This window comes from Nocardioides luti, from assembly GCF_014212315.1.
GTDB classification, from domain to species: Bacteria; Actinomycetota; Actinomycetes; order Propionibacteriales; family Nocardioidaceae; genus Nocardioides; species Nocardioides luti.
Window position 1 is genome coordinate 1,518,121 of record NZ_JACKXE010000001.1, and the last position, 453,526, is coordinate 1,971,646.

Below are 453,526 nucleotides of genomic sequence, written 5' to 3' on the forward strand. Positions count from 1 at the left end.
CGTGAGCGGCATCAGCCGCTTGCCCTCGCCTCCTGCCAGCACGATCGCCAGGACCTTCTTGCGCGGGGAGGCACTCATGACGCTCACGTTAACGGTCCCGGACGCTGCGGGGCAGTGGTGATCCCAAGGAGTAGTTTCCTCGGCATGCGAGTCGACGTGCTGTCCAAGGAGTACCCCCCGGAGATCTACGGCGGAGCCGGCGTCCACGTGGCCGAGCTCGTGAAGGCGCTGCGCTCCCGCGCCGACGTCGAGGCGCACGTGCACGCCTTCGGCGCGCTGCGCGACGAGGCGCTGACGAGCTCGTACGCCGACCACGCCGAGCTGGCCCACGCCAACGGCGCGCTGAAGACGCTCGGCGTCGACCTGTCGATCGTCGACGGCTGCGCCGGGACCGAGCTGGTGCACTCCCACACGTGGTACGCCAACTTCGCCGGACACCTCGCCTCCCTGCTGTACGGCGTCCCGCACGTCGTCAGCGCGCACTCGCTCGAGCCGCTGCGACCGTGGAAGGCCGAGCAGCTCGGCGGCGGGTACGCCGTGTCCTCGTGGGTGGAGAGGACCTCCTACGAGGCCGCGGCCGCGGTCATCGCGGTCTCGGCCGCCATGCGCGACGACGTGCTGGCGTCGTACCCCTCCATCGACCCGGCGAAGGTGCACGTCGTCCACAACGGCATCGACACCGCCGCCTGGGCGCCGAGCGACGACCCCGACCGGGTCCGCTCGCACGGGGTCGACCCCGACCGCCCGTCGGTCGTGTTCGTCGGTCGGATCACCCGCCAGAAGGGGCTGCCGCTCTTCCTGCGCGCCGTCGCGCAGCTGCCGCCGGACGTGCAGATCGTGCTCTGCGCCGGAGCCCCGGACACCCCCGAGATCGAGGCCGAGGTCTCCGGGCTGGTCGCCGACCTCGCCGCCACCCGCACCGGCGTCGTCTGGATCCGCGAGATGCTGCCGCGCCTCGACGTGGTCGCGCTGCTGAGCGCCGCCACGGCGTTCGTCTGCCCGTCGATCTACGAGCCGCTCGGCATCGTGAACCTCGAGGCGATGGCCTGCGAGACCGCCGTCGTCGCCACGGCCACCGGCGGGATACCCGAGGTCGTCGTGCACGGCGAGACCGGGCTGCTGGTGCCGATCGACCAGGCCACCGACGGGACGGGCACGCCGCTGGACCCGGAGAAGTACGTCGCCGACTTCGCGGCCGCGCTCATCGAGGTCGTCTCCGACCCCGACCGGGCCGCCGCGATGGGCCGGGCCGGGCGGGAGCGCGCGATCGCGTCCTTCAGCTGGGACGCGATCGCCGAGCGGACGGTGGAGCTCTACCGCTCGGTGCTCTGAGGCCCGGCGCCGTCAGGCGTCGACCAGCGCCCCGCGCGGGAGCGTCCGCACCGACCGCATCGAGGCCACCAGCACCGAGGCCCCGACACCGATCACGGACATCCCCCACAGGGTGGCGTGCAGGCCGACCGCGGCGCTGGTCAGGCCGGCGAGCAGGTTGCCGACCGGGATCACCCCGGCGGTCGTGAGGTAGTCGTAGCTCGACACCCGCGACAGCGACCGCTCGGGCACGTGCTCGCCCAGCGAGGTCTCCCAGAGCGTGAACGCCCCGGTCACGCACACGCCCGCGAGCAGCTCCAGCCCGGCGATCCCCCACACACCGATCCCGCTGCCGAGGAAGGCCGCCTGGCAGGACGCACCGACGAGGGCGACCGAGGCGACCCGGAGGGCGAACCGCGGCCGCCAGCGCACCAGCACCAGGTCGCCGACCACGTTGCCGATCCCGAACGCCGTGACGGTGATCGCCCAGTCGTGCGCGCCACCGAGCTCGCGGGCGAAGAGGACCGGGCCGATCACGAAGATCGAGGGCAGCACGACCACGTGGTAGACGCTCATCCCGCCCAGGAAGCCGAGCACCCACGAGCGGCTGCGCACCTCGGACCAGCCCTCGCGCAGGGAGGTCCAGAAGTGGTCGGTCGTCGCCGCCGGGTCCTCCTCCGCGAGCGCCTCGCGGACCACGCGCGGGCGCAGCGGCAGCAGCAGCCCGATCGAGACGGCGAAGGTCGCCGCGTCGAAGAGGAGCGCTCCCCCGGGGCCGCCGCCGAAGGCGATCAGCAGGCCGGCCACCACCGGCCCGACCACGTTGCCCAGCGAGAACGACAGCCCGCGCAGCGCGTTGGCCGGCTGGATGTTGCCCGGCGACACCGTCGTCGGGAGCAGCCCGCTGAACGCGGGCGCGAAGAACGCGTCGGCGGCGCCGTACGCCGCGGCGAGCACCGCGAGGTGCGCGACCTCGGCCTCACCGGAGAGCAGCAGCACGGCCGCGACCAGCTGGCAGAGCATCCGGACGGCGTCGGAGGCGATCAGGATCCGCTTGCGGTCGAGCCGGTCCGCCCAGACCCCGGCCGGCAGCGCCAGCACGACGAACGGCAGGAACTGCGCCGCCGAGACGAGCGCGACGTCTGCCACGCCGCCACCCGTGGCGAGCACCGCGAACGGCAGCGCGACGGCGGTGACGCGGTCGCCGAGGATGGAGAGCACCTGGCTGCCGAAGAGCAGGCGGTACGGCGGCTCGTCGCGCAGCACCGCGGGCAGCCGGAGGCGGGTCGAGGTCAGCACCGGCACAGGATCGCAGCGGTCGCCCCCTGTCGGCGACGGCATTCCGTGACTACTGTCCCCCTGCATGACGTCCAAGCTGATGTTCCTGCTGTGGGGTGACGACCTCCCCGAGGCGCTGCGCGACTGCGACCTGCACGCGCGGCTCGCCGCCCGGGGCGTGCACCGCCTCCAGGTGAACCTCGACGACGAGCCGGTGGCACCGGCGCTGCGCCTGCAGACCTTCGACGAGCCGGTGGGCGCGGTCGTGAGCGTCTGGACCGAGCGGGAGGGCGAGGACGTCGTGGCGGCGCTGAGTGGCGCGGCCAGGCGGGTCGAGGGCTGGCGCGTCGACGAGCGCCGCCCGCTCGACCCGCCGGAGAGCTGGGACGGGAGCCGGGCGGACACGCTCGCCAACGTCGCCGTCCTGCGGCGGCCCGAGGAGCTGCCGCGCGAGGACTGGCTGGCCTGGTGGCTCGGGCCGCACACCGAGATCGCGATGGAGACCCAGGCGACCTTCGGCTACCTGCAGAACGTCGTGGTCGAGCCGGTGACGCCGGACGCCCCGCCCGTCGACGCGATCGTCGAGGAGCTCTTCCCGAGCGAGGCGCTGGGCGACGTGCACGCGTTCTACGGCAGCGACGGCGACGACGATGAGCTCGGCCGGCGCCTCACCCGCCTCATGGAGAGCGTGGGGCGGATGGGCGCCGACCGGGACCTCGACCTGGTGCCGTCGAGCCGCTACCTGTTCGACCTGGACTGATCCCCCCGAGACGCCGCGTGTGCCTGACGACGCGCCGGGGCGCGTCCTCAGGCACACGGCGCGGGGGCGGAGGCGGCGCTAGCCGACGAAGATCCCCAGGATCAGCACGAAGAACAGCCCGCTGACCGACAGCACGGTCTCCATCAGCGACCAGGTCTTGAGGGTCTGGCCGACGGTCATGCCGAAGTACTCCTTCACCAGCCAGAAACCGGCGTCGTTGACGTGGCTGAAGAACACCGAGCCGGCACCGATCGCCAGCACGACCAGCGAGGTCTCGCCGGACGAGAGCCCGTCGACCAGCCCGATCATCAGCGAGGACGCCGTGATCGTGGCGATCGTCGCGGAGCCGGTCGCGAGCCGGATCAGCACCGCCAGCACCCAGGCGAGGAGCAGCACCGAGACGTTGCCGTCACGGGCCCAGTCGGCGAGCAGCGTGCCGACGCCGGTGTCGACGAGCACCTGCTTGAAGCCGCCGCCGGCGGCCACGATCAGGATGATGCCGGCGATCGGGGGCAGCGAGTCCGTCACGGTCGAGGAGACGCGGGCCTTGTCCATGCCGGAGCCGCGGCCCAGCGTCACCATGGCGACGAGCAGCGCGATCAGCAGCGCGAAGAGCGGCTCGCCGATCAGGTCGAGCACCCGGCGTACGGGCTGCATGTTGTCCTCGATCGCGATGTCCGCGACGGCCTTGCCCATCATCAGCACGACCGGCAGCAGCACGGTGGCCATGGTGATCCCGAACGACGGGCGGCGGTCGTCGACGGCGCGCTCGGAGTCGAAGCGGTCGGGGGCCGGGATGTCGACCCAGCCGCCGGCCAGGCGGCCGAAGAGCGGGCCGGCCACGACGACGGTCGGGATCGCGACGAGCAGGCCGAGCGCGAGCGTCAGGCCGAGGTTGGCGCCGAGGTAGCCGACCGCGGTGACCGGACCGGGGTGCGGCGGCACGAAGCCGTGCATCGCGGACAGGCCGGCCAGGGCCGGGATGCCGACGGTGATCAGCGAGACCTGGGCGCGGCGGGCGACGAGGTAGATGACCGGCATCAGCAGCACGAGGCCGATCTCGAAGAACATCGGCAGGCCGATGATGCCGCCGACCAGGGCCATCGCCCACGGCAGCATTCGCGGGGAGGCGTGGCCCACGATCGTGTCGACGATCTGGTCCGCGCCGCCGGACTCGGCGAGCAGCTTGGCGAACATCGCGCCGAGCGCGATCAGGATGCCGACGCCCGCGGCGGTCGAGCCGAAGCCGGCCGTGAACGACGGGACGATGCCCTTGCCGTCCGCGTCGGCCAGGACGCTCTCGCCGGCGACCGCACCGACGGTGAGCGCGCCGCCGATCAGGGCGAGGAACGGGTGCAGCTTCAGCACCGTGATGAGCAGGACGATCAGGGCGATGCCCGCGAGGGCGCCGGTGATCAGCTGGGCCCCGGGGGCCACCGGATCCACGATCGGCACCGTGGCGAGCGGCAGGCTGGACAGGGACATCAGCGGTTCTCCTTCGAGGTGGTGGTGGCGGTGCGGACGTACTCCTCGACGATCGCGTCGACGCTCTGGTCGACGTCGATCACGAGGCCGTGCTCGTCGGGCTGCAGCGGCTCGAGGGTCGAGAACTGCGAGGTCAGCAGCGAGGCCGGCATGAAGTGGCCGGGGCGGGTCGCCTGACGGCGCGCGATGACCTCGTGGGCGCCCTCCAGGTGCAGGAACTCCAGGATGGGCGCGTGGTGGCGCAGCTGGTCGCGGTACTTCCGCTTCAGCGCCGAGCAGCTCACGACGCCGCCGGCGGGCTGGCCCGCGAGCCACTCCCCGATCCGCTCGAGCCAGGGCGCCCGGTCGTCGTCGTCGAGCGCCTCGCCGGCCGACATCTTGGCGATGTTCGCAGCCGGGTGGAGGTCGTCGGCGTCGGCGAACGGCACGCCGAGGCGCTGGGCCAGCGCGGCGCCGACGGTGGACTTGCCGGAGCCGGACACCCCCATGACGACGAGCAGGGGCGCGGGCGAGGCCGGTGATGGGGCAGGCCGTGGTGCGGGGTGCGGTGCAGGCATGGGTGGACTCCTCGGGACGTGGCTGCCGTCACATCCTGCAATCATTCGTCATACCTTTGCAAGGTTTTGGCGAAGATTAGCCCGTTCTTTTTACTCCGAGCGCTGGGGTGACATGATGAATGGGTGAGCGAGACCCCTTCCGGACAGCACGCCAGCGTCCTCGCCGCCCTCGGTGGCCGGATCGCCTCCGGCGAGCTCGCCGTCGGCCAGGTCCTGACCCTCGACGGCATCTGCGCGGAGTACGCCGTCTCGCGCAGCGTCGCGCGCGAGGCGATCCGGGTCCTGGAGTCGATGGGGCTCGCGGCGTCGCGGCGCCGGGTGGGCATCACCATCCAGCCCCGGCACCGGTGGAACGTCTTCGACCCGCGCGTGATCCGCTGGCGGCTCGACGGGGGCGACCGGACCGAGCAGCTGCTCTCGCTCTCGGAGCTGCGCCGCGGGATCGAGCCGGTGGCGGCGGCGCTGGCCGCCGGGCGCGCCACCCCGCACCACTGCCGGATCCTGGCCGCCGCGGTCTCGGACATGGTGGTCCACGGGCGCGAGGGCGACCTGGACCGCTACCTGCTGGCCGACACGATCTTCCACCGGACCCTGCTCGAGGCCAGCGGCAACGAGATGCTGCGCGCGCTCGACACGGTGGTCGCCGAGGTGCTCTCGGGCCGCACCCACCACGGGATGATGCCCGACCGCCCGAACCCCGCGGCGATCGCGCTGCACGACGAGGTCGCCCGCGCCGTACGCCTCGGCGACGCCGCCGGCGCCGAGCGGGCGATGCGCGCGATCATCGAGGAGGCCGCCGACGCGCTGCGCGACGAGCAGGCCGGCGACGACCAGCCGGAGTGAGACCCGGCGTCAGCTGGCGCCGACGGAGCGCCAGTACTCGTTGAGCGCCCCGTTGGTCTTCACGAACCACACGATGGGGCCGACGATGATGAGCGAGCCGGGGAAGTACCACAGCCCGGTCGTCGCGCTGACCGGCTTCTCGCGACCCGCGCGCTCGTAGAGACCGCCGACCTCGTGCGAGGTCACGTAGGGGATCACGAAGCCGACGAAGAACGCCAGCACGAAGGCCAGGCCGCCGCCGATGCCCTGGCCGGAGTGGCGCTTCATCTCGCCGTGCACCTTGACGAACCAGACGATCGCGTAGATCCCGATCGTCACGATCGCGAGGACGATGCACAGGCCCGTCCCGCGGATCTTGCCGGGCGCACCCGGGGCGGCCGCCGCGGGGGCGGTGGCGAACTGGTTCTCGGTCACGACGGGCTCCTCCTGGGACGTTCGACCTCCGGCGGCGCGACGCTAGCGCGCTCCGACCCCGCTCCGCCGACGAACGCCGCAGCCGGCCCAGGCGCTCTGGACCGGTCCCCCAACCGCCGGGCCCTCGGGTCCGGCCGTCAGTCCAGGGCGGCGCGGAGGTACTGCTGCGGCCACTCGACGCCGGCGCCGACCTCGACGCCCAGCTCGTGCGCGGCGCGCAGCGCCCAGTGCGGGTCCCGGAGCATGGCGCGGGCCAGCAGCACGACGTCCGCGTGGCCGCCCGCGACGACCTCCTCGGCCTGCTTGGCCTCGGTAATCAGGCCGACGGCCCCGCTGGGGACCCCGGCCTCCTCGCGGACCCGGCGGGCGAACGGCACCTGGTAGCCCGGCTCGACCGGGATCTCGGCGGGTGCGTTGCCGCCCGTGCTGACGTCGACCAGGTCGACGCCCTCGTCGCGGAGCAGCCCGGCCAGGCGCACGGACTCGTCGGCGGTCCAGCCGCCCTCGAGCCAGTCGGTGGCGGAGATGCGGACGACGAGCGGGACGCCCTCGGGGACCCGGTGCCGGACCTCGCGCACCACCTCGAGGGTGAGCCGGACCCGGTTGTCGAAGGAGCCGCCGTACTCGTCGGTGCGCTCGTTCGACAGCGGCGAAAGGAACTCGTGGAGCAGGTAACCGTGGGCGGCGTGGATCTCGAGGACGTCGAAGCCGGCGGCCAGCGAGCGCTCGGCGGCGTCGCCGAAGGCGGTCACGACGCGGGCGATGCCGGCGGCGTCGAGCGGCTCGGGGTCGCGCAGGCCGGGGAACGGCGTGGCGCTCGGGCCGACGGGCGTCCACCCGCCCTCGTCGTCGGCGGCCGGGCCGCGACCGGTCCACGGCGCCTGGGCGGAGGCCTTGCGGCCGGCGTGCGCGAGCTGGATGCCGGCGGTGGCGCCCTGCGTGTGCAGGAAGTCGACGATGCGGGACCAGACCTGCTGCTGCAGCTCGTTCCAGATCCCCGTGTCGGCCGGTGAGATCCGGCCCTCGGGGACCACCGCGGTGGCCTCGGTGATCACCAGGCCCGCGCCGCCGCGGGCGAACGAGCCGAGGTGGACGAGGTGCCAGTCGTGCGGGACGCCGTCGACGGCGGAGTACTGGCACATCGGGGCCACCCACACCCGGTTGCGGACGGTGACGTCGCGCAGGGTGATGGGGGTGAAGAGCTGGCTCACGGGGGGAACTCCTGGGTCGGCGGGACTGCGGCGTACGACGGGGCTCAACGCCCCGGGTCGACGGTCTGTTCCGCGGGGTCGCCGAGGAGGGTCTCGGTGACGAAGGACGCGGCGGCCCGCTCGAAGACCGCGCCGTGGCGGAGCATCGCGTGCTTGCCGCCGGGCACCTCGAGGAACCGCACGTCGGTCTGCCGGGCCAGCCGGCGCGCGAGACCCGCGGCCCGGCCGGGCTCGGCGATCCGGTCCTCGGTGCCGTGCACGATCAGCACCCGGCGGCCGCTCAGGTCGGCGACGTCGGAGGGGTAGACCCACGGGTTGAGCGCCACGACGCTGCGCACCGGGGCCGCGCCGCCGGCGAGCAGCGCGGCGCGCCCGCCCAGCGAGTGCCCGACGAGGCTGGTGGGCAGCTCGCCGAGACGGTCGCGCACCTGGTCCAGCGCCCAGGCGACGTCGGCGAGCGGGGTCCGCTCGGTGTCCCAGCCGCGCACCGAGTTGAGCAGCCGGAAGACCGCGAGCCGGCCGCGGCCGGCGCGGGCGATCCGGCCGGCGATCGGGATCATCCGCAGCACCGACAGCTGGGTGGGGCTGACCGGCGGGCTGCCCTGGCGGCTGGCGCCGCCGTGGAGCACGAGGACGGCGCCCTCGGGGCGGTCCGGGACGCGGGTCTCGATCAGGCGGGGTGCGGCACTCACACCCGCCAGTCTGGCCGAGGGGTGGTCAGCGCCCGGCCGCAGCCGGGCCCCGAGGACGCACGGTCAGCGCTGGAGCGCGCGGACCAGCACCACCGGGGACTGCCCCGCGAGGTTGCCGTGCGCCGCGGGCACGGTCACGACGAAGCGCCCGGTGTGGCCCTCGGGGACCTCGAAGGAGTAGCGACCGTCCTTGCCGACGACGGTGTGGGCGACCTCGGCGCGGCCGTGGGGCGTGACCTCCCACAGCGTCGCCCGGACGCCGGGCTGGGGCGGGTTGGTGCCGCCGGCGACCGCCAGCGGCTGGCCGGCCCCGCCGGAGACGTCGAGCGCGGCGTCGACGAGCGTGGCCACGTCGACGGTGAAGGTCGGCGAGACGCTGCCGTCGACCGACCAGGTGCCGGCGAAGCGCCAGCGGTAGACGGTGTGCGTGGTCGGCTCCACCGTCACGGTCGGGTCGCCGCCGTCGACGGGGGCGGTCGCGCCCTCGACCGGGCTGAACCCCGAGGCGCCGTACGGCTGGGACTCGAGCACGAGCAGGCCGTGCGGGAGCGCGGCGCCGCGCTCGTCGCGCAGGGTGCCGCGGAGGGTGACGCCGTCGCCGGGGGCGACCCGCGAGCGGGAGCCGCCGATGGCGGTGCGGCTGGTGTAGCCCTCGAGGTCGTAGGTCGTGACGTTGCCGGGGGTGCCTACGCGCAGCGCGTCGACCTTGAAGGGGTTGCCGTCGCAGCCGAAGCCGACGGTCCAGAAGCCCGGGCCGTCGCCGCCGTGCGCGGCGACGAAGCTGTCGACGGTGGCGGGCGCCTCGGCGGTTGCAGCGTCCGCGGCGGCGTCGGCGAGCGGGGCGGGTCGCTGGGCGGCGAGGTCGTACTGCGTCCAGGTGTAGGTCAGCCCGGTCGCGTCGACCTGCTGCCACCCCCCGGCCGCGGCGGTGAGGTCGGCGCGGCCGACCCAGACGAGGTTGGTGCCGTAGTCCGCGGGCGACTGGTAGCCGGCGTACGCGACCCCGGTCGTGCCCTGCGGCGCCTGGACGGACATCCCCGCGACGGTGGTGCCGGTCATCGAGGCGACCGCGTGCTGCGCGCCGACGGCGTTGCCACCGGCGAGGTCGTACTTCAGCGCGCGGCTGCCGAGGGGGACGTCGGCGGCCTTGGAGAGGTACGTCGAGATCGGCTCGGCGACGCGGTCGAAGAGGCCGGGGCAGCCGGTGATCGCGAGCGAGGTGAGCCCGCCCGAGAAGTCGAGGCCGCGGACGACGACGGTGCTGTCGGCGTGTGCCGGGGCAGCCTGCACGGCCACCGCCGTGACCGCTGCGGCCACCATCAGTCCTGCGCGGCGCATTGCGCCCTCCCCGTACCTGGTCGTGCTCCCTCGTGGTGGGCTCAGCGTACGCGTGATGGGAAGGCTGTGGTCCAGCAGTTGTCCAGAAAATCGGTGCACTTTGCGGGACGGGAGCGTGAACGGGGAGCGACGCGGGTCGTCAGGAGGCACCCGGGGCTCCGCGGCCTTCGCGGGACCCCCGGTTGTGCCCGATCGTGTGGGGTTCGCCCCGAGGGCCTACATTGGGGGGTACGGATCGGGGATCTGAGGTCGCGCGACCACGCTCGACTCGTCCCACGGCCGGGAACGGATGGGCGTGACTGAGGTCCGAACGAGCTACTGGCGCACCACGGACGACGAGGACGCCGCGAGCTCCGCGATCTCCGACGGCGCCCCGACCGACGACTCCGACGGTGACGACACCGTCACCCCCGGCACCGACGCCGCGGCGGCCCCCGAGGCCGACGCCGAGCCGGAGCCCGAGGTCACCAAGGAAGAGGCCGAGGCCGCCTGGGCCCCCGAGGCCCGCCGGATCCTGACCCGCGTGGCCGGCGCCTACCAGTCGCTCATCGAGTACGCCGAGCTGGCCGCCGAGATCCAGGAGTCGTCCGGGATCCACACCCGTCGCCAGGTCCGCAGCTGGATCGTCCCCGTCCTCGACGAGGTCGCCCGGCTCAACCACGAGCACGGCGAGCCGATGATGACGTCGTTGGTCGTGCACAAGGCCGACGGCACCGTCGGCACCAGCTACGACCTGGCCCTGAGCCTGGCCGGCATCGACCCCATCGAGGACCCGCTGGCGCGCGAGAAGCACGCCTCGCAGTCGCGCCTCGACTGCTACCAGTGGGCCGACGCCAACGTCCCCTCCGGCGGCGGTCGCCCCGAGATGTCCCCGCGTTTCCAGCAGATCCAGGCGCGCCAGCGCAAGGAGCGCCGCGACGCCGAGCAGCCGAACATCTGCCCGCACTGCTTCATGGCGATCCCGCCGACCGGCCGCTGCGACAACTGCGGCTGACCGCTCGACCCGGGCTCAGCCCGTGCGGTAGGTGAACAGCTCGCCGGCGCCCACGACGTACGACGCGTCGAGGCTGCCCGGCACCTGCACCGTCACCGTGCGCGCTCCCCCGCTCCCGTTCCACCCGAAGACCCCGACGGTTCCGTCGGGGTCTTCGAACGCCGCCACCCGCAGCCCCGGCGTCGCCGAGGACGCCACGACATGGCTCCCCGGGCCGGCCGCGCGGGACAGGTGGGCGAGCGTGAAGAGCTCCGGCTCCGCGGTCGTCGTGCCGTCGGCGTGCACGGTCAGCAGGCCACGGCAGGTCTTGCAGCCCCAGCGCGACCCGGCGTCGACGGGACCGTGCGCCTCGTCGAGGACGAGGTTCCACATCATCAGCCCGGCCGAGCCGGCCGCGACCGCGTCGGTGACGAGGTTGCGCGCGTCCCAGCCGAAGGTCCCGGCCCAGTCGCCGGTCGTGCCGGTGCACTCGGTCACGATGCTCGGCACCGCGAGCCCAGCCATCTGGGCGGGCGTGCCGCGGTAGCAGTGGTACGCCGCCGCGTCGAAGGCCCCCGGAGCCGCCGCGAGCGCGGCGTCGACGCGGTCCCGGTCGGCCCAGTTGTGGTCGACCGCCCACAGCCGGGTGCCGAGGTCGTGCAGCCGGTCGGCAGCGCTGCCGCCCACCCGGGCCAGCTGCGCGTCGGTCATCTTCATCGTCGGGTAGTCCGAGCTGTGGCCGGGCTCGTTGCCCAGGCTGGTCGCCCACAGCGGCACTCCGTGGTCGCGCAGCCAGCGGGCCTGGCCCACCAGGAGGTCGGCGTACGTCTCCTCCGCGCCGGGCAGGAGGCCGCCGCCGCGCAGGCTCCCGGTGGTCTTGAGCTGCGCGGGCGCCGACCACGCGGCGCCGACGACCCGGACCCGGGGCTGGACGCGGGCGACCGCGGTGCGCACGTAGCGGGCGAGCGCCCGCCCCTGCCGGGTCGGCCGGGCGCGCGAGCCGTCCCACGACCAGCTCCACGTCGTCGGCGAGAAGTCGGTCGCCGACAGCGGCAGCCGCAGCAGGTCGAGGTGCGCGCCGAGGGGTGCGCGCGGACCGAAGAGCCGGCGCAGGCGGCCGGGGTGGTGGCGCAGCAGCGCCAACGAGGCGTCGGTGAGCGCGGCGCCGGTCCCCCACCACTGCTGGCGGTCCTGGGTCGGGTCGACGATGACGACGGCGGTGGGTGCGGCAGGGCTGGGGGCGGGTGTCGGGTCCGGGTCGAGCTCGAGGAGGCGCCGTGCCGGGTCGGTCGGCGAGGAGACCCAGAACCGCGGGGCCGGCTGCGGGACGGCCTGCGGGGCCGGGTCGGCGAGCACCGCGGCGGCGGGGTGGGCTGCCGCCCCGAGCAGGGTCACGAGCACGGTGGCGAGCAGGCCGGCGAGGCGCCGTACGACGGCTCGGGGCAGGGGGTGGGGGCGCACGACGTCCGTTCCGAGAGGGGGCCGCCGGGGGCGGAGCGGCCGGGGAGAAGTCCAGCACGGGTCGGCAAGCGGCGTACGCCGGATGCCCGAACCTGTCGGTCCGGAGCCGGTCTGGACCATCCGAACGGGTGAGGTGCCGGAACGGGCGAGTCCCTGCGGCGGGCCACCCCACCGGTCTAGCGTGGCGGCATCGACCGGGGGGTCGAGTTGTCTCTGGGGGAGCAATTCCATGTTGGTTGAAGATCGTCCTGTGCCCGCGCCCGGCCTCGAGCACGACTGTGCGTCGTTCGGCCCCGGTCACCAGCTGCACTGGCAGCACTGGAAGAAGGCCACGGCCGCGACGCTGGTCCCGGTCTCGGAGGTGGACGTCGACGGCACGCTCGTCGAGGTGCACGTCGCGGGCCGCCAGCCGTTCCACTGGCTGCACCACGACCCGGCCCGGCTGCGCGACGCGCTCGCGAAGGCCGAGATGCCGATCCTCGCGAGCCCGCAGTGGCAGGCGCTGCGGGTGGACGGGTACTGGTTCAACTGCGCGCCGAACGACCGCTCCTTCGGCGACTGCCGCTAGCTCCTCGCGCCGCGGAAGTTATCCACAGATCGCTCCGCGGCCCGCTCGCCGCCCCGGTTCCGGGGCAGGCTCCCGGGTGAACGACGTCCTCGCTCACCTCGGGAGAGACCATGACGATCACCGTCGACCACCCGGCGTTCCGCGCCGCGCTCGCCGACCTCGCCCGCGCCACCGAACGCCTCGACCGGTCCCGCACCCGCGCCGGCGCTGAGGTCCGCGGCCTGCTCGACGGTGGGTGGGTCGGCCCGGCGGCCGACGCCTTCGCCGCCGGCTGGGCGGAGTGGTCCGACGGCGCCGCCGCCGTCTCCGCCGGCCTCGCCGCCCTGCGCGACCTGCTCGACGCGGTGCACCGCGACCTCGTCGCCGCCGACGCCGCCTCGCAGGCGGCCCTCGACCGGATGGCGGCAGGTGTCGCCGCAGCCTGCGGGGCCCTGCGGTGAGCGCCGGGGCCGGGCTGCCGTTCGTGGCCGACCTCGACGATCTCGAGCGGGTCGTCGCCGAGCTGGCCTCGTGCGGGACCGACCTCGGCGCGCTGCTCGACGAGGTCGACGCCGGGGTCGCGGCGCTGCACCTGACCTGGTCGGGCGCGGCGGCCGACGCCCACCGGGCGGCTCAGGCGACGTGGCGGGCCGGCTTCCGCGAGATGCGCGAGGCCCTCGACCTCCTCCGCTGCGTGGGGCAGGTCGCCCACGACAACTACGACGCGGCCGCCCGCGCCAACGTGGCGATGTGGGGGCAGGTCCGGTGAGGCTCGAGATCGACGGCGGCGGCTACGAGACGGCTGCGACCGCGTTCGCGAGCGGCAACCAGCTCGCGGCGCTGGTCCACCAGCGGCTGGCCGGGGCGCTGGCCGGTCTCGGGGGGATGGCGGGCGACGACGCGACCGCGTCCGACTTCGCCACGGCGTACGACGACGGCGCCCGGGAGGCGCTCGGCGCGCTCGGCGACCTGGTCGACGCCTTCGCGGGCCTCGGGCGGCTGACCGAGGCCGCGCTCGCCCAGCACCGGCGCGCGGACGCGCGGTCGGTGGTCAACGGGGCGGTGGTGTACGACGGCGGCTGGCTGCCGGACACCGGCTACGTCGCCGTCCTGCCCGCCTCGCCGCCGTCCTCGCTGGGCGGCAACGCCTTCGAGCTCCCAGGCAAGGTCGAGTGGATCCTCGACCACGTCGGCGGGTTCGTCTGGCCCGACGCCGACGTCGACCGGGTCCGCTCCGCCGCCGCAGCGTGGTCGGCCGCCGCCGACGGCCTCGAGGACCTCGTCACCTGCTGCGACTCCGCCACCCGCGGCTTCTGGCACGAGCGCTCCCCCGAGATCCCGATCGCCCTCGACGCCACCGCCGACCTCCGCACCACCACCACCGACGTCGCGACCCGTCTCGCCACCCTGGCTGCCCACTGCACGGCGTACGCCGACGACGTCGAGGAGCACCGACGTCAGGTCCTCGACCTCGCCGAGTGGCTGCTCGAGCAGGTGGTCGAGGGCATCCTGATCAGCGTCGGCATCGGCCTGATCACCGGCGGCGCCGGCGCCGGGGCCGCCGGCAGCGCCGTCGTCGCCCGCGTCGTCGCCGAGAGCCGCCGCTTCGAGGAGATCCTCCTCGCCCTCCGCTCCCTCACCTCCGCCCTCGCCTCCACCACCCGCGGCACCCGCGACCTGCTGCGGGCGTCACGGGCGCGGCTCGTGAAGTTCCGCGAGGCCACGGTCACACGCGGGCTCCTCCGTGACGAGCGGGGGTCGATCGACCTCGGTGCGTGGCAGTCGAAGTGGCTGCGTGCCCATGAGCACTCCGGGAGCCACACGATCGCGCGGCACACGGGGCTGACGAGAGCCCAGCTGCGACACCGCCTGGAGACGACCACTCACTCCCAGGTGTCCACCTTCCGCAACGAGCGGCAAGCAGAGAAGGCGATCCGGGAGGGGCTCACCGCCCACCCCGAGCGGATCCGGGCCTGGATCGAGGGCGACTCAGGACGTCTGCGGCTCGATGCGTCGCTGAGATCGAGTACCGGCATCTCCATGACCAGGAACGGAGTCGTCGACGTGCGTGGCGTCCGCATCATCCTTGTGCGCGATCCCTCGATGCCCGACGGTTATCGCATCCTGACCGCGTTCCCACAGGCTTGACGGAGGTTGAAGTGAGTGAGTCAGAGACACCGGCCGCCTGGCACCTCATGGGCGCCTACCTCAACCAGGACTGGTCGGACGACTTCGAGGACGAGTGGGCAGCTGTGGACGCCTTCGTCGCCGAGAGTCCCAGCATTGCACCGCTCCTGCCGGCTGAGATCGACTCGGTGCTGGCGTCCGTGACCAGCGAGGGTGGGCTGGAAGCCTGGATCACTGAACAGGGTGCCTCCTACCGACCAGTCCCGGGCGCGACGTACCGGGCGTTCCTCGAGACCGTGTCCGAGCGCGTGCGGCGCGCGACGCTCCACGGGTGACGAGCGCACCCTCGCGCACGCCGGTGACCTGGCCACCGAAACTGACGCCTGAACCGTGGCTGGGTCACCGCCGCACCAACCAACCGCACCCCAGCGGTGAGCTGGCCACCGAAACGACCCGGCAAACGGTGGCTGAGTCACCGCCGGGGTGGCCAGCCACCGCCAGCGGTGCGTCATCAACCCCAGCGTCAGCCCCGGAGGTTGACAGGTCACCGCCGCAGAAGTGAGCCCGCACCCAGCGGTGCGTCATCAACCCCAGCGTCAGCCCCGGAGGTTGACAGGTCACCGCCGCAGCGGCGAGCCCGCAGCCAGCCCGGACTCAGTCCGACTCCGACGACTCCGCCTCCACGGCCGCAGCAGCGGTTGACCCACCCGCGGACCGGCCGGACTCGAGCCGCTCGTGGAGACGCTCGCGGACCTGTTCCGGCGTGAGCTGCGCGCGTTGGCGCTGGTCCCGGGCGATGATGACTCCGGTGGCGGCCACCCCGGCCAGCCCCGCGACACCCAGCACTCTCCACAGCTTCACGAGGACTCCCCTCCATGCGACGTTCGACGACGACCCCCGGGACCGGCGGTGCCTGAGCACCGGCCGGACAGCCGGCTGTCCCTCGACCAGGCGGTCGACCTGACCCGGACCGGCGACCTGTGGTTGTTCCGTGGCCGCTCGGCCGCGGACCACGCTATCCGCATGGTGACCAACGCACCGGTCAACCACGTCGGCATGGCGGTCGTCCTCGACGACATGCCGCCGCTGATGTGGCACGCCGAGCTCGGCAAGGGGCTGCCGTGCGTGTGGAGCGGGAGCAACCACCGCGGCGTCCAGCTGCACGACCTGCGCGCGGCGGTCGAGCAGTGGACCGGCCGCTACGAGCAGCGGGCCTGGCTCCGGCAGCTGGACCTCACGGTCACGCCGGAGATGGACGACGCGGTGCTCCGCACGATCGCCCGCCTCGACGGGACACCGTTCCCGGCGACGGCGAAGCTGGTGGGGCGCTGGGCGCGGGGGCGGGTACGCCGGGCGGCGTCCGCCGAGATGACCTACTGCGCCGAGGTCGTGGCCGCGACGTACGCCGCCATGGGGCTGCTCAGCGACGAGCTGCCCACCAACTACTTCGACCCCGGCATGTTCTGGTCCGGCGACGACCTGCGCCTCGAGCGGGGCGCGCGGCTCGGCGAGGAGATCCGGGTCAGCACCTAGTCACGAGGATCACGAGGAGCCACGCGAGGTCAGGCGAGCGCCCAGACCCCCGGCCGCCCCTTGGTCATCAGGCCCTCGGCCACGAGCGCCTGCCGGGCCCGGCGGGCGGCGTACTGCCAGCGCAGCTCGCCCTCGGGTGTCTTCTCGCGATCCGACGCGGTGAGCTGGTCCTCGAGCCGGACCTCCAGCTCGAGGAAGAGCGCGTCGGCGTCGAGCTCGCCGCCGGCGTCCTCCAGGGCCGCCACGATGTGCGGCTTGAGCACGTCGGGCGGGGTCCAGCGGCGCACGACCGGCGGCTTGGCCGGCGCGCCGGGCGTCCGCCCCGAGGACCGGGACGCGGACCCGGACGAGGACGTGGTCCGCGTCGACACCCGGGAGGCCCGGGGGGCGGCAGGAGCCGGGGGCGGAGGCGGGGGCGCGCCGTGCACGCAGGTCGACAGGGGCAGCTCGCACAGCTCGCAGTACTCGTCGGCAGTCATCAAGGGTCCAGCCTACCGAGCCGGGAACTCCCACGTCGGGGGGCGACCCAACTACGATGCAGCACGTGGTTGACGACGTGTTCCCGGCCTCCGGGGCCTCCGCCGTGGACGACCGCCCGGTGCGGCCTGCCCACACGCTCGTCGACCCCGAGGCACGGCCGCGCCGCCTCGCCGACCTCCGCTGGCTGCTGCCGGTCTGGGTCCTGGTCGCCGCGTTCGCGCTCGTGACGGCGTACTGGTCCCACCACGTCGGCGTCCCCCTCCGCGACCCCGAGGGCAAGATGTTCCGCGGCCGGCTCGCCAGCAGCGTGGCGTGGTTCGCCGTGCTCGCGGTCGCCGAGAGCGCCTGGCGCACGCGTCGTACGACGGGGAGCCTGCGCTCGACCGTCCGGACCTTCCGCGAGCGCTGGCCCTGGCAGCGGGTGGCGCTCGCGCTGTCCGGCCTGCTGGCCTACCACCTCGTCTACGTCTGCTACCGCAACCTGAAGAGCTGGGACGCCTTCAACACCCCGCAGGACGCCCACCTCGAGGCGTTCGAGCGCTGGATCTTCGCCGGGCACTCGCCGGCCGACCTGCTGCACGAGATCCTGGGGCAGCACTACGCGGCGTACGTCCTGGCCGAGATCTACCAGGCCTTCACCTACTTCGTGCCGTTCTCCGTCGTGGCCTGCCTGGTCTTCACCCAGCGGATCCGCCAGGGCTTCGTCTTCCTCACCGCCGGCATGTGGGTGTGGGTGCTGGGCGTGGGGTCCTACTACCTCATCCCGACGCTCGGCCCGTTCGCCTCGGCGCCCGCCGACTTCGCCGGGCTCACCCACACCGGCGTGACGTCGACGCAGGCGGAGTACCTCACCGAGCGCCTGCAGCTGCTCACCGACCGCGGCGCGCCCGACGCGTTCGCGAGCATCTCGGCCTTCGCCAGCCTGCACGTGGCCTTCACCTGCACGATCGTGCTGATGCTGCGCTACTACGGCCAGGACCGGCTGGCGCGGATCATGACCGTCTACCTCGCCGCGGTGATGGTCGCGACCGTCTACTTCGGCATGCACTTCGTCGTCGACGACATCGCCGGCGTGCTGCTCGCCCTCGCCGCCGTGCACCTGGCCCGCCTGATGATCTGGCCCCGGGGACGCACGTGACCCGACTGGCCCGGATCGCCGCGCACCCCGTGCTCGTGGCCTCCGCGGTCGCGGCCGTCCTGCACGTGCTCTGGTGGTGGCTGCTCGCCAACAGCGGCGGCGACATCGCGGCGCAGGACGCGTGGGCCGAGTTCGCGCGCGACCACCCGGGCAGCGCCTACACGTTCGCGTGGTACGGCGGGATGCACCCGGTCTCGTACAGCGTGCTGTCGCCCTACCTGATGGCGGCGCTCGGCGTCCGCACCACGATGATGGTCGCCGGCACCCTCTCCTCGGGGCTCCTGGCGCTGCTCCTGGTGCGGAGCAGGGCGATCGAGCGGCCGTTGTGGCCGGCGCTCTACGGCGCGCTGGCCTTCGCCGGCAACGCCGTGTCCGGGCGGGTCACCTTCGGCCTCGGCGCGCTCTTCGCGCTCGCCGCGGTCGCGGTCGTCTTCGCGTGGCCGAGCCGGTGGCGCACCGACCGTCGCTGGCACCGCGTCCTGCGGGGCCTGGCCGCCGCGCTGCTCGCCGCCACCGCCACCGCCGCCTCGCCGGTCGCCGGCCTCTTCCTCGGGATCGCGGCCGCCGCGCTCTGGCTGGACCGCCGCCGCCCCGCGGCGTACGCCCTCGGCGTCCCGCCCGTCCTCGTCGTCGCGCTCTCGGCCTGGCTGTTCCCCTTCTCCGGGCAGCAGCCGATGCACTTCGGCTCCGCGGTGCTGCCGTTCCTCACCGGCGTCGCGCTCTGGCTGCTCGCGCCGAAGGGATGGCGCTCGGTGCGCATCGGGGCCGCGGTGTACGCCGTCGCGGTGCTCGCCGTGTGGCTGATCCCGTCCCCCATCGGCACCAACGTGTCGCGGCTCGGCCTGACCTTCGGCGGCGTGCTCCTCGTGGCCGTCGCGACCCGGCGCCGCCGGACCCGGCCGCTGCCGGTCCGGCGCTGGGTGTCGGCCGCCCTGGCCACCGTGCTGCTGGCGGTCGCGATCACCACCTCCACCGTCTGGCAGGTCGCCACCGCCGCCCGCGACGCGATCACCACCTCCACCCCGGCCGCGTGGGCGATCGACATCAAGCCGCTGATCGCCGAGCTGGCCCGGCGCGACGCACGCTTCGGCCGCGTCGAGGTGGTGCCGAGCCGCAGCCACGCGGAGTCGTCCGCGCTGGCGCCGTACGCCAACCTGGCCCGCGGCTGGAACCGTCAGGCCGACGCCGAGCGCAACCCGCTCTTCTACGGCGACGAGCTGCTGACGCCGACGGCCTACCACGACTGGCTCCACCGCTGGGCGGTCCACTACGTGGTGCTCCCGGTGGGGGCGCCCGACGCCGCCGCCGCGCAGGAGGCGGCGCTGGTCGCGTCGGGGCTGCCCTACCTGCGCCACGTGTGGTCGAACGCCTCCTGGCGCCTGTACGAGGTGCGCGACCCGGCCCCACTCGCCGACGAGCCGGCGGTGGTCACGTCGTTCGACGCCACCGGCGTCACGCTCTACCTCCCCCGCGCCGCCGACGTCGTCGTGCGCATCCCCGACTCCCCCTGGCTGAGCCTGCTCGACGGCACCGGCAGCCCGATCGCGCCGCCGGAGGTGCAGCCGGACCTGAGCGTCGTCAACGTCGACGGCTGCCTGAGCATCGGCCCGGTCCCCGCCGTCGACGGGCAGCCCGAGGACGACTGGACGGTGCTGCACGCCCCGAAGGCCGGCACCTACCGCATCGCCGCGCCGTACAAGCTGCCCCGCGGCACCGCCTGCCCCGACGCCATGCTGGAGCCGGCGGCGCCCTGACGCCCTGACGCTCAGCCGCGGGCGAGCAGCACCAGCACCTCGTCGTGGGTGGTGTTGGGGAACATGTCGAGCACCCGGCCGCGGACCACCCGCAGCGACGGCATGGCGGCGATGTCGCGGGCGAGGCTCTGCGCGTTGCAGCTCGAGTAGACGACGTGCCGCACCCCCGACGACTCCAGCCAGCCGGCCAGCTCGGCGCCGATGCCGCGCCGCGGCGGGTTCACGACGACGAGGTCGGGCGGCGCGTCCGCGCCGAGGGCGTACGCCGTCGCGTCGGCCGCCCGGAAGTCGACCCGCCCCGCGTCCCGCGCGAGCCCCGCGTCCCCCGCGAGCCCGGCCTCGGCCGCGGAGGCCCGGGCGCTCTCGATCGCCTGCTCGCTGACCTCGACCCCGACGATGTCGCGCCCGGGGCCGGCCAGGTGCAGCGCGAAGCCACCGACTCCGCAGTACAGGTCCCACACCGACCGGGGCGCGAGCTCGTCCACCCAGGCGGCGGCCTGGCGGTAGAGCGCCGCCGCCACATCGGTGTTGGTCTGGAAGAAGCTCTGCGGGCGCAGGTGCAGCGCGACCCCGTTGACCCGCATCGTCAGCGTCCCGGCCGTCGTCAGCACGATCTCGCGCTCGCCCTCGAGGACCGCCTTGTGGTCGGGCTGCAGGTTGACCGACACGACCCGCACCGCGGGCAGGGCCTTCAGCAGCCACGGCAGGTGCTTGCGCAGCCGGGCGACCGGCTCCTGCGAGCGCAGCACCAGCCGCACCATCAGCTCGCCGTCGGGCGACTCGGTCACCAGCAGGTGCTTGAGCTCACCGCGCCGGGTCGGGACGTCGTACGGCGTCAGGCCGGCGCGCGAGACCAGCTCGGCCAGCACCGGCAGGGCCGCGTGCAGGCCGGGCGTGTGCAGCGGGCAGTCGCGCAGGTCGGTGCCGCGCCCGTCCGGGCGCAGGATGCCCAGCGTCGGCTCGTCGACCGTGCCGGCCACGACCATCTTCGCCTTGTTGCGGAAGCCCTCCTGCGGGCTGGTCACCGAGGGCAGCCACGCGACGCCACCCGGCCCGGCCAGCGGGTCCAGCAGGGCGTGCGCCTCGGCCTCCTTGCCGGCCAGCTGCGCGTCGTACGGCACCTCGAGGAGCGTGCACGAGCGGCACCGGAGGCTGTCGTAGTAGTCGCACTGCATGGGACCGCCAGATTAGTGGCGGTCCCCCGTCAGCGGCAGGGCACCCGCACGACCTGGCGACCCGACGTCACGTGCAGCACCCGGTCGCGCCCGGGCAGGTGCGCCAGCCGCACGGCCGACGGCCCGTCCGAGCGGACCACGAAGCGGCCGCAGGTCAGCCCGGCGCGCGCCAGGTCGACGGTCACCGACCGCATGTTGTCGAGCCGCAGCACCAGCTGGCGGCGGTGCGGCAGCGGCTGGCCGTGCGTCCACGACAGGTCGCTCACCGACGCCGGCAGCGGCGCGTCCACCGGCGTGGGGCCGGTCCGCGTGACGCCGTGGCGGTCGAAGCGGACCCCGAACGAGCGGGCCCGCACCCGGGCGATCGAGCCGGCGCCGTCCTGGCGGGCCTTGAAGTGCGAGAGCCAGTACGCCGTGGTTGCGCCGATCCCGAGGGCGGGACGGTTGAGGTGCGGGCGCCAGGTGAAGTTGATGCGCGGCGGGTTGCGGAGCACCCGCGGCGTGCCGAGCCCGTCGACGACCGTGTCGAAGCGGTCCTGCGTGGCCCACTCGAGGTGGTCCTCGCCGGGGTAGCGGACGAACAGGTGCCGCTGCCCGGCCCGGTCGAACCGGCCGACCTGCGCCTCGACGGAGGTGAACGGGACCAGCTGGTCCTCGGTGCCCTGCCCGATCCGGTAGGGCATCCAGCGCGCGTTGCGCACCAGCGGACCGGTGCCGCCGTCGGTGCTGCACCGCCCGGGCACCGCGCCGCTGCCGGACTGGTTGCCGTCCAGCGTCACGCCGCACTGCGGCGGCCCGGCCAGGGTGACCGCGCCGGCGTAGAGATCGGGGTGCGCGAGACCGAGCTCGTACGTCGCGAAGCCGCCCATCGAGTAGCCGGTGATCATCGTGCGTCGCGGATCGAGGCGGTAGGCCGCACCGAGCTCGCGCCACACCGACCAGTAGTCGTTCTCGGCCTCGTCGAAGTACCACCCGTCCGGGCCGAACCCGAGCGTCGTCGCGCAGATGGAGCCGCGCCGCTCGCACAGCTGCTGCAGCAGGCGCGGGTTGAGGGCGCCGTACTGGTTGTGGTTGACCGACAGCGAGTGCAGCACCCAGGTGAGCGGTGCCTTCGCGCCGGTCGCGCCGCCGCGGTAGCCCTTCGGCACGTAGACGCCGTAGGGCTGGATCCGGCCCAAGTAGTTGGGGCGGCCGTCGCCGTCCGCGCCGCCCTGGTCGTCGGTGATGCCCTGGCCGAGCCGGAGCGAGGTGACGTACCACCGGTTGCTGTAGCCGTGGCGGACCGGCTCACGTGTCGACGCCTTCGCGCGCAGCCGCGCCCAGCTGATCTTCTGGCTGAACGTCGACACGTCGCCGCCGGCGAGGGTGTCGGCCTGGTTGTCCTCCATCCAGAAGTTGCCGGTGACGAAGCGGGCCTGGCCGTCCGCGCCGATCTGGTCGAAGGGCGGGATGCTCGCGGCGCCGCTCTGGTAGGCCGCGACGAGGGCGGAGGTCATGCCGTCGGTGTGCACCGGGTCCTCCTGGCCGACGCTGCGGAAGGCCAGGTTGTAGACGTGGGCCGCGCCCACGGGCAGGGTCGCGCTGGGGTCGACGTACGGCGCCGCCATCGTCGTGCCGTCGTCGGAGGCGAGGCCGGTGCCGAGCCGGACGCGCCAGTCGCCGGAGGCGGGCAGCACGCTGCGCGGCACCTTGACGACGAAGGAGCGGGCCCGCTTGTCCACCGTCAGCCGCCCGCCGGCGGTGGTGACGTCGGTGGCCTTGCCGGTGGCCAGGTCGATCACCCGCGCACCACGCGAGGAGACCACGAGGGCGGTGTCGATGCCCGGCGAGGTGACGCCCGCGTCGGCCGGCCACTCGCTGACGCCGGTCGTCGCGTCGTCGTCGGTGTCGAAGGTCCACACCGCGATCGGGACCTTGGGGTCCACGAGGGTGTTCCAGTCGACGCGCCAGTAGGTCGCGCTCGCGTCCGCGCCCGTCGCGGCGACGAACACGTCCGCGCCGTTCTGGTGGGCCGGGCCGTCGGGGTACTGGTAGACGCCCTGGGTCGGGGCCAGCCGCGAGATGTTCGCCGCGGTGAAGCCGCCGGGGATCGCGGCGCCCTTGTCGTCGTAGACGAAGTCCGACCAGTACGACGCCCCGCCGTGCAGCACGCCGGTGCCCGAGGTGTGCGACAGCCGCTGGGCGAACGGCCAGCCGGCCGGCACGGGCAGCTTCGGCGCCGGGCGGTGCGCGGCCGCGGGGGCGTCACGCGGGACGTCCCGGGGACCTGGGGCGGCCGTGGCGGGCGCGAGCGGCAGGACCGCCGCCGCGAGGGCGGCGGAGACCGCGACGGCGGCGAGGCGGGTGGGACGGATGACGCGACGAGTGGCCGGGTGCGGCACGAGACCTCCAAGGTGTCCTGGGTGCAACGGCCGCACGTACCCCTTCGTTACGGAGGAGTAACAGCCCGTCCGCGCGGCCCGGTACCTTGCGCGCATGACCGACGTCGCCATCGCCGCCCCCAACGAGGCGGCCGCCGACGCCGGTGAGCGGGTGGCCCGCGCGGGTGGCAACGCGGTCGACGCGGCGCTGGCCGCGGCCCTGGTCACGATGGTCAACGAGGTCGGCCTGGTGTCGCTGAGCTCGGGCGGCTTCGTGACCGTGCAGCCGCCGGGCGACGAGACGCCGTACACCGTCGACGGCTGGATGGACATGCCCGGCCGCGCCGGCGACGTGCCCCTGGGCAGCGGGACCTGGGACATCTCGACGGAGTACGGCGGGGGCGTCGACATCACGATCGGGCCCGGCTCGGTCGCGACGCACGGGTCGCTCGCCGCGTTCGGCGAGACCCACGAGCGCTGGGGCCGGCTGCCGTGGCGGGCGCTGGTCGAGCCCGCGCTGCAGGTCGCCCGGGACGGCTTCCGGCTGAGCTCGGCGTCGCGCTACTACCTGGAGTACTCCCACCTCGACGTCTTCGGCTGGGACGAGGCCAGCCACGCCGCGGTGCACGACGCCGACGGCGAGATCGCCACCGGCCTGATCGTCGTGCCGGACCTCGCCGAGGCGCTCGAGCTGATCGCCGCCGACGGCCCGTCCGCGATGTACGACGGGGAGCTCGGCCGCCTGATCGGCGCCGACGTGCTGGGGCGCGGCGGCCTCCTCGGGCCGGCCGACCTGGCGGCGTACCGCCCCGTCGTGCGGCCCTCGCTGGCCACCGTCGTCGGCGACTGGACGCTCGCGACCACCCCGCCGCCCTCCCTCGGCGGCGTGTGCGTGGCGGCGATGCTGCGGCTGCTCGACGGGCGGCCGCACGGCGCCTGGACCGACGACGACGTGGCCCACCTCGTGCGCGTGCAGCGCGCCGTGCTCGGCCACCGGCTCGACGTCTTCGACGCCTCCGTCGACCTCGCCGCGGACGCCCGCGCGTTCCTCGACCTCGTCGACGCCGACCACCTCGCGGTGCTCGAGTCGGGCTCGACCGCCCACGTCTCCGCGACCGACAGCGACGGCGGCGCCTGCTCGGTGACCGTGTCGTCCGGGTACAGCTCCGGGATGATCGCGGCCGGCACCGGCATCTGGCTCAACAACTGCCTCGGCGAGCAGGAGCTCAACCCGCGCGGGCTGCACGGGCTCGCGCCCGGCACCCGGCTGCTGTCGAACATGGCGCCCACGGTCGGGCGGCACACCGACGGCTCGGCCCTGGCGATCGGCTCCCCCGGCGCCGACCGGATCACGACCGCGGTCGCGCAGGTGCTGGCCGGCTTCGTCGGCGGGATGCCGCTGCAGGAGGCCGTGCACCACCCGCGCGTGCACGTGCACCGGGCCGGGCGGGCCGACGAGGTCGTGAAGACCGAGACCGACCTGTCGATGTACTTTGGCGGCGTCGCCGCCGCCCTGCGGCACCCCGACGGGCACCTCGTGGCGAGCGCCGACCCGCGCCGTGACGGCGCCGTGCGGCTGGTCCGCGCAGGGGACTGACCCCGGGGCGCCTGGGACCATCGGGCAGGATCGAGCCCATGCCCGACACCTCGACCCGCGCCGACGTCGAGCGCCTGCTGGACCGGATCGACGTCGTGGACGTGCACGTCAACGCGATCTGCACGCCGCACCCGGACGCGCTCGGCCAGGCCGACCGCCTCGACCGCGAGGCCGCCGACGGCCGCTCCCGCGGGCCGCTGCACGGCCAGTCGATCCTGGTGAAGGACAACGTCGACACCCACGACCTGCCGACCACCGCGGGCTCGCTCGCGCTGGCCGACGCCCCTCCGCCGGGCCGCGACGCCACGCTCGTCCGCCGGCTGCGCGAGGCCGGGATGGTCGTCCTGGGCAAGACCAACCTGTCCGAGTGGGCCAACCTGCGCGACGAGTCGTCGACGTCCGGCTGGAGCGGGTACGGCGGCCTGACCCGCAACCCCTACGGCCTCAACCGCTCCGCCGGCGGGTCCAGCTCGGGCAGCGGTGCCGCCGTGGCGGCCGGCCTGGCGCCGTACGCCATCGGGACGGAGACCGACGGCTCGATCACCTGCCCCGCGGCCTTCAACGGCTGCGTCGGCATCAAGCCGACCGTGGGCCTGCTGCCGACCGACGGCATCGTGCCGATCTCGCGCTCGCAGGACGCGCCCGGCCCGATGGCGACCACCGTCGGCGACGCCGCGGCGCTGCTGACGGTGCTGGCGCGCAACGGTATCGACTACGCCGCGCACGCCGTCCCCGGGCGGCTGGCCGGCAAGCGGATCGGGGTGCCGCGCGCGACGTACTGGGGCTACTCCCCCCACGCCGACGCCGCCGCCGAGCGGGCGGTCGCCCTGCTCGCGAAGGAGGGCGCCACGATCGTCGACACCACCGACCTGCCGACGTACGCCGACGAGGTGTGGGAGGACGAGCTCGTCGTGCTGCTCGCGGAGTTCCGCTCCGGGGTCGCGGAGTACCTCGCCACCCGCTCCGGCGTCCCGCGCACGCTGCGCGAGGTCGTCGACTTCAACACCCGCCACGCCGACACCGAGCTCGCGCACTTCGGGCAGTCGCTCTTCGAGAAGGCGCTGAGCGGGGTGCGCGACGGGAGCGCGGAGTACGTCGACGCGCGCTCGCGCGGCATCGCCGCGACCCGCGTCGGCGGGATCGACAAGGTGCTGCGGGCCTACGACCTGGACGCGCTGGTCACCCCGTCGTACGCCCCGGCCAGCCCGATCGACCTGGTCAACGCGGAGTCGTTCCCGGGCTCGTGCACCGGGCCGTCGGCGATCGCGGGCTACCCGCTCGTCACGGTGCCGACCGAGCTGGCCGCCGGTCTGCCCGTCGCCGTGTCGTTCTGGGGCACCGCCCGGAGCGAGGCGCGGCTGGTCGAGATCGCGCACGGCTACGAGGAGGCGCGCGACCGCACCAGCGGCCCGCTGCCCGAGCCGGGCTTCCTGACCTTCGTCTGACGGCCGCCCGCGGGGGTCGGTGGAGACCCAGGTCACGCCACCCGGCGGAATGCGCGCGCCCCGAATGGTTGTTGGCGTCAACATGTCTTCAACCGACCGCAGGACCGACTACCGGGTGACGTTCCTCGTCCTCTGCGTCGGCGTCTCGTCCTTCTCGCTCCTGCAGTCGATGGTGAACCCCGTCCTGCCGACCATCGAGGCCGCGCTCGACACCGACCAGGCCACGGTCACGTGGGTCCTGACGGCGTACCTCCTGTCCGCCTCCGTCTTCACCCCGATCATCGGCCGGATCGGCGACAAGGTCGGCAAGGAGCGGATGCTCGTCGCCGCGCTGACCGCGCTGACGATCGGCTCGCTGATGGCCGCGCTGGCCCCGAGCATCGGCGTCCTGATCGCGGCCCGCGCCGTCCAGGGCATCGGCGGCGGCGTGCTGCCGCTGACCTTCGGCATCATCCGCGACGAGTTCCCCCGCGAGAAGGTCGCCGGCGCCGTCGGCACGTCCGCCGCGCTGCTCGCCGTCGGTGGCGGCGTCGGCCTGGTCGTGGCCGGCCCGCTGGTGAACGCGCTGAGCTACCACTGGCTGTTCTGGGTGCCGATGGTGATGACCGCGCTGGCCGCGATCGCCGCCGCCGTCTGGGTCCCCGAGTCCCCCGAGCGCACCCCCGGCCGGATCAACGTCGGCAGCGCGCTGCTGCTCTCCGCGTGGCTCGTCGCGCTGCTGCTCGGCGTCAGCCAGGGCGCCAGCTGGGGCTGGAGCTCCGGGCGCGTGCTCGCGCTCTTCGTCGCCGCCGCCGTGCTGCTGCCCGTGTGGGTGGTCGCCGAGACCCGCAGCGACGCCCCGCTCATCGACATGCGGATGATGCGCATCCCCACCGTGTGGACCGTCAACCTCGTCGCCCTGCTGTTCGGCATGGGGATGTACTCGATGTTCGCCTTCCTCCCGCAGTTCCTCCAGACCCCCGAGTTCACCGGCTACGGCTTCGGCGTGACCGTCACGGTGTCCGGGCTGCTCCTGCTGCCGCAGACCGCCGCGACCTTCCTGGCCGGGGTCTTCTCCGGCCGCCTGGCCGCCCGCTTCGGCTCCAAGGCCGTGCTCGTCGCCGGCGCGGCGCTCACCTCGCTCGGCACCCTGGGCCTGACCGTCGCCCACGACCACCTGTGGCAGGTCGTCGTCGAGACCACCGTCCTCGGCCTGGCCTTCGGCCTCGCGTTCGCCGCGATGTCGAACCTCGTCGTCGACGCCGTCCCCCAGACCCAGACCGGCGTCGCGTCGGGCATGAACGCCAACATCCGCACCGTCGGCGGCGCCCTCGGCGGTGCCGTGCTCGCCTCGGTCGTCACCTCCGGCGCCCGCCCCGACGGCCTGCCCGTCGAGGCCGGCTACACCCACGGCTTCGGCGTCCTGGTCGTCACCTCCGCCCTGGCCGCGCTCGTCGCGCTGTTCGTGCCGGTGATCAGGGCCCGCACGCACCGGATCGTGGACGAGGAGCAGGGCGAGGCCGTGCCGGTCCACCCCGTCGCCGCGCCCGCCGCCGCGCCCGCCGCCCAGCCGGCGGGGGCGCACCGCGCCTGAGCGGGTCGGCGGTCGCGGGAGTTTCATCGGTCGGCCGCTGAAACTCGCGCCAGGCCGGTGAAGCTTCAGCGTCCCGGCGACAGTTCTGTCGGTCGGCCGATGAAACTCCCGGCCCCGCGGGCCAGCTCCCCGCACGAATCTGGCGCTGGTGTCATGGAGTTCCGTGACAGGAGCGCCAGTTTCACCGGGTACCCGGTGAAACTTCCCACCCCCGGTGACGCGCCCACCTACCGCCGGGTACGTTCCGGAGGGAGCCCTGACCGGCCCGCCGATGCGAGGAGAGACGCCGATGCAGCTGGAGCTGTCCCCCGAGGACGCCGCGTTCCGCGAGGAGATGCGCGAGTTCTTCACGACCAAGGTCCCGCAGGAGATCCGCACCGCGGTCGCCGAGCGTCGTGAGCTCAGCAAGGAACAGATCGTCGAGTCGCAGCAGATCCTGAACGCCGCGGGCCTCGCCGTCCCCCACTGGCCGGTCGAGCACGGCGGGCAGGACTGGTCAGCGCTGCGCCGCCACATCTGGCACGAGGAGATGCAGCGCGCGTGCGTGCCGCTCCCGCTGGCGTTCAACGCCTCCATGGTTGGCCCGGTGATCGCGCAGTTCGGCTCCGACGAGATCAAGGAGCGCTTCCTGGCGAAGACCGCGAACCTCGACATCTGGTGGTCGCAGGGCTTCTCCGAGCCGGACGCCGGCTCCGACCTGGCCTCGCTCCGCACCACCGCGGTCCGCGACGGCGACGAGTTCGTCGTCAACGGCCAGAAGACCTGGACCACGCTGGGTCAGTACGGCGACTGGATCTTCTGCCTGGTCCGCACCGACCCCGACGCCAAGAAGCAGCGCGGCATCTCGTTCCTCCTCATCGACATGACCTCCCCCGGCCTCACGGTCCGCCCGATCGAGCTGATCGACGGCGGCCACGAGGTCAACGAGGTGTGGTTCGAAGACGTCCGCGTCCCCGCCGACAACCTGGTCGGCGAGCTCAACCACGGCTGGGACTACGCGAAGTTCCTCCTCGGCAACGAGCGCGTCGGCGTGGCCCCCGTGGGTGCGACCAAGCGCGTGCTCGCGCAGGCCAAGGAGTACGCCGGGGAGCAGCTGAAGGACCCGCTGACCGCGGCCCGGTTCGCCGAGCTGGAGAACGAGCTGCTCGCCCTGGAGCTGACCGCGCTGCGCGTGGTCGCGAACTCCGCCGACGGCAAGCCGCACCCGGCTTCCTCGGTCCTCAAGCTCAAGGGCACCGAGCTGCAGCAGGCGGTCTCCGAGCTGGTCGTCGACCTGGCCGGGCCCGCCTCCTGGGCCTCCGGCGCCGACGACGACTCGGAGCTGGCCGGCTGGGCTCGCCGCGCCACCCCGACGTACCTCAACCTCCGCAAGGCGTCGATCTACGGCGGGTCCAACGAGATCCAGCGGCAGATCATCGCGAAGACGATCCTCGGGCTCTGAGCCGGACACGGGAGAGCGACACCATGGACTTCACCTACGACGACGAGCAGCAGGCACTCCGCGAGGCCGTGCGCGGCCTGGTCGGCAAGGCCTACTCCGACTTCGAGAGCCGCCGCCAGGCGGTCAAGGAGGACCCGGGCTTCGACGAGAAGCTGTGGGCCCGGCTGGCCGAGATGGGCATCCTCGGCCTGCCCTTCCGCGAGGAGGACGGCGGCTCCGGCGCCGGCCCCGTGGAGGTCGCGATCGTGGCCGAGGAGATGGGCCGGGTGCTCGCGCCCGAGCCGTTCCTCACCTCGGTCGTGCTGGCCGGCGGCATCGTCTCCGCCGGCGCCTCGCCCGAGCAGCGCGCCGAGATCCTCGGCGCCCTCTCCGGCGGCGAGAGCGTGCTCGCCTTCGCGCACGCCGAGCCGGGCACCCGCTGGGTCGCCACGGCCGAGGGCGTGACCGCCACCCAGGACGGCGACACCTGGACGCTCAGCGGCGTCAAGGAGCCCGTCCCCCACGGCGCCCGCGCCGACCAGCTCGTCGTCAGCGCGAAGCTCCCCGAGGGCGGCACCGGCCTGTTCCTGGTCGACCCGTCCGCGGCCGGCACCGAGCGCACCGGCTACGCCACGCACGACGGCGGCCGGGCGGCCCGGGTCGCGTTCGACGGCGCTGCCGGCGTACCCCTCGGCGAGGCGGGTGCCGACCGCACCCCCACCATCGCCGCGGTCCTCGACATCGCCCGCGTGATGGCGTGCAACGAGGCGATCGGCGCGATGGAGGTCGCGCTCAGGGCGACGACGGAGTACCTCAAGAACCGCAAGCAGTTCGGGGTCCCGCTCAACACCTTCCAGGCGCTGAACTTCCGCGCCGCCGACATGTACGTCTCGCTCGAGCTCGCCAAGAGCCTGACCACCTGGGCGACCATGGTGATCGCCGGCGGCCAGCCCGACGAGATGGCCGACGCCGCCCGTCGCGCCGCCCTCGGCGTGAGCCGCGCCGGCCGGCACCTCGGCCAGGAGGCGATCCAGCTGCACGGCGGGATCGGCATGACCGCGGAGTACTCCATCGGCAGCTACACCAGCCACCTCACCGCGCTGGACCACCTGCTCGGCGACGGCAACTTCCACCTGTCGACGCTGGTCGCCGGCATCGGGGAGTACGACGAGGTCGACCCGCTCGACTGAGCCTCAGCCGCCCACGTGCACGTGCGGGCGGCGACCGTCGTCGGGCTCAGCCCGGCGGAGCACCTCGCGGGTGAGCGGCGGCACGTCGCCCTCGCCCGCGAAGAGGAACTGCAGGGCGTTCTGTGCCGGGCCCTTCTCGCTCCACTCCATGTAGACGTGGGGCGGGGTGCCCAGCTTCTCCCCGACGCTGAGCAGCACGGCGGCGAGCACGTTCGGGACGCTCGGCCCCGACGCCCGCAGCACGTGGTGGCCGCCGATCGTCACGCCGTGCACGGGGACGGTGGAGGAGAACTCGCTGGCGTCGGTGATCTCGACCTCGAGGAAGAGCGTCGAGTCGTCCTCGCGCAGGTGGTTGTCGTGCCGCACCTCGGCGGCCTTGTCGTCGTACTCCGCCCGGTCGCCGGCGTTGAGCTTGTTCGCGATGAACCGCACCGGCCGCCCCGGGCGCCCGGCGTCGTCGAGGAGCCGCTCGGCGGCCTTGTCGTAGTGCACCCGCGGCACCCGCAGCTCGGTGCTGCGCCGCACCCGCGAGACCGTCGAGATCACCAGGATCATCACGATGAAGACGAGCGCGATCAGCAGGCCCTCGGGCCGGTCCAGGATCGTCACCGAGATCGTGTAGACGAAGACCGCGGACACGAGCCCGAAGAACGCCGCGACCGGCCGGTGCCCGCGGCGCCACTCGGTGAGGGTGACGGCGATCGCCGCCGACGTCATCAGCGCCAGGACGCCGGTCGCGTAGGCGCCCGCCTGCTTGTCGACGCTGGCCCGGAACAGGATCGTCACCACGGCCGCGATCGCCGTGAACACCAGCACCAGCGGCCGCGTCGAGCGCGCCCACTCCGGCGCCATGCCGTAGCGCGGCAGGTAGCGCGGCACGATGTTGAGCAGCCCCGCCATTGCCGACGCGCCGGCGAACCACAGGATGCCGATCGTGGAGAGGTCGTACGCCGTCCCGAAGACGTTCCCGAGCGAGCCGTGCGCCAGGTAGGCCAACGCGCGGCCGTTCGCCGGCCCGCCGACCTCGAACGCCGAGGCCGGGATCAGCAGCGTCGTCACGAGCGACGAGCCGAGCAGCATCACGCTCATGATCACCGCGGCGGTCGTCAGCAGCCGGCGGGCGTTGCGGATCCGGCCGGCCGGCTTGGCGTGGGTGTCGCCGGGGTCGCCCTTGATCAGCGGCATCACGACGACGCCGGTCTCGAAGCCGGAGAGACCGAGCGCGAGCGCGGGGAAGACCAGCAGCGAGGCACCGATGATGGCCAGCGGCGAGGAGTGCGCGTCGGTCATGGCCGACGTCCAGTCGCTGAACGTGCCGGGGTTCGCCAGCACGTGCCGGAAGCCGTTCACGACGACGACGGCGCTGAGCCCGAGGTAGGCCACCACCAGGACGACCGCGATGCCGATCGCCTCGCTGAAGCCCTTGAGGAACACTCCGGCCAGCAGCGCCAGGAGGGCCAGCGTCACCGCGACCTCGTGCCCGGACAGCGACGAGCGGAGGTAGGGGTTCTCGACCAGGTGCGCCGACGCGTCGGCCGCCGACAGGGTGATCGTGATGACGAAGCCGGTGGCGACGAAGCCGATGAGCGCGAGCACGAGGAGCTTGCTCGGCCAGTACGACAGCAGCTTCTCCAGCATGGACAGGCTGCCGTCGCCGTACGGGCTCTCCTGGGCGACGCGGCGGTACATCGGCAGCGCCCCGAACAGCGTCACCAGCACGAGCACCAGGGTCGCCACCGGCGCCAGCGCCCCGGCCGCGAGCGCCGCGATGCCGGGCTGGTAGCCGAGCGTCGAGAAGTAGTCGACGCCGGTCAGGCACATCACCTGCCACCAGGCCTTGGTCTGGTGCTCGGACTCCTCGCGCTCCCGGTCGCTCTGCCCGCTCGGGGCCGGGTGCTCGGACTGCAGGAACCAGCGTCGTACGGCGCCGGGCGCCACGGCCGTCTTCGTCACAGCGGAACTGTAGGCCGGGCCGCCGCCCCTCGCGCTGACCACACCGAGTCAGCCTCCGATCGAGTCCGAGCGTGCGTGATCAGCGGGTGATCTGGCCGGTGCGGACCTGGATCACGACGCGGGTGATGGCGCGCTCGTAGGCGTCGGTGCCGGTGAGGGCTGCGGCCGGTCGACGGCCAGGCACTGCCGTGCGAGGCCCTGCGTGCACTGGCGATCACGTACGACGTGCGCCCCCGGAGCTGACGCACCTCGTCCCCTCACGCGGCCTCCGGCAGCTCCTCGGCCAGCACCCGGCACCACTCGGCAGCCGGCTCGGCGAGCAGCTCCCCCAGCCGCTCGAGCAGCGGCACGTCGGAGGGGAGCATCGCGGTCGCCATGCCCCGGACCGCGTCGGGTGACAGCAGCAGCGCCCCGATCACCGACCACGGGTCGATCAGGTCCCCCTCCGCCTCACGCGCCCGCCGCATCAGGTCATCCACCGCCTCCTGGCGCTCCCCCTCGGTGGACGCGTCGTCCCACAGCTCCGCGACCGGGTCGAGGAGCTGGTGGGCGAGGTCGAGGGCCCCCCGCGCCAGCACGTGGGGCACGTCGCGCTCACGCGCCGGCACCTCGGCGACGTCCGCCAGCCACGCCCCCAGCACCGCCGAGGGCACGTCGCTCACGAGGCCCTGGAGATCCCCCGCCGGTCGGCAGGTCGGGGAGTCGGTCCCGTCCGGCACGGCCCGCAGCGCGTCGTACCAACCGGCAGGATCCGCCGCCACCGCCCGCGCCACGTCGTCGGGCACGAACAGCGGTGCCGCCTCGAACATCGTGCCGCCGTACGTCGGCACGAGCCGCCCGACGACGCACTCGCCCGGCACGACGAGGGACGAGCTCCCGATGTTCGGGGTGACCCGCACCTCCCGATCCCCCAGGTCGATCCACAGGTCGCCGAACGTCGAGGTCTCCAGCAGCCGGTAGCCGCCCATCGGCGCGGCCGCCCACGCCTGGATCTGGTCGGCGCCGGCAACCAGGTCGGCCGACGCGCCGCTGCGCAGGAACGCGGCGAGGCCCCCGAGCTCGTAGAGGAACAGCTGGCGGTAGACCCAGTCGTGGTCCATCACCCGGGCCATCCGGTCCGCCTCGTCGACGCCGGGCAGCGTGCCCGGTCCGCCGCGCAGCGCGATCGCCAGGTCCAGCGCGCGCCGGTGCCGCGAGCGGGCGGCGGCACTCCCGGTCGGCGACAGGTGCTGCAACGCCTGCGCCAGGATCCACCGCGAGGTCACCCAGCGCGGCAGCACCGGACCGAGGGTCGTGAGCTGCAGCAGGCGCCGCACCCGCCACGGCCGCCAGAAGGCCGCCGACGCCGGCAGCTGCCGGGCCAGCTCGTCGATGATCCTGAGCGCTCCGAGGGCGTCCCCACGCGCCTCGGCCTCGTCCGCCGCGACCACCGCGGCCATGTTCCGACGGAACTCCGGCGAGGCAGGGTCCTCGGCGCTGCGCGCACCCGAGCGCGGACGCGGGCGCGGGCCCGGTCGGCGTGACGATCGGCGGTGGTGACGTCCCCGTGACTTCGGCATGCCTCCACGATCAGCCGGGGAGGACGCGATCGAAAGCCCCTCCGGGCAATCTGTGGACAACCCCGCCCGAGGTCGTCCGACGACGCGCGGACGCCCCCGAGCCACCAGGCTCGAGGGCGTCGTCGTACGCCGGAGGCTGCCGCCAGGTCAGCCGGCCGGCGAGTAGATGAGCTTCTTGTTGACGAACTCGTCGATGCCGTACGGGCCGAGCTCGCGGCCCACGCCGGAGCGCTTCGTCCCGCCGAACGGCAGGTCCGCGACCGAGCCCTGTGCGCTGTTGATCCAGACCATCCCGGTGTCGAGCTGGTCGGCCACGCGGGCGGCGAGGGCGGTGTCGTCGGTGTGCACGGTGCCGCCGAGGCCGAAGCTGGAGCGGTTGGCCAGCTCGATGGCCTCGTCGGCGTCCCGGACGCGGTAGACGACGGCCGCGGGGCCGAAGAGCTCCTCGCCGAAGGCCCGCATCTCGGGGGTGACGTCGGTGAGGACGGTCGCCTCCATGAAGGCGCCGGTGCGCTCGACGCGCTTGCCGCCGGTGCGCAAGGTCGCGCCCTTGCTGACGGCGTCGTCGATCTGCTCGACCAGCGTTTGCACGGCCTGCTCGGAGGAGAGCGGGCCGAAGTCGGTGCCGTCCGCCAGCGGGTCGCCCGGGGTCAGCCCGGCCATCGCCGAGGTGAAGGCGTCGACGAAGTCGTCGTACAACGCGTCGACGACGATCATCCGCTTCGCACCGTTGCAGGCCTGGCCGGCGTTGCCCATCCGGCCGGTGACGGCGTTCTCGACGACGGAGGCGAGGTCCTGGGTGTCGAGCACGATGAACGGGTCGGACCCGCCGAGCTCGAGCACGACCTTCTTGAGGTTGCGCCCGGCGATCTCGGCGACGGCCGAGCCGGCGCGCTCGCTGCCGGTGACGGAGACGCCGACGACGCGGTCGTCGGCGATGATGTCGGCCGACTGGTCGTTGGTCGCGAAGACGTTGACGTAGGCGTCCCTCGGGAGGCCGGCGTCGTGGAAGATCTGCTCGATCGCGAGCGCCGACTCGGGGCACTGCGGAGCGTGCTTGAGGATGATCGTGTTGCCGATCATCAGGTTCGGCGCCGCGAAGCGGGCGACCTGGTAGTACGGGAAGTTCCACGGCATGATCCCGAGCAGCGGTCCGACGGGCTCCTTGCGGACCAGCGCGTCGCCGCCCATCGACGGGCTCAGCGGGGTGTCCGCGAGCAGGCCGGGGCCCTCGTTCGCGTAGTAGCGGTAGATCGACGCGACCAGCTGCAGCTCGCCCTTGCCCTCCTTGAGGGGCTTGCCCATCTCGCGGGCGATGATCGTGGCCAGCTCGTCGGCGCGCTCGTCGTAGAGGTCGGCGACGCGGAGCAGCACCTTCGTGCGCTCCTCCTTGCTGGTGGTGCGCCAGTCGGCGTACGCCGCGTGCGAGCGTGCCAGCACGTCCTGGATCTCGGCGTCGGTGGCGGTCTCGAACTCGTTCTCGACCTCGGCCGTGGCCGGGTTGACGACCTGGTAGTCGCTCATGTGCGTCCTCTCGCTGGGGGTGGCTCGCTCTCGACGCTACGTCGGGGGCGGCCCCGGACAAGGGCTGCGGCTGGTGAGCATCGACACCGCGGCGAGGAGGAATGAAACCGCCGACAGCGGGACCCGATCGGCCGGCGTCGGGACCCGGTCAGCCGGCGTCCGGCACGTCGTCGCGCACCTCGGCGCCGGTGGCCGGCGACCACATCCCGCGCTCGCCGTCGAGCCACGCCTCCAGGTCGGGCTCGTGCAGCTCGGCGCCCGAGAGGGCGGGTACGACGAGGGACACCACGAGACCGGCGAGCACGAGCCCGAGGCTGATCCAGAGCCCGACGTCGATGCCGGAGGCGAGCGAGGACCGGGTCTGGGCGAGGTGCACGACCACCGGGCCGACGGCGAAGCTGGCGGTGAGCCGCAGCAGCTGCACGAGCGCGAACGCGCGGCCCAGCAGGTCCGCGCGCACGCCCAGTCCGGCGAGGAAGAGGCCGGGAGCGATGGTGGCGCCGGCCCCGAAGCCAAGCACCGCCGTGGCCGCCGGGGCCAGCCAGTCGACGTTCGAGGCCGAGAGGAGCAGCAGCGCCGCGGTGGCGACCGCGAGGGCGCCCAGGCCGATGTTGACCAGGACGGGGAGGTAGCGCGTGCGGAAGGTCGCGGTGATCGCGACCGAGGCCACCGCCAGGCCGAGCGGCATCGGCCAGAAGAGCAGGCCCGCAGCGGCGGGCGACTCCTTCGCGACCCCCGCCAGGTGCAGCTGCACGAGCTCGACCACGGTCACGGTGGCCGCGCCCGCGATCATCGCGACGAGCGTGCCGGTGACCGGCAGCTGCGTCGAGAGCTCGCGGACCGGCATCAGCGAGGTGTCCTTGCCGCGCTCGACCAGGACCAGCACGACGACCGCGGCGGTGCCGGCGACGAACAGCACCCAGAAGACGTACGACGCCAGGGTGACCGTCGCGACCAGCGAGGTCGCGAGGTAGGTCAGCAGCACCCCGGTGGTCGCGAGCGCCAGGGCGGAGCGGTCGATCGGCAGGTCCGGGTCCAGCGGGTCGAGGTCCGGGTAGCCGAGGGCGGCGACCACCACCCCGGCGACCGCCGCACCGACCACCACCCACATCAGCGTGCGCCAGGCGGCCGCGTCGGCGGCGTACCCCCCGACGAGGGGACCGAGCGTGGTGCCGCCGAAGATGCCGAGGCTCGCCAGGCCCATGGTGCGTGGCAGCGGGCCGGCGCCGAAGCCGGTCATCAGCGGCGGCAGCGCCGAGATCACCATCAGGCCGGTGGCACCGCCCTGGACGACGCGACCGGCGAGGAAGAGCGGCAGCGACGGCGCGAGCACGACCAGGACCGAGCCGACGAGGAACGCGGCGGCGTACCCCAGGAAGAGCGGTCGCTGCACGAAGCGCTGCGCCAGCATCGACGCGACGACCACGCCGAGCGCGAGGCCGGCGTTGGCGAGGCCGTTGGTGACCTGGAGCCAGGTCGTCGACGTGCCGAGGTCGTCGACGATCTGCGGGGTCAGCGGCAGCAGCGCGGTGCTCAGCACCAGGCTGGGCGTCAGCGCCAGCAGCACGGTGGCGACCGCCAGCGGGTAGCTGCCGCGCAGCCGGGCGCCCGGTCCGTCCGTCACGGTCACTCCTTCGTCACGGGCCTCAGCCCGACGGGACCGCCGAGGGGGTCGGGGTGGGCAGGCTGGGGGGCTGGGTCGTCGTCGCCGCCGTCGGAGTCGTCGACGGGTCGGTGCTGGGGCTGGCGGTGTCGGTGGGCGACGTCGACGGCGAGGGGGACGGCTCGACGGACCCGCTGGGGTCCTGGCTCGGGTCCTGGCCGGGGCTGTCGCTCGGCGTCCTCGTCGGCTGGCCGGTGCTCCCGCCGCCGCCTCCGAGGTGGGTGATGGTGGTCCCGCCGGAGCCGCCGCCGGTGTACGACGACACGCTGCGCCCGGCGACCAGCTCGAAGCCGGTGATCACGACGACTGCGAGGAGGAACAGGCCGGCGGCGTACGCCCCGATCCGCTTCCACGGCAGCAGCGCGAGCCGCTCGCGCCAGCTCAGCGTCGCGGGCTCGTCGGCGACCGCCTCGAGATCGTCCTGGGCCTCCGCGAGTCGCTCGTCGGCATGGTCGAGGTGGGACTCCGCCTCGCGCCCGGCGCGGGCACGCCCGGCCCGGCGTACCTCCGCCTGGGCGACGCCGACCTTGCGCAACGCCGTCGTCTGGGCCTGCGCGAGGCGGTAGCGGCTGCGCGCGAGCCCCTGGCTGTAGAGCGCGCTGCCGACCGTGATCACGACGCTGCCGACCGCCGCGCCGATGATCGTGCCGGCGGCACCGAGCGTCGAGAGCAGGACCGCGGAGGAGACCGCGGCGAGCGCACCGGCGACGGTCTTCAGCCAGTCGATCTCGAAGCGGGGCAGGTCGTCGGTCATCGGAGTCAGTATGCCGACGCCGTGGCTGCGCCTCCCCGGGAGGTCTAGCGGTTGCGGCGCCAGATGCTCGCGTTCAGCGCGGTCGCGAACGCCGTCCACGCGACGTACGGCGCCAAGGCGGCCGCGGCCTTGCGGTCGTGCCGCGCGGTCTCGCGGAGCAGGGCAAGGTTCAGCACGTCGAGCGTGAGGATCACGCCCATCCCCGCCGCCGGCGACTGCCGGTCGAAGAACGCCCAGTTCCACGCCGCGTTGGTCGCCAGGTTGGCCCCGGTCAGCACCTCGAGCCGGGTCCGGTCGCCCGGCGCGGCCCGGTCGATCGCCCGCCCGGTCCCCCACGCGATCAGCCCGTAGAGCGGCGTCCACACCAATGGGAACGCGATCCCCGGCGGCTGCCACCGCGGCTTGTCGAGCGCGGCGTACCACGCGGAGTCGGGGTCGGTGCCCTTGGCGCCGAGCGCCGCGGTGGCCGCGGTAAGGACGGAGGTGATCGCAGTCGCGCGCATGCCTCAGGTCTACCTCGCCGCTGGTCGAGTAGGGCGCGCAGCGCCCGTATCGAGACCCGCCCTACTCGTCGTCGTCGAGCAGCTCCCCGAACCCGAGCTCCCGCACGAAGTCGACCGTCTCGGCACGCTCCGCCGCCCGCGCGCGGGCCCGCCGCGCATCAGCCCGGACCTGCTCGTCACGAGCGGCCTGGGCGACAGCCTCGTCCTCCTCGGACGGACCGTCGGGCTCGGTGCCCACGGCTCAGGCCGTCATCGCCGCACGGATGGTCGCGAAGTCCTCCGCCGACACCTCGAAGAGCCCCTGCCGGAACGGCACGCCCCACTGCTTCACGTCGGTGATGAACGACAGCTGCTCCAGCAGCGCCCCGGCCGGCGCCGGGTGCGTGCCCTGCTCGAACTCCATGTCCAGCCGCCACGGCTTGAAGTCCGGCCGCACGGTCACCTGGGTCGGCTCGTCCGACGCGATCGTCCCGATCGCGGTGAACTGCCGCAGCGGACTCCCCGACCGCATCGCGGTCCGCGGCGAGTAGAACACCAGCCCGTCCCCGCGCTTCAGCTTCCGCAGCCCGGTGTCCTTGCCGTGGTGCGCCTGCGTGAACCCACCCTCCACCGCCAGCTGCACGTGCTCCAGGCTGACGGTGTTGATCCAGTACGACGCTGCCATGCCACTCCCTCGTGATCCGTGTGCGACGAGCATGACAGCCGTGGTCGACGCCGACGACAGGCCCCGCAGCAATCGGCTGCCCGGTGGTGACCATGTCCCGCTGTGGACGGTTTTTGGGTCATGGCCCCGAGGCTGTGGAAAACACCCCACCCTTGGCCACGGGAGTTCCGGCCGACTCGGCTGGGACACGGGAAATCGGGGGATGACATGAAGGCCAGATCCACACTTGCGGGCTTCGCGGTCGCAATGCTCAGCGTGACGGCGCCCGTCGCGTTCATCGCACCGGCACAGGCCGCGCACGGGCACTCGGCAGTGGTCGCCAAGCAGCACGCCTGCACGAAGACGTCGTCGGGCACGTGCATCAAGGGCGGACAGTTCTGTCCGCAGGCGAAGTACGGCAAGAACGGCTGGGATGCCAAGGGGCGGCGCTACGTGTGCAAGGGCAACCACACGCACCCGCACTGGATGAAGCCCTGACATCTGGCGCAGCTCACCATGCACGAAAGGACCCTTCACCGTGACGGTGAAGGGTCCTTTCGTGACCTAACGCTCGGTCAGCTGCAGCCGCTGGTGCTGCCGCAGCCCTCGCACACGTAGCAGGAGCCGGCGGGGCGCATCTTGGTGCCGCACGTGAAGCAGAGCGGGGAGTCGACGGCGGTGCCGGTGATCTTCTCCATGAGCTCGGCGGAGGTGTGGACGCCCTGGGGTGCCTTGGTCTCGGCGGCGGACTCAACCTCGACAGCGTCGACGGTCTCGATACGCTCGCTGGCGCTCGCTACTCGACCAACGAGGTCGCTCCCGCCGAGGTCGTCGTCGATGAGCTCGGCGGCGGAGCCGGTCTCCTCGACGAGGGGCTCATAGGAGCCGGTCTCGAGGTAGCGCTGGCGCTCGTCGGCGGAGTAGATGCCCAGGCCCTCGCGGGTCTCGAAGGACAGGTAGTCCAAGGCCAGGCGGCGCCAGACGTAGTCCATGAGGGACTGCGCCATGCGGACGTCCGGGTCGTCGGTGAGGCCGGCGGGCTCGAAGCGCAGGTTGGTGAACTTCGAGACGTAGGTCTCGAGCGGGACGCCGTACTGCAGGCCGATGGAGACCGCGATCGAGAAGGCGTCCATGACACCGGCGAGGGTCGAGCCCTGCTTGCCGAGCTTGAGGAAGACCTCGCCGAGCTGGCCGTCGTCGTGCGCACCCGAGGTCATGTAGCCCTCGGCGCCACCCACGGTGAAGGAGGTGGTGCGCGAGACGCGGGACTTCGGGAGCCGCTTGCGGGTGGGGGCGTAGACGATCTTCTCGATGGTCTTGGTCTCGGTCGCCTCGGTGGTGGCGGCGGCGTTCGAGTCCTGGCCCTTGTTGTCGCCCTTGCCGGTGGCGAGGGGCTGGCCGACCTTGCAGTTGTCGCGGTAGACGGCCGTCGCCTTGAGGCCGAGCTTCCACGACTGGAGGTAGATGTCCTCGATCTCCTCGACCGTGGCGTCCTCGGGGAGGTTGACGGTCTTGCTGATCGCGCCGGAGAGGAACGGCTGCGCCGCGGCCATCATCCGGACGTGGCCCATCGGCTTGAGGGCGCGTGCACCCATCGCGCAGTCGAAGACCTCGTAGTGCTCGGTCTTCAGGCCGGGCGCGTCGATGACGTGACCGTGCTCGGCGATGTGGGCGAGGATCGCCTCGACCTGCTCGGGCTGGTAGCCCATCTTGCGCAGCGCACGCGGGACCGTCTGGTTGACGATCTGCATCGAGCCGCCGCCGACGAGCTTCTTGAACTTGACCAGCGAGAAGTCGGGCTCGATGCCCGTCGTGTCGCAGTCCATCATGAAGCCGATCGTGCCGGTCGGCGCGAGCACCGAGGCCTGCGCGTTGCGGAAGCCGTGCTCGGCGCCGACCGTCTGGACGTCGGCCCAGGCGGCGGTGGCGAGCTGGTGGACCTGGCGGTCGGCGATGCCGAGGGTGCGGACGGTGTCGTTCGCGGCCTGGTGCTTGCGCATCACGCGCTTGTGGGCGTCGGCGTTGCGGGCGTAGCCGGCGTACGGGCCGACGACGCCGGCGAGCTCGCCGGAGCGCTTGTACGACGTGCCGGTCATCAGCGACGTGATCGCGGCGGCCATGGCGCGGCCACCGTCGGAGTCGTAGCCGAGGCCCATCGCCATCAGCAGGGCGCCGAGGTTGGCGTAGCCGATGCCGAGCTGGCGGTAGTCGACGGTGGTCTTGCCGATCGCCTCGGTCGGGAAGTCCGCGAAGCAGATGGAGATGTCCATCGCGGTGATGATCACCTCGACGGCCTTCGCGAAGAGCTCGCCGTCGAAGGTGTCGTCGTCCTTGAGGAACTTCAGGAGGTTCAGCGACGCGAGGTTGCACGAGGAGTTGTCGAGCGACATGTACTCGGAGCAGGGGTTGGACGCGGTGATGCGGCCGGTCTCCGGGTTGGTGTGCCAGTCGTTGATCGTGCCGTCGTACTGCAGACCCGGGTCGGCGCACTCCCAGGCGGCCTTCGCGATCTTGGTGAAGAGCTCGCGGGCGTCGACGGTCTCGATGACCTCGTTGTGCATCCGGCCGCGCAGGGCGAAGTCGGTGCCGTCCTCGACGGCGCGCATGAACTCGTCGGAGACGCGGACGGAGTTGTTGGCGTTCTGGTACTGAACCGAGGTGATGTCCGCGCCGCCGAGGTCCATGTCGAAGCCGGCGTCGCGCAGCGCGCGGATCTTGTCCTCCTCGCGCGCCTTGGTCTCGACGAACTCGACGATGTCGGGGTGGTCGACGTCCAGGACGACCATCTTGGCCGCGCGGCGCGTGGCGCCACCCGACTTGATGGTGCCGGCGGAGGCGTCGGCGCCGCGCATGAAGGACACGGGGCCCGAGGCGGTGCCGCCGGAGGAGAGCAGCTCCTTGGAGGAGCGGATGCGGGAGAGGTTGAGGCCGGCGCCGGAGCCGCCCTTGAAGATGAAGCCCTCCTCCTTGTACCAGTTCAGGATGGAGTCCATCGAGTCGTCGACCGAGAGGATGAAGCAGGCCGAGACCTGCTGCGGCGACGGGGTGCCGACGTTGAACCAGACCGGGGAGTTGAAGGAGAAGTACTGGTTGACCAGCAGCCAGGTGAGCTCGTGCTCGAAGATCTCGGCGTCCACCGCGGAGGCGAAGTAGCCGTGCTCGACGCCGGCCTTGGTGTAGGTCTTCACGACGCGGTCGATGAGCTGCTTGAGGCTCCACTCGCGCACGTCGGTGCCGACGGCGCCGCGGAAGTACTTCGTGGTGACGATGGTCGAGGCGTTGACCGACCAGAAGTCGGGGAACTCCACGCCGCGCTGCTCGAAGACGGTGGCGCCGGTCTTCCAGTTGGTCTGGACGACGTCGCGGCGCTCCCAGGTGATGGCGTCGTAGGGGTGGACGCCCTCGGTGCTGAAGACCCGCTCGATCTTCAGCCCTGCGCTGGCACCTGTGGAAGCGCTTCCGGCTGCGCCGCTCACCGTCTCGGTCATGCTGACTCCTCTTGTCCCGTGTCTCTGCTGTGTGTGCTGTGTCTGGCTGGTGCTGGCGGTGCGGTGCTGCTGGTGCCGGCCTCGGGTCCCACTCTGACGGGGACCACCGACATTCCTGGGTGGTGCGCCCGGAGCGGATCGCTTCCCCACGATCCACTCCGGGCGGTCTGGGGTCAGCCGCTCCTGGCGGGCTGCGGGGTCTCGACGAGCTCGACCAGCGAGGCGCCGTCGACGACGGGCACCTCGCGCTCGGCACGGAGCATGGCGATCTCGTCCTCGAAGTCGTCGGCGGACTCGAACGCGCGGTAGACGCTGGCGAAGCGCAGGTAGGCGACCTCGTCGAGCACCCGCAGCGGTCCGAGGATGGCCAGGCCGACCTCGTTCGCGGGGACCTCGGCGAAGCCCTCGCTGCGCAGGGCGTCCTCGACGGCCTGGCCCAGGCAGGCCAGGTCGTCCTCGGAGACCGGGCGGCCCTTGCAGGCCTTCCGGACGCCGGCGACGGCCTTCTCGCGGGTGAACGGCTCCGTGGCGCCGGAGCGCTTGAGCACGGTCAGCTGCATCTGCTCGACGGTCGTGAAGCGCTTCGCGCAGGCCGAGCAGGTACGCCGGCGGCGGATCTGGCCGCCGTCGTCGGCGACGCGGGAGTCGAGGACCCGGGTGTCGGTGTGGCGGCAGTACGGGCAGTGCATCGCGGGTCTCTCCTCTCACGGTCGCAGGCGCGCTTCAGACACCCCCTCTGGGGTGTGCTGGGCTGTGGATAACGGGGGTGCTGCTGTGCATAACAACCGGCTGCCTGTGGGCAGTCCACCCTGGTTCTGTGAACTAGATGTGGATAACTACACCGGTGTAAGTACTAGATGTAGTGGTAACCGTACGCCGCGGTCCGAGGCGTTCGCAAGCCCGCCCGCGACATTCCTGCGGTCTGGATCACACCCGCGGAGAAACCGCAGGTCAGCGCGTTGCGCGGGGCCCGAAATAGTCATTTCGGGTGGTGTGTCGGACCCGTCCGGCCGGGGAGCCTCAGCCGGTCTGCGAGGAGGACGCGACGTCCGCCACGGACAGCACGAACCACGCGGTCGTGCCGGAGGCGTCGCGCACCGATCCCCAGCGGTCCGCCATCGCGTCCACGAGGGTCAGGCCGCGTCCGAAGACGCGCAGGTCGTCGTCGTCCACCACCGGGGCGTAGGAGCCCGGGTCGCCGGACGGACCGCCCAGGTCGCGCACGACGACCGTGAGCACGCCCGCTTCGAGGTCGATGCTGAGCTCGGAGCTGGTGCCCGCGTGCATGACGGCGTTCGTGACGAGCTCGGAGACGCACAGCTGGGCGGTGTCGACGACGTCGCCCTCGACCTCCCAGGCGTCCAGCTGCTGGCGCACGAAGCGACGTGCGGCGCCGGGCGCCCGCGGGTCGCCCTCGAGGACGATCGAGGCACGGACGCCGGTGCCACCGAGCTGGTCGTCCCCGGCGACACCGCCGGTGCCGAGCGCACCGGCCAGGCGGATCCGGCGTACGGCGTCGGCGGTGCGGCGCGCGGTGGCCTCGAACAGCCGGCGGAGCGGGTCGTCGAAGGTCTGATCCTCGTCGAAGAAGACCACCAGGCCGCCGATCGGCGAGGCGGGGCCGGGCAGCGGCCAGGCCGCGATGGCGCGGGTGCCCTCGTCGCGCTGGCGGGCGACGAGCCCCGGGTAGCGGCCCTCGAGGTCGTCCACGCTGCCCGTGACGGACTCGCCCGTGCGGGTGACCGTCGTGAGCGGGACGTCGTCGTAGGCGTCGATGTGGCACCAGTCGAGCGCGGTGTCGCCGGCGTGCTCGGTGGCGACGTACCGCACCCGGCGGCCGGCGCCCTCCAGCAGCCCGAGGCCGACGCGGCGTACGCCGGCGAGGCCGCCGAGGTCGAGCAGCACGCTGCGCGCGACCTGGTCGATGCTGGTGGCGTTGCGCAGCTCGAAGCCGAGGCGGTAGAGGTGGCCCAAGGGCGCGACGGGTTCGTCCCCCGCCGCGTGCGTCGCGCCCCCGTCATCCAGCACCGAGACAGGATAGGTCAGTCCGGGCCCCCTTGACCGTCTGTCCAGCCCACCAACGCCGGGGTGTCGCGGGCCCCCCGGCCGGTCGGGGAGCGGGCGCTGGGCGGATCGGACACAATGTCCCGGTGGCGCCACAGGGGAAGCGGGTCGGGTCGCGACGGGGGCCGAAGAAGAAGCCGTCGTTGCAGCCGGCGCTGCTCCCGCTCGCCGCGGGCGTGACGCTCGCCGTGGTCGCGTGGGGCTACCTGGTGTACGCCGCGATCGACTTCGGCGGGACCGCCCGCTCGGGCGAGCAGAACGCCTGGTGGTTCCTCGCGCTGGCGTCGCTGGGCGCGGTCGCGTGCCTCTTCGTCGGCCTGATGCTCATCGCGCGTCTGCTGCGCCGGCTCGGGATCACGGGTGGCGCGTCGTCCACGCCGTCGGCCCCGCCCGCCGACCCCGGCTCGCCGCCCGTGGCTCCCCCGCTGCCGCCTCCGCCCGGCGGGCGGCGCGCGTCGCGCTGATCCGTCGGCCCGGCGGACGCGGCCTCAGAGATCGAGCAGCCGCGGCAGGTCCGCCCTGAGGTGGTGCGGTTGCAGGGCGAGCGTCTCGAAGTCTCCCGCCCCGGCCCACAGCAGCTCGAAGCTGTTGTCCGGCCCGTGCGCCTCGAGCTCCGGCCCGGAGAGCCGGGCCTCGCCGCGGACGTCGGTCACGAGGAAGTAGCGCGCCTCGCGGCCCGGCGTGTGCTCCCCGACCAGCAGCTCCCGGTCGATCGTGGCGCGCAGCGTGGTCTCCTCCCACAGCTCGCGGACCACGGCGTCCTCGAAGGACTCGCCCGGCTCGACGGTCCCGCCCGGCAGCACCGCGTAGTCGCGGCCGAGGTGGTGGCGCTTGATCAGCAGCAGCTCCGCGCCGCGTTGCACGACGGCCACGGCCCGAGGAGGGAGGGACACCCCGCGACCCTAGGCGCGGTCGGCCAGCCGGCGCACGAACTTCAGGCCGGACCAGGTGTCGTCGACCGCGGCGACCTTGACGTCGACGAAGCCGAGCTCGAGCCCGAGGGTGCGGACCCTGCCCTCGTCCAGGTCGACCCAGACGCCGCGCTCGGCCAGCGCCCGGTGGACAGCCTTCTTGGGCCAGCAGACCCAGACCGACCCGGCGGTGGCGGTGCGCTCCAGGAGGGCCGGCAGCCGGCCCGCGAGCGTGGCCAGGGTGGTGTGGAAGGTCAGCGTGACGTCGGCACGCGCCGGGAGACGGCGTACGACGTGGGCGCCGGTCAGGTCGCCGAGGTCGACGTCGTCCGGGAGCCGGTCGAGCAGCACGACGTGGCCGTCCCGGATGCCGAGCTTGGCGCGCAGCGGTGTGCTGGAGTAGCCGGCCATGCCCGGAGGGTAGGCCTTCACGCGTCCTGCCCGACGAAGGAGGATCTCCGGCACCTGGTGCCGAGGATCCTCCTTCGTCGCCGGTCAGCCGGTCCGGACACCCCACGTTTGGTCACCAACCGCAGGGTTTCCGCCGAAAACCTGCGGTTGGTGACCAAACCGCACACACCGGACGACCGCACACGGCCCGGGAAATGCCGCGAGGGGCGGGGCCACCAGGCCCCGCCCCTCGTCTTCCCCGGCCCACCAGCCGGGGTCGAGTCGGCTGATGAAGGTCTGTGCGCGCGCCGCTGGGCGCGCGGTGGGTCACTCCGTGACGGGGACCCGGAGGCGCTGGCCGGCGGCGACCATGGCGGAGTCGAGGGCGTTGAGACGCTCGATCTTGGCGACCATGGCGCGGACGTCGCCGTCACCGGCGAGCCCGGCCGCGATGTCCCACAGGGTCTCGCCGCTGCCGACCATCACGATCTCGGTCGGGGCGGGGGTGCCCGGCTTCTCCGAGGCGACCGAGCCGGCGCCCAGGGCGACGCCGATGCTCAGCACCGTGAGCAGGGCCGCGAGGAACACGACGAGCCGGCCGCGCCGGGTGAGCCGCACCGAGGCCCGGGGCTGCGCCGCGGCCACCGGCCGGCGGGTGGAGCGGCCGGCGGGACGGGCGGGCACGAGCCGGAGCTCGGGGCGCGCGGTCGGGGCGGTGGTCAACGGGGCGATCGTCATGGCGCTCATCGGAACTCCTGGGGAAGTGGAGGTCAGCATCGGTTCGTAGCTGCTGAAGGACTGTCTATCGGGGGCCACCGACAGTCCTGGTGGACCGACGGCTCGCAGCCTCTCGATCAGACATTCGATCGAACATGTGTACGACCTTAGAGCAGGTGTTCGAACGGCACAAGGGTCGACACGAACAATTGTTCGAAGCACTACCCGAGTCCCACCATGGGAACGCATGGCCCGTCTGTGCGTGCGGCATGGCCCGAACGGGCTATGCCGTCGCGCCGAACGGAGGAGGTTGAATGCTCACGCAGGCACTCCCGGTCGCCCGGGCAGTGATCCGCGCCAGCGGCCGGTTGGGCCCGTCCCCCCTACCTGACCGGTCGCTGACGGGGTCGCGACCCGGGGCAGGCACCGGCCGGGAGCGCCCGGCCGCCGCGTGGGGCTCAGGCCCGGCCGCGCCTCCCGAGGGCGCGCCGGCCCTGGGCGGCGAGCACGGTGGTGGCGGACGCCGTCACGCTCGGCACCAGGGCCCCGAAGCGCGACACGCCGCCGCGCCAGCCGGGCACGCTGCGCACGACCCGGCGGGCGCCGATGAGCGCCACCGCCTGGTCGGCGACCTCGTCGACGGTGAGGATCCGGCCGCCGGAGTGCACCAGCAGGCTGCCCAGCCCGCCGGGGGTCTGGCCGTCCAGCATCGCGGTCTGCACGCCGTCGGGGCAGATCGCGTGCACGCGGACGCGGCGCGGCGTCTCGGCGGCCACCGACATGGTGGCGGAGACGATGGCGGCCTTCGAGGCGGCGTACACCGTGTAGCCCGGCACCGGCGCCAGGCCCGCCAGCGACGCCGTGTTGACGATGTCGCCGCCCGCGGAGCCGAAGCCCTCGAGCGCGGCCTGCATCCCCCACAGGGTGCCGAGCAGGTTGACGTCCACCAGACGGCGTACGGCGTCCTCGCTCGTCTCGGAGAGCCGGCCGTCGTCGCCGACCCCGGCGTTGTTGCACCACACCGCAAGGGCACCGTGCCGCGCGGCCTCGGCCGCGACGGCCGCGTGGGCGTCCCGGTCGCGCACGTCCTGGCCGATCCCGGCCGCGGCGCCGATCTCGCCCGCCGTGGCGCTCGCAGCGGCGGCGTCCACGTCCGCGACCACCACCTGGTACCCGCGGTCCACGAGCCGCTCGGCGATCCCCCGGCCGATGCCGCGGGCGCCTCCCGTCACGACGGCGCTCAGCGGGCGGGCGGACGTGGGCGAGCTGGCGCGCGAGGACATGGCGGGAGTCAAGCAGATCCGGGGCCGGCGGAGCCCCGAGGGCACCCGGCACGGACGCGACACGCCGTTCGAACAGATGTTTGAACATCGGGTGTCCCGATGGCTACGGTGGGACTCCGGTCCGGGGTCCTCCCCGGTCCGGCCCACACCGTCACACCCGATCACGCCCGACTGATCGACCAGCCCGACCGGAAGGCAGCACCATGGCCACCAGCAAGACCCCCGGCAAGGTCGCGGACTCCTCCCGCGGCAAGGTCTCCGAGCTGCCGGACGGCCCGCCCGACGCCACCGGCCTGACGCCGCGCCAGCTGCGCGTGCTGGCCCACATCAAGGACTCGATCGAGCTGCGGGGCTACCCGCCCAGCATGCGCGAGATCGGCGACGCGGTCGGCCTGACCAGCTCGTCGAGCGTCGCGCACCAGCTCAAGGTGCTCGAGGAGAAGGGCTTCCTCAAGCGCGACCCGAACCGTCCCCGCGCGCTCGAGGTGTTCCTCCCCGAGGTGCTCGCGGCCCGCCGCTCGATCAGCTCGGCCGAGGAGTCGTCGTACGACGAGACCGGCATCGGCGACTCGCACCCCGCCGCGCAGTACGTCCCCGTCCTGGGCCGGATCGCCGCCGGTGGCCCGATCCTCGCCGAGGAGCAGATCCAGGACGTCTTCCCGCTGCCCAAGCAGCTGGTCGGCGAGGGCGAGCTGTTCCTGCTCGAGGTCGTCGGCGACTCGATGATCGACGCGGCGATCTGCAGCGGCGACTACGTCGTGATCCGCAAGGAGCAGACCGCCTCGAACGGCGAGATCGTGGCCGCGCTGATCGACGGCGAGGCCACCGTGAAGACGCTCCAGCGCCGCGACGGCAAGGTCTGGCTGATGCCCCACAACGAGGCGTTCGACCCGATCGACGGCACGCACGCGACCATCCTCGGGATTGTGACGGCGGTCCTCCGTAGGATGTGACCCATGTGTAGGGGGTGCAGCCCGGTGGAGCCGGTCCACGCCTCGGGGACGACTCGGGGGAATACCCGGTTTCCTGCCACGGCAAAATCGCCGAGGCTGGTCCGGTGAGCCTCCCGTCGATCCTCGTGATCCGGCACCGTTACCCCCGCGTGGTGCGCGGGGTCCTGGAGCTCACCCTGATCCTGACGCTCTGGGTCGGCTACTCCCTCTCGCGGCTGCTGGCCGACACCGCGCTGACCCCGGCGCTGGCCCGCGCGCACGACCTCCTGCACCTCGAGAGGCTGCTCGGCATCCACTGGGAGCTGCCGCTCAACCGGCTGTTCACCAGCCACCAGGCCATCGGCCTGCTCGGGTCGTACTGGTACGCCAGCCTCCACTACGTCGTCACCGGCGCCACCCTGCTGTGGCTCTACAAGCTCGGCACCCGGTCCTACCTGCCCGCCCGCCGGGCGCTGGTGGCCGGCACCCTGATCGGGCTGGTCGCCTACCTCCTGATGCCGACCGCGCCGCCGCGCTTCATCACCGGGTACGTCGACGTGCTCAGCCTGCACGCCTCCGACGGCTGGTGGAGCACGGACGCGTCCGCGCCGCGCGGGCTCGGCGGGCTCACCAACGAGCTGGCCGCCTTCCCCTCGCTGCACGCCGGCTGGGCCCTCTGGGTCGCGATCTCCGTGCAGCGCAACGCCGCCTGGCGCTGGGTGCGGGCGCTGGCCTGGGTGTACGCCGCCGGCACCGCCGTCGTCATCGTCGGCACCGGCAACCACTGGGTCATCGACGTGGTCGTCGGCTGGCTGGTGGTCCTCGGCGGCTTCGCGATCGCCCGGCGGATGCCGCGCCCGCTCGTGCCGGCGGCCGACCCGGTCGGCGTCGTGCCGCTCGCCGGCCAACCCACGGCGACCTCCGGGTGAACAAGCAGCGCTCCTCGGCGTGACGGCGTCACGCGGTGCGCGCTGCGTCGTTGGATGAGGCGTGACCTCCCCACGCACCGACCCGCCCCTGGCCCGACGCACCCTGCTCGCGACCGGCACCGTCGGTGCCGGGCTCGCCGGCGCGACCCTCGCCGCCCCGGCCGCGGACGCCCTCCCGCACCCGACGGCCGTCCGGCGCACGCCGTTCCGCCACGGCGTCGCCTCCGGCGACCCGCTCCCCCACGCGGTGGTGCTGTGGACGCGCGTCACGCCCACCGACGCGGCCACCCCCGGCAGCGGCCGCGGGCCCCGTGTCACGGTGCGGTGGGAGGTCGCGACCGACCGACGCTTCCGCCACGTCGTACGCCGCGGCGACTTCACCACCGGACCGAGCCGTGACCACACGGTCAAGGTCGACGCGCGCGGGCTCGAGCCGGCCACGTGGTACCACTACCGCTTCCACCTCGACGGCGCCACCAGCAGGGTGGGCCGCACCCGCACCGCCCCCGCCGAGCGGTCGACGCCGCGGCACCTGCGCTTCGGGGTGGTCTCCTGCGCGAACTGGCAGGCTGGCTGGTTCTCGGCCTACCGCGGCCTGGCTGCCCGCGACGACCTGCACGCCGTGGTGCACCTGGGCGACTACGTCTACGAGTACGGCCCCGGCGAGTACGGCTACGGCCAGTCCGACGAGGACATCCGCACCCACGAGCCGCGCCACGAGATGGTCTCGCTGGCGGACTACCGCCAGCGGCACGCGCAGTACAAGACCGACCCCGACCTGCAGGACCTGCACGCGAAGTACGCCTGGATCGTCACCTGGGACGACCACGAGGTCGCCGACAACCAGTGGAAGGGCGGTGCGGTCAACCACACGCCCGGGAAGGGCGACGGCGGCGAGGGCAGCTACACGAAGCGGCGCGCGCGGGCGCACCGGGCGTACGACGAGTGGATGCCCGCCCGGCTGGACGGCACCGCCCGGCTGGGCGACGGCGACCGGCTCTTCCGTCGGCTGCGCTTCGGGCAGCTCGCCGAGCTGAGCATGCTCGACCTGCGGACCTACCGGGACCAGCAGGTCGAGACCACCCCGACGCCGGTCCCGAGCCCGGACCCGGCCGTGAGCGACCCCGACCGGACGATCACCGGCCGCCGCCAGCTCGACTGGCTCAAGACCTCCCTGGACCGGCACGGCCCGCAGTGGAAGATCATCGGCAACCCGGTGATGATCGCGCCGGTGAACTTCGGCGCACTGCCCGCCGACGTCCGCGACGCGGTCCACCAGGTCACCGGCGAGACGCCCGGACCGGCCGACGGGGCGCCGTACAACACCGACCAGTGGGACGGCTACACCGACGACCGCCGCGAGCTGCTGCAGCACGTCCGCGACCACCAGGTGAAGGACGCGCTGTTCATCACCGGCGACATCCACTCGGGCTGGGCGGCCGAGCTGCCCTTCGACCCGGCGACCTACACCGGCGAGGGGCCGGCCGACGACTCCGCGGGCGTGGAGTTCGTCTGCTCGTCGGTCACCTCCAACAACCTCAAGGACATCACCGGCACGCCGCCGCGCACCTCGAGCGTGGCCGTCGAGGAGTCGATCAAGGCGAACAACCGCCACATCAAGTACCTCGACTTCGACAGCCACGGCTTCTCGGTGCTCGACGTGACCGCGAAGCGGGCGCAGATGGACTGGTTCGTCATCGAGGACCGGGCCGACCGGAAGACCCCGATCACCTGGTCGGTGTCGTGGCGCACCGAGGCCGGCACCGGCCGGATCACGCCGGTCGACAAGCCGCTGGGCGGTGCCTCGTGAGGCCGCTCGCCAGCCGTCGTGCCACCCGCCGCACCTTCCTGGCCGCGGGCGGGGGCATCGCGATCTCCAGCGCGGTCGCGGGGCCGTCGTACGCCGCCAGAGGCCCGAAGGGCCGCAAGCGGGCCTACGTCCTCGTCGTCGACGGCTGCCGGCCCGACGAGATCACCGCGGACCTGACGCCGAACCTCCGGGCGCTGCGCAACGGCGGCCTGTGGTTCCCGCGCGCCTCGTCGATGCCGGTCATGGAGACCATCCCCAACCACGTGATGATGATGGCGGGGATGCGGCCGGACCGGACCGGCGTGCCCGCCAACGAGATCTTCGACCGGTCGCTCGGCGACGTGCGGACGATGGACAAGCCGTCCGACATCAAGGTGCGCACGATCATCGAGAGGCTGAACAAGCGCGGCTTCACGACCGGGACGGTGCTGAGCAAGGAGTACCTCTACGGCGTGTTCGGGACCCGCGCCACGCACCGCTGGGAGCCGGCGCCGATCGTGCCGGTGTCGGGGCACGCGCCCGACCAGTTCACGACGGACGCCGCGCTCGCGATGCTCGACGACTTCGACCCGAACCTGATGTTCGTGAACCTCGGCGACATCGACCGCTTCGGCCACGCGGACCTCACCGGCACGACGCTGCGCGCGCAACGGCGTACGGCGCTGGCCGACACTGACGGCCAGGTGCAGCGGTTCGTCACGGCGCTGAAGGACTCCGGGCGCTGGGAGCACTCGATCGTGATCGTGCTGGCGGACCACTCGATGGACTGGTCGACGCCGGACGCCGTGGTCACGCTGCAGGGCGTCATGGACGCCGACCCGCTGCTCGCCGGGAAGGTCCGGATCGCCGACAACGGCGGGGCCGACCTCCTCTACTGGACCGGGCCGGGCTCGCAGCGCGTCGAGGCGATCGCGCGGATGCAGACCCTCGCCGAGGGCGTGCCCGGGGTGCTCGCCGCCCACAAGCGCACCGAGCCGTGGCTGCGGCTCGGTCCCCAGGCCGGCGACGTCGTGGCGTTCTGCCAGGCCGGGTGGCGCTTCACCGAGCCCGACCCGTCGGCCAACCCGATCCCGGGCAACCACGGCCACCCCGCCACCCGGCAGATCCCGTTCTTCGTCTCGGGCGGCCACCCGACCGTCCCCCGGCGTACGGCGTCACCCGCTCACGCGCGCACCATCGACGTCGCCCCCACCGTCGCGTCGTTCTTCGGCGTCGGCCGGCCGCGGGGCGGCTGGGACGGTCACGCGCGGGTCTGAGGGCTGCCCTCAGCTGGGGCCGGCGAGCCGCGCCAGGGCCTTGCGGACGACGGCGGGGTCGGTGGTCGTCCACATGGGCGGCAGGCTGGCCTTGAGGAAGCCGCCGTAGCGGGCGGTCGCGAGGCGCGGGTCGAGGACGGCGACGACGCCGCGGTCGCTGGTCGTGCGGATCAGGCGGCCGGCGCCCTGGGCGAGCAGCAGCGCCGCGTGGGTGGCCGCCACCTGCATGAACCCGTTGCCGCCGGCGTCGTCGGCGGCCTTCTGGCGCGCGCTCATCAGCGGGTCGTCGGGCCGGGGGAACGGGATCCGGTCGATGATCACGAGCTGGCAGGTCTCGCCGGGGACGTCGAGGCCCTGCCAGAGGCTCAGCGTGCCGAACAGGCATGTGTGCGGGTCGCTGACGAACTGCTTGGCGAGCTCGGGCAGCTGGGCGTCGCCCTGGGCCAGCGTGGTCAGGTGCGGGAGCCGCTCACGAACCGCCTCGGCCGCGGTCTCGGCGGCCCGCCGGCTGGAGAAGAGGCCGAGGGTGCGGCCGCCGGCGGCGTCGACGAGCTCCACGATCTCGTCGAGCTGGGCCTTGCCCAGCCCGTCGCGGCCGGGCGGGGGCAGGTGGCGGGCGAGGTAGAGGATGCCCTGCTGGCCGTAGTCGAACGGCGAGCCGACGTCGAGCCCCCGCCACGGCAGGACCTCCTCGGTGGCCGGGCCGGCGGTGTCGCCGTCGATGACCCGCTCCCCCGGCTTCAGGCCGATGCTGCTCGCCAGCGAGGAGAAATCGCCGCCCAGCATGAGCGTCGCGCTGGTGAACACGACGGTCTTGTCGCTGAGCAGCTTGTCGCGCATCTGCCCCCAGACCTGCAGCGGCGCCACGCAGAGCCGGGGCGGGATCCGCTCGGTGCCCTCGGAGAGCCAGAGGACGTCGGCCTGGCTGCCGGCGGCCATCCGCTCGGCGTTGACGAAGACGTCCTGCACCGAGCCGCGGGCCTGGGTGCGGCCGGGGTCGGCCTCGGCGTCGGAGTCGGACTTCGGGTACGCCGAGAGGCAGGCCCGCGCCGAGTCCCGGACCAGCACCAGGGCGTCCATGAGGTGCTCGGGCACCCGCTCGAAGCGCCCGGGGCTGCAGTCGGCCATCGCCTCGCGGAGCACGTCGGCGGCGTCGGCCAGCTCGTCGGCCTGGTCGCCCTCGACGTGCCGCTGGGAGCGGCGTGCGGCCCGGTCGACGTCGCTCGCCGTCAGCTCGTCGGTGGCCGCCTGGGTCACCCGCGCGGTGAGCTCGTGCGCCTCGTCGATGACGACGACGTCGTACTCCGGGATCATCGGGACGCCCTCGACCGCGTCGATCGCGAGGAGCGAGTGGTTGGTGACGATGAGGTGCGAGCGCTGGGCCTTCTCGCGGGCCAGCTCGACGAAGCACTCCTGGCCGAAGGGGCACTTCGCGGCGCCGAGGCAGTCGCGGTGGCTGACGCTGACCTGGCGCCACTCCTTGTCGGTGTGGCGGGGCGCGGCATCGCGCTCGCCGGTGCCCTTGGTCTCGGCCTGCTTCTCGGCCCACGCGCGGAGCTCGAGGACCTTCTTGCCCATGCTGCCGTCGGGCACCTCGACGAGCACTCCTTGGTCGTCGGGCGCGCCCTCGCGGGTGCGGTGCAGGCAGGCGTAGTTGGAGCGGCCCTTGAGGACGGCGTACGACGTGTCGACGCCCGGGTGCCCCTCGAGCGCGTCCATCAGCCGCGGGATGTCGCGCTCGACGAGCTGGTGCTGGAGCGCGAGGGTCGCGGTGGCCACGACCACGCGCTTGTCGTGGAGCAGGCTCGGGACGAGGTACGCCAGCGACTTGCCGGTGCCGGTGCCGGCCTGGACGAGGAGGTGGGTGCCGTCGACCATCGCGTCCGCGACCGCCTCGGCCATCCGGACCTGCCCCGCGCGCTCCTGGCCGCCCAGCACGCCGACCGCCGTGGCCAGCACGCCGCTCACCGTGTCGCCGGTGGGTGCGGTGGTCTTCGGGGTCGCGGGAGCTGCTGGGTCGGGCACCCGAGAACCCTAGCCGCGGGCGGGGACAGGGCACGTCCCGGCGCACAGGCCCGGCGACCGTGGCCGGCCAGCGGGCTCAGGACAGCGCGGCGATCCGGGCGGCGACGGCGTCGCCGAAGACGCGGTGGGCGGCGGGGGTGAGGTGCAGGCGGTCGTCGAGGTAGGCCAGGCGGAGGTCCGAGGTGGCGACGTACGGGATCCCGCGGGCCTCGCAGAGCTCGGACAGCAGGGCGTCGACGCGCGGGACGGCGCCGGCGCGGGAGGGGGCGGTGACGGGCCCGACCACGACGACCGGCAGCCCGCGGAGCTCGCGGACCAGGCGGGCGAAGCCGGCGCGGATCGCGGTCTCGGACTGGTCGTAGTCGTTGAGACCGCCCTCGACGACGACCAGGGAGGCACCCCCGCGGACGGCGGCGCGGGCGCGGTCGGCGAACGAGACGCGGCCGCAGTCGCTGGCGCCCTCGCTGAAGCCGGAGCCCGAGAAGCCGGCCACGTGGACCCGGCCGGGCAGGCGGGACGGCCAGGAGGCGGAGGGCGAGGTCAGGCCGAGCCCGGCGGAGTAGGAGTCGCCGATGACGACGACCCGCTCGCCCGAGCCGGAGACCTGGGCGGCGCGCGCGACCGAGGCCGCCGCGAACCGGTCGCAGCGCGACAGGTCGGCACCGCGCGCCCGGGCGGCGTACAGCGTCAGCGTCGCCACCACGACGGCGACGAGGAGCACCGCGACGACGAGCGTGCGACGGCGTGACGACATGAGCGGGAGCTGGCCCGCGACCCCCCGGAGGACCACGCGCCGATCGTACGTACGCACCCGGGCGCGCGAAGCATTACGGCGAAGGTCGTGCGGCTCCGTGACCGGGTCGTGATCAGGAGACGGCGTACGCCGCCAGCTCGCCGGCCAGCGACTCGTGGGCGCGACCGCTCACGAGCGTCCCCTCGCCGGTGTGCTCGAGGGAGGTGATCTCCCCGTGCTGGTGGATCCGGTTGACCAGGTCGCCCCGCTCGTAGGGCAGCAGCGCGGTGAACGCGACGCTCGGGTGCGGCAGCTCGCCCTCGATGACCGCGAGCGCCTCAGCGATGCCCTCGCCGGTCTTCGCGGACACGACGACGGCGTGCGGCTCGCGCTGGCGCAGCCGCGCGATCACCATCGGGTCGGCCGCGTCGGCCTTGTTGATGACGACCAGCTCGGGCACGTGGGTCGCGTTGATCTCGGCGAACACCTCGCGCACGGCGGCCAGCTGGCCCTCGGGGTCGGGGTGCGAGCCGTCGACGACGTGCAGGATGAGGTCCGAGTCGGCGACCTCCTCCAGCGTCGAGCGGAAGGCCTCGACGAGCTGGTGCGGCAGGTGCCGGACGAAGCCGACGGTGTCGCTCATGGTGTAGACGCGGCCGTCGTTGGTGGTGGTGCGGCGGGTGGTGGGGTCGAGCGTCGCGAAGAGCGAGTCCTCGACGAGCACGCCGGCCTGGGTCAGCCGGTTGAGCAGCGAGGACTTGCCGGCGTTGGTGTAGCCCGCGATCGAGACCGACGGGATCTCGTGGCGCTTGCGGTCGGCCCGCTTGGTGTCGCGGGTGCCCTTCATCTCCTTGAGCTCGCGGCGCAGCTTGGCGATCTTGGTGTTGATCCGGCGGCGGTCGGTCTCGATCTTGGTCTCACCGGGACCGCGGCCGCCGATACCGGCACCGGCGGCCACGCGGCCACCCGCCTGGCGGGAGAGGTTGCCACCCCAGCCACGCAGGCGCTGCTTCATGTAGTTGAGCTGGGCCAGCTCGGTCTGCGCCTGCCCCTCGCGGGACTTCGCGTGCTGGGCGAAGATGTCGAGGATCAGCGCGGTCCGGTCGACGACCTTGACCTTGAGCCGGTCCTCGAGGTTCCTCAGCTGGCTGGGCGCGAGCTCGCCGTCGCAGATGACGGTGTCCGCGCCGGTCGCCTGCACGATCTCGCGGATGCCGTCGACCTTGCCGCGGCCGACGTACGTCGCGGGGTCGGGGGTCTGGCGGCGCTGGTAGATCGCCTCGAGCACCTCGGAGCCGGCCGTCTCGGCGAGCAAGGCGAGCTCGGCCATGGAGTTCTCGGCGTCCTGGACGGTGCCGCCGGTCCAGACGCCGACGAGGACGACCCGCTCGAGCCGGAGCTGGCGGTACTCGACCTCGGAGATGTCCTCGAGCTCGGTCGACAGGCTGGCCACGCGGCGCAGCTGGTGCCGCTCGGCGAGGTCCATCGCGCCGACGGTCATCTCCTCCTCCGGGTCCGGCTCGTCGGCGTAGCCGCTCTGCCAGTCCTCGGTGGTGTCCTCGGTGAGGTCGTCGTCCGTGTCCGCGTCGGAGGCGTCGGTATCGGTCGCGTCGGTCTCGGTGTCCTCCCACGCGGCGGTCTCGCTGAGCTCGGCGTCGAGGGTGAAGTCGTGTGCGTTCGTCATAGGTGACTCCAGCGTAGGTCGGGCCGCCGAGTCGCGCTAACCCTTAACCTCCAGGGGTGGAGCCGCCCGTCGTCACCGTGTCGCCCGACGGGCGTGAGCTGGCGGCCCTGGTGGCCGATCTGGTGGCCGATCCGGTGACCGACCTGCCCCCGGGCGTCGGGGGCCGCGTGCTGCTCGGGATCACCGGCTCGCCGGGCGCCGGGAAGTCCACGCTGGCGGCCGCGCTCGGGACGGCGTACGACGCCGCCGTGGTCCCGATGGACGGCTTCCACCTCGCGGACGTGGAGCTGGTTCGGCGCGGGCTGCGCGACCGCAAGGGCGCGCCGGAGACGTTCGACGCGGAGGGGTACGCCGACCTGCTGACCCGCCTGCGCTCGCGCCCGGCGCACACCGTGATGGCGCCGATGTTCGAGCGCGGGCTCGAGCAGCCGGTCGCCGGGGCGATCCCCGTGCCCGCGTCGGCGGGGCTGGTCGTCACGGAGGGGAACTACCTGCTGCTGGAGCGGCCGCCGTGGCCCGACGTCCGCGCGCAGCTCGACCGGGTCTGGCACGTGGTGACCGACGACGCGCTGCGGCTGCCGCGGCTCGTCGCCCGGCACGTCGCGTCCGGCAAGAGCCCGGCCGCTGCGGCCGCTTGGGTGCACCGGGTGGATCAGGCGAACGCCGTGCTCGTCGAGGAGGCGGCGGCTCGGGCTGATGTGGTGCTGGACCTGACGGGGTGGGTGTCAATTTCCCCGGATATCCGGGGAAGTTGACGCATCAGCCGCGAATTTCCCCCGGAAAGTGCCAGTTTCCCCGGATATCCGGGGAAACCGACAGCCCCGCCGACCTACTTCGGAGGCATCCGGATCCCACCGTCGACACGGATGGTCTCGCCGTTCATGTAGTTGTTCGTCAGGCACTCGACGACCATGCTCGCCAGCTCGTCGGGGACGCCGAGTCGCTTGGGGAAGAGCACGCTCTCGCCGAGCTTGGCCTTGAACGCCTCCGCCTGCTCGCCCTCGCCGTAGATCGGGGTGTCGATCAGGCCGGGCGCGATCGTGTTGAGGCGGATGCCCGACGCGGACAGGTCGCGGGCGACCGGGAGGGTCATGCCGACGACGCCGCCCTTGGACGCGGAGTACGACGCCTGACCGATCTGGCCGTCGAACGCCGCGACGCTCGCCATGTTGACGATGGCGCCGCGCTGGCCGTCGGCATCGGGCTCGTTGCGGCTCATGACGGTCGCGGCCTGGCGGACCATGTCGAAGGTGCCGATCAGGTTGATCTGGATGACCTTGGTGAAGGCGCCGAGGTCGTGGGCCGACTCGATCTGGCCGTCGCGGCCGATGGTGCGCTGGGCCCAGCCGATGCCGGCGGAGTTCACCACCGCGCGCAGCGGCGCGATCTCGGCTGCGGCGTTGACGGCCGCGGTGATCTGGTCGGTGTCGGTGACGTCGACCCGGGCGAAGACGCCGCCGATCTCGGCGGCCAGGGCCTCGCCCTTGTCGGCCTGCAGGTCGGCGACCACGACGACGGCGCCCTTGGCGGCGAGCTGGCGCGCGACGGCGGCGCCGATCCCCGACGAGGCGCCCGTGACGATGGCAGATGCTCCGTTGATGTCCATGGCTGGGGAGCATAGGGCCCGCGGGCCCCGCCGGTCAGAGCGAGGTGGTGCCGCGCGCGACCACGACGGCCGGGCCGGTGAGGAGCACCCGGTCGTCGGCGGTCCAGGTGACGGTGAGGGTGCCGCCGGGGACGTCGACGCGGTACGCCGTGTCCTCGGCCGGCGGGTCGCCCAGGCCGTCGGCCAGTGCGGCCGCGACCATCACGGCGCAGGCGCCGGTGCCGCACGAGCGCGTCTCGCCCGAGCCCCGCTCGTGGACCCGCATCGCGACATGACCGGCGCCCCGGCGTACGACGAACTCCACGTTCACGCCGTGGGGGTACGTCGCGTCGTCGTGCGCGGGCGCCTCGAGCAGCGGGCCGGCGTCGGCCAGGTCATCGACGAACGCGACCGCGTGCGGGTTGCCCATGTCGACGTTGGCGGCGGCCCACCAACGGTCGCCGACGGCCACCTTGGTCTCGCCGATCACGAACGGGCTGCCCATGTCGGCGGTGACCACGTCACCCTCCAGCGTGAGCACCTTGACGCCGTCGCGGGTGGCGACCGGGATCGGCGCGGAGCCGTCCGCGAGGCCCTCGTCCACGAGGTGCCGGGCGAAGACCCGGATGCCGTTGCCGCACATCTCCGAGAGCGAGCCGTCGCTGTTGCGGTAGTCCATGAACCACTCGGCCTCGGCGGCATCGGGCAGGTCGTGCGCGTCGGGACCGGCGTACGACGCCGTGCGGATCACCCGCAGCACCCCGTCGCCCCCGAGGCCGGCGCGCCGGTCGCAGAGCGCGCGGACCCGGGCCGGGTCGAGGTCGCCGTGCACCGACCCGTCGTGGTCCGGGAGCAGCACGAAGTCGTTCTCCGTGCCATGCCCCTTCAAGAACTCGTAGCTCATGCGTAGAGGCCCTTCGCGTAGTTCTCGGGCGTGTAGTAGTCGTCGAGCTGCTCCACGGTCATCCCGCTCGGCTCGACCTCCTTGGCGATCACCGCGCGCCGCGGCACCGTGCCCTCCGGGTCCCAGGTCTCCGGCTTCCAGAGCCCCGAGCGCAGGAACGACTTCGCGCAGTGGAAGAACAGGTCCTCGATCTCGACGACGACCGCGAGCAGCGGCCGGTGCCCCTTCACGACCATCTCGTCGAAGAACGGCGCGTCGCTGACCAGCCGGGCCCGGCCGTTGATCCGCAGGGTGTCCCCGCGGCCGGGGATGAAGAAGTTCAGGCCGACGTGCGGGTTCTCGAGGATGTTCTTGTACCCGTCGGCCCGCTTGTTGCCCGGCCGCTCGGCCAGGGCGATCGTCGTGTCGTCGAGGACGTGGACGAGCTGCCCGGCCGGGTCGCCCTTGGGGCTGGCGTCGCAGGTCCCGTCGAGGGCGGAGGTCGCCATCACGCAGAACGGCGTGGCCGCCAGCCAGTCCCGATCCACCTCGAGCAGCGCCGGGCGGGACTTGTCGCGCGCCCGCGGGTGCGGGTCGCCGAGCAGCCCGACGAGGTCGTCGACGGTCGTGATCTCGGTCCAGGTGGTGGTCTGCGGCACGCCTCCACGGTACGCCGTGGGGCGCCCCTCAGCCCGCGGGTGTGGGCGTCACCACTCGGGCGGAGCCGCCGCCGCGCCGGGTCGGCTCGGCAGCCACGGTCAGGAAGCCCCCGGGACCGAACTCGACCGCGGTCGCCGCCCCGATCTCCGAGGTGCTGCCGAACCCGTCGCCCGCCGGCGTCAGCCGCTGCCCGTAGGGCCGCAGGTCGTCGGCGTAGAGGTCGATGAACGCCGGCTCCGCGACGGACTTCTGGGTGGCGTTGCTCTGCTGGGCGCGCGGCGCCGCCAGCGCGTCCGGCAGGCTCATCCCGCGGTCGATCCGGTTGAAGATCGTCTGCAGCACGGTCGTGATGATCGTCGAGCCTCCGGGCGAGCCGAGCGCCAGGAACGGCTTGCCGTCCTCGAGCAGGATCGTCGGCGACATCGAGCTGCGGGGCCGCTTGCCGGGCTCGATGCGGTTCGGGTCGGCCTTGTCGTAGACCGGCGAGAAGTCCGTGAGCTCGTTGTTCAGCAGGAAGCCGCGCCCGGGGACGACGATCCCGGAGCCGCCGGTCTGCTCGATGGTCAGGGTGTACTCGACGACGTTGCCGTGCTTGTCGGCGACGGTCAGGTTGGTGGTCTCGACGTTCTCGGTGTCGGTGGTGGCGGCCGACGGGCCGGCCGCGGCCGCGCCGCACGTGCCGTCGTACGACGTCACGTCACCGGCCTTGGTCGGCTTCTTGAACGCCTTGTCGGGGTCGATCCGGCACGCACGCTCGCGGGCGAAGCGGTCCGAGAGCAGGTCCTTGGTGGGGACGTCCACGAACCGCGGGTCGCCGTCGTAGGCCGCGCGGTCGGCGTAGGCCAGCGCGCTGGCCTCGAGGTAGTGGTGCAGCGCCGCCCCGTCGTCCATCGAGGAGATCGGGAACTGCTCGAGGATGTTGAGCGCCTCGCCCACGGTCAGGCCGCCGCTCGAGGACGGGCCCATGCCGTAGACGTCGTAGCCGCGGAAGTCGGAGTGCGTCGGGCGGCGGTCGACCGCGCGGTAGCGCGCCAGGTCCCCGGCGCGCAGGAAGCCGCGCGGGACCGGCAGGTCGGTCGTTCGCGTGGTCGGCGGCCGGCGCACCGAACGCACGATCTCGTCGGTGAGCGTGCCGCGGTAGAACGCCTTCGTGCCGCGACGGGCGAGCAGGCGGTAGGTGTCGGCCAGGTCGGGGTTGCGGAAGCGGGTGCCGACCTTCGGGGCGTGGCCGCCCTTCAGGTAGAGCCGCTTGGTCGGCCGGAACGCCTCGAAGCGCACCTTGTTGTCGCGCACCTGCTGGTGGAAGGTCCGGTCGACCACGAAGCCGCGGCGGGCGAGCTTGCGGGCGGGGGCGAGCGCCTCGCCCAGCGAGCGGGTGCCCCAGCGGTCGAGCGCGCGCTGCCAGGTCGCGACGGTGCCGGGGACGCCGACCGAGACGCCGCTGGTGACGAGCTCGGGGGTGAAGTTGTAGGGCTCGCCGGTCTTCGGGTCGATGAAGGCGTCGTGCGGCATCGCGCTCGGCGCGGTCTCGCGGCCGTCGATGGTGCGCACCTTGCCGGTCCCGGCGTCGTAGTGGACGAGGTACCCGCCGCCCCCGATGCCCGAGCTGAACGGCTCGGTCACGCCCAGCGCGGCGGCCGTCGCGATGGCGGCGTCGGTCGCGTTGCCGCCGTGGCGCAGCACCCGCAGCCCGATCCGGGACGCGTCCGCGTCGACCGACGTCACCGCGCCCCCGCGGCCGTAGACGGTCGCCTTCTTCGGCGGCGGGGTCTCCCGGTGCTCCTGCGAGGACGGGCGCTGGGCGACCGGCCCGTGGGTGCCGCGGGTCGCGCCGGCGGACTCCGCCTGGCCGGCGACGAGGCCGAGGGTCGTGGCGGCGAGCGCCGCGGCCGCGAGGGCCGAGGTGGGGCGGGTGAGACGCATGCGATTCCTCCCGAGACGGAGTGCTGGTGTCCCACCACCCTGCCCCGGACCGCCGACAGTGTCGAGGACCCCGTCGGGTGAACGCCTCCCGACGCCCCTTCAGCCGACCGCGCGGACCGCGGCGAGCGCGCGGGCGAGCCGCTCCGGGTCGTCGTGGTCGACCCACACGATCCGGGGGTCCTTGCGGAACCAGCCGTCCTGGCGGCGCGCGAAGCGCCGGGTCGCCGACGTCGTGCGGTCGCGGGCCTCGTCCAGGCTCAGCTCGCCGTGGAGGTACGCCGCCACCTGGGCGTAGCCGATCGCGCGCGACGCGGTGCGTCCGTCTGCGAGGCCCTCGTCCAGCAGGCGTCGTACCTCCTCGACGAAGCCCTGCTCGAACATCTCCTCCACGCGCTGCGCGATCCGCGCGTCGAGCGTGGGCCGGTCGATGTCGACGCCGACCTGGACGGTGTGCGGGTCGGCGTACTCGAGCACGGGGAGGCTGGCGGAGTACGGGCGGCCGGTCAGCGCGATGACCTCGAGCGCACGGACCGTGCGGCGGCCGTTCTCGGGGAGCATGGTCGCGGCGGCCTGCGGGTCCTGCTCGCGGAGCCGCTCGTAGAGCGCCGCCGGGCCGATCCGCTCGAGCTCGTCCTCGAGCCCCCGGCGTACGCCCTCGTCGGTGGCGGGGAACTCGAAGCGGTCCAGGATGGCGCGGGTGTAGAGCGCGGAGCCGCCGACCAGCACCGGCACCACGCCGCGCCCGCGCAGGTCGGCCACCACCGCCCGCGCCCAGCCCTGGAACTGCGCGACCGTCGCCGGCTCGTGGATCTCCTGGGTGTCGAGGAGGTGGTGCGGGATGCCGCGGCGCTCGGCCGGGGGGAGCTTGGCGGTGCCGATGTCCATGCCGCGGTAGACCTGCATCGCGTCGGTGTTGACGACCTCGCCGCCCAGCGCCTCGGCGAGGTCGAGGGAGAGCCCGGTCTTGCCCGACGCGGTCGCGCCGACGACCGCCACGACCGGCGTCGACGGGGGCGTCGATCCGGCTGCCGATCCGGACGTCGTGGGTCGGGTGTCCGGCATGTCGTTAGTGTGGCAAGTGCGACCGCCCCTCGCGGGGCCGACCCGATCCAGGAGTGTGCGATGAGCTTTTTCGACAAGGCCAAGAAGGCCGTGAGCGGCGCCGTGGACAAGCACGGCGACAAGATCGCGGGCGGCATCGACAAGGCCGCCGCGGCGGCCGACAAGAAGACCGGCGGCAAGCACAGCGGCCAGCTGGCCACGGGTGCGCAGAAGGCCAAGGAGGCCCTCGACAAGCTCGACGGCAAGAACGACGACATCCGCGACACCCGGCGCGACGAGCGCGGGCCCCGATGACGGCTCCGGTGCCGGAGGAGTACGACGGCGACCGGCCCGACCCGTCGACCGGGACGCCCCCCGGCGAGCACAGCAGCGACCTGCCCGACGGTGACGACGACCGCCGCGGCGCGGAGGAGCAGGCGGAGAACGCCGAGACCTCCACGGACCAGCCCTCGCAGTGAGTCGCTTCGTCGTCGTCCCCGCGTCCTACGTCTTCCTCCTCCGGGAGGGCGACGCGGGGACCGAGGTGCTGCTGCAGCGCCGCCAGAACACCGGCTACATGGACGACCACTGGGCCGCGGCCGCCGCGGGCCACGTGGAGCGGGGCGAGACGGCGTACGACGCCGCGCACCGCGAGGCGCTCGAGGAGATCGACGTGAGCGACCTCGACCTGGCGTTCGTGACGTCCATGCAGCGGACCCGGCACGCCGACGCGATCGACGAGCGGGTCGACTTCTTCTTCACCGCGCGGTCGTGGTCCGGCGACCCGCGCATCGTCGAGCCCGAGAAGTGCGCCGAGCTGCGCTGGTGCGCCCTCACCGACCTGCCCACGCCGGTCGTGCCGCACGAGGCCTCGGTCCTCGAGGCGATCCGGAGCGGCACCACCACGGCGTACTCCACCTTCGGCTTCACCACCCCCTGACCGCCCCCATCCCGACCCCAGGAGGACCCCATGAGCGAAAGCGACCTCGGCCCCAAGCCCGACGCGCAGATCGAGCCCGGCGAGCCCAACCCCGGCGGTGTCGACGCCATCGACGCCGAGACGCCCGAGGAGCCGATCATCCCGAACCTCCCGACGGAGAAGAACCCGGCCGTCGACGACGCCGCCCCCGACGAGCTGAAGCAGACCGAGGAGACCTCGACGCAGGCCACCGAGTCCGAGGACGGCGACGAGGGCGCGGTCGACCCCGAGGACGAGTCACCTGCCTGAGGTGTGATCCGGCTCACTCCGGGTACACCCCTCTGCGGAGGGGTGCGACGCCTCGGCGCTGCACTCGGAGGGAGTGAGCGCAGTGCGCAACGACGACCTCGGGCCGATGCCCGAGCCCCGGGTCGAGCCCGGCGAGACCAACCCCGGCGGGGTCGACGCGATCACGGGTGAGTGGGAGCTCCCCCAGACCCCCGACCTGCCCCACGCCCCCGACCCGGGGCTGCGGGAGCGGCTGGACGGTCCTGCGCCGGGGTGAGCGTGCCGCGGACCTCGGCAGCGTCCCGACTGTGTGGTGGATCCGGTTCACCTGGTGAACCGGATCCACCACACAAGGCGCACTCCTGGAGCTGCCCGGTCCAGCCGCGCGTCGTCATGACCGCGGCAAGAGCCCGAGCCGTCGCGCAGGGCCGCTCGAAGACCTGCCCGTAGGACAGCCGGACGGTCGCCGCCCCGGTGGCGGCGGTCGCCAGGTCACGGTCCAGGTCCCGGTCGCGGGCGTGCGTGCCGTCGTGGAAGAGGCGCCCGTCCAGCTCGACCACCATCGCCAGCCCGGGCAGGTCCACGTCGCGGAACACCCGTCGGCCGTCCAGCCGTGTCGCCGCCTGCCGTGCCCCGCTGGGTAGTCCGTGCGGGCGCTCCACCCGGTCGAGGAACCCGTGCTCGAGGACCGAGCAGGTGCCCTCGGCGACGTCGCGCAGCACGCCGGTCAACCAGTCGCGCCGCGGGATCCGGGGCCGGGCGGCGAGCCGCTCCAGCAGTCGCAGCGCCGTCGTACGCCGCGAGCCGCAGGCGTCGGCCAGGGCGGCCACCGCGTCGAGCTCCGACCCGGCCGCGGCAGCGACGTCGAGCACCGCCTCCTCGAACCGGATCCGGGGCGGGCCGAGGTTCCACTGCACGCGGTCCTCGAAGCCCGGCGTGCGGTGGAGGCGTACGCCGTCGGGCGCGGCCACGTGGCGGGACCGGTCGACCGCCACGTGGATCACCGAGTCGTCCCGGTCGCGACGGCCGGGTCCCTCGCCCGCGCGCACCGCGGAGTCGTGGCTCAGGGCCGCCGGCCAGCAGCACAGCACCGCCGCCCAGGCCCGCTGCTGCCACGTCAACGGCCCGGTGTGCTCCACGAAGGTGCCCGGGTGCACCGGGGTGAGCTCACGCCGGCGCAGCATCCGCTTCAGGTCGGGCTCGCTGGCGCCGGTCCCCAGCACCTGCCGGCGCGACACGACACCGTCCTGCTGCTTGAGGATCCGGGCCAGCTCGTCCATCCCCGCATCGTGTGCGGTGGCCCGGGCCGGCAAACCCGGCTGGCCCGTGCCTGTGGAGGGCCGCGTCAGGAGGTTGTGTGGTGGATCCGGTTCACCTGGTGAACCGGATCAACCACACAAGGATCGCGGACGGCGAGCGCCGCGCTCAGCCGCAGGCGGGCGCGGCCGGGAGCGGGGCGGGGACGCCGAGGGTGGGCATGCCGAGCGTGACGCCGGCACCGGACGCGCCGACACCGGACGCACCAGCGGGCGCGTTGCGCAGGTCCCAGGCGTCGCCGGAGCGGGTCCGGCGCACGGCGCGGACGGGGCCGTCGGCCACCAGGTGGTGGGGGGCGGCCTGGGTGACCACGACGGTGACCATGTCGCCGGGGCGCACGGAGTCGGCCTCGACCTGCGAGAAGTCGGCCGCGAAGTGGACCAGCCGGTTGTCCGGGCCGCGACCGGAGAGGCGGTGGGTGGCGGCGTCCTTGCGGCCCTCGCCCTCGGAGACCATCAGCTCGACCTCGCGGCCGACCAGCTTCTTCGCCTCGTTCCAGGCGACCTGGTTGACGACCTCGACGAGCCGCTCGTAGCGGTCGCGGACGACGTCCGGGCCGATCTGATGGGGCAGCGTGGCGGCGGGGGTGCCGGGGCGCTTGGAGTACTGGAAGGTGAAGGCGTTCGCGAACCGCGAGGCCCGCACCACGTCCAGGGTCGCCTCGAAGTCCTCCTCGGTCTCGCCGGGGAAGCCGACGATGATGTCGGTGGTGATCGCGGCGTCGGGCATAGCCGCGCGGACCCGGGAGATGATGCCGAGGAACTTCGACTGGCGGTACGACCGCCGCATGTCCTTGAGCACCTTGTCGGAGCCGGACTGCAGCGGCATGTGCAGCTGCGGCATGACGTTCGGGGTCTCGGCCATCGCCTCGATGACGTCGTCGGTGAACTCCGCCGGGTGCGGGCTGGTGAAGCGGACCCGCTCCAGCCCCTCGATCTCGCCGCAGGCGCGCAGCAGCTTCGAGAACGCCTGCCGGTCGCCGAACTCCACGCCGTACGCGTTGACGTTCTGCCCCAGCAGCGTGACCTCGCTGACGCCCTCGGCGACCAGCGCCTCGATCTCGGCGAGGATCTCGCCGGGTCGGCGGTCCTTCTCCTTGCCGCGCAGCGCCGGGACGATGCAGAAGGTGCAGGTGTTGTTGCAGCCGACCGAGATCGAGACCCAGGCGGCGTACGCCGAGTCGCGCTTGGTCGGCAGCGTCGAGGGGAAGACGTCGAGCGACTCGAGGATCTCGACCTGCGCCTCCTCCTGCGAGCGCGCGCGGTCGAGCAGGGCCGGGAGCGAGCCGATGTTGTGGGTGCCGAAGACGACGTCGACGTACGGCGCCTTCGTGGTGATCGTGGCGCGGTCCTTCTGCGCGAGGCAGCCGCCGACGGCGATCTGCATGCCCGGGTTCGCGGCCTTAATCGGCGCGAGGTGCGACAGGTTGCCGTAGAGCTTGTTGTCGGCGTTCTCGCGCACCGCGCAGGTGTTGAAGACGACGACGTCGGCCTGGACCTCGAACGGCGCCCCGTCGCGCTGGAAGGGCGCGTAGCCGGCCGCCTCGAGCAGCCCGGTCAGCCGCTCGGAGTCGTGGACGTTCATCTGGCACCCGTAGGTGCGGACCTCGTACGTGCGCGTTGCTTCAGCCATGACGCCGATAAGGGTACGGCGGGCGCCCGGTCGGCCGTAATCTCGGACGACCATGTGCGAACACCACTGCTCCCCCGACCAGACCCCGTCCCACCCCGGTCTCGACCGCCGCTCGGTGCTGCGGCTCGGCGCCGGCGTCGTCGCCGTCGGCGCCGTCACCACCGTCGCCCCGCTGGTCCCGGCCGCGGCCGCCGACGGGGCCAGGCCGGGCCGCGGAAAGGTCATCACCAAGGTCTTCAAGGGCGAGTTCAACGACCCGGACACGGCGGACTGGCACTACCTGCCGTTCCGGGTGCCGCGTGGGGTGCGCCGGATCCACGTGTCCTACGAGTTCGAGCCGACCGACACCGGCGTCGGCATCAGCTACAACGTCGTCGACATCGGGCTCTTCGACGAGGGCGGCAAGGGCATCGGCGACGCCGACGGCTTCCGCGGCTGGTCCGGCGGCGCCCGCCGCGAGTTCACGATCACCCGGGCCCGGGCCACGCCGGGCTACCTGGCCGGCCCGATCCGCGCCGGGAAGTGGCACATCCTGCTGGGGCCCTACCTCATCACGCCGCCGGGGACGCCGTACGTCGTCACCGTGAAGCTGTTCAAGGGCCCCAAGGGCGAGCACTTCGAGCCGGCCCCGGCGCCGCAGGAGGTGCCCGGGACGCCGGCCGGGTGGTACCGCGGCGACCTGCACCTCCACACCGTCCACTCGGACGGCGCGCGCACCCAGCGCCAGCTGGTCACGGCCGCGCAGACGGCCGGGCTGGACTTCATCGGCTCCTCCGACCACAACACCAGCTCCGCGACGTACGTCTGGGGGCGGCACGCGCCGGACGGCTTCCTGGTCGTCAACGGCGAGGAGGTCACGACGCGCAGCGGGCACTGGCTGGCGATGGGGCTGCCGCCGATGACGTGGATCGACTGGCGCTACCGGGCCGAGGACGACCTGTTCCAGGTGTTCGCCGCGAAGGTGCGTGCGCTCGGCGGCATCGTGATCGCTGCCCACCCGAACAACCCGGTGCCGAGCATCCGCTGGGACCACGGCTACGAGCACGTCGACGCCATCGAGGCGTGGAACGGCCCCTGGACCACCGACGACCAGAAGACCGTCACGGACTGGCACGCGCGGCTGCGCCAGGGCTCCTACCTGCCGATCGTCGGCAACTCCGACTCCCACAACGACAGCCAGACCGTGGGGCTCGCGCAGACGTCGTACCGCCTCGGCTCGCTGTCCGCGGCCGAGGTCGTCGCGGCGGCCCGGGCCGGGCACGCCTGGATCGCCGAGTCCTCGACCGTCGACCTGACCTTCACCGCCACGCTGGGCGACGCGGTCGCGGAGTGCGGCGACCGCCTGGCGGCCGGCCCCGACGACACGGCCACCGTGGCGCTGCACGCCACCGGCGTGCCGGGCTCGCTGGCGCGGATCGTCGGCCCCGCGGGCGTCGTGGGCTTCGGCGTCGCGGACGCCGACGGCGTCCTCGACGTCACCGCGCAGGTGCCGGTCGGGACGACGGCGTTCGTGCGGGCCGAGGTCGGGCGTCCCAAGGGCGACGCCGGCAGCCCCGTGCAGACCACGCCCATCGACAAGATGGCCGCGCTGACGAACCCGATCTTCCTGGGGTCCGCCGGCTGACGGTTCGGTGGTCGAGTAGGTCGCGCAGCGACCGTATCGAGACTATTTCTTCGGGGTCACCCAGAGCCGGATGACGCCCTCGATCACGACCGTGCCGTCGGTGCGGACTCCGCGGACGCGGACGGGCAGGTCGGGGTCGTCGCCGGTCCACTGCTCGGGGTCGGTCTCGGCGATGCACGTGATGTCGCTGGTCGCCTTGGCGGTGTAGCTGATGTCCATGCCCTTGGGGATCCAGCGCCGGTCGGCCGGGATGGTCACCTCGGCGAGCGCCCCCATCGCCGCCTCGAGCCCGTTGCACAGCGCGATCGCGTGGACGGTGCCCAGGTGGTTGTGGACGCCACGGCGCTTGGGGATGCGGAGCTCGGCGTAGTTCGGCCGGATCTCCTGGAAGCGGGGGTGGATCGTGGCGAAGTACGGCGCCTTCTGGGCGAACAGCAGCGAGAAGACGCGCTTGCCCTGGGGCAGCTTGGACGTGGTGTTCCACAGGGAGAGGACCTGGCTCATGCGGCACACATTACCGGGCGGTAACTTCCAGCGTCACCGAGACGCTCGCCACGTCCGCCCGTGTCCGTCGGTGGCGTGCAGCATGATCGGCCCATGAGCGAAGCGGGAGCGAGCGGCAGCAGCGGGCGGCGGGGCGTGGTCCTCGGTGGCGGCGGGGTGACGGGCATCGCCTGGATGACCGGGATGCTCGCCGGGCTGCTGGAGGAGGGCGTCGACCTGAGCGGGGCCGACCTGGTGGTCGGGACCTCCGCCGGGTCGGCGGTGGGCGCCCAACTCACCACGGGGCTGGACCTCCCCGAGCTCCTGGAGCGCCAGCTGGCCCCGGTCGAGCCCGGGGCGCCGTACGCCGTCCTGGGCACGCGCGTGCTGCTCGGCTTCGGCTGGGCGATGCTGCGCTCCCGCGGCGACCTGGAGGGCTTCGGGCGACGCCTCGGGCAGTGGTCCGTCGACCGGGCGGCGGCGGGGAAGCTGCCGTCGCTGGAGGAGCGGTACGCCGCCATCCGCAGCCGGCTGCCGGTGCAGGAGTGGCCGGCGCCCGGACGCCTCGTCGTCACGGCGGTCGACGCCGACACCGGCGAGCTGCGGACCTTCGACGGCTCCGACGACGTCCCGCTGGTGGACGCGGTCGCGGCGAGCTGCGCCGTGCCCGGGGTCTACCCGCCCGTCCCGATCGGCGGCCGGCGCTACGTCGACGGCGGCGCCCGGTCGACCGCGAACGCCGACCTGGCCGCCTCGTGCGCGAAGGTCGTGGCCCTCACGCCGATCCCCCGGGCGGCCGGGCCGATGAAGTCTGCGCAGGCACAGCTCGGCGGCAAGCCGTCGGTGATCATCGCGCCGGACGAGGGCGCGCGTGCCGCCATCGGCAAGAACGTCCTCGACCCCGCGGCCCGCCCGGGCTCCGCCCGCGAGGGGCTGCGCCAGGGGCGGGCCGCGGCCGCCGAGGTCGGGGGACTCTGGGGCTGAGCCTCAGGGCTCCGGCGTCACGGGCGGGGCGAGGACCTCGACCCTGTTGCCGTGCGCGTCGAAGGTGTGCAGCCGCTCGTAGCCGGGGAACGTGTGCCGCTGGCTAAGGTCGACCTCGAACCCGGCCGCGGTCAGCCGCCCGGCGAGGACGTCCAGCTCGGCCGCGTGGTCCAGCAGCAGGGCCGGGTGCGCCTTGCGCGCGGGGGCGAAGGGGTCCTCCACCCCGACGTGGATCTCGGCGGTCACGACGCCCTCGGCGTCGTACGCACGGAACCACGCGCCGCCGCGACCGGCCAGGTCCGGTGGCTTCTCGACCTCGGTCAGGCCCAGCGCGTCGGCGTAGAACCGGCGCGCGTCGTCCTCGGCGCCGCGCGGGCACGCGACCTGGACGTGGTGCAGCCTCATGCGGGCACCTGCGCGACGACGAAGATCCGGCGGAACGGCAGCACGACGCCGTGGTCGATGGTGGGGTAGGCCGCCGCGAGCCGGGCCTTGAACTCCCGCTCGTAGTCCGCGCGCAGGTCGTCCGGCAGCGCCTGCAGGGTCGGCCGCGCGCCGGTGCCGGAGACCCAGGTGAAGACGGGGTCCTCGCCCGTGAGGACGTGGAGGTACGTCGTCTCCCACGCGTCGACCGTGCAGCCGAGGGCGGCCAGCGCCTCGAGGTACACCGCCGGGTCGTGGCTGGCCGGCGTCGCGACGTCCCGGGTGTGGGCGGCGTACGGCGCCTGCTCGGCGAGGTCGCGACGGATCGTGTGGCTGGGCTCGTCGAAGTTGCCGGGGACCTGGAAGGCCAGCCAGCCGCCGGGGCGGACGCGGCGGGCGAGGGCAGGGAGCAGCTCGAGGTGGCCGGGGACCCACTGGAGGGTGGCGTTGGAGACCAGCACGTCCACCTCCGCAGGCGCCCCCTGGGCCCAGTCGCGCAGGTCGGCGACCTCGAAGGTCACGCCGCCCTGCCGCCCGCGCTGCGCCCGCGCGACCATCTCGGCGCTGGCGTCCAGCCCGGTGACGGCCGCGTCCGGCCAGCGCTCGGCAAGGAGCGTGGTGAGGTTGCCGGGGCCGCAGCCCAGGTCGACGACCTCGCGCGGCGCCGTGGAACCGATCCGCGCCACGAGCTCGACGAACGGACGGCCGCGCTCGTCGGCGTACGTCAGGTAGCGGTCGGGGTCCCAGGTGTGCGCCATGCGGTGGCCTCTCGCTCTCGTTGATCTCTTGATGTCAAGATACTTTCATCGTCACCCCGATTTGTCTCGATGTCAAGATTCTCGACCGATCCGGGTAGACTGCCGCGCATGCGGGACGAGGTCGACGAGCTGGTCGAGGCGTGGGCGCGCGAGCGCGCGGACCTCGACCTGTCCGCGATGGCCGTGTTCAGCCGCATCTCCCGGCTCGCCCGCCACCTCGACCTGGCCCGCCGCGAGGCGTTCTCCGCCCACGGCATCGAGTCGTGGGAGTTCGACGTGCTGGCCGCGCTGCGCCGCGCGGGCGCGCCGTACGAGCTCTCCCCCGGGCGCCTCCTCAAGGAGACCCTGGTGACCTCGGGGACGATGACCAACCGGGTCGACCGGCTGGCCGCGCGCGGCTTCGTGGAGCGCTACCCCGACCCCGACGACCGCCGCGGCGTGATCGTCCGGCTGACCCGCGAGGGCAAGACCGCCGTCGACGGCGCCTTCGAGGCGCTGCTCGAGGCCGAGTCGACCCTGCTCGCCGACCTCCCCACCAAGGAGCACAAGAAGCTCGCATCCCTGCTGCGGACGCTGCTCACGCCGTTCGCGTGAGGGCGGTGCGGTGGCGGTTGCTTCATCACGGGATGCAGGTGAAGTTGCGCTTCCCACGGCGAGTTCACCGTGGGAAGCAACACGCTGACTGCATCCCGTGATGAAGCAGCTGGCCTACTCCAGCAGCTCCACGGCCTCGAGCCACTCGAGCTCGAGGGTCTCCTTCTCCTCGGCGAGGGCGGAGAGCTCGGCGCTGATCCTGGCGACCTTCTCGTAGTCCTGGGCGTGGGTGAGGACGTCGGCGTTGAGGGACGCCTCGAGCTCGGCGATCTTCTTCAGGCGCTTGTCGAGGCGGGCGACGTTCTTGCGGGCGGTGCGCTCCTCGGCGCTGCCGGGCTTGGGGCGCGAGGACCCGCCCGACGAGCCCGAGCCCGACCCACCCGAGCCCCCCGACCCATCCGAGGACGAGGAGGACGCGGAAGACGAGGAGGAAGGGGACGGCGCCTGCAGCGCCGCCTGCCGGCGCTCGAGGTACTCGTCGACGCCGCGGGGCAGCATCGAGATCTGGCCGTCGCCGAGCAGGGCCCAGACGGAGTCGGTGACGCGCTCGAGGAAGTACCGGTCGTGGGAGACGACGACCAGAGTGCCGGGCCAGCCGTCGAGGAAGTCCTCGAGGACGTTGAGGGTGTCGATGTCGAGGTCGTTGGTGGGCTCGTCGAGGAGCAGCACGTTCGGCTCGGTCAGCAGGAGCAGCAGCAGCTGGAAGCGGCGGCGCTCGCCACCGGAGAGCTCGCCGATCCTGGTGGTCAGCTTGTCGCCGGTGAAGCCAAAGCGCTCCAGCATCGAGGTCGCGGTGATCTCGCCGTCGCGGGTCTTCACCACGCGGCGGAACGACTCGACCATCGGCAGCACGCGGCCGTCGGGGTCGAGGTCGTCGAGCTGCTGGGTGAGGTGCTTCATCGCGATCGTGCGGCCGTGCTTGACCTTGCCGGCCGACGGCGCGAGGTCGCCGGCGAGCAGGGAGAGCACGGAGGTCTTGCCGGCGCCGTTGACCCCGACCAGTCCGACGCGGTCGCCGGGACCGAGCCGCCAGGTCGCGTGCGTGAGCAGCGACCGCTCGCCACGCTTCAGGTCGACGTCCTCGACGTCGATGACGTCCTTGCCGAGCCGCTGGGTCGCGAACTTCTGAAGCTCCATCCGGTCGCGCGGCGGGGGCACGTCCTCGATGAGCGCGTTGGCGGCCTCGATGCGGAACTTCGGCTTCGCCGTCCGGGCCGGCGCGCCGCGCCGCAGCCAGGCGAGCTCCTTCTTGGCGAGGTTCTGGCGGCGGGCCTCCGAGGCGGAGGCCTGGCGGGAGCGCTCCGCCTTCGCGAGCACGTACGACGCGTAGCCGCCCTCGTAGGCGTCGACGGTCCCGTCGTGGACCTCCCACGTCCACTGGCAGACCTCGTCGAGGAACCAGCGGTCGTGGGTCACGACGACCATCGCGGACGGGCGCTTGCGCAGGTGCTCGGCCAGCCAGGCCACGGCCTCGACGTCGAGGTGGTTGGTGGGCTCGTCGAGCACGATCAGGTCGTGGTCGCCGAGCAGCAGCGCGGCCAGCGAGCAGCGGCGCCGCTCGCCGCCGGAGAGGCCGAGCACCGGGCGGTCCAGCGAGACGCCGGCGAGGAGCACCTCGACGACCTCGCGCATCTTGAAGTCGGCCGCCCACTCGTGGTCGTCGCGCCCGCCGAGCACCGCCTCGCGGACCGAGTGCGTGTCGACGAGCTCGTCGCCCTGGTGGAGGTAGCCGATCTCGACGCCGCCGGTGCGCGAGACGCGACCGGTGTCGGGGGCCTCCAGGCCGGTCATCACCTCGAGCAGGGTGGTCTTGCCGTCGCCGTTGCGCCCGACGATGCCGATCCGCTCCCCCACCGAGATGCCGAGGGAGACGTCGGTGAGCAGCGGACGGATGCCGTAGGACTTCGAGACGCGCTCGAGGTTCAGGAGGTTGGCCATGTCAGACGTACTCCACGACGTGTGCGCCCGCGACGGGGCCGTTGGTGACCAGGATGACCGGGTGGTCGGGGTCGTCGAGCGCGCCCGCGACGCTGCGGGCGTGGTCGGGTGACTCGCAGAGGAAGACGCAGGTCGGGCCCGAGCCGGTGACCATCCCGCGCAGCGCGCCCTCGGACTCGCCGCGCTCGATGAGCGTCTCGAGGTCGGGGCGCAGGTCGAACGCCGCCGCCTGCAGGTCGTTGTGCAGCGCCGCCGCGAGCAGCAGCGGGTCGTGCGCGGCCAGGGCCGCGAGGAGCACGTCGGCGGGCGGCGGGTCCGCCGGGGCGTCCGGGAACAGCCGGTCGAAGTGGCGGTAGACCTCCGGGGTCGACAGCCCGGTCGCCGACGGGACGACGACCCACCACCAGGTGCCCGGGTCGGCGACCGGCTCCACCAGCTCGCCGCGCCCGGTCCCGAGCGCGGTGCCGCCGAGCAGGGCGAACGGCACGTCGCTGCCGAGCTGGGCGGCGAGCCCGAGCAGGTCCTCGTCGGTCGTCTGGGCGGCCCAGAGCCGGTCCAGCGCGACCAGGGCCGCGGCGGCGTCGGCGGAGCCGCCCGCGAGGCCACCGGCCACCGGGATCGCCTTGGTGATCTGGACGTCGCCGAGGCGGGCCAGCCCGTGGTGGGCGGCGAGCAGGTCGGCGGCGCGGTCGACGATGTTGTCGCCGTCGAGGGGGACGTCGGTGGGCTCGATGTAGTCCGCGGCGTCGAGCTCGATGCGCCAGGTGTCGGAGTCGGCGGCCGTGAGGTCGTCGTACAGCCCGACGGCCTGGTAGACGGTCGTCAGCGGGTGGAAGCCGTCCGGGCGCGGGGCACCGACACCCAGGTGCAGGTTGATCTTGGCGGGCGCACGCACGGTGAGGGCGTACGACGGCGGCAGCTGGATCGCGGTCACCGGGCCAGCCCCTCGGCGATCCGCGCGAAGTCGGTGACCTCGAGCGACTCGCCGCGGGTCATCGGGTCGACGCCCGCGTGCTCGAGCGCGGCGGTGGCCGCCTCGGAGGAGCCGGCCAGCTCGCGCAGGGCGCCCCGCAGGGCCTTGCGGCGCTGGGCGAAGGCGGCGTCGATCACGGTGAAGACCTCTTGTCGGGTGGCGGTGGTGGCGGGGGGCTCGCGGCGGGTCCAGGCGACCAGCCCCGAGTCGACGTTCGGTGCGGGCCAGAAGACGTTGCGGCCGACCGAGCCGGCCCGGCGCACGTCGGCGAACCACGCGGCCTTGACCGACGGGACGCCGTACACCTTGGACCCGGGGCCGGCGGCGAGCCGGTCGGCGACCTCGGCCTGGACCATGACGAGGCCGCGCTCGAGCGAGGGCAGCAGCGTCAGCATGTGGATCAGGACGGGCACCGAGACGTTGTAGGGCAGGTTCGCGACCAGGGCCGTCGGGGCGGGCCCGGGGACGGCGTCGATGCGCATCGCGTCGCCGAGGACGACCTCGAAGCGGTTGACGTGCTCGGGGGCGTACGACGCGATGGTGTCGGGCAGCAGGCCCGCGAGCTTCGGGTCGATCTCCACGGCGACCACGCGGCCGGCGACCTCGAGCAGCGCCAGCGTGAGCGACCCCAGCCCGGGGCCGACCTCGATGACGACGTCGTCGGCCGTCACGCCGGCCTCGCGGACGATGCGGCGCACGGTGTTGGCGTCGATCACGAAGTTCTGGCCGCGCTGCTTGGTGGGGCGGAGGTCGAGCCCGGCAGCGAGCTGACGCACCTCCGCCGGCCCGAGAAGCCTCGGACCGGCGGAGGAGTCAGACATGACGCCCAGCGTAGGGGGCACGTCGTGGAGCGGGTGGAGCGGTCAGTGCCCGGCCCCGCAGTGCGGCCAGGCGCCGTACCCGCCGGAGGCGGCACGAACCTTCTCCGCGATGCTGATCTGGTACTCGCGGCTGGTCAGGTCGGGTCGGCTCACGCCGCCGTAGGCCCGCCAGGTGCCGAGGTTGAACTGCAGGCCGCCGTAGTAGCCGTTGCCGGTGTTCGCGGCCCAGTTGCCGCCGGACTCGCACGCCGCGATGGCGTCCCAGACCGAGCCGCCGGGCACGTAGTTCGACGTCGGGGCCGGAGCCGCCTTGGTGCCGACCTTGACGAGCTCGTCGACCGGCGCACGCAGGACGTCCTGGGACACGACCTTGCGGACCTTCAGCTCGCCGTTGCGGAAGACGAGGCGGTAGGTCACGTTGCGCAGGCCGGTGGCGCCGGAGCGCACGACCTCGGTGTCGCCCTCGAGCATCGAGGCGTCGTCCTGGTTGACGGTGCCGAAGTCGACCGTCTCGCCCTTGACCTTCTTGGTGACGACCCGGACGTCGGTGAAGACGATCTTGTCGCCGTCGGTGACCTCGGCGCCGCGCGCCGGACGGGTGACGTCGTGCTTGTCGAGCTCGACGCCCATCTCCTGCAGCGCGTCGGACACGGTGAGCGCGGTGACGTTGCGGGTCACCGGCTTCTTGCCGGCCAGCGCGAAGGTCAGCTTCTTGGGGGTCACGATCGAGAGCTGGAGGCCCTCACGGTCGATCGTGCCGCCGCGGCTGGTGGAGAGGTCGGCGCCGGCGAAGCGGCGACCGATCTCGCCGAGGGCGTCGGCGACCTTGGTCGAGGTGACCCAGTAGGTCTGCTTGTCGCCGTCCACGTCGAGCTCGAGCGGGCGGCCGAACTGGACGGAGATGCTGCTGCCGTCCGTGACCTGCTCGTCGAGCCCCGGGGCGACCACGTCGTGCTCGCCGACCGTGATGCCCTCGGCGTCGAGGATGTCACCGACGGTGCTGCCCATGGCGGTCACCTGCTGGGACCTGCCGTCGAGCGAGAGGTTCACGGACTTGCTCATCGCGGTGTACCCGTAGGTCGTTCCGGCGATCGCCAGCAGCACCACGGTCGCGAGGGCGACCAGCAGGGGGCGGCTGTGGAGCAGTCGAGAGGGGGTCAAGCGGGCGGGGGTGGAGTGCTCATTGCTGGGCACGATTCTCCGAACGTCGTACTCCCCGGGCCTCGGGTTGCCAGCGCATGGACCGCGCGTGTCCACCGGTGGGTGAGCACGTGCGACGGGGGTTCAACATCGGTGCCGCCACGGTCCGCGGCGGCACCAGCACTGGTCAGATCGATCCCGATCCCGGCCATCAGTCACAAGACGATAACGATGACCGACGGCCTCGCCAACTCTTCGTGCCCCGGCTCACGGCCGACGTGAGCGGCGTCTCGACGGCAAAGAACCCTCCGGGACGGGCCGCGCACGGCTACCAGGAGCCGCCGAACGCCGCCTCGGTGTTGGCGTCCACGGCCGCGCAGAGCGCCTCCAGGTCGTCCCCGCGGACCTCCGCCATCGCCCGCACGGTGTGCGGGACGAGGTAGGAGGCGTTGGGGCGGCCGCGGTACGGCGTGGGCGTCAGGAACGGCGCGTCGGTCTCGACCAGGACCCGGTCCCGCGGCACGACCAGCAGGGCGTCGCGCAGGGGCTGGGCGTTCTTGAAGGTCACCGTCCCGGCGAAGCTGAGGTGGGCCCCGCGGTCCAGGCACTGCCGCGCGAAGGCCGCGTCGCCCGAGAAGCAGTGCATCACCCACCGGTCCGGCGCACCCTCCTCGTCGAGGACGCGCAGCACCTCCTCGTGGGCGTCCCGGTCGTGGATCACCAGGGTCTTGTCGAGGCGCCTGGCCAGGTCGATGTGCCGGCGGAACGACTCCACCTGGGCGGCCCGGCCGTCCTCGCCGGTGCGGAAGTGATCGAGCCCGGTCTCGCCGATCGCCCGGACCTTGTCGTGGGTGCGTGCCAGCGCCTCGATCTCGGCCATCGCCTCGTCGAGCGTGCCGGCAGCCGCCTGCCGGGGCGCCTCGTTGGGGTGGAGCGCCACCCCCGCGACGAGGGCGTCGTACGTCGCCGCCGCCTCGACCGCCCAGCGGGCGCCGGGCAGGTCGCAGCCGATCTGCACGATGCGCGGGACGCCCACGGCGCTCGCGGCGGCCAGGGCGTCGTCGGTGCTGAACCAGTCGTCGCCGTCGGCGATGTCGAGGTGGCAGTGGTTGTCCACGACCGGGTGCGGCAGCGGCTCGGGCGCCGGGGGCCGCTCACGGTCGCGGCGGCTGCCGGACCTCTCCTCGGTGGCGGCACGGGCCCGGGTGGGGCCGCCGGGTCCCTGCGTCATGCGGAGCGCATCCTCTCGATCGCGGCGGCGGCGAGCGCCGCCGGTGCCTGGGTGGGGATCCAGTGGCTGACGCCCTCGAGCACGACGAGGCGGTAGTCGCCGGACACGCGGGCGGCGGTGAGGTCGACGCCGCGGCGCGCGATCGCGGTGTCGCCGTCGCTCCAGACGAACGTCGTCGGCACGGCGACCCTCGCCCCCAGCCCGGAGCGGTCGGCGAACGGGAGCGCGCGGTACCACGACAGCCCACCGCGGAGGGCGCCGTCCAGCACGATCTCGGTGCGGAAGCGGTCGACCTCGTCGTGAGTCATCCCGGCCCGCCGCAGGTTGCGGTCGAAGCGGCCGCCGGGGCGCCGGGCGGACCACTCGGGGACGCGGGGCAGCTGGAAGAAGAGCATGTACCAGCTGTGCAGCCCCTGGCGTGACGTCGCGGCCGCGCGCACGAAGGCACCCGGATGGGGCACGGAGACGGCCGTGAGGCTCCGCACGAGGTCGGAGCGGTGCGCGGCGAGGTCCCAGGCGACGGCGGCACCCCAGTCGTGGCCGACCAGGTGCACCGGCGAGCCGATCCGGGCCACGAGCGCCTCGACGTCGGCGCGCAGCTCGGCGCTGCGGTGGTCGCGGCGGCGGCGCGGTCGGGCACAGGGCGAGTAGCCGCGCTGGTCGGGGGCGTAGGTGCGGTAGCCGGCCTCGTGCAGCAGCGGGGCCACCAGCCGCCAGCTGGTCGCGCGCTCGGGGAAGCCGTGCAGCAGCACGACCGGGGTCCCGTCGAGCGGGCCCTCGTCGCGCACGTCGAAGCGCAGGCCGTCGCGGTCGTACGACGTCAGCCGGTCGCTCATGCGCCGTGGACCAGGTTGTAGACCTCGCGCTTCGGCACGCCGGCGAGCCGGGCCACCTCGACGATCGCGTCCTTGCGGGTGCTCCCCCCGGCCTCGAGCCCGGCCACCGCGGCGCGCAGGCTGGCCTCGTCCCCGGCCACCTCCGGCGCGTTGACCGCCCCCGTGACCACGATCGTCACCTCGCCGCGGATGCCCTCGGCCGCCCACGCGACCAGCTCGGCGAGCGGCCCCCGGCGTACCTCCTCGTGGGTCTTGGTCAGCTCGCGGCAGACCGCGGCGGCCCGGTCGTCGCCGAAGGCCGTCGCCATCGCCGCCAGGGCCACCTCGGTGCGGTGCGGGGCCTCGAAGAAGACCATCGTGCGCTCCTCGCGCGCCAGGCCCTCGAGGCGGCGCGCCCGCTCCCCCGCCTTGCGCGGCAGGAAGCCCTCGAAGCAGAAGCGGTCGACCGGCAGCCCGGACACGGCGAGCGCGGTGAGGACCGCGGACGGGCCGGGCACGGCGGTGACCAGGACGCCGGCCTCGACGGCCGCGGCGACGAGCCGGTAGCCGGGGTCCGACACGCTGGGCATCCCCGCGTCGGTGACGAGCAGGACCCGCTCGCCCGCGAGCAGGGCCTCGAGCAGCACCGGGGTGCGGGCCGACTCGTTGCCCTCGAAGTAGGACACGACCCGGCCGGCCACCGTGACGCCGAGGTCGTTGGTCAGCCGGCGCAGGCGCCGGGTGTCCTCGGCCGCGACGACGTCGGCCGTCGCGAGCTCGTCGGAGAGCCGCGGTGGTGCGTCGGCCACGCGACCGATGGGGGTCGCGGCCAGCACGAGGACGCCGGGTGAGGTCACCCCCCGATCATCGCAGGGTGCCGCTCAGGGCAGTGCGGGGCCGGGGACGGGCGGGAGCCCCGTGACCGGCGAGAAGGGGTAGGCGGCCGCGATCGGGTAGTGGTCGGAGTGCCGGATGTCGTAGGCGACCTCGCACGAGGTGGCCGGGCCGGTCGTCCAGATCTGGTCGATGTACTGCGGCCCGTGGGTCCCCTTGCCGGTGGTGCCGCAGTCGCGCCACATGGCGACCAGCCCGCGGCCCGTGAGCTTCGTGTAGGGCAGCGCCTTGCGGTGCTCGCGGGCGTCGGCGGCGTACCCGACGTTGAAGTCGCCCATCACGAACACCTGGCCGGACGCGGCCTCCTCGTCGACGAGCAGGGCCGCGTTGCGGACCTGGTCCTTGTAGAACGACACCATCTTCGGGCGGTCCAGGCGCGGGACGCCGTTGCTCGTGGCGCCGGCGAGCAGGTGGAGGTTGATGATGCTGACGGGCTGGCCGGTCACCAGGTGGCGCAGGTGCACGACGGTGGCGATCGAGTCGGCGCGGAAGGAGCCGTTGCGGGGCATCTCGTCGCCGATGTCGCGGCCCTTCGCGATGAGGACCCCGCGGCCGGAGACGAACACGAACTTCGACTCGTCCCAGATGACCGGGTTCTGCTGCTTGAGCGGGACGTAGGAGCCCCAGCCGACCATGTCCGCGAGGTAGGCGCGCTTGGTGCCCTGGTTGGTCTCCTGCAGGCCGCCGACGTCGATGTGCGTCTTGAACTCCTCGACGCCCGCCTCGAAGTTCTCCAGCGGCTCGCCCGCGCGGATGTTGTAGCTGCCGATCCGCACGGGGACGGTCACCACGGGCGTTCCCAGGGCCGGTCCCCGGGCCGACACCAGGGCCGATGCGGGCGCGGTCGGCACGGCGGCCGAGGTGGACGGGACGCCGGCGCCGAGGAAGGCGGCCGCGAGCAGGGCCAGGGCGGCCGGGCGGGACAGGTGACGAGCAGGCATGAGGCACTCCGAGACAGCGGCGGTCCACGAGGATCCGCACCTCACCCGCACGGGTGAGTGCTCCGAGTGTAGGAACGACGCACCCCCGGCCGCAGCGTTATGCGGCGATCGCCCTCCGGCCCGGCACGTACAGTTTCCCCTCGTGACGACCGCCGCGCCCCCGGACCAGGACGCGCCCACGGTCGGCCTCTCCCGCACCACCGACGGCCGTCCCGTGCCGTCCGCCCGCGCGCGCGCGGCCGGGGCGCTGCAGCGGCTCGAGGACCCGGTGGTGAGCTGGTCGGCCGCCTTCGGCATCGGCCTGCTCGCGCTCTTCCTGCGCCTGTGGCACCTCGGGACGCCGCACGCCTTCGAGTTCGACGAGACCTACTACGCCAAGGACGCCTGGTCGCTGGCGAACTTCGGCTACGTCCGGGACTACACCACCAACGCCAACGACAAGATCCTCGACGGCACGGTCACCGGCGTCTGGAAGGACGGTCCGTCGATGATCGTCCACCCCGAGGTCGGGAAGTGGCTGATCGCGCTCGGCGAGAAGACCTTCGGCATGGACCCGTTCGGCTGGCGGGTCGCCTCCGCCGTGGTCGGCGCGCTCATGGTCGTGGTGATGTGCCGCCTCGCCCGCCGGATGACCGGGTCCACCGCCCTGGGCTGCGTGGCCGGCCTGCTGCTCAGCCTCGACGGCCTGCAGTTCGTGCTGTCCCGCCTGGCCCTGCTCGACATCTTCGTGGCGTTCTTCCTGCTCTGCGGGATCGCCTGCATGGTCAACGACCGCGACTGGTTCCGCGCCCGGATGGCGCGGCTGACCCCGACCCCGGTGCCCGGCTCGCGCGCCTGGGGCCCCGTGCGGCGGCTCGCGTTCCGCCCCTGGCTGCTGCTCGGCGGCGTCTGCTGGGGCCTGGCGTGCGGCTCCAAGTGGGAGGCGGTCTACCCGCTCGCCGCCTTCGGCGTGCTGACCTGGCTGTGGAGCGCCGGCGCCCGCCGCTCCTTCGGGGTGCGCTGGCCGCTGCTGAAGTCCGCGCTGGTCGACGGCGTGCCGGCGTTCCTGCACCTCGTGGTCGTCGCGTTCGTGGTGTACGTCGCCACCTGGACCGGCTGGCTGATCCACGCCCAGGAGTACGAGACCCACCTCTCCGCCACGCAGTACACCCACTACGCCGGCGGCCAGGACTGGCCGACCCGCGACGAGAAGGACGCGTCCGGCTTCGGCGAGGTCACGCAGTCGCTCCGCTCGCTCGCGAGCTACCACCGCGACGTCTACATGTTCCACACGCACTTCCTCAACGACAGCACGCACGTCTACGCCTCGAAGCCGTCCGGCTGGCTGCTCCTCAACCGGCCCGTCGGCGTCGACGCCGACGTCGACATCCAGCCCGGCACCCGCGGCTGCGACGCACCGGCCGACAGCGACTGCCTGCGCCAGGTGCTGCTCCTCGGCACCCCGGCCATCTGGTGGGCGGGGGTCGGGGCGCTGCTGTTCGCCGCCGTGATGTGGGTCGGCGCACGCGACTGGAGGTACGGCGTCGCCGTGGTCGGCACGGCGTCGACCTGGCTCCCCTGGCTGCAGTACGACGACCGGCCGATCTTCAGCTTCTACGCGGTCATCACCCTGCCGTTCGTGGTGCTCGCGCTCACGCTCGCCATGGGCGCGTTGATCGGCCGCGACCGCGCACCGAGCCCCCGGCGTACCGCCGGAGTCATCGCCGCCGGCGCCTACTTCGTGCTGGTGCTGGTGAACTTCGCGTGGTTCTGGCCGATCTGGACCGACGGCCTGCTGACCCACGCCGAGTGGCTCGACCGGATCTGGTTCGAGCGCTGGATCTGACCTCCGGCCGCGCGGCCGGGGGGGGCGGGGGCCTACTTGTTGGACAGGATCGTCCCGGTGGCGACGTCCTGGCCCGCGACCGGGACCGTGTTGAGCGCGTTGACCAGCTGGAGCTGGAACGTCTCGTCGTCCTCCGGGTTCTCCTTGCGCTTGTCGATGGTCAGCGTGACGACGACGTCGTTGGTCGTCAGGTCGCTGTCCCACAGCTGGCTGTCGTCGACGGTGAAGTCCTTGCCGAGCTCGGCCGTGCCGCCCGGGACCACCTGCACGTTGGTGTTGCCGACGAGCGGCAGGCTCTGCGTGAGGGTGAAGTACATCCGCGGCCGGTCGCCGTTCTCCCACCGCTGGTGGTGGGTGAGCGCGAGGTCCTTGAACGCGACCGACCCGACGGTCGGCGTGTAGCCCACCGGGGGCGTGCCGAGCGTGTAGGTCGCGACCGCCGGGAAGTGGTCGGACTGCTTGACGGTCCGGAAGATCTCGGTGTTCGCGGCACCACCGACCGTGTAGACCTGGTCGATCAGGGCGTCCTGGTGGGTGCCGTACTTCTTGGTCAGGTAGGGGCTGCCCTGCCACATCGAGGTGTAGCCGATCGCCTTGAACTGGCGGTAGGGCAGCGCCTTGCGGCGCTCGCGCAGGTCGGCCTTGTAGCCGACGTTGAAGTCGCCGAAGATGAAGACGCGGTCGCTCACGGCGCTCTCGGCCTTGACGGCGCGCACGGCGCCCGCCACCTGCTTGGTGTAGAGCTTGAAGAGCTTCGGGCGGCCCGGTGTCGGGTGACCGGCCTTCACCGCTCCGGGGACCAGGTGCACGTTGATGACCGACAGCTTCTGGCCGGTGGCCCGGTCGACGAGCCGCACGACCGTGGCGTACGACGGCTTGCGGACCTCGGGGGTCACGCCCTTCTCGTCGTCGATGACCATGCCGTCGGCGAGCTTGAAGCCGCTGCCGCGCACGAGGTCGAAGTCGGCGCGCCGCCAGATGACGGGGTTCTGCTCCATCTCCTCGGCGGCGAAGACGCCCCAGCTCCGGTCGCTGGCGAGGTGGGTCCGCTTCGGGATCTGGCCGATCTCCTGGAAGCCGGCGATGTCGGGCAGCGCGACGGCCTTGAAGGCGTCCGAGGCCGCGTTGAAGTCCGGGATGCTCACGCCCGCACGGACGTTGTAGGTCCCGATCCGGATGATGCGCTCGACGGGGGCCGGGTCGTCCTTGGCGCCGGCGCCGGCGGCGGCACCGGCCCGGGACGGGGCGGCCTGCGCGCTCGTCTCGGAGGCGACGGCGAGGCCGCCGCACGCGAGCGTGGCGAGGAGGGTGGCGACGAGCGGGCGGGTGATGAGGCGCAACTGGATCTCCGAGGGAGCCGGGGCAGGTCCCGACCACGATAGGAGCGGTCTAGTCCGCGCGTCGCGGTAACCGACCACACCACCCGTTCGGACACCGAGATTGACCCGAACGGACTATGCCCGGCCTAGTCCGGTGGTCCCGCAGCGTCAGGCGTCGTCGAGGTCGAGCTGGTCGGCCACCCAGGCCCAGGTCCGCGCCCGCTCCGCGCTGCCGGTGCGGGTGCTCGGCAGCAGGTGCGTGGGCCGGTCACGGCGGTCGTGCCAGAGCCGGCCGCCGGGCGGCACCGGCTCGGTCGCGGCCAGCCAGACCGTGGTGTCGGCCCCGCCGACGGCGTCGCGCAGCAGCGGCCCGGTGACCTTGTGGAAGGTCGGCAGCGAGTCGACGACGCCGGGGGTGTCCGCCCACCCGGGGTGGGTGGCGTGCACCGTGGTGCCCTCGGGCGACCAGCGCTGCTCGAGGACCGGGAGCAGCTCGACCTGGGCCCGCTTGCTGCGGGCGTACGCCGTCGCGGGCTTGTAGTCGCCCTTGAGGTACTCGAGGTCGTCGTCGCGGAGCTTCTGGCCGTACATCCCGCCGGACGTCACCATCAGCACCCGGCCGCCGAGCAGTCGCGGACGCAGCAGCTCGGTCATCAGCACCGGGCCGAGGACGTGCAGCGCCATCGTCAGCTCGTGGCCCTGCGGCGACTCGGTGCGCCGCGGCGGCATCGCGCCGGCGTTGTGCACCAGCACGTCGACCCGCTCGGCCTCGAGCTCACGCGCGAAGCGGCGTACGTCGTCGAGGTCGCCGACGTCGCAGCGGTCGATGTCGACCGGGGCGTTCGGGAAGCGCGTGCGCAGGTCGCGGGCGAGGCCCTCGGCCTTGTCGACGTCGCGCACCACCATGCGCAGCCCGGCGCCGAGCGCGAGCACGCCCTCGGCGGTCGCGAGGCCCAGGCCGGAGGTGGCGCCGGTGACGGCGACGACCTTGCCCTGCAGCGAGCCGGGGGCCGGATCGGCGGGCCAGCCGGGCAGGTGGCGGCGGACGGCGAGGCCGGTGCGGAGGTAGCCCGGCGCGACCAGCCGGTCGAGGGTGGTGTCGAGGGCGCGGGCGACGGGCAGGGGCAGCATGCGGCCGACGGTAGTCGGCAGGTCACAATCGGGCGGTGAGCACCTGGACCCCGGGATGGGACACCCTCCCCGACGACCTGCTGGCCTTCTGGACCGAGCGGCACCTGGCGACCCTGTCGACGGTGCGCGCCGACGGGCGCCCCCACGTCGTGCCCGTCGGGGTGACGCTCGACGTCGAGGAGCGCTGCGCCTGGGTGATCACCTCCGGGACGTCGTACAAGGCGCGCACGCTGGCGACGCCGGGCCCGGTCGCGGCGTGCCAGGTGGACCGGGCGCGCTGGTCGACCATCGAGGGCACCGGCGTGGTCGTGACCGACGCGGAGTCGGTGGCGCGAGCGGTCGAGAGGTACGCCGCCCGCTACCGCACCCCGCGGGAGAACCCGGCCCGCGTGGCGATCCGCATCGAGGTCGACCGGGTCCTGTCCTCCCGGACGGTCTGAGGCCCGCGGCTCAGGCCATGGACAGCAGAAACGCGCAGGTGAAGCCGAGGGCCGTGACGAGACCGACGAGCGCTCCCGCGTGCTCGACGGCCTCGGGGACCATCGTGTCGGCGAGCATCGTGAGGATCGCGCCGGCGGCGAACGCCTGGGTGACCGCGACGACCACGGCCGGCGCCCCGCCGAGGACCACGAACCCGAGCCCGGCCGCGAGCGTCGAGGCGACCAGGACGCCACCCCACAGTCCGAGGACGTAGCGGACCGAGCGCCCGTCGGACCGCATGCCGGCGGAGGCCGACAGCGACTCGGGGATGTTCGACAGGAAGACGGCGACGACCACGGCCACCCCGACCGAGCCGCCGCCCACGAGGCTCACGCCGATGGCGGCCGACTCCGGGATGCCGTCGAGGAGGGCGCCGAGGACCAGGGCGCCGGCCCCGGCCCCCGCGGGCGAGCCGTTCGGGCTCTTGCGTCGGTGGCCGCCCCGCCGGTCGATGAGCGCGTCACCGACGAAGAAGACGACGGAGCCCGCGAGCAGCCCGATCACCACGGCGTCGGCGCCGGACCGGTCGTAGGCCTCGGCCGTCAGCTCGAAGGCGACCGCGCTGAACAGCACCCCGGTGCCGAACGCCATGACGAGGCCGACGAAGCGCTTGCTCGTCGGCAACCAGATCCCGGCGGCCGCACCGATCAGCAGGGCGAAGCCGCCGACGAAGCCCCAGAACGACGCCTCCCACATGCGGACGATGCTGCCATGCCCGCGGCCGGTGGCGCCGGCGGGTCAGACCCCGACGCCCGCCTCGGTGAGGGCGTCGGTGAGCAGGGTGACCAGGGCCTCGAGCTGGAGGTCGGCGGACGAGCCGATCTCCTCGTCGGAGCCGTCGAGCGCCCGGGCGGCGAGCCCGGCCTTGTCGTCGATCAGCTCGGCGATCCGGGTGTCGATCGTCTGCGCGGCGATGATCCGCCAGGCGGTGACGGGCTGGTCCTGGCCGATCCGGTGGATCCGGTCGATCGCCTGGGTCTGCTCGGCGTCGGTCCAGGACAGCTCGGCGAGCACCAGGTTGGAGGCCACCTGCAGGTTGAGGCCGACACCGGCCGCGCTGAGCGAGCAGACCACGACGGCGACATCGGGGTCGTTGACGAACGCGTCGATGTTCTTCTCGCGCTGCTTGGGCGTCTGGTCGCCACGGATCGAGGAGTAGCGCAGCCCCCGCTTGGCGAAGGTCTCCTCGGCGACGTCCATGACGTCCACGTGCTTGGCGAAGAAGACGACCTTGCCGACGCTGTGGGCGAGCTGGGCGGTGTAGTCGGCCGCCAGGCCGGCCTTCGCCTGGCCGATCCGGCGCATCATGCTGAACACGTTCTCGTCGGACTTCGTGGTCGTCGTGTCCTCGCGCTCCCACGTCGCCACCCGGCGTACGAGCTCGTGGTCGATGCCCTCGACCGTGGCGCCGGAGGTGCGGGTCGCGAGCGCGGTCTCGTAGCGGTGCACGAGCCGGCGGGCCAGCTCGCGCTCGGCCTCGCGGATCGAGCGACCGGCCTCGTCGTCCAGCTCGACGGGCAGGTCCGCCACCCGGCGCGCCGGGATGTCGGCGGCGACGTCGACCTTGCGGCGCCGGACGATCCCCTGCTCGATGACGGCCGTGCGGGCCGCGGGGTAGAAGCCGAAGTCGGCCGGGGTCAGGCCGGTCTCCTCCAACGCCTCCATCAGCGCACCCAGCGGCTTCTTGTCGTCGATCCAGCCGAGGAACTGCCAGATCGCGCGGAAGTCCTCGATGTCGTTGATCAGCGGCGTGCCGGTCAGCGCCATCAGCAGCGGGCGGGCGGTGCGGGTGCGGATCCGCTCCGAGAGCTGGAGCGCGTGCCGCGAGCGCTGGGAGGTCTTGTTCTTGATGAAGTGCGCCTCGTCGACGACCATCCCGCGGAAGCCGAAGTCGCCGAGCCAGCCGACGTGGCGGTCCAGGACCTCGTAGTTGACGATCACGATGTCGGCGAAGCCGTCGATCGTGTGGCCGTCGCCGTGGATGACGGTGGGCTTGTGCTGCGGGGTCCACAGCTCGGCCTCGCGGGCCCAGTTGGTCTTGACGACGTTCGGGACGACGACGAGCAGCGGGTAGGCGTCGGCCGCCTGCGCGGCGAGCAGCGCCTGCGCGGTCTTGCCGAGCCCGGGCTCGTCGGCGAGCAGGAAGGAGCGGTGGCCGGCCGCGGCCGCGGCGACGACCTGGGCCTGGTGGCGCATCAGCTCGAGACCCTCGGGCACCCGCACCTCGGTCGGCTCCGGGAGCTGCATGCACGAGGAGGCCCCGCCGTACTCGAAGGAGCGGAAGAGCGGGCCGAGCAGCTCCCACGTCGCCAGCCGGCGGGCGCCGGACGGGCGGGCGGGGGCCGCGGAGAAGTCGGGGACGAGGAACGGGTTGGCGAGCTGGCGGGAGATGACGGACTGCGGGACGACGCGGCGCTCGGTGGTCACGGTGCCGGGCTCGGGGGCCGCGGCGACCTCCTCGACCTCGGGCTCGGCGCCGGCCGCGGCCAGCATCTGGCGCTTGAGGGCGCGGGCGGAGTCGCTGACCTCGGAGTCCTCGGCGAGGAGCTGCAGCAGGGAGGTGTCGCGGGCGGCGGTCTTGGCCAGGATCGTGGCGATCCCGTCGAGGCGCTTGAGCTGCTCGCCGCGCTGGGACTCGGTCACCTCGGTGTCGGCCTTGAGGCGCGAGCGCTCCTCGCGGACGAGGAGGGCGACGACCTGGAACTTCGTGCGCTGCGACGGGGCGACGGGGCCGCGCTGGGCGCCGGCCTCGACCTCGCGCACGGCGCGGGCGAGCACCGGGATGATGCCCTCGTTGTCGAGGTCGCGGGCGCGCCGACGGTTGGAGCGCGGCGCGGTGCGCGCACCGCCCTGCTGGCCACCCTGCTGACGCTGGCCTCGTCGAGCCACAGACTTCTCCTCCGGGTGCTGCGGGCGGGCGCCGCAGCGTCAGGACGCCACCGGGCGGGCGGGACGGGGACGGCGGCACCTCGGCCGGCGGGAGCCCGGGTGCTCCCGAGCCCTGCCACGACGCGACGCGGCCCCACCGATCTGCGGGAGATCGACGCCGCGGACCTGGACGGTCCGTGCTCGGTGTGGAACCTGCGGCCACCGGGCGGCGGCCGCGTCACCGGCCTCGAGGACCGGTGTCGTCCCCATGGTAGCCCGCCGCGTGGACGCGTGGGGTGGCGGCGTACGCACGGCGCGCCACCCCGTGGGGAGGTCCCTCAGAGCCGGCCGGCGTTGCGGCCCTGGTGGAGCCGCACCGTGCCCAGCCCGGGGACCCGGAGGACGGCGGGGCCGTCGCTGCGGAGGCGGTACGCCGCCCCCGGTCGCAGGCAGGCCGCCCGGGCGTCGACCCGCAGGCTGCGGACGTTGCGGAGCGTGCCCGTCAGCAGCTGCCGGCGAGGTCGCTCGGTGCTGCGGACCGCGTCCTGGACGACCGAGACCCACGGCACCGGCTCCGCACCCTGGCCGTTGGTGGTCTCCAGCACCGGCGCCGTCACGCCGCAGCCGTGGGAGGTCAGGTCGACGTCCAGGAGCTTCGGGGTCCGGCCCCGCAGACGGTGGACCCAGTAGGCGTGGTCGTGCCGGATGCCGTAGCGCGGCGCGTCGAGCAGCCGGGCGGTCCGGAAGGTCACCCGCGCCGGACGGCGTACGAGCCGCTGGTCCCGGCTGTACGCCGCCTCCTTGGCCCACTCGTCCGCGACCGCGAAGGTGAGGTGCTCGGCCGTGGGGTGGAGGTACCACGTGTAGACGTCGTCGGTCGCCGCGAAGGCCTCCTGCATGGCCCGTGCGCTCGGGACCTGGACGAGCTCGTCGGCGCCGGCGTAGATCATCGAGCCGGGCACGTGCCGCAGGTTGCGGACGTAGGTGATCATGTTGCCGACGGCGCCGGCCGTCACCGAGCCGGGGCCCTGCGCGGGCGTGCCGTTGGTGTCGTCGCCCGTGAACCCGACCCACGTGGTGAACCCGGCGAACCGGTCCGGGAAGAGCATCGCCATCCGGAAGCCGATGTAGCCGCCCTGGCTGTAGCCGCTGGAGAACACCCGGCGGCGGTCGATCGGGTAGTGCGCCCGGACGTCCTTCATCACGTCGAGCAGGTCTCGCTCGGAGATCCCCGACCCGTAGCCGTTGGGTCCGCGGGCCTCGGGCACGACGAGCACCCGGTTCAGGTCCTCGCCGAACTGCTGCTGCATCCCCGGCTGGTTGATCTGCGCGACGATGCCCTGGTTGCTGCCGTGCCACTCCATCTGCAGGCCGTGGGGGCCGCGGGCGCGGGGCAGGTAGATGCCGTAGGGCTGGTAGCGGCCGAGGAAGTTGAACTCCTGCGCGAAGAAGCCGGCCGCCGTGCCGCCGTCACCCCTGCCGGGGATCCCGGCGTACGACATGCCCTCCCCCAGCGTGTGGCGGGAGGTGTAGACGCGCTCGTGCAGCCCGGGTCCGACCCGCTGCAGGCGGGTCACGCCGGGGCGCAGGTCACGCGTGCGGACGGTGTGGCCGAACTCCGAGATGTCCCCGGCCTGCAGGGCGGCGGCCTGACGGTCCTCGAACCACGCACCCTGGCCGGGGTAGGGGTACTCCGACGGGTTGTCGCCGCTCGCCTTGTACGCCGCCCGCTCGTCCACGCCGCGGAACGCGACGTTCATGACCGTGCCGGTCGCGGCCTGCGCGGTCACCGCCTGGACCCGCCAGCGCGCGGCGCGCGGCAGGGGGAAGCGGCCCCGGATCGTGTTGGTCCGCGGGTCGCCGTGGGTGAAGCGGTGGATCCGGTCCCAGCCGGTGCTGCTGACCCCGAGGCCCGGCCAGGCGCCCCCGCCCGTGCTCGCGGAGCCGTCGGTGTCGATCGCGAGCGCGAGCACCGTCGAGTCCGGGCGGCGCAGTGCGCCCAGCTCCGCCACCACCCGCACGTGGCGGCCGACCCGGGTCAGGCGGAGGTCGACCAGGTCGGCGCTGTTCGTGTCGTCCGCGGGGTAGCGCTGGTCGCCGGCCGGCGCCGCGAGGGTGCCGAACGCGTTGGCCGTGTTGGAGGTGTCGTAGCCGACGCCGCCGTCGTCCGCGCCCTCGTCGTCGTAGACGTAGTCGCGGTAGACCAGCGAGCCGCGGCAGACGTTCGTGCTGCCCGCCACCCACGAGGTGCCGCCGCACGGCTGCACGCGACCGGCGGCCACCCCCGCCCGGGCGGCGGGCGAGGCGGCCGGGGCCCGGTGCGCCGTCGACCCGGTCGGGGTCGCCGCGGAGGCGGGTCTCGGCGCCGGGACCGCCCCCAGCGCGACGGTCGTGGCGAGGAGCGTGGCGCCGGTGGCCAGGCGTCGGAGGAGCATCGGTGACCTCTCGTCGGTGGGTCCGCGCGTCCGCGGGCCTCGACAGGTGCAACGACGCCGTGTGGCCGAGGTCACTCCGGACCGAAGAGCAGTAACCCGATCGGACTTGTGTGCGTTGACGGGACATGAGCTCCCGACGACCCGCGCTGGTCACCGCCGGCCTGGTGCTGGCCGCACTCGTGGCCGGCCCGGTCGCGACCGGTTCCCCAGCCCCCACCCCCGCAGCCACCGCGTCCTCGACCGAACGGGTCCGCGCCGACCTGCTGCCCGACTGCGTCTACGGCGCGTCCGCGCGCGGGCTCCGCGGCTACGAGGCCCGCGTCGAGCGCGACGCCCAGGCCTACGCCGACCGCCTCGACGGCGCGACGCCGGCCGAGCGACGCCGGGCGGCGACGACGTTCGCGGCCGCCGAGGCGGCGTACGTCTACGGCCTGCCGCTGGTGAACCTGCACGACACGGTGCGGAAGTTCCGCTTCCGCAACACGATCGTCAGCGTCGCCGCGCTCGCCGACCCCGACACCCGTGCCGTGGTGTCCCCGAACGTCGACACGGCGTACTCCGTCGGCTGGCTCAGCCTGACCCAGGGCCCGCTGGTCATCGAAGTGCCGGACACCCACGGCCGGTTCTACACCTTCCAGTTCATGGACGCCTTCACGAACTCCTTCGCCTACCTCGGCTCCGGGTCGACCGGCACGAAGGCCGGCTCCTACGTGCTCGTCCCGCCCGGCTACGAGGGCGACCTGCCGGCCGGTCTGCCGGTCCTGCACAGCCCGACCAACACGATCTGGCTGCTCGGCCGGACCCTGGTCGACGGGCCGGACCAGACCGAGGAGGTCAAGCCGATCCTGCAGGGCTACCGCACGACGCCGCTGGCGGAGTGGGAGGCCGGCGGCCGTGGCGAGTCGATCGTCCTCGACCAGCAGCCCTCGTTCGGCCCCAAGCCGGTCACCCCGACCGGCACCGACTTCGTCGCGACGCTCAACCAGGAGCTCACGATCGACCCCCCACCCGCGCGGCAGGACTGCGTCCTGAAGGCGCTCGCACCGGCCGGGGTCGAGCAGCCGGACCGCTCGCAGGCCGCGGTGCTGGCCGCCGACTCGGCCAACCAGGCCGGCAACCCGCAGGGCTCGTCGGAGTCGACCCCGCAGAACGACGCGGTCGCGGCCGGCACGAGGGCCGCGGTCCGGCTCATCGACCACGCCTCCACGACCTTCAACGCGGTCAACTCGCGCGGCAACGCGGGCTGGAGCGTGATGACGGCGCCGTGGATCGGCGACTTCGCCCGGAAGTACCTCGGTCGCGGGCTGATCGCCACCAACCTGCTCGGCGCGAACGTCCCGCACATCGCGACCTACCCCACGAGCTACGACGACTCCCGCGGGCGACCGCTCACCGGCCGGCACCGCTACGCCATCACTTTCCCGAAGGGCCAGCTCCCGCCGGTCAAGGCGTTCTGGTCGCTCACGATGTACCAGCGCGACAACTTCCTGCACGCCAACGAGATCGACCGGTACGCCGTGGGCGACCGCACCCGCGGGCTGCGCCTCAACCCGGACGGCTCGCTGACGATCTACCTGCAGCACCGCAAGCCGCACGGGGCGAAGCGGGCCGCCAACTGGCTCCCCGCACCGGCCGGGGCGTTCCACGTGATCCTGCGGCTCTACCTGCCGCGCGACCGGGTGCTCGACGGCGGGTGGCGCATCGCCGGGCTGGAGCGCCGGGGCTAGGACCCGGGCCCACCACTGCTCACGAGGTGGACCGAGGCCGCGGGCCCCTCGCCGGGCAGCACGAGCTCGTCGGCCACGACCCGCGCCGGCGGCCCGACGAGGGTCGTCACCACCGGGTCGGGACCGAGCGCGGCCAGGGGCAGCCGGACCTCGGGCCCGGCGGCCCGGGTGGCGTGCACGAGGAGTGTCTGGTCCGGGTGCTCGCGCAGGAAGGTCATCGCGTCGCCGTGGGCGTGCAGCCACCGCAGCCCGCCCCGCCGCAGGGCGACGTGGCGGTGCCGCAGCTCGATCCACTCCCGGTAGGCCGCCAGCGTGGGTGCGTCCCACGACTGCTCGTCGTGCCAGGGGTACGGCGTCCGCGCGTGCTCGCCGTCGACCGCCGTCAGCCCGATCTCGTCGCCCATGAACACGACCGGCACGCCGGGCATCGTCATCTGCAGGGCCAGGCCCACGAGATGGCCGGGACGCCCCGCCCCGACGAGGTCGGTGCCGCCGCTGGTCCCGCCGCCGGTCACGGTGCGGAAGCGGGGGGTGTCGTGGGAGTCCAGGTGGTTGGTGCCGCTCTGCCAGACGGTGAACGGGATCGCCCCGTGCACCTCGCGCATCGTCGCGACCGCCCGCTCGGCAGGCAGCACGGGAATGTCGACGGGCAGCCCGAGGTAGTCGAGCCCGTGGGGCAGGCCCGGCCCGTCGGGTGACCCGCCGTTGAGCCAGCACCACAGCGGACGGGTGAAGCCGGCGTAGTCCATGGTCCCGTGCCAACCGGCGCCCCGGAGGTCGCCGGTGGCGTCGTGGCCGTGCTCGGCGAGCAGCCAGGCGTCGGGCGACTCCGCGGCCATCGTCCGGCGGGTCGTCGCGGCGACCGCGTGCGCACGGTCCTCGGCGCCGAGCCGGCCGGTCATGTTCGCGACGTCGACGCGCCACCCGTCCAGCCCCCGGCGCAGCCACCGGGCGACGACGGAGTCGGGGCCGTCGTACAGGCGCCGGGCGAGCTCGGCGGAGGCGTGGTCGAGCTTCGGCAGCGACGCGATCCCGAGCCAGGACGCGTAGGAGCCGTCCGGCTCGAAGCGGTAGAAGGCGCGCTCGACCGAGGCCGGGTCCGCGGCCGCGGTGCGGAACCAGTCGTGGCGGTCGCCGGTGTGGTTCGTCGTGAGGTCGCCGACCAGCCGCAGACCGCGCTCGTGGAGCGTGTCCGCCAGCCGCTCGAGCGCCGCGTCGCCGCCGAGCAGGGGGTCGACGCGCTCGAAGGACACCGCGTCGTAGCGGTGCGTGGAGCCGGCCTCGAAGACCGGGGTGAGGTAGAGCAGCGTCGCGCCGAGGCGCTCGAGGTGGTCGATCCGCGCCGCGACGCCGTCGAGCGTGCCGCCGTACCACTGGAAGGGGACCTCGGGCCCACGGTGCACGACGGCGTCGTCCCAGGCCACCGGCCGCGCCCACTCCGGCACCGGGGCGCCGGTCTCGGTGCGCTCGAAGCGGTCCGGGAACACCTGGTAGGCCACCTGGTCCGCGACCCAGCAGGGCACCCGGTGCTCGGTGCTGATCAGGAAGTCCCCGGCGTCCGTGACGTCGCGGGCGTGCACCCCGGTCGCGGTCAGCCAGCGGTAGTCGGCCGGGCCGTTCGAGACCAGGAAGCGGTACGACGTCACGGGGTTCACCAGCGCGAGCGTCACCGACCACCAGGCACCCGCGTCGTCACCGGCCGCCTGCTCGGCCGGCGTGATCGCCGGCTCCCCGTCGCGCACCGCCCGGAGCACCACGGCCCGGGCACCGGGGGTGCCGTCGGGCCGGTGCGGCACCCGGACCCGCAGCTCGACCCGCTCCCCCAGCGCCGGCGCCGACGCGCCGACGTAGGCCGGCGAGCCGTCGTGGTGCGGGGCGAGCGGGTCGACGTCGTACGTCATCCGCGTCCCACGCGATCAGCCCTTGACGCCACCGGCGGTGATGCCACCGACGATGAACTTCTGCAGGTAGAGGAAGAGCAGCACGACCGGGATGGCGGTCATGATCGCGCCGGCCGCGAACACGCCGAGGTTGTTGGAGCGGTCCGCGTCGATGAGGCCGTAGAGACCGGTCGCCAGCGTCTTCTTCGAGGAGTCGCGCAGGAAGATCGAGGCCATCAGGAACTCCGCGATCACGCCGACGAACACCAGCAGCCCGCAGACGGCGAGGATCGGCCGCACCAGCGGCAGGATGATCCGGAAGAAGACCTGCACGTGGCTCGCCCCGTCGATCATCGCGGCCTCGTCGAGCGACATCGGGATGGTGTCGAAGAAGCCCTTGATCAGCCAGACCTGGCCGAGCGAGCCGCCGCAGAGCATCAGGATGTAGCCGGGCAGGCTGTCCAGCCCGATGACCGGGATCGCCTCGCCGATCCGGGTGAACATCAGGTAGAGGGCGACCAGGGCCAGGAACTGCGGGAACATCTGGATCAGCAGCAGCGCCAGGAGGCCACCGCGCCGGCCCGTGAAGCGCATCCGGCTGAACGCGTAGGCCGCCAGCGCGCTGAAGAGCAGCTGGATGACGACGACGCTGACGCACACGACCAGGCTGTTGCGGGCCCAGGTGAAGAACGGCTGGGTGTTGATCAGCTCGGAGTAGTTCGAGAAGCTGAACGTGCGCGGGATCATCGTCGAGGTGACGACGCTGCCCAGGGGGTTGAGGGACGCGGACACCAGGTAGGACACCGGGAACAGCGCCCACAGGACCGCGAGCACGCCGACGACGTGGCGCCAGCCGATCTCGCGGAACCAGCGGCCCGGGCCGAGCTTCACCTTCGGGGCCGGGTCGCCGCCGCGGCGCCGCCGCGTCTTCGTGGCCGGGGCGTCCTCGGGCTCGAGCTGCTGCACGCCGGTGGGGAGGGGACCTTGTACGTCGCTCATGTCAGTTCACGTCCTCGAGGGAGCGGGTGGCGCGGAACTGCAGGGCCGCGACGACACCGGTGATGACGAACAGGACGGTGGAGACCGCCGCCGCGAAGCCGATCTGCACACCACCGGCACCGAACGCGAGCCGGTAGGTGTAGCTGATCAGGATGTCGGTGCCGCCGGCCGTGGGGTTGTCCGGGCTGAACGGCCCGCCCCCGGTCAGCAGGTAGATCGCACCGAAGTTGTTGAAGTTGAAGGCGAAGGTCGCGACCAGCAGCGGCGCGACCGTGACGAGGAGCAGCGGGAAGGTGATCCGGCGGAAGCCGGCGAAGCCACCGGCCCCGTCGAGCCGGGCGGCCTCGGTGAGGTCCTCGGGGATCGCCTGCAGGGCCCCGGTCGCGACCAGGAACATGTAGGGGAAGCCCATCCAGAGGTTGGTGAGCAGCACGGCGATCTTGGCCATCGTCGCGCTGCCGAGCCAGTTGACGTTCAGCCCGGTCAGGTCGTTGATGAGGCCGAAGTCCTGGTTGTAGAAGCTCGACCAGAGCAGCAGCGAGATGAAGCCCGGGATGGCGTACGGGAGGATCAGGAGCGCCCGGTAGATCTTCTGCCCGCGGACCCGCGGGTCGTTGAGGGTCATCGCGAAGAACAGACCGAGCAGGAAGGTCGAGACGACCGACACGGTCGCGAAGATGACGGTCCAGACGAAGATCCGCAGGAAGTCCGAGCTGATCCGGCTGTCGGTGAAGATCTTCTGGTAGTTGCGGAAGCCGACGTTGGCGGTCCAGGACTGGTCGGAGAGGCGCTTGCCCGCCGAGTCGACGAAGAGCTCGCGGTCGCCGACCTGCTTGATGGAGTAGACCGTGTCGTTCGTGGTGTCGGTGATGGTGTCCGCGGACTCGTCGTACTTCAGCGTCGGGGCGCCCTCGAAGGCCTCGCTGGTGCCGGAGCGGACGATGAAGTTGCCGTCGTCGGTCGGGACCGCGATCTCGTCGAGGGTGTCGGCCGCCGCGCTGATCTGCTTGATGTTGAGGACGGTGTAGCCGTCGGCGGCGCTGACCCGGCCGTTGGCGAGGGTCACGGCGCCGGGGTCGGTCGCCTCGAGGCCGTCGGCGGTGCCGGTGAAGACCTTCTCCGGGTCGTCCTGCGGCACGAGGAAGTAGGTGAAGGGGCCCTTGACCGGGTCACCTTCGGTGGCGACGGTCAGCTCGTACTGCGGCGAGGAGTCGGACCGTGTGACCGACGAGCCCACGATCTGGGCGATCGTGTCGTCCTTGCTGTTGCGCGTGCCGTCGCCGTAGTTGGTGAACGACGTCTTGATCGTGATGCCGATCGGCAGCACGACGAAGAGCGCCAGCAGCAGCGTGCCGGGCACGAGGTACTTGCCCGGGAGGGCGCGGCCGGTGGCGTAGGTGGCGACCAGGACCGCGACGATCAGCCAGACGCAGACGAGGAAGAACCAAGAGCCGTCGCTGACGAGGGCCGGGGTGATCGCGATCGCGGTGCCGACCACGATCCCGAGGAAGACGATCTTGACGAGCAGGGCCAGCACGCCGTCGCGGCCTGGCTGGGTGAAGCGGCGCGAGCGCGGCGCCTGGGTGTCCACCATGGTTGCTGCCTCCGACGGATCCGAGCGGTTGAGGGGGAGATGAGGGCGTGCGGGTGGAGCCGGTCGGCCGACCGAGGTGTCCCTCGACCGGCCGACCGGAGCTCAGCGGGGTCAGCCCGCGTCGGCGATCGCCTTGCGGATGGTGTCGCCGGCCGCCTTGATGGTGGAGGCCGGGTCCTTGCCGGCGACGATGGCGGCGTACGCCTTGCCCAGCGGCTCCCAGACCGAGGCCATGGCGGGCAGGGCCGGCATCGGCGCGGCGTCGGCAGCGGCATCGGTGAAGACCTTCGCGTCCGGGTCGGTCAGACCGTCGGCGACGGCGGTCATGGCCGGGGGCAGCTGGGTCTCGTCGTAGAGCGTCTGCATGGCGTCCTGGCTGTTGACGCCGTTGTTGACGAACTCCTGCGCGATGTCCTTGTTGGCACCGTGCGCGGCGACCATGAACGCCTGGGCGCCCATGAACGGCGCGGCGGCGTCCTTGCCGGCGAAGCCGGGCAGCGGCTGGATGGCGTACTTGAAGCCGGCGTCCTTGACGTCCGCGAGGGCCCACGGGCCTGAGACCAGGAAGGCCGCCTTGCCGCTGGTGAACAGCGCGATGGAGTTGTCGGAGCTGATCGAGGTGCGGAGCACCTTCTGCTTCGCGAGCTCGGAGATCTTGTCGGCCGCGGCAACGGAGCCGGCACCGCCGATGCCGACGTCCTTGGCGTCGTACCCGGTGGCCGGGTCGTACTTGAAGATGTAGCCGCCCATCGAGGTCAGGATCGGCTCCATGTGGTAGGCGTCGCCGAGGTCACCGACGGGCAGGTTGAGCGCGGACTCGGCCTTGCCTGCGGACACGGCCTTCTCACCCTCGGAGATCGCGTCGTCGAGGGTCTTCGGCTCGTCCGGGACGATGTCGGTGTTGCGGTAGAGCGCGAGCGACTCGACGCCGTACGGCACGCCGTAGAGCTTGGAGTCGTACGTCGTGGCCTGGACGGCCTTCGGGTTGTAGCCGGAGAGCTCGTCGGGCGAGAGGTTCAGCGGGTCGATGGCGCCGTTCTGGACCAGGTTGCCGATCCAGTCGTGCGCGCCGACGACGACGTCCGGGCCGTTGCCGGCCGCGTCGGCGGTGACGAAGGCGCCCTGGAGGTCCTCCGAGATGGCCTGGACGTCGACGGTGATGCCGTTGGCCGCGGCGAAGTCGTCGGCGACCTTCTTGACGCCCTTGAGCTTGAGCGAGTCGGTCCAGATGACCAGGTCGGCGTTGCTGTCGCCGCCGCCGGCGTCGGCCGACGAGCTGGCGTCCTTCGAGCCGGACGAGGACGGGGTGTCCGACCCGCCGCCGCCGCCGCAGGCGGTGGCCAGGGCCATCACCATCACGACGGGTCCGAGTGTGCGGGCGAGTCTGCGCATGTGCTGCTCCTACGAATGGCGGGGGTGGCGCTGAACGGTTAATGTGACGCGCGCCATACCGTAGACCGTTCCTTGCACTTTGGAAAGCCCGCTGCAAGAACTTGCGTAATCTCTGCAAGAATTTTCACAACGTCCCGGGAAGGGGTGACCAGGATGCCTTCCATGAAGGCCCGACTCAGCGACATCGCCGAGCGTGCCGGCGTCAGCACGAGCACGGTCAGCCGCGTCCTCAACAACCGCCCCGGTGTCAGCCACCAGATCCGCACGCAGGTTCTCACCGCGGTCGACGTGCTCGGCTACGACCGCCCCTCGCAGCTGCGCCGCCGCTCGACCAGCCTGGTCGGCCTGGTGCTGCCGGAGCTCACGAACCCCTTCTTCCCGCGCCTGGCGCGGGAGATCGAGGTCATCCTGGCCCGGGCCGGGATCGCCCCCGTCCTGTGCAGCCAGACCCCCGACGGCGTGCACGAGGACGCCTACGTCGAGACCCTGCTGGCCCACCAGGTCTCCGGGATCATCTTCGTCTCCGGCGTGCACGCGCTCGTCGGCAGCGACCCCCGGCGCTACAAGCGCCTCATCGAGCTGGGGATGCCGATCGTGATGGTCAACGGCGCCCTGCCGGGCGTGGACGCGCCGTTCGTCTCCATCGACGACGTCGTCAGCATCGACGTGGCGATGACCCACCTCGAGCAGATGGGCCACCGGCGGATCGGCCTGGCCCTGGGCCAGGACTTCTACTCCCCCGTGGTCCGGCGCCGAGCCGCCTTCGAGACCTGGACGAGCGAGCGGCTCGACCTGCGGCCGGGCGAGCAGCCCGGCGACCTCGTCGCGTGCACGACGTACACCGTCGACGGCGGCGCCCTCGCGGCACGCCGTCTCCTCGAGCGGGACGTGACGGCGATCGTCTGCGGCAGCGACATGATGGCGCTCGGCGCGATCCGCGAGGCACGACGGCAGGGCCTGCGCGTGCCGCAGGACGTCTCGGTCATCGGCAGCGACGACAGCCCGATGGTGCCGTACGTCGACCCGCCGCTCACCACCGTCCGCCAGCCCGCCGAGGCCCTCGCCGCCCAGGCGTGCGGCGAGCTGCTGGCCCAGATCGAGGGCCGCGAGCCCAACGCCGGCGAGATGTTCTGCCCGCCCGAGCTCGTGGTGCGGGCCTCGACCGCGCGCCCGCCCGCCTGAGGCCCCGCCACTCCCCCTGCCCGCGCTCCCTCCCATCCGCACCCCTCCCCCCTGACCGAGAGGCGACCCGTGCAGCACCCCGACTGGACCCGCACCGCGGCGATCTACCAGCTCAACCAGCGTCAGCTCACCCCCGAGGGCACCTTCCGGGCCGCCCAGGAGCACCTCGAGCGCATCCGCGACCTGGGCGCGAGCATCGTCTGGCTGATGCCGGTCCACCCGATCGGCGAGGTCAACCGCAAGGGCACCCTGGGCAGCCCGTACGCCATCAGCGACCACCGGGCGGTCAACCCGGAGTTCGGCACCACCGAGGACCTGCGCGCCTTCGTCGCCGCGGCCCACGAGCTCGGTCTCAAGGTGATCCTCGACTGGGTCGCGAACCACACCGCGTGGGACCACGTGCTGGTCGAGGAGCACCCGGAGTTCTACAAGCGCGACCGCAACGGCCGCTTCCGGCCCACGCCCTGGTGGGACTGGGACGACATCATCGACCTCGACTACGCCGTGCCCGGCGTGCACGAGTACATGGCCGACGCGATGGAGCACTGGGTCCGCGAGTGCGACGTCGACGGCTTCCGCTGCGACGTCGCCGGCTTCGTCCCGATGGACTTCTGGCGGGCCGTCCGGGCCCGGCTGGACGCGATCAAGCCGGTCTTCATGCTCGCCGAGTGGGAGGAGCGCGACCTGCACGACGGCGCCTTCGACGCGTCGTACGCCTGGGCCTGGAACGAGACCCTGCACCGCGTCGCCTCCGGGAGCGCGGCGCCGGAGGCGCTGGTCGTCCACTACGCCCAGCACCAGGGCTCCTGGCCGCAGGACGCGATGCGGATGACGTTCGTGTCCAACCACGACCACAACCACGCCGACGGCACGGAGTACGACCGCTTCGGTGACGCCCTGCCCGCCGCGATCGTGCTGTCCGTGGTCGGCGAGGGCATCCCGCTGATCTACACCGGCCAGGAGCTCGGGAACCGCAAGCGGCTGGCGTTCTTCGACAAGGACCTGGTCGAGGAGGGCGACCCCCACCAGGCGCAGCTCTACGGCACGCTGCTCGGGCTCAAGCGCGAGCACCCGTCGCTGTGGAACGCCCCCTGGGGCGCCCCGATGACCCGGGTGCCCACCTCGGAGCCCGAGCGGGTGCTCGCGTTCACCCGCGACAGCGGGGGCGACGCTGGTGCTGGGACCGATGGTGCGGACCGCAGCGTCCTCGCGCTGGTCAACCTGTCGCCGGAGTCGGCGACGGTGGTGCTGGGCGACGGCCCGCAGGCCGGGGAGTACGCCGACCTGTTCACCGGCGAGACCGTCCGCCCCGACGACGGCTGGTCGACCGACCTGCCGGCGTGGGGGTTCCGGGTGCTGCGCCGCTGACACGTCTCGGGGCGCATTCAACGCGCCCCGGGACGCGACAAGGGCCCGCAGCCAGGAGGCTGCGGGCCCTTCTCGGGTGGTGGAGCTGAGGGGATTCGAACCCCTGACCTTCTCATTGCGAACGAGACGCGCTACCAACTGCGCCACAGCCCCAGGTGCGTCCGAGGACGCGGTGCGAAACGTTAGCACCCGATCCCGGGGCGTTCCCAATCGACTCCCGGAGGCGGGCCGGCAGCCCGGTCAGCGCAGCAGCAGGGGCTCGATCTCCTCGAGCGCCTGGCGGGCGTAGCCCTTCCACAGCCGGGCGAAGAGCGGCATCGCCAGGTCCGCCAGGTCGGACGTGGGCTCGAGGTCCCACGACCAGGTGATCCGGACACCGGTGCCGGCCGGGGCGAAGGCCCACCGGCCCTCCAGCGAGCGCACCAGCAGCTTCATCGGGCCGGTGACGTCGCTGATCGTGTAGCCGAAGTGGTCGGCCCGCTCGACGCTGGTGAGCGTCTCGCGCATGGTCCCGCCGTCGGCCAGCACGATCGTGCGGGTCTGCCCCACGGTGCCCCAGCTGCCCTCCTGGTCCCGGACCTCCCGGATCGCCGGCAGCGCGGCGTACCGACGGTGGAAGATCTCCGGCAGCGGCGCCGGCAGCACCGTGTCGAAGGCCTGCTCGACGGAGGCCGGGAACGCGCGGGACTGCTCGAGGTGCAGCGTGGTCGTCATGGGGTGACCCTACGCCGGGTGGTGGGGGTGTCGGGATCCCCGGATATCCGGGGAAGTTGTCACTTCCCGGGGGAAATTTCACCCGGGAAGTGCGAGTTTCCCCGGATATCCGGGGAAACCGACAGCCCCGTCAGGACCCGACAGCGCGGTGGTCGTCGCCCTCGGCCTTGCGGGTGCGGGCGGCCTTGTCGGCGGCGTGCGCCTCGCGGGCGATCTGGGCGTCGCCCTCGGTGCGGCCCGAGGTCCAGACGCCGGAGTCGTCGAGCGCGATCGTGCGGACGGTGCGGCGCGCGGCGGCGGGCTTGGTGACGTACGTCGGGAGCGTGACCGGCACCGGGTCCCACAGCGTGGGGTCCAGCGCGGTGGCGGGGATCGCGACCATCGAGGAGGTGTCCTCCATCGCGTCGACGTCCGCGGCCGGGGCGGCCGGGGCCGCTGCGGCGGTCGCGAGGTCGTCGACCACGACCTCGTCGTCCTCGACGGACTCGACCGACTCGACGGGCAGCGAGCGGCGGGCGGGCAGCCAGGCGGAGCGCTCGCGGCGCACCATCAGGCGGCAGGCGACGAGCCAGGCGACCAGGAGGCCGCCGGGGATCGCGGTCCAGGCCCAGCCGATGACGCCGAAGGCGGCGACCGCCACGGTGGCGACGATGCCGAGCAGGATCGTGGCGAGCACGTTGCGGCGCTTGCGGGCGGCCCGGTTGGCGGCCTCGCGGCGACCGCGGCCGTCGCGGACGGGAGCCGGGGCGGTGGCGCGCGCCGGGGCGGCGACCCGGGCGACCGGCTCGGTCGGGGTCGACGCCTTGGCCGTCACGACCGGGGCGGAGGAGACCCGGGCGGGGGTCACGACGAGGCGGGCGTTGCGGCGGTTGACGGGCTCGCGGCGCGCGAGCACGCGCATCGTGTGGGAGAAGCGGTCGACGGAGCGGCTCCGCACCACGTCGTCATGGTGCTTGAGCGCCTTGGGCACGAGGTAGACGGCCCAGGCCACGGCAAGGGCGACGAAGATGAATGCGCTCAGGTCCACGCTCCAGAGGTTAGGTTCGCTGACCGAGGTCCACGCGGATGTCAAGAGGTGTGTCGCAAAATGACTCGTGTGACGGGTGTGATTTCCCGAGGCTCAGGACGTCATACGCAAGGAGCAACCCCCTCCACCGTCCGTATGACGTCCCGCGGAGGCCCGGCGGCAGGACCCGCTCAGCCGTCGAGCCGCTTGAGCATCCCGGTCGGGCACTCCTCCACGGTGACGGCATAGATGCGGTGGTCGCGCCAGGCGCCGTCGATGTGGAGGAACTTCGGGGCGTAGCCGACCTCGCGCAGGTCGAGCTTCTCGACGACGCGCAGCGAGTTGGAGTTCTCCGGGCGGATGGCGACCTCGATGCGGTGCAGCCCGGCGGTGAAGAAACAGTGGTCGATGACGAGGGCGACCGCGCGGGGCATCACGCCGCGACCGGCGTACTGCTGGTCCAGCCAGTAGCCCACCGAGGCGAACTGCGCGGAGCCGCGGACCACGTTGTTGACCGTCACCTGGCCGGCGAAGGAGCCGTCCACCTCGACGGCGAACGGCATGGTCTCGCCGCGCCGGGCCTGCTTGTTCAGCCGCCAGACCAGCGAGCGGAACGACGTGGGGCGGGCGTCCGCGCCGGGCGGTACGGTCGCGTCCCACGGGCGCAGCCAGGCCGCGTTGCGCTGACGGGCCGCGCGCCAGTCGCCCTGGTCGCGGTAGGTCAGCGGGCGCAGCGTGACGTCACCCGACGACAGCCAGACCGGCCAGCCGCTCAATGGTCGCTCCCGACGACCTGCTCGACCGCGTGCACGAGGATCGGGCGGAGCACGGCCAGGCCGTCCTTGACGCCACCCCGGGAGCCGGGCAGGTTCACGACCAGGCAGGTGCCGACGACGCCGGCCAGGCCGCGGGACAGCACGGCGCTGGGCACGCCGTTCGCGACGCCGTACGCGCGGATCGCCTCGGCGATGCCCGGGACCTCGCGGTCCAGCAGCGGCCGGGTCACCTCGGGGGTCAGGTCGGTCGGTGTCAGGCCGGTGCCGCCGGTGGTCAGCACGACCCGCGCTCCCCCGGCCGCCGCGGCGGCGATCGCGGCGCCGACGGGCTCGCCGTCGGGGACCACGACCGGCTCGTCGACGGTGAAGTCCAGCTCGCGCAGGAAGGCGACGATCAGCGGACCGGTCTCGTCGGCGTACACGCCGGCGGCCGCACGGTTCGAGGCCACCACGACCTCGGCGCGCAGGCTCACCGCCGGCTCACCCGGACGAAGTCACCGGACTTCCCGCCGGTCTTGGTCTCCACCTGGATGTCGGTGATCACCGCGGCCTTGTCGACGGCCTTGACCATGTCGACGACCGTGAGCGCGGCGACCGACACCGCGGTGAGCGCCTCCATCTCGACGCCGGTGCGGTCGGTGGTCCGGACGATCGCGCGGATCTCCACGGCCAGGTCCGTCACCACGAGGTCGACGCTGACCGCCGAGAGCGCCAGCGGGTGGCACAGCGGGATCAGCGACGGGGTCTGCTTGGCCCCCATGATCCCGGCGAGCCGCGCCACGGCCAGGGTGTCGCCCTTCGGGACGCCGGCCCCACGCAGCAGCTCGATCACCTCCGAGGAGACCAGCACGCGGCCCGAGGCCGTCGCCGTCCGCGCCGTGACGTCCTTGGCCGACACGTCGACCATCCGGGCGGCACCCGACGCGTCGACGTGGGTGAGTCGTCCCTCAGCCATCCACGCTCTCCTTCATCTCAGAACTCGTCGTCGAGGCACAGCACCTGGACGTGCTCGCCGGCCGCCACCGAGGTGACGTCCTCGGGCACCACGATCAACGCGTTCGACGACGCGAGGTCACCGATCAGGTGCGAGCCGTGCCCGCCGACGGGCGCGACGTACGGACCGCCACCGTCGCGGGCGTACTCGCCGCGCACGAACTGGCGGCGCCCGGCCGGCGACTGCACGGTGTGCGTGAGGCGGGCGCGCACGGTCGGGCGGGAGTACGGCGCCTTGCCCATCAGCTTGCGGATGGCAGGGAGCACGAACGTCTCGAAGGAGACGTACGACGACACGGGGTTGCCCGGGAGCGTGAAGATCGGCGTCCGGTCGTCGCCGACGAGGCCGAAGCCCTGCGGCTTGCCGGGCTGCATCGCGACGCCCCCGAACCACACGCCGTCCGGGGTCAGCGCCTCCTTGACGACGTCGAAGTCGCCCTGCGAGACACCGCCGCTCGTGACGACGATGTCGGCCCGGACCAGCTGGTCGTGCAGCGCGTCGAGGAACGCGCGCGGCTCGTCGGGCACGATGCCGACGCGGTAGGCGATCGCCCCCGCCCGGCGCGCGGACGCGGCCAGGAGGAACGAGTTGCCGTCGTAGATCGAGTCGTGGCCCAGCGGGGTGCCCGGCTCGCGGAGCTCGGAGCCGGTCGAGAGGATCACGACGCGCGGCCGCGGCCGGGAGCGGATCGCGGCCCGGCCGATCGAGGCGAGCAGGCCGAGGTGGCGCGGGCCGAGGACCGTGCCGTGCTCGACGAGCAGGTCCCCCTCCTCGACGTCCTCGCCGGCGAGCCGGACGTGCTGGCCGACCTCCGGCGCGCGGGAGATCCGCACCTGGGCGACGCCGCGGTCGGTCCACTCGTAGGGGACGACGCTGTCGGCGCCCTGCGGGACCGGGGCGCCGGTCATGATCTTGACCGCGGTGCCGGGCGACATCGCCAGCAGCTGGGCCTGCCCCGCCCCGATCTCACCGACGACGGGCAGGTGCACCGGCGCGTCCTCCGTCGCGGCGGCGACGTCGCTCTGGCAGACGGCGTACCCGTCCATGCCGGAGTTGTCGAACGACGGCAGCGCGATCGGCGAGCGGACGTCCTCGGCCGCGGCGAGACCGAGCGTCTCCATCAGCGGCTGCGGGAAGTCCGGCAGCGGCTCGATGGCCGCGAGGATGCGCTCCAGGTGCGCCTCGACCGACGTGAGGCCGTCAGCCATCCGAGGGTCCGGACAGCACGGCGTCGGCCTGGACGCGCTGGGCCGAGGAGGCCTCGAGCGCGACGTCCCCGACCACCTGCACGCCGTGGCCGAAGGTCCAGTCGCCCGCGACGGTGAGCGAGGTGGCCTTCTTCATCGACGGGGCGCCCTGCGGGAAGCGCTTGTCGAACTCGCCGACCAGCTTGTAGTAGTCGCCGTCGAGGTCGACGTACGGCAGCTCCACCGCGACCTGGTCGAGGACGAAGTCCTTCTTGATGTCGTAGACGTCCGAGCGCAGCACCAGCAGGTCGTTCGTGGTCTTGACGGGGACGAAGCGGTCCCGGCCGACCTCGATCAGCTGCGAGCCCTCGAAGACCTCGATCGCGGCACCCATCGCGGTCTCGATCTGGATCACCTCGGGGGTGCTGGGGTCGCCGGGGTCGAGGTGCTTGACGTTGCGGATCAGCGGCAGCCCGAGCACGCCCTGGCGGACGTCGAGCGCGTGCTTCATCGCCGCGAGGTCGAACCACAGGTTGTTGGTCGAGCAGAAGCGGTGGGTCTCGAGGTCGGCCAGCGCGGCCTGGTCCTGGGGCAGCACCTGCGCGGTCTCGCGGAGCACCAGGCGGCCGTCGCCGCGACGGCGCGCGAAGTGGCCGCCCTTCTTGTCCGAGGCGGTGCGGCGCACGGCCTCGATGGCGAACGGCGCACCGCTGGCGGCGAACCAGCCCGCGACCCGGGCGTCCGGGACGGCGCCGAGGTTGTCGGAGTTCGAGACGAAGACCCGCTCGTAGCCGGCCTCGATGAGGCGGTCGAGCAGCCCGGTCCCGCGCAGCGCGGTGTAGAGGTCGCCGTGCCCGGGCGGGCACCACTCCAGGCTCGGGTCCTTCGGGTAGGCGGCGGGCGAGAGGTCCTTCTTGAGGAGCTTGGGCTCCTTGTTCTGCAGGAACTCCAGCGGCAGCCCCTCCACGGGGAGGTCCTCGTAGCGGGCGAGCGCCTCCATGGTGTCGCCGGAGGTGCGGAAGGAGTTCATGAAGATGAGCGGCAGGGTGGCGTCGTACGTCGAGCGCAGGTGCAGCACCTGGCGGGCGATGATGTCGAGGAACGACAGCCCGCGGCGCACGCACAGCAGCGACTTCGCGCGGTCCATGCCCATCGACGTGCCGAGCCCGCCGTTGAGCTTGATGACGGCGGTGCTGCGGATCGCCTCGGCGGCGACCTCGTCTGAGACCTCGACGTCGGCCAGCGACGGGATGTCGACCGGCTCGATCGACGACTCCGGGATCATGCCGGTCTCACCGTGCTCCAGCAGCCGGTAGTAGTGGGCGAAGGTCTCGATCGCGACCTCGTCCACACCGGCGTCGAGCATCTTGTCGCGCGCCCTGTTCAACCCTGCACTACCCATGCCACCGATCGTAGGCTGGATGGGTGGCCGATCCCTACCTACCCCGAGAACCGGACCTCCCGGCCGGCACCGGGGCCGCCGCGAAGACGGCGCTGCGGGACCGCCTGCTGACCACCCGCCGCCGCCGCCCGCTGGCCGAGGTCGGCGAGGCGGGGCGCGCGATCGCCCGCCACCTGCTGGCCACCGAGGAGGTACGCCGCGCGGCCACCGTGGCGGCGTACGTCTCCCGCGGCGCGGAGCCCGGGACGGGGCACCTGCTCGCCGCGCTGCGGGCGGCCGGGACCCGCGTCCTGCTGCCGGTGCTGCTCCCGGACGGCGACCTGGACTGGGGCGAGTACACCGGTGACGAATGCCTGGTGGCCGCGGGACGGGGCCTGCTGGAGCCCTCCGGCCGGCGCCTCGGCGTCGAGGCGGTCGCGACCGCCGACGTCGTGCTGGTGCCGGGGCTGGCGGTGTCCCGGACCGGGCTGCGGATGGGCCGGGGCGGCGGGTCCTACGACCGCGCGCTGGCGCGGGTGCCGGTGGGCACCTTCACCTGCGTCCTGCTCCACGACGACGAGCTCGGCCTCGACGTGCCGGCCGAGCCGCACGACCGGTCGGTGGTGGCGGCGGCGTCGCCGGCCGGGATCACCCGCCTGGCGTGAGGGTCAGGACGTCCTCGGCCGCGGCGTCCACCGCCGCCTTGCTGAACGCCCACGGCAGCGTCTCGCCGCGCGCCCACAGGTCGGTCTGGTCGGTGTAGTGGCTCGAGAACGGGTGTCCCGAGACGCCCGTCAGGTTGATCCAGCGCGAGTCGTCGAGGTCCGCCAGCGAGACGACCATCCGCATCGACGGCGCGGTCGTGACGTCGTACCCCTCGGTGGCGTCCCAGCCGGTCGCGTCGACCGCGGCGCTGCCGCCGCCGACCTCCCAGGGGCCGCGGTTGACCAGCGCCTCGACGGGGCCGATGCCGGACTCGCCGAGCGTCGCGCTGCGCAGGTGCAGCTGGTGCAGGTGGCCCCAGCTCCACTCGGCGGGGTCGAGCGCCTCGAGCCGGGTGAGCTCGTCGCGCGCGTCGACCATCGCCGCGACCAGGATGTCGTCGCGGGTCTCGACGACGTCCTCGGTGGTGGTGTCGTCCCACCACGGGTTGGCCGGCTCGCGGAGCAGCTGCTCCATCACCGCCACCCAGCGCTGGCCGCCGTCGGGCCAGGCGTCCTCGGGCAGGTCGTCGTGGAAGGTCTTCTCGAGGACGTTGCGCCACACGACGTCGAAGTACGCCGCCGGCGCGCTGTCCGCGCCCTGGTCGAGGTCCCACGTGCGCAGCAGCGCCTGGCCCGCGGCGTAGTAGCCGCGCGGCAGCTCCACGTCGAGGAGGTACGGCGTCAGCAGCGGCGCCAGCGGGCTGCGGGTGTCGAGCTGGAGGTCGGCTATCTCCGCCATCGACAGCTCGCCCTCCTGCTCGAGGAGGTCGCGGATCCGCTGCGAGCGGTAGCCGTGGTCCCAGTCGGTGGTGAGCAGGTAGGGGTAGTCGTCGCCGATCACGGCCTGGTTGGCGGTGACGACGAAGCCCTCCTTCGGGTCCAGCACGTTCGGCAGCCCGTCGAAGGGGACGTGGTCGCCGGTCCAGTCGTTCTCCGGGCGCCAGCCGGCGGACGGGACGAGCCCGTCGTTGCCGGACTTGCGGATCGGCACCACGCCCGGCGCCTGGTAGCCGATGTGGCCGTCGCGGTCGGCGTAGACGAGGTTCTGCGCCGGCACCGCGAACGACGACGCCGCGGCCCGGAACTCGTCCCAGTTCGACGCCGTGTCGAGCTCGAGGATCGCGTCGGCGGTGGGCGCGGGGTGCAGCGCCGTCCACTCGAGCGCGACGGCGTAGTGCTGGTCGTCCCGCGGTGCGGAGCCGTCGACCGACGCCTGCTCGCCGACCGCGCGCAGCTGGTCGGACACGTCGGACAGCAGCGGCCCGTGCTTGGTGGAGCGGATCGTCAGCGTCACGTCGTCCCCGCCGTCGACCTTGATCGTCTCCGTGCGGACGCGCAGCGGGCGCAGCCGGCCGTCGTAGCGCCACCGGTCGCCCTCGACCTTCTCGAGGTAGAGGTCGGTGACGTCGGGCCCGAGGTTGGTGAACCCCCAGGCGATGTCGGCGTTGTGGCCGATGACGACCCCGGGCACGCCGGAGAAGGTGAAGCCGGCGACGTCGAGCGGGCAGTCGTCCGACACGACGTTGCAGTGCAGCCCCATCTGCATCCAGACACCCGGCAGCGAGACGCCCAGGTGCGGGTCGTTGGCGAGCAGCGGCGCACCGGTCGCGGAGTGGTCGCCGTCGACGACCCAGCTGTTGGAGCCGACGCCGTCGCCGCGCCCGAGCAGCGCGGGCATCCGGGCCAGCCCGGCCTGCAGGTCGCCCAGGGCCCGGCGCGCGCCGGCGGTGTACGGCGGGCGCTGGGGGTTCCGCGTGCCACCCGAGGTCGCGTCCTGCTCGAAGACCCCGTCGACGACCGCGCCCTGGCCGACGATCGGGTCGTGCGCGGAGGCGTCGTACGCCGGGTAGAGCTCGCGCACCTGCTCGGCGCTGTGGCCGGCCAGGGCCAGCACCCGGCCGATCTCGTCGTCCATGTTGCCGCGCAGGTCCCACGCCATCGCCTTGAGCCAGGCCAGCGAGTCGACCGGCGTCCAGTGCTCGGGGCGGTAGTCGAGCCCGCCGGCGTTCAGCACGGTGTACTCGACCGCGATCTCGCTCGGCGAGTGCTCGTCGAGGTAGGCGTTGACCCCGTCCGCGTAGGCCTCCAGCGCGGCCCGCGTCTCCGGCTTGACCAGCGCGAGCTCCTGCTCGGCGACCCGGCGCCAGCCCATCGTGCGGACGTACTCGTCACTCTCCAGGGCGTCCTTGCCGAACATCTCGGCCAGCCGGCCCGCGGTGGCGTGGCGGCGCACGTCCATCTCGAAGAAGCGCTCCTGCGCGTGCACGTAGCCCTGCGCCCGCATCAGGTCGTCGACCGAGTCGCCGTACAGCTGCGGGATGCCGTGGTCGTCGCGCACCACGCGGACGTCGCCCTCGAGCCCCGGCACGGCGACCTCGCCGCTCGTCTGCGGGAGCGGACGGCGCACCAGCACCACGCCGACCACCAGGGTGGCGAGCAGCGCCAGCACGACCCCGACGGCGACGTACGACGTCACGCGGAGCGGCTTCGGCAGCGCCACGAACACGCTCCACCAGCGGCGGAGGGGGCCGGGCTCGCCCGGGGATCGGGTCGGTCGGGTGGCCGGGGGCGGGTCGGTCATGGTGTTGCCATTGTGCCGTACCATTGGCAGTCGTCCGGGGTGAGTGCCAACCCCTCGCGCCGGAGCTCACCCGTCACCTGATCGAGGATCCGACCGTGCCGACCTACCAGTACTCCTGCACCGAGTGTGGCCACGCCTTCGAGCAGGTCCAGAGCTTCTCCGACGACACCCTGACTGTCTGCCCCGAGTGCCAGGGCCGCCTGCGCAAGGTCTTCAACGCCGTGGGCGTCGTCTTCAAGGGCTCGGGCTTCTACCGCACCGACAGCCGCTCCGGCTCGTCCTCGACCGTGCCCGCCGCCTCCGACTCGGGCTCGTCGTCCTCCTCGGAGAAGTCCTCGGACTCCTCGTCGTCGTCCGGGTCGTCCTCGGACAAGGCGTCCGCGAAGTCCGACAGCAAGCCCGCCGCCGCGGCCAGCACCTCGAAGGACTGACCCTCCCATCGGTGGTTGAGGAGGTCGCGCAGCGACCGTCTCGAAACCACCCCTGTGGAGGAGCGCTCCACGCCGGCGCGGAAGTGCCTAGCGTCGGGGGATGCCCTCACCGCGTGACCGTGCGACCCGCCTCGCCGGAGGCGTACGCCGTGCCGTGCTGCGCCGCCGCCGGCTGCTCGCCGCGCTGCTGACCGCGGTGGCGGTCGGCACCGGCCTGCACGCGACCACCGCTCCCCCGCCGGCCCGGGTCGCGGTCGTGGTCGCGGCGCACGACCTGCCCTCGGGGGCGGTCGTCACGGAGGCCGACCTCACCACCGCGGCCTTCGCCCCCGGCTCGGTCCCGTCGGGCCTCGCCGACGCCCCCGTCGGGCGGACCCTGGCCGGGCCGCTGCGCGCGGGCGAGCCGGTGACCGACGTCCGCCTCGTCGGGCCGGGCCTCGCCGCGGGCCACCCGGGGCTCACCGCGGTGCCGGTCCGGCTGCCCGACGCGGCGATGGCCGGGCTGCTGCGCGCGGGCGACCGGATCGACCTGGTCGCCTCGGACCCCCAGGGCTCGGGCGCCCGGACGGTCGCCGCGGGAGCCGTCGTCGTGGCGGTGCCACGGGTGGCCGACGACGCCGGGACGACCACGGCGGCGGGGCTCCCGGGCCGGCTGGTCGTGGTGGGGGTGCCGCCGGGCGACATGGAGCCGCTGGCGGACGCGTCGGTCCGCTACTTCCTGACCTTCGCGTACACGCACTAGCCTCGAAGGGCCCCCCACCACTCGGACCCAGGAGCCCCCATGACCGGATTCAAGAACTTCATCCTCCGCGGCAACCTCGTGGAGCTCGCCGTCGCGTTCATCATGGCCGGCGCCTTCGCCGGCGTCGTGACCGCGACCGTCGACGTCATCCTCGGCATCGTCGGCAAGATCGGCGGCGAGCCGGACTTCTCGATCTGGAAGCCGGCCGGCCTGCTGATCGGCGCCTGGATCACCGCGATCGTCTCGTTCCTGATCCTCGCGGCGGTCGTCTACTTCCTGATCGTGAAGCCCTACACCGCCGCGAAGCAGCGCTACTTCCCCGAGGAGGAGAAGGGCCTGCCCGCCGACATCGCCATGCTCACCGAGATCCGCGACCTGCTCGCCCAGCAGGGCGGTCGCCCGCAGGTCTGACTGCCGTCAGCCGTGGTGGGGCGGGACCTGCGCCTTGAGCCAGGTCTCGCCAGGATCCTCGCGGCCGCCGTCGGCGCGGTGCCCCGCACCCGGGTCGCGCTCGTCGCTCGTGGTGTCCGGGAGGACGTCCCCGAAGACCGCGGCCAGCCGCTTGCGCCGCTGCCAGTCGGTCTCCGCGGGCTTGCCGTCCGTGGGCTCGTCCGCGGGCCCGTCCGCGGGGCTCCCCGCCCCGGTCCCGCGGGGGCCGGTCACGAGCAGAGGCCGGCGTCGGCCAGCGCCTGCGCGTCGGCCTCGTTGGAGCCGGAGCCGTTGCCCGACCCGTTGCCGGACGGGTTCTTCGACCCGGGCAGGTTGCCGGCGCTGATCACGTCGGTCGCGAGGCGCCGGGTGAGCGGCTCGTCGTCGATGATCTTCTGCCACACGCCCTTGGCCTGGGGCGTCCACACGAGGTGGTTGGGGTTGGTCGGGTCGACCGTGTTCGGGATCGTGATGAACTGGATCTTGTCCAGCCCGATGTTGCGGAACTCGTAGCCCAGGCCGCCGATCTTCTTGAGGCTGCCGAGGGCGGGGTCCAGGGTCAGGGACTTGGTCGCGGCCTCGAGGAACTTCACGATCTTGATCGGGTTCGCCAGCGTGCCGGCGGCGACGACCTGGTGCGCCATCGAGGCGATGAACGCCTGCTGGCGCTTCATCCGGCCGGTGTCGGAGCCGTTGCCGACGACGTACCGCTCGCGCACGTAGTTGAGGGCCTGCTGGCCCGCGATCTTGCGCGTCCCGGCGGGGATGTTGATGCCGTGGGCCGGGTCGACGATGTCCTCGGGGATGCAGACCTCGACGCCGCCGATGGCGTCGACCATGTCGCGGAAGCCCTCGAAGTTCACGACGACGTAGTGGTCCACGAGGACGCCGGTGAGCTTCTCGAACTGGTGGATCGTGCAGGCGGGCCCGCCGACGGAGTAGGCCTCGTTCCACAGCACGTGGGTGCCGCCGGCGATGTCGTCGCCGTTCTCGTCGGTGCAGGTGGGCCGGTCGACGGCCGAGTCGCGCGGGATGCTGATGCCGTAGGCGCGGGTCCGGTCGGCCGACAGGTGGATCAGGATCGTCGTGTCCGACCGCGCGCCGCCGCCGGTCAGGTTGTCGATGTTGCACCCGTTGCAGTCCCGGCTGTCCGAGCCCATCACCAGGATGTTGAGCGGCTCCTGGGGGCCGGTCACCTTCGGCTTGTCCGGCCGGTCGGTGCCGATCTGGCCGCTCAGGTCGACGACGTTCAGGTTGCCGTTGAGGTGCCGGTAGAGGAAGACCACCGACAAACCGGTCACCAGGCCGAGGACGAGGACCGTCGCCAGCACGATCTTGCCGACCGTGTGCCGCTTGCGCACCCGCCCCTTGCGCTTGGGCGCACCGGACCCCGCCTGGGCACTGGGCTGCTCGGCGTCGGACACGGACATGCACCTCGGAGGGACGACAGGTTCGGGAACTGCGGGGGCTGGATCGACGGCTGGCTCGACGCCCGGGACGAAGAGCTCCGCGCAGGCGAACCTACGCGAGATCCCCAAATTGTCGCGCTGACCTGCCGTTCTGCACAAACCCTCGGTCCCGTGCGGACGCCGGCACCTCCTAGCCTGTCCCCCATGGCCTCCCCCGCGCACGTCCTCACCGAACGCCTCCAGCGCGCCCTGGGCGCGGCGTTCGGCCCGGAGTACGCCGCCGTCGACCCCGTCCTGCGGCCCTCGCAGTTCGCCGACTTCCAGGCGAATGCCGCACTGGCACTGGCGAAACGCCTCGGCACCAGCCCCCGCGAGGTCGCCGCCCGGCTGGTCGAGCACCTCGACGTGGCCGACGCCTGCGACGCCCCGGTGGTCAGCGGGCCGGGCTTCGTCAACCTGTCGCTCACGCCCGCCTGGGTCGCCGCGGCCACGACCGCGCTCGCGGCCGACCCGCGGGTCGGCGTACCCCTCGAGGAGCCGCAGGTCGTCCCCGTCGACTACTCCGCGCCGAACGTCGCGAAGGAGATGCACGTCGGCCACCTGCGCACGACGGTCGTCGGCGACGCGCTCGCGCGCACGCTCGAGCACCTGGGCCACCACGTCATCCGGCAGAACCACATCGGCGACTGGGGCACGCCGTTCGGGATGCTCATCGAGCACCTCCTCGAGGTCGGCGAGGAGTCCGACGAGGCCGCGCTGCTGGTCTCGGACCCGAACGCGTTCTACCAGGCCGCCCGGGCGAAGTTCGACGCCGACACCGACGGCACCGACTTCGCCGCGCGCGCCCGGGCCCGCGTCGTCGCGCTGCAGGCCGGCGACCCCGAGACGCTGCGGCACTGGGAGCGGCTGATCGCCCTGTCGACGGCGTACTTCAACTCGATCTACGACCTCCTGGGCGTGACCCTGACCGACGCCGACCTGGCCGGCGAGTCGACCTACAACGACGAGCTGCCCGGCATCTGCGCGGAGCTCGAGGCGGCCGGGATCGCCGAGGTCAGCGAGGGCGCCCTGTGCGTCTTCCTCGACGGCTTCACCGGCCGCGAGGGCAAGCCGGTGCCGCTGATCATCCGCAAGAGCGACGGCGGCTACGGCTACGGCACCACCGACCTCGCCACGATCCGTCACCGCGTGCGCGACCTCGGCGCGGACCGGATCCTCTACGTCATCGGCGAGCCCCAGTCGCTGCACCTGCGGATGGTCTGGGCGACCGCCCGCAAGGCGGGCTGGCTGCCCGACGACGTCGAGGTCGTGCACGTGCAGATCGGCAACGTCCTCGGCTCCGACGGCAAGATCCTCAAGACCCGCAGCGGCGCACCGGTCCGGCTGCGCGCGCTGCTCGAGGAGGCGGTCGAGCGCGCCACCGCGCTGCTGGTCGAGTCGCGGCCCGACGTGGCCGAGGCCGACCGGGCCGTCGTGGCGCGCCAGGTCGGCATCGCCGCGGTGAAGTACGCCGACCTGTCGGTCTCCCACGACAGCGAGTACGCCTTCGACCTGGACCGGATGGTCTCGGCGTCCGGCAACACCGGGCCCTACCTGCAGTACGCCGCCACCCGCATCCGGTCGATCCTGCGCCGGGCCGACGACGCCGGGACGGGCGGCCTCTCCTCGGTCGCGAGCGCGCCGATGGTCGTCACCGACGAGGCGGAGCGCGCGCTGATGCTCGCGCTGCTCGCGTTCGGCGACACGGTCGCGGGCGTCGGGGCCACCCTCGAGCCGCACCGCCTGTGCACGTACCTCTTCGAGCTGGCGCAGGCGTTCACGACGTTCTACGACCGCTGCCCCGTGCTCAAGGCCGAGGGCGACGACGTCCGCGCGTCGCGGCTCGCGCTCTGCGCGCTGACGCTGCGGGTGCTGGAGCAGGGGCTGGACCTGCTCGGCATCACGGCGCCCGAGCGGATGTAGCCCGGTGTTCGACCTCTCCTTCGCGGCGACGCACCGCTTCCGGCCGTTCGCGCTGGTGGCGCCGGGCTTCGCGGCCGTGGAGGAGGGAGCGCCTGCCGTCGGTGACGGCGGAGACAGCGAGGCGCTGGTCCGGGCTGACGCCGGGCCGGTGGCGCCGTACGCCGCGGTGGAGGTCGACGTCGCCCCGGTGGAGCTCTCGGGCCGGGTGGCGGTCGGGCTGGCGACCGCCGACGACCAGCACGTGCTCGTGACCTGGACGCCGCGCTCGTCGCGCCTCGCGATCTCGGTGCGCCGGCGCGGCCGCACGCGGGTGGTGCGGCGCCGCAAGGTCGCGCTGCCGGCGTCCTTCCGACTGGCGTTCGTGCTCAACGAGCAGCAGGTGACCGGGCTCGTCGACACCGGCGACGGCTGGCGGCCGGTGCTCACCGAGCGGACCCGGGTGGCCGCGCTGGTCGACCTGCGCCGCGAGGACGAGCTGGCCGCGCACGCCTACGCGTGGGGCGGCGGCACCCTCACCGCGGTGCGCGCGGGGCTCTTCGGGATGGTCGGGCTGCGGGATCCCCACCTCGTCCAGCACGCCGACGGGACGCCGTACGTCCGCGACGGCCGGCACTGGCTGACCTGGACGTGCGCGGGGCTCGGCTTCTTCCAGCAGGCGCACTGGTCGGTGTGGTCGGTCGACCTCGCCGACCCCGAGAGGATGCGGTTGGAGTCGCAGCTGTTCTCGCGGCGCGACGGCCGGGTGCTCGGCGACCACGCCGGGCACCTCGTGCGCGACGGCGACCGCTGGCTGGTCGCGACCAGCTCGTGGGGCGACTTCGGGGCCGGCTCGATCCACGTGCGGCACACCTCGACGCGGGCCGACCTGCTCACCGGCGTGCACGTGCTCGACACCGAGCCCACCGCGCTGCCGACCCCGCACGGCACGTGGGACCCGGCGCTGCTCCGGGTCGACGACCGCTGGCACGTCGCCTTCGTCGAGAGCCCCTCGCAGCAGCCCTTCCGCTTCGGCCCGGCCCTGGCCACCACCACGGCGGCCGCGTGGACCGAGGGCCTCTCAGCCGTCCCGACGCCGGTCATGCGCCAGTGCGAGGGCACCGTGCTCGTGACCGTCGGCGACCGGCCGTGGCTGCTCGCCAGCGACGCCGACGAGCGGTGCTACCCGGTGCTCGACCTCGAGGGCCGGCGGGTCGGCCGGCTCGACGCGCCGTACCTCACCAACATCCCGCACCCGCAGCTCGTCGCCGACCCCGCCGGAGGCTGGCTGGTGCTGACCTTCGACGGGACGGCGTACGAGCGTCGGGTGCTGGGGTACGGCGGCCACGGGGACGTGGTCGTGCTGCACTCCCGCTAGGGGATCAGCGGACGACGTACCACGCGCTGGTCGAGGCCGCGGGACGGTCGTCGCCGTGCTCGCCGTCGTCGTCGCCCTCGTCCTCGCCCTGGCAGTCGTCGCCCTGGTCGTCGTCCTCGGAGGCGTTGTCGGTGCCGTCGTCGTCGCTGTCCTCGGCGCCGTCCTCGGTGCCGTCGTCGTCGGAGTCCGCGTCGTGGGCGGAGGTGCCGTCCTCGTTCTCGTCCTCGTCGGCGACGCCGTCGTCGTCGGAGTCGTCGTCGTCGGCCTGGCAGGTCTCCGTCGCGTCGTCCTCGTCCTCGTTGTCGGCGCCGTCGTGGTCGGCGTCCTCGTCACCGTCGACCGTGCCGTCGTCGTCGGTGTCGCCGTCCTCGGGGTCGGTCGACTGCGAGCCGTCGTGGACCTCGTCGCCGTCGTCGTCGCCGTCGTCGTCGGAGTCCTCGTCGCGGGGGTCGGTGCCGTGGCGGAACTCGGCGATGTTCTTGAGGCCGTCGTGGTCGGCGTCCCGCTTGGCGTTCGCCTTGTTCGCGTTCAGGTGGTGGGCGACCTCCCACCGGTTGGGCATGCCGTCGTGGTCGCGGTCGCCGCCCGCGGCGCCGGCGGGCGCCGTCAGGGTCAGCAGGCCGGCGACGGCCATGGCGGAGGTGGCGGACACGACCTTGAAGGTCGGGCTGTCGAGCAGGGACATGGGGGTCTCCGGGGGTCTCGCCGGCCGGGGCCGGGTGGGACGGATCGTGACGGGCGGCGACGCCGCCCTCGACCACCACCTGTCACCGGACGTGGCCTGCGTTACACCGGCCCGGCGACGTACGGCGTGGGCGTCAGTTGCGCAGGATCGAGGCGGTGGCCGGTGCGAGCCGGACGGAGTCGACGCGGCGGCCGTTGGCGGTGCGGTACGACCGGCCCAGGGCGATCCGCTGCGCGGTGCTGCTCGGGTTCACGAGCACCATCCCGCCGGCGTACTCGCGCCGCCAGATGCCGCTGGGCAGGCGCTCCCGCGGACCGGCCGGCTGGCCGATCTCGATGGTGGGCGCGGACAGCCAGTGGTTGGTGAACTCCTCGTCCGGCACGAAGATGCTCGAGCCGGTGCGGCCGTTCCACGTCAGCAGCCAGGTGGCGCGGTGGTAGACCTGCGAGGCCACGTCCGCGGTGGTGCTGTAGGTGACGGCGAGCAGCGGCATGCCGCGCTGGGCGCACCAAGCGGCCAGCTGCATCTTCCACTCCCAGTCGGCACCGGTGAAGCGGCCGGAGTCGTCGCTGAGGCCCCACTTGACGAAGTACTCGTTCTCCCAGCCGGAGACGTACGGCGACCAGTCCTCGACGACCGAGCGCCAGTCGTCCCACTGGAAGGCGATGTTGGTGATCGCCTGGTAGCCCGCCGCCTGCAGCCCCGGGCCGACCCGGGAGAGGAACTTCTCCGTGGCGGCGTACATCTGGGCGTCGGTGGAGATCCGGGTCGAGACCCGGTTGTCGAAGACGGTGTGGCTGAGCTCGGTGAGGACGTCGTCGAGCATGACGCCGTCCCAGTCGTGGGCCCTGAGCTCCCGGAGCACGTTGCCCGACCAGCGGCGGGCGTAGGCCGGGCGGCTCACGTCCATGGGGTAGAGCCCGGGCCAGTCCGACCACTCGAGCTGGCGGCCGGCGGCGTCGCGGAGGAACCAGCCGGGGTGGTGGCGCATCGCCCAGTGATAGCCGACGCCGGTCGGCAGGATCCGGTTGTCGAGCGTGCACGCGGCGTCGCGGCAGGCGCCGGCGACGGTCGCGGAGACGTCCTTGTACATCAGCACCTGGACGTCGGGGTTCTTCGCCTTGAGCACCGGGATCAGGTCGTACTCCCAGGGCTGGATGACGACGTAGTTGCCCTTCCACGCCTCCGGCGTCGAGTCCGGGTCGCCCCAGTCGAGCATCAGCGTGCCGGCGGAGCCCTCGCTCGTCGTACGACGGGGGGCGGCGGCGCGCGCGGTCTTCGAGGTGGCCTTGGTGCTCGTGGCGACGGCCGTGCGCGCGAGCGGGCGGGCGGTGCCGGTCGAGGTGCCGGCGGTGGCGACCGCGTTCGACACCGACCCGCCGAGGTCGAGGGTGAGGTCGGCGTGGCCGACGTCGTGCTGGGCAGGCCGGGGTGCGGCGACGGTGGCCGTGCTGTCACCCGCGAGGGAGACGAGCACGAGGGTCAGCGCCACACCGAGGGCGTCGAGGATCCGCATGTGACCATTGGTGGCCCTGCGACCCCTGGGAGGCAGGGGCTTCGGAGGCGCGGCTGTCTAGCCCTTCTGGGCCATGGCGCTCCGCCGATCGGTCGGCGACGACCGACGGAGCACCCGGCCCCCCATGGCTCAGTCGCGCAGGATCACGCCCGACGTCGGCGCCAGCCGGACGCTCGAGACCCGCTTGCCGCGCAGCGTCGTGAAGGTGCCGTCGAGGTCGACCGTGCGCGCGTCCCGCGTGGGGTTCACGAGCACCGCGCCCCCGGTGTAGTCGCGCCGGTGCACGACGCCGGCCACCACCTCGGGCGGCGAGACCGGGCGTCCGATGTCCGTCGTCGCGACCGGCAGCCAGTGGTCGGTGTCGGACTCCTCGGGTACGAAGATGCTCGACCCGGTGCGACCGTTCCAGGTCAGCAGCCAGGAGGCCCGGTGGTAGGCCTGCGCCGCCACGTCGTCGCGGCTGCTGTAGGTGATCGCGAGCAGCGGCACGTCGCGGCGGGCCAGCCAGCGCGCCATCTCCGTCTTCCACGTCCAGTCGTCGTCGGCCGTGAACAGCTCGCTCGGGCCGAGGCTCCACTTGACGAAGTACTCGTTCTCCCAGCCCGAGACGTACGGCGTCCAGTCCTCCAGCACGTCTTTCCAGTTGTCCCAGCCGACCGTCAGGTTCGGCACCGCGAGGAAGCCGGACCGTTGGAAGCGGGGCGCCACGCGCCTGAGGAAGCGCTCGGTGCCGGCGTACATCGCCGCGTCGTCCGGGAAGCGCGTCGACACCCGGTCGCCGAACGTGGAGTGGCTGAGCGTGGTGAGGACGTCGTCCATCATCACGCCGTCCCAGTCGTGGGCGCGCAGCTCGGAGCGGACGCTCCGCAGCCAGCGCCGCTGGTAGCCCGGGTCGGCGATGTCCATCGGGAAGAGGCCCGGCCAGTCCGACCACTCGAGCCGGTGGCCCGCGGCGTCGTGCAGGAACCACTCGGGGTGGTGCTGCTGCGCCCAGTGGTAGCCCACCCCCGTCGGCAGGATCTCGTTGTCGCGCGTGCAGCCGTCGCGGCAGGCGCCCTCGACGGTCGCCGAGACGTCCTTGTACATCAGCACCCGGATGTCCGGGTTGTGCGCGCGCAGCGACGGGATCCGCGCGTACTCCCACGGCTGCAGGACGACGTAGTTGCCGCGCCACGCGTCCGGCGTCGACTGCGGGTCGCCCCAGTCGAGCATCAGGGTGCCGGCCGACGGCGAGGTGCCGCTGCCGCGGGCGCTCGCGGCGGTTTTGGTGGCGGCGCCGGGGGTGGCGGCGCTGACGTGCCCGGCGTACGACGGCGTCAGGCCGTCGGCGGGCCCGGCGGAGCCGGCCAGCACGGTGCCGAGCGCCAGGGCGACCAGCCCGACGGCGCCCCGCAGGGACGGTCGGGTCGCACGCCGGCGCGCGGCCCGCTGCGACGTGGGGAAGGGCGAGGGAAGGACGTGGTCTCCGGCCTGGTCAGGGCCCGAGAACGCCTGGTGGGAGTCACGATTTCTCATGCCTCCATTCGTCCGGAAATGCGGTCCCGCCAGCAGGGCTGCAGGCGCCGTTGGCCCTGGGGCGCCGGACCCCCGGCCGGTGGGGTCCAGGGACTAGTACCCCGCCGACGTCGGGCCCAGGAAACGCTGCCCGATCGGAGGATGACGAGGTGGCCGACTCGATCGCGCCCGCCCGCAGGTGGCACGATGTGCGCCGACGTCCCGACGGCGTCACGCCCCAGTAGCTCAGTGGATAGAGCAGCCGCCTCCTAAGCGAAAGGTCGCAAGTTCGACTCTTGCCTGGGGCACCCCGCGTCGTACCTCCCGAGCGCGTCAGGACGCACGAAGCAGCACCCGACCGGGCCACGGGCCCGACCGGCGGTCAGCTGTCGACCGTCAGGCGACGACCTCGAACCGGATCCCGGCGGCCTGCAGCCGGGCCAGCAGGTTCGCCCCCATGGCCTGGGCGGTGGTGACCTGGCCGGAGGTGGGCGGGTTGTCGTCGAAGGCCAAGCAGAGGGCGGACTCGGCGAGCATCTTGGCGGTCTCGCCGTAGCCCGGGTCGCCGCCGCTGACGCGGGTGTGGACCGAGCGGCCGTCGCCCTCGCCGACGAAGTCGACGGTGAACCACGACTTCTCGCGACGCGACTCGTCCGGGCCGTCGCCCTGCTTGACCTTGCCGAGCAGCAGGTTGCGCAGCGGCTTCACCTGCGCGGACAGGGCGATGGCGGTGACGCCGGCCGCCCCGCCGGCGGCGTACCGCAGCGTCTTGGTGCCGGCGTAGTGCGCGTAGCGGAACTCCGGGCCGTACGACGCCAGCGCGGCGCCGCTGCGCGCGACCACCGCCGGGTCGATGGTGGGCATCGGCAGCAACCAGTAGCCCAGGAGCGAGTCCCGGTGCGGCTTGCCGGCGACGGCGCGCGAGGTCCGGCCCTGCGGCTTCGGCTCCGCCTTGCGCCGGGCCGAGGAGGCCTGCTTCATCTGCTTCCCGCGCGACATCGCGGTCATCGCGGAGTGGAAGGTGCCGCCGGAGAACATCCCGCTCGCGCGGACCACGCCGCGGACGGACACCGGGCCCTGCGCGCCGAGCTGCTCGACGGTGTACATCGCGCCGAGGTCGTGCGGGACCGAGTCGAAGCCGCACGCGTGCACGATCCGGGCGCCGGAGCGCTCCGCGGCGGCGTTGTGGGCGACGTACATCCGGTCCACGAACTCGGGCTCGCCGGTGAGGTCGACGTAGTCGGTGCCGGCGTCGGCGCAGGCGGCGACCAGCGGCTCGCCGTACGTCAGGTAGGGCCCGACCGTGGTGATCACGACGCGGGCGCGCGACGCGACGTCGGCGAGCGAGGCCGGGTCGCCGACCTCGGCGTGCAGCAGCTCGAGGTCCGCGAGCGCGGGGTCGATCGCCGCCAGCTGGTCCCGCACCCGGGCCAGCTTGTCGGGGCTGCGCCCGGCCAGCGCCCAGCGCAGCCCGCTCGGCGCGTGCCGGGCGAGGTACTCCGCCGTCAGCGCACCCGTGAAGCCCGTCGCCCCGAAGAGCACGATGTCGAACGGTCGGTCCGTCTTGCCGGTCTCAGCCATCCCCCCATCGTCGCACCCCGATCCCGGGTGCCCGCAGGGTGAGACCGACGTACGCTCGGACCATGTGCCGCAACATCCGCCCCCTCAACAACTTCGAGCCGCCCGCGACCCGTGACGAGGTCACGGCGGCCGCGCTGCAGTACGTCCGCAAGGTCAGCGGGACGACGAAGCCGTCGCAGGCGAACCAGGCCGCGTTCGACCGCGCCGTCCGCGAGATCGCGCACCTGACCCAGCACCTGCTGGACGACCTCGTGACGACGGCCCCGCCGAAGGACCGCGCCGTCGAGGCCGACAAGGCCCGCGCCCGGGCGGCGCTGCGCTACGCCCGATGACGGTCTCCGGCGACACGACCACCACGGCCGCGTCCACCTCGGCCGCGGCCGCGCTCGACCTGCTCGCCGACCGACCGCTCGTGGTGCTGACCGGCGCCGGGCTCAGCACGGACTCCGGCATCCCGGACTACCGCGGACCCGGCTCGCCGAACCGGACGCCGATGACCTACCAGGAGTTCGTCTCCGGCCCGGAGGCCCGCCGGCGCTATTGGGCGCGCAGCCACCTCGGCTGGGGCCGGATGAAGGGGGCCGAGCCGAACGCCGGCCACCACGCGCTGACCCGGCTGGACCCCGAGCTGCTGATCACCCAGAACGTCGACGGCCTGCACGAGCGGGCCGGCTCGCGGAGCCTGGTCGCCCTGCACGGCCGGATCGCCGACGTGGTCTGCCTGGACTGCCGCGCCACGACCGGGCGGGCCGCCCTGCACGCCCGGCTCCACGAGCTCAACCCCGGCTTCGCCGAGCGCCACGGCGCAGCGGAGAGCCGGCCCGACGGCGACGTCGACCTCGACGACACCGCGGACTTCGTCGTCCCGGGCTGCGCCGACTGCGCGGGGATCCTCAAGCCCGACGTGGTGTTCTTCGGGGAGAACGTCCCCCTCCCCCGCGTCGAGCGGTGCTACGCCGCGGTCGACGCGCTCGCCGCCACCGACGGTGCCCTGCTCGTGGCCGGGTCGTCGCTGACCGTGATGAGCGGCTTCCGGTTCGTACGCCGGGCCGCCCGCGACGGCACGCCGGTCGTCATCGTCAACCGCGGCACGACCCGGGGCGACGAGCTGGCGGCGTACACCCTCGACGTGGGGTGCAGCGAGTTCCTCACCGCGCTCGTGGAGCGGCGCACGGCCTAGCCGGACCGTGCGCAGGCCTCAGAGCTTGCGGACGAAGATGTGGTCGGCGGCCTCCGGGACGATCTCGGCGGTCTCGCCGCCCGAGCCGACCAGCACGCCGTCCGGGGTCGCGACCGCCGTGATCGTCTTGTCCGGCAGGGCACCCACGCGTCGCAGCGCGCTCATCAGCGCCTCGTCCTTCTGCATCTCCTCCGAGATCCGACGGACGAGCACGCGGGCCTCGTCGTCACCGACCGCGACCGCCTTCGACAGCGGCTCGACGCCTTCCATGAAGCCCTCGCCGAGGTCGGTCTCGCCGAGCTCGTCGAGGCCGGGGATCGGGTTGCCGTACGGCGACTCCGTGGGGTGGTCGAGCAGCTCGACGAGGCGGCGCTCCACGGTCTCGGACATGACGTGCTCCCAGCGGCACGCCTCCTCGTGGACGAGCTCCCAGTCGAGCCCGATCACGTCGATGAGGAGCCGCTCGGCCAGCCGGTGCTTGCGCATCACACGGGTCGCGAGGCGGTGCCCGTCGTCGGTGAGCTGCAGGTGGCGGTCGCCCTCGACGGTCAGGAGGCCGTCGCGCTCCATCCGGGCCACCGTCTGCGACACGGTCGGACCGCTCTGGTGGAGGCGCTCGGCGATCCGGGCGCGCAGCGGGACGATGCCCTCCTCGACCAGCTCGTAGATCGTGCGGAGGTACATCTCGGTGGTGTCGATGAGATCGCTCACCGGGTCATTGTGTCCCATCGGCGGGTGCGGCTCCATTCGACCACCGGGCCGTCGGAGGCGCGTGGCAGGCTGGGACCGATGCCTTCCGTGATGTGGTTCCGCCGCGACCTCCGCCTCCAGGACAACCCCGCCCTGCTCGAGGCGTGCGGGGACGGCGACGTGCTCCCGCTGTTCGTGCTCGACCCGGCGCTGTGGGGTCCGGCCGGTCCCAGCCGCCGGGCCTACCTCGGCGCCTCGCTGCGCGCGCTGGACGCCGACCTGCGCGGCGGTGGCCGCGGGCCCGGGCTCTCGGTCGTGCGGGGCGGTCCGGTCCGCCGGGTCGTGCTCGCCGCGAAGGAGGTCGGCGCCACGCGCGTGCACGTCGCGGCCGACTACGGACCCTACGGCCACCAGCGCGACCTGGACGTCGAGGCCGCGCTCGCCGAGGCGGGGATCGAGCTGGTCCGCACGGGGTCGCCGTACGCCGTCGCGCCGGGCCGCGTCACCAACAAGACCGGCGACCCCTACAAGGTCTACACGCCGTTCTCCCGTGCCTGGGCCGACCACGGCTGGCGGGCGCCCGTCGAGGCGCCGTCGGGCGCGACCTGGCTGGCGCTGGAGGACACCACCGACATCCCGGAGCCGGCGCTGCCCGACGGCCTCGAGCTCCCGGAGGCCGGCGAGGCCGCCGCCCGGCGCCGCTGGGCCGACTTCCTCGACGAGCGCATCGCGGACTACGACGCCGCCCGCGACCTCCCGGCCGTCGTCGGCACCTCCCACATGTCGGTGCACCTGAAGTGGGGCGAGATCCACCCGCGGACGATGCTGGCCGACGTCGGCGCCCTGCGCAGCCGCGGCTCGCAGACCTACCGCAAGGAGCTGGCCTGGCGCGAGTTCTACGCCGACGTGCTGTTCGCGCGGCCGGAGTCGGCGCGCGAGTACCTCCGCCCCGAGTACGCCCGCCTCCAGTACGACGACCCCGGCACCCACCTCGACGCCTGGCGCGAGGGCCGCACGGGCTTCCCCGTCGTGGACGCGGGCATGCGGCAGCTGCGGGCGACCGGCTGGATGCACAACCGCGTCCGGATGATCGTGGCCAGCTTCCTCGTCAAGGACCTGCACCTCGAGTGGCAGCACGGCGCCCGGCACTTCATGCACTGGCTCGTCGACGGCGACCTCGCCTCCAACCAGCACGGCTGGCAGTGGACGGCCGGCAGCGGCACCGACGCCGCGCCGTACTTCCGGGTCTTCAACCCGACCTCGCAGGGCAAGAAGTTCGACCCCAAGGGCGCCTACGTCCGCCACTGGGTGCCCGAGCTCGCCGACGTGGCCGACCCCCACGACCCGGCGCCGGAGGACCGGCTCGCCGCCGGCTACCCCGACCCGGTCGTCGACCACGCGGCCGAGCGTCGCGAGGCGCTGGACCGGTGGGAGAGGATCAGGGGATGAGCGAGCATCCCGACCTGATCGTCCCCCGCCGCTTCTGCGGCCCGCCGTCCTCGGGCAACGGCGGCTGGACCTCCGGGGCGCTGGCCGCGCTCGTGGAGCAGGGCTGCCCCGACAACCGGGCCGAGGCCTGGCCGCCGATCCGGGTCGCGCTCCGCAAGCCGCCCCCGCTCGACACCCCGATGGACGTCGTCGACGACGGCACCGGGGTGACCGCCTCGGTCGAGGGGGCCGTCGTCGCCCGTGCCGAGGTCACCGACGCCGACCCCGCGATCGTCGAGCCGGTGCCGGCGGCCGAGGCACGCGCCGCCATGGCGACCTACCCCGGCCTCACCTCGCACCCCTTCCCCACCTGCTTCGCGTGCGGCACCACCCGCGAGGAGGGCGACGGCCTGCGGATCTTCCCCGGCCGCGTGGGCGACCAGGACGGCGCCGTACGCATCGCCGCGACGTGGACGCCGCACGCCAGCGTCGCCGAGGACTTCCACGCCTACGTCGACGACGTCCAGCGCGCCTCGCTCGCCGCGACCTGGGCCGCCCTGGACTGCATCGGCGGCTGGGCCGGCGACCTCGAGGAGCGGCTGATGGTGCTGGGCGGCATGACCGCCCGCGTCGACGCCCTCCCCGTCGTCGGCGAGGAGCACGTCGTCGTCGGCCTCGCCCGCGGCCAGGAGGGTCGCAAGACCTTCACCGCCGCCACACTGTACGACGCCGACGGCCGCGTCGTCGCGTGCGCCGAGCACGTCTGGGTCGCCGTCGACCCGGCCGCCTTCGCCTGACCCCACCACCCGCCGTACCGCCGAGTCGGCGCATCTGCAGATCCCCGGACCGCCGAGTCGGCGCGTCTGCAGATCCCCGGACCGCCGAGTCGGCGCGTCTGCAGATGGGGCGGGGCCCGACACGCCGACGCGCCCTCGTCCGTCTGCAGATGCGCCGACTCGGCTACTCCCACGTCTGAAGATGCGCCGACTCGACCTTCGGAGTTGCCTCGGCAGGGGGTCTGCGGGGAGGATTGTCCGCATGACTTTGAACGATCCAATCCAGGTCGACCCCAGCGAGTGGTGGCGGCACGCGGTCACCTACCAGGTCTACGTCCGCAGCTTCGCCGACAGCGACGGCGACGGCATCGGCGACCTCCCGGGGATCACCTCGCGACTGCCCTACCTGCGCGACCTGGGCGTGGACGCGCTGTGGATGACGCCGTTCTACACCTCGCCGCAGCACGACCACGGGTACGACGTGGCCGACTACTGCGACGTCGACCCGCGCTTCGGCTCGCTCGCCGACGCCGACACGCTGCTGGCGACCGCGCACGACCTCGGCCTCAAGGTCATCGTCGACCTCGTCCCCAACCACTCCTCCGACGAGCACGTGTGGTTCCAGGCCGCCCTGGCCGCGGCGCCCGGCAGCCCGGAGCGGGCCCGCTACCTCTTCCGCGACGGCCGCGGGGAGAACGGCGAGCTGCCCCCGAACAACTGGGACTCCGTCTTCGGCGGCCCGGCGTGGACCCGGGTGCCCGACGGCCAGTGGTACCTCCACCTCTTCGACTCGACCCAGCCCGACTTCGACTGGCGCAACCCCGAGGTCGGCGACATGTTCGAGGACGTGCTGACCTTCTGGCTCGACCGCGGCGTGGACGGCTTCCGCGTCGACGTGGCCCACGGCCTCTACAAGGTCGCGGACCTGCGCGACCAGGTGCTGCAGGAGGGTGAGCGCCGCGGCAGCGGCGCCGACGCCCACCAGAGCGGTGGCGGCGGCAGCATGGTCGAGCGGACCCTGCGCGACGAGCCGATGTGGGACCAGCCCGAGGTGCACGACGTCTACCGCCGCTGGCACCGCGTGCTGGAGAAGTACGACGGCGACCGGATGACCGTGGCCGAGGCCTGGACCCAGACGCCCGAGTCGATGGCGAAGTTCGTGCGCCCCGACGAGATGCAGCAGTCGTTCAACTTCTCCTGGCTGCTCGCCGGCTGGTCGGCCCGTGAGTTCAGCGACGTCATCACCGGCACCTTCGCGGCCCTCGAGCCCGTCGGCGCCTCCCCCACGTGGGTGCTGAGCAACCACGACGTGATCCGGCACGTGACGCGGTACGGCGGCGGCGCGCAGGGACTCGCCCGCGCCAAGGCCTCGACGCTGGCGATGCTGGCGCTGCCGGGGTCGTCGTACCTCTACGAGGGCGAGGAGCTCGGCCTGGAGCAGGTCGACGTCGAGCCCGAGTTCCGCCAGGACCCGTCGTGGTTCCGCACCGGCGAGCCCGGTCGCGACGGCTGCCGGGTGCCGATCCCGTGGTCGGGCACCGAGGCGCCGTTCGGCTTCGGCCCGGGCCACGAGCAGCCGTGGATCCCGCAGCCGGCCGACTGGGCCCACCTCACGGTGGCCGCCCAGGAGGGCGTCGAGGGCTCGACGCTGGAGTTCTACCGCTCGGCGCTCGCCGCACGGCGCGACTTCGCCCAGACCGCGGGCGACCACGTCGAGATGCTCGAGCTCGGCGCCGACGTGCTCGGCTTCCGCCGGGGCCCGGTCACGGTGGTGCTCAACTGCGGCACCACACCGGTCGCGCTGCCCGAGGGCGAGGTCGTCATGGCCAGCGGGCCGGTCGACGACACCCTGCCGCCGGACACCACGGTCTGGCTGCGCTGACGCGCGGGTCGCTCCGAAGGGGCCGCTACGACTGGTCGAGAGCCCGGTTGTAGCGGCCCAGCACGTCGACGAAGCCGGTCAGCTCGTCGTCGGTCCAGTCGCCCAGCCGCTCGTCGAGCCAGGTCCGCCGGTCGGCCGCGACCGCGTTCAGGCGGCGTACGGCCTCGTCGCTGGCCGACACGAGCGACGCGCGCCCGTCGTCCGGGTCGGGCGTGCGGTCGACCAGGCCCAGCTCCGTGAGGTGCTGGACCTGCCGGCTGATCGCGCCCTTGTCGATGTCGAAGGTCTCCGCCATCGCCGAGGACCGCAGCGGCCCCTTCTCGGCGAGGAACGCGAGCATGAGGTACGACGAGGGCTGCAGGTCCGGGTGCACGGCGCGGGCCCGCAGGCCGATGACGCGCTTGACCCGGCGGATCAGCACGCCGACCTCCTGCTCGAGCAGGCCGAGCGTCTCGGGGCGGGTCACGCCGCTGATCGTAGGACGCTGGAGGGTCTCGGACACGGAGGTCACCGGACCCCGGCCTCGGTGGTGGGCTCGGGGGTGACCTCGTCGGTCTCCGGCGCCCGCTCGTCGACCCGGTCGATCGTCGTGCGGAGCGGCACCTCCTTGATGAACAGGACGCACACGAAGGCCAGCGCGGCGAACGGCATCGCGACCAGGAAGATGTGGCCGATGGCCGTGCCGAACGCGTCCTCGTAGAGCGCGCGGATCGGCGCCGGCAGCTCGCTCAGCGTCGGGATCGAGCTGCTCTCGTGGGTGGTGTCGACGCCCATGGCCTGCAGGCCGGCCGTGACCTTGTCGGCCACCTGGTGGCTGAGCAGGGCGCCGAGCGCCGAGACGCCGATCGAGCCGCCCATCGAGCGGAAGAACGCGACGACGGAGCTGGCGGCGCCCATGTCGGCCTGGGCGGTGTTGTTCTGCACCGCGAGGACGAGGTTCTGCATCGTGGCGCCGAGGCCGATGCCCAGGATCGCCATGAACAGGCCCACGAGGGCGAGGTTGGTGTGCGCGTCGATCTGGCCGAGCAGGGCCAGGCCGATGATGACCAGCGCCATGCCGCCGACCAGCCAGCGCTTCCACAGGCCGGTGTCGCTGATGATCCGGCCGGACACGATGCTCGAGACGAGCAGGCCGCCGACCATGGCGATCGACATCAGGCCGGCGTGGGTCGGGCTCATGCCGCGGGCGAGCTGGAAGTACTGGCTGAGGTAGACGGTCGACCCGAACATCGCGACGCCGATCAGGATCGAGGCGCCGGTCGCCAGCGACGTCGTGCGGTCCTTGAAGAGGCGCAGCGGGATGATCGGCTCGGCGGCGACGGACTCGACGTACACCGCGGCGGCGAGGAGCGCCAGGCCGCCCGCGACGAGCAGGCCGCTGGTGGCGGAGACCCAGTCGAACTGGTTGCCGGCGAGCGAGACCCACACGAGCAGCAGCGAGACGCCGCCGACGATCAGGGTGGCGCCGAGGTAGTCGATGCTGACCTCGCGCTTGACGACGGGCAGCCGCAGCGTCTTCTGCAGGAGGACGAACGCGCCGACGGCGAAGGGCAGGCCGACGAAGAAGCAACCGCGCCAGCCGAGCGGGCTGTCGACGATCAGGCCGCCGATGAGCGGGCCGCTGACGGTCGCGAGCGCGAACGTGGCGCCGATGTAGCCGGAGTAGCGGCCCCGCTCGCGCGGGGTCACCATCGAGGCGATGACGACCTGCACCAGCGCGGTCAGGCCACCGACGCCGAGGCCCTGGATGACACGGGCGCCGATCAGCACCTCCATGCTCGGCGCGAAGCCGGCGATGAGGGAGCCGATCGAGAAGATGACCAGCGCGCTCTGCACCAGCACCTTCTTGCTGAAGAGGTCGGCGAGCTTGCCCCAGATCGGGGTGGTCGCGGTCATCGCGAGCAGCGTCGCGACCACGACCCAGGTGTAGCCGGTCTGGCTGCCCTGCAGGTCGGTCACGATCCGCGGGAGCGCGTTCGTGACGACGGTGCTGGACAGCATCGCGACGAACATCGCCAGCAGGAGGCCGCTCATGGCCTCGAGGATCTGGCGGTGCGTCATCTGGCCGGACGCCTCGAAAGGCGGGCTGACGGGCGGGGTGGTTGCCTGGGTGGTCACGCGTGCTCGATTCACAGGGAGTAGAAGGTTGCTGCTCGCAACTATATTCCCGAAAGGTTGACAGGGACAACCAAGTGAGACGCAGGCCACCTCCGCCGCGACGGTCCGAAATGGGAACGACCCGCAGACGTGGACCCCGGATCGGGGCCCGCTCCGGTGGACGTGATGACCGGATCGTCTGCGGGTCGGGTAGCTGCTAGGAATTCGTCAGCAGCCTCGGGGGAATCTCACCCCCGATGATGCTGGGCTGCTAGCGGGCAGCCACCTCACGCGTCCTTGAAGAATTCATTCTTCGGACCACCTCCTTTCCCGTGTCCCACGAGCGTAGATCTCGCCGGGAGCCGGATCAAGGCAATTGATCGGGACGTACGCCGGGGGCCGGTCAGGTCGCGACGGCGGCGAACTGCGACTGGTAGAGACGGGCGTAGGCGCCGGGCCGCTCGAGCAGCTCGTCGTGCGTGCCCTGCTCGACGATCGCGCCGTCCTCCATCACCAGGATCAGGTCCGCGTCCCGGATCGTGCTGAGCCGGTGCGCGATGACGAAGCTGGTGCGGTCGGTGCGCAGCGCCGCCATCGCGTGCTGCACGAGCAGCTCGGTGCGGGTGTCGACCGAGCTCGTGGCCTCGTCGAGGATCAGCAGGGCCGGGTCGGTGAGGAACGCCCGGGCGATCGTGACCAGCTGCCGCTCCCCCGCCGACAGGTTGGAGCCCTCCTCGTCGATGACCGTGTCGTAGCCGTCCGGCAGCGAGTGGACGAACCGCTCGACGAAGGTCGCCCGGGCCGCCTCCAGCACGTCCTCGTGGCTCGCGTCCGGCCGCCCGTAGGCGATGTTGTCGTGGATGGTGCCCTCGAAGAGCCAGGTGTCCTGCAGGACCATCCCGATCTGGCCGCGGAGCGCCGAGCGGGGCATCGCGGTGATGTCCACGCCGTCGATGGTGATCCGGCCGGCGTCGACGTCGTAGAACCGCATGACCAGGTTCACCAGCGTCGTCTTGCCGGCACCCGTCGGGCCGACGATGGCCACCGTCTGCCCGGGCCGGGCCACAAGCGAGAGGTCGTCGATGAGTGGCCGGTCCTCGTCGTACCGGAACGACACCGCCTCGAAGGCGACCTCGCCGCGCCGCAGCGCCGGCGTGGTCAGCGCGGCCGGGTCGGCCGGCTCCTCGGGCGCGTCGAGCAGCTCGAAGACCCGCTCGGCCGACGCGACGCCGGACTGGAGGAGGTTCATCATCGAGGCGACGGTCGTGAGCGGCTGGGTGAACTGGCGGGTGTACTGCACGAATGCCTGGACGTCGCCGAGCGAGAGCGAGCCGCTGGACACCCGGAGCGCGCCGACGACGGCGATGACGACGTAGTTGACGTTCCCGATGAACATCATCGCCGGCATGATCAGCCCGGACACGAACTGCGCGCCGAAGCTGACGCGGTAGAGCTCGTCGTTCTCCTCCGCGAAGGTCCGCTCCACCTCGCCCTGGCGGCCGAACACCTTGACGAGGGCGTGGCCGGAGAAGGACTCCTCGACCAGCGCGTTGAGCTTGCCCGTACGCCGCCACTGGGCGACGAACTGGCCCTGCGAGCGCTTCATGATGGCGCGGGTGACCAGCAGCGAGACCGGCACCGAGACCAGCGCGACCAGGGCCAGCAGCGGCGAGATCCAGAACATCATCCCGAGCACGGCGATGACCGTCATCAGCGACGTGAGCAGCTGGCTCATCGTCTGCTGCAGGGTCTGGCTGACGTTGTCGATGTCGTTGGTGACGCGGCTCAGCAGCTCCCCGCGCGGCGAGCGGTCGAAGTAGCCCAGCGGCAGCCGGTTGATCTTCTCCTCGACGTCGGCGCGCATCCGGTAGACGGTGTTCTGCACGACGCCGTTGAGCAGGTAGCCCTGCAGCCAGCCGAGCAGCGACGCCGCGGCGTACACCGCGAGGACGAGCAGCAGGACGTTGCCCACGGCGGTGAAGTCGACGCCCTGGCCGGGCACGACGCCCTGGCCACGGACGGCGTCGGGCAGCTCGGACTGCGGCGTGCCGACCGGGACCTGGCGACCGATGAAGCCGCGGAAGACGAGGTCGGTGGCGTGGCCGAGGATCCGCGGGCCGGTCGACATCAGCACCACGCTGACGACGCCGAGGCCGACGACGGCCAGCGCCCGGCTCCGGTCGGGGCGCATCCGCGCCGCCAGCCGCTTCGCCGACGGTCCGAACGTCATCGCCTTCTGGCCGACCATGCCGCCGCCCATCGGGCCGCGACCGGGGCCACCGACCGGAGCCTCGATCCGCTCGGTCGCCTCGAGCGCCTTGCCCTTGTGGTTCTCACCCTTGCTCGTGTCGGCTGGAGGGACGCTCATGCCGCCACCTCCGCGGTCAGCTGGGACGTGACGATCTCCTGGTAGGTCGGACAGGTCTCGAGCAGCTCGTCGTGGCGGCCGCGGCCGACCACCATGCCGTCCTCCAGCACCAGGATCAGGTCCGCGTCGATGATCGTGGAGACGCGCTGCGCGACGATCACGACGGTCGCGTCGGTCGTCGTGGGGCGCAGGGCCGCCCGCAGCCGGGCGTCGGTCGCGAGGTCCAGCGCCGAGAACGAGTCGTCGAAGAGGTACAGCCCGGGCCGGCGTACGAGCGCGCGCGCGATGGCGAGGCGCTGGCGCTGGCCGCCGGAGAAGTTCGTGCCGCCCTGCGCGACCGTGGCGTCGAGACCGTCGGGGAGGTCCGCGACGAAGTCCGCCGCCTGCGCGGTGCGCAGCGCCTCCCAGAGCTCCTCGTCGGTCGCGTCCGGCTTGCCGTGGCGCAGGTTGGTGGCGATCGTGCCGGTGAACAGGAAGGCCTTCTGCGGGATCAACCCGATCTGCGCCCACAGCGCGTCCTGGTCGAGGTCGCGCACGTCGACGCCGGCCACCCGGACCGAGCCGGCGGTGGCGTCGAAGAGCCGCGGCACCAGGCTGACCAGCGTGGTCTTGCCGGCGCCGGTCGAGCCGATGATCGCGACGGTCTGGCCGGGGCGGGCCTCGAGCGAGACGTCGCAGAGCACCGGCGACTCGGCGCCCGGGTAGGAGAACACGACGTCCTCCAGATCCAGCCACCCGCGCTTGGCGGGGTCCGGCTGAACGGGGTCCGGCGACGGGACGACCGACGAGTCGGTCTCGAGGACCTCGATGATCCGGTCGCCGCAGACCGAGGACCGCGGCACCATCATCAGCATGAACGTCGCCATCATCACCGACATCAGGATCTGCATCAGGTAGGACAGGAACGCCGTGAGCGCGCCGACCTGCATCTGGCCGGCGTCGACGCGGTGGCCGCCGAACCAGATGACCGCGACGCTGGAGACGTTCACGACCAGCATCACCAGCGGGAACATCGTCGCCATCCAGCGGCCCGCCCGGACGGCGACGTCGGTGAGCTCGTCGTTCGCCGTGGCGAAGCGCTCGGTCTCGTGCGGCTCGCGGACGAAGGCGCGGACGACGCGGATGCCGGTGATCTGCTCGCGGAGCACGCGGTTGACCTCGTCGATGCGGGTCTGCATCTTCCGGAAGTTCGGCACCATCCGGCTGACGACGAGCCCGACGGAGAGGAAGAGCGCGGGGACGACGACGGCCAGGATCCAGCCGAGCCCGACGTCCTCGCGCAGCGCCATCAGGACACCGCCGACCATCATGATCGGCGAGGAGATCGCGATCGTGCAGGCCATCAGCACGAGCATCTGCACCTGCTGGACGTCGTTGGTGCCGCGGGTGATCAGCGAGGGGGCGCCGAAGTGCTGGACCTCGCGGGCCGAGAAGGTCCCGACCCGGTGGAACAGCGCCGCGCGGACGTCGCGCCCGAAGCCCATCGCCGTACGCGCCCCGAACCAGACGGCGGTGACCGAGCAGACGATCTGCACCAGCGAGACCGCGAGCATGATCGCGCCGGTGCGGACGATGTAGCCCGTGTCCCCGGTCGCGATGCCGCTGTCGATGATGTCGGCGTTCAGGCTGGGCAGGTAGAGCATCGCGACGACGCCGACGAACTGCAGGGCGACGACGGCCGCGAGCCAGCCGCGGTAGGGCTGCAGGTGGGTGCGGAGCAGGCGGATCAGCATGGGGTGTTCCTCGCGAGGCCGTTCAGGAGCGTGTCGACGATCTGCTCGGGGGTGAGCAGCCGTCCGTCAGCGATGTGGTCGTGGCTGCCGGCGAAGGTCAGCAGCCGTAGGCGGTGGACGAACTCGTCGACCGGGACGTTCAAGGCGTCTGCGTCCGCGCCGACGACGGCCTCGAGGACCTGGCCCATCCGGGCCCGGATCGCGATCGCCTCCTCACCGTCGTGGAGGTGGTCGGGGGGCCGGATCATCCCGACCTTCTGCATGAGCGCGAACGTCGCCCGGAACCGCTGCTGGAGGATCCCCACCAGCAGCACCAGGCGGTCGTGCAGGGGCAGCGTGTCGTCGATCTCGAGGATCCGGTCCTCGACCCGGCCGGGGCGGAACGCCCGGGCGATCGCGGCGTCGACCAGCTCGTCCTTGGTCTCGACGACGCGGAAGATCGTGCCCTCCGCGACCCCGGCCCGCTCGGCGATCTGCCGGGTCGTCACCCCCCGTCCGTGCACCCGCAGCAGCTCGAGCGTCACGTCGACCAGCTGGTCGAGGCGCTCCTCGGGGTTCATCGCGCGGGCGCGGCGGCGGGTCTCGGTCACCCGGTTGACTTTAAGTGAGTGAGTGCTCACTCACAAGCGGTCTGTGAATTTCCCCGGATATCCGGGGAAGTTGGCACTTTCCGGGTGTTGCAACACCCGGGAAGTGCGGGTTTCCCCGGATATCCGGGGAATCCGACACCCCCTACGGCGCCAGCCGCTCCGTCTCCCACGACCCGGCAGCCCGCCGGTAGACCAGCCGGTCGTGCAGCCGACTGGTGCGGCCCTGCCAGAACTCGACGGTCTCGGGACGGACGAGGTAGCCGCCCCACTCCTCGGGGACGGGGACATCCTCACCGGGGAAGCGGGCGTCGGCCTCGGCGTACGCCGCGTCCAGCGCGCCGCGGTCGGCGACCGGGTGGGACTGGTGGGAGGCCCAGGCGCCGATCCGGGAGCCCCGGGGCCGCGAGTCGAAGTAGGCGCGCACGTCGGCGTCCGGCAGCGGCTCGGCGACGCCGTCCACGCGGACCTGGCGCTCGAGCAGGTGCCAGGGGAAGAGCAGCGAGCAGGCGGGGTTCGCGGCGAGCTCGGCGCCCTTGCGGGAGCGGGTGTTGGTGAAGAAGCGGAAGCCGTCCTCGGCGACGCCCTTGAGCAGCACCATCCGCGACGAGGGACGGCCCTCGGCGGAGACGGTCGAGATGACCATCGCGTTCGGCTCGTGCAGGTTGGCGGCGCGCACGTCCTCGAACCAGCGGCGGAACATCGTGACCGGGTCGGGCGCGAGGTCGCCCTCGTCGAGCCCCCCGGCGGCGTACTCGTGGCGCAGGTCGGCGATGGCCGCGTCGTCGTGCGTGTTGTCACCCATGCGTCGAATCTAGGCGCCGGGGTGTCGCCCGCGCGGCGGCAGGTGCAGAATGCGTCCGGCGCACCCCCCGGGTCGCGCCTCCCACCATCCCCTTCCGCGAAGGAGTCGCGAGCGCATGACCGAGGTACACCACGGACTCGAAGGTGTCGTTGCGTTCGAGTCCGAGATCGCCGAGCCCGACAAGGAAGGCTCCGCGCTGCGCTACCGCGGCGTGGACATCGAGGACATCGTCGGGCGGGTGCCGTTCGAGAACGTCTGGGGCCTGCTGATCGACGGCGCCTACCAGCCCGGCCTCGCCCCGGCCGAGCCCTACAACCTGCCGGTCCACACCGGTGACGTCCGCGTCGACGTGCAAGCCGCCGTGGCCATGCTCGCGCCGGCGTTCGGCTTCGGCCAGACCTACGACATCTCCGACGAGCAGGCCCGCGAGGACATCGGCCGGCTCGCCGTGATGGTCCTGTCGTACGCCGCCCAGTCGGCGCGCGGCCTGAACCAGCCGGTCGTCCCCCAGAAGGCCGTCGACGAGGGCAAGACGCTCGCCGAGAAGTTCCTGATCCGCTGGAAGGGCGAGGCCGACCCCAAGCACGCCCACGCGATCGACGCCTACTGGAGCAGCGCGGCCGAGCACGGCATGAACGCCTCCACGTTCACCGCGCGCGTCATCACCTCCACGGGTGCCGACGTCGCGGCCGCGTTCTCCGGCGCCATCGGCGCGATGAGCGGCCCGCTGCACGGCGGAGCCCCGGCCCGCGTGCTGACGATGATCGAGGACGTCGAGAAGTCCGGGGACGCCACGGCGTACGTCAAGGGCCTGCTCGACTCCGGCGAGCGGCTGATGGGCTTCGGCCACCGCGTCTACCGCGCGGAGGACCCGCGCGCCCGCGTCCTGCGTCGTACGGCGAAGGAGCTCGACGCCCCGCGCTACGCCGTCGCCGAGGCGCTGGAGCAGGCGGCCCTCAAGGAGCTGCGCGAGCGTCGTCCCGACCGCGTCCTCGAGACCAACGTCGAGTTCTGGGCGGCCATCGTCCTCGACTTCGCCGAGGTCCCGTCGAACATGTTCACCGCGATGTTCACCTGCGCCCGCACCGGCGGCTGGTCGGCGCACATCCTGGAGCAGAAGCGCACGGGCCGCCTGATCCGTCCGTCCGCCGTCTACACCGGCCCGGCGTCCCGCAAGGCCGACGAGGTCGACGGCTGGAAGTCGGAGTGGGCCGGCTGAGCCTGCCCCACCTGGCGACCGACCGGCTCCGCCTGGAGCCGGTCGGCGCCGCGCACCTCCCCCACCTCGTCGAGCTCAACGCCGACCCCGCGGTGATGCGCTTCATCCGCGGCCGGGCCGCCACGCCGGCCGAGACCAGGGCCGAGTGGGACGAGCGGCTCACCGCCCGCTCGGACTTACGCCGCGGCCTGGGCTACTGGGCCGGGTTCACCCGCGACGACGCCGGGCCGGAGCGGTTCGCCGGCTGGTGGTCGGCGAGCAGCGTCCGCGGCCGGCCCGAACTGTCAGGCGTCGGCTACCGCCTGCCCCGGGCCGCCTGGGGCCGCGGCCTGGCGACCGAGGGTGCCCGCGCCCTGCTGGCGCAGGCCTTCGCCTGCCCCGACGTGGAGCGGGTCGAGGCGACCACGATGGTGGTGAACACCGGCTCCCGTGCGGTGCTCGGCAAGCTCGGCATGAGCCTCGTCGAGACCTGGGTGCAGGAGTGGGACGACCCGGTGCCGGGGTGGGAGCAGGGCGAGGTGCGCTACGCCCTCGACCGGGCCGCGTTCGCGGCGGGCGCTCAGTCCTGATCGACCTTGCCGGCGTACCAGCTGGTGCCGCCCTTGGCCGCCTTCCGGGTGAGCGAGACGTGCAGGTGCGTGCGGTGCCGCAGCACCTTCGAGCACTTCTTGCGGGACTTGCAGGAGGAGCTGAGGTAGGCCTCCCGCTCGAACTCGTGCCAGGCGGGGTACATGTGGTCGTTCCAGATGACGTACATGATCCCCATCCGTCGGGCCTTGACGTCGTGGTTGCCGGCCTCGTCGTCGGCGAACGCCCAGTCGAGGAAGGCCTTCGCCTTCTTCCGGTCCGCCTTCGACGAGGCGTCCAGCGTCCAGTCGAAGGCGCGACCCTCCTTGTGCTCCGAGGTGCCGCCGCTGGAGCACGGCCGCGAGATGCCCCCGAAGCCGCCGCCGAAGTGCTGGACCAGCCAGTGCCCGAGGTACGTCGTGCCCGGCTTGGCCTTCGGGTGGCAGTGGGTCTGCGGCTGGTAGCCGGCGTAGTCCTCGAGCGGCGCCGCGGAAGCGGCCGACGGGGAGAGCAGGGCCAGCACGACCACGGGGACCAGCAGGACCGGGGCGAGCAGACGGGGCACGAACGGGCGCACGGGGGTTCCTCCGAGAGTGGATCGACGCCCGAGCGTAGGTCGGCCGCCCCCATGTGTCTGTCCTCCGATCGGCCCTGCTCGCCTGGCCCGCCCGGGCCGCAACGACTCGTCGGACGCTGTCGGAGCCAGCCCTTGAAACGGGTCAGTACACTGAGAAGCCTGGGGGGAGTACCTCACCCAAGCGTCATCCGGTCAGTACGGCGGTCCCACGTCCGCCTCGGGTGACCGCCGGTCTCGGCCGGTCGAGGGAGACCGCGGACAACGACACCTGTCCGAGGAGACCCATGACCTCCCCGCTCACCCCGATGGCCATCGACATCATCGGCACCCCCACGCTCTGGACCGTCACGCTCGGTCTGGTGCTCGGCCTGATCGCCCTCGACTTCGTCCTGACCCGCCGGCCCCACGAGGTCTCGCTGGGCGAGGCGCTCGGCTGGTCGGCGTTCTACGTCGCACTCCCCCTCGCCTTCGGCGGCTACGTCTGGTGGGCGCACGGCTCGGGCCGCGGCGTGGAGTACCTCACCGGCTACCTCGTCGAGAAGTCGCTCAGCGTCGACAACCTCTTCGTCTTCATGCTGCTCCTGGCCGCGTTCGCGGTCCCCAAGGAGCTGCAGCAGCGGGTGCTGCTCTACGGCATCATCGGCGCCCTCGTGCTGCGCGGCATCTTCATCGCCGTCGGCGCGGCCGCGCTGGCGGCCTTCGACTGGGTCTTCCTGGTCTTCGGCCTGGTCCTGCTCGTCACCGGCGTCAAGATCCTGCGCGACGCGATCCGCGGTCACGACCACGCGGTCGACGTGTCCTCGATGCGGGTGGTGCGCCTGGCCCGCAAGGTGATGCCCGTGACGGAGGAGTACGCCGGCCCGCGCCTGACCGTCCGGGAGGCCGGCCGCCGCGCCCTCACGCCGTTCGCGCTCGTCGTGCTCGCGGTCTTCGCCACCGACATCGTCTTCGCGATCGACTCGGTCCCCGCGGTCTACGGCATCACCGGCGACCCCTACCTGGTCTTCGCCACCAACGCCTTCGCCCTGCTGGGCCTGCGCGCGCTCTACTTCGTCCTCGAGAGCGCGCTCAGCAAGCTCGTGCACCTCAGCTACGGCCTGGCCGCCATCCTGGGCTTCATCGGCGTCAAGCTCGCGCTGCACTGGGGCCACCTGCAGTGGAAGTCCGTCCCCGAGATCCCGACGCTGGCCTCGCTCGGCGTGGTCGTCGGCATCCTGGCGGTGACGGTCTGCACGAGCCTGGTCGCGTCGAAGCGGGCCGAGCAGCGCGAGCAGCAGGAGACGGGCGAGCAGCCCGCCGACGTCACCAGCTGACGACGTCGGTGACGACCGGCTCGGTGCCGTTGAAGAGCTCGAAGAGCCAGCCGTCCGGGGTGTCGCGCAGGACGCCCGACAGCCGGAACTCCAGGCTCTCGACGGTGCCGTCCGAGCTGGTCACCACGGCCTGCGCCGGCGCGACGAACCACAGGATGTCGCCGCTGCGGCGGGCGTAGATCGTCTCGAACTCCCAGCCCACGGTCACGGGCAGCTTGAAGAGCAGCCCCATGAAGTCCCGGAGCTCCTCGTGGCCGTGGGCGTGCTCGCCGAGGTCGGCGCCGTACGTCGCCCCGTCCTCCACGAAGCAGGCGACGGCCCCCTCGACGTCGCGCTCCCGCAGGCACCGCTGGAGGCGCGCCACGGCCTCGACCGCGATCTCCAGGTCACCCATGCGCCACCCCCCTCGTCACGCCCGGAGCCGTCGCTCGGCCCCCACACCCGTCGAGTATGACGCGCCAGGGGGCCTTGCACGGGAGGACGGACCGTGACCGGTCTGGACCTCTCCCCCGCCCGGGAAGGCGGTCCAGGGCTAGACCTGGTGGTCCGGGCGGGCCGTGAGGCGCTTGCCGAAGCACCGCGAGAGCGGCTCGTCGCGGTAGTGCCCGAAGCCCGCGACGGGCGTGTAGCCCGACGACTCGTACAGCGCGATCGCCTCCGGCTGGCGGGTCCCGGTCTCCAGGACCAGGACGTCCGCACCGGCCTCCGCCGCGGTGGTCTCGAGGTGGGCGAGCACGGCCCGGGCGACGCCGGCCCCGCGGTGCGAGGGTACGACGTACATCCGCTTGATCTCCGCGGTCGCGGTGCTGCCGAGCGCCTCGACGCCCGAGCGGCGCCACGCCCCCGTCGCGACCGGCTCGCCCCCGTCGTAGGCGACGAAGAAGCTGCCGAGCGGCGGGTCGAACATCGCGTGCTCGAGCGGGGTCTCGTCGGGGCCGCCGTAGCGCCGGACGTACTCCTGCTGGACCTGCTCGATCAGCGCCAGCGCGTCGGGCTGGCCGTAGCCGACCCGACGGATCTCGAGGTCAGGCAAGAGCCGACCCGCAGGCGTCGCAGAAGCGGGCGCCGTCGTCGTTGCGGACGCCGCACGAGGAGCAGAAGCGGCCGGTCCTCGCCGGGGCGTCGTCGACGGTGCGGCCGACGCCGAGCACCCCCTCGCCGTCGGAGAGGTACGCCGCGGAGTCCTTCACGACCGGCATCGTCTCGCCCGCGCCGTACCGGGCGGCCGCCCCCATGAAGCCGAGGTTCGCGCAGACGAGCGCCCCCATCAGGCACAGACCGCCGCCGAGGAACGTCAGCATGCCGTCGGGGGCGCCGGTGTCCTCGACGTCGAGGTCGGTGTTCGCGAACGTCGAGAAGCCGCGGTAGAGGAGGTAGGCACCCAGGAGGGCCAGCACGACGGCGGCGACACGGAAGACCGTGCGGGCGCCGGACTGACGGGCGAACCCGGGGTTGGGCGTGGTGCTCATGATGGACTCCTCCGAGGCTTCGTTCACGACGGCTGACACACTAGGACCCTGCTGACAACGGGGTCAGGAGGCCCGCCCCGCACTGTCGGGGCACTCCTACCCACCTGGAAGGCAGTTCATGACCGACGCCGTGACCATTCCCGCCGAGCTCCTGCCCGCCGACGGCCGCTTCGGTGCCGGCCCGTCGAAGATCCAGACCTCGCACCTCGACGCGCTCGCCGCGACCGGGGCGTCGCTGATGGGCACCTCCCATCGGCAGGCGCCGGTGCGCGACACGCTCGGGCGGGTCCGCGAGGGGGTGGCGGAGCTGTTCTCGCTGCCCGAGGGCCACGAGGTCGTGCTCGGCAACGGCGGCGCCACGGCGTTCTGGGACATCGCGACCTTCGGGCTGATCCGCGAGAGGAGCCAGCACCTGACCTTCGGGGAGTTCTCCTCGAAGTTCGCCTCGGCCGCGAAGGCCGCGCCGTGGCTGGCCGACCCGTCGGTGGTCGCGGCGCCCCCCGGCTCGCTGCCGAGCCCCGTCGCCGAGGACGGCGTCGACGTCTACGCCTGGGCGCAGAACGAGACCTCCACGGCCGTGATGGCCCCCGTGGTGCGCCCGGCCGGGACGTCCGCCTCGTCGTCGCTGGTCCTGGTCGACGCCACGTCCGGTGCCGGCGGCCTGCCCGTCGACCTGACCGAGACCGACTGCTACTACTTCGCCCCGCAGAAGTGCTTCGCCTCCGACGGCGGGCTGTGGATCTCGGTCATGTCGCCCGCCGCGCTCGACCGGGCCGCCGAGATCGCCGCGTCCGACCGGCACGTCCCGGCGTTCTTCGACCTGCCCACGGCGATCGACAACTCGCGCAAGAACCAGACCTACAACACCCCCGCGGTCGCGACGCTGTTCCTGATGGCCGAGCAGCTGGACTGGATGAACGCCCACGGCGGCCTCGCCGGCATGGTCGCGCGGACCACGGCCTCGTCCGACGCGCTCTACGGCTGGGCCGAGCGGACGTCGTACACCTTCCCCTACGTCGCCGAGCCCGCCCACCGCTCGCTCGTCATCGGCACCATCGACTTCGAGGACGCGGTCTCCGCCGACGCCGTCGCCGCCGCCCTGCGCGCCAACGGCATCGTCGACACCGAGCCCTACCGCAAGCTCGGCCGCAACCAGCTGCGGATCGCGATGTACCCCGCCGTCGACCCGGCCGACGTCGAGGCGCTCACCGGGTGCATCGAGTACGTCGTCGAGCGGCTCTGAGGGCGGGAAGTTTCACCGGGTACCCGGTGAAACTGGCGCTCCTGTCACGGAACTCCATGACACCAGCGCCAGTTTCGTGACAGGAGCTGGGGTGGGACCGGTGCTGCGGGGGTGGGGAGTTTCATCGGTCGACCGCTGAAACTCCCGGCGGGACGCTGATGCTTCACCGGCCAGGCGGGAGTTCTGTCGGTCGACCGATGAAACTCCCGCGCCACCGCCACTCGCGCCGCCAGCGCCACTCGTCCAGCGCCGGAGCTACCCCAGCGCCGCGCGCACCAGGTCGTACGTCGCCCGGTCGAACGCCACGATGCGGGCCTCGCGCACGGAGGTCGGGGTGGAGCGCAGCGTGGTCACGGCCGCGTCGATGGCGTCGTCCTTGGGCCACCCGTAGACCCCGGCGCTGACCAGCGGGAACGCCACCGACCGGGCCCCGAGCTCGTCGGCGACGGCCAGGGCGCGGGTGTAGCACGAGACCAGGAGCGACCGGTCGGTCTCGCCCGCACGCCGGTCGGGACCGACCACGTGGATCACCCAGCGTGCCGGCAGGTCCCCGGCGGTCGTCCACCCGGCGTCCCCCGTGGCCAACCCGTGCGGGAAGCGCGCCCGGCAGTCCTCGAGGACCGCCGGGCCGCCCGCCCGGTGGATCGCCCCGTCGACGCCCCCGCCGCCGCGCATCGCGCGGTTGGCGGCGTTCACGACCGCGTCGACGTCCTGCCGGGTGATGTCGCCCTGCACCGCCGTCAGGACCGGCACGGACGGCACCGGCGGCACGGTCACGACTGCTCCTTGACCAGCTTCAGCGTGGCCCGCTCCAGGGCGGCCTGCCGCTCGTCGGTCTTGTCGTAGGCCTTGCGCGTGGCCTTCGAGATCGTCCGGCCTTCCTCGTAGGCGTCGACCACGCGGGGGTCGACGTACGACGACCGCGCGAGCGTCGGGGTGTTGCCGAGGAACTCCGCGACCTCCTTCATCGTCGCCGAGACGGCCCGCTTGCGCGACGCCTTCGTCTCCCCCTTCTCGGGCGACTCCGCCAGCGCCGCGGCAGCGATGACGGTGGCGTGCCAGGTCCGGAAGTCCTTGGCCGTCGCCTCGATCCCGGTCGCCTCGCGCACGTAGTCGTTGACCCGCGACGAGTCCAGCGACACCCACGACCGCCCGTCCTTGAAGGCCAGCATCCGGTCGCCCCCGCCCCGGCGCCGGCGCATCACCTCGAGGGCGTCCACGGTCGGCGGGTCGTCGATCTGGATGCGGTGGTCGACGCCGGACTTGCCGGTGAAGGAGAACACCAGCGCGTCGCCCTGGCGCCGCACGTGCCGGCGCTCCAGCGTGGTGAGGCCGAAGCTGCCGTTCTGGTCGGCGTAGACGTCGTTGCCGATCCGGAAGTACCCCAGGTCCAGCAGCCGCACCGCGACGGCGCACGCGCGCGAGAGCGACATGTCCTCGGTGCCGAGGTCGGTCAGGACCCGCTCGCGGGCGCGCGAGAGCGCCTTGCCGAAGCCGAGCACGCGGTCGAACTTCTCGCTGTCCCGCTTCGTGCGCCAGTCCGGGTGGTAGAGGTACTGCCGGCGCCCGGCGTCGTCGGTGCCGACCGCCTGCAGGTGCCCGTTGGGCCACGGGCAGACCCACACGTCCTTCCAGGCCGGCGGGATCACCAGGTCGCGGACCCGCTGGGCGTCCTCGTCGGGGAGGCGCTCGCCGTCCTGGTCGAGGTAGACGAATCCCTTCCCGGCACGGCGGCGGGTCCAGCCCGGCTGGTCGGGGGACGAGCGGCGGGTCCTCGGCATGCCGCGAGACTAGCCAGCCGGGCCCAGACCCGGGCTCACCCCAGCGAGTGCGCCGACGCGGACGGCGCGCACGCCAACCCCGCGGCACCCACGAGACGCGTCAGCGACGCCGCAGCGCGAGGACCAGCAGCCCGACGCCGCCGAGGCCCAGCCACGCGCCGAGGAACCACGGCCAGGTCGAGCGCCCGTCGGCGGTCCCGGCGGACGCGTCCCGACCCGGCTCCGGCGACGAAGTGGCCCCCACGGTAGCCCGCGAGGACGGGCCCCCGTCGGGGGACGCCGACGCGGACGGGTCCGCCGCCGCCATCGCCCGGCGTACGGCGTCGGGCAGCCGCACCCGCAGCACGTCGGTGCCCTGCCCCTCGGTGCTGACCAGCAGGCCGCCGTCGCCGTCGACGGTCAGCCCCTCCCCCTGGTCCTGCGTCGGCAGCCGGAACGTCGCGACCTCCTCCAGCGCGGGGAAGGTGTAGACGGTCGCGACCGAGTAGTCACGGATCACCACGTGCCGCCCGTCGGGCAGGAAGACGCCGTCGGTCGCGATCGGCAGCACGTCGCCGATCGGCCGCAGCCGGTTGGGCCGGTCGGGGTCGAGCCGGGCGGGCGCCTCGAAGAGCCGACCACCGAAGACGCTCTTGCTGGCGACGTAGAGCCGTCCGGTCGTCGGGTCGCTCATCAGCGTCTCGGCGTTGACCGGCCCGCCGGCGTAGACGAGGTCGTACGTGGTGGGGTCGACCGTCCGGTCGCCCCGTCCGACCGGGACCCGGGCCACCTGGACGTCGTCGCGGTCGTCGGAGTTGTCGCCGATGTCACCGACCCAGACCTCGCCGTCACCCGCGGGCGCGAGCGCCTCGACGTCGACGGGGTCGTCGGACCACCGGGTCACGCCGACGGTCTCGCCGATCGCGGGGTCGACGGCGAAGACCCGGCCGACGTCACCGGAGTCGTTGGTGGTGAGGACCAGCCCGTCCTGGAGCACGAGCCCGCTGGACTCCACGATCTCGGGGTCCTGGAAGGTGAAGGCCACCTGTCCGGGCTGGTCGGCGGGCGCGGCCGCCGCCCCCATCAGGAACGGCAGCAGCACCAGGAAGCCCAGCACGCCGTCGCGGTTCAGGTTCACGACGCGTCGGCGGCCTCGAGCAGCACGGCGAGGCGCGGGGTGATCCCCCAGGTGCCGACGAGGTCGTCGTACTCGTTGCGGACGCCGCCGCCCTTCACGGGGCCGCCGGTGCGGACCGCGCGGAGCATGGTGTTGCGGGGCGTGTGCTGGCTCTCGACGAACTGCATGACGTCGACGCGGTAGCCCTGCAGCCGCATCAGCGACGCCCGGATGCCGTCGGTCAGGGTGTCGGCGAGCCGCTCGCGCAGGATGCCGTGCCGGGTGAGGGCGGCGTACGGCGACGGCGTGGGCGTCCGCCGGAGCTGGGCCGCGATGTCGTGGTGGCAGCAGGGCGCGGCGAGGACGAGCTGGGCGTCCCACTCGACCGCGCGGGCCAGCGCCTCGTCCGTGGCGGTGTCGCAGGCGTGCAGGGCCAGCACCACCTCGGGGCCGGGGTCCAGCTGCGCGCCGAGGATCGTGCCGACGACGAAGTCGGCGTCCACGCCGAGGTCGGCGGCCAGGGCGGCGTTGTGCTCGCGCGACTGCTCGCGGACGTCGACCCCGGTGAGCCGGACCGGCAGGCCGCGCACCGAGGTGAGGTAGCGCTGCGCCGCGAAGGTCAGGTAGGCGTTGCCGCAGCCCAGGTCGACGATCCGGAGCGGGTCCTCGGCGGTCGGCTTGCGCAGCTTGCCGCGCGCCAGCGCGTCGGTGATCGAGGAGTCGAGCAGCCGGAGGAACTCCTCGACCTGGCGGTACTTCGCCTGGCGGCTCGGCTTCATCCGGCCCGACGCGTCGGAGAGCCCGAGGGCCAGGAAGACCGCGTCGTCCTCGGGCAGGAGGCGGTGCTTGTCGCGGTCGTGACCACGGTCGACCTCGACCTCCTCGGTGCGCGCGGAGGTGTGCACGACGGCCTCGAGCTTCTTGGTCACCCGGACCTGGTGGCTCTCGGTCGTCGTCTCGACGTGCCAGTTGGCGAACGGCAGGTCCAGCAGCTCGTCGACGGCGTCGCGGGCCGCGGGGCCGGCCGCGTGGTTCGCGGTGTGCGCCTGCGTCTCGTCGTACGACGTCACCTGCAGGTGCCGTCCGGCCTTGAGGTCGACGTAGCGCAGCTCGACCCGCTTCCACGGCGACTGCTGGCCCTTCTGGCGCCCCGAGGCGACGGCCTTGACCAGGGCGTCGGGGTCGAGCAGGTGGCCGCGCATCCGGGCCAGGACGCGGAGCAGGGGCTCGGTGGTCACTTGACCACCGCCGCGACCAGCACGAGGAGCAGGAGGCCGACCAGCGCCACGGGGATCACGAGGCGGCGGTGGCGGGGATTCACCCCTGGAGTTTAGACGCGAGCAGCTCGGCGAGATGCATCGTGGGGACCCCCGCGAGGTCGTCGAGCTGGACCCGGCACGACATGCCGTCGGCGAGCACCACCGCGTCGGGGTGCGAGCGGACCGCCGGCAGCAGGTGCGTCTCGGCGACGGCCACGGACACCTCGTAGTGGCCCTGCTCCATGCCGAAGTTGCCCGCGAGCCCGCAGCACCCGGACACCCGGGTCACGGCGGCCCCTGCCTTGCGGAGCAGCGCCTCGTCGGCGGCCCAGCCGAGCACGGCGTGCTGGTGGCAGTGCGGCTGGGCGACGACCTCCACGCCGCTCAGGTCCGGGAGGGCGACATCGAGCCGGGTGAGCAGCTCGGCGAAGGTCAGCACCCCGGCCGCGACCTCGGCGGCGCGCGGGTCGTCGAGCAGCTCGACGGCGTCGCTGCGCAGCGTCGCGAGGCAGGACGGCTCGAGGCCGACGACCGGCACGCCGCTCGCGACGTACGGCGCCAGCGTGGTCACCGCGCGCCCCATGATCGACCGCGCCTTGTCGAGCTGGCCGGTGGTGATCCAGGTCAGGCCGCAGCACGCGTCCTCGCCGATCACCCGCACCCGCAGGCCGGCCGCCTCGAGCACGCGGACCGCGGCGTGACCGGACTGCGGCAGGAAGTGGTCGGTGAAGGAGTCGGCCCAGATCCACACGTCCGGGGCACCCTCGGGCGCCCCGTCCCGACGATCCCGCTCGCGCTTCGCGAGACCCTTGCGCAGCGTCGTCGGCGCGAAGGCCGGGATCGAGCGGCGCTGGTCGATGCCGGCGGTGGCCTTGGCGGCCCGCGCGACCGGCCCGAGCCTGAGCATCCGGTTGGCGAGCGGGGCCAGCGGCGCGGTCAGCGCGGCCCACTGCGGGAGCCGACCGAGCGTGTAGTGGCTGCGGGGCCGCCGCCTGCCGGCGTACTTCTGGTGCAGCGCCTCGGCCTTGTAGGTCGCCATGTCCACGCCGGTCGGGCAGTCGGACGCACAGCCCTTGCAGGACAGGCAGAGGTCGAGCGCCTCGCCCACGGCCGGGTCGGAGAGGCCGCCGACGAGCGAGCCGTCCAGGGCCTCCTGCAGCACCCGGGAGCGGCCGCGGGTGGAGTCCTTCTCGTCGCGGGTGGCGAGGTAGGACGGGCACATCACGCCGTTGGTCGCGGGCGCCACGCACTTGCCGACGCCGGTGCAGCGGTGCACCGCGTTGCCGAGCTGGCCGCCGTCGTGGGCGAAGCGCAGGAGCGGCGTGATCGGCAGCCGCGGCCGGGTCGGGCGCAGGTCGGCGTCGAACGGGGCCGGGTCGACGATGTTGCCGGGGTTGAGCAGGTTGTCGGGGTCGCAGATCGCCTTCGCCGCGGCGAAGAGGGCGATCGACTCCTCGTCGTACATCAGCGGCAGCAGCGCCGAGCGTGCGCGCCCGTCGCCGTGCTCGCCGGACAGCGAGCCGCCGTAGTCGCGCAGCTTGACCGCGCAGGCGGTGAGGAAGTCGTGGAAGACGCGGGCGCCGCGGTCGTCGGCGCCCCCGGCCTCGAAGGGGAAGTCGATGCGCACGTGCACGCAGCCGTCGCCGAAGTGGCCGTATGGCACGCCGTCGAGGTCGTGCTCGCGCAGCAGCGCGTCGAAGTCGCGCAGCCAGGCACCCAGGTGCTCGGGGGGTACGGCGGCGTCCTCCCAGCCGGAGTAGGCCGGCGTCCGCAGGCTGCGGGCGGCCAGCCCGGCGCCGTCCTCGCGGATCCGCCACAGCGCGGCGGCCTCGGCGTCGTCGGTGACGACCCGGTGCTCGAGCGCGCCGCCCTCGGCGACGACTCGGGCGGCCAGGGCGTCCGCGTCCTCACCCACGACCTCGACGAAGAGCCAGCCGGCCCCGCGCGGCAGGTCGGGCACCGCGCTGCCCTTGGCCCGCACCAGGTCGACGATCCGGGAGTCCAGCCCCTCGCAGGCGATGAGGTGCCCACCCCCGGCGGCGAGCAGGGCCGGGACCGCGTCGGCCGCCTCGATCATGGAGGGGTAGCCGAGCACCACGAGCCGGCGTACGGGCTCGTCGCGCACGAGCCGGACCCGGGCCTCGAGCACCAGCCCGAGGGTGCCCTCGGAACCGACCAGGAAGCGGTCGAGGCGGCGGCCGCGCTCCGGCAGCAGGTGCTCCATCGAGTAGCCGCTGACCTGGCGGCCGAAGCGGCCGAAGGTCGTGCGGACGTGGCCGAGGTGCTGGTCGGTCAGCGCGTCGAGCGCGGCGCCGGCCACGGTGTCGCTGCCACCGGCGGCGCCGGTGGTGACGACCTCGCCGGTGCCGAAGGCGACCCGCAGGGACTCGACGTTGTCGACCGTGCGGCCGTAGCCGAGGGCGCGGGAGCCGCAGGCGTTGTTGCCGATCATCCCGCCGATCGTGCAGCGGGTGTGGGTCGAGGGGTCCGGCCCGAAGCGCAGCCCGTGCGGGGCCGCGGCCCGCTGCAGCACGGCGTGCACGGCGCCCGGCTGGACGACCGCGGACGCGGTGTCCGGGTCCACCGAGAGGACCCGGTTCAGGTGCTTGAGGGTGTCGACGACGATGCCCGGACCGACCGCGTTGCCGGCGATCGAGGTGCCCGCACCGCGCATCGTGAGCGGCACGCCCGTCGCGCGGGCCACGTCGAGGATCGCGAGGAGCTCGTCGGCCTCCCGCGGGCGCGCGACGACCTGCGGGACCACGCGGTAGAGCGAGGCGTCGGAGGAGTAGAGCGCCCGGGTCAGCGTCGAGTCGTCGACGTCGGTGACGCCCCGACGGCGCAGCTCGGCGACCAGGTCCGGGCCGGGACCGACGTGGGGGGACGACACGTCACCAGTGTTCCATCGACCCGCGGAACACCGAGGCCAGGTCCTCCTCGCGGACAGTCCGGGGGGCCGTCGCGAGCAGCCGCTGCTGCTGCATCGCGCCACCCACCAGGTCGTCGACGTCGGCGTCGAGGTAGCCGACCTCGGCCAGGCCGTTCGGGATGCCGATGTCGCGCATCAGCGCGCTGAGCACGCCCGGCAGCACGTCGGGGCCGTCGCCGGTCGCCGACGGGTCGAGCAGCCGGGCAGCGCGCAGGTGCCGCTCGGGCGCGGCCTCGAACGTGAAGCGGAAGGCCTCCGGCGCGGTCAGCGACACCGCCATGCCGTGCGGCACGATCGGCTCGTCCTGGGGGTAGCCCTCCGGGCGGAAGTCCCGCACCCGGCCCGCGATCGGGTAGGCGTTGGCGTGCGGGATGTGCACCCCGGCGTTGCCGAAGCCGAGCCCGGCGAACGTCGCGGCCATCGCCATCTGCTCGCGCGCGACGGCGTCCGAGCCGTCGCGCACGGCCTCGCGGAAGGCGCCGGCCAGCAGGGACATCGCCTTCTCGGACCACATGTCGGCGATCGGGTTGGCCCCGCAGTAGGGCACCCGCTGCTCGGGCTGCTTGGCGTCCATGTCGGCGTACCACCGCGCGGTGTAGCTCTCCAGCGCGTGGCACAGGATGTCCATCCCCGACGCCGCGGTGACGAGCGTCGGCTGGCTCATCGTCAGCAGCGGGTCGACGACCGCGAGCGTCGGCCGCAGCCGGGCGTGGCTGATGCCGGTCTTCACCTTGAGCGAGAGGACGTCGAGCACGCAGATCGTGGTGCTCTCGGCACCTGTGCCCGTGGTGGTCGGGATCGCGACGAGCGGGAGCAGCGGCTTGCTCGGGTCGGCACCCTTGCCGACGGGCGCGTTGACGTAGTCCATCAGCTCGCCGGGGTTGGTCGTGAGCAGGTTGACGGCCTTGGCGGTGTCGATCGCGGAGCCGCCGCCGACCGCGACGATCGCGTCGAAGGGGCCGGCGTCGCGGGCGAAGTCGATGGCCTCGCGCAGCGAGTCGTCGGTGGGCTCCACGCGGGCCCGGTCGTACGTCGTCACGTGCAGGCCCCGGGCGGTCACCTGCTCCGCGATCCGCGCGGGGTGGCCGGTCGCGGCGACGCCCGGGTCGGTCACGAGGAGCACCCGGCGGGCGCCGTACCCGAGCAGGTCGTGGCCGATCTCGCCGCTCGCCCCCGGTCCGAACTTGAGCGCGGGTGCGGCGTAGGTGAAGACGGTCTCGCTCATGCTGCTCCTCAGGTGGACCCCGGTCGAACGGGTCCCGTGCCCGCTCCCGGCCAACATAACGGTCCCGGCGAAAGCGCCGCCCGGGCCCGGCGCCGGCCCGTACGATCGGCTGCGGGAGTGTTCTGAGGGGGGCCTCGATGCGGTGGGTGCGCTGGATCCTGCTGGTGGTCGCGCTGGTGCTGGTCGCCGGCTCGGCGATCGCCGTGCAGCTGCGCGACCCCCTGGTCGCGCGCAGCCGGCCGCACACCCCCGCCCCGCAGCCCGTCGTCGACGAGAACCGCATCCTCGACGCCCGCAGCGGCCGGGAGTTCGTGCCGCGCGGGGTCAACTGGAGCAGCTTCGAGTACGCCTGCGCCCAGGGCTGGGGGCTGTCCGCGCTGGACACGGTGACGGCCCGCGACCCCGCCGCCAGCCAGGCCGCGGCGATCGCCGCCTGGGGTGCCAACACCGTCCGGCTCCCCCTCAACCAGGACTGCTGGCTCGGCACCCGCGGCGCCCCGGTCAGCGACGAGTTCGAGGAGCGCACGGTCGCGGTCTACCGCGCGGCCGTGCGCGACTTCGTCTCCGCGCTCAACGACGCCGGCCTGGTCGTGGTCCTCGACCTGCACAGCCGCAAGCGGATCGGTGAGCCGGAGTTCGGCAACCTCGCGATGCCGGACTCGGAGTCGCTGGCGTTCTGGCGCTCGGTCGCGGCGGCCTACCGCGACGACCCGTCGGTCATGTTCGACGCGTTCAACGAGCCCTACTCGCGCTACGACAACCGCGACAAGGAGCTGCTGCTCGACCTGACCTGGAAGTGCTGGCGCGACGGCGGCTGCACCGCACCGGTCGAGGACGACAAGATGCTGACGGCCGGCCGGGTGACCTACCAGGTGCAGGGCATGGACTCCGTCGTCTCGGCGATCCGCGACACCGGCGCCGAGCAGCCGATCCTGCTCGGCGGGCTCGACTACGCCAACGACCTGAACCACTGGCTCGAGTTCGCGCCGGACGACGACCAGCTCATCGCGTCGTTCCACAGCTACGACTTCAAGCCGTGCAGCGACCGCGCCTGCTGGGACGACGTGCTCGCCCCGCTCGCGGACTCGGTGCCCGTCCTCACCGGCGAGCTGGGCTCGGAGCACCCGAAGGGCGACTACGTGCCGTCGTACCTCCGCTGGGCCGACGCGCACCACGTCGGCGTCCTCTTCTGGGTGTGGGCCGCCCACCCCCACGACCCGATGTCGCTGATCACCGAGGAGTCGGGCACCCCCACGGCGTACGGCGACGTCGCGCGGGCGTGGCTGCGGGGCCACTGACTGGTCCAGTCACCACGCTCAAGGTTTCCGCAAGTGCGGGGGGACTCCCGCTCCCGCGCCCCTACGCTGGCGGAGACATAACTCGGGTGCAGGAGTCACGAGCACCGAGCACTGGGGGGTGCACATGTCCGGATCAGCGACGCCGTCGCGCCCGGCAACCAAGTCGGTCGGAGCCGCAGGAGTGGGTCTGGTCGCGACCTTGGCGATCTTCGTCGTCGTCTTCGTGCTGTTCCTGGTCGCGCCCCTGGTCGCCCTGCTGCTCGCCTTCGTCGTCTACGCCGTCATGCGCTCGCGCGACAGCCGTCCGGCCGGCACCCCCGCCGACGGCCAGGCGCCCCCCGACCCGGCACCGCACGGCTTCGGAGCGGGGGCCCGGTGACCACCGTCGCCCACCGCCTCAAGGCGCGGCTGACCGACGGCGTCGACCCGGCGCTGCAGCGGCTGATCCCCGAGGGCATCTGCCGCACGTTCCGGGTGGTGCCGTACGCCGAGGTCGACGGCACCGTGCTGGTTGCCGCGGCCGACGCCGACGACACCATCACCGAGCACGTCGTCGCCGAGCGCATCGACCGGCCGGTGCTGCTGGTGCGGCACACCGTCAACGAGATCACCGCGGCGATCGACGACGTCTACCCGCCGCAGGAGACCGAGGTCGAGACGCCCGAGGCGCGTCGCGCCCGGATGCAGATGGCGCAGATGCTGACCCGCAGCGGCCTGGTCACCGACGAGCAGCTGCAGCGGGCGATGCTGGAGTACGCCCGCACCGGCGACCCGCTCGGCGACATCCTCGTCGCGCACGAGGCGATCCCCGAGGACGTGCTCGTCGCCGCCCTGTCCGAGATCCACCAGCTCCAGCGCGTGGGGCTCGCGGAGTTCGAGCCGGACCTCGAGGTCGCCCGCCGGCTGCCCGAGCAGCTCGCGCGGACGCTGCAGGTCTGCCCGGTCGCGGCCACCGAGGACCTGGTCCTGCTGGCCGTGCCGCGCCCGCTCGACGCCGAGGCCTCGCAGGCCGTCGAGGAGGCCCTCGGCTCGCCGTTCCGCCAGCTGCTGGCGAACCGGACCGAGCTCGACCAGTTGCTCCAGCGCGTGCACAGCGCGCAGTACGCCGAGATCTCCACGCACGCGCTGATGGAGCTGCGCCCCGACGAGTCGGCCCACGTCGTCATCTCCGGCGGCCAGAAGGCGACCCTCGTCTGCGCGCTGCTCGTGACCGCCCTGTGCGGCGTGCTCTGGCCGATGACCACGCTGATCGTGCTGGTCGGGATCTGCAGCCTGCTCTACCTGGTGGTGTCGGTCTACAAGTTCCGCCTGACCCTGCGGGCACTCGGCACGCACCTCGAGACCGACGTGACCGACGACGAGATCGCCGCCCTCGACGAGCGGCACCTGCCGATCTACACGATCCTCGTGCCGCTCTACAAGGAGGCGGGGATCCTGCCGCGCCTGGTGCGCGACCTCAACGCGCTGGACTACCCCCGCACCCGCCTCGACGTGAAGCTGCTGTGCGAGGAGGACGACGACGAGACCATCGACATGATCCGGGCGATGCAGCTGCCGCCGCACTTCCACCTCGTCGTGGTGCCGGACAGCCAGCCCAAGACCAAGCCCAAGGCCTGCAACTACGGACTGCAACTCTCGGTCGGCCACTACTCCGTCATCTTCGACGCCGAGGACCGCCCGGACCCCGACCAGCTGAAGAAGGCCGTGATCGCCTTCGACCGGGTCGCCCCGAACGTCGTCTGCGTGCAGGCCAAGCTGAACCACTTCAACCAGGAGCAGAACATGCTCACGGCCTGGTTCGCGAACGAGTACTCGATGCACTTCGAGCTGGTGCTGCCGGCCATGGGCGCCTCGGGCTCCCCCATCCCGCTGGGCGGCACCTCGAACCACTTCATCACCTCGAAGCTCCGTGAGCTCGGTGCCTGGGACCCCTTCAACGTCACCGAGGACGCCGACCTCGGCATCCGCCTGCACCGCGAGGGCTACCGCACCGCGATGATCGACTCGACCACGCTGGAGGAGGCCAACTCCAACGTCCCGAACTGGATCCGCCAGCGCAGCCGCTGGATCAAGGGCTACCTCCAGACCTGGCTGGTGCACATGCGCAACCCGATCGGGCTGCTGTCGCAGACGGGCGTGCGCGGCTTCGTGAGCTTCAACCTGACGATGGGCAGCGCGTTCCTGCTGCTGATCAACCCCATCTTCTGGGCCCTCACGACGCTCTACATCTTCACGCGGGCCGGCTTCATCGAGCAGCTGTTCCCGGGGATCATCTTCTACGCCGCCAGCGCGATGCTCTTCGTCGGCAACTTCGTCTTCGTCTACCTCAACGTCGCCGGGAGCCTGCAGCGCGGTGAGTTCGGCCTGACCCGCACCGCGCTGCTCTCGCCGTTGTACTGGGGGCTGATGAGCTGGGCCGCCTGGAAGGGCTTCATCCAGCTCTTCACGAACCCGTTCTACTGGGAGAAGACCACGCACGGGCTGGACGAGTCGCCATGAGCACCCCCGTCATCATCCACACCCGCGACCGCCTCGCGGGCGTCGTCCAGTCCGTCGGCCGCCGGCCGGCGGACATCGAGCGCCGCTGGTGGGAGAGCCTCGCCGTCTTCGCCGTCTTCACCGGCGGCTACTTCTGGTTCGGCTACTGGCTCGTCGTCGACATGCACGTGGTCGGCTTCGAGACGCTGGACCGCCTCAACCGCGCGCTGATGGTGTGGCACAACGACCCGCCCAAGCTCTCCGCGATCGGCTTCGACTACCCGCCGCTGGCCACCCTGCTCGTCGCCCCGCTGGCGCTCTCCCGCGGCCTGGCCCGCTCGCTGGCGCTGGTGCCGCTCGCGTCCGCCGTCTTCGCGGGCCTCACCATGGTCGCGTTCAACACCATGCTCCGGCGGGCGCAGGTCGTCTTCCCGCTGCGCGTCGTGGTCCTGCTCGCGCTCGGCGCCAACCCCCTCGTCGTGCTGTACGCCGCCAGCGGGGCGCGCCACTTCATCTGGATCTCCCTGGTGGTGACCGCGCTGGGGGCGCTGTTCGCGTGGTACGTCACCGCCGACATCCGCTTCGTCATGATCGCCGGGCTGGCGTTCTCGATCGCCGCCCTGGCGGGCTACAGCAGCCTCGTGTGGTTCCTGCTGGCCGCCCTCATGATCGGCGGCATCCTGGCCCGGCTCGGCAGCGACGGCACCGAGGTCGAGGGCACGGTCGTCGGGTTCGCGGCGCCCACGGTCTACGTCATCGCGCTCTGGACGGCGTTCAACCTGCTCCTGCTGCACCACCCCTTCGCCTGGATCACGAGCAGCAGCGACGCCGCGTCGTCGGGCGGCCTCGACAGCATCTCCGTGGTCGAGCTGCTGCGGGCCACGGGCGAGCTGGTCTTCTGGGGAGCGCCGCTCGCGATCGTCGTGCTGCCGGTGCTCGTCTTCACCGGGCTGGCGCGCGGCAACGCGTTCGCCCTCTGGCTGGGCGTGCTGCTGGCCGGGGCGATCCTGATGCCGGCCGGCGCGGTCGCGCTGAAGCTCACCGACTCCCCCATGCTGATGCGCAACGCGCTGCCGATCCTGCTCATCGCGGTGATCGGGGCGATCTGGCTGGCCCGCTCCGCCGAGGGCGGCAACACCCTGGTGACCGGTCTGCTGGTCGTCGGGCTGCTCGTCAGCATCCCGTGGACCTTCCAGGCGATGAAGACCTACCGCTACCAGAACCTCGAGTCGTCGTTCGCGGCCGCCGTCTCCTCCCGCGAGTCGCAGGAGGGCGCCGAGACGCTCAACGGCGAGACGATCGGCTTCATCTCCGAGCAGGCGATGGCGGACTACATCGTCAACAACGTCACCCGCACCAACTCGATCCTCACCGACAACGCGCAGACGTACGGCGTCATGCTGCTCACCGGGCGCCCGGACCTGTTCTTCGACCGGGTCGACCAGAGCGACGGGCCCTGGAAGAAGGCCGCGACCGACCCGGCCCGCTACGTCGACTACATGCTGCTGTCGACCAACACCTCCGCCGACCTGCTCAGCCGGCTCTACCCCGGCGCCGCCACCGGCTCCGACGGCCTGCTGCCCGTCGTCTACCGCACCGAGCGCTACGTGCTCGTGCAGATCCCGCCCGGCTACACCTTCGGGGCGACCAGCCTCGAGGCCGACCAGACCGAGTTCTCCTCATGACCACCGATCAGCCGTCCCTCATCGCCCCGCCGCCGTCCGTCGGTGACGTGCTGACCTCGCTGACGTCCGACGCGCCGCGGATCGGCCGGGTCGACTTCTCCACCCGCCTCGCCGCCGAGACCCGCGCCCGCGCGGACCGGCGCGCGGCCGAGACCCGTGAGGGCGGCCGGGCCGCCGAGCCCGGCACCCACGACCTGCTCGTCGCCGACCGACCCGAGCCGGAGGTCCCCGACGAGCAGCCCACGCCCGCGCCCGAGGCGGCCGCGCCCGCACCCGAGCCGGAGGCCACCGCCGCCGAGGCGGAGCCGGAGGCCGAGCCCCAGCCCGAGGCCGAGGTCGAGCCCGAGGCCGAAGCCGAGGCGGAGGCCGAGGACGCCACCCCCGCGGTGACCGAGACCCCCGCGGCCCCGGAGACCCCGCAGGCACCGATCGAGGCGCCGGTCGAGGTGCCGGTCACCCTCGTGGCGGTGGAGCCGCCCCCGGCCCTGGTCGCCGAGGCCGCCCCGGCGGCGCCGACCCCCGCCCGGCTCGAGGTCAACCGCGAGGCCGCCCGCGACGTGGCCGAGGTCGCCGAGGTCGCGGTCGACCGGATGCGGATCGCCGAGTCCGCCGCGCTCCAGCACCTCGCCGCCCTGGAGGCCGAGGCCACCCGGCGCTGCGACCTGGTCACCGCCCAGGCCGAGCTGGACGCCGAGCTGATCCGCCTGCACGCCCGCCGCGAGGCGCACGCGATCATCACGGCGGCCCGGATGCGCGCCGGCGAGCGCGCCCTGGACGAGGACGCCCGCGTGCTCTCGCGCGTCGGCGACGCGCTGGCCCAGGTCGCGGGCGCCACCGAGCGCGTGCTGGGCTCCTCCCCCGCGCCCGAACGGCCCGAGCCCCGATGAGCGCCGTACGCCGCTCCCGCGGCACCGCCGCCGTCGCCGTGCTCGCCGCCACGGCGCTGCTGCTCGCCGGCTGCGGGTCCGACGACAGCGGGTCGGGCGACGGGAGCAAGGCCGACGCGGTCGCGCTGACCGTCAACCCCACCGCCGGCTCCTCGGAGCTGCCGGTGCCCGAGCGGCGCTTCTTCAACGACTCCTCACCGTGGAACGCGCGCGTCGACGGCGACCGCGTCGACCGGCGCTCCGCCCGGATGATCAGCGAGGCGCGCGAGCGCGTCGGCGTGATCGAGCGCCCCGACAGCCGTGCACCGATCATCGAGCGGCGCCAGATCGACGCCGGCCTCTACATCAACACCGAGGCGTGGACCACGCCGGTGGTGGCCGGCGGCCAGCCGACCTCGCTGATCTGCCGCCAGCTCGTGTGCGGCGACGGCCAGGACAACATGATCCTGAACATCCCCGACGACGTGGACCCCGATCCGCGGTACGACGGCTGGTTCACGGTCTTCGACACGAGCTCGTCGGTGGCCTACGACCTGTGGCGCGCCCGCCGCGAGGACGACGGCGCGATCAGCTACCACTACATGCGCAAGTGGGACCTCAACGGCCCCGGCTACAGCGAGCCGCAGGTCGTGTCGGCCCGGGGCTCGGGGCTGCCGCTCTTCGCCGGCCTGATCCGCCCCGGCGAGCTCGAGTCGGGCGAGATCCAGCACGCCCTGGCGATCAGCGTCCCCGGACCGGCGCAGAACTACTTCGTCGCGCCGGCCTCGACCACGGACGGCAACGGCCGGAGCACCTCGCTGCCCGAGGGCGCCCGGATCCGGCTCAAGGTCGACATCGTGATGCCCAAGCCGGTCGACCCGCGCACCGGCAAGGTGATCAAGCTGACCGCCCAGCAGCAGCGGCTGGCCGACGCGATCGTCGCCTGCCTGCGCACGTACGGCGCCATCGTGGTCGGCCGCGCGGCGGTGCCCACGCTCTACGCCCAGCGCGACGTCACCAGCGGGCTGCTGCGCGGCAACGAGCTGCAGGGCCTGCGCCTCGACGACTTCGAGGTCGTCCAGATGGGCCGGCTGCACCGCTACCCGCCGGACAGCGAGGCGACCGCCGCCGACGCCGCGCTCGCGACGCCCGCCCCGAGCAGCACGTCGACCGACGACCCGGCCACCGACCCGACCGACGGGGCGACCGGAGGCACGTCATGAGGCGGCCCCGGGCCGCGGCGGGCGTGCTCCTCGCGGTGCTGCTCGTCCTCACCGGCTGCAGCACCCAGGGCCAGGACGCGACCGACGTCGTGAGCGACCAGCAGGCGCGCGCCTACCAGCGCGAGGTCTCCGAGAAGGAGCGGCTCGCGAAGGCGGAGGCGGACCTGCCCTCGCGACCCTCGGGCGTCGTCGACGTCGACGGGTCGACCCGGGGCTCGCTCACCACGGACGAGGCCAACCGCTACGAGGCGACCGGCACGAGCACCGCGGTCAACGTCGCGAACAACGGCGAGGACCAGGCCTTCCAGGAGCTCTGCGCGGGCCGCGTCGACCTCGTCGACTCCGCCCGGCCGATCAGCCGCGCTGAGTGGGACGCCTGCCGCAGCGTCGGCCTCGACGTCGTCCAGTTCCAGATCGCCGCCGAGGCGATCGTGGTCGCGATCAAGTCCGAGACCGACGTCGGCGGCGACTGCCTGACGATGGACCAGGTCCGCGACATCTACCGCGCCGGCTCACCGGTGGTGAACTGGGGCCAGGTCGGCCTCGACGACGTCCCGCTCCGCGTGGGTGGGCCCAACCAGGACAACAACGCCTTCGGCTTCTTCGGCCGCTACGTCCTCGACGCACCCCAGCCGTCGCTGACCAACCTGCGCTCGGACTACTCGTCGTTCGAGAACGACGAGGGCGCCCGGCGCTTCGTCGTCGGCAGCAAGCACGACGCCCGCGTCGCGAGCCGCTTCGTCGACATGGCCCGCCGGCGCAGCCAGGCCCAGCAGGCCCTGACCGGCGCCCGCGACGAGCTGGCCTCGGCCAACGAGGAGCTCGCCGCCGCCCGGGCCGAGCGCGCCAAGGGCATCCGCGACAAGCGCAGCAGGGCCGACCAGGCCAAGGACATCGCCCGGGTCGACGCCGCCGTCGAGCGTCGCCGCGCCGCCCGCGCCCGGGTCGACCGCCTCCACGACCGCTACCGCGTCTGGGTGGACCGGGTGAAGCGGACCGAGGACGCCCGCAAGCTCGTCGCGACCTACCGGGGCCACGTGGCCTACTTCCGCTTCAGCTACTACGAGCTGTTCGAGGACCAGCTGCGCCCCTTCGAGATCACCCGCCCGGACGGTCAGCGCAACTGCATCTTCCCGAGCCAGAGCACGATCACCAGCGGGGAGTACCCCCTCTCCCGGCAGCTGCTCATCACCACGACGACGCGCTCGCTCGGTCGCCGCGAGGTCAGCGACTTCCTCAAGCACTACCTCGCCCGCGCGCAGGACGCAGCCGTCGCCGCCCGCCTGGTGCCGCTCCCGGACCAGACCGTGCTCGTGCAGCGGGCCTGGCTCACCGGCGACTCCTCGCCGCTGCTGGTCACGCCCGACGACCAGGCCGACAGCCCCGGCTCGCCGACCGCGAGCGAGAAGCCGGCGCGATGACCGGGCGGACGGTCGCCCGGCTGGTGGCCCTGGTCGTGGCGCTCACGACCCTGGCCGCCGCGACCCTCGCTGCCCCGGCCCAGGGCACCACCGAGCCGCGCACCCCCGGGCTCCGCAAGGCCACCGGTCCCGCACCCACGGTCACCGCCCCCCGGGCCGACACCACCCGGGTGCGGACCGTGCGCGTGAAGTGGCACGGCGACGACCGGCGGCCCCGCTACGTCAAGGCCACCGACGTCCCCGGCATCGGCACCCTCCAGCTCGTCTGCCGCCCGGACACCACGCTCGTGCGCCTCTACGCCCACGAGCGCGGCGCCGAGACCCAGATGTGGATGTCGAAGTTCGAGGTGAAGAACCAGCGCAACGTGGTCGCCGTGAAGACCGCCCGCATCTACCGCTACGCCACCGCCGCCGACGACGGCACCGGCGGCACGGGGCGGGCCGCCCACGAGGGCCTCAACCAGCGAACCCCGGTCGAGAACTACTCCTCCGGCTACGCCCGCGGCCTGATCAGCCAGCGTCCCGGGCGCAACCGACCGGCCGGCGACGCCGTGCTCACGCCCGCCACGTCCTTCACGCTGGAGTGGTACTGGAACGGCTTCGACCACCCGCCGGCGTACCGCTTCTGCCAGATGAAGATGGTTCTGACGACCGTGCTCGACGAGCCGCTCGGCATCGACTGGCACGGCGACACGGACGCCGACGGGCGGACGGTGCGGACGGCCGCCGTCGCCGGGCTGGGCGACCTGACGCTCACCTGCGAGACCGGCCGGGACGGGACCCGGACGGTGGGCCTGGTGCCGACCTCCGACGACCCGGACGCCTCGGTCTGGGTCGAGTACGTCACCGGGGAGGGCGCGGTCGAGGACCACGTCGAGGCGTGGGAGCTGGACCGCGACCCGATCACCGGGGAGATCGGTCCGCTGGAGCTGCCGCGCAACGGCATGATGCGGGTCTTCTACACGGTCGACGACACGACCCGGGCGTTCCTGCTGTCGTCGTACCTGCTCACGAACAACACGAAGAAGCCCGAGCTCAACGTGTGCGAGGTCGCTGCCGGGCGGATCTGACCGCCAGCGCGTGCGTGACCAGGTCCAGCACCGGGCGCCCGGCCGAGCCGACCTCGGCCAGCGGGACCCAGGCCACGGCGTCCGTGGTCCCGTCGGTCTCGGCCACGACCGGCTCGGCACCGTCCGGCACCGTCGCCTCGAAGATCAGGTGCACGCCGTGGAAGTCCTCGTCGCGCCCCGACGGGGCGGTCCCGCCGAAGTGCAGGTCGTGCACGTCCAGCAGGTCGCCCACCTCGCAGGCGATCCCGCACTCCTCCGCGACCTCGCGCTCGAGCGCGACCCGCGGCGGCTCGCCGTGGTCGATCCCGCCGCCGGGCAGCGTCCAGCTGCCGGAGTGGAAGCCGCGCGGCGAGATCCGGGTGAGCAGGAGGTGCTCGTCGCGCACCACCAGCGCGTACGCCGCCAGCCGCTGGTGCCGCGCCGGGCGGTGGTCCCGCAGCGACTCCAGCACGAGCGGCGCCACGGGGACGGTCCCGTCCAGGACGCTCGCCACCGGGACCCAGGCCGCCTCGGCGGTCGACCCGTCGACCTCGACGACGCGCGGCTCCGGCGCGTCCACGGGCACCCACCCGTCGTACACGATCCGCAGGGCGTGGGCGTCGACCCGCCGTCCGTCGCGCCAGGCGCCGGGCAGGTGGGCGCTGTAGACCCGCGCCTCCGGGCCGACCATGGCGTCGAGCCCGGTCTCCTCGTGGATCTCGCGCACCACGGCGTCGCGCGGGTCCTCGCCGTGGTCGAGGCCGCCGCCGGGCAGCGTCCAGAGCTCGTCCCGGGTGACCCGCTCCGAGAGCCGGCTCAGCAGGATCCGGTCGTCGCGCAGGATCACGGCGTACGCGCCGACGCGCTGCCGCTGCGGAAGAGTGCCCATCGCAGCCACCCTACGGCTCGAGCGGCCCCCACGCGGGGGGTACGGCGGAGCGCGGCACGCTGTCGTAGGGCAGGGCGGTCGCGCGGTCCGGGGCGTGCCCGCCGAGGTGGGCGGGGTACCACGGCGCGTGCTCGCCGGTCGCGGGCCGGTGCACGGGCAGGCGCTGGACCTCCTCGAGCATGTCGGTGAGCGTGGCGCCCAGCCGCACCGTGGCGTCGGTGAGGTCCTGCACCGGCGGGAGCGCGGGGCCGAAGCGGACGTCGACCGTGCGACCGCGCGCGAAGCTCGGCCGGGGCTTGCGGCCGTCGACGGGGATGCCCACCGAGGCGATCCGCTGGCCGCCCCAGACCACCACCGGGATGACCGGCACGCCGGTCTCGCGGGAGAGCGCCGCGAGGCCGCGCATCATCGAGCGGACCGTGTAGGAGTAGGAGATCCCGGCCTCGGGGAAGCCGCAGACGGCCTCGCCCTCGGCGAGCAGCGCGCGGGCGCGGAGGTACGCCGCCGCCGGGGCCTCGCGGTCCACGGGGATGTGCCGCATCCCGTCCATGGCGCGCTGCAGGACGGGCACGTGCCAGATGTCGTGGCGGCACATGAAGCGGATCCGCCGCTCGCGGCTCAGGCCGGCCTTCCCGATGAACAGGAAGTCCGGGTAGGAGTTGTGCACGCTCGCCAGCAGGGCCGGCCCGCTGGTGGGGAGGTGCTCCTCGCCGCGCCAGCGCGTCGTGAGGTCCAGCCCCCACATGGCCGTGCGACCGGCCCGGATCGTGGCGTCGTACCAGTCCATCAGGCGAAGGGCGGCCGGGCGTCGCGCGCCAGGGACCGGCGACCGGCCCAGCGCCACACGCGCGCCGAGCGGTCGCGGTCCTCGTCGGTGACCAGGTTGCCCATCCACCGCAGCGCCAGCGTCATCAGCCAGTCCGAGCGCATGCCCGCGGGGCCGAACGTCGGGAGCACCTTGGGCACCGTGACGAGGCCGGCGAGGCGGCGGGCGATCGAGAACGACTCGCCGTAGTGCTCACGGAGCTGCGCGGGCCAGGCACCTGACAGGTCGTCGTGGGCGGCCATCACGTCGACCACCATCCGGCCCGACTCGAGGCCGTAGTCGATGCCCTCGCCGTTGAGCGGGTTGACGCACGCGGCGGCGTCGCCGATCAGCGCCCAGTTGGGGCCGGCGACGTGGGAGACCGCGCCGCCCATCGGCAGCAGCGCCGAGGTGGGCGCGCGCAGCTCGCCGTGCAGGTCGAACTCGTCGCGGCGCTGGTCGGCGTAGAACGACATCAGCGGCTTGATGGCGATGTTCGCGGGCCGCTTGGCGGTCGCGAGGGTGCCGACGCCGACGTTCACCTCGCCGGTGCCGAGCGGGAAGATCCAGCCGTAGCCGCTGAGGATCTCGTCGTCCTCACCGCGCAGTTCCAGGTGCGAGCTGATCCACGGGTCGTCAGACATCCCCGAGGTGACGTACGACCGGCCGGCGACGCCGTAGACGGTGTCGCGGTGCCACTCGCGGCCCAGCAGCTTGCCCAGCGGGGAGCGGACGCCGTCGGCGACGACGAGCCGTTTGCACGCGATCTCGTAGTGCGCCTTGCCGGCCACCGCGGCCCGCTCGAAGACGACGGCCGCGACCCGGCCGCCCTCCATCCGCACGTCCACCGCACGGATCCCGTCGACGGCGGTCGCGCCGGACTTGATGGCGGTCGTGCGCAGGTGGTCGTCCAGCTCCGTGCGGGCGACCGCCGAGCCCCACGCCGGCAGCGAGCCGCCCGGCCAGGGCAGCAGCAGCGTCTGGCCGAAGCCGTGCGCGCGCAGCCCCTGGTTGACCGTGTGGGCGCGCAGCCAGTCCTCGAGGCCGAGCTTCTGCAGCTCCCCGATGGCGCGCGGCGTCAGGCCGTCCCCGCACGTCTTGTCGCGCGGGAAGACCGCCGCGTCCGCGAGCACGACGTCGAGGCCGGCGCGGGCCGCCCACGCGGCGGCGGCCGATCCGGCCGGACCGGCGCCGACGACGAGGACGTCGGTCTGGGCGGGAGGGGTGCTCACGCCCCGATTCTCTCAGGACGACCCAGCCGCCGCGCAGCGACCCGGCTGCCGGCTAGCGGTGGTGGAACGGCCGGTGCGCGATGAGGTGGACGTCGGCGTTCCGGCAGCCGGTCGTGCGGTGCTTCACGAACTGCGACGCGGTCGCGTTCGGCACGTACACCCGGAAGCCGTCCACCGCCGTGGGCCGGCACTTCCGCTTCGGGTAGACGCCGGCCACGGTCTCGTCGACCCGGCTCGCCGCCTTCTCGCCCGGCTCCAGGACGAACGTCGTGACCTTGCCGCCGTCCCGGTCCGCCGCGGCCCCCACCTGGGTGCCGTCACCACCCCCGACGTACGACAGCCCGCCGTACCCACCCGTCGAGCAGGCGTGGTCCGACACGTTCGTCAGCACGATCCGCCCGTAGCGGTGGCTCATCGCGGCGTCCGCCGCGCGGTAGCCCACCTCCAGGTCGGCGTTGCCGCACGCCGGCGTCACCGAGTCCCCTGCCGCCCCGGCCGACCCCGCCGGCACCACCAGCGCCCCCACCGCCAGCACCCCGACCCCGGCCGCTCCCAGGGCACGCATCACGTTCTTCATCGGATCCTCCTCACGAGGGGGCGTCCGTCGCCCCACCACTGGGACGGCTCCCACGAGCCCGGAGTTGCCGATCCGGGCCTGAGAAGTCCCTGAACGAACGCCGCGGTCGCGGCGGCTGCAGGGGTCCCGGTGGGCGGCTGTTCCTCGGTGGGCTGCGGGGGCCGCGCCCACCCGCCGCGGCGCTTGCTCCCAGGGACCGCCCGCAGAGACCGGTGCGCTGACTGATCTGTTGCAGGGCGGGCGGTGGGGTCGCTTTTACGCCGCCGCGGCGGGTGGGCGCCGCCCCCGCACCCCGCGTGGCGCGCGTCCGTGGTCGATCACGGATGTGAAGGGGAGGCCGATGAGTCCGCTGCGGTCACTCCGACCCCGCAGCAGGCTCACCCACCCCAGATCCCCACCCACCCGCACCGTCTGACGCGGGCGCGTGGCTGGCCGGGTGGGGGCGGGGAGCCCACCCACTGCGGGCGCGTCAGAGCGACCCACCGCCCGCCCTTCAACGGGCTCCTTGACCGCACCTGACACTGCGGGCGGTCCCGGGAGCAAGCGCCCGCGGTGGGTGGGCGCACCGCGCCCACCCCCGCGAGCACGGCCGACCAAGGGCTGCGAAACGACCCGACCCCGTCGGAACAGACCCGGCAACCGCCGGAAATGCCAGGACCCCACCACCCAGAAGGGGCAGTGGGGTCCTGGCAAACGGAGTGCGTCAGTTCTGGTACGACCCGAAGTCGAAGTCGTCCAGGGCGACGGCCTGCCCACCACCGGCGTTGCCGAACTCGTAGTCGTACGAGTCGTAGCCGGTGACGGAGTACGCCGCGGCGCGGGCCTCCTCGGTGGGCTCCACCCGGATGTTGCGGTACCGCTCGAGGCCGGTACCAGCCGGGATCAGCTTGCCGATGATCACGTTCTCCTTCAGGCCACGCAGCGAGTCGGAGCGGCCGTGGATGGCGGCGTCGGTGAGGACGCGGGTGGTCTCCTGGAAGGAGGCCGCCGACAGCCACGACTCGGTCGCGAGCGACGCCTTGGTGATGCCCATGAGGACCGGACGGCCCGAGGCGGGCTTGGAGCCCTCGGAGACCACGCGGCGGTTCTCCTCCTCGAACTTCACGCGGTCGACGAGGTCGGACGGCAGCAGGTTCGTGTCGCCGGACTCGATGACCGTGATCCGGCGCAGCATCTGCCGCACGATGATCTCGATGTGCTTGTCGTGGATCGACACGCCCTGGCTGCGGTACACCGCCTGGACCTCGTCCACGAGGTGCTCCTGCGCCTTGCGGACACCGAGGATGCGCAGGACGTCCTGCGGGTCGGGGGTACCGACCGTCAGCATCTGGCCGACCTCGATGTGCTCGCCGTCGGCGACCAGCAGGCGCGACCGCTTCGACACGGGGTACTCCTGGACCTCGGAACCGTCGTCCGGGGTGACCAGGATCTTCCGGGTCTTGTCGGTCTCCTCGACCTCCACGCGACCGGCGGCCTCGGAGATCGGCGAGCGACCCTTGGGCGAGCGGGCCTCGAAGAGCTCGACCACGCGGGGCAGACCCTGCGTGATGTCGTCGGCCGAGGCCACACCACCGGTGTGGAAGGTACGCATCGTCAGCTGCGTGCCGGGCTCACCGATGGACTGGGCGGCGATGATGCCGACCGCCTCACCGATGTCGACCAGCTTGCCGGTGGCCAGCGAGCGGCCGTAGCACTTGGCGCAGGTGCCGGTCTTGGCGTCGCAGGTCAGCACGGAGCGGACCTTGACCTCCTCGATGCCGGCGGCGACGAGCTCACCGATCTTGACGTCGCCGAGGTCCTCGCCGGCGCCGGCGAGGGTCTCGCCGGTCTCCGGGTGGGTGACCTCGGTCGCCGCGGACCGGGCGTACGCCGCGGTCTCGGCGTTGTCGTCCTTGACCACGGTGCCGTTCTCGAGGCGGCGGCCGATCCGCTTGGGCAGACCGCGCTCGGTGCCACAGTCGTCCTCGCGGATGATGACGTCCTGCGACACGTCCACCAGACGACGGGTCAGGTAGCCCGAGTCGGCGGTGCGCAGCGCGGTGTCGGCCAGACCCTTGCGGGCACCGTGCGTGGAGATGAAGTACTCCAGGACGGACAGACCCTCACGGAAGTTGGCCTTGATCGGCCGCGGGATGATGTCACCCTTCGGGTTCGCCACCAGGCCTCGCATGGCGGCGACCTGACGGATCTGCATCATGTTCCCGGACGCGCCCGAGTCGACCATCATGAAGATCGGGTTGGACTTGTCGAAGTTCGCCTCCATGGCCTTGGCCACGTCGTTCGACGCCTGGGTCCAGATCTCGATGAGCTCCTGGCGACGCTCCTCGTCGGTGACGAGACCGCGCTCGAACTGCTTCTGGACCTTCTCGGCCTGCGCCTCGTACGTCGCGAGGATCTCGGCCTTGTTGTCCGGGGTCGTCACGTCGTCGATCGAGACCGTGACACCCGAGCGGGTGGCCCAGTGGAAGCCGGTGTCCTTGAGCGCGTCCAGCGACGCCGCGACCTCGACCTTGGTGTAGCGCTCGGCCAGGTCGTTGACGATGGCGCCCAGGGCCTTCTTGCCCACCTCGTAGTTCACGAAGGGGTAGTCGGCCGGCAGGGTGTCGTTGAAGATCGCGCGACCCAGGGTGGTGTCGAGGGTCAGCGACTGACCCTCCTCCCAGTCCTCGCCCAGCTCGAGCTCGAGCGGGGGCACGATGCCCTCGAGGCGCAGCTTGATCTTGCTCTGGAGCGTGATCTCGCCACGGTCGAACGCCATGATCGCCTCGGCCTGCGAGGAGAACGCACGACCCTCGCCGCCCTGGTCGGAGCGGTCGGTCGTGAGGAAGAACAGGCCGATGATCATGTCCTGGGTCGGCATGGTCACGGGGCGACCGTCCGACGGCTTCAGGATGTTGTTCGTCGACAGCATCAGGATCCGCGCCTCGGCCTGGGCCTCGGCCGACAGCGGCAGGTGCACCGCCATCTGGTCACCGTCGAAGTCGGCGTTGAACGCCGAGCAGACGAGCGGGTGGATCTGGATGGCCTTGCCCTCGATCAGCTGGGGCTCGAAGGCCTGGATGCCGAGGCGGTGCAGCGTGGGCGCACGGTTGAGCAGCACCGGGTGCTCGGTGATGACCTCTTCGAGGACGTCCCACACGACCGGGCGCGCGCGCTCGACCATCCGCTTGGCGGACTTGATGTTCTGCGCGTGCGACAGGTCGACGAGGCGCTTCATCACGAACGGCTTGAAGAGCTCGAGCGCCATCTGCTTGGGCAGACCGCACTGGTGCAGCTTGAGCTGCGGACCCGACACGATGACCGAACGGCCCGAGTAGTCCACGCGCTTGCCGAGGAGGTTCTGGCGGAAGCGACCCTGCTTGCCCTTGAGCATGTCGGACAGCGACTTCAGCGGCCGGTTGCCCGGGCCGGTGACGGGACGACCACGGCGACCGTTGTCGAACAGCGAGTCGACGGCCTCCTGGAGCATCCGCTTCTCGTTGTTGACGATGATCTCGGGCGCGCCGAGGTCGAGCAGCCGCTTGAGGCGGTTGTTCCGGTTGATGACGCGGCGGTACAGGTCGTTGAGGTCGGAGGTCGCGAAGCGGCCACCGTCCAGCTGCACCATCGGACGCAGGTCCGGGGGGATGACCGGGACGGCGTCCAGGACCATGCCCTGGGGCTTGTTGCCGGTCTTGCGGAAGGCGTCGACGACCTTGAGGCGCTTGAGCGCGCGGACCTTGCGCTGGCCCTTGCCGTTGGCGATCGTGTCGCGCAGCGACTCGACCTCGGCCTCGACGTCGAAGTCCTCGAGGCGCTTCTGGATCGCGGTGGCGCCCATGTAGCCGGCGAAGTACTTGCCGAACCAGTTCTTCATCTCGCGGTAGAGCATCTCGTCGCCCATCAGGTCCTGGACCTTGAGGGACTTGAAGGTGTTCCACACCTCGTCGAGGCGGTCGATCTCGCGCTGGGCACGGTCGCGCAGCTGCTTCATCTCGCGCTCGGCACCGTCCCGCACCTTGCGGCGCGCGTCGGCCTTGGCGCCCTCGGCCTCGAGCGTGGCGAGGTCCTCCTCGAGCTTCTTGCTGCGGTCCTCGAGGGAGCCGTCGCGGCGCTTCTCGAGCCGCTCGCGCTCCAGGCCGACCTTGTTCTCGAGCGAGGACAGGTCGTTGTGACGCGCCTCCTCGTCGACGGAGGTGATCATGTACGCCGCGAAGTAGATGACCTTCTCGAGGTCCTTCGGGGCGAGGTCGAGCAGGTAGCCCAGGCGGCTCGGGACACCCTTGAAGTACCAGATGTGGGTCACGGGAGCGGCGAGCTCGATGTGGCCCATGCGCTCGCGGCGCACCTTGGAGCGGGTCACCTCGACGCCGCAGCGCTCGCAGATGATGCCCTTGAAGCGCACGCGCTTGTACTTGCCGCAGTAGCACTCCCAGTCCCGGGTGGGACCGAAGATCTTCTCGCAGAAGAGGCCGTCACGCTCGGGCTTGAGCGTGCGGTAGTTGATGGTCTCCGGCTTCTTGACCTCGCCGTGGCTCCACGTGCGGATGTCGTCCGCGGTGGCCAGGCCGATCTGAAGCTGGTCGAAGAAGTTCACGTCGAGCACGATGGCTGTTGTCCTTCGTTAGAACTGTTGGATCAAGGATGTGGACTGGGGGGGGTCTCGATACGCCCTCGCCTAGCGGCTCGGGCTACTCGACCAACGAGATCGTTGTACGAGCGGCCGCGTGGCCACCGCCCAACGAGATCGTCGGTCGAGTAGCCGAGCGCCAGCGAGGCGTATCGAGACCACGACTCAGACTTCTTCGACGGAGCTGGGCTCGCGACGGGACAGGTCGATGCCGAGCTCCTCGGCGGCGCGGAAGACGTCTTCCTCCGCGTCGCGCATCTCGATGGCCGTGCCGTCCTGCGACAGCACCTCCACGTTGAGGCAGAGCGACTGCATCTCCTTGATGAGCACCTTGAACGACTCGGGGATCCCGGAGTCCGGGATGTTCTCGCCCTTCACGATGGCCTCGTAGACCTTGACGCGACCAGGCACGTCGTCGGACTTGATCGTGAGCAGCTCCTGCAGGGCGTAGGCGGCGCCGTACGCCTCCATCGCCCAGACCTCCATCTCACCGAACCGCTGGCCGCCGAACTGGGCCTTACCGCCCAGGGGCTGCTGCGTGATCATCGAGTAGGGGCCGGTGCTGCGCGCGTGGATCTTGTCGTCCACGAGGTGGTGGAGCTTGAGGATGTACATGTAGCCGACCGAGACGGGCTCCGGGAACGGCTCGCCGGAGCGGCCGTCGAAGAGGTTCGCCTTGCCGGTCTCGTCGATCATCCGGACACCGTCGCGGTTCGGGATGGTCGCCCCGAGCAGGCCGGTGATCTCGTCCTCGCGCGCACCGTCGAACACGGGGGTCGCGACCTTGCTGTTCGCGTCCGCCTTGTCGGCGTGGATCTTGATCAGGCGCTGCTTCCACTCGGCGTCGTTCTTGTCGTCGCTGAGGTCGAGGTCCCAACCCTGCTTGGCGAGCCAACCGAGGTGGAGCTCGAGGATCTGGCCGATGTTCATCCGTCGCGGGACACCGAGGGGGTTCAGCACGACGTCGACCGGGGTGCCGTCCTCCATGAACGGCATGTCCTCGATCGGCAGGATCTTCGCGATGACGCCCTTGTTGCCGTGACGCCCGGCGAGCTTGTCGCCCACCGAGATCTTGCGCTTCTGCGCGACGTAGACGCGGACCAGCTGGTTGACGCCCGGGGGCAGCTCGTCGCCGTCCTCGCGGTCGAAGACGCGGACGCCGATGACCGTGCCGGACTCACCGTGCGGCACCTTCATCGAGGTGTCGCGCACCTCGCGCGCCTTCTCGCCGAAGATCGCGCGGAGCAGGCGCTCCTCCGGGGTCAGCTCGGTCTCGCCCTTGGGCGTCACCTTGCCGACGAGGATGTCACCGGTCGTGACCTCGGCGCCGATGCGGATGATCCCGCGCTCGTCGAGGTCGGCCAGCATCTCCTCGGAGACGTTCGGGATGTCCCGCGTGATCTCCTCCGGGCCCAGCTTGGTGTCGCGGGCGTCGACCTCGTGCTCCTCGATGTGGATCGAGGTGAGGACGTCCTCCTGCACCAGGCGCTGGCTGAGGATGATGGCGTCCTCGTAGTTGTGACCCTGCCAGGGCATGAAGGCGACGAGCAGGTTGGTGCCCAGCGCCATCTCGGCCTTGTCGGTGCAGGGACCGTCGGCGATCGGCGAGCCGACCTCGAGGCGGTCGCCCTCGCTGACCAGCGGGCGCTGGTTGATGCAGGTGCCCTGGTTCGAGCGGCGGAACTTCGCGAGCTTGTACGTGGAGTACGTGCCGTCGTCGTTCATCGTCTCGACGAGGTCGGCGGAGACCTCCTTGACGACACCCGCGTGGGTGGCGACGACCACGTCACCGGCGTCGACGGCGGCGCGGTACTCCATGCCGGTGCCGACGAACGGCGAGTCGCTCGTGATGAGCGGGACGGCCTGGCGCTGCATGTTGGCGCCCATGAGCGCGCGGTTGGCGTCGTCGTGCTCGAGGAACGGGATGAGCGCGGTCGCGACCGACACCATCTGGCGCGGCGAGACGTCCATGTAGTCGACCTCGTCGGCCAGGATCGCGTCGACCTCGCCCCGCTTCTGGCGGACCAGGACGCGCTCCTCGACGAAGCGCATCTTGTCGTCGAGCGGCGCGTTGGCCTGCGCGATGACGTAGCGGTCCTCGTCGTCGGCGGTCAGGTAGTCGATCTGGTCGGTGACCTTGCCGTTCTTGACCTTGCGGTACGGCGTCTCGACGAAGCCGAACGGGTTGATCCGTCCGTACGACGCGAGCGAGCCGATCAGGCCGATGTTCGGGCCTTCCGGGGTCTCGATCGGGCACATGCGGCCGTAGTGCGACGGGTGGACGTCACGGACCTCCATGCCGGCGCGGTCACGGGACAGACCACCCGGCCCGAGCGCCGAGAGGCGACGCTTGTGCGTCAGGCCGGCGATCGGGTTGGTCTGGTCCATGAACTGCGAGAGCTGCGAGGTGCCGAAGAACTCCTTCAGCGCCGCGACCACGGGGCGGATGTTGATCAGGGACTGCGGCGTGATGGCCTCGACGTCCTGGGTCGTCATCCGCTCGCGGACCACGCGCTCCATCCGGGCCAGTCCGGTGCGGAGCTGGTTCTGGATGAGCTCGCCCACGGTGCGCATGCGGCGGTTGCCGAAGTGGTCGATGTCGTCCGAGGCGATGTCGAGCGCACCCTGGGGCGACTCGAGCTGCTCGCGGCCGTCGTGCAGCGCGACGATGTACTTGATCGCGGCGACGATGTCGTCGACGGTCAGCGTCTGCTGGTCGAAGGCCTCGACGAGGCCGAGCTTCTTGTTGATCTTGTACCGACCGACCTTGGCCAGGTCGTACCGCTTCGAGTTGAAGTAGTAGTTGTTGAGCAGCGTCTGGGCGGCCTCCTCCGTGGGCGGCTCGCCGGGACGCAGCTTGCGGTAGATGTCCAGAAGGGCGTCCTTCTGGGTCTCCGTGTGGTCCTTCTCCAGCGTGAGCATCATCGACTCGTACTGGCCGAACTCCTCGCGGATCTGCTCGTTGGTCCAGCCGAGGGCCTTGAGCAGCACGGTGACGTTCTGCTTGCGCTTGCGGTCGAGACGGACGCCGACCAGGTCGCGCTTGTCGATCTCGAACTCGAGCCAGGCGCCGCGCGACGGGATGAGCTTCGCGGTGTAGATGTCCTTGTCGGACGTCTTGTCAGCGGAGCGCTCGAAGTAGACACCGGGCGAGCGCACGAGCTGGGACACCACGACACGCTCGGTGCCGTTGATGACGAAGGTGCCCTTGGGCGTCATGAGCGGGAAGTCGCCCATGAAGACCGTCTGGCCCTTGATCTCACCGGTGTCGTTGTTGGTGAACTCCGCCGACACGTAGAGCGGGGCGGAGTAGGTGAAGTCCTTCTCCTTGCACTCGTCCACGGTGTACTTGGGGTCGTAGAAGACGGGGTTCTCGAACGAGAGGGACATGGTCTCGGAGAAGTCCTCGATCGGCGAGATCTCCTCGAAGATCTCGGTCAGACCGGACTTGCGCGAGACGTCCTCACCCTGCGCGATGCGGCTCTCGACGGCGGTGTTCCAGGCGTCGTTGCCGACCAGCCAGTCGAAGCTGGTGGTCTGGAGGGAGAGGAGCTGAGGAACCTCGAGCGGTTCCTTGATCTTTGCGAAAGAGATGCGGCGGGAGTTACCAGCGGTGGTGCGCGCGGCCAAGAGGGTGTCCTTCGACGGTTTCGCTCTCTGGATGGCGCCGCCGACCACTAAATCAGCCACCGGGAAGGCGATTCGCATTTGAGGGCAGGCGCAACGCGCAAGACTACCTGAAGGCAGGGCGCGTCGCAACACCGGCGAGCGCCACTGGGCCAGACGTTGCCAAGATGATGAACGTCGCGCGGCCCGAGGTCAAGTGTCCGCGCCGTACGGCTGTGGACGGCGGGGGCCGCGACTGCCGCCTACTGCCCCACGGGCGAGGTCTGCAGGTCGGCCACCAGCCAGTCGCCGTCGACCTTCTGCATGGTCACGGTGACCTGGTCCTTGTAGACGACCGGCTCGGTGACCTGCTTGTTCGTGGTCGGCCGGTTGACGAACAGCAGCACCTCGACGCGGTCCTCCCCCGAGCGCACGATGCCCGAGCGGACCACGTCGGCCTTGACGATCGTCTTGGTCGCCGGCGCGTTCTGCTTGATCACCTCGAAGAGCTTGTCGTAGTCCTTGCGGTAGGCCGAGGTCATGTAGGAGTGCGCGGCCTGCTGGTCCTCGTCGAGGTGCAGGGCGTCGTAGGACAGGATCGGCCCGATGGCCCGCTCGGCGGCGGCCTGGGCGGCGCGGGTGCTGTCCTCGACCGCGGCGTCCGAGGGCCGCTCGACGAGCACGTAGACGCAGGCGGCGAGCGTCAGCGCCGTCAGCATCGCGAGGGTGGCGAGCAGCCAGGCCGGGACGGTACGACGGGTGCGGCTCCCGGTCGCCTCGTCCGCCACCGGACCCGGGGTGACGTCACGAGCCTCGTCGCCTTGCGCGTCGTCGGTGGTCGCGACGGTCGCCGGGGCCGCCGCGACGACCGGCGACTCCTCGACGGCCGCCTCGGGCTCGTCCTCCGCGGCGTCGGCGGCCAGCGCCTCGTCGTGCGCGGCACGGCGCTGCGGGTCGAGCAGCGTCTCGGCCGCCTGGTTGTAGAGCCGGAAGCGGCGGTCCGAGGGGTCGAGGTCGGCGATCGCGGCCTTCCAGGCCGCCCGGATCTCGGCCTCGGAGGCGTCGGGGGCGACGTCGAGGAGGTCGTACCAGCTGGGGGTCACTTCTCGGCTCCGGTCACGGGGGTGAAGTCGTCGACCAGCCAGGTGCCACCGGTCTTCACGAGCGTGACCTCGATGCGGAACGGCGAGGGGTCGTCGGCCACGCGGCGCTTGCCCTGGGGGTAGGTGTTGGTGAAGGAGCCCGCCACCAGCGCGGTCGCCGAGTCGGCGTCGAGCGAGGAGACGCCGACGGCGAAGACCTTCGCGGTCCGGTCGACGCCGGCCTGCGCCACCGTCTGCTCGGCCGCCGTCACACCCTGCTCGAAGGACGACTTGAACTTCGGCGTGATCACCGCCTCCACGAGCTGGCGGTACTTCGGCATCTCGCCCTTGCTGTCGAGCAGGTCGGGGCCGTAGGTGTTGAGCCGCAGCATGAACTGCTCGGCCTGGGCCATCACGGCCTCGCGCTGGCGCTGCACGTCGTCGGCCTCGCCACGCCGCCCGGCGAGCAGCCAGACGAGGCTGCCGGCGGAGGCGAGCAGGGCGACGACGAGCACGCCGAGCAGCACGACACGGAACGTGCCGGACCGGGAGCCGGCGGGAGCCGGCGAGTCGGGGGCGCTGCTGCTCGTCACTCCTGCGGCTTCATCAGGGGCTGGAGGTACAGCCACTTCCACGAGTCCTCTCCGAGGGTCAGGGGTGCCGCCGTGCCGGGGGACGCGAGCGACGGATCCACCTTGCCACCCCACGTCAACTTCCCGCTGGCCGGGTCGTACGACGCGATGGCGGGCGCGCGGTAGGACGCGCCGGCCCGGGGGGCGTTCTGGGCACCACGGGCGTTGGTCACGCTCGGCGGCTCGCTGCAGCGCGCGTTCTCGTTCATCGGGGCGTTGCTGCCCTCCTGCGGCGAGCGCACGTTGGTGCCCTCGTAGCCCTTCTCGCAGACCTTCGGGTCCTGGGTGAGGATCATGCCGAAGTGGGCGTCGTAGAGCCCGGAGTCCGAGGAGCGCGAGACGACCGTGAAGCCGCCCTCGACGACGTAGGGGTAGATCACCAGGATCTGCTCGATGCCGTCGAGGTGCTTGACCACCACCTCACCGGTCGTGACGAGCTCGCTGACCAGCTCGCCGAGGTCCACCTGGTTGTCCTCGAGGAAGGTCCGCAGCTGGGTCGCCGTCGCCGAGCCGCTGTCGATCACCTTGCGCAGGTCGTCGTCGGAGCCGGCAAGGGTCCCGCTGAAGAGCGCCAGGTTGCGCGAGAAGGTCTTGATCGCGTTCGTCGAGTCGATCTGGGTGTGCAGGACGGTGTTGCTGTCCTTGATCAGCGCCGAGGTCACGTCGAAGTTCTGGTTCGCGACCTGGATGAAGGAGTTGCCGGAGTCGATCAGCGTCTGCAGGTCCTTGCCGGTGCCGCCGAAGGCGTCGCCGAACTCGGTGACCGTCGTGCGGAGCGCGTCCTTGTCCACCGACTCCACGGTGTTCGACAGGTGCGTCAGGAGCGTCTGCGTGGCGATCGGCGTGCGGGTGTCCTCCTGCGGGATCTCCGAGTCGTTGGAGAGGTACGGCTTGGAGTCCACCTGCGGCTGGAGCTCGACGTACTGCTCCCCCACGGCCGAGCGGTTGCCGACCACGGCCAGCGTGTCCGCGGGAATGGTGTCGAACGACTTGTCGACATCCATGTAGACGTCGACGCCGTCGTCGGTCAGCTGCATCTTGGCGACCTGGCCGACCTTGACGCCGCGGTAGGACACCTCACCCCCGGCGAAGATGCCGCCGGAGTCCTTGAAGTGGCCGACCACGGTGTAGCTGTCGTCGAAGACCAGCCGGTCGAGGCGCGCGTAGCGGGCACCGACGTAGCTCACGCCGAGCAGGGTGATGAGCACGAACACCATCAGCTGGATCTTGGTGCGCTGGGTGATCACTGGGTCACCATCCCGGGGACGAGGAGGCTGACGAGGGCGGGGTCGTACTGCTTCATGAGCTGGCCCATCGTGGGTCCTCGGGTGGTGGACCAGCCGGCCGTGGGACCGAAGCCCGTGCGGGGCAGGGTCGGGATCGCGGTGGGCAGTCCGCCACCGCCGCTGCTGGAGGGGACGGGCAGCCCGGGGATCTGGTTGAGCTGCTTGCAGACGTCCTTCTTCTCGTTCTTCTTCTTCTTGCACTCTTCCTGCAGCTGGGCCAGGCTCTCGGCGTTGTTCAGCACCTTCTGGCAGGCCTTGCTGGTGATGTCACCGCTCTGGATGCACTTGGCGACGTTGTCGAGGATGACGGTCGGGTCGATGACCGTCGGCAGGTTGGTCGGCAATGTCGGCGAGCCGCCGTCGTCGCCGGTGACCGACAGGTCCAGCTGGATCGACAGGTTGGTGTAGTCGCCCATGTGGAGGTTGCGGGCCACCTGCGGGTCGCGACCGACGACCTCGTCGACGAACGGGTAGGTCAGGAAGACGTTGAACGCCTTGGCGAAGTCGTCGCCGGACGCCGCCAGCTCGGTCAGCACCGGCTGCAGCTGGCGGAAGGTGTCGATCGTGGCGGCCTTGGACGCCTTGATCACGCGCACCCCGACGCCGCCGAGGCGGTTGAGGGCCTGGAGCATCTTGACGAGGTCGTCGCGCTGCTTGTCCAGCGAGGTGAGCGCGCTCGGCAGCTCCTCGAGCGCCGAGTCGATCGAGCCCTGCTGGCGCTGCACCGCGATCGCCAGGCTGTTGAGCGAGTCGATGGCGTCGACGATCTTGGTGCGGTTGTCGTCGAGCTGGGTCATCAGGATGCGGATCTGGTCGAGCACCGAGCGCGCGGAGTCCTCGCGGCCCTCGAGGGCCTTGTTGAGCTCCTGCGTGATCGTCTTGAGCTGGGCCACGCCACCACCGTTGAGCAGGAGGCTCAGCGCACCGAGCACCTCCTCGACCTCGGGGTTGCGGCCGGAGCGCTCGACCGGGATGTTGTCGCCGGAGGCGAGCAGCCCGTTGCTGGCGCCGTCGGGCGGCGCGCTCAACGACACGAACTTCTCACCGAGCAGGCTGGTCTGGCGGATCTCGGCGATCGCGTTGTCGGGCAGCTTGACGTCCTTGCGCAGCTGGAGCGTCACGCGGGCGGTGTAGCCGTCGAGCGAGACGTCGGTGACCTGCCCGACGCTCACGTCGTTGACCTTCACGGTGGTCTTCGGGACCAGGTCGAGCACGTCGACGAAGTCGACGGTCACCGTGATCGGGTCGGAACCGACGTCGGTGCCGCCGGGCAGGGGCAGCTTGTAGACGTCGAAGCTGCAGCCCGTGAAGACTAGCGAGCCGACGAGCACGAGCAGCAGGGCCTTGAGGCGCATCATCGCCGCACCTCCACGAGTCCACCGAGCGTCTGGTCGAACTGTTCCTGGGACGCGTGCATCTGCACCTTCGCGAAGGTCGCCGAGCGGGGCAGGGCCTGCTGGATCAGGTCACAGGCGTCGCCCGAGTTGTCGGCCTGGTCCACGATCGAGCACAGGAAGGCTGCCGGGTCGGCACCGATCTGCTGGCCGAGCTGTCCCTGGTTGGCGCGGGTGTCGAGCGTGCCGGCCTGCGGGTTGTAGGTCAGGGCCAGGTTGTTGAGCGCGAGCGGTGCGTCCTCGAGGACTTCGTCGAGCGCGCCGCGCTGCTTCACGAGCACCTTGGCGACCCGGTTGAGGCCCTTGATGTTCTTGCCGAGGATGTCGCGGTTGTCCTTGACGAACGTCGACACCTGGCCGAGCGCGACGCCGAGGTTCTTCAGCGCGGCGGCCAGCTCCTGGCGCTCGCCGGCCAGCGTCCCGGAGACGTCGGAGAGCGACTGGTTGAAGTCCCGCACCGTGGTGTCGTTCTTGGCCAGGGTGTTGATGAAGCCCTCGAGCTCGGCTGCCGAGCCGAAGAGCTCCTCCTTGTTGTTGTCCAGGGTCGCGGTGAGCTTGCTGAAGTTCTGGATGGTCTCGTGGAACTTCGCACCCTCGCCGCCGAAGTTCTGGGCGGTGACCTCGAGCAGGTCGGTCAGCGCACCGTTCTTGTTGGCGCCGTCCGGGCCGAGCGCGACGTTCAGCTCGTCGAGGCTGGAGTAGATCTGGTCCAGCTCCAGCGGGACCGCGGTGCGGTCGTCCTGCAGCACGGTGCCGTTGGCGATCACGTCGCCGCCCTTGTAGACGGGGGTGAGCTGCACGAAGCGGTCACCCACGATCGACGGGGCCACGATCACGGCCTTGGCGTCCGCCGGCACCTTGATGTCGGAGTCGTAGGACATCTCGACCACCACGTCGGTGCCCGACGGCGTCACCTTGTCGACCAGGCCGACGGGGACCCCGAGGACGCGGACCTCGCTGCCCTCGTAGATCGCGATGGCCCGCGGGAAGTGGGCGGTCAGCGTCTTCCGGTCGCTGCCACCGGTGAACATGGTGAGCGCGGCCGCGATGACGAGCGCCACGATCACGGCCGGGACGGCGAACTTCCTGAGCAGGCTCATCCGACGCCACCTCCGTTCTGCGCGTCCGGCACCGGGGGCAGGTTCTGGATGTAGGTGTCGAACCAGGGGCCCGTGCCCAGCGTGTTGGCGAAGACGCGGTAGAAGGGCGCCATCAGCCGCAGGCTGTTGTCGAGGTTGTCCTCGTTCTTGTTGAGCACCTGCACGACGTTGTCGAGGTGGGTGAGGGCGGGCCTGAGGTCCGCCCGGCTCTGCTGCACGAGTGCGGTCAGCTCCTTGGACAGCGTCGAGGTCGAGACGAAGAGGTTGTGGATCGCCACCCGGCGCTTCACCAGCGCCCGGAAGAGGACGTCGGAGTCCTTCATCAACCCGATGATGTCGTCGTCGCGCTCGTTGAGCGTGCTCGAGACCCGCTTGAGGTTGCCGAGCAGCGAGTTGATCTGGGCGTCGCGACCGGCGATGTTCGCCGAGAGGGCCGAGACGCCGTCGAGGGCGCCCTTGAACTCCTCGGGCGTGTTGCGCGTCAGGTCGGCCAGCGTCGTCAGCGACTTGGTCAGCTGGTCGGTGTCGATCTTCTCGGCGGTGTCGGCGAGGCCCGAGAAGGCGTCGACGACGTCGTACGGCGAGCTGGTGCGCTCGATCGGGATCTCGCTCCCGGCGTCGAGCTGGCCGCTGCCGGCCGGCTCGAGGGAGAGGTACATCGCGCCGAGCAGCGTCTTGACCTTGATCGCGGCCTGGGTGGCGTCGCCGAACTCCGAGTCGGTCTTGACCCGGAAGGTGACCTCGACGTGGTCGCCCTGGAGGGCGACCTTCTCGACCTTGCCGACGCGCACGCCGGCGATGCGGACCTCGTCGTTCGCCTTGAGGCCGCCCGACTCGGAGAACGCCGCGGTGTAGGTGTCGCCGCCGCCGATGAGCGGCAGGTCCTGGGCCTTGAAGGCGCCCAGGATCATCAGCGCGATCACGGCCATGCTGACGGCCCCGATGATGACGGGGTTGCGCTCGCGGAAGGGGAGGCCCATCACTGCCTCCTGGCGTGGGTGAGCGGGCGGACGGGGGTGCCGGGACGGATCATCCGAGATCACACCTCTCGGAGCCGGTCTTGTAGTCCACGGGCAGCGACTGGCCCCCGGGGAGCTTGACCCGGCCGTGGAACTCGCAGAGGTAGAAGTTGAACCAGGAGCCGTAGATCGCGGTCCGGCCGACCTTCTGGAGCTTGATCGGCAGCACCTGCAGGGCCCGGTCGAGCTCGCCCTTGTTCTTGTCGAGGTTGCCGGCGAAGCTGCGCAGCTGCTTGATGTCCTCGACGAACGGCTTGCGGATGCCTCCGACGAGGCCGGCGGTCTGGACCGACAGCTCGGAGATCTGGTCGAGCGAGCTGAGGATCGCGCCCCGGTCGGTCTTGAGCCCGTGCACGAAGGTGCGGAACGTGACGATCAGGTCGGAGAGCTGGTCGTCGCGGTCGCCGATGTGGTCGAGCACCTGGTCGAGGTTGTCGATCAGGCTGCCGATCAGCTGGTCGCGGTCGGCGAGGGTCTGGGTGACCGACGCGGTGTGCGACAGCAGTCCCTCGAGGGTGCCGCCCTCGCCCTGGAAGACCTGGACGACCTCGTAGGACAGCTTGTTGACGTCGGCCGGGGACAGGGCCTGGAACAACGGCTTGAACCCGTTGAACAGCACCGTCAGGTCCAGGGCCGGCGAGGTCTGGGCGACCGGGATCGTCGAGCCGTCCGGCAGCCGGGCCGAGTCGCCGATCTCCTGCGAGAGCGAGATGTAGCGCTGGCCGACGAGGTTGCGGTAGCGGATCGTGGCGTGGGTGGCCTTGGTCAGCGAGGTCGCGCTCTGCACCGAGAAGGTGACCTCGGCGCGGCTGCGGTCGACGATCCGGACGTCCTTGACGACGCCGACCTTGACCCCGGCGATCCGGATGTCGTCACCCTTGACGACACCCGTCGCGTCGACGAAGTCCGCCTTGTACTCGTTGGTGCCGCCGAGCGACAGGTTGCCGATGACCGCCGCCAGGACGCCGGTGGCCAGCGTCGTGACGACGATGAAGATCGTCAGCTTGGTGAAGTCGACCGCAGTCTTCTTGTCGAAGAGCTTCATCGCAGCGACACCTGCGCCCCCCGTGCCATCGGCCCGACGAGCAGGACGCCCAGGTCGGGGACGTCACCGGCCGCGAGGCCCAGCGAGGGACCGAGCAACGACTTGAGCAAGTCCGACTCCTGGGTGCTGCCGGCCATGCCGGTCGCGTTGCGGAAGTACGACGGGGCGACCCGCGAGGTGCCCTTGCCGGTGGGCGAGTCGACGCCGTCGTTGAAGTTGGGCTGGTGGCGCACCGGGTTGCTCTGCGACCACGGCGGGTTGGGCAGGTGGAGGCAGTTCGGCCCGCGCTTCTCGGCGTACCGCGGGACGTCACCGGCGTTGTAGCCGCGCGGCTGGTTGGGCAGGGTCTCGAGCACGATGTGCAGGGTGAAGTTGCGGAACGCCTCGGCCTGCAGCTTGCCGGCGTTGACGATGCCGCTCGTGAGGCAGGAGTACTCGGGGGCGTACTTCGCGAACACCTTGAGCTGCTGGGAGCCGAGGCTGCTCAGCCGGATCAGGTTGTCGCCGTTGGCGTCGAGGAAGCCCTTGGCGGTGTCGGAGAACGACGCGACGTCGGTGAAGAGCGCGTTCAGCTTGACCGAGCGGTCCTCGAGGGTGCCGGTCGTCTTCACCGTGTTGCGGAGGATCTCGCCGATCTGCGGCAGCGCGGCGGCGTAGGTGTCGGACACCTTCGAGGTCAGCCGCAGGTCCTCGACGAAGCCGGGGATCTGCGGGTTGAGCCGCTTGAGGTAGGCGTCGACGGTCTCGAGGTTCTCGCCGATCTGCTCGCCGCGGCCCTCGAGGGCGGTGGCGATGGCGTTCAGCGTCATGTTGATCTCGGCCGGCTGCACCGCCCGCAGGAGGGGGTACAGGTCGGAGAGGACCTTCTCGACCTCGATCGAGACCTGGGTGCGCTCGATGTCGGCACCGGGCTCGATGTGGTCCGGGGCCGGGTCGTCGGGGACGACCAGGGAGACGTACTTCTCGCCGAAGAGCGTCTTGGGGACGATCGAGCCGGTGACGTTCGCGGGGATCGTGTCGATCTGCGACGGGAAGATGCCCAGCGTGAGCGTGGCACCGTCCGCGTCGGACTTCATGTCGGTGACCTCGCCGACGATGACGCCGCGGATCTTGACGTCGGCCCGCGCCGGGAGCTGCAGGCCGATGGTCGACGTCTGCAGGGTCACGTTGTCGTAGTCGGTGAACTTCTTGGTGAAGATGCCGTAGGTGAGGTAGACGCCGCCCACGAGCAGGACGAGGAACACGACACCGAGGATCTTGACGTTCTGGAGGATCTTCATCGCCTCAACCCGCCAGTCTGACGGTGGTGGTGGTGCCCCAGATGGCCATCGACAGGAAGAGGTCGATGACGTTGATCGCGACGATGCTGGTCCGCACGGCGCGCCCGACGGCCACGCCCACCCCGGCGGGACCGCCCGAGGCGGTGTAGCCGTGGTAGCAGTGGATCAGGATGACGGTGACCGCGAAGACGAGCACCTTGCCGAACGACCACAGCACGTCACCCGGGGGCAGGAACTGGTTGAAGTAGTGGTCGTAGGTGCCGGCGCTCTGGCCGAAGAACTTGGTCACCGTGAGCCGCGTCGCGAAGTACGACGACAGCAGGCCCACGACGTAGAGCGGGATGATCGCGATCAGTCCGCCGATGATGCGGGTCGTCACGAGGAACGGCAGCGAGGGGATCGCCATCACCTCGAGGGCGTCGACCTCCTCGGAGATCCGCATGGCGCCGAGCTGGGCGGTGAAGCCGCAGCCGACCGTCGCCGCGAGCGCGATCCCGGAGACCAGCGGTGCGATCTCGCGGGTGTTGAAGTAGGCCGAGACGAAGCCCGAGAACGCCGCGGTGCCGATCTGGTTGAGCGCGGCGTAGCCCTGGAGCCCGACCTCGGTGCCGGTGAAGAAGCAGAGCGCGGTGATGACGCCGACCGTGCCGCCGATGACCGCGAGCGAGCCGGAGCCGAGGGTGACCTCGGCCAGGATGCGCAGGATCTCCTTCTTGTAGCGCCGGATCGTGCGCGGCGTCCACGCGAGGGCGCGGATGAAGAACGCGAGCTCGGCGCCGAGGTCGTCGAGGGTCTTGAGGGGCTTGGCGTAGACCGCCCGGATGCTGGCCATGTCGTCAACCCGTCTTTGGTGGGACGAGCTGGAAGTAGATCGCGCTCATCACGAAGTTGACGACGAACAGGAGCATGAAGGAGACGACGACGGACTCGTTCACCGCGTCACCGACCCCCTTGGGTCCACCGGCTGCATTCATCCCCTTGTAGGACGCGACGATCGCCGCGATCAGACCGAACACGAGGGCCTTCGCCATGCCCTGCCACAGGTCGGGCAGCTGTGCCAGGGCGGTGAAGCTCGCTAGATAGGCCCCTGGTGTCCCGTCCTGGAGGACGACGTTGAAGACGTAGCCGCCGGCCACGCCGACGACGCTGACGAGGCCGTTGAGGAAGACGGCCACGAGCATGCAGGCGAGGACGCGCGGCACGACGAGGCGCTGGATCGGGTCGATGCCCAGCACCATCATGGCGTCGAGCTCCTCGCGGATCTTGCGGGCACCGAGGTCGGCCGCGATGGCCGACCCGCCGGCGCCGGCGATCAGCAGCGAGGTCGCGATCGGCCCGGCTTCTCGTACGACGGCGAGCACCGAGGCCGAGCCCGTGAACGACTGGGCGCCGAACTGCTTGATCAGGCCGCCGACCTGCAGCGCGATGACCGCGCCGAAGGGGATGGCGACCAGGGCCGTCGGGATGATCGTGACGGAGGCGATGAACCAGGCCTGCTGGAGGAACTCCCGCATCTGGAACGGGCGCTTGAACAGGCCGCGCCCGACGTCGAGGCCGAAGGCGAAGAGCTTGCCCGCGGTCCCGATCGGTGCGAGCGCGCGGCTCGCGGTGAGTGTTGCCATGGTCGTGTCAGCCACCCGTCGTCATCGGCATGTTCTCCTCGAACGAACCGGGAGGCGGAGTGATGTTGTTGTCGCGGCACCAGGCACCGGGCTCGCGCTGGCTGCGGCGCGGGATGCCGTTCGAGGGCTCGAGCTGCATCGGGATCGGCGGCAGCGGCGGCATGTCGATGTCCTTCTCCGCCTCGAGCTCGTCGGCGTCCTTCTCCTCGGACATGCCGATCGGGCCGACGGTCTGGGCGTTGAGGAACTGCCGCACCACCGGCTCCTCCGAGGACAGCAGCATCTCGCGCGGGCCGAACATGGCCAGGTGCTTGTGGTAGAGCAGGCCGATGTTGTCGGGCACCGTGCGGGCGGTGTTGATGTCGTGCGTCACGATCAGGAACGTCGCGTCGATCTGCGCGTTCAGGTCGATGAAGAGCTGGTTGATGAACGACGTGCGCACCGGGTCCAGCCCGGAGTCCGGCTCGTCGATCAGCAGGATCTCGGGGTCGAGCACGAGCGCGCGGGCCAGGCCGGCGCGCTTGCGCATGCCACCGGAGATCTCGCCGGGGAGCTTGGTCTCGGCACCGATCAGGCCGACGAGGTCCATCTTCTCCATGACGACGTCGCGGACCTCGGACTCGGACTTCTTGGTGTGCTCGCGCAACGGGAAGGCCACGTTGTCGTAGAGCGTCATCGAGCCGAACATCGCGCCGTCCTGGAACAGCACGCCGAAGAGCTTGCGGATCTCGTAGAGGTCCTTCTCCGAGCAGCTCGCGATGTCGGTGCCCTCGATGATGATCGAGCCCTTGTCGGGCTTCAGCAGCCCGATCAGCGCCTTGAGGAAGACCGACTTGCCCGTCCCCGAGGGGCCGAGCATGACCGAGACCTCACCCGCGGGGATCGTCAGGCTCACATCACCCCAGATGAGCTGTTTGCCGAACGACTTCGTCAGGTCATTGACCTTGATCTCTACGCCCACTGGTCAGCCTCTCCCACTTCGACCCATGTCCCGCGGTTACTGTCCCCCGAGCAGGCGCGCGTAAACGACAATCCCACTGACCGGTAACAACGGCGTTCCCGCCGCGAGGTTACGCGGGATTCTTGCTCCCGTCACTCCCCTGACATGCAACGAGATCATTACGTTGGATTTCCGGGCCTGACCTGCAGAAATGCGACAGGGGCGACCACCCGGGAACCGGGTGGCCGCCCCTGTCGGCGGATCAGCGTGAGGTCACTTGACGGTGACCGAGGCGCCGGCGCCCTCGAGGGCCTCCTTGGCCTTCTCGGCCGCAGCCTTGTCGACCTTCTCCAGGATCGCCTTGGGGGCGGACTCGACCAGGTCCTTGGCCTCCTTGAGACCGAGGGACGTGAGCGCGCGCACCTCCTTGATGACGTTGATCTTCTTGTCGCCGGCCGACTCGAGGATGACGTCGAACTCGTCCTGCTCGGCGGCGTCGTCGCCACCAGCAGCACCGCCGGCGGCGGGGGCCGCGGCGACAGCAACGGGAGCAGCAGCGGTGACGCCGAACGTCTCCTCGAACTGCTTCACGAACTCGGAGAGCTCGATGAGGGTCATTTCCTTGAACGCGTCGAGCAGCTCGTCGGTGGTGAGCTTCGCCATGATGGCGTTTCCTTCCATTCGGTGGTCCGCCCCTCGTGGGGGTCGGACCGGGTTTCAGGTGGTGGGTACCTCGGGATGAGCCGGAGCTCAGGCCTCGGTGGCTTCGCCCTCATCGGAGGTCTCGGCCTCGGCAGCGGGGGTCTCCTCGGAGGGAGCCTCCTCTGCCGCGGGAGCCTCGTCAGCGGGGGTCTCGGTCGCGTCGTCCGCGGCCGGGGCCTCCTCGGCGGCGGCCGGCGTACCGGCACCACCTGCGAGGATCGAGGGGTCCTGCTCGGCCTTCGCCTGCAGGGCGCCGGCGAGCCGGGCAGCCTGTGCGAGCGGGGCGTTGAGCAGGTAGACGGCCTGGCTGAGCGACGCGAGCATCGCACCAGCCATCTTGCCCAGGAGCACCTCGCGCGACTCGAGGTCGGCCAGCTTGGCGACCTCCTTCGCGTCGAGGATGTTGCCGTCCAGGACGCCGCCCTTGATGATCAGGGCGGGGTTTGCCTTGGCAAAGTCACGCAGACCCTTGGCCGCCTCGACCACGTCGCCGTTGATGAAGGCGATGGCGGTCGGACCGGCCAGGAGGTCGTCGAAGCCGGAGATGCCCACCTGATTGGCGGCGATCTTGGCCAGCGTGTTCTTGACCACGGCGTAGTTGGCGTTCTCGCCGAGGGAGCGCCGCAGGTCCTGCAGCTGCTTCACGGTGAGACCGCGGTAGTCGGTCAGCACTGCGCCGTCGGCGTCGTTGAAGGACTCAACGATCTCCTCGACGGCGGCCTGCCTGTCTGCCCGCGCCATGGGTCTCCTTCTTCCGGACTGGGAGACCGCTGCCGGCCCGGAGAAGACGAACGCCCCGAGCGCAGGCGCTCAGGGCGAGGAGATCAGGTCGTGACGACCGGATTCTTGCTCTGACACCTGCGCAGGCCGTTCGCACTTCGGCGAACCTTCGGTCGGGCTGCAGTTGCTGCTCGACCACCGGCGGTCTCTGGTTTCAGGAGGAACATTACGCGGCAGCCCGGGAGCGACCAAATCGGCCCCGGCCCGGCACGTGGCCGGCCCGTGTCAGGTGAGCAGCCGGACCGGCTCGCCGGCCAGCCACGCCGCGACGTCCTCGACGGCCTCGGTGAAGTAGGTCCGGTAGTTGCCCGCGGTCACGTAGCCCAGGTGGGGGGTCGCCAGCACGTTGGGCAACGAGCGCAGCGGGTCGTCGACGGGCAGCGGCTCGGTGTCGAAGACGTCGAGCCCGGCGCCGGCGATCCGCCGCTCGGCGAGGGCGTCGAGCAGGGCCGGGGTGTCGACGAGGCCCGCGCGCGAGGTGTTGAGGAGGTACGCCGTGGGCCGCATGGCGGCCAGCTCGGCCGCTCCCAGCAGCCCCCGGGTGCGCTCGGAGAGGACCAGGTGCAGGGTGACGACGTCGCTCGCGCCGAGCAGCCCGTGCAGGGTCGTGGCCCGGCGTACCCCCGCGGCGGCCGCCCGCTCCTCGGTGAGGTGGGGGCTCCACGCGACGACGTCCATCCCGAAGGCCTGCCCGATCGCGGCGACCCGGCTCCCGATCTTGCCGAGCCCGACCACGCCGAGCACCGCGCCGGCCAGGTCGGCGCCGACCGTCGACTGCCAGGGGCCGCCGTCGCGGAACGCCGCACCCTCGGGGCCGAGACCGCGGGCCAGGCCGAGCAGCAGCGCCCAGGTCAGCTCCACGGGAGGGGTCGGCGACGAGCCGGTGCCGCACACCGTGATCCCCCGCGCCCGGCAGGCGGCCAGGTCGATCGAGGCGTTGCGCATCCCGCTGGTCACGACCAGCCGCAGCGCCGGCAGCCGTGCGAGCAGCGAGGCGGTCAGCGGCGTGCGCTCGCGCATCACGACGACGACCTCGGCGTTCGCCAGCGCGGCGGCGACGGCGTCCTCGCCGTCGAGGTGCTCGCGCACGACGGTCGTGGCCACCCCGTCGAGCGCGGTCCAGTCGGCGTACGACGTCGCGACGCCCTGGTAGTCGTCGAGGATCACGCACCGCATGCCCGCAACGTACGACGCCCCGGTCACCATCAGGTGACCGGGGCGGCGTGCGCGACTGCGAGGGTGGATCAGGCCTGGACGGCCTCCTCCTCGGCGGCGACGTTCTTGGTGCGGTTCGGGTCGACCTGGACACCGGGGCCCATGGTCGTCGACACGGTCACCTTGCGCAGGTAGCGGCCCTTGGAGCTGGCCGGCTTGAGACGCAGCACCTCCTCGAGGGCGGCGGCGTAGTTCTCCGCGAGCTGGCCCTCGGAGAAGGACGCCTTGCCGATGATGAAGTGCAGGTTGGCGTGACGGTCCACGCGGAACTCGATCTTGCCGCCCTTGATGTCGGTCACGGCCTTGGCCACGTCCGGCGTCACGGTGCCCGTCTTCGGGTTCGGCATGAGGCCACGCGGGCCGAGCACGCGACCGAGGCGGCCGACCTTGCCCATCATGTCGGGGGTCGCGACGACGGCGTCGAAGTCGAGCCAGCCGCCGGCGACCTTCTCGATGAGCTCGTCGCCACCGACGACGTCGGCGCCGGCCTCACGGGCGGCCTCGGCCTTGTCACCGTTCGCGAACACCAGGACCTTGGCGGTCTTGCCGGTGCCGTGCGGCAGGTTGACGGTGCCGCGGACCATCTGGTCGGCCTTGCGGGGGTCGACGCCGAGACGCATGACGACGTCCACGGTCTCGTCGAACTTCTTCTTGCTGGAGGTCTTCGCGATCTTGATCGCGGCCAGCGGGGCGTAGAGCTCGTCCTTGTCGAACTGCTCGGCCGCCGCGCGGTAGGTCTTGCTGCGCTGCATGGTGTTCTCGTTTCTGAAGAGATGTGGTCTTCGGTGGGCCAGCGCGGCCCTGCCACGGGGTGTCGGCTAGTGCGCCGCGATCAGTCGGTGGTGACGCCCATGGAGCGGGCGGTGCCCTCGACGATCTTCATCGCGGCGTCGATGTCGTTGGCGTTCAGGTCGGGCAGCTTCGTGGTCGCGATCTCGCGGATCTGGTCCTTGGTCAGCTTGCCGACCTTCTCCTTGTGCGGGACGCCCGAGCCCTTCTTGAGGCCGGCGGCCTTCTTGATCAGCTCGGCGGCCGGAGGCGTCTTCGTGATGAAGGTGAAGGAGCGGTCCTCGTAGATGGTGATCTCGACGGGGATCACGTTGCCGCGCATGGACTCCGTCTGGGCGTTGTACGCCTTGCAGAACTCCATGATGTTCACGCCGTGCGGACCGAGGGCGGTACCGACCGGCGGGGCGGGCGTCGCGGCGCCGGCCTGCAGCTGCACCTTGACGAGTGCAGCGATCTTCTTCTTGGGAGGCATTCCTGTTTTCTCTCTCTCGTGTGGTCATGACGGGGGACTCCCCCCTGCCACATTTCCTGGTCTCTCGATTCCCGTACCTACCGGGTTTCGAGACGCGTCACGCACTCCCTCGCAAGCTCGGGTGTGCGTCGACGCTCCTCAACCTTTTCGCCTGTCCAGCGCTTCGCAAGCTCAGCGCTGGGGCTCAAACCTTCTGGATCTGCGAGAAGCTCAGCTCGACCGGGGTCTCCCGGCCGAAGATCTCGACGAGGGCCTTGACCCTCTGCGACTCCGCGTTGATCTCGGTGATCGTGGCGTGCAGCGTGGCGAACGGGCCGTCCACCACCATGACCGAGTCGGACACGTCGAAGTCGGCGACCTCGACGGGCTTCTTGGCGGTCGCGCCGCCCGAGGGCGACGGGGTGCCGGCGGCCATGGCCTCGGCCTCGGCGCGGGCGACCACGGCGGGGGCGAGCATGTTCTCGACCTCGCTCATGCTCAGCGGCACGGGCTGGTGGCTGTGGCCGACGAAGCCGGTGACCGACGGGGTGTGCCGCACGGCGGCCCAGGACTCGTCGGTGAGGTCCATGCGGACGAGGACGTAGCCGGGGAGGACGGTGCGCTTGACCATCTTGCGCTGGCCGTTCTTGATCTCCGCGACCTCCTCGGTGGGGACCACGATCTCGTGGATGTAGTCCTCCATGTTCAGGGAGATGATGCGGTTCTCGAGGTTCGACTTCACGCGGTTCTCCATGCCGGAGTACGTGTGCACGACGAACCAGTCGCCCGGCTTCGCCCACAGCTCGCGGCGGAAGACCTCGAGCGGGTCGTTCTCGTCGGGGGTCTCGTCGTCCGCGGCGTCGGCGTCCTCGTCGGACTCCTCGGCGACGGGCTCGACCACCTCGGGGGCGGACGGCGCGGTCAGGCCGGACTCGGGGTCCACGAGGACCTCGGAGGTCTCCTCGGGGGCGTCCGTCCCGTCCTGGGTGGTCTCCTCGGCCTCGGCCGAGTCGTACTGCTCCGACACGTGCTGCTCCGTCACTTCTGGATCACTCGCGATCTTGGTGGGGTGGGACCGGGTGGTCAGCTGTTCGACGAGCCCGCGAAGATCGCGAACACGAGCTTGCCGAAGCCCAGGTCGAGGGCCGAGACCAGCGCCATCATGAAGATGACGAAGACCATGACCACGATGAAGTACGTGACCAGCTGCTCCTGGGTCGGGTAGACGACCTTGCGCAGCTCGGCGACGACCTGCCGGTAGAACACGGGGAGGCTGGTGCGCTTGTCGGCCTTGCTGTCGCGCGAACCGCGGACCGCCTTGCTGTCCGACACGCCGTCACCTCTCCTCGTCCGGCTCAGCCGACCCGGTGGTGCGACTGAGTGAAGCTGTTGCCTTGCAGGGCACGAGGGACTTGAACCCCCAACCTTCGGTTTTGGAGACCGATGCTCTGCCAGTTGAGCTAGTGCCCTCCGCGGCTCCCCGCCGCGACCGCACCCGGGAGAGGGCATGGCTGAGCATGTGGGAAACCACCAAAAGTGGAGTCTACGGTGCCGACCGAGGTTGCGTCCAAACCGGCCCCCGGACCGCGTGGCCGTCCGGGTGAAACCCCCGGGCCGCTGACGCCGGCCCGCCTCTACGATGGTGCCATGACCTCCAACTCGCCCGCCCAGCCCGCTTCGGGGCCCCGCGAACGACGTGTCTCCCGACGGATCGGCGCGATCGCCGAGTCGGCGACGCTCAAGGTCGATGCGAAGGCCAAGGCGCTCAAGGCCGAGGGCCGGCCGGTCATCGGCTTCGGCGCCGGCGAGCCCGACTTCCCCACGCCGGACTACATCGTGGACGCCGCGGTCGACGCCTGCCGCGACCCGAAGAACCACCGCTACACCCCGGCCGGCGGCCTGCCCGAGCTGAAGAAGGCGATCGCCGAGAAGACGCTGCGCGACAGCGGCCTCGAGGTCGACCCGGCCCAGGTGCTCGTCACCAACGGCGGCAAGCAGGCGATCTACGCGGCGTTCGCCGCGATGCTCGACCCCGAGGACGAGGTCATCGTCCCGGCGCCGTACTGGACGACGTACCCCGAGGCCATCCAGCTGGCCGGCGGCGTGGCCGTCGAGGTGCTCGCCGACGAGACCCAGGACTACAAGGTCACCGTCGAGCAGCTCGAGGCGGCGCGCACCGAGCGGACCAAGGTCCTGCTCTTCGTCTCCCCCTCGAACCCCACCGGCTCGGTCTACACCGCCGACGAGATCCGTGCGATCGGCCGCTGGGTCGAGGACCACGACCTGTGGGTGCTGACCGACGAGATCTACGAGCACCTGGTCTACGACGGCGCCGACACCGGCTCGATGCCCGTGCTCTGCCCCTACCTCCAGGACAACTGCGTGGTCGTCAACGGCGTGGCGAAGACCTACGCGATGACCGGGTGGCGGGTCGGCTGGATGATCGGCCCGAAGGACCTCGTCAAGGCCGCCACGAACCTCCAGTCGCACGCGACCTCGAACGTCTCCAACGTCGCGCAGCGCGCCGCGCTGGCCGCCGTCACCGGCGACCTCACCGCGGTCGACGAGATGAAGGTGGCCTTCGACCGCCGGCGGAAGACCATCGTGCGGATGCTCAACGAGATCGAGGGCGTCTACTGCCCCACCCCGCTCGGCGCGTTCTACGCCTACCCGTCGGTCAAGGGCCTGCTCGGCAAGGAGTACGACGGCACGCTGGTCGAGACCTCGGCCCAGCTCGCCGAGTACATGCTCGAGAACGCCGAGGTGGCCGCGGTGCCCGGTGAGGCGTTCGGGTCGCCCGGCTACCTGCGCTTCTCCTACGCGCTCGGGGACGACGACATCGTCGAGGGCATCACGCGCCTCCAGAAGCTCTTCTCCTGAGTGGTCCCGACACGCGCGACCGGTGAGGGCAGGGAGCAGCGCGACCTGCTGACGTTGCCCAAGGCGCACCTGCACCTGCACTTCACCGGCTCGATGCGGCACGCCACGCTGCTCGAGCTCGCGGAGAGGGACGGGATCTCGCTGCCCGACTCGCTGGTCGCGGAGTGGCCGCCGCAGCTGTCCGCGGCCGACGAGAAGGGCTGGTTCCGCTTCCAGCGGCTCTACGACGTCGCCCGGTCCGTGCTCCGCACCGAGGACGACGTACGCCGCCTGGTCCGCGAGGCCGCGGAGGACGACGTCCGCGACGGCGGCCGGTGGCTGGAGATCCAGGTCGACCCCAGCGGGTACGCCGCCCGCTTCGGCGGCATCACGGCCTTCACCGACCTGGTGCTGGACGCGGTGCGGGTCGCGGCCCGTGACACCGGCCTCGGCATGGCCGTCGTCATCGCCGCCAACCGCACCCGGCACCCGCTCGACGCCCGGACCCTGGCCCGCCTGGCCGCGCAGTACGCCGACCGCGGCGTGGTCGGCTTCGGGCTCTCCAACGACGAGCGCCGCGGCTCGACGGCCGACTTCGCCCCCGCCTTCGCGATCGCGGAGCGGGCCGGCCTCACCCTGGTCCCGCACGGCGGCGAGCTGCGCGGGCCCGAGCACGTGCGGACCTGCCTGGACACGCTGCACGCCGGACGCCTGGGCCACGGCGTGCGCTCGGCCGAGGACCCCGAGCTGCTGGACCGCATCGTGCAGGCCGGCGTGGCGCTGGAGGTCTGCCCGGTCTCGAACGTCGCCCTCGGGGTCTACTCCGACCTGACCTCGGTGCCGCTCCCCACCCTGATGGCGGCCGGCGCGACGATCGCGCTGGGCGCCGACGACCCGCTGCTCTTCGGCTCGCAGCTCGCCGGGCAGTACGCCACGATGCGGGCCGCCCACGACCTGACCGACCGCCAGCTGGCCGACCTGGCGGCGATGTCGGTGCGCGCCTCCCGCGCGCCGGACGCGGTGCGCGACGCGATCCTCTCCGACATCGAGCGGTGGATCGACCCCGTCACGGCCGGCGCGCCTGCGAGGATGTCCCCGTGACGACTTCCGACTCCGGGGACCAGAACCCGTCCGACGGCTCGATGCCCCCCACGCACCAGCCCTACGGCCAGCAGCCGCCCACCAACCCCTACGGCCCGCCGCCGGTGCCGCCCACCCAGAACCCCTACGGTGAGGCGCCCCCGCAGCAGAACCCCTACGGCCAGGGCGCGCCCTCGCCGTACGGCACGCCGGCACCGCCGCCCTACGGCCAGCCCCAGGGCTACCCGCAGCCCGGCCAGGCGCCCGGCTACGGCTACGGCCAGCCGGTCGCGGCGAACCACCCCTCGGCGACCACCGCGCTGGTGCTGTCGCTGATCGGCCTCGCCGGCATCCTCTTCTGCGGCGGCATCACGCTCGTCCTGTCGCCGTTCGCCTGGCGCATCGGCGCCAAGGCGGTCCGCGAGATCGACGCGAGCCCGGGGCAGTACGCCGGGCGCGACCAGGCCAACGCCGGGAAGATCATGGGGCTGATCGGCACCGTGCTCATCGGCATCCTGCTCGCCATCGGGCTCGTCGCCCTGGTCGCGGTGGGCGCCGGCAGCTCCACGTCGCCCTGACCCCGGCCTGACGGCCGGACGGCGTCAGAGCGAGCAGCCGACGAGGACCGGCTCGTTGACCAGCCGGATGCCGAACTGCATCTCGACGCCGTCGCGCACCTCGAGCGCCAGGGCGAGCAGGTCGCTGGTCGTGGCGCCACCGCGGTTGGTCAGGGCGAGCGTGTGCTTGGTCGACAGGCCGACCCGGTCGTTGCCGTGGCCCTTGGTGAAGCCGGCGTGCTCGATCAGCCAGGCGGCGCTGGTCTTGACCGTGCCGTCCTCCTGCGGCCAGGCCGGGGCGCCGTCCGGGACGGCCGCGGCGGGGACGACGGGGTTGGTGAAGAACGACCCGGCGCTCCACGTGTCGTGGTCGGCCTCGTCGAGCACCATGCCCTTGCCGGCCCGCAGGCCGAGCACGGCCGCGCGGACGTCGGCGAGCGGCGCGCGGCCGCCCGGCTCGACGCCGAGGGTGCGGGCGAGCTCGGCGTACGTCGCGGGGGTGCCGAGGTCGCCCTGCCGGAACTGGAAGGTCACCGACAGCACGACGTGGCGGCCGGGGTCGGCCTTGAAGCGGCTGTGGCGGTAGCCGAAGCCGCAGTCGGCGTTGGCGAAGGTGCGGACGCCCTTGAGGGTGCGGTCCCACACCCGGACCGACGCGATCGTCTGCGCGACCTCCTGGCCGTAGGCGCCGACGTTCTGGATCGGGGTCGCCCCGACGGAGCCCGGGATGCCGGAGAGCGCCTCGACGCCGACCCAGCCCGAGGCCACGGCGCGCGCGACCAGGTCGTCCCAGGACTCCCCCGCGGCCACGGTGACGAGCACCCCGCCGCACGAGGTGCCGTCCTCGACGTCCGGGGAGATCCCGCGGGTCGCGACGCGGACGACGGTGCCGCCGAAGCCGGCGTCGGCCACGACCAGGTTGCTGCCGCCACCGAGGACCAGCACGGACTCCCCCGCCTCGTCGGCACGGCGTACGGCGTCGACGAGCGCGTCCTCGGTGGTGGCCGTGACGAAGCGACCGGCCGGGCCGCCGAGGTGGAGCGTGGTGTGGTCGGCCAGCAGGGTGGGCTCAGGCACGCACGACCGCCTTGGGCATGCCGAGCACCTTGGTGCCGTCGCAGGTGACCGTGAGCGCGACCGTGGTGAGCCCCTCGGACTCCCCCTTGGTCTCGCCGGTGACGACGAGGTCGACGCCGCCCTCCGCCGGCACCACGACGGGGCTGGTGAACTTGCAGCCGAACGACACCACCTCGGCCCCGGGGAACCAGGTCGCGACCGCGCGGGCGGCGAGCGCCATGGTGTACATCCCGTGGGCGATCACCCCCGGCAGCCCGACGCTGCGCGCCACGTCCTCGTCCTGGTGGATGGGGTTCTGGTCGCCGCTCGCAGCGGCGTAGGCGACGAGGTCGGCGCGGGTGATCGTGAAGGTCTGCGGGGCCAGGCTCATGCGTCGGCCCCCCGGTGCACGAGCGTCGCGCTGGTCGAGCAGACCAGGGCACCGGCCTCGTCGGTGATCCGGCTGGTCGTGCCGATGATGTCGTTGCCGGCGATCTGGCGCAGCGTCGCAACCGTGAGCGTCGCGGTGAGCACGTCGCCGGGGACGACCGGGCGCTCGTAGGCGAACCTCTGCTCGCCGTGCACGATCCGGAACAGGTCGATCGACTCGGCCTCGAGGAAGGCGTTCATCGCGTCGAAGGCGAGCACGATCGGGAAGGTCGCGGGCGCCGGGCCGCCGTCGTAGCTCCCGCCGGTCGCGGCGACGAACGCGCGCACCTGCTCCTCGGACACGGCGTACGGGCTCGTCGGCGGGAACTCCCGCCCGACGAGCGACTGGTCGACAGGCATGCCCCCAAACTAGCGAACGCCGCGGCCCCTGCCGCCGGTGACCGACAATGGCGGCATGACTCCCGGGGGACGCGGCCCTGCGCGGCGCCGCTCCGCGGTCGTCGCGGCGCTGGGGAGCCTGCTGGCACTGCTGGGGTCCGGGCTCGCCGGGTGCACGTCGGAGGCCGGGTCACCCCCGGAGGAGCGCCCGGCCGCCCGTCCGGCGGGCACCGCGGCCCCCACCGCGTGCGGCCCGGTCACCGCCGACCGCGTACGCGGCCGTGTGCCGTCGTACGTCGTGGGCGGGCCGAGCCGCTTCGCCAACGACCGCGCGGCCTGCGGCGCCGTCTGGTTGGCGGCCGTCGAGGACGGCTTCGTGGCCCAGGGCCTGGCCGTGTCCGGGCGCACCGCCTGGGTCAGCGGCTTCCCGGGCGACGCGCCGGTCGGGCGGAAGCTGTGCCGGGTGCAGCGCGTCGATCTCCGGACCGGGCGCGTGCTCGCCGACCTCGACCCGCTGGTCGGGGCCGTGGGCTCGCGCCCCGAGGTCGCCTGCCGGCACGGCGGCGGCCTGGCCCGCGACGCGCACGGGCTCTGGGTGGCGGAGCTGGCGCGGCTGTGGCTGCTGGACCCGGACGACCTGACCGTACGACGGGTGTGGGACGTCGTCCCGCCGCTGCGCGGGTCCTTCACGCTGGTCGACGACCGCGGCCGCCTCGGGCTCGGACGCTTCCGCGCGCACGCCGCGACCCGCCTGGACTGGCTCGACCCCGCGGCGCTCCTCCGATCCTCCGACGTCACGGTCGACGGCGCCGACGTCGTCGGCTCGGTCCGCGCGCCGGCGGGGGCCCAGGGAGCCGTGTGGGCCTCGCTCGGGGGCATGCCGGCCGGGGTGTGGTTCGCGACCTCGACCACCCGCTGCGGGGTGCTCGTGGGCCCGGGCGGCCGGCGCCGCGGCCTCGTCCCCGGCGCCGAGGGGCTGGCACTGGCCGGGCCGGACCGCCTGTGGGTGGTCAGCGAGTCCGGGACCGCGCACTACCAGGCGGCGGGCAGTCGGCCGGTGGTCCCGACGCTGACCCTGCTCGCCACCGACGACGTACGCCGGTGGGACCGGCCGGCCTGCTCGCTCTGAGCGCCCGGCCTCGCTGGGACGGGCGGGTCAGCCGGGACTGCCCGGGCTGCTGGGCCTCGGACCCGGCCGCGAAATGGGTCGAGGGCGACCACCCTCGCGGGTGGCCGCCCTCGACGGACGTGTTCGGGTGCGCTCAGCGCGTCTCGCGGTGCGCGGTGTGCGTGCGGCAGCGCGGGCAGAACTTCGCCAGCTCGAGACGGTCGGGGTCGTTGCGGCGGTTCTTCTTGGTGATGTAGTTCCGCTCCTTGCAGTCCACGCAGGCGAGCGTGATCTTGGGGCGAACGTCGGAGCTCTTGCTAGCCACGGGAAGTCCTTTGTCGAATGGGTGTTGCTGGGTGCTGCGGTCCTGCACGTGCGAGTAGCGGGAGCGGGACTCGAACCCGCGACACCACGATTATGAGTCGTGTGCTCTAACCACCTGAGCTACCCCGCCACGGGGACAGGGAGGGCACCAGCCAGACTACTGATTGGTGCCGCCCGAACCCAGAGCCCCTTTACGGAATCGAACCGTAGACCTTCTCCTTACCATGGAGACGCTCTGCCGACTGAGCTAAAGGGGCAACGACGGAGAACGATACACAGGGAGACGCGTGATCGAAAAATCGGGTCAGGAGCCCTGCTTCTACCGGCTCGTCGACAGCCCCGAGGACGGTCCCCAGACCGTCGACTCCCTGCCCTCCGCGGCCGGTCCGTGGAGCCCCGACGCCCAGCACGGAGGGCCCCCTGCGGCCCTCCTCGGCCGGGCCGTCGAGCGGCTCGCGGCGGCGTCGTTCGGCGCCGTGCACGTGGGCCGCTTCACGATGGAGCTGCTGGGCCCGGTGCCGGTCGGACGGCTCGCCGTGAGCGCCTCCGTGCTGCGCCCCGGGAGGTCGGTGCAGCTGATCGGCGCCGAGCTGCGCGACGTCGCACGCGACCGCGCCGTGGCCACGGCACGGGCGTGGACCTTCCCCGTCTCCGACGCGGGGCCGGTGCCGCCGACGCCGCTCGGCCACGGACCGTCCGACGGGACGCTGCGACCGCGGCCGACCGGGTGGCACGGCGGCTACCTCGACGCGGTCGAGTGGCGCTGGATCACCGGGTCCGTCGAGGCCCCCGGACCCGGCGTCGTGTGGATGCGACCGCCCGCCCTGGTCGCCGGTGAGGAGCCGTCGCCGCTGCAGCGGCTGCTGGCGTGCGTGGACTCCGCGTCGGGCGTCAGCGCCGCCCTGGACGTGCGCGAGTGGGGCTTCCTCAACACCGAGCTGACCGTGCACGTGCTCCGCCCGCCCGAGGGCGGCTGGATCTGCCTGGACGCGGCCACCACGCTGGGCACCGGCGCCGTCGGGCTGGCCGGCTCCACGGCGTACGACGAACGCGGGCTGGTGGCCCGGTCCGCGCAGGCGCTGCTGGTGGCCCGTCGCTGACGGTCAGTCCTGGATGCGCGCCCAGGGGTGCGCCTCCTCGAGCTCGTAGGCGAGCTCGAGGAGCAGGGCCTCGCGGCCGACACCGGCGGCGAACATCATCCCCTGCGGCAGGCCGGCCGCCGTGGTGGCGAGGGGCAGCGAGATCGCGGGCTCGCCGGTCACGTTCTGCACCGGCGTGAAGGCGACCCACTCGAGCAGCCGGTCCCGGATCGTCTCGTAGTCCTGTCCGGGGTCCAGCCAGCCGATGCGGGGCGTCTCGCGCAGCAGGGTGGGCGACAGCACGACGTCGTGGTCGGCGTAGAGCCGAGCGGAGTGGCGCTGGCTGCGGCGCAGCCGGACGATCGCGGCGGGGAGCCGGTGCAGGTTGCGCCGCGCGTGGCGGGCCAGGCCGGTGGTGAGGTGGTCGAGGTTCTCCGGGTGCCACTGGCGCCCGTGCTGGCGGCGGCCGGACGCCACGAGGGACATCGCGAGCAGCGACCAGTAGAGCAGGAAGTCGTCGGCCAGGGAGGCCGGCATCGTCGACTCGACCTGCTCGACCCGGTGGCCGAGCTCCTCGAGCCGCCGCGCCGTCTGGAGGGTCAGCTCCGTCACCTCGGGGGTGGCGCCCACCCCGGCCTCGGCCGTGAGCACGGCGACCCGCAGACGGGTCCGGCCCGGGCGGGTGATGTCGCCGACCGGCGGGAGGTGCAGCGCGCGGTAGACCTTCTCGGACTCGCGGAAGAACGCCGCGGTGTCGCGCACCGAGCGGGTCACGACGCCGTCGGAGACGATCCGGATCGGCATGTCCCGCATCAGCTTGTCCTGCGCGAGCCGGTCGCGCGTGGGCTTGAGCCCGACCAGTCCGTTGACCGAGGCCGGGATGCGGATGGAGCCGCCGCCGTCGTTGGCGTGCGCGATCGGCACCGCGCCGGCGGCGACGAGCGCGGCCGAGCCGGCCGAGGAGGCACCGGCCGTGTGGTCGGTGTCCCAGGGCGTGCGGACCGCGCCGAGCCGGGGGTGCTCGGCCGACGCACTGAAGCCGTACTCGCTGAGCTGGGTCTTGCCGAGCGGGAGCAGGCCGGTGGCGAGGTACATCCGGGCGAGGTCGCCGTCGCGGCGGATCGGACGGGGCTCGTAGGAGTCGGTGCCCGAGCCGGTCGGCATCCCCGCGACGTCGACGTTGTCCTTGAGGAACGTCGGGACGCCGGCGAAGTAGCCGCCCCGCGGGTCACGGGCCTCCGCGCGGGCGCGGTCGAGGTCGGCGTACGCCACCGCCCCGAGGGGGTCGCCGACCTTCTCCACCCGCGCGATCGCGGCCTCCACGACGTCGGTGACCGTCACGTCCCGGGCCTGGATGGCCTCGACCAGGCCGACCGCGTCGAGGTCACCGAGGGCGTCGTCTCCGAAGGCGTGCACGCGCGTCATGGCTGCACGCTAGTGGCCTTGGACGGCACCGCGGGGAGGGGTCCGGGAACGGCGCGGCCGGAGCCGGGCGCGGCCGTCAGGCGTGGGTGAGGCGCGGGTCGGGGGTCGGCAGGGCGGCCAGCCGGGCGTCGACGGCCGCCGGGGACAGCACCCGCTCCAGCGCCAGGGCGCCGCAGCCGACCAGCCCGGCCCGGTCGCCGTGGGCCGCGGGCAGGAACTGCAGGTCCCGCGTGGCCAGCGCCCCGGCCCGCGCATAGACGCTCTCGCGCACCCCGGCAACGTACAGGTCGAACGCGGCCGCCATGTCGCCGCCCACGACGACGGCCTGCGGGTTGAGGAGGTTGACCGCGACCGCGAGCAGCTCGCCGAGGTGGCGGCCGCTCTCGCGGAGCAGGCCGCGCGCCTCGGCGTCGCCGTCGAGCGCGAGGGCGACGAGGTCCCGGACGTGGCCGACGTGGCGACCGGACTCCGCGAGGCGGCCGACGAGCGCCCAGCCGCCCGCGACCGTCTCGAGGCAGCCCGTGGAGCCGCAGCGGCACGGCAGCCCCTCGGCGACCGGCAGCCGGGTGTGGCCGATCTCCCCGGCCGCACCCAGCTGGCCCTCGATCACGTGACCGTCGGCGATGATGCCGAGCCCGAGACCGGTCGAGGCCTTGACGACGAGGGCGTTGTGCAGCTCGCCGCCGCGGCCGTGCAGCTCGGAGGACGCCAGCACGTCGCAGTCGTTGGCGACGACGAGCGGGGCGTCCGCGACACCGGCGAGGTACGGCGCCAGCTCGACGCCGTCCCAGCCGCGCATCACCGGCGAGGCGAGGCTGACGCCACGGTCGCGCGCCACCGTCCCGGGCAGGCTCATCCCGATCGCGGCGACCGGCGGCTCGATGCCCGCGAGCAGCGCGATGAGCCGCTCCGCGACCTCGGGCATCAGCTCGTCCGGCCCGATGCCGACGGCGTGGTCGCGGGAGTCTGCGGCCAGCTCGGTGCCGTCCAGGTCGAGCACGGAGAGCTGGCTGCGCGAGCGCCCGATCGCGATCGCCAGGACCACGCCGGCGTCCTTGTTGAACAGCAGCCCGCCGGGCGGGCGGCCGCCGGTGGAGGCCAGCTCCTCGCCCGCGAGCAGCAGCCCGGCGGCGGTCAGCGCCTGCACCCGGGACACCACCGCGGTCCGCGACAGCCCGGTCAGGACACGCAGGCCGGAGCGGGTGTCGGCGCGACCGGTGCGGACCAGCTCGAGCAGCTCGCCGGCGGTGGCGGGCGCGGTGAACTCGCGGGGGATGACGGTCATCTGGGGCCTCCTCGCCGTACCTGCGTGATCGTAGACTGCTGACTTTGATCCAAAAAATACCTTAGTCCTGCTTGTAACGATCCAAACAACTCTCTACCGTGGATCACATGGACGCCGCCCCCAACCCCACCGTGCTCCCCGACGCGTGTGACTTCACGGTCTTCGGAGGCACCGGGGACCTCGCGCTGCGCAAGCTGCTGCCGGCGCTCTACCAGCGCGACCTCGAGGGGCAGCTGCCCGCCGACTACCGCATCCTCGGCGTCTCCCGCTCCGACCTCGACGACGACGGCTGGCGCGCCGAGGTGCGCACCGCGCTCGGGCAGTTCGTCGAGACCGCCGACCTGTACGACGGCGCGATCGACCGCTTCCTGGCCCGCCTGCACCACCTCATGCTCGACGCCGAGGAGCCCGGCGACTGGGACCGCTTCCACGCGCTGCTCAAGGACCGTCCGCGACCCGAGACCGCCGTGCGCGTCTTCTACCTCGCCGTCGCCCCGCAGCTGTTCGGCGCGATCTGCCAGCGGCTCGACGAGATCGGCGTCGTCGACGAGCGCGCCCGCGTGGTCATCGAGAAGCCGATCGGGCACGACCTCGCCTCGGCGCGGGCGGTCAACGACGCCGTCGGCCGCGTCTTCGAGGAGTCGCAGATCTTCCGGATCGACCACTACCTCGGCAAGGAGAGCGTGCAGAACCTCCTCGTCACCCGCTTCGCCAACGCCTTCCTCGAGCCGCTGTGGAACTCGCACTGGGTCGACCACGTGCAGATCACCGTCGCCGAGACCGTCGGCGTCGGCAGCCGCGGCGGCTACTACGACCACGCCGGGGCGCTGCGCGACATGCTGCAGAATCACCTGCTGCAGCTGCTGTGCCTGGTCGCCATGGAGCCCCCGACGTACGTCGGCCGGGAGACCGTGCGCGACGAGAAGCTCAAGGTGCTGCAGGCGCTCAAGCCGATGACCGCCGCCGACGTCGACCGCGACATCGTGCGCGGCCGGTACGGCGAGGGGCTCGTCGACGGCGAGCCCGTGGCGTCGTACGCCACCGACCTGGGACACGGCGGCTCCGCCACGGAGACCTTCGTCGCGCTGCGCGCCGAGGTGCAGAACTGGCGGTGGGCCGGCGTGCCGTTCTACCTGCGCACCGGCAAGCGCCTGGACCGGCGCGCCTCGGAGATCGTCGTGGTCTTCAAGAAGCCGCCGCACCCGATGTTCCCGGGCGCCGAGGGCGTCACGACGCCCAACCGGCTGCACATCCAGGTCCAGCCCGACGAGGGCATGCGCCTGCACCTGACCGCCAAGGAGCCCGGCCCGGGCGGCATCCGCCTGCGCCCGGTCTCGCTGGACCTCAGCTACGCGACGACGTTCGAGCAGCGCCTCCCCGACGCCTACGAGCGGCTCCTGATGGACGTCATCAAGGGCAACCCGACCCTCTTCATGCGGCGCGACGAGGTCGAGGCCGCCTGGACGTGGGCCGAGCCGATCCTCCAGCGCTGGGCGGAGACCGCCGAGCGTCCGAAGCGCTACCCCGCCGGCACGACCGGCCCCACCGCCGCCGTCACGCTCCTCGAGCGCGACGGCCGTTCCTGGCAGGAGCCCGACCAGTGACCGACTCCCCCGCCGCCGCGGCCCCCGTGCCGCTGCACCCCGTCCTCACCGAGGTGACCGCCCGGATCGTCGAGCGCTCCGCGCTCGGCCGCGCGGAGTACCTCCGCCGGATCCGGGCCGCCGCCGACTCCGGGCCGGCCCGGGGCCAGCTCGCCTGCGCCAACCTCGCCCACGGCTTCGCCGCCTCCGACGCGCCCACCAAGCAGGCGCTGCGGGGCGGCACGAAGCCCAACCTGGCCATCGTGTCGTCGTACAACGACATGCTCTCGGCGCACCAGCCCTACCGCGACGTGCCCGAGGTGCTGAAGAAGGCCGTCATCCGGGCCGGGGGCATCGCGCAGTTCGCCGGCGGCGTGCCGGCCATGTGCGACGGCATCACCCAGGGCCGCGACGGCATGCAGCTCTCGCTCTACAGCCGCGACGTGATCGCCATGGCGACCGCGATCGCGCTCTCGCACGACATGTTCGACGGCGCGCTGATGCTCGGCGTCTGCGACAAGATCGTGCCCGGCCTGCTCATCGGCGCGCTGTCCTTCGGGCACCTGCCGACCGTGTTCGTCCCCGCGGGGCCGATGGCGTCGGGCCTGCCGAACTCCGAGAAGGCGCGGGTGCGCCAGCTGTACGCCGAGGGCAAGGCCGGCCGCGAGGAGCTGCTCGAGGCCGAGGCCGCGTCGTACCACTCCGCCGGGACGTGCACGTTCTACGGCACCGCGAACTCCAACCAGCTGATCATGGAGGTGCTGGGGCTGCACCTGCCCGGCTCGTCCTTCGTGAACCCCGGCACCCCGCTGCGCGAGGCGCTGACGCGTGCGGCGGCCGCGCGGGCCACCGCCCTGACCGGCGCCGCCGGCCCCGGCGGCACCCCCGGCGAGGAGCGGACGCCGATCGGCGAGATCGTGGACGAGAAGGCGGTCGTCAACGCCTGCGTCGCGCTGCTCGCGAGCGGCGGCTCGACCAACCACACGATGCACCTCGTCGCGATCGCGCGAGCCGCGGGCATCACGCTGACCTGGGACGACCTGTCCGACCTGTCGGCGGTCGTGCCGCTGCTGAGCCGGATGTACCCCAACGGCGAGGCGGACGTGAACCACTTCCACGCCGCCGGCGGCATCGGCTTCCTCGTGCGGACCCTGCTGGACGCGGGTCTGCTGCACGAGGACGTCCGCACGGTGGCCGGCCGCGGGCTGCGGCGCTACACGACCGAGCCGCGCCTGGTGGGGGACGACGTCGTGTGGTCCGAGGGCCCGTCGGCCTCGCTCGACACCGCGGTGCTGCGACCGGTCGACGCGCCGTTCTCGCCCGACGGCGGCCTGCGGATGCTCGCCGGCCCGCTGGGCCGCGCGGTCATCAAGACCTCGGCCGTGAAGCCCGAGCACCGCGTCGTCACCGCGCCGGCGATCGTCTTCGAGCACCAGGACGAGCTGCTCGCGGCGTTCGGCGCCGGCGAGCTGGACGGGCGCGACTTCGTCGCCGTGGTCCGCTACCAGGGCCCGGCCGCCAACGGGATGCCCGAGCTGCACAAGCTCACCCCGGCGCTCGGCGTGCTGCAGGACCGGGGGCAGCGGGTCGCCGTCGTCACCGACGGACGGATGTCCGGCGCGTCCGGCAAGGTCCCGGCCGCCATCCACGTGACGCCCGAGGCGGCGCTGGGCGGGCCGCTCTGCCGGGTGGTGGACGGCGACGTCATCACCGTCGACGCCACGACCGGGATGCTCGACCTCGCCGTGGAGCACGACGCGTTCGTACGCCGTCCCGCGACCGGCGGCGCCCCGCAGGGCGCCGACTGGGCCGGGACGGGTCGCGAGCTGTTCGCGGCCTTCCGGGCCACGGTCGGCACCGCCGACACCGGCGCCAGCGTGTTCCCCGCGATCGACGCCCCGCACCAGGAGGTGCCCGTTGCCACCCACGCCTGACCTGCTCGCGCTGGTCCCCGTCATGCCGGTCGTCGTCATCGACGACCTGGCGCACGCCGTCCCGGTCGCCCGCGCGCTCGTGGCCGGTGGCCTGCCGGCCATCGAGCTCACGCTGCGCACCCCCGTCGCGCTCGACGCGATCCGCGCGATCGCCGACGAGGTCCCCGAGATCGCCGTCGGCGCGGGGACGATCGTGACGCCTGCGCAGGCGCGGGCCGCCCACGACGCCGGCGCGACGTTCCTGGTGTCGCCGGGCGCGACGCCGTCGCTGCTCGCCGCGATGGCCGAGACCGGGCTGCCGTTCCTGCCGGGGACCGCGACCGTGTCGGAGGTGCTGGCGGTGCTGGAGGCCGGCTTCACCTCGATGAAGTTCTTCCCGGCCGAGGCGTCCGGCGGTGCCGCCTTCCTGAAGTCGGTCGCCTCCCCGGTGCCCGCCGCGCGCTTCTGCCCCACCGGCGGGATCACCGCGGCCACGGCTCCGACGTACCTCGCCCTCCCCAACGTCGGCTGCGTCGGCGGCTCCTGGCTCACCCCCGCCGACGCCCTCGCGGCCGGCGACTGGGCCCGCGTCGAGCGGCTCGCGGCGGACGCCGCCGCGCTGGCGCTCACCTGAGACCGGCGTGGTGCGGGGCGCGGCGACACGGGGGTGAGGTCGCGTCCCGTGCCGCGTCTTCCCGCGGGCGTGCCGAGGACGTCATACGTTCCGAGCAAGCGGGTGCACCGACCGCATGACGTCCCGGCGCGCGCCCGGCTGCATCCCCCGCCGGCCGCGCGGGAGTTTCACGGGTCGACCGCTGGATCTCGCGCTGGGACGCCGAAGCATCACCGTCCCGCCGCCGGTTTCATCGGTCGACCGATGAAACTCCCCCGGCCGACCGAGGACGTCATACGTCCCGAGCCAGCGGGTGCACCGTCCGCATGACGTCCCGGCGCGGACGCGGGCGGCTCAGAGGATGAAGTAGAGCCCGACGAGCGCGGGGATCAGCCCGAGGAGCAGCCAGGGGCGGAACGGGTTCTTCTGGTGGATCAGGAAGCCGGCCGCGACGCCGAGCATGCCGACGAGACCGGCGATCACGTCGACGCCGACCTGGGCGCCGGGACGCGTGGTGTCGAGGAAGATCGCGGCGATCACCAGGCCCGCCGACAGGTGGCCGATGGTGGTCACGGCCAGCACCGACATCACCCAGCGCTGCACGCTGCCCATGCTCATCGACGACGAGGTGGACGGCGCCGGCCGTGGTGCGTTCGGGTCCATCAGGTGCCGGCGGCGCTTGACGGGAGGTCGATCGGGCTGGGTCACCCCTCGATGATCCCCGACGTCCGTCGGTGGCACCCCAGCAGGTGCGGGTCGAAGATGCCCAAGGCCTCCATCAGGGCGAACATCGTGGTCGGCCCCACGAAGGCGAAGCCCTTCCTCTTCAGGCCCTTCGACAGCGCCACCGACTCCGGGGACGTCGTGGTCATCTCGTCGGTGGTGGCCGGCGCCGGCGGGACCTCGGGGCGGAACGACAGCACGAAGGCCTCCAGCCCCTCCCCCTCGCGCAGCGCCACCGTCGCGCGGGCGTTGGTGAGCGTCGCCTCGATCTTGAGCCGGTTGCGCACGATCCGGGGCTCGTCCATCAGCCGGGCGACGTCGCCCTCGTCGTACGCCCCGACCGTCTCGGCGTCGAACCCGGCGAACACCTCGCGGAACGCCTCGCGCTTGTTGAGGATCGTCGACCAGGACAGGCCGGACTGGAAGGCCTCGAGGGTGAGGCGCTCGAGGTACGCCGCCTCGCCGTGGACCCGCTGCCCCCACTCCGTGTCGTGGTAGTCGCGCATCACGCCCGGGCCGCCCGCCCACGGGCACCGCGCCACGCCGTCCTCGCCGATCACCGGTCCGCTCATGCCCTCATCCAAGCGCAGGCCGCCGACACCCGGGGAGGTCGCGTCACGACCCGGCGATCCGCCTCAGCACCACCAGCGCGCGGGCCAGCGCCGCCGACGCATCGCCTGCACGGGTGGCGACGGCCAGGTCCACGCGGGCGGAGGCCTGGGCCAGCGGTCGGTAGACCGCCCCCGGCACCCCGAGCGCCGAGACCGGCTCGGGGACGACGGCCACGCCGAGCCCCGCCGCCACGAACGTCACCAGGGTCGAGGTCTCAGCCACCTCGTGACGGATCCGCGGGACGAAGCCGGCCTCGCGGCACAGCGAGGTGACCAGGCCGTGCATGACCGACCGGCCCCGCGCCGGGTGCACGACGAGGTCCTCGTGGCGGAGGTCGGCGACGCGGATCCGGCGCCGGCCCGCCAGCCGGTGCCCCTCGGGCAGCGCGACGATCAGCCGCTCGGTGCGCAGCGGCTGCAGCACCAGACCCGGCTCGTCCACGGGCGGGCGCAGCAGCGCGAGGTCCAGCGACCCGGCGAGCAGGGCCTCGACCTGGCCCGGCACCAGCATCTCGCCGCGGAAGGTCACGTCGACGCCGGGCAGCTCCTCGCGGAGCGCGCGGGCCAGCGCGGGCAGGAGGGAGTACGTCGCCGAGCCGACGCACCCGACGGCGAGCCGTCCGGTGAGGCCCGCCTGCACGCGGACCGCCTCGGCCCCGGCGTCGTCGACCGCGGCGAGGATCCCCCGCGCCTGGTGGAGGTACGCCGCGCCGGCCTCGGTCAGGTCCACGCGCCGCGTCGTACGCCGCAGCAGCGTCACGCCCAGCTCGTCCTCCAGCTGCCGGATCTGCTGGGACAGCGGCGGCTGCGCCATGTGCAGCCGCTCGGCCGCGCGGCCGAAGTGCCGCTCCTCGGCGACGGCGACGAAGTAGCGCAGGTGGCGGAGTTCCATGCATTCATACTTCCAGAGTCTGGATCGTGGCGAAATGGATACTTCTCCCTCTGACCGGTCGAGGCCTAGCGTGGGGGCATGACCGACATCGTGATCTGCGAACCCGTGCGCACCCCGGTGGGCCGCTACGGCGGCGCGCTCGCCTCGCTGAGCGCCGTCGACCTGGCCACCGCCGCCCTGACCGAGCTCGTGCGCCGCACCGGCCTCGGCGAGGGCGACGTCGACGACGTGGTCGTCGGGCAGGGCTACCCGAACGGCGAGTCCCCCGCGATCGGCCGGATCGCCGCGCTCGACGCGGGGCTCGGCACCGGCGTCCCCGGCCTGCAGCTCGACCGGCGCTGCGGCTCCGGTCTGCAGGCGGTGCTGTACGCCGCCGGGCAGGTCGCGACCGGCGCGGCGCGCGTCGTCGTGGCCGGAGGGGCCGAGTCGATGTCGAACGTCGAGCACTACGCGCTCGGCCTGCGCACCGGCGTACGCTCCGGCGGCGTCGAGCTCATGGACCGCCTCGACCGGGCCAGGATCACCGCCGGCGGCAAGGACCACCCGGTCCCGGGCGGGATGCTCGAGACCGCGGAGAACCTGCGCCGGGAGTACGCCATCTCCCGCGAGGAGCAGGACGAGCTGGCCGTCCGCTCCCAGCAGCGTGCCGGGGCAGCGCACGAGGCGGGCCGGTTCGCCGACGAGCTCGTCCCCGTGACCGTGCCCGGTCGGCGCGGCAAGCCGGACGTCGTCGTCGACCGCGACGAGCACCCCCGCCCCGAGACCACCGTCGAGGACCTCGCCCGGCTGCGGCCGGTCCGGCTGAAGGTCGACGAGGAGTCCACCGTGACCGCCGGCAACGCCAGCGGCCAGAACGACGGCGCCGCCCTGTGCGTGGTCACCACCCGCGAGGAGGCGGAGAAGCGCGGGCTGACCCCGCTGCTGGCCCTGCGGTCGTGGGCCGTCACCGGCGTCGGCCCGGAGGTGATGGGGATCGGGCCGGTCAGTGCGACCGCCGCCGCCCTCGAGCGCGCCGGGCTCACCCTCGACGAGATCGACCTGATCGAGCTGAACGAGGCCTTCGCCGCGCAGGTGCTCGCCGTGCTGCGCGAGTGGAAGGTCGACGCCACCGACGAGCGGCTCAACCCCAATGGCTCGGGCATCTCGCTCGGCCACCCCGTCGGCGCCACCGGCGCCCGGATCCTCGCCACGCTGGCCCACGAGGCGAGGCGCCGCGAGAGCCGCTACGTCCTGGAGACGATGTGCATCGGCGGCGGCCAGGGCCTCGCGGCCGTCTTCGAGGCGGTCCGATGAGCGCCCGCGGGGACGAGATGTCCGCGGCGGGCCCGGCGGGCCTGGACAAGGTCGTGGCCAGCGCGGCGGAGGCGGTGGCCGACGTACGGGCCGGCGCCAGCATCGCCGTCGGCGGCTTCGGCCTCGTCGGCATCCCGTGGTTCCTCATCGAGGCGCTGCTCGAGCAGGGTGCCGACGACCTGACGGTCGTGTCGAACAACTGCGGCGTCGACGGCGCCGGGCTGGGGCTGCTCCTCGAGAAGGGCCGGATCAGCCGCGTCATCGCGTCGTACGTCGGGGAGAACAAGGAGTTCGCGCGGCAGTACCTCTCCGGCGAGCTCACGGTCGAGCTGACGCCGCAGGGCACGCTGGCCGAGCGGCTGCGGGCGGGCGGTGCCGGGCTCGGGGCGTTCTACACGCCGACCGGGGTCGGCACGCTCGTGTCCGAGGGCGGCCTGCCGTGGCGCTACGACGCCGAGGGCAACGTGGTGCTGGAGTCGCCGGCGAAGGAGGTGCGGACCTTCCACGGCCAGGAGATGGTGCTCGAGGAGTCGATCGTCACCGACGTCGCGCTGGTCCGCGCGACCGTCGCGGACCGCGCCGGCAACTGCGTCTTCCGGGCCTCCACGCGCAACTTCAACCCCCCAGCCGCGATGGCCGGCCGGCTGACGATCGTCGAGGCGGAGCGCGTGGTCGAGGTCGGCGAGATCGACCCGGACGAGGTGCACCTGCCCGGCGTCTTCGTGCAGCGCGTCGTCGCACTGACGCCGGAGCAGGCCGCGCACAAGGACATCGAGAAGCGCACCACCCGCGAGAGGACGAGCTGATGGCCTGGGACCGCGACCAGATGGCGGAGCGGGCCGCCGCCGAGCTCGAGGACGGGCAGTACGTCAACCTCGGCATCGGCCTGCCGACGCTGATCCCCGGCTACCTGCCGGAGGGCTCCACGGTCACGCTGCACGCCGAGAACGGCATCCTCGGCGTGGGGCCGTTCCCGTACGACGACGAGGTCGACCCCGACCTCATCAACGCCGGCAAGCAGACCGTGACGGTGCTGCCGGGGGCGTCGTACTTCGACTCCGCCCTGTCCTTCGCGATGATCCGCGGCCACCACATCGACGTCGCCGTGCTCGGCGGCATGCAGGTCTCCGCCACCGGCGACCTCGCGAACTGGATGGTGCCCGGGGCCATGGTCAAGGGCATGGGCGGCGCGATGGACCTGGTCAGCGGCGCCGGCCGCGTGATCGTGGTGATGGACCACCTGACCCGCCAGGGCGGCTCCAAGCTCGTGGCGGCGTGCGACCTGCCGCTCACCGGCCGCGCCGTCGTCGACCGCGTGATCACCGACCTGGCCGTCCTCGACGTCGCCGACGGGTCGTTCCGGCTGGTCGAGCTGGCGCCGGGGGTCACGCGCGAGGAGCTGGTCGCCGCGACCGAAGCGCCGGTGGTGGGGTAGAGCCGGGCGGCAGTTTCACCGGGTACCCGGTGAAACTGGCGCTCCTGTCACGGAACTCCGTGCCAGAACGTCATGTTTCGTGACAGGAGCTCGCGCCGGGTCGGCCCGTTCGGGGCTCCCGCCCCGCGCCCGTCAGCGACGCTGCTTGAGCCGCGCGTTCGGCAGCGCGGGCGCCGGGATCGGCGGCAGGTGGTCGTCGGGCACGATCCCGAACCGGCCGTCGGCCATCTCCTGGGCGTCGCCGACGACCTCGCCGTCGCGGCTGAGCTGGGCCTGCCACTCCGCGCGGTACGCCGCCACGTCCTCGTGCGAGCGGCCGACGAAGTTCCACCACATCACGATGGACTCGCCGAAGGGCGGCCCGCCCAGGAGCAGCAGCCGCACGGAGTCGTCGCCGGCCCGCAGCTCCAGCCGCTCGGAGCCGGGCGGCACGTAGGCCAGGTCGTGCTGCCCGGTCTCGACGCCGGCCACCGACAGCGCGCCCGTGTCGACCAGCACGCCGTGCTCGAAGGACGGGTCCACCTCCAGCTCCAGCACCGCACCGGGCTCCAGCAGCAGCTCGGCACCGAGCAGAGGAGTGAAGGTCGCGACGGGTGACGTCGAGCCGAGCAGCGAGCCGAGGAACACCCGCGCCTCCCAGCCGTCACCGCCGACGGGGTCCGGGGCGTGGTGGGCGAACGTCGGCGCGGTGTCGCGGTCCGCGTCGGGCAGCGCCACCCAGAGCTGGGCGCCGTGCAGGGTCTCGCTCGACGGCGTCGACACCTCCGAGTGGCTGATCCCCCGCCCGGCCGTCATCAGGTTGACCTCGCCCGGCCGGACCATCGCGTGGTGGCCGGCGCTGTCGCGGTGCTCGATCTCGCCGGTGAACAGCCAGCTGACGGTCTGCAGCCCGGTGTGCGGGTGCGGCGCGACGCTCATCCCGCCCGAGTCGGCGACCGCGTCCGGGCCGTAGTGGTCCACGAAGCACCACGCGCCGATCAGCGAGCGCTCGCGCTGCGGGAGGGTACGGCGTACCCGCATCGCGCGTGGCCCGCCGAGCGGCACGTCCCGCGGCACCATCACCTCGACGCCGCCGGCCGGCTCCGCGACGCAGGTGACCTCGTCGGGCCGGTCCTCCAGGTTGCTCATGCCACCAGTGTGCCTGTGCAGATGCGCCGACTCGATCCCTCCCACGTCTGCAGACGCGCCGACTCGATCCCTCCCACGTCTGCAGACGCGCCGACTCGACCCCTTGCACGTGCGCAGACGCGCCGACCCGGCTCAGCTCAGGTGGTGCGGCTGCACGTGGCGCTTCTGCTCGTCGCCCCGCGCGTCCCCGACGGTGCCGGAGGCGGCGTCCTCGGCGCTCTGGCTGGCCCGGGAGTCCCCGCACGCCTCGAGCCGCACGACGACCGACTTGAAGGCCGGCTGGTTGCTGCCCTCGGCCTTGGAGTCGAGCGGCACCAGCGCGTTGGTCTCCGGGTAGTACGCGCCCGTGCACCCGCGCGGGGTGTCGTACGAGACGACCCGGAAGCTCGGCGCGCGACGCTCGGAGCCGTCCTCCCACTCGCTGACGATGTCGACCAGCTGACCCTCCTCGAAGCCCAGGCCGACGATGTCGTCCGGGTGCAGGAAGACCACGCGGCGGCCGTTCTTGATGCCGCGGTAGCGGTCGTCGAGGCCGTAGATCGTGGTGTTGAACTGGTCGTGCGAGCGCATCGTCTGCAGCAGCAGCCGACCCTCGGGCACGTGCAGCACCTCGGTCGGGCTGACGGTGAAGATCGCCTTGTCCTTCTCGGTGGGGAAGGTCCGGGTGTCGCGCGGCGGGTGCGGCAGCACGAAGCCGCCGGGCTGGTCGACCTTCTCGTCGTAGCCCGCGCAGCCGGGCACGACCCGGGCGATCCGGCGGCGGATCTCGGTGTAGTCGTCGCGGAAGGCGCGCCACGGGAGGTCGTGCCGCTCGCCGAGGGTCGCGAGGGCCATCGTGCAGACGATGTCCACCTCGGACTTCAGGTGCGGCGACGCCGGCTTCAGCGGCCCCTGGGAGGCGTGGACCGAGCAGACCGAGTCCTCGACGGTGACGCGCTGCGGGTGCCCGCCGGTCAGGTCCTTCTCGGAGCGGCCGAGCGCCGGGAGGATCAGCGCCTCGCGGCCGTGCACGACGTGGGAGCGGTTCGGCTTGGTGGAGACGTGGACCGTGAGGTCCGCCTTGCGCAGCGCGTCCTCGGTGACGTTCGTGTCCGACATCGCGGAGACGAAGTTGCCGCCCATGCCGAAGAACACCTTGGCCTTGCCGTCCCGGAAGGCTTGTACGGCGGCCACGGCGTCGTAGCCGTTCTCGCGCGGCGGCTCGAAGCCGAACTCGTCGCGCAGCGCGTCGAGGAAGTGGCCGGGCGGCCGCTCCCAGATGCCCATGGTCCGGTCGCCCTGCACGTTCGAGTGACCGCGGACCGGGAAGAGGCCGGCGCCGGGCTTGCCGATGTTCCCTTGGAGGAAGGCGAGGTTCGAGATCTCCTTGACCGTCGCGACGCCGTTGCGGTGCTGGGTGATGCCCATCGCCCAGCAGATGACGGTCTTCTTCGAGGCGGCCAGCATCGCGGCGGCTTCCTCGATCTCGGCACGGGTCAGGCCGGTCGACTGCAGCACCAGGTCCCAGTCCAGGGCGCGCAGGTGCTCGGCCCAGGCGTCGAAGCCGTGGGTGTACTCGTCGATGAAGTCCTGGTCGACGTGGCCGGCCTCGAGCAGCAGTGCGGAGAGCGCCTGGAAGAGCGCGAGGTCGCCGTTGATGCGGACCGGCAGGTGCAGGTCGGCGATCCCCGTGCCGTTGCCCACCACCCCGCGCGGCTTCTGCGGGTTCTTGAAGCGGACCAGCCCGGCCTCCTTGAGCGGGTTGATCGCGATGATCTTCGCGCCCTTCTTCTTCGCCTCCTCCAGGGAGGTGAGCATGCGCGGGTGGTTCGTGCCCGGGTTCTGCCCGGCGATGATGATCAGCTCGGCGTTGTGGACGTCGTCGAAGGACACCGACGCCTTGCCGATGCCGATCACCTCCGCGAGGCCGACCGAGGTGGACTCGTGGCACATGTTCGAGCAGTCCGGCAGGTTGTTCGTGCCGAAGGCCCGGACGAAGAGCTGGTAGGCGAACGCGGCCTCGTTCGAGGTCTTGCCCGAGGTGTAGAACACCGCCTCGTCGGGCGAGGACAGCCCGTTGAGGTGCCGCCCGATCAGCTCGAAGGCGCCGGTCCACGAGATCGGCTCGTAGTGCGTGGCGCCGTCGCGCAGCACCATCGGCTCGGTGATCCGCCCCTGCTGACCCAGCCAGTAGTCGGTCTTCTCGGCGAGCTCGGCGATCGGGTGCTCGGCGAAGAACTCCGGCCCCACCCGCCGCAGCGTCGCCTCCTCGGTGACGGCCTTGGCGCCGTTCTCGCAGAACTCCGCGGTGTGGCGGTGCTCCGGGGACGGGTCCGGCCACGCACAGCCCTGGCAGTCGAAGCCGTCGGCCTGGTTGAGCTTGAGCAGGGTCTGCGCCGTACGCCGCACCCCCATCTGCTCGATCGCACGCTTCATGCTGACCGCGACCGCGGTGACACCTGCTGCGGCGTGGGCGGAGCCCTCGACCTCGAGGTCCCGCTCGTCGATGTCCTTGCTCGGCGCCTTGCGACTCATGCGTCCATCCTTCACCCGGGGTCCAACAGGCGTACGCCGGCCCGTACCCCGTCACCGCCGGGGTACGCCGCCCGCGGGCCGGTCAGCCCGGCGCGGTCAGCTGTTGCTGAACACCGCCGGGCTGTCGCCGCCCTCGGGACCGCGGCCTGCCCAGGTCCAGGCATAGGCCGGGTCCTCGGCCGCGACCCCGGCCTCGCCGAGCTCGAGCGGGGCGAAGGTGTCGACCATGACGGCGGACTCCTCGAAGTACTCCGCACCCAGGGAGGCCTCGATCGCGGCCGGCTGCGGCCCGTGGGCGTGGCCGCCGGGGTGCAGGGAGATCGAGCCGATGCCGATGCCCGAGCCCTTGCGCGCCTCGTAGTCGCCGCCGACGTAGAACATGACCTCGTCGCTGTCGACGTTCGAGTGGTAGTACGGCACGGGCACGGCGAGCGGGTGGTAGTCCACCTTGCGCGGCAGGAAGTTGCAGATGACGAAGTTGTGGCCCTCGAAGACCTGGTGCACCGGCGGCGGCTGGTGGATCTTGCCGGTGATCGGCATGTAGTCGTCGATGTTGAACGTGTAGGGGTAGAGGCAGCCGTCCCAGCCGACCACGTCGAACGGGTGCGTCGCGTAGGTCATCCGGGTGCCGACGATCCCGGCCGAGGTGCGGTGCTTGACCAGCACCTCGACGTCGGTGCCGTCGACGAGGAGCGGGCCGCCGGTCGGGCCGTGCAGGTCGCGCTCGCAGTAGGGCGCGTGCTCGAGGAGCTGGCCGTAGCGCGACAGGTAGCGCTTCGGCGGGGCGATGTGGCTGTTCGCCTCGATCGCGTAGAGCCGGCTCGGCTCCGCCGGCAGCCACCGGTGCGTGGTCGCGCGCGGCACCACGACGTAGTCGCCGGTGCGGTAGGCCAGCGTCCCGAAGACGGTCTCGACGCTGCCGCTCCCGAACTCGACGTAGACGCACTCGTCGCCGATCGCGTTGCGGTAGAGCGGGGAGGCGTCGGTCCCGGTGACGACGTACGCGATCCGGACGTCGTTGTTGGCGAGCACGAGCCGGCGGCCGGTGACGGCGTCGGGGTTTCGAGCCCTTCGAGACGGTTGCTGCGCAACCTCCTCAGGAACCAACGGTTGCTGCGCAACCTCCTCAACCACCGGAAAGAGGTCGTGGAGCTTGAGGTGGCGGGGCTTGAGCGGGTGGTTGGGCGTGCGGGCCTGGTCGGGCAGCTCCCAGACGTCCGCCGCGACCAGCGCCGACGGCACGCCGCGGTGGTAGAGCAGCGAGGAGTCGGAGGAGAACCCCTCCTCCCCCATCAGCTCCTCGTAGTAGAGGTGGCCCTCGGGGTCGCGGAACTGCGTGTGCCGCTTCGGGGGTACCTCGCCGACCTGCCGGTAGTACGCCATCGGGCGCTCCCTCAGTTGTTCGATAGACGGACACTGTCGTCCGCTATGTGTTCCATGAGTAGAGTAGCCGGGTGCCGCCTTCCTTGGAACCCACCTGGGCCGGACTCGTCGACGACGCCGCGATCTTCCCGCCCGGCAATGCCCCCCTGCACGACGCTGCGGCCGCCCACGTCGCGCGCCGGTCGGAGGCGTACGCCGACCTGGTCGGCACCCTCGTCGTGCGCGACACCGACCTGCCCCTGCTGCGCGGCACCCCCGCCCGGCTCTCGGTCGTGGTGATCGGTGGCGCCGGCCAGGTCGCCGGGCCGGCCGCGCTCGCCGGCCGCCTCGGGCTGCAGCTCGCCGGTCTCGAGATCGCCCTGCGCGACCTCGACGACCTGCCCGGCAACGCCCGCCGCGTCGTCGCCGCCGTGGACGCCGCGCGCGCCGAGGGCACCCTGGACGAGGACCTCCCGGTCTACGTCGAGCTCCCGCACCCGGGCCCCGGTGCCGGCACCAGCCCGGGCTGGCTGGCGGCCGCGGACGTCGTCGCCGAGCAGGAGCTGCGCCTCAAGCTCCGCACCGGCGGCGCCGACACCGCCCTCGTCCCCACCCCGCGCGACCTGGCCGGCTGGATCGACGCCGCGCTCGACCGTGAGACCCCCTTCAAGTGCACCGCCGGCCTGCACCACGCGGTCCGGCACACCGGCGACGACGGCTTCGGCGCGGTCACCGACCAGCACGGCTTCCTCAACGTGCTGCTCGCGACCCGACGGGCCTTCGACGGCGCGTCGCCCGACGAGGTGGCCGCCACGCTGGACGAGCGCGACGGCACCGCCCTGGCCGCGGCGGCGGGCGACACCGACCTGGCCGGGGCACGCCGCTGGTTCACGTCGTTCGGCTCCTGCTCGGTCAGCGACCCGCTCGACGACCTGCTCGCCCTCGGACTCATCCCCCACGGAGAAACGCGATGACCACCACCGGGACCACCACCTGGGTCGAGGGCGCCGCCGGCTCCCTCTTCGACGTCGACAACCTGCCGTACGCCGTGTTCTCGCGGGCCGGCGACGAGCCCCGCGTGGGCGTGCGGATCGGGGACCACGTCCTCGACCTCGCGCCGGTCGCGGCCGCCGAGATGCTCGACGTGCACCACGTCTTCCAGGAGCGCAGCCTCAACGCGCTGATGGCCGAGGGGCGGCAGGTCCGCACCTCCGTGCGCGCGTGGATCACCGGGCTGCTCACCGACGAGACCGAGCGCGACCTGGTCGAGCCGCACCTGTGGCCGGTCGCGGACGTCACGCTGCACCTGCCGGTCGAGGTCGCGGACTACGTCGACTTCTACGCCTCGCTCGACCACGCCTCCAACGTCGGCCGGATCTTCCGCCCCGACGCCGAGGCGCTGCTGCCGAACTGGCGGCACCTGCCGGTCGGCTACCACGGCCGCGCCGGGACCGTCGTCGGCAGCGGCACCCCGGTGGTGCGGCCGAGCGGGCAGCGCAAGGCGCCGGCGGACGAGGCCCCGACGTACGGCCCGAGCGCCCGGCTCGACATCGAGGCCGAGCTCGGCTTCGTCGTCGGCACGGGCACCGCGCTGGGCGACCGGGTCGGGGTCGAGGACTTCGCCGAGCACGTCTTCGGCGTCGTCGGCCTCAACGACTGGTCCGCGCGCGACATCCAGGCCTGGGAGTACGTCCCGCTCGGCCCGTTCCTCGGCAAGTCCTTCGCCACGTCGATCTCGCAGTGGGTCACCCCGGTCGAGGCGCTGGGCGCGGCCTGGGTCGACCTGCCCGGCCAGGACCCCCGCCCGCTCGACTACCTCGGTCCGGACGTCGCCCGCGGCCTCGACATCGCCGTCGAGGTCGAGCTGAACGGCGAGGTCGTGAGCCGGCCGCCGTACCGCTCGATGTACTGGTCGCCCGAGCAGATGCTCGCGCACCTGACCGTGAACGGCGCCTCGCTGCGCACCGGCGACCTCTACGGCTCCGGGACCATCAGCGGGCCCGAGAGGGACCAGCGCGGCTCGTTCCTCGAGCTGGGCTGGGGCGGCGCGGAGCCGTTCGGCACCGACGTGTGGGAGGGCGGCCGCACGTTCCTCGAGGACGGCGACGTCGTCACGCTGCGCTACACCGCGCCCGGCACCGGCGGCGGGCGGATCGCGCTCGGCGAGGTCACGGGACGGATCGAGCCCGCGCGCCCCTGAGCGGCGTCCGGCCGGACGGGAACCGGGCTCAGCGGGCGAACGCCGCGCCGACCTCCTGCATCCGGGCCACCAGGTCCGGGTCACCCCCGCCGGCGAACCGGTCGGCGGGGCCGGAGAGCGAGAGCGCCGCGACGGCGTCGCGGGCCGCACCCACGGGCACGGCGACGCAGCGCACGCCGACCTCCTGCTCCTCCTCGTCGGCCGCCCAGCCCTGCCGCGCGACGAGGTCGAGCTCGGCGGCGAAGGCGTCGAGGTCGGTGATCGTCGCGGCGGTGCGCGGCGCGAGCCCGGTCCGGCGTACGACGGCGAGCGCCCGCTCGCGCGGCAGCGCCGCCAGCAGCACCTTGCCGACCGCGGTCGAGTGCGGCGGGACGTGGCGGCCGACCTCGGCGAACATCCGCAGGGTGTGGGGCGAGGCGACCTGCGCGACGTAGACGACGTCGTCGCCCTCGAGGACCGCGAGGTTCGCGGTCTCGCCGGACAGCGCGACGAGCTGGTCGAGGAACGGCCGGGCGCTGCGCGCCAGCGAGCGCTGCGCGGCGTCGGCGAGCCGCATCGCGGCGGTGCCGAGGGAGTACTTCCGCGACGCGTCCCGGCGCACGTAGCCGCGGTGCTGCAGACCCTGGAGCAGCCGGTGCACGGTGCCCTGGGGCAGGCCGGTCAGCCCGACCAGCTCCCCCACCCCGAGCGGCTTGGCGGCCGCGGCCAGGGCCTCGAGGACGGCGAAGGCGCGGTCGACCGACTGCACCGCGGCGGGCCGGGGCCCGCCCTGCTCCTCACCGTCCCCGGGTGCCACGGGCTACGGCACCATCCAGCCGAGCACACCGGTGGACTGCAGCCCGACGATGATGCACATGAGGACGAGCAGGAGCAGGCTCCAGCCGATCACCTTGCGGAAGATCTCGCCCTCGCGCCCCGACATGCCGACGGCCGCGGCCGCGATCGCGAGGTTCTGCGGGCTCACCATCTTGCCGAGCACGCCGCCCGAGGAGTTGGCCGCGGCCATGAGCACGGGGTCGAGCCCGGCCTTGGCCGCCGCCTGCACCTGCAGCGCGCCGAAGAGCGAGTTCGACGAGGTGTCCGAGCCGGTCACGGCGACGCCGATCCAGCCGAGGATCGGCGAGATGATCGCGAACGCCGCACCGGTCCCGGCCAGCCAGGCACCGAGCGAGGCCGTCTGGCCGGAGAGGTTCATGACGTAGGCCAGCGCGAGCACGGCCATCACGGTGATGATCGCGGAGCGCAGCTCGACGTAGGTGGCGACGTACGTCTTGAGCGCGCGGGCGGGGTTCACCTTCAGGATCAGCATCGTGATCAGCCCGGCGATCACCAGCAGGCTGCCGGCCGCGGGCAGCCAGTTGAGCTTGAACTGCGTGACGACCGGGTCGCCGGCGCTGTTGACGATGTCCAGGCCCGGGAAGTCGACGAGGTAGGTGAACGGCTTCTCGGCGAGGAAGTCCACGACCGCGGGGATGTTGGTGATCGAGAAGATCACGATGATGACGAGGTAGGGCGCGTAGGCGCGGAGCACCTCGCGCTTGTCGTCCGCCGACGGCCGGGCGGCGTCGCTGCCGCTGCCGGTCATCGTCGCGGTGCCGGCACCGCCTGCGGCGGACGACGGCGTACGCCGGGTGGTGGCGCGGTCCCCGGACTCCTGCTCGGCGCGGTCGGCGGTGAGCACCTCGGCGGGCTGCCAGACGCGGACCAGCAGCACCAGCGAGCCGGCCGCGAGCAGCGCGGCGACGATGTCGGTGAGCTGGACCGAGATGTAGTTGGCGGTGACGAACTGGGCGACGGCGAACACGAAGCCGGAGAGCAGGGCGGGGACCCAGGTCTGGCGGACCCCGCGGCGGCCGTCGACGATGAAGACCAGGATCAGCGGGACGACGAGCGCCAGGATCGGCGTCTGCCGACCGACCATCGAGCCCAACGTGCCGAGCGCGTTGGCGTCGGAGAGCCGCGGGTCGTCGCTGACGCCGGCGGCGATCGGGGCGAGCGTGACGATCGGGATCGCGAGCGCACCGAAGGCGACCGGGGCGGTGTTGGCGACCAGCGCGACGACGGCGGCCTTGACGGGGTGGAAGCCGAGCGACATCAGCATGACGACCGAGATGGCGACGGGCGTGCCGAAGCCGGCGAGCGCCTCGAGCAGGGCACCGAAGCAGAAGGCGATGATGATCGCCTGGATCCGCTGGTCGGGGCTGACCTTCTCGAAGGACCGCCGGAGCACGTCGAAGTGGCCCGACGAGACCGTGAGGTTGTAGATCCAGACCGCGTTCACCACGATCCAGAGGATCGGGAAGAACCCGAACAACCCTCCGTCGATCGCGGCGGCGATCCCCTGGCCGGCCGGCATCCCGAAGAGCACGACGGCGACCACGAGGGCCACGCCGAGGGACACCAGCCCGGCGATCCAGGCGCGCACCTTGAGCCCGCCCAGCAGCAGGAACAGCACCGCGAGCGGGATCAGGGCGCACAGGGCGCTGAGGGCGAGCGAGTCGCCGACGGCTCGCAGGTCTTGCTGGAACATTGCTACTCCCGAGGGTGGGTGGGGGGAACGGGCGGATCAGGCGGAGGGGTGGGTCCCCTCGCGGAGGCTGGAGGCGGGGGCGCCGCGCAGGGAGGCGTCGAGCACCTCGATCGTGTGCGCCATCCCCATCGGGTGGCCGGAGCGCTCGATCGCGGCGGTGACCTGCATCAGGCACCCCGGGTTGGCGGTGACGAGCACGTCGGCACCGGTGGCCACGATGTTCGCGGCCTTGCGGTCCCCGAGCTCGCGGGCGGGCTCGGGGTTGAGGATGTTGTAGATCCCGGCCGAGCCGCAGCACAGCTCGCCCTCGGCGATCTCGCGCAGCTCGAGCCCGGGGATGCCGGTGAGCAGCGCGCGCGGCTGGGCGCGGACGCCCTGGGCGTGGGCCAGGTGGCAGGCGTCGTGGTAGGCCACGCTGAGCTCGAGCGGGTGCCGGGTCGCGACCGGGCCGAGCTCGTCGAGGATCTCGGAGACGTCGCGGACCTTCTCGGCGAAGGCGGTGGCGCGCTCGGCGTACGCCGGGTCGTCGCCGAGCAGCCGGGCGTAGTCCTTCATCGTCGACCCGCAGCCGGCCGCGTTGACGACGATCCGCTCGACGCCGGCCGCCTCGAAGGCGTCGACGATCGCCCGGGCGTAGTCCTGCGCCTCGGTCTCGCGGCCGTTGTGCACCGACAGCGCGCCGCAGCAGCCCTGCTTCGGCGGGACGACGACGTCGCAGCCCTCGGCCTGCAGGACCCGGGCGGTCGCGGAGTTCACGCCGGGGAAGAACGCGCCCTGGACGCAGCCGGTCAGCAGCCCGACGACGGCGCGCCGCTCGCCGGTGGCGGTGATCCGCGGCGGCAGCGGCTCGGGGCGGCCCAGGCGCGGGGCGAGGCTCTCCATCGCGGCGAGCTGCGGGGCCATCCGCTCCAGCAGCCCGGTGCGGCGCACCGCCCGGTCGAGGCCGGTTCGCTGCAGGACCCGGAGGGGTCCGCGCAGCAGCCGCAGGCGCTTGGGGTGCGGGAAGATCGCGAAGATCAGCCCGCGCAGCGCCTTGTCCTTGGGCGCCCGCTCGTGGTTGCGCTCGACCTGCGCGCGGGTCTGCTCGATGAGGGTGTCGTACTGCACGCCCGACGGGCACGCGGTCACGCAGGCCATGCAGCCCAGGCAGGCGTCCCAGTGCGACACCATCGCGTCGTCCATGGGCTCGCCCTCGAGCCCCTCCTTCATCAGGTAGATCCGGCCGCGCGGGGAGTCCATCTCCTCGCCCCACAGGACGTACGTCGGGCAGGTGGGCAGGCAGAAGCCGCAGTGCACGCAGTCGCCGATCAGGGCGGCGTCCGGCGGGTGGTGCTCGTCGAAGGCACCGCCGGCCACGGGCATGCCGAGGTCGATCACGGCGCCCATCTCGCCGAGCGTGCCGCCGGTGTCCTGCTGGGTCGTGTCGGTCACTAGATGCCTCCCACGTAGCGGCCCGGCGAGAGCCGGTGGTCGGGGTCGAACTGGTCCTTGACGCGGCGCATCAGGTCGAGCGCGGGGACCGGGCCCCAGACGTCGACGGCGGCCTTCACCGCGGCGGGTGCGTCGACGACGACGGCGGTGCCGCCGTGGCTCGCGCACGCGGCGCGCAGCCGGTCGACCGCGGCCGCGACCTCCTCGGCCGGCCGGTCGGACGGCAGGGCGGCGTAGGCCACCCCGGCGCCGGCCGAGCCCCGGACCGAGGCACCGGCGGCGCCGGCCGCGGCCAGCACGTCGGTGAGGCCGGACAGCACGAAGGTCAGCTTCAGCGCGGTGGCGCGGAGGTCGCCGGTCGCCGTCAGGTCCCAGGGGTAGGTCGCCCCCGCCGCCGGCGCGTCGGTGCCGACGGTGGCGGCGTCGCCGAGCAGGCGGCGTACGGCGTCGGCGCGGGCCACGACGCCGTCCTCGCGCCCCTCGAGCAGCACGCTCACGCTGCCGTCGCCGGCGGGCGTCCAGTCGACCTCGACGGCGGACGGGACGACCTGCGCGTGCACGACGTCCTGGCTCAGGGCGCCGGCCCGGGCGGCGTCGTCGACGGCCACCGTGACCCAGCGCCGCGCGGGCGCGACGGGGTGCAGCCGGAACGTCGCGTCGACGACCACGGCCAGCGTGCCGGCGGAGCCGATCACGAGCTTGCCGAGGTCGTAGCCCGCGACGTTCTTGACGACCTTGCCGCCGGCCTTGGCGACGACGCCGTCGGCCCGGACGACGGTGACGCCGATGAGCAGGTCGCGGGCGGTGCCGGTGGCGACCCGGCGCGGGCCGCTGGTGTTGGCGGCGAGGGTGCCGCCGATGCTGGCGCCCGGCACGGTCTCGTCGAGGGCCAGCCACTGGCCGCCCTCGCCGACGACCTGCTGAACGTCGGCGAGGCGGGCCCCGGCCTGGGTCGCGACGATCAGGTCTCCGGCGGCGTGCTCGAGCACCCGGTCGAGGCCGCTGACGTCGAGCAGCACGTCGGCGCTGCGGGGGGCGGTGCCCCACGAGAGCTTGGTCCCCCGGCCCCGCGGCACGACGGTGAGGCCGTGCGCGGCCGCGGCGCGGAGCACCTCGGCGACCTGGTCGGTGTCGGCCGGGCGGGCCACCAGGCCGGGGCGTACGCCGTCGACCTCGTCGCCGTCGCCGCCGTCGCGGACCTGGGCGCAGGCCGAGGCCACCGCCTCGCGGGCAGTCGCGGTCAGGGTGTCGGTGCCGGTGCCCATCAGAAGACCTCCGCCAGCCCGGCCTGCTGCAGCGGGTGCGCGGCCTTCTTGCGACCGGGCACCTCCCCGCACAGGCGCGGGGTCGGGAAGACCTTGCCGGGGTTGGAGATGTTCTGCGGGTCGAAGGCGCAGCGGACCAGCTGCATGGTGTCGAGGTCGTCATCGGTGTACATGCGCGGCATGTACTTCGCCTTGTCCATGCCGACGCCGTGCTCGCCGGTGATCGAGCCGCCGTGCTCGATGCAGAGGTCGAGGATCGCGCCGCTGACCTTCTCGGCCGCGTCGCCGGCGCCCTCGACCGCGTCGTCGAACAGCACCAGCGGGTGCAGGTTGCCGTCGCCGGCGTGGAAGACGTTGGCCACGCGGACGCCGCTCTCCCGGGACAGGTCGGCGATCGCCTTGAGCACCTCGGGCAGCGCGGTGCGCGGGATGACGCCGTCCTGGACGATGTAGTCGGGGCTGATCCGGCCGACGGCCGCGAAGGCGGACTTGCGGCCCTTCCAGATCAGCGCGCGCTCGGCCGGGTCGGTCGCGAGGCGCTGCTCGAAGGAGCCGTTCTCCTCGCACAGCCGGGCGACCTCGGCGTACTCCTGCTCGACCTCGACGGCCGCACCGTCGAGCTCGATGACGAGCACGGCGCCGGCGCCGTCCGGGTAGTTGCAGTGCACGGCGGCCTCGGCGGCCTCGATCGCGAGCGCGTCCATCATCTCGATCGCGGCCGGCACGATGCCGGCGGAGATGATCGCGGAGGTGGCGGCGCCGGCCTGGTCGGTGGTCTCGAAGCCGACGAGGATCGTGCGGACCTCCTCGGGCAGCCGGACCAGCCGGACGGTCGTCGAGGTGACGACCCCCAGGGTGCCCTCGGAGCCGACGACGGCGCCGAGGAGGTCGTAGCCGGGGCTGTCGGGCGCGGCCCCACCGAGCGCCACGGTGTCGCCCTGCGGCGTCACGAAGTCGGCGCCGAGCACGTGGTTGGTCGTGAAGCCGTACTTCAGGCAGTGCGCGCCACCGGAGTTCTCCGCGACGTTGCCCCCGATCGAGCAGATCTGCTGGCTCGACGGGTCGGGGGCGTAGTAGTAGCCGTGCGGCGTGGCTGCGCGCGTGACGTCGAGGTTGATGACCCCGGGCTCGACGACGGCGCGCTGGTCGGCACGGCGTACGTCGGTGATCGCGCGCATCCGCGAGGTCACGACGAGCACGCCCTCGGCGTGCGGGAGCGCGCCGCCGGACAGGCCGGTGCCGGAGCCGCGGGCGACGAACGGGACGCCGTGCTCGGCGCAGGTGCGGACGATCGCGGCGAGCTGGGCGGCGTCCTCGGGCACGACGACGAGCGCCGGCGTGACCCGGTAGTGCGCCAGGCCGTCGCACTCGTAGGTGCGCAGCTGCGCCCGGTCGGTGATGACCCCGGCGGCCGGGAGCAGCTCCCGGGCCCGCGCGGCCACCGCGTCGATGCCGGTGCGCGTCGCCGTGCCGGTGGCCGCCCCGGTCGCCTGCGTCGTCATCGCGGTCAGCCGGTCTCGGCGGTCAGGCCGGCGCCCTCGATGCCGGCCACCGCCGCGGCCTCGTCGTTGTCGGAGGTGTCGCCCGTGACCCCGACCGCGCCGACCAGGGCGCCGTCCGCGTCGCGGACCAGGACGCCGCCGGGCACCGGGACCAGCGCGCCGCCGACGGCCGAGGTGACGGCGGCGATGAAGTACGGCTGCTGCTCGGCGCGGGCCATGAGCGCCCGGGAGCCGAGGCCCAGGGAGAGCGCGCCGTGCGCCTTGCCGAAGCCGATCTCGAAGCGCTTCATCGAGGAGCCGTCCTCGCGCTCGACGGCGACCACGTGGCCACCGGCGTCGAGCACGACCACGGTCATCGGCTTGAAGCCTGCGGTGGCGGCGTGGGCACGCGTCCCGGCGATGATCGCGCGGGCGGTGTCGAGGGTGATCACGGGCGGTTCCTCTCGTCGTGCTGCGGGCGGGTCATGCGGAGTGCGCCTTCACCGCGGCGCGGCGGCGGTGCAGGATCGGCTCGGTGTAGCCGCTCGGCTGGGCGAGCCCCTCGAGCACCAGCTCGCGGGCGGCGGCGAAGGCCTCGCCGTCGAAGGTCGGCGCCATCGGGACGTACGTCGGGTCGCCGGCGTTCTGCTCGTCGACGACGGCCGCCATCCGGCGCAGCGTCTCGTCGACCTGCTCGGCGGTGACGACGCCGTGGTGCAGCCAGTTCGCGACGTGCTGGGCGGAGATCCGGCAGGTCGCCCGGTCCTCCATCAGCGCCTCGCCGGTGATGTCGGGGACCTTCGAGCAGCCGACGCCCGCGTCGACCCAGCGGACGACGTACCCGAGCAGGCTCTGCAGGTTGTTGTCGATCTCGGCCTGGCGGTCCTCGGCGGACCAGTCGTCCGGGTCGCCGAGCGGGACCTGGAGCAGCTGCTCGCGCTCCCGGCGGCGGCCGCCGGCGCGGAGCTCCTCCTGGCGCGCGCGCACGTCGACCTGGTGGTAGTGCAGCGCGTGCACGGTGGCGGCGGTCGGGGACGGCACCCAGGCGCAGGTGGCACCCGCCTGCGGGTGGCCGATCTTGGCCTCCAGCATGTCGGCGAGGCTGTCCGGCGCCGCCCACATGCCCTTGCCGATCTGGGCGCGGCCGAGCAGGCCGCACTCGAGCCCGATGTCGACGTTGAGGTCCTCGTAGGCCGCGATCCAGGTCTCGGACTTCATGGCGGCCTTGCGGACCACCGGCCCGGCCTGCATCGAGGTGTGGATCTCGTCGCCGGTGCGGTCGAGGAAGCCGGTGTTGATGAAGGCGACCCGCTCGCGGGCCTCGGCGATGCAGGCCTTGAGGTTGAGCGTCGTGCGTCGCTCCTCGTCCATGATGCCGACCTTGATCGTGAGCCGGGGCAGGCCGAGCAGCTCCTCGACGCGGCCGAAGAGCTCGACCGCGAAGGCGACCTCGTCGGGTCCGTGCATCTTGGGCTTGACGACGTACATCGAGCCCGTGCGGGAGTTGGCCAGCTCGGCGTCGCCGCGCAGGTCCACGAGGCTGCCGAGCGCGGTCATGATCGCGTCGAGGATGCCCTCGGGGACCTCGTTCCCGTCGCGGTCGAGGACCGCGTCGGTGGTCATCAGGTGGCCGACCTGGCGGATGAAGAGCAGCGAGCGGCCGCGCAGCGTGACGTCCTCGCCGCCGAGGCGGGTGTAGGTGCGGTCGGGGTTCATCGACCGCGTGAAGGTCTCGCCGTTCTTGGTGACCTCCTGGGACAGGGTGCCCGCCATCAGCTCGCGCCAGTTGCGGTAGCCCAGCACCTTGTCCTCGGCGTCGACGGCCGCCACGGAGTCCTCGAGGTCCATGATCGTGGACACCGCGGACTCGAGGAGCAGGTCCTTGACGCCGGCCGCGTCGGTCTCGCCGATCGGGTCCTCGGGGTCGACCTGGATCTCGACGTGCAGGCCGTGGTGGACCAGCAGCACGGCCTCGGGCGAGCCGGCCTCGCCGCGGAAGCCGACCAGCTGGCCGGCGTCGGCGAGCCGCACCGGGTCGCCGCCGACGGTCGCCACGAAGCCGTCGTCGTCCACGGCGTACGCCGTCACGTCGGCGTGCGAGCCGGAGGCCAGCGCGAAGTGCTCGTCGAGGAAGGCGCGGCCCCGGGCGATGACCTCGTCGCCGCGGGTCTTGTTGTAGGTGTCGCCGGGCGCCATGTCGCCGTCCTGCGCGATGACGTCGGTGCCGTAGAGCGCGTCGTAGAGCGAGCCCCACCGGGCGTTCACGGCGTTCGTCGCGAAGCGGGCGTTGAGCAGCGGCACGACCAGCTGGGGTCCGGCGATCCGGGCGACCTCGTCGTCGACGTCGGCGGTGGTGACCGCGACGTCGGCGGGCTCGTCGCGCAGGTAGCCGATCTCGCGCAGGAGGTCGGCGTACGCCGTGGGGTCGGGCGTGCCGGGGTGGGCGCGGTGCCACTCGTCGAGCTGCGCCTGCAGCGCGTCGCGGTGGGCCAGCAGCTCACGGTTGCGCGGCGCCAGGTCGTGGATGATCGCCGCGGCGCCGGCCCAGAACGCCTCGGGCTCCACCCCGGAGCCCGGCAGCGCCTCCTCGGTCACGAAGCGGTGCAGCACCTCCGCCACGTCGAGCCCGGCCACCTGCACACGATCCGTCACGCTGACGCCTCCATCATCTTCCACATCGTGGAATGAATGTTCTGTCCTTTGGAACCCTAGGGGCTGCGCCCGCCGGGAGCAACGCCCCTACGTGACCGCGATCACGTCATTTCATGCGTCGGAGGCCACTACGGTGACCGCCATGGGCCTCCTGACTCCGCTCGCCGTGCGCATCGGCGCCCTCTCCTGGATGCCGAAGCTGCTCCCCCAGGTCGTCACCGTGGACACCACGCTCCAGCGCGTGACGAGGGGCCGGGTGAGCATCCTCGACATCGCCGGGCTGCCGAACCTCACGCTCACCGTCCCCGGCCGCAAGAGCGGGATCCCGCGCAGCACCCCGCTGCTCTGCGTGCCGCACGACGGCACCTGGCTGATCGCCGGCTCCTACTTCGGCGGCCCGAAGATGCCGCTGTGGGTGCACAACCTGCGCGCGACCGACACCGCGCAGATCTCGGTCGGCGGGCGGTCGGTGACCGTGCGCTGGCGCGAGCTCGAGGGCGAGGAGCGCGCGCGGATGTGGCAGGTCATGCTGCGGACCTGGCCCAACTACGCGAAGTACGAGGAGCGGACCGACCGGCTGATCCCGGTCTTCCAGCTCGACCGCGCCTGAGGGACGTCGACGCCTCGGCTCAGCGGAGGTGGCTGGCGCCGTTGAAGTCCAGCACCGCCCCGGAGGCCCACTCGGCGCCGGGCTCGGCGAGCGCCAGCACCGCGCCCGCGACCTCCTCGGGCGTCGCGACCCGGTCGAAGGGGCTCTGCGCGCGGATCGCGTCGCCCTCGGGCCCGTCGAGCAGCTGGGCCGCCATGTCGGTCGCGATGAACCCCGGCGCGATGCTCACTACCCCGATGCCGTGCGGGGCCAGGGCGACCGCCATCGACTGGCCGAAGGCGTGCAGGGCGGCTTTGCTGGCGCCGTACGCCGGCACGTGCGGCTCGCCGCGGTAGGCGCCGCGCGACCCGACGTTGACGACCCGGCCGACGGGCACGCCCTCCGCGGGCGGGGTCGCCATCATCGCGCGGGCGACGCAGAAGGTCAGGTTGGCCGGGCCCATGAGGTTCGTCGCGAGCGTGGTCTGCCAGGCGGCGACCCACTCGTCGTATCCCACGTCGGTGATCCGGTGGTCGCCGCGCCGGCCGCGACCCTGCGCGGGGTCGAGGAACAGCGCGGCGTTGTTCACCAGCACGTCCACCCGGCCGAGGTGCTCGGCGGCGCGGTCCGCCAGGGCGCGGGTGGCCTCGGGGTCGGACAGGTCGGCGGCGAAGGCCAGGTGTCCCTCGCCGTGCAGGCCGGCCAGCACCTCCTCCGCCCGCTCGCGCGCCGCGTTGTAGTGCACGACCACCCGGTCGCCGCGCTCCGCGAAGCAGGCCGCCACCGCGGCGCCGACCCCACGGGAGGCGCCGGTGACGAGCACCCCGCGGGAGGACGGCTCGGCGGGACGGTCGGGGTCGACGGCGCGGTGGGTCATGCCGTGCAGCCTAGGAGGCACGCCCGCTAGCGTGGCGCCGTGCCCGTGCAGCTCGGTCAGTACCCCGCTCCCAGCCACGTCGTCGCCCACCTCAGCGATCCGCACCTGCTCGCGGACCGCCTGCAGTACGACGTCATCGACACCCGGGCCGGGCTCGCCCGGGCCCTGGCCCGCCTCGCCCACGTCGACCCGCCGCCGCAGGCGCTGGTCTTCACCGGCGACCTCGCGGACCGCGCCGAGCCGGCGGCGTACGCCCGGCTGCGCGCGCTGGTCGAGCCCGCCGCCGCGGCGATGGGCGCCCAGGTCGTCTGGGTGATGGGCAACCACGACGAGCGGGCGCCCTACGCCCGTGCGCTCTTCGACGAGGACGCCTCCGACGAGCGGCCCCAGGACCGCGTCCACGACGTCGACGGGCTGCGGATCGTCGCGCTCGACACCAGCGTCCCGGACTACCACCACGGCGAGATCACCGACGACCAGCTCGCCTGGCTGGCCGACGTGCTCGCCACCCCGGCGCCGCACGGCACGCTGCTCGCCCTGCACCACCCGCCGATCCCGGTGCCGATGCTGCGCGCCGCGGAGCTGATCGAGCTGCTCGACCAGGACCGGCTCGCCGCTGTCCTCGCGGGCACCGACGTGCGCGGCATCCTCGGCGGACACTTCCACTTCTCGTCGTACTCCACCTTCGCCGGCATCCCGGTCTCGGTCGCGTCGGCGACCTGCTACACCTCCGACCCCGCTCCGGTCGGGCGCTTCGTCTCCGGCGTCGACGGGCACCAGTCGGTCAATGTCCTGCACGTGTATGCCGACCGCGTGGTCACCACGCTGGTCCCGCTCGCCGAGGCGCCCGAGGTCAGCGGCTTCCCCGCCGACGTCGTGGCGCAGGTCGAGGCGCTGAGCGCCGAGGAGCGCCGGGAGCTGCTGTCGCGCAAGAGCTCGGGCTTCTACGCCGGCGACGCCTGAGGCCGCCAGGCCCCGGAAACAGTGAACGCCCCCGGTCGGTGGAGACCAGGGGCGTTCGTGGCAGGTGAAGGATTCGAACCTTCGTAGGTGTACACCGACGGATTTACAGTCCGTTCCCATTGGCCGCTCGGGCAACCTGCCGGGATGCCTGCCTCCGGCGTTTGGCCGGTCGGCGGCAAGGCGAAACAATAGCGCAGCACCGACGCCAGACGAAAACCGCCGGGACCCCGGTGCGGCACCACGAGCACACCACCAGCACTAGGAGAAAACATGGCCGACTCGTCGTTCGACATCGTGAGCAAGCTCGACCGCCAGGAGGTCGACAACGCGCTGGGCCAGACCGCGCGCGAGGTCGCCACCCGCTTCGACTTCAAGGGCACCGGCGCCACCATCGAGTGGCAGGGCGACGAGGCGATCGAGATCACCGCCTCCGCCGACGACCGGGCCAGCGCCGTCCTCGACCTGTTCAAGGACAAGCTGATCAAGCGCCAGCAGAGCCTGAAGATCCTCGACGCCTCCGAGCCGCGCGCCTCGGGCCAGCAGTCCAAGATCTCGATCGCGCTCAAGGAGGGCATCACCTCCGAGGACGCCAAGAAGATCTCGAAGCTGATCCGCGACGAGGGCCCCAAGGGCGTCAAGGCGCAGATCCAGGGCGACGAGCTCCGGATCTCCTCGAAGAAGCGCGACGACCTGCAGGCCGTCCAGGCGCTGGTCAAGGGCCAGGACCTCGACTTCGCGGTGCAGTTCACCAACTACCGCTGACCGGGATCTCCCCGGGCACCAACGCCGAGTCGGCGCATCTGCAGATGCAGATGCGCCGACTCGACGTCATTTCGTGTGGCGGATGCGCCGACTCGGCGTCAGGCGGGCTGCTCCAGCTTGCGGCGCATCGACGGGACCGTCGTGGCGCCGCTGGCCGGGGTGAGCCAGACCCGGACGCCCTCGTCGATCCCGAGCGAGCGGGCGTGGGTGCGGGTCATCACGACCGTGACCTCCGAGGAGTCCGCGGCGGTGACGGTGACCCGGACCTCGAAGCCGACCCGGAGCACCCGGGTGACCGTGCCCTCCGTGGCCCCGGCGAGCACCGGCGACAGCGACACGTCGATGTCGTGCGGACGCAGCACCACGCCGCTGAGCGAGGTCACCTCGCCCAGGAAGCCCATGACGAAGTCGTTGTCCGGCTCGTCGTAGAGCTGGTCGGGCGTGCCGATCTGCTCGACCCGGCCCTCGTTGATGACGACGATCTCGTCGGCGACCTCGAGGGCCTCCTCCTGGTCGTGCGTCACGAAGACCGTGGTCACGTGCACCTCGTCGTGCAGCCGGCGCAGCCAGTCGCGGAGCTCCTTGCGGACCTTCGCGTCGAGCGCGCCGAACGGCTCGTCGAGCAGCAGCACCTTCGGCTCCACCGCGAGCGCCCGCGCCAGCGCCATCCGCTGACGCTGGCCGCCCGAGAGCTGCGAGGGCAGCCGGTGGGCGAACTGCGAGAGGTGGACGAGCTTCAGCAGCTCGTCGACCCGCTCCGCGATCTCGGCCTTGGGGCGCTTGCGGATCTCGAGCCCGAAGGCGACGTTCTTCGCCACCGACATGTGCTTGAAGACCGCGTAGTGCTGGAACACGAAGCCGACGTTGCGCTTCTGCGCCGGCAGCTTGGTGGCGTTGGTGCCCTCGATGTTGATGGTGCCGGTGTCGGCGGAGTCCAGCCCGGCGATGATCCGCAGGAGCGTGGACTTGCCGCCGCCGGACGGCCCCAGGAGGGCGGTCAGCTGGCCGGTGGGGATGGACACGTTGACGTCGTCGAGCGCGACGAAGTCGCCGAACTTCTTGCTGACGCCGGAGATCTCGATGCTCATTTCTTGCTCTCCTTGGGTCGGAGGACGGAGACCACGACCAGGCACACGACGCTGACGAAGGCCAGCATGAACGACGTGGCGTAGGCGGTGGACTGCTCGAAGTTCTGGTACTTCTGCTCGACGATCAGGGTCGCCGTCTGGGTCTGGCCGGTGAAGTTGCCCGACACGATCTTGACCGCGCCGAACTCACCGAGGGACCGGGCCAGGCTCAGGACCACGCCGTACACGACCGCCCACTTGATGCTGGGCAGCGTGATGCGCAGGAAGGTCTGGCGCGCGTTCGCCCCGAGGCTGCGCGCCGCCTGCTCCTGGTCGTCGCCGATCTCCGTGAGCGTCGGGACGACCTCACGGATGACCAGCGGCAGCGCCACGAAGCAGGTGGCCATGATCATCCCCGGTGAGTTGAAGATGATCTGCAGACCGTTGTCCTCCAGCGGCTTGCCGAAGAAGCCGTCGCGTCCGTTGTAGACCAGCAGCAGGGCCAGGCCGACGACGACGGGCGAGACGGACATGGGCAGGTCGATCAGCGCCGAGAGCACCCGCTTGCCGGGGAACTCGAAGCGCACGAGCAGGATCGAGATGCCGACCCCGAAGACCAGGTTGATCAGGACGGCCCAGAAGGCCACCAGGACCGTGAGGCGCAGGGCGTTGACGACGTCCGGGTCCGCCAGGGCGTCCTGGAGCGTCGTCAGCCCGTCCTCGAAGGTGTGCTGCACGACCAGCGCGACGGGCCAGGCCACCAGCAGGAACACGTAGGCGATCGCCAGCAGGCGCAGGGCCCACCGGACGCCGAGCGGGACCTTAACCACGGCGCGCCACCCTTCGCTGGACGAGGTCGAGGGCCACGATCACGAACAACGCGACGGCGAGCATCACGGAGGCGAGTGCTGCTGCCGCCGCGCTGTTGCCGTTCTCGATGAACGTGAGCACCCGGACCGACACGACCTCGGTCCTGAAGGGGAGGTTGCCGCTGAGCAGCACCAGGGAGCCGTACTCCGAGATCGCCCGGGCGAACGCGAGAGCCGCGCCCGCCGCGATGGCGGGCACGAGGCTGGGCAGGATGATCCTGCGGAAGATCGTCAGTCGCTTGGCGCCGAGCGAGGCCGCGGCCTCCTCGACGTCACCCTCGAGCTCCTCGAGCACGGGCTGGACGGTCCGCACGACGAACGGCAGCGTGACGAACGCGAGCGCCAGCGTGACCGAGTGCTCGGTGTTCGCCCAGTGCAGCCCGAGCGGGCTGTCCTTGCCGTAGAGCGAGAGCAGCACGAGGCCGGCCACGATCGTGGGCAGGGCGAAGGGGATGTCGATGATGACGTCGAGCACGGCCTTGCCCCAGAAGTGGTCGCGGACGAGCACCCAGGCGATGACGGTTCCGAGGACGACGTTCAGGACGGTGACGACGAGCGCCTGGCCGACCGTGAGGCGGATCGCCGCCCAGGTCTGCCCGTTGCTCAGCGTCGTGACGTACTGGTCGAGTCCGCCGGACCCGGCGGTGACGACCAGGGCGGCGAGGGGGATCAGCACCAGCAGGCTGAACCAGATCATCGCGAGCCCCAGTCCGATCCCCGAGCTCCTGCTCAAGGTGTTGGACGCGCGGCGCGGCCGCCGCCCCTTGCGGGACGACGGCCGGGTCGCGTCGCTGGGAGGTGTCCCAGGACTGAGCTCGGTGAGAGCGGAGGTCACTACTCCTCGCCCTGCTTGCCGGTGTCCTCCTGCAGCTGCGGGACGATACCGAGCGGGTTGCCGTCCGAGCCGTCGTTGAAGAACTTCGGGGCCACCTCGGCCCACCCACCGAAGTCGTCGTTGATGGTGAACAGCTTGTCCGGGGTCGGGAACGGGTCGGACGGGTCGTTGGCACCCTCGACCTCGCCGACCTTGACGCCGTCGATGACGGGACGGAAGCCCGACTGGGCGTAGTCCTCCTGCGCCGGCTCGGTGGTCAGGTAGTCGAGGAAGTCCTTGGCGCTGGCGCTGGCGTCCTTGGTGACGGCGGCGGGGTTCTCGATCAGCAGGGTGTCCGGCGGGACGACGTAGTCGACATCGGCACCGCTCTGCTTGGCCAGGATGGCCTCGTTCTCGTAGGACAGCAGCACGTCGCCGTTGCCCTCGGTGAAGGAGGTGGTGGCGTCACGACCGCTGCTCGGGAGCGCGATGGTGTTGTCGAGGAGCTTGGTGAGGTACGCCTTGCCCTCGTCCTCGGAGCCGCCGTTGCCGACGATGTGCGCCCAGGCCGCCATGATGTTCCAGCGGGCCGAGCCGGAGGAGCCGGGGTTCGGGGTGATGATCTCGACGCCGGGCTTGACGATGTCGTCCCAGGTCTGGATGTTGTCCGGGTTGCCCTTGCGGACGACGAAGACGACGACGGAGGACGTCGCGATGCCCTTGGTGGGCGTGTCCTTCCACGTCTTGTCGACGATCCCGGAGTCGACGAGACGCGTCACGTCCGTCTCGAGCGAGAAGTGGACGACGTCCGCCTTCAGACCACCGTCGACGGCGCGGCTCTGGTCGCCCGAGGCGCCGTACGAGGTCTTGAAGGTGACGTCCTTGCCGGCGTCGGTGTCCTGGAAGTCCGCGAAGACGGGCTTGTTCGCCGCCTCCAGGACCGAGTAGCCGACGACGCTGATCGTGTTCTCGGAGCTGCCACTTCCGCTTGCGGAGCATGCGGTCAAGGCCAGCACCCCAGCGACAGAAGCAGCCGCTGCGGCCTTGATCTTCATCTTCATCATGTCTCTTTCCCGCCCACCTGAGCAGACGTGTTCTCGTCAATGTCAGGAATGCTAGTCGACTTTAGATTTCCGATGTGCATTGTCGCCGCGATTCGGACGTGTCGCGTTCGTCACCGTCCGGCACGGGAGATCGGCTCGCGTCGCGAGGGGGCGCCGCTATCGTGGAGGGTCGTACGGCGGCTCGGTCGCAGCGTCAAACTGGAACGTGTTCTAGTTCCTTCGCTACGCTGGTCGGATCGCGCCGGAGCCCACGAGAAGAGCCATGAAGGAAGTGCCCGAGGTGACCAAGCAGGTCAAGCAGCTCGACCGCGTCATCATCCGGTTCGCCGGCGACTCCGGCGACGGGATGCAGCTCACCGGTGACCGGTTCACCTCGGAGTCGGCGATCTTCGGCAACGACCTGATGACGCTGCCGAACTTCCCGGCCGAGATCCGCGCCCCCCAGGGCACGCTCCCGGGCGTCTCGTCGTTCCAGGTCCACTTCGCCGACCACGACATCCTCACGGCCGGCGATGCCCCCGACGTGCTCGTCGCGATGAACCCCGCCGCCCTGCGGGCCAACCTCGCCGACCTGCCCAAGGGCGCGACGATCATCGTCGACACCCACGACTTCACCGCGCGCAACCTCACCAAGGCCGGCTACACGACCAACCCGCTCGAGGACGACTCGCTCGCGGAGTTCTCGCTGCACACCGTCGACCTCACCGGCATGACCGTCGAGGCCGTCAAGGAGTTCGGCCTGTCCCGCAAGGACGCCGCGCGCGCGAAGAACATGTTCGCCCTCGGCCTGCTGTCGTGGATGTACGGCCGGCCGATCGAGTCGACCATCACCTTCCTCGAGCGCCGCTTCGCCAAGGTCGCCGACATCCGCGACGCCAACATCACGGCGTTCAAGTCCGGCTGGAACTTCGGCGAGACGACCGAGACCTTCGTCGTCTCCTACGAGATCAAGCCCGCCCCGATGGCGGCCGGCACCTACCGCAACATCACCGGCAACCTCGCCCTGTCCTACGGGCTCGTGGCCTCGGGCGTGCAGTCCGGCCTGCCGATCTTCCTGGGGTCCTACCCGATCACCCCGGCCTCCGACATCCTCCACGAGCTCAGCAAGCACAAGGCGTTCGGCGTCACGACCTTCCAGGCCGAGGACGAGATCGCCGGCGTCGGCGCGGCCATCGGCGCGTCGTTCGCGGGCTCCCTCGGCGTCACGACCACCTCCGGCCCCGGCATCGCGCTCAAGTCCGAGGCGATCGGCCTCGCGGTGATGACCGAGCTCCCCCTGCTGGTCATCGACGTCCAGCGCGGCGGGCCCTCGACCGGCCTCCCGACCAAGACCGAGCAGGCCGACCTGCTGCAGGCGATGTTCGGGCGCAACGGCGAGGCCCCCGTCCCGATCGTGGCGCCGCAGTCGCCCGGCGACTGCTTCTCCGCCGCCCTCGAGGCGACCCGGATCGCGGTGACCTACCGGACCCCGGTGATGCTGCTCTCCGACGGCTACCTCGCCAACGGCTCCGAGCCCTGGCGCATCCCCGAGGTCGACGACCTCCCGGTGATCGACCCGAACTTCGCCACCGCGGCCAACCACGGCGCGGGCGAGGACGGCGAGGCCACCGACTTCTGGCCCTACCTGCGCGACGAGGAGACGCTGGCCCGCCCGTGGGCCGTCCCGGGCACCCCCGGGCTCGAGCACCGCATCGGCGGCCTCGAGAAGGGCGACGGGCACGGCAACATCTCCTACGACCCCGCCAACCACGACTTCATGGTCCGCACCCGTCAGGCCAAGGTCGACCGGATCGCCGAGTCGCTCCCGCCGATGGAGGTCGACGACCCGGCCGGTCCCGACGGGCAGGGCGCCAAGGTGCTCGTGCTCGGCTGGGGCTCGACCTACGGGCCGATCGGCGCCGGCGTACGCCGCGTCCGCAAGGCCGGCTACCAGGTCGCGCAGACGCACCTGCGCCACCTCAACCCGTTCCCGAAGGACCTCGGCGAGATCCTCAGCCGCTACGACAAGGTCCTCATCCCCGAGATGAACCTCGGGCAGCTCTCGCTGCTGATCCGGGCCCGCTACCTCGTCGACGCCGTCGGCTACAACCAGGTCAACGGCATGCCCATCAAGGCCGCCGACCTGGCCGACGCGCTCGGCGACCTGGTGGCCCAGGCCGAGGGCATCGAGGTCGACCTGCACGCACCCGCCGAGGAGGCGCTCCGATGACCACCACCACCGCTCCCGAGAACCTGCCCTTCCCCGGGCTCCGCTCCGGGACCGAGGGCGTCCCGACCGTCGGCGAGGGAGACGCTCCCCAGACCGGCAAGACCTTCACCTCCGACCAGGAGGTCCGCTGGTGCCCCGGCTGCGGCGACTACGCCGTGCTCAAGGCGGTCCAGGGCTTCCTCCCCGGGCTCGGCCTGCGCCGCGAGAACATCGTCTTCGTCTCCGGCATCGGCTGCTCGTCGCGGTTCCCGTACTACCTCGACACCTACGGCATGCACTCGATCCACGGCCGCGCGCCGTCGATCGCGACCGGCATCGCCACCGCCCGCGAGGACCTGTCGGTCTGGGTCGTCACCGGCGACGGCGACGCGCTCTCGATCGGCGGCAACCACCTGATCCACGCGCTGCGCCGCAACGTGAACATGACGATCCTGCTGTTCAACAACCGGATCTACGGCCTCACGAAGGGGCAGTACTCCCCCACCTCCGAGGCCGGCAAGATCACCAAGTCGACCCCGATGGGGTCGGTCGACCACCCCTTCAACCCGGTCTCGCTCGCGCTCGGCGCCGAGGGCTCCTTCGTGGCCCGCACCATCGACTCCGACCGCAAGCACCTCACCTCGGTGCTCTCCGCGGCCGCCGCCCACCGCGGCACGTCGCTGGTCGAGATCTACCAGAACTGCCCGATCTTCAACGACGGCGCGTTCGACGCGATCAAGAACAACGACACCAAGGCCGACGCGATCATCCCGCTGGTCCACGGCGAGCCGATCCGCTTCGGTGTCGTCGACGAGCAGGGCAACCCCACCAAGGGCCTGGTCCGCGACACCACCACCGGTGGCGTGAAGGTCGTCGAGATCGCCGACCTCGGGGCGTCCGCCGCCGACCAGCTGCTCGTCCACGACGCGCACAACCCGGATCCCACCATGGCGTTCGCGATCTCGCGGCTCACCGACTCGGGCTACCTCAACCAGTCGCCGATCGGCATCTTCCGTCAGGTCGAGCGGCCGACGTACGACGACGGCGCGCGCGCCCAGATCGACTCCGCCCGCTCCGCGGCCCCGGGCGAGCCCGCGGACCGCCTCGCCGGCCTGATCAACGGCGGCGACACCTGGACGGTCGTCTGAACGCACCACCCGCTGCATGCCGAAGGGCCCCACCGGATCGGTGGGGCCCTTCGTCGTACGTGCGGTCAGGCGCGGAGCGCGCCCGGCGTCAGATCGTGTACGTGTAGTAGTTGCCGGCGCTGTGGCTGGCGCGGAACTTGTCGGTCTTGGGCGTGTAGGCCCGGAAGTACCAGCGGCCGTTGCGCGGGGCGCCGACCTTGGCCTTGAAGCCGCCGAGCTGGCCCGAGCGGACCTTCTTGTAGGTGCGCCACGCGCCGTGCTTGCCGACCTTGCGCTGGATCTTGACGATCTTGTTGGAGTAGTGCGGCTGACCCTTGACCTTGCCCTTGAAGACGAGGGTCCGCGCGCCCTTCTTGACGATGTTCTCGGAGATCTCGCGGCGCGGCAGCTGGCGCGCGGCCGGGGCCGGCGCGGTGTGCGCGACGGCCGACGTGCGGTGGCCGACGGCCGGAGCGGCCTGGGCCGACGTGGCCGAGATGAACGGAACGGAGCCGGCGAGCGCGATGGCGACGGCGCCGGTGATGATGCGGTGCATCCGCATGATTCCCCCTGGGAACTCGAGTTTGTGGGTGTGACGTGACGGACCCTCCCCCGTCTCGACAGCTGCCAAACACCGTTGGTCCCACGAGTCTCACCCGATCCGGACCGCGGTCCGCCGACCCCTATGCTGAGCCCGTGGGAGAGTCGCGGCGGGGCCTGGCACTGGGCGCCGCGGCGTACGTCATGTGGGGTGCGTTCCCGCTCTACTGGCCGCTGCTCGAGCCCGCCGGTGCGGTCGAGATCCTCGCGCACCGGATCCTCTGGTCGGCGCTCACCATGGGTGTCCTGGTCGTCGCGCTGCGGCGCACCTCCCGGATCCGGGCGCTGGTCGCGGACCGCCGGGTGCTCGCGCTGCTCACGGTGGCCGCGGCGGTGATCACGGTGAACTGGGCGACCTACATCTACGGCGTCAACAACGGCCGCGTGGTCGAGACGTCGCTGGGCTACTTCATCAACCCGCTCGTCACCGTGCTGATGGGCGTGCTGATCCTCGGTGAGCGTCTCCGGCCGCTGCAGTGGTGCGCCATGGCGATCGCGAGCGGGGCCGTGGTCGTGCTGGCCGTCGACTACGGCCGGCTGCCGCTGGTCGCGCTGGTGCTGGCCTTCTCGTTCGGCACCTACGGTCTCGCCAAGAAGACCGCCAACGTCGGCGCGGTCGAGAGCCTTACACTCGAGACCGCCCTGGTGGCACCCCTGGCCGCGGCGTACGTCGGGTGGCTGGCCGTGACCGGCGGCTCCAGCTTCGCCGCGCACGGCGTCGGGCACGCGCTGCTGTTCACCACGACGGGCATCGTCACCGCCATCCCGCTCATCTGCTTCGGCGCCGCGGCGACGCGGGTCTCGATGGTGGGGCTCGGGCTGCTGCAGTACCTCGCGCCGATCCTGCAGTTCGCCCTCGGCGTCTTCTGGTTCCACGAGGACATGCCGGCCGGCCGCTGGGTCGGCTTCGTGCTCGTGTGGATCGCGCTGGCGATGTTCACCGCCGAGGCCGTCAACCACCGGCGCCGTCAGCTGCGGCTGACCGTGGCGGCGTCGACGGCCTAGGGGCGCCGCCCAGCGGGGCGGGTGAGTCTGGCTGCGGCTTCTGCTTGTAACGCCCGGTTATGGGATCGGGCACCCGTTCGAACGGGCCCCCAGATGCCGTAACCGGGCGTTACATGCGATGCGACCCCTCACGCCGAACGTCGGCGCGGCGACCGGATCACGTACGGCGCCAAGTCCGCGATCGAGGTGCCGAACCGGGCATCGGTGTCCCGGATCTCGCGCAGCAGGCGTTGCTGGGTGCGTGACCACTGATCCGGCTGGAGGTCGGCCCAGACGAGGCGCGACATGCCGAGCTTGAACCCGCAGATGAAGTCCTGGCGCTGCTTCTCGAGCCAGACGACGTCCTCGACGGGCCGTTGGGCCACGCCTCCGTCCTCGACTCGTCGGTACTTCACACGGCCGTCGAACTCGATGACGTGCCTGCCCACGCGCAGGTCGCACCAGGCCTCCACGCCCCGGTCCCGCAACCCGAACTGCGTCTCCACCTGCCCGACCCCGGTCTCGGTGAGCAGGACACGCGAGAGGGACTCCCCGATCGACTCCGCACCGTCGTCGGCCAGTTCGACCGCGGCGCGGGCCGGAGTCACGTAGGGCCAGGAGCGCATGGCCTCGACCGCCGCCGCCAGGTCGCGGCGGCTGTCGCCCAGCCTCAGGGCTGCGTCGCACGCGGCCACGCCCTGCTTCAGGCCGTGCTCGCGACCCAGGTCCGCAGCGGTGCGGGCACGGTCGAGCACGGGCAGGCCGTCAATGAGGACGACCTGCTCGGGCCGGAACGGCGCCTGGTGGTGCTTGACCCCGTGGCGGGTGCGATGACCGAGGACGCCGAAGCGGGTCACGTGCACGAGCGCCGGCGGCGACCAGACGAGGGGCAGTCCGTGCAGGAGCGCCGCCGAGTCGTGGCTGATGACGTGCGGCATGACCGAGTTGAGGCTGGCGGCCCGGACCACGAGCAGCGGACGGCCGACGTACACGTCGAGGCACTCCCAGAGTGCGGCTGTCGTGTAGACACCTCGACGCACGGCTACCCACTCACCCGCACGGACGCGCCGCCGGACCTCCTCGGGCGACATCCCGGTGCCCAGCGCCTGCCGACGCAGGAGCAGCCCGTGCTGGGAAGACATGATGGCGGCGCACCGAGCGTTCATACCGTCACCCTGGGACCTGCACGCCGATCGTGCCGCCCACCAACGGCTGCCTGTGGACGACCTCGTCCGGCCCTGGTCGTGTGGATGGTGATCGGGGCGGGCGGACCCGGGCCCGGGCTTGTAACGCCCGGTTACGGGAACTGGGGACCCGGTCGAACGGGCCCCTGGAAGCGATAACCGGGCGTTACAAGCGCCGCCCGCGGCCGCCCTACGCGGAGCGGACCGCCACGATGTCGGCGAACGCCTCGAGGGCGGCGCGGACGGGGCCGTCGGGGACGGCGGTGAGGCGGGCCTTGGCCTCGGTGGCGCGGGCGACGACGTAGGCGCGGGCCTCGTCGAGGGCCGGGTGGCGGCGCAGTAGGGCGAGCGCCTCGGCGTGGCGGTCGTCGTCGGTGAGGTCGCCGTCCAGGAGCTCGTGGAGGCGGGCGTCGGCGGGGTCGCCGGAGGCGCGGGCCATCAGCACCGGCAGCGTCGGGACGCCCTCGCGCAGGTCGGTGCCGGGGACCTTGCCGGACTCGCCGGACTCGGAGGCGATGTCGAGGATGTCGTCGGAGAGCTGGAAGGCCGAGCCGACGATCTCGCCGTACGACGTGAGCGCCTCCTCCACCTCGGGGGTGGCGCCGCCGAAGCGTGCGCCGTACCGCGCCGACGTGGCGATGAGCGAGCCGGTCTTGCCGGCGACGACCTCGAGGTAGTGCTCGAGCGGGTCCTCGTCGGGGCCGGGCTTCACGGTCTCGAGGATCTGGCCCTCGACCAGGCGCGTGAAGGTCTCGGCCTGGATGCGGACGGCGTCGGGGCCGAGGTCGGCGGTGAGCTCGGAGGACTTCGAGAAGAGGAAGTCACCGGTCAGGATCGCGACGTGGTTGTCCCAGCGGGCGTTGGCCGAGTCGGCACCGCGGCGCAGCGCGGCCTCGTCCATCACGTCGTCGTGGTACAGCGAGGCCAGGTGGGTGAGCTCGACGACGCACGCCGCGCGGATCACCTCGTCGGCCTGCGGGTGCTCGCCGGTCTCGGCGGCCAGCAGCACCAGCAGCGGCCGGAAGCGCTTGCCGCCGGCCTCCATCAGGTGGCTCGCAGCCTCGGTCACGAAGCCGGCGCGGCTGCGGACGTGGCCCGTCAGGGCGACCTCGACCTCCTGCATCCGGGCACGGAGCCGGTCGGCGAGGGCCTCGTCGGTGACGGGCAGCGCCAGCTCGGCGGCCGCAGGAGTGGTGGTCACCTGATGAATTCTCCTGCATGGGCCGCGAGCGTGAGCACCGGGCCGGGCACGACGCCGAGCACGAGGGTCGCGGCGACACCGACGGCGATCGTCCCCGAGGTCAGCAGCGACGGCTTCACGACGCCCGCCAGCTCCCCCTCCCCGTCGACGAAGAACATCAGCACGATCACGCGGACGTAGAAGAACACCGAGACGATGCTGAACAGCACGGCGGCGATCACCACGGGCCACGCACCGGCCGAGAGGGCGACCGTGAAGACCGCCCACTTGCCGATGAAGCCGGCGGTCAGCGGGATGCCGGCCATCGAGAGCAGGAAGAAGGCGAAGAGCCCGCCGAGCAGCGGCGAGCGCCGCCCGATGCCCGCCCAGCGCGAGAACTGCGTGGCCTCGCCGCCGCCGTCCCGGACCAGGGTGACGACCGCGAAGGCGCCGATCATCGCGAAGCCGTACGTCGCCAGGTAGAACAGCACGGCCTGCAGCGAGGTGACCTGGCCGTCCGCGAGGTCGGCGGCGCTCTGCACGCCGAGCACGCCGGTCAGCAGGAAGCCGGTGTGCGCGACCGAGGAGTAGGCCAGCATCCGCTTGACGTCCGTCTGCACGACCGCGAGCACCGCGCCGACGGCCATGGTGAGCACCGCGATGATCCAGAACATCGGCTGCCAGGTCCACCGGTCGGAGCCGAACGCGACGTAGAACAGCCGCAGCAGGGCGCCGAAGGCAGCGACCTTGGTGCACGCGGCCATGAACGCCGTGACCGCGGTCGGGGCGCCCTGGTAGACGTCGGGCGTCCAGGCCTGGAACGGCGCGGCACCGACCTTGAAGAGCAGGCCGACGGCCAGCATGCCCATGCCGACGAGCAGCAGGGCCTGGTTGCCGACGTCGTTGCGGACCGCCTCGTTGATCTCGCCCAGCTGCATCGAGCCGGCGAAGCCGTAGACCAGCGCGACGCCGTACAGGAAGAAGCCGGAGCTGAAGGCGCCGAGGAGGAAGTACTTCAGAGCCGCCTCCTGGCTCAGCAGGCGGCGCCGGCGGGCCAGGCCGCAGAGGAGGTAGAGCGGCAGCGAGAGGACCTCGAGGGCGACGAACATCGTCAGCAGGTCGTTGGAGGCGGGGAAGAGCATCATGCCGCCGACGGCGAAGAGCATCAGCGGGTAGACCTCGGTGTGGTCGAGGCCCTGGGTGGACGCCTGGCGCTCGGCCTCGGTGCCCGGCAGCGCGGCGGCCTGGCCGGCGAAGGCCGACACCCCGCCCTCGAGCCGGCGCTCGGCGAAGAGCAGCGCGCCCCCGATCGCGAAGACCAGGATCAGCGCCCAGAGGAAGACCGACGGGCCGTCGACGACGATCGTGCCCTCGGCCGCGACGATGCCGCGGGCGGCACCGTCCCCGAGGACGCCGAGGTCCCGCGCGACCAGGACGGTGCCGACCAGGGCGGTCACCAGCCCGACGACGGTGAGCACGGCCTGCACGAGGTAGCGGCGCTCGCGCGGCAGGAAGGCCTCGACGAGGACGCCGGCGCAGGCGAAGCCGAAGACGACGAGCAGCGGCCAGAGCCGGGAGTACTCGATCGACGGCTTGGAGAACTCGGTGACGGCGCCGACCACGGCGCCGCTCAGCTGCGGGATCACTGCTGGCCTTCCTCGTGCGAGTCGGACCCGGCTGCGGGCACGACGGGCGGGTCGTCACTCACGCCGACGTGCTGCATGAGGTCGGAGACCGTGGGGTTGCTGACGTCCAGCAGCGGCATCGGGAAGAAGCCGAACAGCACGAGCGCCAGCACGAGCGGGGCGACCGAGCCCACCTCGCGGCGGTCCAGGTCGGGGGTGGCCGCCGCGACGGGCGCCGGAGCGGCACCGCCCTCGACCACGTCCGGGCCGGTGAACACCCGCTGGTAGGCCCACAGCACGTAGACCGCCGCCAGCACGATGCCGCTGACGGCGACCGCGCCGGCCCACCACGCGTGGTCGAACGCGGAGATGAGCACCAGGATCTCGGAGACGAACTGGCTCAGGCCCGGGAGCCCCAGCGTGGCGAGTCCCGCGACGAGGAACAGCCCGGCGAGCACGGGCGCGGACTTCTCGACCCCGCGCATCTGGCTGATCAGCGAGGTGCCGCGGCGGCGGATGAGGTAGCCCGCGAGCAGGAACAGCGCCGCGGTCCCGATGCCGTGGTTGACCATGTAGAGGATCGAGCCGGACGCGCCCTGGCTGCTGAAGGCGAAGATGCCGAGCGTGATGAAGCCGAAGTGGCTCAGCGAGGTCAGGCCGATCAGGCGCAGCAGGTCGTCCTGGCCGATGGCGATGAGCGCGCCGTACACGATCGAGACCAGCGCGAGCACGATCACGACCGGCGTCGCCCACTGCGAGGCCTCGGGGAAGAGCCCCAGGCAGAAGCGCAGCATCCCGAACGTGCCGATCTTGTCGAGCACGCAGACCAGCAGGACGCTGGTGCCCGGGGTGGCCTTCTCGGTGGTGTCCGCGAGCCAGGTGTGCAGCGGGAACAGCGGCGCCTTGACCGCGAACGCGATGAAGAAGCCGGCGAAGAGCCAGCGCTCCGCGCTCGTGGACATGTCGAGGTTCGCGAGGTCGGAGAGGAGGTACGACGGCGAGCCCTGCTGGGCCGAGACGACGTAGAGACCGATGACCGAGCCGAGGAGCACGAGGCCGCCGCCGAGCTGGTACATCAGGAACTTCAGCGCCGCGAAGGCGCGCCCCTCGCGGCCGAAGCCGCCGATGAGGAAGTACGCCGGGATCAGCGTCGCCTCGAAGACCACGTAGAACAGGAACACGTCGGTGGCCGCGAACACCGCGAGCGAGAGGCCCTCGAGGGCCAGCGCCCAGGCGAAGAACGCCGCGGGGTTGGAGTCGTTCGCGTCGTGCCAGGAGCCGATCAGCACCAGCGGCACGAGCACCACGGTGAGCAGGATCAGCAGCAGGCCGAGGCCGTCGACGCCGAGCGCGTAGTGGACGCCCAGGGCGTGGATCCACTCGACGTCCTCGGTGAGCTGCATCCCTCCGCCGGTGTCGTACTGCAGCGCGATCGCGATGCCGACGGCCAGGGTCAGCACCGAGGCGCCGAGCCCGACCAGCTTGGGCAGGGCGGAGCCGGGCGACTTCGGGAGGAAGGCGACCACGAGGGCGCCGACGAGCGGCACCGCCACCAGGACCGTGAGCCAGGGGAACTGGGTCATGCGAGGTTCACCGCCAGGAGGGCCAGGACGACGAGGAGCACGCCGCCGAGCAGGGAGAGGGCGTAGGAGCGGACGAAGCCGTTCTGCACCTTGCGGAGCTGGCCGGCGATCGCGCCGATGGCGACCGGGCCGCCGGTGAGTGCACCGTCCACGGCGTACTTGTCCATGCCGAGCAGGCCGGACACGAGGCGGCGCCCGGGTTGTACGACGACGCCCTCGTTGATCGCGTCGCCGTAGAGGTCGGCGCGCGCCGCGCGGGTCACGAACGAGACGTCCTGCGGCGGCGTGAGGGGGACCTCGCGCTTGCCGACCAGGAACCAGGCGGTCGCGACGCCGACGGCGACGACGAGCACCGCGAGCAGCGAGATCACGATCGCCGGGACGGGCAGGTGCTCCTCGGGGGCCTCGCCCACGACCGGCGCGAGGAAGTCGGTGATCCAGCCGCCGGCGAGCATCAGGCCGCCGAGGACCGAGAGCGCGGCGAGGACGATCAGCGGCACGGTCATCACCTTGGGCGACTCGTGCGGGTGGACGTCCTTCTTCCAGCGCTGCTCGGTGAAGAAGGTGAGCAGCATCAGCCGGGTCATGTAGAAGCCGGTGACGCCGGCGCCCAGCAGCGCGCAGAGCCCGACGAACCAGTTCTCCGCGAGCGCGACCTCGATGATCTTGTCCTTGGACCAGAAGCCCGAGAAGCCGGGGAACCCGATGATCGCGAGGTAGCCCATCGCGAAGGTCAGGAAGGTCACCGGCATCGCGTGGCGCACGGCGCCGTAGCGCCGCATGTCGACGTCGTCGTTCATGCCGTGCATGACCGAGCCGGCGCCGAGGAACATGTTGGCCTTGAAGAAGCCGTGCGTGAGCAGGTGGAAGATCGCGAAGGCGTAGCCGCCGACACCGAGGCCGGCACCGAGCATCATGTAGCCGATCTGGCTCATCGTGGAGCCGGCCAGCGCCTTCTTGATGTCGTCCTTGGCGCACCCGATGACCGCACCCCACAGCAGCGTGGTGACGGCCACGACGACCACCACGGTCTGCGCGGTGGGGGCGAGCTCGAAGATGAAGTTGGAGCGGGTGATCAGGTAGACGCCCGCGGTCACCATGGTGGCCGCGTGGATGAGCGCCGACACCGGGGTGGGGCCCTCCATCGCGTCGAGCAGCCAGGCCTGCAGCGGCACCTGGGCGGACTTCGCGCAGGCGCCGAGGAGCAGGAGCAGGCCGAGCGCGTTCAGCGTGAAGCCGGACGCCCCCGAGGAGGCCTCGCTGATGCCGGAGAAGCTGGTGGTACCGAAGGTGACGAACATCAGCATGATCGCGGTCGACATGCCGAGGTCGCCGACGCGGTTGATGACGAAGGCCTTCTTGGCGGCGGCCGCCGCGGAGGGCTTGTGCTGCCAGAAGCCGATGAGGAGGTACGACGCCAGGCCGACGCCCTCCCAGCCGAGGAACAGCCCGAGGTAGTTCTCGGAGAGCACCAGCATCAGCATCGCGGCGACGAAGAGGTTGAGGTAGCCGAAGAACCGGCGGCGGCGGGGGTCGTGCTCCATGTAGCCGATGGAGTAGACGTGGATCAGCGAGCCGACCCCGGTGATGAGCATGAGGAACAGCGCCGAGAGCGGGTCGTAGAGCAGGTCCATGCCGACGTCGAGGTGGCCGACCTGGATCCAGTCGTAGAGGTGCTGGCCGATCTGGCGCTCCCCCGCGTCGCGGCCGAGCAGCGAGAGGAACATCAGCAGGCTGATCACGAAGGAGCCGACCGGCATCAGGGTGCCGAGCAGGTGGCCCCAGCGGTCGACGACCCTGGGGAACGCCGCGCCGCCGACCAGCAGGACCACCGCACCCGCGAGGGGCAGGGCGATCACGAGCCACAGCAGGGTGAACACCCCGCTGGTGGCGCCCGGGTCGACCACGGGGATGTGGACGGCCTCGTGCCATGCCGTGATTTGGGCAAACATCGAGTCGCGCTCCTAGTACTTCAGCAGGCTCGCGTCGTCGACCGAGGCCGAGCGACGGGTCCGGAAGATGGTCATGATGATCGCGAGCCCGACGACGACCTCGGCCGCGGCGACGACCATCACGAAGAACGCCGCGATCTGTCCGTCGAGGTTGCCGTTCTGCCGAGAGAACGCCACCAGGGCGAGGTTCGAGGCGTTGAGCATCAGCTCGACGCACATGAACACCACGATCGCGTTGCGCCGGGTGAGGACCCCGACGCAGCCGATCGTGAAGAGGATCGCCGAGAGGACGAGGTAGGGGGTGGTGCTCATGCCGGGTCCTCCTCGGTGGTCGCGGGGGCGGGCCCCGGACCGGTCGCGGGCTTGCCGTCGATCGAGCGCTGCATCGCCTGGATGTTCTCGGCGAGCGCGGGCGCGGAGCGGACCGTGCCGCGCGCGGCGAGCACCCGGGAGATCGAGGCCTCCGACGCGGTGCCGTCGGGCAGCAGCGCGGGCGTGTCCACGGCGTTGTGCCGGGCGAAGACGCCGGGAGGAGGCAGCGGACCGAGGTGCAGGCCCTTGTCGCCGTAGTCCCGGACCCGCTGGGCCGCCATCGAGGCCTGGGTGGGCTTCGGGACCAGGCGCTCGCGGTGGGCGAGCACCATCGCGCCCATGGCGGCGGTGATCAGCAGCGCGCTGGTGGTCTCGAACGCGAAGACGTAGCGCGAGAACATGATGTCGGCGAGGCCCTGGATGTTGCCGCCGCCGTTGGCCTCGGTCAGGCCGCGCACGGTGCCGAGCGACACCTGGCCCAGGGCGAGCACGAGCACGACGCCGAGCAGCAGGCCCAGGACGGTCGCGAGCACCCGCTGGCCGCGGATCGTCTCGACGACCGAGTCGGAGGCGTCCACGCCGACCAGCATCAGCACGAAGAGGAAGAGCATCAGGATGGCGCCGGTGTAGACGATGATCTGCACCGCGAAGAGGAACGGCGCCTCCAGCACGAGGTAGAGCACCGCGAGGCTCAGCATCACGACGGCCAGCAGCAGGGCGGCGTGCACGGCCTTGCGGACGAAGAGGATGCCGAGCGCGGCGATCACCATGATCGGCGCGAGGATCCAGAACGCGATCACTCCGAGGCCTCCTTGCGCGCGACGGGCGCCGGGGCGGCGTACGCGCCCCGGTAGTAGGCGCCCTCGTCCTCGCCGAGCTGCATCGCGTGCGGCGGCTGCACCATGCCGGGCAGCAGCGGGGCGAGCAGGTCGGACTTCTCGTAGATCAGGTCGGCGCGGTTGTCGTCGGCCAGCTCGTACTCGTTGGTCATCGTGAGGGCCCGGGTGGGGCACGCCTCGATGCACAGGCCGCACAGGATGCAGCGCAGGTAGTTGATCTGGTAGACGCGGCCGTAGCGCTCGCCCGGCGAGAAGCGCCCGGACTCGTCACCCTCGCCGTCGACGTTCGACGCACCCTCGACGTAGATCGCGTCGGCCGGGCAGGCCCAGGCGCACAGCTCGCAGCCGATGCACTTCTCGAGCCCGTCGGGCCAGCGGTTGAGCTGGTGACGGCCGTGGAAGCGCGGCGCCGTCGGGAGCTTCTCGAAGGGGTACTGCTCGGTGACGACCTTCTTGAACATCGTCCGGAAGGTCACCCCGAACCCCGCGATCGGGTCCCAGAACTGCTCCCTCATGCTCGTGGACTCGGCCATCAGATCTCCTCGCCGGGGCGGCCGGCTGCGCTCGTGCTGGCGGTGGTGCTGGTCAGGGGTGACTCGCGGAGGGGACCGGAGCCGAACGACAGGGGACGGGCCGCGCCGCGCACGGCACCGCCCTCGGGCATGGGCGGCACGGGGAAGCTGCCCGGCCGCGGCTCGGCCGCGACCACGGGCTCGTCCTCGTCGGTGCCGCTGTCGCCGACGAAGAACAGCACCAGGAAGACGGCCGCGAGGACGCCGATGCCGACGAGGAGGTAGCGCCGCGCGTCGCCGCTGTTGTCGAGCGTGACCGCGCGGATCGTCGCGACCGCCACGATCCAGATCAGCGAGATCGGGATCAGCCGCTTCCAGCCGAACGCCATGAACTGGTCGTAGCGCAGCCGGGGCAGCGAGCCGCGCAGCCAGATGAACAGGAAGATGAAGAAGAGGACCTTGCCGAAGAACCACAGCACCGGCCAGTAGCCCTGGTTGGCACCGTCCCAGATCGAGATCGGCCACGGGGCCCGCCAGCCGCCGAGGAACAGCGTCGTCGCGAGGGCCGAGACGGTCGCCATGTTGATGTACTCGGCGAGGAAGAACAGGGCGAACTTCAGCGAGGAGTACTCCGTGTGGAAGCCACCCACCAGCTCGCCCTCGGCCTCGGGGAGGTCGAAGGGCGCGCGGTTGGTCTCGCCGACCATCGAGATCGTGTAGATGATGAACGACGGCAGCAGGATCAGCGCGAACCAGCCCGGGATCGGGATCGTCAGGCCGGCGACGTCGAAGCTGCTCGTGCTGGCCTGGGCGGCGACGATCTCCGAGGTCGACATCGAGCCGGCGTACAGGAACACCGCGACGAGCGCGAGGCCCATCGCGACCTCGTAGGAGATCATCTGCGCGCTCGAGCGGAGGCCGCCGAGCAGGGAGTACGTCGAGCCGCTGGACCAGCCGCCGAGCACGATGCCGTAGATGCCGACCGAGGCGATCGCCATCACGAACAGCACCGCGACCGGCATGTCGGTCAGCTGCAGCGGCGTGGTCCGGTCGGTGAAGGGGACGTGCACGTCCGGGCCGAACGGGATCACGCTGAAGGTCACGAACGCCGGGATCACCGCGATCACCGGGGCGATCAGGAAGACCACCTTGTCCGCGGCCTTGGGGATGATGTCCTCCTTGAGCGCGAGCTTCACGCCGTCGGCGAGGGACTGGAGCAGGCCGAAGGGGCCGTGGACGTTCGGGCCGATGCGGTGCTGCATCCGGGCCACCACCCGACGCTCCCACCAGATGTTGAAGAGCGTCAGCAGCACGAGCACCAGGAAGATCAGCAGCACCTTGATGCCGACGAGCCACCAGGGGTCGCGGCCGAAGGCGCCGAGGTCGTCCGCGACGAGGGCACCCACGCCGCTGGTCAGGCCGGTCGGGATCACAGGTCCGCTCCCTTCACCGTCACGGTGGAGCCGGGTGAGGCGAGGCCGGCCAGGACGCCGGCCCCGAGCGAGTTCGCGGGCACCCACACGACGCCGTCGACGATGTCGGCCACCTCGGCCGGCAGCGTCATCGAGCCGCGGTCGCCGCTGACGCGGACCGTCGGCCCGAGCTCGTCGTACACGCGCTGGCTGACGCGGGCCGCGGCCGGGCGGGCGGCGGCACGCAGGTGCTCGTCGCCGTCCAGCATCGAGCCGTTGTCGACGAGCTGCTTCCAGGTCGCGAGCCGCAGCCGGTCGTCGTCCTGCGGGACGACCGGCCTGGTGGGGGGCGCCTCGACCGTGGCGCGCTCGCCGTCCCAGGGGCCGAGGTCCTCGATCTGGTCGCGCGCCTCGGCGACGGTCCGGAAGCCGAGCGGGCTGCCGTGGCCGAGCTGGGCGAGCTCCTCGGCGATGCCGGCCAGGACCCGGAGGTCGGGCAGCGAGGTCGGGTTGGTGAAGACCGCGCCGAAGGAGCGGGGGCGGCCCTCCCAGTTCACGAAGAGGCCGGCCTTGTCGCTGACCGGGGCGACGGGGAAGACCACGTCGGCGGCCCGGGTCACGTCGGTCTCGCGCAGCTCGAGGGCCACGACGAAGGACGCGGTGTCGACCGCGGCGCGGAACGCGTCGGGGTCGGCGGTGTCGTCGGGGTCCACCCCACCGACGACCAGCCCGCCCAGCTCGCCGGAGGCGAGGGCGGCGACGATGCCGTCGGCGTCCCGGCCCACGGTCTCGGGCAGCGAGGAGACGCCCCAGGCGGTGGCGGCGTCGACGCGGGCACCGGCGTCGGTGACGGGGCGCCCGCCGGGGAGCAGGTTCGGCAGGCAGCCCATCTCGACGGCGCCACGGTCGCCGGCGCGGCGCGGCACCCAGGCCAGGCGCGCGCCGGTGGTGCGGGCGAGCGTCGCGGCGGCGGTGTAGGCACCCGGCGAGGTCGCGAGGCGCTCGCCGACGAGGATCACGCCGGTCGCGTCCAGCCCGAAGTCGGCGTGGTTGGCCAGCTGCTCGAGGGCGGCGGCCTCCTCGCCCGGGGCGGCGGGAACGAGCTGGCCCTTCATCTTGCGCAGGCCCTTGGAGGAGAACGGCGCCACGGAGACGACGCGGGTGCGGCTGTGCAGGGCAGCCTTGCGCAGGCGCAGGAAGATCGTGCCGGCCTCGTCCTCGGGGTCGAGCCCCGCGAGCACGACGGTCGACGCGGTCTCGAGGTCGGCGTACGTCACCGACGGGGCGCCGACGACCTCGGCGGCCAGGAACGACGTCTCCTCGGCCGAGTGCAGCCGGGAGCGGAAGTCGATGTCGTTGGTGCCGAGCGCCACGCGGGCGAAGGTCGCGTAGGCGTAGGCGTCCTCGGCCGTGACCCGGCCACCGGTGAGCACGCCGGAGGCACCGGCGGCGGCGAGGCCGCGGGCGGCGACGGCGAACGCCTCGGTCCAGGAGGCGGGGCGCAGCTCGCCGCGGCTCCCGTCCGGGAGGGCGTCACGGACGCGGGGGTGCGTGAGCCGGTCGGGGGCGACGGCGTACGTGAACGCGAAGCGGTCCTTGTCGGTGATCCACTCCTCGTTCACGTCCGGGTCGTCGCCGGCCAGGCGGCGCATCACCTTGCCGCGGCGGTGGTCGACGCGGATGGCCGAGCCGCAGGCGTCGTGCTCGGCGACCGAGGGGGTGGAGACGAGGTCGAAGGGGCGCGAGCGGAAGCGGTACTCGGCTGAGGTCAGCGCACCGACCGGACAGATCTGGATGGTGTTGCCGGAGAAGTACGACTCGAAGGGCTGGTTCTCGTAGATCCCGACCTGCTGGAGCGCGCCGCGCTCGATCAGCTCGATGAACGGGTCTCCGGCGATCTGCTCGGAGAACCGGGTGCACCGCGCGCAGAGCACGCAGCGCTCGCGGTCGAGCAGCACCTGCGCGCTGATGTTGATGGGCTTGGGGTAGGTGCGCTTGACGCCGTCGAAGCGGGTCTCGCCGCGGCCGTTGGACATGGCCTGGTTCTGCAGGGGGCACTCGCCGCCCTTGTCGCAGACGGGGCAGTCGAGCGGGTGGTTGATCAGCAGGAACTCCATGATCCCCTGCTGCGCCTTGTCGGCGACGGGGCTCGTGGCCTGGGTGTTGACGACCATGCCCTCGGCCACCGCGATCGTGCAGGAGGCCTGCGGCTTCGGGAAGCCGCGGCCGTTGCCGGCGTCGGGGACGTCGACCAGGCACTGGCGGCAGGCACCGACGGGGGCGAGGAGCGGGTGGTCGCAGAACCGCGGGATCTGGACGCCGACCTCCTCCGCGGCCCGGATTACCAGGGTGTCCTTGGGGACGCTGACCTGGATGCCGTCGATCGTGAGCGAGACGAGGTCCTCGTCCTTCACGTCGGGCTTGCTCGAGGACACCTGGGTCATGCCGTCGCTCCTGCGGTCGCGAAGAGGGTCGAGGCGGTCGGGTCGAACGGGCACCCACCGTGGGTGAGGTGGGCGACGTACTCGTCCCGGAAGTACTTGATCGAGCTCGTGATCGGGCTGACCGCACCGTCGGCGAGCGCGCAGAACGAGCGGCCCATGATGTTGTCGCACTGATCGAGGAGGAGGTCGAGGTCGGCCTCGCTGCCCTGACCCTTCTCGAGCGCCGCCAGGGTCTGGACGAGCCACCACGTGCCCTCGCGGCACGGGGTGCACTTGCCGCAGGACTCGTGCTTGTAGAACTCCGTCCAGCGGAGCACCGCCCGGACCACGCAGGTGGTCTCGTCGAAGATCTGCAGGGCGCGGGTGCCGAGCATCGAGCCGGCCGCGCCGACGCCCTCGAAGTCGAGGGGCACGTCGAGGTGCTCGGCGGTGAGGAGCGGGGTGCTGGAGCCGCCGGGCGTCCAGAACTTCAGCTCGTGCTCCTCGCGGATGCCGCCGGCCAGGTCGATCAGCTGGCGCAGCGTGATGCCGAGCGGGGCTTCGTACTGCCCCGGCCTCGTGACGTGGCCCGAGAGCGAGAAGATGCCGTAGCCCTTGGACTTCTCGGTGCCCATCGAGGAGAACCAGCCCGCGCCGTTCGCGATGATGCTGGGCACCGAGGCGATCGACTCGACGTTGTTGATGACCGTCGGGCTGGCGTAGAGGCCGGCGACGGCGGGGAACGGCGGGCGCAGGCGGGGTTGGCCGCGGCGGCCCTCGAGCCCCTCGAGCAGCGCCGTCTCCTCGCCGCAGATGTAGGCGCCGGCACCGGCGTGGACGACGACGTCGAGGTCGTAGCCCGAGCCGTGGATGTCCTTGCCGAGGTGCCCGGCGAGGTAGGCCTCCTGCACCGCGCGCTGGACGCGGCGGACGACGTGGAGGACCTCCCCGCGGATGTAGATGAACGCCGTGTTGGCGCGGATCGCGAACGAGCTGATGATGACGCCCTCGACCAGCGTGTGCGGGCTGGCCATCATGAGCGGGATGTCCTTGCAGGTGCCCGGCTCGGACTCGTCGGCGTTGACGACGAGGTACTTCGGCTTGGGGTTGTCCTGCGGGATGAAGCCCCACTTCATGCCCGTCGGGAAGCCCGCTCCCCCACGGCCGCGGAGGCCGGAGTCCTTGACGGCCTCGATCACGGCGTCGGGGTCCATCGCGAGCGCCTTGGTGAGGGCGCCGTAGCCGCCGCGCTCCTCGTAGGAGGCGAGGGTCCAGCTGCGCTCGGCGTCCCAGTTGTCGGTGAGCACCGGGGTCAGGGTGTCAGCCACGGAGTGCCGCCTCTCGGTTGTCGAGTGCCGCGAGCGTGCGAGCGGTGTATCGAGACACGGTCACTTCTCCCCCTGCTTCGTGTCGTCCTCGTGCTGGACCTCGACGGGCGACTCCTCGACCTTCGACTCCGACTCGGCGCGGCCGGTGTCGGCACGCTCGACCGCCTCGGTCTTGCTGCCCTGGGCGTCGCCGCCGCCGTTGGCGTCCGCGGACGGGGCCGTCCAGCCGCGCTCGCGGGCGATGCCCAGGCCGACCAGCGACGCCGGGCCCGCGGAGGGGCCCTCGTCGGCACGGTCGTCCGGGAAGCCGGCGAGCACCCGCTCGGCCTCGCGCCACGTGCACAGGCGCGGACCGCGGGTCGAGGAGACCTCGACGCCGGCGCGGAGGTCGTCGACGAGCTGGGTGGCCGACTGCGGGGTCATGTTGTCCATGAACTCCCAGTTGACGGTCATCACCGGGGCGTAGTCGCAGGCCGCGTTGCACTCGATGTGCTCGAGCGTGATCGCCCCGTCGTCGGTCGTCTCGTCGTTGCCGACGTCGAGGTGCTCCTTGAGCCGCTCGAAGATCGCGTCGCCGCCCATCACCGCGCAGAGCGTGTTGGTGCAGACGCCGACGTGGTAGTCGCCGACGGGCTTGCGCTTGTACATCGTGTAGAAGGTCGCGACCCCGCTGACCTCGGCCGCCGAGATGCCGAGGATCGCGGCGCAGGTCTCGATGCCCTCGGGCGTGATCCGCCCCTCCGCGGACTGCACGAGGTGCAGCATCGGGAGCAGCCCCGAGCGGGCCTGGGGGTAGCGGGCCGCGATCTGCTCGAGCTCGGCGTACGTCGTGGTGGAGATGGTCATCGGTCGACGCCTCCCATGACGGGGTCGATCGAGGCGATGGCGACGATGACGTCGGCGACCATGCCGCCCTCGCTCATCACGCTCGTGGCCTGGAGGTTGGTGAACGACGGGTCGCGGAAGTGCGCCCGGAAGGGGCGGGTGCCGCCGTCGGAGACGACGTGCGCGCCCAGCTCGCCGCGGGGCGACTCGACCGGGACGTAGGCCTGGCCGGCCGGGACCCGGAAGCCCTCGGTGACCAGCTTGAAGTGGTGGATCAGCGCCTCCATGGACTCACCCATGATGTGGCGGATGTGGTCGAGGCTGTTGCCCATGCCGTCGCTGCCGATGGCCAGCTGGCTGGGCCAGGCGACCTTCTTGTCGGCGACCATGACCGGCGCGCCCTCGAGGCCCGCGAGCCGCTCGGCGGCCTGCTCGACGATCTTGAGCGACTCCCACATCTCGGCCAGGCGGACCCGGAAGCGGCCGTAGGCGTCCGCGGTGTCCCAGGTCTGGACCTCGAAGTCGTAGTCCTCGTAGCCGGAGTACGGCTGGGTCTTGCGGAGGTCCCACGGGTAGCCGGTCGCGCGCAGCGGCGGGCCGGAGAGGCCCAGCGCCAGGCAGCCCTCGAGGTCGAGGTGGCCGACGTCGACCAGGCGGGCCTTGAAGATCGGGTTGGCGTTGCAGAGGGCGGCGTACTCGGGCAGCCGCTTCTTCATCAGGGCGATGAAGTCCCGGATCTCGTCGAGGGCGCCCGGCGGTAGGTCCTGCGCGACACCACCGGGGCGGATGAAGGCGTGGTTCATCCGCAGGCCGGTGATCAGCTCGAAGAGGTCGAGCACGAGCTCGCGCTCGCGGAAGCCGATCGTCATGACCGTGAGGGCGCCGATCTCCATGCCGCCCGTGGCGATGCAGACCAGGTGCGAGGAGATGCGGTTCAGCTCCATGAGCAGCACCCGCATGACCTGGGCCTTCTCGGGGATCTGGTCCTCGATGTCGAGGAGCCGCTCGGTGCCCAGGACGTAGGTCATCTCGTTGTAGAACGGCGAGAGGTAGTCCATCCGGGTGCAGAACGTGACGCCCTGGACCCAGGAGCGGAACTCCATGTTCTTCTCGATGCCGGTGTGGAGGTAGCCGATGCCGCAGCGGGCCTCGGTCACCGTCTCGCCCTCGAGCTCGAGGATCAGCCGGAGCACGCCGTGGGTGGACGGGTGCTGCGGGCCCATGTTGACGACGACGCGCTCGTCGGCGGCCTCGTCGCTGAGGCCCTGGACGATCGTGTCCCAGTCCTGGCCGGTGACCGTGAAGACCTTGCCCTCGGTGGTCTCCGAGGTGCCGGCGTACATGTCGTTGTCGTTCGTCGTGACCATTAGTTGTAGGACCTCCGCTGGTCGGGAGGCGGGATGGTGCCGCCCTTGTACTCCACGGGGATGCCGCCCAAGGGGTAGTCCTTGCGCTGCGGGTGGCCCGGCCAGTCGTCGGGCATGAGGATGCGCGTGAGCGCGGGGTGGCCGTCGAAGACGATGCCGAACATGTCGAAGGCCTCGCGCTCGTGCCAGTCGTTCGTCGGGTAGATCGAGACGATCGAGTCGATGTGGGGGTCGGCGTCGGGGCAGGTGACCTCGAGGCGGATCCGGCGGTTGTGGGTCATCGAGAGCAGGTGGTAGACCGCGTGCAGCTCGCGCCCGGCGTCCTCGGGGTAGTGCACCCCGCTGACGCCGGAGCAGAACTCGAAGCGGAGCCGCTCGTCGTCGCGGAGCATCCGGGCCACCTGGAGGAGGTCCTCGCGGCGGACGTGGAAGGTGATCTCGCCCCGGTGGATGACCACGCGCTCGACGGCGCTCTCGAGACCGCCCGCGCGCAGCCGCGTCTCGAGGGCGTCGGCGACGTGGTCGAACCAGCCGCCGTACGGACGCTCGGCCGCGCCGGGGAAGACGATCGGCGCCGAGAGGCCGCCGTACCCGCTGGTGTCACCGGTCCCGCGCACGCCGAACATGCCCTCGCGGCGCCCGACCGCCTGGACCTCGCCGGCCTGGGCCGGGAGGTTCTCCGGGGACTGGTCGACGGCCGCCTGGTCCGGAGCCGCGGCCCCGGCCGGGGCGGCCTTGTCGACGGCCTTGTCGCCGGGCTTGTCGCCGGGCTTGTCGTCGGTCAACGGAGGAGACCCTTCATGTCCGAGGTCGGCAGCGCGGTCAGGGCGGCGCTCTCGAGCTCCTCGATCTGCGCGGCGCGGTTGGCACCGAGCTTCATGTGCTGGACCTGGTCGTGCAGCTTGAGGATCGCGTCGATCAGCATCTCGGGGCGCGGCGGGCAGCCGGGGAGGTACATGTCGACGGGGACGACGTGGTCGACGCCCTGGACGATCGCATAGTTGTTGAACATGCCGCCGCTGCTGGCGCAGACGCCCATGGCGAGCACCCACTTGGGCTCGGGCATCTGGTCGTAGATCTGGCGCAGGACCGGGGCCATCTTCTGGCTCACGCGACCGGCGACGATCATCAGGTCGGCCTGGCGGGGGCTGGCGCGGAAGACCTCCATGCCGAAGCGGGCGAGGTCGTACTTCGGGCCGCCGGACGTCATCATCTCGATGGCGCAGCAGGCCAGGCCGAAGGTGGCGGGCCAGAAGCTCGCCTTGCGCATGTAGCCCGCGACGCCCTCGACGGTCGTCAGCAGGACGCCACTGGGCAGCTTCTCTTCGATCCCCATGTCAGGCTCCTCGGCTGTTCGTCACGGTCACGGTCAGTCCCACTCCAGGCCGCCTCGTCGCCAGACGTACGCGTAGGCGACGAAGACGGTGCCGATGAAGAGGACCATCTCGATGAGGCCGAAGAACTTCAGGGAGTCGAAGTAGACGGCCCACGGGTAGAGGAAGACGATCTCGATGTCGAAGACGATGAAGAGCATCGCGGTGATGTAGTACTTCACCGGGAAGCGGCCACCGCCGACGGGCTGGGGCGTGGGCTCGATGCCGCACTCGTAGGAGTCGAGCCGGGCCCGGTTGTAGCGGGCGGGGCCGACCAGGGCGCTCATGGCGACCGAGCCGATCGCGAAGAGTGCGGCGAGGGCGGCCAGCACCAGGACCGGGGTGTAGAGCTCCATGCCTCTCGCGTTCCTTCCCTGTCGCGTGCGCCCGACGACGCGACCGGATTGTGACTTTGTGAACTGAATCACTAGTGGCGCGGAACACAGTGTGCCACCACCGGGGGCCACCCGCACCCCGGGGTGGCCCCCGGGCGTCCTGCGACCAACACGGCTCTCACCTGCGCATTTAGGTCAAGCAGGCGTTGGCTAAATGGCCGCGGTCACCCGGGACGGCGGAGCATCGCCGCCCGGTCGGCCGGCGTGACGACGGCGGCCGGGAGCGACCAGAAGATGTGCGCCTCCAGGGCGTCGATCACGACCACGTCCCCCACCCGGACGATCCGGCGCACCGCGGCGTACGGCACCTCGCGTGCCTCGACCCAGGTCCGGTAGGCGAAGGCGTCGTCCCCGAAGCCCAGCGCGATCGTGGTCCCCACCGGCTCCTGGGTGCGGACGGCGTGCAGGATCCGCTGGAACCGGGTGACCACGTCGATCCCGACCGCGGCGAGCACGCCGACCGCGGCCCAGAGCGGCTCGACGACGGTGAGCCCCGCCAGGCCGGCCAGCACGTAGAGCAGGTAGGACCTCCAGGGCCGGGAGCGGTGGTGCCAGGCCACGAACGACGCTCGCGCGGACGGCCAGACCTGTGACTCGTCCACGACGAACGAGCGGTCCAGGGCCACCATCCCGGGTTCGGCCTGCCTCAGCGGGTGGCGCGGTGCAGCGCGACGATGCCGCCGGAGAGGTTGCGCCACTCAGGGCGCGCCCAGCCGGCCTCGGCGACCAGGTCGGCCAGCCCCTGCTGGTCGGGCCAGGCGCGGATCGACTCGGCGAGGTAGACGTAGGCGTCGGGCGAGGACGAGACCGCACGGGCGATCGTGGGGAGCGCCTTCATGAGGTACTCGAGGTAGACCGTGCGGAACGGCGTGAACGTCGGGTGGCTGAACTCGCAGACCACCAGGCGGCCGCCGGGCTTCGTGACGCGGTGCAGCTCGCGCAGGCCGGCCAGCGGGTCGACGATGTTGCGCAGGCCGAAGGAGATCGTCACCGCGTCGAAGGTCGCGTCCGCGAACGGCAGGCGGGTGCCGTCACCGGCCGTGAAGGGCAGGTGCGGGCGGGCGCGCTTGCCGACCTGGAGCATCCCGAGGGAGAAGTCGCACGGGACGACGGTCGCTCCGGCGTCCGCGAAGGGCTGGCTCGACGTCCCGGTGCCGGCGGCGAGGTCGAGGACCAGCTCGCCGGAGCGCGGGGCCACCGCGTCGATGACGTCGCGGCGCCAACGCCGGTCCTGGCCGAGCGAGAGGACGTCGTTCGTGACGTCGTACCGCTTGGCGACCGCGTCGAACATGCGGCGGACGTCGGTCGGTTGCTTGTCGAGCTCTGCGCGGGCCACGCGCAGATGCTACGGGTGGACCGGGGCGCTCCCGGCATCGGCAACGTTTCGGTCACGACGCCGCGACGCGCAACCAAATCCCCGGGCAGGGCGTCAACAAGCCGACACTGGAAGCTCGTCGCTTCCTCAACTTCCCCGGGGGTACATCGATGAAGGCACTGCGCGCCGTCCTGGTGACGCTGATGACGCTGGCCGTCCTGACGGCCACGTCGTACGGCGCGGGCTTCGCCGTCCGGCACTACGAGAGCCGGACCGCGGGCCCGACCGTCGCGGCCGAGCCGACGGGCACGCCCGACGCGGCCACGGCGACTCCCTCGCCCAGCGCCACCGACGACCCGACGCCGGCACCGGAGCCGACGCCCAGCGCCGCCCCCGTGCCGGAGGACGTGCTGTCCCCCGGCGACCGCGGCGCGGACGTGCGCGAGCTGCAGGCCCGGCTCTTCCAGCTCGCGTGGCTGCCCGAGCTGACGACCGGCCGCTACGACGCGACGACCCGGGCGGCCGTGGCCGGCTTCCAGGGCAAGCGTGGGCTCGAGGCCACCGGCGTCGTCGACCCGCGCACCTGGAAGCGCCTCGTCACCATGACGGAGCAGCCCACCCACGACCAGCTCTTCAACGTCCTGCACCCCGGCCCGGCGATCCTCGACGCCGGCGACACCGGCGACGGCGTGCGCGACCTGCAGGCCCGGCTGGTCGCCACCCAGTGGCTCTTCGGCGACGTCAGCGGCACCTTCGACTCCTCGACCGTCGAGGCGGTCGAGGGCTTCCAGGCCAAGCGCGGCATCCCGGTGACCGGGGCGGTCGACCAGCGGACGATGGACCGGCTGCACGCGATGACGAGCACGCCGACGCACGCGGCGATGTACAACCTGGGCAACCAGGCCGGCGCGCTCGACGCGCGCTGCCGCACCGGACGCGCGCTCTGCATCGACAAGACCAGCCAGACCCTGCGCTGGGTCGTGGACGGCCAGGTCCGCCAGACCCTCGACGTGCGGTTCGGGGCGTCGTACTCCCCCACCCGGGAGGGGCTCTTCCACGTCTCCTATAAGGACGCGGACCACGTCTCGAACCTCTACGGCTCGGAGATGCCCTACTCGATGTTCTTCTCGGGGGGCCAGGCCGTGCACTACTCGTCGGACTTCGCGGCGCGGGGGTACGCCGGCGCGTCGCACGGCTGCGTGAACGTCCGTGACTACGCGGGGCTCGCGCACCTGTTCGACGAGGTGGGCGTCGGCGACAAGGTCGTCGTCTACTGGTCCTGAGGTCGGCGGCGCCGGTGCCTGGCGGGTGACCTCGGTCACCGGCGTACGCTTCCTCCTCGTGACGTCACGCGCGACCCCCGACGCGGCTGCCGAGCCGGGGCAGGCCCCCCTCGTCGTGCGCACCGTCCGCCTCGAGGGTGACCACGTCGACTCGCTCCTCGGCCTGCTGCCGACGCAGAGCCCGGTCACCTGGCTGCGCCGCGGCGAAGGCCTGGTCGGCTGGGGCGTCGCCGCCGAGATCCGGACCAGCGGTCCCACCCGCTTCGCCGACGCGGTGAAGTGGTGGAGCGAGACGACCGCGCGCAGCGTGGTCCGCGACGACGTCGCCGAGCCCGGCACCGGCCTGGTCAGCTTCGGCTCCTTCGCCTTCGCCGACGACCCGGGCGACTCCGTCCTCGTGGTCCCGGAGATCACCATCGGCCGCCGCGGCGAGACGACCTGGCTCACCACGGTCTCGCGCGCCGGCCTCGACCTGCTGGACCACCACGTCACCCTCGCCGACGACCCGCCCGCACCCGTCGACATCAGCTTCGCCGACGGCGCGCTGGACGGGGAGCGCTGGATGACCGTCGTCGCTGACGCGGTCGCCCGGATCAGCGCCGGCGACCTGGAGAAGGTCGTGCTCGCCCGCGACCTCATCGCCACCGCGACCGCCCCGATCGACGTGCGCTGGCCGCTGCGGCGCCTCGCGGAGTCCTACCCGATGTGCTGGACCTTCCACGTCGACGGCCTCTTCGGCGCCACCCCCGAGATGCTGGTCCGTCGCGAGCGCGGGCTGGTCACGTCCCGCGTGCTGGCGGGCACCATCCGGCGTACGGGCGACGACTCGCGCGACCTCGCGCTCGCCGCGACGCTGGCGCGCTCGTCGAAAGACCTCGAGGAGCACGAGTACGCCGTCCGCTCGGTCGCCGACGCGCTCGACCCGCACTGCTCGTCGATGAACGTCCCCGAGGCGCCGTTCGTCCTGCACCTCCCCAACGTCATGCACCTCGCCACCGACGTCGCCGGGGTCGTCCACGACGCCGGCACGGTCACCTCGCTGCAGCTGGCCGAGGCGCTGCACCCGTCGGCCGCGGTCGGCGGGACGCCGACGCCGGTCGCGACGGCGCTGATCAGCGAGATCGAGGGCATGGACCGGGGCCGCTACGCCGGCCCGGTCGGCTGGATGGACGCCAGCGGCGACGGCGAGTGGGGCATCGCGCTGCGCTCCGCGTCGATCCACGGCGACACGGTCCGGCTGTTCGCGGGCTGCGGCATCGTCGCGGACTCCGACCCCGAGGCCGAGCTCGCCGAGTCCCAGGCCAAGTTCGTCCCCGTGCGCGACGCGCTCGGCCCCGCCTGACCGACCCGCCCTCAGGTCAGGTCGTCGCCGTCGGCGAGGCGGACGTAGGACAGCCCCTCCTTCGGGAGGAACGTGAACATGTGGGTGTCCACGATCCCGAGGCCGGCGTCGGAGTAGACCCGGTCGTGGATGGCGACGTTGCGCGGCGCCCGGACCTCGCGGGCGAAGTCGATGCCCTCGGACGCGCGCATCCACGGCGCGGAGACCGGCACGAGCAGCACGTCGACCTGCTCGCCGGGACCGGTGAGCGCGTCCCCGGGGTGGAAGACCTTCTCGCTGCCCAGCCCGATGACGTAGCCGCTGTTGTGGAAGCGCGGCAGCTCCGAGTGGATCACGGCGTGGAGCTCGCCGACCGCCCGGACCGGCAGACCGGCCGCCTCGAAGGACTCCCCCGGCGCGACCACGGTGACCCGGTCGAGCAGCTCGGGCGCATCCTCACGGATCCGCGCCGCGACGGCGTCGATCGTGAAGATCCGGGCGTCGGTCGCCCGGAGGTGGTCGGGCAGATAGTGGTCGGGGTGCTCGTGCGTGATCAGCACCGCGTCCGCCCCGTCGACCGCGCCGGCGTCGGTGAAGACGCCGGGATCGAGCACGACGGTCGCGCCGTCGTGCTGGAGACGGACGCAGGCGTGGCCGAGCTTGGTGATCCGCATGGCGCCCACGCTAGCCCGGGATCAGGAGAGACCGAGCTGCTCGCGCCAGGGCCCGAGGACCGGGTTCCACCCGACCACGCTCCGCTCGGCGACGAGCCCGGCGGTCGCGAAGGGGTCCTCGTCCAGCAGCGTCGCCACCTCGTCGGCGGAGCCCGCCTCGAAGAGCAGCAGGGCACCGTCGTCGTCGGTGGGCCCGGACAGGGCCAGCGTCGCCTGCGCCGCCAGGAACTCGCGGTGCGCGGGCCGCAGCTCGTCGCGGGCCGCGGTGTCGTCGGTGTAGGCGTAGGTCACGGCGAAGTAGGACATGGCCCCACCGTAATCCGGTGGCCGTCCGCCGCCTCCGACCGGGATGATCGGCCGGTGCTCGAGGTGGTCGTCTCCGGTCTCGTCACCGGCTGGGCGATCGCGATCCCGATCGGCGCGGTCGGAGCGTTCCTCGTCACGCTCACCGCGCGGACGTCGTACGCCGTGGGCGCGGCCGCCGGCCTGGGGATCGCCACGGTCGACGGCGTCTACGCGACGCTGGCGGTGGCGGCCGGGGCGGCGCTGTCGGCGGTGCTCACGCCGGTCGCCACGCCGCTGCGGATCGCGTCGGGGGTGGTGCTGCTCGCCCTCGCGGCGCTCACGGCCGCGCACGCACTCGCCACCGGCGGCCGGCCGCGTGAGGCGGCGGCGATGGGCGCGGGGCGCGCGTACCTCCTGTTCGCCGGCATCACGGCGGTCAACCCCGCGACGGTCGTCTACTTCGCCGCCGTCGTGCTGGGCAACCGGCACCTCGTGTCGAACCCGGTCGAGGGCGCCGTGTTCGTCCTGGCGGCCTTCTCCGCCTCGGCCTCCTGGCAGCTCACGCTCGCCGGCGGCGGCGCCGTGCTCGGCCGCGTCGCGACCGGGCCGCGCGCCCACCTCGTGACCGGGTTGGTGTCCTCCCTGGTGATCGCGGGCCTGGCCGTCCATACGATGCTGCCGTGAGCGTTCCCGAGGGTGTCGTCCTGCGGCCGGCAGTGGCCGCCGACGCGGAGGCCGGCGCCGACCTGCACCTGGCGTGCTGGCGCGAGGCGTACGGCCCGCTGGTCGGGCGCGAGCAGCTCGAGGCCCGCCTGCACGACCGGCAGCGGTGGGTCGACGCCTGGCACGCCCAGCTCGCCGACGGGCCGCCGCGGACCGTGGCCGAGTCGCGGGACGGCGACCTCGTCGGCTTCGCGGTCGTCGGCGAGAACCGGGACGGCACCAAGGTGTCGGGCCGCGTCGCGCCGTACGAGCTGTACGCCGTCTACACCCGCGAGCGCTGGTGGGGCTCCGGCCTCGGCCAGGCGCTCCTCGACGCCGTGCTCCCCGACGGGGCGACGTCGCTGTGGGTGCTCGAGGACAACCACCGGGCGCAGGGGTTCTACGCCCGCAACGGGTTCGTGCCGGACGGCGCCCGCGAGCACTACGCCGGTCTCGACTGCTGGGAGATCCGGATGGTGCGGCCGTGACGACCTTCGACCTCGGCGACCCGACCTTCGACGTCACCTCGGCGGCGGTGCACGCCGCGCGCGACGAGGACTGGTACGTCGAGACCAACTGGGGCTGGGCGGTGCTCCGCTACGCCGAGGTGAGCGCGCTGCTGCGTGACCGCCGCTTCCGGCAGGGCAACGCCCGCTGGCCGGCGCAGAACGGCATCCACTCCGGATTGTTCTCGGACTGGTGGCAGGAGACGCTGCTCAGCCTCGAGGGCGAGGACCACGCCCGGATCCGGCGGCTGCTGATGCCGGCGTTCCGCAACAAGACGATCGCCGCGATGACGCCGCGCTTCCAGGCCCTTGCGGACGAGCTGGTCGACGGCTTCGCGGACCGCGGCCGGGTCGAGTTCGTGCACGAGTTCGCCGAGCCGTACGCCGCGCGCATCATCTGCCTGCTGCTCGGGCTGCCCGACGGCGACTGGCCGCAGGTCGCGCGCTGGGCCGACGACCTCGGCGCGTCGTTCTCCATCGACGTGGGCAACCAGGTGCCGCGGATCGAGGCCGCCCTCGAGGGCCTGCGCGGGCACGTCGACGAGGTCGTCGCGGACCGTCAGGCGCGGCCGCGTGATGACCTGGTCAGCACGCTGGTCCAGGCCCAGGAGGCCGACGGACTGAGCCGGCACGAGCTCGGTGTCGCGCTGGTCTTCCTCGCCTTCGCCGGGATGGAGACCACCCGCAACCAGCTCGGGCTCGCGCTGCAGACGCTGCTCGCGCACCCCGACCAGTGGCGGCTGCTCGGGGAGCGGCCGGAGCTGGGCGGCAACGCCGTCGAGGAGGTCATGCGGGTCAACCCCACGGTCACCTGGGTGACCCGCGAGGCGCTCGAGGACGTCGACTTCCAGGGCCTGCACATCCCCCGCGGCGGCATCGTGCAGATGCTCTCGCACGCCGCCGGGACCGACCCCGCGGCGATGCCGGACCCGTCGTTCGACATCACCGCGCAGCGCCCGCCGCACCACGGCTTCGGTGCCGGGGTCCACCACTGCCTCGGGCACTTCGTCGCCCGCACCGACATGGCGGTCGCGCTCCCGCTGCTCGCGCGCCGGATGCCCGACGCGGAACCCGACGGACCCGGTGCGTGGTTGCCTGTGTCCGGGAACACCGGACCGCTCCGCTTCCCGATCCGCTTCACCCCGTCGTCCTGACCACGCCTTGACCACGCCCCGCCCACGCCCTGCCCCGAGGAGTCGCCATGATCGCCGTCACCGGATCCACCGGAGCCCTGGGTGGGCTCGTCACGAAGGCCCTGGCCGGGAGCGACTTCCGGATCGACCTGCGGCTCGTCGTTCGCGACGCGTCCCGCGCACCGGACGTGGACTGTGACGTGCGGGAGTGCGCGTACGCCGACGAGGAGGCCGCCGTGGCCGCCCTGGAGGGTGTCGACACCCTGTTCATGGTGTCCGCCGCCGAGGCGCAGGACCGCCGCGCGCAGCACCGCACATTCATCCGTGCCGCCGCGCGGGCCGGGGTCGCCCACCTCGTCTACACGTCGTTCTCGGGTGCCGCGGCCGACGCCACCTTCACCCTCGGCCGCGACCACCACGACGCCGAGCAGGCGATCCGCGACAGCGGGATGGCGTTCACGTTCCTGCGCGACAACTTCTACAGCGACCTGCTGCCGTACTTCGCCGACGCGGCGGGCGTCATCCGCGGTCCGGCCGGCGAGGGTCGGGTGGCCGCCGTCGCCCGCGCGGACGTGGCCGACGTCGCGGTCGCGGTGCTCCGCGACCCGGCCGCCCACGCGGGGGCGACGTACACCCTCACCGGGCCGGAGGCGCTCACGCTCACCGAGGTGGCGGCGCGCGCCGGCGCCGTCCTCGGCCGGGACCTCCGCTTCGAGGACGAGACGGTCGAGGAGGCCTACGCGTCGCGGGCCGCGGCGTACGACGCCGAGCAGTGGCAGCTCGACGCCTGGGTCAGCACCTACACCGCCATCGCGGACGGCTCCTGCGCGGAGGTCACCGACGACGTGCGGCGGGTCGCCGGCCACGAGGCGCGGACCATCGAGGCGGCGCTGGGGTGAGGGTGTCGATTTCCCCGGATATCCGGGGAATTTGACGGTTTGAATCGTTTCACACCCTCGAAAGCGCCAGCTTCCCCCGGTCAGTGGTGCCGCAGCGACGCGTGGGACTCACGCGGTGAGGTGGTGCACGAAGCACCAGCGCCAGTCCTCGCCGGGCTCGGCCGACTGCATGACGGGGTGCGTGGTGTCGCGGAAGTGCGCCGTGGCGTGCTGCTTCGGCGAGGAGTCGCAGCAGGCGACGTGCCCGCACTCCAGGCACTGCCGCAGGGCGACCCAGCGGGTGCCCTCGTCGAGGCACTCCTGGCAGATCGGGTCGGGGGCGGTCTCCACGACATCGTACGCCGTGAGCTCGTCGCAGACCTCGCCGCGCGGGCGCCGGTGGGCGTTCACGACCTTGAGCTCGTCGTGCTCCTGGTGGGCGATCTCGAGCATCGACTCCTCGACGTCCAGCATCGACAGCACCTCGCTGATCACCTCCGAGGCGACCGTGCCCGAGCGCCGGATCTCCAGCACGCGGCGCCGCTCGGCGTCGATCATGGTCCGCCGCACCCGGGAGTAGGTCTCGCTCGGCGTCTCCTCGTCGGCGGTGGTGCCGAGCCGCTCCCAGGCGGCGAAGTTGCGCTGGTCGGTGCGCTGCTGGACCAGCTCGCCGACGCCGTGCGGGTCGTCGTACTCCAGCGCGTCCAGTGCCTCGTAGCCGGCCTTCGAGGCCTGCTGCAGGATCGTGGCCCGGGCCAGGGCGTCGTCCATCGGGTCCGGTGAGGGCACCCGTAGGCGGCGCGCCACCCACGGCAGCGAGAGCCCCTGCAGGAACAGCGTGCCGGCCACGACCGTGAAGGCGATGAAGAGCAGGATCTCGCGGTTCTCGGCCTCGAGCGGGATCGTGAAGGCGGCGGCCAGCGTCACCACGCCGCGCATGCCCGCCCAGCTCAGCACGAAGGAGAAGGTCCACGGCGGCTTGTGGCCGATGTCCGGGTCCGGACCGGGTCGGACCAGCGCGTAGCGGGCCATGAAGACCCAGCCGATCCGCATCACGATGACGCCGACCAGCGTGGCCGCGCAGACCGCGACGATCCGCCAGGTGTGCACCGGGCTGGTGCCGACATCCTCGAAGAGGTGCTTGGCCTGCAGGCCGATCAGCAGGAAGACGGTGTTCTCGAGGACGTAGGCGATGGTGCGCCAGTTCATCCGCTCGGAGATCCGCGACTGGGCGGTCTGGATGATCGGCGCCTTGTGGCCGAGCAGCAGCCCGGCGATCACGACGCCGACGACGCCGGACGCGTGGATCTCCTCCGCCGCGAGGTACGCCGCGAACGGGATGACGAACGAGATGCCGGTGTCGAGCACCGGGTCGGTGATCTTCTTGCGCATCCAGGCGACGACGACGAAGAACAGCCCGCCGACCAGGACGCCGCCCGCGGCCGCCCACACGAAGTCGGCCGCGACCCGCCAGGTCTGCACCTCGGCGGACCCGACCAGGATCACGGCGGTGGCCGTGCGGAGCGCGACCAGCGCGGTGGCGTCGTTGAGGAGCGACTCGCCCTCGAGGATCGTGACGACCCGTCGTGGCAACCCGATCCGCCGGCCGATCGCGGTCGCCGCCACGGCGTCGGGCGGCGCCACGACGGCGCCGATCGCGAAGGCCGCCGCCCACGAGGTGGCCGGCAGCAGGGCGTGGACGACCAGACCGATGCCCACGGTGGTGAAGGCGACCAGCCCCACGGAGAGCAGCAGGATCGCGCGGCGGTTGGCGTTGAAGTCGACCAGCGAGCTCTGGATCGCGGTGGCGTAGAGCAGCGGCGGCAGCAGGCCGAGCAGCACCACGTCGGGCTCGAGGTCGATCTGCGGGACACCGGGGATGTACGACACCCCGACCCCGACCACGATCAGCACCAGCGGCGGGGGCAGGTCGAGCCGCTCGGCGAGCGCGGCGAACGCCAGCACGCCGACGGCCATGGCCACGAGCAGCAGGGCGATCTCCACCCCTCCATTGTCGCGGATGGCTGGGCGCCCGGCGACCACGTGCCGCCCGGCGACCCCCGGCCGCGGCTCAGACCGGCTGCGCCACCCACAGCATCGGGTCGCCCCAGCCGAGGTCCTCGACCCCGTGACGGGCGAGCGCGAGCGCCACGAGGGTGCGGCGGTGGGCCGCGAAGGTCAGCACGTGGGCGACCATCCCGCCGTAGGTGAACACCTCGGCCGGCTCGCAGAGCGCATCGACGAACGTGTCGTCGAGACGGTCGGCGGCCACCACCGAGCGGACGTGGGCGAGGTACGTCGGCCCCTCGGTCGCCAGCCGCTGCCGGAGCGACGACAGCGACTCGTGCTCCTCCACCGACCAGTCGTACTCACGGGTCGCCAGCGCGGCGTTCCACATGCCCATCTGCCCCACGAGCCGCGACAGCAGCGAGCGGATCGTCTGCTCGTCGTCGTCGACGGCCAGCCCGACCACCTCGTCGAGCTGCCCCTCGTCGAGGCGCTCGGCCAGCCGGACCATCTCGCCGGTCAGCCACACGTGGTGCTCCACCATCCTCGTCAGCAGGTCCACGGACGTCACCCTGTCTCTCGCCGGGAACCGCAGGGTCCCGGGTGGCTGGAAGTGCACGTCGCTCGGCGCCTCGATCTGGAGGTGGCCCGGCTTGCGGCGCCAGGTCGCCGGCGGGACGCCGTACGCCTTGGCGAACGCCCGCGTGAAGGCCTCGTGCGAGCCGTAGCCCGCCTCGACGGCGATGTCGAGGAGGGGCGCGGTCGTCGTGACCATGCGGTACGCCGCCCGCTCCAGCAGGATGCGCCGGCGCAGCGCGCTCGGCGGCTCCCCCGCGACGGAGCGGATCATCCGGTCGAAGTGGTAGCGCGAGAAGTGCAGCCGGGCGGCCCACTCCTCCCCCGTCGCCTCGGTGATGCGGGCGTCGTCGAGCGCCTCGGCGAGGTGGTCGACGAAGTCCGCGAAGGCGTCGGTGGACGTGCTCATGCCGCCATCGTGCCGACGACGCCGGTCCCCGTCTTGATCACGCTTGCTCGGCGAGGGTGCCGATCCCGCTGGAGTAGTGCGTGGCGTACTGGAAGACCTTGGGCCCGGCCCCCGGCGGCAGCAGCATCGACGCGACCTGGGTGATGTGGTCGGCCTCGACGTGCACGCTGACGTGCACGTTGCGGTCGGCAGGGACCTCGAAGCTGACGCCGCCCCAGATGACGAGGTACTGCCGACCGTCGATGCTGACGACCGGCCGGTGCTTGCTGGTCGCCATGGCGTTCCCGCTGGTCAGGTTGAGCGTGAGGACCCGGCGGGGGCCGGCGTGGAACTCGACGTAGGGGATCACACCGGGCATCGGCTGGTCGGTCATGGCCGGAGTCTGCCCGTGGCAGGACAGCACCGAAACCCGGGTGGCACCATCGGCGCATGGCGACGGGCACCAGCCGGTGGGCGGCAGCGGCGATCGCGCACGTCGCCGCCTCGGCGTCCGGCGGTCCGCTGGACCCGACGCTCCGGGTCACGCTGAACTTCCACCCCGACCGCGTCCTCGACGGCCGCACCGTCCTCGAGCGGATCGCGCAGGACGGGTGCTACCGCTCGCAGTTCGAGACCGGCACCAGCAACGGCGGGCTGACCGCGCACCCGGGCGGCAGCCGGTGGCGGTGGGAGCAGCGCATCTTCGGTCATGCGTACGACGACGCCCCGGCGGCCGAGCGGCCGAAGTACGGCGCCCTCGACCACCGCCGCCGCAGCGTCGGCGCCGCTCCCCGCTTCGGCTCCGCGCACCTCCGGCTGGCGGCGTCCGTCCTCGGGCGGACGACCTTCTGCTTCCCCGACTCGGTCTTCGAGCCGGACGCGCTGGCGACGCCGGACCGGTTCGGGCTGCTCCCGCTGGTCGAGGCGTACGACGCGCGCGAGCTCACCGACGAGGTCGAGGCGACCGAGGGCGGCGTCCTCGACGACTACGTCGAGGCGCACGTCCACGGCCGGGTCGGTCTGCCCGACGACCTCGAGGCCCTCGTCCTCGACCCGTCCTTCCGCGGCACCCCGACCGAGGAGCACGCGGGGGCCATCGGGGTCGCCGTGGAGTGGCACGAGGGCCGCGTCCTGGACGTGGTGACGCTGGGCGACCACCCGCACTTCCGCGGCCCGCACGTCGTGGCGGTCGGACGCCGGGTCGCCGTGGACGGCCGCCTCGACGCCGCGACGATCGGCCGGGCAGTGCTCGACGGCCGCGAGGACCCGCAGGACCTCAAGAAGGTCTGGCACCACGTCGCGCGGTTCGGCTCGCCCGCCTGAGGCAGGGCCTCAGACCAGGCCGAGGGCGGCGCGCAGCCGCGGCAGCGCGGCCACCAGCAGCGCGTCCGGGTCGGGACCGGTGACCAGGCTGAGCCGCAGCCGGGAGGGGAACGGCAGGTCGACCACCCGCTCGCCCGGCCGCAGGGACCCGGCCCCCGCCACCGCGGAGCGCGGGAGCACCGCCGGCTGGGCCTGCCGGCGCGCCATCGCCAGCGTCGCCCCGACCGTGGCACCGCGCCGGGGCCGCGCGCCCAGGTCGGCCAACCGGGCCTGCAGCTGGGTGCCGCCCAGGTCGTAGGTCGTCCACGCGAGGTCGAGGTCGCGGAAGGGCTGCCGGGTTCCGCGCGGCTTGCGCATCCCGGCCGGCAGCAGCAGCACCAGCTCGTCGGTGCCGACGTGGTGGGTGAGGACGCCGCGCGGCAGCACCACCTGCTCGGCGATGCAGACGAACGCTGCGTCCATCGTGCCCTCCCCCACCCACGCCAGCATCCGGTCGCCGTGGTCGACGCGCTGGTCGAGGCGCACGCCCACCAGCAGCTCGTCGAGAACCGGGAAGAGCGCCGCCGCCAGCGAGTCGAACGACCCGACGTGGAGCGAGCGCTGCGCCGTGGCGGTCCGCACGGCGTCGTACACGCCGTCGAGGTGGCCGAGGATGTGCTCGGCCTGCCGGACCATCTCCCGGCCCGCGACGGTGGGGCGGGCGCCGAGCGTGTCCCGATCGAAGAGGCGTACGCCGGCCCGGCGCTCGAGCCGGCCCAGCCGCTGGCTCGCGGACGGCTGGGAGACCAGCAGCTCGCGCGCCGCGGCGCCGACCGAGCCGCACCGGGCGACCGCGGCCACCAGCCGGAGGTCGTCGACGGCCGGCGCGCTGGGCGATGGACTCATAGCCTGATGCTATGCCTCACGGTCCATGTCCGGCGGCTACCGCGGGGGTCCGGCGCCGACGAGCGTGGAGGCATGCGACCGACCCGCGACGCCCTCGCGCTCCTGCTGGGCTCCGCCACCCAGGACCTCGCCTTCCGGCTGGCCCAGGTGGCGCTGCCGCTCGTGGTGCTCGAGCAGACCGGGTCGGTCGCGCTCACCGGCGTCGTCGCGGGCGCCGAGGGCCTGCCGGTGCTGCTGTCCCCCTGGTGGGCGCGCTCCGCCCGGCAGTGGGTGCGGACGGGTCCGCGACTGGCCGCGGTGGCCGTGCTGGACGCGGTCGCGCTGTCGGTCGTGCCGGGGGCGGCCGTCCTGCACGTGCTGAGCGGGCCCGTGCTCGTCCTCGCCGGACTGCTGCTCGGCATCGGCGAGACGCTGGGCGGCCCCGGCCGTGCGGCGCTGCTCACCGAGGTCGGCGACCGGCTCGGGCCGGACCGGGCGGTCGCGCTGCTCACCTGGCAGGACCTGCTCCGGCGCGTCGGGATGATCGTGGGGCCGGGTCTCGGCGCGCTCGGCGTCGCCGCGGGGCTGACGGTCGGGCTGCTGTGGTCCCAGGCCGCGGCCGTGCTGCTCGCCGGGCTGCTCGCGTGGCGCGTGCCGGGCGGCGAGGCACCCGGCGAGGAGCCGGCGCCGGGCCGCGGCCCGATCCGCGCCGCGCTGGCCGACCGCCCGGACGTGCTGGCGGGTTGGTGGATGCGTGGCACCAGCTGCCTGTCGTGGTTCGCCTTCTCCCTCGGCCTGGCCGTGCTGGGCGTCCAGCAGGGCAGCCCGGGCATTCTCTACGCCTGCGGCATGACGGGGTACGGCGTCGGCGCGGTCGCCGGCACCCTCGTCGCCGTCCGCGTGGTCCGGGCGGTGCCGGTGCTGACGGTCGCGCGGGTGGCCTGGACGGTCGCCGGGCTGGCCTGGGTGCTCATGGCGGCCTGGCCGACCCGTCCGGGGGTCGCGGTGGCCGCGGGGCTGAGCGGCGGCTTCGTCGTGGTCGGCATCGCGGCGGTCAACGCCACGATCACCCGCACCTCCTCGGGCGACGAGCGCCGCACGCTGCTGTCCGGGCAGACGGTCGTGGTCAGCGCGTCGAGCTCCGCCGGGATGCTCGTCGGGGGCACCCTGCTGGCGACGTTCGGCGTCCGCCCGGTCCTCGTGGCGTCCGGGCTCGTGGTCACCGCCGTCGCCCTGCTCGCGGGTCGCACGGGTCGCACGGGTCGCACGGGTCGGTCAGGGCACGCGCTCCGAGGAACCCGCGGCGTGTGCCTCACGACGCGCCCTGGCGCGTCCCCAGGCACACGAGGCGGGACGGGCGGACTCGGCGGTCCCAGTGACCGCACGACCTCAGGGACGCAGCGCCCGGATCCGGGCGTCGAGCTCGCGCCGGTTGTCGCGGCGGACCCGGACCTCGACGACCTCGACGCCGCCGTTCGGCGCCGCCAGCGCGTGCTCCAGCTCCGCCGCTGAGTCCACCCGCCAGTGCGGCGTCCGGGTCGCGGCGCACAGCGAGGCCAGGTCGACCCCGTGCGGCGTCCCGAAGAGCCGGTCGAAGCGCTCGCCGTGCTCGGGCGCGCCCTGCTCGAGCATCGTGAAGATCGAGCCGCCGTCGTCGTTGACCACCACCAGTGTGAGGTCGGGCCGCGGCTCGTCCGGGCCGAGGACCAGCCCGTTGCTGTCGTGCAGGAACGTCACGTCCCCCATCAGCGCGATCGACCGGCTGCTCGCCGAGCGGCCCAGCGCCGCCCCGACCGCGGTCGACACGGTGCCGTCGATCCCGGCGAGGCCGCGGTTCGCGATCACCTTGCGCCGGGCGCCGACGTCGTACCTCGGCACCATCAGGTCCAGGTCCCGGATCGGGCTGGACGCCCCCACGACCAAGAGGCCACCGGGCGGCAGCGACCGCGCCACGACCCCCGCCACGTCGTAGGGCGTGAGGTCGGCCTCGCCCGCGAGCAGCGCGTCGAGCTGGCGGGCCACCGAGCGGTCCGCGTCGTGCCAGGCCGCCAGCCAGGACGGGTCGTCGCGCCCGTCGGCGAACGGCGCCCCGGCGACGTAGCGGTGCGCCACCGGGAACGGCCGCTCGCGCCAGACCCCGCGTGCCCCGGCGTCGAGCACCTCCACGTCGTCGCGACCGAGCAGCCGCATGACCGGGCGGGACAGCGTGGGGTGACCGCAGACGACCACCCGCTCGACGGAGGCGGCGAGCTCGGTGTCGAGCAGCAGGCGGTAGCAGCGCAGCGCGTTGTCGCCGGTCCGCGAGCCGCTGGTCGGCTCGGCGAGCAGCGGCCAGCCGGCCGACTCGGCGAGCTGGCGCGCCGGAGGCCCGGCGTCGTCGCCCGCGACCACGACGGTGCGCGGGCCGATCCCGATCGTCTCCCGGACGGCGGGCGCCACGCGCTCCGGGCCGCGCCCGCGCGCCAGGTCGCCCGGCACCCAGGCGTCGTCGGGCAGGAGCGGGTCGTCGAGCTGGACGTTGAGGTGCACGACCGAGAAGTCGCCGGCCACCGCGGCGCCCGGCCAGGTCACGCCGGTCGCCGCGGAGAGGTCGTGCGTCGGCACCAGCGGCCCGAAGACGCCCACCTGGTCGGTGGTCTGGTTGGCGTTCGTGCCGCGCAGGCGGGCCGGCCGGTCGGCGGTCACGACCACGAGCGGGACGCCGGCGTGGGCCGCCTCGAGCACCGCCGGGTGCAGGTTGGCCACCCCGGTGCCGGACGTGCAGACCACCGCCGCCCGCGCGCCGTTGCGGGTCAGCCCCAGGGCCAGGAAGCCCGCCGAGCGCTCGTCGATGCGCGTGTGCAGCCGCAGCAGACCGGCCTCGGCCGCGTCGAAGCAGGCGAAGGAGAGCGGCGCGTTGCGCGAGCCCGGCGCGATCACGACCTCGCGGACCCCCGCCCCGACCAGCGCGGTGACGACGGCACGGGCCAGCGCGGTGGAGGGGTTCACGAGCGGCCATCCTGCCGGACGCCCGGCCTCCGTGCGGCACGCCAGGCCAGCACCTCGGCCAGCCGGCCCTCCCAGTGCGCCACCCGCTCGGGGTCGGCAGCCACCGCGTCGAGCAGGGCGTCGCCGACGTCCGGGACGCCGACGCGCAGGGCGCCGTCGACGGGCAGGAGCGAGTCGGTCACCACGTCGGCCGTCATCAGCTGCACGGTCGCGAGCCCGCAGGCGTAGGGCAGCTCCGGCAGGGCCGCCGCCAGCGCCACCCCGGCCGCGATCCCGACCGAGGTCTCCAGGGCCGAGGAGACCACCACGGGCAGCCCGATGTCCTCCGCGATCCGCAGGCAGGCCCGGACGCCGCCGAGCGGCTGGACCTTGAGCACCGCCACGTCGGCCGCCTCGAGGTCGCGCACGCGGTAGGGGTCGGCCGCCCGCCGGATGGACTCGTCCGCCGCGACCGGCACGTCGACCGCCCGGCGTACGGCGGCGAGCTCCTCGACCGTGGCGCACGGCTGCTCGACGTACTCCAGCCCGCCGGCCGCGCGGTCCAGCAGGCGGATCGCCGCGACCGCCTCGTCGACGTCCCAGTGCCCGTTGACGTCGACGCGCACCCGGCCGCCGGGACCGAGCGCGTCGCGCACCGCCTCGACCCGGGCGAGGTCGTCGCCCAGCGTCTGGCCGGGCTCGGCGACCTTGACCTTCGCGGTCGTGCAGCCGCCCGCGGCCGTGATCGCGTGCGCCCGCTCGGCGCCGACGGCGGGGACCGTGACGTTGACCGGCACCCACGAGCGCAGCGGCTCGGGCCAGTCGCCCGCCGCCGCCTCCTCGGCGCAGCGCAGCCACGGCTCGGCCACCTCGACGTCGTACTCCAGGAAGGGGCTCCACTCGCCCCACCCCGCGTCGCCGCGCAGCAGCACGCCCTCGCGGACGTCGATGCCGCGGAAGCGGGTCCGCATCGGGACCGCGTAGACCCTCATCCGAGCTCCCGCAGCCGGAGCCGGTCGGGCTTGCCGTTGGCGAGCAGCGGCAGCTCGTCGAGCGCGACCACCGCCCGCGGCGCCCAGCTCCGCGGGTGCGCCTCGGCCACCCAGGACCGTGCCTCGTCGAGCGACAGGTCGCCGACGACGAACGCCACCACCCGGTGGCCCCACTCCTCGTCCGGCACCCCGAGCACCTCGGCTGCGCGCACCGCGGGGTGCTCGCGCAGGCGGGCCGCGACGGCCGGGGTCGGGACGTTCACGCCGCCGCTGATGACGACATCGTCGAGCCGCCCCAGCACGTGCAGGCGGCCGTCCTCGTCGAGCCGTCCGGCGTCGGAGGTGAGGAACCAGCCGTCCACCAGGCACTCCGCGGTCAGCGCGGGGTCACCCTCGTAGCCGGCGAAGAGCGTCGGGCCGCCCACCCGCAGCCGCCCGTCCGGTCCGATGGCGAGCGCCACGCCGTCGAGGGCGTACCCGTCGTACACGCACCCGCCGGCGGTCTCCGACGAGCCGTACGTCGCCACCACACGGACCCCGGCCTCGTCGGCGCGCGAGCGCAGGGACGCGTCGACCGGGCCGCCGCCCAGCAGCACGGTGTGGAAGCCGCGCAGCGCGTCGCGCTCCTGCGGCACCTCGAGCATCCGGTGCAGCTGGGTCGGCACCAGGGAGACGAACCCGCCCGGCCCCACCGCGGCCGCCGCCTCGACGAACGACCCGTGCTCCTCGAGCAGCACGGGCTCGTGCCCGGCGACCAGCGAGCGGCAGACGACCTGCAGGCCTGCGACGTACGACGCCGGCAGGGTCAGCAGCCAGCGGCCCGAGCCGCCGAGCCGGCGCTCGGTGGCGCGCACGGAGGCGAGCACCGCGCGCCGCGGCAGCACCACGCGCTTGGGGCGGCCGGTCGAGCCGGAGGTCTCCACGACCAGCGGCGCGGGCTCCTCGGCGGCGCCCAGCCAGTCCGCGAGCGCCCCCACGACGTCGCGCGTCGGCCCGCCCACCGGCCGGAGGAAATCCATGCGACGCAGGCTAGTTGCTGCTGGTTGAATGCCGTGCCGTGCCCACCTTGCCCCCGTTCGTCGAGCGGATGCTCCCGCCGACGCCGCTGGCCCGCAGGCTGTCCGCGCAGTCGATCCTCTTTGCGGTCGGCGAGGGCGTCTTCCTCACCGGCAGCGCGGTCTTCTTCACCCAGATCGTCGGACTCTCCGCCGCCCAGGTCGGCCTCGGCCTGACCATCGCCGGGGTCGTCTCGTTCTTCTTCGCCGTGCCGCTCGGCCGCGCCGCCGACAAGGTCGGCCCGAAGCGGATGTGGGCGCTCGGTGCGCTCGCGGAGGCGCTGCTCTACCTCGCGTGGCCGTGGATCGACGGGTTCGTGGCGTACGTCGCGATGATGGTCCTGCTCGAGCTGGTCGGCGGGGCCGGGGGCGCCGGGCGCGGCGCCTACACGCTCGACATCTTCTCCCGCGAGGAGCGGGTCCGCTCGCTGGCCTTCATGCGCGCGGCCCTCAACATCGGCTTCACGTTCGGCGCCCTGCTCGGCGGCCTCGCGCTCGCCACCAACGACGACGGCGTCGTCCGGATGGTGCCGCTGGTGGCCGGCGCGATCCTGGGCCTGAACGCCTTCCTCATCTCCCGGCTCCCCGCGGCCGCCCACGACGAGGCCCCGGCCGAGCCCAAGCAGCTGATCACGCCCGGGGCGCTGAAGAACCGCGCGTTCGTCGCCCTCAACGTCTGCGACGGCGTCCTCGGCACCAACCAGGTGCTGCTCAACGTCGTGATCCCGCTCTGGCTGGTCCAGGAGACCGACGCCCCGCGGGTGCTGCTGGCGTGGCTGTTCGGCACCAACACCGTCCTCGCCGTGCTGCTGCAGGTCTCGGCCTCCCGCGGCGCCGAGACCGTGCCCGGGGCCCTGCGCGCGACGCGGATCAGCGGTGCGTTCTTCGTGCTGTCCTGCCTGATCGTGCTCGTCACGCACGACACCATCGGCTGGGTCACGATCGTGCTGGTGTGGCTCGGCCACGTCACGGTCACCGGGGCCGAGCTGTTCCAGTCGGCCGGCCACTGGGGCCTGGTCGCGGAGCTCTCCGACCCCGACCGCCGCGGGGAGTACCAGGGCGCCGCCCGGCTGGGCGGCACCCTCGGCTCGGTGTGGGCGCCGGCGGCATACACCTTCCTCGCGATCGAGTGGGGCACGCCCGGCTGGCTGCTGATCGGCGCGATCGTCGTGGTGGCCGTGATCGGCATCCACCCGGCCGCCCGCGCGGCCGAGCGCTACCTGCAGAAGTACGGCACCGTCCCGGCTGCTTGAATCCTCGGGTGGCCACCCCCGCTGAATGGCTCGCCGGAGCCCGTCCCCGCACGCTCCCCGCGGCCGTCTCCCCCGTCCTCGCCGGCACCGGTGTGGCGGCGTACGCCGACGGCCTGGTGTGGTGGAAGGCCCTGCTCGCCCTGGTGGTGAGCCTGGCCCTGCAGGTGGCGGTGAACTACGCCAACGACTACTCCGACGGCATCCGGGGCACCGACGACGAGCGCGTCGGCCCGATGCGGCTGGTCGGCTCGAGGCGGGCCACGCCGCGCGCGGTGAAGACGGCCGCCTTCCTGGCCTTCGGGGTCGCCGGCGTCGCCGGGCTCGTGCTGGCGGCGACGACGGCCTGGTGGCTCGTCGCGGTCGGCCTCGTCAGCGTCGTCGCCGCCTGGTACTACACCGGCGGCTCGAAGCCCTACGGCTACCTCGGCCTCGGCGAGGTCATGGTCTTCGTGTTCTTCGGCCTCGTGGCCGTGGTCGGGACGACGTACGTCCAGACCGAGACGTGGCTCTGGCCGGCGCTGTACGCCGCCGTCGGGGTCGGCGCGCTCGCCTGCGCGATCCTCGTCGTCAACAACCTCCGCGACATCCCGACCGACACCGTGGCCGGCAAGCGGACGCTGGCGGTGGTGCTCGGCGACGAGCGCACCCGCGGGCTCTACCTGCTGCTCGTCCTGGCCGCGGCCGCCGCCGTGGTCGCCGTCGCCGTCTCGACCACCTGGTGGGCGCTGGTGGGCCTCGGCTTCCTCGCCGTGGCGCTCCGCGGCGTCCGCACCGTCCGCAGCGGCGCCACCGGCCCGGGCCTCATCCCGGTGCTGCAGCAGACCGGCCTGGCCGAGCTGCTGTGGGCGGCGCTGGTCGCCGCCGCGCTCGTCGCGCGGGGCTGAGCGGCCGCGCCCGCGGCGTAGGCTCGCCCCATGATCTGGATCCTGCTGCTCGTCGTCGCGGCCGTGGTGCTCTACAAGTTCCGCGTCCCGATCCTCGCGCGCGTCCTCGGCCAGTCCGAGGGCCGCATCGAGCGCCGGCTCGAGCAGCGCAAGCGCCGCTGACCCCGTCTGCAGACGCGCCGACTCGGCACCTCTGACGTCTGCAGACGCGCCGAGTCGGCTCAGTCGTCGACGTCCTCGCGGGCCCGGCGCTCGTCGAAGGCCGCCGTGGCGCGGGCAGCCCGCTCCTCGACCCGGGCGGCGAAGGCCGCGCGCTGACGGTCGAGCAGGAAGTACGACGCGATGCCGCTGATCACGAACGCGACCACCACGACCCAGACGACCGGGACCTGCCGGGCGACCAGCAACCACACCCCGAGCACCACGCCGAGGGACGCGATGAACAGCAGGATGCGCAGGCCGGTGTAGATCACGAACTCCTTCACGGGGTTCAGGGTAGGCCGTGACCAGGGGGGCCCTACATTGGAGGGGTGCTCAAGTTCCTGCTGGTGGTGATCCTCATCGCGGTGGCCGTCTACCTCACGGCGCGCGTCATCCAGCGCCGCGGCATCGCCCCCACCCCGCGCCGTTCGCAGCAGCCTCCGCCGCGCCCCTTCGGGCCCGACGACGACCCGGACTTCCTGCGCGACCTCGACCGGCGCCGCAAGCACCCCGAGGACCCGGACGCCCCCTGACGGGCGCCGGACCCACCAGCGGTGACGCAGCGGGTCAGCCTCGCGGTGCCGGCACCTGCTCCACGCCGATCGCGGGCGCGCCGCCGGCGTACGAGTGCTGGCTGGTGCTGGAGAAGTAGTTGATCCCGATGAAGTTGAACCACAGCGTCGCGAGGCCGAGCAGCGCCAGCAGGGCGGCGTTGCGGCCCTTCCAGCCGGCGGTCGAGCGCGCGTGGAGGTACGCCGCGTAGACGACCCAGGTGATGAACGCCCAGACCTCCTTGGGGTCCCAGTTCCAGTACGACGACCAGGCCTGGTGCGCCCAGATCGGGCCGGTGATCAGCACGGCGAAGGTCCACACCGGGAAGCCGAAGGCGTGGATCCGGTAGGACACCCGGTCCAGGGTCGCGAGGGAGGGCACCCGCGCGAGCGGACCGGTCTCCTTCGAGCCCCACCTCGACTTCGCGAGGTAGATCGCGGACGTGATGCCGCCGAGCGTGAACGCACCGGTCGCGAGGATCGCGGACACCACGTGGATCACGAGCCAGTAGGAGTTGAGCGCCTCGGTCAGCGGGGCGACCGGGTCGTAGAGCCAGATCACCGCGACCATCAGCAGCGCGAGCACGAAGCCGACGACGATCGGCGCCATCCAGGCGAGGCCGAGGCGGCGCCGCATCAGGAGGTAGAACAGCCCGACCACGAAGGTCCCGCTGAGGGTGAACTCGTACATGTTGCCCCACGGCACGCGGTTCGGGTCCGCGGCCATGCCGCGCCCGACCAGGCCGACGAAGTGGATCGCGACGGCCACGACCGTGAGGATCAGGCCGAGCCGCCCGAAGAGTGCCGTACGCCGGCCGGCGGCCGCGTCGTCGGCCGGAGGAGCGGCCGCGGCGTCACCGGGCCCGCCGGTCGCGACCGCGACGCCGCCGCGGGACGACGCCGCCGTGCGGAGCGAGGCCGAGGCGTCGGCGTCCGCCGGGACGTTGCGCAGCGAGCTCCACTCGACCAGGTGGGCGAGCAGGGCGAGGAAGTAGACGATCCCGCAGGCCGCCACGGCCTGGTTGGACAGCGTCTCCCATGCAGCGTCGGTCACGACGTCTTCTCCTTCGGGTGGTGCGCGGGTGCGCCCGGGAGGGCGCTCATGAGCTCGGTGATCACGACGGCCACGTCCCCGCCGCCGGAGCGGTCCAGGGCGGCCACCTCGACCAGTGTGGACCCACCGTCCTGACGGGCACGAACCCAGACGCGTCGGGGCCGGATGAAGAGCGACCCGAGCAGCCCGATCAGGGCGAGGACGACGCCGGCCAGCGCGATCTCCTTGCCGGGCGTCTGCGAGATCTGGATCTTGTTCCAGCGCTGGACGCCGTCGAAGCTGACGGACCCGAGCCCGTTCGGGAGCTTGGTCGTCTGGCCGGGCCGGAGATCGAGGCGGTAGGGCGCGCCGTTCTTCTTGGTCAGCATCGTCGTGCGCGACTTGTCGAGCGCGTAGACCGACTGCGAGCCGCCGCTGTCCATGCCGAGGTCGCCGGTGTAGACGAGCAGCGAGACCAGTGGGTCGAGGGTGTCGCCGAACGCGGAGAAGTAGCTGCCGGTCTGCTTCGAGAAGGCGACGGTCGGGTAGAACTCGCCCTCGAGCCCGATCTGGGTCGGCTCGGCGCCGGGCGCCTTCACGACGCCGAAGGACGCGAAGCTCTGGTCCGTCGGCAGGAAGACGGTCGGCCCGCTGTAGACCTCGTCGCCGTTGCCGTCGCGCACCGTGATGACCGGCGCGTAGCCGTGACCGATGAGGAAGACCTCGGTGTCGCCGATCGTCAGCGGGTGGTTGACCTTGAGGTCGTAGGTCTGCTCGGGCGCGGTCGGCGAGGTGCGGTACCGCAGCGTCGAGTCGAACTCCCGGGCCATCCCGGCGCGCGGCCCCGAGGTCAGGAAGTCCACGTTGAAGTCGTCGATGTCGAAGGAGAACGGCTCCATGTCGGAGGCCTTGAAGAGGCTGCCGGGCACGAAGTCGTCGTACTGCGAGAGGTTGTTGGAGAAGCCGCCGCCGACCACGACGATCACGCCGCCCTTGTAGCCGAACAGCCCGCCGAGGGCGAAGCCCACCAGCACGACCAGCACCGACAGGTGGAAGAGCAGGTTGCCGGCCTCGCGGAGGTAGCCCTTCTCGGCGCTGACCGCTCCGTCGTGCTCGACGACGCGGTAGCGGCGCCGCCGCAGCGCGTCGGCGGCCGGGCCGAGCACGTCGACGGGCGCGAGGTCGGTGTCGTACGTCGCGTGGTCCGGGAGGCGGGTCAGGTTGCGGGGGGCGGCCGGCGGCTTCGCGCGCAGCGCGCGGGCGTAGACGAAGGTCCGCGGGACGATGCAGCCGACCAGCGAGAGCATCAGCAGCAGGTAGATCGCCGAGAACCACGGCGAGTCGTAGACCGCGAAGAGCCCGAGCCGCTCGTAGATCGGCGTGAGCTGCGGGTGCGCGGCCTGCCAGCGCGAGGTCTTGAGCGAGTCGACGCCGCTCTGCGGGATGATCGAGCCGGGGATCGCGGCGAGCGCGAGCAGCAGCAGCAGGACCAGCGCGGTGCGCATCGAGGTGACCTGGCGCCAGGTCCAGCGGGCCATCTCCCGGGCGGTCAGCTCGCCGGAGCGGCGCCGGTCCCGGTCGGCGTCGCGCTCGATCGCGTCGGCGTGACCCTGGGGGCGCTCGGACTGGGGCTCGTCGCGGGGCTCCTCCCGCTCCTCGCTCATACGCCGACCGTCGTGGAGCTGACGAGGTGGAACTGGATCCAGGTGACCGCGACGGCCCACCAGCCGGTGACGAGCAGGATGCCGACGACCACGAGCATCAGCCCGCCGGCGCGGCTCACCCAGGCCTGGTGGCGGCGCACGAACGCGAAGGCGCCGAGCGCCCGCTGGTAGGCCAGGCCGGCGACGACGAAGGGGACGCCCAGCCCGACGGCGTACACCGCCGAGAGGAAGGCGCCACGGCCCGCGGTGGCCTCGTTGAGCGAGAGGGTGGTGATGGCCGCCAGGGTGGGCCCGAGGCAGGGCGTCCACCCGAGGCCGAAGAGGAAGCCGAGCAGCGGGGCGGCGGCCAGCCCGACGGCAGGGACGCGGTGCACGCGCCAGTCCCGCTGGAGCAGCGGGACCAGCCCGGCGAAGACCAGGCCGAGGACGATCGTGAGGACGCCCAGCACCAGCGTGAGGGTGTCGCGCCAGGTCACCAGCCAGTTGCCGACCGCACCGGACAGCGCCCCGATCGCCACGAAGACGACCGAGAAGCCGAGCACGAACAGCACCGAGCCCGCCAGCATCCGGCCGCGCCGCCGACCGGCCGCCCCCGCGGCCAGGTCGGCGCCGGACAGGCCGGTCGCGTAGGAGAGGTAGCCCGGCAGCAGCGGGATCACGCAGGGCGAGAAGAACGAGACCAGCCCGGCGAGCAGCGCCACCGGGACGGCGAGCACGAGCGAGCCGGACGCGGCCGTGTCGTGGAACCACTCACCCACCGGTGCCGCCCCCGCTCCCGGCATCGGACTCGGCGGCGACGTCCTGCACGACGTCGACCAGCGTCGTCGTGGAGGGGATCCGGCCGATGATGCTGGCGGCGATCCGGCCCTCGGCGTCGAGGACGACGGTCGCGGGCACGGTGCCGGGGGTCAGCGTGCCGGTGAACTGCAGCAGGGCCTTGCCGTCGGGCGAGTAGAACGACGGGTAGGGCACGTCGAAGGTGCGGACGTACGTCTTCGCCTGCGCGGTGGAGGGGTCCCGGATGTCGATCCCGACGAAGTGGGCGTCGCCCTCGAGCCGGTTGGCCGCGTCCACGATGTCCGCCGCCTCGACCCGGCAGTCGACGCACCACGAGCCCCACACCACGACCACGGTCGGCCGTCCGCGCAGGTCCGCGAGGTCCAGCGGCTTGCCGTCCAGGTCGTCACCGGTCAGGGAGACCGGCTCGTCGCGCTCGTCGGGGGTCACCAGCGCGACCGACCCGTCCCCCGTCACGTAGCCCTTCTGGCCGCTCTTCTGCAGGCTGGTGCAGCCCGTCAGCACCAGCAGGCAGGCGAGCACCGCCAGCACGGCGGCGCGGGGACGGTGCGAGGACATCAGGGCCGCTGCTCCTCGGGGGCGCCGCCGGCCGAGAAGGTGGCGTTGCGGTCGCGCACCGGGATCAGGTCGCCGGCGGGCTCGGAGTAGGAGACCTGCGTGAGCCGGTCCCCCACGAAGTGCAGCGACGTCAGCGAGCAGAGCGTGCACTGGCGCTTGCGCGGGTCGTGGAGGTAGGACCGCTTCTCGACGTGCAGGCGGGTCGTCCAGATCGGCAGCTGGTGCGAGACCAGGACCGCCTCGTGGCCGCTCGCCGCCTCGCGCGCGTCGTGGACCGCCGCCATCATCCGGGCGGCGACCTCCTTGTAGGGCTCGCCCCAGGACGGCTTGAAGGGGTTCCACAGGTGGCGCCACGTCGACGGCCTGCGCAGCGCGTTGTTGCCGGCGCCGAACGGCAGCCCCTCGAACTTGTTCGTCGACTCGATGATCCGGGCGTCCGTGACGATCTCGAGACCCTTGGCCTCGGCCAGCGGGCGGCCGGTCTCCTGCGCCCGCTCGAGCGGCGAGGCGACGACGCGCACGATGTCGCGGTCCTTGATCGTGTCCGCGACCCGCTGGGCCATGGTCCGACCGAGCTCGGAGAGGTGGAAGCCGTCGCGGCGGCCGTAGAGCACGCCCTCGGGGTTGTGCACCTCGCCGTGGCGCAGCAGGTGGACGATCGTGTCCGGCGTCTGGCTCATCGGGCTCCTCCGGTGGCGGCGGCCGCGCGGGCGGCGTGGGGCAGGGCGTCCAGCACGGTCTGCACCGCGCGGTCGTCGTGGGCGGACGAGAGGAACCACGCCTCGTAGGCCGACGGCGGCAGGTAGACCTGCCGGTCGAGCATGGCGTGGAAGAAGGCGGCGTACGCCGTGGAGTCGGTGCGCGAGGCGTCCTCGAAGTCCCGCACGGCCCCGAGCGCGGGGTCGGTGAAGAAGACCGAGAACATCGTGCCGGTGGCCTGGACGACGTGCGGCACGCCGGCGGCGCTCAGCGCCTCGACCGCCGCGGCCTTGATCGTCTCGCCGGCGGCGTCGATGTGGGCGTAGACCTCGTCGGTGGCCAGGCGCAGCGTCGTGAGCCCGGCGGTGGTGGCGATCGGGTTCCCCGAGAGCGTGCCGGCCTGGTAGACCGGGCCCTCGGGCGAGAGCCGGGACATGACGTCCGCACGGCCGCCGAAGGCCGCGGCCGGGAAGCCGCCGCCCATCACCTTGCCGAAGGTCACGAGGTCGGGACGCCAGCCCTCGACGGCGCCGTCGAGGCCCCACTGGCCGTGGCGGGAGGCCCGGAAGCCGGTCATCACCTCGTCGCTGACGAACAGCGCCCCGTGGGTGCGGCAGGTCTCGGCGAGGAAGGCGTTGAAGCCCGGCTCGGGCGGGACGACGCCCATGTTGCCGGGCGCGGCCTCGGTGATCAGGCAGGCGATGCGGGGGCCGTGCTCGACGAAGACCCGCTCGACCGCGGCGCGGTCGTTGTAGGGCAGCACCAGCGTCAGTGCGGTGGACGACTCGGGGACGCCGGGGGTGCCGGGGACGGCGAACGTCGCGAGGCCGGAGCCGGCGGAGGCGAGCAGGGAGTCGACGTGCCCGTGGTAGCAGCCGGCGAACTTCACGACGACGTCGCGGCCGGTGAAGCCCCGGGCGAGGCGGATGGCGGACATCGTGGCCTCGGTGCCCGAGGAGACGAAGCGGACCTTCTCGACCGGCGCCCGGTCCACGATCTCCTCGGCCAGCTCGACCTCGGGCTCGGTCGGGGTGCCGTACGACGTCCCGCGGGCCACCGCGGCGGCCACGGCCGCCTGCACCTCGGGGTGCGCGTGGCCGAGCAGCATCGGGCCCCATGAGCAGATCAGGTCGACGTACTCGTTGCCGTCGACGTCGGTCAGCCAGGCGCCGGCGGCGGAGCGGATGAAGCGGGGGGTGCCGCCCACCGCGTTGAAGGCGCGGACCGGGGAGTTCACCCCGCCGGGCGTGACCGCGCGGGCGCGCTCGAAGAGAGCCGCGGACGCTGCGGTCGGGCGGGAGGCCGTCGCTTCGGTGGTCACACCCGCGATTGTCCCCGAGGCCCGCAACCACGCCGAACCGAGGCCCGGTCCCGGTCCGCGCGACGTGGTCCGGACCACTTCCTGAGACGCGTGGTTTCAGCGTCACGAGCGCTGGGAACGGTCGTTTCAGATACACCCCGTGCGCGCCTGTGCGACGTAGGTCACACTGATCGGGGACGCGTAACGCACTGTGACGACTTTCGTTAGCCAGTCACCTGTGCTTGAGGGAGCACGCTAGGTTGATTGACAACAGGGAGACTCGATGTCCGCATCACGATTCGGCCGCCTGCAGAAGGCGACGACGCTCGTTCCGCTAACGCTGCTGTCCTGCGCCTGGACCGCCAGCCTGGCCGGCGTCGGCGGTGTCGGCGTCACCAACGCCTCCGCCGACGAGAAGGCCACCACCTCCCTGCCCGACGGCACCAGCGTGCCGACCGAGGCGATCGAGGCGCCCGCGAGCGTGTCCGTGCCCGGCGAGGTCGCCCCCGGCATCTCCGGCGACACCCAGACCGTGGTCGCGAACTCCTCCACCTCCGGCATCCCGTCCGCCGCGCTCTCCGCCTACCAGCGCGCCGAGACGATCATCAACGCGGCCGACAAGTCCTGCCAGCTGCCTTGGCAGCTCGTCGCCGCCATCGGCCGCGTCGAGTCCGACCACGGCCGCACCAACGGCAACCAGCTCGACGACAAGGGCGTCGCCCGGCCCGGCATCTACGGCATCGCCCTGAACGGCAAGAACAACACCCAGGCGATCGCCGACACCGACGCCGGCCAGTACGACGCCGACAGCAAGTACGACCGCGCGGTCGGCCCGATGCAGTTCATCCCGTCGACCTGGTCGGTCGTGGGCGTGGACGCCGACGGCGACGCGCAGCGCAACCCGCAGGACATCGACGACGCGGCTCTCGCGACCGCCGTCTACCTCTGCTCCGGCAACGACGACCTCTCGACCGAGGCCGGCCAGCGCTCGTCGGTCTACCGCTACAACCACAGCCAGTCGTACGTCTCCCTGGTGCTCTCGATCATGAACGCCTACATGGACGGCGACTTCACCTCGGTGCCCAACAGCACCACCTCGGCCGGCTACTTCGTCCCGGACCCGAACGCCCCCACGCAGCCGGTCAAGAACCACCACGGCAACGGCAACGGCAACAACACGCCGGGCACCGGCGCGAGCCAGCCCAGCCAGCCGCAGCCGACCGAGCCGGCCCCGAGCGACCCGACCACGCCGCCGGCGCCGAACCCGACCAACCCGGGTGGCAACAACCCGGTCCCGGTCCCCACGCCGACCCTGCCGCCGGTGCCCACGCCGACGGTCCCGCCGGTCGACGAGGTGCTGACGCTGGCGCAGGCCATCGCCCAGTGCACGACCGAGGGCTACGTCGACAACCCGCTGGTCGACAACGACGACTTCGACAAGTGCGTCGCGGGCTACACCAAGAAGTAGCCACCCCGCCCCACCGGACCACCACCGACCCGTTGCCCCCAGGGCAGCGGGTCGGTGCCGTTCACGGGGCGTGCCGACCGGGGCCGCGGCGACTGCGCGGCGGTGGAGCGGTGCGTCAGGCGCGGAGCAGGCGGGCGGCCTCGGCGGCCCAGTAGGTCAGCACCACGTCGGCGCCGGCCCGGCGGATCGAGAGCAGCGTCTCGAGGATCGCCGCCTCGCGGTCGATCCAGCCGTGGGCGGCCGCGGCCTCGACCATGGCGTACTCGCCGGAGACGTTGTAGGCCACGACGGGGACGTCCACGGCGTCGCGGACCCGGCGGATGACGTCGAGGTAGGCCAGGGCCGGCTTGACCATGACCAGGTCGGCGCCCTCCTCGATGTCGAGCAGCACCTCGCGCACGCCCTCGACGGCGTTGCCGGGGTCCTGCTGGTAGGTCCGGCGGTCGCCCTGGAGGGACGAGCCGACGGCCTCGCGGAAGGGGCCGAAGAACGCGGAGGCGTACTTCGCGGAGTAGGCGAGGATCGAGACGTCGGTGTGCTCGGCGGCGTCGAGCGCCTGCCGGATCACCGCGACCTGGCCGTCCATCATCCCGCTCGGGCCGACCATGTCGACGCCGGCGTTCGCCTGGGCGCGGGCCATCTCGGCGTACACCTCGAGGGTGCGGTCGTTGTCGACCCGGCCGTCCGCGGTGAGCACGCCGCAGTGGCCGTGGTCGGTGAACTCGTCCAGGCACAGGTCACTCATCACGGTGAGCGCGTCGCCGACCTCGGCCACGACATCGGTGATGGCCAGGTTGAGGATCCCGGCGGGGTCGATCGCGCCGGAGCCGGTGGCGTCCTTGGCCTCGGGGACGCCGAAGAGCATCACCCCGCCGAGGCCCAGCTCGGCCGCCTCGGTGACCGCGGCCAGGAGCGAGGAGCGGCTGTGCTGGACCACCCCGGGCATCGAGGAGATCGGGTGCGGCTCGTCGATGCCCTCGCGGACGAAGAGCGGCAGCACCAGCTGGCGCGCCTCGAGCGAGGTCTCGGCGACCATCCGGCGCAGCGCCGCGGTCGTGCGCAGCCGGCGTGGCCGGACCACGGGTCCGGCCACCGGGCTGGTGCTGTCCTCGCTCATCGGGTGCGGGTCACTCCGCCCGGACCTTGCGGCGGGCGGAGGGCTTGCGCTCGGACGGCTTGGTGACGGGACCACCGGCCTCGAGCATCGAGATCCGGCGGGCGGCACCGAAGTCGGCGAGCGCGTCCACGAGCTCCTCGACGTCGGGGCGGGCCGCGAGGACGTCGACGCGCAGGCCGTGCTCCTCGGCGGTCTTGGCGGTGGCCGGCCCGATCACGGCGATGATCGTCGACGGGTGCGGCTTGCCGGCGATGCCGACGAGGTTGCGGACCGTCGAGGACGAGGTGAAGACGACGGCGTCGAACTTGCCGGTCTTGATCGCGTCGCGGGTCGGCGCGGGCGGCGGGGTGGCCCGCACGGTGCGGTACGCGGTGACGTCGTCGCACTCCCAGCCGAGGTCGACGAGGCCGGCCACGAGGTTCTCGGTGGCGATGTCGGCGCGCGGCAGGAAGACCCGGTTGATCGGGTCGAGCAGCTCGTCGTACTCCGGCCAGTCGGCCAGCAGGCCGGCGGCGGACTGCTCGCCGGAGGGCACCAGGTCGGCACGCAGGCCCCAGGCGCCGATCGCGGCGGCGGTCTTGTCGCCGACGGCGGCGATCTTCAGGCCGGAGAAGGCGCGGGCGTCGAGGCCGTACTCCTCGAACTTCTCGCGGACGGCCTTGACGGCGTTGACCGACGTGAAGGCGATCCACTCGTAGCGGCCCTCGACCAGGCCGCGCACGGCCTTGTCCATCTGCAGCGGGTTGCGGGGCGGCTCGACCGAGATGGTCGGCACCTCCTCGGGGACCGCGCCGTAGCCGCGGAGCCGCTCGGAGAGGCCGCCGGCCTGCTCCTTGGTGCGGGGCACCAGGACGCGCCAGCCGAAGAGCGGCTTGGTCTCGAACCACGACAGCGTGTCGCGCAGGTCGACGACGTCGCCGATGACGGTCACGGCCGGCGGGGACATCCGTGCGGCCCGGGCGTCGGCGGCGATGTGCTCGAGCGTCGAGGTGACGGTGGCCTGCTCGGTGGTGGTGCCCACGCGGGTCATCGCGACCGGGGTGGCCGGGTTGCGGCCGGCCTCGACGAGCGCCTTGGCGATGTCGCCGATCAGGCCGACGGCCGACAGCAGCACCAGGGTGCGGTTGTCGGCGTACTGCGTCCAGTCGACCTTGTCGCCACAGGTGACGACGGCGACCTCGCGGTTGTCCTTCGTGGTCAGCGGGATGCCGGCGTACGCCGGGACCGCGCTCACCGAGGAGACACCGGGCACGATCTCGAAGCCCAGGCCGGCCTTGACGCAGGCCTGCGCCTCCTCGGGACCGGAGGCGTAGAGGAACGGGTCGCCGGTCATCAGGCGGACCACGCGGGCGCCCTTCTTGGCGAGCTTCACGACGACCTTCGCGCGGGCGGCGTGGGTCAGCGGCTGGCCGTCCTCGCCGAAGCCGCCGTCGACGATCGCGGGGCCGGCGACGGGGAGCTCCTCGCCCTCCTCGGTCACGACCGGCTCGGGCAGCTGCAGCAGGCTGCGCACGAGCGGCGCGTGGTCGGGCACCTCGGTGACGACGACGTCGGCCCGGCGGAGCAGGTCGACGGCGCGCACCGTCAGGAGGCCGGGGTCGCCCGGGCCGCTGCCGACGAACGACACCCAGCCCCGGGTCGCGCCGGTCGAGGTGGCGCCGGCGTCGGGGCCGGCGTTCGTGGTGGTCTTGCCTCGCGTCATGCGTGTCGCCTCTTGTCTGTGTCCAGCTGGGGTGCTGCCAACCGTGCGGCTCCGTCGGCGAGCATCTCGCTCGCCAACCGGTTCCCGACGCCCACGGCGTCGGCGGGCCTCCCGGTCGCGGACATCCGCACCGAGAGCATCCCGTCGGGACTCAGGGCCACGGCCCTGATCCACATCTCGTCACCGTCGTCACCTTCGACGACCTCTGCCAGTGCCCCGATCGGCGCCGAGCAGCCACCTTCCAGCGTGGCGAGCACGGCGCGCTCGGCCTCGACCGACGCCCGCGTGTGCGGGTCCTCGAGCCGGGCCAGCTCGTCGAGCAGCTCGGTGTCGGCGGCGCGGCACTCGATCCCCAGCGCACCCTGGCCGGGGGCCGGGAGCATCTGGAGCGGGTCGAGCACCTCGGTCGCGTCGTCGAGACGATCGATCCGGGCGAGACCGGCACGGGCCAAAACGACGGCGTCGTACTCGCCGCTGCGGACCTTGCCGATCCTGGTGTCCACGTTCCCGCGAATCCCGACAATCTCCAAACCGAGGCCGAGGGCGTGCAGCTGCGCCTCGCGTCTTGGCGACCCGGTCCCGACGCGGCTGCCGACCGGCAGCTCGCCCAGGGTGAGGCCGTCGCGGGCCACGACGGCGTCGCGCGGGTCCTCGCGGGTGGGGACGGCGGCGAGGGCGATGCCCTCGTGCGGGTACGTCGGGAGGTCCTTGAGCGAGTGCACGGCGACGTCCACGTCGCCCCGCAGCAGCGCGTCGCGCAGGGCGCCGACGAAGACGCCGGTGCCGCCCACGACGGCCAGCGGGGTGCCGGCGCTCTGGCTCTGGTCGCCCTCGGTGGTGACCTCGACCAGCTCGACCTCGCGGCCCAGCTCGGTGCGGATCAGCTCGGCGACGGTGCCGGCCTGCGTGGTGGCCAGCAGCGAGCGGCGGGTGCCGATGCGGACGGGCGGCCTCATGCCAGGCCCTCCGGTCGGGTGACGGCGTCGACGGCCTCGGGGTCGAGGGCGAAGAGCTCGGCCAGCGCCGCGGCGTAGGACACCGCGCCGGTCTCGTTGGCGAGCTCCTTGACCCGGACGGTCGGCTGGTGGAGCAGCTTGTCGGCCACCCGGCGGATCGTGTGCAGCATCTCGGCCCGGACGGCGTCGTCGAGGTCCGGGAGCCGGTGCACGAGGCGTTCCATCTCCGCGTCGACGACCGAGGTGGCCATCGAGCGCAGGGCGACCACGGTCGGGGTCACGCTCGCCTGGCGGCGCGCGGCGAGGAACGCCGCGACCTCCTGCGTGACGATCAGCCGGACCTCCTCGACCTCGCGGCCGGCCTCGGACTGGTGCAGGTCCGCGGCGAGGTCGGCGAGGTTGATGAGCGTGACGCCGGGCAGGGCGGTCACCGCGGGGTCCACGTCGTGGGGCAGGGCGAGGTCGATGATCGACAGCGGGCGGTCGTCGCTGCGCGCGGCGACGACCATCTCGAGGGTGACCAGGACGCCGGTCGCCCCGGCGCACGCGATGACCACGTCGGCGGCACCGAGCTCGGTGGCCAGGTCGGTCAGGGGCGCCGGGCGGGCGGCGTACTCCGCGGCGAGCCGGGCGGCGCGGTCCTCGCTGCGGTTGACGACGGTGACCTCGGCCGCGCCCAGCCGGGTGACGGTCGCGGTGGCCAGGCCGGCCATCGCACCGGCCCCGACGACGAGGACGCGCTTGCCGCCGAGGTCGCCGACGGCGGCGTCGGAGCGCTCGAGGGCGGCCGTGACGAGCGAGGGCGCCGCACGGTCGATGTCGGTCTCGGCGCGCGAGCGCTTGCCGACCCGCAGCGCCTGCTGGAAGAGCACGTTGAGGGCGGAGCCGACGGTGCCGAGCTCCTGGCCCAGGCGCAGCGCCTCGCGGGTCTGGCCGAGGATCTGGCCCTCGCCGACCGCCATCGAGTCGAGGCCCGCGGCGACCTGGAACAGGTGCGAGACCGCGCCGTCGTCGTAGTGGACGTAGAGGTGCGGCAGCATCCCCTCGGTGGTCTCGCCGGCGCGGTCGACCAGCAGCCGCGAGACGTCCTCGACGCTGCCGTGGAAGCGGTCGACGTCGGCGTAGATCTCGAGGCGGTTGCACGTCGAGATGACCGTGACCTCGTTGACGTGCTCGCAGGCCGCGGCGTCGTGGATCAGCTTGTGCACGCCGTCGCCGTCGAGGGCGACCCGCTCGAGCAGGGCCACCGGCGCGGAGTTGTGGGAGATGCCCACCACGAGGACGCTCATGCGGTCACCTGGCCGTGCGACTTGCGCTGCTCGTGGTAGGCGAGGATCTGCAGCTCGATGGAGAGGTCGACCTTGCGGACGTCGACGCCCGCGGGGACGCTCAGCACGGTCGGGGCGAAGTTCAGGATGCTGCTGATGCCGGTGGCGACCATCCGGTCGGCGACGTCCTGGGCGGCGAGCGCCGGGGTCGCGATCACGCCGATGGCGACGCCGTGCTCGGTCACGATGCCCTCGAGCTCGTTGAAGGGGCGCACGTCCACGCCGGCCACGACCTCGTCGTGGCGGTCCGGGTCGGCGTCGAGCAGCGCCACGACGCGGAAGCCGCGGCTGCGGAAGCCGGAGTAGTTCGCGAGGGCGTGGCCCAGGTTGCCGATGCCGACGATGACGACGGGCCAGTCCTGGGTGACGCCGATCTCGCGGGCGATCTGGTAGCGGAGGTAGTCCACGTCGTACCCGACGCCGCGGGTGCCGTAGCTGCCGAGGTAGGAGAGGTCCTTGCGGAGCTTGGCGCTGTTGACGCCGGCGGCCGCGGCGAGCTCCTCGCTCGAGCACGTGCCGGTCCCCTGCTCGGAGAGCGTCGTCAGCGCCCGGAGGTACACCGGGAGTCGCGCGACGGTGGCCTCGGGGATGTCCCGGGCACTCTCCGGCGAAGTCCGTGCGGTCAATGTTCTCGTCTCCATGCCATGGACGGGCCGCGGGATCCGGGCGGGAAGGTGACCCCTGCACGTCCGTGCGGCCCGATCACTGTAGGAGTTTGTGAACGGGAGAACAAACCGAGACGACGAGGGGCTAGCACATGTGAGAAGGCCCACGCGCCGCGGGGTCCCGTGGGGGCCCGATCAGGTCGTGAGGGCGGCGCGGAGCCGGGTCTCGTCGACCCGCCAGAAGTCGTGCTGGCGACCGTCCACGAAGGTCACCGGGATCTCGTCGCCGAAGCGCCGCTGCAGCTCCGGGTCGTCGTCGATCGAGACCTCGGCGTACTCCTCCCCGAGCGCGGCGCAGACCCGCTCGATCACCGTCCGGGCGTCCTCGCAGAGGTGGCACCCGGGACGGGAGTAGAGGGTGACGCGCGGCGTGCTCACCGGTGCCTCACTCCAGCAGGCCGAGCGCGCGGCGGCGCTCGATGGTCCGCAGCCGGCCCTTCTGGACCTTGCCGGTGACCGTGAGCGGGAGCTCGTCGACGATCTCGACCCGGCTGGGCTGCTTGAACCGGGCCAGGCGGGCGCCGCAGTGCGCCCGGACGGCCTGCTCGGTCGCGGCCGGGTCGGCGCCGGGGGCGCGGACGTAGGCGACCACGGCCTCGCCGGTCGACGGGTCGGCGACCCCGATCACGGCCGCCTCGGTCACACCGGGGACCTCGCGGATGACCTCCTCCACCTCGACCGGGTAGACGTTGAAGCCGGACACGATCACCAGCTCCTTGAGCCGGTCCACGAGGAAGAGGTCGCCGGTGGCGTCGAGGAAGCCGACGTCGCCGGTGGACCACCAGCCGTCGGCGTCGGGGCCACCGGCGCCGTCGGGCCAGTAGCCGCTGAAGAGGTTGGGGCCGCGGACCTGGATCTCGCCCGGGTCCTCGCCCTCGGGGGCGCGGCCGCGCTCGTCCACGAGGCGGATGTCGATGCCGGGGAGGGCGGCGCCCACCGAGCCCGGCTGGAGAGCGGCGCTGCACAGCGTGCTGGTCACCACCGGCGAGGCCTCGGTCAGCCCGTAGCCCTGGTGCACCGGGATGCCGGTGCGGGCGGTGAACTCCTCGACCAGGTCGGGCGACAGCGGGGCCGAGCCCGACAGGATCAGCCGGACCGGGCCGAGCCGCTCGGCCAGGTGCTCGTCACCGCGCCAGTAGGCGAAGACGGGGGGCGCGACCGGCACCACGCTGCAGGCCTCGTCCTCGATCAGGTCGAGGGTGCCCTGGGGGTCGAAGCGGTCGACGAGCACCAGCTTGGCGCGGTGGCGCAGCACACCGCCCAGGACTGCGTTCAGCCCGTAGACGTGGAACAGCGGGAGCACCCCGAGCACGACGTCGTCGCCGTGGATCATCGGCGGCTCGACCTCGCCGACCTGCGCGATGTTGGCGAGCAGCGCCCGGTGGGTGAGCATCGCGGCACGCGGGCGACCGGAGGTGCCGCTGGTGTAGAGCAGGCAGGCGAGCTTCTCGGGGTCCTGGAGCGGCGGGACGTGGCGGGCGGCGCCGGCGCGCAGGTGGTCGTAGGACCGCTCCCCCGGCAGCAGCGTCGCGCCGATGACGACGACGCGCGGCTTCACGGCACGCGCGACCAGGTCGGCGTCGATCTCGTCCAGGTCGCCGTCGACCGCACGGGCCACGAGGGCCGCGGCCTCGCGCACGGCGGCGACGGTATCGGTGTCGGCGACGACCATCCGGGCGCCGCTGTCGGCGACCATCCGGGCCAGCTCACCGGGCGTGGCGCGCGGGTTCACCGGGACGGCGACGACCTGGGCGCGCAAGACGCCGAGGTACGTCGTCACGAACTCGATCCGGTTCGCGACCGCGATCACCACCCGGTGCCCCGCGACGATCCCGGCGGCGCCGAGACCGGTGGCGACCCGGCCGACCTCGTCGTCGAGCTGCGCCCAGGTCAGGCTGCGGCCGCCGGACTCCACCAGGGCGAGCCGGTCGGGACTCTCGGCGGCCGCGTCGGCGACCAGGTCGGCGACGTCGTTCACCGCGGGAGTCTGCGCAGGCATGAGGGGATACTTCCACACGGCCGACGTCGCTGCCGCCGGTCTCCGGCGGGGGCTACCCTTCGGCTGTGACGCCGCCCGAGAAGAGCCGCCGGCCGCCGGACCTCCGGCAGCGCTCCACCCTCGCGGGTGAGGCCGCGGCCGCGGCCGCCGAGGTCGAGACCGCCCTCGACCACCCCGCGGACCCGCGCTCGGCCGCGTTCTTCGACGTGGACAACACCGTCATGCAGGGCGCGAGCATCTTCCACCTGGCCCGCGGCCTGCACCGGCGCCAGTTCTTCACCACCCGCGAGATCGTCGGCGCCGCGTGGAAGCAGGCCTACTTCCGCGTCGTCGGCGTCGAGGACCCCGAGCACGTCGCCGAGGCGCGCAACTCGGCGCTGAGCTTCATCGCCGGGCACACCGTCACCGAGCTCGAGGAGCTCGGCGAGGAGATCTTCGACGAGGGCATGGCGCACCGGATCTGGCCGGGCACCCGCGCGCTCGCCCAGCTGCACCTCGACGAGGGCCAGCGGGTCTGGCTGGTCACCGCGGCCCCCATCGAGATCGCCCAGATCATCGCGCGCCGGCTCGGGCTGACCGGCGCGATGGGGACCGTCTCGGAGCACGTGGACGGCGTCTACACCGGGCGGCTGGTCGGCGACCTGCTGCACGGCCCGGCCAAGGGCGAGGCCATCAAGGCGCTGGCCGCGCGGGAGAACCTCGACCTGGCGGCCTGCTCGGCGTACTCCGACTCCTACAACGACCTGCCGATGCTCAGCCTGGTCGGCGACCCCTGCGCCATCAACCCCGACGCCCGCCTGCGGGCGCACGCCCGCGAGGCCGGCTGGCGGATCCGCGACTACCGGACCGGGCGCAAGGCGGCCCGCGCGGGCCTGGTGGTGGGGGCGGTGGCGGGCGCCGCGAGCGGCACGATCGCCGCCGGCGTGGCGCTGCGGCGACGGCGCTGACGCTCCCGCGGAGCGCATTCCTTTACCGACGTGTGCTGGGCCACGAAGTCGCGGTCAACTGTTCCCAACGACCGTAACTCGGCGTTACTCTCGGGGTGGCTTCGGGGGAAGCTGACCGGGAGGGTCTCATCACCATGCAGTGGGAGAACGACGTTGCTCGGGGGCTCGACGCCCTGCGCGCCGCCGTCGCCGAGCTGCTCCTCGGCGTCCAGGTGGCGCCCGCGGGCGTCCCCCACGCGCTCCTCACCGAGACCGCGTCCGACCGCGACGTCGACACCCCGATGCGCGGCAGCGGCGGCTCCGACGGGTTCGGCGACGCGGAGCTCGCCGCCTCCTCCGAGGAGTCCGAGGCCGACCGCACCCGCCTGATCGCGCTCGTCGAGCTGGCCCGCACGGGCGACTCCGAGGCGTTCGGCCTGCTCTACGACCACTACCAGCAGTCGGTCTACCGCTTCCTCTTCTACCGCACCCGCTCCGCGACGCTGGCCGAGGACCTCACCTCGGAGACGTTCTTCCGGGCGCTGCGGAGCATGACCAACTTCCGCTGGCAGGGCAAGGACTTCGGCGCCTGGCTGATGACCATCGCGCGCAACCTCGCCACCGACCACTTCAAGGCCGGCCGCACCCGTCTCGAGCAGACCACCGAGGACATGGGCCTGCACGACGACGCCACCGAGGGCCCCGAGGACGCGGTGCTCGCCGGCCTCACCAACGAGATCCTCCTGACCGCGCTCAAGGACCTGCCGGACGAGCAGCGCGACTGCCTGATCATGCGGTTCCTCCAGGGCATGAGCATCGCCGAGACCGCCGCCGTCCTGGGTCGCAGCGACGGCGCCGTGAAGCAGCTGCAGCTGCGCGGCGTGCGCAACCTCGCCAAGCTGATGCCGGACGGGATCCGGGACTGATGCACGTGCGCAGGAACTCCTCCGTCGTCGGTCCCCACCGCGCCGTAACCTCGCCCGCCTGCGGGTCGTTGGAGTCCACGTCCGGCCCACTCGTGGAGGGTCGGGCGCAGGACTCGAGGACAGGACGGCAGCGATGACACACGTGTTCGCGACGCGACGACGCGTCGAGGAGTTCGCCACGCTGGTCGACGAGCCGGCCGCCTCCTCCGCCACCCCCTCCGACGCCCGGTACGCCGACCTCCTCGAGCTGGTCGGCACGCTGCGCGCCGCTCCGCCCGTCGAGGCCCGCCCCTCCTTCGTGCTCGACCTCCGCGAGCGGCTGATGACCGCCGCCGAGACCGTGCTCGTGCCCGGCCCGGAGGCCGTGGCCGCCGCCCGCCTGACGCTGCCCCCGCGGCGCACCAAGCGCGACCGGCGCATCGCCGCGGCCGTGGGCGGCCTCGCCCTGGTCGGGGCGACCACCTCGATGGCGATGGCCGCGCAGTCGGCCCTGCCCGGCGACGTGCTCTACCCGGTCAAGCGGGCCATGGAGAACGCCCAGACCGGCGTCAGCCTCGGCGAGGGCTCCAAGGGCGAGTCGCTGCTCGCCAACGCCACCGGACGCCTCGACGAGGTCGGCGAGCTGAGCCGCGGCGGCGACCTCCAGGACACCCCGGCGATCGCCGACACCCTCAACGCCTTCACCGACCAGGCGACGCAGGCCTCCGACCTGCTCCTCAACGACTACGCCCAGACCGGCGACCAGACCTCGATCGCCGACCTGCGCGACTTCACCTCCGAGAGCCTCGACCAGCTGACGATCCTCGAGGCCCTGGTGCCCGAGGAGGCCCGCGACGAGCTCATGCACGCCGCGAACGTCGTCTTCCAGATCGATGCCGCGGCCCGGCAGGCCTGCCCGACGTGCGGCGGCGCCGGCATCACCGAGGTGCCCAACGTCTTCGCCCCGGTGTCCTCCGGCACGACCGGCGCCGAGGCCTCCCCCACCCTGGCCCAGACCCCGGGCACGCAGGGCAAGAAGGGCAAGAAGTCCTCGTCCGACCACCCGACGGTGCCCGACGTCGACGGCGGCTCGCTGCCGCCCGGCAGCGTCATCGACCCGGGCGACGGCTCCGGCGACGGCACCGCGCCGCCCTCCGACCCGTCCGGCGGCACCCAGGACCCGATCGAGTCGCTCACCAACGGCCTCACCGGCGGTGGCGGCTCCGCCCCCACCTCCAACCCCAGCCTGCCGCTGCCCACCAGCGACGTCACCGACGGGGTCGGCGACGTCGTCGACGGCGTGACGGACCCGCTCAAGCCCTGAGGGTTTCGGCGGGGCAGTTTCACCGGGTACCCGGTGAAACTGGCGCTCCTGTCACGGAGTTCCATGACACCAGCGCCAGTTCCGTGCGACGAGCTGCGCCGCGACGGCGCCGGTGACGTCCGGGGCAGGGGTCAGCGGAAGACGGACTGGCGCTGCATCAGCAGCGAGTAGAGCGTCTGCTGGATGGTCTCGCGGACCTGGTCGGTCACGTTGAAGACCAGCATCGGGTCGTCGGCCGCGCCGTCGTCGTACTCGTCGGTGCGGATCGGCTCGCCGAACTCCAGCAGCCACTTCGACGGCAGCGGCACCAGGCCGAGCGGGCCGAACAGCGGGAAGAACGGCGTGATCGGGATGTAGGGGATGCCCAGCAGGCGGGCCAGCGAGGGCACGTTGCCGACCAGGGGGTAGATCTCCTCGGCGCCCACGACCGAGAGCGGGACGATCGGCACCCCGGTCCGCAGCGCGGCCGACACGAAGCCGCCCCGACCGAAGCGCTGGAGCTTGTAGCGGTCGGCGTACGGCTTGCCGATGCCCTTGAAGCCCTCGGGCCAGACGCCGACGAGCTCGCCGCCGCTGAGCATCCGCTCGGCGTCCTCGCTGCAGGCGAGGGTGGCACCGCCCTTGCGGGCCAGGGTGCTGACGATCGGCATCTGGAAGACCAGGTCGGCGCCGAGCGGGCGCAGGAAGCGGCCGGTGTGGTCGTGGATCGAGACCATCGTCATCAGGCCGTCGACGGGGATCGTGCCGGAGTGGTTGGAGACCACCAGGGCGCCGCCCTCGGTGGGGATGTTCTCCGCGCCGCGGACCTCGATGCGGAACCACTTGTCGGCGATCGGCCGCAGCGCCGCCATGAAGAAGCGCTGGGTGATCTCCTGGTCGAAGCCGTACTCGTCCACGACGTAGTCGCCGGTGACACGGCGGCGCAGGAACGCCAGGAAGCGCGCGAGCTGGGGCTCCCACTGGTCGCCGAAGATCTCCTTCGACGCGTGCTGGAAGGCGGCCAGCCAGTCGCCCGCGGGGATGCCGGCGAGCGGCCCGCGGTCGGTGGTGCGGACCGGCGCGCGGCCGCTGGTCGTGGTGGCGGGCTCGATGACGGGCTGGTCGGCCGACGCGTCCGCGACCTCGATGACCGGCTTCGCGGCCGCCTTGCGGGCCGCGGCCGGACGGGCCGGCGCCTTGGCCGGGGGCTTGGCCGACGACCTGGCGCTGCCGGCCAGGCCGCGGGCGGCCGAGGACGGCTGCTTGCCGGTGCCGCGCCCGGGGCGGCCGCGGGTGCCGATGGGGATGATCTCGGCGTCACCCATGGTCTGCTCCTGCGGGCTGGGGGGTGGGCGCGGGCAGGGCCCGCTCGAGGCCGGCCAGGACGCGGTCCGAGCGGCCACCGGTGGGCGGCAGCAGCGACGAGAAGTCGGCGAAGGCCTCGGCGGTCGTGAAGCGCGGGTGGAAGTCGAGGACCTCGCGCATCCGGGTCGTGTCGACGCCCCGGCCGTAGGTCAGCAGGCCGAGCTGCTCCGGGGAGAAGTCGGCGACCCGGGCGGAGCGCAGCAGCGAGCCCACGCTCCCGACCGCCATCGCCGGGAGCGGGACGGAAGGTCGCTGCAGGCGGCGGATCGCCTGGGACAGCATCAGCACGCCGTCGCCGGCGACGTTGAAGGTGCCGGGCACGTCGTTCGTGACGGCGTGCTGGAGGACGTCCATCAGGTCGTCCTCGTGGAGGAACTGCAGCCGCGGGTCGAAGCCCAGGACGGTCGGCAGGACCGGGAGGCGGAAGTACGACGTGATCGGGCTCGCGACGTGCGGGCCGATGACGTTCGCCATCCGCAGCATCGTCACGCGGACGTCGGGGCGCCGACGGGCCAGCCCGCGGACGTAGCCCTCGATCTCGGCGACGTCCTTGGCGTACCCGGCCCGGGGCGCGCGACGCGGCTCCATGTCCTCGCGGAACATGGCGGGGTCGCGGCTGCTGGCGCCGTACACCGTCGTCGTCGACTTCACGACGAGGTGCCGCAGGCTCGGCGCCTTCTGGCACGCCGCGAGGAGCTGCATCGTCCCGATGACGTTGAGCTCTTTCATCGTGTTGCGACCGCCGGCACCGCCGGGTGTCGCGATCACGCTCATGTGGACGACGGTGTCGACGTCCTCCTTCGCGATGATCTTCGCGATGACGGGGTTGCGGATGTCCGCGCGCACGAACGAGACGTCGCCGATGTCCCCCCGCGGGGGGACGACGTCGACGCCGATGACACGGGCGACGGCGGGGTCATGGGCGACGGCGCGCGCAAACCTGCGCCCGAGGTCCCGAGAGACCCCGGTCACGAGGACGACCTTGCCCCCCGCGCCCATGAGCGGCGTGGCTTACTTGCCGAGCTTGCGACGCTGGACGCGCGTCTTCTTCAGCAGCTTGCGGTGCTTCTTCTTGGCCATGCGCTTGCGCCGCTTCTTGATGACAGAACCCACGGGGAAACCTTTCACAATGCTGGTCGGTCGCGTCGGGAAGACGCCCGGGCGACCGGCACAGCCTATCCGGCGTACTGCAGGCAGCAGAATCCGGCTGGAACAACGTCCAGGGAGTGAGTCGGGTCTCGCGTGGGTCCGGCAGGGAGCGGCGGCTCAGCCGGCGCTGTAGAAGCTCTTGCGGAGGTACTCGTCCACGTCCTCCTCGAGGACCCGGAACGAGCGGCCCACCCGGACGGCAGGGAGCTCGCCGTTGTGGACCAGGCGGTAGACGGTCATCTTGGAGACGCGCATCTGCGCAGCCACCTCGGCAACGGTCAGGAACTTCGACTCGGAGAGGTCCCCGGAGGAGCTGGTAGCCATCGTGCACCGACTTTCTTGTGCGTCGCGCCACCGGCTTCCCCACCGGTGATTGCACGCGTCGCGTGTGGTGAGGATAGGGCCTGATGTGACTCGTGGGGAAGAGGTTGTCTAATGAAACTTGAGAGACCTCGGCGTGTCCCCTTGCAATGTCCCGGAAATCGCGACCGTCAACGGATCACGGGAGCGGATCGAGACCGTGCAGCGGGAAGATCTCCGTGCGCGTGGCGTGGATGGCGCGATCCAGCCAGGTGTCGGGGTCGTAGCCCTCGGTCCAGTCCCGGTAGGCCGGCGTACGCCCGTCCGTGAGGCGGTACGGCGGGGTGCGGCCGAGCACGTCGCGGACGTGCTCGCGCCAGCCCGGCGGGGTGTCGGTCAGGGGGTCCAGCGGCTCGCCGCCGACGATCGCGAGCAGGTGCGTCCACGCCCGCGGGACCACCTCGACCAGCGCGTAGCCGCCACCGCCGGTGGCGACCCAGCGACCGCCGGCCACCTCGTGGGCCAGGTCGTGCAGGGCGAGGTACGCCGCCCGCTGGCCGTCCACGGTGAGCATCAGGTGCGCGAGCGGGTCCTCGATGTGCGAGTCGCAGCCGTGCTGGGTCACCAGGACCTCGGGCTCGAACTCCCGCAGCACCGGCGGGACCACCGCGTGGAAGGCCCGCAGCCAGCCCGCGTCGGCGGTGCCGGGCGGCAGCGCGACGTTGACCGCCGTCCCCTGCGCGTCGGGGCCGCCCACGTCCGTCGGGAAGCCGGTGCCCGGGAACAGCATCTGCCCGGTCTCGTGCAGGCTGATCGTCAGGACCCGCGGGTCGTTCCAGAAGATCTTCTCGACACCGTCGCCGTGGTGGACGTCGACGTCGACGTACGCCACCCGCTCGGCGCCCTGGTCGAGCAGCGACTGGATGCCGACCGCGATGTCGTTGTAGATACAGAAGCCCGCCGACCGGTCGGGCATCGCGTGGTGCAGGCCGCCGGCGATGCTCGCCGAGTGCAGGCTCTCGCCGCTCCAGACCTGGCGGAACGCCTCCAGGCTGGCCCCCACCACGTGGGCGGCCGCCTGGTGCATGTCGCGGAAGACCGGGTTGTCGTCGCTGCCCAGGCCGCGCGCCTCGTCGTCCGCGCCGGGCACCGTGCCGCAGCGGACGACGGCGTCGATCAGGCCCTGCTCGTGCACGGTGCGGATCTGCTCGTCGGTGGCGATCGGGGCGTCGACCATGCGCAGCTTGTCGAGGACCCCGAGCTCGCGGGCGAGGCGCATCGTGAGGTCGACCCGGATCGGCGACATGGGGTGGCCGTGCCCGAAGTCGTACTCGGTCAGGCGGTCGTCGAAGACGACGGTCGCGGGACCGTGGCAGGCGGGCATGTGACGCACGCTACCCGGCGTACGCCGTCGATCGTCCCTGGCCGCCACCTGCTGGGCCGTGACACACTGGCGCCGTGCTGACGAACCTCTCCCTCTCCACCTGGTGGGCCGCCTGACGGCGGACCACCCCTGAAGCACCCCTTCACACGGCCGCCCCACGGGCGGCCGTCCTGCATTTCCACCGGTCGCGCGTCGGGCTCTCACCCAGGAGCACCCCATGACCACGACCACCCTCACCGCGACCCGGCACCTCTCGCTGCTCACGCCGTCCGGCCGGCTGACCCTCGGCAACCTGCTCGGCGCGCTGCGCCCGATGGCGGAGCAGCAGGAGGACGCGTTCTACGGCCTCTCCGACCTGCACGCGATGACCACGGCCCACGACCCGGCGGCGCTGCGGGCGCTCAGCGCCGAGACCGCCACGCTGCTGCTGGCCGTCGGGCTGGACCGGGCGACGCTGTTCCGCCAGTCGGCGGTGCCGACGCACACCGCGCTGGCCTACCTGCTGGAGTGCACCGCGCACACCGGCGAGCTGAACCGGATGATCCAGTTCAAGGAGAAGGGCCGCGGGGTGGACGGGACCCGGGTCTCGCTCTACACCTACCCGGTCCTGATGGCCGCGGACATCCTGCTCTACCGGCCCACGTCGGTGCCGGTCGGTGAGGACCAACGCCAGCACGTCGAGCTGACCCGGGACCTGGCGATCCGGTTCAACTCGACCTACGGACCGGTGTTCACGGTCCCCGAGGTCGCGGTCCCGCCCGCCGGCGCCCGCGTCATGGACCTGGCCCACCCGACCCGCAAGATGAGCAAGTCCGCCACGGACGCGGCCGGGGTCATCCACCTGCTCGACCCGCCCGACGTCGTACGCCGGAAGGTGGCGCGCGCAGTCACCGACTCCGAGACCGGGCCGGACGCGGTGCGCGCCGACCGCGCGGCCAAGCCCGGCGTGACGAACCTGCTCGACATCCTGGCGGCCTGCGGCGGCTCGGCGACCGGCCTGACGACGTACGGCGCGCTGAAGAAGGCCGTGACCGACGCCGTGGTGGCCGAGCTCGAGCCGGTGCAGGCGCGGTACGCCGCGCTGGCCGCCGACCCCGGGCACGTGGCGGCCGTGTTCGCCGCCGGCGCCGCCCGGTGCCGTGAGGTGACCGCGCCGGTGCTCGCCGCCGCCGAGGCGGCCGTGGGGCTGGGGTGAGGTGCGTGGTGGCCGGCGCGGGAGTTTCATCGGTCGACCGATGAAACTCGCGGCGGGACGCCGAAGTCTCACCGTCCCGGCGGGAGTTCTGTCGGTCGACCGATGAAACTCCCCGGGGACCCGCCTCAGCCCAGCGCCGCTCGCACCAGGTGGGCGGTCTCGAACGGCCGCTCGAGGGACGGCAGGTGCAGCGCCCACGGCAGCTCGACGAGCTCGGCCCGCGGCAGCGCGGCGACGAGCTCGCGGGCGTTCTCGCGGAAGAACTCGAGGTCGTGCGCGCCGACGACCACGGTGGTGGGGCAGGTGATGGCGGCGAGGTCGATCGGCAGCTCGCGGTTCTCGACGTCACCGGCCGGGACCTGGTGGGCGAAGGCCGCGCGCTGCATCTTCCAGACCAGCGCGCGGGCGTCGTCGTCGGCGTCGGGGCCGACCCAGGTCGCGACGTTGAGGTCGGTGGCGCCGTCGAGGTCGCCGGCCACCAAGAGCCGACCCTCCTCCTGCCACAGTGCCCGCAGCGCCGGGTCCGGCTCCGCGAGGTCGGCCGGCGCGTCGAGCAGCACCAGCGCGTCGAGGCGCTCGGGGACGGCCGAGGCGACCTGCTGGGCGACGTACCCGCCGTACGACGCCCCCACGAGCGCGAACCGGTCGATGCCCAGCTCGTCGAGCAGCGCGAGCACGTCCTCGGCGTCGGAGTACGACGTCCCGGGCTCGAGCGGGGTGGACCCGTAGCCCCGCAGGTCGAGGCGGAGGACGGCGTGGCCGGGGACGAGCTCGGCGACCTGGGTGTCCCACATGCGGAGGTCGGCGACGCCGGCGTGCAGGAGGACGACGGTGGGGCCGGAGCCCTCGAGGCGGTGGTGGAGGTCGGTCATCGTGCGATCGTGCCACCGCCGCCCGGGCGGTGCAGCCCGGTTTCCTCCCGCCGACTCGACCTCCGACCCGGCCGCTCCCTCAGCCGCGGACGAACGCCGCGACGATCCGGCCGAGCTCCTCGCCGGCGTCCTCCTGCAGGAAGTGCCCGGCGTCCGCGACCACGGGGTGCTCGAGCCCGGCGGCGCCCGGCACGAGCTGCCGCAGGATCGGCGCCATCGCGCCGGTGATCGGGTCGCCGTCGCTGAAGGCCGTGAGGAACGGCCGGTCCCAGGCCTGCAGCACCTCCCACGCCGCGCGGTTCGCGGCGGTGGCCGGGTCGTCCGGACGGGTCGGGACCAGCGTCGGCATCACCCGCGGGCCGACCTTGGACGCCTCGTCCGGGAAGGGGGCGTCGTACGCCGCCCGGTCGGCGTCCGCGAGCCCGCGGACGCACCCGGCCGCGACGAGCCGGCCGACGTCCAGCGTCTCGGCCCGCTCGACGGCGTGCCGGAACATCCACCAGATCTCGGGCATGTCGTGGTCGCCGGTCGGCAGCCCGGTGTTCGCGGCGACCACCCGTGCGAAGCGGTCGGGGTGCTCGGCGACGAGCCGCAGCCCGATCAGGCCGCCCCAGTCCTGGCCGACGAGCGTGACGTCGCGCAGGTCGAGGTGGTCGACGACCAGCGAGCGCGTCCACTCCACGTGCCGCGCGTAGGAGTGGTCCTCCGGCTCGGTCGGCTGGTCGGAGCGCCCGAAGCCGACGAGGTCCGGCGCCACCGCGCGGATCCCGGCGTCGACCAGCACCCGGATCACGTGGCGGTACAGGTAGGACCAGGTCGGCTCGCCGTGCAGCAGCAGGACCACCGGCCCGTCGGCGGGACCCGCGTCGACGTACGCCATCCGCAGGGTGCCCCCGTCGCTGCTGTCCGGGTCGGGCACCTGGGCGTACGACGGCGCCCACGGGAGGCCGGGCAGGTCGGCGAAGCGGTCCTCGGACGGGCGGCGGGTCTGCATCGGAGCAGTCTGGCACCGGCCGTCGCCGTCGGGCAGGGCGTCAGCGGCGCGCGTCGCGCTCGGCGAGGCCCTTCAGGTTGAGCAGCTGGCGCCGCATCATCACCAGGTCGCCCCACGCCAGCAGCCGGGTCGTCAGCCACGCCGCCCGGCCGCGGCGGGTGACCACGAGCCGGCAGACCAGGCGGCACGAGCGGCCGTCCGGGCCGTCCGGCTCCACGGCGTACGTCGTCGCGAAGCGGCCGAGCAGCCGACTCGCCGACGGGGTCGAGACGCCGCTCCAGCTGTGCCCGTCCTCGAGGTCGGTGAGCTCGTAGACGATCGCCATCCGGTCGCCGACCCGCAGCACCTCGGCGCCCGGGGTGAGCTCCTGCGGGCTGCGGCGGCCGAGGTTGTCGACCAGGTCGTAGGAGTGCGGCGCCAGCCTGGTCTGGCAGACCCAGCGCCAGGTGAGGGCGGCCGGTGCGGAGACCGCGACGGCCCGCGTCATCGCGACGACGGGCCCGGGGACGAGGTCGTCCGCGGGGTAGGGCCGGGTGTGCTCGTCGCCCACGGTCCCCCAGGCGAGCGGCAGGCCGGTCACGGCGCTACTTCTTCCGGCGACGGCTGCCGCCGTGCCAGTCCTCCTGCGCGCCGGCCTCGTCGGCGCGGACGCCGAACGACGCGAGCTGCGGCTGCTCCCGCAGGCTGCGCTTGAGCTCGGCGAACCCGGGGAAGGTCGCCAGCCCCACGACGTGGTCCCACAGCTCGCCGGCCTGCTCGTCGGTGGGCATCCGGCTGATCACGGGACCGAAGAACGCGGCGCCCTCGGGCGGCGCGATGTGCAGGATCGGGGTGCCGACGTCCTTGCCGGTCAGCGCGAGGGCCTCGTCGCCCTCGGCCTGGAGCTGCGCGTCACGGGTGTCGTCGTCGAGGTGGCGCACCAGGTCGTCCGGCAGGTCGGCGGCGGCGAGCGCCCCGCGCAGGACCGTCACGGCACCCTCCTGGTCGCGCGCCGGGGCGTCCGGGTCCTCGAAGATGCGCTCGCCCAGCGCGGCGTACAGCCGGCCCACCGCCTCCGGGCCGTGCTCGTCGCGCACGTGCGCGCAGACCCGCAGCAGGCGCAGGCCGAAGGTGTGGCCGTCCTCGTACTCCGGCGGGAAGTGCGCGTCGTAGTCGACGTCCCGGTTGACCAGGCGCAGCGCGATGAAGCGCCACTCGACGTCGTAGTCGCGCTGCTCCTGCACCACGCGCACCCACTTGCTGGTCATCCACGCGAAGGGGCAGGTCGGGTCGAACCAGAAGCGGACGTCGGGCTGTGTCGCTGGCTGGGTCACGTGCTCGGTCGCGGCGCTCATCCTCCGAGCATGCCACCGGGGTAGATGCGAAAGCCCGGCTTGGTCCTGTGCGGGAAGGAGGCGTAGAACGCCTCGGCGTCGTCGGTCACGAGGTCCATCCGCTGCGTGCCGGTCGCGGCGAAGGCGTCCTCGACGAGGCGCCGCGCAATGCCCTGACGACGGTGGCTCGCGAGGACGGCGAGCTGGGCCAGGAACGACTGGATCTCGCCGTCGCCGCAGGCCTGGGCGAACCCGACGACCCGGCCGTCCGGGTCCAGCGCCACGCGCGTGACGACGCCCGAGGCGGTGCAGGCCCGGCGTACGACGTCGGGGTCGGACAGGCTGGGCCAGCCCTCGGCACGCGCGACGGCGGCGACGCCCGCCGCGTGGGCGGCGGCGTCGAAGGGCACGACCGCGACGGTCACGACCGGCTCACGAGCGGGTCAGGAGCCCTCGGCGAGCGCCCGGGAGCGGTCGCGGGCGGCCTCCATGGCGGCGAGGAACGCCGCGCGGACCTTGTGGATCTCGAGCTCGCGGAGGGCGGCCGCGGTGGTGCCGGCCGGGGAGGTGACCTGCTCGCGGAGCACGGTCGGGTGGGTGCCGGTCTCGCGCAGCATCTTGGCCGAGCCGACGACGGTCTGGACGACGAGGTCGGTGGCGGTGGCGCGCGGCAGGCCGAGGTGCACGCCGGCCTCGATCATCGACTCCACGACGAAGAAGATGTACGCCGGCCCGGAGCCGCTGATCGCGGTGACGGCGTCCTGCTGCCGCTCGGGGATGCGCAGCACCTTGCCGACCGAGGCCATCAGCGCCTCGACCTCGGCGAGGTGCGCCTCGTCGCAGTGCGACCCGGGCGAGATCGCGGCCATCCCCTCGTCGACCAGCGCGGGCGTGTTCGGCATGACCCGGACGACCGCGACGCCGTCGGGCACGCGGGACTCGATGAAGGCGGTGGTGATGCCGGCCGCGAGCGAGACGAGCAGCTGGCCGGCGCGCAGGGACCCGGCGATCTCCGCGAGCACGTCGCCCATGTCCTGGGGCTTGACCACCAGGACCACGGTGTCGGCCTTGGCAGCGGCGTCGGCGTTCGCGACCACCGCGACGCCGTACCGCTCCTCGAGCTCGGCCGCCCGCTCGGCGCGCTTCTCGCCGACGAGGAGCCGGTCGACCCGGCGACCCGCGCGGACCAGGCCGGAGAGGAGGGTCTCCCCCATCACCCCGGCCCCGATGATCGCGGTCTGGGCCTGCTGCGGCGTCGTGGTCATGTCGACCTATTTCTTCGAGATCAGGGACTTCACGAAGAATGACAGGTTCTGCGGGCGCTCAGCGAGCCTTCTCATCAGGTAGCCGTACCACTCCTGGCCGTACGGCACGTAGACCCGCATCCGCTCGCCGCCGGCCGCGAGGCGCTTCTGCTCCTCGGGACGGATGCCGTAGAGCATCTGGTACTCGTAGGTGCCCTGCGCGCGGCCGTAGCGGCTCGCGAGCGACGAGGCGATCTCGACCATCCGCGGGTCGTGGGTGGCGATCATCGGGTAGCCGTCGCCGGCGAGCAGCACCTTGAGGCAGCGGACGTAGGACTTGTCCACGTCGAGGCGGTCCTGGAAGGCGACCGACTCGGGCTCCTTGTAGGCGCCCTTGCAGAGCCGGACCCGCGAGCCCTCGTAGGCCAGCGCGCGGCAGTCGGCCTCGGTGCGGTGCAGGTAGGCCTGCAGCACGGCGCCGGTCTCCGGGAAGTCCTTGCGCAGCTCGCGGAGCGCCGCCAGCGTGCGGTCGGTCGTGGTGTGGTCCTCCATGTCGAGGGTCACCGTGGTGCCGGCGTTGCGGGCTGCGCGGCAGATGGTGCGGGCGTTCTCGAGGGCGATCTTGTCGCCGGTCTCGGGGATCGCCTGGCCGATGGCCGACAGCTTCACCGAGACCTCGGCGCCGCGGGTCAGACCCTGGGCGGCGAGCTGCTGGAGCAGGTCGAGGTAGGCCTGCACGGTGTGGTCGGCCTGCTCGGTGTCGAGGGTGTCCTCGCCGAGGAAGTCGAGGGTGACCTTGAGGCCGTCGGCCTCCAGGGTGGCGGTGGCCTCGACGGCGGACGCGGTGGTCTCGCCGGGGACGTAGCTCGTCACGATGCCCGAGGAGACCGGCATGGTGCTGACGAGCTTCTTGAGGCCCTCGCTGCGGGCGAGGAGCAGGATCGGCTGACGGAGCAGGGACATGGGGCCGAGGTTACGCCGTCCCGGGCGGAAGATCCCAAGCGGCGGCGGGCTCAGGGAGTACGTCGGCGCAGGGTCGCCGCACCGAGCCCGAGGAGCGCCACGGCGTACCCCGCGACCACCGCGAGGTCGCGCCAGACGTCGCCGGTGGCGGGCGTCCGGGTGAGCGTCTGCATGGCGTCCACGGCGTACGACAGCGGGAGGAAGTCGCTGATGCCCGCGAGCAGCCCGGGCAGCGCGCCGCGGGCCACGAACAGCCCGCACAGCAGGATCTGCGGGATCACCAGCAGCGGCATGAACTGCACGGCCTGGAACTCGGTCTGCGCGAAGGCGCTGACGAACAGGCCGAGCGCGGTCCCGAGGACGGCGTCGGCCACGGCGACGACGGTGAGCAGCCAGACCGGGCCTCGCACGTCGAGGTCGAGGAGGCCGACTGCGAGCCCGACGGCGAGCACGGACTGGACCGCCGCGACGGCGCCGAAGGCCAGGGCGTAGCCGCCGAGGAAGTCGAGCTTGCCCATCGGCATCGCGAGCAGCCGCTCGAGGGTGCCGCTGGAGCGCTCGCGCAACGTGGTCACGCTGGTCACGAGGAACATCACGATGAAGGGGAACATCGCGAGCAGCGCCGGGCCGACGCGGTCGAAGACGCCACCGCCGGGCCCGGTGGCGGTGCCGTCGAACATCCACCACAGCAGCGTGATGAGCAGGCAGGGCAGCACCAGCAGCATCGCCAGCGTGCGGCGGTCGCGGCGGAGCTGGGTCAGGACGCGACCGGCGACCGCGAGCGTGGTCCGGGGGCTCATGCGGCGTCCTTCCCCACGATCGCGAGGAACGCGGTCTCGATGTCGGCGCTGCCGGTGCGCTCGCGGATCTCGTCGGGCGAGCCGTCCGCGATGATCCGGCCCTCGCGCATCAGCAGCAGCCGGTCGCAGCGCTCGGCCTCGTCCATCACGTGGCTGGAGACCAGGACGGCCGCGCCGGCGTCGGCGAGCCGGTGGAAGAGCGCCCAGAGGTCACGGCGGAGCACCGGGTCGAGCCCGACGGTCGGCTCGTCCAGGACCAGCAGATCGGGCGTCGTGAGCAGCGCGACGGCCAGGCTGACCCGGGACCGCTGGCCCCCGCTCATCCGGCCGACCGGCTGGTCGCGGTGCCCGGAGAGGTCGACCGCCTCGACGGCCCGGTCGACCTCGACCCGCCCCACCCCGAGCACGCGGGCGAAGAAGGTGAGGTTCTCGGCGACCGAGAGGTCGTCGTACACGCTGGCCGCCTGCGTGACGTAGCCGAGCCGGTCCCGCAGCGGCCGGCTCCCGGCCGGGTGCCCGAAGACCGTGACCTCGCCGGCCTGCAGCCGCTGGACGCCCACCAGGGCCCGCAGCAGCGTGGACTTCCCGCAGCCGGACGGCCCGAGCAGGCCGGTCACGCCGCCTCCGACCGTGAGGTCCAGCCCCTCCAGCACCGGCCGGCCGCCGCGCACGACGGTCAGCCCGCGCACCTCCACCGCGTTTTTCATCATGTGTTGAATTGTGCTCCCGGTGGCGGCGTCCTGGCAAGGCTCGGCGGTCGGCACCGCGCTTGTAACGCCCGGTTATCGCATCTAGGAACCCGTTCGAACGGGCGCCCAGAGGCCATAACCGGGCGTTACAAGCGCGAGAGGCCCGACGCGGCTAGGGCAGCGGGCCGTCGAGAAAACGCTGCAGGGCGGGGGCGTACGACGCCACGAGCTCGTCGCCGGACATCGAGACCAGCGGCTCGACGAGCACGACGTAGCGGAGCACGACGATGCCGACGAGCTGCGAGGCGACCAGGGCCATCCGGCGGTCCGCGTGGTCGAGACCGAGCGCGGCGCCGACCGGGCCGAGCACCATCCGCAGGAAGCCGTCGCGGACCAGCTGCTGCCCGCCCGGCTCGGTGATGCCGCGGAAGAGCGCCAGCAGCGGCAGCCGGCTCTCCTCGTCGTCCCAGACGTCGACGAAGACGCCGAGCAGCCGCTCGCCGGCCCCGCCCACACCCCCCTCGGCGACCGGGAGCAGTGCGGTGCGGGGATCGACCCGGACCTGGAGGGCGGCCAGGAACAGGTCGTCCTTGGTGCCGAAGTAGTGGTGGACCAGCGCGGCGTCCACGCCGGCCGAGGCGGCGACGGCGCGCATGGTGGTGCCGGCGTACCCCGACGCGGCGAACAGCTCGCGCGCCGCCCCCAGGATCGCGGCGCGGGTGTCGGGCGCGCCCGGGCGCCGACCGCGGCGCGCGGCCGCGCCGCCCACGGCACCGCTCACGACGCGGGCCGGGTCACGGCGTCGCCACCGCGAAGTGCTCGCGGGCGAACTCCAGCGACTCGCGCAGGTCGGTCTCCCGCTCCTCGCGGTTGCTGCACCGGCGGGTGTTGATCTCGACGACGATCTCGCCGCCGAACCCCGTCGTCGCGAGGTGGCGCAGGAACGCCGCCGCGCCCATCGCGCCGCGCCCCGGCACCAGGTGCTCGTCCTTCGGCGAGCCGCTGCCGTCGGTGAGGTGCACGTGCCGCAGCCGGGGGCCGAGCCGCTCGGCCATCTCGACGACGTCGGACTTGGCGATCGCCGCGTGCGACAGGTCGATCGTGGTGTTGGCGTAGGGCTCCTCGGACGGGTCCCAGCCGGGGAGGTACATCTCCATGCCGCGGCGCGAGGAGGCCCGCCAGGGGTACATGTTCTCGACGGCGAAGGCGATGCCGGTGGAGACCTCGAGGGCGGCGATGCCGTTGACGAAGTCGCGGGCGTACTCCTTCTGCCAGCGGAACGGCGGGTGCACGACGACCACCTCGGCACCGACGGCCTCGGCCATCTCGGCGGAGCGCTCGAGCTTGCCCCACGGCTCGGTGCCCCAGACCCGCTGGGTGAAGAGCAGGCAGGGCGCGTGGATCGCGGAGACCGGCATCTCGTGGTGGTCGATGAGCTGCTTGACCGCCGAGGTCTGCTGGGAGAGCGCGTCGATGCCGACCATCACCTCGATCGCGTCGTAGCCCAGCGAGGCGGCGTACCCGAAGGCGTGCGCCGACGACTCGGGGTAGACCGAGGCGGTGGAGAGGCCGATGCGCGTCACGGTCCTCCTAGCCCAGCACGCTGATCTGGTCGAGGCGCTCCAGGATGACGCCCTCGCGGAGCGCCCAAGGGCAGATCTCCAGCTCGGTCAGGTCGAAGATGTCCATGCAGGCCTCGGCCACCAGGGCGCCCGGCACGATCTGGTGGGTGCGGCTGGGCGAGACGCCGGGCAGGTCCGCGAGCTCCTCGGGCGGGAACGCGATCAGCTTCGGGATCCACTCGCGCAGGTCGTCGAGCGCCAGCGAGCGCGGCACCAGCGGGCCATCGCCGGACGGGGCGGCGCCGCAGATGCGGGCCAGCGAGCGGAAGGTCTTGGACGACGCGGCCGCGCGGTCGGGGCGCCCGGCGCGCAGCAGGTTGCCGGCGTCGCGGGCGATCTCGGCGCGGATCTCCTTGCGGAGCTGGCGGATCGCCTCGTCGTCGGGCTGCGCACCGCCGAAGTAGCTGCGCGCCAGCCGGGCCGCACCGAGCGGCAGCGACCACGCGACGTCGGGCGCCTCGTCCGAGCCGCCCGCGATCTCGAGCGAGCCACCCCCGATGTCGAAGACCGCCAACCGACCGGCGGACCAGCCGAACCACCGGCGTACGGCGAGGAAGGTCAGCCGGGCCTCGTCCTCCCCCGCGAGCACCTCGATCCGGACACCGGTCCGCTCGTGCACGTGGTCGAGGACCTCGTCGGAGTTGACCGCGTCGCGGACCGCCGACGTGGCGAAGCCGAGCATGTCCTCGCAGCCCTTGTCCTCGGCGACGGTCAGCGCCTGCGCGGTGAACGACGTGAGCGCGTCGATGCCGGTCTGCGAGACCTTCCCCGCGTCGTCCCCGGCGTCGACGAGGTGCTCGGCCAGCCGCAGCGGCTCCTTGTAGGAGTACGCCGGGAGCGGGGCGGCGCCCCCGTGGGCGTCCACCACCAGCAGGTGACCGGTGTTGGAGCCGATGTCGAGGACGCCCAGACGCATGCCCCCACGCTACTAGGCGCGGTCGCCCGCGGACGGTTGTCCACGGGCGCCGCCGTAGGCTGGCGCCGTGCCCGAAGTGGACCTGGTCTTTCCCCGTGCGTACGTCGAGTTCGCCAACCCCGCCGACGACACCGAGGTGATGCGCTGCGACCTCACCTGGCTGACGTCGAGCTACACGTGCATCTTCGGCAACGGCTGCCAGGGCATCTACGACACCGCGCCCGACGTCGGCTGCTGCACCCTCGGCGCGCACTTCGCCGACAAGGACGACGAGAAGCGGGTGGCGTCGTACGTCGCGCAGCTCACCGCCGAGCAGTGGCAGTTCAAGCCGGTCGGCCGCAAGGTCAGGAAGGGCGACTGGATCGAGACCGACGACGACGGCGAGCGCAAGACGCTGGCGGTCGAGGTCGACGGCCAGCAGGCCTGCGTCTTCCACAACCGCGCCGACTTCGCGACCGGCGCCGGCTGCGCGCTGCACGGCCTCGCCCTGGAGCAGGGCCGCAACCCGCTCGAGACCAAGCCGGACGTCTGCTGGCAGCTGCCGCTGCGCCGCACCTTCCGCAGCGTCGAGCGCCAGGACGGCACGGCCTACACCGAGGTCTCGATCGGCGAGTACGACCGCCGCGGCTGGGGCCCGGGCGGCCACGACCTCGACTGGTACTGCTCGGGCAACACCGAGGCGCACGTCGCGCCGGAGCCGGTCTTCGTCACCCACGAGGCCGAGCTGGTCGAGCTGATGGGGCGGGCGGCGTACGACGAGCTGGTCCGCCACTGCGAGGCGCACCTGCGCTCGCGCTCCGCGCTGGCGCTGCACCCCGCCGACCCGCGCTGAGCCGCGCGCCGGGGCCCGCGCGACGTCTCGCGCCGAAGCCTCTCGATGTCAAGAGACCTCGACCCCGGTGTGCCGTCCCCTACGGCAGATGTTGAGAATCATCAACATGCGCTTGGACCATCTTTCTTACGCAGCAGGACCGGATGGCCTCGCCAGCACCGCCCAGCGCATCGGGGGACTGCTCGGCCGGGACTTCACCGACGGTGGCGTGCACCCACGCTTCGGTACCCGCAACATGATCCTGCCTCTGGCAGACGACACGTACCTCGAGATCGTCGAGGTTCTGGACCACCCCGCCTCCGACAAGGCGCCGTTCGGCCAGGCCGTCCGTGCCCGCTCCGCCCTCGGTGGCGGCTGGCTGGGCTGGGTCGTCGCGGTCGACGACATCACCAGCGTCGAGCAGCGCCTGGGCCGCGAGTCCGCCTCCGGCAGCCGGCACCGTCCCGACGGGACCGAGCTGCGCTGGAAGCAGATCGGCGTCAACGGCCTGATCGCGGACCCGCAGCTGCCGTTCTTCATCCAGTGGGAGAGCACCAGCGACCTGCACCCCAGCGCGGGCGCGGACGCGGCGTACTCCCTGGCCTGCCTGGAGATCGCCGGCGACCCGCAGCGGGTCAGCGAGTGGCTCGGCGAGACCGTCGAGGCACCGCTCGAGGACGTCAAGGTCGAGTGGGTCGCCCCGCACGGCACGCCCGGCATCATCGCCGCGCAGGTCCAGACCCCGCACGGGCTCGTCCGGCTCTAGCCGGACGCCCACCCCCGAGCCCGGTCCCGTGTCGCGGCCCAGCCCCGGCGCCCGACCGAGCCCGAACATCTGGAACCACCCCGCGACCTACGAGACCGAGAACCGCGCCGTCGATCCCGACGGCGCGCTCGAGGCCGCCATGCGCGCCCGCGCGGACTGGTCCGCGCGGGTCGTGCTCGACGTCGGGTGCGGCACCGGCTTCCACCTGCCGCGCTTCGCCGCCGACGCCGCGTCGGTGACCGGTGTGGAGCCACATCCCGACCTGGTCGCGCTGGCCCGCCGGCGTACCCGCTCGTCGACGACCGTCACCGTCCTCCAGGGCACCGCGCAGGCACTGCCCGTGCCCGACGCGTCGGTCGACGTCGTGCACGCCCGGTGGGCCTACTTCTTCGGGCCCGGTTGCGAGCCGGGCCTGGCCGAGCTGGACCGCGTCGTCCGCCGCGGCGGCACGGCGTTCGTCATCGACAACGACCCCACCCGCTCGACCTTCGGCGGGTGGTTCCGCCGGGGCTACCCCGAGGTGGACCCCGACGTGGTCGAGCGCTTCTGGTCGCGGCACGGCTGGACCCGCACCCCGGTCGACATCCGCTGGTCGTTCGGCTCGCGCGCCGACCTCGAGGCGGTGGTGCGCATCGAGCTTCCCGGCCCCGTCGCCGAGCAGGCGCTGGCCGGGCACGACGGCACCGAGGTGGACTACGCGATCAACCTCTGGTCGAAGGACTTCTAGGAGCTCCCGCGCATCGCGAGCGTCGGCGTCAGCAGCACCCCGGGACCGACGTACGGCGGGTGGCCGAGCAGGCCCTCGAGCGCTTTGACGACCTCGATGGCGACCTGCTCGAGCGGCTGGCGCACCGAGGTGAGGCCGGGCGGCACGACCTGGGCGACCTGCGAGTCGTCGAAGCCGACGACCGAGATCTCGCGGCCGGGGACCAGCCCGCGCTCGGCGAGCGTGTGCAGCACCCCCATCGCCAGGGTGTCCGAGGCGCACACGAAGGCGGTGGCGTGGGCGTCGTCGAGGAGCACGGCCGAGGCCTCGCGGCCGCTGGCCACGGTGTCCTCGACACGCGAGGCGAGCCCGGTCGTGGGCAGCCCGCGCGCCTTCAGCGCACGGCTCCAGCCGGCGCGCCGGTCCTCGCCGATGAAGGAGTCCTTGCGCCAGCCGATCCAGGCGATCCGCTGGTGGCCGCGGTCGAGCAGGTGGGTGGTGGCGAGGTCGGCGCCGGCCGCACCGTCGACGTCGACCCACGGGTGGCCGGCGTCGGGCAGGCCCCACGGCCGGCCGAAGGCGACGAACGGCGCCCGCCGGGTCTCCAGCCAGGTGGCCTGCGGGTTGCCGAGGTAGGTGTCGGTGATGACGAAGGCGTCCACCGCGGTCGAGCGCAGCAGGTCGTCGTAGCCCGACAGCGGGTCCTCGTGCTCGCCGGTGAAGAGCAGCACGTGGTAGCCCGCCTCGCGCGAGGTCTCGACCAGCGAGTGCACGAAGCGGTCCATCGTGGCGTTGGCGGTGCCCTCCTGGGCGGGGTTCATCCGCATCCCGATGAGGTGCGAGGACCGCGTGCGGAGGTTGCGGGCGGCGCGGTTCGGGGAGTAGCCGAGCTCGTCGATGGCCTCCTGGACGCGCTCGAGGGTGTCCGCGCGCAGGAGGTCGGGATTGTTGACGGCGTTGGAGACGGTCTGGCGCGAGACGCCGGCCAGCTCCGCGACGTCGGCGAGCGTCGGCGGGGCACTGGGCACCCGCGCGGGGATCCTGGTCATCCCCCACCCCCTCGTTCCTGGCTCACTTGATCGATCCAAGAACAGCACAAGGTCCGCCGTCCGCGCCACCCGGGGTTCGGTCCCGCCGTTGTCGGCGGCGTCGCCTAGCGTCTGCGTCATGGCCAAGACCCCTCGCCCCGCCTTCCGCTGCACCGAGTGCGGATGGGAGACCGGCAAGTGGGTCGGGCGCTGCGGCGAGTGCCAGGCGTGGGGCTCGGTCGCCGAGGCCGCCGCCCCCGCCGTGCGGGCCGCCGCCTCCCCCGTGACCCGTCCGGCCGTCCCGATCGGGCAGGTCTCGGTCGAGGACTCCTCCTTCCGCAGCAGCGGGGTCCCGGAGCTGGACCGCGTCCTCGGCGGCGGGCTGGTGCCCGGCGCCGCGATCCTGCTGGCCGGCGAGCCCGGCGTCGGCAAGAGCACCCTGCTGCTCGAGGTGGCCGCGCAGACCGCCCGCTACCAGCACCGCACGCTCTACGTCACCGGCGAGGAGTCCGCCTCCCAGGTGCGGCTGCGCGCCGACCGCACCGGCGGCGTCCACGACGAGCTCTACCTCGCCGCCGAGACCGACCTCGGCGCCGTCCTCACCCACATCGAGGAGGTCCGCCCGACGCTGCTGGTCGTCGACTCCATCCAGACCATCGGCGCCAGCGGCATCGACGGGGTGCCCGGCGGGGTCACCCAGGTCAAGGAGGTCGCCGCGGCGCTCATCCGGGTGGCCAAGACCCGCAACATCACCGTCGTGCTGATCGGCCACGTCACCAAGGACGGGTCGATCGCCGGCCCCCGGGTCCTCGAGCACGTGGTCGACGTCGTCCTGCACTTCGAGGGCGACCGCAACTCCCGCTTCCGGATGGTCCGGGCGATGAAGAACCGCTTCGGCCCGATCGACGAGGTCGGCTGCTTCGACCTCTCCTCCGAGGGCATCGTCGCGGTCACCGACCCCACCGGCCTCTTCGTCGAGAACCACCACGGCCGCGTCGCCGGCACCTGCGTGGCCGTCACGATGGAGGGCCGCCGCCCGCTGCTGGCCGAGGTGCAGGCGCTGGTCACCCCCAGCTCCGCCGAGCGCCCGCGCCGCACCACCTCGGGCCTCGACGGGTCCCGGGTGGCGATGGTGCTCGCCGTCCTCCAGCAGCACTGCGGCATCCGCCTGCACGCGCACGACGTCTTCGCCTCCACCGTCGGAGGGGCGCGCCTCAACGAGCCGGCCAGCGACCTCGCCGTCGCGGTCGCCCTGGCCTCCGCGACCTTCGGGATGGCCGCGCCGGTCGGCGTGGTCACCATGGGCGAGATCGGGCTGGCCGGCGAGCTGCGCCGGGTGCGCGACCTGCCGCAGCGCATCGCCGAGGCCGCCCGCCTCGGCTTCCAGCTCGCCGTGGTCCCGCAGGAGCCCGGCCGGAGCCGGTCGCGCTCCCCCGAGTCCTGGACCGTCGACGGCATGCGGGTCCTCGACGTCCCCGACGTGATGGCGGCCCTGCGGCTGCTCAAGGTCGTGCGGCTCAAGGGCGACGCCCAGCACCCGCCGCCTCCGACCGACGGCGGGTACCTCCGTCCCGTAGACTGACGCCCGCGGCCGGACGCACGCCGCAGCCGCACGGAGGGGACACACGCAGTGGTGGGCACGGACCGCTCGGACGAGACGCTGCGCCTGCGCGCGACCCTCGCCTCCATCGCCCCCGGGACCGCCATGCGCGACGGCCTCGAGCGCATCCTGCGCGGTCGCACCGGGGCCCTCATCGTGATGGGCCACGACAAGACCGTCGAGGGCATCGCCACCGGCGGCTTCACCCTCGACGTCCCGTTCACCGCCACCGGCCTGCGCGAGCTGGCCAAGATGGACGGCGGCATCATCGTCGACAAGGACCTGACCCGGATCATCCGGGCCGCGGTCCACCTGATGCCCGACCACACGATCTACTCCGAGGAGACCGGCACCCGGCACCGCACCGCGGACCGCGTCGCCCGCCAGACCGGCTTCCCCGTGATCTCGGTGTCGCAGTCGATGCAGATCATCGCGGCGTACGTCGGCGAGACCCGCCACGTCCTCGAGGACTCCGGCCAGATCCTCTCGCGCGCCAACCAGGCCCTCGCCACGCTCGAGCGCTACAAGATGCGCCTCGACGAGGTCGCCTCCACCCTCTCCGCCCTCGAGATCGAGGACCTCGTCACCGTCCGCGACGTCGCCGTCGTGGCCCAGCGGCTCGAGATGGTCACCCGGATCGCCCGCGAGATCGAGGACTACGTCCTCGAGCTCGGCACCGACGGCCGGCTGCTCTCCCTGCAGCTCGAGGAGCTGATCACCGGCGTCGACGCCGAGCGCGAGCTGGTCATCCGCGACTACCTCCCTGCCGGTCGCCGCTCGAAGAGCCCCGAGGAGCTGCTCGCCCGGCTCGAGGCGCTCTCCGCCACCGAGCTGGTCGACCCGGCCGCCGCCGCCAAGGCCCTCGGACTCGGCACCGGCGAGCACCTCGACGGCGCCGTCGCCCCGCGCGGCTACCGGCTGCTCGCCAAGGTCCCGCGGCTGCCCACGTCGGTGGTCGACCGCCTCGTCGAGCACTTCGGCACCCTGCAGAAGCTCCTCTCCGCCGGCATCGACGACCTCCAGGCCGTCGAGGGCGTCGGCGAGCTGCGCGCCCGCAGCGTCCGCGAGGGCCTGTCGCGCCTCGCCGAGTCGACGATCCTCGAGCGCTACGTCTGAGCCGTCGGCCGACAGCCGCCGACCGTTCGTCCGCCGTCAGGCGTCGGGCGTCAGTCGTTCTTCGACGAGCTCGACGACGACGGCGCCTGCGGGCGACCGGAGGGCTTCGGCTTCTGGGTCGGCTTCGGCGTCACCGTGATGACCTCGGGCGACGGCGCCAGCAGCTCGAACTGCTCGTCGGCCGGCTCGCCGGCCAGGGCCGCCGCGGTCACGTGGTAGTAGCCGGGCAGCGCCCAGTCGGTGAGCCTCGAGCAGTCGGCGTCGGAGCGCTTGCCGTTCCAGGTGAGCCCGACCGTGGTGTCGACGTCCTTGCGCACCACGACGTCCTTGGTCGGCACGGCGCGCGGGCACTGGCGGCTCGACCAGATGTCGTCCTTGCCCGAGGAGATCTTGAGCGTCAGCGTGTCCGGGGAGACCTGCCAGGTGCAGGCCTCCGCGGCGATCGTGCGCAGGTGCAGCACGACGAAGATGTCGCCGCGCGGCCCGGCGACGGGCCGCTGCACCTCGGGGTTGACCGCGATGTCCTCGTCCGCGCACGGTCCGTCGGGCGGGGCGAGCACCGGCGCCTGGCTGTGCTTCTTGCCCTTGCCCTTGCCCTTCTTCTTCTCGGTCGGTGAGGCGACCGGCAGGCTCGGGTCGGTGGTGCCGGTCGGGTCGGCGGCGACCTGGGTCGCCTCCGGGGTCTCCGAGGAGCCGTCGCTGCCCAGCGTCAGCACCTTGGCGATGCCGAAGACCAGCAGCAGCGCGACCGCCAGCACGAGCACCCGGCGCGTCCAGTACACGCGCGCGGGCAGCGGGCCGCGGGTGAGGGACGAGGTCATGGCCGCAACGCTAGTCAGCATCGGCGCCGAGGTCCGTGCGCCACACCGACGGCCCCCTCGCGAACGCCGCCCCGGCGTCGCGACCGCCCCGCCGGCAGCCGAGAATGGCCCCGTGAGCGACCTCCACGAGCCGATCCTGCGGTGGTACGACGACCACGCCCGGGAGCTGCCCTGGCGCGGCGAGTCGGCCTCGGCGTGGTCGGTGATGGTCTCGGAGTTCATGCTGCAGCAGACCCCCGTGGCGCGGGTGCTGCCGGTCCACGAGCAGTGGCTGGCGACCTGGCCCACGCCCGCCGACCTGGCGGCCGAGCCCGCCGGCGAGGCGGTGCGCGCCTGGGGCCGGCTCGGGTACCCGCGACGGGCGCTGCGTCTGCACGCCGCCGCCACCGCGATCGTCGCGCAGCACGACGGGGTCGTCCCCGCGGACTACGACGAGCTGGTGGCGCTGCCCGGCGTCGGCGACTACACGGCCGCCGCGATCGCGTCCTTCGCCTACGGCCGGCGCCACGTCGTGCTGGACACCAACGTGCGGCGCGTCCTCGCCCGCGCGGTGGGCGGCGTCGAGTTCCCCGCGCCCGCCGTCACCCGGGCCGAGCGGGACGTGGCGACCGGCCTGCTGCCCGAGGAAGACGCCACCGCCGCCACCTGGGCGGTCGCGGTCATGGAGCTCGGCGCCCTGGTGTGCGTCGCCACGAACCCACGGTGCGAGGCCTGTCCCCTCGCGGACGCGTGCGCCTGGCGGGCGGCCGGCCACCCGGCGTACGACGGGCCGCCGCGCAAGGTGCAGGCCTGGGCCGGGACCGACCGGCAGTGCCGCGGCCGGCTGCTGGCGGTGCTGCGTGAGAGCGACGGGCCGGTGCACCGCAGCCGCCTCGACGCAGTGTGGGCCGACGAGGCCCAGCGGCTCCGCTCGCTCGCCGGCCTGGTCACCGACGGCCTGGTCGTGCCGGGCGACGGCGAGACCTACGCCCTGCCCTGACCCGGGACGTACGACGACGGCCCGCCGACCCCTCGGGAGGGGCGGCGGGCCGTCGGTGGGTCGTGCGGGTCAGTCGGCCTTCGGGACGTCGATCGGTCCCTCGGAGTCGTCCGGCCCCTCGGGCGTGGCCTCGCCGGAGGCGATCACCTCGGCGGTCTCGAACGGCGGCAGGTCGGGCAGGACGCCGACCTTCTGGCCCGAGAAGGTGAACTTCGCCGACGGGCCCTCGCCCTCGACGCCGACCAGGACGATCTGGCCGGGGCCGACCTCGCCGTAGAGCATCTTCTCGGAGAGGACGTCCTCGATCTCGCGCTGGATGGTGCGGCGCAGCGGCCGTGCCCCCAGCACCGGGTCGAAGCCCCGCTCGGCCAGCAGCTGCTTGGCCGGCTGCGTGAGCTCGAGCGCCATGTCGCGGTCGCGGAGCCGCAGCTCGACGCCGGCGATCATATTGTCGACCATGTGGACGATCTGGTCCTGGGTCAGCGCCGGGAAGACGATGATCTCGTCGACACGGTTGAGGAACTCGGGCTTGAAGTGCTGCTTGAGCTCCTCGGAGACCTTGTTCTTCATCTTCTCGTAGGCGCCCTCGCCGCCACCCTGCTGGAAGCCGAGGTTGACGCCCTTGGAGATGTCCCGGGTGCCGAGGTTGGTCGTCATGATGATGACGGTGTTCTTGAAGTCGACGACCCGGCCCTGCGAGTCGGTCAGGCGACCTTCCTCGAGGATCTGAAGCAGGCTGTTGAAGATGTCCGGGTGGGCCTTCTCGACCTCGTCGAAGAGCACGACCGAGAACGGCTTGCGGCGGACCTTCTCGGTGAGCTGGCCGCCCTCCTCGTAGCCGACGTAGCCGGGAGGCGAGCCGAAGAGCCGCGAGACGGTGTGCTTCTCGCCGAACTCCGACATGTCGAGCTGGATGAGCGCGTCCTCGTCGCCGAAGAGGAACTCCGCCAGCGTCTTGGACAGCCAGGTCTTGCCGACGCCCGAGGGCCCGGCGAAGATGAACGAGCCGCCGGGGCGCTTCGGGTCCTTCATGCCGGCACGCGTGCGCCGGATGGCGCGGGAGATCGCCTTGACGGCCTCCTCCTGCCCGATGACGCGCTTGTGCAGCTCCTCCTCCATGTTGAGCAGCCGCGTGGACTCCTCCTCGGAGAGCTTCACGATCGGGATGCCGGTCGCGACGGCGAGGACCTCGGCGATGAGCTCCTCGTCGACCTCGGCGACCTCGTCCATGTCGCCGGCGCGCCACTGCTTCTCGCGGTCGGCCTTCTTCGCGATGAGCTGCTTCTCCTCGTCGCGCAGGCGGGCGGCGGCCTCGAAGTCCTGGCCGTCGATCGCGGCCTCCTTGCGCTGGCGCACGTCGCCGATCTTGTCGTCGTACTCGCGCAGGTCCGCGGGCGCCGTCATCCGGCGGATCCGCAGCCGGGAGCCGGCCTCGTCGATCAGGTCGATGGCCTTGTCCGGCAGGAACCGGTCGGAGATGTAGCGGTCGGCGAGCGTCGCCGCCGAGACCAGGGCCTCGTCGGTGATCGTGACGCGGTGGTGCGCCTCGTAGCGGTCGCGCAGCCCCTTGAGCATCTCGATCGTGTGCGCGATCGACGGCTCGGGGACCTGGATCGGCTGGAAGCGACGCTCGAGCGCCGCGTCCTTCTCGAGGTACTTGCGGTACTCGTCGAGGGTCGTGGCCCCGATCGTCTGCAGCTCGCCACGGGCCAGCATCGGCTTGAGGATGCTGGCGGCGTCGATCGCGCCCTCGGCCGCACCGGCGCCGACGAGGGTGTGGATCTCGTCGATGAACAGCACGATGTCGCCGCGGGTGCGGATCTCCTTGAGCACCTTCTTCAGGCGCTCCTCGAAGTCACCGCGGTAGCGCGAGCCGGCCACCAGGGCGCCCAGGTCGAGCGTGTAGATCTGCTTGTCCTTGAGCGTCTCGGGGACGTTGCCCTTGACGATGTCCTGGGCCAGGCCCTCGACGATCGTCGTCTTGCCGACGCCGGGCTCGCCGATGAGGACGGGGTTGTTCTTCGTACGGCGCGAGAGGATCTGCATGACCCGCTCGATCTCCTGCTCGCGCCCGATGACCGGGTCGAGCTTGCCCTCGCGGGCGTCCTGGGTCAGGTTGCGACCGAACTGGTCGAGCACCAGGGAGGACGACGGGGCGTCGCTGGCCGAGCCGCTCGCGGCGGCACCGGACGCGGCCGACTCCTTGCCCTGGAAGCCCGAGAGCAGCTGGATGACCTGCTGGCGGACGCGGTTGAGGTCGGCGCCGAGCTTCTGCAGCACCTGGGCGGCCACGCCCTCGCCCTCCCGGATCAGGCCGAGCAGGATGTGCTCGGTCCCGATGTAGGAGTGCCCGAGCTGCAGCGCCTCGCGCAGGGACAGCTCGAGGACCTTCTTGGCCCGGGGGGTGAACGGGATGTGCCCGCTCGGGGCCTGCTGGCCCTGGCCGATGATCTCCTCGACCTGGGCTCGCACGGCCTCCAGCGAGATGTCGAGGGACTCCAGCGCCTTCGCGGCGACTCCCTCGCCCTCGTGGATCAGGCCGAGCAGGATGTGCTCGGTGCCGATGTAGTTGTGGGAGAGCATGCGGGCCTCTTCCTGGGCCAGCACGACAACTCGTCGGGCTCGGTCTGTGAACCGCTCGAACATGCGCATCGCTCCTGAAAACTTCGGGGCCGCACCGCCTGGGTCGGCGGAGCGGGACAGTGGTACCAACCCCGCTGACAGCCTACGCGTTCCCGCACACGCACCCACGGCGCTCCGCTCTCAGCGAACAAGACCGCACGGGAGCGGCCGGACCCGGACGTGCGTCGACCCGCCGTTCGTCCGCCTCGGGGGTGCGGACTGGCGACGGGTCGACGTGCCGAAGCGTCGCGGAGCGACGCGTCGGCGGTCAGTGCGCGGAGTCGAAGGCCTGACGGACGTCGGCGGAGACGCGGCCGCGGTCGGGCACGTCGTAGCCGTTCGAGCGGGCCCAGTCGCGGATCTCCTTGGCGGAGGCGCCACCGGCCGCGGGGGCGCTGGACCGCTTGGCGCGACCCTTCGCCCCACCGACCTTGCGGGCGTGGCCGACGTAGCCGGCGAGCGCGTCGCGCAGGGCGGCGGCGTTCTCGTCGTTGAGGTCGATCTCGTACGACGTGCCGTCGAGCCCGAAGGAGACGGACTCCGTGGCCTCGCTGCCGTCGAGGTCGTCGACGAGGACGATGTGAACCTTTTGAGCCATGGTCAAACCTCATTCAGGGAAATGAACGTGTGGATATCGAATTGATCATGGCACGCCGCCCCGAAAAGACAAAGAATACGCGTCGCTAAACCGACGGCTTTCCCGCGCCGTCGAAAGTGAAGCGGAAGTCGACCTGCTCGTCGTAGTGGATCACCGTGCGCACGTTGCCGATATCGAAAAGGCCGCTCTTCTCGGCCAGGGCGAATACCTCGTCGCGAAAGGCGTCGACCTCCTCGGCGTCCCAGACCTGTCCCTCGACGCTCAGCTCCAGCGTGGTCTCGGGGCTGACGGCCCCCGGCGCCCAGCCCGCGTCGTCCAGGGTGGCCTCCCCGGCGAGCGGGGCGTCGGCGAAGGCGCTCTCGAAGGCCGCCACCTCGTCGGCGCAGGCGGCGGGCGCGCACGCGACGTCGGTGCCCTCGGAGAACCCCTTCGAGGTGACCCCGCCGCCCTCGGCGGGCCGGGACAGCTCCGGGTCGGGGACCACGTGGACGGTGATGCCGTCGACGGTCTCCACCTTGCTGGCGGCGTACAGGTCCGCGATCGCGCGGGCCAGGGGCTTCGCCTCGGCCTCGGTCGTCACCGAGGCCCGGACGTCGACGCCGCCGCTCGAGCCCTTGTCGATGTTGGAGAAGCGCCAGGTCCGGTCCACCGCGGTCACGCCGTCCACGTCCGCGGCGCCGTCGGCCACCGCCTGCAGGCTGGCCGGGCAGTCCTCGCCCGGGCACGCGAGGGACTCCTGGATCCCCGAGCACCCGCCCAGGACGACGCCGAGCGAGGCGGTCGTCGCGAGGGCGGCCAGGGTCCGGTGCAGGCGCATGGGATTCCTCCGGGAAATGTGGATTCTCCTGCGGATGATGTCCGTCAGGAGTTGCGCGCAAACACGAGCTCGAGGCCCCGCAGGGTGAGCCACGGGGAATGCTCGGTGAAGCACCGGCATTCGGCGACGACGAGGTCGGCCAGATAACCGGTCGAGATCACGTGCACGTCCTCGGGCGCGACACCGAGCTCGTCGATCATCCGGGAGACAATTCCCTCGACCTGGCTGGCGACCCCGAACACCATTCCCGACTGCAGCGCCTCGACGGTGTTCTTGGCGATCACCGAGCGCGGCCGGAGCAGCTCCACGCGCCGCAGCTGGGCGCCACGCCGGCCCAGCGCCTCGAGGGAGATCTCGATCCCCGGCGCGATCGCGCCCCCGACGTACTGCCCCTGCGGGCTGACCACGTCGAACGTCGTGGCGGTGCCCCCGAAGTCGACGACGATCGCCGGGCCGCCGTAGGCGTGGACCGCCGCGAGCGCGTTGATGATCCGGTCCGAGCCGACCTCGCGGGGGTTGTCCATCAGGATCGGCACACCGGTGCGCACCCCGGGCTCGACCACGACGTGCGGCACCGTCGCGAAGTGGCCGTCCAGCATCTCGCGCCACTCGTGCAGCACCGAGGGCACCGTCGAGCAGACCGCGATGCCGCTGACCGACCCGGTCCGCTCCCCCAGCAGCCCCCGCAGCAGCACCGCCCACTCGTCCGCGGTGCGGCGCGCGTCGGTCGAGATCCGCCAGTGCGCCAGCACCTCGCCACCCTCGAGCAGCCCGAGGACGGTGTGGCTGTTGCCGATGTCGGCGGCGAGGAGCGGCACGGCTCAGCCCTCCCGGAAGTCCAGGCCGAGGTCGAAGACGCTCACCGAGTGCGTCAGCGCCCCGACGGAGATGAAGTCGACCCCGGTGGCGGCCACCTCGCGGGCGCGCTCGAGCGTGAGCCCGCCCGAGGCCTCCAGGGTGGCGCGGCCTGCGGTGATCGCGACCGCCTCGGCCATCGTCGCCGTGGACATGTTGTCGAGCAGGATCTCCTCGCAGCCGGCCTCGAGCAGCGCGCGGAGCTGGTCGAGGTCGGTCACCTCGACCTCCACGCGCAGGCCGGGCTGCGCGGCGCGCACGGCGTCGTACGCCGCCACGACGCCGCCCGCGGCGACGACGTGGTTGTCCTTGACCATCGCGCGGTCGCTCAGGCTGAAGCGGTGGTTGACGCCGCCGCCGCAGCGCACGGCGTACTTCTGCAGCCCGCGCCAGCCCGGCAGCGTCTTGCGGGTGTCGAGGACGCGGGCGCGGGTGCCCTCGAGCGCGCGGACCCACGCCGCGGTGGCGGTGGCGACCCCGGACAGGTGGGAGGAGAAGTTCAGCGCGGTCCGCTCGGCGGTCAGCACCCCGGCGACCGGCCCCTCGACGGTCATCACGACGTCACCGGGGCGGACGTGCGTCCCGTCCGGCACCCGGGTGCGGATCACGACGTCGTCGCCGAGGGCGTAGCGGAAGGCCAGCTCGGCGACGGCCAGCCCGGCGACGACGCCCTCCTCGCGGGCGGCGACGTCGGCGACGGCGCGACCCATCGCGGGCATCGCCTCGCTGGTCACGTCGCTGCCGCCGTCGGGCAGGTCCTCGTCGAAGGCGAGCACGACGTGCTCGTAGACCGCGAGCGGGTCGAGCCCCGCCGCCGCCAGCTCGTCGACCAGGTCGCGGGACAGGTCGGCGTACGCCGTGCGGTCGATGCCGTGGGTCCGGCTCATGCGAGGTCTCCATCGGTGGCGGGCTCGGCGGTGAAGCGGAGCGTGGTGGCGCCGTCGTCCATCACGACGTCGAAGTGTCCGGCCCAGTGGGCGTCGTCCCGGTCGGGGAAGTCGTCGCGCCAGTGCGAGCCGCGGGTCTCCTCGCGCAGCAGCGCGGCGTCGGTGAGCGCCGCGGCGATCGTGAGCAGGTTCGTGGTCTCCCAGGCGTCCTGGTCGACCGTCGTGGCGGCCGTGCCGGCCAGCCCGTCGAGCAGCCCGGCCGCCTGGTCGAGGCCCTCCGCGTTGCGCAGCACGCCCACCCGGGACGTCATCGTCTCCTGCAGCTCCCCGCGGACCGCGCCGGCCACGAGGCCCTCGGTACGGTGGTCGGCGCCGGGCGCGACGGCCGGGCGGAGCTCGCCCGGCAGCACCTCGGCGATCCGGCGCGAGAAGACCAGCCCCTCGAGCAGCGAGTTGGAGGCGAGCCGGTTCGCCCCGTGCACGCCGGAGCAGGCCACCTCGCCGGTGGCGTAGAGCCCGGGCACGTTGGACCGGCCCCACAGGTCGGTGCGCACGCCGCCCGAGGCGTAGTGGCAGGCGGGGGCGACCGGGATCAGCTGGGTCACCGGGTCGACGCCGTGCGCGCGCGCCGTGGCCAGGATGGTCGGGAAGCGCTTCTCCCAGAATCTCGATACGCGCGCTTCGCGCGCTACTCGATCACCGAGGTCGCTCGCTTCGCTCGCAGGGGCCCCGAGGTGGCGGGCGTCCAGCCACATGTGCGGCCGGCCGGTGTCGAGCATCCGGCGCATGATGGCCTTCGCGACCACGTCGCGGGGGGCGAGGTCGGCGAGCTCGTGCACGCCCTGCATGAAGCGGGTGCCGCCCTCCTCGGGGAGCCCGTCGACGAGGAAGGCGCCCTCGCCGCGCACCGCCTCCGAGATCAGGGGCTGCTGGCCGCGGGAGTCGGGGCCGAGGTACATCACCGTCGGGTGGAACTGCACGAACTCCAGGTCCCGCAGCACGGCACCGGCCCGCAGGGCGACGGCCATCCCGTCGCCGGTGGAGACGACCGGGTTCGTGGTCTGGGAGAAGACCTGGCCGAGCCCGCCGCTGGCGAGCACGACGGCCCGGCAGTGCACGGCGCCCACGCCGTCGCGCTGTCCCTCACCCATCACGTGGAGGGTGACGCCCGCGATGCCGCCGCCCTCGTCGAGCGGGGCGTCGAGGAGCAGGTCGACCGCGAGGGCGTGCTCGACGACCTCGATCTCGGGGGCGCGCTGGATCGCGGCGATCAGGGCCCGCTGGATCTCGGCGCCAGTCGCGTCGCCGCCCGCGTGCGCGATCCGGTCGCGGTGGTGGCCGCCCTCGCGGGTCAGCGAGAGCTCCCCGTCGGGGCTGTGGTCGAAGCGGGTGCCGAGGGCGATCAGCTCGCGGACCGCCTCGGGGCCCTCGTTGACCAGCACCCGGACGGCGTCGAGGTCGCAGGCCCCGGCCCCGGCGACCAGGGTGTCGACCTCGTGCTGCTCGGGGGTGTCCCCCGGCCCCAGGGCCGCGGCGATCCCGCCCTGCGCCCACTGGGTGGAGCCGGCGGCCAGGACGTCCTTGGTCACGACCAGGATCCGGTCGACCTGCCCGCGCAGCCGCAGGGCGGCGGTGAGGCCGGCGATGCCGGAGCCGATGACCACGACGTCGGAGGTCGTGGTCCAGCCGGGTGCGGGCGCCGCGAGGCGGCCAGGGACCCGGCGTACGGGTGCGTCAACCATTCGGTGAGGCTAGCGCCCCGCGGTGAGGTCCCCGCGCACGAGACCAGCCCCGTCGAAGGTCTCGGCCGGGTCGAAGCCGGTCGCGAGGATCTTGTTGTCGGCGTCGACGAACACCACGTGCGGCTGGTGGGTGCGGGCCTCGGCGGTCTCCATCTGGCCGTAGGCGATGAGGATCACCAGGTCACCGGGGTGCACCAGCCGGGCGGCCGCACCGTTGATCCCGAGGATCCCGGAGCCGCGCTCGCCCGCGATCGTGTAGGTCTCGAGGCGCGCTCCGTTGGTGATGTCGACGATGTGCACGAGCTCGCCCGGCAGCAGGTCGGCGGCGTCGAGCAGGTCCTCGTCGACGGTCACCGACCCGACGTAGTGCAGGTCGGCCTGGGTGACGGTGGCGCGGTGGATCTTGCTGGTCATCATGGTGCGCAGCATCAGAGGTCTCCCTGGCTGAGAAGGGGGTCGGGGCGGGGGTCGCCGGCGCTGCGCGCCGACGGCGGGGTGCCGAAGGTGATGGGCATGTTGTCGATCAGGCGGGTGCCGCCGATCCGGGCGGCGACCAGGATCCGGCCCTCGGTGCCGTCGGGGACGGCGGCCGGCAGCGGCCCCAGGTCGGGGTCGGTGATCTCGAGGTAGTCGAGGTCGAGCCCGATCGAGCTGCGTACCTCGGCCCGGGCGGCGTCGAGGGCGACCTCCACGCCGTACTGCGCGGCGTCGCGGGCGGCGTGCAGGACGAGGCTGAGGGCGACGGCCTGGTGCCGCTGCTCGTCGTCGAGGTAGCGGTTGCGGCTGGACAGCGCCAGCCCGTCCGGCTCCCGCTGCGTCTCGGCGCCGACGACCTCGACGGCGAGGTTGAGGTCGAGCGCCATCCGGCGGATCAGCGTGAGCTGCTGGTAGTCCTTCTGCCCGAAGACCGCGACGTCCGGGCGGACCAGCCCGAAGAGCTTGGCGACCACGGTGAGCACCCCGCGGAAGTGGCCGGGCCGGGTCCGTCCCTCGAGCAGCAGCGCCAGCGGGCCGGGCTCGACGGTGACCTGCGGCTCCCCGCCGGGGTAGACCTCGTCGACGCTCGGCGCGAAGACGATGTCGACGCCCTCCCGGCGGCACAGCTCGACGTCGTCGTCCAGCGTCCGCGGGTAGCGGTCGAGGTCCTCGCCGGCGCCGAACTGGAGGGGGTTGACGAAGACCGACACCACGACGGGACCCTCCCCGACGCGGTCGCGGGCGACGCGCACCAGGCTGGCGTGGCCCTCGTGGAGCGCGCCCATCGTCGGGACCAGCCCCACCGGGAGGCCCGAGCGACGGGCCTCGGAGAGCAGCGTGGCGAGCTCCTCGCGCGTGTGCGCGAGGACCGGACCGGCGGCGCTCATCGCAGGCGGGCTCCGCGCCGGGCCGCCGGGGCCGAGGCCTGGTCGAGCAGCAGGCGGATCTTCGCGGCGCGGATCGGCAGCAGCCGGCCGTCGGTGACGGCGCGGTCGAGCGTCGCGCGCGCCAGGGCGACGTACGACGTCAGGGTCTGCGGCGCGTTGGCGCGGATCTCCGCCAGGTGGTCGCGGACGGTGTTCGCGTCGCCGCGGACGATCGGGCCGGTCAGCGCGGCGTCCCCGTGCTCGAGCGCGTTGTCGAGCGCGGCCGTCAGCAGGGGGCGCAGGGTGCCGGCGGGGTCGTCGGCGCCGGCGGCGGCGAGCATCTCCATCGCCTCCGTGACCAGCGTGACGAGGTGGTTGGCGCCGTGGGCCAGACCGGCGTGGTAGAGCGTGCGCATCTCCTCGGCGACCCACATCGGGCGCCCGCCCAGGTCGGCGACGAGGTCCTCGGCCGCGGCCTGCTCGGCGGGGCCGGCCGTGAGGCCGAAGACGCAGCCGGCGAGGCGGCCGAGGTCGACGGCGGTGCCGGTGAAGGTCATCGCCGGGTGGAGCGCGATGGTCCGCGCGCCGACGGCGCGGGCGGGCTCGAGGACGGCCAGGCCGTGCCGGCCCGAGGTGTGCACGACGTACTGCCCCTCGTGCAGGGCGCCGCTGGCGGCCAGCATCGCGACGACGTTGGGGAGCATGTCGTCGGGGACCGTGAGCAGCAGCAGGTCGCACGAGCGCGCGACCGCGGAGGGCTTCGCGTTGGGGGTGCCGGGCAGCAGCGCGTCGATGCGCTGGTGCGAGGCGTCCGACTCCCCGGCGGCGGCCACGACGTGGTGGCCCGCGGCACCGAGGGCGGCGGCGAGGACGGCACCGACGCGGCCTGCGCCGACGACGCCCACACGGAAGCGTTCTGACATGGGTCGAACCTTTCGTTCCAGTCCCGCCGACCACCCTCGGGTGAGGGCCGGCACGGGTACCGGACTAATCGATTGCGTTCCCGAGGCTACGCCGCACGCGCAGCCGTGGGAACGGCTCCCGGTGTGACGTGGGCGACTCGCGGCGCGGGCCTCAGCGGTGCGCGACGACGCGGTAGAGGACGGGGTCCTCCCCCTGGTACGGCGAGAGCCCGGTGCCCTCCTCCTCGTGCACGATCGTGAATCCGAGGCCGGCGAGGGTCGCGCTGAAGGCGGCGGCGTTCTGGAAGCGCCGGAAGTGCTTGGTGTGGACGTGGCTGGTGGTCTCGTCGCGGTCGGTGCGGAACTCCGCGGCGAAGCAGTCGCCGGGGCGGGCGTGGGTGTCGATCGCGGCCAGCAGCCGGTCCTGCACCTCCTCGGGGATCGCGTGCAGGAAGAACCGCAGGTAGAACATCACCGGGCCGCGGTCGCCGTCGGCCGCGAGGTCGAGGGCGCGGCCGAGGTCGTCGACGTCCGCGACGTCGCAGACCTCGAAGCGGACCCGGTCGGCCAGGCCGAGCTGGGCGGCCCGGGCGGTCGCGTGCTCGATCCCGACCGGCGACTGGTCCAGGCCGAGCACGGTGCGGCCGGCGGCGGCGAAGGCGCAGGCGTCCCGGCCGTCGCCGCAGCCGATGTCGATGACCGTCGCCGGGGTGTCGTCGCGGGCCTCCACGAACTCGAAGAACGTCGAGCCGCTGCTGTAGGAGTTCCGCGAGTAGAAGTTGGCCCAGTAGACCTTGGTGCGCAGCGGGACCGGCACGACGGCCTCGGGGGCGGAGTCGGTGCGGTCGAAGTTCCAGTTGAAGCCCGGCTTGGGGCGGCGCCAGTCCGCGCCGTACAGGTGCTCGACGAGCTGCTCGGCGTTGACGGGGACCAGGCCGCGGCCACCGGGGAAGTCGATCTCGGTGCAGCCGTGCCAGTCCCGCTCGTGCACCTGGCTCGACCCGGCGACGCCGAAGGGGAAGCGCAGCAGGCCGTCCTCGTCGAAGTAGGTGTGGAACAGGTCGATGCGGTGGCCGGGCAGGTCCGGGTCGAAGAGGTGCAGGGTCGTCGCCCGGCACTCCACGTCCAGCCCGGCCTCGACGAGCTTCAGCGCGACCTCGGCCAGCTCCGCCGCGGCCTCCGGGCCGGTGCGGTGCCGCGAGACGAAGGCGGCGTCGAAGTCCGGGTCGTGCGCGATGTAGCCGCCCTCGCGGACCGCGCCGAGCAGGGTGCCGTAGACGAAGAAGACGTCGTGGCCGAACTCGTCGCGCACCACGTCGCGGGTCCGGGTGTAGAGGTCCATCACCTTGCCCTGCCAGGCGACGTCCAGCTTCTTGGACAGCGAGACCATGCCGAACTGGTTGAGCACGTGACCCTCGGCGAAGAGCGCCCTGAGCTGCTGGACGTTGTGCTCGCCGTTCTTCGGGGGCGTGAGGAACATGCCGTGGCCGGCGATCGGCAGCGGCCGGCCGTCGACGCGCACGGTGATCCGGGTGTCCTTGCCGACGAAGCGCCAGATGCCGGGGATCTTGAAGGCGAAGGTGCGCACCTGCTGGCGGCTGTTGCGGCGACCGTCGGCCGGCCGGCGGATGCCGGCAGGCCCCTTGGGGGGCGAGTCCTGCGCCGGCGCGCCGGCGGGGCGCCAGCCGGCGAGGGCGCCGTCGTCGGTGGCGTAGGTCGCGGTCACCTCGAGCCTTCCGAGGTGCAGGCTGACCCGGGTGGGCGACGCATCGGCCGGCACCGAGACCCAGCCCTTGACCAGGCGGCGGGTGAACTCCTCGACGACGCCCGGGACGGGTGCTCCCGCTCCGGACGCGGGCGCGGGCGCGGTGACAGGGTCGGCGGCGGGTGCGGGCGCCGCCTTGCGACGGAGCTTCACGCGGACGAACCCTCCTGGGTCTTCTTCCCGGCCCCTGCCCGGGACCGGACGGCGACGTCGACGACCTTGGCGAGCGCTGCGGCCGCGACGGCCGCGTCGACGCCCGGGGCGACGGCGGGGCCGTCGACGACCGGGACCCCGTCGGGGGTCCGCATCGCCTCGGGGTCGCCGACCACGCGCACGCCGAGCGAGCGCGCCTGCTCGACGCGCCTGTCGCCGAGCTCGTGGAGCCGGTCCACGGCCCACGCCGGGAACGGCGGGTTCTTCGGGCCCTCGGGCGTCGGGCGCCGGCCCATGTCGGTGAGCACGCCGTGCCGGACGAACTCGCGCCGCACCGCGCGGTCCCAGCCGTGCTCCTCGAACAACATGTTGACCTGCCGGATCAGCTCGGTCTCGCTCCAGGCGAGACCGCGGTTGGACCGGGCCGGGTCGGGCTTCAGCGTGTGCCGCGGCAGCCCGAGCATGTCCTCGAAGGTGTTGGGGATCAGCTCGCGGTCCGTCTCGTCGCTCAGCACCAGCGTGTAGCGCTCGGGCGGGACCTCGGCCGTCCAGCGGCCGACCAGCGAGCCGATGTCGTGCCCGAACCACACGTTGCGCCACTCCCACCCGGTCTTCTCCGGGGCCAGGACCAGGCGCAGCCACTCCTCGAACGTCCGGCGCTCGCCGGCCTTGACCCGCTCCTGCCACTGCGAGGGCAGGTAGCGGTCGAGTCGTCGCGCCACCGAGATGACGTGCACCTGGTCGCGGCCGAAGTCGGACACGATCCGTTCGACCTGCTGGGGGAACGCCCGCCCGAAGTCCTCGTTGCTCACGCAGACGCGACGGCGGCCCGCGGTCGTGACCTTCTCGACGAGCTGATCCCAGCGCATCGCCGGCGGCTTCGCCGCACCGGCCGGGTGGCCGTCGAGCCCGAGCGCCCAGCCGGCCTTGTCGGGGCGGTGCCGCACCCCCGTGGCGTAGCGGACCCCGTGCTCCTCGAGGAGGCCCTCGGGCGCGTGGAAGAACGCCATCTGGATGGCGGTGCTGCCGGTCTTGTGCGGCCCGATGTGGACCAGGCGCGCCCCCTCGGGCAGCAGCGATCCGGCATGGTCGTTCACGCGCGTCAGACTACCCACAGGACGCCGCGCTCCTGCGACACCGGCGCGGCGGGGGGTCTGAGAGGATGCCGCTCATGGAATCGAGCACCTCCCCGGTCAGGAACGTCGCGGTGCTGCTGGCGGGTGGTGTCGGCGCCCGGATCGGGCTGGCCATCCCCAAGCAGCTGATCAAGGTCGCCGGGAAGACCATCCTCGAGCACTCGCTCATCGCGCTGCACGACCACCCGATGGTCGACGAGGTGCTGATCATGATGGCGCCCGGGCACCTCGATGCCGTCCGCGCGATCGTGAAGAACGGCGACTACGCGAAGGTGACGCGGATCCTCGAGGGCGGCGAGAGCCGCAACGAGACCACCCTGCGCGCGCTCGACGCGCTCGGGGACGACGAGTGCCACGTCCTCTTCCACGACGCCGTGCGCCCCCTGCTCGCGCCCCGGATCATCGAGGAGTGCTTCCAGGCCCTCGAGTCCTACCCGGCCGTCGACGTCGCCATCCCGTCCGCAGACACGATCATCGAGGTCCGCGACGACAACACGATCCGCGAGATCCCGCCCCGCGCCGCCCTGCGCCGCGGCCAGACCCCGCAGGCGTTCCGCTCGTCGGTGATCAAGGCGGCGTACGTCAAGGCCGGCCAGGACCCGAACTTCGTCGCCACCGACGACTGCACCGTGGTGCTGCGCTACAGCCCCGAGGAGCCGATCGTCGTGGTGCACGGCGACGAGCGGAACATGAAGGTCACCGAGCCGATCGACGTCTACCTGGCCGACAAGCTCTTCCAGCTCACGAGCAACGACCTGCCCGCCCCCGGCACCGACGAGGAGTACCACGCGGCGCTGGCCGGGAAGACCATGGTGGTCTTCGGCGGCAGCTACGGCATCGGCGCCGACATCGCGGAGCTGGCCACCCGGCTGGGTGCGGACGTGCACACGTTCAGCCGCTCGAGCACGAACACCCACGTCGAGCGCCGCACCGACGTGATGGCCGCCGCGAAGCAGGTCATGGAGAAGGCCGGCCGCATCGACTTCGTCGTCAACACCGCCGGGGTGCTCCCCCGCGGCGAGCTGCTCGAGACCAGCGAGGAGACGATCTACTCGGCCACCGAGATCAACTACCTCGCGCCGGTCTTCATCGCCCAGGTGTTCTTCCCGCACCTCAAGGAGATGTCGGGCTCGATGCTGCTCTTCACCTCGAGCTCCTACACCCGCGGCCGCAGCGGCTACAGCCTCTACTCGTCCGCGAAGGCCGCGACGGTCAACCTCACGCAGGCGCTCGCCGACGAGTGGGCCGGCGACCGGGTCCGGGTCAACTGCATCAACCCCGAGCGCACCGGCACCCCGATGCGCACCAAGGCCTTCGGCCAGGAGCCCCCCGGCAGCCTGCTGGAGTCCGAGGTGGTCGCGCAGACCTCGCTCGACGTCCTGCTCTCGCCGCAGACCGGCCACATCTACGACGTGCGCAAGGACGACCCGCTGGCCGTCCTCGACGGGCAGTAGGCGCCGGCTCAGTCGGGCCGGTCGAAGGTGTAGCCCCAGGTCTCGATGTCGACGGCGAACAGGTCGGCCACCCGCTCGCGCGTGTGGTCGGTGTAGTACTCGCTGTAGTGGGCGTGCGACGACCGGTTGCGCGGCACCACCTCCGCGGGCGGCAGCCCGAGCCGCTTCCGGACCACGTCGATGTCGTGCGCGAAGTTCTCCACCCGGCCCACGAAGTCGACCTCGCGGCCGTCCTCGAGGACCAGCCAGTCGTACTGGGGGCGGCCGAAGCGGCGGATCGCGTCGGGGGCGCCCGTCACGAAGGTCTCGAAGTCTCCGACGAACGGTCGGACCGGCTCCCACACGTGCGGGAACTTGTCGACCTTGCCGACCGAGTAGGGGCGGCCCGCGTCGTACTGCTCGAAGATCTTGGCCATCATGACGTACCACGACACCATCCGGGCCCAGGGGTTCCGGACGAACGAGAACGACCAGTAGTCCACGAGCCCGGGCTCGGTCCGCACCAGTCCCTTGTAGCGGACGTGCCGGGCCCGGTTGCCCACGCGACGGCTGTCCGGGACCTCGTCGTCGAAGATCGCGTCGACGGTGGAGCCGGCGTTCTTGGGGATGTGGACGAAGAGGACCTGGTGCTCGTCCGACACTCTCATGCGGGCGATGCTAGCCGAGGCCTCGTGCCCCGATCACCCGCCCACCGGGGACGACGGGATCAGCCGCGGGGCCGCGTGACGCGGGTGCGGACCCGGCCGCCCAGCAGGCGCAGCAGCTCCCGGCCACCGAGGTCGTCGGGGGTCCGGCCCCGCCCGGCGGGGGTCGCCGGGGCGCTCGCCGGCGCACTGCGGGCGGACTCCTCGCCGGCCCGGCGCGCCTCGTCGCGCGCCTCCTCCATCGCGTCGTGGCTGATCGCCGCGGCGTCCTCGAAGAGCCGGGCGTAGCGCTCGCCCTGCGCGGTCACCTCGGCCGAGGCCGCCGCGTCCTCGCCGTGGGCGTCCGCGAGGATCTCGAGCGCGTCCCAGATCCGCTGCGCGACGTCCTGCAGCTCCGCCGGGATCTGCAGCTCGTCCCAGGTGACCTGGTGCCGGCGCAGGTCGGGGTCGATGAAGTCGTCGACCGGACTGGGGCCGCCGGCCGCGGGGTCCGGGTCGAAGCGCAGCCCGAGGTCCGCGCCGAGGGTCGTGAGGACGGGGCGCCAGTCGGTGAGCAGGTCGGTGTAGCGGACGAAGGCCCGGGCGCTGCCCCGGGTCTCGCGCTCGCTGAGCACCGAGCTGTTGATCCAGCGGGCGACGTTGAAGGTCTCGTAGCGGCGCCGCTTCTCCTCGTCGCCGGAGCTGGCGTAGTAGGTCGCACGGCTGCCGATGACCTCGGCCGGGTGCCGCAGCATCGAGACGTAGCGGATCTCCAGCCCCGCCTCGGCCGCGGCGTCGCGCCACAGGCCCTGGGCCCAGACCGAGCGCGGGTCCTTGACGACGACCTGGTCGCCCTGGGCGGCCTGCTCGGTCAGGAACGACGCCAGCCGGGCGCGCCGCTGCGGCGACCACGCCTCCTGGGCCCGCTCGAACGCGGCCGGCCGGCTGTCGAAGTCGTGGATGCGGGCGGCCTTGACGATCTCCTTGTGGAAGGCAACCGCCCACTTGGACTCGAAGAAGCCCTTGGGGTTGGACTCGTTGGCCCCGAGGTAGGGACCGGGGACGTGCAGCCCGAGGTGGTGGAACGTCCCCGACATCGTGCTGGTGCCGCTTCGGCCGGTGCCGGTGATGAGGACGAGGACGCCCATCAGCGGTCCCGCTGCACGCGGCTGCGGACGCGCCGCGCGACGCGTCGCGCCAGCGACGGGGGTGGTACGGCGGCGGCCCGCTCGGCGCGCGTGGCGCGGGCGACCTTGGTCGCCTCGGCCTTGGCCTTCGCCCGGGCCTTGCGCCGCGCCTTGGCCGCCCGCTCGTCGCCGAAGCGGAACATCGTGGAGCGGACCATGGCGAGCGCGTCGGAGTGCGCGGTGGCGTACTCGGCGCGGAGCTGCTCGAGGTCCGCGGCGATGGCGTCGGAGTCGCCCTCGACGGCCAGCGTGCGCAGGGCGTCGAAGGTGCGGTCGCCGAGGTCGCGCAGGAGGACGGGGACCTCGGAGTCCTCCCAGCCCGGCTTCATCCGGCGCAGGCTCGGGTCGATGAAGTCGTCGACCGGGTGCGGTCGCTCCTCGGGCGGCGGCGTGAGGCGCAGGTCGAGGTCGTCGCGGAGCCGGCCCAGCTGGCTGCGCCAGTCGGCCGTGAGGTCCGGGTAGTGGACGAGCGCGCGCGGCGAGCCGGCCGTGAGGCGCTCGGTCATCAGCGCGACGTTGATCCAGCCGGCCACGGCCGGCACCTCGCGCGAGTTGTAGTAGTTGCTGCGGCTCGACGACACCTCGGAGGGGTGCCGGAGCATGATCACGAAGCGGGGGTCGACGCCGCTGCGCTCGGCCGCGTGCACCCACAGGTCGCGGAACCACACCATCCGCGGGTCCTTGATGACGACCCGGCCGTGCTTCTCGATGCGCGGGGCCAGCCAGTCGTGCAGCTCGTCGCGGATCTTCGCGTCGGTCAGGACGTCCTGGAGGCGCTCGAGGACGTCCGGGTTCGTGTCCAGGGTGCGGACCCCGGTCGCGCGCAGCAGCCGCCGGTGGAAGTTGACCGCCCACCGCGGCTCGAAGAAGCCCGACGGGTTGGTCTCGTTGCCCTTGATGGCCTCGGGGACGCGGTAGCCGCTGTAGGACAGGGCACCGGCCATCGTGCTGGTGCCGCTGCGGCCGGGGCCCAGCACGAACACCAGGGAACGCTCGTCGGCGACGCCCTCGGGCCCGGCGGTCTGGTCGGCATCTGCCACGGTCGGTCGTCCTCCGGAGGCTCAGGGGTGGGTCAGGCGGGGGCGCCGACCACGTCGGAGGTTATCAGTGGTGGGCGGCCCGACGGCCGGACCACCCGCGCCCCTCCGGTCGGGTCAGTCGGCCGGCGGGGCGTCCCCGCGCGGCACGAAGACCGCGTCGACGAACCGCGCCCCGGCCCGGCCGTCCTCGAGGTCGAGGTAGTCCTGCCGGAAGAGGTCGTACGCCGCCGCGTGCTCGGCCCGGACCCGGTCGAGGTCCAGCAGGCAGTCGACGACCTCGTCGGTGGTCGACACGAGCGGACCGGGCGCCGTGGGCTCGAAGTCGAACAGCCAGCCGCGGGTGTCCTGGTAGCGCTGGAGGTCCGGCACCTGGAAGATCATCGGCTTCCCCGTCACGCCGAAGTCGAAGCGCAGCGAGGAGTAGTCGACGATCGCCGCGTCGGCCGCGAGGTAGAGGTCCGAGATCTCGGGGTAGTCGGTGACGTCGACGCACCCGTCGACGCGGCCCGCGCGCCGCAGGGTGCGGGCGTTGAACGCGTGGCCGCGGATCAGCAGCACCACGTCGTCGCCCAGGCGCTCGTGGAAGCGCGCGAAGTCCAGGAACTCCGGCATCAGCGCACGGTTGTCGTCGACCGCCATGTAGTCGCGGAAGGTGGGCGCGTAGAGCACCGCCGTCTGGTGGTCGGCGATGCCCAGGGCCGCCCGCGTGGCGGCCCGGATGCCCGGGGCGAGCTCCGAGTTGAGGACGTCGTTGCGCGGGTAGCCGATCTCCAGGACCTCGCCGTGGTAGTTGAAGTCACGGGTCAGCAGCGGGCTGGCGTAGCGGGCCGGCGAGACGAGGTAGTCCCACTGCGAGGCGCGCTCGTCGTACGCGTCGATCCGGGCCTGCGAGAACTGCGTGTTGCGCCAGTGCGGGTGCCCCATCTGCTTGAAGGGGTAGCCGTGGAAGGTCTGGACGAGCACCTGGCCGGCGGGCTTCTCGTGGAACTCGGGCTGGTACATGTTGTCGACGTAGTAGGTCACCGACGCGAGGAGGTGGTACCACTCCTCGCTGTTCACGATGACGGGGATGCCGCCCTCCGGGACCACGATCGAGTGGTCGTGCACCGCCCAGTAGACCGGCAGGTCCGAGCCGCGGCGCTGGAGCTCGCGCTGGATCGAGAGGCCGTTGTCCGTCGCGGACTCGCCGAAGTACGACCGCATCAGCACGCCCCGGGTCAGCCCGCCCGTGACGGGCGGGTGCAGGCGGAGCTGGTTCTGTGCGTAGGCGCCGCGCGCCTCGCCGATCGGGCGGCGCAGGGTCACCCGCACCCCGGCGTCGGGTCCGCGGACGACGCGGCCCTCGAGCAGGTCGGTCTGCACCGGCACGGGCAGCGAGTCGCTGAGCACGCTCGAGGTGCGGATCGGGAGCGTGGCCTCGCGTCCGGAGGCCGTGGTCAGGGTGACCGCCAGGTCGTGGTCGCCGAGCGGCAGCGGCCAGGCGCCGAAGCGGTAGACCTCGTGGCGCAGGTCGCACTGCGCGACGAAGCGGCCGCCCTCCACGGGCACGGTCGGACCGGCGGTGCGGCTGCGCAGGCTGGTCACGTGCAGGCGGATCGAGGTCACCGGCTCGCCGAAGGTCCGGCCGGTCACCCGCAGCACGCCGGCGGCGTCGACGGCCGCGGCGTCGGCCACCGCACCGAGCCGCCACTGCCGCACGACCAGCTCGCCGTCGCGGTGGGTCTCGAGCGCGAGCTCCTCGCCGGCGTACGCCGGCAGCGCGTCGTCAGCGGGCACGAAGGCGACCCGGTCGCCGTCGGCCGTCCAGCCCTCGATGCGCCACTCGTCGGTCGTGCCGTCGGAGCGGGTGGGCGCGTCGGGCAGCTCGATCCGGAACTCCTGCGGGCGGCCGTCCGCGACCGCGCTCTCGACCCGGTGGCGCGGCCGGGCGGCGGCCACACGGCGTACGTCGGTCGCGTCGGCGGCGAGCACGCCCACCACCGTGCGGCCCTCGAGCCGGGCGCTGGTGACGCGCACGCCGGCGAGGTCGACGCGGAGCCGGAGCGCGCGGTTGAACTGCCACTCGGTGACCACGCGGCCACCGTCGCGCAGCGTCAGCGCCGGCACGACACCGGCGGCGCCGCTGCGCAGCAGCCGGTTGACGCGACTGGTCACCGTGAAGCCGGCGGCCTCGACGCGCAGCAGCACCGTCCAGGAGGTGCCCTGCGCGGCCGAGGCGACGACCTCGGACATGGGGATGACCGCGGCGAACGTGCCGCTGGAGTAGTCGCACCACTTGTCCTCCTCCGGAGGGGGGTACGACGAGTCGGTGGCCCGGTCGGCCGGGAAGACCCGCTCGTGGCCGGTGCCGTCCTCGCGGAGCACCACGGAGACGCGCGACGCGTGCTCGGCCAGGTCGACCTTGGAGAGGTAGGCGCGGCCGGAGATGCGGGCCGTGGCGCTGCCGTCGGCCTCGTGGACCCAGTGGAGGTTCTCCACGGAGTGGTGGATCCTGAGCTGCTCGGGCCGGATCAGGAAGAGCGATTCCTCGAGCTCGGGGTCGCCGAGGAACGGCAGCTCGAGCAGGATGCCGTCGGGGCGCACGCGCGCGGGCCAGTGGTCGAGCCGGAGCCCCTTCTGGCGGACCAGCTCCTGGGCGTCCGCGCGCCGGTCGAGCAGCGCCAGCCGGATCAGCACCCGGCGGCCGGGCATCGTCTGCTCCCACACCCAGTCGGGGGCGCCCTCGGTCAGCTCGCGGACCGCGGCGACCAGCTCGGACCAGTAGTCGTCGTCGACGGTGCCGGTGCTGGTGAGGTACCAGTGGAAGTGGACGTCGAAGAGGGTGAGCCGCCAGGCCTCGAAGAGGGCCGGGGAGACCTCCGCGGTCAACACGTCGCGGCCGACGCGCCAGGCCTCGATGCGCTGGCGCAGGTCCTGCAGGCTGGCGGTCTGCTGGCTGATCGAGCTCTGGTCCTCGCGGGCGCGGTAGCGGTAGACGACGTCGGGGATGACGTCGATCGCCGTCGCCCGGGCGAAGAGCTGGGTGATGATCGGCTGGTCCTCGTAGGCGACGCCCTCGCGGAACCAGAGGTCCTGGGCCTCCCAGAACTCGCGCCGGAAGAGCTTGTTCCACGTGTAGAGGTTCCGCAGCAGCGGGGTGAAGTCCTCGGCCGTGATCGCGATCCGGCGGTCGTCGTGCACCTTGCGGACCCAGTTGGGCGACCACGTGGAGACGGCGTTGAAGCGCTCGACCGAGCCGACGACGAGGTCGGACCCGCTGGCCTCGATCGTCTCGAGGAGCGCCCGCAGCGCCCCCGGGGGCAGCAGGTCGTCGGAGTCGATGAAGGTGAGGTAGCGACCCCGCGACTCGCGGACGCCGGTGTTGCGGGCGGCGCCCAGGCCGCCGTTGGGCCGGGTGACGAGCCGGACCCGGTCGTCACGGGCGACGTACCGCTCGGCGATCGCGCGCGAGCCGTCCGGCGAGCCGTCGTCGACGAGGATCACCTCGAGGTGCGCGACGTCCTGCTCGAGGATGCTGTCGAGGCACTCCGCGAGGTAGGCCTCGACGTTGTAGAACGGCACGATCACGCTGATCGCGGGGCGCCGGAGGCGACGGGCGGCGCGGGTGTCCACCGCACGCCGGGCCACGCGACGCGAGACGCCCGCACCCCGACGCACGACGGAGCGGGCGATGTCCTTGGCCGTCATGGCGGTCAATCTACCGACGAACGGCGCGGCCCCGGAGGGTGGCTCACAGCAGGTCGAGGAGCCCGTCCACGACCCGCTCGGCCGCCCGGCCGTCCTGCCACGGGTTGAACCGGTCGTTGAAGGCCGCGATCGCCGGCGCGTGGCGCTCGCGGAGCCCGTCGAGGTCGCGCAGCGCCGCCACCACCCCGGCCGTGTCGTCGACGAACGGGCCGGGCGCGGACTCCTCGAACGGGAAGAGGAAGCTGCGGCTGCCGGCGTCGTAGGCCGCGAGGTCCGGCACGAGGAAGACCATCGGGCGACCGGTCAGGGCGTAGTCGAAGCGCAGCGAGGAGTAGTCCAGGACCGCCGCGTCGGAGGCGAGCACGAGGTCGTTGATCTCGGGGTACGCCGTCACGTCGACGACCCGGGCGGCCGGCGTGCCCGCGCCGGTTGCGGGGTCGACCGGGCCCGGGTCGGGCTGGTGGAAGCGGTGCCCGCGCAGCAGCAGCACGTGGTCGTCGCCGAGGGCGCGGGCCGCGGCGGCGACGTCGAGGAAGTCGGTCATCTCCGCGCCGCGGGCCCGGAAGGCCAGGTGCTCGCGCCACGTCGGGGCGTAGAGGACCGCGGTCTGGTCCGGGGCGATGCCGAGGAGCGTGCGGGTGCGCTCGCGGGTCGCGGCCGCGGTCGGCAGCACGAGGTCGTCGTCGCGCGGGTAGCCGTGCTCGAGCGCGGGGCCGTCGTAGGCGTACTGCTCGCGGTAGTGGCGGGTCATCTCCGGGGTCGGCGTCACGATCGCGCTCCACGTGTCGACGCCGCGGGCGCGGGCGACCCGGATCCGCGACGGGGCGTGGTCGAGCGCCCGCCACTGCCCCAGCCCCATCGCCTTGGAGGGGTAGCCGTGGAAGGTCTGCAGCAGCACCTGGCCCGGCCGGCGGCGGAACCACGCCTCGACGTCGGTGTTCGTCACGACCACCCGGGCGCTCGCCAGGGCGGCGTACCACGCGGCGCTGCGGAGGAGCATCGGCTCGGCGCCCGCCGGCACCGACTGGCCGTGGTCGGCGACACCCCAGACCGTGCGCAGGTGCGGGCGGCGCCGGCGCAGCTCGTCGTGGATCGCGCGGGGGCTGTCGGTCGCCGAGCGGCCGGCGTACGTGTCGAAGTAGGCGAGGTCGGGGTCGAGCGGCCGGTCGTCGAGGGCGTACGCCGTCTGCAGCCGCTGCTGGGCGTGCGGACCGAGCTCGTCGTCGGTGAGCGGTGCGGTGACGCCGAGCACCAGGCCGCCGCGGGGGCCGAGGAAGGCACGGACGCGGTGCCTCTCCCCCACGAGCTCCGTGGGCAGCCGGCCGCGGAGCCCGTCGCCCACCGCGACGTTGCCGTCGCGGGTGACGAGGCGGTGCGGACCGGACGCCAGCCAGCGGGGGGCGCCGAAGTGGTCGGCCCGCAGGGTGATCCGCGCACCTCCCTCGACCGGGCGCACCACCACGTCGAGCGGGCGGTCGTCCGGGCCGAGCAGCCGCAGGGAGGCCGGGTCGCCGGTGGCGGTGACCACGAGGTCCGTGCCGTCCAGGGCCAGGCCGTCGACGGTGACCGGGCTGCCGGTCCCGGCGGCGGGGCCGGTCGGGCGTGCGGGGAGGGCGAGGGTGGAGCTGCGGGTGACACCGCCGCCGGACGCGGTCAGCCGGAGGGTCGTGGCGCCGTCGCCGGGCACGCGCACGGTGAGGGCCACCGCCTCCTGGAAGCGGCGCCCGGCCCAGCGGGTCGCCTCCGCGTCAATGCGCGCGGGGCGGAGCACCTCGACGGCGCCGTCGGCGTCCACTGCGACCTCGAGCGGGACCGCCCCGGCGTCGACGAGCCGGACCTCGGCGAGCACGTCGACCTCCCGTCCGCCCGCGGTCCAGCGGGTCCGCTGGGCGTGCGCGCGCAGCGGCGTCTCGCTCGCCGCCAGCCGGGTCAGGTCCGCGGGGAGCGCCACCGCGTCCCAGGTCGCGTGCAGCCCGCCGTCGACGAGCCGGGTCGGCAGGTCGCCGTCGAGGGCGGCCAGCTCGGCGGCCAGCGCCTCGACCTCGGGCCGTCGGTCCTCGGCGGCCAGCCAGCCGAGGGCGCGGGCCGCGGCGGGCACCTCGTCCGCCGCGGGGCCGGTCGGGCCGGCGTACCTCCCGGCCAGGGTGCGCAGCACCGACCATTCCTCGGGGGTCGCGCGCTCGGCGTCCTGCAGGAGCCGCGGCAGCTCGACCGCGGCCAGGTGCCGGTGCCAGCCATCGAGCAGCGGCGACCCCGTGAGGGCGTGGTCGACGGCGGCGACCCGCTCCCGCCAGACCGGCAGGTCGGGCAGCGCCGACGGCGTCGCGGCGAAGGCCCGGACGCCGTGGCCCGGCGCGAAGGTGTACGTCGGGTGGTCGAGGACGTCGACCCGTGCCACCCCGGCGAGCAGGGCGGCGACGGTCGGCGACGTGACCCAGTCGTCCGTCCGGGTGAGCCCGCCGCGCCAGGCGGGACGGCGGACCACCAGGCCGCCGAGCGCGAGGGCGCCGGCGAGGCCGGGCCGGGCTGTCGGCGCGACCCCGGTCGCGGCGGGGTCGTGGGCGCGCTGCTGGGCGGCGGCCAACCACGGCTCGGGCGAGCCCGACTGCTCGAGCCGGCCGGTCGCCAGGTCGGCACCCGACGCGGCCAGGGACCGGGCGGCCACCGCGAGTGCGTCGGGCGGCAGCCGGTCGCAGCCGCGCAGGAAGGCGAGCAGGTCGCCGTGGGCCCGGGCGACCCCGGCCTCGAGCGCCTGCTGCCAGGTCGCGGACGGCTCGACCGGCACGACGCGGGCGTCACCGACGTCGTGCACGACCAGTGCCGCGTCCCGGGCTGCGTCCTCGCCGACCGGGCACACCAGCACCTCGAGGTGGGCGTGCTCCTGCCCGAGCGCGGAGGCCAGCGACGCCGAGAGCCGCGGCAGGTCCCGGGCCTCGACGACGAGGACCACCGAGACCAGGCCCGCGTCCGCACCGGGGACCCCGAGGCGGGCACCGAGCCGGCGGCGCAGGGCGCGCCGGGCACCGGGCGGCAGCACCGCCGCGGCAGCGCCGGCGATCCTGCGCGGTGACGAGGGGCCGGCCATGCGGGTCAGGCTAGTGCGCGCCGTGCGCGGTGCGGGCCGCGGCGGGCCCGGCGTGCCGGGGCCAGGGCCTCAGGCCGGGCTCACCCTCACGTCGCGGTGCCAGGACTCGGTGACGTACTTCGTCGTCCAGCCCATCGAGGTGTAGAGCCCCGCCGCGCCGGTCGGGGAGTCGGCGTCGACCTCGAGGCCGACGCGGTCCCGGCCGCGGGTCGCGGCGTCGGAGATGATCGTGGCGAGCAGGCCCTTGGCCACGCCGCGGCCGCGGGCGGCCTCGAGCACGCCGAGGTAGGACACGTAGGAGCCGTCCGGGCCCGAGGAGCTCTCGGAGACGGTGCCGATGAGGGCGCCGACCGGCTGGGGGGCGTCGCCGTCGGTGAGCTCGGCCAGCCACCAGTGGTCCCAGCGGTGGCCGGGGTCCTCGCGGAGCCGGTGGAGGAACTCCTCGAAGGTCTCCTCGCTGGAGTTGAAGTGGTCGACGAAGGCACCCTCGAGCACCTCGTGGACCTCGCGCAGGTCGTCCTCGTCGGGCAGGCCCGAGCCGCTGCGCCGGACCAGCCGGAAGACGACTCCGTCCTTCTCCCAGTGGTCGGGCGACTCGGCGAGAGCGGCCTCCTCCGGGGTGACCGGCCGGGTCATCTGCCACCAGGTGCGGACCCGCTCGAAGCCGGCACCGGCCAGCCACGCGTGCTGGCGCTCGTCGTCCTGGAAGGCACCGGTGTCGATCTGCTGGGTCTCCAGCCCGCGGGCCGCACCCACGGCCTGCGCCTGGCCGACGGCCCACTCGACGAGCACGTCGGAGCAGCGGGCCGCGACGTCGTCGTCGAGGCCGCGCTCGACGATGTGCACGAACAGCATCCGGCCGACCGAGCGGTCGTGCACGCTGCCCCAGGCGCGGATCTCGCCCTCGGGGTCGCGCACGACGACGTTCTCGCGCGTGCGGAGCCCGTGCTCGGAGACCTCGACGAGCACGTCGTCGACGCCGGAGCCGGCCCAGCCGCGACCCTGGCGCTCGTGGGCGCGCAGCAGGTGCGTCAGCCGGGCCACCGTGAAGCGGTCCGCCGGGTCGGGCGGGACGACCTCCCAGCCGGCCGGCAGCCCGTGGTTGTCACCGAGCACCTCGTCGGGGTCGCTCTCGAACCTGGAGTCCTCGGGAATCACGGGGCTGATCATGCCGTACGGGCGGAAACGCACCGACCCGCCCGTGGGATCCACGGGCGGGTCGGTGTGCGGTCGTGCTCCGGGGCGCGGCCCCGGGACGGGTCAGGCGTGTCGGCGGGCCGGGGTGGTCTGCCAGGCGGCGAGCTCGGCGCGCAGGACGTCGAGCTCCTGCTCCAGCTCGGCGACCCGGACGATCGCCTCGGCGGCGCGCTCCTCGGACTCGTCGAGGCGGACCGTGAGGCCACGGCCCTCCTGCTCGGCGACGTCCGCGCGACGGGCCTCGGCGCCCCGCTTGCGGGTGGCCTCGGCCGCCCGCTTCTGCGCGGAGGTCAGGGCGATCTCGAGCTCACCGATGGTGTGCTCGTGCGCGGCGATGCGGGCCTGCATCGTCGCGGTGTGCGCAGCCTGCTCGGCCGTGCGGGTGACGGTCAGGTCGCGGTAGGCCTGGGCCTGCTCGGCCCGGTCCCGGGCCGCCTCGCGGCGGGCGTCCATCAGCTCGGAGTGGGTGATGCGGGTGGCGGCAGCGCCGAGGACGACGCCGAGCCCGGCAGCGAGCGTGACGAAGAGCCACGAACCGCTGAGGACGGCGCCGAGGACGACGAGCGCCGAGATCGCGATGAGTCCGGCGGCGACCGTGAGCCTGGTGCTCCGCTGCCGACGGCGGGCCGCGGGGGCCCGGGTGCTGGGGGCCCTGCTGATGGAGGAAGGCATGAACAGCAGGTTAGGTGTCGTCGGCGTCGGAACGGACGCGACACGCACGCTCGAGGAGCACCGCCGTGATGGTGATCGCCACACCGCCGGCGGCCGCGCCGAGGGAGCGCCACTCCCGCTGGCTGGCCAGCTCGGCGTCCACACCGAGCCAGCTGACGGCGTACCCGAGGTAGCCGCCGGCCGCCAGGGCCCCCACCAGGGCGGAGGCGCGGCCCAGCACGAGGCGGTTCACGGCGAGGTGCGGCGCGAGGCGCTCGCGGTGCACGTGCAGGGCCCGGTGGGTCAGCCAGGCGGTGCCGCCGAGGATCGCGGCGACGAGGAACAGCGCCACCACCTGGGCCCAGGTGATGATCGGGGCGGTGCCGCCGACCCGCTCGGCGAGCGGGTGCAGCAGCCAGCCGCCGACCAGGCCGAGCACCGCGCAGGTGCCCAGCGCGGCGGGGGACGTGGGCCGGAGCTGCCCGCCCGACGGTTCGTCGGGCGGGTCGGGCGTCACTGGATCTCGAGCGTCAGGTCGTCCCGACGCGACACACCGGACTGGTCGGCCTTCTCGAGCAGGTCGGCGATGGGGCCGAGGTCGGGGAACTCCGCGTCGGGCTCGAGGTCGAACCAGGGCTGCAGGACGAAGGCGCGCTCGGCGGCGCGCGGGTGCGGCAGCCGCAGCGTGTCGTCGTCGCTGCGACGGTCGCCGACCACGATCAGGTCGACGTCGAGGGTGCGCGGGGCGTTGCGGACCTCGGTGCGCTCGCGGTCGAAGGCGTCCTCGATGGCCAGGGCGCGGTCGAGCAGGCGGGTCGCGGCGAGGGTGGTGTCGATGAGGACCACGGCGTTGAGGTAGGTCTTGGCCTCGGCCGGGCTGTCCACGGGCTGGGTCTCGTAGACCGGGGAGACGCCGGTGACCCACACGTCCGGGGTGTCGGCGATCGCGTTGACGGCACCCTGCAGGGCCGTCAGCCGCTCACCGAGGTTCGACCCCAGCGCCAGCACCGCCCGACGGATCGGGCGCATCTCGCCGGTCAGCGTGTCGGCGTCGACGATGTTGGGATTGGGGGTCTCAGTCACTTCTCGCCCTCGCGTGTTCGGGTGATCGTCAGGGCCACGTCGGCAAACGTCGCCTCGATGGGTGCCTCCGGCTTGTGGACCGTGATCCTCGTCCATTCAACACGGGAGTCCAAGAGACAGACGTCCGCGATGCGCTGGGCGAGGGTCTCGATCAGGTCGACCGGATCTCTCTCCACGGCGGCTTGCACCGAGGCCACGAGACTTCCGTAGTCCACGGTGTCACGCAAGTCGTCGGAGGCCGCCGCGGCGGCGGTGTCGAGGCCGAGCATGAGATCGATCACGAAGGTCTGGCCCTCGCGCCGCTCGAAGTCGAAGACCCCGTGGTGGCCGAAGCACTCCACCCCCGTGATCGCGAGCTCGTCGGTCATCCGGCATCTCCCAGCAGACGGGCCCGGACGCGCAGGGCGTCCCGGCTGGATCGGACGTCGTGGACGCGGACGCCCCAGACCCCCCGGCCGGCGAGGTCGAGGGTGAGGGCGATGTTGGCAGCCTCCCGCTCCCCCACCGGACGCGGCCCCTCCGGACCGGCCAGCAGGTCGCCGAGGAAGGACTTGCGCGAGGCGCCGACCAGGACGGGGAAGCCCAGGTCCTGGACGGCGTCGAGACCCCGCAGCAGCGCCCAGTTGTGCTCGGGCCGCTTCGCGAAGCCGAGCCCGGGGTCCAGGACGATCCGGTCGTCGGCGACGCCGGCCGCCAGCAGCGCCTCGACCCGCGCGGCCAGCTCGTCACGGACGGCGGCGACGACACCTCCGGGGCCGTCGTACGACGCGTGGTCGCGCATCTGGTCGCTGTGCGCGCGCCAGTGCATGGCGACGAAGGTGACGCCGGCGTCCGCCGCGACGGCCAGGATGCGAGGGTCGGCGAGACCGCCGGAGACGTCGTTGACGATCGAGGCCCCCGCCGCGACGGCCGCCTCGGCGACCTCCGCGCGCATGGTGTCGACCGAGACCACGGCTCCCTCGGCCACCAGCGCGGTGATGACCGGGACCACGCGGCCGAGCTCGACGGCCAGCAGCGGGCGGGTGGCGCCGGGCCGGGTGCTCTCCCCGCCGATGTCGAGGACGTCGGCGCCGTCGGCGAGCAGGGCCCGCCCGTGCGCGACCGCCTCGTCGGTGCTCGCCCAGCGCCCGCCGTCCGAGAACGAGTCGGGGGTGACGTTGACGACGCCCATCAGGCGGGGCGACGGCGACCCGGGGCGCTGGTCCATGCCCGGACGCTATCGCGGCGCCCGGACGCGCTCCCCGCGAGCGTCCCGACGGGGACCCCGACCGCGGCCGGCGCGTGGTTAGGGTGCGGTGTCGACCTCTCCACGCCCGGAGCGGTCGTTCCCCGACCCCGAGGACCCCTCGTGCCTTCCTCCCTGCGGACCTCCGCCGTCTCCGTCGTCAAGCCGCTGCTCGGCGAGAGCACGTGGCAACGCCTCCGCTCCCGGGTGCCGGCACGGCTGCGCGGCACCCCGGCGCCGCCCGCCCCGGCCCCGCTCACCCCGCGGCAGGAGCGCGTCGCCCGGTTGCAGGCGATGGACCTCACCGAGCTCGCCCAGCACTTCGGCACCGACAAGCACGGGCTGCACTTCTACACCCAGCACTACCAGGCGCACCTCAAGCACCTGCGCCGCCGGCGCTTCACGCTGCTGGAGATCGGGGTCGGGGGCTACCAGCGGGGCGGCAAGGGCGGCGCGTCGCTGCGGATGTGGAAGCACTTCTTCCCCCGCGCCGAGATCGTCGGCCTCGACATCGAGGACAAGTCGTTCGTCGACGCGCGGCGGATCACCACGGTCCGCGGCAGCCAGGTCGACGAGGAGCTGCTGGTCCGCCTGGTCGACGAGCACGGCCCGCTGACGGTGGTCATCGACGACGGCAGCCACCGCCCCGAGCACATCCGCGAGACCTTCCGCATCCTCTTCCCGCTGCTGGCCGACGACGGCATCTACGCGATCGAGGACACCCAGACGTCGTACTGGCCCGAGTGGGGCGGCAGCGAGGACCGCCACGACCCGACCACCACGATGGCCCTGGTCAAGGACCTCGTCGACGGCCTCAACCACGAGGAGTACGTCGACGACGACCACGTCCCGACGTACGCCGACCGCCACGTCGTGGCCGTGCACTGCTACCACAACCTCGTCATCATCGAGAAGGGCACGAACGACGAGGGCACCAACAAGCGCTCGGTGCTGCGCGAGCGGTACCCCAAGCCGCCCCGCACCGCGTCGCCCTCCTGAGAGCGGCGGAGCCGGCGGCTAGCGCCGGCTGCTGATCAGCGCCATCGCCTCGGAGCGGGTCGCGGAGTTGTGCATGATCCCGCGGACCGCCGAGGTGATGGTGCGCGCGCCGGCCTTGCGGACGCCGCGCATGGTCATGCAGAGGTGCTCGGCCTCGATGACGACGATGACGCCGCGCGCCTCGAGGATGTCCATCAGGGCATCGGCGACCTGGGTGGTCAGCCGCTCCTGGACCTGCGGGCGCTTCGCGTAGACGTCGACGAGACGGGCCAGCTTCGACAGCCCGGTGATCTTGCCGCTCTCGGCGGGGATGTAGCCGACGTGGGCCACGCCGGTGAACGGCACCAGGTGGTGCTCGCACATCGACCAGAGCTCGATGTCGCGGACCAGGACCATCTCGTCGTGGCCGAGGTCGAACGTCGTGGTGAGCACGTCCAGCGGGGTCATCCGCAGACCGGCCGTCAGCTCGGCGTACGCGCGCGCGACGCGGGCCGGGGTGTCCCGCAGGCCCTCGCGCTCCGGGTCCTCGCCGATCGCGGCGAGCAGCTCGCGGATCGCCGCCTCGGCCCGCGGGTGGTCGAAGGCGGGGACGTCGCCGGGGGCACGCTCCGGCAGCCCGATCGCGTCGGTCATCGCAGGATCACGCCCGGGGGTCGGTGCCGGGGTCGCGCGTGCCGACACCCGGGTCGCCGTGGACGTCGCCACCGGAGCCCGGCGGCGTGATGATGACGGCTGCCTCGTCCTCCTGCGGCGCGGCGCCGTTGGCGGCGACGCGGTCGCGGATCTCCTGCGGGATCTCGATCGGCGGGATCGTGGACGGGTTCCGGTCCGGCGAGCCGGTCCACGCGGGGCGCGAGGAGCGTCGGCGCAGGGGCTCGAAGACCTCGGCGACCTCGGCCTTGTCGAGGGTCTCGCGGTCGAGGAGCGCGAGCACGAGCGCGTCGAGCACGTCGCGGTTCTCCTCGAGGATGTCGAAGGCCTCCTGGTGCGCGGTGGCGAGGAACTTCTTGGTCTCCTCGTCGATCTTGGCCGCGACGTCCTCGGAGTAGTTGCGCTGGTGCCCCATGTCGCGGCCCAGGAACGGCTCGGAGTTGGAGTCGCCGAGCTTGATCGCACCGAGCGACTCGGTCATGCCGTACTGCGTGACCATCGCGCGGGCGAGGCTGGTGGCCTTCTCGATGTCGTTGCCGGCCCCGGTGGTCGGGTCGTGGAAGACCATCTCCTCCGCGGCCCGGCCGCCGAGCATGTAGGCCAGCTTGTCGAGCATCTCCGAGCGGGTCTGGGAGTACTTGTCCTCGTCCGGCAGCACCATCGTGTAGCCGAGGGCCCGGCCGCGCGGCAGGATCGTGATCTTGTGCACCGGGTCGGTGCCGGGCAGCGCCGCCGCGACGAGGGCGTGGCCGCCCTCGTGGTAGGCCGTGATGAGCTTCTCCTTCTCGCTCATCAGGCGCGAGCTGCGCTGGGGACCGGCGATGACGCGGTCGATCGCCTCGTCGAGCGCGTGGTCGGTGATCAGCTTCTCGTTGTTGCGGGCGGTCAGCAGCGCCGCCTCGTTCAGCACGTTCGCGAGGTCCGCACCGGTGAAGCCGGGGGTGCGCCGCGCGATCGACTTGAGGTCGATGTCCGGGGACATCGGCTTCCCGCGCGAGTGCACGTTGAGGATCATGTGGCGACCGGCCAGGTCGGGCGCGTCGACGCCGATCTGGCGGTCGAACCGGCCCGGGCGCAGCAGCGCCGGGTCGAGCACGTCGGGGCGGTTCGTGGCCGCGATCAGGATGACCCCGCCGCGGACGTCGAAGCCGTCCATCTCGACGAGCAGCTGGTTGAGGGTCTGCTCGCGCTCGTCGTGACCGCCACCCATGCCGGCACCACGGTGACGACCGACGGCGTCGATCTCGTCGATGAAGACGATCGCGGGGGCGTTCTCCTTGGCCTGCTCGAACAGGTCGCGGACGCGGGAGGCGCCGACACCCACGAACATCTCGACGAAGTCGGAGCCGGAGATGGAGTAGAAGGGGACGCCCGCCTCGCCGGCGACGGCGCGCGCGAGGAGGGTCTTGCCGGTGCCGGGAGGCCCGTAGAGCAGCACGCCCTTGGGGATCTTGGCACCGACGGCCTGGAACTTGGCGGGCTCCTGGAGGAACTCCTTGATCTCGCCGAGCTCCTCGATCGCCTCGTTGCAGCCGGCGACGTCCGCGAAGGTGGTCTTGGGCATGTCCTTGGAGATGAGCTTGGCCTTGGACTTGCCGAACTGCATGACGCCGCGGCCGCCGCCACCCTGGACGTTGTTCATCAGGAAGAGGAAGAGGCCGACGATGAGGAGGATCGGCAGGAAGGTCACCAGCAGGCTGCCCAGCACGCTGGGCTGCGGGTTCTCCGAGGTCTCCTTGGAGATGGTGCCCTTGGCGATCTGCGCGTCGACGGCGTCGATCATCCCGATCTGCTGGCCGATGATCCAGTGGGTGCTGATCTTGTTGCCGCCCGAGCGGTCGACGTCGTCGTCGAGGGTGGCCTTGATCTCCTGGTCACCGTCGATGAACGTGATCTCGTCGATTTGGCCGTTCGCGATGTAGGCGTTCATCTCGTCGGTCGTGACCTCGTCGTACCCGCCGTTGGGGGCGAGGTACTGCAGGGCGAGCAGGACGCCGACCACGGCGACGACGATCCAGATCCACGGACCCTTGAATATGCGCTTCACAGGCTTCTCTCGACGCGTCTTTCTCGTCGCCCGCCGGACGTGCCGGAAGGCGCTCATCTGAACTGACGACGGTACACGCCGTCGACAATCAGCATTCTGTCAGCAGCACCCGCCGGCCGGACCGGCCCGGGTCAGCTGTAGACGTGCGGGGCGAGGGTGCCGATGTCGCGGAGGTTGCGGTACCGCTCGCGGTAGTCGAGGCCGTAGCCGACCACGAACTCGTTGGGGATGTCCCACCCGACGTACTTCACGTCGACCGGCATCTGCAGCGCCTCGGGCTTGCGCAGGAGCGTGCAGATCTCGACGCTGGCGGGGCTGCGCGAGCCGAGGTTCGAGGTCAGCCAGGACAGCGTCAGGCCGGTGTCGATGATCTCGTCGACGATGATCACGTGCCGCCCGGAGATGTCGGTGTCGAGGTCCTTGAGGATCCGCACGACGCCGCTGGACTTGGTGCCGGAGCCGTAGGACGACACCGCCATCCAGTCCATCTCGAGGTGGCGGCCGAAGCTGCGGGCCAGGTCGGCCATCACCATCACGGCACCGCGGAGGATCCCGACGATGAGGAGGTCCTTGCCGTCGTAGTCCCGCTCGATCTCGCGGGCGAGCTCGGCGAGCCGGGCCTGGATCTGCTCCTCGGTGAAGAGCACGTTGACGAGGTCGTTCTCCACGTGGGACGAGTCCATGCCGGGCAGCCTAGAGGCTGGTCCGCGCGGCCCGTGCAGTGCGGGGGGACGAGGGCCGTCCCGGCCGGGTCACCACGCGGTGGGGCGGTGCTTCGGCTTCTTCACCGTCAGCGTCATCGGCTGGGAGGTGGACGCCTTGAGGGTGGGCGAGGCGAAGAAGTAGGCCTTGAGCGTGTGCGTGCCCTTGCCGAGCTTCTTCAGGCCGACCGTGACCTGGCCCTTGTCGGAGGGGCGCAGCACGCCGGAGCCCACGACGGTCTTGCCCTCGCGGACCTCGATCTCGCCCACGGGCTTCTTCGTCGCCTTGCTCGTGACCTTGACCCTGACCTTGCCCTTCTGGCCGACCGAGAGGCTCTTGTCGTCGAGGCCGGCGGTGGTCGAGGAGGCGGGCAGCACCTTCTTGACGAGGATCTCGCCGAGGCCGAGGCGCTGGTTCTTGCGCACGTGCACGGGGCCGAAGGTCGCCGTGACGTAGCCGCTCTTGGAGAGCGTGAGCGTGTAGGTGCCGCGGCGGCCGACCTCGAGGTAGAAGTAGCCGTGCTGCGGGCCGTCGTCCCACTTGCTCGCGTAGGTGAGGTCGGAGGCGGCCGGGGTGCCGTCGGCGCGGGTCGCCTGGACGGTCACACCGTCGACGTAGTGCCCGGTCTGGTCGATCGCCAGGCCCTGGATCAGCGGCGGGTCGACGGTGGCGCGGGCCACGACCGTCCCGGTGCCGGCGCCGGCATGGCCGACGGCCTGCGAGGGGGAGACGACGGGCACCAGGCCCAGGGCACCGAGCACGGCGACGACGGCGATCCGCTTGACGACCATGGTGATCCTTCTGAGGTCCGAGGGTCCGCAGGCCGGACCGTCGTTCGCACGGTAGGTCCCCAGTCGCGCGCCGGGCGGGGCAATGACCCGCGCATGGCCCGTCCGGGCCATGAACATCAACCGATCGGCGGGGCGGCCTCCAGGACCAGCAGCCCGGACTCGCGCCGGCAGCGGAGGTGGCCCGGCAGGTCGACCCACTTCTGCCCGTGCCAGTCGGTCACCAGCGCGTCGACCGCCAGGACGTGCTCGTGGAACAGCTCCGCACCGGGGGCGCCGTGCTCGAGCGCCAGCAGGCGCAGCACCCGACGTCGTACGGCGGTGGGCAGGACGGCCAGCGCATCGACCGCGGGCGGGTCGTCCAGCCCCGCGCGGGCGGCGTCGGCGAGGTCGTCGAGCAGCGCCATGTCGTCGCGGAGCTGGTCGGCGGTGCGGGCCAGGGTCGCGGCGACGCCGGGGCCGAGCTCGTCCTCGAGCACCGGCAGCACCCGGCGGCGGACGCGGACCCGGGTGTACGCCGGGTCGCTGTTGTGCGGGTCCTCCCAGACGTCGATGCCCTCGACCTGGCAGGCGGTGACGGTGTCGTCCCGGCCGAGGTCGAGCAACGGGCGGCGGTACCGGTCGAAGCTGCGGCGCATCCCGGCCAGGGACCGGCCGCCCGAGCCCCGCGCGAGCCCCAGCAGCACGGTCTCGGCCTGGTCGTCGCGGGTGTGGCCGAGCAGCACGGCGGCCGCGTCGAGCCGGGCGCCGACCTCCTCGAGCACGGCGTACCGCGCCCGGCGGGCCGCCGCCTCGGGGCCGAGGCCACCCGCGTCGACCTGCACTCGCGCGCCGAGCGTCTCGGCCACCCCGAGGCCGGCCATCTGCGCGACCACCCGGTCGGCGTGCTCGGCGGAGCCGGGCTGGAGGCCGTGGTCGACCGTGGCGCCGACGACGTGCCAGCCCCCGCGTCGCGCCTCGAAGACGGTGGCCGCCAGGAGCGCGAGCGAGTCGGCGCCACCGGAGCAGGCGACGACGACCGTGCGACCGGGCCCGACGTCGGCGAGCGAGCGGCGCACGGCGAGGCGCACGGCGGCGACCGCCGGGTGCAGGCTCACGACCGGTCCCGGCGCACGCCGGTCACAGGACCCGGGACACCCACGCTGCGGGGTCCGCGATCTCGGCCTTCGAGGGCAGGTGGCCGGGGTTGTCCCAGACGGCGTTGAACTCGGCCATGCCGACCTTGTCGACGACGCCGCGGACGAAGGCCGCGCCGTCGCGGTACTGCGCCATCTTGGCGTCGAGGCCGAGCACCCGCCGCAGGATGCGGTCGAGCGGGCCGATGCCCTTGCGGCGCTCGTTGAAGCGGCTGCGGATCGCCTCGACGCTGGGGATGACGCTCGGGCCGACCCCGTCCATCACCACGTCGGCGTGGCCCTCGAGCAGCGACATGACGCCGGTGACCCGGTCCACGATCTCCTTCTGCTCGGGCGTGCCGATCGCGTCGAAGAGGCTGCCGCCACGGTTCTTCAGCGCCTCGGTGATCCGGCCGAGGCCGTCGTCGAGCAGGCCGCTCGGCTCGAGGGTCTCGGCGATCGCCTGCATCTCGGAGAAGAGGTGGTCGCGCATCCACGGCACGGCGGTGAACTGCACGCGGTGCGTCTCCTCGTGCAGGCAGACCCAGAGCCGGAAGTCGCTGGGGTCGGCGCCGAGCTCGCGCTCGACGTGGACGATGTTCGGCGCGACCAGCAGCAGCCGGCCGTGCGGGTCGAAGAACGGGTCGAACTGGCCGAGCACCTTGCCGGCGAGGAAGCCCAGCAGGCCGCCGACCTCGGCGCCGGTGACGCGGGAGCCGATCGCGAGCGCGAGGCCGCTGGGCGGCCCCTTCTTCGCGCCGAGCTTCTCGATGACGGGGCCGAGGATCGTGGCGAAGGAGTCGGCGTTCGCCTGGATCCAGCCGCGGCGGTCGACGACCAGCACGGGGGCGGTCCGGTCGGCGGCGACCAGGCCGGTGAAGTCGCGCACGAGGCCGGTCGACCGCTCGGCGCCGGCGCGCAGCTCGGCGACCGCGGCGGCGGCGTCCGCCCGGGTCACGGTCGGGCCCTCACCGGCGATCCGGGAGCCCAGCGAGACCGCGAGGTCCCAGTCGACCATGCTGCCGGCCGGCCCACTCGCACTGCCGCTCGCGCTGCCGGCCGGGTTCGTCGTCATGGACCGACCGTACCGGGGCCGGGGTTGTCCCCGGGCGCCGTCAGGCGCAGCGGCAGGCCCCGAGGGTGGCGGCGACCCGGTCGAGGGCGTCGCGGGCGTCGGTGGCCTCCAGCGGGTCGATCCGGTCCGCCATCAGCACGAAGACCATCGGGTGCCCGTCCCGGTCGGTCGCGACGCCGGCCAGGGCGGTGACGCCACGCAGCGTCCCGGTCTTGGCGCGGACCCGGCCCCGGCCCTCGGGGTCCCCCGTCGCGAACCGGTCCGTGAGCGAGCCCGTGAAGCCCGCGACGGGCAGGCCCGTGACCACCGCCCGCAGCTCCGGGTGGTCCGGGTCGGCCGCCACCTCGAGCACGCCGGCGAGGGTGGCCGGGGTCAGCCGGTCCTGGCGGGACAGCCCGCTGCCGTCGTACAACCGGGCGCCGTCGAACGTCACGCCCAGTGCCTCCAGCGCCCGCTGCACGCCCGCCGCCCCGTCGGCGAAGCTGCCCTCGCCGCCGGTGGCCAGGCCGACGTGGTGGCCGAGCACCTCGGCGGCCTCGTTGTCCGAGACCGCGAGGATCTCCTCGACGATCTGCGAGAGCGGGGCGCTGTCGACGCCGGCCACCTCGACCGCGTCGGTCGGGGCCCGGCGGGGCTTCGGCACGCCGAGCACGTTCACCCCGTTGCGGGCGAGGGCGCCGGCGAAGACGGTGGCGGCGGTCAGCGACGGGTCGGGCACGCGGTCGAAGGTCCCCGCCTGGCGGCCTTCGTCGACCCACAGCGCGGTGATCGGCGAGACCACGTCGTCGGGACCGTAGTCCGCGGGCCAGTGCGGGTTGAAGGTCGGCCCGGAGAAGAGCGAGTCGTCGTAGCCCAGCCGCACGGTCGTGGTGCCCTGCTTCTCCAGCGCCGCCGCGGTCGCGCGAGCCAGCGTCACGACGTCGGCGCGGTGGGGGTACGCCGTCGCGCCGGCCGGCTTGCTGCCGAGGAACGGGTCACCGCCGCCGACCAGGACGATCCGGCCGCGGCCCGCGGCGACGACCGACGTCCGGAAGGTGTGCCCGGGCCCCAGGGCCGACAGCGCGGCGGTCGTCGTGAGGAGCTTGGTCGTCGATGCGGGGACCGCGACCCCGGAGCCACGGGTCAGCAGCGGCTCGCCGCCGTCGAGCGGGGCGACCAGGGCCAGCACGTGGCGGCCGAGGTCGGCGTCGCCGAGCGCGGCGTCCACCGCCCGGCGTACGCGTGCGGGGTCCAGGGGCGTGATCGGAGCCGCCACGGCAACCGCCCGCGGGGCGGCGAGGGCGGGCAGGTCGAGGCCGGGCGGCGGGGCCACGGCGGCGGGGTCCGTCGACGGGTCGGGGGCGCCGAGGCCGAGCCAGCGCTCCCCGAGGTCGAAGCGGTACGTCGCGGCGGCGGCCGCCAGCACCGCGAGTACCAGGACGACGGGGAACCAGCGCAGGAAGCGGCCGCCGCGCGCCGAGGCGTGGCGTGTGTCACGTCGAGACACCGATTCCCCTTCCGAAGTGCGCGTAGCGGCCATTGTGCGCGAGACTGACCCACGGCCCTGTCGCTGGGGCCACACCGACACCCGGCCCGCAGGGGCCGATGACGTTCGCGGAGGAAGACGTGCTGGAGTTCGACGTACTCGTGGAGATCCCCAAGGGACAGCGCAACAAGTACGAGGTGGACCACGAGAGTGGCCGGATCCGGCTCGACCGGACCCTCTTCACGTCGACGCAGTACCCCGCGGACTACGGCTACATCGAGAACACGCTCGGCCTCGACGGCGACCCGCTCGACGCGATGGTCATCCTCCAGGAGCCGACCTTCCCCGGCTGCCTGATCCGCTGCCGCGCGATCGGCATGTTCCGCATGACCGACGAGGCCGGCGGCGACGACAAGGTCCTGTGCGTCCCGGCGACCGACCCGCGCCTGGAGCACCTGCGCGACATCTCGCACGTGTCGAAGTTCGACCGGCTCGAGATCCAGCACTTCTTCGAGGTCTACAAGGACCTCGAGCCCGGCAAGTCCGTCGAGGGGGCCGAGTGGACCGGCCGCACCGAGGCCGAGGCCGAGGTGCACGCGTCCTTCCAGCGACTCAAGGACAACCCCTCCGCGCACTGATCCACCCGGGTCCGGCTCCGGACGGGCTCAGCGCGCGAGCGCCGGCTCCTCCGCGCGCTCGTCACCGGCCTGCTCCTCGCGCGCGACCTGCGCGCCGGTGAAGGCCACCAGGCTGACCAGCGCGCCCAGCCCGCCGAGCAGCGCCCAGCGCTCCTCCTGCTGGTCGCAGGAGCGCGCGAGGCGCCAGTCGGCGTACGCCGTCCCGTCGCTGCGCGGCGGGGGCGCCGCGTCGGCGCGCACCGCGCCGGCCGGGTCGTAGGCGTCGACGATCGGGGTCCCGCACGTCTGCGTGAGGCCCTCGTAGTGGGCGGTCGGGCCGCCGCCCAGCAGCAGCGCGGCCCCCAGGCCGGTGGCCGCTGCGACCCCGAGGCAGATCCTGCGCATGGGCCACTGTAGGCCCGTCCGGCCCGGATCAGCCCTGCTTCACGCCACGGAAGTAGCCGATCGCCCCGCTGACGTCGAGGGTGACGTCGTGCACGCCGTTGCCGGCCAGCCAGCTCGCGACCTGCTCGCCGGTGCAGCCGGGCCCGAGGATCCGCGCCAGCCGGCCGAGCCGCCTCATCGGCTCGTAGCGCAGGCCGGTGTCGTTGAGCAGCGCGCTGCCGGTCACCACCCCGCCGGGGCGCAGCACCCGCACCATCTCGATCACCGCGAGCGCCGGGTCGGGGAAGCAGTGCAGGCCGGTGAACGACACGACGAGGTCGAAGGAGCCGGTCTCGAAGGGCAGGTCCTCGACGTCGGCCAGCTGCGGCTGCACCTGGTCCGCGAGGCCCCGCTCCTGCGCGGCGGCCATGGTCCGGTCGAGCATCGCCTGGGCGATGTCCGCGGCGACGTACGTGACGCCCTGGTCGCGGCGCAGCCCGCGCAGCGCGACCCCACCCCCGCACGGGATGTCGAGCACCCGCGCGCCGGCCGGCTGCTCACCGATTTCCGCGGCCGCGGCGTAGAGCCGGCGCAGGTCGCTGCCGATGCCGAGACGCCACAGGGCGCCGCCCGTCTGCGGGTGCTCGACCGTCCAGTCGTAGACGGTCGCCCAGAGCGGGTCCTCGCTCCACTCCCCCAGCGCGCCCCCGAGGCGCGGGAGCCGCATCAGTGCCGGATCAGGTCGGGAGAGCGGAGCATCTCGACGGGGACGTCGAACCCGTCGACGAGGTCCTCGGCGAGCGGCCGGATCTTGCGGCACAGGCTGTTGATCTCGCGGGAGATCGACTTCGAGCGCTGCACGGTCAGGCGGCCGTGCTCCATGAACCAGGCCCGGTCGGCCTCGATCGTCGACAGGGCGTGCAGGTCGCAGAGGAGGTTGAGGGCGACCTTCAGGTCGCCGTCCGGCAGCGTCGCGACCTTCTCGACGAACGCCTCGAGGACCAGCCGCTCGACGTGTGCCCGGGCGGCCGCGATGACGTGGTCCTGGACCCGGGAGAACACGACGCCGGGGTTCATCTTGTTGTCGATGCCGCGCTTGAGCCGTCGAGCGACCCCGGCGAGCATGTGCTCCTCGCGGAAGCGCAGCATCGCCAGCTGGTAGTCCGGGTCGAGCAGCCCGGCCTCCTGGTCCCACTGGTCGCCCCCGGGCAGCAGGTCCTTGAAGCGCTCGACCAGCTTGTGCACGTTGGTCTTCTCGATGACGGTCTCGACCGCCATCCCGGCGACGAAGCGGACCAGGCCGAACTGGTCCATCTCCTCGAACTCGCTGGAGTAGTCGGTGAGCAGCCCCTTGGCCACGAGCTGCAGCAGCACGTGGTTGTCGCCCTCGAAGGTGGTGAAGACGTCGGTGTCGGCCTTGAGGGCGGTGAACCGGTTGATCGCGAGGTAGCCCGCGCCCCCGCACGCCTCGCGGCACTCCTGGATGGTGCGGGTGGCGTGCCAGGTGCCGAGCGCCTTGGTGCCGGCGGCGCGCGACTCGAGCTCGCGGCGGGCGTGCTCGTCGTCGGCGAACCCGGAGAAGACGTCGTGCAGCTGGCCCGCGACGACTTCCTGGGCGCAGTGCAGGGCGTAGGTCCGGGCCAGCAGCGGGAAGAGCCGGCGCTGGTGCAGGCCGTAGTCGAGGAGGAGCTCCTCCTCGTCCTCGGAGGTGGCCTCGAACTGGCGGCGCTGGAGGGCGTACTTCGTCGCGATCGTCAGGGCGACCTTGCTGGCGTTGATGCCGGCGCCGCCGACGCAGACGCGACCCTGCACGAGCGTGCCGAGCATCGTGAAGAAGCGCTTGTTGGGGTTCTCGATCGCGCTCTCGTAGACACCCGCGGGCGTGACGTCGGCGAAGCGGTTGAGCAGCGCGGTGCGCGGGATCCGGACGCCGTCGAAGGACAGCCGGCCGTTGTCGACGCCATTGAGGCCCATCTTGGCGCCGTCGTCCTCGATGTGGACGCCGGCGCAGGGCTCGCCCCCCGCGCGGATCGGCACGACGAAGGCGTGCACGCCCTCGGACGTGCCGCCGACCTCGAGCTGGGCGAAGACCACCGCGACCTCGGCGTGCCGGGCGGCGTTGCCGATGTAGTCCTTGCGCGCCGCCTCGCCGTGGGTGGTGAGCACGAACTCCTGGGTCTCCACGTCGTACGTCGCCACGGTGCCGAGCGCCTGCACGTTGGAGCCGTGGCCGGTCTCGGTCATCGCGAAGCAGCCCATCAGCTTGCCCGTGATGAGGTCGGCCAGGTAGGCGTCGTGGTGCTCCTGGGTGCCGAGCTGCAGGATCGCGCCCCCGAACAGCCCGAACTGCACGCCGACCTTCACGAGCACCGACAGGTCGCCGTAGGCCAGCGTCTCGAAGGCCGCCACCGAGGCGCCGATGTCCCCGCCGCCGCCGTACTCGGTCGGGAAGCCCATGCCGGTCTGGCCGGTCGTCGCCATCTCGACCACGACGTCGCGCACCCGGTCGCGGAAGTCGTCGCGCGACAGGGTCTCAGCCTCCTCGAGGATCGAGTCGTAGTCGGCGAGGTTGCGGCGCACCAGCCCGCGGACCTCGGCGTACTTCCCGTCGAGGAAGGTGGTCAGCGCGGCGACGTCGACGACCGGTGCGCGGTAGCCCGCCCGGGTCTCGACGCGGGCGTCGGCGGCCGCACCCGGCGTCGCGGCGGGGGCGGTGGCGGGCAGGTCCTCGGCGGAGGACGGCGGCACGGTCTCGGTCGACATGGGACCACGCTACCGGGGGGTAGGGGGTCGCTGAAGGGTGTTCTGGGCCGGGGTTTCGAGCAGGCCGGGCGCGGGAACCGGGCGCCTCACGCAGCGGCCGGGCCGCGGCAGGCCGGGGTCAGGGTCGGGCGTAGAAGTTCGGCAGCGTCCAGGCGTAGACCGACGACTGCCGGACCGGCACGCCGGCACGGGGCGCCTCGATGATCTGGCCGCCGCCGAGGTAGAGCGCGACGTGGTAGATCGAGGACGGGCTGCTCGACGAGCCCCAGAAGACCAGGTCGCCCGGCCGGAGGTCCGCGAAGGCGACCGGGGTCGACTGTTCGTACTGCGCGACCGAGTAGTGCGGCAGCGACAGGCCCCCGGCGGCCCAGGCGCCCATCATCAGGCCCGAGCAGTCCCAGGCGTCCGGGCCGGCGGCGCCCCAGCGGTAGGGCTCGCCGATCTGGGCGCGGGCGAACGCGATCGCGCTCGGGGCGCCGGACGACGGTGCCGGCGGGGCCGGGGGTGCCGGCGGCGGGGTGGGGGCCGGAGGCGTGGGCGTGGGGGTGGGCGTCGGGTGGGTGGGCTGCGGGGCCGGGGCGTTGCCGCCGCCGCCGTTGCCGCCGCCGCCGTTCCCGCCGCCACCGTTCCCGTTGCCGTTGCCGTTGCCGTTGCCGGGGGTGGGGTCGTCCTGCTGCTCGGCCTGCTGGGCGTCCTGCGCCTCCTGCTCGGCCTGCTGCTGGGCGGCGGCTTGGGCCGCCTCCTGCTGGGCCTGCTGGGCGGCGGCCGCGGCGGCCTGGGCCTGCGCCTCGAGGGCGGACTGGCGGCGGGTGGCGAGCCGGACGCTGACGTCCTGCAGCTCGGCCAGCTGCGCGATCAGGGCGGTCTTCTGCCGGGCGATGTCGGCGGCCTGGGCGGTGGCGGCGTCGGCGGCGGCCCGGGCCTGGTCGCGGGCGGTGCGGGCCCGGTCCGCGGCCGCGTCGGCGTCCGCGCGGGCCGCGGCGGCCTGCTGGTCGGCGACGTCGGCGAGGGTGGCCGCGGCGCGGAAGACGTCGTACTGCCCGTCCAGCGCGTCCTCGGCGTTGTGCATGGTCGTGGTGCGGTCGATGACGGTCGCGATGCCGTCGGAGTCGGCGATGGCCGAGAGCGCGGTGAGCGTGGGCGCCATCTCGTACGACGTCACGAGCGCGTCGCCGTAGGCCTCCTGCTGCCGGGCCACGTCGGCGTGCGCGATCGCCGAGCGCTCCGCGGCGCTGCGGGCGGCGGCCCGGGCCTGCTGGGCCTCGTAGCGGGCCCCGTTGAAGGCCTCGGCCGCCTGCGCGGCCGCGACCGCGGAGTCCTGGAGGCGCTGGTTCGCGACGGCGAGCTGGGCGCGCACGGCGTCCACGTCGCCGGCCGCGGCCCGGGCGGCCTCGCGGGCCTGGTGCACCTCGTGGCGCGAGGGGACGGTGTCGTCGTCGGCCGCGAAGGAGACGCCGGTGGCGGCACCCCCCATGGCCAGCGTCAGCACGACCGCCGTGGCGACTCGTAGTGCCCGCACGTGGTGACCTTCCGGAGCCCGGCGCGCGCCCGGTGGCACACGCTCGGTGTCCCGGGAACGGGGGGCCGAGTCCCCCCGTTCACCCGAGACACTCGGAGCACGCTAGTGCTCATTCGTCACATTGGCCACATTTTGCCCCAGATTTCCCAGAAACACCGGCGTGTCGGCTTGACGAACTACATGGTTGTAATTCGCGTACGGCTGGATAGTCCGCCACGTATCCGTCGTTCGACGGCGCGACCAACCACCGGATCGTGGCGGACTATGCCGCCGACGGGGACCCGGCCGCCGCCGACCGCCGACCGACGGCGGGAGCCGGGTGACGGGCCGCTCAGGCGTCCTGGTCGACCGGGATCGCGGAGGTGGTGGTCGTGGGGTGCGAGGCGAGACCGTGCCGCTCGAACTTCTGGCCGCTGGCCAAGCCACCGACGTAGAACGAGACGAAGGCGATCATGATGCCGGCGACGTCGTCGGCGATGTAGTGCCAGCCGAAGTAGATGGTGGCGATCACGGTGAAGCCGAAGTTCACCCAGAAGACGGTCTTGAGCACCTTCGAGCGCAGCGTGAACTGCACCATCAGCGCCACGAGCAGGGTGATGGCGCAGTGGAGGCTCGCGAAGCCCGCGATCGACTGCACGACGTCCTCGATGCCGCCCTGGACCACGGCGTTGCGGGTGTTCTGCAGCGACGACATCAGCGCCGCCGTCGGTGTGTCCGGCAGGTCGGTGTAGATGTAGCTGTAGGCGATGCCGGGGCCGAGCGTGGGCAGCGCGTAGTACGACAGCGTGCCGAGCGACCAGGCGATGCACTGCGAGGTCGCGAACCAGTAGCCGTAGCTCATGTTGCGCGACCAGACGAGCCACGCGGTCAGCGCCAGCGGGACCAGCGGCAGGAACCACAGGTAGACGTACGACAGGAAGTACGCCGTGAAGCCGGTGCCCAGCACGTCGTGCAGGAGCAGACCGGGCTCGTGGCCGAAGACGAGGGCGCGGTCCATGAGGTGCAGGGTGCGGTCGTACTTCGTGTTGTTGACGACGAACGGCAGGAACGACTTGAGGTTCCGGTAGCTCACGTAGGTGATGTAGAAGCTCAGTACGCCCAGCACCACGAGCGTCGCCCGCTCGCGCGTCCAGTGCGTCCGCACGCGGGTCCGGAAGATGTCCGCCATCAGGCCGGGCTTGAACCGCGACTGCCACAGCGTCCGCGGGACGAGGTCGACCGCGAACGCGGCCAGGATCAGCATCGGCAGCCGCAGCCACGAGGGGCCGAGGAAGCCGTCGGGGTCCGCGAGGCTCTTGTGCGTGCTCAGCGCCGCGACGATCGCCAGGATCCCCATGACGGCGGCGATCCCGACGAGGAGGACATAGGCACGGCGATACACGGTCGCCAGTGTAGGGAGGGGTCCGCGGATCAGTCCGTATCCCCGGGCGTCGGTTTGGTCACGGCCAGCCGGGTCGCGTCCGCCCCCAGCCGGACCCGGACCCCGGGCCCCGGGTGCACGTCGAGGGGCGCGACGGCGTCGATCTCGCCGATCCCGTCGACGTCGACGACGAGCCGCACCTGCTCGGGCGTGGCCCGGCTGGACACCACGGTCCCGCCGAGCGGGCCGGTGTCGCGGACGGCCAGGGCGGAGCGGCGTACGGCGACCGCCGGGGCCGCGGGCAGCCCGGCGGCGGTCAGCACCAGCGCCGCGGCCGGGCCGTCGAGCACCCGGGCGTAGCCGAGGAACAGCGCGGTCTCCGGGTCGGTCGGCGCCCGCCAGACCTCCCCGATCACGCCCTCCTGGACGACGCGGCCCGCCCGCATGACCGCGAGGCGGTCCGCGACCGTGAAGGCCTCCTCGTGGTCGTGGGTGACCATCAGCGCGGTCGTGCCCGCCGCCCGGAGGATCGCGCGCAGGTCGCCCGCCAGCCGCTCGCGCAGGCCGGCGTCGAGGGCCGAGAGCGGCTCGTCGAGGAGCAGCAGCCGGGGCTCGACGGCGAGCGAGCGGGCCAGGGCGACCCGCTGGCGCTCGCCCCCGGACAGGGTGCCGGGCAGGCGGTCGGCGTACCCCTCGAGCCCGACCAGGGCGAGCAGCTCCTCGACGCGCTCGCGGACGCGCGACGCGCGACGCAGCCGCAGGGCGTAGCCGACGTTGCGGGCCACGGTCAGGTGGGTGAAGAGCTGGCCGTCCTGGAACATCAGCGCGAAGCCCCGCCGGTGGGTGGGGACGCCGGCGAGGTCGGCGCCGTCCCAGGTGATCCGGCCCGCGGTCGGCGGCTCGAGGCCGGCGACCGCGCGGAGCAGCGTCGACTTGCCGCAGCCCGAGGGGCCGAGGACGGCGAGGACCTCGCCGTCGGGCAGGTCGAGGGAGACGTCCACGACGGCGGGCGTGCCGTCGTACGCCACCGACAGGTGCTCGAGGGTCAGCATCGTCAGAAGGCTCCCACGGAGGGCACCCGGAGGCGCTCGACGGCCAGCATCACCACGGCCGTGGTCGCGGCGAGGACGACCGAGGCGGCCAGGGCCATGCCGTAGTTCATCGGGCCCGGGTGGCCGATCAGCCGGAAGATCACGACCGGGACCGTCGGGTGCTCGTCGCGGACCAGGAAGCTGGTCGCCCCGAACTCCCCCAGCGAGGCCGCGAAGGCGAAGCCGCTCGCGGCCAGCAGCGGCTTCCACACGACGGGCAGGTCGACGGTCAGCAGGGCGCGGAGCGGCCCGGCGCCGAGCGAGGCGGCGGCCTGGCGCTGGCGGTCGTCGATCCCGGCGAGGACCGGCACGATCGTGCGGACCACCAGCGGGAGCGCCACCAGGGCCTGGGCGACCGGGACCAGCAGCGGCGAGTCGCGCCAGTCGAAGGGCGGCTGGTCGAGGGTGATGAGGAACCCGAAGCCCAGCGTCACCGCGGAGACGCCGAGCGGCAGCATGAAGAAGCCGTCCAGGCCGGTGCGGATCCGGCGCTCCGCCCGGGTGCGGGAGCGACGGGTCACCAGGACCGCGACCAGCAGCCCCATCGACAGCGACATCCAGGTCGCGTCGAACGCCGTGCGCAGCGAGGTCACGAGCGCCTCGGTCACGGGGACGAGCAGCGCCTGCTGGCTGCCGGTCGTCGTCAGTGCGCGGTAGTTGCCCAGGCTCCAGGCGTCGTCGACGCGGAGCGACCCGGCGACGAGCGTGGCGATCGGGGCGGCCACCAGGAGCAGCAGCGCGGCGGTCGCCGCCAGGGCCGGCAGGTCGCCGCGGCCGGGGCGGCGCGGTCGGGCGACGGCCCGCGCCACCCCCGGGTCGGGCACCGCGCGGAGCCGGCCGGCCAGGACCAGCAGCACGGTCACGGCGACCAGCTGGAGGACCGAGAGCGCGGCCGCGGCCTGCAGGTCGAGGAGGTTGGTGGTGAGCAGGTAGATCTCGGTCTCGACCGAGGAGTAGCGCAGCCCCCCGAGCGTCAGCACCACCCCGAACGCGGTCGCGCAGAAGAGGAACACCACGGTGGCGGCCGAGACGACCGCGGGTCGCAGCGCCGGGAGGGTGACGGTGCGCAGCACCTGCACCGGGCTCGCGCCGAGCGCCGCGGCCGCCTCGGCCGGACGCGGGTCGAGCGACTCCCAGGCGGCCCCGACGACACGGATCACCACCGCGACGTTGAAGAAGGCCAGGCCGGCGACGATCGCGAGGGCGGTGCCGTCGAGGCCCAGGAAGCCCAGGGGCCCCGACTCGCCGAGGAGCTCGCGGAAGGCGACGCCGACGACCACGGTGGGCAGCACGAACGGCACCAGCAGGAGCGCGCGGACGAGGCCGCGGCCGGGGAAGCGCAGGCGGTGCAGGGCGTACGCCGCGGGCAGACCGAGCAGCAGCGACACGGCCGTCCCGGCGCCAGCCGACCAGACGGTGAACCACACCACCCGGTGCACCCGCGGCCGGCCGAGCACCGCGAGCACCCCGCCCGGGTCGAAGCGGCCGTCCGGCCAGAAGCCCCGTGCCAGCATCCCGCTCACGGGCAGCACGAAGAACACGCCCAGCACCGCCACCGGCACGGCGGCCAGGGCGAGCAGGGTGAGCGGCCTCGACCTCAGCATCGCGGGGTCACCGCGAGGTGACGTCGCTCCACTCGCGCAGCCAGTCGTCGCGCTTCGCGGCGACCTCCGCGGGGTCGACGGTGTACGGGTCGGTCGGCTGGACGGCGTACGACGCCCAGGCCTTCGGCAGCGGGGTGCCGTCGGCCACGGGGAAGACGTACATGCTCTCGGGCAGCGCCGCCTGGACCTCCGGGGTGAGCAGGAAGTCGATGAGCTCCTCGGCGCCCTTCGGGTTCGCGGCGCCCTCGAGGACGCCGGCGTACTCGACCTGCCGGAAGCAGGTGTCGAGCAGCGCGCTGGTCGAGGAGGTGTCGGAGCCCTTCGGGACCGTGAAGGCCGGGGAGGAGTCGTAGGACAGCACGATCGGCCGGTCGCCGTTGCCGCCGCCCTGGGTGAAGTCGACCTCGTAGGCGTCCGACCAGCCGGCGGTGAGCTTCGCGCCGTTGGCCATCAGCTTCGTCCAGTAGTCCGGCCACGCGTCGCCGTACTCCGCCACCGTGGCGAGCAGGAAGGCCATGCCGGTCGAGCTGGTCGCGGCACCCGGCAGCACGAAGAGGTCCTTGTAGGCCGGGTCGAGGAGGTCGTCGGTGCTCTGCGGCGGTGTCAGGTCGTGGTCGGCGAACCAGGTGTCGTCGACGTTGACGCACACGTTGCCGTCGTCGATCGGCGTGAGCCGGTGGTCGGTGTCCCCAGCGAGCTCGAAGTCGGACGCGCCGGCCGGCAGGTCCGCGGCGTACGGCGCGAAGACGCCCTCGTCCAGCGCGCGCGAGCCGAACGTGTTGTCCACGCCGAAGGAGACGTCGCCGGTCGGGTTGCCCTTCGTGAGGACGAGCTTGTTGGTCAGCGTGCCGGCGTCGCCGGACGAGCGGACGACCAGGTCGAGGCCGGACTCCTGCTCGAACTTCTTGACCAGCGGCTTGGGCAGCACGAACGAGTCGTGCGTGACCAGCACGACCCGGGTCGGAGTGGCTCCCGGCGACGACGAGCCCGTGTCGTCGGAGGAGCTCTCGCCGATCGCCGAGCAGGCCGAGGCCGTCAGGAGGAGGGCGAGTGCGCCAGCAGAGGCTGTGAGCGCGCGGACGGACGTCATGGTGACTCCCTTCGCCGGTGCTAACCGGAGCAGGTTCGTAGGGTCTGCGGCGGATCCGCACTCTCAGCACGTCGCCCGGGGTCCGGGCGGGGGTGCTCCCCTGTCGTTGTCCGGCCAGCCTACGCCCGGCGGCGCGGGTCACCGGGTCAGGGCCACCAGGGCGTCCAGCCGGGCCAGCTTGGCGGGGTTCCGCACCAGGTAGAGCCCGGTGACCAGGCCGTCCTCGACGAGCATCGTGCCGATGGCGTCGACCTCGCCGCCGACGACCAGCCGCAGCGCCGGCCGGCCGTTGACGATCACCACGTCGGCCTGCGCGTCCTCGGGCGCCACCGCGGCCAGGAAGCGGAGCACCTTGTCCCGCCCCAGGATCGGCCGCAGCGCCGCCTTCTTCACGCCACCGCCGTCGGTCATCAGCACCACGTCCGGGGCCAGCACGTCCATCAGGCTCTGCAGGTCGCCGGTCGCGGTGGCGCCGAGGAACCGGGCGACCACGGCGTCGCGCTCCTGCACCGACACCTCTCCGCGCGGGCGCCGCTCGTCGACGTGGACGCGGGCCCGGTGCGCGATCTGGCGGACCGCCGCCGGCGACTTGTCCACCGCCGCCGCGATCTCGTCGTAGCCCACGTCGAAGACCTCGCGCAGCACGAAGACCGCCCGCTCGGTCGGCGCCAGGGTCTCGAGCACCAGCAGCATCGCGGTCGACACGCTGTCGGCGAGCGCGACGTCCTCGGCCACGTCGGGGGTCGTGAGCAGGGGCTCGGGCAGCCACGGGCCGACGTACTGCTCGCGCCGGCGGGCCTGGGTGCGCATCCGGTTCAGCGCCAGGCGCGTGGTGATCCGGACCAGGTAGGCACGCTCGTCGCGCACGTCCGCGTGGTCGACCCCGGCCCAGCGCAGCCAAGCCTCCTGGAGCACGTCCTCGGCGTCGGCGGCCGAGCCGAGCATCTCGTAGGCCACCGTGAAGAGCAGGTTGCGGTGCTCGACGAACGAGTCGGTGGCGCTCATGCGTCGGAGGCTACGGTGCCGGGCGCGGCCAGCGGCAGCTCGCAGACGTCCGAGTAGCCCTGGCTCTGCAGCCCCGCGGCGGAGTTGAAGCGCGAGCGCATGTTCTCCAGCGCGATCACCTGGGTGAGCTCGACCATGGCGGGCGTGCCGAGGGCGGCCACGAGGCCCGTGACCATCTCGTCGGTGACCGTGAGCGGGGTCGTGCTCATCGCCTCCGCGTAGGCCAGCACCTGGCGCTCCAGCGGCGTGAAGACGTCGGACTCGCGCCAGCGGGGCACCTCACGGACCTTGGCGACGTCCAGCCCCTCGTCGTGGGCGAGGAAGTAGCCGAAGTCCAGGCACCAGGAGCAGCCGATCACGCCGGCGCTGGCCAGCTGGGCGTAGGACTTCAGGTGCGGGTCGAGCTCGTGCCACGTCGCGACCCTGCGCTCGAAGCCGAGCACGGCCCGCATGAGGGGACGGTGGTGCCACACCACGTAGGCGTTGTCGGGGACCTGGCCCCAGGTGCGGCGGGCGTAGGCCTGCATCAGGCGGCCGTAGAGGCCGCTGACCTCGGCCCGGGGGATGCGGAACGTGCTGGTCGTGGTGCTGGGCATGGGGTCCTCCTCGGACGGGACGGTGACGGTGTCGGACACCAGACACCGGCCGGGCCCCGCGTGTGACAGCCTCCCTCCCATGCCGTCGCGCCGTCACCAGCTCCTCGCCTGGGCCGTCCCCCGCCTGCGGAAGTCACGCGACCTCGACACCGAGCCCACCGAGCGCGCCCGCGTCGAGCGCTGGCACGCCGGGCTGGACCGCTCCCGCCTGCCGACCGTGGCCGTGCCGCGCTTCGAGCGACGCTTCGCGGTCGTCACCGAGACGCTGACCGGGCCGGGCGGCGACTTCCCGTCGTACGTCGTGACGCCGCGCGGCGTGCAGCCCACGCGGACCGTGGTCTGGATGCACGGCGGCGGGTTCATGGCGCCGATCGACCCGTTCCACCTGCGCTACGTCACCCGGCTGGCGCGGGCGTTGGGGGCGCGGGTCGTGCTGCCGGACTACCCCCTCGCCCCCGAGCACACGTGGGCCGACTCGCACGACGCGCTGGTGTCGCTCGTGGGGCGGTACGCCGCCGAGGGACCCGTCGTGCTGGGCGGCGACTCCGCCGGCGGCGGGCTTGCGCTGGCCGTCGCCGTGGCGCTGCGCGACCGCGGCGGCGCGCAGCCGACGCACCTGCTGCTGCACTCGCCGTGGGTCGACCTGACGACCAGCACCCCCGAGACGCCGGACTTCTCCGCGCGGGACCCGTGGCTGTTCCTCGGCAAGCTGCACGCGTACGCCGCGTGGTGGGCCGGCTCGTCGTCACCCGCGGACCTCGGGCGGCCCGAGGTGTCCCCCGGGCTGGCGCCCCTGGACGGGTTGCCCGTCGCGCTCATGACGTGCGGCACCCGCGACACCCTGGTGCCGGGCTGCCGCCTGCTGGCCCGCCGGGCAGCGGCATCGACCTGGGACCTGACCTACGTCGAGGAGCCGGACCTGCTGCACGTCTACGCGCTGCTGCCCGGCGTCCCCGAGGCGCGGCGGGCGTGGCGGCAGACGCTGGACTTCCTGCGGTGAGCACTCCGGTGAGCCCCTCGGCGAGCCCCTCGGTGGTCGTGCTCGGCTTCGACGGGCTCGACGTGGCCACGGCGTACGACGTCTGGCAGCTGCGGCAGGCCGTCTTCGTCGTCGAGCAGGCGTGCCCGTACCCCGACCTCGACGGCCGCGACCGCGAGCCGGGCACCCGGCACGTGCTGCTGCGGGAGGCCGGGGCGCTCGTGGGGTACGCCCGGGTGCTGGACGACGGTGGTGTGGGCGAGTGGCGGATCGGGCGCGTCGTGCTGGCGCCGGCGGCCCGCGGCCGCGGGCTCGCGACGCCGCTGATGGAGGCGGCGCTGGCCGCCTGCCCCGCCGGCCGCGACGTGGTCCTCGACGCCCAGGCTCCGCTGGCCGGGTTCTACGGCGGCTTCGGGTTCGTCGTCGACGGGGCGGAGTTCCTCGAGGACGGGATCCCGCACGTGCCGATGCGGCTCAGTGGGCGGGCAGTTTCACCGGGTACCCGGTGAAACCGGCGCTCCTGTCGGGGAGTTCCGTGACAGGAGCGCCAGTTTCGTCGGTCGACCGACGAAAACTCCCGCCAGGACGTCGAAGCTTCACCGTCCCCCCGGGAGTTCCAGCGGTCGACCGATGAAACTCCCGCGACAGCTACGTCACCCACGCCCGACGGCGGCGAAGAGCACCCCGGCGGGCGTCTCCTCACGGGTGGCCTGACCGCGGGCGACCAGCAGCTCGAGGTGCGCCTTGGTCTCCATGCTCGCCATCCCCTGGTTGGTCACGTCGAGGGTGTCGAAGGCCCGCTCGTGACGCGTCCAGCCCAGCGTCCCGGCGACGTCGTACGCCGTCACGGGGCCGGCAGCGAGGCCCGCGAGCGACTGGGTGAGCCGCGACTCGTGGAAGGCCAGCAGCTCGTCCACGCGGGCGTGCGAGGAGGGGGCGACGGGCCCGTGCGCCGGGAGGATCCGCAGGTCGGGCAGGGCGCGGACCTTGGTCAGCGAGGCCATGAAGTCCCCGAGGGGCTGCGGCACGGGAGGGAACGTGAAGCCGATCGACGGCGTGATCGTCGGCAGCACGTGGTCGCCGGCAAACAGCAGCTCGGCGGCCCGGTCGGCGAAGACGAAGTGGCCGGGGGTGTGGCCCGGGGTGTGCACGGCGTCGAGGGTCCGGGTGCCGACCCGGATCTCCTGGTCACCGTCCAGCCACTGGTCGGGGTGCGCCCACAGCGCGGGGTCGGGCAGGTCGCCGCCGACCTGGTCCCACTGCTCGGCCAGCTCGAGCGCGCCGGCGCTGACGAGGACGCGGGAGAACGGGTTCTCGGTGAGCTCCCCGGCGTTGAGCAGGGTGTCGAGCGCGGGCCGCTCGTCGGCGCCGAGCGCCACCGGGATGCCGTGCTCGGTCCCCAGCTGGCGGGCCATCGTGTAGTGGTCGCGGTGCACGTGCGTGACCAGGAAGCGGCGGATGTCGCCGAAGCCGGAGCCGATCGAGCGCAGCGAGGTGTCCAGCAGCTCACGCGCCTCCGGGATCGCCCAGCCGCCGTCGATCAGGGTCAGGCCGTCGTCGGTCGCGACGACGTACACGTTGATCGCCTTGAGCCCGTCCATCGGCAGCGGCAGCGGGATCCGGTGGATGCCGTCCGCGACCGGCCACGCGCCGGGGTCGCTCCAGTGCCGGCCGGAGTCGGGGGAGATCGCGTGCCCGGTGCTGATGCCGGCGGTGCTGGCACTGGTGCCGCTGCGGGCGGTGGAGGACGTCACCCGGACGACCCTACGGCGCGACGTCGGGGAGGTTCAGGTCGAGGTTCGGCGCCTGGATCCCGCCGTCGACCTCGAGCATCTTGCCGGTGACGTACTGCCCGGCGCGCGAGGAGAGGTAGAGCGCCGCCGCCGCGATGTCCTCGGCCTCGCCGACCCGGCCCAGCGGCGTCTTGGTCTCGAGCTGGTCCATCATCTCGGGCACCCCGGCCACGAACTCCAGCGCGCTGGTCATCACCGACCCGACGAAGATGCCGTTCACCCGCACGTGCGGCGCGAGGTCGGCCGCGGCCAGCCGGGCCCAGTGCGCCAGCGCGGCCTTGGCGGTGCCGTAGGCCAGGAAGCCCCGCCCCGACGCGCGCCCCATCATCGAGCTGATGTTGACGATCGACTTCTGGCCGTCGCCACCCCTCAGCATCAGCGGGACGGCCGCGAGCGACAGCGCGTGCGCGGTGCTGACGTTGAAGTGGAAGGCCTCCTCGAGGTAGGCCACGTCGGTGTCGAGGAAGGCGTTCGGGATCGTGCCGCCGACGTTGTTCACCACGGTGTCGAGACGGCCGAACTCGTCGTACGCCGCCTGCGCGAGCCCCGCGACCGCGTCGGTGTCGCTGAGGTCGGCCGGGACCACGAGCGCGCGCCGACCGGTGGCGCGGACCTGCTCGGCGACCTGCTCGAGCTGGGCCGCGGTCCGCGACGAGATCACCACGTCGGCGCCCGCCTCGGCGAAGGCGATCGCGGTGGCCGCCCCGATCCCGCGACCGGCCCCGGTGACGACGGCGACCTGGTCGGTGACGGCGAAGCGGTCCAGGATGCTCATCGGGCGACCAGCCCGCGGCCGGTGACGAGCGGCAGGTCGAGCGCGGTGACGAGGCCGCCGGGGCTGGCGACCACCGCGGGGACGGCGTTCACGAGCCGCTGGGCGGTGACGATCATGCCGGAGACGTTGTGGTCGCCGTGCTCGCCGTGGTGCACGAAGTCGCACTGCATGAACGGCTCACCGGTGATGACGACGCGGTAGCACCCGCCGCCCTCCGGCGGCTGCGCCCACTCGGGCACCTGGTCGACGGCGGTGCGGGTGACGTGCTCGAGCACGACGCGCGGCACCCCGTCGACCTTGCCGATCACCTGGAAGCGGACGGCTCCCATCGTGCCGGCCTCGATGTCGACGCTGACGGTCGTCGTGTCGACCTCGGCGGCGCGCCGGTCGACCTCCTCGGTGAGGGGCTCGTCCAGGACCAGGTCCAGCCCGGCCGCGATCTGGCGGACCACGCTGCCCCACGCCATCGTGAGGATGCCCGGCTCCCAGAGCATCGGGCGGTGGTCGAGCGGCTTGCCGAAGCCGTAGATGTCGCGCATGACGACGGGCTGGAAGTACGTCGAGTAGTCGGCGATCTCCATCACCCGGACCTCGTCGATCCGCTGCGACAGGCTGGTCAGGCTGAGCGGCAGCACGTCGTTGGCGAAGCCCGGGTCGATGCCGTTGACGTGCAGGCTCGCCCCCGTCCGCTCCCCCGCCGCCCGGAGCCGCTCGAGCATCTCCGGCGGCAGGATCTGGTCGGGCCACTGCAGCAGCACCGGCCCGCTGCTGACGACGTTCACCCCGGCCTCGACGAATCCGAAGAGGTCCTCGATGCACTCGAAGACGCGGTCGTCGGCCATCGCCGTGTGCACGATGCAGTCCGGCGCGAGGGCAAGCAGGGCGTCGCGGTCGTTCGTCGCCACCACCCCGAGGTCGCGTCCGAGGTCCGCCAGCCGTCCCGCGTCCTGGCCGACCTTCTCGGGGTTGCTCACCCAGACCCCGACCAGCTCGAGCGCCGGGTTGAGGTCGATGCCGGCGATCGCGTGCCGCCCCACCGTGCCCGTGGACCAGACGACGACCTTCAACGGCTGCGGGGAGATCATGACCGGCAATCTAGAACACGTTCTAGGTTTGCGGAAGGGTCGCGAGGATGTGCGGATTGGTCACCAACCGCACGTCCCGGGGCCCCCGAACGTGCGGTTGGTGACCAAACCGCATGCCCGGACCCGCGGCCAGCCTGCCGTTCCTGACCGAACGTCAGCGCCCGACACCACCGGCCCCGAGCGCCCCCTCGGCGATCACGGGACACCGGGTGCCGGTGTAGATCGTGGGCATGCACCGGTTGCAGTGGATGCAGACGCCTCCGTCGGCCGAGCGGGCCGCGAGCCGGTTGACCAGGTCGGGCTCGCGCAGCAGCGCCCGCCCCATGGCGACGAACTCGAAGCCGTCGGCCATCGCCTGCTCCATCGTGTCGCGCCGGTTGATGCCGCCCAGCAGCATCAGCGGCAGCCCCACGGCCTCCCGGAAACGGAGCGCCTTCTCGCGGAAGTAGGCCTCCTCGAAGGGGTACTCCTTGAGGAACGACCGGCCCACCGTCCGCATCCCGACCCGCACGGGCAGCGGCATCGCGGCCGCGAACTCCTTGACGGGCGCGCCGCCGCGGAAGAGGTACATCGGGTTCATCAGCGAGCTGCCGCCGCTCAGCTGCAGGGCGTCCACCGTGCCGTCCGCCTCGAGCAGCCGCGCGAGCGCGATGCCCTCGTCGGTCGTGACGCCACCGCGGAAGCCGTCGCCCACGCTGACCTTGGCGGTGACCGCCACCTCGTCGCCGACCTCGTCGCGGACGGCGCGCGCCACCTGCCGGGCCAGCCGGGCGCGGTTCTCGAGCGGGCCGCCCCACCGGTCCTTGCGGCGGTTGAGGCCGGGCGCGAGGAAGCTCGACACCAGGTAGCTGTGCGCCATGTGCAGCTCGAGCACGTCGAACCCGGCGCGGACCAGGGTGCGCGCGGTCGCGACGTACTGCCCCGTGATGCGGGCCAGGTCCGCCTCGGTGGCGGCGCCGACCATCTGCATCGACAGCGGGCTCGGCATCCGGCTCGCACTGAGGGCGCGTACGCCGTTCGAGCGGCCGTTCGCGACCGGGCCGGCGTGCCCGACCTGGCCCGCGATCGCGGCACCGCTCGCGTGGATCGCGTCGGCCAGCCGTGCCAGCCCGGGCAGCGTGTCCTCGCCGACCACGATCTGCTCGCGGTGCGTGCGCCCCTCCGGCGCGACGGCGAGGTAGGCCACCGTCGTCAGCCCGACACCCCCGTCGGCCACCGCCCGGTGGTAGTCGATCAGCCCGTCCGTCACCTGCCCGTGCGGCGCTCGGCCCTCGAAGGTCGCGGCCTTCACGGTCCGGTTGCGCAGCCGCACCGGACCGAGGGTCGCGGGCGCGAAGACGTCGGGGGTCACGCCCCGACTGTAACGCGTTCTAGTTCTGCGGGAGCGAGCGCTGGCGCCGCAACCACACCAGCCCGAGCACCGGCAGGATCGCCGGCACGAAGCCGTAGCCGATGCCGTAGTCCGACCACACCGACGCGTCGGGGAACCACGCCCGGTGCACGAGCGAGAGGGTGCCGACGGTCAGCACCCCGGCGAGCTCGACCCAGAGCATCACGCTCGCGAAGCCGGTCCGCCCCACCGAGGCGCGGCGGATCGCGACCCAGCCGGCGGCGTACGTCAGCGCGGCGACGGCCGAGAGCGCGTAGGCGACCGGCGCGCGGCCGGGATCGGTGGCGAGCTGCACGGCGCTCCGGGCCCCCGCCGCCAGGGTGAACAGCGCGTAGAAGGCCAGCAGCACGCGGTGCGGGCCGGTGCGGGCCGTGCCCTCGCCCGGCGTAGGCGTCGTCGCGGGAGTCGGGGCGCTCATCGCAGCGTCATCTGCAGGCGGACGGCGATCACGGTGACGGCCAGCGCGGCCACCGTGATCACGGCGTTCGACCAGCGGCCGCGGTCGTCGGCCACGGACTGCATCGCGATCGGCAGCACGCACACGGAGGCGACCAGGTAGCCGACGTACGCCGACTGCTCGGCCGGGTGGTCGCCGCGCAGCATCACGCCGAGGCCGGCGACCGCGCGGATCACCAGCAGCGCCTCGAGGATCCAGACCCCCTGGTCGAGCACGGCGGGACGCGGCACCGCCGCGACCGCCACGGCGAGGGCGGCCAGGGTGACGAGGGCGGCGTACCCGACGGCCACGTAGGTGAGCTGGTCGAGAGCCGTGTGCGGGAGAGGCGGCATGGGACCATCATCGACCACGTCCCCGCCGCCCCCGCAGCCCCTCCCGGAGCCCCGTGCCCGACTCCCTGCCCGACCTCGTCCCCGACCCCGCGCTCGTCACCCGTCTCCGCGCGGCCGGGTGCGTGTACGCCGAGGACGAGGCCCGCCTGCTCGCGGCGGCGGCGACCTCGGCCGCCGACCTGGAGCGGCTCGTGCTCGCGCGGGTCGCCGGCTCGCCGCTGGAGCTGCTGCTCGGGTACGCCGAGTTCTGCGGGCTGCGCGTCGCGGTGGCGCCGGGCGTCTTCGTGCCGCGGCAGCGCACCGCCCTGCTCGTCGACGAGGCCACCGCGCTGCTGCGACCGGGGGCCGTCGTCGTCGACCTGTGCTGCGGCACCGGGGCGATCGCCGCGGTGCTCGCCGGGCGATCCCCGGACCTCGAGGTCTGGGCGGCCGACGTCGACCCCGACGCGGTGGCCTGCGCCCGCCGCAACCTCCCGCCGGCCCGCGTCCTGGAGGGCGACCTCTTCGCCGCCCTGTCTCCGGGGCTGGCCGGCCGGGTCGACGTGCTGGCCTGCAACGCGCCGTACGTCCCCACCGACGCGATCGCCCTGATGCCGCCGGAGGCACGGGACCACGAGCACCGTGTCGCGCTGGACGGCGGCCCGGAGGGGCTCGACCTGCACGCACGGGTCGCGGCCGGGGCGCCGGCCTGGCTGGCGCCCGGCGGCACCGTGCTGATCGAGAGCAGCGACCGCCAGGCGACGGCCACCGCCGCCCTGCTCGGCGCGGCGGGGCTCACGACGCGGGTGGTGAGCGACGACGAGACCGGCGGCACCGTCGTGATCGGGCAGCGGCTCGAGCCGGGCGCACCCGCCGACGAGGTCTAGCGCCGGAGCGCCACCCGCTGCTCGTCGTCGTGCAGCGCGGCGACCTCGTCGAAGACGGCCCGGTTCAGGCGGAAGGCGACCCGCGCCTCGGCCACGACCTCGTCCTGCTCCGCGCGAGTGAGCGCGATCGCGTCGAGCCGGTCGCGGTAGCCGCGCTTGTAGGGCACCGGCTTCGGGATGGCCGCGAAGTCGTAGAACGCCAGGCCGCCCCGGTCGAGTCCGTGGCGTGCATATCCACGGCGCAGCGCGTCCGCGAGGATCCGGCCGCCGGACAGGTCGCCGAGGTAGCGGGTGTAGTGGTGGGCCACCAGCAGGTGCGGGCGCCGTCGGGCGGCGTCGATGCGGGCAGCGTACGCCGTCGCGGCGCTCGACCCGGACGCCGTGGACGGGCCCTGGGTCGACCCCGACCAGTGCGCGACGTCCGCGTCCAGGGCCGCGGCCCGCCGGAGGTCCTCGTCGTGGACGGCGGCGAGGGCCGGGTGCGCGCGGTGGTCGTGGACCGCGGCCTCGAGCGCTCCGTAGACGGCGCGGAGCCGGCGCAGGTAGGCGGCGTACTGCCAGGCGGGCGCGCGGCCGGCCACCAGGTCGGTCACGAAGCCGCTCGACTCGGCGTCCTCGTGCTCGGCGCGGGTCCCGTCGCGCAGCGCCGCCGAGAGCGGGGTCGTCGCCGCGGGCACCGAGCTCGTCATGGGCGGAACGCTACGGCACCGGACGGACGGCCCGCGTCCCGCCGCGACCACGCTCCCGGGCAGGGCTATCCTTCGCGACGTGAACGAACTCATCACCTCCTCCTTCGACGAGGACACCGCGGTCCTGACCGTCCGCGGCGACATCGACGAGACCGCCGGCGTCGAGCTGCGCGACGAGATCACCACCCGCTCGCAGCAGTTCACGCGGACCATCTGCGTGGACCTCAGCGCCGTCGACTACTTCCCGAGCCTCGCCGTCGGCGTGGTCGCAAGGGCCCGCAGCCAGGCGACCAAGAACGGTGTCGCGCTCGACCTGGTCGCCGCCGAGGACAGCATCGCCGGACGGGTGCTCACCGTCTGCGGCATCGACCACGCGACGGCCTGACCCCTCCATGACCGATCGGGCGGGCGCGACGGTCGGGCCCGAGCCCCGCTCCGAGGTGCACGGCCTGCCGTTCTCGACGACGAGCAACCGGCGCGCGCGCGACCTGCTCGCGGCGTTCCTCCGGGACTCGCCGCTGGCGGCCCACGTGGCCCAGGACGCCGCGATCGTGATCGGCGAGCTCGTCGCGAACGGCGTCGACCACGGACGCCCCGACGGCCACAGCGGTCTCGAGGTGTCCTGGCAGCTCGACAGCACCGGGCTGCGGCTGAGCGTGCTCGACGGCGGCGGCGGCACGAGCGCGCCGCACGTCGTGGCCGCGAGCGCCTACGCGGCGCGCGGCCGCGGGCTGGCGATGGTGCAGGCCCTCTCCACCGCGTGGTGGGTGGACACCGACCCGGGCACCCGGGTCACCGCGGTGCTCGCGCTGGGCTGAGGAGCCCCGTGCCCCGCGCGGGGACGGCCGGAGGTCAGGCCGGGACGTCGGCGTCCGGCGGGTCCTGCTCGTCGTCGACGCCGTCGCGGTAGGGCAGGGCGCACACCATCAGCACCCGCTGGGCCACGCTGCCGCGGCGGGCGACGAGGTCGAGCCCGCCACCGGCGCGCAGGGCCGAGGCCAGACCGCGGGTGAGGACGCCCACGGCGACGCTGGGGAGGTAGTCCACCTCGCTGAGCTCGACGGTCAGGGTGCGGCCGGCGGTGGTGCCGTGCTCGGCCAGCAGGTTGCGCAGCGCGATGATGCCGTAGTCGTCGATGTCGCCACGGACGCGCAGCATCCCGTTGTCAAAGGTCGCTTCGAAGGTACGGTCCACCCCCTGAGCCTAGAGGTCCGCGGCTGCCGGGTTAACACCTCGTGGGGTGAAACGGTAGACAATGGCCCTCCCGCCCCCGGTGCGGTCCGTTACCGTGGGTCCGAACCGGTCGTGGTGACCGGCGTCCCTGGAGGAGTTGCATGTCGTCGGTCTCGGGTGCCCAGCACACCCCGGCGTACGCACCGGCCGACCTCACCAACTGCGAGGACGAGCCCATCCACGTCCCGGGCGCGATCCAGCCGCACGGGCTGCTGCTCGCCGCGGACCCGGACACGCTGGTCGTGGCGGTCGTCTCCGCCAACGTCGAGCAGCTCGTCGGCGTCCCGCTCGGCACCGCCGCCGGTCGGCACCTGTCCGACTTCGTCGGCGTGGACATCGCCGACGACGTACGCCGTCGGGTGCGCGAGCGCGCCTTCAGCGAGCCGCTCATCGTCTTCCTCCCCGAGGACCTCCCGGGCGAGTACGCCGGCCGCGAGATCGACATCTCGCTGCACCGGTCCGGCACCCGCCTGGTGATCGAGCTCGAGACGGTCGGCCGCCCCCGCTCGGTGATGCTGACCTACCAGTCGGCCCGCGCGGCGATGGCCCGCCTGTCGGCCGAGACCAGCGTCCTGGGCCTGGCGCAGCAGCTGGCCCGCGAGGTCGCGGACCTGACCGAGTTCGACCGCGTCATGGTCTACCGCTTCGACGAGCAGTGGAACGGCGAGGTGATCGCCGAGCAGCGCCGCGAGGACCTCAACCCGTTCCTGGGCCTGCACTACCCGGCGACCGACATCCCCGCGCAGGCCCGCCGGCTCTACACCGTCAACTGGACCCGGCTGATCGCCGACGTCGCCTACGCCCCGGTCCCGCTGCACCCGCTGGTCGACCGCGCCTCCGGCACGCCGCTCGACCTGTCCCACTCCACGCTGCGCAGCGTGTCGCCGATCCACCTCGAGTACCTCCACAACATGGGGGTCGGCGCCTCGATGTCGATCTCGCTCGTGCAGAACGGCGAGCTCTGGGGGCTGATCGCCTGCCACCACTACTCCGGCGCGCACCGCCCGAGCCAGGACGCCCGGGCGGCCGCGGAGTTCCTCGGCCAGGTCGCCTCCCAGCAGATCGCCGAGCGCGACCGCACCGACGCCGGCCTGCGGGCCCTCGTGACCAGCGAGGTGCTCTCCCGCACCCTGGCCCGGGTCGCCTCGGCGCACGGCCCGCTCCTCGACGCCCTCGTGGACGACCCGGAGATCCTGAGCCTGGTCGACGCCAGCGGCCTGGCCCTCGCGGCCGACGGCCGGCTGCAGACGCGCGGCGACGTCCCCTCGCCCGAGGCGCTGGCGGTGATCGTCGAGAGCCTGCTGGCCGTGGCCGACGGCGGCGTCGCCCACAGCGACCACCTCACCGAGCTCGACCCGCGCCTGGCGTCGTACGACGACCTCCCGGCGGGCGCGCTCGTCGTCTCGACCGCCCCGGACCGCTGGCTGCTGTGGTTGCGCCCCGAGCTCGAGCAGACTGTCGACTGGGGCGGCGATCCCAGCAACAAGCGGCTCGCGTCGGCCGAGGGCGCCGACGTGCGGATCTCCCCCCGCAAGTCCTTCGAGAAGTGGCGCGAGGTCGTGAGCGGCCGCAGCCGCCCGTGGGCGCCCGAGGACATCGGTGCCGCGGAGTCCCTGCGCACCCGGATCACCGGCATCCAGCTCACCCGCTCGCACGAGCAGATCCAGGTCGCCGAGTCTCTCCAGCGCAGCGTGCTCGCCGAGCGCGCCCCGCGCATCGACGGGCTCGAGGTCGCCGTGCGGTACACCAGCGCGGCGTCGTACCAGCTCGGTGGCGACTGGTGGGACTGCGTCCAGCTCGACGACGACCGCGTCGCCTTCGTGATCGGCGACGTCGCGGGGCACGGCGTCGAGGCGGTGGCCGCGATGACGCAGGTCCGGGCCGCGCTGCGCGCCTACCTCCTGGCCGGCGAGGACATCGGTCCGACCCTGGACAAGCTCGACCACTTCGTCGTCGCCCTGGTCGACGACCAGATCGCCTCGGCGCTCGTGGTCGTCGTCGACCGGAAGAACCGCCGGATCGAGGCGGCCAGCGCCGGCCACCCCGCGCCGATGCTCCTCGGCGCCGCTCCCGGCGACGAGCTGCGCCCGACCGCGCGACCGGTCCTCGGTCTCGGCGCCGGAGAGGCGACCACGGTCTCCCTCGAGGTGCCGGCCGGCACCACCTTCGTGATGTTCACCGACGGCCTGGTCGAGCGCCGCGGCGCCGACCTCTTCGACAACCTGCGGCTGCTGCGCGAGGCGGCCGGCGACGGCCCCGCCGCCGGCGGCGACGCCCTCGAGGCGTGGGTGGACGACCTGCTCGGCGTGATCCCGGACCGCGGCGGGGACGACACCACCGTGGTCGCCGTCCGGCTCGGCTGAGCGGCGACGTCGTACGCCGTGGGGCTAGCCTCGCGGGCGTGAAGGTCTTCCTCTCCTCCGACATGGAGGGCACCGCCGGCGTCGTCGACTGGTCCCAGTGCCTGCCCGGCGAGCCCGAGCACGCCTACTACCGCGGCCTGCTGCTCGGGGAGGTCAACGCGGCCATCGAGGGTGCCCGGGAGGCGGGCGCAACCGACTTCCTGGTCAACGACTCGCACTCGTCGATGCAGAACCTCCGCCCCGACGAGCTCGCCGGCAACGCGCGCTACCTGTCGGGGCGCCACAAGCCGCTCTACATGATGCAGGGCCTCGACGCGTCGTACGACGCCGTGCTGCTCGTCAGCTACCACGGCTCGATGGCGACCTCCTCGACGCTCTCGCACACCTACAACCCGCGCGCGATCGCCGAGGTCCACCTTAACGGCACCGTCGTCGGCGAGAGCGGCATCAACGCCCTCGTCGCCCAGGCGCACGGGGTCCCGGTCGTGCTCGTGACCGGCGACGACGTCACGGCGACCGAGGCCCGGGCGGTGCTGCCGGACATCCGGACCGCGGTGGTCAAGACGTCGGTGTCCCGCTTCGCCGCCGAGAGCCTGCACCCGCACGAGGCGCAGGCCCTGATCCGCGAGGAGGCCCGCCTCGCGGTCGCGTCGCTGGCCGACGCCCGGCCCCCGCAGGTCGCCCTGCCGGCCACCCTGCAGGTCCGCTTCCGCAACCCCGACCTGGCCGAGATGGCGACCTGGGTCGCCGGCGTCGAACGGGCCGGCAACGAGCTGGTGACGATCACCGACGAGGACCCGCTGGCGCTCTTCCGTCGCTTCATCACCGTCGTGCTGCTGACCCGCGGGATCGCCGAGTAGCCCCCGCCCATCTGCAGATGCGCCGACTCGGCGGTCCTGGCGTCTGCAGATGCGCCGACTCGGCGGTCCTGGCGTCTGCAGATGCGCCGGCTCGGCGTCAGGGGCGGATGACGGTGATGCCGCCGGCTCCGCTGCCGGGCCGGCCGAGGTCGGCCAGCCGGGCGGGGGCCTCGTCGAGCCCGATCGTGCCCGTGACCAGGCGCTGCGGCGCGAGCGTGCCGTCGGTGACGAGCGCGAGCAGCTCCGGGTAGGCCGCTGCCGACATGCCGTGGCTGCCGAGCACCTGCAGCTCGCGGGCCACGACGTCGCCCATCGCCACGGCGGGGGTGGCGTGCTCGCCGAGCAGCAGCCCCACCTGGACGTGCCGCCCGCGCGGGCGCAGGCAGGCCAACGAGTTCGCGAAGGTCGCGGTGCTGCCGAGCGCGTCGAGCGACGCGTCCGCCCCGCCGCCGGTGAGGTCCACCAGTGATCCCACCTCGTCGGCGGGCACCGGCTCGCCGCCGAGCTCGGCGACCAGGGCGAGCGACTCCGGCGCGACGTCGACACCGAGCACGCGGGCGCCGCGCGCGAGGGCCACCATCACCACGGAGAGGCCCACGCCCCCGCAGCCGTGCACCACCACGGTCTCGCCGGCGCGCACGTCGGCGACCTGGGCGACCGCGCGGTACGCCGTACCGAACCGGCAGCCGAGCCCCGCCGCCACGTCGGCGGAGACCTCGTCGGGGATCCGCACGAGGTTCACGTCGGCCCGCGGCAGGGCGACCAGCTCGGCGAACGACCCCCACTGCGTGAAGCCGGGCTGCAGCTGCCGCTCGCACACCTGCTGGTCGCCCCGCGCACAGCTCCGGCAGGCCCCGCAGGCCAGCACGAACGGCGTGGTGACGCGGTCCCCGACCCGCCAGCCGGTGACGTCGGGACCGACCTCCGCGACCGTCCCGGCCAGCTCGTGGCCCGGCACGTGCGGGAGCGGGATGTCCGGCTCGTGGCCCACCCAGGCGTGCCAGTCGCTGCGGCACAGGCCGGTGGCCGCGACCGCGACGACGACGCCGTCAGGTGGGCAGCCGGGGTCGTCGACGACCTCGACGGAGGCCGGCCGGGCGAACTCGTGGACGACGACGGCGCGCATGGCGCCAGCACACCACGGGCCGGCGGGGGTGACAGCATGGGGCCATGCCCCGACCGCTGCTGCTCGTCATCGCCCTCGACACGATCGGGATCATCGGCGTGCTCGTCGCCGGCTTCGCGCACCAGCAGGGCGACCGGACGCTGATGACCGTCGGGATCGCCGTCACCGCCGCCTGCGCGGTGGCCGGCGCGCTCACCCTGGTCGCGTGGTCGCGCCGCAAGCGGCAGGTCGCCGACGGCGACGGCAGCGGCCCCGTCGTCCGCGAGCTCTGAGCCGTGCCCGAGGCACCCGACGCCCTCCTGCACGACTGGGCCATCGCCCCGCGGGAGTACGCCCGCCAGGAGTCGCGGCGCGGCCGGCGGCACGCGTACGCCGCGCTGGACCCGACCCGGACCGCGCTGGTCGTCGTCGACGTGGTCCCGTTCTTCGTCGACGAGAACCCCTACTGCCGCGGCATTCTGCCGAACATCACCCTCCTCGCGGAGACGCTCCGCGACGCCGGCGGCACGGTCGCCTGGGTCGTGCCGGGCACCCCGCCGCCCTCGCGCTGGGCCGAGGAGTTCTACGGACCGCAGGTCGCCGAGCTGTTCCGTACGGCGGGGGGCCGTGGCACCGTCCGGGAGCGACTGTGGCCCGGCTTCGACGTACGCCCCGACGACCTGCAGGTCGAGAAGACCGCCCCCAGCGCGTTCTTCCCCGGCCGCTGCGACCTCCCCGATCTGCTCACCGCCCGCGGCATCGACACGGTCCTGGTGACCGGCACCGTCACCAACGTCTGCTGCGAGTCGAGCGCGCGGGACGCGAGCGTCCGGGGGTACCGCGTCGTGATGGTGGCGGACGCGAACGCCGCCCCCGACGACCGCGCGCACAACGCCACCCTGCACACGGTCTACCGCTCGTTCGGCGACGTGCGCCCGACCGCGGAGGTGCTGGCCCTCCTCGCGGAGGGCCGGCGCCAGCCGGGTCGGGACGGCGTCAGACCGTCCGGCGGTGCGGGATGAGCAGCACGATCAGCGCGGTCAGCACCGAGGCGCCGGCGCAGAGCGCGAACAGCTCCCGGTAGGCCGTCAGCGACGGCACCGCGAACTCGCCGAGGATCACCGTGTTCGCGGCCAGGATGCTGCCGCCGACGGCGCTCGCCAGAGAGCTGCCGAGGCTGCGGAAGAGGCTGTTGAGGCCGTTGGCCGCCGCGATCTCGCTCGGCGGGGTGTGGGTGTTGATGAGCGACGGGAGCGCGGCGTACCCGATCCCGGTGCCGACGCCCACGACCGTCGCGCCGACGATGACCTGCCAGAGCGAGTCGGTCACGACGATCCGCATCAGCCAGCCGGCGGCGACCACGACAGCGCCGATCGCCAACGTCTGCGGGGCGCCGCGCTTCTCGATGAGGCGGGCCGCGACCGGCGAGAAGAACAGCATCGCGAGACCGCTCGGCAGCATCGCGAGGCCGCCGACGAGGAGGCTCGAGCCGAAGCCGTAGCCGCTGGCCTCCGGCGCCTCGACGTACGACGCGGTGCCGATGAACGAGGCGAACAGCGCGAAGCCGAAGAGGATCGAGGCGAGGTTCGTGAGCACGATGGGCTTGCGGCGCAGCGCCTGCAGGTCCACGAGCGGGTCGTGGATGCGGACCTGGCTCCAGCCGAACACGACGAACAGCACGGCGGAGGCGACGAGGAGCCCGGCCACCCGCGGGTCGCCCCAGCCCCATGTCGCGCTCTGGGTGAGCGGCAGCAGGAGGGTGACCAGCGAGGCGGCGAGCAGCACGCCGCCGACGACGTCGACACGGCCGCCGCTGCGACTCGGCGCCTCGGGGACGATCGTGAGGATGCCGACGAAGGCCAGCGCACCGGCCACGGAGGTGATCCAGAAGAGCGCGTGGAAGTCCGCGTGCTCGGCCACGAAGCCGGCCAGCGGCAGGCCGAGGGCGCCGCCGATGCCGAGCATCGCGCTCACCAGGGCGATCGCCGAGCTGACCCGCTCGCGCGGCATCACAGTGGCGAGCAGGCTGATCCCGAGCGGGATCGCGGCGGCGGAGATGCCCTGGATGGCACGACCGACGATGAGCAGCGGCACGTTGCTGGTGAGCGCGGTGATCAGGGAGCCGACGATCAGCGCCGCGAGCGCGACGAGGAGCATCAGCCGCTTGCCGTACATGTCGCCGAGGCGACCCATGATCGGCACGGCCACCGCGGCGACGAGGAGGGTCGAGGTCAGCAGCCAGGACACGTTGCTGGCCGAGGTGTCCAGGTCGGCGGGGAGCACCGACAGCACCGGGATCAGCACCGACTGCGACAGCGACACCACCAGCGCGCCGAGACCGACGACGACCAGCTCGAGCCGGGCCCGGGCGGGACTGGTGTGGGCGGCGACCTCGGACTCGAGGTCGGCGGGGGCCGTGAGGGCCTCGCGATCGTTCATGGTCGTGCCTTTCGGGGCGCGTACGTCGGGGTCGAGATGGCACCATACGCCCAGTGTGGCACTCAGTGCCACTTCTGGCCCCAAGTGCTGGGATTGGCTACGATCGACTCATGGCCGTCGAGAAGTCCCTGCGCGACCACGCACGGGACGCCATCCGCGACGAGGTGATGAAGCACGCCTGGTCGCTCTTCGCCGAGCAGGGCTTCGAGGCCACCACGGTCGAGCAGGTCGCCGCGTCGGCAGGCATGTCGCGACGCACCTTCTTCCGCTACTTCTCCGGCAAGGACGAGCTGGTCCTCGAGAGGCTGGTCGAGTCCGGCCACCGGATCGCCGACGCGCTGCGGGCCCGCCCCGCCGACGAGGCGGCCTGGCCGGCGCTGCGGGCTGCCTTCCAGGAGACCGTCGAGGTGCAGGAGCGGTACGCCGACCGCTCCCGGCCGCTGCAGATCATGCTGCGCGAGGAGCCGGGCGTCCGCTCGGTCGTGCTGGAGCGCCGTCGCCAGTGGCACGCGGCGCTGTGCCCGCTCGTGGCCGAGCGGCTCCCGTCCCGCGGCCGTACCCGCCGCCCCGACACCCGTGCCGACGCCGTCACCGGCAGCGCGCTCGCGTGCCTCGAGGCCGCGCAGGAGGTCTGGGCCGACCACCCCGGCGCCCAACTGGGCCAGCTGCTCGACGACGCCATGGGCGCGGTCGCACCGCTCAGCTGAGCGAGAACCCGTCCGGCACCGGCACCTCGGCGCTCCACCGCGCCCGCCGCTCCTCGTCCGACTGCTCCCACCATTTCTCGCCACGCTCGCCCAGCGCGACCTTCGTCGCCTGGACGCCGGCTCGGGAGGTGGCCTCCTCGTCGGTCCCCTTCGTCCGGCGCACCTCGCGCCGCCACGCCATCAGCACCTTCGTGAGCTCGTCACGACGGCCCTCCGGGATCGCCGGGTCGGTGGCCCGCCACCGGCGGCCGTCGACGACGACGTACCGCCCGTCCTCGGTGGGCTCGGCGGCCGTCCGGGTCATCGGGACAGGGCCGAGAGGACGAGGAGCAGGACGACGGTCAGCCCGGCGGACAGGAGGAGCGAGCCGAGGCAGCCGAGGCGGTTGCTGAAGAAGAAGAACATGACGGCTCCGTGCCCGGTACTGGGCCATCCACGCCACACCAAGGGGTGTGGTCGGGCGGGTTCAGCCGCCGGTTGTCGGTCGCGTGTCAGTCAAGGGTCAGCCGCGCGGTCATCTCGCGTCGACTGCTGACGCCGAGCTTGGTGAAGATCATCTTGAGGTGGTCCTGGACCGTGTGCGACGACAGGTGGAGCGACTGGGCGATGCCCTTGGTGTCGACGCCTTGGAGGACCAGGACGGCGACGTCCTCCTCCCGCGACGTGAGGCCGTGTGCGGCGAGAGCGAGGCGACTGAGGACGGAGCGTGGTGTGGGCTCGAGGGTGACGACGATGTCGGGCGATCCACCGGTCGTGCCCTCGAGGGGCGCGGCACGCAGGCTCAGCCAGCGGCCGTTCTCCAGCTGGGTGCGCGACTGGAACGGTTCCTGGCGTAGCCGGGTGGTGGCGATCACGGCCAGCACGTTGGCGGGCAGCGAGCCGTGGTCGAAGCCACCGAGGTCCGCGATGGCCGCGCGCGCCGCTGGGGTGGCGTGGGTCAGCCGGTTCGTCGCATCGACGATCAACACCGACGGGCCGGCAGGAGCGGGCACCGGGTCCGTGGTCGTCCCGGGTCGGAACAGGCTGCGTTGGATCGCCACCGCGACCAAGTCGCAGATCGTCGCGACCTGGTCGAGGTCCGCCTGGGTGTACGGGGGATCGCCGTCTGCGCGCGCAAGGCCCAGTGCGCCCCAGCAGGCTCCGCGGCTCACGAACGCTGCGCGCAGCTCGTCGGTGAATCCGAAGCGTCGCTGCATGAACTCGCGGTGCCGGTAGCTGATCTCGGGATGGCCGTCGGTGTCGAGGTGGATCGCGCCCACCGGCGGCCGGCGGCGTGCGATCTCCTCGAACCTGTTGATGTCGGAGGTCGAGCCGTACTCGGCAGCCGCGAACTCCTCGTCACCGATGCCGAGGTCGCGGGTCTTCGATGCCCAGGTCACCACCCCGGAGGCGGGGTCGGTGGTGGCCAGGCACGCGAAGTCGTGGGGAACATGGCGGGCAACCGCCGCGTACACCTCGTTGGCGAGCGTCGGCAGGTCGAGGGCGTCGCCACCGATGCGCTCACGCAGTCGGTCGTGGAGGCTCATCCACCCGGTCACAGGCATGCCGTCATCCTCACCCGGCCGATGGTCCCGAGCAACGATGATCCGCAACTCCCCAGATTTCTGGGATGGGCCCACACCCGCGTCAGGACCCAACCTCGTGCCATGAACGACAACCACGTCACCCACGTCCACCCCACCGCCCACGCCCACACCTCCCGTTGCTGGTGGGACCACACCAAACCGGGCTGGGTCTGCCCGGCCGGCGACGAGAACACCCCGCCCAGCCCCGCGTCGGCCGTCGTCGAGGTCGACCACGCAGAGGTCGACACCCGCGACATGGTCGTCGTCCACACCGCCGTGCTGCGCGAGTTCCGCCTCCTGCGGGGTGCTGTCGCGCGCACTGCGGGCGGCGACCGCGACCAGGCCCGCGTCGTCGACGCCCACCTCGGGTTGATGTGCGACCTGCTGCACCACCATCACGAGGGGGAGGACGAGCTGCTCTGGCCGCTGCTGGCCGCCCGGCTCCCTGCAGGGAGCCAACCGCTGCTGGCCCTCGCCGAGGCACAGCACGACGGCCTCCACCAGGCACTCGCAGCCGTCGGTGTCGCACGACACGCCTGGATCGAGAACGCCTCCGGCGTGAGTCGCGACGCGCTCGTCCGGGGCCTGGAGGTCTTGTCCAGGCTGCTCACCGAGCACCTGGAGGACGAGGAGCGCAACCTGCTGCCACTTGCGGCGACCTACCTGACGGCCGCCGAGTGGCAGGCCGTCGGCGAGCACGGCGCGGCCAGCACACCGAAGGCGGCGCTCCCGCTCGTCGTCGGGATGTTCGCCTACGAGGGCGACCCAGCAGTTCTCAAGGCGACGCTCGCCTCCGCCCCTCTCGTGCCCCGACTGCTCGTCCCGCGCATCGCCCCGGGTGTCTACGCCCGCCGCGCGCGCAAGGTCTACGGCACCCGCACGCCGTGAGGCTCGAGCAACACCTCGCACGCGGGTGGAGGCAGGTGCGCGTCTCCTGCAGGGCAGACGCCCACCGGATCCGTCGCCGGGTGCAAAAAGCCCCTGACCTCGTCATTGCAGGTCAGGGGCTGTTCGATGGAGCCGCCTGTCAGAATCGAACTGACGACCTTCTCATTACGAGTGAGATGTGAGTTCGTCGTTAGCCCGAGCGCTCAATTCATACTCTGACCTGCGAGTTTGCTCTCTCGAGCACCCACCGCCCAACCCGATCGCGACCGACCGTGACCGGTTGCGACCGGTCGTTTGACGTGACTTTCGCGGGAGTTTCCCGTGATTGCGGCTTTACAAGCCATATGCGTCTGTACAGCCGTGCTGACTGCTGCGTAGAACTTCGATCTGGGCGAGCCGGTGCAGCGCCCAGCGTCGTCGAGCTCGGAGGTAGATATGGACAACCCGATTGAATCGGATCATGCCTCGGGTGAAGGCTCAAACCAGCGCGTCGACGAAGCCTCGCGTTCAACTCCGGGCTCGACCGACGATGACGTATCCGACGGCCACTCTCTTAACCCTTTGAAAGCTCGTCACGAGTTCGCTGGGGCGAACACCGCGGCACCCTATCTGGCTACGGCACACCGTCACATGTCGTCTCTTGGAGATCGTTTCCGCGCCCACACTCGCGATCGGAAGGCGCGATGACAGAAGACGAACGCAGCCGCACGCGCACGGAGCCGGTGCACCTGGATCCAGACGAGGTAGTGCAGCATCGACCGGTCGACGGCGAAGTGCAGGCGACCTCGAGAAGCGTCCGGATCGGCTCCCTCTATGGAGTGATGCTGCTTCATCGTGACCACGACCTTTACGTTGCAGAGAACCGACGAGGCCGCAACCTTCAAGATCTCATCCGCGCTCGACTCCAAGCCGAGCGCTTCAGCGATGACGATGCCCAGGAATGGGCGTTTCGGAACTGGTGCAGGTGGCTCGTCGACCCGAGGGACTCCTTCGACGGAGACGACTCCTGGTTTTGCGACCAGGTCATCCAGGCCGCGCTGGCGTACCGGGACACCGGCATCCCGATCGACGAGGCCTTCGGCTGGACCATTCGGTCGGTGAGCGCCCGAGATGCTGTGCGTCTGCGTGCCCACGGCTGGAATCCCGACGCCTACAGCACCCTCGCCACCTACTGCATGAACCAGGGGGCGGAGCTTGAGGAGGCCGACACGTGGGTCGAATCGCGCATCGTTTGGTGGCGCGCCCTCCGCTACTTGGAAGCTGGGCTGCGACTCCCAGAAGCCCTGGTCCAGGAGACCCGCCGCCTCGAGGGTGCAGACATTGACCCGGCCGTCGACCTCCTCATCGCCCTCAAGACCGGGCCTACGCAATGAGTCAGTCAAGGAAATCCAGGCCCTGTCGCCGGCCATGGCTCCTACTGGCGTCGGATACGGAAGGCGGGGCTACAGGATTGAACGCTGCCACGCGCAGACGTGGACATGCTGGTCCCGGCCGGCTGGGGCGAGGCATTCCATGCGCATCGCGGTCAGTGCGACTGCGCCCGGCTCGAGACCCCGAGCCCGAGCACGGCCACGGTCGAGACGAACAGGGCTAAGCGATGAAGCAGGATGAATGTCCGAACAAGCTCGCCCTACTCATCGGCCCCTGTTGGACCAGCGAGGCCACTCAGGAGGCGCTGGGGCTGCCGACGCTCTCCGCGCTCAAGGCCCGTTCCGTAGGCGGTTCGATCCTCGCGCTAACGACCGCGGACGGCGTGACCGTCTACCCCGTCTGTCAGTTCGGCCAGCACAACGGCCAGATCGAGGTGAATCCCGCGCTCTTACCAATGCTGCGAACGCTAAGGCATTTCGGGTCATGGGCAGTCGCCGCTCTGCTGCAAACCCCTGCACCTGAACTCGGCGGCTACAGCCCCGTCGAGTGGGTGGCGTTCGGGAACCCTTCGGAACCCCTTGCCATCCTCGCCAAGGCCGTAGCCCGTGAATGGGCGGCTGGCGACGACTAGACACGCCGCGAACGGGCTCCGCACACGAAGACCGCTCGGCCGTGGAGACGCCGCCCCTTGGTTTCGCCGCCCGGAGATCTTCCTCTCCCGGCTCAGCCAGATCCTGCGCCGACGATCTCCCCCTCCCCCGATACGCCCGGGACATCCCACCCAGATTGACGCCGCTGGCGACTCGTGGTGGGCGAGATCTGTTCAGGTCGGAGCAGGTGTTCGAGCAACGCCGAATAGGTCTAGACCAGAAAGTCACGTCTGTATGCTCAGGACTTTCAGAGGGGCACCGTGCGAGTCCACCCTGAAGTGTCGGCGCTTACCTCTAGCATCCCGATTCAGGAGCAGCCGTCAGAGAGGGCCACGCGCATGACCACCGTTGAGAACATCACGGCATCGGTCGCCGAGGCGACCCACGAAGCGCGCGACTGGGGCATCATGCGCCACGACGCCGTCGACGAGCAGTTCAGCGCCGACATCAAGGAGATCCGAGAAGCAGAGCTGGCAGCCGAGCGCAACGCCTCCACGTTGCGCATCTTCTGAGCTGCTTGCCAGCGCCCTAGACCGTCCAACTCGCGACTACCGTGCCGTCACTCCTGGACTGGACACCCGACGACCAGCCCGCCGTCGTTGTCGATGTCCGGACGCCGGGCGTCTGGGAAGGGCTTCTGAAGACCTACGCCAGTGGCACCGGCGTCGTCGCCCTCGGGCGCGTCTTCGAGATCGCCAAGGAACACGGTGTCATTCACGTCCTCATCGAACGCCGGTACATCGATGCAGACTGGCGAAGCGAGCACTCGCACTTCTACACGACGAAGTTCGAGCGCTACCCCTCGGTGTGTCATCGCCTGCACTTCTTCGCTGCAGAGGTGCCCTCTGACCTCACCGACCTGAGCACAGTCACTAGTGCCTATCGCGGCTATTCGGTGCTGCGTCCGCTCGAGTCCTCGCCGGTCGGGCGGACCATGATCGCGCCGCCGCCCAGCATGGGGACCGAGGCGACTGTGTGCTTCGCGACTGAGACTGTCGATGTCCTGGGATGGCCGATGTCGATCACTGCGATGCCGTTCATCAGCCAGGACGCGCAGTTCATGCGATGCGCCCACGCTGACATCTGGATGGTCTCGCTCCAGGCCCACCTGCGCATGGGCGCACCACGCTGGTTGCCTGCCGATGTCCACAGGGCCTCGCTCGGCGGCGTGATCGGGGGCCGACAGATGCCCTCCGAGGGACTCACGCTGCAGCAGATGCTGGGGGCGCTGACCACGCTCGGGTTCTCACCCGCCGCAACCGCGCTACCTGCTGACACCGTGACTAGCTTCAACGCCGAGTGGAGGTCGCTCTACGCGATCGTCTGCCGCTACATCAACAGCAACATCCCTCCGATCGTCGTGGGAGAGGGACACGTCTGGGTTGCCGTCGGCTACAACCGCGAACCGTCCGATGGACACACCCGACTCACCTTGTATCGGCACGACGACGTGCTCGGCCCGTACGTCCGCATCAACGACCCGTTCAACGAACCCCTCCCCGAGCACACATGGACTCAACTGGTGCTCCCGTTGCCTCCGAAGATCTACCTGTCCGGCGAGCGCGCCGAGGCGAGCGGGCGCTGGTGGTTCAACCAGTGGATTGCCGGAGCACCGCAGGACGACCCTGTACGGGAGGCGCACGAAGCCGACGAGCTTTCCTTCGTCACCTATGGGCTTCGGGCCAGGGACTTCAAGCATGCACTCCTGCGCCGGCCGAGCATGGATCCCGCATTGGCTCGCGCGTACCGTCTCGCGATCTGGCCGAAGAGCCTCTGGGTGGTCGAAGTCCAGGATCGGCGCCTACGAGAGGCTGGCCGTCCGAGTGTGTTGGGCGAGGTCATTCTCGACCCGACTTCCAGCCACCTAGACCCACGATCGGTAGACGATCACGGCATTCTCGCCGTGCACCGCCCGGGCCGATACATTTCCCACGGGCCAGACCACGGCACGCGCCTCGAGCTCGACGTCGACCCGACCCCGTACGAGTCCGGGCTACGTGTCGATCCGCGGGCCACATGACGCTGCGCGACCGGTTTGGCTAGCGGTCAGGTAGTCCGGACGTCGAGAGCCCTGGCATGCGACGCACAGGCATGGCTAAGCCGTGGTGGGTTGATTCACGGCGCGCGCCCTGCGCCCGAGGACCGTGCGGCGCGTAAGCAGCATGAACCGCAGGTGCTGGTTGTAGAACAGGCCGGCCCGGAAGGTCACCGCTCCTCGGCGAGTTTCCAGGGGCATCTCGAGGGTGTCCTCATGCACTTGGTCTGAGAGTGTGGCCAGTGTCGCCAACGCTGGACTACGAGCAGTCAGGACGTGGTCACCGAAGAACGTCGTCACGTTTCCGTATCGCTCAGCGAAGGAGCCGGAGGTGGCGCACTGGCTGGGGAACACCTTGAGCGCGCGGCCGCCGTGGGTGGTGTATCGGCCAAAGGCAACGAGGGCCACAGGGTGACCGCTCGTCTCGGCGTAACGGCGAAGTGCGGCGTGGCTCGATGCGCCGTAGCGGCCCGCGATAGTCAGCGGACCACCCAGACCCGGACGGTAGGCGTCGGCCTCGTCGGTGAACCGATTGAGCCCGAAGAGCACTTCGGCCGCGAATGCGTTGGCCTCCTGCTCGAGCAGGCGCCGGGTGTGCGGGCTCAGGGTGGTGCGGTCATCAACGAAGTAGGCGCCCTCGTGCCACGGAAGAGCGTGGTGACCGATCTCGTGGGCTTGAGTGAAGCGACGCCGGGTGGGGCTCAACGACTCATCGACGTACAGGATCTTCTCCTTGATCGCCATCGCGCCTAGGACCCGGCCAGTGAACTTCTTGGCCAATTCACGAATCCGTGGGGGAAGGTCCGGCTCACCAAGGTCGAACAGGCTCGCCTTGTGCAGCCCGACCGCGGCAACCACGTCGTCGACTGGAACCGGCGCAAGGTCCACTGCCCCAGCTGCGGCTAGGGCGCCCCGTGCGTAGCGGCGGACGTCCTGGATGCTTGCGATCTGAAGATCGGTCATGAGTCGTTCTCTCGTCTCTCTCGCCTCTGTCGCATGAATGCGACGTACTCGGTGAGCTCTCGGCGCTCTTCGTCGTTGAGCTCCTCCAGCGCCCTCAGCGGCAGGCCGGCCAGCAGGCGTTCGTCGGCACCGCCCGCGCGCTGCGTCGGAGTCGGCGTGCGGTGGCCGGCGCGCTCGAGCAGGTCGCTGTAGTCCAGTCCGTAGATCTCGGCCAAGTGGTAGAGGACGTTGGGCGAGGGCGACTTGATCGCATTGTTCTCGATCTGGCTCAGGTAGCCGTTCGTCACGGCCCTGTTGGTCTTGGCTTCGACATCGCGCAGGGTCAGGTGCATCGCCCGGCGTGCGTCCTTGAGGTGGTCACCCAGCGCACGTCCGTCCGTGGGGGTGACTTGCGGTTCGCGGCGAGGAGTGGGCGTCATGCATCCATCCTACGCTTCGTAGAGCAAGCAAGGTAGTGGCAGGCAAGCATCCGTGCTATCGTGCTTGATGTAACAAGCAGCGCACTCAATAGAACGCACGTCGACTAGCCATGGAGGCTGACATGACCATCACCATCGAGCTCTACGACATGGGCTCCACTGACCCGCACATCTTCGAGGCCGAGGAGAGCAGCACCATCGCCGAGGCGGTGAAGCTGAAGTCGGCAGAGGTCCTCGTCCTGGTCGACGAGGGCGACGAGGTCGACGGCGACGTCGACTTGGTCGAGCTCGACCGTCGTACCACCGTCGGGGAGGCCTCGCGTGGCCACTCCCGGCTGACGCTGCTGCGCAACCCAGCCGCGAGGGTCACCGTGAACGTCCACTACGCGGGCGTGTCCAAGGCGCTGCAGGTACGTTCGACCACCCGCATCCGCCGCATCCGCAAGCTGGCGATCGCCGCCCTGGGCGTCGACCCGGAGCGGGCCACCGACACCGCACTGCGGCTGCCCGGCTCCGACGTTGATCTGACGCCCAAGAGCCCGATCGGGGCCTACCTGGGCAAGGGCCAGCGCCAGATCGATCTCGACTTGGTCCACAAGGACCGTCCGCAGGGTTGAGTGGCGCCGGCCGACGACCGGCCGCTGCCTCGATCGCACCACGACACCCAACAAGGAAGCCAGGTGAACACCGGTGAACACCGTGAGCATGACCCTCGAGGCCTCGGCGGCGCCGGCCGACTGGGACGTCATCTCGCCCGACGAGGTTCGGCTGCGCACCGACCTCGCCAGGGAGTGCTTCGCCGCAGGCGAGCGAGCGGGTAAGTGGCGCAACCCGATACTGGCCTGGCCGACGCTGACTGTCGAGGTCGCGGTCGGCGACGACGACTACGTCGCCCTCCGGCTTCAGCTCGACGACTACCCCACTCAGGCCCCCGGCGGCCGACTCTGGGATCTGCGGACCGGCGCACCCCTCCCAACCAACCGGTGGCCGCGCGGTGAATCCGCGGAACGAGTGTTCCGAACCGATTGGTCGCCCTCAAACTCCGACGCGCCCTACCTGCCCTGCGATCGGACGGGACTCGCGACCCACACTAACTGGGCCGCGGACTATCCGAGCCGCGCCTGGAACCCCTCACGGACCATCGCCTTCTACCTCGAGGAGATCTACGGCGAGCTCACAGAGGCACGCCTCCCGTATCCGGGGCAGGAGTCATGAAGGCCGCGACGTCCAGCGCCAGGCCGACCACGGCCAAACATCGACCGCTGGTCATGATGAAGCAGCACGACTTCCTGACGATGATGCGACAGCTCGAGCGCCACGGCGAGCATCGACGCGAGGCCGGCGCCTTCCTGCTTGCCTCCGCTGCGGCCGCGGCCGAGACGACGAGGGTCCACCGCGTCCTGAACGGCCTGTGGCACCGAATACCCACCCGTCTTGCCAGCGCGTCACGGCACGCGCACGTCGACGCCGTAACCGCCGTTGCCTACTACAAGGACCTCGACCCCGGGTGCCTGACCGGTGGCATCACCTTCCACGCCATCGGTTACACCCGGCTCAGCGAGTTGTGTCGCAGTCAGGGACTCAGGGTCGTCGCGGACATTCACCTGCACCCAGGCAACGGAACAAGACAGAGCACAACCGACGCGGACCACCCGATGGTTGCCTGCGCCGGCCACCTCGCCCTTATCGCGCCTCGTCTCGGCGCCTACGTGACAACCCCTGACGAACTGGGTGCACACGTCATGACCACGACGGGATGGGCGTCCTACTTCTCCGAGGACATCGAGAACGTCTTCCTGGTGCGCCGCACGCTTCGCGGTCTAGTCATGCAGATCGGCACTCAGGTTCACACGCTGCTACACACGAAGGGACGCCAATGATCACCGAGGCAGCTCAACCCGAGGCGTACGACGCCGACCACTTCAGCCGCACCACTTTGATCCTTGGGCGGCGGGCTGGCGACGCCGCCCGAGGCAAGGCTCAACACCGTAGCTTCCGAGTGCTCATCATCGCCGGGGCGGCCACCTGCAGCTCGCGGGCCGGCCAGGCCGCCGTGCTGACCGCCGTCGCAACCGCCGTGCGCGCTTTCAGCGAAGTTGCCGTGTCCCTTGACGCTCCGGGGCAGACGGTCTTGGGCGGCCCATACGCAGGGATGCGGCTCGGCGACACTGTCGCTTCGGAAGGCGCGAACCTGGTCGACAGCTCGAGCGGAACTCCACGGCACGTGATCGTCATCGGGAACACTCCCGCCGGGCTGCGGCCCGAGCGCCACTGGATCGCGGCAACCTGGTCGGGTTGGACCGCGAGCACCGGCCCGACCGCGCAGAAGCTGCAGGCAGCAGCGAGCATCAACCCCGCCGACGGCGACCCCGTAGGCGCCCGGTGCGGTGAGAACAACTGCGTGGCGGCTGTCGCCGCCGGGGCACTAGCAGTCGCAGAGACGTTCTTCGTCCTCATGCGCGAGGAAGAATCCGTGGGCGTTGCACGCCAGGTTTGCCTGAACCTATGGCTCGCGGGATCGGCTACAGAACGGGGCCCCGCGATGGCGTACGCGCCCTCACAGTGGTGGCTCCTCGGCCTAGGCCACCTGGGGCAGGGCTACGCGCACGTCATCTCTTGGCTCGACTACGCCAATCCGAGCTCAGTTCAAGTCGTCCTTCAGGACACTCAGCGAGCCGTCCAGGCCAACCACAGCACGGGCGTCCTCACGCCCGCCGATCCGCAGAACCAGCGCAAGACCCGCATCGTCGCTGCTGCCCTCGACCGGTGTGGTTTGGAGACCGTCATCGTCGAGCGACGGATGCACGCCCAGACCCCGGTCGGCGAGGAGGACATGCACGTCGCGCTAGTAGGCGTCGACAACCTCCCCACGCGACGACTCATTGACCAGATCGGATGGAAGACTGCAATCGACGTCGGCCTCGGGGCGGGTGTGCGGGACTTCGACGGCATGACGGTACGTCGACTCCCCGGCCAGCCCAGTGCCACCGTCCCGGCCTGGCAGGACGAGCCGAAGCCAAATAGGTCTGACACGGTCGACATGGATGCGCCAGGACTCGACGCATGTGGCATCGCCGAACTGAATGGCGTCGCCGTCGGCGCCAGCTTCGTCGGCGTCATCGCCGGCGCCGTGGCGGTAGCCGAAGCCACACGAGTGCTGCACGGCGGCGGGGCGTACTCCGTCATGTGCCGTGACCTTCGCGACGACGAGTCCGACGCTGCCCCCACCGCATCATATGAACCTCCTGTCGCCGCGCGCCTTCGATGACGCGGATCGCGCAACCAGACCACTAAGAGAGGAGGTGAAGAAGATGGCAAAGAGCACCAGCATGCCCAGCAAGGCATCGCTCTCCAAGGCGGGGAAGACGTTGGCCGCGAATGGATCGTCGAAATCGGCCAAGTCCAAGGCCGGCTCCACGCTCGGCAAGGGCTGAACCCAATTGTCGAGGGGCAGGGTGACCGCCCGGAACCATAGGCCCCCGCCCTTCGACCGGGGTTGCGAGGAGTCGCTGACTGGCAAGCAGAAGCCCAGCCGATGACGTCCGCCCGTGCATCTAGGCAGATGCGGCGTCTGCCAGAACCTCGTGCACCAGGTCGAGGTCATCGGCATCCACGTCGCCACCGGCCGAACGAATCCGTTCGAGCGACCAGCTTCGCCTGTCGACGAACCAGTGGTTGGAATGCTGTCTTATGTCGTCCTTCATCTGGGCCGGTCGCCCCTGGATCTGAGCTATGGCAGAGCGGCGGCAATCTCCGTCAAGGGTGAGCCGAACGATGTCGAGGAGGTCAGTCCCCTCCTTGTCGGTCGTTCGGTTCATGATCGCTTGAAGCTTCATCGCAACGAGAGGACCTGGCTCCGATACCAAGGTGACGACCTCGATGCTCTCGCCTTCCAGCGCGTAGGCGCTGATTCTCACGGACGTCGCGGTGTCGTACGCCCAAGCGTGCGACGTCGCGTGCAAGCGATCCCCTGGGTCGTCACTTGGGTGGTCGATCTCGGCCTGATTCACCTCAAGGACGTCCACCTTCACTTCGCCTGCCAGCGTCGGGAGCAGGACTGCAGAGGGATCGATATCGGAAGCGCCCTCCACTCGGCGTAAGACTTCTAGGTGTGTCTGGTCCTGGAGCCCGCGATCGACGACGTCGAGGTCGAGAGTTGCGCGATGGGCTGTCTGGAGTCGGCACATCACGGCCAGACCTCCAACCACTACCGGCGGTTCGCCCAAGGTCTCAATGACTGTCTTTGTCGCCTGCACGATCCGGAACATCGCGTCGCCAGCGAACTCCGCGCTGCTACCAGGCACGGTCCCAACCGTTCTTCGGGTTCCAGTCATCCAAGATCTCTCGACCGCGCCCCTTGTCCTGGGCAAGATCTAATGCAACGAAGAGTGGGTGGGCGACTGGCCACTCGTAGAAGTTCATTTGAACGTCGAGGCGCTCTCGACACACTGCCGGGACCGGCGCCACCCGGATGGAGCACTTCGCCGTTTCCCGCGATGACGCCGGCTCGAGCAGGCGCTTCGCTCTGCGGGCAACAGTCTCGTCAGGAACAAAGAAGTCCAGGGGAGCATCCGACCTCACCGCGATCGGCGCTCCCAGGATGGCGGCGGCAGCCGAGTCCGTCAGCGCCCATCCGGTGCTGGTCTCCACGTCGTCAAGACCCAACTTCAGTGGCCCGGTAATACCCAGGACGTTGCCCGGCGCCGGAGACTCCGCTAGGTAGGTCCTCTTGCTCGGCCACCGATCGGCCATGGCCCAGAATAGGCGCGCCCGATCAGGGCGGAGGCCTTCATCGATCAGCAGTTCTCGGCGTAGAGACGAAGCGATGTCAGACACCGTGCTGGGCGACCGGCCCAATTGCCGCGCGAGCTCACGAACAGCGAATGGTCGGTCTGGGTTCATCAGCAGCGCTGTCGCGACCTCGAGGCCCGCCTTTCCTGCGAGAGCTTCAGTTCGTTCGGTGGGCGACCAGTGGGGCCGAACCTCTGCGCTGATCACCACACGGTTGCCCACCCGCAGCGAAAGGTGCCCTCGAAGATCGAGGTAGCCCCACCCATGCTGAGTCAGAACTGTTCGAGCATCGGCAGTTACCCGATTGGCTACAACCATGAAGGCGATCTCCTGGCTGGCGCTTTTTAAGCTCTGTTCGGCGTCGTGAACCAACCGCTTGGCAGTCTCAGTCGTCACCAACGACGAGCGCTTGACCTCAACCAGGAGCTCGAGCCCCCATGGATCCAACACGAAATCGCCGGCAGAGTCATCGGCGTAGTGGTTGATGCGCACAAGTTCCAGGTCGACCTGCTCAAAGGCCGCCTTCAAAAATTCGAACGTCTCCTCCATACGCGAAGGATGGTCGATTGTTCGGTGTTCGGTCAATACCGAACACCGAACACGCTATCGTTCGGTCAGGATCGGAGGAGAGCCAAGACGTATCTAGATGCGTCATTCCGCCGCCTATCGGCACAGTGGTCCATCCAGATCTGCTGAATTGCGGTCACCACGTGGCACACAGAACTTGGCCGGTACAGCATGGCCCTACGCGGAGATCGACGACGCCGAGATCCTGGCTGGAGTTCAGCCTTGTGCGGGCCAACGGTTACGCGACTGGTAGTACTCAGGTGCTTCGGGTGTCTCGTTGAACTCCAAGAGCCCGCCGACCTTCTGCATCAGAAGGTCTCGCACTTCGGCCGGGGTCGCGAAGAAGAACTCGCGCCGCTCGTTAACGAAGTTCACCCGCCGGTCGGCGAACGCCTTATGGAGCTCGTTCTCCAGGGTCACGGCGTCGTCGGAGAAGAACAGTGCGTGGGTGTCGTAGAGGAACGGCACCGACGCATCCCCGAGTTCGCGGACACGGTCGCGAGGTTCGAGGCGACGGGTCATGCCGATCTTGACGATGTTGGGCCCTAGGGCGCCGATGTTGGAGATGACGTAGATGTACCCGGCCCGGATGTTCGCGGTCCTGTAGTCGTTGGCCTCGATAGCTTCCTCGATCTGCGCCAAGCGACCAGCCAGCTCGTCCGCTGCCGTGTCGTCTCCTTTGGCGCGGAGCTGCTCGAGCACTCCCTCATAGTGGGCCTTTTCCTTCTCGAGACGCTCGCGCTCGGCAGCGAGCTCCTGCTCGGCCTTGCGCTGCTCACGGAGGAGTTCCCGTTCTTCGCGAGCCTTCTCCTTCTCTTCCTGGACCTTCATCTGGTAGTCCGCGGTGAGCTCGAGCTCTTCGACGCGCAGTTGGTGGTAGTCCGGATTAACCCGCATGTCCATGATGACGCCGAGCTTTTCGATGGACTTCATCGCGTTCAAGAGGCGCTTTTTTGCGGTGGAGATGTTCCCGTTCCGAAGCGACCGAACGCAGTTGTCAGCCTCGGCGTTGTACGCGCGGAGCATCAGCTTGGACAGGTCGCCGACCATCCTGCGCCCCTTGGCCAAGGACCCGTCGAATGTGAAGAGGTCGGCCGCGAGAACGGCCTGGTTCGCCTTCACGAGTTCGTCGACACGGCCGTTGATATAGGTGAGCCGGTCCTTATACGCGGCTGCGTCCTCGAGCGGGTGGTGGTAGCGGTAGATGCCAACGTCCTGGAGGACGCGCTGGTCATCGAGCTCGACGAGCTCACTGCCACCGGGCTGGACGAGCGCGGCTTCTAGGTCTGCGATGCGGTGAAGGAGCGCGGCGTGGTCTGCTGCCGACGCAGCCGGCGGCGCTGCGGCGGGTGTTGGCGCAGCAGGGGCAGACACGGGCACAGATGGCTGGACCGGGACCTGATCGCGGGCCGGGTCGGGCGTTGCTACGACAGGTACGCCCGACTCAGGCTGCAGTGAGTCCTCATCAGGGAGCCAAAGCTGCCAACCCTCCGGCATCGGAGGCCACGCCGGGTCGGGCTTCCAGTCTGGCGGTGGAACCCACCCGGCGGGCGGTCGCGGCCATCCGGGAGGCGGGTTGAGCCGCATCACTGACCTCGCTGACGGACGCCCCGGCTGGTATCGGCGGGTGTCAGGTCGAACGGCGACTTCGATACCGCAGCACCCAGGTGGTCCAGGGTCGCCTTCGGGACGACATTGGCCAGGTCGAACGAGCTGAAGATCTCCCGGTCCGCGGCGACCATCACCAGCGGAACGTACTCGGGCTGGCCGGTTGCCGGCGCGATGGTGTCGGTGCCGACCGTCAGCGCGATGGAGTGGATTTTGCCGGCGCGGTCGGCCTCAAACACTTCGTGCAGCGTCCGGACCGCGACCTGCTGCACCGCAGCGGCGTATCGGTCCTTTTGAGCCTTCGCGGTCAGTTGAGTTTCGGTGATCTCGTCCTTCGCCTTTACATACTTGTACTCCTTGACCGACGGCACGGCTGCGGGCTCCGGGATGTCGACCTTCAAGGTCAGTTCGCGAGTGGCGAGATCGAAGCTGTGATCGTGCTCAACCGGGAACGCGTCGGGGTATACGGAGTTCGACAACACGATGCCGACGTAGTCCTCGATGGCGTACTCGACGTCGAAGGCGAGGTCGTTGATGAACTTGGTGAGCTCCTCGTTTCTCGCGGCCGCGTCTGCTTCCCGCTGATCGCACTCAGCCCGGTAGGCGGCTTCTGCCTCGGCGACCTTCGCGAGCCTGGCGGCCTCGTCCTGCTCACGCTTGGCCAAGGTTGCAACGTGGTGCTCGTGGCTCTTGGCATTTTTCTCGTGCCAGAACGCAACGGCCTGCTGATGCTCAGCCTGAGCAGCGGCGACCGCTTCCGCGTGCTTCTTCTTGCCGCCGAACGCACCGGAGAGGCCCTTGGGCGCAGCCGGCTCGACGTAGGTGGGCTGCGGTGGATACACGAGTTCGGGCACCGGCGCGACTGGGGTGCCGAGCTTGCCGGGGTCGAATGGCGGGTGCTCGGCGATCACCTTAAGTGAATGCAGATCGACGTAGTCGTCGGTGTCTAGGGTCCAGGCGAGAAGGCTGTCGATGTCGTCGTAGGTCGAGGTCAGTTCGGTGTTGAGCGCCTCGACCTCTGCAGTCCGGGCCTCAAGGTGTAGGCGGGCGGCTTCCTTTTCGGCCGCCTTGCGCTCAGCCTCGGACGCACGGACCGCTGTTGCGTGGGCGCGCTCGGCGGCCTTGACGGCACGCTCGTGGTCGCGGACGGCTGCGTTGTAGGCGCGGACTGCCTGTGCTTCCTGCTGGCGTCGACGCTTCTCCGCCTGCTGAGCCTGGTAGTTCATCTCCGCGAAAAAGCCACGCTTTGCCATGACCGCACCCCTTCAGATCGGCATTTCGGAAACGCACAGCACCGTAGCCCCGGTCTCCGACACATGCAGCAGAAAGGCAGGGGTACGCCGTGCCTTCATCGAACAATGACTGCGGCTGTCACCACGGAGTGGAACCGTGAGCCCGTGAGGTTCTTCCGCCGCCGTGAAGCCCAGCCCGAGCTGCTCGTCACGATCCGTGCTGGACTGGCCATTCCGGACCTGACTCAGCCGGTCGAGATGACGGGCACGACCACGGCCGGGGTCGACGCCCTCGTCAAACTCTTTGCTAGCTAGGCCTCGGCGGAGGTGGATTGCTGGAAGAACGAGGACAGCTCGTGTCAGAGCCGTCCAATCAGGCCGACCCAAACGCGGTCGCGGTCCACGTCGACGGCACACGCATCGGGTACCAAACCAGCTACATCGCACGGACGATGCCACTAGGTCGATCGACGGACTGCCAAGTTCAGCTGTGGGCCGCGCGGACAGCGAAGGGCATACGCGTTCGTGGCTGGGTGATAGCGGGAACCGATCCCCCGCTGTGGCCGCACACGAGTGCGAACCCTCCAGCGATCACCGTGGAAGAGCGACGAGCAGAGCAAGCCGCCGGCACGACCTACATGGTTGACCAGGCTCTCGGCGGCGGCGGCGACCGGGCCGAGCAGTTCAAGAAGGGCATGGTCGGCCGACTTCACTACCTGGAGACCGTTGAACCCATCAAGCAGCTCAAGCGCGAACGACGTCTGTCCGAAGCACTCGCGCTCTGCTATGGCGCCATCAACGCGGCAGAAGACTCCCGCGACGGGCGAGAACCGGCGCCTTGGTAGACCGAACAGGGGGCCATCATCCATCGAAAACTCGGCGAACTTGAGGAGGAAAGGCCGTTCTCCGCCGATGGCTCGAAGCCTGTCCCCCGACCGCCGCGAGGGTTCAGCGATCCAGCAAAGGCTCGACAAGCTCACGGAATGAGTCTCCGAGGTATCTTCGCCCGCCCTCCCACGATCGGGAAGTTGCTTCCCTCTACCGCAAAGGCGGGTTCTGAAGTGCTTCGTCTTCGTGCGGCCCCGCCCCCAAAGGGAGAGGATCCTCGTGTGACGCAGCTTCCTCCTGCAGATAGCACCCCGACTAACCTAGTCGGTCAGTTCTCGCTGCGATGGACCGCACCTCCAGGATGGGATCCGGCTCCTGACGGCTTTCTGCCCGATCTCCGTTGGCGGCCCAGCCGGTACTGGCCAGAAGCACCGGAGGATTGGGAGTACTGGAGAGTCATCGCCGACGACGAGATTGTTGACCACTTTCACCACCCGCTTACCGACCCCCCGCTGGCTCCTCGGCCAGTCTGGGTGGCTCCACCGGCCTGGCCGCAGCCGCCACCGGGTTGGCATCCGCCAGCCGGCTGGCGACCCGACGTCATGTGGAAGGCGGCACCGGCCGGCTGGTCCTACTGGCGACAGCCTCAGCCCGACGAAGATGCGATCGCCCGATCGCAACTCGTCACACGCTCGGATCGGCTGTTCCAACTGAACTTGATGGAGCGGCTGATTCGTAGCTACGCCGAGCACCTGTCCGGGATTGAATCGCCGAAGGTGCGGGCTCACCTCGCTGCGCAGCCGATCGGGGCACAGCGCAAGGTCCGAAAGGGAATGGAGCGAGCGCATCAGGAAGCCAGTCAATCGCTGAACTCGACAAGAGATGCGCTGCTTTTCGTGCTTCGCCGTGACCTGCCTGCTGACGAGTCCACGATCGGCTGGATCAGAGTCGCTGAGCCACGGTTGTTGAACGCTCTGGCTTGGAGCAGACACGTCCTGGGCCTCGCGCCCACAGAATCCGCCGTCGAACGTCGTCTCAGGATCTTCAACTCATTCCCGTACGGCGCAGTCGACCTCACTGGCGTGGATCCTAGGGACGACGGGAACGTCGACGTCGACGTCGTCGTTCCGGAAGCCGCCTGGCGTCAGGCCGAACAATTGGCCGCCTACGCAATGCGTCAGTTCGGTTTCCACGACGCTCACGTCACCAACAGCGGAGCAGATGGCGGGATCGATGTGCAGGCCAGGCGAATGGTGGCGCAGGTCAAGTACATGTCCCGACCCATCGGTCGACCGGACGTTCAGAAACTCGTCGGCGCCGCCGACGGTCTGCCAGTTGCGTTCTTTTCCGCATCCGGCTTCACCCAGCAGGCGGAAGACTTCGCTGCAGAGAGAGCGATTGCGCTCTTCCGCATCACGCTGCCTCAGTCAGTGAGCCCGTTGAACGAGCGCGCCCTTCAACTGGTGACGCAAGGTCGTACAGCCAGCCCGCCGTAGGGGCGTGCTTCATCGGGGATATCCCGCCAGTCGGGCAGGCGGACAGGCGCGCCACTTCGACGCGACCGGTGCACGCACGCCGGTCCGCTTGCCTCCCGAGCATGGCGGGACGCGAGCTCGTGTCCGCCCGCCACAGACCCGCTCGGCGGTGGCGCCACGGCCCATCCCTAGGCTGCAGCCCGGTAGCACGACGAACGAGGCGCCTCGACGACGTCCGCGGAAGCGTTCCGCGTCAGCTCGTCGAGAGAACAATCGCAAGCTGCATTTGAATTGAAGGAGACCGTCAATGATTCTGTCCGGCCTGTCTCAGGCGACATTCCTGCTTGAGCCGACTGGAACGATCGGGACTAGGACGTTCCTTCAGGCACGGATCGCGTTCGACTGGGAGCACGGCTCCGGGTACGGGGTTGGTCACACGGTCGGTGGGCCCGAAGCCTGGACGTCCCAAGAAGTCGAGGCGGCAGCTCAATGGTGGGAGGACGTTGCGGCCGACCGCGAGTCGTTGGACAAGCGACACGTGTGGTTCGGAGGCGGCGTCTGCTTTGGCCGCGTGTCCCCAGGACCCAGCGCTGAGTTCGCCATTGATGTGATCGTGCTGCCTCGCCCTGATGCCGCTCGACCTGCGATCATCTACAACGACGGTCAGGTCGAGTTGGACGTGGTAGGCATGGACGTCGACTACATCACGGTCGATACGTCTGCCGAGCAGGTGGCTCGTGCTGCTGCGTGGTGGCGTGCGGCAGCACAAGCAAGTGCCGCCGGCGCAGACGGTTGAATCGACCAGCAAGCTCATTGCTGGTCCGTCATTGCGGTGCGACTTCCGCTGCGCCCTTACTCGACTCAACCTTCGAAGAAGGCTTCGAGCGTCAGGCGGTGGTCAGGGGCGATGGGTCGCGTAGCGACGTACCGACGGCCAGTGACGCCGGGGTCCGCGTGCCCGAGCTGGGCGCGGGCTGCGTCGAGGCCGTTGTTGTGTGCGATGAACGTCCCGACCGTCCGGCGCAGGGTGTGTGGAGTGGTGCCGAGGAGGTCTGGGTGGTCCTTCACGACCGCTCGTAGGCTTGTGCGGATGTTGTTGGGCCAGGTCCAGGTGCCGTTTCGTGACGCGAAGACCGGATCTGCCGCTCCGGTCCATTGGGTGGCCTGTCGCCGCACTAGGAACATCTGGCGCACCGGCTCGGGCAGGATCAACGTTCGGGCTTCCTTCGACTTCGTGGATTCCTGCCGCCCGAGGCTCTCGACGTACCCCTTGCGGGGCTCGACAAGGGTGCCGTTGATGATCGCCGTCGGGACGTCGCCGTCGAGGTTGAGATGCTTCCACTGGAGCGCGAGCAGTTCGCCGATGCGACAGCCGGTGCCGAGGAGGCCGTCGGTGACGTGTTGGAGGCCTGCGCCGGGGCCGCGGAATCCGGGCTTGCGACGCGCGGCTGGCGTTACGAGCGATCGCAGTTGCTGAACCTCGTTGAGGCCGAGGCTCTCGACCTCGCGCTCTTCGCGTTGAGCGGGCGTCACGAATGCCATCGGGTTGCCTTGCATCGCGCTGTGGCGCACCGCGAGACCAAAGATCTGGCTGAGGACGGCTCGTGCTTGGGCTGTAGACAGGCCGGTCTCTTCGAGGTCGCCGAGGACGGCGTCGAGCAGTCCGACGTTGACCTCGCCGAGGCGAACGCCACCGAGCTCGGGAACGATGAGCAGGCGGATGGCGTCGCTGTAAGCGGCGAGTGTTTGCGGTTTCACGGGGCCCTTGCGTCGGGCGAGGCCGGTCTTCGCTCGGTGGCTGAGCCAGAAGTCGGCGGCCTGGGCGAGGGTCATTCTGGAGGTCAGTCCCTTGTGGCCGACGGGTGCTCGGGTTTCGAGTTTCCGCTCGAGTGAACGCTTCGCGGCGCCCATGGTCTCGCCGCTGGCGGTGACGTCGCGCTTGATGCCGTCTCGGTCGCGGACGCTGGTGCGAGCTACCCAGCGGTCACCCTTCTTGCGGAACGATATGTCGCCGTTCTTGCCGATCTCGAGTGGTGGCCGGCCGGTCCTCGATCCCGTGCGTTCACCATGCATTGCCTGTGTCATGACTCCATCCATTCCTGTGCGTCTTCGGTGAGTTCGGCCAGCCAGTCATTGACGTGCCGTTCGGCGTAGCGGACGTGAATCCCCATGCGGACGAAGAGCGGACCTTTGCGCTCTGACCTCCAGGCGGCGAGGGTCTTGATGGGGATCTGTAGGAGGTCTTTCAGTTCCTCCGGGGTCAGGAAGGGACCGTCGGCCACGGTGATGGCCCGTGACTCCTCCGCTCGGACGGTTCGCTTCATGCGGAGTCGTATCGGCTCGATTTGGAGGCGGCATGACATTCCGGTGCGGCCGCGGCGGGTGGCGGCCGTCCAAGGTGCTCCTCTCGATCCGACAGGACGTGCAAGGCAGCATGTATCCTGTTATGTACGTCGTACGAAACAGGATAATCAAAGGAGAGGTGCCGTGTGTTCGACCGTTGATCTGACCAAGGCCTGGCCGTCAATGAAGGATCGGGCGTGGCTGGCCGGCGCGCTGAAATTCGCGGGCATGCCCGCCGCGGATGTGGCCCCATGGCTCAACGCAAAGACGACCCTGCCCCTGGAGGCGCACGCAGTGGAGATCTTCCGCTTCGTGACCAGGCTCAGGCAGCACGCCCGCGGATGGTTCGACACGCCCCTGCTCCCGGAGGACGCCTTGGAATGGCATGAAGCAGGCTTCACACCAGACGAAGCGTGTGCAATCCAACGTCGGGCGTTCGAGGCGGCCGCGGCTGCGAAGTCCGACGCCGACCTGGTCTTCGAGAGCGACTGGCGCGCGTTGGACGCACCTCCCGCCTGGATCATCGCGTGCCTCGATAGTGGCGTCACGAATCCAACCGCAGTCGCCGCGCTCCTCAAGGTCGCTCGTGATGTGGCCTAGCGAGCCCCGCGCCCGGTCCCAGCCGACGCTAGGCTCCGCTCGTGACGGGCGATGCAGATGCCGAACTGGCGGCAGGCCGGACGCGGCTCGGAGCCGCCCTCCGCGCTCGGCGCGAGGACGCCGGGCTCACCCGAAGACGAATGTCAGAGATGACTGGAGTCGGGTACGACTCGCTCTTCTCCATCGAGGCTGGGCGCCGACTGCCCAACCTCTCCACTCTGTACAAGATCTCCCGGGCTCTCGACACCACGCCGAGGGAGCTCCTCGCTGGCATCGATCCATGGGACGGCGCGTCGGCCAGCTCGGAGTAGATGGCGGGCCGGCTCGACTGGACGGGCAATGATCCGTGCCGAACAGCGAGCGACCATTCAAACCATCTTTAGATGGCACCATTCCTTCGCCGGCCGAGCTTGACGTAGATATCTATTACCAGTGGGAGAGGATCGCGACCGGCGTCCCGTACCTAGCTCGGGCACCAGCTGTGCTCCAGTTCGTGATGGAAGTACTGAACGACGTGCTTCCGGTCGACCCTGACAGCACAGGCGAGTGTGGCGATGAAGATCCAGCTTCGGTGTTCGTCCGCAGGCTCTGCACCGCGTTCGACGCAGTCGGGGCTACCGGGATCCAGCTTCGCTTCCGACTCGATGGGCGAGAGATGATCCACGATCTCGACGGCGGGAGTAGCTAGGTCGTCAGGGCGAGGCTCATCGATCGAGTGACCGGTCTGATTGCAGGTCGCGGTTACCGGCCCGGACCACAGTGTCAGGTGATCCGAGCGCCGCCCGAGTCGTTGATGACAGGCGGCTCGGGCGGCCTCCGACCCACGTCTAACCGCGTCGGCTCGACGGAACTTCTGATTTCGACTCAGCCGAACCTTCCTACCGCTTGGATGTTCCCGTACGTCTCAGCGGAGACATTCGGGAGGTTGATGTGACGGCCGGTCAAGTGGAACCTGGCTCGGCAAGCTCGTCTGGTACGCCAGAACTGGAGGGCAAACAGTTCGTTGACCTCTACGTGGGAGCGCTCAGGTCTGCGCAGCGAGGAGACGTGGACGATGCCAATGCGAAGTTGGCCGCAATGCACGCTCTCTCGACCACGCGTCGAGACGGGACGGCACTAGACAGCCACGGCTATCTAACCGCCATGTACTTCGCGCTCAGCGCCACGGTCTACCACGAACACAGCCGCAAGCGTTGGTGGCGTCGACCCCGTCCCATGCGGACTGATCGACACACGACCTTCTGACGGTTCGACGATTCCTCTTGCAAGCAAGCGCGCGTGCACAGCCCGAACGCCGTACGCTGCGGCCGTGCATCACAGCGGTTCCGAGGACGACGGCCTGGTCAAGGCAGTGTCGACCAATCTCGCGATCCTGCGACGAGCTCGATCGCTGTCCCAGGCTGACCTCGGAGAAGCTGCAGGCATTTCGCGAAACCACTACCAACTGCTCGAATCGGGTGCCGGTGCGAGTGGCGGAGCAGCCAATCCACGCCTGTCGACGCTTTCTGCCCTGGCAAGGACACTTGAAGTCGATGTCACAACACTGCTGCAGCCGCCATCCGCACACGCCTTCTGGCAGTGGATCGACGTACACGATGAGCCGTCCGACGACTTCAGGGCTGCCTTGTTGGACCAGCTCCTCACCAGGTCCGCCAGAGAGCTCGGCGGATCCGGTGCCGCCTTCGTGGGATGGGCTGATGGTTCGATGACCGTCGGGATCGGTGTCCTGGCGTCCGGCTCGCCGGCTGCCACGATCGTGGGTCGTGCGCAGGTTGAAGCGGCTCTCACCGAGGTCGGCCTCGCTCACGCATCGACTGATGAGTTCGAGGTCGACGCGGGACTGGATGGACTGTCCGACGACGGTCACATCTAATCGACGCGAAGTCTGGCATCTGACGCATTGGCAAGCCCGGCAATGAAGTCGCGGAGTTGATCGACGTCGGCCCGTTCGAGTCCACAGAGGATCTGGTCGGCGATGTCAGCATGCCGGGCGCTCTCGCGCTGTGCACCGGCGCGCGCTGCGTCGAGTGCTCGAGCCATGATCGCCGCATATGAGCATCCCTGGCCGTACATGTCGATGGCGTGATGCCCGTGGCCGCATCCGTGCCTTCCGGGGAGCGGTTGTCGTGTCATTGTTGAACCTCCTAGGTCGCCATCGCCCGCAGGCGATCAGAACAACGGCAATTGGTTGGCGCCAATCGCCCACGGATCACCACTCGGCGTCGCTGCCAACGCAAGAAGCGTGCGTGCGGCATCGCCGACCGTGAGACCCGACTCGGCGTACGTCGACGCATACTCGTCGACCTCTGCGAGCGAGTACCTGGCCCGCAGGACGTCACGGAGATCGTTGTCGGAGATCTCGTGCCTCGCGACAGCGGCCTCCCACGAGGCAACTTCGGCCTCGGCGACCTGGCTCCTTGCATACGTAACGAGCCGCTGGATCGGTACGCCTGACTGGATGGAATTCCGGGAGATTCCCCACCGGAGAACGTGGTTTAGGTCGGCGTCGCTGATACCGCGTTCCGTGACAATCGCCTCCCAAGCCCTCGCCTCCCTTACGGGGACCTCGCTTACACCGAGGTACAGCCTTCCGCGTTCGGCGGGAAAGTCGGACGTCAGCCAGTCCATGACCGTGACACCCCTGTATCTGTCTTGGCTGAACACCTCCCGCATGTATTGGCTCGTTTCTTCCAGCGGGCGACCAGCCGCATAAATCTTGCTGGCCATCTCGGCATCGAGCCCGAGCGCGAAGTAGGTGCTCGCGGCGACAGGCGGGACCCCGGCGTCGCAGTATGTCTGCAGGACCTCGAGTGCTTGATCCGCATCGGAGCGGAGATGCCTCAGTTCGCGCCCACACATCTTCTGGCTCCAGGCGTTTACGACCTCTTGACCGTAACCCGCGCCGATGAGTGCAGCGACTAGTCCCGGCTGTAGGGGCAGAACGTCGAGGATCGACTCGATCAGATCCCTCACGGCCCCTCCGGGCCTTCCGGAAACGCCTGAAAGGCCGGGGAAGAGGGGACAGGTGGCCTCGAATGCAGGAACACCAGATGCGGGGTCCCGCACCATCCGGCCGTCGCTGTCGCGCAGGCGGTCCAGCACAATCGAGAGCGGCATCGGGAGGTCACTGTGGTCGTCATACATGGATGATTCCTTCGTGGGTTCGGGTCTGGCTCGGGTCGCGTTCGGCGCGATCGCTTTCCCTGGTATCGGCACCATTTCCGCAATGCCGTACCTGACCCCTCGCTGAGCTAGGCGCTCGCGTCGTAGGGCGCGGTCAGCGCATGGACATCCGCCCGCAAGTACTGGCGCTGCTGAGTGAGTAAGAGGGTTCGACCGCCGACGCGATCGCCGTACACCCGCTCGAACTGATAGGGCGCGAGCCCCAGCGTGGCCGCAGCCTCAGCCGCTGCCATGTATAGGTGGCTCTCAGCCTTCTCCTTGCCGAGCATCGCCGCAACTTCCACCACCTTGTCCGGCTCGTAGGCCCAGCGGGCCCCGCCGTCCTTCTCAGCGACCAGTAGGCCCCGCTCGCGAAGACGCTTCACATGGTGACTCGACGTCGCCAGTTCGTGGGCGACGTCGCTCTCTGTCAGGTGGGCTCGGCGTCGTTGGCGCCGCTCCACCTCCGCGTACACACTCGGCCCGGACACCATGATTCGCTTCTCAAACTTCTTGACGCCCGCGCGATGTCGCCAACATGCGACCTCGTCCTCCGGCGCGTAAAGCAGATGCGCCTTCCGCAGAAGCCAACCGACGTGAGTCTCGTGCACATTCAAGACAGCGGCTGCCTCCTGCACGGTCATGTGTGAGGCCGTCCACCAGTCTTCGCTGACCACCAGGTCACCGGCCTGCTCTTGAATGACTTGCTCCCAGCGGTCAGCCACCGCGACCAGCTCCTCATCGGGCAGATCGAAGTAGTGCTGGACGGTCGTGAGTGAGCCACCAAACTCTGCTGGTGTCTGGTGGCCTAGGTAGCCGCTCCACAGTTTTCCGCGGATGTCGCCGATGCCGATGACCGTCGATCCGGCCTTCCGCAGGAAGTGGCGGCCGATCCTGAATCCCATTGTGTCGTAGTCGAGGCCGGCCGACCGGAGGGCGGCGTCCCACCGGTCGACGATCACGGTGCTGCGCGGCTTCGGCATGTCAGGGGTGCTGATGAGGCGCCGTTCCAGCCAGGCCACCTCCTCCGACGGCTCGGTCGGCCGGCATCCGTGGTTGGCATCGATGTGGCGGTCGATTACCTCGGCGAAAGCCCCCGCCACAGGGATCTTGCGACGACTGCTCTTGTTCTTGAGTCTTCCGTCAGCCTCGTCCGGCCGATAGGGGTCTCGTTTGCCTTCGTTCTTCTTGAGGCCACCCTGCCTGCGGACGTGCAAGGTCTGCCCTTCGGGGTCCCAGTCTCGTAGCTCAAGTCCGAACACCTCGCTGAGGCGGAGACAGCCGACATACATCAGGAAGACGGCCAGTTGCATCCACTGCGGAAACTGCGCAGCGAGCATCTTCACTTCATTGACCGTCAGTGGCCTGGGTTGGACTCGATCACGCGGCTGGAGCGGGGCGTCCTGATGGTGCCCAACAACTCCCTTGGCCACGTTGCCGTCGACCACCTTGCATTCGATCGCGTGGTCGCACGCCATTCGAACGAGTCGGATGTACTCGTTGGCTGTTGAACGCTCCAGCCGGTTCTCGTACAGGTGGAATGCGAACTCCTGGACTCGCGGGCGAGTGAGGTTGCGGATGTCGGGGTTGCGGAAGAAGCCTCCGTACTTGGCCCACTGCGCTCGCTGCTTCTTCGGTACGCCGTCGTCTTCGAGATGCTTGTTTGCCTTATGGGCGACGATCGCCGCCTCAACGAGATCATCGAGACGGGTCGGGATCGACGGATCGAGGGCTACTCGACTCGATCCGACGTAGGTCTCCGCGAACTCGTCCGCAGACGGAGCCAGTGCACCGGCCGCCCAGGCAGCGCTGATCGCAAGCGAGTAGGCGTTCGCCTCTGCAAGCGTCCCAAACGAAGCACGGATTTGGTGGTTACCGCGCTTTCGCTGGACCCGGTAGGTATCCCCGGTCTGGGACACCCCCAACTGCCCGGTCATGCTGCGACCGCCCTGGCACCCGTCGAGCTGGGGCGACGTGCACCAATCTGCACCGAAGAGGCGGGATGTTGCTCCAATCCTGCGCCGGTAGGCGTGCCATCGAGTGCGTTCGGCGTGCACCAATTGGCACCAGTCTGCGTTTGCAAACTTGCAAACGCAGACGAGAAATGCGGCGACTCGTCACTGGGCACCGAACGCGCCCCCACGGCCGAAAAGCGTGCCTGACCTGCGGATACATCTTGAGCGGGCACCAACCCGTTAAGGCGCCAGCGCGACCGAGCGTTCCCTCATAGATGTGAGAGAAGACCAGTACACGTCCAACTCCGCAGGTCAGAACCGTCTGCCGTGGACGCACTAGTGCAGAGCAGAAGTCCTTTGCAACCAGACATGCAAACGCCATGGCCGTTGACGTGACGGATCGCAGGCATCCGTAGGGTGCCTGCCGCCGGCCGCTAGACGCGAATTCGAACTCCATGCTGCCGTCTATCGGCGCACTCCTACAGGACCTTGACCTCAGCTCGAGGTGGTCTCTACGTAGAGTCGGAAGTGTCACGGCAACAACGCGTGCTCAGCAGCATCCGCCGCAGATCCGCGTTGTGAGCGCGTAGCACCCGGAGTTCAGCAAGCGCCACCCTGAGCTGTCCGTTCACATCCGACCCATCGGGCACACGAGGGTCCGCCCGCACGAGATCAGCCGATTCGAGGTCCTCCACTGGAATAAGCCATGGCCCGCCAGGGCCGGAGCCTGCCCCACGGTGCGCGCCAGGAAACGCTCCATCCGACAGCCGCCGCTTGATCGTGTCTCGGGAGCGGCCCGCTAGCTGAGCCGCCTGAGCAATTGAGACTGACCTCCCCTGAGCACCTTCCATCCAACTAGAATACCATCTATATATGGCCCCCCAGACCAGCGCGCTGCACGCATTTCTACAATCTCGGCCGTCAAGCTGGATTGCTAACAACCCCCCTGCGGACCGCCGCCTTCGCTAGCGGCGCCCGACTGGACTCAAGCCAGGCACGCCCGACGCGACTCGACCTTCTGATCCGTAGAGGTCGATTCCTCGGCGCACGCCGGCTTCCGAACGCGCTGATCGGTGAACTCAGTGCCGATCGGTGCCGACCGGTTCATTCGACTGTGCCCACAGCGTGCCCACCTGACGAATCCGGGCACCCACGATCAGCCGAGCACGCGCACGACGTCGGCCACTCGGATCACTGACGAGCGTGTGCCAACCCGAACCCAGGTGTCCTCCAGTGGATGAACGGGAGCGCACGTACCGTGAGTGCCGACAGGATGCGGCCATGACGCTCACCCTTCCTGTCGAGGATCAATTTCGTGGACCGTAGGAGCGACTGCGACGATCTAGGGAGTAGTGGGAACGGGTGACATCCGCCAGCCGGTTCGCTGATGCGATGACCCGAGTCGAGGATGGCGAGATCACTGCCGTCACGTCACGCACAAGAGACTCTGCGGACTCGTTCGGAGATCAGTGGAACGTGACGGGTCGCTATACCGATCTCGACGCCATGCTGGCCGACCCAGCGGTCGAGGCGGTGTACGTCGCCACCCCGCACCCGCGCCACGTGCACGACGCAATCCGCAGCATGGAGGCCAGGAAGCCGGTGCTGTGCGAGAAGTCGATGGCCATGAACGCCTCCGAGGTCCAGCGCATGCTCGACGCAGCGGCTGCGAACGGCGTCTTCCGATGGAGGCGATCTGGAGCCGGTTCCTTCCTGCCTACCGCAAGCTGTTCGAGCTGCTCGACGCAGGAGTGATCGGCAGGGTCCTTCAGGTCGAGGCCGAGTTCGTCTTCCCAATACCGGAAGATCCGACTCATCGGTTGTTCGATCCAGATCTATGCGGCGGCGCCCACGGTAGACGTCCAGGGCGGCGATCCCAGACGATCGAGGTCGCTTTGCGTTCGCAACTGTTCCCACGGTGTTTCCAAGTTCTGGCCTGCGCATCAGTCCGGCTGCGCATCGGTCAAGCTGCCGCCGTATATCCCGATGAGCCGATGAAAAGCGGCCAGCGCGTCCTCGGGTTGGCGGGCGTTGGGCTGATCCAAGTTGCAACTCGAGTCCGATGGCCACGGCGTTCCATCTCAAATATTGGTCTGGGCGCCAGCGGGGCTTGGCGCGAACCTTCGGACCCGAGCCACCTATATCTTCATTGTTGAGAGTTCGCAGAGGTGGGATCGACGGTGGGTCTATGCGTCTGCCGGATGAACTTGTTCTACCGGACGGCTCGTGCCGCTATGACGTAGGTCTCCTACCCGTCAGTCACTAGCGGGACGCCGGTTCGGCGGCCATAACCTGCGATGCACGTCGGCGGCTTCATCGCGGCTCCCGAAGCCCGATGGGGTCGTCGACGGCAGTCAATCTGGCCAGCGTTTTCCTTCCATTCGTGGGCCAGATGCGGGCCGTGACTTGGCGGGTGTACCGCACGGGGGTCACGGCCCGGACTGACTCAAGCCTGCCGTGCCGTTGAGAGTGGGAGATGGTGAGGACCGTTCGCGCGTTGACCATGCCGCCTGAGGTCCATTCGGCGGTCTTGAACCGAGTGCTTACGGCAGTCGGAACAGAACTGCTCGACCTTGGCGCTAACCGCGTGCTGGGCGCAGTAGACCAACCCGCCCTCACTGTCATGGCCGACCTGCCCGACGAGTTCGCACTGGCGTCTTGGCGCAGCGCCGACGGAAGCACCCAATGACGGCAGGGCTTGTTGCGGTCTTCGAGGTGTCCCGCTTTGCCGGAACCCATCGTTGGATACTGCGCAATTGGGACGGCGAGATTCTGGCGCAGAACGGTGGATACCTCACTCGTGGGGCCGCAGTCCAAGACATCGAACGTCTGCGCGTAGCGACGGTCACGGCAAACGTGGTTGAGGTGTGATCGCAGGTGGTCGCACCGACTCAGATGCTCAACGGTTCTGTCGCGCCGGTTATTGGGGCTCGATGGGCTGGCCGCAATGTCCGGACGCGATCGGCAGAGCTGCTCACTCTTAGGCGCGATCCCCCACAGGATCCAACTCGTTGGAATTTGCGCTGATGGCATTTCGACGAGATGCAACCGTGGCGAACCTGATGCGCACGGCTCGCCAATTAGTCGCGGACAAGACAGCCCGCGAGGACGCCCTACTTCGAGTAGCCCAGATCAGCACAGACCCAGCAGAACTCGGCATTGCGGCAGGCCGCTCACTCGGCCGCTGGCAGGCCCTCCCATTCTTCAATCAATGGGACGAGGAAGCAGCACAACTACTGGTCCGCGCCGGCGCCGACAAGGAGGTCATGCAAGCGACGGCCGACGAAACCGTGAGGCGCCTTCGCAAGTACATGAGGCTCGGTTGACCTCACCGCGAACCCGTGACGTTCGACAGACCCCACGATCCGGCTGGCGCGCTCAGCCCACGGCGGGGCTGTCATTCGGCCAACTTGTCCTGTCGCGATCCCTTTGTCGCCACTCCACCGGATGGGTCGTCGTGTTGAGCACGGTCTCCGAGTGTCCCTGCGCCGACACGGGCACGTCGGCCCTCTCGGCAGTTGACCCACCCAACCTCTCGGCATCTACATTCGCGGCTGACTTCCGGCGAACCCGCGAGTCTTCCACCGCTTTCGAGGTGTCCCGAGTGCGATGCCGCCTGGCACCCAGGCAGGCCCACCGTCAACAAATAGAGTGCACGGCTACCTCGGCGTCGGCCGAGTTCTTCAGGTCAATCGTCCACCCAGCGGCTCGATGAACTGGGAGCGGGTCGTGGTCGGGTTGAGGACGCGACCTACGGAGTGGACGCCCAGCACCCGCGGCGCCCGGATCTCGCCCGTCCACGGGTTCACCCTCGCGAAGGCGGCGCCGAAGGAATGCCAGGCTTGCTGATCAATCGACAGAACTGCACTCGGACCGAATCCGCCCTTGGCAGCCCAGATTCAAAGGCCGACGATCTGGAGCACTCGCAGCCCGCCGCTCAGAGCCTGACCCTCGCAACAGCACCTCTTTGAAGAAGCGAAGGGCAGTGATCGACATCCCCCTGCAAGTGGCTGAGAGGAGACACCGGCAACTTGCCGTGCTGGCGTGTGCCGACTAGCATAGAAACGTGCTCGATGGCACGACAGGGCTCGCCGGCGCCGAGGTTGAAGCTCGGCGGTGTGCCATCGGTCCGCTCGTCGCGCGCTGCCTCGCTCGACGGCGTTACGGCGACAGCTGCATGGTGTTGAGCCCCCGCGCGTGCCAAGTTGCCACCCTCGCACGGAGAAGATCGCGTTGCCGAACCGCACGAGAGAGTTGACGCAGCAGACGGACGTGCCGTCGGTCCGTGGCGCTCTTCGCTCACCGAAGCTGTTACGCACCGAGCTACTGGCCGGATTGGTTGTTGCTCTCGCCCTGATTCCCGAGGCAATCTCGTTTTCAATCATCGCTGGAGTCGACCCTCAAGTTGGGCTATTCGCGTCGTTCACCATGGCTGTCGCTATCTCGTTCCTCGGCGGCCGACCCGCGATGATTTCGGCAGCTACCGGCGCCGTCGCCCTCGTAATCGCACCGGTAATGCGCGACCACGGCTACGACTACCTAATTGCGACCGTGCTGCTCGGCGGACTCGTCCAGGTCACGCTGGCGCTGCTTGGGGTAGCACGCTTGATGCGGTTCATACCGCGATCGGTCATGGTCGGCTTCGTCAATGCTCTCGCGATCCTCATCCTTGAAACGCAAGTTGATCACCTCGTCGACGTCCCTTGGACTGTCTATGCCCTGACGGCCATCGGCATCGGCCTGATCGTAGGCTTTCCGCGGGTGTCCCGCGCAGTGCCTGCGCCACTCGTGGCAATCGCGGCGCTGACCACGTTCACGCTGCTCGGCGATCTATCGGTCCCGAACGTGGGCGACGAGGGCAAACTGCCGCACAGCCTGCCGAGGTGGTTTGTGCCCGACGTGCCATTCTCTCTTGACACGTTGGAAACGATTGCCCCGTACGCGCTCGCGATGGCAGCGGTCGGACTCCTCGAATCATTGCTGACGGCCAAGCTCGTCGACGACATCACCGACTCGCGCTCCAACAAGACACGCGAGGCCTGGGGCCAGGGAGTAGCGAATCTTGTCACCGGCCTCTTCGGCGGGATGGGCGGCTGCGCGATGATCGGACAGACGATGATCAACGTGAAGGTGTCGGGAGCGCGCACGCGACTTTCCACCTTTTTCGCGGGTTTGCTGCTACTCGTTCTGGTGGTCGGCTTCGGCGACCTGGTCGCTCTAATTCCCATGGCGGCGCTGGTCGCAGTCATGATCATGGTCTCGGTAGGAACATTCGATTGGCACTCAATCCAGCCAGCCACTCTGCGACGGATGCCGGCATCGGAGACGATCGTCATGATGACGACAGTTGTCGTGACTGTGATCAGTCACAATCTGGCGATCGGAGTTGGTGTCGGCGTCTTGACTGCCATGACGCTGTTCGCGCGACGAGTCGCACATTTCACCCAGATCCACCGCCAACTTGCTCGTAACCGGGATGGCAACGTCACGGCGATCTACCGAGTTACCGGAGAGCTGTTCTTCGCGTCGAGCAACGAGCTGTACACCCACTTTGACTACGCCGGCGACCCCGATCAGGTTGTCATCGACTTGTCTGCATCGCATATCTGGGATGCCTCGACTGTCGCGTCCCTAGACGCCATCACCACGAAGTACCAACGTCGAGGAAAGGCTGTCCAAATCGTCGGGCTCAGCTCGGCGAGCGCCGAGCGCCACAAGCTCCTCAGCGGGTTCCTGCCCTAGATCGACACCGCAGACAAGCGACTGCGTGATGCTCATCGAGGTCGTCCGCGTGCCATCGTGACCGAGCGTCCTCTCCCCGCGGGCCAGAAGGATGGTTCTCGACGATCAACCCCGCCATCCGGTCGGGCGGCGCTGCGCACGCCATGGAGTCGTTCTTCTCGCTGCTGCAGAAAGGCCGTTCTCGACCGCCGCACCTGGACCACCCGGGAGGAGCTACGGATCGCGATCGTCAGATGGATCGAGCGGGACCTACTACCTGCCGGAGACAGGCCGGCCTCGGACGATTGGCCCCGATCGAGTACGAGTTGATCATGACGACAACCGCCACCCAAGTGGCCTAACCGAAACTGTCACCAGTTCGTGCAGCAGACCCAAACGAGCGGCGCCCGCAGTGCGAGAGCCCGGGCGCCGCTTGAGATGCCGGATCAGCGCACCGGCATAGGAAGGCTCCCGCGCAGAGTGCTCCCGATTCCGCTTGGTCGCGGCCGGCACTTCCTGGCCGGTCTCACTCGCGACCGATTCGCGCGTACACCTCCGGCCGCGTGCACTTGAGGATGATGGCCCAAACCAGCCCCAGGAGGGTTACGCCAAAGATCACCCCAAGCAGCACGGCCTTCGGCGTGCCGGTCGCACCGGTGAGGACGGTGAAGTTCTTGGTAGCGAGCACGAAGGTCACGAAGAGCGCGACCAGGGCGATGGATGTTGCGCACACCGCCGCAGTAGCTTGCCCATGCGCGCGGTCGCGCAGGAGGAACACCACAATGGCGAGCGCAACGATGGTCAGGAGCATGACCAGCGCGTAACTGAACAGGCCGGCCAGTCGGGCGTATAGCGTCCCTGGATCCGGATCAGCAACCACGAAGAACACCAGGACGCCGAGGGTTGCGATACTCACGACAATCGATGCTCGATGCGGCGACACGTACCTAGGGTGCGCCTCACCAAGTTTGCGGGGAAAGATGCGGTCCGCCCCGAGATTGAACAGGTAGCGGGACGTGATGTTGTGGGCGGCCAGGACGAGCGCCAATGCGCTGGTGAACAACAGGATCGTCGCGATGTCGTACGCGAACGTACCGACGTAGTCCCTGACGGATGCGGACGAGGCCCCGGCAGGATCGTTAGTGACCACGTCCATGATGACGTCAGCGCCGTAGGCGTTGATGAAGCACCACGCCGTGAGCGTATAGAGGACGACCATAAGGGTGATCACGCCGTAAGTGGCGGTCGGGATCGTCCGCTTTGGATTGCGCACCTCGTCGCGGAAGATCACCGTGGCCTCGAAGCCGCCGAAGAGTCCGATGGCGAACAAGAAGGCGATGGGAAGGGAGCCGGAGGAGATCTGGTCACCTGTGAAGGAGTCGAATCCGATGCCGTTCGCTCCGCCCTGGGCGAGGACTGAGATGTCATAGGTGAGGATGAGGAGCAGTTCGGCCGCGAGGAAGTATGTCAGGACCTTCGCAGAGACGTTGATGTTGAAGTAGCCGAGGATTGAACCGAAGACCAACATCACGAAGGCGAACACCTGCCACGCGATGTCCGGGCCATCGAAAACGCCGGTGATGACAGTTGCCAGAGCGATGCCGCCAAGAGCGTAGGCAGCGATGAGGGCCAGGAAGTACGTCGTCAGTGCTGTGAATCCAGCTGCTAGTCCGACTGTCTTGCCGAGCCCCGCTGTGATCATTGCGTAGAAGCCGCCCGGCTTGTCGAGCCTGTCGCTCATCTTGATCAGACCGACAGCAAGCAACGCGACCACGAGGCCTCCGGCGAGGAAGGCCACCGGGGTGCCGACGCCGTTACCCAGAAGCACGCATGCCGGGAGGAAACCGATGAACACGAACATGGGGCCGTTGTAAGCCCAGACCGTGAAGATGACTTCTAGGACGCCCATACGTCCGCGGAGTCTCGTCGAGTCGTCGAGTTCGTGGCGCCCCTGCTCCACGGGGCTAGCCGTCGCGCTCATTGGCGAACGCTGCGATCGCACTGGAGGAACGACAGGCCGCGGGCTGCGGCAATCCTGATGGTGTTGAGCCTCGTCACTTGAGGTCCCTTCAACTGGTCGCTTCGCTAGCGGCGAATAACGAGGAATTGACAGTTGTGCCGATCCGTTGCCGCTCGGTGAACGAGACTTGAATCAACATGCTGGGTAGCATGTGCTCATGCTGGCTGGCACGTCAAGAGTTCCGCGTGTAAATCCCCAAACCGCATCGCCGACCTCGTGATTCCGTCAACAGGGCAGCTGTGACCCGACGAGTGGCCTCGCCTCCGCCCGAGCCGCACCCCTTACGAACGACGTCGAACTCCCACGTGCTTCGAGCGAGGCGACCACCGACGATGGCCAACTGCAGTCATGGGGGCGCTGGTCGCGACCGGCGCCCACTCTTCACGGGCACGAGGTCTGAGAAGTGCCGCCTCAGAGGCGCCGGAGCGAGAGTCGAGAGGCCGCCAGTCGAGAGCTCGTCGGTCGGCATCTCGAGATCTGGCAACGCATGAGGTTCGGACAGTCGTGCGGACGGCCGGGGCGAACGCTGCCGTGCCGATTGCGATCACCGGGCCCAGGTGCGCCCGGCGCGCAGTGGCCGTCCCAGATCGACCGTTAACCGTTCCGGCCCGGACAAGGCACGGCCCTGAGCGGCACACGGATCCCGCCAGGTTCGCCGCTGTCGTACTCAGCGCACGCGGGTGCCCGCGCAGTCCAGCAAGACCCTCGGGGCGGGAGCAACTAGCACTAGCGAACGCCCCCGGCCTTCGAACTGCTGTGGCCCGCATGCACCTGGCCAGGTGCGGCTCCACCACGCGAAACAGCAGTGACGAGGCGCGGTTCGAACCCGAGCGACGCACCGAGACATAGGTCTGGGGGACCTTCTCCGTCTCGATCGCCAGCATCATGCAACGGCGTGATCACCGGGGCTCCAGGATCAATCGATGGGGCCTTCGCGGTGAACGCGTCGACAGTCCCAGGTTAGGTGGCCGGGCCCCGAGATCAGCCCGCGCCAACCCTGCATTACTGCACAAGTGCTTGATGCAGTTGATCCCACCCCGACGTGAGCCGACCTCGAACGATCGTTGAGCTTCAGAAGCAGATTGAGGACTACGGGCCGCCGCTGCCGCCTGGGCTCCACCGACTTCTGTCGTGCCGACGGCGTTGGGCTTCCGGTCCACTCACCCATGGATCGTAGGAGAGCCCGCGTCGCTAAGCCGTCCCGACGACATCCGTCGGGAATGCACTCCTGTCGCCGGAGACGCTCGGTGGAATGACCTCGGTCTCCTCTACTTCGTGGCGGTAGAAGGGCAGCTCCACCGGACGCAGGGTCTCGTTTCCGAGGATGAGGTCTGCTGCCCTTTCAGCGACCATCATGACCGGCGCATAGATGTTCCCGTTAGTGATGTAGGGGAATACCGAGGCGTCAACGACCCTCAGGCCCTCCACCCCGTGGACCTTCATGGACGACGGATCTACAACGGACAACTCGTCAGTGCCCATCTTGGCCGTGCCGCAGGGGTGCAGAGCAGTCTCGCTGTCCTTCGCAACCCAATCCAGGATTTCCTGATCCGTCGCCACTGTCGGGCCGGGCGAGATCTCGCCGGCATTAAATGGTTCGAACGCAGGCTGCGTCAAGATGTCTCTTGCGACGTGGACCGCTTCGACCCACTCGCGGCGGTCCTTCTCGCTCGAGAGATAGTTGAATTGCAAAGCCGCGTGCTGCAGCGGGTCGGCGGTCTTGAGCTTGACCGTCCCCCGAGAGTCCGACAACGTCGGGCCAACGTGAACCTGGTAAGCGTGGACAGACGCCGGCACAGATCCGTCGACGCGAACTGCCAGCGGCAGGAAGTGGAACATGACATTGGGCCATTCGACCTTGTCGTTGGACCTCACGAAGCCGCCCACCTCGAAGTGATTCGTAGCAGCCGGACCCGTGTGTCGTAGGTACCATTCCAGCCCGATAGCCGGCCGCCGCTTCATGGCGAAATCCGGGAGTAGAGACACCGGCTGCTTCGAGGCGTACTGCACGTACACCTCCAGGTGGTCCTGAAGGTTCTCGCCCACGCCTGGCAAATGATGCTTGGGCTTAACACCAACGGCGCTCAGTTCCTCCGCGTTGCCCAGTCCGGAGAGCTGCAGCAGCTGAGGAGTGTTGAACGCGCCGCCGCACAGGATGACCTCGCTAGCGCGAGCAGACCGGTTCTTTCGACCGGTCACATACTCGATGCCGACCGCGTGCGATCCCTCGATGAGGACCTTCGTTGCACGCGCGCGCGTCTCGACCGTCAGGTTGGGACGACCCATGACCGGGTGCACGTATGCACGCGCCGCCGAGAGGCGCTTCCCGTTGGTGATGTTGCGGTCGAACCTAGAGAAGCCTTCCTGCCGGTAGCCGTTGAAGTCCGACGTGATCTGGTACCCCGCCTCCGTCGCCGCCTCAAGCATCGCACCGAACAGTGGATTCTTGGCAGGAGCTCGCTCCATGATTAGCGGCCCAGAATGACCCCGGTAAGAGTCGTCGTCATCAGCTGCGATGCAGGTCTCAAGACGACGCAGGTATGGGAGCGCATGAGCGAAGTCCCAAGACTCCATGCCGGGGTCTGAGGCCCAGCGTTCGTAGTCGAGCGGATTCCCACGCTGCCAGATCATGCCGTTAATCGCGCTTGAACCGCCAAGAACCTTGCCGCGCGCGTGGGCGATCCGCCTACCAGCGAGGTTGGATTCGGGCTCGGACTCGTAACACCAGTCGTACCGCTTGTTCCCCAACAGGAACGCCATCGCCGCGGGCATGTGCAGCAAAGGGTCCCAGGAGTAGTCAGGGATCCCCGCTTCGAGCAGCAGGACCCTGTTGCTGGGATCGGCGGAGAGGCGGTTAGCGAGGACGCAGCCTGCGGCCCCTCCGCCGGCAATGATGAAGTCGTACGTCACGTCGGTGCTCCTCACGAATAAATGGTGAGCCGGAGTTGCCAGAGAATTCAATCCTGGAACCGAGACCCGGTCGAATGGTGGTTCGCGGTGACGTACTCAACTTTGAATCGCGAGTAAGTGAAGCTCATCGCGTTGTCGCCACTGCCGCCCTACGTCGACGCGTAAGACGACGAAGCAGGGTTAAATTGTCGAGCTCAATAGTCAAGAAAAGATCAGCACTTTCCTTAGCCCGCCTCGGAGAGACTTGGCGCTGCCTCAACGAGAAACTTCTCTGCAAATATTCGGACCGGAGCGCGCCCCTCCGAACGTATGTATCTGTGCACGGCCTCGACCATGACGGGCGGGCCGCAGAGATACAGATCGGATTGCTCGATAGCAAGTTCCGGCGAGAAGAGATCCGTGACCAGTCCCGCAGGGCCGCCCTGTTTCGGGTTGGCAATTCGGTATTGGAAGTCAAACCACGGGTGGCTCGCCTTGAAGGCCTCCAGCTCCTCTACCTTGACGAGGTCCTCATCGTTCGTCACACCGAGAAGGAGTGTCACCTGCGGATGGTCCAGACTGCCTGCCCTACTCTCCAGCATGGCCAGGAAGGGCGCGAGGCCGGTTCCGCCCGCGACAAATACGAGGGGCCGCTGGATGTCGCGAAGGTAAAACGCGCCCTGCGGGCCGTGAATGTCTACCGGATCGCCGACCGCCGCCGAACCCGCCAAGTACTGCGACATTCCACCGTCGGGCACTAGGCGGATAAGGAACTTGATGAAAGGTGTACCCGGCTGATTTGAAAACGAATAGTTCCGTGCTCGGTCGAGACCTCCCGCCTCGAGACCCGCGTACTGACCGGGCAGGAAGTGCATCGGGGATGAGCTACCGGTGTCGATGACCACCTCAGCGGTGGACGAGCTCAGGATATTCACCTGCTGGATAGAGCCAGGCACGGCCCGCTTCGACAGTCCAGCGACCGTGGACGCGACGGGCACGCGGACCACCATGTCGCTGAGGGGCGTGGTCTGACAGGCGAGGATGAAGCCTTCCGCGGCTTCTTCGTCGGTCAGCGCCTCTTCCAGGTAGTCGTCCGACATCGTGTAGGTCCCGCTCTCGCAGAGCGACCGGCAGGTGCCGCAAACTCCGTCCCGACAGTCTGTCGGGATGCGAACCCCAGCCCTGTCTCCAGCGTCGACCAACGACTCTCCGTCGTTGCAATCGATAAAGAAGGTCGCGTCCTCTTCGAAGGTAAGGGCGATCCTATGACTCAAGACGCGCACCTCCCAGTCTCGCGCCCGCCACTTCTAGACTTCATCCATCATGTCCAGGTACAGGGCCTGACTCACCCGCAGTGTCGGCTCGCGCGAGGCACTCAGGGGCCCCGGCACATATCGCCGCGAGTTCATGCCCTCGTATGAACGCGTCACCAGGTCGATGTCCTCCTCCACGCTCACCCGCCAGAGCTTGGTGACCTCGTCGCGGTCATAGTCAGTACCCTCCACAGCGTCCTCGTGAACGAACCATCGACTGGTCCAGCGGACCTTGCCCGGCGAGATTGGATTCATCGTGAAGATCACGCCATAGTCGACGCTGAAGAGCCCTCGGGAAAACAGGGGATGGATGGCGAAGCCAGCGTGAAACTGCTCCGGGATTTCGGCTCCGGGTTCACCGAAGGCGCCGAGATACTTCGAGCACTTCGCCTCTCCGTCCATGGAGATACTGCGCATACCGGGGCGTGGCTGACTTCCGCCGCCGTAGAACTCAGCCTTGCGCTGAACGTCTCCTGTGTTGTGGTAGGTGGCCTCAACATCGAGACTCAGTGAGAGTTCTGGGTGATTGCCGGCGCAGTGGTAGCACTCTTGGAAGTTCTCACGCATGACCTTCCAATTGGTCTCAAGGTCTACTGACTGCTCATGAATCTTTTTCATCCGTGTCGGATCAAGCTGGATCATGTCCGCGGCAACAGCGTCCAGTTCCCCCGCGAGATCTGCAGTCCTCGGCTCTCCGAGGCAGATGAAGATCAGCCCTTGCCAGACCTCAACCCGAACCCGGTGCAGGCCCCAGTTGTCGTAGTTGATGACAGCATCATCGATCGAAGGCGCCTTTCGAAGCGCCCCATCGAGCCCATACGCCCAGTTGTGGTACCCGCAGACAAGCAGTCTGGCGTTGCCCGCCTTCTCGCGACAGACCGGGAAGCCCCGGTGACGACAACTGTTCAGTAGGGCGTTGATGGAGCCATCGCGCCCGCGAGAGATGATTACGCTCTCGCCGAGGAGGTCGACGACAACGAAGTCCCCGGCCGCCGCAACTTCCGATACGTGGGCGACGTAGTGCCACTGGCGCAGGAAGATCGCCTGAGCTTCCCGCTCGAATACTTCCTCCGAGAAGTAGTACTCACGGTCAAGCAGCGTGAACCAGGACTGGTCCGAGGGAGCTTGTTCGTTCATGTCGTTTCCAATCGGCTGGACCCATCGCATTCAGTAGCGGCGATCATTGCTCCGAACGCGATTCATGAGTTCGTTTGGCGGCGGTAGTCGTTAGGGCAGGAGGTCCGGCTGCACCATTACGTGCTTGAACTGGGAGTACTCGTCGATCCCGTGGGCTGACAGTTCCTTGCCGTACCCGGAGCCGCGGAATCCGCCGAACGGCATCTCGGAGGCGACGTTGAGGTGCTGATTCGCCCACACCGTGCCGAAGTCGAGGTCCCGAGTCAGCCGCATCACGCGGGCCAGATCCTGAGTCCAGACGCTGGCGGACAGTCCGTACTCAGTGTCGTTTGCCATCTCCAACATCTCGGCTTCGCCGCGGCCCCGCTGAATTGTGACGACGGGCCCGAACACCTCTCGCTGAATGATCTCCGAGTCCTGCGCGGCGTCGGCAATTACCGTCGGCGCGTAGAACCACCCATCCCTCGCCACGCGCTCACCGCCGATAAGGACCTTCGCCCCGTCGGCGCGGGCGCGGTCCACGAAGCCCTCCACTCGCTCGAGCTGCTTCTCCGAGATAAGGGGGCCAACGGTCGTTTCGTTGTCGAACGGGTCGCCGACCTTCAGCTTGGCAACCTCTTCGCAGTACGCCTCGACGAACTCATCGTAAATGGACTCCTCAACGATCACTCGGCAGGCGGCGCAGCAGTCCTGACCGCTGTTGAGGTAGCCGTACAGGACGAGGTCGCGAGCAGTCTGGCGCACGGGGCTGTCAGCGAACACCAGAACTGGGGCCTTGCCGCCGAGTTCGAGGCTGACGCGCTTCAACGTGTTGGCCGCAGACGCGGCGACGTGCTTGCCTGTGCCGACGTCGCCCGTGATCGACACCATCCGCACCTTCGGGTGCGCGACCAGCGCCTTTCCGGTTGAAGAGTCGCCGAGAACCAGGTTCAGGACACCCTCTGGGAGGAAGCGGTTCGCCAGGTCGACCAGCTTGATGGCCGTCTCCGGGGTGAGCTCAGAGGGCTTGATGATAACGGCGTTCCCGGCTGCGATCGCAGGGAAGATTTTGTAGATGGCCATCAGCAGGGGGTAGTTCCAAGGCGCGATGAGCGCCACGACCCCGAGCGGCTCTCGCCTCAGCCATGAAGTGCTGCCGCCGCCGTACTCTCCTGCCGCCGGGGCATGCGAGACGCGCGCCGCGCCGGCGCTGAAGCGAATGACGTCCCACCACCAGGCACCCTCATCCCGCATGTAGGTGATCGGCCGTCCGACATTCTCTGTTTCGATCTGGACGAAGTCATCGGCCTCCTGCTGAAGCGCATCTGCGATCTTCAGCAGGATCTCCGCGCGTTCCCCGGGGGGCGTCCTTCCCCACGCCCGGGCTGCCTCTGCTGCGCGGCCCACGGCGACGTCAACTTCGTCGGGGGTTGCGTTGGGGTGGCTCGCAATGGCCCGCCCAGTAGCGGGGTTGACGACGGTCGAGGCACCAGCCTGGTGGTTGTCGAGGGTACCGCCGATGCTGTCATTGATCTCGTGGTCGGCTGTGGTGCTCACGTTTCTCCTGAATCTCGTGGATTGCTTCCCGGCGCATGACGTGTCGCGAGGCTGTGCTCAAGTCGGACGCGTGACGTACGAGACGGCGATAGTCCACCGACATCTCGCGGACCTCGCCGAGTGAACGTTGTACTCACCTCAGCATAGGAAGATGTCGGCTGGCATGTCAATGGTGGTCCGCGCCCCAGACCTCAAAACCCAGACGCGCTTCATCAGGGATCATCACTGCGAGGGCCCACTGGTGTTGCGCCAAGAAATCAGTCGTCTCCAGCAACGGCTCGTCCGTGGCGACGGGCGATCCAGGGGCCGCTGTTGAAGCAGGTTCCGATCGTTGGCCGCTCCCCCGTACGCCACGGCTGGGTCATGTGCCGAGGTGGCCCGTGCGGCTTAGGCCGTCCAATTTGCTCGGCTTTTCCGTCCCGGCGAACACCGGTCCGCGAAAGGCGGTCGCGAGAACGAGGTCACTGGATCGTGCCTACCCGCCCAGCACGCTCGGTGTCAGAGCAGACGAGCCTTCTCCGCACCGATCGTCGTGTCGTCACCGTGACCGGTGTGCACGACCGTCTCGTCCGGCAGGATGAAAAGCTTCGCCCGGATCGACTCCTTGATCAGGTCTGAGTCCGAGTAGGACCGACCGGTCGCGCCCGGGCCACCGTTGAAGAGCGTGTCGCCGGTGAAGACGCAGCCGAGGTCGGGCGCGTAGAGACAGACGGCCCCCGGGGCGTGGCCCGGCGTGTGCAGCACCTGGAGCGTCGTACCCGCGACCTCGATCGTCAGTCCGTCAGCAAGGCTCGCGTTCCAGTAGTGCTCTGGATGTACGAGCTCCCACAGCACCTTGTCGGCCGGGTGCAGCATGATCGGCGCGACCACCTCTTCGCGCAGCGCCGGCGCCGCGCGGACGTGGTCGTCGTGCGCGTGCGTGCAGATGATCGCCTTGACCTTGCGGTCCCCCACCACGGCCAGGATGTCAGCGACGTCGTGCGGGGCGTCGATCACCACGCACTCGGCGTCGTCACCGATCACCCAGATGTTGTTGTCGACCTCGAAGGTCTCGCCGTCGAGGCTGAAGGTGCCGCTCGAGACGGCACGGTCCACTCGCACACTTCCGGGGGAGGCCGTCACGAGAACAGCACCACCGAACGGAGCACGTCGCCGTGGTGCATCTTCTCGAACGCAGCCTCGATGTCGTCGATGCCGATCTCCTCGGTGACGAAGGCGTCCAGGTCGAGGCGACCCTGCTGGTAGAGGTCGACCAGCATCGGGAAGTCGCGGCTGGGCAGGCAGTCGCCGTACCAGCTGGACTTCAGCGAGCCACCGCGCCCGAAGACGTCGATCAGCGGGATGTCCGGGACCTTCATGTCGGGCGTGGGCACGCCGACCAGGACCACGGTGCCGGCCAGGTCGCGGGCGTAGAACGCCTGCTTCCACGTCTCGGGGCGACCGACCGCCTCGATGACGACGTCGGCGCCGTTGCCGCCGGTGAGCTCCTGGATCGCGGCGACCGGGTCCGTGCCCGAGGAGTCGACGGTGTGCGTCGCGCCCATCCTCTTCGCCTGCTCGAGCTTCTTGGGGTCGATGTCGACCGCGATGATCGGACTGGCACCGGCCAGCGCCGAGCCGGCGATCGCAGCCACGCCAACGCCACCGCAGCCGATGACCGCGACGGACTTGCCACGGGTCACAGCACCGGTGTTGATCGCCGCACCGATGCCGGCCATCACGCCGCAGCCAAGCAGGCCGACCGCAGCCGGGCGGGCCGACGGGTCGACCTTGGTGCACTGACCGGCCGCCACCAGGGTCTTCTCGGCGAAGGCGCCGATGCCGAGCGCAGGCGAGAGCTCGGTCCCGTCCTCGAGGGTCATCTTCTGGGTCGCGTTGTGGGTGGCGAAGCAGTACCACGGCTCGCCGCGGTCACAGGCGCGGCAGTCGCCGCAGACCGCGCGCCAGTTGAGGATCACGAAGTCGCCGGGGGCAACAGCGGTCACGTCGGGACCGACGGCCTCGACCACACCCGCGGCCTCGTGGCCGAGCAGGAACGGGAAGTCGTCGTTGATCCCGCCCTCGCGGTAGTGCAGGTCGGTGTGGCAGACCCCGCAGGCCTGCACCTTCACGACCGCCTCGCCGGGACCGGGGTCCGGGACGTTGATGGTGACGACCTCGACCGGCTGACCCTTCGCACGGGCGACGACCGCCCTGACCTGCTGACTCATCGTGCTCCTTCACACTTTCGCGATCGGTGGACTCGGGCAATCGGGCCGCAGAGGCACCGACGAAACTGGAGATATCAAGTTGCGAGGGCGATGGCCGAGCGGGAGCAAGGGTGGCTTCAGCTGCGTGAGGGCGATCGCTCGGGTTCATTCACGACCCGGCAATCACGCTGCTCTTCGTCGCGTTCTGACTGACGCGCACGCGAGACCCTGCGGGTCGACGTCCGGAATGCTCAACCGGTTGGATCAACAGGACTGTTCAGTTCGTATCCCGCGGTCGCCTCAGACATACGACATGGGCATGAACGTGTTGACGACGACGTCGCCGTGCGAGCCGTCAAGGCTGACTACCGGTGAACAGGCAAAGACCTCTTGGATGGCGGTCAACTCAACTCCGATGTCAACGTGATGTGAACGGCATCCGTCCCGTCGTTGATCTCACGGCCGAGCGTCTGGACCGCCGTCGTGACCTGATCCAACCTGAACGTGTGTGAGCAAAGAGCCCCGAGTCCCTCCGGGTCCGTCCGAAGCATGTCGATCGCGAGCTCGGTCGATCGATAACCACCGCTGACGACACCGCGAAGTTCAATTTCGCTCAGGACTACGTCGTCGATAGGCACGTCGTTGAGCATCTTCCCGCTCTTGAGTCCAGCCAGGACAAGCCGACCGCCTCGCCGAAGCATCCGGATACCGTCCAGGATCGGTGACATCGCCCCCGCAGAAACGTCAAGCACCACGTCGGCCATCGACCCGTTGGTGATTTCAAGAACGCGCTCAACGGCGCCCTCGGAGTCGACGTCGATCGTGGCGGTCGCACCAAGGGCCCTTGCCAATTCCAGGCGCCCATGATCAGCAGAAGTCCCCGTAACAATGATTTCCGCGGCCCCCGCCTTCTTCGCCGCGGCAGCAGCCAGTAGGCCTCTTTGGCCTGGACCCGCGATGACCACAGTGGACCCCAGGCTCGCGCCACCCACCTCATGCACCCAGCGGATCGCGTTCGATAGTGGATTGACCAGGGTCATCACATCGGTCGGGATGTCAGCCGGCAGCTTGTGAACCAGTGCGCGCGAATGCAGGTACACGTGCGTTGCGTACCCGCCCCAAAGCGACGGCTGTCTGCCCGTCCCCTGGTACATGCCGTATCCGAGACCCGCTCGACAGCGAGTGAAAGCACCTTCGACGCATCCTGCACAGACGCCACACGGAATGATTGGTTCTACCGTGATGCGGTCGCCCACGCCTACGCCCCATCGTTTCGCCGCGGTGGCGCCGATTGCTTCGACGTGTCCCAATACCTCGTGCCCGGGGATGATCGGCATGCCGTCACCGAAGCTCAGGCCGCCAAGGTACTGCTCGTAGTCGGTTCCACACAGTCCGCTGGCCTCGACGCGTACGACAGCGTCGTCGTCCCCGACCCTAGGAATCGCGAAGTCACGGAAGGTGAACTCGCGTGGACCATCCAGGACTGCTGCGACTGCCTTGGTCATTCTTTACTCGCTCTCGATGAACCGTTTCGAAGGAAGCGGGCCGTGTGGCCTTGCGCAGAGGGACGGTCCGAACGATGGTCATCTGCTAGGCCGTCGCCGACTGCGACCCGTCCGGCTACTACACGGGAGTGACGACCACGTTGTAGAGGTCGTCGAACTCGTACGTGTAGAGCGCACGCGGGATCTTGCACATGCCGCGGAACTTGAGCAGCAGTTCCGCCGCCTTCGTGGCCGTACCGGCCGGTACGAACAGGTAGAAGATGGGGCACTCGTCCATGTCGAGCTTCCACACACGGTCGAGGGTCGTCTCGTTGATCGTCTCCTCAGTCTCTACCTCGACGATCAGCCGCGGTGAGTTCGCGCGCTCGGTGTCAACCATGACGATGTCGGGCCAGAGGGTTCCCTCCCAACGATGGTGAACTGGCATGTTCTGCTCGCCGGCAACGTTCGTGTAGGTGCCCCAGGTCGGGTTGATCAGACCCGGGTACACCTCACCATTGGCAAACGAGAACATCGATCGAGCGATCTGACGGACCGCGGTGTCGTGCAGGGTGCTGGAGGGGCTGGTAATGCTCATCTCAAACCTTTCACAGTGGGAGAACGCGGCGTGCGTTCTCCCCGAGGATGGCTGCCTTCTCGTCGTCGCTGAGAAGCGACTGCTTGACCCCTTGGAGGCCAAGGACCGCGCGGTGGCTGTGCCAGTCCGAGGCCCAGAGGCAGCGGTCGACGCCAACCTGGCGAACAGACTCGACGCCAACCTCGTCGAATCCCTCCTCGAAACCACAAGAGAGATCGAAGTACACGTTCTCAAAGTCGCGGGCCATCTGGACGCGTTGGTCGTGCATCTCCGTGCCGTAGCCAGTCAGCGGCTGGAGGTATCCCAGGTGGGCCATGACGATCTTCAGCTTCGGGTGCCGCTCCAGGACAGGGCGCCACTGCGTGGGGAATGCATAGTCATCGTGCTCCGCATGGCCGACGTGACCATCGAGACCACCACTGTGCGCAAGGATCACCATGTTGAGCTCTTCGAGCTTGGCGAACGCGCGCTCAAGGGCCGGGTCGGACGGGTAGTACTGTCCCCAGGTTGAAATGATCTTGACGCCTCGCGCGCCTGCGGCGTGGTACTTGACCACCTGGTCCTCGACCCAGTCGGCACCGAAGTACGGGTCGATACCGCCGATCAGCGCAGCAAATCGCTCCGGACGTGCAGCGCTGACCTCGGTCAGCCACCGGTTCTTGCGGTCGCACCGTTCCCGCTGCTTCTCTCGGATCCGCTCCTCGAAAGTCGCCTTCTGGTCCTCAGTGAGGTCCCCCGGCGCGCGCCCTCGCATGGCCTGTCCCATGGCCTCGGTCGGCCAAGCGTTGATGATCCAAGCCGATGCGACTCCAGCCTCGTCCATGTAGCGGTTCAGCCCGGGCAGGTCGCCCCCGCGGTCCCAACGATCTTCAATGGTTCGCGCGTTCCAGCCCTCTTGGGCGGTCCGATTTAGGTGGACGTGGGTGTCGACGACATCCCAGGTGCGGTTGCTCACGGCCTACTTCCCTTCGGGGCGTACAAGTGCCCCATCTTTGTCAGGATTTCCGCGACCGTCTCGCCCTCCTGATTGGTTACGTGTGTGGCGTACTCGATGATTCCGAAGCGGGACTTTTCTTCGCGCCGCACTGCCTCAATCTCGATGTCCAGCGTGTCGCCGGCGTAGACGGGGGCGCGGTACACGATCTCGTCAGTGAGATGAGTTGCTGTCTTTTTCCCGATCACGAGAGCAAGCGGTGCGATGCAGACGCCCATGGTCAGCGCTCCCGGCGCAATCGGACCGCGGAATCCGTTCTCGGCTGCGATGCGGTGATCGCGGTGCAGTAGGGCAATATCCTGGAAAAGTCCACACGCGAGCGTGATCATGCTCTCGGTCATAGTCACCGCCGGGGCGATGAAGCGCTGACCGATCTGCACTTCCTCGTAGTAGCGGCCTTCAAGAAGATCGATCGGGGGGTGCGTAACCGCGTCGGCCTTCGCCGAATTCAGTGTGGAAGTCACCAGGCAGTCCTTTCAGCTGGCGTTTCGTCCGCAGGCCCGTGAAACCGGGGCCGCATCGACGACCGGCAGGCTGGGAGCAGTTCGAAACTGCCGGTTTTGAATCTCTGCGTATCCGCGGCCGTCATGCGAGCGCCTCTCTCGGGCGTGGTTGGGTCACGCGGTCGCACAGCGGTGCGACCACAAGCGAGCGCATGTTGGCCAGCATAGGAATATGCATGACGGCATGTCAAGCGATCTGTTGTCGCCTCGCTCACGAGGTCCCGCCCATCGGTCGGGCTCTCACGCCGACGCCGGTCGGGGGTGCTCCCGCGGGCCGATAGGGCGCCGAGCTGGGGTGAGTCGAAACAACCGACCTCCTCCGAATGCTGGCCTCGTTCGGCTGTGTTCAGGAGTAGTCAGCAGGATGTGGCGGCAGCGCGTCCTGCGCCGCCCGTGGTCAGCTCTCGAGGAGGCTGGTCCGCGCATCGATTCGGTAAGTCGCCAGCGATCGATCGTACGCCACATCTCGTTGCAGCAGCCGGCGTGACCAGCCGCGGGACGGTTTCATCGGGACGAATTGCTCGACGATCGCACGCTGCTCGCTCCGGCACTCGGTCTAACAGCGCAGTTCGGTCGACCGCTCGTGCAGCTTCGCCGCGCACCCATCACTCGGCCGTCCGCCTCTAGCGTTAACCCCGGCCAGCAACTCTGGGAGTGCCAGGTCACGGCGGAAGCGGCAACGGGTGACGACGAGGCTAACCTCGCGTCGGCCGGCACCGAACGCGCAACGACTTCATGCCAACTGGCATAAAAACCGGTCACGGGGGTTGTGCGATCTGCCGCGACCACGCATAGTTGCGAGTGCGCCCTTGGCATGGAACAAGAAGTCTTCCCGAGGTGCCGCCCGTCCCGCAAACGCCTCAGTTTGCCGTCGAGCTGCACGCTCCGCGGCGGAAGGGTTTCCTCCATGCCAAGTGACATCAGCACGAAAGCCATGCTTTCCGGGATGCCGGTCGCCGAGCTCCAGTCGGGTTTCCGGGACGCGTTCGGACGCGTCGCGGCGACCGTAGGTGTTCTCGGGGTCCGCGACCATGATGGTCGGGTCCTAGGCATGACTGCCACGGCGATCTCGGCGCTCTCGAACGAGCCGCCTTCCCTGGTGGCCATGGTCAACAACCAGAACGCCACGGCCCGCCTCATCCGCGAACGCAAGCAGTTCACCGTCACTTTCTTGGCTGCCGGCTCCGAGGAACTTGCGTCTCAGTTGTCTCAACCCGGCCAGAGCAAGGTGATCGGGGAAGAGCATCTCGAGCACCCGCCGGGCTGGCCGATGCCAGTGCTCCGAGACGTCACAGCGTCTATGGCATGCGAGCTCGACACGCGGTTCGAGCAGTTCACACACGACATTCTCGTCGGCCGCATCACCCACGTGCGGACGAGCCACGGTCCCGCAGACCCCCTGCTGTACCTCGAGCGCAGGTTCCTGCGACTAAGCGCCTGAAGCCCAAGCACGGGTCAACACGCCCGCTAGACGGCGGTCCTGCTACCGACGGCCGGCTGTACCGACCGTTCCGACGTGACCGTGCCCGCCAGACGCAGCGCGGTGACGCCGGTCCCGGACAAACGGATGACTCGGATGACTGGATCCCGGCCCGTCGGCGTCTGCATTTACGGTCGAGGCAAGATTGCCGACCGAGGCGCGGTCCGCCGTTCATCCGGACAAACGCGCGCAACCCGTGCGGGATGAGGGACGCCACTCGCTCCCACCGACGCAATGGGTGAGGGGACTAAAAGCTGATGCGTCCAGGCGCGGGCCCTGCCTTTCCCACCAGGTCGCTGCCCACTTCCGCGACGCCGCACCCCCTTCCGTCGGGCGGTCGGCTTCTCGGCGAGCCGCTGGCCGAACCTCTCCCTCTAAGGTGGGGCGTGGCCGTCCACACTCCTGGTTACCCAGCACAGTTCGGACGGAGGCAGGCACATCCAGAGAGCCGTTGGCGCTGAGACCTTCACACGGGGCCAGCCGACTATGAACGCCAGATTGCTCGACCAATCGAACCAGGGCGGTCGCGCCGTTCTTGTTGACCCCCGTGGAGGGTAGTGACCAACTAGTCGCAGCGCTATTGATCCTTGGCAGTCCACGACGCAAGAAGATCGGATGCGACACCTAACGCAGACCCGACGTCAAACCGTTCGTCCACCACTCGCTGCAGCGCGAGGCCCTTCATCAACGCGAGTACCACGGCGCCACGGCCGTCATTCCCCAGCGAGGCGTCCAGATGGCTGCGGAACGAATCGTCTGAGTCGCGAATCATCTCGGCAATGCCGTCGTCGTGAAGGGCTTCGGCCAGGAAGGCGATGTAGATGGTCCACCAGTCGCTGCCAGAAGACGCCAGGTTAACGACGAGATCGACTACCTTTCCCAGGTCGTCCGAGGCCGACACGATCTTGTCCGTCGTCTCGCTCGCATCTTTTGTTGCGCTGCGGAGGGCGGCCTGAAGAATGTCGGCCTTGGTTGCGAAGTGATAGTTGACGACACCGCGCGAAGTCCCGATGACTTTTGCGATATTGGCGATTGTCACCGCGCCGACGCCTTCGGCGGCGATTAAGTCTCGCGTGGCCCTTTCGATCTGTCGGCGTCGCACGCCGGCTACATCGAGGCGACTCGCGCCTCCGAGCGCCGACTCCGGGACAGCGTCAAGTTCCATTTTCCGCTCCACACCCTAACCGTCCGACAGAGCAACGAGGTGCCGAGCTTAGCCGTCACCAGTAGCTGGCGTTCGAGTCGCGGTTCCGGGCTCGCCGCCGTGCCCATCAGCGCATGGCGACGTCATGGTGCTGCTCACCAAGCTTGAATCGTGCAGCCACCGCGATGGCTTTGCTCCGTGGGCCGGCAGCGTCGAGTCGCGGGTTGGCTATCGGTGGCCGTCGGGTGGCGGCCAGTCGGTCCTTCGTGTCACCAGGGTCGGCGCCGGTCGTTCGAGCTGAAGTGTCTCTGAGGGGTGACGGCAGATGACTCATGTGGGGAGACTGTGGCGGACCTAGCCGAGCCGGTGACGGGATATGCAGGTTCGAGCACGGGCCCTGCCGTCGGTGGACCGTTTACTACGTCGTGGACCGAAGCGACAGGTTGTAGAAGCGGAGCTCCTGGTACTCCTCCAGGCCTTCTGCGCTTCCTTCGCGGCCGATGCCAGACAGTTTTACTCCTCCGAACGGTCCGGCTGCATTAGACGGGACGCCCTGGTTAATACCGACAATTCCGGTTTCAAGCCGGTCGGCGACGTCGAAGGCGCGATCCAGGCTCTCGGTGAACACATAGCCGGCGAGACCCAGATCGGTGTCATTCGCTCGCCTCACGGCGTCGTCCTGGGTCTTGAAGCGCTGGATGGCGGCGATCGGACCAAAGATCTCTGTGGACGCGATCGTGGCGACGGCCGGCACACGGTCGAGCACAGCGGCGGGAAAGTACGAGCCCGCTCCCTCGACCGGCTGCCCGCCCGTAAGCGGGTTGGCGCCGCGGTCGACGGCATCGTCGAGCAGAGCCTGCAGGCCGGCAGCCGCCTTGTGGTCCACCATGGGTCCCAGGTCGGTCCCTGTTGCGAGCCCACTGCCGAGGGTGAGGTTGGAAAGTCGTTCGGTCAACCCTTCGACGAACGCGTCCGCGATGCCGTCCTGTACGAGGAATCGGTTAGCGGCTATGCAGGACTGGCCGCCGTTTCGCATCTTGGCGATGACAGCGCCATCGACGGCCCGTTCGAGGTCAGCGTCGTCGAAGACGATGAAGGGTGCGTTACCACCGAGCTCCATCGAACTCTTCACCACATTGTCTGCTGCAAGTCGCAGCAGCACCTTCCCTACAGCTGTCGATCCGGTGAACGACAGCTTCCGCACGCGCACATCTCGAAGGATCGCCTCGCTGAACGCACTCGAATCACGGGTCGTGATGACCTGGATGAGGTCTTCGGGGACACCGGCCTCCACCGCGAGCTGGACTGCGAGCAGTGTTGTGAGCGGGGTCAGCGTCGCCGGCTTGACGATCGCGGAGCATCCAGCGGCGAGCGCGGGTGCGATCTTTCGGGTGGCCATGGCTAGCGGGAAGTTCCACGGTGTGATGAGTACCGCGAGGCCCACAGGAGCGTGTCGCGTGAGCAGTTGCCCCCCGCCTCGCGGAGCCTCTCGGACCATCCCACGATGACGGGTAGCTTCCTCGGCGTACCAACGTACGAAATCGGCGCCGTACGTTACCTCCGCGCGGGCGTCGGCGAGGGTCTTGCCCATCTCCAGCGAGATGAGCAGAGCCAGGTCCTCCCCGTTCTCGATCAGAAGGTCGTACCAGTGTCGGAGGATGTCGGCACGGTGACGAGTCGACGTTGCAGCCCAGGGGCGCCGAGCATCGTCTGCGACTGCGACCGCACGGAGTGCGTGGTCGACGCCGTGGTCAGCGACATGCCCAATGATCGAGTCGTCGTGCGGGTTGCGCACCTCGATGCGCGGATCGGAGGGTTGGGGTGCAGTGATCCGTCGAACGACCTTCTCGGCGGCCGCCTGCAGCTTGGGGTCAGAGCCAAGTGGAGTCGTTGCGTTCGTCATGTCATCACTTTCCGTCGTGCGCGAGAACAGCGGCCTTCATGGCGCCGACGAGTTCGCGAAGCTCGTCGTCGGTGGTGATAAAGGGGGGGCTTAGCTGGATGGTGTTGCCCCGCAGGGGGCGGGTGATGAAGCCGTCCGATACCAGTGCATCCGTGATGGCCTCAGCACTGAGGTCGTCACGCAGCGCGACGCCTGCCATCAACCCGGCTGAGCGGGTCTCGACGATTGCTTCGATCTCCTCTAGGGAAGCCAGCTCCGCCTGGAGGACGACCTCAAGTTCCTGCACTCGTGGGAGAAGCTTGAGGTCCTCAAGAAGGTCGAGGTGCCGCAGCGCCACCGCGCATGCCGTCGCATGACCGGCATAGGTTGCGCCCTGTCGAAAGATCGGTGTGTCGTCCGAGTCGCGGTAGAACCGTTCCCAGATGCGGGGGGCGACGAAGACCCCGCCCAAGGGGGCGTAGCCCGAGGTGATGCCCTTGGCAAAGGTGATCATGTCTGGTTGCATGCCGTAGCGTTCGGTTGCGAACATGTGGCCGGTCCGTCCGAACCCCGTGATCACCTCGTCGAGGATCAGCAGGATGTCTCCGTTTTGGCAGATCTCTTGCAATCCCTCGAGGTAGCCCACCGGGGGTGGGATGACGCCTCCGGTGCCTTGAATCGGTTCTGCCACCAGCGCTGCGATGTTGTCGACCCCAATCTCCTCGACGGTTCGGCGTACCGCGTCGATGTCGTAGGTCGAGACACGCGCCGTTTCCGGCACCAAGGACTCAGTTCCGTACCCGTCGCGGTTGAACTGCAGCCCGGCGATGCTCGTGCCGTACGCATGAAGCCCGTGGTACGCGAACTCTCGGCTGAGGATCGTCGACTTGCTGGGCTTGCCCTCAATCTGCCAGTGCCGCCTGGCCAACTTGCACGCCACATCGATGGCGTCGGATCCGCCGCTATTGAGAATGACTTTGGGGTCCGCTATAGGCGACAGCCCCGCCAGCACCTCGGCTAATTCGACTGCACGATCGTTCAGGTAGCGGCCGAAGATGTGATAGGTCTCGAGACGAAGCATCTGCTCGTGGGCTGCTTCCGCGAGTTCTGGCCGGGCATGGCCAACGTTGGCGTGCCACAGGCCGGCGGTCGCATCGAAGAGTCGCTGGCCAGCTGTTGTGAAGACGTAGCTTCCTTCGCCTCGCTCGATGACGAGCTGCCGCTCGAGTACCGACGGCATGTGAGCTTGTGCGCTCCACAGCGCGGGCCCGGCCAGAACCGGATGTGCGTTCTGTGTCATGCGAGTCTCCTGGTGGGTAGAGGGGCCCGTGCGGTTCGCAGGGTTAGCCGAGGTGGTCCGGGGAGGGCGCCCGAGATGCGCAGACCATCCATCGCGTCTAGACAATCTGCGGGAGGCAGGAGCGTGGGTGACGGTTAGGCGCCCACGGTCCCGAAAAGTTGCTTTACGGCGGGCTTGTCGACCTTGTCGTTGCTGTTGCGCGGCAGACCGTCGACCAAGATCCACAGCGTTGGAATTTTGAAGTCGGCTAGCCGTCCCCGGCAGTGGTCCTCGAGGATGGACTGCAGGTCCTCCGGCGACCCGAAGTCACCGACCACTGCGGCCGCGACGTCTTCGCCGCGAGTGGCACTCTCTAGGCCGACGACGGCGACACCGTCCACTCGCGGGTGCTCCGCTAGGACGCTTTCCACCTCGACGGGTGAGATGTTCGCCCCGCCCCGGATGATGACTTCCTTGCTGCGACCGACGACGTAGCCCCATCCCTCAGTCAGCTCGAAGCGGTCGCCCATCGGGATCCAATCCTGAGGCGTGACCTCGTCTCGAACCAGCACATCCGGATCGAAGTACCCCATGTAGTTGCCATCCGAGCGCAGGAATAGCTCGCCGGCCAGGTCGGACTCGCCGCGCTCCACCCTCGCTTGGACTCCAGGGATGACGCGTCCGCATGACGCCGACGTCGGGCGTGGGTCGGTGATGGGGTCGTAGCCGAAGCCCGGGCGTCCCTCTGAGGAGGCATACAAGTCGAGAACGGGTACGCCAAACATCTGCTCGAACTTGTCGAAGGCCACCTCGTCGCGACGTTCGCCACCACTTGCGGCCATCCGGAACTCGGGACCGAACGGTCGGGCGCCCGTCTTCTCGCAGTACTCCACGAGAATGCGGAAGTGAGTGACCACCCCCATGAAGACGGTAATGCCGCTTCCCTCAGCCCTCTCGCAGAGCAGTCGTGGGCTGAATCGCTCCAGCATGACGGTTTTCGAGCCTGACATGATCGATGTCAGGTTCGCGGTGCCGAGCCCATAGATCCACGAGAAGGCTGGCGGCGCCATCAGCACGTCGCTCGAGTTGAGACGCCAGAGAGCACCGTGCAGCCGGGACACTGCCTTCTCGCCTTCGGCGCTGTACAGCACAGGCTTCGGCGCAGCGGTAGAACCTGAGGTCAGGGTGACGAGGATGGGGTCGCGTTCGGTCTGGATTTGCGAGAGGTCCGGGCGGTCGTCGTCGCGCCATCGGATCAACTCGAATGGTCCGGCCTGCTCACCTGTAGATAGGGCCCCGGTGTGCGAAAAGATCTCCGAGTACCCCGGGTGGATCATCCCCACAGCTGGGCGGATCAGTCGCATGACGTGGTCTGCGTCCGTCGGGGTGTAACGCGAGTTGACGGGGACGAAGATCATCCCTGCCTGTGCGCAGGCGAGCAGCGCGATGTGGTGCCACACACTGTCGGGTCCGACCAACACGACGCGTGAGCGTTGAGGGATGTCGAGAGTGGTGAGGTAGCGAGCGAACGAGTCGACGTGGTCGTGCAGTTGCTGCCAGGTCCATTCGCCGTGCACATCTGTGACAGCGTGTTGATCAGGCCCGGTCGTCAGCCCCATGTATAGGACGTCGTCGGCGAAGTTGCTCATGCTTAGTCTGTCCTCGTCGTGGTGTGATGTCGTGCGCCTCGGCCTTGCGGAGGGCGACGCCTATGCGCTCGCCGTCAGTGCGTCCGGCCGGCGAAGATGCACGCGCACCGAAAGAGGTGCGATGTCCGTGCTGAGCGCAGACGACATCACCATGGGAGCGGGCCGTCTTCGTTGAAGTAGCCGCCCGTGGGGGAATCGTCACCCTTCAAGGCCAGGGTTACGAGCGCGCGCGCGCCCTGCTCGACAGTGCGGTTGCCGAGTCCATGATTCATGTCGGTCGCGACGTATCCAGGGGTGATGGCGTTGATCTTGATGTGCCGCAGGGACTCGTCCGCCTGGAAGGCCTTGTTGTAGTGCAGCGTGAGCATGTTCAGCGCAGCCTTAGACGTCGAGTACGGAGCGCGGACCGAGTGGTCGCCGCCAAAGTCCTTGTCCTGCGTGGTGAGGAGCAGCGACGCCGTCGTGCTGGAGACATTGACGATCCGTGGGGCGTCAGCCTCTTTGAGCAGCGGAAGAAAGGCGTGAATCGTCTCGGCGGTGCCCGCCACGTTGGTGGAGAACGCTGCCTCAAGGTGCTTGCCCGTGATGTCCGGCGGCAGCACTTCCACCATTCGGCCGGCATTGTTGATCAGGATGTCGAGTCGTCCGAACTGCTTGCGGACGACGTCGGCGGCGGCATGTGCGTTGCCAGGCTCGTCGTCGCGTGATGCGACGTCGATGCGGACCGCGCCGATTGTGAGATCGCGGTGGCCCTGCGCCTCTAGTTCGGCCTGGATGTCCGCCGCGGCCCGTTCGCCGGCAGCAAGATCGCGCGAACCGACGACGACCGCTAGGCCGGCCTCAGCGAGTTGCCGTGCCACTTCCCTGCCGATGCCGCGGTTCGCGCCGGTGACGAGTGCTACTCGCTGCGTTGTTGCGATCGTCACGTTCGACTCCTCAGGCCTCGTCCGCGGCATCGCCGTGGATCTGGTCGTTAGCTGTCTGCGCCAAAAATTCATCGACCCGTGTTTCGACGCTGTCCCAATCGAAGGCGTTGAACATGCGGCTCCGAGTGACGTGCGGGGGGCCGGCGTAGAACAGCTCGTACTGGGTGTTGCGGCTCGCCAGCTCGGACCCAATCATTGCCCACATCAGCCGGACGAGGCGGTAGCGCTCGAGAGCGTCATCGAAGTCGTCGGTGCGATTAAGCTCGAGGAAGAGCTTTCGGCTGTAGTCGTTGTCGAAGGCGCTGACGTCGGCGGGCTGCTGAAAGGCGTGACTGGCGAGCATGCGACGCATCTCGGTGGAGAACTCTGAGAAGTACTCCATCGACCAGTTACTGGTGGCGTACATGAACTGCCGGTCCTGCGAAACGTATCCGTGGTCCCACTGCTCGGGTCGAGCCTCTTGTGCCAGCACCGCTGCTTCAAGCATCTTGATCCGAGCGGCGAGCCCGCCAAAGACTCCTTGGACCGCGGGGTTTCCCGTGAAGTCCAGTGCGTCGCCTAGGCGCTTGGCGGTGGCGATCATGAAGCGCATCTTGGCGAGCAGTCGGATGTGGGCCTGGGCGTTGCCCAGTGTATGGGCGGGCGTCTCGACGAACAGGCCGTAACTGGCCTTGGGGTCGTCAAGCACAAAGATGCGGTCCCATGGGACGAGGACGTCGTCGAAGTACACCGCGGCGTCGGATTCGTCGAAGTCGGCGAGCGGGTCGTCGATTTTGCTGACGGCGTGGGCTGCGTACGGCTTGCGGGCGAGGATCTTGACGCCGGGGTGGTTTGCGGCGATGCCGAAGCTGACGGCGACTGCCTCGTCGCCAGGACGCAGCGGCTGCGCGTTGCCGACCAGAATCTCGTGGCACAGCGCACCGCCGGTAGCCAGCATCTTGAAGCCACGTACGGTGACACCGGCGTCGCTGGTCTCGATCACCCGCATGGCGTTCTGGACTTCGGAGGACCTCCCGGACTTACTGCCTGCGGGAGGCAGGACCGCGAACGAGAGGTAGAGGTCATTGTCGCGGATGTGGCGCCAGTAGTTCAACAGGTTCGCGGCGTACTGATCATTCCCAGTGACCTCGGGGCGACATGCCATGCCGGTCACCATGGCGGCGACGTGGTCCGGAGAGCGACCGAAGAGGCCGTTGCTTACGTCGGCCCACGCGGTGTGCAGCTGCCTGCGCAGCGCAAGGTCCTCACCCGAGCGGGGACGGAGGAAGTTCAGGTTCGTCTTTTCGCCCGTCTCCGGTTCGATGTACGCGAGCGACGGGTCGGAGGAGGTCCGGTCATAGAGCCGCGCGACCGTACGGGCCGAGCCGCCGAAACCACGGTGGGATGCAACGTCCTCGATCAGCGCTCCGCCGACGTAGACCTGCCGGCCGTCGCGAAGCGAGTTCAGGTATTCGTCACCAGTGCGAAGCATGGGGTGGGTCCTTTCGCAAGGTTTGCGCCGCCCCGTAGAGGCGATCGTCCAACGAGTGTTCGGTGTGAAGCCGATTGGAGGGCGCTACTAGTCGTTCTATCGCTATGAGAACGACATGTCATGCAACATAGTTAGATGTTCGACGGCATGTCAAGCCTCTTTGTCCGCCCGGCCGCGCACTGGGACGGGGTAGGTAAAGCAGCAGCGATGCTGAGCCGGCCGAGTACAAACGCCGTCGTCCCGCTCAAGTTCTGCGCGGGTGATCACAGGGGGCGCCGTGCGCTCTCCTGCGCGCGTGATCGCTCATCCTCGATCCCCTAGCTTGGCGCTAGGTGACCATCCGTCGCGCCGTTACGTAACGCGCTGCTGCGTGCCGACTAGCCTCACTTGAGGGACTCGACGAGCGGCCCGTCGACTTCAAGTCCAACGGCGTCGCTTGGCTCTCCGCGCTCAGTCTCGATAGGTCCGTCCCAGAAGGTAATCGTGAGGCCTTCGCAGAAACCGGGGACGAAGTGGCGGCCGATCAGACGCATGGGGACAACCTTCCGCCGCGAACGTGCGGGCTCGACGGCAAATTGATGAGTTTGCGATACGGGCCGCACCTGGGAAGACTTCTTGATCCATGCCAAGAGCGTGAAGAGAAGCATGCATGCCGATTTGGGACTACACAAGTGCTCCGACGCAGTACCTTCTCGGTAACTTGCGCGTCCAAGTCGACTGCCACCTGGCGAACTCCACCACGCGTGTGCAGAACGCTCCAGTCTGAGGTCCCGGACCGCCTGAGGCACGGTTGTCGACCACAGGTCTTTGACTTATGTCATCGAGCATGAAAACCTGCCGCGACAGCGGCTAATTCTTCAACCGTCAAGGACGACGAGTGGATACTCTCAGCCCGATTGCCTCCTCCGGACGACTCGATGTCGCGGGTGCCCGACGCGGGCAGATCACCGCAGCGGTCCGGCGCCTCGTCGCGACCGAGGGAGTCGGCGCCGTCACCATCGCGCGCATCGCGGCCCTCATGGGCACCTCGCGCGGAGTAGTCAACTACCACTTCGAAAACAAGGAAGAGATTCTGCGCGCGGCGCTGCTCAGCGCCGGCAAAGATGCAAGTGCAGCTACGGACCAGATCGTCACCGAATCTCACGATCTCGAGAGCGTGATCGAACTGGTTGTGAGCCTGGCATCAAAGAACAGCGACAGCGACTGGTGGCACGTCTACACCGCATTCCTCGCCGAGGCGACCCACGACGAATTCGCCAAAGAAATGATCAGGGCGATCGACCGAAGCTTCCGAGCTCATCTCGCTAAGGCACTCGGAGACGAGCCGCGGGCGGCCCTTGTCCTCGCGGTGATGAAGGGTCTGGCACTCCAGTGGTTGGTCGACGACGACTTCCAAGCAAACCAGGCACTGCGCTCCGCCAGGGGTCTGTTCGGCGGATGGTCCCCAACGTGACCGCCTGAGCTGCCAGCGGCTCGAGATTGTCACTCGTCTCGTTACAAGCGTTGTCGGCGGCGGCACCGGCGGTACGGTTGTGCGCGAGCTTCGCGACCAACGAGCCGGCGATTGCACGCCTAGGTAACACTGGACCGGACTGCGTCCACGGCGCTCCCGGCAATGCGGCGGTATTGCCCACCGCATGACGATGGACGACGGGACAGCGGCGTCCAAGCACGACGGCGACCATTGGGGCGTCGGCCGGGTGTCGGCACCAGGACATTACAACCGCGGTCTGAGCGACCAACGTTCGTCTAGTTTCGGGTCCCGCACACCGCGGGGTCGCTTCAGCGCGAATGCCAATCCCGGCGTGCGGGCCGTGGCAGGCTGGGCTGGCCGATGCAGATCTGTGGGGGCGCTTGTCACGCGGCGCCGAGGGCCGCGGGAGCAGTCGTTCCGCCATGGCGGCGGTTGCGTACTTGAACGCGGACTTCTGCCACCATGCTCTGGAATCCGACAGCGGCCCATACACGTTGGAGGCGACGCTGAGCCACGCGCCGTAGTAGGTGCTGGCAGCCCCCAGGCAGGCCGCCAACCGTATTCATCGACGCGTAGGTCAGCGAGCCGCCGGCGACAACTCCACGCCAGAGCAGGATGTACGCCGCGAACGTCCCAGTCGTGCCGACCCAACCGAGCGAAGCTGCGACCATCGCACTCATCTATTCCTCTATCTACGAACCTGTGCCCCGGTTTCGAATTGTGACCACCGCCCGACGCCGGATTGCCATTCGACGACAAGAGGGGCACAAAAGTGTCGAAGGTGGTCGACTTGGCATCGGGGCTGATCCGGGAGGCGGCGTCGGCGGTTCCTTCGAGGCTCAAGAGGGTAGGTCCAATTCGACCGCATGATCGCCGGAGCGTGTCCGTGCGAACTCGCACCCGGCGCCACGACCCTTGACGCATGGGCCAACCCCTTTCGGAGGCGATCTGCCTGCTGGGAGACGCCGAGTCGGTCGCACCGATGGACGCATTGCGGGTTCCTGTGACGCAGCTCCCGTACTACGGGCAAGTTGATCGACGGCACGGCAGGGCCCTGAATTGCTGGGCTGTAATGCCGCATCCGAACCTAGGCGTCGCCCTGCGGGCGCTCACGATCGGGCAGATCGGACCCCGTGCCAACGAGGGAGCGGACCGGCCAGCCCGTCCCCGCAGCCCGCACACTAGGAGAAGCTGGCGCGCGGCGTCAGCCCACGGGAGCGAGGGTCTCCGCACCACCCGCCGGATGCTCCCGACGGACTTGAGTGCTCAGTGGAGCGCGCCAACCCACACATATTCGACGCCTGGACCACGGAGTCGGCGACGACCAACGGACGAAAGATGTTCGCGAGCGGAGCGCATGATCGGACACGGCCTTTTGGGGTGGCGAGGTCAGGGACGATTCATCCGTAGAGCGAGGTGAGAAGTCGTCGCCGCTTCAACGCACGGTCACGTGAACTTGGCAAGTAGCCGTCAGTCGACTTCGCAGGCGTCGGCACCAGCGCGCGCATGGGTGAGCCGCGCTCTCGACGTCGATGACTGCACCGGCTTGCTGCACTCGTCGAGTGCCGGCAGGACCACCCCATGCGCTGGGCTACCTCGCGCGCCGTGATGCGCCGTGATGCGCCGTGATGCGCCGTGATGCGCCGTGATGCGCCGTGATGCGCCGAGCCCATGCAAATTGCTCGAATTGGCTGCGCGCGTCGATTCGGACCGCGGCGAGATCACCATTGCCCGCTGGAGCCGTCAGCGCCTTCGAGGCGACGCGGTCCGGCGCGGCGACATCGGGACGCGCCCTCAGCCGTTCAATACGTCACTGAGTGCGGCCGGGTCGATGCCGACGGCCTCGCCGACCGGGGCGTTTGTCAGCTGACCGTCGTAGGTGTTCAAGCCGAGCGCCAGCGACCGGTTGTCGCGGCAGGCCTGCTGCCAGCCCTTGTCGGCCAGCGCGACGGCGTACGGCAGCGTCGCGTTGGTCAGCGCATAGGTCGAGGTGTTCGGGACCGCGCCGGGCATGTTCGCGACGCAGTAGAACGTCGAGTTGTGGACCTGGTAGGTCGGGTCCGCGTGCGTGGTCGCGTGGGAGTCCTCGAAGCAGCCGCCCTGGTCGATCGCGATGTCGACGAGCACCGAGCCCGGCTTCATCCGCGAGACCAGGTCGTTGGTGACCAGCTTCGGCGCCGCGGCGCCCGGGATCAGCACCGCCCCGATCACCATGTCGGCCTCCATCACCTGCTGCTCGATCGCCAGCTTCGAGCTCGCCAGGCCGTGCACCCGGTTGTTGTAGCGCCAGAACGACATCCGGAGCTTGTCCAGGTCGGTGTCGAGCAGCGTCACGTCGGCACCCATGCCGAGCGCGATGTTCGCGGCGTTCTGACCAGAGACACCGGCACCGATGATGACGACCTTGGCGTTCGCGACACCGCCCACGCCGCCCATCAGCACGCCGCGACCGCCCTGGGCCTTCATCAGGTTGTACGCACCGACCTGTGGGGCCAAGCAGCCTGCGACCTCCGACATCGGGTACAGCAGCGGCAGACCACCCGAGGGCAGCTGCACGGTCTCGTAGGCGATGGCGGTGACCTTGCGCTTCATTAGCTCCTCGGTCAGAGGCTTGTCCGCGGCGAGGTGCAGGTAGGTGAAGAGGGTCAGGCCCTCGCGCATCCGGTGGTACTCCTCGGCGACCGGCTCCTTGACCTTGAGCACCATGTCGACCGCGCCCGGGCCGCCGTCGGTGCCCCACGCCTCCCCCGCGGTCGCGACGATCGTCGCGCCCGCACCCGAGTACTCCTCGTCGGTGATCTGGGAGCCGACCCCGGCGCCGGTCTGGATGAAGACCTCGTGCCCGTGGGCAACCAACTCATGCACGCCGATCGGGGTGATCGCGACTCGGTACTCGTGGTTCTTGACTTCCTTCGGTACGCCAATACGCATCTTAACTCCAACCAGTCGATTGTGGAGCCTCAGTATCGGACGTTCTTCACGTCAGAGCGGTCTTCCGCGAAACAACACCATGCAATCAGGATAGCTATCGCATATCCTTCGATAATGGCTCACCGAGGCTTCGTCAAGTCGAAGGATCTCCAACGGGTCTACACCGCGAAGGTGGTCCTGGATGACATCGACCAGCGCCTTGTGCGCGAACTGGCGTCCGATGCCCGCGTTCCGAACAACACCCTGGCCAGCCGCGCCGGCATCGCGCCATCGACCTGCTCTCTGCGGCTCCAGCGGCTACGCGAGATAGGCGCCATCCGCGGATTCCACGCCGATATCTCGACGGAGGCGCTTGGACTCCCGATTCAGGCAATGATCGCCGTACGCGTCCAGCCGGCCGCGCGCGTGAGGATCGGCGCCCTAACCGGCCGACTCGCAGCCTTACCTGGGGTACTGAACGTCTACTTTCTCGCTGGGTCGGTGGACTTCATGATCCAAGTCGCGGCCGCGTCTCCTGACGCACTGCGCGAGTTCGTCACCGAACACCTCAGTGCGTCGCGGGAGTACACGTCAACGGAGACGAGTCTCATCTTCGAGCATGTTCGCGGACAACTGTGACTAGGGGGAACCCAAGTGCTTCAGTTGCTGTCGGGGTCCAGGACGATTCGACCCAGTCGGAGGGGTCAGCGGACGCTCTGGCCGCCGTCGATGACGATCACTTCGCCGGTCATGTAGTCAGACGCATGGCCGGCGAGCAGAAGGAGCCACGGCCTGAGCTCGTCGGGCTCACCATGCGTCGGGCCGGGGATCGATCGAATACTTTGGCCGGCGTCTCCGGCTCTTGGCGCATGTCGGCATTGATCCGGGTGGCGAAGTACCCCAGTGCGATCGCGTTGACTTGAACTCCGTGACGCGCCCACTCGGGAGCCAGTGAGCGAGTCAATGCGATCAAGCCCGCCTTAGAGGCAGAGTACGTCGCGCGGTCGGACACACGCTGCAGGGCAAAGTTCGACGCGATGTTGATGACTTTGCCGACCAATGGCCAGACCGATCGTCACATCCATGTCGTCCTCCCATCAGCTTGAGGTCATGCTTGGGCCGATGCGCCGACACGGTCGGCGGCCTGCTGACCAGCAGCCCGACCGAAGACCAGAGCGCTGAGCACCGAGATCGCTCCTGGGTACACGTGGTGCCAGAGACCGGCCAGCTCTCCGGCAGCATAGAGGCCCTCGATCGGTTCGCCCGACTCCCGCAGCACCCGCGCGCGCTCGTCGATCTTCAACCCACCGAAGGTGAAGGTGATTGCACAGGTCACGGGCCAGGCGACGTAGGGCGGCTCATCGATCGGCCGCGCCCAGTTGCTCTTGGGCGGGGTGAGCCCTTGCGTCGCGACACCGTCGAGGTTGTGCACGTCCAACGGGCCCGGCGTCGCGGCAGCGTTGTAAGCCTCAACCGTCGCGGCCAGAGCATCCGATTCGATGCCGAGGCGCTTGGCGAGCCCCTCGATGGTGTCGGCCACCTCCGGGGCCTTGTCCGTCAGGAGTGCGCGGTCGAGGTCCGGAACCTTGGCCAGCTTCTGGTCGGCAATGAGATAGGCGAACTGATCGGCCTGACGCCAGATCTCATACGAGATGGTCTCGAACGTGTTGTCCGCACCACCGGCACCCTCGTCCACGAAGCGCAGACCACGGTGGTCCACCAGGATCCCGTAGGGATAGATCATCACGAGGGCCTCGGGCTGTCGGCTCCTCGGGTCCACGGGCTCACCGTGGAAACGATCGAACTGGCCGTCGATGGCCGCACCGATCCTAGTCGCCATCTCGATCCCGTCGCCGCGGTTGGAGCGCCCACCAGGAACCAGAGTCTGCAGCTCGTGCCCGCGCTCGCCCAAGTACTTGTCGAGCATCTCCGGGTTGCCCTCGAATCCACCGCATGCCAGGACGACGGTGGACGCCGCGAACTCGATCGGCTGCCCGTCGGAGCCCTCTGCGATGACGCCCGTCACCGCACCGGTGGACTCGTCGGTCCGCAAGGACTGCGCCGTCGTCTCGTAGTGGATCCGACCGCCCAGCTCTGTCACTCGACGCGACAGGCCCTCCACGATCGCGCCACCACCGCCGACGGGCATCACTCGCGGGATCTTGGCGCTGAGGATGTACGGGAGAGCCGTGTGGATCGGCACTCCACACTCGCTCAGCCACCGCACCGTCGGCTCAGCGTTCTGCGCCAGGTGCTCGATGATGACCTCGTCGGTCTTGCCCTGGCTGAGCTCCCTCATCCGGGTCTCCATGTCGGGGAGCGGCTCGTAGTCCTCGGTCAGGCGGAAGAACGAGCCACTCCATGCTGTATTGCCGCCGCGGTCACGCTCACTGGTTCGCTCGAGGACCGCCACGATCCCCTCAGGGTGTGACTGCAGGAACTGGACGGCGGTTGCGAGGCCAGCTGCCCCGCAACCGATGACCAGCAGATCAACGGTTTGCATTCTCTGCTTCCGATCAGCTTCGGGGGTTGAAGGGGTCGGCGATGGTGCTTCCGGTGTCAATGAGGATCGTCTTCACCTCGGTGAACTCATCGACCGCGTGAACACCGTTCTGGCGACCCAGGCCGCTCTCCTTGAAGCCTCCGAAGGGGGTGACGTGGCTAAGTCTGCGGTAGTTGTTCACCCAGATGTTCCCCGCGCGGAGCCGAGACGCCATGCGGTGGGCGCGTCCGAGGTCCTGCGTCCAAACGGCAGCGGCGAGACCGAACGACGTGTCGTTGGCGATGCGGACCGCGTCGTCCTCGTCCTTGAAGCGGATCAGTGACGCGACCGGGCCGAAGATCTCCTCACGAGCGATGCGCATGTCGTTCGTGACCTCCATAAACACCGTCGGCTCGACGAAGAGACCCTTGGCCAGCTCAGGAGCGTCCGGGCGCTTGCCGCCCGCCGCCAGCACGGCCCCCTCCTTCACACCGATGTCGATGTAGCCCAGGACCTTGTCGAGCTGCGCCTGGGAGGCGACGGTGCCCATCTCACTAGCGGGATCGAGGGGATCACCGAGCTTGATGCGTGAGGCGCGCTCGGCGAGCGCCTTGCCGAACTCGTCGTAGATGTCCTCGTGCACCAGCACGCGCGAGCCAGCAATGCAGGTCTGTCCGCTCGCCGCGAAGATGCCCGCCATGACACCGCTGAGCGCATTCGCGAGGTCCGCGTCGGGGAAGACGATGTTGGGCGACTTGCCGCCGAGCTCAAGTGACACGCGCGCGACGCGACCGGCGGCACTGGCCGCGATCTTCTTGCCGGTCGCCGTCGACCCCGTGAACGAGATCGCGTCGACGTCCGGGTGCTCCACCAGTGCTGCACCAATGTCCCCGGCACCGGTGATGATGTTCACGACACCGGCGGGGAATCCCGCCTCCTCGATCAGTCGGCCCAATATCAGCGTGCTCACGGGAGTGACCTCGGACGGCTTGATCACGACGGTGCAGCCCACCGCCAAGGCCGGCGCCAGCTTCATGAGCAGTAAGGACAGCGGGCTGTTCCACGGCGTGATGGCGGCCACGACGCCGATCGGCTCTCGAACGGTGAAGCCCTGCATGTGGGGAATGCTGGTCGACAGGGTCTCGCCCTTGGGGTGCTCGGCGACACCGGCGAAGAAGTAGCAGTTCTCGGCCATCGACACCGCCTGGCCGCCGGTCTCGCGCATCAGCTTGCCGTTCTCGCGGACCTGGATCTGCGCCAGCTCTTCTGCGTTCGCGACGATCAGGTCGCCCAGCTTGCGCAGCAGAGCAGAACGCCGCGACGGCGTTGAGCTCGCCCACGGTCCCGTTTCGAAGGCGGTCTTGGCGGCTGCCACCGCACGATCGACGTCGTCGGTGGTCGCGGTCGGGACCAACGCCCACGCTTCGCCCGTGAAAGGGTTGGTCGACTCGAACGTGGCTCCGCTCGAGCTTGCGGTCCACTCTTGGCCGATCAGCATGTCGTAGGTCGAGACAGTCATTTCAATTCCTTTGCTCGTGGCACGGCCGACAGTTCTCCCAGGTCGACCAAGATTTCGTGTGGGTTGAGGTGACGTCGTCACAAAGACATGTCGATCACCTGACGCGCGCCGTTTCCGTCAGCGAGGTGGTCGAAAGCAGTGTTGATCTCGTCCAGCGAGAAGCGCTGGGAGATCAGTCTGTCGATCGGCAGCAGACCGCGGGTGTGCAGATCGAGGAAGCGGGGGATGTCGCGCCGGGGCACCGCCGCACCCATGTAGCTGCCCACGAGCTTGCGCTGGCTGCGAACGAATTCGGTCACGGGAACCGAGAACACCGCGTCGCTTTCGGGCAGACCGACCGGGACCGTGGTTCCACCGAGGTTCGTGGAGTAGTACGCCTGGTTCAGAACCTGCGCGACGCCGGCACTTTCCACGGCGAAGTCGACGCCGCCGGGTACGATTCTGCCGATCGCGGCGACGGGGTCCACCTTCGCGGCGTTCACGAAGTGCGTGGCTCCGAGCTCAGCGGCCCGCGCGAACTTTGACTCCAGGACGTCGACCGCGATGACCGGGGCGCAGCCGAACATCTTCGCGGCCATAACCGCGCTGAGGCCCAGGCCCCCCATGCCGAAGACTGCAATGCTGGACCCAGGCTCAGGGTGCGCCGAATTGATGACCGCGCCCGCTCCGGTGAGAACAGCACAGCCCGCCACCGCAGCGACATCCAGCGGAATGCTGGCATCTATCTTTACGAGGGAGGCCTCGTGGACCGCCACCTGGCGGGACAGCGCAGAGACGCCACCACGGTGATAGATCACGTCGCCGGCCTTGTCGGAGTACTTGATCGCTCCATTCAGCAGCGTGCCCTTGATATTGGCCGAGTTTCCTGCGCCGCACTGACTCGGGCGTCCCGCACGGCAGTCGCGACACTCCCCGCACGAGGCCACCCACGAGAGGACCACGTGGTCACCGGAGCGGAAGGTCGTCTCGGGTCCCACCTCACGCACCACGCCGCTCGCCTCGTGACCGATCATCACCGGAAGATTCCGCGTTCGCGAACCGTCCACAGCGGACAGGTCCGAATGGCAGAGTCCGGCGAACGCGATCTCGACCAGGCACTCCTTTGGACCCAACTCCGCGATGATGACGTTCTCGACGCGGACCGGCTTCGACTCGGCGAAGGGTCGGACGTTGGAGGGTTCTCGGACTACTGCCCCTTGCGTGATCATGTGCGCACTCTTTGCATGTTCGCGGTGGACGTGTCGGACGACCCACACGCAGCAAGGACGACTCCGAGGGACGCAACCGCGGCGCCGAGGCCGAGCCTCGAACGACGGCGGCCTCCGAGCTCCACGTTGTTCATCACGTACACCATCTCTCCTTTTGGTTGCGGCGATTGGGTCGCATTCCGTCCACCCACGCGTTCGGGCGGAGGGGACCTTCCTCCGGATCGTTTCGGCTTCTAGTCAGACAAGTACGCCGTCCGCGGTCAGCCGGTCGATCTCGCGATCGTCTAGGTCCAGATACTCGCGACACACCTCGCGGGTGTGCTCGCCGAGCATCGGCGCGCGACTGAGTCGTGCGGGCGTGCGGGACAAGGCGAATGGCGTCCCGTTGTAGGCGGTCTTGCCCATCTCGGGGTGGTCCAACCTCACCCAGTGCCCACGCGCCACTAGTTGCGGGTCCGACATCACATCCGCGGCGGAGGCCACGCGCCCGGCCGGCACCCCCCGCTCTAGCAGTTCTGTCGCGAGAGCCGAGGCATCGCGTCCGGCCACGGCGGTGGCGATGACCGCGTCTAGGCGCTCGCGATTGTGATGACGGCCCGCCTCGGTCTCGCACTGTCGGGGCCATTGTGCTTCGGGCAGGTCCAGGACTTGCGTGAACGCCGGCCACTGGCGGTCGTCGGTCACCGAGATGGCGATCCACTCGTCGTCGCCAGCGCACTGGTACACCCCTTGCGGCGCGAACCGCCTGTGACCGTTGCCGATGGCCTCGCTGTCGCGCCCGTTGACGGTGTAGTCGAGGATCGAGGCCCCGAGCAGGCCCACGGTCGGCTCCGTCTGGGCCATGTCGATGTACTGACCCCGCCCGGTGCGACGCCGGTGACGCAGCGCCGCGATCGTTGCGAAGGCTGCGTGCGTCGGGTTCGGGACGTGGTCGGGATAGTTCGTCCCCGTGCCCACGGGCGGGCGGTTCGGCACACCGGTCAGATGGTGGAAGCCCACGAGAGCCGCAATGGTCTGCCCGAAGCCGAGGTAATCGCGGTCGGGACCCACGGTTCCCTGCATCGACATCGCGACGTAGACGATCCCGGGGTTGAACTCCCGGACCTCCTCATAGGAAAGGCCGAACTTCTTCATCACGCGGGGCGTGAAGTTGTTCGCGACCACGTCGGACTGACTGATCAGGCGACGAGCGAGGGCCTGGCCGTCGCTGGTTTTCATGTTGATCGTCACGCTGCGCTTGCTGGTGTTCCGGTCCGCGAAGTAGCCGCTGCGGTCCACGCCGCGGATGCCGTCCTTGAACGGCGGCGTCAGCCTGACGGCGTCCAGGCGGGCGGAGCTCTCGATCTTGATGACCTCGGCGCCGCTGTCGGCCAGCAGCTTGGTCATGTATGACCCGGCGCCCACCCAGCAGAAATCGGCGACGCGGACACCGGTCAGTGGCAGCTTCGTCATCACGCCAGCCCTTGCCGCGTCAGCTCGGCGACCTCGTCGGAGGACACACCCAGCTCGTGAAGGATCTCAGCCGTGTCGGCTCCTAGCTCCGGGGCCGGTCCGGCCAGGCTCCACGGCGTGTCCGACAGCTTGTACGGCGCGCCGGGAACCTTCACGCGATCACGCCCGAGCCCGGGCGTCTCCGCCCAGAAGTCGCGGGCCTTGAGCTGGGGGCTTTCGACCACCTCCCGGGGCGAGTTCACCGGCGCGAACGGCACCCGCCAGCGCTGGGCCTCGTGGTACAGGTCCTGCTTCCCTCGGCTTCGGAAGAACGGCGTGACCACACTCGCGAGTGTCTGCTTCGCCTCATCGGTGTTGAAGTAGTCGCGGTCCTCCCACGCGGGACCCTCGAGGCGATCGACGCCTTCGATCTCCTCGTGCTTAAGCCAGGCCAAGAGGTTTTGCCAGTGACGTGTCTCACCGAAGCCCGCGGCTTGGAGGAAGACGTATCCGTCCGCGCACTCGAAGACGCCATAAGCGGTCGTCTTCTGCTGGCCTCCCCAGCGACGCCGGACCGTGCCCTCGAGGTCGTAGAACTGCACCGCGTTCTCCAGCGCCATCGCGACGCACTCCTGGATCGAGACGTCAACGTGCTGGCCCTTGCCGGTCAGCTCGGCGTGAGTCACCGCAAGCAGAGATGCAACGGCTGCGAACATGTTGCCGGCGGCGTAGGCCTGATCTCCGCCCGGCTGGACCGGTGGACCGTCGGCATAACCACTCAGCGACATGAAGCCGCCCAGGGCCTGGCAAGTCAGGTCGCTAGCGGGGTATGCCGCGTATGGTCCCGTCTGCCCGAACGGGGTAATGCTCGTGACAACAAGCGCCGGGTTGACCCGCTGGAGGTCCTCGTAGCCCAATCCGAGTTCGACCAGGCGCCCCGGGCGCTCCGACTCGATCAGCAGCGCCGCGGTCTTCAGTAGCTTGCGCAGGACCCCGCGAGCCGCCTCGGTCTCGATGTCGAGAACGATGCTGCGCTTGCTTGTGTTGTTCGCGAAGAACGGCAGGCTCTGCTCCGGCTCGCCGTCGACAAACGGCGGCATATGGCGCAACTCGCTGCCCTGCTTAGGTTCAACCAGAATGACGTCAGCACCCAATTCGGCGAACATTTTGCCGCAGTAGTTGCCTGCAGCGCCCGCGAGATCGATCACACGGACCCCCTCTAGAGCCCCTGGCGCCCTCCGCTCTCCCATCATAGATGACATAGGTATCATGTATGACATCGTACGTCTACAAGCAGGGGAGAGTGACTCACCCCTTTTCGGCTTCTCGGGTTGTAAAGGCAACCGCGGACTACGTGACCACGCCAGCTGCGCGCAGAATCATCGGAGGTGCCGGCGGCCCTCGTTAGGGCCCTGTGCGCACCCGCGGAACGTAGCTGTCGGCAGGTCAGCGCGAATGTGTCGGTCCCGACCCGAGCCCCTGAGAGCGTCACGTACTCAGCCGCCTGGGCGACGGCCACCACCATCGGGTTGACGGACTTGTCGAACTGGACGTCCGCGACGAGACCAATCCGCCGGGTCGGCACGTTGAATTCGATCATCACGGACGCTGCCGTTTCCACCTGCAGTGCCGCCGTCTCGTTTCGTCGTCCTGGACTTCACCCTTGGTTGTCACTTGTCGTCGACCTGATCACGAAAGATCCACCGAAGCGTCTCGGGCATCACGGCGCCGCCGTGCCTAAGAGAGTGTCCACCGGTTCCGAACTCGAATACCGACTCGTAGCGGCGATACTTCAGTGCAGCCGCGAGATCGTAATTTGCGATCGGGATGCTGCCAAAAATGATGTCGGCGTCGCGGGTCCCTGACTGGTGCCAGACCCGGATCGGCTTGCGCGACTCGCGGCGGACCATGCTGGGTAGGTTGTTAGCCCCCCGGATGTTGATGAAGCTTCCGCAGTGCGAGATGACGTTGCCGAACACGTCGGGTCGATGGAACGCCGCGCTGAACGCACCTGCGCCGCCCGAACTGTGGCCAGCGATGACGCGGCCCTTCGGGTCGTCGGTCAGACGCACCTTGGTACGGATGATGGGGAAGAGTTCCTGTTCAAGGTAACGGGCGAACTCGCCGCTGACGGTGTCGTACTCAACAGCTCGGTTGGTGTTACCCCCGTAGACTGGGTAACCCGGCCCAGTTTCACCCGGATTGTGGAAGAGGCCGACGGTAATCGGGATCGAACCTGAGTGCACCAGATTGTCGAGCACTGTGGTGACACGAGCCTGTTCGCCGGCGTAGTACAGGCCGTCCAGGCACACCATCAGGTTGACCGACTCCGCCTCCTCTGCACCATGCGGCAGGTAGAGATAAATGCTGCTCGTTACTCCCGGATACACTGTGTGGCTGGTCCAACGGAAGTGAAAGTATTTACCGTCAGGTACGCCCTCCTGCGGAAGC

General features: G+C 71.5%; 424 protein-coding genes, 6 tRNA genes, 1 pseudogene and 1 riboswitch (2 of these 432 running past the window's edge). Of the genes and pseudogenes, 138 read left to right on the plus strand and 293 right to left on the minus strand.

The window, feature by feature from the left end; translation table 11 throughout:
- Positions 1-78: the beginning of a glucose-1-phosphate adenylyltransferase gene (glgC, locus tag H5V45_RS07315; protein WP_185252321.1), read on the minus strand. Its footprint begins 1,170 nt before the window's first position; 78 of the gene's 1,248 nt are visible here — the first part of the coding sequence; it begins with the start codon at positions 76-78; its stop codon lies off the left edge, out of view.
- A gap of 66 nt (positions 79-144) precedes the next feature.
- Here glgC and glgA point away from each other — a divergent pair, with 66 nt between their 5' ends.
- Positions 145-1,332, plus strand: a complete 1,188-nt coding sequence (gene glgA / locus H5V45_RS07320) for a glycogen synthase (protein WP_185252322.1) — start codon at positions 145-147, stop codon at positions 1,330-1,332.
- Between the two features lie 12 nt (positions 1,333-1,344).
- Here the strand turns inward: glgA and H5V45_RS07325 are convergent, their stop codons facing one another.
- Complete coding sequence (locus H5V45_RS07325; RefSeq protein WP_185252323.1) at positions 1,345-2,610, minus strand: MFS transporter; 1,266 nt, start codon at positions 2,608-2,610, stop codon at positions 1,345-1,347.
- Between the two features lie 64 nt (positions 2,611-2,674).
- Between H5V45_RS07325 and H5V45_RS07330 the strand changes: the two genes are divergently transcribed.
- On the plus strand, positions 2,675-3,349 hold the full coding sequence (locus H5V45_RS07330; RefSeq protein WP_185252324.1) for a hypothetical protein: 675 nt from the start codon (positions 2,675-2,677) through the stop codon (positions 3,347-3,349).
- 78 nt (positions 3,350-3,427) lie between these two features.
- On the opposite strand, the gene H5V45_RS07335 is transcribed toward H5V45_RS07330, so the two are convergent.
- Both H5V45_RS07335 and H5V45_RS07340 read right to left on the minus strand, forming a co-directional pair.
- The gene (locus H5V45_RS07335) at positions 3,428-4,804 is read right to left on the minus strand and encodes a GntP family permease (RefSeq protein ID WP_425491459.1); all 1,377 of its coding nucleotides are present in this window, start codon (positions 4,802-4,804) and stop codon (positions 3,428-3,430) included.
- A gap of 29 nt (positions 4,805-4,833) precedes the next feature.
- Positions 4,834-5,391 carry a gluconokinase gene (locus tag H5V45_RS07340; RefSeq protein WP_185252326.1) on the minus strand — a complete coding sequence of 186 codons (558 nt, stop codon included), beginning with the start codon at positions 5,389-5,391 and terminating at the stop codon, positions 4,834-4,836.
- A gap of 123 nt (positions 5,392-5,514) precedes the next feature.
- Between H5V45_RS07340 and H5V45_RS22610 the strand changes: the two genes are divergently transcribed.
- Positions 5,515-6,234 (plus strand): FCD domain-containing protein, encoded by a 720-nt coding sequence (locus tag H5V45_RS22610; protein WP_185252327.1) that lies wholly within the window; start codon positions 5,515-5,517, stop codon positions 6,232-6,234.
- A 9-nt stretch (positions 6,235-6,243) separates the two neighbouring features.
- Here the strand turns inward: H5V45_RS22610 and H5V45_RS07350 are convergent, their stop codons facing one another.
- From H5V45_RS07350 to H5V45_RS07365, 4 genes are all read right to left on the minus strand, one after another.
- Positions 6,244-6,648 carry a DUF4234 domain-containing protein gene (locus tag H5V45_RS07350; RefSeq protein ID WP_221633945.1) on the minus strand — a complete coding sequence of 135 codons (405 nt, stop codon included), beginning with the start codon at positions 6,646-6,648 and terminating at the stop codon, positions 6,244-6,246.
- A gap of 137 nt (positions 6,649-6,785) precedes the next feature.
- Positions 6,786-7,859, minus strand: a complete 1,074-nt coding sequence (locus H5V45_RS07355; RefSeq protein ID WP_185252328.1) for an oxidoreductase — start codon at positions 7,857-7,859, stop codon at positions 6,786-6,788.
- Positions 7,860-7,903: 44 nt separating this feature from the next.
- On the minus strand, positions 7,904-8,551 hold the full coding sequence (locus H5V45_RS07360; protein WP_343061465.1) for an alpha/beta hydrolase: 648 nt from the start codon (positions 8,549-8,551) through the stop codon (positions 7,904-7,906).
- 63 nt (positions 8,552-8,614) lie between these two features.
- A complete protein-coding gene (locus H5V45_RS07365) occupies positions 8,615-9,889 on the minus strand; it encodes a hypothetical protein (RefSeq protein WP_185252329.1) in 1,275 nt (424 codons plus the stop codon).
- 295 nt (positions 9,890-10,184) lie between these two features.
- On the opposite strand from H5V45_RS07365, the gene H5V45_RS07370 reads away from it, so the two are divergent.
- Positions 10,185-10,883 (plus strand): hypothetical protein, encoded by a 699-nt coding sequence (locus H5V45_RS07370; RefSeq protein WP_185252330.1) that lies wholly within the window; start codon positions 10,185-10,187, stop codon positions 10,881-10,883.
- 15 nt (positions 10,884-10,898) lie between these two features.
- Here the strand turns inward: H5V45_RS07370 and H5V45_RS07375 are convergent, their stop codons facing one another.
- A complete protein-coding gene (locus H5V45_RS07375; RefSeq protein ID WP_185252331.1) occupies positions 10,899-12,323 on the minus strand; it encodes a glycoside hydrolase in 1,425 nt (474 codons plus the stop codon).
- A 250-nt stretch (positions 12,324-12,573) separates the two neighbouring features.
- On the opposite strand from H5V45_RS07375, the gene H5V45_RS07380 reads away from it, so the two are divergent.
- From H5V45_RS07380 to H5V45_RS07400, 5 genes are all read left to right on the plus strand, one after another.
- Positions 12,574-12,891, plus strand: coding sequence for a hypothetical protein (locus tag H5V45_RS07380; RefSeq protein ID WP_185252332.1), 318 nt, complete (start codon positions 12,574-12,576; stop codon positions 12,889-12,891).
- 110 nt (positions 12,892-13,001) lie between these two features.
- Positions 13,002-13,331 carry a WXG100 family type VII secretion target gene (locus H5V45_RS07385; protein WP_185252333.1) on the plus strand — a complete coding sequence of 110 codons (330 nt, stop codon included), beginning with the start codon at positions 13,002-13,004 and terminating at the stop codon, positions 13,329-13,331.
- Positions 13,328-13,639 (plus strand): WXG100 family type VII secretion target, encoded by a 312-nt coding sequence (locus H5V45_RS07390; protein ID WP_221633947.1) that lies wholly within the window; start codon positions 13,328-13,330, stop codon positions 13,637-13,639. The genes H5V45_RS07385 and H5V45_RS07390 overlap by 4 nt, the downstream gene beginning before the upstream one ends.
- Positions 13,636-15,018, plus strand: a complete 1,383-nt coding sequence (locus H5V45_RS07395; protein WP_185252334.1) for an RNase A-like domain-containing protein — start codon at positions 13,636-13,638, stop codon at positions 15,016-15,018. The genes H5V45_RS07390 and H5V45_RS07395 overlap by 4 nt, the downstream gene beginning before the upstream one ends.
- A gap of 11 nt (positions 15,019-15,029) precedes the next feature.
- On the plus strand, positions 15,030-15,332 hold the full coding sequence (locus tag H5V45_RS07400; protein ID WP_185252335.1) for a contact-dependent growth inhibition system immunity protein: 303 nt from the start codon (positions 15,030-15,032) through the stop codon (positions 15,330-15,332).
- Between the two features lie 319 nt (positions 15,333-15,651).
- On the opposite strand, the gene H5V45_RS07405 is transcribed toward H5V45_RS07400, so the two are convergent.
- Positions 15,652-15,858 (minus strand): hypothetical protein, encoded by a 207-nt coding sequence (locus H5V45_RS07405; protein WP_185252336.1) that lies wholly within the window; start codon positions 15,856-15,858, stop codon positions 15,652-15,654.
- Positions 15,859-15,906: 48 nt separating this feature from the next.
- On the opposite strand from H5V45_RS07405, the gene H5V45_RS07410 reads away from it, so the two are divergent.
- A complete protein-coding gene (locus tag H5V45_RS07410) occupies positions 15,907-16,530 on the plus strand; it encodes a hypothetical protein (protein WP_185252337.1) in 624 nt (207 codons plus the stop codon).
- Between the two features lie 29 nt (positions 16,531-16,559).
- Here the strand turns inward: H5V45_RS07410 and H5V45_RS07415 are convergent, their stop codons facing one another.
- Positions 16,560-17,009 carry a hypothetical protein gene (locus H5V45_RS07415; protein WP_185252338.1) on the minus strand — a complete coding sequence of 150 codons (450 nt, stop codon included), beginning with the start codon at positions 17,007-17,009 and terminating at the stop codon, positions 16,560-16,562.
- 65 nt (positions 17,010-17,074) lie between these two features.
- Between H5V45_RS07415 and H5V45_RS07420 the strand changes: the two genes are divergently transcribed.
- Positions 17,075-18,148, plus strand: coding sequence for a phosphatase PAP2 family protein (locus H5V45_RS07420; protein ID WP_185252339.1), 1,074 nt, complete (start codon positions 17,075-17,077; stop codon positions 18,146-18,148).
- A complete protein-coding gene (locus H5V45_RS07425) occupies positions 18,145-19,902 on the plus strand; it encodes an MFS transporter (protein ID WP_221633948.1) in 1,758 nt (585 codons plus the stop codon). The genes H5V45_RS07420 and H5V45_RS07425 overlap by 4 nt, the downstream gene beginning before the upstream one ends.
- 11 nt (positions 19,903-19,913) lie before the next feature.
- Here the strand turns inward: H5V45_RS07425 and rlmC are convergent, their stop codons facing one another.
- Both rlmC and H5V45_RS07435 read right to left on the minus strand, forming a co-directional pair.
- Complete coding sequence (gene rlmC / locus H5V45_RS07430; protein WP_185252340.1) at positions 19,914-21,077, minus strand: 23S rRNA (uracil(747)-C(5))-methyltransferase RlmC; 1,164 nt, start codon at positions 21,075-21,077, stop codon at positions 19,914-19,916.
- A 29-nt stretch (positions 21,078-21,106) separates the two neighbouring features.
- Complete coding sequence (locus H5V45_RS07435; RefSeq protein ID WP_185252341.1) at positions 21,107-23,458, minus strand: peptidase; 2,352 nt, start codon at positions 23,456-23,458, stop codon at positions 21,107-21,109.
- A 94-nt stretch (positions 23,459-23,552) separates the two neighbouring features.
- On the opposite strand from H5V45_RS07435, the gene H5V45_RS07440 reads away from it, so the two are divergent.
- From H5V45_RS07440 to H5V45_RS07460, 5 genes are all read left to right on the plus strand, one after another.
- Complete coding sequence (locus H5V45_RS07440) at positions 23,553-25,034, plus strand: gamma-glutamyltransferase (protein ID WP_185252342.1); 1,482 nt, start codon at positions 23,553-23,555, stop codon at positions 25,032-25,034.
- 38 nt (positions 25,035-25,072) lie between these two features.
- Positions 25,073-26,479 carry an amidase family protein gene (locus tag H5V45_RS07445; RefSeq protein WP_185252343.1) on the plus strand — a complete coding sequence of 469 codons (1,407 nt, stop codon included), beginning with the start codon at positions 25,073-25,075 and terminating at the stop codon, positions 26,477-26,479.
- Positions 26,480-26,561: 82 nt separating this feature from the next.
- Entirely contained in the window at positions 26,562-28,052 is a 1,491-nt protein-coding gene (locus tag H5V45_RS07450; protein WP_185252344.1) for an MFS transporter, read from the plus strand.
- Positions 28,053-28,341: 289 nt separating this feature from the next.
- Positions 28,342-29,493, plus strand: a complete 1,152-nt coding sequence (locus H5V45_RS07455) for an acyl-CoA dehydrogenase family protein (RefSeq protein ID WP_185252345.1) — start codon at positions 28,342-28,344, stop codon at positions 29,491-29,493.
- Between the two features lie 23 nt (positions 29,494-29,516).
- Positions 29,517-30,662 carry an acyl-CoA dehydrogenase family protein gene (locus H5V45_RS07460; protein WP_185252346.1) on the plus strand — a complete coding sequence of 382 codons (1,146 nt, stop codon included), beginning with the start codon at positions 29,517-29,519 and terminating at the stop codon, positions 30,660-30,662.
- A gap of 3 nt (positions 30,663-30,665) precedes the next feature.
- Here the strand turns inward: H5V45_RS07460 and H5V45_RS07465 are convergent, their stop codons facing one another.
- The 8 genes from H5V45_RS07465 to H5V45_RS07500 form a co-directional block, all read right to left on the minus strand.
- Positions 30,666-32,615, minus strand: coding sequence for an APC family permease (locus tag H5V45_RS07465; protein WP_343061466.1), 1,950 nt, complete (start codon positions 32,613-32,615; stop codon positions 30,666-30,668).
- A gap of 257 nt (positions 32,616-32,872) precedes the next feature.
- Entirely contained in the window at positions 32,873-34,054 is a 1,182-nt protein-coding gene (locus tag H5V45_RS07470; RefSeq protein WP_185252347.1) for a hypothetical protein, read from the minus strand.
- 267 nt (positions 34,055-34,321) lie between these two features.
- Positions 34,322-35,698 carry an NAD-dependent succinate-semialdehyde dehydrogenase gene (locus H5V45_RS07475; RefSeq protein WP_185252348.1) on the minus strand — a complete coding sequence of 459 codons (1,377 nt, stop codon included), beginning with the start codon at positions 35,696-35,698 and terminating at the stop codon, positions 34,322-34,324.
- Between the two features lie 148 nt (positions 35,699-35,846).
- Positions 35,847-37,322 (minus strand): MFS transporter, encoded by a 1,476-nt coding sequence (locus H5V45_RS07480; protein ID WP_185252349.1) that lies wholly within the window; start codon positions 37,320-37,322, stop codon positions 35,847-35,849.
- Between the two features lie 22 nt (positions 37,323-37,344).
- On the minus strand, positions 37,345-38,115 hold the full coding sequence (locus H5V45_RS07485; RefSeq protein WP_185252350.1) for a hypothetical protein: 771 nt from the start codon (positions 38,113-38,115) through the stop codon (positions 37,345-37,347).
- Between the two features lie 44 nt (positions 38,116-38,159).
- Entirely contained in the window at positions 38,160-38,618 is a 459-nt protein-coding gene (locus tag H5V45_RS07490) for a TspO/MBR family protein (protein WP_185252351.1), read from the minus strand.
- Positions 38,619-38,679: 61 nt separating this feature from the next.
- Positions 38,680-38,856: a hypothetical protein gene (locus tag H5V45_RS07495; protein ID WP_185252352.1), complete on the minus strand. Its 177-nt coding sequence runs from the start codon at positions 38,854-38,856 to the stop codon at positions 38,680-38,682.
- 3 nt (positions 38,857-38,859) lie between these two features.
- A complete protein-coding gene (locus tag H5V45_RS07500; RefSeq protein ID WP_185252353.1) occupies positions 38,860-39,282 on the minus strand; it encodes an EVE domain-containing protein in 423 nt (140 codons plus the stop codon).
- Between the two features lie 207 nt (positions 39,283-39,489).
- Between H5V45_RS07500 and H5V45_RS07505 the strand changes: the two genes are divergently transcribed.
- Positions 39,490-39,759, plus strand: coding sequence for a hypothetical protein (locus H5V45_RS07505; protein WP_185252354.1), 270 nt, complete (start codon positions 39,490-39,492; stop codon positions 39,757-39,759).
- A gap of 77 nt (positions 39,760-39,836) precedes the next feature.
- Here H5V45_RS07505 and H5V45_RS07510 read toward each other — a convergent pair whose 3' ends face one another.
- The 3 genes from H5V45_RS07510 to H5V45_RS07520 all read right to left on the minus strand — a co-directional run bounded on the left by H5V45_RS07510 (position 39,837) and on the right by H5V45_RS07520 (position 44,777).
- On the minus strand, positions 39,837-42,749 hold the full coding sequence (locus H5V45_RS07510; protein WP_185252355.1) for a vitamin B12-dependent ribonucleotide reductase: 2,913 nt from the start codon (positions 42,747-42,749) through the stop codon (positions 39,837-39,839).
- 173 nt (positions 42,750-42,922) lie between these two features.
- A complete protein-coding gene (gene nrdR, locus H5V45_RS07515) occupies positions 42,923-43,438 on the minus strand; it encodes a transcriptional regulator NrdR (RefSeq protein WP_185252356.1) in 516 nt (171 codons plus the stop codon).
- A gap of 331 nt (positions 43,439-43,769) precedes the next feature.
- On the minus strand, positions 43,770-44,777 hold the full coding sequence (locus H5V45_RS07520; protein WP_185252357.1) for an ATP-binding protein: 1,008 nt from the start codon (positions 44,775-44,777) through the stop codon (positions 43,770-43,772).
- Positions 44,778-44,899: 122 nt separating this feature from the next.
- Between H5V45_RS07520 and H5V45_RS07525 the strand changes: the two genes are divergently transcribed.
- Positions 44,900-45,277, plus strand: coding sequence for a hypothetical protein (locus H5V45_RS07525; protein ID WP_185252358.1), 378 nt, complete (start codon positions 44,900-44,902; stop codon positions 45,275-45,277).
- Between the two features lie 24 nt (positions 45,278-45,301).
- On the opposite strand, the gene H5V45_RS07530 is transcribed toward H5V45_RS07525, so the two are convergent.
- From H5V45_RS07530 to H5V45_RS07545, 4 genes are all read right to left on the minus strand, one after another.
- Positions 45,302-45,706: an NUDIX domain-containing protein gene (locus H5V45_RS07530; protein WP_185252359.1), complete on the minus strand. Its 405-nt coding sequence runs from the start codon at positions 45,704-45,706 to the stop codon at positions 45,302-45,304.
- A gap of 9 nt (positions 45,707-45,715) precedes the next feature.
- The gene (locus H5V45_RS07535; RefSeq protein ID WP_185252360.1) at positions 45,716-46,135 is read right to left on the minus strand and encodes a DUF3052 domain-containing protein; all 420 of its coding nucleotides are present in this window, start codon (positions 46,133-46,135) and stop codon (positions 45,716-45,718) included.
- Positions 46,136-46,441: 306 nt separating this feature from the next.
- The gene (locus H5V45_RS07540; RefSeq protein ID WP_221633949.1) at positions 46,442-46,861 is read right to left on the minus strand and encodes a LysM peptidoglycan-binding domain-containing protein; all 420 of its coding nucleotides are present in this window, start codon (positions 46,859-46,861) and stop codon (positions 46,442-46,444) included.
- 428 nt (positions 46,862-47,289) lie between these two features.
- Positions 47,290-48,114, minus strand: coding sequence for an SDR family NAD(P)-dependent oxidoreductase (locus H5V45_RS07545; protein WP_185252361.1), 825 nt, complete (start codon positions 48,112-48,114; stop codon positions 47,290-47,292).
- A gap of 203 nt (positions 48,115-48,317) precedes the next feature.
- Here H5V45_RS07545 and lexA point away from each other — a divergent pair, with 203 nt between their 5' ends.
- The 4 genes from lexA to H5V45_RS07565 all read left to right on the plus strand — a co-directional run bounded on the left by lexA (position 48,318) and on the right by H5V45_RS07565 (position 53,041).
- Entirely contained in the window at positions 48,318-49,067 is a 750-nt protein-coding gene (gene lexA / locus H5V45_RS07550; protein WP_185252362.1) for a transcriptional repressor LexA, read from the plus strand.
- Positions 49,068-49,171: 104 nt separating this feature from the next.
- Positions 49,172-49,975, plus strand: coding sequence for a phosphatase PAP2 family protein (locus H5V45_RS07555; RefSeq protein WP_185252363.1), 804 nt, complete (start codon positions 49,172-49,174; stop codon positions 49,973-49,975).
- Between the two features lie 61 nt (positions 49,976-50,036).
- Positions 50,037-51,785 (plus strand): alkaline phosphatase D family protein, encoded by a 1,749-nt coding sequence (locus H5V45_RS07560; RefSeq protein ID WP_343061467.1) that lies wholly within the window; start codon positions 50,037-50,039, stop codon positions 51,783-51,785.
- On the plus strand, positions 51,782-53,041 hold the full coding sequence (locus H5V45_RS07565) for an alkaline phosphatase family protein (RefSeq protein ID WP_185252364.1): 1,260 nt from the start codon (positions 51,782-51,784) through the stop codon (positions 53,039-53,041). Before H5V45_RS07560 ends, H5V45_RS07565 begins: the two co-directional genes overlap by 4 nt.
- 9 nt (positions 53,042-53,050) lie before the next feature.
- Here the strand turns inward: H5V45_RS07565 and H5V45_RS07570 are convergent, their stop codons facing one another.
- From H5V45_RS07570 to hflX, 3 genes are all read right to left on the minus strand, one after another.
- Positions 53,051-55,066, minus strand: a complete 2,016-nt coding sequence (locus tag H5V45_RS07570; protein ID WP_185252365.1) for an ATP-dependent DNA helicase — start codon at positions 55,064-55,066, stop codon at positions 53,051-53,053.
- Between the two features lie 76 nt (positions 55,067-55,142).
- Positions 55,143-55,856 (minus strand): GDSL-type esterase/lipase family protein, encoded by a 714-nt coding sequence (locus H5V45_RS07575; RefSeq protein ID WP_185252366.1) that lies wholly within the window; start codon positions 55,854-55,856, stop codon positions 55,143-55,145.
- Positions 55,857-55,932: 76 nt separating this feature from the next.
- A complete protein-coding gene (hflX, locus tag H5V45_RS07580; RefSeq protein ID WP_185252367.1) occupies positions 55,933-57,483 on the minus strand; it encodes a GTPase HflX in 1,551 nt (516 codons plus the stop codon).
- Positions 57,484-57,539: 56 nt separating this feature from the next.
- Between hflX and H5V45_RS07585 the strand changes: the two genes are divergently transcribed.
- Positions 57,540-58,238: a nucleoside/nucleotide kinase family protein gene (locus H5V45_RS07585; RefSeq protein WP_343061468.1), complete on the plus strand. Its 699-nt coding sequence runs from the start codon at positions 57,540-57,542 to the stop codon at positions 58,236-58,238.
- Positions 58,239-58,312: 74 nt separating this feature from the next.
- Here the strand turns inward: H5V45_RS07585 and H5V45_RS07590 are convergent, their stop codons facing one another.
- The 5 genes from H5V45_RS07590 to miaA all read right to left on the minus strand — a co-directional run bounded on the left by H5V45_RS07590 (position 58,313) and on the right by miaA (position 63,596).
- Positions 58,313-59,089, minus strand: coding sequence for an SDR family NAD(P)-dependent oxidoreductase (locus tag H5V45_RS07590; RefSeq protein ID WP_185252368.1), 777 nt, complete (start codon positions 59,087-59,089; stop codon positions 58,313-58,315).
- A 34-nt stretch (positions 59,090-59,123) separates the two neighbouring features.
- The gene (dapF, locus tag H5V45_RS07595; protein WP_185252369.1) at positions 59,124-59,972 is read right to left on the minus strand and encodes a diaminopimelate epimerase; all 849 of its coding nucleotides are present in this window, start codon (positions 59,970-59,972) and stop codon (positions 59,124-59,126) included.
- A complete protein-coding gene (locus tag H5V45_RS07600; protein ID WP_185252370.1) occupies positions 59,969-60,610 on the minus strand; it encodes an MSMEG_1061 family FMN-dependent PPOX-type flavoprotein in 642 nt (213 codons plus the stop codon). The genes dapF and H5V45_RS07600 overlap by 4 nt, the downstream gene beginning before the upstream one ends.
- Before the next feature lie 28 nt (positions 60,611-60,638).
- On the minus strand, positions 60,639-62,534 hold the full coding sequence (gene ggt, locus H5V45_RS07605) for a gamma-glutamyltransferase (protein ID WP_185252371.1): 1,896 nt from the start codon (positions 62,532-62,534) through the stop codon (positions 60,639-60,641).
- Positions 62,535-62,633: 99 nt separating this feature from the next.
- The gene (gene miaA / locus H5V45_RS07610) at positions 62,634-63,596 is read right to left on the minus strand and encodes a tRNA (adenosine(37)-N6)-dimethylallyltransferase MiaA (protein ID WP_185252372.1); all 963 of its coding nucleotides are present in this window, start codon (positions 63,594-63,596) and stop codon (positions 62,634-62,636) included.
- A 60-nt stretch (positions 63,597-63,656) separates the two neighbouring features.
- Here miaA and H5V45_RS07615 point away from each other — a divergent pair, with 60 nt between their 5' ends.
- The 4 genes from H5V45_RS07615 to H5V45_RS07630 are packed head-to-tail and all read left to right on the plus strand — an operon-like array spanning position 63,657 to position 64,803.
- A complete protein-coding gene (locus tag H5V45_RS07615; protein ID WP_185252373.1) occupies positions 63,657-63,890 on the plus strand; it encodes an antitoxin in 234 nt (77 codons plus the stop codon).
- Positions 63,887-64,054: a hypothetical protein gene (locus H5V45_RS07620; protein ID WP_185252374.1), complete on the plus strand. Its 168-nt coding sequence runs from the start codon at positions 63,887-63,889 to the stop codon at positions 64,052-64,054. Before H5V45_RS07615 ends, H5V45_RS07620 begins: the two co-directional genes overlap by 4 nt.
- A complete protein-coding gene (locus tag H5V45_RS07625; RefSeq protein ID WP_185252375.1) occupies positions 64,051-64,515 on the plus strand; it encodes an NUDIX domain-containing protein in 465 nt (154 codons plus the stop codon). The genes H5V45_RS07620 and H5V45_RS07625 overlap by 4 nt, the downstream gene beginning before the upstream one ends.
- Positions 64,516-64,545: 30 nt before the next feature.
- Positions 64,546-64,803, plus strand: a complete 258-nt coding sequence (locus tag H5V45_RS07630; RefSeq protein WP_185252376.1) for a hypothetical protein — start codon at positions 64,546-64,548, stop codon at positions 64,801-64,803.
- Positions 64,804-64,964: 161 nt separating this feature from the next.
- Here the strand turns inward: H5V45_RS07630 and H5V45_RS07635 are convergent, their stop codons facing one another.
- The gene (locus H5V45_RS07635) at positions 64,965-66,062 is read right to left on the minus strand and encodes a type IV toxin-antitoxin system AbiEi family antitoxin domain-containing protein (RefSeq protein ID WP_185252377.1); all 1,098 of its coding nucleotides are present in this window, start codon (positions 66,060-66,062) and stop codon (positions 64,965-64,967) included.
- Positions 66,063-66,207: 145 nt separating this feature from the next.
- Positions 66,208-67,731: a tRNA (N6-isopentenyl adenosine(37)-C2)-methylthiotransferase MiaB gene (gene miaB, locus H5V45_RS07640; protein ID WP_185252378.1), complete on the minus strand. Its 1,524-nt coding sequence runs from the start codon at positions 67,729-67,731 to the stop codon at positions 66,208-66,210.
- A gap of 52 nt (positions 67,732-67,783) precedes the next feature.
- Here miaB and H5V45_RS07645 point away from each other — a divergent pair, with 52 nt between their 5' ends.
- Entirely contained in the window at positions 67,784-69,355 is a 1,572-nt protein-coding gene (locus H5V45_RS07645; protein WP_185252379.1) for a CehA/McbA family metallohydrolase, read from the plus strand.
- 42 nt (positions 69,356-69,397) lie between these two features.
- On the opposite strand, the gene H5V45_RS07650 is transcribed toward H5V45_RS07645, so the two are convergent.
- Positions 69,398-69,859 carry a hotdog fold domain-containing protein gene (locus H5V45_RS07650; protein WP_185252380.1) on the minus strand — a complete coding sequence of 154 codons (462 nt, stop codon included), beginning with the start codon at positions 69,857-69,859 and terminating at the stop codon, positions 69,398-69,400.
- 93 nt (positions 69,860-69,952) lie between these two features.
- Between H5V45_RS07650 and H5V45_RS07655 the strand changes: the two genes are divergently transcribed.
- Complete coding sequence (locus H5V45_RS07655) at positions 69,953-70,822, plus strand: patatin-like phospholipase family protein (RefSeq protein WP_185252381.1); 870 nt, start codon at positions 69,953-69,955, stop codon at positions 70,820-70,822.
- 3 nt (positions 70,823-70,825) lie between these two features.
- Here H5V45_RS07655 and H5V45_RS07660 read toward each other — a convergent pair whose 3' ends face one another.
- On the minus strand, positions 70,826-71,227 hold the full coding sequence (locus tag H5V45_RS07660; RefSeq protein WP_185252382.1) for a VOC family protein: 402 nt from the start codon (positions 71,225-71,227) through the stop codon (positions 70,826-70,828).
- Entirely contained in the window at positions 71,224-72,003 is a 780-nt protein-coding gene (locus H5V45_RS07665) for a trans-aconitate 2-methyltransferase (RefSeq protein ID WP_185252383.1), read from the minus strand. The genes H5V45_RS07660 and H5V45_RS07665 overlap by 4 nt, the downstream gene beginning before the upstream one ends.
- 108 nt (positions 72,004-72,111) lie before the next feature.
- Here H5V45_RS07665 and H5V45_RS07670 point away from each other — a divergent pair, with 108 nt between their 5' ends.
- Positions 72,112-72,597, plus strand: a complete 486-nt coding sequence (locus H5V45_RS07670; protein WP_185252384.1) for a MarR family winged helix-turn-helix transcriptional regulator — start codon at positions 72,112-72,114, stop codon at positions 72,595-72,597.
- 114 nt (positions 72,598-72,711) lie between these two features.
- Here H5V45_RS07670 and H5V45_RS07675 read toward each other — a convergent pair whose 3' ends face one another.
- The 8 genes from H5V45_RS07675 to H5V45_RS07710 all read right to left on the minus strand — a co-directional run bounded on the left by H5V45_RS07675 (position 72,712) and on the right by H5V45_RS07710 (position 81,350).
- A complete protein-coding gene (locus H5V45_RS07675; protein ID WP_185252385.1) occupies positions 72,712-74,535 on the minus strand; it encodes an ABC-F family ATP-binding cassette domain-containing protein in 1,824 nt (607 codons plus the stop codon).
- A gap of 1 nt (position 74,536) precedes the next feature.
- Positions 74,537-75,469 carry a 4-(cytidine 5'-diphospho)-2-C-methyl-D-erythritol kinase gene (locus H5V45_RS07680; RefSeq protein ID WP_343061469.1) on the minus strand — a complete coding sequence of 311 codons (933 nt, stop codon included), beginning with the start codon at positions 75,467-75,469 and terminating at the stop codon, positions 74,537-74,539.
- Positions 75,466-76,329 (minus strand): 16S rRNA (adenine(1518)-N(6)/adenine(1519)-N(6))-dimethyltransferase RsmA, encoded by an 864-nt coding sequence (rsmA, locus tag H5V45_RS07685; RefSeq protein ID WP_185252386.1) that lies wholly within the window; start codon positions 76,327-76,329, stop codon positions 75,466-75,468. The genes H5V45_RS07680 and rsmA overlap by 4 nt, the downstream gene beginning before the upstream one ends.
- Positions 76,330-76,371: 42 nt before the next feature.
- On the minus strand, positions 76,372-77,490 hold the full coding sequence (locus tag H5V45_RS22300) for a resuscitation-promoting factor (RefSeq protein WP_281385821.1): 1,119 nt from the start codon (positions 77,488-77,490) through the stop codon (positions 76,372-76,374).
- 307 nt (positions 77,491-77,797) lie between these two features.
- Positions 77,798-78,700, minus strand: coding sequence for a TatD family hydrolase (locus H5V45_RS07695; RefSeq protein ID WP_185252387.1), 903 nt, complete (start codon positions 78,698-78,700; stop codon positions 77,798-77,800).
- Entirely contained in the window at positions 78,697-79,536 is an 840-nt protein-coding gene (locus H5V45_RS07700; RefSeq protein ID WP_185252388.1) for an alpha/beta fold hydrolase, read from the minus strand. The genes H5V45_RS07695 and H5V45_RS07700 overlap by 4 nt, the downstream gene beginning before the upstream one ends.
- Complete coding sequence (gene rsmI, locus H5V45_RS07705; RefSeq protein WP_185252389.1) at positions 79,533-80,372, minus strand: 16S rRNA (cytidine(1402)-2'-O)-methyltransferase; 840 nt, start codon at positions 80,370-80,372, stop codon at positions 79,533-79,535. Before rsmI ends, H5V45_RS07700 begins: the two co-directional genes overlap by 4 nt.
- Before the next feature lie 24 nt (positions 80,373-80,396).
- Positions 80,397-81,350 carry an endonuclease/exonuclease/phosphatase family protein gene (locus H5V45_RS07710; RefSeq protein WP_185252390.1) on the minus strand — a complete coding sequence of 318 codons (954 nt, stop codon included), beginning with the start codon at positions 81,348-81,350 and terminating at the stop codon, positions 80,397-80,399.
- A gap of 142 nt (positions 81,351-81,492) precedes the next feature.
- Between H5V45_RS07710 and H5V45_RS07715 the strand changes: the two genes are divergently transcribed.
- On the plus strand, positions 81,493-83,175 hold the full coding sequence (locus tag H5V45_RS07715; protein ID WP_343061470.1) for a dolichyl-phosphate-mannose--protein mannosyltransferase: 1,683 nt from the start codon (positions 81,493-81,495) through the stop codon (positions 83,173-83,175).
- Between the two features lie 32 nt (positions 83,176-83,207).
- On the opposite strand, the gene H5V45_RS07720 is transcribed toward H5V45_RS07715, so the two are convergent.
- Complete coding sequence (locus H5V45_RS07720; RefSeq protein WP_185252392.1) at positions 83,208-84,515, minus strand: exonuclease/endonuclease/phosphatase family protein; 1,308 nt, start codon at positions 84,513-84,515, stop codon at positions 83,208-83,210.
- Positions 84,516-84,662: 147 nt separating this feature from the next.
- The gene (locus H5V45_RS07725) at positions 84,663-85,625 is read right to left on the minus strand and encodes an SDR family NAD(P)-dependent oxidoreductase (RefSeq protein WP_185252393.1); all 963 of its coding nucleotides are present in this window, start codon (positions 85,623-85,625) and stop codon (positions 84,663-84,665) included.
- 35 nt (positions 85,626-85,660) lie between these two features.
- On the opposite strand from H5V45_RS07725, the gene H5V45_RS07730 reads away from it, so the two are divergent.
- Positions 85,661-86,065 (plus strand): TIGR03618 family F420-dependent PPOX class oxidoreductase, encoded by a 405-nt coding sequence (locus H5V45_RS07730; RefSeq protein ID WP_185252394.1) that lies wholly within the window; start codon positions 85,661-85,663, stop codon positions 86,063-86,065.
- A gap of 10 nt (positions 86,066-86,075) precedes the next feature.
- Here the strand turns inward: H5V45_RS07730 and H5V45_RS07735 are convergent, their stop codons facing one another.
- From H5V45_RS07735 to H5V45_RS07745, 3 genes are all read right to left on the minus strand, one after another.
- Positions 86,076-86,801, minus strand: a complete 726-nt coding sequence (locus tag H5V45_RS07735; protein WP_185252395.1) for a ZIP family metal transporter — start codon at positions 86,799-86,801, stop codon at positions 86,076-86,078.
- A gap of 42 nt (positions 86,802-86,843) precedes the next feature.
- Positions 86,844-88,994, minus strand: coding sequence for an SNF2-related protein (locus H5V45_RS07740; protein WP_185252396.1), 2,151 nt, complete (start codon positions 88,992-88,994; stop codon positions 86,844-86,846).
- 317 nt (positions 88,995-89,311) lie between these two features.
- Positions 89,312-91,408, minus strand: coding sequence for an alpha/beta hydrolase family protein (locus H5V45_RS07745; RefSeq protein WP_185252397.1), 2,097 nt, complete (start codon positions 91,406-91,408; stop codon positions 89,312-89,314).
- Between the two features lie 125 nt (positions 91,409-91,533).
- On the opposite strand from H5V45_RS07745, the gene H5V45_RS07750 reads away from it, so the two are divergent.
- Entirely contained in the window at positions 91,534-93,135 is a 1,602-nt protein-coding gene (locus H5V45_RS07750; RefSeq protein WP_185252398.1) for a DUF1254 domain-containing protein, read from the plus strand.
- Here H5V45_RS07750 and H5V45_RS07755 read toward each other — a convergent pair.
- The 4 genes from H5V45_RS07755 to H5V45_RS07770 form a co-directional block, all read right to left on the minus strand.
- Positions 93,132-95,036, minus strand: a complete 1,905-nt coding sequence (locus tag H5V45_RS07755) for an alpha-amylase family glycosyl hydrolase (RefSeq protein WP_185252399.1) — start codon at positions 95,034-95,036, stop codon at positions 93,132-93,134. The genes H5V45_RS07750 and H5V45_RS07755 overlap by 4 nt on opposite strands.
- 15 nt (positions 95,037-95,051) lie before the next feature.
- Complete coding sequence (locus H5V45_RS07760; RefSeq protein WP_185252400.1) at positions 95,052-96,014, minus strand: sugar ABC transporter permease; 963 nt, start codon at positions 96,012-96,014, stop codon at positions 95,052-95,054.
- 1 nt (position 96,015) lies between these two features.
- Positions 96,016-97,608 carry an ABC transporter permease subunit gene (locus tag H5V45_RS07765; protein ID WP_185252401.1) on the minus strand — a complete coding sequence of 531 codons (1,593 nt, stop codon included), beginning with the start codon at positions 97,606-97,608 and terminating at the stop codon, positions 96,016-96,018.
- A gap of 111 nt (positions 97,609-97,719) precedes the next feature.
- Complete coding sequence (locus H5V45_RS07770) at positions 97,720-99,000, minus strand: sugar ABC transporter substrate-binding protein (RefSeq protein WP_185252402.1); 1,281 nt, start codon at positions 98,998-99,000, stop codon at positions 97,720-97,722.
- Positions 99,001-99,162: 162 nt separating this feature from the next.
- Here H5V45_RS07770 and H5V45_RS07775 point away from each other — a divergent pair, with 162 nt between their 5' ends.
- Together H5V45_RS07775 and H5V45_RS07780 are read left to right on the plus strand one after the other, a co-directional pair.
- Complete coding sequence (locus H5V45_RS07775) at positions 99,163-100,182, plus strand: LacI family DNA-binding transcriptional regulator (protein WP_185252403.1); 1,020 nt, start codon at positions 99,163-99,165, stop codon at positions 100,180-100,182.
- A gap of 69 nt (positions 100,183-100,251) precedes the next feature.
- Positions 100,252-101,550, plus strand: coding sequence for an alpha-amylase family glycosyl hydrolase (locus H5V45_RS07780; RefSeq protein ID WP_221633950.1), 1,299 nt, complete (start codon positions 100,252-100,254; stop codon positions 101,548-101,550).
- A gap of 77 nt (positions 101,551-101,627) precedes the next feature.
- Here the strand turns inward: H5V45_RS07780 and H5V45_RS07785 are convergent.
- The 8 genes from H5V45_RS07785 to H5V45_RS07820 form a co-directional block, all read right to left on the minus strand.
- Positions 101,628-101,703 (minus strand) — tRNA-Ala (locus H5V45_RS07785).
- 87 nt (positions 101,704-101,790) lie between these two features.
- On the minus strand, positions 101,791-102,264 hold the full coding sequence (locus tag H5V45_RS07790; RefSeq protein WP_185252404.1) for an SRPBCC family protein: 474 nt from the start codon (positions 102,262-102,264) through the stop codon (positions 101,791-101,793).
- Positions 102,265-102,394: 130 nt separating this feature from the next.
- A complete protein-coding gene (gene sepX, locus H5V45_RS07795) occupies positions 102,395-103,291 on the minus strand; it encodes a divisome protein SepX/GlpR (RefSeq protein WP_185252405.1) in 897 nt (298 codons plus the stop codon).
- A gap of 170 nt (positions 103,292-103,461) precedes the next feature.
- Positions 103,462-104,046, minus strand: coding sequence for a GNAT family N-acetyltransferase (locus H5V45_RS07800; RefSeq protein ID WP_185252406.1), 585 nt, complete (start codon positions 104,044-104,046; stop codon positions 103,462-103,464).
- Positions 104,043-104,519 (minus strand): molybdenum cofactor synthesis domain-containing protein, encoded by a 477-nt coding sequence (locus H5V45_RS07805; RefSeq protein WP_185252407.1) that lies wholly within the window; start codon positions 104,517-104,519, stop codon positions 104,043-104,045. Before H5V45_RS07805 ends, H5V45_RS07800 begins: the two co-directional genes overlap by 4 nt.
- Positions 104,516-105,001 carry a cyclic pyranopterin monophosphate synthase MoaC gene (gene moaC, locus H5V45_RS07810; protein ID WP_185252408.1) on the minus strand — a complete coding sequence of 162 codons (486 nt, stop codon included), beginning with the start codon at positions 104,999-105,001 and terminating at the stop codon, positions 104,516-104,518. Before moaC ends, H5V45_RS07805 begins: the two co-directional genes overlap by 4 nt.
- Positions 105,002-105,018: 17 nt before the next feature.
- On the minus strand, positions 105,019-106,248 hold the full coding sequence (gene glp / locus H5V45_RS07815) for a molybdotransferase-like divisome protein Glp (protein ID WP_185252409.1): 1,230 nt from the start codon (positions 106,246-106,248) through the stop codon (positions 105,019-105,021).
- Positions 106,241-107,629 (minus strand): UTP--glucose-1-phosphate uridylyltransferase, encoded by a 1,389-nt coding sequence (locus H5V45_RS07820; protein WP_185252410.1) that lies wholly within the window; start codon positions 107,627-107,629, stop codon positions 106,241-106,243. The genes glp and H5V45_RS07820 overlap by 8 nt, the downstream gene beginning before the upstream one ends.
- Before the next feature lie 23 nt (positions 107,630-107,652).
- Here H5V45_RS07820 and H5V45_RS07825 point away from each other — a divergent pair, with 23 nt between their 5' ends.
- On the plus strand, positions 107,653-108,273 hold the full coding sequence (locus tag H5V45_RS07825; RefSeq protein ID WP_343061471.1) for a 5-formyltetrahydrofolate cyclo-ligase: 621 nt from the start codon (positions 107,653-107,655) through the stop codon (positions 108,271-108,273).
- Here H5V45_RS07825 and H5V45_RS07830 read toward each other — a convergent pair.
- The gene (locus H5V45_RS07830; protein WP_185252411.1) at positions 108,257-110,893 is read right to left on the minus strand and encodes a penicillin acylase family protein; all 2,637 of its coding nucleotides are present in this window, start codon (positions 110,891-110,893) and stop codon (positions 108,257-108,259) included. The two genes, H5V45_RS07825 and H5V45_RS07830, sit on opposite strands and share 17 nt — an antisense overlap.
- A 95-nt stretch (positions 110,894-110,988) precedes the next feature.
- Here H5V45_RS07830 and H5V45_RS07835 point away from each other — a divergent pair, with 95 nt between their 5' ends.
- The 3 genes from H5V45_RS07835 to H5V45_RS07845 all read left to right on the plus strand — a co-directional run bounded on the left by H5V45_RS07835 (position 110,989) and on the right by H5V45_RS07845 (position 112,477).
- Positions 110,989-111,324: an FmdB family zinc ribbon protein gene (locus H5V45_RS07835; RefSeq protein ID WP_185252412.1), complete on the plus strand. Its 336-nt coding sequence runs from the start codon at positions 110,989-110,991 to the stop codon at positions 111,322-111,324.
- A gap of 100 nt (positions 111,325-111,424) precedes the next feature.
- Entirely contained in the window at positions 111,425-112,066 is a 642-nt protein-coding gene (locus H5V45_RS07840) for an SAF domain-containing protein (protein ID WP_185252413.1), read from the plus strand.
- A gap of 39 nt (positions 112,067-112,105) precedes the next feature.
- The gene (locus H5V45_RS07845; protein ID WP_185252414.1) at positions 112,106-112,477 is read left to right on the plus strand and encodes an MscL family protein; all 372 of its coding nucleotides are present in this window, start codon (positions 112,106-112,108) and stop codon (positions 112,475-112,477) included.
- 6 nt (positions 112,478-112,483) lie between these two features.
- Here the strand turns inward: H5V45_RS07845 and H5V45_RS07850 are convergent, their stop codons facing one another.
- Both H5V45_RS07850 and H5V45_RS07855 read right to left on the minus strand, forming a co-directional pair.
- On the minus strand, positions 112,484-112,729 hold the full coding sequence (locus H5V45_RS07850; RefSeq protein WP_246415877.1) for a hypothetical protein: 246 nt from the start codon (positions 112,727-112,729) through the stop codon (positions 112,484-112,486).
- Positions 112,726-113,919, minus strand: coding sequence for an LCP family protein (locus H5V45_RS07855; protein WP_343061473.1), 1,194 nt, complete (start codon positions 113,917-113,919; stop codon positions 112,726-112,728). Before H5V45_RS07855 ends, H5V45_RS07850 begins: the two co-directional genes overlap by 4 nt.
- 189 nt (positions 113,920-114,108) lie before the next feature.
- Here H5V45_RS07855 and argS point away from each other — a divergent pair, with 189 nt between their 5' ends.
- A complete protein-coding gene (gene argS / locus H5V45_RS07860) occupies positions 114,109-115,866 on the plus strand; it encodes an arginine--tRNA ligase (protein WP_185252416.1) in 1,758 nt (585 codons plus the stop codon).
- Positions 115,867-115,870: 4 nt separating this feature from the next.
- Complete coding sequence (locus H5V45_RS07865; protein WP_185252417.1) at positions 115,871-117,220, plus strand: glycoside hydrolase family protein; 1,350 nt, start codon at positions 115,871-115,873, stop codon at positions 117,218-117,220.
- A gap of 4 nt (positions 117,221-117,224) precedes the next feature.
- Here the strand turns inward: H5V45_RS07865 and H5V45_RS07870 are convergent, their stop codons facing one another.
- The 3 genes from H5V45_RS07870 to H5V45_RS07880 all read right to left on the minus strand — a co-directional run bounded on the left by H5V45_RS07870 (position 117,225) and on the right by H5V45_RS07880 (position 120,936).
- Positions 117,225-117,905 (minus strand): hypothetical protein, encoded by a 681-nt coding sequence (locus H5V45_RS07870; protein WP_185252418.1) that lies wholly within the window; start codon positions 117,903-117,905, stop codon positions 117,225-117,227.
- Positions 117,906-118,038: 133 nt separating this feature from the next.
- Positions 118,039-119,421, minus strand: a complete 1,383-nt coding sequence (locus H5V45_RS07875; RefSeq protein WP_185252419.1) for a putative glycoside hydrolase — start codon at positions 119,419-119,421, stop codon at positions 118,039-118,041.
- Between the two features lie 129 nt (positions 119,422-119,550).
- Positions 119,551-120,936, minus strand: a complete 1,386-nt coding sequence (locus H5V45_RS07880; protein WP_185252420.1) for a putative glycoside hydrolase — start codon at positions 120,934-120,936, stop codon at positions 119,551-119,553.
- A gap of 214 nt (positions 120,937-121,150) precedes the next feature.
- Between H5V45_RS07880 and H5V45_RS07885 the strand changes: the two genes are divergently transcribed.
- Positions 121,151-121,223: transfer RNA gene (locus H5V45_RS07885), tRNA-Arg, on the plus strand.
- A gap of 88 nt (positions 121,224-121,311) precedes the next feature.
- Here H5V45_RS07885 and H5V45_RS07890 read toward each other — a convergent pair.
- The gene (locus tag H5V45_RS07890; protein ID WP_185252421.1) at positions 121,312-122,496 is read right to left on the minus strand and encodes a saccharopine dehydrogenase family protein; all 1,185 of its coding nucleotides are present in this window, start codon (positions 122,494-122,496) and stop codon (positions 121,312-121,314) included.
- 62 nt (positions 122,497-122,558) lie between these two features.
- Here H5V45_RS07890 and H5V45_RS07895 point away from each other — a divergent pair, with 62 nt between their 5' ends.
- Complete coding sequence (locus H5V45_RS07895) at positions 122,559-122,828, plus strand: DUF2277 domain-containing protein (RefSeq protein ID WP_185252422.1); 270 nt, start codon at positions 122,559-122,561, stop codon at positions 122,826-122,828.
- Complete coding sequence (locus H5V45_RS07900; protein WP_185252423.1) at positions 122,825-123,676, plus strand: NAD-dependent protein deacetylase; 852 nt, start codon at positions 122,825-122,827, stop codon at positions 123,674-123,676. Before H5V45_RS07895 ends, H5V45_RS07900 begins: the two co-directional genes overlap by 4 nt.
- A gap of 18 nt (positions 123,677-123,694) precedes the next feature.
- Here the strand turns inward: H5V45_RS07900 and H5V45_RS07905 are convergent, their stop codons facing one another.
- The gene (locus H5V45_RS07905; RefSeq protein ID WP_185252424.1) at positions 123,695-124,387 is read right to left on the minus strand and encodes an iron-dependent transcriptional repressor DtxR; all 693 of its coding nucleotides are present in this window, start codon (positions 124,385-124,387) and stop codon (positions 123,695-123,697) included.
- 78 nt (positions 124,388-124,465) lie between these two features.
- On the opposite strand from H5V45_RS07905, the gene H5V45_RS07910 reads away from it, so the two are divergent.
- The 3 genes from H5V45_RS07910 to H5V45_RS07920 all read left to right on the plus strand — a co-directional run bounded on the left by H5V45_RS07910 (position 124,466) and on the right by H5V45_RS07920 (position 128,452).
- Positions 124,466-125,815 carry a cryptochrome/photolyase family protein gene (locus H5V45_RS07910; protein ID WP_185252425.1) on the plus strand — a complete coding sequence of 450 codons (1,350 nt, stop codon included), beginning with the start codon at positions 124,466-124,468 and terminating at the stop codon, positions 125,813-125,815.
- Positions 125,812-126,591 carry a hypothetical protein gene (locus H5V45_RS07915; protein WP_185252426.1) on the plus strand — a complete coding sequence of 260 codons (780 nt, stop codon included), beginning with the start codon at positions 125,812-125,814 and terminating at the stop codon, positions 126,589-126,591. The genes H5V45_RS07910 and H5V45_RS07915 overlap by 4 nt, the downstream gene beginning before the upstream one ends.
- A 241-nt stretch (positions 126,592-126,832) precedes the next feature.
- Positions 126,833-128,452: a glycoside hydrolase family 13 protein gene (locus tag H5V45_RS07920; RefSeq protein ID WP_185252427.1), complete on the plus strand. Its 1,620-nt coding sequence runs from the start codon at positions 126,833-126,835 to the stop codon at positions 128,450-128,452.
- Between the two features lie 25 nt (positions 128,453-128,477).
- Here the strand turns inward: H5V45_RS07920 and H5V45_RS07925 are convergent, their stop codons facing one another.
- From H5V45_RS07925 to pdxH, 6 genes are all read right to left on the minus strand, one after another.
- On the minus strand, positions 128,478-128,918 hold the full coding sequence (locus H5V45_RS07925) for a MarR family transcriptional regulator (protein ID WP_185252428.1): 441 nt from the start codon (positions 128,916-128,918) through the stop codon (positions 128,478-128,480).
- 41 nt (positions 128,919-128,959) lie between these two features.
- Entirely contained in the window at positions 128,960-130,570 is a 1,611-nt protein-coding gene (locus H5V45_RS07930) for an MDR family MFS transporter (RefSeq protein WP_343061474.1), read from the minus strand.
- Between the two features lie 382 nt (positions 130,571-130,952).
- Positions 130,953-132,917 carry an ABC transporter ATP-binding protein gene (locus tag H5V45_RS07935; protein ID WP_185252429.1) on the minus strand — a complete coding sequence of 655 codons (1,965 nt, stop codon included), beginning with the start codon at positions 132,915-132,917 and terminating at the stop codon, positions 130,953-130,955.
- The gene (locus H5V45_RS07940) at positions 132,914-134,650 is read right to left on the minus strand and encodes an ABC transporter ATP-binding protein (RefSeq protein ID WP_185252430.1); all 1,737 of its coding nucleotides are present in this window, start codon (positions 134,648-134,650) and stop codon (positions 132,914-132,916) included. Before H5V45_RS07940 ends, H5V45_RS07935 begins: the two co-directional genes overlap by 4 nt.
- The gene (locus tag H5V45_RS07945) at positions 134,644-135,240 is read right to left on the minus strand and encodes a TetR family transcriptional regulator (protein WP_185252431.1); all 597 of its coding nucleotides are present in this window, start codon (positions 135,238-135,240) and stop codon (positions 134,644-134,646) included. The genes H5V45_RS07940 and H5V45_RS07945 overlap by 7 nt, the downstream gene beginning before the upstream one ends.
- 142 nt (positions 135,241-135,382) lie before the next feature.
- Positions 135,383-136,042, minus strand: a complete 660-nt coding sequence (gene pdxH, locus H5V45_RS07950; protein ID WP_185252432.1) for a pyridoxamine 5'-phosphate oxidase — start codon at positions 136,040-136,042, stop codon at positions 135,383-135,385.
- Positions 136,043-136,157: 115 nt separating this feature from the next.
- Here pdxH and H5V45_RS07955 point away from each other — a divergent pair, with 115 nt between their 5' ends.
- Together H5V45_RS07955 and H5V45_RS07960 are read left to right on the plus strand one after the other, a co-directional pair.
- Entirely contained in the window at positions 136,158-137,261 is a 1,104-nt protein-coding gene (locus H5V45_RS07955) for a citrate synthase 2 (RefSeq protein ID WP_185252433.1), read from the plus strand.
- On the plus strand, positions 137,249-137,830 hold the full coding sequence (locus H5V45_RS07960; RefSeq protein WP_185252434.1) for a GNAT family N-acetyltransferase: 582 nt from the start codon (positions 137,249-137,251) through the stop codon (positions 137,828-137,830). Before H5V45_RS07955 ends, H5V45_RS07960 begins: the two co-directional genes overlap by 13 nt.
- Here the strand turns inward: H5V45_RS07960 and H5V45_RS07965 are convergent.
- A complete protein-coding gene (locus H5V45_RS07965) occupies positions 137,821-138,405 on the minus strand; it encodes a VldE C-terminal domain-containing protein (RefSeq protein WP_185252435.1) in 585 nt (194 codons plus the stop codon). The two genes, H5V45_RS07960 and H5V45_RS07965, sit on opposite strands and share 10 nt — an antisense overlap.
- 284 nt (positions 138,406-138,689) lie before the next feature.
- Here H5V45_RS07965 and H5V45_RS07970 point away from each other — a divergent pair, with 284 nt between their 5' ends.
- Positions 138,690-139,718 carry a TerC family protein gene (locus tag H5V45_RS07970; protein ID WP_185252436.1) on the plus strand — a complete coding sequence of 343 codons (1,029 nt, stop codon included), beginning with the start codon at positions 138,690-138,692 and terminating at the stop codon, positions 139,716-139,718.
- On the opposite strand, the gene H5V45_RS07975 is transcribed toward H5V45_RS07970, so the two are convergent.
- The 3 genes from H5V45_RS07975 to H5V45_RS07985 all read right to left on the minus strand — a co-directional run bounded on the left by H5V45_RS07975 (position 139,708) and on the right by H5V45_RS07985 (position 141,187).
- Positions 139,708-140,112, minus strand: coding sequence for a YybH family protein (locus H5V45_RS07975; protein ID WP_185252437.1), 405 nt, complete (start codon positions 140,110-140,112; stop codon positions 139,708-139,710). The two genes, H5V45_RS07970 and H5V45_RS07975, sit on opposite strands and share 11 nt — an antisense overlap.
- A gap of 138 nt (positions 140,113-140,250) precedes the next feature.
- Complete coding sequence (locus tag H5V45_RS07980) at positions 140,251-140,751, minus strand: GNAT family N-acetyltransferase (protein WP_185252438.1); 501 nt, start codon at positions 140,749-140,751, stop codon at positions 140,251-140,253.
- Positions 140,744-141,187, minus strand: a complete 444-nt coding sequence (locus H5V45_RS07985; RefSeq protein ID WP_185252439.1) for a zinc ribbon domain-containing protein — start codon at positions 141,185-141,187, stop codon at positions 140,744-140,746. The genes H5V45_RS07980 and H5V45_RS07985 overlap by 8 nt, the downstream gene beginning before the upstream one ends.
- A gap of 118 nt (positions 141,188-141,305) precedes the next feature.
- On the opposite strand from H5V45_RS07985, the gene serC reads away from it, so the two are divergent.
- A complete protein-coding gene (gene serC, locus H5V45_RS07990; protein ID WP_185252440.1) occupies positions 141,306-142,430 on the plus strand; it encodes a phosphoserine transaminase in 1,125 nt (374 codons plus the stop codon).
- Between the two features lie 255 nt (positions 142,431-142,685).
- On the opposite strand, the gene H5V45_RS07995 is transcribed toward serC, so the two are convergent.
- The 6 genes from H5V45_RS07995 to H5V45_RS08020 all read right to left on the minus strand — a co-directional run bounded on the left by H5V45_RS07995 (position 142,686) and on the right by H5V45_RS08020 (position 150,720).
- A complete protein-coding gene (locus H5V45_RS07995; RefSeq protein WP_185254540.1) occupies positions 142,686-143,183 on the minus strand; it encodes an O-acetyl-ADP-ribose deacetylase in 498 nt (165 codons plus the stop codon).
- Between the two features lie 20 nt (positions 143,184-143,203).
- On the minus strand, positions 143,204-144,211 hold the full coding sequence (locus tag H5V45_RS08000) for a DNA topoisomerase IB (protein ID WP_185252441.1): 1,008 nt from the start codon (positions 144,209-144,211) through the stop codon (positions 143,204-143,206).
- A 100-nt stretch (positions 144,212-144,311) separates the two neighbouring features.
- Positions 144,312-145,328: a WD40 repeat domain-containing protein gene (locus H5V45_RS08005; protein WP_185252442.1), complete on the minus strand. Its 1,017-nt coding sequence runs from the start codon at positions 145,326-145,328 to the stop codon at positions 144,312-144,314.
- The gene (locus tag H5V45_RS08010; protein WP_343061475.1) at positions 145,325-146,545 is read right to left on the minus strand and encodes a class I SAM-dependent methyltransferase; all 1,221 of its coding nucleotides are present in this window, start codon (positions 146,543-146,545) and stop codon (positions 145,325-145,327) included. Before H5V45_RS08010 ends, H5V45_RS08005 begins: the two co-directional genes overlap by 4 nt.
- 79 nt (positions 146,546-146,624) lie before the next feature.
- Positions 146,625-149,456, minus strand: a complete 2,832-nt coding sequence (locus H5V45_RS08015; RefSeq protein ID WP_185252443.1) for an FAD-linked oxidase C-terminal domain-containing protein — start codon at positions 149,454-149,456, stop codon at positions 146,625-146,627.
- Position 149,457: 1 nt separating this feature from the next.
- The gene (locus H5V45_RS08020) at positions 149,458-150,720 is read right to left on the minus strand and encodes a hydroxyacid-oxoacid transhydrogenase (protein WP_185252444.1); all 1,263 of its coding nucleotides are present in this window, start codon (positions 150,718-150,720) and stop codon (positions 149,458-149,460) included.
- A gap of 137 nt (positions 150,721-150,857) precedes the next feature.
- Between H5V45_RS08020 and H5V45_RS08025 the strand changes: the two genes are divergently transcribed.
- The 8 genes from H5V45_RS08025 (at position 150,858) to H5V45_RS08060 (ending at position 160,761) form a co-directional block, all read left to right on the plus strand.
- On the plus strand, positions 150,858-152,018 hold the full coding sequence (locus tag H5V45_RS08025; RefSeq protein ID WP_185252445.1) for a cellulase family glycosylhydrolase: 1,161 nt from the start codon (positions 150,858-150,860) through the stop codon (positions 152,016-152,018).
- A 124-nt stretch (positions 152,019-152,142) separates the two neighbouring features.
- The gene (locus H5V45_RS08030) at positions 152,143-152,397 is read left to right on the plus strand and encodes a hypothetical protein (protein ID WP_185252446.1); all 255 of its coding nucleotides are present in this window, start codon (positions 152,143-152,145) and stop codon (positions 152,395-152,397) included.
- Positions 152,394-154,517 carry a glycosyltransferase gene (locus H5V45_RS08035; RefSeq protein WP_185252447.1) on the plus strand — a complete coding sequence of 708 codons (2,124 nt, stop codon included), beginning with the start codon at positions 152,394-152,396 and terminating at the stop codon, positions 154,515-154,517. The genes H5V45_RS08030 and H5V45_RS08035 overlap by 4 nt, the downstream gene beginning before the upstream one ends.
- Positions 154,514-156,181, plus strand: coding sequence for a hypothetical protein (locus H5V45_RS08040; protein ID WP_185252448.1), 1,668 nt, complete (start codon positions 154,514-154,516; stop codon positions 156,179-156,181). Before H5V45_RS08035 ends, H5V45_RS08040 begins: the two co-directional genes overlap by 4 nt.
- Complete coding sequence (locus tag H5V45_RS08045; RefSeq protein ID WP_185252449.1) at positions 156,178-157,068, plus strand: hypothetical protein; 891 nt, start codon at positions 156,178-156,180, stop codon at positions 157,066-157,068. The genes H5V45_RS08040 and H5V45_RS08045 overlap by 4 nt, the downstream gene beginning before the upstream one ends.
- Positions 157,065-158,270: a hypothetical protein gene (locus H5V45_RS08050; protein WP_185252450.1), complete on the plus strand. Its 1,206-nt coding sequence runs from the start codon at positions 157,065-157,067 to the stop codon at positions 158,268-158,270. The genes H5V45_RS08045 and H5V45_RS08050 overlap by 4 nt, the downstream gene beginning before the upstream one ends.
- Positions 158,267-159,691 (plus strand): substrate-binding domain-containing protein, encoded by a 1,425-nt coding sequence (locus H5V45_RS08055; RefSeq protein ID WP_185252451.1) that lies wholly within the window; start codon positions 158,267-158,269, stop codon positions 159,689-159,691. The genes H5V45_RS08050 and H5V45_RS08055 overlap by 4 nt, the downstream gene beginning before the upstream one ends.
- Positions 159,688-160,761, plus strand: a complete 1,074-nt coding sequence (locus tag H5V45_RS08060) for a hypothetical protein (protein WP_185252452.1) — start codon at positions 159,688-159,690, stop codon at positions 160,759-160,761. Before H5V45_RS08055 ends, H5V45_RS08060 begins: the two co-directional genes overlap by 4 nt.
- Here H5V45_RS08060 and H5V45_RS08065 read toward each other — a convergent pair.
- The 25 genes from H5V45_RS08065 to H5V45_RS08185 form a co-directional block, all read right to left on the minus strand.
- Entirely contained in the window at positions 160,727-161,629 is a 903-nt protein-coding gene (locus H5V45_RS08065; RefSeq protein WP_185252453.1) for an NUDIX hydrolase, read from the minus strand. The two genes, H5V45_RS08060 and H5V45_RS08065, sit on opposite strands and share 35 nt — an antisense overlap.
- Positions 161,630-161,639: 10 nt before the next feature.
- Positions 161,640-162,416: a lysophospholipid acyltransferase family protein gene (locus H5V45_RS08070; protein WP_185252454.1), complete on the minus strand. Its 777-nt coding sequence runs from the start codon at positions 162,414-162,416 to the stop codon at positions 161,640-161,642.
- Positions 162,416-163,666 carry a geranylgeranyl reductase family protein gene (locus tag H5V45_RS08075; RefSeq protein ID WP_185252455.1) on the minus strand — a complete coding sequence of 417 codons (1,251 nt, stop codon included), beginning with the start codon at positions 163,664-163,666 and terminating at the stop codon, positions 162,416-162,418. Before H5V45_RS08075 ends, H5V45_RS08070 begins: the two co-directional genes overlap by 1 nt.
- Before the next feature lie 52 nt (positions 163,667-163,718).
- A complete protein-coding gene (locus H5V45_RS08080; RefSeq protein WP_185252456.1) occupies positions 163,719-164,243 on the minus strand; it encodes a DUF4232 domain-containing protein in 525 nt (174 codons plus the stop codon).
- Between the two features lie 703 nt (positions 164,244-164,946).
- Entirely contained in the window at positions 164,947-168,828 is a 3,882-nt protein-coding gene (locus H5V45_RS08085) for a DNA-directed RNA polymerase subunit beta' (protein WP_185252457.1), read from the minus strand.
- A 189-nt stretch (positions 168,829-169,017) separates the two neighbouring features.
- Positions 169,018-172,482 (minus strand): DNA-directed RNA polymerase subunit beta, encoded by a 3,465-nt coding sequence (gene rpoB / locus H5V45_RS08090; protein WP_185252458.1) that lies wholly within the window; start codon positions 172,480-172,482, stop codon positions 169,018-169,020.
- Between the two features lie 239 nt (positions 172,483-172,721).
- A complete protein-coding gene (locus tag H5V45_RS08095) occupies positions 172,722-173,561 on the minus strand; it encodes a J domain-containing protein (protein ID WP_185252459.1) in 840 nt (279 codons plus the stop codon).
- The gene (locus tag H5V45_RS08100; protein WP_185252460.1) at positions 173,558-174,133 is read right to left on the minus strand and encodes a hypothetical protein; all 576 of its coding nucleotides are present in this window, start codon (positions 174,131-174,133) and stop codon (positions 173,558-173,560) included. Before H5V45_RS08100 ends, H5V45_RS08095 begins: the two co-directional genes overlap by 4 nt.
- Positions 174,130-175,419: an MCE family protein gene (locus tag H5V45_RS08105; RefSeq protein WP_185252461.1), complete on the minus strand. Its 1,290-nt coding sequence runs from the start codon at positions 175,417-175,419 to the stop codon at positions 174,130-174,132. The genes H5V45_RS08100 and H5V45_RS08105 overlap by 4 nt, the downstream gene beginning before the upstream one ends.
- Positions 175,416-176,816 carry an MCE family protein gene (locus H5V45_RS08110; protein WP_185252462.1) on the minus strand — a complete coding sequence of 467 codons (1,401 nt, stop codon included), beginning with the start codon at positions 176,814-176,816 and terminating at the stop codon, positions 175,416-175,418. The genes H5V45_RS08105 and H5V45_RS08110 overlap by 4 nt, the downstream gene beginning before the upstream one ends.
- The gene (locus tag H5V45_RS08115) at positions 176,813-177,952 is read right to left on the minus strand and encodes an MCE family protein (protein ID WP_185252463.1); all 1,140 of its coding nucleotides are present in this window, start codon (positions 177,950-177,952) and stop codon (positions 176,813-176,815) included. The genes H5V45_RS08110 and H5V45_RS08115 overlap by 4 nt, the downstream gene beginning before the upstream one ends.
- Positions 177,949-178,932 carry an MCE family protein gene (locus tag H5V45_RS08120; RefSeq protein ID WP_185252464.1) on the minus strand — a complete coding sequence of 328 codons (984 nt, stop codon included), beginning with the start codon at positions 178,930-178,932 and terminating at the stop codon, positions 177,949-177,951. The genes H5V45_RS08115 and H5V45_RS08120 overlap by 4 nt, the downstream gene beginning before the upstream one ends.
- A 49-nt stretch (positions 178,933-178,981) precedes the next feature.
- On the minus strand, positions 178,982-180,016 hold the full coding sequence (locus tag H5V45_RS08125; protein ID WP_185252465.1) for an MCE family protein: 1,035 nt from the start codon (positions 180,014-180,016) through the stop codon (positions 178,982-178,984).
- Positions 180,013-181,296, minus strand: a complete 1,284-nt coding sequence (locus H5V45_RS08130) for an MCE family protein (protein ID WP_185252466.1) — start codon at positions 181,294-181,296, stop codon at positions 180,013-180,015. The genes H5V45_RS08125 and H5V45_RS08130 overlap by 4 nt, the downstream gene beginning before the upstream one ends.
- 4 nt (positions 181,297-181,300) lie before the next feature.
- Positions 181,301-182,128: an MlaE family ABC transporter permease gene (locus tag H5V45_RS08135; RefSeq protein ID WP_185252467.1), complete on the minus strand. Its 828-nt coding sequence runs from the start codon at positions 182,126-182,128 to the stop codon at positions 181,301-181,303.
- Positions 182,129-182,132: 4 nt separating this feature from the next.
- Positions 182,133-182,918, minus strand: a complete 786-nt coding sequence (locus H5V45_RS08140) for an MlaE family ABC transporter permease (protein ID WP_185254542.1) — start codon at positions 182,916-182,918, stop codon at positions 182,133-182,135.
- A gap of 7 nt (positions 182,919-182,925) precedes the next feature.
- Positions 182,926-183,879, minus strand: coding sequence for an ATP-binding cassette domain-containing protein (locus tag H5V45_RS08145; RefSeq protein ID WP_185252468.1), 954 nt, complete (start codon positions 183,877-183,879; stop codon positions 182,926-182,928).
- Between the two features lie 252 nt (positions 183,880-184,131).
- Positions 184,132-184,521: a 50S ribosomal protein L7/L12 gene (gene rplL / locus H5V45_RS08150; protein ID WP_185252469.1), complete on the minus strand. Its 390-nt coding sequence runs from the start codon at positions 184,519-184,521 to the stop codon at positions 184,132-184,134.
- An 87-nt stretch (positions 184,522-184,608) separates the two neighbouring features.
- Positions 184,609-185,301: a 50S ribosomal protein L10 gene (rplJ, locus tag H5V45_RS08155; protein ID WP_185252470.1), complete on the minus strand. Its 693-nt coding sequence runs from the start codon at positions 185,299-185,301 to the stop codon at positions 184,609-184,611.
- Positions 185,302-185,565: 264 nt separating this feature from the next.
- On the minus strand, positions 185,566-186,516 hold the full coding sequence (locus H5V45_RS08160; protein WP_185252471.1) for a D-2-hydroxyacid dehydrogenase family protein: 951 nt from the start codon (positions 186,514-186,516) through the stop codon (positions 185,566-185,568).
- A 68-nt stretch (positions 186,517-186,584) separates the two neighbouring features.
- Complete coding sequence (rplA, locus tag H5V45_RS08165) at positions 186,585-187,307, minus strand: 50S ribosomal protein L1 (RefSeq protein WP_185252472.1); 723 nt, start codon at positions 187,305-187,307, stop codon at positions 186,585-186,587.
- Positions 187,308-187,387: 80 nt separating this feature from the next.
- The gene (gene rplK, locus H5V45_RS08170) at positions 187,388-187,816 is read right to left on the minus strand and encodes a 50S ribosomal protein L11 (RefSeq protein ID WP_185252473.1); all 429 of its coding nucleotides are present in this window, start codon (positions 187,814-187,816) and stop codon (positions 187,388-187,390) included.
- Positions 187,817-188,000: 184 nt separating this feature from the next.
- Positions 188,001-188,837 (minus strand): transcription termination/antitermination protein NusG, encoded by an 837-nt coding sequence (gene nusG, locus H5V45_RS08175; protein ID WP_185252474.1) that lies wholly within the window; start codon positions 188,835-188,837, stop codon positions 188,001-188,003.
- 41 nt (positions 188,838-188,878) lie between these two features.
- The gene (secE, locus tag H5V45_RS22305) at positions 188,879-189,127 is read right to left on the minus strand and encodes a preprotein translocase subunit SecE (protein ID WP_185252475.1); all 249 of its coding nucleotides are present in this window, start codon (positions 189,125-189,127) and stop codon (positions 188,879-188,881) included.
- A gap of 65 nt (positions 189,128-189,192) precedes the next feature.
- Positions 189,193-189,265 (minus strand) — tRNA-Trp (locus tag H5V45_RS08185).
- A 177-nt stretch (positions 189,266-189,442) separates the two neighbouring features.
- Between H5V45_RS08185 and H5V45_RS08190 the strand changes: the two genes are divergently transcribed.
- Genes H5V45_RS08190 through H5V45_RS08200 form a run of 3 tightly spaced genes read left to right on the plus strand, consistent with a single transcriptional unit; the run spans position 189,443 to position 192,312 of the window.
- Positions 189,443-190,675 (plus strand): pyridoxal phosphate-dependent aminotransferase, encoded by a 1,233-nt coding sequence (locus H5V45_RS08190; protein WP_185252476.1) that lies wholly within the window; start codon positions 189,443-189,445, stop codon positions 190,673-190,675.
- Complete coding sequence (locus H5V45_RS08195; protein ID WP_185252477.1) at positions 190,676-191,755, plus strand: adenosine deaminase; 1,080 nt, start codon at positions 190,676-190,678, stop codon at positions 191,753-191,755.
- Complete coding sequence (locus H5V45_RS08200; RefSeq protein WP_185252478.1) at positions 191,752-192,312, plus strand: DUF4190 domain-containing protein; 561 nt, start codon at positions 191,752-191,754, stop codon at positions 192,310-192,312. Before H5V45_RS08195 ends, H5V45_RS08200 begins: the two co-directional genes overlap by 4 nt.
- Before the next feature lie 24 nt (positions 192,313-192,336).
- On the opposite strand, the gene H5V45_RS08205 is transcribed toward H5V45_RS08200, so the two are convergent.
- Genes H5V45_RS08205 through H5V45_RS08215 form a run of 3 tightly spaced genes read right to left on the minus strand, consistent with a single transcriptional unit; the run spans position 192,337 to position 194,136 of the window.
- A complete protein-coding gene (locus H5V45_RS08205) occupies positions 192,337-193,368 on the minus strand; it encodes a UDP-N-acetylmuramate dehydrogenase (RefSeq protein WP_185252479.1) in 1,032 nt (343 codons plus the stop codon).
- On the minus strand, positions 193,361-193,738 hold the full coding sequence (locus H5V45_RS08210) for a MaoC/PaaZ C-terminal domain-containing protein (RefSeq protein ID WP_185252480.1): 378 nt from the start codon (positions 193,736-193,738) through the stop codon (positions 193,361-193,363). The genes H5V45_RS08205 and H5V45_RS08210 overlap by 8 nt, the downstream gene beginning before the upstream one ends.
- Positions 193,735-194,136 (minus strand): FAS1-like dehydratase domain-containing protein, encoded by a 402-nt coding sequence (locus H5V45_RS08215; protein ID WP_185252481.1) that lies wholly within the window; start codon positions 194,134-194,136, stop codon positions 193,735-193,737. Before H5V45_RS08215 ends, H5V45_RS08210 begins: the two co-directional genes overlap by 4 nt.
- Before the next feature lie 55 nt (positions 194,137-194,191).
- Here H5V45_RS08215 and H5V45_RS08220 point away from each other — a divergent pair, with 55 nt between their 5' ends.
- Positions 194,192-195,244, plus strand: a complete 1,053-nt coding sequence (locus H5V45_RS08220) for a YncE family protein (RefSeq protein ID WP_185252482.1) — start codon at positions 194,192-194,194, stop codon at positions 195,242-195,244.
- A gap of 133 nt (positions 195,245-195,377) precedes the next feature.
- Here H5V45_RS08220 and rpmG read toward each other — a convergent pair whose 3' ends face one another.
- The 3 genes from rpmG to H5V45_RS08235 form a co-directional block, all read right to left on the minus strand.
- Complete coding sequence (rpmG, locus tag H5V45_RS08225) at positions 195,378-195,548, minus strand: 50S ribosomal protein L33 (RefSeq protein WP_185252483.1); 171 nt, start codon at positions 195,546-195,548, stop codon at positions 195,378-195,380.
- A gap of 55 nt (positions 195,549-195,603) precedes the next feature.
- Positions 195,604-195,677: transfer RNA gene (locus tag H5V45_RS08230), tRNA-Met, on the minus strand.
- 54 nt (positions 195,678-195,731) lie between these two features.
- A tRNA-Thr gene (locus tag H5V45_RS08235) sits at positions 195,732-195,804 on the minus strand.
- Between the two features lie 30 nt (positions 195,805-195,834).
- Between H5V45_RS08235 and H5V45_RS08240 the strand changes: the two genes are divergently transcribed.
- The gene (locus H5V45_RS08240; RefSeq protein WP_221633952.1) at positions 195,835-196,647 is read left to right on the plus strand and encodes a thioesterase family protein; all 813 of its coding nucleotides are present in this window, start codon (positions 195,835-195,837) and stop codon (positions 196,645-196,647) included.
- A gap of 3 nt (positions 196,648-196,650) precedes the next feature.
- On the opposite strand, the gene H5V45_RS08245 is transcribed toward H5V45_RS08240, so the two are convergent.
- Positions 196,651-198,051 carry an amidase gene (locus H5V45_RS08245; protein ID WP_185252484.1) on the minus strand — a complete coding sequence of 467 codons (1,401 nt, stop codon included), beginning with the start codon at positions 198,049-198,051 and terminating at the stop codon, positions 196,651-196,653.
- A gap of 76 nt (positions 198,052-198,127) precedes the next feature.
- Positions 198,128-199,336, minus strand: coding sequence for an ROK family protein (locus H5V45_RS08250; RefSeq protein WP_185252485.1), 1,209 nt, complete (start codon positions 199,334-199,336; stop codon positions 198,128-198,130).
- 107 nt (positions 199,337-199,443) lie between these two features.
- Between H5V45_RS08250 and zwf the strand changes: the two genes are divergently transcribed.
- The 3 genes from zwf to eda are packed head-to-tail and all read left to right on the plus strand — an operon-like array spanning position 199,444 to position 203,466.
- Positions 199,444-200,940, plus strand: coding sequence for a glucose-6-phosphate dehydrogenase (gene zwf, locus H5V45_RS08255; protein ID WP_185252486.1), 1,497 nt, complete (start codon positions 199,444-199,446; stop codon positions 200,938-200,940).
- The gene (gene edd, locus H5V45_RS08260; protein ID WP_185252487.1) at positions 200,937-202,853 is read left to right on the plus strand and encodes a phosphogluconate dehydratase; all 1,917 of its coding nucleotides are present in this window, start codon (positions 200,937-200,939) and stop codon (positions 202,851-202,853) included. The genes zwf and edd overlap by 4 nt, the downstream gene beginning before the upstream one ends.
- Complete coding sequence (gene eda / locus H5V45_RS08265; protein WP_185252488.1) at positions 202,837-203,466, plus strand: bifunctional 4-hydroxy-2-oxoglutarate aldolase/2-dehydro-3-deoxy-phosphogluconate aldolase; 630 nt, start codon at positions 202,837-202,839, stop codon at positions 203,464-203,466. The genes edd and eda overlap by 17 nt, the downstream gene beginning before the upstream one ends.
- A gap of 333 nt (positions 203,467-203,799) precedes the next feature.
- Here the strand turns inward: eda and H5V45_RS08270 are convergent, their stop codons facing one another.
- The 3 genes from H5V45_RS08270 to H5V45_RS08280 are packed head-to-tail and all read right to left on the minus strand — an operon-like array spanning position 203,800 to position 205,671.
- Positions 203,800-204,153, minus strand: coding sequence for a hypothetical protein (locus H5V45_RS08270; RefSeq protein ID WP_343061476.1), 354 nt, complete (start codon positions 204,151-204,153; stop codon positions 203,800-203,802).
- Positions 204,150-204,740, minus strand: coding sequence for a DNA-3-methyladenine glycosylase I (locus H5V45_RS08275; RefSeq protein WP_185252489.1), 591 nt, complete (start codon positions 204,738-204,740; stop codon positions 204,150-204,152). The genes H5V45_RS08270 and H5V45_RS08275 overlap by 4 nt, the downstream gene beginning before the upstream one ends.
- Before the next feature lie 43 nt (positions 204,741-204,783).
- Positions 204,784-205,671 (minus strand): LysR substrate-binding domain-containing protein, encoded by an 888-nt coding sequence (locus H5V45_RS08280; protein WP_185252490.1) that lies wholly within the window; start codon positions 205,669-205,671, stop codon positions 204,784-204,786.
- 78 nt (positions 205,672-205,749) lie between these two features.
- Here H5V45_RS08280 and H5V45_RS08285 point away from each other — a divergent pair, with 78 nt between their 5' ends.
- From H5V45_RS08285 to H5V45_RS08295, 3 genes are read left to right on the plus strand one after another with little or no spacing between them, the layout of a single operon-like run.
- Positions 205,750-206,964 carry an acetyl-CoA C-acetyltransferase gene (locus tag H5V45_RS08285; RefSeq protein ID WP_185252491.1) on the plus strand — a complete coding sequence of 405 codons (1,215 nt, stop codon included), beginning with the start codon at positions 205,750-205,752 and terminating at the stop codon, positions 206,962-206,964.
- Positions 206,961-207,770: a CoA transferase subunit A gene (locus H5V45_RS08290; RefSeq protein ID WP_246415878.1), complete on the plus strand. Its 810-nt coding sequence runs from the start codon at positions 206,961-206,963 to the stop codon at positions 207,768-207,770. Before H5V45_RS08285 ends, H5V45_RS08290 begins: the two co-directional genes overlap by 4 nt.
- Positions 207,770-208,399, plus strand: a complete 630-nt coding sequence (locus H5V45_RS08295) for a CoA transferase subunit B (RefSeq protein ID WP_185252492.1) — start codon at positions 207,770-207,772, stop codon at positions 208,397-208,399. Before H5V45_RS08290 ends, H5V45_RS08295 begins: the two co-directional genes overlap by 1 nt.
- Before the next feature lie 132 nt (positions 208,400-208,531).
- Here H5V45_RS08295 and H5V45_RS08300 read toward each other — a convergent pair whose 3' ends face one another.
- The 3 genes from H5V45_RS08300 to H5V45_RS08310 form a co-directional block, all read right to left on the minus strand.
- Positions 208,532-209,527 carry a pirin family protein gene (locus tag H5V45_RS08300; RefSeq protein ID WP_185252493.1) on the minus strand — a complete coding sequence of 332 codons (996 nt, stop codon included), beginning with the start codon at positions 209,525-209,527 and terminating at the stop codon, positions 208,532-208,534.
- Between the two features lie 132 nt (positions 209,528-209,659).
- Positions 209,660-212,041 (minus strand): FdhF/YdeP family oxidoreductase, encoded by a 2,382-nt coding sequence (locus H5V45_RS08305; protein WP_185252494.1) that lies wholly within the window; start codon positions 212,039-212,041, stop codon positions 209,660-209,662.
- Between the two features lie 96 nt (positions 212,042-212,137).
- Positions 212,138-213,424, minus strand: a complete 1,287-nt coding sequence (locus H5V45_RS08310; RefSeq protein WP_185252495.1) for a homogentisate 1,2-dioxygenase — start codon at positions 213,422-213,424, stop codon at positions 212,138-212,140.
- A gap of 71 nt (positions 213,425-213,495) precedes the next feature.
- Between H5V45_RS08310 and H5V45_RS08315 the strand changes: the two genes are divergently transcribed.
- Together H5V45_RS08315 and fahA are read left to right on the plus strand one after the other, a co-directional pair.
- Entirely contained in the window at positions 213,496-214,377 is an 882-nt protein-coding gene (locus H5V45_RS08315) for a hypothetical protein (RefSeq protein ID WP_343061477.1), read from the plus strand.
- Entirely contained in the window at positions 214,374-215,603 is a 1,230-nt protein-coding gene (gene fahA, locus H5V45_RS08320) for a fumarylacetoacetase (RefSeq protein WP_185252496.1), read from the plus strand. The genes H5V45_RS08315 and fahA overlap by 4 nt, the downstream gene beginning before the upstream one ends.
- Before the next feature lie 28 nt (positions 215,604-215,631).
- Here fahA and H5V45_RS22615 read toward each other — a convergent pair whose 3' ends face one another.
- Genes H5V45_RS22615 through H5V45_RS08355 form a run of 7 tightly spaced genes read right to left on the minus strand, consistent with a single transcriptional unit; the run spans position 215,632 to position 224,962 of the window.
- Complete coding sequence (locus tag H5V45_RS22615; protein ID WP_185252497.1) at positions 215,632-216,399, minus strand: IclR family transcriptional regulator domain-containing protein; 768 nt, start codon at positions 216,397-216,399, stop codon at positions 215,632-215,634.
- A gap of 3 nt (positions 216,400-216,402) precedes the next feature.
- Complete coding sequence (locus tag H5V45_RS08330) at positions 216,403-218,133, minus strand: L-lactate permease (protein ID WP_185252498.1); 1,731 nt, start codon at positions 218,131-218,133, stop codon at positions 216,403-216,405.
- Between the two features lie 36 nt (positions 218,134-218,169).
- Entirely contained in the window at positions 218,170-219,564 is a 1,395-nt protein-coding gene (gene glcF, locus H5V45_RS08335) for a glycolate oxidase subunit GlcF (RefSeq protein WP_343061478.1), read from the minus strand.
- Entirely contained in the window at positions 219,564-220,829 is a 1,266-nt protein-coding gene (locus tag H5V45_RS08340; RefSeq protein WP_185252499.1) for an FAD-binding oxidoreductase, read from the minus strand. Before H5V45_RS08340 ends, glcF begins: the two co-directional genes overlap by 1 nt.
- Positions 220,829-222,331 carry an FAD-linked oxidase C-terminal domain-containing protein gene (locus tag H5V45_RS08345; protein ID WP_185252500.1) on the minus strand — a complete coding sequence of 501 codons (1,503 nt, stop codon included), beginning with the start codon at positions 222,329-222,331 and terminating at the stop codon, positions 220,829-220,831. Before H5V45_RS08345 ends, H5V45_RS08340 begins: the two co-directional genes overlap by 1 nt.
- Before the next feature lie 5 nt (positions 222,332-222,336).
- A complete protein-coding gene (locus H5V45_RS08350) occupies positions 222,337-222,762 on the minus strand; it encodes a heme-binding protein (RefSeq protein WP_185252501.1) in 426 nt (141 codons plus the stop codon).
- Positions 222,763-222,793: 31 nt separating this feature from the next.
- Positions 222,794-224,962, minus strand: coding sequence for a malate synthase G (locus H5V45_RS08355; RefSeq protein WP_185252502.1), 2,169 nt, complete (start codon positions 224,960-224,962; stop codon positions 222,794-222,796).
- Positions 224,963-225,104: 142 nt separating this feature from the next.
- On the opposite strand from H5V45_RS08355, the gene H5V45_RS08360 reads away from it, so the two are divergent.
- Complete coding sequence (locus tag H5V45_RS08360) at positions 225,105-225,572, plus strand: nitroreductase family deazaflavin-dependent oxidoreductase (RefSeq protein ID WP_185252503.1); 468 nt, start codon at positions 225,105-225,107, stop codon at positions 225,570-225,572.
- Between the two features lie 19 nt (positions 225,573-225,591).
- Here H5V45_RS08360 and H5V45_RS08365 read toward each other — a convergent pair whose 3' ends face one another.
- On the minus strand, positions 225,592-226,428 hold the full coding sequence (locus tag H5V45_RS08365; protein WP_185252504.1) for an SDR family NAD(P)-dependent oxidoreductase: 837 nt from the start codon (positions 226,426-226,428) through the stop codon (positions 225,592-225,594).
- Between the two features lie 39 nt (positions 226,429-226,467).
- On the opposite strand from H5V45_RS08365, the gene H5V45_RS08370 reads away from it, so the two are divergent.
- Positions 226,468-227,391 carry a metallophosphoesterase gene (locus tag H5V45_RS08370; protein ID WP_343061479.1) on the plus strand — a complete coding sequence of 308 codons (924 nt, stop codon included), beginning with the start codon at positions 226,468-226,470 and terminating at the stop codon, positions 227,389-227,391.
- Between the two features lie 58 nt (positions 227,392-227,449).
- Here H5V45_RS08370 and H5V45_RS08375 read toward each other — a convergent pair.
- Positions 227,450-227,532: transfer RNA gene (locus H5V45_RS08375), tRNA-Tyr, on the minus strand.
- A 129-nt stretch (positions 227,533-227,661) separates the two neighbouring features.
- Here H5V45_RS08375 and H5V45_RS08380 point away from each other — a divergent pair.
- On the plus strand, positions 227,662-228,153 hold the full coding sequence (locus H5V45_RS08380; protein ID WP_185252505.1) for a YajQ family cyclic di-GMP-binding protein: 492 nt from the start codon (positions 227,662-227,664) through the stop codon (positions 228,151-228,153).
- A 98-nt stretch (positions 228,154-228,251) separates the two neighbouring features.
- Here H5V45_RS08380 and H5V45_RS08385 read toward each other — a convergent pair whose 3' ends face one another.
- Genes H5V45_RS08385 through H5V45_RS08400 form a run of 4 tightly spaced genes read right to left on the minus strand, consistent with a single transcriptional unit; the run spans position 228,252 to position 231,967 of the window.
- A complete protein-coding gene (locus H5V45_RS08385; protein ID WP_185252506.1) occupies positions 228,252-229,241 on the minus strand; it encodes a sulfate/molybdate ABC transporter ATP-binding protein in 990 nt (329 codons plus the stop codon).
- Positions 229,238-230,050 carry a sulfate ABC transporter permease subunit gene (locus H5V45_RS08390; RefSeq protein WP_185252507.1) on the minus strand — a complete coding sequence of 271 codons (813 nt, stop codon included), beginning with the start codon at positions 230,048-230,050 and terminating at the stop codon, positions 229,238-229,240. The genes H5V45_RS08385 and H5V45_RS08390 overlap by 4 nt, the downstream gene beginning before the upstream one ends.
- Positions 230,043-230,924: a sulfate ABC transporter permease subunit CysT gene (gene cysT, locus H5V45_RS08395; RefSeq protein WP_185252508.1), complete on the minus strand. Its 882-nt coding sequence runs from the start codon at positions 230,922-230,924 to the stop codon at positions 230,043-230,045. Before cysT ends, H5V45_RS08390 begins: the two co-directional genes overlap by 8 nt.
- On the minus strand, positions 230,924-231,967 hold the full coding sequence (locus tag H5V45_RS08400; RefSeq protein WP_246415880.1) for a sulfate ABC transporter substrate-binding protein: 1,044 nt from the start codon (positions 231,965-231,967) through the stop codon (positions 230,924-230,926). The genes cysT and H5V45_RS08400 overlap by 1 nt, the downstream gene beginning before the upstream one ends.
- Positions 231,968-232,229: 262 nt before the next feature.
- Here H5V45_RS08400 and H5V45_RS08405 point away from each other — a divergent pair, with 262 nt between their 5' ends.
- On the plus strand, positions 232,230-234,176 hold the full coding sequence (locus H5V45_RS08405; protein WP_185252509.1) for a 2-oxoacid:acceptor oxidoreductase subunit alpha: 1,947 nt from the start codon (positions 232,230-232,232) through the stop codon (positions 234,174-234,176).
- The gene (locus H5V45_RS08410) at positions 234,173-235,303 is read left to right on the plus strand and encodes a 2-oxoacid:ferredoxin oxidoreductase subunit beta (RefSeq protein WP_185252510.1); all 1,131 of its coding nucleotides are present in this window, start codon (positions 234,173-234,175) and stop codon (positions 235,301-235,303) included. Before H5V45_RS08405 ends, H5V45_RS08410 begins: the two co-directional genes overlap by 4 nt.
- Positions 235,304-235,391: 88 nt before the next feature.
- Here the strand turns inward: H5V45_RS08410 and H5V45_RS08415 are convergent, their stop codons facing one another.
- Positions 235,392-235,844, minus strand: coding sequence for a hypothetical protein (locus H5V45_RS08415; protein WP_185252511.1), 453 nt, complete (start codon positions 235,842-235,844; stop codon positions 235,392-235,394).
- 134 nt (positions 235,845-235,978) lie between these two features.
- Between H5V45_RS08415 and rarD the strand changes: the two genes are divergently transcribed.
- Positions 235,979-236,887: an EamA family transporter RarD gene (gene rarD, locus H5V45_RS08420; protein ID WP_185252512.1), complete on the plus strand. Its 909-nt coding sequence runs from the start codon at positions 235,979-235,981 to the stop codon at positions 236,885-236,887.
- A 128-nt stretch (positions 236,888-237,015) separates the two neighbouring features.
- Here the strand turns inward: rarD and H5V45_RS08425 are convergent, their stop codons facing one another.
- The 18 genes from H5V45_RS08425 to H5V45_RS08510 form a co-directional block, all read right to left on the minus strand.
- Positions 237,016-238,008 carry a type IV toxin-antitoxin system AbiEi family antitoxin domain-containing protein gene (locus tag H5V45_RS08425; RefSeq protein ID WP_185252513.1) on the minus strand — a complete coding sequence of 331 codons (993 nt, stop codon included), beginning with the start codon at positions 238,006-238,008 and terminating at the stop codon, positions 237,016-237,018.
- Between the two features lie 232 nt (positions 238,009-238,240).
- Positions 238,241-239,251 (minus strand): polyprenyl synthetase family protein, encoded by a 1,011-nt coding sequence (locus H5V45_RS08430; RefSeq protein WP_425491428.1) that lies wholly within the window; start codon positions 239,249-239,251, stop codon positions 238,241-238,243.
- On the minus strand, positions 239,248-240,876 hold the full coding sequence (nuoN, locus tag H5V45_RS08435; protein WP_343061480.1) for an NADH-quinone oxidoreductase subunit NuoN: 1,629 nt from the start codon (positions 240,874-240,876) through the stop codon (positions 239,248-239,250). The genes H5V45_RS08430 and nuoN overlap by 4 nt, the downstream gene beginning before the upstream one ends.
- On the minus strand, positions 240,873-242,438 hold the full coding sequence (locus H5V45_RS08440) for an NADH-quinone oxidoreductase subunit M (protein WP_185252514.1): 1,566 nt from the start codon (positions 242,436-242,438) through the stop codon (positions 240,873-240,875). The genes nuoN and H5V45_RS08440 overlap by 4 nt, the downstream gene beginning before the upstream one ends.
- Positions 242,435-244,390, minus strand: coding sequence for an NADH-quinone oxidoreductase subunit L (nuoL, locus tag H5V45_RS08445; RefSeq protein WP_185252515.1), 1,956 nt, complete (start codon positions 244,388-244,390; stop codon positions 242,435-242,437). The genes H5V45_RS08440 and nuoL overlap by 4 nt, the downstream gene beginning before the upstream one ends.
- Positions 244,391-244,402: 12 nt before the next feature.
- The gene (nuoK, locus tag H5V45_RS08450) at positions 244,403-244,702 is read right to left on the minus strand and encodes an NADH-quinone oxidoreductase subunit NuoK (protein ID WP_185252516.1); all 300 of its coding nucleotides are present in this window, start codon (positions 244,700-244,702) and stop codon (positions 244,403-244,405) included.
- Positions 244,699-245,502: an NADH-quinone oxidoreductase subunit J gene (locus H5V45_RS08455; RefSeq protein ID WP_185252517.1), complete on the minus strand. Its 804-nt coding sequence runs from the start codon at positions 245,500-245,502 to the stop codon at positions 244,699-244,701. Before H5V45_RS08455 ends, nuoK begins: the two co-directional genes overlap by 4 nt.
- Positions 245,499-246,074, minus strand: a complete 576-nt coding sequence (gene nuoI / locus H5V45_RS08460; RefSeq protein ID WP_185252518.1) for an NADH-quinone oxidoreductase subunit NuoI — start codon at positions 246,072-246,074, stop codon at positions 245,499-245,501. Before nuoI ends, H5V45_RS08455 begins: the two co-directional genes overlap by 4 nt.
- A complete protein-coding gene (gene nuoH / locus H5V45_RS08465; RefSeq protein ID WP_425491460.1) occupies positions 246,074-247,483 on the minus strand; it encodes an NADH-quinone oxidoreductase subunit NuoH in 1,410 nt (469 codons plus the stop codon). The genes nuoI and nuoH overlap by 1 nt, the downstream gene beginning before the upstream one ends.
- Positions 247,483-249,909: an NADH-quinone oxidoreductase subunit G gene (locus H5V45_RS08470; RefSeq protein ID WP_185252519.1), complete on the minus strand. Its 2,427-nt coding sequence runs from the start codon at positions 249,907-249,909 to the stop codon at positions 247,483-247,485. The genes nuoH and H5V45_RS08470 overlap by 1 nt, the downstream gene beginning before the upstream one ends.
- The gene (gene nuoF, locus H5V45_RS08475) at positions 249,906-251,216 is read right to left on the minus strand and encodes an NADH-quinone oxidoreductase subunit NuoF (protein WP_185252520.1); all 1,311 of its coding nucleotides are present in this window, start codon (positions 251,214-251,216) and stop codon (positions 249,906-249,908) included. Before nuoF ends, H5V45_RS08470 begins: the two co-directional genes overlap by 4 nt.
- 60 nt (positions 251,217-251,276) lie before the next feature.
- Positions 251,277-252,062 (minus strand): NADH-quinone oxidoreductase subunit NuoE, encoded by a 786-nt coding sequence (nuoE, locus tag H5V45_RS08480; protein ID WP_185252521.1) that lies wholly within the window; start codon positions 252,060-252,062, stop codon positions 251,277-251,279.
- Entirely contained in the window at positions 252,059-253,408 is a 1,350-nt protein-coding gene (locus H5V45_RS08485) for an NADH-quinone oxidoreductase subunit D (protein WP_185252522.1), read from the minus strand. Before H5V45_RS08485 ends, nuoE begins: the two co-directional genes overlap by 4 nt.
- Positions 253,408-254,193, minus strand: a complete 786-nt coding sequence (locus tag H5V45_RS08490; RefSeq protein ID WP_185252523.1) for an NADH-quinone oxidoreductase subunit C — start codon at positions 254,191-254,193, stop codon at positions 253,408-253,410. Before H5V45_RS08490 ends, H5V45_RS08485 begins: the two co-directional genes overlap by 1 nt.
- Positions 254,190-254,744: a NuoB/complex I 20 kDa subunit family protein gene (locus H5V45_RS08495; RefSeq protein WP_185252524.1), complete on the minus strand. Its 555-nt coding sequence runs from the start codon at positions 254,742-254,744 to the stop codon at positions 254,190-254,192. Before H5V45_RS08495 ends, H5V45_RS08490 begins: the two co-directional genes overlap by 4 nt.
- Before the next feature lie 33 nt (positions 254,745-254,777).
- Positions 254,778-255,137 carry an NADH-quinone oxidoreductase subunit A gene (locus H5V45_RS08500; protein ID WP_185252525.1) on the minus strand — a complete coding sequence of 120 codons (360 nt, stop codon included), beginning with the start codon at positions 255,135-255,137 and terminating at the stop codon, positions 254,778-254,780.
- Positions 255,138-255,340: 203 nt separating this feature from the next.
- Positions 255,341-255,805: a hypothetical protein gene (locus H5V45_RS08505; protein ID WP_185252526.1), complete on the minus strand. Its 465-nt coding sequence runs from the start codon at positions 255,803-255,805 to the stop codon at positions 255,341-255,343.
- 17 nt (positions 255,806-255,822) lie between these two features.
- Positions 255,823-256,512: a demethylmenaquinone methyltransferase gene (locus H5V45_RS08510; protein WP_185252527.1), complete on the minus strand. Its 690-nt coding sequence runs from the start codon at positions 256,510-256,512 to the stop codon at positions 255,823-255,825.
- Positions 256,513-256,661: 149 nt separating this feature from the next.
- Between H5V45_RS08510 and H5V45_RS08515 the strand changes: the two genes are divergently transcribed.
- Positions 256,662-257,774, plus strand: coding sequence for a L,D-transpeptidase family protein (locus tag H5V45_RS08515; protein ID WP_185252528.1), 1,113 nt, complete (start codon positions 256,662-256,664; stop codon positions 257,772-257,774).
- A gap of 58 nt (positions 257,775-257,832) precedes the next feature.
- Positions 257,833-259,116: an isochorismate synthase gene (locus H5V45_RS08520; RefSeq protein WP_185252529.1), complete on the plus strand. Its 1,284-nt coding sequence runs from the start codon at positions 257,833-257,835 to the stop codon at positions 259,114-259,116.
- 11 nt (positions 259,117-259,127) lie between these two features.
- Here the strand turns inward: H5V45_RS08520 and H5V45_RS08525 are convergent, their stop codons facing one another.
- Both H5V45_RS08525 and H5V45_RS08530 read right to left on the minus strand, forming a co-directional pair.
- Positions 259,128-259,769: an MBL fold metallo-hydrolase gene (locus H5V45_RS08525; protein WP_185252530.1), complete on the minus strand. Its 642-nt coding sequence runs from the start codon at positions 259,767-259,769 to the stop codon at positions 259,128-259,130.
- Positions 259,770-259,790: 21 nt separating this feature from the next.
- Positions 259,791-260,075 (minus strand): YciI family protein, encoded by a 285-nt coding sequence (locus H5V45_RS08530; protein ID WP_185252531.1) that lies wholly within the window; start codon positions 260,073-260,075, stop codon positions 259,791-259,793.
- A gap of 54 nt (positions 260,076-260,129) precedes the next feature.
- Between H5V45_RS08530 and H5V45_RS08535 the strand changes: the two genes are divergently transcribed.
- Genes H5V45_RS08535 through H5V45_RS08550 form a run of 4 tightly spaced genes read left to right on the plus strand, consistent with a single transcriptional unit; the run spans position 260,130 to position 263,294 of the window.
- A complete protein-coding gene (locus H5V45_RS08535) occupies positions 260,130-260,738 on the plus strand; it encodes a LysE family transporter (RefSeq protein WP_185252532.1) in 609 nt (202 codons plus the stop codon).
- Positions 260,735-261,244 (plus strand): GNAT family N-acetyltransferase, encoded by a 510-nt coding sequence (locus H5V45_RS08540; RefSeq protein WP_185252533.1) that lies wholly within the window; start codon positions 260,735-260,737, stop codon positions 261,242-261,244. Before H5V45_RS08535 ends, H5V45_RS08540 begins: the two co-directional genes overlap by 4 nt.
- The gene (locus H5V45_RS22620) at positions 261,241-262,416 is read left to right on the plus strand and encodes a cytochrome P450 (RefSeq protein WP_185252534.1); all 1,176 of its coding nucleotides are present in this window, start codon (positions 261,241-261,243) and stop codon (positions 262,414-262,416) included. The genes H5V45_RS08540 and H5V45_RS22620 overlap by 4 nt, the downstream gene beginning before the upstream one ends.
- A 47-nt stretch (positions 262,417-262,463) precedes the next feature.
- Positions 262,464-263,294, plus strand: a complete 831-nt coding sequence (locus H5V45_RS08550; protein ID WP_185252535.1) for an NAD(P)H-binding protein — start codon at positions 262,464-262,466, stop codon at positions 263,292-263,294.
- 108 nt (positions 263,295-263,402) lie between these two features.
- Here H5V45_RS08550 and H5V45_RS08555 read toward each other — a convergent pair whose 3' ends face one another.
- The 3 genes from H5V45_RS08555 to H5V45_RS08565 all read right to left on the minus strand — a co-directional run bounded on the left by H5V45_RS08555 (position 263,403) and on the right by H5V45_RS08565 (position 266,638).
- A complete protein-coding gene (locus H5V45_RS08555; protein ID WP_185252536.1) occupies positions 263,403-265,277 on the minus strand; it encodes a cation:proton antiporter domain-containing protein in 1,875 nt (624 codons plus the stop codon).
- A gap of 67 nt (positions 265,278-265,344) precedes the next feature.
- Positions 265,345-266,265 (minus strand): helix-turn-helix transcriptional regulator, encoded by a 921-nt coding sequence (locus tag H5V45_RS08560; RefSeq protein ID WP_185252537.1) that lies wholly within the window; start codon positions 266,263-266,265, stop codon positions 265,345-265,347.
- Positions 266,266-266,302: 37 nt separating this feature from the next.
- Positions 266,303-266,638 (minus strand): hypothetical protein, encoded by a 336-nt coding sequence (locus H5V45_RS08565; RefSeq protein WP_185252538.1) that lies wholly within the window; start codon positions 266,636-266,638, stop codon positions 266,303-266,305.
- Between the two features lie 56 nt (positions 266,639-266,694).
- Between H5V45_RS08565 and H5V45_RS08570 the strand changes: the two genes are divergently transcribed.
- Entirely contained in the window at positions 266,695-267,567 is an 873-nt protein-coding gene (locus H5V45_RS08570; protein ID WP_185252539.1) for a DUF3626 domain-containing protein, read from the plus strand.
- A gap of 9 nt (positions 267,568-267,576) precedes the next feature.
- Here H5V45_RS08570 and H5V45_RS08575 read toward each other — a convergent pair whose 3' ends face one another.
- The 4 genes from H5V45_RS08575 to H5V45_RS08590 form a co-directional block, all read right to left on the minus strand.
- Positions 267,577-268,452 (minus strand): LysR family transcriptional regulator, encoded by an 876-nt coding sequence (locus H5V45_RS08575; RefSeq protein ID WP_185252540.1) that lies wholly within the window; start codon positions 268,450-268,452, stop codon positions 267,577-267,579.
- A gap of 1,368 nt (positions 268,453-269,820) precedes the next feature.
- On the minus strand, positions 269,821-271,419 hold the full coding sequence (menD, locus tag H5V45_RS08580) for a 2-succinyl-5-enolpyruvyl-6-hydroxy-3-cyclohexene-1-carboxylic-acid synthase (protein ID WP_185252541.1): 1,599 nt from the start codon (positions 271,417-271,419) through the stop codon (positions 269,821-269,823).
- Entirely contained in the window at positions 271,416-272,390 is a 975-nt protein-coding gene (locus H5V45_RS08585; protein WP_185252542.1) for an o-succinylbenzoate synthase, read from the minus strand. The genes menD and H5V45_RS08585 overlap by 4 nt, the downstream gene beginning before the upstream one ends.
- The gene (locus H5V45_RS08590; RefSeq protein ID WP_185252543.1) at positions 272,387-273,409 is read right to left on the minus strand and encodes an AMP-binding protein; all 1,023 of its coding nucleotides are present in this window, start codon (positions 273,407-273,409) and stop codon (positions 272,387-272,389) included. The genes H5V45_RS08585 and H5V45_RS08590 overlap by 4 nt, the downstream gene beginning before the upstream one ends.
- A 38-nt stretch (positions 273,410-273,447) precedes the next feature.
- Between H5V45_RS08590 and H5V45_RS08595 the strand changes: the two genes are divergently transcribed.
- The 3 genes from H5V45_RS08595 to H5V45_RS22320 are packed head-to-tail and all read left to right on the plus strand — an operon-like array spanning position 273,448 to position 275,744.
- On the plus strand, positions 273,448-274,698 hold the full coding sequence (locus H5V45_RS08595; RefSeq protein WP_343061482.1) for an MFS transporter: 1,251 nt from the start codon (positions 273,448-273,450) through the stop codon (positions 274,696-274,698).
- Between the two features lie 8 nt (positions 274,699-274,706).
- Positions 274,707-275,582, plus strand: coding sequence for a 1,4-dihydroxy-2-naphthoate polyprenyltransferase (locus H5V45_RS08600; RefSeq protein ID WP_185252544.1), 876 nt, complete (start codon positions 274,707-274,709; stop codon positions 275,580-275,582).
- A 30-nt stretch (positions 275,583-275,612) separates the two neighbouring features.
- On the plus strand, positions 275,613-275,744 hold the full coding sequence (locus H5V45_RS22320; RefSeq protein ID WP_185252545.1) for a twin-arginine translocase TatA/TatE family subunit: 132 nt from the start codon (positions 275,613-275,615) through the stop codon (positions 275,742-275,744).
- A 59-nt stretch (positions 275,745-275,803) separates the two neighbouring features.
- On the opposite strand, the gene H5V45_RS08610 is transcribed toward H5V45_RS22320, so the two are convergent.
- Positions 275,804-276,067, minus strand: a complete 264-nt coding sequence (locus H5V45_RS08610; protein ID WP_185252546.1) for a DUF4229 domain-containing protein — start codon at positions 276,065-276,067, stop codon at positions 275,804-275,806.
- A gap of 45 nt (positions 276,068-276,112) precedes the next feature.
- Here H5V45_RS08610 and H5V45_RS08615 point away from each other — a divergent pair, with 45 nt between their 5' ends.
- Entirely contained in the window at positions 276,113-276,316 is a 204-nt protein-coding gene (locus H5V45_RS08615; RefSeq protein ID WP_185254747.1) for a hypothetical protein, read from the plus strand.
- Between the two features lie 34 nt (positions 276,317-276,350).
- On the opposite strand, the gene ccsB is transcribed toward H5V45_RS08615, so the two are convergent.
- The 6 genes from ccsB to hemL are packed head-to-tail and all read right to left on the minus strand — an operon-like array spanning position 276,351 to position 282,407.
- The gene (gene ccsB / locus H5V45_RS08620; RefSeq protein ID WP_185252547.1) at positions 276,351-277,388 is read right to left on the minus strand and encodes a c-type cytochrome biogenesis protein CcsB; all 1,038 of its coding nucleotides are present in this window, start codon (positions 277,386-277,388) and stop codon (positions 276,351-276,353) included.
- The gene (gene resB, locus H5V45_RS08625) at positions 277,385-279,031 is read right to left on the minus strand and encodes a cytochrome c biogenesis protein ResB (protein WP_185252548.1); all 1,647 of its coding nucleotides are present in this window, start codon (positions 279,029-279,031) and stop codon (positions 277,385-277,387) included. The genes ccsB and resB overlap by 4 nt, the downstream gene beginning before the upstream one ends.
- Positions 279,028-279,789, minus strand: coding sequence for a cytochrome c biogenesis CcdA family protein (locus H5V45_RS08630; RefSeq protein ID WP_343061483.1), 762 nt, complete (start codon positions 279,787-279,789; stop codon positions 279,028-279,030). Before H5V45_RS08630 ends, resB begins: the two co-directional genes overlap by 4 nt.
- Entirely contained in the window at positions 279,782-280,387 is a 606-nt protein-coding gene (locus tag H5V45_RS08635) for a TlpA family protein disulfide reductase (RefSeq protein ID WP_185252550.1), read from the minus strand. Before H5V45_RS08635 ends, H5V45_RS08630 begins: the two co-directional genes overlap by 8 nt.
- Positions 280,387-281,067, minus strand: a complete 681-nt coding sequence (locus H5V45_RS08640; protein WP_185252551.1) for a histidine phosphatase family protein — start codon at positions 281,065-281,067, stop codon at positions 280,387-280,389. Before H5V45_RS08640 ends, H5V45_RS08635 begins: the two co-directional genes overlap by 1 nt.
- A complete protein-coding gene (gene hemL / locus H5V45_RS08645) occupies positions 281,064-282,407 on the minus strand; it encodes a glutamate-1-semialdehyde 2,1-aminomutase (protein ID WP_185252552.1) in 1,344 nt (447 codons plus the stop codon). Before hemL ends, H5V45_RS08640 begins: the two co-directional genes overlap by 4 nt.
- Before the next feature lie 262 nt (positions 282,408-282,669).
- Here hemL and H5V45_RS08650 point away from each other — a divergent pair, with 262 nt between their 5' ends.
- Complete coding sequence (locus H5V45_RS08650; RefSeq protein WP_185252553.1) at positions 282,670-283,854, plus strand: lytic transglycosylase domain-containing protein; 1,185 nt, start codon at positions 282,670-282,672, stop codon at positions 283,852-283,854.
- Positions 283,855-283,969: 115 nt separating this feature from the next.
- Here H5V45_RS08650 and hemB read toward each other — a convergent pair whose 3' ends face one another.
- The 7 genes from hemB to H5V45_RS08685 form a co-directional block, all read right to left on the minus strand.
- Entirely contained in the window at positions 283,970-284,971 is a 1,002-nt protein-coding gene (hemB, locus tag H5V45_RS08655) for a porphobilinogen synthase (protein ID WP_185252554.1), read from the minus strand.
- Between the two features lie 10 nt (positions 284,972-284,981).
- Positions 284,982-286,673, minus strand: coding sequence for a bifunctional uroporphyrinogen-III C-methyltransferase/uroporphyrinogen-III synthase (locus H5V45_RS08660; RefSeq protein ID WP_185252555.1), 1,692 nt, complete (start codon positions 286,671-286,673; stop codon positions 284,982-284,984).
- Positions 286,670-287,629 (minus strand): hydroxymethylbilane synthase, encoded by a 960-nt coding sequence (hemC, locus tag H5V45_RS08665; protein ID WP_185252556.1) that lies wholly within the window; start codon positions 287,627-287,629, stop codon positions 286,670-286,672. The genes H5V45_RS08660 and hemC overlap by 4 nt, the downstream gene beginning before the upstream one ends.
- Positions 287,626-288,918, minus strand: a complete 1,293-nt coding sequence (locus H5V45_RS08670; RefSeq protein ID WP_185252557.1) for a glutamyl-tRNA reductase — start codon at positions 288,916-288,918, stop codon at positions 287,626-287,628. Before H5V45_RS08670 ends, hemC begins: the two co-directional genes overlap by 4 nt.
- A complete protein-coding gene (locus H5V45_RS08675) occupies positions 288,915-289,598 on the minus strand; it encodes a redox-sensing transcriptional repressor Rex (protein WP_185252558.1) in 684 nt (227 codons plus the stop codon). Before H5V45_RS08675 ends, H5V45_RS08670 begins: the two co-directional genes overlap by 4 nt.
- A gap of 159 nt (positions 289,599-289,757) precedes the next feature.
- Complete coding sequence (locus tag H5V45_RS08680; RefSeq protein WP_185252559.1) at positions 289,758-290,000, minus strand: glutaredoxin family protein; 243 nt, start codon at positions 289,998-290,000, stop codon at positions 289,758-289,760.
- A gap of 7 nt (positions 290,001-290,007) precedes the next feature.
- Complete coding sequence (locus tag H5V45_RS08685; protein WP_221633956.1) at positions 290,008-291,621, minus strand: AMP-binding protein; 1,614 nt, start codon at positions 291,619-291,621, stop codon at positions 290,008-290,010.
- A gap of 65 nt (positions 291,622-291,686) precedes the next feature.
- On the opposite strand from H5V45_RS08685, the gene H5V45_RS08690 reads away from it, so the two are divergent.
- From H5V45_RS08690 to H5V45_RS08700, 3 genes are all read left to right on the plus strand, one after another.
- Entirely contained in the window at positions 291,687-292,568 is an 882-nt protein-coding gene (locus H5V45_RS08690; RefSeq protein WP_185252560.1) for an HAD-IB family hydrolase, read from the plus strand.
- A gap of 134 nt (positions 292,569-292,702) precedes the next feature.
- On the plus strand, positions 292,703-293,473 hold the full coding sequence (locus H5V45_RS08695) for a sigma-70 family RNA polymerase sigma factor (protein WP_185252561.1): 771 nt from the start codon (positions 292,703-292,705) through the stop codon (positions 293,471-293,473).
- A gap of 133 nt (positions 293,474-293,606) precedes the next feature.
- Positions 293,607-294,776, plus strand: coding sequence for a DUF5667 domain-containing protein (locus tag H5V45_RS08700; protein ID WP_185252562.1), 1,170 nt, complete (start codon positions 293,607-293,609; stop codon positions 294,774-294,776).
- Between the two features lie 131 nt (positions 294,777-294,907).
- On the opposite strand, the gene H5V45_RS08705 is transcribed toward H5V45_RS08700, so the two are convergent.
- From H5V45_RS08705 to H5V45_RS08725, 5 genes are all read right to left on the minus strand, one after another.
- Positions 294,908-296,080 (minus strand): lysophospholipid acyltransferase family protein, encoded by a 1,173-nt coding sequence (locus H5V45_RS08705; RefSeq protein ID WP_185252563.1) that lies wholly within the window; start codon positions 296,078-296,080, stop codon positions 294,908-294,910.
- Positions 296,073-297,119 carry an NAD-dependent epimerase/dehydratase family protein gene (locus tag H5V45_RS08710; RefSeq protein WP_185252564.1) on the minus strand — a complete coding sequence of 349 codons (1,047 nt, stop codon included), beginning with the start codon at positions 297,117-297,119 and terminating at the stop codon, positions 296,073-296,075. The genes H5V45_RS08705 and H5V45_RS08710 overlap by 8 nt, the downstream gene beginning before the upstream one ends.
- A gap of 12 nt (positions 297,120-297,131) precedes the next feature.
- On the minus strand, positions 297,132-297,233 hold the full coding sequence (locus H5V45_RS08715) for a 30S ribosomal protein bS22 (protein ID WP_008356322.1): 102 nt from the start codon (positions 297,231-297,233) through the stop codon (positions 297,132-297,134).
- 153 nt (positions 297,234-297,386) lie between these two features.
- Entirely contained in the window at positions 297,387-297,593 is a 207-nt protein-coding gene (locus tag H5V45_RS08720; protein WP_185252565.1) for a helix-turn-helix domain-containing protein, read from the minus strand.
- A gap of 175 nt (positions 297,594-297,768) precedes the next feature.
- The gene (locus H5V45_RS08725; protein ID WP_185252566.1) at positions 297,769-298,953 is read right to left on the minus strand and encodes an acetoin utilization protein AcuC; all 1,185 of its coding nucleotides are present in this window, start codon (positions 298,951-298,953) and stop codon (positions 297,769-297,771) included.
- Positions 298,954-299,170: 217 nt separating this feature from the next.
- Between H5V45_RS08725 and trpS the strand changes: the two genes are divergently transcribed.
- Entirely contained in the window at positions 299,171-300,148 is a 978-nt protein-coding gene (gene trpS, locus H5V45_RS08730) for a tryptophan--tRNA ligase (RefSeq protein WP_185252567.1), read from the plus strand.
- A gap of 125 nt (positions 300,149-300,273) precedes the next feature.
- On the opposite strand, the gene H5V45_RS08735 is transcribed toward trpS, so the two are convergent.
- The 12 genes from H5V45_RS08735 to H5V45_RS08790 all read right to left on the minus strand — a co-directional run bounded on the left by H5V45_RS08735 (position 300,274) and on the right by H5V45_RS08790 (position 309,561).
- On the minus strand, positions 300,274-301,020 hold the full coding sequence (locus H5V45_RS08735) for an alpha/beta fold hydrolase (RefSeq protein ID WP_185252568.1): 747 nt from the start codon (positions 301,018-301,020) through the stop codon (positions 300,274-300,276).
- Positions 301,021-301,099: 79 nt separating this feature from the next.
- Positions 301,100-302,014, minus strand: a complete 915-nt coding sequence (locus tag H5V45_RS08740; protein WP_185252569.1) for a haloalkane dehalogenase — start codon at positions 302,012-302,014, stop codon at positions 301,100-301,102.
- 40 nt (positions 302,015-302,054) lie between these two features.
- Positions 302,055-302,594: an SRPBCC family protein gene (locus H5V45_RS08745; protein ID WP_185252570.1), complete on the minus strand. Its 540-nt coding sequence runs from the start codon at positions 302,592-302,594 to the stop codon at positions 302,055-302,057.
- Positions 302,595-302,598: 4 nt separating this feature from the next.
- Positions 302,599-303,348 (minus strand): mycothiol-dependent nitroreductase Rv2466c family protein, encoded by a 750-nt coding sequence (locus H5V45_RS08750; protein ID WP_185252571.1) that lies wholly within the window; start codon positions 303,346-303,348, stop codon positions 302,599-302,601.
- Positions 303,345-303,737 carry a GNAT family N-acetyltransferase gene (locus tag H5V45_RS08755; protein WP_185252572.1) on the minus strand — a complete coding sequence of 131 codons (393 nt, stop codon included), beginning with the start codon at positions 303,735-303,737 and terminating at the stop codon, positions 303,345-303,347. The genes H5V45_RS08750 and H5V45_RS08755 overlap by 4 nt, the downstream gene beginning before the upstream one ends.
- 33 nt (positions 303,738-303,770) lie before the next feature.
- Positions 303,771-304,592: a pyrroline-5-carboxylate reductase gene (gene proC, locus H5V45_RS08760; RefSeq protein ID WP_185252573.1), complete on the minus strand. Its 822-nt coding sequence runs from the start codon at positions 304,590-304,592 to the stop codon at positions 303,771-303,773.
- Positions 304,593-304,598: 6 nt separating this feature from the next.
- Positions 304,599-305,534, minus strand: coding sequence for a proline dehydrogenase family protein (locus H5V45_RS08765; protein WP_221633957.1), 936 nt, complete (start codon positions 305,532-305,534; stop codon positions 304,599-304,601).
- A 50-nt stretch (positions 305,535-305,584) separates the two neighbouring features.
- Positions 305,585-306,334 (minus strand): ABC transporter permease, encoded by a 750-nt coding sequence (locus tag H5V45_RS08770; protein WP_185252574.1) that lies wholly within the window; start codon positions 306,332-306,334, stop codon positions 305,585-305,587.
- Positions 306,331-307,044 (minus strand): ABC transporter ATP-binding protein, encoded by a 714-nt coding sequence (locus H5V45_RS08775; protein WP_185252575.1) that lies wholly within the window; start codon positions 307,042-307,044, stop codon positions 306,331-306,333. The genes H5V45_RS08770 and H5V45_RS08775 overlap by 4 nt, the downstream gene beginning before the upstream one ends.
- A gap of 151 nt (positions 307,045-307,195) precedes the next feature.
- Positions 307,196-307,804, minus strand: a complete 609-nt coding sequence (locus H5V45_RS08780; protein WP_185252576.1) for a TetR/AcrR family transcriptional regulator — start codon at positions 307,802-307,804, stop codon at positions 307,196-307,198.
- Positions 307,805-307,817: 13 nt separating this feature from the next.
- Entirely contained in the window at positions 307,818-308,606 is a 789-nt protein-coding gene (locus H5V45_RS08785; protein ID WP_185252577.1) for a TIM barrel protein, read from the minus strand.
- Between the two features lie 7 nt (positions 308,607-308,613).
- Entirely contained in the window at positions 308,614-309,561 is a 948-nt protein-coding gene (locus H5V45_RS08790) for a Ppx/GppA family phosphatase (protein ID WP_185252578.1), read from the minus strand.
- Between the two features lie 67 nt (positions 309,562-309,628).
- Between H5V45_RS08790 and H5V45_RS08795 the strand changes: the two genes are divergently transcribed.
- The 3 genes from H5V45_RS08795 (at position 309,629) to H5V45_RS08805 (ending at position 311,865) form a co-directional block, all read left to right on the plus strand.
- Positions 309,629-310,393, plus strand: a complete 765-nt coding sequence (locus tag H5V45_RS08795; protein ID WP_185252579.1) for a DUF3109 family protein — start codon at positions 309,629-309,631, stop codon at positions 310,391-310,393.
- Between the two features lie 106 nt (positions 310,394-310,499).
- On the plus strand, positions 310,500-311,138 hold the full coding sequence (locus H5V45_RS08800) for a VOC family protein (protein WP_185252580.1): 639 nt from the start codon (positions 310,500-310,502) through the stop codon (positions 311,136-311,138).
- Between the two features lie 28 nt (positions 311,139-311,166).
- Positions 311,167-311,865: a methyltransferase domain-containing protein gene (locus tag H5V45_RS08805; RefSeq protein ID WP_185252581.1), complete on the plus strand. Its 699-nt coding sequence runs from the start codon at positions 311,167-311,169 to the stop codon at positions 311,863-311,865.
- Here the strand turns inward: H5V45_RS08805 and H5V45_RS08810 are convergent.
- A complete protein-coding gene (locus tag H5V45_RS08810; RefSeq protein WP_185252582.1) occupies positions 311,862-312,893 on the minus strand; it encodes a LacI family DNA-binding transcriptional regulator in 1,032 nt (343 codons plus the stop codon). The genes H5V45_RS08805 and H5V45_RS08810 overlap by 4 nt on opposite strands.
- Before the next feature lie 118 nt (positions 312,894-313,011).
- Here H5V45_RS08810 and radA point away from each other — a divergent pair, with 118 nt between their 5' ends.
- A complete protein-coding gene (gene radA, locus H5V45_RS08815) occupies positions 313,012-314,454 on the plus strand; it encodes a DNA repair protein RadA (RefSeq protein ID WP_185252583.1) in 1,443 nt (480 codons plus the stop codon).
- A 51-nt stretch (positions 314,455-314,505) separates the two neighbouring features.
- Entirely contained in the window at positions 314,506-315,588 is a 1,083-nt protein-coding gene (disA, locus tag H5V45_RS08820; RefSeq protein WP_185254556.1) for a DNA integrity scanning diadenylate cyclase DisA, read from the plus strand.
- A gap of 50 nt (positions 315,589-315,638) precedes the next feature.
- On the opposite strand, the gene H5V45_RS08825 is transcribed toward disA, so the two are convergent.
- Positions 315,639-316,409: a hypothetical protein gene (locus tag H5V45_RS08825; RefSeq protein ID WP_185252584.1), complete on the minus strand. Its 771-nt coding sequence runs from the start codon at positions 316,407-316,409 to the stop codon at positions 315,639-315,641.
- 112 nt (positions 316,410-316,521) lie between these two features.
- Between H5V45_RS08825 and H5V45_RS08830 the strand changes: the two genes are divergently transcribed.
- Complete coding sequence (locus H5V45_RS08830) at positions 316,522-317,388, plus strand: HhH-GPD family protein (RefSeq protein ID WP_343061484.1); 867 nt, start codon at positions 316,522-316,524, stop codon at positions 317,386-317,388.
- A 69-nt stretch (positions 317,389-317,457) separates the two neighbouring features.
- Here H5V45_RS08830 and H5V45_RS08835 read toward each other — a convergent pair whose 3' ends face one another.
- The 11 genes from H5V45_RS08835 to H5V45_RS08885 form a co-directional block, all read right to left on the minus strand.
- A complete protein-coding gene (locus H5V45_RS08835) occupies positions 317,458-320,034 on the minus strand; it encodes an ATP-dependent Clp protease ATP-binding subunit (protein ID WP_185252586.1) in 2,577 nt (858 codons plus the stop codon).
- Between the two features lie 244 nt (positions 320,035-320,278).
- Positions 320,279-320,608, minus strand: coding sequence for a histone-like nucleoid-structuring protein Lsr2 (locus H5V45_RS08840; protein WP_185252587.1), 330 nt, complete (start codon positions 320,606-320,608; stop codon positions 320,279-320,281).
- 85 nt (positions 320,609-320,693) lie between these two features.
- Positions 320,694-321,425 carry a hypothetical protein gene (locus H5V45_RS08845; protein ID WP_185252588.1) on the minus strand — a complete coding sequence of 244 codons (732 nt, stop codon included), beginning with the start codon at positions 321,423-321,425 and terminating at the stop codon, positions 320,694-320,696.
- A gap of 44 nt (positions 321,426-321,469) precedes the next feature.
- A complete protein-coding gene (locus H5V45_RS08850) occupies positions 321,470-322,243 on the minus strand; it encodes a type III pantothenate kinase (RefSeq protein WP_185252589.1) in 774 nt (257 codons plus the stop codon).
- 3 nt (positions 322,244-322,246) lie between these two features.
- Positions 322,247-323,167, minus strand: coding sequence for a carboxylating nicotinate-nucleotide diphosphorylase (gene nadC, locus H5V45_RS08855; protein WP_185252590.1), 921 nt, complete (start codon positions 323,165-323,167; stop codon positions 322,247-322,249).
- Entirely contained in the window at positions 323,164-324,909 is a 1,746-nt protein-coding gene (locus tag H5V45_RS08860) for an L-aspartate oxidase (RefSeq protein WP_185252591.1), read from the minus strand. The genes nadC and H5V45_RS08860 overlap by 4 nt, the downstream gene beginning before the upstream one ends.
- A 9-nt stretch (positions 324,910-324,918) precedes the next feature.
- On the minus strand, positions 324,919-325,338 hold the full coding sequence (gene panD / locus H5V45_RS08865) for an aspartate 1-decarboxylase (protein ID WP_185252592.1): 420 nt from the start codon (positions 325,336-325,338) through the stop codon (positions 324,919-324,921).
- On the minus strand, positions 325,338-326,273 hold the full coding sequence (gene panC, locus H5V45_RS08870) for a pantoate--beta-alanine ligase (protein WP_185252593.1): 936 nt from the start codon (positions 326,271-326,273) through the stop codon (positions 325,338-325,340). Before panC ends, panD begins: the two co-directional genes overlap by 1 nt.
- Positions 326,270-327,175, minus strand: coding sequence for a Rossmann-like and DUF2520 domain-containing protein (locus H5V45_RS08875; protein ID WP_185252594.1), 906 nt, complete (start codon positions 327,173-327,175; stop codon positions 326,270-326,272). The genes panC and H5V45_RS08875 overlap by 4 nt, the downstream gene beginning before the upstream one ends.
- 151 nt (positions 327,176-327,326) lie before the next feature.
- Complete coding sequence (locus H5V45_RS08880; protein WP_185252595.1) at positions 327,327-329,072, minus strand: methyltransferase domain-containing protein; 1,746 nt, start codon at positions 329,070-329,072, stop codon at positions 327,327-327,329.
- Positions 329,069-330,169, minus strand: a complete 1,101-nt coding sequence (locus H5V45_RS08885; protein WP_185252596.1) for a hypothetical protein — start codon at positions 330,167-330,169, stop codon at positions 329,069-329,071. Before H5V45_RS08885 ends, H5V45_RS08880 begins: the two co-directional genes overlap by 4 nt.
- A 74-nt stretch (positions 330,170-330,243) precedes the next feature.
- Between H5V45_RS08885 and H5V45_RS08890 the strand changes: the two genes are divergently transcribed.
- Positions 330,244-331,662 (plus strand): bifunctional cytidylyltransferase/SDR family oxidoreductase, encoded by a 1,419-nt coding sequence (locus H5V45_RS08890; RefSeq protein WP_185252597.1) that lies wholly within the window; start codon positions 330,244-330,246, stop codon positions 331,660-331,662.
- An 8-nt stretch (positions 331,663-331,670) separates the two neighbouring features.
- Here the strand turns inward: H5V45_RS08890 and H5V45_RS08895 are convergent, their stop codons facing one another.
- The 11 genes from H5V45_RS08895 to folP all read right to left on the minus strand — a co-directional run bounded on the left by H5V45_RS08895 (position 331,671) and on the right by folP (position 345,422).
- The gene (locus H5V45_RS08895) at positions 331,671-332,309 is read right to left on the minus strand and encodes a sulfotransferase family 2 domain-containing protein (protein ID WP_185252598.1); all 639 of its coding nucleotides are present in this window, start codon (positions 332,307-332,309) and stop codon (positions 331,671-331,673) included.
- Positions 332,310-332,368: 59 nt separating this feature from the next.
- A complete protein-coding gene (locus H5V45_RS08900) occupies positions 332,369-333,433 on the minus strand; it encodes a sulfotransferase family protein (RefSeq protein ID WP_185252599.1) in 1,065 nt (354 codons plus the stop codon).
- Positions 333,433-334,512, minus strand: coding sequence for a sulfotransferase (locus tag H5V45_RS08905; protein ID WP_185252600.1), 1,080 nt, complete (start codon positions 334,510-334,512; stop codon positions 333,433-333,435). Before H5V45_RS08905 ends, H5V45_RS08900 begins: the two co-directional genes overlap by 1 nt.
- Positions 334,513-334,626: 114 nt before the next feature.
- On the minus strand, positions 334,627-338,199 hold the full coding sequence (locus tag H5V45_RS08910) for a bifunctional glycosyltransferase/CDP-glycerol:glycerophosphate glycerophosphotransferase (RefSeq protein ID WP_185252601.1): 3,573 nt from the start codon (positions 338,197-338,199) through the stop codon (positions 334,627-334,629).
- Positions 338,200-338,242: 43 nt separating this feature from the next.
- On the minus strand, positions 338,243-341,284 hold the full coding sequence (locus H5V45_RS08915; protein WP_185252602.1) for a bifunctional glycosyltransferase/CDP-glycerol:glycerophosphate glycerophosphotransferase: 3,042 nt from the start codon (positions 341,282-341,284) through the stop codon (positions 338,243-338,245).
- A gap of 69 nt (positions 341,285-341,353) precedes the next feature.
- Entirely contained in the window at positions 341,354-342,442 is a 1,089-nt protein-coding gene (locus H5V45_RS22625) for a GNAT family N-acetyltransferase (protein WP_221633958.1), read from the minus strand.
- Between the two features lie 102 nt (positions 342,443-342,544).
- Entirely contained in the window at positions 342,545-343,153 is a 609-nt protein-coding gene (locus H5V45_RS08925; RefSeq protein ID WP_185252603.1) for a hypothetical protein, read from the minus strand.
- 10 nt (positions 343,154-343,163) lie between these two features.
- Positions 343,164-343,649, minus strand: a complete 486-nt coding sequence (locus H5V45_RS08930; protein ID WP_185252604.1) for a DUF3180 family protein — start codon at positions 343,647-343,649, stop codon at positions 343,164-343,166.
- Positions 343,646-344,215 (minus strand): 2-amino-4-hydroxy-6-hydroxymethyldihydropteridine diphosphokinase, encoded by a 570-nt coding sequence (gene folK, locus H5V45_RS08935; protein ID WP_185252605.1) that lies wholly within the window; start codon positions 344,213-344,215, stop codon positions 343,646-343,648. Before folK ends, H5V45_RS08930 begins: the two co-directional genes overlap by 4 nt.
- Positions 344,212-344,583 (minus strand): dihydroneopterin aldolase, encoded by a 372-nt coding sequence (folB, locus tag H5V45_RS08940; RefSeq protein ID WP_185252606.1) that lies wholly within the window; start codon positions 344,581-344,583, stop codon positions 344,212-344,214. The genes folK and folB overlap by 4 nt, the downstream gene beginning before the upstream one ends.
- Positions 344,580-345,422, minus strand: a complete 843-nt coding sequence (gene folP, locus H5V45_RS08945) for a dihydropteroate synthase (protein ID WP_246415881.1) — start codon at positions 345,420-345,422, stop codon at positions 344,580-344,582. Before folP ends, folB begins: the two co-directional genes overlap by 4 nt.
- Positions 345,423-345,563: 141 nt before the next feature.
- Here folP and H5V45_RS08950 point away from each other — a divergent pair, with 141 nt between their 5' ends.
- Positions 345,564-346,439: a class I SAM-dependent methyltransferase gene (locus H5V45_RS08950; RefSeq protein ID WP_185252607.1), complete on the plus strand. Its 876-nt coding sequence runs from the start codon at positions 345,564-345,566 to the stop codon at positions 346,437-346,439.
- A gap of 18 nt (positions 346,440-346,457) precedes the next feature.
- On the opposite strand, the gene folE is transcribed toward H5V45_RS08950, so the two are convergent.
- The 7 genes from folE to dacB form a co-directional block, all read right to left on the minus strand.
- Positions 346,458-347,072 carry a GTP cyclohydrolase I FolE gene (gene folE / locus H5V45_RS08955; RefSeq protein ID WP_185252608.1) on the minus strand — a complete coding sequence of 205 codons (615 nt, stop codon included), beginning with the start codon at positions 347,070-347,072 and terminating at the stop codon, positions 346,458-346,460.
- 7 nt (positions 347,073-347,079) lie between these two features.
- Entirely contained in the window at positions 347,080-349,194 is a 2,115-nt protein-coding gene (ftsH, locus tag H5V45_RS08960; protein WP_185252609.1) for an ATP-dependent zinc metalloprotease FtsH, read from the minus strand.
- A 74-nt stretch (positions 349,195-349,268) separates the two neighbouring features.
- Positions 349,269-349,820, minus strand: a complete 552-nt coding sequence (gene hpt / locus H5V45_RS08965) for a hypoxanthine phosphoribosyltransferase (RefSeq protein WP_185252610.1) — start codon at positions 349,818-349,820, stop codon at positions 349,269-349,271.
- Positions 349,821-349,889: 69 nt separating this feature from the next.
- Positions 349,890-350,630, minus strand: coding sequence for an Ig-like domain repeat protein (locus H5V45_RS08970; protein ID WP_185252611.1), 741 nt, complete (start codon positions 350,628-350,630; stop codon positions 349,890-349,892).
- A 116-nt stretch (positions 350,631-350,746) separates the two neighbouring features.
- Positions 350,747-351,724, minus strand: a complete 978-nt coding sequence (gene tilS / locus H5V45_RS08975; protein WP_185252612.1) for a tRNA lysidine(34) synthetase TilS — start codon at positions 351,722-351,724, stop codon at positions 350,747-350,749.
- 22 nt (positions 351,725-351,746) lie between these two features.
- Positions 351,747-352,817: a zinc-dependent metalloprotease gene (locus H5V45_RS08980; RefSeq protein ID WP_246415882.1), complete on the minus strand. Its 1,071-nt coding sequence runs from the start codon at positions 352,815-352,817 to the stop codon at positions 351,747-351,749.
- A 40-nt stretch (positions 352,818-352,857) separates the two neighbouring features.
- Complete coding sequence (gene dacB / locus H5V45_RS08985) at positions 352,858-354,303, minus strand: D-alanyl-D-alanine carboxypeptidase/D-alanyl-D-alanine endopeptidase (protein ID WP_185252613.1); 1,446 nt, start codon at positions 354,301-354,303, stop codon at positions 352,858-352,860.
- A 98-nt stretch (positions 354,304-354,401) separates the two neighbouring features.
- Here dacB and H5V45_RS08990 point away from each other — a divergent pair, with 98 nt between their 5' ends.
- On the plus strand, positions 354,402-354,920 hold the full coding sequence (locus tag H5V45_RS08990) for an inorganic diphosphatase (protein ID WP_281385822.1): 519 nt from the start codon (positions 354,402-354,404) through the stop codon (positions 354,918-354,920).
- Positions 354,921-354,947: 27 nt separating this feature from the next.
- On the opposite strand, the gene H5V45_RS08995 is transcribed toward H5V45_RS08990, so the two are convergent.
- The 10 genes from H5V45_RS08995 to H5V45_RS09040 form a co-directional block, all read right to left on the minus strand.
- Entirely contained in the window at positions 354,948-355,304 is a 357-nt protein-coding gene (locus H5V45_RS08995; RefSeq protein ID WP_185252614.1) for a hypothetical protein, read from the minus strand.
- Positions 355,305-355,332: 28 nt separating this feature from the next.
- A complete protein-coding gene (locus H5V45_RS09000) occupies positions 355,333-356,010 on the minus strand; it encodes a class I SAM-dependent methyltransferase (RefSeq protein WP_185252615.1) in 678 nt (225 codons plus the stop codon).
- Complete coding sequence (locus tag H5V45_RS09005; protein WP_185252616.1) at positions 356,010-358,046, minus strand: acyl-CoA dehydrogenase family protein; 2,037 nt, start codon at positions 358,044-358,046, stop codon at positions 356,010-356,012. The genes H5V45_RS09000 and H5V45_RS09005 overlap by 1 nt, the downstream gene beginning before the upstream one ends.
- A 118-nt stretch (positions 358,047-358,164) precedes the next feature.
- Complete coding sequence (locus H5V45_RS22325) at positions 358,165-359,565, minus strand: NlpC/P60 family protein (protein ID WP_185252617.1); 1,401 nt, start codon at positions 359,563-359,565, stop codon at positions 358,165-358,167.
- A gap of 331 nt (positions 359,566-359,896) precedes the next feature.
- On the minus strand, positions 359,897-360,946 hold the full coding sequence (locus H5V45_RS09015) for a phosphatase PAP2 family protein (RefSeq protein ID WP_185252618.1): 1,050 nt from the start codon (positions 360,944-360,946) through the stop codon (positions 359,897-359,899).
- A gap of 29 nt (positions 360,947-360,975) precedes the next feature.
- A complete protein-coding gene (locus H5V45_RS09020; RefSeq protein WP_185252619.1) occupies positions 360,976-361,977 on the minus strand; it encodes an ABC transporter ATP-binding protein in 1,002 nt (333 codons plus the stop codon).
- A gap of 2 nt (positions 361,978-361,979) precedes the next feature.
- Positions 361,980-363,620, minus strand: a complete 1,641-nt coding sequence (locus H5V45_RS09025) for an ABC transporter permease (protein WP_185252620.1) — start codon at positions 363,618-363,620, stop codon at positions 361,980-361,982.
- 7 nt (positions 363,621-363,627) lie between these two features.
- The gene (locus tag H5V45_RS09030; protein WP_185252621.1) at positions 363,628-364,710 is read right to left on the minus strand and encodes a thiamine ABC transporter substrate-binding protein; all 1,083 of its coding nucleotides are present in this window, start codon (positions 364,708-364,710) and stop codon (positions 363,628-363,630) included.
- Positions 364,700-364,822: riboswitch (TPP riboswitch) on the minus strand. It overlaps the preceding gene by 11 nt.
- Positions 364,823-364,848: 26 nt before the next feature.
- Positions 364,849-365,715, minus strand: coding sequence for an RNA polymerase sigma-70 factor (locus H5V45_RS09035; protein WP_185252622.1), 867 nt, complete (start codon positions 365,713-365,715; stop codon positions 364,849-364,851).
- The gene (locus H5V45_RS09040; RefSeq protein WP_185252623.1) at positions 365,712-366,311 is read right to left on the minus strand and encodes a carboxymuconolactone decarboxylase family protein; all 600 of its coding nucleotides are present in this window, start codon (positions 366,309-366,311) and stop codon (positions 365,712-365,714) included. Before H5V45_RS09040 ends, H5V45_RS09035 begins: the two co-directional genes overlap by 4 nt.
- Before the next feature lie 79 nt (positions 366,312-366,390).
- Here H5V45_RS09040 and H5V45_RS09045 point away from each other — a divergent pair, with 79 nt between their 5' ends.
- Both H5V45_RS09045 and H5V45_RS09050 read left to right on the plus strand, forming a co-directional pair.
- Complete coding sequence (locus tag H5V45_RS09045) at positions 366,391-367,311, plus strand: alpha/beta hydrolase (protein WP_185252624.1); 921 nt, start codon at positions 366,391-366,393, stop codon at positions 367,309-367,311.
- Positions 367,308-367,799, plus strand: coding sequence for a GNAT family N-acetyltransferase (locus H5V45_RS09050; RefSeq protein ID WP_343061485.1), 492 nt, complete (start codon positions 367,308-367,310; stop codon positions 367,797-367,799). Before H5V45_RS09045 ends, H5V45_RS09050 begins: the two co-directional genes overlap by 4 nt.
- Positions 367,800-367,943: 144 nt before the next feature.
- Here the strand turns inward: H5V45_RS09050 and H5V45_RS09055 are convergent, their stop codons facing one another.
- From H5V45_RS09055 to H5V45_RS09080, 6 genes are all read right to left on the minus strand, one after another.
- Positions 367,944-369,044, minus strand: a complete 1,101-nt coding sequence (locus H5V45_RS09055; RefSeq protein WP_343061486.1) for an MBL fold metallo-hydrolase — start codon at positions 369,042-369,044, stop codon at positions 367,944-367,946.
- Positions 369,045-369,054: 10 nt separating this feature from the next.
- Positions 369,055-369,858 (minus strand): SDR family oxidoreductase, encoded by an 804-nt coding sequence (locus H5V45_RS09060; RefSeq protein WP_185252625.1) that lies wholly within the window; start codon positions 369,856-369,858, stop codon positions 369,055-369,057.
- A complete protein-coding gene (locus tag H5V45_RS09065) occupies positions 369,855-370,943 on the minus strand; it encodes an NAD(P)H-dependent amine dehydrogenase family protein (RefSeq protein ID WP_185252626.1) in 1,089 nt (362 codons plus the stop codon). The genes H5V45_RS09060 and H5V45_RS09065 overlap by 4 nt, the downstream gene beginning before the upstream one ends.
- 154 nt (positions 370,944-371,097) lie before the next feature.
- Positions 371,098-372,294 (minus strand): oxidoreductase, encoded by a 1,197-nt coding sequence (locus tag H5V45_RS22630; RefSeq protein WP_185252627.1) that lies wholly within the window; start codon positions 372,292-372,294, stop codon positions 371,098-371,100.
- 19 nt (positions 372,295-372,313) lie between these two features.
- The gene (locus tag H5V45_RS09075) at positions 372,314-372,751 is read right to left on the minus strand and encodes a hypothetical protein (protein ID WP_185252628.1); all 438 of its coding nucleotides are present in this window, start codon (positions 372,749-372,751) and stop codon (positions 372,314-372,316) included.
- Complete coding sequence (locus H5V45_RS09080; RefSeq protein ID WP_185252629.1) at positions 372,748-373,122, minus strand: hypothetical protein; 375 nt, start codon at positions 373,120-373,122, stop codon at positions 372,748-372,750. Before H5V45_RS09080 ends, H5V45_RS09075 begins: the two co-directional genes overlap by 4 nt.
- A gap of 53 nt (positions 373,123-373,175) precedes the next feature.
- Here H5V45_RS09080 and H5V45_RS09085 point away from each other — a divergent pair, with 53 nt between their 5' ends.
- Positions 373,176-373,988, plus strand: a complete 813-nt coding sequence (locus tag H5V45_RS09085) for a putative protein N(5)-glutamine methyltransferase (RefSeq protein ID WP_343061487.1) — start codon at positions 373,176-373,178, stop codon at positions 373,986-373,988.
- Here the strand turns inward: H5V45_RS09085 and H5V45_RS09090 are convergent.
- Positions 373,985-374,677 carry a biliverdin-producing heme oxygenase gene (locus H5V45_RS09090; RefSeq protein WP_185252630.1) on the minus strand — a complete coding sequence of 231 codons (693 nt, stop codon included), beginning with the start codon at positions 374,675-374,677 and terminating at the stop codon, positions 373,985-373,987. The genes H5V45_RS09085 and H5V45_RS09090 overlap by 4 nt on opposite strands.
- A 79-nt stretch (positions 374,678-374,756) precedes the next feature.
- On the opposite strand from H5V45_RS09090, the gene H5V45_RS09095 reads away from it, so the two are divergent.
- Both H5V45_RS09095 and H5V45_RS09100 read left to right on the plus strand, forming a co-directional pair.
- Positions 374,757-375,062, plus strand: coding sequence for an STAS domain-containing protein (locus H5V45_RS09095; protein ID WP_185252631.1), 306 nt, complete (start codon positions 374,757-374,759; stop codon positions 375,060-375,062).
- A 7-nt stretch (positions 375,063-375,069) separates the two neighbouring features.
- The gene (locus tag H5V45_RS09100) at positions 375,070-375,495 is read left to right on the plus strand and encodes an ATP-binding protein (protein ID WP_185252632.1); all 426 of its coding nucleotides are present in this window, start codon (positions 375,070-375,072) and stop codon (positions 375,493-375,495) included.
- A 34-nt stretch (positions 375,496-375,529) separates the two neighbouring features.
- Here the strand turns inward: H5V45_RS09100 and H5V45_RS09105 are convergent, their stop codons facing one another.
- On the minus strand, positions 375,530-375,871 hold the full coding sequence (locus H5V45_RS09105; protein WP_185252633.1) for an STAS domain-containing protein: 342 nt from the start codon (positions 375,869-375,871) through the stop codon (positions 375,530-375,532).
- 140 nt (positions 375,872-376,011) lie between these two features.
- Between H5V45_RS09105 and H5V45_RS09110 the strand changes: the two genes are divergently transcribed.
- Together H5V45_RS09110 and H5V45_RS09115 are read left to right on the plus strand one after the other, a co-directional pair.
- Complete coding sequence (locus H5V45_RS09110; RefSeq protein ID WP_185252634.1) at positions 376,012-378,273, plus strand: SpoIIE family protein phosphatase; 2,262 nt, start codon at positions 376,012-376,014, stop codon at positions 378,271-378,273.
- 38 nt (positions 378,274-378,311) lie between these two features.
- Entirely contained in the window at positions 378,312-379,133 is an 822-nt protein-coding gene (locus tag H5V45_RS09115) for a M55 family metallopeptidase (protein WP_185252635.1), read from the plus strand.
- Between the two features lie 97 nt (positions 379,134-379,230).
- Here the strand turns inward: H5V45_RS09115 and H5V45_RS09120 are convergent, their stop codons facing one another.
- Entirely contained in the window at positions 379,231-380,259 is a 1,029-nt protein-coding gene (locus tag H5V45_RS09120; protein ID WP_185252636.1) for an alcohol dehydrogenase catalytic domain-containing protein, read from the minus strand.
- A 44-nt stretch (positions 380,260-380,303) separates the two neighbouring features.
- Between H5V45_RS09120 and H5V45_RS09125 the strand changes: the two genes are divergently transcribed.
- Together H5V45_RS09125 and H5V45_RS09130 are read left to right on the plus strand one after the other, a co-directional pair.
- On the plus strand, positions 380,304-380,531 hold the full coding sequence (locus H5V45_RS09125; RefSeq protein WP_185252637.1) for a hypothetical protein: 228 nt from the start codon (positions 380,304-380,306) through the stop codon (positions 380,529-380,531).
- Positions 380,532-380,534: 3 nt separating this feature from the next.
- Positions 380,535-381,260, plus strand: coding sequence for an isochorismatase family protein (locus tag H5V45_RS09130; protein ID WP_185252638.1), 726 nt, complete (start codon positions 380,535-380,537; stop codon positions 381,258-381,260).
- On the opposite strand, the gene H5V45_RS09135 is transcribed toward H5V45_RS09130, so the two are convergent.
- On the minus strand, positions 381,235-382,677 hold the full coding sequence (locus H5V45_RS09135) for an MFS transporter (RefSeq protein WP_185252639.1): 1,443 nt from the start codon (positions 382,675-382,677) through the stop codon (positions 381,235-381,237). The genes H5V45_RS09130 and H5V45_RS09135 overlap by 26 nt on opposite strands.
- Positions 382,678-382,787: 110 nt before the next feature.
- Here H5V45_RS09135 and H5V45_RS09140 point away from each other — a divergent pair, with 110 nt between their 5' ends.
- Positions 382,788-383,384, plus strand: coding sequence for a TetR family transcriptional regulator (locus H5V45_RS09140; RefSeq protein WP_185252640.1), 597 nt, complete (start codon positions 382,788-382,790; stop codon positions 383,382-383,384).
- On the opposite strand, the gene H5V45_RS09145 is transcribed toward H5V45_RS09140, so the two are convergent.
- Together H5V45_RS09145 and H5V45_RS09150 are read right to left on the minus strand one after the other, a co-directional pair.
- Positions 383,377-383,688, minus strand: coding sequence for a hypothetical protein (locus H5V45_RS09145; RefSeq protein WP_185252641.1), 312 nt, complete (start codon positions 383,686-383,688; stop codon positions 383,377-383,379). The genes H5V45_RS09140 and H5V45_RS09145 overlap by 8 nt on opposite strands.
- 187 nt (positions 383,689-383,875) lie before the next feature.
- Positions 383,876-384,976, minus strand: a complete 1,101-nt coding sequence (locus tag H5V45_RS09150) for a LuxR C-terminal-related transcriptional regulator (protein WP_221633960.1) — start codon at positions 384,974-384,976, stop codon at positions 383,876-383,878.
- Positions 384,977-385,030: 54 nt separating this feature from the next.
- On the opposite strand from H5V45_RS09150, the gene H5V45_RS09155 reads away from it, so the two are divergent.
- From H5V45_RS09155 to H5V45_RS09175, 5 genes are all read left to right on the plus strand, one after another.
- Positions 385,031-385,837 carry a hemerythrin domain-containing protein gene (locus tag H5V45_RS09155; RefSeq protein ID WP_185252642.1) on the plus strand — a complete coding sequence of 269 codons (807 nt, stop codon included), beginning with the start codon at positions 385,031-385,033 and terminating at the stop codon, positions 385,835-385,837.
- Between the two features lie 683 nt (positions 385,838-386,520).
- Positions 386,521-387,210, plus strand: a complete 690-nt coding sequence (locus H5V45_RS09160; protein ID WP_185252643.1) for a hypothetical protein — start codon at positions 386,521-386,523, stop codon at positions 387,208-387,210.
- A gap of 224 nt (positions 387,211-387,434) precedes the next feature.
- Positions 387,435-387,839, plus strand: coding sequence for a hypothetical protein (locus tag H5V45_RS09165; protein WP_185252644.1), 405 nt, complete (start codon positions 387,435-387,437; stop codon positions 387,837-387,839).
- A gap of 357 nt (positions 387,840-388,196) precedes the next feature.
- Positions 388,197-388,370, plus strand: a complete 174-nt coding sequence (locus tag H5V45_RS09170) for a hypothetical protein (protein WP_185252645.1) — start codon at positions 388,197-388,199, stop codon at positions 388,368-388,370.
- A gap of 41 nt (positions 388,371-388,411) precedes the next feature.
- The gene (locus tag H5V45_RS09175; RefSeq protein WP_185252646.1) at positions 388,412-389,878 is read left to right on the plus strand and encodes a hypothetical protein; all 1,467 of its coding nucleotides are present in this window, start codon (positions 388,412-388,414) and stop codon (positions 389,876-389,878) included.
- A 75-nt stretch (positions 389,879-389,953) separates the two neighbouring features.
- On the opposite strand, the gene H5V45_RS09180 is transcribed toward H5V45_RS09175, so the two are convergent.
- Positions 389,954-390,856: an ImmA/IrrE family metallo-endopeptidase gene (locus H5V45_RS09180; RefSeq protein WP_185252647.1), complete on the minus strand. Its 903-nt coding sequence runs from the start codon at positions 390,854-390,856 to the stop codon at positions 389,954-389,956.
- Positions 390,853-391,275 (minus strand): helix-turn-helix domain-containing protein, encoded by a 423-nt coding sequence (locus tag H5V45_RS09185; protein WP_185252648.1) that lies wholly within the window; start codon positions 391,273-391,275, stop codon positions 390,853-390,855. Before H5V45_RS09185 ends, H5V45_RS09180 begins: the two co-directional genes overlap by 4 nt.
- A 122-nt stretch (positions 391,276-391,397) precedes the next feature.
- Between H5V45_RS09185 and H5V45_RS09190 the strand changes: the two genes are divergently transcribed.
- The 4 genes from H5V45_RS09190 (at position 391,398) to H5V45_RS09205 (ending at position 394,543) form a co-directional block, all read left to right on the plus strand.
- Positions 391,398-391,892: a hypothetical protein gene (locus H5V45_RS09190; protein WP_185252649.1), complete on the plus strand. Its 495-nt coding sequence runs from the start codon at positions 391,398-391,400 to the stop codon at positions 391,890-391,892.
- Between the two features lie 88 nt (positions 391,893-391,980).
- Entirely contained in the window at positions 391,981-392,490 is a 510-nt protein-coding gene (locus tag H5V45_RS09195) for a DUF7665 family protein (protein ID WP_185252650.1), read from the plus strand.
- Positions 392,487-393,155, plus strand: coding sequence for a hypothetical protein (locus H5V45_RS09200; protein ID WP_185252651.1), 669 nt, complete (start codon positions 392,487-392,489; stop codon positions 393,153-393,155). The genes H5V45_RS09195 and H5V45_RS09200 overlap by 4 nt, the downstream gene beginning before the upstream one ends.
- Complete coding sequence (locus tag H5V45_RS09205) at positions 393,152-394,543, plus strand: hypothetical protein (protein ID WP_185252652.1); 1,392 nt, start codon at positions 393,152-393,154, stop codon at positions 394,541-394,543. The genes H5V45_RS09200 and H5V45_RS09205 overlap by 4 nt, the downstream gene beginning before the upstream one ends.
- Positions 394,544-394,829: 286 nt before the next feature.
- On the opposite strand, the gene H5V45_RS09210 is transcribed toward H5V45_RS09205, so the two are convergent.
- From H5V45_RS09210 to H5V45_RS09225, 4 genes are all read right to left on the minus strand, one after another.
- Positions 394,830-395,579, minus strand: coding sequence for a nucleotidyl transferase AbiEii/AbiGii toxin family protein (locus H5V45_RS09210; RefSeq protein ID WP_221633961.1), 750 nt, complete (start codon positions 395,577-395,579; stop codon positions 394,830-394,832).
- Positions 395,569-396,615, minus strand: coding sequence for a transcriptional regulator (locus H5V45_RS09215; RefSeq protein WP_185252653.1), 1,047 nt, complete (start codon positions 396,613-396,615; stop codon positions 395,569-395,571). Before H5V45_RS09215 ends, H5V45_RS09210 begins: the two co-directional genes overlap by 11 nt.
- A 234-nt stretch (positions 396,616-396,849) precedes the next feature.
- Positions 396,850-398,007: an SNIPE associated domain-containing protein gene (locus H5V45_RS09220; protein ID WP_343061489.1), complete on the minus strand. Its 1,158-nt coding sequence runs from the start codon at positions 398,005-398,007 to the stop codon at positions 396,850-396,852.
- A 212-nt stretch (positions 398,008-398,219) separates the two neighbouring features.
- On the minus strand, positions 398,220-399,494 hold the full coding sequence (locus H5V45_RS09225) for a hypothetical protein (protein ID WP_221633962.1): 1,275 nt from the start codon (positions 399,492-399,494) through the stop codon (positions 398,220-398,222).
- Positions 399,495-399,638: 144 nt separating this feature from the next.
- On the opposite strand from H5V45_RS09225, the gene H5V45_RS09230 reads away from it, so the two are divergent.
- The 4 genes from H5V45_RS09230 to H5V45_RS09245 all read left to right on the plus strand — a co-directional run bounded on the left by H5V45_RS09230 (position 399,639) and on the right by H5V45_RS09245 (position 402,572).
- Positions 399,639-399,788, plus strand: coding sequence for a hypothetical protein (locus H5V45_RS09230; protein ID WP_185252655.1), 150 nt, complete (start codon positions 399,639-399,641; stop codon positions 399,786-399,788).
- Between the two features lie 281 nt (positions 399,789-400,069).
- A complete protein-coding gene (locus tag H5V45_RS09235) occupies positions 400,070-400,318 on the plus strand; it encodes a hypothetical protein (protein WP_185252656.1) in 249 nt (82 codons plus the stop codon).
- Between the two features lie 585 nt (positions 400,319-400,903).
- Positions 400,904-401,797: a restriction endonuclease gene (locus H5V45_RS09240; RefSeq protein ID WP_185252657.1), complete on the plus strand. Its 894-nt coding sequence runs from the start codon at positions 400,904-400,906 to the stop codon at positions 401,795-401,797.
- Between the two features lie 286 nt (positions 401,798-402,083).
- A complete protein-coding gene (locus H5V45_RS09245; RefSeq protein ID WP_185252658.1) occupies positions 402,084-402,572 on the plus strand; it encodes a hypothetical protein in 489 nt (162 codons plus the stop codon).
- A 65-nt stretch (positions 402,573-402,637) separates the two neighbouring features.
- Here the strand turns inward: H5V45_RS09245 and H5V45_RS09250 are convergent, their stop codons facing one another.
- A complete protein-coding gene (locus H5V45_RS09250) occupies positions 402,638-403,861 on the minus strand; it encodes a tyrosine-type recombinase/integrase (RefSeq protein ID WP_185252659.1) in 1,224 nt (407 codons plus the stop codon).
- The gene (locus tag H5V45_RS09255) at positions 403,858-404,100 is read right to left on the minus strand and encodes a helix-turn-helix transcriptional regulator (RefSeq protein WP_185252660.1); all 243 of its coding nucleotides are present in this window, start codon (positions 404,098-404,100) and stop codon (positions 403,858-403,860) included. Before H5V45_RS09255 ends, H5V45_RS09250 begins: the two co-directional genes overlap by 4 nt.
- A gap of 163 nt (positions 404,101-404,263) precedes the next feature.
- Between H5V45_RS09255 and H5V45_RS09260 the strand changes: the two genes are divergently transcribed.
- The 3 genes from H5V45_RS09260 to H5V45_RS09270 all read left to right on the plus strand — a co-directional run bounded on the left by H5V45_RS09260 (position 404,264) and on the right by H5V45_RS09270 (position 406,592).
- Positions 404,264-404,719, plus strand: coding sequence for a hypothetical protein (locus H5V45_RS09260; RefSeq protein WP_185252661.1), 456 nt, complete (start codon positions 404,264-404,266; stop codon positions 404,717-404,719).
- 41 nt (positions 404,720-404,760) lie between these two features.
- On the plus strand, positions 404,761-405,030 hold the full coding sequence (locus H5V45_RS22825; protein ID WP_185252662.1) for a helix-turn-helix domain-containing protein: 270 nt from the start codon (positions 404,761-404,763) through the stop codon (positions 405,028-405,030).
- Between the two features lie 998 nt (positions 405,031-406,028).
- Entirely contained in the window at positions 406,029-406,592 is a 564-nt protein-coding gene (locus H5V45_RS09270; RefSeq protein ID WP_221633963.1) for a helix-turn-helix transcriptional regulator, read from the plus strand.
- Here H5V45_RS09270 and H5V45_RS09275 read toward each other — a convergent pair.
- The 4 genes from H5V45_RS09275 to H5V45_RS22930 all read right to left on the minus strand — a co-directional run bounded on the left by H5V45_RS09275 (position 406,589) and on the right by H5V45_RS22930 (position 410,687).
- Positions 406,589-406,759 (minus strand): hypothetical protein, encoded by a 171-nt coding sequence (locus H5V45_RS09275; protein WP_185252663.1) that lies wholly within the window; start codon positions 406,757-406,759, stop codon positions 406,589-406,591. The two genes, H5V45_RS09270 and H5V45_RS09275, sit on opposite strands and share 4 nt — an antisense overlap.
- 129 nt (positions 406,760-406,888) lie before the next feature.
- A complete protein-coding gene (locus H5V45_RS09280; protein ID WP_185252664.1) occupies positions 406,889-407,863 on the minus strand; it encodes a hypothetical protein in 975 nt (324 codons plus the stop codon).
- A gap of 107 nt (positions 407,864-407,970) precedes the next feature.
- Positions 407,971-409,818: a hypothetical protein gene (locus tag H5V45_RS09285; protein WP_185252665.1), complete on the minus strand. Its 1,848-nt coding sequence runs from the start codon at positions 409,816-409,818 to the stop codon at positions 407,971-407,973.
- Between the two features lie 530 nt (positions 409,819-410,348).
- The gene (locus tag H5V45_RS22930) at positions 410,349-410,687 is read right to left on the minus strand and encodes a helix-turn-helix domain-containing protein (RefSeq protein ID WP_484549468.1); all 339 of its coding nucleotides are present in this window, start codon (positions 410,685-410,687) and stop codon (positions 410,349-410,351) included.
- Between the two features lie 511 nt (positions 410,688-411,198).
- Between H5V45_RS22930 and H5V45_RS09290 the strand changes: the two genes are divergently transcribed.
- The 5 genes and pseudogenes from H5V45_RS09290 to H5V45_RS21855 all read left to right on the plus strand — a co-directional run.
- Complete coding sequence (locus H5V45_RS09290; protein ID WP_343061490.1) at positions 411,199-411,591, plus strand: Gfo/Idh/MocA family protein; 393 nt, start codon at positions 411,199-411,201, stop codon at positions 411,589-411,591.
- Positions 411,592-412,521: 930 nt separating this feature from the next.
- Positions 412,522-412,707 carry a YegP family protein gene (locus tag H5V45_RS22830; protein ID WP_185252667.1) on the plus strand — a complete coding sequence of 62 codons (186 nt, stop codon included), beginning with the start codon at positions 412,522-412,524 and terminating at the stop codon, positions 412,705-412,707.
- A 140-nt stretch (positions 412,708-412,847) separates the two neighbouring features.
- Positions 412,848-413,162 carry a hypothetical protein gene (locus tag H5V45_RS09300; RefSeq protein WP_185252668.1) on the plus strand — a complete coding sequence of 105 codons (315 nt, stop codon included), beginning with the start codon at positions 412,848-412,850 and terminating at the stop codon, positions 413,160-413,162.
- Between the two features lie 907 nt (positions 413,163-414,069).
- Positions 414,070-415,578 carry a SulP family inorganic anion transporter gene (locus tag H5V45_RS09305; protein ID WP_221633964.1) on the plus strand — a complete coding sequence of 503 codons (1,509 nt, stop codon included), beginning with the start codon at positions 414,070-414,072 and terminating at the stop codon, positions 415,576-415,578.
- Positions 415,579-415,718: 140 nt separating this feature from the next.
- Positions 415,719-415,919: pseudogene (locus tag H5V45_RS21855) on the plus strand (IS3 family transposase); the annotation flags it as partial.
- A 164-nt stretch (positions 415,920-416,083) separates the two neighbouring features.
- On the opposite strand, the gene H5V45_RS09310 reads toward H5V45_RS21855, so the two are convergent.
- The 11 genes from H5V45_RS09310 to H5V45_RS09360 form a co-directional block, all read right to left on the minus strand.
- Complete coding sequence (locus H5V45_RS09310; protein ID WP_185252669.1) at positions 416,084-417,418, minus strand: APC family permease; 1,335 nt, start codon at positions 417,416-417,418, stop codon at positions 416,084-416,086.
- Positions 417,419-418,768: 1,350 nt separating this feature from the next.
- Positions 418,769-420,487, minus strand: coding sequence for a choline dehydrogenase (gene betA, locus H5V45_RS09315; RefSeq protein ID WP_185252670.1), 1,719 nt, complete (start codon positions 420,485-420,487; stop codon positions 418,769-418,771).
- A gap of 224 nt (positions 420,488-420,711) precedes the next feature.
- Positions 420,712-421,749, minus strand: a complete 1,038-nt coding sequence (locus tag H5V45_RS09320; protein WP_343061491.1) for a 2Fe-2S iron-sulfur cluster-binding protein — start codon at positions 421,747-421,749, stop codon at positions 420,712-420,714.
- Between the two features lie 24 nt (positions 421,750-421,773).
- Positions 421,774-422,916: an aromatic ring-hydroxylating oxygenase subunit alpha gene (locus H5V45_RS09325; protein WP_185252672.1), complete on the minus strand. Its 1,143-nt coding sequence runs from the start codon at positions 422,914-422,916 to the stop codon at positions 421,774-421,776.
- A gap of 90 nt (positions 422,917-423,006) precedes the next feature.
- Positions 423,007-424,452, minus strand: a complete 1,446-nt coding sequence (locus H5V45_RS09330; protein ID WP_343061492.1) for an aminobutyraldehyde dehydrogenase — start codon at positions 424,450-424,452, stop codon at positions 423,007-423,009.
- A gap of 498 nt (positions 424,453-424,950) precedes the next feature.
- Positions 424,951-425,553 carry an MBL fold metallo-hydrolase gene (locus H5V45_RS09335; protein WP_185252673.1) on the minus strand — a complete coding sequence of 201 codons (603 nt, stop codon included), beginning with the start codon at positions 425,551-425,553 and terminating at the stop codon, positions 424,951-424,953.
- Between the two features lie 17 nt (positions 425,554-425,570).
- Positions 425,571-426,662: an S-(hydroxymethyl)mycothiol dehydrogenase gene (locus H5V45_RS09340; protein ID WP_185252674.1), complete on the minus strand. Its 1,092-nt coding sequence runs from the start codon at positions 426,660-426,662 to the stop codon at positions 425,571-425,573.
- A 380-nt stretch (positions 426,663-427,042) separates the two neighbouring features.
- Positions 427,043-428,146, minus strand: coding sequence for a zinc-dependent alcohol dehydrogenase (locus tag H5V45_RS09345; RefSeq protein WP_185252675.1), 1,104 nt, complete (start codon positions 428,144-428,146; stop codon positions 427,043-427,045).
- Between the two features lie 118 nt (positions 428,147-428,264).
- A complete protein-coding gene (locus H5V45_RS09350) occupies positions 428,265-428,723 on the minus strand; it encodes a hypothetical protein (protein WP_185252676.1) in 459 nt (152 codons plus the stop codon).
- 10 nt (positions 428,724-428,733) lie between these two features.
- Positions 428,734-429,678 carry an amidohydrolase family protein gene (locus H5V45_RS09355; RefSeq protein ID WP_185252677.1) on the minus strand — a complete coding sequence of 315 codons (945 nt, stop codon included), beginning with the start codon at positions 429,676-429,678 and terminating at the stop codon, positions 428,734-428,736.
- On the minus strand, positions 429,675-430,181 hold the full coding sequence (locus H5V45_RS09360) for a MaoC/PaaZ C-terminal domain-containing protein (RefSeq protein WP_185252678.1): 507 nt from the start codon (positions 430,179-430,181) through the stop codon (positions 429,675-429,677). The genes H5V45_RS09355 and H5V45_RS09360 overlap by 4 nt, the downstream gene beginning before the upstream one ends.
- 946 nt (positions 430,182-431,127) lie before the next feature.
- On the opposite strand from H5V45_RS09360, the gene H5V45_RS09365 reads away from it, so the two are divergent.
- The gene (locus H5V45_RS09365) at positions 431,128-431,661 is read left to right on the plus strand and encodes a flavin reductase family protein (protein ID WP_185252679.1); all 534 of its coding nucleotides are present in this window, start codon (positions 431,128-431,130) and stop codon (positions 431,659-431,661) included.
- A gap of 616 nt (positions 431,662-432,277) precedes the next feature.
- Here H5V45_RS09365 and H5V45_RS09370 read toward each other — a convergent pair.
- The 7 genes from H5V45_RS09370 to H5V45_RS09400 all read right to left on the minus strand — a co-directional run bounded on the left by H5V45_RS09370 (position 432,278) and on the right by H5V45_RS09400 (position 440,698).
- Positions 432,278-432,865: a TetR/AcrR family transcriptional regulator gene (locus tag H5V45_RS09370; protein ID WP_185252680.1), complete on the minus strand. Its 588-nt coding sequence runs from the start codon at positions 432,863-432,865 to the stop codon at positions 432,278-432,280.
- Positions 432,866-433,262: 397 nt separating this feature from the next.
- Complete coding sequence (locus H5V45_RS09375) at positions 433,263-434,747, minus strand: NAD-dependent succinate-semialdehyde dehydrogenase (protein ID WP_185252681.1); 1,485 nt, start codon at positions 434,745-434,747, stop codon at positions 433,263-433,265.
- Positions 434,748-434,751: 4 nt separating this feature from the next.
- Positions 434,752-436,026 (minus strand): aminotransferase family protein, encoded by a 1,275-nt coding sequence (locus tag H5V45_RS09380; RefSeq protein WP_185252682.1) that lies wholly within the window; start codon positions 436,024-436,026, stop codon positions 434,752-434,754.
- Positions 436,027-436,160: 134 nt separating this feature from the next.
- Complete coding sequence (locus H5V45_RS09385; RefSeq protein WP_185252683.1) at positions 436,161-437,654, minus strand: class I adenylate-forming enzyme family protein; 1,494 nt, start codon at positions 437,652-437,654, stop codon at positions 436,161-436,163.
- Positions 437,655-437,800: 146 nt separating this feature from the next.
- On the minus strand, positions 437,801-438,580 hold the full coding sequence (locus H5V45_RS09390) for an SDR family NAD(P)-dependent oxidoreductase (protein ID WP_221633965.1): 780 nt from the start codon (positions 438,578-438,580) through the stop codon (positions 437,801-437,803).
- A gap of 10 nt (positions 438,581-438,590) precedes the next feature.
- Positions 438,591-440,051, minus strand: a complete 1,461-nt coding sequence (locus H5V45_RS09395; protein WP_185252685.1) for a 4-hydroxyphenylacetate 3-hydroxylase N-terminal domain-containing protein — start codon at positions 440,049-440,051, stop codon at positions 438,591-438,593.
- A gap of 383 nt (positions 440,052-440,434) precedes the next feature.
- Positions 440,435-440,698: a hypothetical protein gene (locus tag H5V45_RS09400; protein WP_185252686.1), complete on the minus strand. Its 264-nt coding sequence runs from the start codon at positions 440,696-440,698 to the stop codon at positions 440,435-440,437.
- Positions 440,699-440,928: 230 nt separating this feature from the next.
- Between H5V45_RS09400 and H5V45_RS22635 the strand changes: the two genes are divergently transcribed.
- Positions 440,929-441,504 carry a TetR family transcriptional regulator gene (locus H5V45_RS22635; protein ID WP_185252687.1) on the plus strand — a complete coding sequence of 192 codons (576 nt, stop codon included), beginning with the start codon at positions 440,929-440,931 and terminating at the stop codon, positions 441,502-441,504.
- A 404-nt stretch (positions 441,505-441,908) separates the two neighbouring features.
- Here the strand turns inward: H5V45_RS22635 and H5V45_RS22935 are convergent, their stop codons facing one another.
- Positions 441,909-442,205: a CBU_0592 family membrane protein gene (locus tag H5V45_RS22935; protein ID WP_484549469.1), complete on the minus strand. Its 297-nt coding sequence runs from the start codon at positions 442,203-442,205 to the stop codon at positions 441,909-441,911.
- A 1,114-nt stretch (positions 442,206-443,319) separates the two neighbouring features.
- Positions 443,320-444,456: an alanine dehydrogenase gene (ald, locus tag H5V45_RS09410; protein ID WP_185252688.1), complete on the minus strand. Its 1,137-nt coding sequence runs from the start codon at positions 444,454-444,456 to the stop codon at positions 443,320-443,322.
- Positions 444,457-444,570: 114 nt separating this feature from the next.
- Between ald and H5V45_RS09415 the strand changes: the two genes are divergently transcribed.
- Positions 444,571-445,074, plus strand: coding sequence for an Lrp/AsnC family transcriptional regulator (locus H5V45_RS09415; RefSeq protein WP_185252689.1), 504 nt, complete (start codon positions 444,571-444,573; stop codon positions 445,072-445,074).
- 109 nt (positions 445,075-445,183) lie between these two features.
- On the opposite strand, the gene H5V45_RS22835 is transcribed toward H5V45_RS09415, so the two are convergent.
- From H5V45_RS22835 to H5V45_RS09455, 7 genes are all read right to left on the minus strand, one after another.
- A complete protein-coding gene (locus tag H5V45_RS22835) occupies positions 445,184-445,495 on the minus strand; it encodes an SDR family NAD(P)-dependent oxidoreductase (RefSeq protein WP_221633966.1) in 312 nt (103 codons plus the stop codon).
- A 48-nt stretch (positions 445,496-445,543) separates the two neighbouring features.
- Entirely contained in the window at positions 445,544-446,938 is a 1,395-nt protein-coding gene (locus H5V45_RS09425; protein WP_185252690.1) for an FAD-binding protein, read from the minus strand.
- 13 nt (positions 446,939-446,951) lie between these two features.
- Positions 446,952-448,436, minus strand: a complete 1,485-nt coding sequence (locus H5V45_RS09430) for an aldehyde dehydrogenase (RefSeq protein WP_185252691.1) — start codon at positions 448,434-448,436, stop codon at positions 446,952-446,954.
- Between the two features lie 77 nt (positions 448,437-448,513).
- Positions 448,514-449,644: a zinc-binding dehydrogenase gene (locus tag H5V45_RS09435; RefSeq protein WP_185252692.1), complete on the minus strand. Its 1,131-nt coding sequence runs from the start codon at positions 449,642-449,644 to the stop codon at positions 448,514-448,516.
- A 237-nt stretch (positions 449,645-449,881) separates the two neighbouring features.
- Complete coding sequence (locus H5V45_RS09440) at positions 449,882-451,096, minus strand: CaiB/BaiF CoA transferase family protein (protein WP_185254570.1); 1,215 nt, start codon at positions 451,094-451,096, stop codon at positions 449,882-449,884.
- Positions 451,096-452,355, minus strand: a complete 1,260-nt coding sequence (locus tag H5V45_RS09445; RefSeq protein ID WP_343061493.1) for a CaiB/BaiF CoA transferase family protein — start codon at positions 452,353-452,355, stop codon at positions 451,096-451,098. The genes H5V45_RS09440 and H5V45_RS09445 overlap by 1 nt, the downstream gene beginning before the upstream one ends.
- A gap of 390 nt (positions 452,356-452,745) precedes the next feature.
- Positions 452,746-453,526 carry the 3' portion of an alpha/beta hydrolase gene (locus tag H5V45_RS09455; protein ID WP_185252695.1) on the minus strand. It continues 176 nt past the right edge of the window, so the window shows 781 of its 957 coding nt (coding positions 177-957); the start codon falls outside the window, past its right edge; its stop codon occupies positions 452,746-452,748.

What these genes read in the sequence shown, in the direction of transcription:
- H5V45_RS07890 (WP_185252421.1), bottom strand. Translation starts at nt 122,496, where the DNA reads ATGGCTGAGACCGGCAAGACGGACCGACCGTTCGACATCGTGCTCTTC.
- H5V45_RS08845 (WP_185252588.1), bottom strand. Translation starts at nt 321,425, where the DNA reads ATGCGCCTGCACCGGACCCTGGCCGCCCTCGCGACGACCGCCTCGCTC.
- H5V45_RS08720 (WP_185252565.1), bottom strand. Translation starts at nt 297,593, where the DNA reads ATGGCTACCAGCTCCTCCGGGGACCTCTCCGAGTCGAAGTTCCTGACC.
- H5V45_RS09380 (WP_185252682.1), bottom strand. Translation starts at nt 436,026, where the DNA reads ATGACACAGAACGCACATCCGGTTCTGGCCGGGCCCGCGCTGTGGAGC.
- H5V45_RS07455 (WP_185252345.1), top strand. Translation starts at nt 28,342, where the DNA reads ATGCAGCTGGAGCTGTCCCCCGAGGACGCCGCGTTCCGCGAGGAGATG.
- H5V45_RS07955 (WP_185252433.1), top strand. Translation starts at nt 136,158, where the DNA reads ATGACCGAGGTACACCACGGACTCGAAGGTGTCGTTGCGTTCGAGTCC.
- H5V45_RS08740 (WP_185252569.1), bottom strand. Translation starts at nt 302,014, where the DNA reads ATGCAGACCCGCCGCCCGTCCGAGGACCGCTTCGCCGACCTGCCCGGC.
- H5V45_RS08190 (WP_185252476.1), top strand. Translation starts at nt 189,443, where the DNA reads ATGACCTCCAACTCGCCCGCCCAGCCCGCTTCGGGGCCCCGCGAACGA.
- H5V45_RS08110 (WP_185252462.1), bottom strand. Translation starts at nt 176,816, where the DNA reads ATGATGCGCCTCAAGGCCCTGCTGCTCGTGCTCGTCGGCTCGCTAGTC.
- H5V45_RS08565 (WP_185252538.1), bottom strand. Translation starts at nt 266,638, where the DNA reads ATGACCGACCAGCCGATGCCCGGTGTGATCCCCTACGTCGAGTTCCAC.
- H5V45_RS08280 (WP_185252490.1), bottom strand. Translation starts at nt 205,671, where the DNA reads ATGGAACTCCGCCACCTGCGCTACTTCGTCGCCGTCGCCGAGGAGCGG.
- H5V45_RS08650 (WP_185252553.1), top strand. Translation starts at nt 282,670, where the DNA reads ATGTCCGCATCACGATTCGGCCGCCTGCAGAAGGCGACGACGCTCGTT.
- H5V45_RS09280 (WP_185252664.1), bottom strand. Translation starts at nt 407,863, where the DNA reads ATGTATGACGACCACAGTGACCTCCCGATGCCGCTCTCGATTGTGCTG.
- H5V45_RS09430 (WP_185252691.1), bottom strand. Translation starts at nt 448,436, where the DNA reads ATGACTGTCTCGACCTACGACATGCTGATCGGCCAAGAGTGGACCGCA.
- H5V45_RS08640 (WP_185252551.1), bottom strand. Translation starts at nt 281,067, where the DNA reads ATGAGCCAGACGCCGGACACGATCGTCCACCTGCTGCGCCACGGCGAG.
- H5V45_RS07750 (WP_185252398.1), top strand. Translation starts at nt 91,534, where the DNA reads ATGAGCTCCCGACGACCCGCGCTGGTCACCGCCGGCCTGGTGCTGGCC.
- H5V45_RS08400 (WP_246415880.1), bottom strand. Translation starts at nt 231,967, where the DNA reads ATGATGAAGATGAAGATCAAGGCCGCAGCGGCTGCTTCTGTCGCTGGG.
- H5V45_RS07870 (WP_185252418.1), bottom strand. Translation starts at nt 117,905, where the DNA reads ATGTCCCTGCTCGACAGCCCGACCTTCAAGGTCGTGTCCGCCACCTCC.
- H5V45_RS08385 (WP_185252506.1), bottom strand. Translation starts at nt 229,241, where the DNA reads ATGAGCATCGAGATCTCCGGCGTCAGCAAGAAGTTCGGCGACTTCGTC.
- H5V45_RS08495 (WP_185252524.1), bottom strand. Translation starts at nt 254,744, where the DNA reads ATGGGGATCGAAGAGAAGCTGCCCAGTGGCGTCCTGCTGACGACCGTC.
- H5V45_RS08425 (WP_185252513.1), bottom strand. Translation starts at nt 238,008, where the DNA reads ATGTCTTCCCAGCACGGGCTGCTCCTGCGTCGGCAGGCGCTGGGCACC.
- H5V45_RS08305 (WP_185252494.1), bottom strand. Translation starts at nt 212,041, where the DNA reads ATGAGTCGCAAGGCGCCGAGCAAGGACATCGACGAGCGGGACCTCGAG.
- H5V45_RS07635 (WP_185252377.1), bottom strand. Translation starts at nt 66,062, where the DNA reads ATGGACGAGCTGGCCCGGATCCTCAAGCAGCAGGACGGTGTCGTGTCG.
- H5V45_RS09160 (WP_185252643.1), top strand. Translation starts at nt 386,521, where the DNA reads ATGACAGAAGACGAACGCAGCCGCACGCGCACGGAGCCGGTGCACCTG.
- H5V45_RS08515 (WP_185252528.1), top strand. Translation starts at nt 256,662, where the DNA reads ATGAAGGCACTGCGCGCCGTCCTGGTGACGCTGATGACGCTGGCCGTC.
- H5V45_RS08470 (WP_185252519.1), bottom strand. Translation starts at nt 249,909, where the DNA reads ATGACCCAGGTGTCCTCGAGCAAGCCCGACGTGAAGGACGAGGACCTC.
- H5V45_RS09245 (WP_185252658.1), top strand. Translation starts at nt 402,084, where the DNA reads ATGATTCTGTCCGGCCTGTCTCAGGCGACATTCCTGCTTGAGCCGACT.
- H5V45_RS07475 (WP_185252348.1), bottom strand. Translation starts at nt 35,698, where the DNA reads ATGAGCGACTACCAGGTCGTCAACCCGGCCACGGCCGAGGTCGAGAAC.
- H5V45_RS08215 (WP_185252481.1), bottom strand. Translation starts at nt 194,136, where the DNA reads ATGCCTGTCGACCAGTCGCTCGTCGGGCGGGAGTTCCCGCCGACGAGC.
- H5V45_RS08695 (WP_185252561.1), top strand. Translation starts at nt 292,703, where the DNA reads ATGCAGTGGGAGAACGACGTTGCTCGGGGGCTCGACGCCCTGCGCGCC.
- H5V45_RS07365 (WP_185252329.1), bottom strand. Translation starts at nt 9,889, where the DNA reads ATGCGCCGCGCAGGACTGATGGTGGCCGCAGCGGTCACGGCGGTGGCC.
- H5V45_RS08140 (WP_185254542.1), bottom strand. Translation starts at nt 182,918, where the DNA reads ATGGCAACACTCACCGCGAGCCGCGCGCTCGCACCGATCGGGACCGCG.
- argS (WP_185252416.1), top strand. Translation starts at nt 114,109, where the DNA reads ATGGCCTCCCCCGCGCACGTCCTCACCGAACGCCTCCAGCGCGCCCTG.
- rlmC (WP_185252340.1), bottom strand. Translation starts at nt 21,077, where the DNA reads ATGCAGTGCGACTACTACGACAGCCTCCGGTGCCGCTCGTGCACGCTC.
- H5V45_RS07935 (WP_185252429.1), bottom strand. Translation starts at nt 132,917, where the DNA reads ATGAGCGTCCCTCCAGCCGACACGAGCAAGGGTGAGAACCACAAGGGC.
- H5V45_RS09325 (WP_185252672.1), bottom strand. Translation starts at nt 422,916, where the DNA reads ATGAACGAACAAGCTCCCTCGGACCAGTCCTGGTTCACGCTGCTTGAC.
- H5V45_RS07755 (WP_185252399.1), bottom strand. Translation starts at nt 95,036, where the DNA reads ATGACGTACGACGTCGACCCGCTCGCCCCGCACCACGACGGCTCGCCG.
- H5V45_RS09190 (WP_185252649.1), top strand. Translation starts at nt 391,398, where the DNA reads ATGACCATCACCATCGAGCTCTACGACATGGGCTCCACTGACCCGCAC.
- H5V45_RS09345 (WP_185252675.1), bottom strand. Translation starts at nt 428,146, where the DNA reads ATGACCAAGGCAGTCGCAGCAGTCCTGGATGGTCCACGCGAGTTCACC.
- H5V45_RS07485 (WP_185252350.1), bottom strand. Translation starts at nt 38,115, where the DNA reads ATGACCGACGACCTGCCCCGCTTCGAGATCGACTGGCTGAAGACCGTC.
- lexA (WP_185252362.1), top strand. Translation starts at nt 48,318, where the DNA reads ATGGCCACCAGCAAGACCCCCGGCAAGGTCGCGGACTCCTCCCGCGGC.
- H5V45_RS08660 (WP_185252555.1), bottom strand. Translation starts at nt 286,673, where the DNA reads ATGACGCGAGGCAAGACCACCACGAACGCCGGCCCCGACGCCGGCGCC.
- H5V45_RS08360 (WP_185252503.1), top strand. Translation starts at nt 225,105, where the DNA reads ATGGGCCTCCTGACTCCGCTCGCCGTGCGCATCGGCGCCCTCTCCTGG.
- H5V45_RS07660 (WP_185252382.1), bottom strand. Translation starts at nt 71,227, where the DNA reads ATGAGGCTGCACCACGTCCAGGTCGCGTGCCCGCGCGGCGCCGAGGAC.
- H5V45_RS08045 (WP_185252449.1), top strand. Translation starts at nt 156,178, where the DNA reads ATGACCACCGATCAGCCGTCCCTCATCGCCCCGCCGCCGTCCGTCGGT.
- trpS (WP_185252567.1), top strand. Translation starts at nt 299,171, where the DNA reads ATGACCACGACCACCCTCACCGCGACCCGGCACCTCTCGCTGCTCACG.
- H5V45_RS07440 (WP_185252342.1), top strand. Translation starts at nt 23,553, where the DNA reads ATGACCGACGTCGCCATCGCCGCCCCCAACGAGGCGGCCGCCGACGCC.
- H5V45_RS07535 (WP_185252360.1), bottom strand. Translation starts at nt 46,135, where the DNA reads ATGGCCGGCTACTCCAGCACACCGCTGCGCGCCAAGCTCGGCATCCGG.
- H5V45_RS08380 (WP_185252505.1), top strand. Translation starts at nt 227,662, where the DNA reads ATGGCCGACTCGTCGTTCGACATCGTGAGCAAGCTCGACCGCCAGGAG.
- nuoE (WP_185252521.1), bottom strand. Translation starts at nt 252,062, where the DNA reads ATGACCATCTCCACCACGACGTACGCCGAGCTCGAGCAGATCGCGGCC.
- H5V45_RS09375 (WP_185252681.1), bottom strand. Translation starts at nt 434,747, where the DNA reads ATGACGAACGCAACGACTCCACTTGGCTCTGACCCCAAGCTGCAGGCG.
- H5V45_RS07820 (WP_185252410.1), bottom strand. Translation starts at nt 107,629, where the DNA reads ATGGGTAGTGCAGGGTTGAACAGGGCGCGCGACAAGATGCTCGACGCC.
- H5V45_RS09250 (WP_185252659.1), bottom strand. Translation starts at nt 403,861, where the DNA reads ATGACACAGGCAATGCATGGTGAACGCACGGGATCGAGGACCGGCCGG.
- H5V45_RS08590 (WP_185252543.1), bottom strand. Translation starts at nt 273,409, where the DNA reads ATGGATTTCCTCCGGCCGGTGGGCGGGCCGACGCGCGACGTCGTGGGG.
- H5V45_RS08065 (WP_185252453.1), bottom strand. Translation starts at nt 161,629, where the DNA reads ATGGGCACTCTTCCGCAGCGGCAGCGCGTCGGCGCGTACGCCGTGATC.
- nuoI (WP_185252518.1), bottom strand. Translation starts at nt 246,074, where the DNA reads ATGGCCGAGTCCACGAGCATGAGGGAGCAGTTCTGGGACCCGATCGCG.
- H5V45_RS09425 (WP_185252690.1), bottom strand. Translation starts at nt 446,938, where the DNA reads ATGCAAACCGTTGATCTGCTGGTCATCGGTTGCGGGGCAGCTGGCCTC.
- H5V45_RS09060 (WP_185252625.1), bottom strand. Translation starts at nt 369,858, where the DNA reads ATGAGCATCCTGGACCGCTTCGCCGTCACCGACCAGGTCGCCGTCGTC.
- H5V45_RS07985 (WP_185252439.1), bottom strand. Translation starts at nt 141,187, where the DNA reads ATGAGCACCACGCCCAACCCCGGGTTCGCCCGTCAGTCCGGCGCCCGC.
- H5V45_RS09440 (WP_185254570.1), bottom strand. Translation starts at nt 451,096, where the DNA reads ATGACGAAGCTGCCACTGACCGGTGTCCGCGTCGCCGATTTCTGCTGG.
- H5V45_RS07655 (WP_185252381.1), top strand. Translation starts at nt 69,953, where the DNA reads ATGAGCGAAGCGGGAGCGAGCGGCAGCAGCGGGCGGCGGGGCGTGGTC.
- H5V45_RS07500 (WP_185252353.1), bottom strand. Translation starts at nt 39,282, where the DNA reads ATGGCAGCGTCGTACTGGATCAACACCGTCAGCCTGGAGCACGTGCAG.
- nrdR (WP_185252356.1), bottom strand. Translation starts at nt 43,438, where the DNA reads ATGCACTGCCCGTACTGCCGCCACACCGACACCCGGGTCCTCGACTCC.
- H5V45_RS08725 (WP_185252566.1), bottom strand. Translation starts at nt 298,953, where the DNA reads ATGCCCGCCTGCCACGGTCCCGCGACCGTCGTCTTCGACGACCGCCTG.
- radA (WP_185252583.1), top strand. Translation starts at nt 313,012, where the DNA reads ATGGCCAAGACCCCTCGCCCCGCCTTCCGCTGCACCGAGTGCGGATGG.
- H5V45_RS07765 (WP_185252401.1), bottom strand. Translation starts at nt 97,608, where the DNA reads ATGGTGGACACCCAGGCGCCGCGCTCGCGCCGCTTCACCCAGCCAGGC.
- H5V45_RS09030 (WP_185252621.1), bottom strand. Translation starts at nt 364,710, where the DNA reads ATGACGTCCGTCCGCGCGCTCACAGCCTCTGCTGGCGCACTCGCCCTC.
- H5V45_RS09215 (WP_185252653.1), bottom strand. Translation starts at nt 396,615, where the DNA reads ATGGAGGAGACGTTCGAATTTTTGAAGGCGGCCTTTGAGCAGGTCGAC.
- H5V45_RS09365 (WP_185252679.1), top strand. Translation starts at nt 431,128, where the DNA reads ATGCCAAGTGACATCAGCACGAAAGCCATGCTTTCCGGGATGCCGGTC.
- H5V45_RS08080 (WP_185252456.1), bottom strand. Translation starts at nt 164,243, where the DNA reads ATGAAGAACGTGATGCGTGCCCTGGGAGCGGCCGGGGTCGGGGTGCTG.
- H5V45_RS08405 (WP_185252509.1), top strand. Translation starts at nt 232,230, where the DNA reads ATGAAGGAAGTGCCCGAGGTGACCAAGCAGGTCAAGCAGCTCGACCGC.
- H5V45_RS08500 (WP_185252525.1), bottom strand. Translation starts at nt 255,137, where the DNA reads ATGGAGCTCTACACCCCGGTCCTGGTGCTGGCCGCCCTCGCCGCACTC.
- H5V45_RS07775 (WP_185252403.1), top strand. Translation starts at nt 99,163, where the DNA reads ATGAAGGCCCGACTCAGCGACATCGCCGAGCGTGCCGGCGTCAGCACG.
- H5V45_RS08525 (WP_185252530.1), bottom strand. Translation starts at nt 259,769, where the DNA reads ATGCGGATCACCAAGCTCGGCCACGCCTGCGTCCGTCTCCAGCACGAC.
- H5V45_RS08810 (WP_185252582.1), bottom strand. Translation starts at nt 312,893, where the DNA reads ATGACCAGGATCCCCGCGCGGGTGCCCAGTGCCCCGCCGACGCTCGCC.
- H5V45_RS08440 (WP_185252514.1), bottom strand. Translation starts at nt 242,438, where the DNA reads ATGACCCAGTTCCCCTGGCTCACGGTCCTGGTGGCGGTGCCGCTCGTC.
- H5V45_RS08070 (WP_185252454.1), bottom strand. Translation starts at nt 162,416, where the DNA reads ATGGACTGGTACGACGCCACGATCCGGGCCGGTCGCACGGCCATGTGG.
- H5V45_RS22930 (WP_484549468.1), bottom strand. Translation starts at nt 410,687, where the DNA reads ATGGAAGGTGCTCAGGGGAGGTCAGTCTCAATTGCTCAGGCGGCTCAG.
- H5V45_RS08915 (WP_185252602.1), bottom strand. Translation starts at nt 341,284, where the DNA reads ATGGCCGGCCCCTCGTCACCGCGCAGGATCGCCGGCGCTGCCGCGGCG.
- H5V45_RS09185 (WP_185252648.1), bottom strand. Translation starts at nt 391,275, where the DNA reads ATGACGCCCACTCCTCGCCGCGAACCGCAAGTCACCCCCACGGACGGA.
- H5V45_RS08135 (WP_185252467.1), bottom strand. Translation starts at nt 182,128, where the DNA reads ATGGCCAGCATCCGGGCGGTCTACGCCAAGCCCCTCAAGACCCTCGAC.
- H5V45_RS08030 (WP_185252446.1), top strand. Translation starts at nt 152,143, where the DNA reads ATGTCCGGATCAGCGACGCCGTCGCGCCCGGCAACCAAGTCGGTCGGA.
- H5V45_RS07790 (WP_185252404.1), bottom strand. Translation starts at nt 102,264, where the DNA reads ATGACGACCACGCTGCACCTCGAGCAGTCCCGCGCGTTCCCGGCCTCC.
- H5V45_RS08700 (WP_185252562.1), top strand. Translation starts at nt 293,607, where the DNA reads ATGACACACGTGTTCGCGACGCGACGACGCGTCGAGGAGTTCGCCACG.
- H5V45_RS09275 (WP_185252663.1), bottom strand. Translation starts at nt 406,759, where the DNA reads ATGGCTCGAGCACTCGACGCAGCGCGCGCCGGTGCACAGCGCGAGAGC.
- H5V45_RS09075 (WP_185252628.1), bottom strand. Translation starts at nt 372,751, where the DNA reads ATGAGCGCCCCGACTCCCGCGACGACGCCTACGCCGGGCGAGGGCACG.
- H5V45_RS08875 (WP_185252594.1), bottom strand. Translation starts at nt 327,175, where the DNA reads ATGTCAGAACGCTTCCGTGTGGGCGTCGTCGGCGCAGGCCGCGTCGGT.
- H5V45_RS08415 (WP_185252511.1), bottom strand. Translation starts at nt 235,844, where the DNA reads ATGCGGATGCACCGCATCATCACCGGCGCCGTCGCCATCGCGCTCGCC.
- pdxH (WP_185252432.1), bottom strand. Translation starts at nt 136,042, where the DNA reads ATGGGTGACAACACGCACGACGACGCGGCCATCGCCGACCTGCGCCAC.
- miaB (WP_185252378.1), bottom strand. Translation starts at nt 67,731, where the DNA reads ATGGCTGAAGCAACGCGCACGTACGAGGTCCGCACCTACGGGTGCCAG.
- H5V45_RS09110 (WP_185252634.1), top strand. Translation starts at nt 376,012, where the DNA reads ATGTCGTCGGTCTCGGGTGCCCAGCACACCCCGGCGTACGCACCGGCC.
- H5V45_RS07470 (WP_185252347.1), bottom strand. Translation starts at nt 34,054, where the DNA reads ATGGCCGCGGTGGTCGCGGCGGACGAGGCCGAGGCGCGTGGGGACGCC.
- H5V45_RS08115 (WP_185252463.1), bottom strand. Translation starts at nt 177,952, where the DNA reads ATGAGCCTGCTCAGGAAGTTCGCCGTCCCGGCCGTGATCGTGGCGCTC.
- H5V45_RS08300 (WP_185252493.1), bottom strand. Translation starts at nt 209,527, where the DNA reads ATGAGCAACCTGGAGGACCGGCCCGACGAGGTCACCTGCGTCGCGGAG.
- H5V45_RS08560 (WP_185252537.1), bottom strand. Translation starts at nt 266,265, where the DNA reads ATGAGCACGTCCACCGACGCCTTCGCGGACTTCGTCGACCACCTCGCC.
- H5V45_RS07545 (WP_185252361.1), bottom strand. Translation starts at nt 48,114, where the DNA reads ATGTCCTCGCGCGCCAGCTCGCCCACGTCCGCCCGCCCGCTGAGCGCC.
- H5V45_RS09135 (WP_185252639.1), bottom strand. Translation starts at nt 382,677, where the DNA reads ATGAACGATCGCGAGGCCCTCACGGCCCCCGCCGACCTCGAGTCCGAG.
- H5V45_RS07645 (WP_185252379.1), top strand. Translation starts at nt 67,784, where the DNA reads ATGTGCGAACACCACTGCTCCCCCGACCAGACCCCGTCCCACCCCGGT.
- glgA (WP_185252322.1), top strand. Translation starts at nt 145, where the DNA reads ATGCGAGTCGACGTGCTGTCCAAGGAGTACCCCCCGGAGATCTACGGC.
- H5V45_RS09255 (WP_185252660.1), bottom strand. Translation starts at nt 404,100, where the DNA reads ATGAAGCGAACCGTCCGAGCGGAGGAGTCACGGGCCATCACCGTGGCC.
- rplK (WP_185252473.1), bottom strand. Translation starts at nt 187,816, where the DNA reads ATGCCTCCCAAGAAGAAGATCGCTGCACTCGTCAAGGTGCAGCTGCAG.
- H5V45_RS08345 (WP_185252500.1), bottom strand. Translation starts at nt 222,331, where the DNA reads ATGACGACGCAGGCGACCGGGGCGGCCACCGGCACGGCGACGCGCACC.
- H5V45_RS07895 (WP_185252422.1), top strand. Translation starts at nt 122,559, where the DNA reads ATGTGCCGCAACATCCGCCCCCTCAACAACTTCGAGCCGCCCGCGACC.
- H5V45_RS08585 (WP_185252542.1), bottom strand. Translation starts at nt 272,390, where the DNA reads ATGAGGGTCTACGCGGTCCCGATGCGGACCCGCTTCCGCGGCATCGAC.
- H5V45_RS09045 (WP_185252624.1), top strand. Translation starts at nt 366,391, where the DNA reads ATGCCGTCGCGCCGTCACCAGCTCCTCGCCTGGGCCGTCCCCCGCCTG.
- H5V45_RS08275 (WP_185252489.1), bottom strand. Translation starts at nt 204,740, where the DNA reads ATGAGCGGACCGGTGATCGGCGAGGACGGCGTGGCGCGGTGCCCGTGG.
- H5V45_RS08925 (WP_185252603.1), bottom strand. Translation starts at nt 343,153, where the DNA reads ATGCCTTCCTCCATCAGCAGGGCCCCCAGCACCCGGGCCCCCGCGGCC.
- H5V45_RS07650 (WP_185252380.1), bottom strand. Translation starts at nt 69,859, where the DNA reads ATGAGCCAGGTCCTCTCCCTGTGGAACACCACGTCCAAGCTGCCCCAG.
- H5V45_RS09285 (WP_185252665.1), bottom strand. Translation starts at nt 409,818, where the DNA reads ATGACCGGGCAGTTGGGGGTGTCCCAGACCGGGGATACCTACCGGGTC.
- H5V45_RS22830 (WP_185252667.1), top strand. Translation starts at nt 412,522, where the DNA reads ATGACGGCAGGGCTTGTTGCGGTCTTCGAGGTGTCCCGCTTTGCCGGA.
- H5V45_RS08550 (WP_185252535.1), top strand. Translation starts at nt 262,464, where the DNA reads ATGATCGCCGTCACCGGATCCACCGGAGCCCTGGGTGGGCTCGTCACG.
- H5V45_RS07330 (WP_185252324.1), top strand. Translation starts at nt 2,675, where the DNA reads ATGACGTCCAAGCTGATGTTCCTGCTGTGGGGTGACGACCTCCCCGAG.
- H5V45_RS07630 (WP_185252376.1), top strand. Translation starts at nt 64,546, where the DNA reads ATGAGCGAAAGCGACCTCGGCCCCAAGCCCGACGCGCAGATCGAGCCC.
- nadC (WP_185252590.1), bottom strand. Translation starts at nt 323,167, where the DNA reads ATGAGCCGGACCCACGGCATCGACCGCACGGCGTACGCCGACCTGTCC.
- H5V45_RS08365 (WP_185252504.1), bottom strand. Translation starts at nt 226,428, where the DNA reads ATGACCCACCGCGCCGTCGACCCCGACCGTCCCGCCGAGCCGTCCTCC.
- H5V45_RS07415 (WP_185252338.1), bottom strand. Translation starts at nt 17,009, where the DNA reads ATGACTGCCGACGAGTACTGCGAGCTGTGCGAGCTGCCCCTGTCGACC.
- H5V45_RS08635 (WP_185252550.1), bottom strand. Translation starts at nt 280,387, where the DNA reads ATGTCCTCGCACCGTCCCCGCGCCGCCGTGCTGGCGGTGCTCGCCTGC.
- H5V45_RS08330 (WP_185252498.1), bottom strand. Translation starts at nt 218,133, where the DNA reads ATGTTCCAGCAAGACCTGCGAGCCGTCGGCGACTCGCTCGCCCTCAGC.
- H5V45_RS07845 (WP_185252414.1), top strand. Translation starts at nt 112,106, where the DNA reads ATGACCGGATTCAAGAACTTCATCCTCCGCGGCAACCTCGTGGAGCTC.
- dapF (WP_185252369.1), bottom strand. Translation starts at nt 59,972, where the DNA reads ATGAGCTACGAGTTCTTGAAGGGGCATGGCACGGAGAACGACTTCGTG.
- H5V45_RS09120 (WP_185252636.1), bottom strand. Translation starts at nt 380,259, where the DNA reads ATGCGCGCCGTCGTCGTCCACGAGTTCGCCCGGCCGGCCTCCGTCGAG.
- H5V45_RS08670 (WP_185252557.1), bottom strand. Translation starts at nt 288,918, where the DNA reads ATGAGCGTCCTCGTGGTGGGCATCTCCCACAACTCCGCGCCGGTGGCC.
- H5V45_RS07615 (WP_185252373.1), top strand. Translation starts at nt 63,657, where the DNA reads ATGAGCTTTTTCGACAAGGCCAAGAAGGCCGTGAGCGGCGCCGTGGAC.
- H5V45_RS08210 (WP_185252480.1), bottom strand. Translation starts at nt 193,738, where the DNA reads ATGAGCCTGGCCCCGCAGACCTTCACGATCACCCGCGCCGACCTCGTC.
- folP (WP_246415881.1), bottom strand. Translation starts at nt 345,422, where the DNA reads ATGGACCAGCGCCCCGGGTCGCCGTCGCCCCGCCTGATGGGCGTCGTC.
- H5V45_RS07940 (WP_185252430.1), bottom strand. Translation starts at nt 134,650, where the DNA reads ATGCTGATCCGCCTGCTCCGCACCCACCTGCAGCCCTACCGCGGCTGG.
- H5V45_RS09225 (WP_221633962.1), bottom strand. Translation starts at nt 399,494, where the DNA reads ATGGCAAAGCGTGGCTTTTTCGCGGAGATGAACTACCAGGCTCAGCAG.
- H5V45_RS08860 (WP_185252591.1), bottom strand. Translation starts at nt 324,909, where the DNA reads ATGGTTGACGCACCCGTACGCCGGGTCCCTGGCCGCCTCGCGGCGCCC.
- H5V45_RS08285 (WP_185252491.1), top strand. Translation starts at nt 205,750, where the DNA reads ATGACCGACATCGTGATCTGCGAACCCGTGCGCACCCCGGTGGGCCGC.
- H5V45_RS08980 (WP_246415882.1), bottom strand. Translation starts at nt 352,817, where the DNA reads ATGACGACGAACCCGGCCGGCAGCGCGAGCGGCAGTGCGAGTGGGCCG.
- H5V45_RS09340 (WP_185252674.1), bottom strand. Translation starts at nt 426,662, where the DNA reads ATGAGTCAGCAGGTCAGGGCGGTCGTCGCCCGTGCGAAGGGTCAGCCG.
- H5V45_RS08130 (WP_185252466.1), bottom strand. Translation starts at nt 181,296, where the DNA reads ATGAAGATCCTCCAGAACGTCAAGATCCTCGGTGTCGTGTTCCTCGTC.
- H5V45_RS09435 (WP_185252692.1), bottom strand. Translation starts at nt 449,644, where the DNA reads ATGATCACGCAAGGGGCAGTAGTCCGAGAACCCTCCAACGTCCGACCC.
- H5V45_RS07450 (WP_185252344.1), top strand. Translation starts at nt 26,562, where the DNA reads ATGTCTTCAACCGACCGCAGGACCGACTACCGGGTGACGTTCCTCGTC.
- H5V45_RS07505 (WP_185252354.1), top strand. Translation starts at nt 39,490, where the DNA reads ATGAAGGCCAGATCCACACTTGCGGGCTTCGCGGTCGCAATGCTCAGC.
- H5V45_RS08840 (WP_185252587.1), bottom strand. Translation starts at nt 320,608, where the DNA reads ATGGCTCAAAAGGTTCACATCGTCCTCGTCGACGACCTCGACGGCAGC.
- nuoL (WP_185252515.1), bottom strand. Translation starts at nt 244,390, where the DNA reads ATGTTTGCCCAAATCACGGCATGGCACGAGGCCGTCCACATCCCCGTG.
- H5V45_RS09100 (WP_185252632.1), top strand. Translation starts at nt 375,070, where the DNA reads ATGACCGATCGGGCGGGCGCGACGGTCGGGCCCGAGCCCCGCTCCGAG.
- H5V45_RS09200 (WP_185252651.1), top strand. Translation starts at nt 392,487, where the DNA reads ATGAAGGCCGCGACGTCCAGCGCCAGGCCGACCACGGCCAAACATCGA.
- H5V45_RS07970 (WP_185252436.1), top strand. Translation starts at nt 138,690, where the DNA reads ATGACCTCCCCGCTCACCCCGATGGCCATCGACATCATCGGCACCCCC.
- H5V45_RS22320 (WP_185252545.1), top strand. Translation starts at nt 275,613, where the DNA reads ATGATCTGGATCCTGCTGCTCGTCGTCGCGGCCGTGGTGCTCTACAAG.
- H5V45_RS07665 (WP_185252383.1), bottom strand. Translation starts at nt 72,003, where the DNA reads ATGGCGCACACCTGGGACCCCGACCGCTACCTGACGTACGCCGACGAG.
- H5V45_RS07760 (WP_185252400.1), bottom strand. Translation starts at nt 96,014, where the DNA reads ATGAGCGACGTACAAGGTCCCCTCCCCACCGGCGTGCAGCAGCTCGAG.
- H5V45_RS08685 (WP_221633956.1), bottom strand. Translation starts at nt 291,621, where the DNA reads ATGCCTGCGCAGACTCCCGCGGTGAACGACGTCGCCGACCTGGTCGCC.
- hemB (WP_185252554.1), bottom strand. Translation starts at nt 284,971, where the DNA reads ATGAGCGAGGACAGCACCAGCCCGGTGGCCGGACCCGTGGTCCGGCCA.
- H5V45_RS08790 (WP_185252578.1), bottom strand. Translation starts at nt 309,561, where the DNA reads ATGCGTCTGGGCGTCCTCGACATCGGCTCCAACACCGGTCACCTGCTG.
- H5V45_RS07745 (WP_185252397.1), bottom strand. Translation starts at nt 91,408, where the DNA reads ATGCTCCTCCGACGCCTGGCCACCGGCGCCACGCTCCTCGCCACGACC.
- H5V45_RS07830 (WP_185252411.1), bottom strand. Translation starts at nt 110,893, where the DNA reads ATGACCGACCCGCCCCCGGCCACCCGACCGACCCGATCCCCGGGCGAG.
- H5V45_RS08025 (WP_185252445.1), top strand. Translation starts at nt 150,858, where the DNA reads ATGCGGTGGGTGCGCTGGATCCTGCTGGTGGTCGCGCTGGTGCTGGTC.
- H5V45_RS09385 (WP_185252683.1), bottom strand. Translation starts at nt 437,654, where the DNA reads ATGAGCAACTTCGCCGACGACGTCCTATACATGGGGCTGACGACCGGG.
- H5V45_RS08675 (WP_185252558.1), bottom strand. Translation starts at nt 289,598, where the DNA reads ATGGAGACGAGAACATTGACCGCACGGACTTCGCCGGAGAGTGCCCGG.
- H5V45_RS07880 (WP_185252420.1), bottom strand. Translation starts at nt 120,936, where the DNA reads ATGAGAAATCGTGACTCCCACCAGGCGTTCTCGGGCCCTGACCAGGCC.
- H5V45_RS07770 (WP_185252402.1), bottom strand. Translation starts at nt 99,000, where the DNA reads ATGCGCAGACTCGCCCGCACACTCGGACCCGTCGTGATGGTGATGGCC.
- H5V45_RS07725 (WP_185252393.1), bottom strand. Translation starts at nt 85,625, where the DNA reads ATGCTGCCCCTGCCCGTCGCCCGCGCCCTCGACACCACCCTCGACCGG.
- H5V45_RS08825 (WP_185252584.1), bottom strand. Translation starts at nt 316,409, where the DNA reads ATGACCTCGTCCCTCACCCGCGGCCCGCTGCCCGCGCGCGTGTACTGG.
- H5V45_RS08310 (WP_185252495.1), bottom strand. Translation starts at nt 213,424, where the DNA reads ATGGCGTACTACCGGCAGGTCGGCGAGGTACCCCCGAAGCGGCACACG.
- H5V45_RS08900 (WP_185252599.1), bottom strand. Translation starts at nt 333,433, where the DNA reads ATGGGCGTCCTCGTCCTCATCACCGGCACCGGCCGAAGCGGCACCAGC.
- H5V45_RS08295 (WP_185252492.1), top strand. Translation starts at nt 207,770, where the DNA reads ATGGCCTGGGACCGCGACCAGATGGCGGAGCGGGCCGCCGCCGAGCTC.
- H5V45_RS07385 (WP_185252333.1), top strand. Translation starts at nt 13,002, where the DNA reads ATGACGATCACCGTCGACCACCCGGCGTTCCGCGCCGCGCTCGCCGAC.
- H5V45_RS07840 (WP_185252413.1), top strand. Translation starts at nt 111,425, where the DNA reads ATGCCCTCACCGCGTGACCGTGCGACCCGCCTCGCCGGAGGCGTACGC.
- H5V45_RS08990 (WP_281385822.1), top strand. Translation starts at nt 354,402, where the DNA reads ATGACGTTCGCGGAGGAAGACGTGCTGGAGTTCGACGTACTCGTGGAG.
- hflX (WP_185252367.1), bottom strand. Translation starts at nt 57,483, where the DNA reads ATGACGAACGCACACGACTTCACCCTCGACGCCGAGCTCAGCGAGACC.
- H5V45_RS08290 (WP_246415878.1), top strand. Translation starts at nt 206,961, where the DNA reads ATGAGCGCCCGCGGGGACGAGATGTCCGCGGCGGGCCCGGCGGGCCTG.
- H5V45_RS08250 (WP_185252485.1), bottom strand. Translation starts at nt 199,336, where the DNA reads ATGACCGTCATCCCCCGCGAGTTCACCGCGCCCGCCACCGCCGGCGAG.
- H5V45_RS09180 (WP_185252647.1), bottom strand. Translation starts at nt 390,856, where the DNA reads ATGACCGATCTTCAGATCGCAAGCATCCAGGACGTCCGCCGCTACGCA.
- H5V45_RS09170 (WP_185252645.1), top strand. Translation starts at nt 388,197, where the DNA reads ATGACCACCGTTGAGAACATCACGGCATCGGTCGCCGAGGCGACCCAC.
- H5V45_RS09020 (WP_185252619.1), bottom strand. Translation starts at nt 361,977, where the DNA reads ATGCTGACCCTCGAGCACCTGTCGGTGGCGTACGACGGCACGCCCGCC.
- H5V45_RS09445 (WP_343061493.1), bottom strand. Translation starts at nt 452,355, where the DNA reads ATGTCATACATGATACCTATGTCATCTATGATGGGAGAGCGGAGGGCG.
- H5V45_RS09400 (WP_185252686.1), bottom strand. Translation starts at nt 440,698, where the DNA reads ATGCTTCTCTTCACGCTCTTGGCATGGATCAAGAAGTCTTCCCAGGTG.
- H5V45_RS09370 (WP_185252680.1), bottom strand. Translation starts at nt 432,865, where the DNA reads ATGGAACTTGACGCTGTCCCGGAGTCGGCGCTCGGAGGCGCGAGTCGC.
- H5V45_RS08340 (WP_185252499.1), bottom strand. Translation starts at nt 220,829, where the DNA reads ATGGGCACCGGCACCGACACCCTGACCGCGACTGCCCGCGAGGCGGTG.
- H5V45_RS09090 (WP_185252630.1), bottom strand. Translation starts at nt 374,677, where the DNA reads ATGACGAGCTCGGTGCCCGCGGCGACGACCCCGCTCTCGGCGGCGCTG.
- ggt (WP_185252371.1), bottom strand. Translation starts at nt 62,534, where the DNA reads ATGCGTCTCACCCGCCCCACCTCGGCCCTCGCGGCCGCGGCGCTCGCC.
- zwf (WP_185252486.1), top strand. Translation starts at nt 199,444, where the DNA reads ATGGACGCCGCCCCCAACCCCACCGTGCTCCCCGACGCGTGTGACTTC.
- H5V45_RS08570 (WP_185252539.1), top strand. Translation starts at nt 266,695, where the DNA reads ATGGCGACGGGCACCAGCCGGTGGGCGGCAGCGGCGATCGCGCACGTC.
- H5V45_RS07340 (WP_185252326.1), bottom strand. Translation starts at nt 5,391, where the DNA reads ATGCCTGCACCGCACCCCGCACCACGGCCTGCCCCATCACCGGCCTCG.
- serC (WP_185252440.1), top strand. Translation starts at nt 141,306, where the DNA reads ATGACCGACGCCGTGACCATTCCCGCCGAGCTCCTGCCCGCCGACGGC.
- H5V45_RS07975 (WP_185252437.1), bottom strand. Translation starts at nt 140,112, where the DNA reads ATGGGTGACCTGGAGATCGCGGTCGAGGCCGTGGCGCGCCTCCAGCGG.
- H5V45_RS07700 (WP_185252388.1), bottom strand. Translation starts at nt 79,536, where the DNA reads ATGAGCGACCGGCTGACGTCGTACGACCGCGACGGCCTGCGCTTCGAC.
- H5V45_RS07875 (WP_185252419.1), bottom strand. Translation starts at nt 119,421, where the DNA reads ATGCGGATCCTCGACGCCCTCGGTGTGGCGCTGACCCTCGTGCTCGTC.
- folB (WP_185252606.1), bottom strand. Translation starts at nt 344,583, where the DNA reads ATGACCGACGAGCTCGCGATCACGGGGGTGGAGTGCTTCGGCCACCAC.
- H5V45_RS08995 (WP_185252614.1), bottom strand. Translation starts at nt 355,304, where the DNA reads ATGCGCAGGATCTGCCTCGGGGTCGCAGCGGCCACCGGCCTGGGGGCC.
- H5V45_RS07710 (WP_185252390.1), bottom strand. Translation starts at nt 81,350, where the DNA reads ATGCCTGCTCGTCACCTGTCCCGCCCGGCCGCCCTGGCCCTGCTCGCG.
- H5V45_RS09395 (WP_185252685.1), bottom strand. Translation starts at nt 440,051, where the DNA reads ATGCTTCGCACTGGTGACGAATACCTGAACTCGCTTCGCGACGGCCGG.
- H5V45_RS07735 (WP_185252395.1), bottom strand. Translation starts at nt 86,801, where the DNA reads ATGTGGGAGGCGTCGTTCTGGGGCTTCGTCGGCGGCTTCGCCCTGCTG.
- H5V45_RS09080 (WP_185252629.1), bottom strand. Translation starts at nt 373,122, where the DNA reads ATGCCGCCTCTCCCGCACACGGCTCTCGACCAGCTCACCTACGTGGCC.
- H5V45_RS07670 (WP_185252384.1), top strand. Translation starts at nt 72,112, where the DNA reads ATGCGGGACGAGGTCGACGAGCTGGTCGAGGCGTGGGCGCGCGAGCGC.
- H5V45_RS08735 (WP_185252568.1), bottom strand. Translation starts at nt 301,020, where the DNA reads ATGACCGACCTCCACCACCGCCTCGAGGGCTCCGGCCCCACCGTCGTC.
- H5V45_RS09005 (WP_185252616.1), bottom strand. Translation starts at nt 358,046, where the DNA reads ATGTCGACCGAGACCGTGCCGCCGTCCTCCGCCGAGGACCTGCCCGCC.
- H5V45_RS09140 (WP_185252640.1), top strand. Translation starts at nt 382,788, where the DNA reads ATGGCCGTCGAGAAGTCCCTGCGCGACCACGCACGGGACGCCATCCGC.
- H5V45_RS08505 (WP_185252526.1), bottom strand. Translation starts at nt 255,805, where the DNA reads ATGGTGGCCCTGGACCGCTCGTTCGTCGTGGACGAGTCACAGGTCTGG.
- H5V45_RS08485 (WP_185252522.1), bottom strand. Translation starts at nt 253,408, where the DNA reads ATGGTCACGACGAACGACAACGACATGTACGCCGGCACCTCGGAGACC.
- folE (WP_185252608.1), bottom strand. Translation starts at nt 347,072, where the DNA reads ATGACCGACGCGATCGGGCTGCCGGAGCGTGCCCCCGGCGACGTCCCC.
- H5V45_RS09000 (WP_185252615.1), bottom strand. Translation starts at nt 356,010, where the DNA reads ATGCGGCTCCCGCGCCTCGGGGGCGCGCTGGGGGAGTGGAGCGAGGAC.
- H5V45_RS09155 (WP_185252642.1), top strand. Translation starts at nt 385,031, where the DNA reads ATGAACGACAACCACGTCACCCACGTCCACCCCACCGCCCACGCCCAC.
- resB (WP_185252548.1), bottom strand. Translation starts at nt 279,031, where the DNA reads ATGAGCGAGGAGCGGGAGGAGCCCCGCGACGAGCCCCAGTCCGAGCGC.
- H5V45_RS08245 (WP_185252484.1), bottom strand. Translation starts at nt 198,051, where the DNA reads ATGACGCGCGTGCACGCCTTCGGAGACGACGCCCTCGGTGACCTCGAC.
- miaA (WP_185252372.1), bottom strand. Translation starts at nt 63,596, where the DNA reads ATGCCGGACACCCGACCCACGACGTCCGGATCGGCAGCCGGATCGACG.
- H5V45_RS07590 (WP_185252368.1), bottom strand. Translation starts at nt 59,089, where the DNA reads ATGGACATCAACGGAGCATCTGCCATCGTCACGGGCGCCTCGTCGGGG.
- H5V45_RS09040 (WP_185252623.1), bottom strand. Translation starts at nt 366,311, where the DNA reads ATGCCCAGCACCACGACCAGCACGTTCCGCATCCCCCGGGCCGAGGTC.
- H5V45_RS07540 (WP_221633949.1), bottom strand. Translation starts at nt 46,861, where the DNA reads ATGAGCGCCATGACGATCGCCCCGTTGACCACCGCCCCGACCGCGCGC.
- H5V45_RS09145 (WP_185252641.1), bottom strand. Translation starts at nt 383,688, where the DNA reads ATGACCCGGACGGCCGCCGAGCCCACCGAGGACGGGCGGTACGTCGTC.
- H5V45_RS08970 (WP_185252611.1), bottom strand. Translation starts at nt 350,630, where the DNA reads ATGGTCGTCAAGCGGATCGCCGTCGTCGCCGTGCTCGGTGCCCTGGGC.
- H5V45_RS08835 (WP_185252586.1), bottom strand. Translation starts at nt 320,034, where the DNA reads ATGTTCGAGCGGTTCACAGACCGAGCCCGACGAGTTGTCGTGCTGGCC.
- H5V45_RS08705 (WP_185252563.1), bottom strand. Translation starts at nt 296,080, where the DNA reads ATGGGTGACGCCGAGATCATCCCCATCGGCACCCGCGGCCGCCCCGGG.
- H5V45_RS08890 (WP_185252597.1), top strand. Translation starts at nt 330,244, where the DNA reads ATGGAATCGAGCACCTCCCCGGTCAGGAACGTCGCGGTGCTGCTGGCG.
- H5V45_RS08000 (WP_185252441.1), bottom strand. Translation starts at nt 144,211, where the DNA reads ATGCCGAGGACCCGCCGCTCGTCCCCCGACCAGCCGGGCTGGACCCGC.
- H5V45_RS09065 (WP_185252626.1), bottom strand. Translation starts at nt 370,943, where the DNA reads ATGATCTCCCCGCAGCCGTTGAAGGTCGTCGTCTGGTCCACGGGCACG.
- H5V45_RS07915 (WP_185252426.1), top strand. Translation starts at nt 125,812, where the DNA reads ATGAGCGAGCATCCCGACCTGATCGTCCCCCGCCGCTTCTGCGGCCCG.
- H5V45_RS08770 (WP_185252574.1), bottom strand. Translation starts at nt 306,334, where the DNA reads ATGAGCCCCCGGACCACGCTCGCGGTCGCCGGTCGCGTCCTGACCCAG.
- ald (WP_185252688.1), bottom strand. Translation starts at nt 444,456, where the DNA reads ATGCGTATTGGCGTACCGAAGGAAGTCAAGAACCACGAGTACCGAGTC.
- H5V45_RS09125 (WP_185252637.1), top strand. Translation starts at nt 380,304, where the DNA reads ATGCCCCGACCGCTGCTGCTCGTCATCGCCCTCGACACGATCGGGATC.
- H5V45_RS09350 (WP_185252676.1), bottom strand. Translation starts at nt 428,723, where the DNA reads ATGAGCATTACCAGCCCCTCCAGCACCCTGCACGACACCGCGGTCCGT.
- H5V45_RS08160 (WP_185252471.1), bottom strand. Translation starts at nt 186,516, where the DNA reads ATGCGGTGCGTGATCCTCGACGACTACCAGGGCGTCGCGACGTCGTAC.
- H5V45_RS08765 (WP_221633957.1), bottom strand. Translation starts at nt 305,534, where the DNA reads ATGTCCCTGCTCCGTCAGCCGATCCTGCTCCTCGCCCGCAGCGAGGGC.
- nuoK (WP_185252516.1), bottom strand. Translation starts at nt 244,702, where the DNA reads ATGAGCACCACCCCCTACCTCGTCCTCTCGGCGATCCTCTTCACGATC.
- panC (WP_185252593.1), bottom strand. Translation starts at nt 326,273, where the DNA reads ATGAGCGCCGCCGGTCCGGTCCTCGCGCACACGCGCGAGGAGCTCGCC.
- H5V45_RS22935 (WP_484549469.1), bottom strand. Translation starts at nt 442,205, where the DNA reads ATGAGTGCGATGGTCGCAGCTTCGCTCGGTTGGGTCGGCACGACTGGG.
- H5V45_RS08410 (WP_185252510.1), top strand. Translation starts at nt 234,173, where the DNA reads ATGACCACCACCACCGCTCCCGAGAACCTGCCCTTCCCCGGGCTCCGC.
- H5V45_RS09415 (WP_185252689.1), top strand. Translation starts at nt 444,571, where the DNA reads ATGGCTCACCGAGGCTTCGTCAAGTCGAAGGATCTCCAACGGGTCTAC.
- H5V45_RS08750 (WP_185252571.1), bottom strand. Translation starts at nt 303,348, where the DNA reads ATGAGCGCCGCGACCGAGCACGTGACCCAGCCAGCGACACAGCCCGAC.
- H5V45_RS08125 (WP_185252465.1), bottom strand. Translation starts at nt 180,016, where the DNA reads ATGAAGCTCTTCGACAAGAAGACTGCGGTCGACTTCACCAAGCTGACG.
- H5V45_RS07900 (WP_185252423.1), top strand. Translation starts at nt 122,825, where the DNA reads ATGACGGTCTCCGGCGACACGACCACCACGGCCGCGTCCACCTCGGCC.
- H5V45_RS08530 (WP_185252531.1), bottom strand. Translation starts at nt 260,075, where the DNA reads ATGTCCTACTTCGCCGTGACCTACGCCTACACCGACGACACCGCGGCC.
- H5V45_RS08775 (WP_185252575.1), bottom strand. Translation starts at nt 307,044, where the DNA reads ATGATGAAAAACGCGGTGGAGGTGCGCGGGCTGACCGTCGTGCGCGGC.
- hemC (WP_185252556.1), bottom strand. Translation starts at nt 287,629, where the DNA reads ATGAGGCCGCCCGTCCGCATCGGCACCCGCCGCTCGCTGCTGGCCACC.
- H5V45_RS09195 (WP_185252650.1), top strand. Translation starts at nt 391,981, where the DNA reads ATGACCCTCGAGGCCTCGGCGGCGCCGGCCGACTGGGACGTCATCTCG.
- glp (WP_185252409.1), bottom strand. Translation starts at nt 106,248, where the DNA reads ATGGCTGACGGCCTCACGTCGGTCGAGGCGCACCTGGAGCGCATCCTC.
- ftsH (WP_185252609.1), bottom strand. Translation starts at nt 349,194, where the DNA reads ATGAGCGCCTTCCGGCACGTCCGGCGGGCGACGAGAAAGACGCGTCGA.
- H5V45_RS09165 (WP_185252644.1), top strand. Translation starts at nt 387,435, where the DNA reads ATGAAGCAGGATGAATGTCCGAACAAGCTCGCCCTACTCATCGGCCCC.
- H5V45_RS08910 (WP_185252601.1), bottom strand. Translation starts at nt 338,199, where the DNA reads ATGACGGCCAAGGACATCGCCCGCTCCGTCGTGCGTCGGGGTGCGGGC.
- H5V45_RS07920 (WP_185252427.1), top strand. Translation starts at nt 126,833, where the DNA reads ATGACTTTGAACGATCCAATCCAGGTCGACCCCAGCGAGTGGTGGCGG.
- H5V45_RS08020 (WP_185252444.1), bottom strand. Translation starts at nt 150,720, where the DNA reads ATGAGCGAGACCGTCTTCACCTACGCCGCACCCGCGCTCAAGTTCGGA.
- H5V45_RS07695 (WP_185252387.1), bottom strand. Translation starts at nt 78,700, where the DNA reads ATGACGCAGGGACCCGGCGGCCCCACCCGGGCCCGTGCCGCCACCGAG.
- rplA (WP_185252472.1), bottom strand. Translation starts at nt 187,307, where the DNA reads ATGCAGCGCAGCAAGACCTACCGCGCGGCGGCCGAGCAGTTCGACAAG.
- H5V45_RS07675 (WP_185252385.1), bottom strand. Translation starts at nt 74,535, where the DNA reads ATGGCCAACCTCCTGAACCTCGAGCGCGTCTCGAAGTCCTACGGCATC.
- H5V45_RS07620 (WP_185252374.1), top strand. Translation starts at nt 63,887, where the DNA reads ATGACGGCTCCGGTGCCGGAGGAGTACGACGGCGACCGGCCCGACCCG.
- H5V45_RS08710 (WP_185252564.1), bottom strand. Translation starts at nt 297,119, where the DNA reads ATGGGCGCGGGGGGCAAGGTCGTCCTCGTGACCGGGGTCTCTCGGGAC.
- H5V45_RS08040 (WP_185252448.1), top strand. Translation starts at nt 154,514, where the DNA reads ATGAGCACCCCCGTCATCATCCACACCCGCGACCGCCTCGCGGGCGTC.
- proC (WP_185252573.1), bottom strand. Translation starts at nt 304,592, where the DNA reads ATGACCACGACGCCGCAGCAGGCCCAGACCGCGATCATCGGGGCCGGG.
- moaC (WP_185252408.1), bottom strand. Translation starts at nt 105,001, where the DNA reads ATGGCTGAGGGACGACTCACCCACGTCGACGCGTCGGGTGCCGCCCGG.
- rsmA (WP_185252386.1), bottom strand. Translation starts at nt 76,329, where the DNA reads ATGTCTGACTCCTCCGCCGGTCCGAGGCTTCTCGGGCCGGCGGAGGTG.
- rplL (WP_185252469.1), bottom strand. Translation starts at nt 184,521, where the DNA reads ATGGCGAAGCTCACCACCGACGAGCTGCTCGACGCGTTCAAGGAAATG.
- H5V45_RS08120 (WP_185252464.1), bottom strand. Translation starts at nt 178,932, where the DNA reads ATGGGCCTCCCCTTCCGCGAGCGCAACCCCGTCATCATCGGGGCCGTC.
- H5V45_RS08050 (WP_185252450.1), top strand. Translation starts at nt 157,065, where the DNA reads ATGAGCGCCGTACGCCGCTCCCGCGGCACCGCCGCCGTCGCCGTGCTC.
- hpt (WP_185252610.1), bottom strand. Translation starts at nt 349,820, where the DNA reads ATGGACTCGTCCCACGTGGAGAACGACCTCGTCAACGTGCTCTTCACC.
- H5V45_RS08060 (WP_185252452.1), top strand. Translation starts at nt 159,688, where the DNA reads ATGACCGGGCGGACGGTCGCCCGGCTGGTGGCCCTGGTCGTGGCGCTC.
- H5V45_RS09205 (WP_185252652.1), top strand. Translation starts at nt 393,152, where the DNA reads ATGATCACCGAGGCAGCTCAACCCGAGGCGTACGACGCCGACCACTTC.
- H5V45_RS09310 (WP_185252669.1), bottom strand. Translation starts at nt 417,418, where the DNA reads ATGTTCGTGTTCATCGGTTTCCTCCCGGCATGCGTGCTTCTGGGTAAC.
- H5V45_RS08055 (WP_185252451.1), top strand. Translation starts at nt 158,267, where the DNA reads ATGAGGCGGCCCCGGGCCGCGGCGGGCGTGCTCCTCGCGGTGCTGCTC.
- H5V45_RS09035 (WP_185252622.1), bottom strand. Translation starts at nt 365,715, where the DNA reads ATGAGCGCCACCGACTCGTTCGTCGAGCACCGCAACCTGCTCTTCACG.
- H5V45_RS08575 (WP_185252540.1), bottom strand. Translation starts at nt 268,452, where the DNA reads ATGAGTCCATCGCCCAGCGCGCCGGCCGTCGACGACCTCCGGCTGGTG.
- H5V45_RS09240 (WP_185252657.1), top strand. Translation starts at nt 400,904, where the DNA reads ATGTGGAAGGCGGCACCGGCCGGCTGGTCCTACTGGCGACAGCCTCAG.
- fahA (WP_185252496.1), top strand. Translation starts at nt 214,374, where the DNA reads ATGACCACCACCGGGACCACCACCTGGGTCGAGGGCGCCGCCGGCTCC.
- H5V45_RS08800 (WP_185252580.1), top strand. Translation starts at nt 310,500, where the DNA reads ATGCGCTTGGACCATCTTTCTTACGCAGCAGGACCGGATGGCCTCGCC.
- H5V45_RS07460 (WP_185252346.1), top strand. Translation starts at nt 29,517, where the DNA reads ATGGACTTCACCTACGACGACGAGCAGCAGGCACTCCGCGAGGCCGTG.
- H5V45_RS07510 (WP_185252355.1), bottom strand. Translation starts at nt 42,749, where the DNA reads ATGACCGAGACGGTGAGCGGCGCAGCCGGAAGCGCTTCCACAGGTGCC.
- H5V45_RS08895 (WP_185252598.1), bottom strand. Translation starts at nt 332,309, where the DNA reads ATGAGAGTGTCGGACGAGCACCAGGTCCTCTTCGTCCACATCCCCAAG.
- H5V45_RS08220 (WP_185252482.1), top strand. Translation starts at nt 194,192, where the DNA reads ATGACTCCCGGGGGACGCGGCCCTGCGCGGCGCCGCTCCGCGGTCGTC.
- H5V45_RS09025 (WP_185252620.1), bottom strand. Translation starts at nt 363,620, where the DNA reads ATGCTGAGGTCGAGGCCGCTCACCCTGCTCGCCCTGGCCGCCGTGCCG.
- panD (WP_185252592.1), bottom strand. Translation starts at nt 325,338, where the DNA reads ATGCTGCGCACCATGATGACCAGCAAGATCCACCGCGCCACCGTCACC.
- H5V45_RS07490 (WP_185252351.1), bottom strand. Translation starts at nt 38,618, where the DNA reads ATGCGCGCGACTGCGATCACCTCCGTCCTTACCGCGGCCACCGCGGCG.
- H5V45_RS07445 (WP_185252343.1), top strand. Translation starts at nt 25,073, where the DNA reads ATGCCCGACACCTCGACCCGCGCCGACGTCGAGCGCCTGCTGGACCGG.
- rplJ (WP_185252470.1), bottom strand. Translation starts at nt 185,301, where the DNA reads ATGGCGCGGGCAGACAGGCAGGCCGCCGTCGAGGAGATCGTTGAGTCC.
- H5V45_RS07910 (WP_185252425.1), top strand. Translation starts at nt 124,466, where the DNA reads ATGCCTTCCGTGATGTGGTTCCGCCGCGACCTCCGCCTCCAGGACAAC.